The sequence below is a fragment of the Pyxidicoccus sp. M15 genome, from assembly GCF_056858435.1.
In genome coordinates this window covers 8,928,590-9,389,962 of the sequence record NZ_CM166495.1, presented here as the reverse complement: position 1 = coordinate 9,389,962, position 461,373 = coordinate 8,928,590, and the positions used below count along the sequence as shown (strand labels likewise).

At 70.7% G+C, this 461,373-nt stretch carries 355 protein-coding genes and 3 tRNA genes (2 of these 358 only partly in view); 186 read left to right on the top strand and 172 right to left on the bottom strand.

All coding sequences use genetic code 11. The annotated features are described in order from the left end of the window. The 3 genes from ACX9TP_RS34580 to gmd form a co-directional block, all read right to left on the bottom strand. Positions 1–444 carry the 5' portion of a class I SAM-dependent methyltransferase gene (locus ACX9TP_RS34580; protein ID WP_482974910.1) on the bottom strand. The gene continues 45 nt to the left of window position 1, outside the view, so the window shows 444 of its 489 coding nt (coding positions 1–444); the start codon lies at positions 442–444; its stop codon lies off the left edge, out of view. Between the two features lie 89 nt (positions 445–533). Beyond that, positions 534–1,463, bottom strand: a complete 930-nt coding sequence (locus tag ACX9TP_RS34575; protein ID WP_482974909.1) for a GDP-mannose 4,6-dehydratase — start codon at positions 1,461–1,463, stop codon at positions 534–536. Then, positions 1,464–2,438, bottom strand: a complete 975-nt coding sequence (gmd, locus tag ACX9TP_RS34570) for a GDP-mannose 4,6-dehydratase (protein ID WP_482974908.1) — start codon at positions 2,436–2,438, stop codon at positions 1,464–1,466. 142 nt (positions 2,439–2,580) lie between these two features. Between gmd and ACX9TP_RS34565 the strand changes: the two genes are divergently transcribed. The 3 genes from ACX9TP_RS34565 to ACX9TP_RS34555 all read left to right on the top strand — a co-directional run bounded on the left by ACX9TP_RS34565 (position 2,581) and on the right by ACX9TP_RS34555 (position 6,292). Further along, positions 2,581–3,831, top strand: coding sequence for a myxosortase-dependent phytase-like phosphatase (locus ACX9TP_RS34565; protein ID WP_482974907.1), 1,251 nt, complete (start codon positions 2,581–2,583; stop codon positions 3,829–3,831). A 46-nt stretch (positions 3,832–3,877) separates the two neighbouring features. Then, positions 3,878–5,689 carry a bifunctional metallophosphatase/5'-nucleotidase gene (locus ACX9TP_RS34560; RefSeq protein ID WP_482974906.1) on the top strand — a complete coding sequence of 604 codons (1,812 nt, stop codon included), beginning with the start codon at positions 3,878–3,880 and terminating at the stop codon, positions 5,687–5,689. 228 nt (positions 5,690–5,917) lie between these two features. Beyond that, the gene (locus tag ACX9TP_RS34555; RefSeq protein WP_482974905.1) at positions 5,918–6,292 is read left to right on the top strand and encodes a hypothetical protein; all 375 of its coding nucleotides are present in this window, start codon (positions 5,918–5,920) and stop codon (positions 6,290–6,292) included. 113 nt (positions 6,293–6,405) lie between these two features. On the opposite strand, the gene ACX9TP_RS34550 is transcribed toward ACX9TP_RS34555, so the two are convergent. From ACX9TP_RS34550 to ACX9TP_RS34535, 4 genes are all read right to left on the bottom strand, one after another. After that, complete coding sequence (locus tag ACX9TP_RS34550) at positions 6,406–9,183, bottom strand: Hsp70 family protein (protein WP_482974904.1); 2,778 nt, start codon at positions 9,181–9,183, stop codon at positions 6,406–6,408. 25 nt (positions 9,184–9,208) lie between these two features. Further along, positions 9,209–11,071 carry an Hsp70 family protein gene (locus ACX9TP_RS34545; protein ID WP_482974903.1) on the bottom strand — a complete coding sequence of 621 codons (1,863 nt, stop codon included), beginning with the start codon at positions 11,069–11,071 and terminating at the stop codon, positions 9,209–9,211. Positions 11,072–11,088: 17 nt separating this feature from the next. Then, on the bottom strand, positions 11,089–11,739 hold the full coding sequence (locus ACX9TP_RS34540) for a DUF2760 domain-containing protein (RefSeq protein ID WP_482974902.1): 651 nt from the start codon (positions 11,737–11,739) through the stop codon (positions 11,089–11,091). A 106-nt stretch (positions 11,740–11,845) separates the two neighbouring features. Continuing rightward, positions 11,846–11,921, bottom strand: a tRNA-Ala gene (locus tag ACX9TP_RS34535). A 204-nt stretch (positions 11,922–12,125) separates the two neighbouring features. Between ACX9TP_RS34535 and ACX9TP_RS34530 the strand changes: the two genes are divergently transcribed. The 6 genes from ACX9TP_RS34530 to ACX9TP_RS34505 all read left to right on the top strand — a co-directional run bounded on the left by ACX9TP_RS34530 (position 12,126) and on the right by ACX9TP_RS34505 (position 20,062). Then, entirely contained in the window at positions 12,126–14,519 is a 2,394-nt protein-coding gene (locus tag ACX9TP_RS34530; RefSeq protein WP_482974901.1) for a tetratricopeptide repeat protein, read from the top strand. 321 nt (positions 14,520–14,840) lie between these two features. Then, entirely contained in the window at positions 14,841–15,725 is an 885-nt protein-coding gene (cyoE, locus tag ACX9TP_RS34525; protein WP_482974900.1) for a heme o synthase, read from the top strand. A 26-nt stretch (positions 15,726–15,751) separates the two neighbouring features. Next, positions 15,752–16,741 carry an ABC transporter ATP-binding protein gene (locus ACX9TP_RS34520; RefSeq protein ID WP_482974899.1) on the top strand — a complete coding sequence of 330 codons (990 nt, stop codon included), beginning with the start codon at positions 15,752–15,754 and terminating at the stop codon, positions 16,739–16,741. Then, a complete protein-coding gene (locus ACX9TP_RS34515; protein WP_482974898.1) occupies positions 16,738–17,619 on the top strand; it encodes an ABC transporter permease in 882 nt (293 codons plus the stop codon). Before ACX9TP_RS34520 ends, ACX9TP_RS34515 begins: the two co-directional genes overlap by 4 nt. Positions 17,620–17,703: 84 nt before the next feature. Beyond that, the gene (locus ACX9TP_RS34510) at positions 17,704–18,564 is read left to right on the top strand and encodes a carboxypeptidase regulatory-like domain-containing protein (RefSeq protein ID WP_482974897.1); all 861 of its coding nucleotides are present in this window, start codon (positions 17,704–17,706) and stop codon (positions 18,562–18,564) included. A 13-nt stretch (positions 18,565–18,577) separates the two neighbouring features. Beyond that, positions 18,578–20,062: a lipase maturation factor family protein gene (locus tag ACX9TP_RS34505; RefSeq protein ID WP_482974896.1), complete on the top strand. Its 1,485-nt coding sequence runs from the start codon at positions 18,578–18,580 to the stop codon at positions 20,060–20,062. Between the two features lie 62 nt (positions 20,063–20,124). Here the strand turns inward: ACX9TP_RS34505 and ACX9TP_RS34500 are convergent, their stop codons facing one another. The 4 genes from ACX9TP_RS34500 to ACX9TP_RS34485 form a co-directional block, all read right to left on the bottom strand. Continuing rightward, positions 20,125–21,465, bottom strand: a complete 1,341-nt coding sequence (locus ACX9TP_RS34500) for a HAMP domain-containing sensor histidine kinase (RefSeq protein ID WP_482974895.1) — start codon at positions 21,463–21,465, stop codon at positions 20,125–20,127. A gap of 209 nt (positions 21,466–21,674) precedes the next feature. Further along, positions 21,675–22,355: a response regulator transcription factor gene (locus ACX9TP_RS34495; protein WP_482974894.1), complete on the bottom strand. Its 681-nt coding sequence runs from the start codon at positions 22,353–22,355 to the stop codon at positions 21,675–21,677. 15 nt (positions 22,356–22,370) lie between these two features. Further along, positions 22,371–22,622, bottom strand: coding sequence for a hypothetical protein (locus tag ACX9TP_RS34490; RefSeq protein ID WP_482974893.1), 252 nt, complete (start codon positions 22,620–22,622; stop codon positions 22,371–22,373). Between the two features lie 48 nt (positions 22,623–22,670). Continuing rightward, complete coding sequence (locus tag ACX9TP_RS34485) at positions 22,671–23,180, bottom strand: periplasmic heavy metal sensor (RefSeq protein ID WP_482974892.1); 510 nt, start codon at positions 23,178–23,180, stop codon at positions 22,671–22,673. Between the two features lie 338 nt (positions 23,181–23,518). Here ACX9TP_RS34485 and ACX9TP_RS34480 point away from each other — a divergent pair, with 338 nt between their 5' ends. The 4 genes from ACX9TP_RS34480 (at position 23,519) to ACX9TP_RS34465 (ending at position 29,630) form a co-directional block, all read left to right on the top strand. Further along, positions 23,519–23,722 (top strand): cold-shock protein, encoded by a 204-nt coding sequence (locus tag ACX9TP_RS34480; protein WP_164000232.1) that lies wholly within the window; start codon positions 23,519–23,521, stop codon positions 23,720–23,722. A gap of 206 nt (positions 23,723–23,928) precedes the next feature. Continuing rightward, positions 23,929–24,300 carry a cupin domain-containing protein gene (locus ACX9TP_RS34475; protein WP_482974891.1) on the top strand — a complete coding sequence of 124 codons (372 nt, stop codon included), beginning with the start codon at positions 23,929–23,931 and terminating at the stop codon, positions 24,298–24,300. Between the two features lie 525 nt (positions 24,301–24,825). Next, positions 24,826–28,866, top strand: a complete 4,041-nt coding sequence (locus ACX9TP_RS34470; protein ID WP_482974890.1) for a CARDB domain-containing protein — start codon at positions 24,826–24,828, stop codon at positions 28,864–28,866. 329 nt (positions 28,867–29,195) lie between these two features. Next, positions 29,196–29,630 (top strand): peptidase associated/transthyretin-like domain-containing protein, encoded by a 435-nt coding sequence (locus ACX9TP_RS34465; RefSeq protein WP_482974889.1) that lies wholly within the window; start codon positions 29,196–29,198, stop codon positions 29,628–29,630. A 37-nt stretch (positions 29,631–29,667) separates the two neighbouring features. Here the strand turns inward: ACX9TP_RS34465 and ACX9TP_RS34460 are convergent, their stop codons facing one another. Both ACX9TP_RS34460 and ACX9TP_RS34455 read right to left on the bottom strand, forming a co-directional pair. After that, the gene (locus ACX9TP_RS34460; protein ID WP_482974888.1) at positions 29,668–32,118 is read right to left on the bottom strand and encodes an ADOP family duplicated permease; all 2,451 of its coding nucleotides are present in this window, start codon (positions 32,116–32,118) and stop codon (positions 29,668–29,670) included. A gap of 116 nt (positions 32,119–32,234) precedes the next feature. Beyond that, positions 32,235–33,500 carry a DUF3592 domain-containing protein gene (locus tag ACX9TP_RS34455; RefSeq protein WP_482974887.1) on the bottom strand — a complete coding sequence of 422 codons (1,266 nt, stop codon included), beginning with the start codon at positions 33,498–33,500 and terminating at the stop codon, positions 32,235–32,237. 166 nt (positions 33,501–33,666) lie between these two features. Here ACX9TP_RS34455 and lepB point away from each other — a divergent pair, with 166 nt between their 5' ends. Beyond that, positions 33,667–34,338 (top strand): signal peptidase I, encoded by a 672-nt coding sequence (lepB, locus tag ACX9TP_RS34450; protein WP_482974886.1) that lies wholly within the window; start codon positions 33,667–33,669, stop codon positions 34,336–34,338. A 42-nt stretch (positions 34,339–34,380) separates the two neighbouring features. Here lepB and ACX9TP_RS34445 read toward each other — a convergent pair whose 3' ends face one another. Then, complete coding sequence (locus ACX9TP_RS34445; protein WP_482974885.1) at positions 34,381–35,241, bottom strand: hypothetical protein; 861 nt, start codon at positions 35,239–35,241, stop codon at positions 34,381–34,383. A 216-nt stretch (positions 35,242–35,457) separates the two neighbouring features. Then, a complete protein-coding gene (locus tag ACX9TP_RS34440) occupies positions 35,458–35,856 on the bottom strand; it encodes a hypothetical protein (RefSeq protein WP_482974884.1) in 399 nt (132 codons plus the stop codon). 378 nt (positions 35,857–36,234) lie between these two features. Between ACX9TP_RS34440 and ACX9TP_RS34435 the strand changes: the two genes are divergently transcribed. Continuing rightward, positions 36,235–36,408 carry a hypothetical protein gene (locus ACX9TP_RS34435; RefSeq protein ID WP_482974883.1) on the top strand — a complete coding sequence of 58 codons (174 nt, stop codon included), beginning with the start codon at positions 36,235–36,237 and terminating at the stop codon, positions 36,406–36,408. An 86-nt stretch (positions 36,409–36,494) separates the two neighbouring features. Further along, complete coding sequence (locus ACX9TP_RS34430; RefSeq protein ID WP_482974882.1) at positions 36,495–37,718, top strand: lanthionine synthetase C family protein; 1,224 nt, start codon at positions 36,495–36,497, stop codon at positions 37,716–37,718. 81 nt (positions 37,719–37,799) lie between these two features. Here ACX9TP_RS34430 and ACX9TP_RS34425 read toward each other — a convergent pair whose 3' ends face one another. Then, on the bottom strand, positions 37,800–37,991 hold the full coding sequence (locus tag ACX9TP_RS34425) for a hypothetical protein (protein WP_482974881.1): 192 nt from the start codon (positions 37,989–37,991) through the stop codon (positions 37,800–37,802). A gap of 289 nt (positions 37,992–38,280) precedes the next feature. Here ACX9TP_RS34425 and ACX9TP_RS34420 point away from each other — a divergent pair, with 289 nt between their 5' ends. Further along, a complete protein-coding gene (locus ACX9TP_RS34420) occupies positions 38,281–38,694 on the top strand; it encodes an MmcQ/YjbR family DNA-binding protein (RefSeq protein WP_482974880.1) in 414 nt (137 codons plus the stop codon). 251 nt (positions 38,695–38,945) lie between these two features. Here the strand turns inward: ACX9TP_RS34420 and ACX9TP_RS34415 are convergent, their stop codons facing one another. Together ACX9TP_RS34415 and ACX9TP_RS34410 are read right to left on the bottom strand one after the other, a co-directional pair. After that, positions 38,946–39,497 carry a hypothetical protein gene (locus ACX9TP_RS34415; RefSeq protein ID WP_482974879.1) on the bottom strand — a complete coding sequence of 184 codons (552 nt, stop codon included), beginning with the start codon at positions 39,495–39,497 and terminating at the stop codon, positions 38,946–38,948. 276 nt (positions 39,498–39,773) lie between these two features. Then, positions 39,774–39,992 carry a hypothetical protein gene (locus ACX9TP_RS34410; RefSeq protein WP_482974878.1) on the bottom strand — a complete coding sequence of 73 codons (219 nt, stop codon included), beginning with the start codon at positions 39,990–39,992 and terminating at the stop codon, positions 39,774–39,776. A gap of 441 nt (positions 39,993–40,433) precedes the next feature. On the opposite strand from ACX9TP_RS34410, the gene ACX9TP_RS34405 reads away from it, so the two are divergent. Both ACX9TP_RS34405 and ACX9TP_RS34400 read left to right on the top strand, forming a co-directional pair. After that, the gene (locus ACX9TP_RS34405; protein WP_482974877.1) at positions 40,434–41,252 is read left to right on the top strand and encodes an actinoporin family protein; all 819 of its coding nucleotides are present in this window, start codon (positions 40,434–40,436) and stop codon (positions 41,250–41,252) included. A 679-nt stretch (positions 41,253–41,931) separates the two neighbouring features. Beyond that, positions 41,932–42,471, top strand: coding sequence for a hypothetical protein (locus tag ACX9TP_RS34400; protein WP_482974876.1), 540 nt, complete (start codon positions 41,932–41,934; stop codon positions 42,469–42,471). 734 nt (positions 42,472–43,205) lie between these two features. Here ACX9TP_RS34400 and ACX9TP_RS34395 read toward each other — a convergent pair. Next, entirely contained in the window at positions 43,206–43,508 is a 303-nt protein-coding gene (locus ACX9TP_RS34395; RefSeq protein ID WP_482974875.1) for a hypothetical protein, read from the bottom strand. Between the two features lie 430 nt (positions 43,509–43,938). Between ACX9TP_RS34395 and ACX9TP_RS34390 the strand changes: the two genes are divergently transcribed. Continuing rightward, positions 43,939–44,544 carry a Crp/Fnr family transcriptional regulator gene (locus ACX9TP_RS34390; RefSeq protein WP_482974874.1) on the top strand — a complete coding sequence of 202 codons (606 nt, stop codon included), beginning with the start codon at positions 43,939–43,941 and terminating at the stop codon, positions 44,542–44,544. Here ACX9TP_RS34390 and ACX9TP_RS34385 read toward each other — a convergent pair. The 6 genes from ACX9TP_RS34385 to ACX9TP_RS34360 form a co-directional block, all read right to left on the bottom strand. Next, the gene (locus tag ACX9TP_RS34385) at positions 44,522–45,199 is read right to left on the bottom strand and encodes a DUF4386 domain-containing protein (protein ID WP_482974873.1); all 678 of its coding nucleotides are present in this window, start codon (positions 45,197–45,199) and stop codon (positions 44,522–44,524) included. The genes ACX9TP_RS34390 and ACX9TP_RS34385 overlap by 23 nt on opposite strands. A gap of 278 nt (positions 45,200–45,477) precedes the next feature. Then, positions 45,478–45,903 carry a hypothetical protein gene (locus ACX9TP_RS34380; protein WP_482974872.1) on the bottom strand — a complete coding sequence of 142 codons (426 nt, stop codon included), beginning with the start codon at positions 45,901–45,903 and terminating at the stop codon, positions 45,478–45,480. Positions 45,904–45,955: 52 nt separating this feature from the next. Beyond that, positions 45,956–46,528, bottom strand: coding sequence for a hypothetical protein (locus ACX9TP_RS34375; protein ID WP_482974871.1), 573 nt, complete (start codon positions 46,526–46,528; stop codon positions 45,956–45,958). Between the two features lie 6 nt (positions 46,529–46,534). Next, positions 46,535–46,933, bottom strand: coding sequence for a hypothetical protein (locus tag ACX9TP_RS34370; RefSeq protein WP_482974870.1), 399 nt, complete (start codon positions 46,931–46,933; stop codon positions 46,535–46,537). Positions 46,934–47,229: 296 nt separating this feature from the next. Beyond that, positions 47,230–48,696, bottom strand: coding sequence for an FAD-dependent monooxygenase (locus ACX9TP_RS34365; protein ID WP_482974869.1), 1,467 nt, complete (start codon positions 48,694–48,696; stop codon positions 47,230–47,232). Positions 48,697–48,965: 269 nt separating this feature from the next. Beyond that, positions 48,966–49,904 (bottom strand): FAD-dependent oxidoreductase, encoded by a 939-nt coding sequence (locus ACX9TP_RS34360; RefSeq protein WP_482974868.1) that lies wholly within the window; start codon positions 49,902–49,904, stop codon positions 48,966–48,968. Between the two features lie 361 nt (positions 49,905–50,265). Between ACX9TP_RS34360 and ACX9TP_RS34355 the strand changes: the two genes are divergently transcribed. Beyond that, positions 50,266–52,281 carry a glycoside hydrolase family 71 protein gene (locus ACX9TP_RS34355; RefSeq protein WP_482974867.1) on the top strand — a complete coding sequence of 672 codons (2,016 nt, stop codon included), beginning with the start codon at positions 50,266–50,268 and terminating at the stop codon, positions 52,279–52,281. Between the two features lie 815 nt (positions 52,282–53,096). On the opposite strand, the gene ACX9TP_RS34350 is transcribed toward ACX9TP_RS34355, so the two are convergent. After that, complete coding sequence (locus ACX9TP_RS34350; RefSeq protein ID WP_482974866.1) at positions 53,097–54,353, bottom strand: cytochrome P450; 1,257 nt, start codon at positions 54,351–54,353, stop codon at positions 53,097–53,099. A 144-nt stretch (positions 54,354–54,497) separates the two neighbouring features. Beyond that, positions 54,498–56,705, bottom strand: coding sequence for a S41 family peptidase (locus ACX9TP_RS34345; RefSeq protein ID WP_482974865.1), 2,208 nt, complete (start codon positions 56,703–56,705; stop codon positions 54,498–54,500). Between the two features lie 328 nt (positions 56,706–57,033). Between ACX9TP_RS34345 and ACX9TP_RS34340 the strand changes: the two genes are divergently transcribed. Continuing rightward, the gene (locus ACX9TP_RS34340; protein ID WP_482974864.1) at positions 57,034–59,169 is read left to right on the top strand and encodes a hypothetical protein; all 2,136 of its coding nucleotides are present in this window, start codon (positions 57,034–57,036) and stop codon (positions 59,167–59,169) included. Between the two features lie 167 nt (positions 59,170–59,336). Here the strand turns inward: ACX9TP_RS34340 and ACX9TP_RS34335 are convergent, their stop codons facing one another. The 7 genes from ACX9TP_RS34335 to rpsU form a co-directional block, all read right to left on the bottom strand. Then, the gene (locus ACX9TP_RS34335; RefSeq protein ID WP_482982272.1) at positions 59,337–59,789 is read right to left on the bottom strand and encodes a GNAT family N-acetyltransferase; all 453 of its coding nucleotides are present in this window, start codon (positions 59,787–59,789) and stop codon (positions 59,337–59,339) included. 135 nt (positions 59,790–59,924) lie between these two features. After that, positions 59,925–59,997: transfer RNA gene (locus ACX9TP_RS34330), tRNA-Ile, on the bottom strand. Positions 59,998–60,069: 72 nt separating this feature from the next. Beyond that, a complete protein-coding gene (locus tag ACX9TP_RS34325) occupies positions 60,070–60,471 on the bottom strand; it encodes an MGMT family protein (RefSeq protein ID WP_482974863.1) in 402 nt (133 codons plus the stop codon). 84 nt (positions 60,472–60,555) lie between these two features. After that, complete coding sequence (rpoD, locus tag ACX9TP_RS34320) at positions 60,556–62,691, bottom strand: RNA polymerase sigma factor RpoD (RefSeq protein ID WP_482974862.1); 2,136 nt, start codon at positions 62,689–62,691, stop codon at positions 60,556–60,558. A 92-nt stretch (positions 62,692–62,783) separates the two neighbouring features. Continuing rightward, a complete protein-coding gene (gene dnaG, locus ACX9TP_RS34315; protein ID WP_482974861.1) occupies positions 62,784–64,598 on the bottom strand; it encodes a DNA primase in 1,815 nt (604 codons plus the stop codon). A gap of 343 nt (positions 64,599–64,941) precedes the next feature. Further along, entirely contained in the window at positions 64,942–65,400 is a 459-nt protein-coding gene (locus ACX9TP_RS34310) for a GatB/YqeY domain-containing protein (protein ID WP_482974860.1), read from the bottom strand. A 94-nt stretch (positions 65,401–65,494) separates the two neighbouring features. Continuing rightward, complete coding sequence (rpsU, locus tag ACX9TP_RS34305; protein WP_002614080.1) at positions 65,495–65,689, bottom strand: 30S ribosomal protein S21; 195 nt, start codon at positions 65,687–65,689, stop codon at positions 65,495–65,497. Between the two features lie 132 nt (positions 65,690–65,821). On the opposite strand from rpsU, the gene ACX9TP_RS34300 reads away from it, so the two are divergent. Further along, entirely contained in the window at positions 65,822–67,414 is a 1,593-nt protein-coding gene (locus ACX9TP_RS34300) for a HEAT repeat domain-containing protein (RefSeq protein ID WP_482974859.1), read from the top strand. 26 nt (positions 67,415–67,440) lie between these two features. Here the strand turns inward: ACX9TP_RS34300 and ACX9TP_RS34295 are convergent, their stop codons facing one another. After that, positions 67,441–68,364, bottom strand: coding sequence for a diguanylate cyclase (locus ACX9TP_RS34295; protein WP_482974858.1), 924 nt, complete (start codon positions 68,362–68,364; stop codon positions 67,441–67,443). A 58-nt stretch (positions 68,365–68,422) separates the two neighbouring features. Then, positions 68,423–69,484 carry an asparaginase gene (locus ACX9TP_RS34290; protein WP_482974857.1) on the bottom strand — a complete coding sequence of 354 codons (1,062 nt, stop codon included), beginning with the start codon at positions 69,482–69,484 and terminating at the stop codon, positions 68,423–68,425. A gap of 74 nt (positions 69,485–69,558) precedes the next feature. Here ACX9TP_RS34290 and ACX9TP_RS34285 point away from each other — a divergent pair, with 74 nt between their 5' ends. The 3 genes from ACX9TP_RS34285 to truD are packed head-to-tail and all read left to right on the top strand — an operon-like array spanning position 69,559 to position 72,952. Continuing rightward, positions 69,559–70,563: a DsbA family protein gene (locus ACX9TP_RS34285; RefSeq protein ID WP_482982271.1), complete on the top strand. Its 1,005-nt coding sequence runs from the start codon at positions 69,559–69,561 to the stop codon at positions 70,561–70,563. 8 nt (positions 70,564–70,571) lie between these two features. Then, positions 70,572–71,918 carry a DUF4388 domain-containing protein gene (locus ACX9TP_RS34280; protein WP_482974856.1) on the top strand — a complete coding sequence of 449 codons (1,347 nt, stop codon included), beginning with the start codon at positions 70,572–70,574 and terminating at the stop codon, positions 71,916–71,918. Next, positions 71,915–72,952 carry a tRNA pseudouridine(13) synthase TruD gene (gene truD / locus ACX9TP_RS34275; protein ID WP_482974855.1) on the top strand — a complete coding sequence of 346 codons (1,038 nt, stop codon included), beginning with the start codon at positions 71,915–71,917 and terminating at the stop codon, positions 72,950–72,952. Before ACX9TP_RS34280 ends, truD begins: the two co-directional genes overlap by 4 nt. Positions 72,953–73,087: 135 nt before the next feature. On the opposite strand, the gene ACX9TP_RS34270 is transcribed toward truD, so the two are convergent. Together ACX9TP_RS34270 and ACX9TP_RS34265 are read right to left on the bottom strand one after the other, a co-directional pair. Next, complete coding sequence (locus tag ACX9TP_RS34270; protein WP_482982270.1) at positions 73,088–74,515, bottom strand: OmpA family protein; 1,428 nt, start codon at positions 74,513–74,515, stop codon at positions 73,088–73,090. 44 nt (positions 74,516–74,559) lie between these two features. Next, entirely contained in the window at positions 74,560–74,880 is a 321-nt protein-coding gene (locus ACX9TP_RS34265) for a DUF4398 domain-containing protein (protein ID WP_482974854.1), read from the bottom strand. A gap of 151 nt (positions 74,881–75,031) precedes the next feature. Between ACX9TP_RS34265 and ACX9TP_RS34260 the strand changes: the two genes are divergently transcribed. Together ACX9TP_RS34260 and ACX9TP_RS34255 are read left to right on the top strand one after the other, a co-directional pair. Beyond that, positions 75,032–76,015: a HEAT repeat domain-containing protein gene (locus tag ACX9TP_RS34260; RefSeq protein ID WP_482974853.1), complete on the top strand. Its 984-nt coding sequence runs from the start codon at positions 75,032–75,034 to the stop codon at positions 76,013–76,015. Beyond that, positions 76,012–76,989, top strand: a complete 978-nt coding sequence (locus tag ACX9TP_RS34255) for an N-acetylmuramoyl-L-alanine amidase-like domain-containing protein (protein WP_482974852.1) — start codon at positions 76,012–76,014, stop codon at positions 76,987–76,989. The genes ACX9TP_RS34260 and ACX9TP_RS34255 overlap by 4 nt, the downstream gene beginning before the upstream one ends. A 7-nt stretch (positions 76,990–76,996) precedes the next feature. Here ACX9TP_RS34255 and ACX9TP_RS34250 read toward each other — a convergent pair whose 3' ends face one another. Together ACX9TP_RS34250 and ACX9TP_RS34245 are read right to left on the bottom strand one after the other, a co-directional pair. Next, the gene (locus tag ACX9TP_RS34250) at positions 76,997–77,446 is read right to left on the bottom strand and encodes a putative signal transducing protein (protein ID WP_482974851.1); all 450 of its coding nucleotides are present in this window, start codon (positions 77,444–77,446) and stop codon (positions 76,997–76,999) included. Between the two features lie 85 nt (positions 77,447–77,531). Continuing rightward, positions 77,532–77,927 carry a response regulator gene (locus ACX9TP_RS34245; protein ID WP_482974850.1) on the bottom strand — a complete coding sequence of 132 codons (396 nt, stop codon included), beginning with the start codon at positions 77,925–77,927 and terminating at the stop codon, positions 77,532–77,534. A 156-nt stretch (positions 77,928–78,083) separates the two neighbouring features. On the opposite strand from ACX9TP_RS34245, the gene hpf reads away from it, so the two are divergent. Next, positions 78,084–78,443, top strand: coding sequence for a ribosome hibernation-promoting factor, HPF/YfiA family (hpf, locus tag ACX9TP_RS34240; RefSeq protein ID WP_482974849.1), 360 nt, complete (start codon positions 78,084–78,086; stop codon positions 78,441–78,443). A 143-nt stretch (positions 78,444–78,586) separates the two neighbouring features. Further along, the gene (locus tag ACX9TP_RS34235; protein WP_482974848.1) at positions 78,587–80,581 is read left to right on the top strand and encodes an MXAN_5187 family protein; all 1,995 of its coding nucleotides are present in this window, start codon (positions 78,587–78,589) and stop codon (positions 80,579–80,581) included. An 87-nt stretch (positions 80,582–80,668) separates the two neighbouring features. Here ACX9TP_RS34235 and ACX9TP_RS34230 read toward each other — a convergent pair whose 3' ends face one another. The 6 genes from ACX9TP_RS34230 to ACX9TP_RS34205 form a co-directional block, all read right to left on the bottom strand. Beyond that, complete coding sequence (locus ACX9TP_RS34230; RefSeq protein WP_482974847.1) at positions 80,669–81,082, bottom strand: response regulator; 414 nt, start codon at positions 81,080–81,082, stop codon at positions 80,669–80,671. A 143-nt stretch (positions 81,083–81,225) separates the two neighbouring features. Beyond that, positions 81,226–82,905 carry an ATP-binding protein gene (locus ACX9TP_RS34225; protein ID WP_482974846.1) on the bottom strand — a complete coding sequence of 560 codons (1,680 nt, stop codon included), beginning with the start codon at positions 82,903–82,905 and terminating at the stop codon, positions 81,226–81,228. Between the two features lie 10 nt (positions 82,906–82,915). Then, positions 82,916–84,286 (bottom strand): peptide ABC transporter substrate-binding protein, encoded by a 1,371-nt coding sequence (locus ACX9TP_RS34220; RefSeq protein WP_482974845.1) that lies wholly within the window; start codon positions 84,284–84,286, stop codon positions 82,916–82,918. A gap of 50 nt (positions 84,287–84,336) precedes the next feature. After that, complete coding sequence (locus tag ACX9TP_RS34215; protein ID WP_482974844.1) at positions 84,337–85,704, bottom strand: FG-GAP repeat domain-containing protein; 1,368 nt, start codon at positions 85,702–85,704, stop codon at positions 84,337–84,339. Further along, positions 85,701–88,334 (bottom strand): penicillin-binding protein 1A, encoded by a 2,634-nt coding sequence (locus ACX9TP_RS34210; protein ID WP_482974843.1) that lies wholly within the window; start codon positions 88,332–88,334, stop codon positions 85,701–85,703. The genes ACX9TP_RS34215 and ACX9TP_RS34210 overlap by 4 nt, the downstream gene beginning before the upstream one ends. A gap of 121 nt (positions 88,335–88,455) precedes the next feature. Next, complete coding sequence (locus tag ACX9TP_RS34205; RefSeq protein WP_482974842.1) at positions 88,456–89,523, bottom strand: tetratricopeptide repeat protein; 1,068 nt, start codon at positions 89,521–89,523, stop codon at positions 88,456–88,458. A gap of 199 nt (positions 89,524–89,722) precedes the next feature. Here ACX9TP_RS34205 and xth point away from each other — a divergent pair, with 199 nt between their 5' ends. The 3 genes from xth to ACX9TP_RS34190 all read left to right on the top strand — a co-directional run bounded on the left by xth (position 89,723) and on the right by ACX9TP_RS34190 (position 93,922). Further along, entirely contained in the window at positions 89,723–90,493 is a 771-nt protein-coding gene (gene xth / locus ACX9TP_RS34200; RefSeq protein ID WP_482974841.1) for an exodeoxyribonuclease III, read from the top strand. Positions 90,494–90,632: 139 nt separating this feature from the next. Further along, entirely contained in the window at positions 90,633–92,657 is a 2,025-nt protein-coding gene (locus tag ACX9TP_RS34195) for a PAS domain-containing sensor histidine kinase (protein ID WP_482974840.1), read from the top strand. A gap of 92 nt (positions 92,658–92,749) precedes the next feature. Then, a complete protein-coding gene (locus ACX9TP_RS34190; RefSeq protein WP_482974839.1) occupies positions 92,750–93,922 on the top strand; it encodes a threonine synthase in 1,173 nt (390 codons plus the stop codon). A 25-nt stretch (positions 93,923–93,947) separates the two neighbouring features. Here ACX9TP_RS34190 and ACX9TP_RS34185 read toward each other — a convergent pair whose 3' ends face one another. Next, the gene (locus tag ACX9TP_RS34185; protein WP_482974838.1) at positions 93,948–95,261 is read right to left on the bottom strand and encodes a monooxygenase; all 1,314 of its coding nucleotides are present in this window, start codon (positions 95,259–95,261) and stop codon (positions 93,948–93,950) included. Between the two features lie 59 nt (positions 95,262–95,320). After that, the gene (locus tag ACX9TP_RS34180) at positions 95,321–97,714 is read right to left on the bottom strand and encodes a glycoside hydrolase family 31 protein (protein ID WP_482974837.1); all 2,394 of its coding nucleotides are present in this window, start codon (positions 97,712–97,714) and stop codon (positions 95,321–95,323) included. A gap of 286 nt (positions 97,715–98,000) precedes the next feature. On the opposite strand from ACX9TP_RS34180, the gene ACX9TP_RS34175 reads away from it, so the two are divergent. The 4 genes from ACX9TP_RS34175 to ACX9TP_RS34160 all read left to right on the top strand — a co-directional run bounded on the left by ACX9TP_RS34175 (position 98,001) and on the right by ACX9TP_RS34160 (position 100,612). After that, positions 98,001–98,720: an alpha/beta hydrolase gene (locus ACX9TP_RS34175; RefSeq protein ID WP_482974836.1), complete on the top strand. Its 720-nt coding sequence runs from the start codon at positions 98,001–98,003 to the stop codon at positions 98,718–98,720. A 146-nt stretch (positions 98,721–98,866) separates the two neighbouring features. Beyond that, positions 98,867–99,514: a SitA6 family polymorphic toxin lipoprotein gene (gene sitA6 / locus ACX9TP_RS34170; RefSeq protein WP_482974835.1), complete on the top strand. Its 648-nt coding sequence runs from the start codon at positions 98,867–98,869 to the stop codon at positions 99,512–99,514. Between the two features lie 6 nt (positions 99,515–99,520). Further along, entirely contained in the window at positions 99,521–100,243 is a 723-nt protein-coding gene (gene sitI6 / locus ACX9TP_RS34165; RefSeq protein WP_482974834.1) for a SitI6 family double-CXXCG motif immunity protein, read from the top strand. Between the two features lie 180 nt (positions 100,244–100,423). After that, a complete protein-coding gene (locus tag ACX9TP_RS34160; RefSeq protein ID WP_482974833.1) occupies positions 100,424–100,612 on the top strand; it encodes a hypothetical protein in 189 nt (62 codons plus the stop codon). A gap of 16 nt (positions 100,613–100,628) precedes the next feature. Here ACX9TP_RS34160 and ACX9TP_RS34155 read toward each other — a convergent pair whose 3' ends face one another. Then, positions 100,629–101,960 (bottom strand): DUF2254 domain-containing protein, encoded by a 1,332-nt coding sequence (locus ACX9TP_RS34155; protein WP_482974832.1) that lies wholly within the window; start codon positions 101,958–101,960, stop codon positions 100,629–100,631. A gap of 228 nt (positions 101,961–102,188) precedes the next feature. Here ACX9TP_RS34155 and ACX9TP_RS34150 point away from each other — a divergent pair, with 228 nt between their 5' ends. Together ACX9TP_RS34150 and ACX9TP_RS34145 are read left to right on the top strand one after the other, a co-directional pair. Then, a complete protein-coding gene (locus ACX9TP_RS34150) occupies positions 102,189–104,600 on the top strand; it encodes a protein kinase domain-containing protein (RefSeq protein WP_482974831.1) in 2,412 nt (803 codons plus the stop codon). A gap of 118 nt (positions 104,601–104,718) precedes the next feature. After that, complete coding sequence (locus ACX9TP_RS34145; protein ID WP_482974830.1) at positions 104,719–105,204, top strand: DUF5872 domain-containing protein; 486 nt, start codon at positions 104,719–104,721, stop codon at positions 105,202–105,204. 7 nt (positions 105,205–105,211) lie between these two features. Here ACX9TP_RS34145 and ACX9TP_RS34140 read toward each other — a convergent pair whose 3' ends face one another. Next, the gene (locus ACX9TP_RS34140) at positions 105,212–106,003 is read right to left on the bottom strand and encodes a glucose 1-dehydrogenase (protein ID WP_482974829.1); all 792 of its coding nucleotides are present in this window, start codon (positions 106,001–106,003) and stop codon (positions 105,212–105,214) included. Positions 106,004–106,174: 171 nt separating this feature from the next. On the opposite strand from ACX9TP_RS34140, the gene ACX9TP_RS34135 reads away from it, so the two are divergent. From ACX9TP_RS34135 to ACX9TP_RS34115, 5 genes are all read left to right on the top strand, one after another. Continuing rightward, entirely contained in the window at positions 106,175–107,677 is a 1,503-nt protein-coding gene (locus ACX9TP_RS34135) for an endo alpha-1,4 polygalactosaminidase (RefSeq protein WP_482974828.1), read from the top strand. A gap of 144 nt (positions 107,678–107,821) precedes the next feature. Next, the gene (locus ACX9TP_RS34130) at positions 107,822–109,492 is read left to right on the top strand and encodes a DUF1800 domain-containing protein (protein ID WP_482974827.1); all 1,671 of its coding nucleotides are present in this window, start codon (positions 107,822–107,824) and stop codon (positions 109,490–109,492) included. Between the two features lie 5 nt (positions 109,493–109,497). Further along, complete coding sequence (locus tag ACX9TP_RS34125) at positions 109,498–111,039, top strand: DUF1501 domain-containing protein (RefSeq protein ID WP_482974826.1); 1,542 nt, start codon at positions 109,498–109,500, stop codon at positions 111,037–111,039. Between the two features lie 67 nt (positions 111,040–111,106). Beyond that, positions 111,107–112,480, top strand: coding sequence for an ATP-binding protein (locus ACX9TP_RS34120; RefSeq protein ID WP_482974825.1), 1,374 nt, complete (start codon positions 111,107–111,109; stop codon positions 112,478–112,480). Then, the gene (locus ACX9TP_RS34115) at positions 112,467–113,018 is read left to right on the top strand and encodes a response regulator transcription factor (protein WP_482974824.1); all 552 of its coding nucleotides are present in this window, start codon (positions 112,467–112,469) and stop codon (positions 113,016–113,018) included. Before ACX9TP_RS34120 ends, ACX9TP_RS34115 begins: the two co-directional genes overlap by 14 nt. 690 nt (positions 113,019–113,708) lie before the next feature. On the opposite strand, the gene ACX9TP_RS34110 is transcribed toward ACX9TP_RS34115, so the two are convergent. From ACX9TP_RS34110 to ACX9TP_RS34095, 4 genes are all read right to left on the bottom strand, one after another. Continuing rightward, the gene (locus ACX9TP_RS34110; RefSeq protein ID WP_482974823.1) at positions 113,709–114,365 is read right to left on the bottom strand and encodes an IS66 family transposase; all 657 of its coding nucleotides are present in this window, start codon (positions 114,363–114,365) and stop codon (positions 113,709–113,711) included. Positions 114,366–114,692: 327 nt separating this feature from the next. Further along, entirely contained in the window at positions 114,693–115,166 is a 474-nt protein-coding gene (locus tag ACX9TP_RS34105; RefSeq protein WP_482974822.1) for a hypothetical protein, read from the bottom strand. 73 nt (positions 115,167–115,239) lie between these two features. Further along, entirely contained in the window at positions 115,240–115,608 is a 369-nt protein-coding gene (locus ACX9TP_RS34100; protein WP_482974821.1) for a 6,7-dimethyl-8-ribityllumazine synthase, read from the bottom strand. Between the two features lie 57 nt (positions 115,609–115,665). Continuing rightward, positions 115,666–116,097: a GNAT family N-acetyltransferase gene (locus tag ACX9TP_RS34095; RefSeq protein WP_482974820.1), complete on the bottom strand. Its 432-nt coding sequence runs from the start codon at positions 116,095–116,097 to the stop codon at positions 115,666–115,668. A 733-nt stretch (positions 116,098–116,830) separates the two neighbouring features. Between ACX9TP_RS34095 and ACX9TP_RS34090 the strand changes: the two genes are divergently transcribed. From ACX9TP_RS34090 to ACX9TP_RS34080, 3 genes are all read left to right on the top strand, one after another. After that, the gene (locus ACX9TP_RS34090) at positions 116,831–117,889 is read left to right on the top strand and encodes a hypothetical protein (protein WP_482974819.1); all 1,059 of its coding nucleotides are present in this window, start codon (positions 116,831–116,833) and stop codon (positions 117,887–117,889) included. Between the two features lie 5 nt (positions 117,890–117,894). After that, positions 117,895–118,362: a hypothetical protein gene (locus tag ACX9TP_RS34085; protein ID WP_482982269.1), complete on the top strand. Its 468-nt coding sequence runs from the start codon at positions 117,895–117,897 to the stop codon at positions 118,360–118,362. 335 nt (positions 118,363–118,697) lie between these two features. Continuing rightward, positions 118,698–120,425 carry a DUF3616 domain-containing protein gene (locus tag ACX9TP_RS34080; RefSeq protein ID WP_482974818.1) on the top strand — a complete coding sequence of 576 codons (1,728 nt, stop codon included), beginning with the start codon at positions 118,698–118,700 and terminating at the stop codon, positions 120,423–120,425. Positions 120,426–120,476: 51 nt separating this feature from the next. On the opposite strand, the gene ACX9TP_RS34075 is transcribed toward ACX9TP_RS34080, so the two are convergent. Then, positions 120,477–121,694 (bottom strand): M20/M25/M40 family metallo-hydrolase, encoded by a 1,218-nt coding sequence (locus ACX9TP_RS34075; protein WP_482974817.1) that lies wholly within the window; start codon positions 121,692–121,694, stop codon positions 120,477–120,479. Positions 121,695–122,080: 386 nt separating this feature from the next. Between ACX9TP_RS34075 and ACX9TP_RS34070 the strand changes: the two genes are divergently transcribed. From ACX9TP_RS34070 to ACX9TP_RS34060, 3 genes are all read left to right on the top strand, one after another. Beyond that, entirely contained in the window at positions 122,081–124,612 is a 2,532-nt protein-coding gene (locus tag ACX9TP_RS34070; RefSeq protein ID WP_482974816.1) for a PAS domain S-box protein, read from the top strand. Between the two features lie 128 nt (positions 124,613–124,740). Beyond that, a complete protein-coding gene (locus ACX9TP_RS34065; RefSeq protein WP_482974815.1) occupies positions 124,741–125,637 on the top strand; it encodes a PilZ domain-containing protein in 897 nt (298 codons plus the stop codon). 137 nt (positions 125,638–125,774) lie between these two features. Continuing rightward, on the top strand, positions 125,775–127,424 hold the full coding sequence (locus ACX9TP_RS34060; protein ID WP_482974814.1) for a GMC oxidoreductase: 1,650 nt from the start codon (positions 125,775–125,777) through the stop codon (positions 127,422–127,424). A 3-nt stretch (positions 127,425–127,427) separates the two neighbouring features. On the opposite strand, the gene ACX9TP_RS34055 is transcribed toward ACX9TP_RS34060, so the two are convergent. Beyond that, positions 127,428–127,943: an OmpA family protein gene (locus ACX9TP_RS34055; RefSeq protein WP_482974813.1), complete on the bottom strand. Its 516-nt coding sequence runs from the start codon at positions 127,941–127,943 to the stop codon at positions 127,428–127,430. Between the two features lie 277 nt (positions 127,944–128,220). Between ACX9TP_RS34055 and dgt the strand changes: the two genes are divergently transcribed. Further along, positions 128,221–129,642 (top strand): dGTP triphosphohydrolase, encoded by a 1,422-nt coding sequence (gene dgt / locus ACX9TP_RS34050; RefSeq protein WP_482982268.1) that lies wholly within the window; start codon positions 128,221–128,223, stop codon positions 129,640–129,642. A gap of 1 nt (position 129,643) precedes the next feature. On the opposite strand, the gene ACX9TP_RS34045 is transcribed toward dgt, so the two are convergent. Next, entirely contained in the window at positions 129,644–162,403 is a 32,760-nt protein-coding gene (locus tag ACX9TP_RS34045) for a non-ribosomal peptide synthase/polyketide synthase (RefSeq protein WP_482982267.1), read from the bottom strand. A gap of 332 nt (positions 162,404–162,735) precedes the next feature. On the opposite strand from ACX9TP_RS34045, the gene ACX9TP_RS34040 reads away from it, so the two are divergent. After that, positions 162,736–163,716: a spermidine synthase gene (locus tag ACX9TP_RS34040; protein WP_482974812.1), complete on the top strand. Its 981-nt coding sequence runs from the start codon at positions 162,736–162,738 to the stop codon at positions 163,714–163,716. On the opposite strand, the gene ACX9TP_RS34035 is transcribed toward ACX9TP_RS34040, so the two are convergent. Continuing rightward, positions 163,644–163,883 (bottom strand): hypothetical protein, encoded by a 240-nt coding sequence (locus ACX9TP_RS34035; RefSeq protein WP_482974811.1) that lies wholly within the window; start codon positions 163,881–163,883, stop codon positions 163,644–163,646. The genes ACX9TP_RS34040 and ACX9TP_RS34035 overlap by 73 nt on opposite strands. Before the next feature lie 19 nt (positions 163,884–163,902). Then, positions 163,903–165,360 (bottom strand): hypothetical protein, encoded by a 1,458-nt coding sequence (locus tag ACX9TP_RS34030; protein WP_482974810.1) that lies wholly within the window; start codon positions 165,358–165,360, stop codon positions 163,903–163,905. A 176-nt stretch (positions 165,361–165,536) separates the two neighbouring features. Here ACX9TP_RS34030 and ACX9TP_RS34025 point away from each other — a divergent pair, with 176 nt between their 5' ends. Continuing rightward, a complete protein-coding gene (locus ACX9TP_RS34025) occupies positions 165,537–167,582 on the top strand; it encodes a fused MFS/spermidine synthase (RefSeq protein ID WP_482982266.1) in 2,046 nt (681 codons plus the stop codon). Positions 167,583–167,640: 58 nt separating this feature from the next. Here the strand turns inward: ACX9TP_RS34025 and ACX9TP_RS34020 are convergent, their stop codons facing one another. Then, complete coding sequence (locus ACX9TP_RS34020) at positions 167,641–168,678, bottom strand: S1 family peptidase (RefSeq protein WP_482974809.1); 1,038 nt, start codon at positions 168,676–168,678, stop codon at positions 167,641–167,643. 214 nt (positions 168,679–168,892) lie between these two features. On the opposite strand from ACX9TP_RS34020, the gene ACX9TP_RS34015 reads away from it, so the two are divergent. After that, positions 168,893–169,963, top strand: coding sequence for a sensor histidine kinase (locus tag ACX9TP_RS34015; RefSeq protein WP_482974808.1), 1,071 nt, complete (start codon positions 168,893–168,895; stop codon positions 169,961–169,963). Continuing rightward, the gene (locus ACX9TP_RS34010; protein WP_482974807.1) at positions 169,956–170,768 is read left to right on the top strand and encodes a LytR/AlgR family response regulator transcription factor; all 813 of its coding nucleotides are present in this window, start codon (positions 169,956–169,958) and stop codon (positions 170,766–170,768) included. Before ACX9TP_RS34015 ends, ACX9TP_RS34010 begins: the two co-directional genes overlap by 8 nt. A 9-nt stretch (positions 170,769–170,777) precedes the next feature. On the opposite strand, the gene ACX9TP_RS34005 is transcribed toward ACX9TP_RS34010, so the two are convergent. Then, positions 170,778–172,310 carry an MBL fold metallo-hydrolase gene (locus ACX9TP_RS34005; protein WP_482974806.1) on the bottom strand — a complete coding sequence of 511 codons (1,533 nt, stop codon included), beginning with the start codon at positions 172,308–172,310 and terminating at the stop codon, positions 170,778–170,780. Between the two features lie 457 nt (positions 172,311–172,767). On the opposite strand from ACX9TP_RS34005, the gene ACX9TP_RS34000 reads away from it, so the two are divergent. Next, the gene (locus ACX9TP_RS34000; RefSeq protein ID WP_482974805.1) at positions 172,768–173,328 is read left to right on the top strand and encodes a hypothetical protein; all 561 of its coding nucleotides are present in this window, start codon (positions 172,768–172,770) and stop codon (positions 173,326–173,328) included. A 141-nt stretch (positions 173,329–173,469) separates the two neighbouring features. Here ACX9TP_RS34000 and ACX9TP_RS33995 read toward each other — a convergent pair whose 3' ends face one another. The 4 genes from ACX9TP_RS33995 to ACX9TP_RS33980 all read right to left on the bottom strand — a co-directional run bounded on the left by ACX9TP_RS33995 (position 173,470) and on the right by ACX9TP_RS33980 (position 176,858). Then, positions 173,470–174,876, bottom strand: a complete 1,407-nt coding sequence (locus tag ACX9TP_RS33995; RefSeq protein ID WP_482974804.1) for an APC family permease — start codon at positions 174,874–174,876, stop codon at positions 173,470–173,472. A 72-nt stretch (positions 174,877–174,948) separates the two neighbouring features. Beyond that, positions 174,949–175,788, bottom strand: a complete 840-nt coding sequence (locus ACX9TP_RS33990; protein WP_482974803.1) for a sulfotransferase domain-containing protein — start codon at positions 175,786–175,788, stop codon at positions 174,949–174,951. A 138-nt stretch (positions 175,789–175,926) separates the two neighbouring features. Continuing rightward, positions 175,927–176,592 (bottom strand): hypothetical protein, encoded by a 666-nt coding sequence (locus ACX9TP_RS33985; protein ID WP_482974802.1) that lies wholly within the window; start codon positions 176,590–176,592, stop codon positions 175,927–175,929. A 50-nt stretch (positions 176,593–176,642) separates the two neighbouring features. Beyond that, positions 176,643–176,858 (bottom strand): hypothetical protein, encoded by a 216-nt coding sequence (locus ACX9TP_RS33980; RefSeq protein ID WP_482974801.1) that lies wholly within the window; start codon positions 176,856–176,858, stop codon positions 176,643–176,645. Positions 176,859–176,955: 97 nt separating this feature from the next. Between ACX9TP_RS33980 and ACX9TP_RS33975 the strand changes: the two genes are divergently transcribed. The 5 genes from ACX9TP_RS33975 to ACX9TP_RS33955 all read left to right on the top strand — a co-directional run bounded on the left by ACX9TP_RS33975 (position 176,956) and on the right by ACX9TP_RS33955 (position 182,926). Next, positions 176,956–177,630, top strand: coding sequence for an SOS response-associated peptidase (locus ACX9TP_RS33975; protein ID WP_482974800.1), 675 nt, complete (start codon positions 176,956–176,958; stop codon positions 177,628–177,630). Positions 177,631–177,768: 138 nt separating this feature from the next. Next, positions 177,769–179,175: a neprosin family prolyl endopeptidase gene (locus ACX9TP_RS33970; protein ID WP_482974799.1), complete on the top strand. Its 1,407-nt coding sequence runs from the start codon at positions 177,769–177,771 to the stop codon at positions 179,173–179,175. 227 nt (positions 179,176–179,402) lie between these two features. Next, positions 179,403–180,335, top strand: a complete 933-nt coding sequence (locus ACX9TP_RS33965; protein WP_482974798.1) for a zinc metalloprotease — start codon at positions 179,403–179,405, stop codon at positions 180,333–180,335. A 179-nt stretch (positions 180,336–180,514) separates the two neighbouring features. Next, complete coding sequence (locus ACX9TP_RS33960; RefSeq protein ID WP_482974797.1) at positions 180,515–181,927, top strand: MBOAT family O-acyltransferase; 1,413 nt, start codon at positions 180,515–180,517, stop codon at positions 181,925–181,927. Positions 181,928–181,933: 6 nt separating this feature from the next. After that, positions 181,934–182,926, top strand: coding sequence for a hypothetical protein (locus ACX9TP_RS33955; protein WP_482974796.1), 993 nt, complete (start codon positions 181,934–181,936; stop codon positions 182,924–182,926). Between the two features lie 15 nt (positions 182,927–182,941). Here ACX9TP_RS33955 and ACX9TP_RS33950 read toward each other — a convergent pair whose 3' ends face one another. After that, on the bottom strand, positions 182,942–183,976 hold the full coding sequence (locus ACX9TP_RS33950) for an AraC family transcriptional regulator (protein ID WP_482974795.1): 1,035 nt from the start codon (positions 183,974–183,976) through the stop codon (positions 182,942–182,944). A gap of 133 nt (positions 183,977–184,109) precedes the next feature. Here ACX9TP_RS33950 and ACX9TP_RS33945 point away from each other — a divergent pair, with 133 nt between their 5' ends. Next, complete coding sequence (locus tag ACX9TP_RS33945; RefSeq protein ID WP_482974794.1) at positions 184,110–185,534, top strand: cytochrome P450; 1,425 nt, start codon at positions 184,110–184,112, stop codon at positions 185,532–185,534. A gap of 70 nt (positions 185,535–185,604) precedes the next feature. Here ACX9TP_RS33945 and ACX9TP_RS33940 read toward each other — a convergent pair whose 3' ends face one another. Beyond that, positions 185,605–187,122: an Hsp70 family protein gene (locus ACX9TP_RS33940; RefSeq protein WP_482974793.1), complete on the bottom strand. Its 1,518-nt coding sequence runs from the start codon at positions 187,120–187,122 to the stop codon at positions 185,605–185,607. Between the two features lie 133 nt (positions 187,123–187,255). Beyond that, positions 187,256–187,579, bottom strand: coding sequence for a hypothetical protein (locus ACX9TP_RS33935; protein ID WP_482974792.1), 324 nt, complete (start codon positions 187,577–187,579; stop codon positions 187,256–187,258). A 125-nt stretch (positions 187,580–187,704) separates the two neighbouring features. On the opposite strand from ACX9TP_RS33935, the gene ACX9TP_RS33930 reads away from it, so the two are divergent. The 3 genes from ACX9TP_RS33930 (at position 187,705) to ACX9TP_RS33920 (ending at position 189,129) form a co-directional block, all read left to right on the top strand. Then, positions 187,705–188,388 (top strand): AzlC family ABC transporter permease, encoded by a 684-nt coding sequence (locus tag ACX9TP_RS33930; protein ID WP_482974791.1) that lies wholly within the window; start codon positions 187,705–187,707, stop codon positions 188,386–188,388. Further along, on the top strand, positions 188,385–188,693 hold the full coding sequence (locus ACX9TP_RS33925; protein ID WP_482974790.1) for an AzlD domain-containing protein: 309 nt from the start codon (positions 188,385–188,387) through the stop codon (positions 188,691–188,693). The genes ACX9TP_RS33930 and ACX9TP_RS33925 overlap by 4 nt, the downstream gene beginning before the upstream one ends. A gap of 154 nt (positions 188,694–188,847) precedes the next feature. Continuing rightward, the gene (locus tag ACX9TP_RS33920; protein ID WP_482974789.1) at positions 188,848–189,129 is read left to right on the top strand and encodes a hypothetical protein; all 282 of its coding nucleotides are present in this window, start codon (positions 188,848–188,850) and stop codon (positions 189,127–189,129) included. A gap of 12 nt (positions 189,130–189,141) precedes the next feature. On the opposite strand, the gene ACX9TP_RS33915 is transcribed toward ACX9TP_RS33920, so the two are convergent. Next, on the bottom strand, positions 189,142–190,665 hold the full coding sequence (locus tag ACX9TP_RS33915; protein ID WP_482974788.1) for a sigma-54-dependent transcriptional regulator: 1,524 nt from the start codon (positions 190,663–190,665) through the stop codon (positions 189,142–189,144). Positions 190,666–190,883: 218 nt separating this feature from the next. Here ACX9TP_RS33915 and ACX9TP_RS33910 point away from each other — a divergent pair, with 218 nt between their 5' ends. From ACX9TP_RS33910 to ACX9TP_RS33850, 13 genes are all read left to right on the top strand, one after another. Continuing rightward, positions 190,884–191,633, top strand: coding sequence for an OmpA family protein (locus tag ACX9TP_RS33910; protein ID WP_482982265.1), 750 nt, complete (start codon positions 190,884–190,886; stop codon positions 191,631–191,633). Between the two features lie 24 nt (positions 191,634–191,657). Next, positions 191,658–192,092: a chemotaxis protein CheW gene (locus ACX9TP_RS33905; protein WP_482974787.1), complete on the top strand. Its 435-nt coding sequence runs from the start codon at positions 191,658–191,660 to the stop codon at positions 192,090–192,092. 3 nt (positions 192,093–192,095) lie between these two features. Then, positions 192,096–192,461 carry a protein CrdC gene (locus ACX9TP_RS33900; RefSeq protein ID WP_482974786.1) on the top strand — a complete coding sequence of 122 codons (366 nt, stop codon included), beginning with the start codon at positions 192,096–192,098 and terminating at the stop codon, positions 192,459–192,461. Beyond that, positions 192,458–194,254: a methyl-accepting chemotaxis protein gene (locus tag ACX9TP_RS33895; RefSeq protein WP_482974785.1), complete on the top strand. Its 1,797-nt coding sequence runs from the start codon at positions 192,458–192,460 to the stop codon at positions 194,252–194,254. Before ACX9TP_RS33900 ends, ACX9TP_RS33895 begins: the two co-directional genes overlap by 4 nt. Positions 194,255–194,261: 7 nt before the next feature. Next, a complete protein-coding gene (locus ACX9TP_RS33890) occupies positions 194,262–196,070 on the top strand; it encodes a methyl-accepting chemotaxis protein (RefSeq protein WP_482974784.1) in 1,809 nt (602 codons plus the stop codon). Beyond that, a complete protein-coding gene (locus tag ACX9TP_RS33885; RefSeq protein ID WP_482974783.1) occupies positions 196,067–198,577 on the top strand; it encodes a hybrid sensor histidine kinase/response regulator in 2,511 nt (836 codons plus the stop codon). Before ACX9TP_RS33890 ends, ACX9TP_RS33885 begins: the two co-directional genes overlap by 4 nt. An 81-nt stretch (positions 198,578–198,658) precedes the next feature. Further along, entirely contained in the window at positions 198,659–199,717 is a 1,059-nt protein-coding gene (gene cheB, locus ACX9TP_RS33880) for a chemotaxis-specific protein-glutamate methyltransferase CheB (protein WP_482974782.1), read from the top strand. 36 nt (positions 199,718–199,753) lie between these two features. Beyond that, positions 199,754–201,187 carry a CheR family methyltransferase gene (locus ACX9TP_RS33875; RefSeq protein WP_482974781.1) on the top strand — a complete coding sequence of 478 codons (1,434 nt, stop codon included), beginning with the start codon at positions 199,754–199,756 and terminating at the stop codon, positions 201,185–201,187. 84 nt (positions 201,188–201,271) lie between these two features. After that, positions 201,272–202,117 carry a tetratricopeptide repeat protein gene (locus ACX9TP_RS33870; RefSeq protein ID WP_482974780.1) on the top strand — a complete coding sequence of 282 codons (846 nt, stop codon included), beginning with the start codon at positions 201,272–201,274 and terminating at the stop codon, positions 202,115–202,117. Beyond that, a complete protein-coding gene (locus ACX9TP_RS33865) occupies positions 202,114–202,248 on the top strand; it encodes a hypothetical protein (protein ID WP_275899187.1) in 135 nt (44 codons plus the stop codon). The genes ACX9TP_RS33870 and ACX9TP_RS33865 overlap by 4 nt, the downstream gene beginning before the upstream one ends. Positions 202,249–202,320: 72 nt before the next feature. Beyond that, entirely contained in the window at positions 202,321–203,265 is a 945-nt protein-coding gene (locus ACX9TP_RS33860; RefSeq protein WP_482982264.1) for a 5'-nucleotidase, read from the top strand. 111 nt (positions 203,266–203,376) lie between these two features. Further along, positions 203,377–203,676 (top strand): 50S ribosomal protein L31, encoded by a 300-nt coding sequence (gene rpmE, locus ACX9TP_RS33855; RefSeq protein ID WP_163998739.1) that lies wholly within the window; start codon positions 203,377–203,379, stop codon positions 203,674–203,676. A gap of 216 nt (positions 203,677–203,892) precedes the next feature. Next, positions 203,893–204,774, top strand: coding sequence for a DNA-methyltransferase (locus ACX9TP_RS33850; RefSeq protein ID WP_482974779.1), 882 nt, complete (start codon positions 203,893–203,895; stop codon positions 204,772–204,774). Positions 204,775–204,814: 40 nt separating this feature from the next. Here the strand turns inward: ACX9TP_RS33850 and ACX9TP_RS33845 are convergent, their stop codons facing one another. Next, positions 204,815–206,569, bottom strand: a complete 1,755-nt coding sequence (locus ACX9TP_RS33845; RefSeq protein ID WP_482974778.1) for a M1 family metallopeptidase — start codon at positions 206,567–206,569, stop codon at positions 204,815–204,817. A gap of 137 nt (positions 206,570–206,706) precedes the next feature. Between ACX9TP_RS33845 and ACX9TP_RS33840 the strand changes: the two genes are divergently transcribed. Together ACX9TP_RS33840 and ACX9TP_RS33835 are read left to right on the top strand one after the other, a co-directional pair. Then, positions 206,707–209,085, top strand: a complete 2,379-nt coding sequence (locus tag ACX9TP_RS33840) for a 3-hydroxyacyl-CoA dehydrogenase/enoyl-CoA hydratase family protein (protein WP_482974777.1) — start codon at positions 206,707–206,709, stop codon at positions 209,083–209,085. A gap of 79 nt (positions 209,086–209,164) precedes the next feature. Next, the gene (locus ACX9TP_RS33835) at positions 209,165–210,337 is read left to right on the top strand and encodes a thiolase family protein (protein ID WP_482974776.1); all 1,173 of its coding nucleotides are present in this window, start codon (positions 209,165–209,167) and stop codon (positions 210,335–210,337) included. Between the two features lie 129 nt (positions 210,338–210,466). Here the strand turns inward: ACX9TP_RS33835 and ACX9TP_RS33830 are convergent, their stop codons facing one another. The 3 genes from ACX9TP_RS33830 to ACX9TP_RS33820 all read right to left on the bottom strand — a co-directional run bounded on the left by ACX9TP_RS33830 (position 210,467) and on the right by ACX9TP_RS33820 (position 215,038). After that, positions 210,467–212,314, bottom strand: a complete 1,848-nt coding sequence (locus tag ACX9TP_RS33830) for a MutS-related protein (protein WP_482974775.1) — start codon at positions 212,312–212,314, stop codon at positions 210,467–210,469. 85 nt (positions 212,315–212,399) lie between these two features. After that, entirely contained in the window at positions 212,400–213,881 is a 1,482-nt protein-coding gene (locus ACX9TP_RS33825) for a hypothetical protein (protein WP_482974774.1), read from the bottom strand. Between the two features lie 191 nt (positions 213,882–214,072). Beyond that, positions 214,073–215,038 (bottom strand): transglycosylase domain-containing protein, encoded by a 966-nt coding sequence (locus tag ACX9TP_RS33820; RefSeq protein WP_482974773.1) that lies wholly within the window; start codon positions 215,036–215,038, stop codon positions 214,073–214,075. Here ACX9TP_RS33820 and ACX9TP_RS33815 point away from each other — a divergent pair. The 3 genes from ACX9TP_RS33815 (at position 215,037) to ACX9TP_RS33805 (ending at position 219,590) form a co-directional block, all read left to right on the top strand. Further along, the gene (locus ACX9TP_RS33815; protein WP_482974772.1) at positions 215,037–216,107 is read left to right on the top strand and encodes an N-acetylmuramoyl-L-alanine amidase family protein; all 1,071 of its coding nucleotides are present in this window, start codon (positions 215,037–215,039) and stop codon (positions 216,105–216,107) included. The two genes, ACX9TP_RS33820 and ACX9TP_RS33815, sit on opposite strands and share 2 nt — an antisense overlap. Positions 216,108–216,758: 651 nt before the next feature. Further along, the gene (locus tag ACX9TP_RS33810) at positions 216,759–218,798 is read left to right on the top strand and encodes a M4 family metallopeptidase (protein ID WP_482974771.1); all 2,040 of its coding nucleotides are present in this window, start codon (positions 216,759–216,761) and stop codon (positions 218,796–218,798) included. 219 nt (positions 218,799–219,017) lie between these two features. Continuing rightward, positions 219,018–219,590: a helix-turn-helix domain-containing protein gene (locus tag ACX9TP_RS33805; RefSeq protein WP_482974770.1), complete on the top strand. Its 573-nt coding sequence runs from the start codon at positions 219,018–219,020 to the stop codon at positions 219,588–219,590. Here ACX9TP_RS33805 and ACX9TP_RS33800 read toward each other — a convergent pair. After that, a complete protein-coding gene (locus ACX9TP_RS33800; protein WP_482974769.1) occupies positions 219,541–220,434 on the bottom strand; it encodes an MBL fold metallo-hydrolase in 894 nt (297 codons plus the stop codon). The genes ACX9TP_RS33805 and ACX9TP_RS33800 overlap by 50 nt on opposite strands. Positions 220,435–220,614: 180 nt before the next feature. Here ACX9TP_RS33800 and ACX9TP_RS33795 point away from each other — a divergent pair, with 180 nt between their 5' ends. Beyond that, complete coding sequence (locus tag ACX9TP_RS33795) at positions 220,615–222,471, top strand: hypothetical protein (RefSeq protein WP_482974768.1); 1,857 nt, start codon at positions 220,615–220,617, stop codon at positions 222,469–222,471. A gap of 144 nt (positions 222,472–222,615) precedes the next feature. Here the strand turns inward: ACX9TP_RS33795 and dgcA are convergent, their stop codons facing one another. The 3 genes from dgcA to ACX9TP_RS33780 form a co-directional block, all read right to left on the bottom strand. Then, positions 222,616–223,599, bottom strand: a complete 984-nt coding sequence (dgcA, locus tag ACX9TP_RS33790) for an N-acetyl-D-Glu racemase DgcA (protein ID WP_482974767.1) — start codon at positions 223,597–223,599, stop codon at positions 222,616–222,618. A gap of 6 nt (positions 223,600–223,605) precedes the next feature. Further along, positions 223,606–224,622 (bottom strand): N-acetyltransferase DgcN, encoded by a 1,017-nt coding sequence (gene dgcN / locus ACX9TP_RS33785; RefSeq protein ID WP_482974766.1) that lies wholly within the window; start codon positions 224,620–224,622, stop codon positions 223,606–223,608. Between the two features lie 164 nt (positions 224,623–224,786). Then, entirely contained in the window at positions 224,787–226,391 is a 1,605-nt protein-coding gene (locus ACX9TP_RS33780; protein WP_482974765.1) for a PKD domain-containing protein, read from the bottom strand. Positions 226,392–226,601: 210 nt separating this feature from the next. Between ACX9TP_RS33780 and ACX9TP_RS33775 the strand changes: the two genes are divergently transcribed. Continuing rightward, the gene (locus ACX9TP_RS33775) at positions 226,602–227,102 is read left to right on the top strand and encodes a hypothetical protein (protein WP_482974764.1); all 501 of its coding nucleotides are present in this window, start codon (positions 226,602–226,604) and stop codon (positions 227,100–227,102) included. 1,143 nt (positions 227,103–228,245) lie between these two features. Here the strand turns inward: ACX9TP_RS33775 and ACX9TP_RS33770 are convergent. Together ACX9TP_RS33770 and ACX9TP_RS33765 are read right to left on the bottom strand one after the other, a co-directional pair. Further along, entirely contained in the window at positions 228,246–230,027 is a 1,782-nt protein-coding gene (locus tag ACX9TP_RS33770; protein WP_482974763.1) for an RNA polymerase sigma factor, read from the bottom strand. Positions 230,028–230,476: 449 nt separating this feature from the next. Then, positions 230,477–232,288 (bottom strand): RNA polymerase sigma factor, encoded by a 1,812-nt coding sequence (locus ACX9TP_RS33765; RefSeq protein ID WP_482974762.1) that lies wholly within the window; start codon positions 232,286–232,288, stop codon positions 230,477–230,479. Positions 232,289–232,544: 256 nt separating this feature from the next. On the opposite strand from ACX9TP_RS33765, the gene ACX9TP_RS33760 reads away from it, so the two are divergent. The 6 genes from ACX9TP_RS33760 (at position 232,545) to ACX9TP_RS33735 (ending at position 237,612) form a co-directional block, all read left to right on the top strand. After that, entirely contained in the window at positions 232,545–232,679 is a 135-nt protein-coding gene (locus ACX9TP_RS33760) for a hypothetical protein (protein ID WP_482974761.1), read from the top strand. A gap of 324 nt (positions 232,680–233,003) precedes the next feature. Further along, positions 233,004–234,212, top strand: a complete 1,209-nt coding sequence (locus ACX9TP_RS33755) for an FAD-dependent monooxygenase (protein ID WP_482974760.1) — start codon at positions 233,004–233,006, stop codon at positions 234,210–234,212. Between the two features lie 329 nt (positions 234,213–234,541). Then, a complete protein-coding gene (locus ACX9TP_RS33750) occupies positions 234,542–234,925 on the top strand; it encodes a hypothetical protein (protein WP_482974759.1) in 384 nt (127 codons plus the stop codon). Positions 234,926–235,017: 92 nt separating this feature from the next. Further along, positions 235,018–236,112, top strand: coding sequence for a vWA domain-containing protein (locus ACX9TP_RS33745; RefSeq protein ID WP_482974758.1), 1,095 nt, complete (start codon positions 235,018–235,020; stop codon positions 236,110–236,112). A gap of 133 nt (positions 236,113–236,245) precedes the next feature. After that, positions 236,246–237,016: a metallophosphoesterase family protein gene (locus ACX9TP_RS33740; RefSeq protein ID WP_482974757.1), complete on the top strand. Its 771-nt coding sequence runs from the start codon at positions 236,246–236,248 to the stop codon at positions 237,014–237,016. Beyond that, complete coding sequence (locus ACX9TP_RS33735) at positions 237,016–237,612, top strand: hypothetical protein (RefSeq protein WP_482974756.1); 597 nt, start codon at positions 237,016–237,018, stop codon at positions 237,610–237,612. Before ACX9TP_RS33740 ends, ACX9TP_RS33735 begins: the two co-directional genes overlap by 1 nt. 9 nt (positions 237,613–237,621) lie before the next feature. Here ACX9TP_RS33735 and ACX9TP_RS33730 read toward each other — a convergent pair whose 3' ends face one another. After that, complete coding sequence (locus tag ACX9TP_RS33730) at positions 237,622–239,529, bottom strand: sulfatase-like hydrolase/transferase (RefSeq protein WP_482974755.1); 1,908 nt, start codon at positions 239,527–239,529, stop codon at positions 237,622–237,624. A gap of 204 nt (positions 239,530–239,733) precedes the next feature. Here ACX9TP_RS33730 and ACX9TP_RS33725 point away from each other — a divergent pair, with 204 nt between their 5' ends. Together ACX9TP_RS33725 and ACX9TP_RS33720 are read left to right on the top strand one after the other, a co-directional pair. Further along, the gene (locus ACX9TP_RS33725; RefSeq protein ID WP_482974754.1) at positions 239,734–240,654 is read left to right on the top strand and encodes a LysR family transcriptional regulator; all 921 of its coding nucleotides are present in this window, start codon (positions 239,734–239,736) and stop codon (positions 240,652–240,654) included. A gap of 92 nt (positions 240,655–240,746) precedes the next feature. Continuing rightward, entirely contained in the window at positions 240,747–242,321 is a 1,575-nt protein-coding gene (locus ACX9TP_RS33720) for an aromatic amino acid hydroxylase (protein WP_482974753.1), read from the top strand. A 350-nt stretch (positions 242,322–242,671) separates the two neighbouring features. Here the strand turns inward: ACX9TP_RS33720 and mrpC are convergent, their stop codons facing one another. From mrpC to ACX9TP_RS33705, 3 genes are all read right to left on the bottom strand, one after another. Beyond that, positions 242,672–243,418, bottom strand: a complete 747-nt coding sequence (gene mrpC / locus ACX9TP_RS33715) for a Crp/Fnr family transcriptional regulator MrpC (protein ID WP_163999786.1) — start codon at positions 243,416–243,418, stop codon at positions 242,672–242,674. Between the two features lie 263 nt (positions 243,419–243,681). After that, positions 243,682–245,133 carry a sigma-54-dependent transcriptional regulator gene (locus tag ACX9TP_RS33710; protein ID WP_482974752.1) on the bottom strand — a complete coding sequence of 484 codons (1,452 nt, stop codon included), beginning with the start codon at positions 245,131–245,133 and terminating at the stop codon, positions 243,682–243,684. A gap of 9 nt (positions 245,134–245,142) precedes the next feature. Beyond that, complete coding sequence (locus ACX9TP_RS33705; protein ID WP_482974751.1) at positions 245,143–246,117, bottom strand: sensor histidine kinase; 975 nt, start codon at positions 246,115–246,117, stop codon at positions 245,143–245,145. Positions 246,118–246,194: 77 nt separating this feature from the next. On the opposite strand from ACX9TP_RS33705, the gene ACX9TP_RS33700 reads away from it, so the two are divergent. The 3 genes from ACX9TP_RS33700 (at position 246,195) to ACX9TP_RS33690 (ending at position 250,367) form a co-directional block, all read left to right on the top strand. Next, positions 246,195–249,026: a fused MFS/spermidine synthase gene (locus ACX9TP_RS33700; protein WP_482974750.1), complete on the top strand. Its 2,832-nt coding sequence runs from the start codon at positions 246,195–246,197 to the stop codon at positions 249,024–249,026. 167 nt (positions 249,027–249,193) lie between these two features. Then, complete coding sequence (locus ACX9TP_RS33695; RefSeq protein WP_482974749.1) at positions 249,194–249,454, top strand: hypothetical protein; 261 nt, start codon at positions 249,194–249,196, stop codon at positions 249,452–249,454. A gap of 151 nt (positions 249,455–249,605) precedes the next feature. Beyond that, a complete protein-coding gene (locus ACX9TP_RS33690) occupies positions 249,606–250,367 on the top strand; it encodes a MerR family transcriptional regulator (protein ID WP_482974748.1) in 762 nt (253 codons plus the stop codon). 10 nt (positions 250,368–250,377) lie between these two features. Here ACX9TP_RS33690 and ACX9TP_RS33685 read toward each other — a convergent pair whose 3' ends face one another. Beyond that, the gene (locus ACX9TP_RS33685; RefSeq protein ID WP_482974747.1) at positions 250,378–251,934 is read right to left on the bottom strand and encodes a hypothetical protein; all 1,557 of its coding nucleotides are present in this window, start codon (positions 251,932–251,934) and stop codon (positions 250,378–250,380) included. A 12-nt stretch (positions 251,935–251,946) separates the two neighbouring features. After that, entirely contained in the window at positions 251,947–253,113 is a 1,167-nt protein-coding gene (locus ACX9TP_RS33680) for a hypothetical protein (protein ID WP_482974746.1), read from the bottom strand. A 154-nt stretch (positions 253,114–253,267) separates the two neighbouring features. Between ACX9TP_RS33680 and ACX9TP_RS33675 the strand changes: the two genes are divergently transcribed. The 9 genes from ACX9TP_RS33675 to ACX9TP_RS33635 all read left to right on the top strand — a co-directional run bounded on the left by ACX9TP_RS33675 (position 253,268) and on the right by ACX9TP_RS33635 (position 265,303). Then, positions 253,268–254,119, top strand: coding sequence for a hypothetical protein (locus tag ACX9TP_RS33675; protein ID WP_482974745.1), 852 nt, complete (start codon positions 253,268–253,270; stop codon positions 254,117–254,119). Positions 254,120–254,208: 89 nt separating this feature from the next. Beyond that, complete coding sequence (locus ACX9TP_RS33670) at positions 254,209–254,796, top strand: hypothetical protein (RefSeq protein WP_482974744.1); 588 nt, start codon at positions 254,209–254,211, stop codon at positions 254,794–254,796. A gap of 38 nt (positions 254,797–254,834) precedes the next feature. Beyond that, on the top strand, positions 254,835–256,160 hold the full coding sequence (locus ACX9TP_RS33665) for an amidohydrolase family protein (RefSeq protein ID WP_482974743.1): 1,326 nt from the start codon (positions 254,835–254,837) through the stop codon (positions 256,158–256,160). 8 nt (positions 256,161–256,168) lie between these two features. Further along, entirely contained in the window at positions 256,169–257,158 is a 990-nt protein-coding gene (locus tag ACX9TP_RS33660) for a class I SAM-dependent rRNA methyltransferase (RefSeq protein WP_482974742.1), read from the top strand. A 36-nt stretch (positions 257,159–257,194) separates the two neighbouring features. Beyond that, on the top strand, positions 257,195–258,430 hold the full coding sequence (locus tag ACX9TP_RS33655) for a serine/threonine protein kinase (RefSeq protein WP_482974741.1): 1,236 nt from the start codon (positions 257,195–257,197) through the stop codon (positions 258,428–258,430). A 1-nt stretch (position 258,431) separates the two neighbouring features. Next, positions 258,432–259,229, top strand: a complete 798-nt coding sequence (gene truA / locus ACX9TP_RS33650) for a tRNA pseudouridine(38-40) synthase TruA (protein ID WP_482974740.1) — start codon at positions 258,432–258,434, stop codon at positions 259,227–259,229. A 20-nt stretch (positions 259,230–259,249) separates the two neighbouring features. Beyond that, positions 259,250–259,870 (top strand): hypothetical protein, encoded by a 621-nt coding sequence (locus ACX9TP_RS33645; RefSeq protein WP_482974739.1) that lies wholly within the window; start codon positions 259,250–259,252, stop codon positions 259,868–259,870. Between the two features lie 222 nt (positions 259,871–260,092). Further along, entirely contained in the window at positions 260,093–263,518 is a 3,426-nt protein-coding gene (locus ACX9TP_RS33640; RefSeq protein WP_482974738.1) for an Ig-like domain-containing protein, read from the top strand. 264 nt (positions 263,519–263,782) lie between these two features. Next, positions 263,783–265,303: a hypothetical protein gene (locus ACX9TP_RS33635; RefSeq protein WP_482974737.1), complete on the top strand. Its 1,521-nt coding sequence runs from the start codon at positions 263,783–263,785 to the stop codon at positions 265,301–265,303. 39 nt (positions 265,304–265,342) lie between these two features. On the opposite strand, the gene ACX9TP_RS33630 is transcribed toward ACX9TP_RS33635, so the two are convergent. The 8 genes from ACX9TP_RS33630 to ACX9TP_RS33595 form a co-directional block, all read right to left on the bottom strand. Further along, positions 265,343–266,953, bottom strand: a complete 1,611-nt coding sequence (locus ACX9TP_RS33630) for a Na+/H+ antiporter (protein WP_482974736.1) — start codon at positions 266,951–266,953, stop codon at positions 265,343–265,345. 99 nt (positions 266,954–267,052) lie between these two features. Beyond that, on the bottom strand, positions 267,053–268,120 hold the full coding sequence (argC, locus tag ACX9TP_RS33625; RefSeq protein WP_482974735.1) for an N-acetyl-gamma-glutamyl-phosphate reductase: 1,068 nt from the start codon (positions 268,118–268,120) through the stop codon (positions 267,053–267,055). Next, complete coding sequence (locus tag ACX9TP_RS33620; protein WP_482974734.1) at positions 268,117–269,178, bottom strand: hypothetical protein; 1,062 nt, start codon at positions 269,176–269,178, stop codon at positions 268,117–268,119. The genes argC and ACX9TP_RS33620 overlap by 4 nt, the downstream gene beginning before the upstream one ends. 1 nt (position 269,179) lies before the next feature. After that, entirely contained in the window at positions 269,180–270,373 is a 1,194-nt protein-coding gene (argG, locus tag ACX9TP_RS33615; protein ID WP_482974733.1) for an argininosuccinate synthase, read from the bottom strand. A gap of 26 nt (positions 270,374–270,399) precedes the next feature. Further along, positions 270,400–271,749 (bottom strand): argininosuccinate lyase, encoded by a 1,350-nt coding sequence (gene argH / locus ACX9TP_RS33610; RefSeq protein ID WP_482974732.1) that lies wholly within the window; start codon positions 271,747–271,749, stop codon positions 270,400–270,402. Continuing rightward, the gene (locus tag ACX9TP_RS33605; protein WP_482974731.1) at positions 271,742–272,803 is read right to left on the bottom strand and encodes a M20/M25/M40 family metallo-hydrolase; all 1,062 of its coding nucleotides are present in this window, start codon (positions 272,801–272,803) and stop codon (positions 271,742–271,744) included. The genes argH and ACX9TP_RS33605 overlap by 8 nt, the downstream gene beginning before the upstream one ends. Further along, complete coding sequence (argB, locus tag ACX9TP_RS33600) at positions 272,800–273,726, bottom strand: acetylglutamate kinase (protein ID WP_482974730.1); 927 nt, start codon at positions 273,724–273,726, stop codon at positions 272,800–272,802. Before argB ends, ACX9TP_RS33605 begins: the two co-directional genes overlap by 4 nt. A 50-nt stretch (positions 273,727–273,776) precedes the next feature. Beyond that, complete coding sequence (locus ACX9TP_RS33595) at positions 273,777–274,790, bottom strand: N-acetylornithine carbamoyltransferase (RefSeq protein WP_482974729.1); 1,014 nt, start codon at positions 274,788–274,790, stop codon at positions 273,777–273,779. Positions 274,791–274,971: 181 nt separating this feature from the next. Between ACX9TP_RS33595 and ACX9TP_RS33590 the strand changes: the two genes are divergently transcribed. From ACX9TP_RS33590 to ACX9TP_RS33565, 6 genes are all read left to right on the top strand, one after another. After that, positions 274,972–275,394: an arginine repressor gene (locus tag ACX9TP_RS33590; RefSeq protein WP_482974728.1), complete on the top strand. Its 423-nt coding sequence runs from the start codon at positions 274,972–274,974 to the stop codon at positions 275,392–275,394. Between the two features lie 134 nt (positions 275,395–275,528). Next, on the top strand, positions 275,529–276,083 hold the full coding sequence (locus ACX9TP_RS33585) for a Uma2 family endonuclease (protein ID WP_482974727.1): 555 nt from the start codon (positions 275,529–275,531) through the stop codon (positions 276,081–276,083). A gap of 162 nt (positions 276,084–276,245) precedes the next feature. After that, positions 276,246–276,800: a Uma2 family endonuclease gene (locus ACX9TP_RS33580; RefSeq protein WP_482974726.1), complete on the top strand. Its 555-nt coding sequence runs from the start codon at positions 276,246–276,248 to the stop codon at positions 276,798–276,800. Between the two features lie 101 nt (positions 276,801–276,901). After that, complete coding sequence (locus tag ACX9TP_RS33575) at positions 276,902–278,131, top strand: vWA domain-containing protein (protein WP_482974725.1); 1,230 nt, start codon at positions 276,902–276,904, stop codon at positions 278,129–278,131. 9 nt (positions 278,132–278,140) lie between these two features. Continuing rightward, positions 278,141–278,848, top strand: coding sequence for a response regulator transcription factor (locus ACX9TP_RS33570; protein WP_482974724.1), 708 nt, complete (start codon positions 278,141–278,143; stop codon positions 278,846–278,848). After that, positions 278,845–280,593: a sensor histidine kinase gene (locus tag ACX9TP_RS33565; RefSeq protein WP_482974723.1), complete on the top strand. Its 1,749-nt coding sequence runs from the start codon at positions 278,845–278,847 to the stop codon at positions 280,591–280,593. The genes ACX9TP_RS33570 and ACX9TP_RS33565 overlap by 4 nt, the downstream gene beginning before the upstream one ends. Before the next feature lie 57 nt (positions 280,594–280,650). Here ACX9TP_RS33565 and ACX9TP_RS33560 read toward each other — a convergent pair whose 3' ends face one another. Then, positions 280,651–281,457, bottom strand: a complete 807-nt coding sequence (locus ACX9TP_RS33560) for a DUF6209 family protein (RefSeq protein ID WP_482974722.1) — start codon at positions 281,455–281,457, stop codon at positions 280,651–280,653. 285 nt (positions 281,458–281,742) lie between these two features. On the opposite strand from ACX9TP_RS33560, the gene ACX9TP_RS33555 reads away from it, so the two are divergent. Beyond that, complete coding sequence (locus tag ACX9TP_RS33555; protein WP_482974721.1) at positions 281,743–282,279, top strand: ECF-type sigma factor; 537 nt, start codon at positions 281,743–281,745, stop codon at positions 282,277–282,279. 29 nt (positions 282,280–282,308) lie between these two features. On the opposite strand, the gene ACX9TP_RS33550 is transcribed toward ACX9TP_RS33555, so the two are convergent. The 5 genes from ACX9TP_RS33550 to ACX9TP_RS33530 all read right to left on the bottom strand — a co-directional run bounded on the left by ACX9TP_RS33550 (position 282,309) and on the right by ACX9TP_RS33530 (position 289,869). Further along, entirely contained in the window at positions 282,309–284,072 is a 1,764-nt protein-coding gene (locus tag ACX9TP_RS33550) for a DUF885 domain-containing protein (RefSeq protein WP_482974720.1), read from the bottom strand. 390 nt (positions 284,073–284,462) lie between these two features. Continuing rightward, positions 284,463–286,760, bottom strand: coding sequence for a putative Ig domain-containing protein (locus ACX9TP_RS33545; protein WP_482974719.1), 2,298 nt, complete (start codon positions 286,758–286,760; stop codon positions 284,463–284,465). A 101-nt stretch (positions 286,761–286,861) separates the two neighbouring features. Then, positions 286,862–287,821: an alpha/beta fold hydrolase gene (locus tag ACX9TP_RS33540; RefSeq protein WP_482974718.1), complete on the bottom strand. Its 960-nt coding sequence runs from the start codon at positions 287,819–287,821 to the stop codon at positions 286,862–286,864. Between the two features lie 18 nt (positions 287,822–287,839). Continuing rightward, the gene (locus ACX9TP_RS33535) at positions 287,840–288,991 is read right to left on the bottom strand and encodes an acyl-CoA dehydrogenase family protein (protein WP_482974717.1); all 1,152 of its coding nucleotides are present in this window, start codon (positions 288,989–288,991) and stop codon (positions 287,840–287,842) included. Positions 288,992–289,008: 17 nt separating this feature from the next. After that, the gene (locus tag ACX9TP_RS33530) at positions 289,009–289,869 is read right to left on the bottom strand and encodes an IclR family transcriptional regulator (protein WP_482974716.1); all 861 of its coding nucleotides are present in this window, start codon (positions 289,867–289,869) and stop codon (positions 289,009–289,011) included. A gap of 149 nt (positions 289,870–290,018) precedes the next feature. Between ACX9TP_RS33530 and ACX9TP_RS33525 the strand changes: the two genes are divergently transcribed. Genes ACX9TP_RS33525 through ACX9TP_RS33505 form a run of 5 tightly spaced genes read left to right on the top strand, consistent with a single transcriptional unit; the run spans position 290,019 to position 296,502 of the window. Then, a complete protein-coding gene (locus ACX9TP_RS33525) occupies positions 290,019–291,542 on the top strand; it encodes a 3-hydroxyacyl-CoA dehydrogenase (RefSeq protein WP_482974715.1) in 1,524 nt (507 codons plus the stop codon). 5 nt (positions 291,543–291,547) lie between these two features. After that, complete coding sequence (locus ACX9TP_RS33520; protein WP_482974714.1) at positions 291,548–292,744, top strand: 3-oxoadipyl-CoA thiolase; 1,197 nt, start codon at positions 291,548–291,550, stop codon at positions 292,742–292,744. A 5-nt stretch (positions 292,745–292,749) separates the two neighbouring features. Next, entirely contained in the window at positions 292,750–293,931 is a 1,182-nt protein-coding gene (locus ACX9TP_RS33515; RefSeq protein WP_482974713.1) for an acyl-CoA dehydrogenase, read from the top strand. A gap of 16 nt (positions 293,932–293,947) precedes the next feature. Beyond that, positions 293,948–295,366 carry an aldehyde dehydrogenase family protein gene (locus tag ACX9TP_RS33510; RefSeq protein ID WP_482974712.1) on the top strand — a complete coding sequence of 473 codons (1,419 nt, stop codon included), beginning with the start codon at positions 293,948–293,950 and terminating at the stop codon, positions 295,364–295,366. A gap of 41 nt (positions 295,367–295,407) precedes the next feature. Next, a complete protein-coding gene (locus tag ACX9TP_RS33505; RefSeq protein ID WP_482974711.1) occupies positions 295,408–296,502 on the top strand; it encodes a Zn-dependent alcohol dehydrogenase in 1,095 nt (364 codons plus the stop codon). 56 nt (positions 296,503–296,558) lie between these two features. Here ACX9TP_RS33505 and ACX9TP_RS33500 read toward each other — a convergent pair whose 3' ends face one another. Both ACX9TP_RS33500 and ACX9TP_RS33495 read right to left on the bottom strand, forming a co-directional pair. Beyond that, complete coding sequence (locus ACX9TP_RS33500) at positions 296,559–297,581, bottom strand: hypothetical protein (protein WP_482974710.1); 1,023 nt, start codon at positions 297,579–297,581, stop codon at positions 296,559–296,561. Positions 297,582–297,770: 189 nt separating this feature from the next. Further along, positions 297,771–299,090 (bottom strand): amidohydrolase, encoded by a 1,320-nt coding sequence (locus tag ACX9TP_RS33495; protein ID WP_482974709.1) that lies wholly within the window; start codon positions 299,088–299,090, stop codon positions 297,771–297,773. Positions 299,091–299,187: 97 nt separating this feature from the next. On the opposite strand from ACX9TP_RS33495, the gene ACX9TP_RS33490 reads away from it, so the two are divergent. Continuing rightward, positions 299,188–300,576, top strand: a complete 1,389-nt coding sequence (locus ACX9TP_RS33490) for an alpha-amylase family glycosyl hydrolase (protein WP_482974708.1) — start codon at positions 299,188–299,190, stop codon at positions 300,574–300,576. A gap of 22 nt (positions 300,577–300,598) precedes the next feature. On the opposite strand, the gene sitI6 (ACX9TP_RS33485) is transcribed toward ACX9TP_RS33490, so the two are convergent. From sitI6 (ACX9TP_RS33485) to ACX9TP_RS33475, 3 genes are all read right to left on the bottom strand, one after another. Further along, positions 300,599–301,321 (bottom strand): SitI6 family double-CXXCG motif immunity protein, encoded by a 723-nt coding sequence (gene sitI6 / locus ACX9TP_RS33485; RefSeq protein ID WP_482974707.1) that lies wholly within the window; start codon positions 301,319–301,321, stop codon positions 300,599–300,601. A 12-nt stretch (positions 301,322–301,333) separates the two neighbouring features. After that, positions 301,334–301,999: a SitA6 family polymorphic toxin lipoprotein gene (sitA6, locus tag ACX9TP_RS33480; RefSeq protein WP_482974706.1), complete on the bottom strand. Its 666-nt coding sequence runs from the start codon at positions 301,997–301,999 to the stop codon at positions 301,334–301,336. A gap of 146 nt (positions 302,000–302,145) precedes the next feature. Next, positions 302,146–303,585, bottom strand: coding sequence for a serine/threonine protein kinase (locus ACX9TP_RS33475; protein ID WP_482974705.1), 1,440 nt, complete (start codon positions 303,583–303,585; stop codon positions 302,146–302,148). 305 nt (positions 303,586–303,890) lie between these two features. On the opposite strand from ACX9TP_RS33475, the gene ACX9TP_RS33470 reads away from it, so the two are divergent. Next, complete coding sequence (locus ACX9TP_RS33470) at positions 303,891–304,847, top strand: bifunctional helix-turn-helix transcriptional regulator/GNAT family N-acetyltransferase (protein WP_482974704.1); 957 nt, start codon at positions 303,891–303,893, stop codon at positions 304,845–304,847. A gap of 43 nt (positions 304,848–304,890) precedes the next feature. Here the strand turns inward: ACX9TP_RS33470 and ACX9TP_RS33465 are convergent, their stop codons facing one another. Then, positions 304,891–306,522, bottom strand: coding sequence for an alpha-amylase family protein (locus ACX9TP_RS33465; protein WP_482974703.1), 1,632 nt, complete (start codon positions 306,520–306,522; stop codon positions 304,891–304,893). 21 nt (positions 306,523–306,543) lie between these two features. Between ACX9TP_RS33465 and ACX9TP_RS33460 the strand changes: the two genes are divergently transcribed. Both ACX9TP_RS33460 and ACX9TP_RS33455 read left to right on the top strand, forming a co-directional pair. Next, positions 306,544–307,659: a TIGR03885 family FMN-dependent LLM class oxidoreductase gene (locus ACX9TP_RS33460; protein WP_482974702.1), complete on the top strand. Its 1,116-nt coding sequence runs from the start codon at positions 306,544–306,546 to the stop codon at positions 307,657–307,659. 105 nt (positions 307,660–307,764) lie between these two features. Then, complete coding sequence (locus tag ACX9TP_RS33455; RefSeq protein WP_482974701.1) at positions 307,765–309,090, top strand: DUF418 domain-containing protein; 1,326 nt, start codon at positions 307,765–307,767, stop codon at positions 309,088–309,090. A 231-nt stretch (positions 309,091–309,321) separates the two neighbouring features. On the opposite strand, the gene ACX9TP_RS33450 is transcribed toward ACX9TP_RS33455, so the two are convergent. The 3 genes from ACX9TP_RS33450 to ACX9TP_RS33440 form a co-directional block, all read right to left on the bottom strand. Next, positions 309,322–310,710 (bottom strand): di-heme oxidoreductase family protein, encoded by a 1,389-nt coding sequence (locus ACX9TP_RS33450; protein ID WP_482974700.1) that lies wholly within the window; start codon positions 310,708–310,710, stop codon positions 309,322–309,324. Between the two features lie 109 nt (positions 310,711–310,819). Continuing rightward, positions 310,820–311,656 (bottom strand): hypothetical protein, encoded by an 837-nt coding sequence (locus ACX9TP_RS33445; protein ID WP_482974699.1) that lies wholly within the window; start codon positions 311,654–311,656, stop codon positions 310,820–310,822. Positions 311,657–311,925: 269 nt separating this feature from the next. Next, positions 311,926–312,597: a spermidine synthase family protein gene (locus ACX9TP_RS33440; protein ID WP_482974698.1), complete on the bottom strand. Its 672-nt coding sequence runs from the start codon at positions 312,595–312,597 to the stop codon at positions 311,926–311,928. A gap of 200 nt (positions 312,598–312,797) precedes the next feature. On the opposite strand from ACX9TP_RS33440, the gene ACX9TP_RS33435 reads away from it, so the two are divergent. Both ACX9TP_RS33435 and ACX9TP_RS33430 read left to right on the top strand, forming a co-directional pair. Further along, entirely contained in the window at positions 312,798–313,763 is a 966-nt protein-coding gene (locus ACX9TP_RS33435) for a lipase family protein (RefSeq protein WP_482974697.1), read from the top strand. A gap of 95 nt (positions 313,764–313,858) precedes the next feature. After that, positions 313,859–314,998 carry an alkaline phosphatase gene (locus tag ACX9TP_RS33430; RefSeq protein ID WP_482974696.1) on the top strand — a complete coding sequence of 380 codons (1,140 nt, stop codon included), beginning with the start codon at positions 313,859–313,861 and terminating at the stop codon, positions 314,996–314,998. 15 nt (positions 314,999–315,013) lie between these two features. On the opposite strand, the gene ACX9TP_RS33425 is transcribed toward ACX9TP_RS33430, so the two are convergent. Together ACX9TP_RS33425 and clpB are read right to left on the bottom strand one after the other, a co-directional pair. Further along, positions 315,014–315,982 carry an SAM-dependent methyltransferase gene (locus ACX9TP_RS33425; RefSeq protein WP_482974695.1) on the bottom strand — a complete coding sequence of 323 codons (969 nt, stop codon included), beginning with the start codon at positions 315,980–315,982 and terminating at the stop codon, positions 315,014–315,016. A 158-nt stretch (positions 315,983–316,140) separates the two neighbouring features. After that, on the bottom strand, positions 316,141–318,765 hold the full coding sequence (gene clpB, locus ACX9TP_RS33420; RefSeq protein ID WP_482974694.1) for an ATP-dependent chaperone ClpB: 2,625 nt from the start codon (positions 318,763–318,765) through the stop codon (positions 316,141–316,143). Positions 318,766–319,054: 289 nt separating this feature from the next. Between clpB and ACX9TP_RS33415 the strand changes: the two genes are divergently transcribed. Further along, entirely contained in the window at positions 319,055–319,528 is a 474-nt protein-coding gene (locus tag ACX9TP_RS33415; protein WP_482974693.1) for a hypothetical protein, read from the top strand. A 27-nt stretch (positions 319,529–319,555) separates the two neighbouring features. Here ACX9TP_RS33415 and ACX9TP_RS33410 read toward each other — a convergent pair whose 3' ends face one another. Genes ACX9TP_RS33410 through ACX9TP_RS33400 form a run of 3 tightly spaced genes read right to left on the bottom strand, consistent with a single transcriptional unit; the run spans position 319,556 to position 320,774 of the window. Further along, entirely contained in the window at positions 319,556–320,206 is a 651-nt protein-coding gene (locus tag ACX9TP_RS33410) for a hypothetical protein (RefSeq protein ID WP_482974692.1), read from the bottom strand. After that, positions 320,203–320,517, bottom strand: a complete 315-nt coding sequence (locus tag ACX9TP_RS33405) for a DUF1844 domain-containing protein (protein WP_482974691.1) — start codon at positions 320,515–320,517, stop codon at positions 320,203–320,205. Before ACX9TP_RS33405 ends, ACX9TP_RS33410 begins: the two co-directional genes overlap by 4 nt. Then, positions 320,514–320,774: a hypothetical protein gene (locus ACX9TP_RS33400; protein WP_482974690.1), complete on the bottom strand. Its 261-nt coding sequence runs from the start codon at positions 320,772–320,774 to the stop codon at positions 320,514–320,516. The genes ACX9TP_RS33405 and ACX9TP_RS33400 overlap by 4 nt, the downstream gene beginning before the upstream one ends. 91 nt (positions 320,775–320,865) lie before the next feature. Here ACX9TP_RS33400 and thiE point away from each other — a divergent pair, with 91 nt between their 5' ends. Genes thiE through thiD form a run of 3 tightly spaced genes read left to right on the top strand, consistent with a single transcriptional unit; the run spans position 320,866 to position 323,039 of the window. After that, complete coding sequence (gene thiE / locus ACX9TP_RS33395; protein WP_482974689.1) at positions 320,866–321,522, top strand: thiamine phosphate synthase; 657 nt, start codon at positions 320,866–320,868, stop codon at positions 321,520–321,522. Positions 321,523–321,543: 21 nt separating this feature from the next. Further along, on the top strand, positions 321,544–322,308 hold the full coding sequence (locus ACX9TP_RS33390) for a gamma-glutamyl-gamma-aminobutyrate hydrolase family protein (RefSeq protein WP_482974688.1): 765 nt from the start codon (positions 321,544–321,546) through the stop codon (positions 322,306–322,308). Further along, on the top strand, positions 322,305–323,039 hold the full coding sequence (gene thiD, locus ACX9TP_RS33385) for a bifunctional hydroxymethylpyrimidine kinase/phosphomethylpyrimidine kinase (RefSeq protein ID WP_482974687.1): 735 nt from the start codon (positions 322,305–322,307) through the stop codon (positions 323,037–323,039). Before ACX9TP_RS33390 ends, thiD begins: the two co-directional genes overlap by 4 nt. A 92-nt stretch (positions 323,040–323,131) precedes the next feature. On the opposite strand, the gene dnaB is transcribed toward thiD, so the two are convergent. From dnaB to ACX9TP_RS33325, 12 genes are all read right to left on the bottom strand, one after another. Then, the gene (dnaB, locus tag ACX9TP_RS33380; RefSeq protein WP_482974686.1) at positions 323,132–324,499 is read right to left on the bottom strand and encodes a replicative DNA helicase; all 1,368 of its coding nucleotides are present in this window, start codon (positions 324,497–324,499) and stop codon (positions 323,132–323,134) included. A gap of 99 nt (positions 324,500–324,598) precedes the next feature. Further along, positions 324,599–325,369 carry a LytR/AlgR family response regulator transcription factor gene (locus ACX9TP_RS33375; RefSeq protein ID WP_482974685.1) on the bottom strand — a complete coding sequence of 257 codons (771 nt, stop codon included), beginning with the start codon at positions 325,367–325,369 and terminating at the stop codon, positions 324,599–324,601. Further along, entirely contained in the window at positions 325,366–326,496 is a 1,131-nt protein-coding gene (locus ACX9TP_RS33370; protein WP_482974684.1) for a sensor histidine kinase, read from the bottom strand. The genes ACX9TP_RS33375 and ACX9TP_RS33370 overlap by 4 nt, the downstream gene beginning before the upstream one ends. A 7-nt stretch (positions 326,497–326,503) precedes the next feature. Then, positions 326,504–327,670, bottom strand: coding sequence for an acyltransferase family protein (locus ACX9TP_RS33365; protein ID WP_482974683.1), 1,167 nt, complete (start codon positions 327,668–327,670; stop codon positions 326,504–326,506). 172 nt (positions 327,671–327,842) lie between these two features. Continuing rightward, on the bottom strand, positions 327,843–328,286 hold the full coding sequence (gene rplI, locus ACX9TP_RS33360) for a 50S ribosomal protein L9 (protein WP_482974682.1): 444 nt from the start codon (positions 328,284–328,286) through the stop codon (positions 327,843–327,845). 26 nt (positions 328,287–328,312) lie between these two features. Beyond that, entirely contained in the window at positions 328,313–328,726 is a 414-nt protein-coding gene (gene rpsR, locus ACX9TP_RS33355; protein WP_482974681.1) for a 30S ribosomal protein S18, read from the bottom strand. 50 nt (positions 328,727–328,776) lie between these two features. Next, positions 328,777–329,247: a 30S ribosomal protein S6 gene (rpsF, locus tag ACX9TP_RS33350; protein WP_482974680.1), complete on the bottom strand. Its 471-nt coding sequence runs from the start codon at positions 329,245–329,247 to the stop codon at positions 328,777–328,779. A 286-nt stretch (positions 329,248–329,533) separates the two neighbouring features. Beyond that, the gene (gene pth / locus ACX9TP_RS33345; RefSeq protein ID WP_482974679.1) at positions 329,534–330,109 is read right to left on the bottom strand and encodes an aminoacyl-tRNA hydrolase; all 576 of its coding nucleotides are present in this window, start codon (positions 330,107–330,109) and stop codon (positions 329,534–329,536) included. Positions 330,110–330,190: 81 nt separating this feature from the next. Then, a complete protein-coding gene (locus ACX9TP_RS33340) occupies positions 330,191–330,880 on the bottom strand; it encodes a 50S ribosomal protein L25/general stress protein Ctc (protein ID WP_482974678.1) in 690 nt (229 codons plus the stop codon). Positions 330,881–331,066: 186 nt separating this feature from the next. Beyond that, complete coding sequence (locus ACX9TP_RS33335; protein WP_482982263.1) at positions 331,067–332,017, bottom strand: ribose-phosphate pyrophosphokinase; 951 nt, start codon at positions 332,015–332,017, stop codon at positions 331,067–331,069. 43 nt (positions 332,018–332,060) lie between these two features. Beyond that, positions 332,061–332,360 (bottom strand): septation regulator SpoVG, encoded by a 300-nt coding sequence (gene spoVG, locus ACX9TP_RS33330; RefSeq protein WP_163999935.1) that lies wholly within the window; start codon positions 332,358–332,360, stop codon positions 332,061–332,063. A gap of 135 nt (positions 332,361–332,495) precedes the next feature. Continuing rightward, a complete protein-coding gene (locus ACX9TP_RS33325; RefSeq protein ID WP_482974677.1) occupies positions 332,496–332,870 on the bottom strand; it encodes a DUF5658 family protein in 375 nt (124 codons plus the stop codon). Between the two features lie 208 nt (positions 332,871–333,078). Here ACX9TP_RS33325 and ACX9TP_RS33320 point away from each other — a divergent pair, with 208 nt between their 5' ends. Genes ACX9TP_RS33320 through hpt form a run of 3 tightly spaced genes read left to right on the top strand, consistent with a single transcriptional unit; the run spans position 333,079 to position 335,093 of the window. Continuing rightward, entirely contained in the window at positions 333,079–333,678 is a 600-nt protein-coding gene (locus ACX9TP_RS33320; protein WP_482974676.1) for a thymidine kinase, read from the top strand. Positions 333,679–333,732: 54 nt separating this feature from the next. After that, positions 333,733–334,548 (top strand): uracil phosphoribosyltransferase, encoded by an 816-nt coding sequence (locus tag ACX9TP_RS33315; protein WP_482974675.1) that lies wholly within the window; start codon positions 333,733–333,735, stop codon positions 334,546–334,548. Positions 334,549–334,559: 11 nt separating this feature from the next. Beyond that, positions 334,560–335,093, top strand: a complete 534-nt coding sequence (gene hpt / locus ACX9TP_RS33310; protein ID WP_482974674.1) for a hypoxanthine phosphoribosyltransferase — start codon at positions 334,560–334,562, stop codon at positions 335,091–335,093. Between the two features lie 61 nt (positions 335,094–335,154). On the opposite strand, the gene ACX9TP_RS33305 is transcribed toward hpt, so the two are convergent. Beyond that, positions 335,155–335,457 (bottom strand): hypothetical protein, encoded by a 303-nt coding sequence (locus ACX9TP_RS33305; RefSeq protein WP_482974673.1) that lies wholly within the window; start codon positions 335,455–335,457, stop codon positions 335,155–335,157. A gap of 241 nt (positions 335,458–335,698) precedes the next feature. On the opposite strand from ACX9TP_RS33305, the gene aqpZ reads away from it, so the two are divergent. Then, entirely contained in the window at positions 335,699–336,526 is an 828-nt protein-coding gene (aqpZ, locus tag ACX9TP_RS33300) for an aquaporin Z (protein ID WP_482974672.1), read from the top strand. A gap of 152 nt (positions 336,527–336,678) precedes the next feature. Beyond that, a complete protein-coding gene (locus tag ACX9TP_RS33295) occupies positions 336,679–337,311 on the top strand; it encodes a LysE family translocator (RefSeq protein WP_482974671.1) in 633 nt (210 codons plus the stop codon). Between the two features lie 16 nt (positions 337,312–337,327). On the opposite strand, the gene ACX9TP_RS33290 is transcribed toward ACX9TP_RS33295, so the two are convergent. Continuing rightward, positions 337,328–337,975: a hypothetical protein gene (locus ACX9TP_RS33290; RefSeq protein WP_482974670.1), complete on the bottom strand. Its 648-nt coding sequence runs from the start codon at positions 337,973–337,975 to the stop codon at positions 337,328–337,330. A gap of 82 nt (positions 337,976–338,057) precedes the next feature. Between ACX9TP_RS33290 and ACX9TP_RS33285 the strand changes: the two genes are divergently transcribed. Both ACX9TP_RS33285 and ACX9TP_RS33280 read left to right on the top strand, forming a co-directional pair. Then, entirely contained in the window at positions 338,058–338,768 is a 711-nt protein-coding gene (locus ACX9TP_RS33285) for a GNAT family N-acetyltransferase (protein WP_482974669.1), read from the top strand. 80 nt (positions 338,769–338,848) lie between these two features. Then, complete coding sequence (locus tag ACX9TP_RS33280) at positions 338,849–339,088, top strand: DUF2188 domain-containing protein (protein WP_482974668.1); 240 nt, start codon at positions 338,849–338,851, stop codon at positions 339,086–339,088. A 29-nt stretch (positions 339,089–339,117) separates the two neighbouring features. On the opposite strand, the gene ACX9TP_RS33275 is transcribed toward ACX9TP_RS33280, so the two are convergent. The 5 genes from ACX9TP_RS33275 to ACX9TP_RS33255 all read right to left on the bottom strand — a co-directional run bounded on the left by ACX9TP_RS33275 (position 339,118) and on the right by ACX9TP_RS33255 (position 345,380). Beyond that, complete coding sequence (locus ACX9TP_RS33275) at positions 339,118–339,996, bottom strand: IS630 family transposase (protein ID WP_482974667.1); 879 nt, start codon at positions 339,994–339,996, stop codon at positions 339,118–339,120. Beyond that, on the bottom strand, positions 339,920–340,111 hold the full coding sequence (locus ACX9TP_RS33270; protein ID WP_482982262.1) for a helix-turn-helix domain-containing protein: 192 nt from the start codon (positions 340,109–340,111) through the stop codon (positions 339,920–339,922). Before ACX9TP_RS33270 ends, ACX9TP_RS33275 begins: the two co-directional genes overlap by 77 nt. Before the next feature lie 427 nt (positions 340,112–340,538). Then, a complete protein-coding gene (locus ACX9TP_RS33265; RefSeq protein ID WP_482974666.1) occupies positions 340,539–341,549 on the bottom strand; it encodes a ribonucleotide-diphosphate reductase subunit beta in 1,011 nt (336 codons plus the stop codon). 77 nt (positions 341,550–341,626) lie between these two features. Then, a complete protein-coding gene (locus ACX9TP_RS33260) occupies positions 341,627–344,134 on the bottom strand; it encodes a ribonucleoside-diphosphate reductase subunit alpha (protein ID WP_482974665.1) in 2,508 nt (835 codons plus the stop codon). Positions 344,135–344,579: 445 nt separating this feature from the next. After that, positions 344,580–345,380, bottom strand: a complete 801-nt coding sequence (locus tag ACX9TP_RS33255) for an IF-2 protein (protein ID WP_482974664.1) — start codon at positions 345,378–345,380, stop codon at positions 344,580–344,582. 104 nt (positions 345,381–345,484) lie between these two features. Between ACX9TP_RS33255 and ACX9TP_RS33250 the strand changes: the two genes are divergently transcribed. From ACX9TP_RS33250 to ACX9TP_RS33235, 4 genes are read left to right on the top strand one after another with little or no spacing between them, the layout of a single operon-like run. Next, a complete protein-coding gene (locus ACX9TP_RS33250; RefSeq protein ID WP_482974663.1) occupies positions 345,485–351,742 on the top strand; it encodes a methyltransferase domain-containing protein in 6,258 nt (2,085 codons plus the stop codon). 24 nt (positions 351,743–351,766) lie between these two features. Then, the gene (gene dapF / locus ACX9TP_RS33245; RefSeq protein WP_482974662.1) at positions 351,767–352,618 is read left to right on the top strand and encodes a diaminopimelate epimerase; all 852 of its coding nucleotides are present in this window, start codon (positions 351,767–351,769) and stop codon (positions 352,616–352,618) included. 42 nt (positions 352,619–352,660) lie between these two features. Continuing rightward, positions 352,661–354,511: a sensor domain-containing diguanylate cyclase gene (locus ACX9TP_RS33240; RefSeq protein ID WP_482974661.1), complete on the top strand. Its 1,851-nt coding sequence runs from the start codon at positions 352,661–352,663 to the stop codon at positions 354,509–354,511. A gap of 17 nt (positions 354,512–354,528) precedes the next feature. Further along, on the top strand, positions 354,529–356,031 hold the full coding sequence (locus ACX9TP_RS33235) for a DUF4388 domain-containing protein (RefSeq protein ID WP_482974660.1): 1,503 nt from the start codon (positions 354,529–354,531) through the stop codon (positions 356,029–356,031). A 7-nt stretch (positions 356,032–356,038) separates the two neighbouring features. Here the strand turns inward: ACX9TP_RS33235 and ACX9TP_RS33230 are convergent, their stop codons facing one another. From ACX9TP_RS33230 to ACX9TP_RS33215, 4 genes are all read right to left on the bottom strand, one after another. Continuing rightward, positions 356,039–356,413 (bottom strand): hypothetical protein, encoded by a 375-nt coding sequence (locus ACX9TP_RS33230; protein WP_482974659.1) that lies wholly within the window; start codon positions 356,411–356,413, stop codon positions 356,039–356,041. Then, positions 356,410–357,501, bottom strand: a complete 1,092-nt coding sequence (locus tag ACX9TP_RS33225) for a fatty acid desaturase family protein (protein ID WP_482974658.1) — start codon at positions 357,499–357,501, stop codon at positions 356,410–356,412. Before ACX9TP_RS33225 ends, ACX9TP_RS33230 begins: the two co-directional genes overlap by 4 nt. A 132-nt stretch (positions 357,502–357,633) precedes the next feature. After that, a complete protein-coding gene (locus tag ACX9TP_RS33220) occupies positions 357,634–358,620 on the bottom strand; it encodes a DUF2278 family protein (RefSeq protein WP_482974657.1) in 987 nt (328 codons plus the stop codon). A gap of 65 nt (positions 358,621–358,685) precedes the next feature. Further along, positions 358,686–359,459 (bottom strand): alpha/beta hydrolase, encoded by a 774-nt coding sequence (locus ACX9TP_RS33215; RefSeq protein ID WP_482974656.1) that lies wholly within the window; start codon positions 359,457–359,459, stop codon positions 358,686–358,688. A 179-nt stretch (positions 359,460–359,638) separates the two neighbouring features. On the opposite strand from ACX9TP_RS33215, the gene ACX9TP_RS33210 reads away from it, so the two are divergent. Beyond that, a complete protein-coding gene (locus tag ACX9TP_RS33210; protein ID WP_482974655.1) occupies positions 359,639–361,261 on the top strand; it encodes a sigma 54-interacting transcriptional regulator in 1,623 nt (540 codons plus the stop codon). 159 nt (positions 361,262–361,420) lie between these two features. After that, on the top strand, positions 361,421–361,780 hold the full coding sequence (locus ACX9TP_RS33205; protein WP_482974654.1) for a hypothetical protein: 360 nt from the start codon (positions 361,421–361,423) through the stop codon (positions 361,778–361,780). Positions 361,781–361,789: 9 nt separating this feature from the next. Here ACX9TP_RS33205 and ACX9TP_RS33200 read toward each other — a convergent pair whose 3' ends face one another. The 3 genes from ACX9TP_RS33200 to ACX9TP_RS33190 form a co-directional block, all read right to left on the bottom strand. Further along, entirely contained in the window at positions 361,790–365,476 is a 3,687-nt protein-coding gene (locus tag ACX9TP_RS33200; protein ID WP_482974653.1) for a protein kinase domain-containing protein, read from the bottom strand. A gap of 110 nt (positions 365,477–365,586) precedes the next feature. Then, positions 365,587–369,447 carry a DUF4215 domain-containing protein gene (locus ACX9TP_RS33195; RefSeq protein WP_482974652.1) on the bottom strand — a complete coding sequence of 1,287 codons (3,861 nt, stop codon included), beginning with the start codon at positions 369,445–369,447 and terminating at the stop codon, positions 365,587–365,589. Positions 369,448–369,458: 11 nt separating this feature from the next. Next, positions 369,459–371,303, bottom strand: coding sequence for an OmpA family protein (locus ACX9TP_RS33190; RefSeq protein ID WP_482974651.1), 1,845 nt, complete (start codon positions 371,301–371,303; stop codon positions 369,459–369,461). A gap of 417 nt (positions 371,304–371,720) precedes the next feature. Between ACX9TP_RS33190 and ACX9TP_RS33185 the strand changes: the two genes are divergently transcribed. The 8 genes from ACX9TP_RS33185 to ACX9TP_RS33150 all read left to right on the top strand — a co-directional run bounded on the left by ACX9TP_RS33185 (position 371,721) and on the right by ACX9TP_RS33150 (position 381,606). Continuing rightward, entirely contained in the window at positions 371,721–372,386 is a 666-nt protein-coding gene (locus ACX9TP_RS33185) for a pilus assembly FimT family protein (protein WP_482974650.1), read from the top strand. Next, the gene (locus tag ACX9TP_RS33180) at positions 372,383–372,916 is read left to right on the top strand and encodes a type IV pilus modification PilV family protein (RefSeq protein ID WP_482974649.1); all 534 of its coding nucleotides are present in this window, start codon (positions 372,383–372,385) and stop codon (positions 372,914–372,916) included. The genes ACX9TP_RS33185 and ACX9TP_RS33180 overlap by 4 nt, the downstream gene beginning before the upstream one ends. 11 nt (positions 372,917–372,927) lie before the next feature. Further along, a complete protein-coding gene (locus ACX9TP_RS33175; protein ID WP_482974648.1) occupies positions 372,928–374,121 on the top strand; it encodes a PilW family protein in 1,194 nt (397 codons plus the stop codon). Continuing rightward, positions 374,121–374,630: a hypothetical protein gene (locus ACX9TP_RS33170; protein WP_482974647.1), complete on the top strand. Its 510-nt coding sequence runs from the start codon at positions 374,121–374,123 to the stop codon at positions 374,628–374,630. The genes ACX9TP_RS33175 and ACX9TP_RS33170 overlap by 1 nt, the downstream gene beginning before the upstream one ends. A 9-nt stretch (positions 374,631–374,639) precedes the next feature. Further along, a complete protein-coding gene (locus ACX9TP_RS33165; RefSeq protein ID WP_482974646.1) occupies positions 374,640–379,043 on the top strand; it encodes a pilus assembly protein in 4,404 nt (1,467 codons plus the stop codon). A gap of 221 nt (positions 379,044–379,264) precedes the next feature. After that, positions 379,265–379,864 (top strand): RNA methyltransferase, encoded by a 600-nt coding sequence (locus ACX9TP_RS33160; protein ID WP_482974645.1) that lies wholly within the window; start codon positions 379,265–379,267, stop codon positions 379,862–379,864. A gap of 87 nt (positions 379,865–379,951) precedes the next feature. After that, positions 379,952–381,013, top strand: a complete 1,062-nt coding sequence (locus ACX9TP_RS33155) for a GlxA family transcriptional regulator (RefSeq protein WP_482974644.1) — start codon at positions 379,952–379,954, stop codon at positions 381,011–381,013. Further along, positions 381,010–381,606, top strand: coding sequence for a DJ-1/PfpI family protein (locus ACX9TP_RS33150; RefSeq protein WP_482974643.1), 597 nt, complete (start codon positions 381,010–381,012; stop codon positions 381,604–381,606). The genes ACX9TP_RS33155 and ACX9TP_RS33150 overlap by 4 nt, the downstream gene beginning before the upstream one ends. Positions 381,607–381,609: 3 nt before the next feature. On the opposite strand, the gene ACX9TP_RS33145 is transcribed toward ACX9TP_RS33150, so the two are convergent. After that, entirely contained in the window at positions 381,610–381,954 is a 345-nt protein-coding gene (locus ACX9TP_RS33145) for a hypothetical protein (protein WP_482974642.1), read from the bottom strand. 40 nt (positions 381,955–381,994) lie between these two features. Between ACX9TP_RS33145 and ACX9TP_RS33140 the strand changes: the two genes are divergently transcribed. Continuing rightward, positions 381,995–383,317, top strand: coding sequence for a tetratricopeptide repeat protein (locus ACX9TP_RS33140; RefSeq protein WP_482974641.1), 1,323 nt, complete (start codon positions 381,995–381,997; stop codon positions 383,315–383,317). On the opposite strand, the gene ACX9TP_RS33135 is transcribed toward ACX9TP_RS33140, so the two are convergent. The 3 genes from ACX9TP_RS33135 to ACX9TP_RS33125 all read right to left on the bottom strand — a co-directional run bounded on the left by ACX9TP_RS33135 (position 383,298) and on the right by ACX9TP_RS33125 (position 386,916). Further along, positions 383,298–384,629: a M16 family metallopeptidase gene (locus ACX9TP_RS33135; RefSeq protein ID WP_482974640.1), complete on the bottom strand. Its 1,332-nt coding sequence runs from the start codon at positions 384,627–384,629 to the stop codon at positions 383,298–383,300. The two genes, ACX9TP_RS33140 and ACX9TP_RS33135, sit on opposite strands and share 20 nt — an antisense overlap. Beyond that, a complete protein-coding gene (locus ACX9TP_RS33130; protein WP_482974639.1) occupies positions 384,626–386,167 on the bottom strand; it encodes a sensor histidine kinase in 1,542 nt (513 codons plus the stop codon). Before ACX9TP_RS33130 ends, ACX9TP_RS33135 begins: the two co-directional genes overlap by 4 nt. Positions 386,168–386,289: 122 nt before the next feature. Then, positions 386,290–386,916, bottom strand: a complete 627-nt coding sequence (locus tag ACX9TP_RS33125) for a hypothetical protein (protein ID WP_482974638.1) — start codon at positions 386,914–386,916, stop codon at positions 386,290–386,292. A gap of 1,288 nt (positions 386,917–388,204) precedes the next feature. On the opposite strand from ACX9TP_RS33125, the gene ACX9TP_RS33120 reads away from it, so the two are divergent. Further along, complete coding sequence (locus tag ACX9TP_RS33120) at positions 388,205–388,579, top strand: DUF488 domain-containing protein (RefSeq protein WP_482974637.1); 375 nt, start codon at positions 388,205–388,207, stop codon at positions 388,577–388,579. 57 nt (positions 388,580–388,636) lie between these two features. Here the strand turns inward: ACX9TP_RS33120 and ACX9TP_RS33115 are convergent, their stop codons facing one another. The 3 genes from ACX9TP_RS33115 to ACX9TP_RS33105 are packed head-to-tail and all read right to left on the bottom strand — an operon-like array spanning position 388,637 to position 394,348. Continuing rightward, positions 388,637–391,783, bottom strand: a complete 3,147-nt coding sequence (locus ACX9TP_RS33115; protein WP_482974636.1) for an efflux RND transporter permease subunit — start codon at positions 391,781–391,783, stop codon at positions 388,637–388,639. A 13-nt stretch (positions 391,784–391,796) separates the two neighbouring features. Further along, positions 391,797–392,957, bottom strand: a complete 1,161-nt coding sequence (locus ACX9TP_RS33110) for an efflux RND transporter periplasmic adaptor subunit (protein ID WP_482982261.1) — start codon at positions 392,955–392,957, stop codon at positions 391,797–391,799. 17 nt (positions 392,958–392,974) lie between these two features. Continuing rightward, on the bottom strand, positions 392,975–394,348 hold the full coding sequence (locus ACX9TP_RS33105) for a TolC family protein (RefSeq protein WP_482974635.1): 1,374 nt from the start codon (positions 394,346–394,348) through the stop codon (positions 392,975–392,977). Positions 394,349–394,511: 163 nt separating this feature from the next. Here ACX9TP_RS33105 and ACX9TP_RS33100 point away from each other — a divergent pair, with 163 nt between their 5' ends. Continuing rightward, positions 394,512–394,922 carry a MarR family winged helix-turn-helix transcriptional regulator gene (locus tag ACX9TP_RS33100; protein WP_482974634.1) on the top strand — a complete coding sequence of 137 codons (411 nt, stop codon included), beginning with the start codon at positions 394,512–394,514 and terminating at the stop codon, positions 394,920–394,922. 77 nt (positions 394,923–394,999) lie between these two features. Here ACX9TP_RS33100 and ACX9TP_RS33095 read toward each other — a convergent pair whose 3' ends face one another. Beyond that, positions 395,000–396,043 (bottom strand): cell envelope biogenesis protein TolA, encoded by a 1,044-nt coding sequence (locus ACX9TP_RS33095; protein ID WP_482974633.1) that lies wholly within the window; start codon positions 396,041–396,043, stop codon positions 395,000–395,002. A gap of 212 nt (positions 396,044–396,255) precedes the next feature. Here ACX9TP_RS33095 and ACX9TP_RS33090 point away from each other — a divergent pair, with 212 nt between their 5' ends. Further along, positions 396,256–397,086, top strand: a complete 831-nt coding sequence (locus ACX9TP_RS33090) for a 2-oxo acid dehydrogenase subunit E2 (RefSeq protein WP_482974632.1) — start codon at positions 396,256–396,258, stop codon at positions 397,084–397,086. Positions 397,087–397,089: 3 nt separating this feature from the next. Here the strand turns inward: ACX9TP_RS33090 and ACX9TP_RS33085 are convergent, their stop codons facing one another. From ACX9TP_RS33085 to ACX9TP_RS33075, 3 genes are all read right to left on the bottom strand, one after another. Then, positions 397,090–397,446, bottom strand: coding sequence for a hypothetical protein (locus ACX9TP_RS33085; protein WP_482974631.1), 357 nt, complete (start codon positions 397,444–397,446; stop codon positions 397,090–397,092). Positions 397,447–397,655: 209 nt separating this feature from the next. Continuing rightward, complete coding sequence (locus ACX9TP_RS33080) at positions 397,656–398,615, bottom strand: zinc metalloprotease HtpX (RefSeq protein ID WP_482974630.1); 960 nt, start codon at positions 398,613–398,615, stop codon at positions 397,656–397,658. A gap of 136 nt (positions 398,616–398,751) precedes the next feature. Next, the gene (locus ACX9TP_RS33075; protein WP_482974629.1) at positions 398,752–399,159 is read right to left on the bottom strand and encodes a hypothetical protein; all 408 of its coding nucleotides are present in this window, start codon (positions 399,157–399,159) and stop codon (positions 398,752–398,754) included. A gap of 166 nt (positions 399,160–399,325) precedes the next feature. Here ACX9TP_RS33075 and fni point away from each other — a divergent pair, with 166 nt between their 5' ends. The 8 genes from fni (at position 399,326) to ACX9TP_RS33035 (ending at position 408,429) form a co-directional block, all read left to right on the top strand. Next, positions 399,326–400,384, top strand: a complete 1,059-nt coding sequence (gene fni / locus ACX9TP_RS33070) for a type 2 isopentenyl-diphosphate Delta-isomerase (protein ID WP_482974628.1) — start codon at positions 399,326–399,328, stop codon at positions 400,382–400,384. Positions 400,385–400,417: 33 nt separating this feature from the next. Then, a complete protein-coding gene (locus ACX9TP_RS33065; RefSeq protein WP_482974627.1) occupies positions 400,418–401,746 on the top strand; it encodes a hydroxymethylglutaryl-CoA reductase, degradative in 1,329 nt (442 codons plus the stop codon). A 4-nt stretch (positions 401,747–401,750) separates the two neighbouring features. Continuing rightward, entirely contained in the window at positions 401,751–402,683 is a 933-nt protein-coding gene (gene mvk / locus ACX9TP_RS33060) for a mevalonate kinase (RefSeq protein WP_482974626.1), read from the top strand. A gap of 8 nt (positions 402,684–402,691) precedes the next feature. Beyond that, on the top strand, positions 402,692–403,678 hold the full coding sequence (gene mvaD, locus ACX9TP_RS33055) for a diphosphomevalonate decarboxylase (protein WP_482974625.1): 987 nt from the start codon (positions 402,692–402,694) through the stop codon (positions 403,676–403,678). Continuing rightward, complete coding sequence (locus tag ACX9TP_RS33050; RefSeq protein ID WP_482974624.1) at positions 403,678–404,757, top strand: mevalonate kinase family protein; 1,080 nt, start codon at positions 403,678–403,680, stop codon at positions 404,755–404,757. The genes mvaD and ACX9TP_RS33050 overlap by 1 nt, the downstream gene beginning before the upstream one ends. 246 nt (positions 404,758–405,003) lie before the next feature. Continuing rightward, positions 405,004–406,167 (top strand): alpha/beta hydrolase family protein, encoded by a 1,164-nt coding sequence (locus ACX9TP_RS33045; RefSeq protein ID WP_482974623.1) that lies wholly within the window; start codon positions 405,004–405,006, stop codon positions 406,165–406,167. A 166-nt stretch (positions 406,168–406,333) separates the two neighbouring features. Further along, entirely contained in the window at positions 406,334–407,812 is a 1,479-nt protein-coding gene (gene sitA5, locus ACX9TP_RS33040) for a SitA5 family polymorphic toxin (RefSeq protein ID WP_482974622.1), read from the top strand. A gap of 23 nt (positions 407,813–407,835) precedes the next feature. Continuing rightward, positions 407,836–408,429, top strand: a complete 594-nt coding sequence (locus ACX9TP_RS33035; RefSeq protein WP_482974621.1) for a hypothetical protein — start codon at positions 407,836–407,838, stop codon at positions 408,427–408,429. Between the two features lie 22 nt (positions 408,430–408,451). Here ACX9TP_RS33035 and omp85 read toward each other — a convergent pair whose 3' ends face one another. Continuing rightward, on the bottom strand, positions 408,452–409,624 hold the full coding sequence (gene omp85, locus ACX9TP_RS33030) for an Omp85 family outer membrane protein (protein WP_482974620.1): 1,173 nt from the start codon (positions 409,622–409,624) through the stop codon (positions 408,452–408,454). A gap of 179 nt (positions 409,625–409,803) precedes the next feature. Between omp85 and ACX9TP_RS33025 the strand changes: the two genes are divergently transcribed. Both ACX9TP_RS33025 and ACX9TP_RS33020 read left to right on the top strand, forming a co-directional pair. After that, positions 409,804–411,366, top strand: a complete 1,563-nt coding sequence (locus tag ACX9TP_RS33025) for an alkaline phosphatase family protein (protein WP_482982260.1) — start codon at positions 409,804–409,806, stop codon at positions 411,364–411,366. 11 nt (positions 411,367–411,377) lie between these two features. Next, positions 411,378–412,463, top strand: coding sequence for a lysylphosphatidylglycerol synthase transmembrane domain-containing protein (locus ACX9TP_RS33020; protein ID WP_482974619.1), 1,086 nt, complete (start codon positions 411,378–411,380; stop codon positions 412,461–412,463). Between the two features lie 77 nt (positions 412,464–412,540). Here ACX9TP_RS33020 and ACX9TP_RS33015 read toward each other — a convergent pair. The 7 genes from ACX9TP_RS33015 to ACX9TP_RS32985 form a co-directional block, all read right to left on the bottom strand. Beyond that, positions 412,541–412,624 (bottom strand) — tRNA-Leu (locus tag ACX9TP_RS33015). Between the two features lie 97 nt (positions 412,625–412,721). Continuing rightward, positions 412,722–413,099 carry a 2Fe-2S iron-sulfur cluster-binding protein gene (locus ACX9TP_RS33010; protein ID WP_482974618.1) on the bottom strand — a complete coding sequence of 126 codons (378 nt, stop codon included), beginning with the start codon at positions 413,097–413,099 and terminating at the stop codon, positions 412,722–412,724. A gap of 1 nt (position 413,100) precedes the next feature. Continuing rightward, positions 413,101–414,945 carry a Fe-S protein assembly chaperone HscA gene (gene hscA, locus ACX9TP_RS33005; protein ID WP_482974617.1) on the bottom strand — a complete coding sequence of 615 codons (1,845 nt, stop codon included), beginning with the start codon at positions 414,943–414,945 and terminating at the stop codon, positions 413,101–413,103. Continuing rightward, complete coding sequence (hscB, locus tag ACX9TP_RS33000) at positions 414,942–415,490, bottom strand: Fe-S protein assembly co-chaperone HscB (protein WP_482974616.1); 549 nt, start codon at positions 415,488–415,490, stop codon at positions 414,942–414,944. Before hscB ends, hscA begins: the two co-directional genes overlap by 4 nt. 97 nt (positions 415,491–415,587) lie before the next feature. Beyond that, entirely contained in the window at positions 415,588–415,989 is a 402-nt protein-coding gene (locus tag ACX9TP_RS32995; RefSeq protein ID WP_482974615.1) for a HesB/IscA family protein, read from the bottom strand. A 25-nt stretch (positions 415,990–416,014) separates the two neighbouring features. After that, entirely contained in the window at positions 416,015–416,416 is a 402-nt protein-coding gene (gene iscU / locus ACX9TP_RS32990; RefSeq protein WP_163998403.1) for a Fe-S cluster assembly scaffold IscU, read from the bottom strand. 124 nt (positions 416,417–416,540) lie between these two features. Next, positions 416,541–417,902: an IscS subfamily cysteine desulfurase gene (locus tag ACX9TP_RS32985; protein WP_482982259.1), complete on the bottom strand. Its 1,362-nt coding sequence runs from the start codon at positions 417,900–417,902 to the stop codon at positions 416,541–416,543. Between the two features lie 331 nt (positions 417,903–418,233). Here ACX9TP_RS32985 and ACX9TP_RS32980 point away from each other — a divergent pair, with 331 nt between their 5' ends. Then, positions 418,234–420,288 carry an SPFH domain-containing protein gene (locus ACX9TP_RS32980; protein ID WP_482974614.1) on the top strand — a complete coding sequence of 685 codons (2,055 nt, stop codon included), beginning with the start codon at positions 418,234–418,236 and terminating at the stop codon, positions 420,286–420,288. A 60-nt stretch (positions 420,289–420,348) separates the two neighbouring features. Continuing rightward, positions 420,349–421,791, top strand: a complete 1,443-nt coding sequence (locus ACX9TP_RS32975) for a protein-disulfide reductase DsbD family protein (RefSeq protein ID WP_482974613.1) — start codon at positions 420,349–420,351, stop codon at positions 421,789–421,791. Between the two features lie 61 nt (positions 421,792–421,852). Here the strand turns inward: ACX9TP_RS32975 and ACX9TP_RS32970 are convergent, their stop codons facing one another. The 8 genes from ACX9TP_RS32970 to ACX9TP_RS32935 all read right to left on the bottom strand — a co-directional run bounded on the left by ACX9TP_RS32970 (position 421,853) and on the right by ACX9TP_RS32935 (position 428,616). After that, positions 421,853–422,467 (bottom strand): tRNA-uridine aminocarboxypropyltransferase, encoded by a 615-nt coding sequence (locus ACX9TP_RS32970; RefSeq protein ID WP_482974612.1) that lies wholly within the window; start codon positions 422,465–422,467, stop codon positions 421,853–421,855. Next, the gene (locus tag ACX9TP_RS32965; RefSeq protein ID WP_163998408.1) at positions 422,464–423,012 is read right to left on the bottom strand and encodes a hypothetical protein; all 549 of its coding nucleotides are present in this window, start codon (positions 423,010–423,012) and stop codon (positions 422,464–422,466) included. Before ACX9TP_RS32965 ends, ACX9TP_RS32970 begins: the two co-directional genes overlap by 4 nt. Before the next feature lie 105 nt (positions 423,013–423,117). Beyond that, positions 423,118–423,984 carry a DMT family transporter gene (locus ACX9TP_RS32960; protein ID WP_482974611.1) on the bottom strand — a complete coding sequence of 289 codons (867 nt, stop codon included), beginning with the start codon at positions 423,982–423,984 and terminating at the stop codon, positions 423,118–423,120. 415 nt (positions 423,985–424,399) lie between these two features. Beyond that, positions 424,400–425,167 (bottom strand): DUF72 domain-containing protein, encoded by a 768-nt coding sequence (locus ACX9TP_RS32955; protein WP_482974610.1) that lies wholly within the window; start codon positions 425,165–425,167, stop codon positions 424,400–424,402. A gap of 109 nt (positions 425,168–425,276) precedes the next feature. Beyond that, positions 425,277–426,848: a serine hydrolase domain-containing protein gene (locus tag ACX9TP_RS32950; RefSeq protein ID WP_482974609.1), complete on the bottom strand. Its 1,572-nt coding sequence runs from the start codon at positions 426,846–426,848 to the stop codon at positions 425,277–425,279. A 137-nt stretch (positions 426,849–426,985) separates the two neighbouring features. Then, positions 426,986–427,345: a DUF3060 domain-containing protein gene (locus ACX9TP_RS32945; RefSeq protein ID WP_482974608.1), complete on the bottom strand. Its 360-nt coding sequence runs from the start codon at positions 427,343–427,345 to the stop codon at positions 426,986–426,988. A gap of 56 nt (positions 427,346–427,401) precedes the next feature. Continuing rightward, the gene (locus ACX9TP_RS32940; RefSeq protein WP_482974607.1) at positions 427,402–428,133 is read right to left on the bottom strand and encodes a helix-turn-helix transcriptional regulator; all 732 of its coding nucleotides are present in this window, start codon (positions 428,131–428,133) and stop codon (positions 427,402–427,404) included. A gap of 54 nt (positions 428,134–428,187) precedes the next feature. Then, a complete protein-coding gene (locus ACX9TP_RS32935; RefSeq protein ID WP_482974606.1) occupies positions 428,188–428,616 on the bottom strand; it encodes a YciI family protein in 429 nt (142 codons plus the stop codon). 239 nt (positions 428,617–428,855) lie between these two features. Between ACX9TP_RS32935 and ACX9TP_RS32930 the strand changes: the two genes are divergently transcribed. The 8 genes from ACX9TP_RS32930 to ACX9TP_RS32895 all read left to right on the top strand — a co-directional run bounded on the left by ACX9TP_RS32930 (position 428,856) and on the right by ACX9TP_RS32895 (position 437,772). Then, complete coding sequence (locus tag ACX9TP_RS32930) at positions 428,856–429,617, top strand: alpha/beta fold hydrolase (protein ID WP_482974605.1); 762 nt, start codon at positions 428,856–428,858, stop codon at positions 429,615–429,617. Positions 429,618–429,650: 33 nt separating this feature from the next. Next, positions 429,651–431,258, top strand: coding sequence for a sensor histidine kinase (locus tag ACX9TP_RS32925; RefSeq protein WP_482974604.1), 1,608 nt, complete (start codon positions 429,651–429,653; stop codon positions 431,256–431,258). A 224-nt stretch (positions 431,259–431,482) separates the two neighbouring features. Next, complete coding sequence (locus ACX9TP_RS32920; protein ID WP_482974603.1) at positions 431,483–431,992, top strand: RNA polymerase sigma factor; 510 nt, start codon at positions 431,483–431,485, stop codon at positions 431,990–431,992. Continuing rightward, the gene (locus ACX9TP_RS32915) at positions 431,989–434,637 is read left to right on the top strand and encodes a zf-HC2 domain-containing protein (RefSeq protein WP_482974602.1); all 2,649 of its coding nucleotides are present in this window, start codon (positions 431,989–431,991) and stop codon (positions 434,635–434,637) included. Before ACX9TP_RS32920 ends, ACX9TP_RS32915 begins: the two co-directional genes overlap by 4 nt. Before the next feature lie 198 nt (positions 434,638–434,835). Beyond that, on the top strand, positions 434,836–434,964 hold the full coding sequence (locus tag ACX9TP_RS32910) for a hypothetical protein (RefSeq protein WP_482974601.1): 129 nt from the start codon (positions 434,836–434,838) through the stop codon (positions 434,962–434,964). Continuing rightward, positions 434,961–435,857: a zf-HC2 domain-containing protein gene (locus tag ACX9TP_RS32905; RefSeq protein WP_482974600.1), complete on the top strand. Its 897-nt coding sequence runs from the start codon at positions 434,961–434,963 to the stop codon at positions 435,855–435,857. Before ACX9TP_RS32910 ends, ACX9TP_RS32905 begins: the two co-directional genes overlap by 4 nt. Before the next feature lie 292 nt (positions 435,858–436,149). Beyond that, a complete protein-coding gene (locus tag ACX9TP_RS32900; RefSeq protein ID WP_482974599.1) occupies positions 436,150–436,287 on the top strand; it encodes a hypothetical protein in 138 nt (45 codons plus the stop codon). 111 nt (positions 436,288–436,398) lie between these two features. Further along, complete coding sequence (locus ACX9TP_RS32895) at positions 436,399–437,772, top strand: M24 family metallopeptidase (protein ID WP_482974598.1); 1,374 nt, start codon at positions 436,399–436,401, stop codon at positions 437,770–437,772. A 16-nt stretch (positions 437,773–437,788) separates the two neighbouring features. Here the strand turns inward: ACX9TP_RS32895 and ACX9TP_RS32890 are convergent, their stop codons facing one another. Both ACX9TP_RS32890 and rtcR read right to left on the bottom strand, forming a co-directional pair. Continuing rightward, entirely contained in the window at positions 437,789–438,685 is an 897-nt protein-coding gene (locus ACX9TP_RS32890; protein WP_482974597.1) for a hypothetical protein, read from the bottom strand. Positions 438,686–438,906: 221 nt separating this feature from the next. Beyond that, the gene (rtcR, locus tag ACX9TP_RS32885; protein WP_482974596.1) at positions 438,907–440,553 is read right to left on the bottom strand and encodes an RNA repair transcriptional activator RtcR; all 1,647 of its coding nucleotides are present in this window, start codon (positions 440,551–440,553) and stop codon (positions 438,907–438,909) included. 144 nt (positions 440,554–440,697) lie between these two features. Between rtcR and ACX9TP_RS32880 the strand changes: the two genes are divergently transcribed. The 3 genes from ACX9TP_RS32880 to ACX9TP_RS32870 all read left to right on the top strand — a co-directional run bounded on the left by ACX9TP_RS32880 (position 440,698) and on the right by ACX9TP_RS32870 (position 443,594). Next, a complete protein-coding gene (locus ACX9TP_RS32880) occupies positions 440,698–441,933 on the top strand; it encodes an RtcB family protein (protein WP_482974595.1) in 1,236 nt (411 codons plus the stop codon). Between the two features lie 192 nt (positions 441,934–442,125). Beyond that, positions 442,126–443,142 carry an RNA 3'-terminal phosphate cyclase gene (rtcA, locus tag ACX9TP_RS32875; protein ID WP_482974594.1) on the top strand — a complete coding sequence of 339 codons (1,017 nt, stop codon included), beginning with the start codon at positions 442,126–442,128 and terminating at the stop codon, positions 443,140–443,142. Positions 443,143–443,159: 17 nt separating this feature from the next. Next, complete coding sequence (locus ACX9TP_RS32870; protein WP_482974593.1) at positions 443,160–443,594, top strand: hypothetical protein; 435 nt, start codon at positions 443,160–443,162, stop codon at positions 443,592–443,594. A 15-nt stretch (positions 443,595–443,609) separates the two neighbouring features. On the opposite strand, the gene ACX9TP_RS32865 is transcribed toward ACX9TP_RS32870, so the two are convergent. Continuing rightward, complete coding sequence (locus tag ACX9TP_RS32865; protein ID WP_482974592.1) at positions 443,610–443,993, bottom strand: hypothetical protein; 384 nt, start codon at positions 443,991–443,993, stop codon at positions 443,610–443,612. 58 nt (positions 443,994–444,051) lie between these two features. Between ACX9TP_RS32865 and ACX9TP_RS32860 the strand changes: the two genes are divergently transcribed. The 5 genes from ACX9TP_RS32860 (at position 444,052) to ACX9TP_RS32840 (ending at position 452,151) form a co-directional block, all read left to right on the top strand. Further along, a complete protein-coding gene (locus ACX9TP_RS32860) occupies positions 444,052–445,191 on the top strand; it encodes a serine hydrolase domain-containing protein (protein WP_482974591.1) in 1,140 nt (379 codons plus the stop codon). A gap of 75 nt (positions 445,192–445,266) precedes the next feature. Then, positions 445,267–449,382, top strand: coding sequence for a TOMM system kinase/cyclase fusion protein (locus ACX9TP_RS32855; RefSeq protein WP_482974590.1), 4,116 nt, complete (start codon positions 445,267–445,269; stop codon positions 449,380–449,382). A gap of 214 nt (positions 449,383–449,596) precedes the next feature. After that, positions 449,597–450,454 (top strand): bifunctional DNA-formamidopyrimidine glycosylase/DNA-(apurinic or apyrimidinic site) lyase, encoded by an 858-nt coding sequence (gene mutM, locus ACX9TP_RS32850; RefSeq protein WP_482974589.1) that lies wholly within the window; start codon positions 449,597–449,599, stop codon positions 450,452–450,454. Between the two features lie 72 nt (positions 450,455–450,526). Further along, complete coding sequence (locus ACX9TP_RS32845; RefSeq protein WP_163998428.1) at positions 450,527–450,763, top strand: hypothetical protein; 237 nt, start codon at positions 450,527–450,529, stop codon at positions 450,761–450,763. A 14-nt stretch (positions 450,764–450,777) separates the two neighbouring features. Beyond that, positions 450,778–452,151, top strand: coding sequence for a sigma-54-dependent transcriptional regulator (locus ACX9TP_RS32840; RefSeq protein ID WP_482974588.1), 1,374 nt, complete (start codon positions 450,778–450,780; stop codon positions 452,149–452,151). 1 nt (position 452,152) lies between these two features. Here ACX9TP_RS32840 and ACX9TP_RS32835 read toward each other — a convergent pair whose 3' ends face one another. Beyond that, on the bottom strand, positions 452,153–452,881 hold the full coding sequence (locus ACX9TP_RS32835) for a hypothetical protein (protein ID WP_482974587.1): 729 nt from the start codon (positions 452,879–452,881) through the stop codon (positions 452,153–452,155). A 201-nt stretch (positions 452,882–453,082) separates the two neighbouring features. Between ACX9TP_RS32835 and ACX9TP_RS32830 the strand changes: the two genes are divergently transcribed. From ACX9TP_RS32830 to ACX9TP_RS32810, 5 genes are all read left to right on the top strand, one after another. After that, positions 453,083–454,243 (top strand): response regulator, encoded by a 1,161-nt coding sequence (locus ACX9TP_RS32830; RefSeq protein WP_482974586.1) that lies wholly within the window; start codon positions 453,083–453,085, stop codon positions 454,241–454,243. 55 nt (positions 454,244–454,298) lie between these two features. Further along, positions 454,299–455,048 carry a YebC/PmpR family DNA-binding transcriptional regulator gene (locus tag ACX9TP_RS32825; RefSeq protein ID WP_482974585.1) on the top strand — a complete coding sequence of 250 codons (750 nt, stop codon included), beginning with the start codon at positions 454,299–454,301 and terminating at the stop codon, positions 455,046–455,048. Between the two features lie 24 nt (positions 455,049–455,072). Next, positions 455,073–455,651 carry a crossover junction endodeoxyribonuclease RuvC gene (gene ruvC, locus ACX9TP_RS32820; RefSeq protein WP_482974584.1) on the top strand — a complete coding sequence of 193 codons (579 nt, stop codon included), beginning with the start codon at positions 455,073–455,075 and terminating at the stop codon, positions 455,649–455,651. Beyond that, complete coding sequence (gene ruvA, locus ACX9TP_RS32815) at positions 455,648–456,256, top strand: Holliday junction branch migration protein RuvA (RefSeq protein WP_482974583.1); 609 nt, start codon at positions 455,648–455,650, stop codon at positions 456,254–456,256. Before ruvC ends, ruvA begins: the two co-directional genes overlap by 4 nt. A gap of 274 nt (positions 456,257–456,530) precedes the next feature. Next, positions 456,531–458,063, top strand: a complete 1,533-nt coding sequence (locus ACX9TP_RS32810) for an ELWxxDGT repeat protein (RefSeq protein ID WP_482974582.1) — start codon at positions 456,531–456,533, stop codon at positions 458,061–458,063. Positions 458,064–458,077: 14 nt separating this feature from the next. Here ACX9TP_RS32810 and ACX9TP_RS32805 read toward each other — a convergent pair whose 3' ends face one another. Together ACX9TP_RS32805 and ACX9TP_RS32800 are read right to left on the bottom strand one after the other, a co-directional pair. Next, entirely contained in the window at positions 458,078–459,157 is a 1,080-nt protein-coding gene (locus ACX9TP_RS32805) for an MBL fold metallo-hydrolase (protein WP_482974581.1), read from the bottom strand. A 5-nt stretch (positions 459,158–459,162) separates the two neighbouring features. After that, the gene (locus ACX9TP_RS32800; RefSeq protein WP_482974580.1) at positions 459,163–460,398 is read right to left on the bottom strand and encodes a zinc-dependent alcohol dehydrogenase; all 1,236 of its coding nucleotides are present in this window, start codon (positions 460,396–460,398) and stop codon (positions 459,163–459,165) included. A gap of 99 nt (positions 460,399–460,497) precedes the next feature. On the opposite strand from ACX9TP_RS32800, the gene ruvB reads away from it, so the two are divergent. Beyond that, a protein-coding gene (gene ruvB, locus ACX9TP_RS32795; RefSeq protein WP_482974579.1) for a Holliday junction branch migration DNA helicase RuvB crosses the window boundary here: on the top strand, positions 460,498–461,373 show its 5' portion. It continues 156 nt past the right edge of the window; 876 of the gene's 1,032 nt are visible here — the first part of the coding sequence; it begins with the start codon at positions 460,498–460,500; its stop codon lies off the right edge, out of view.

Genomic DNA, 461,373 nt, shown 5'->3' with positions numbered 1-461,373 from the left:
CGGCGTGGTGGCCGTATCAATCATCGCGAAGCCGAAGGGCTTCAGCCACTGCTGGAGTTGCTCGCGGTTGACGTTGCGGTAGTACTCCCCGGGCCGCAGCGCCTGCCCGTCCACCGCCGAGTGCGGCGCGCGGCCGACGCCCGCGGCGGTGAGGATGAGCACCCCGCCCACCTCGAGCATGGCCAGCGCGTTGTGGCAGATGCGCTCGGCCTCCGGCGTGTGCTCCAGCGTCTCGGTGCACACGACGGTGTCGAACCGGCGGAAGGGCTCCGGGCGCCAGGTGGCGGCGTCCCCGATGAAGTCCACGTTCTCACCGGGGGCGATGTCCACGCCGACGTACTCGGAGCCGGGGAACAGTGGCCGGATGGAGCCGGAGTAGGGCCAGTTGCCCGCCACCGTCCGGCTGCCAAGCTCCAGGACCTGCTTGCGAGGCTCGAGCTGCATGACAGCGCGAGCCACGAACTTGTAGGCGCCTTCGTGCATCCCCCTGGAATATCAGAAGGGGGGACACACTGACGACCCGGGCCCCCTCGCTACGAGGCCCGCGCCGGCACCTTGGGACCCAGCACGTCGCGCAGCGCGTCCGTCACCGTCAGCTTCGGAGCCCAGCCCAGCGCCCGCAGCTTGTCCGGCGCGCCGACGAGGCTCGGGATGTCCGAGGGCCTCAGGCGCGCGGGGTCCAGCTCGATTCGCGCATTCACGCCGGCCAGCGTCAGCATCTCCTCCAGCAGGCTGCGGATGGTGCGCCCCTCGCCGCTGCAGATGTTGTACGCCTGCCCGGGCTCGCCCTTCACGAGCAGCAGCCGGTACGCCTCCACCACGTCGCGCACGTGGGAGAAGTCACGCACCGCATCCAGGTTGCCCGTGCGGAGCACCGGGTCCACCGTGCCCAGGCCAATCGCGCGAATCTGCGAGGCGAAGGAGGGGACCACGAAGGTAGGGTCCTGCCCCGCGCCCAGGTGGTTGAAGGGCCGCGCCATGACCACCTCCAGCCCGTAGCTGCGGTGGAACTGGACGCCGGCCAGCTCCGCCGCGGACTTGGAGGCCGCGTAGGGGCTCAGGGGGACGGCGGGCGTGGACTCGGGGGCGCGCGTGCCCTCGGGCACCGGGCCGTACACCTCGCCCGAGCCCACCAGCACCACCCGCGTCTTCGGCGCGGTGTCGCGCAGCGCCGTGAGCAGGTGCACCACCCCCATCGTGTTCACCGCGAACACGCGCGAGGGGTTGTTGTGGCTCTTGGCCACCGAGCTGAAGCCCGCCAGGTGGATGACGCCCTCGGGCTTCGCCTCGGCGATGGCGGTCTTCATCGCGGCCTCGTTGGCCACGTCGAAGTGGAGGGCGCTGCTGCTGATGCCCTCCCCGCGCGGTCCGTGGGCCTCGACGACGTCGTCACCGGCGGCGCGCAGCAGGGCGCACAGGTGCCGGCCGACGAAGCCGTCCGCTCCAGTGACGAGGATGCGCATCTACTTCTGCCCCGCCTTGAGCCGCTCCAGGTCGGCGTCCACCATCATCTCCACCAGCTGCTTGAAGCGCACGGTGGGCTCCCAATCCAGCTTCTTCTTCGCCTTGGCGTAGTCGCCGATGAGCAGGTCCACCTCGGCGGGGCGCACGAAGGCCGGGTCGATGTGCACGTACTTCTGGTAGTCCAGGCCCACGCGGCCGAAGGCAATCTCCACCAGCTCGCGCACGGTGTGCGTCTCGTTGGTGGCCACCACGTAGTCGTCCGGCTCCGGCTGCTGGAGCATGCGCCACATGGCGTCCACGTAGTCGCCCGCGAAGCCCCAGTCGCGCTTGGCGTCCAGGTTGCCCATGGGCAGCTTCTCCTGGAGGCCCAGCTTGATGCGCGCCACGTTGTAGGTGACCTTGCGCGTGACGAACTCGAGGCCGCGGCGCGGGGACTCGTGGTTGAAGAGGATGCCGCTCACCGCGAACAGGTTGAAGGACTCGCGGTAGTTCACCGTGATGTGGTGGCCGTACGCCTTGGCCACGCCGTACGGGCTGCGCGGGTAGAAGGGCGTCTCCTCCGTCTGCGGCACCTCCAGCACCTTGCCGAACATCTCGCTGGAGGACGCCTGGTAGAAGCGCACCTGCGGGCGGGTGTGGCGGATGGCCTCCAGCATCTTCGTCACGCCCAGCGCGGTGAACTCACCGGTGAGCACGGGCTGGTTCCAGCTGGTGGGCACGAAGGACTGCGCCGCCAGGTTGTAGACCTCGTCCGGCTTGACCAGGTTGAGCAGCGCCGCGAGCGAGAACTGGTCCAGCAGGTCGCCCTGGTGGAGCTGGATCTTGCCGTGCAGGTGCTGGATGCGCTCGAACTTCTCCTCCGAGGAGCGGCGCACCATGCCGTGAACTTCATAGCCCTTCGAGAGCAGCAGCTCCGCCAGGTAGCTGCCGTCCTGCCCCGTGATGCCCGTAATCAGTGCGCGCTTGGTCGCCATGGTCTTTTTCTATGTTTGCTGGAGGACGGCGCGTTGTACCCGAGGCGGTCACCTATAGCCAACCGTTGCCTGTGTCTTCGTACTTGAAAGACACACCTCCCGTGACAAGGTAGGCGTTCAACAGATGAGCGAGGAGCCGGTCATGCGCAACCCATTCCCCCTGGCCCTGGCGGCGCTGCTCGCGAGTGCGACCGTGTCCGCACAGCCTGTATCCGTGGCGCCCTTCCGGGAGACGCGGCCGGACCCCGGCACCGTCGCGGGGAATCTCCGCGACGTCGCGCTCTGGGTGAATCCCGCCGACGCCGGGGCCAGCCTCCTCATCAGCGGCTATGACAACGTCAACGCGGGCCTGGTCACCTTCGGGGTGGACGGCACGCAGCTCGAGGCGGAGCTGCCGGATGGTCCGGCGCTCGGCGTGGCCCTGCGCGACGACTTCCCGCTGGGGGGGAGCATCCGGACGCTGGTGGTGACGGCGAACCCCAACTTCAACGGGCTGGGGGCGTACCGGCTGGACCCGGGGGGCGTGGACCGCGTGGTGCGCATCGGCAATGCGGGCTTCCTCACCGGCACGCAGTACTCCACGGTGGCGCTCTACCGCAGCCCCACCTCGGGCCGCTTCTTCGTCTTCGCGGGCACCCAGGGCGGGCGGCTGGAGCAGTTCGAGCTGACGGGGGCGGACGGCGGCGTGACGGCCATCCCCACGCGCGTGCTCGCCACGTCGGGCGGAGGCATCGCGGGCGTGGTGGCGGACGAGGAGTCCGGCCGGCTGTTCGTCACCGAGGAGGGGCAGGGCCTGTGGCGCTACTCCGCCGAGGCGGATGGCGGCCAGACGCGGCTGAAGGTGGCCTCGGTGGGAACCACGCTCAACACCGACGTGGGCCGGGTGAGCCTGTACCGGGCGAACAATGGCGAGGGCTACATCCTCGTCGCGGACACGGCGTCGGACGCGTTCGCCGTGTTCGAGCGCCGCTCCGAGGCGCTGGTGGGCTCGTTCAGCGTGGGGGCGGACGGCGGCATCGGCGCGGTGGAGGACCCGGCCGCCCTGGCGGTGGTGTCGCGTCCGGTGGGGCCGGACTTCCCGGACGGACTCTTCGTCGCGCACGACGGCCTCAACGCCCAGCAGAACCTGAAGCTGGTGTCCTGGCCGGCGGTGGCCAACGCCTTCAACCCGCCGCTGCGCATCGCCACGCGGCAGACCACCGACGGCGGGACGGATGCGGGCACGGGCGGGGAGGATGCCGGTCCCGACGTCCAGCCCCAGCCGCTGCCGTTGCCCGGGGGTGGCGAGGATGATGGGGACAGCGGCTGCTCGTGCGCCACGGCCTCGGTGCCGGCCTCGGCGCTGCTCGGGCTGCTGGCCCTGGCGCTGGCCGGACGGCGGCGCCGGAGCTGAAAGCGCGTTGCCAGGGGGCGCGCGCCGCGCTGAAGTGCGCGGCTCCATGCGTTTTCCTCGCCCCGTCCTCGTCGCGCTGGCGGCCCTCGCCGCCGCCTGCGCCAGCACCCCTCCCACGGCCCCGCCCGACGGCGTCGGCTCCACCGCGAGCGCCGCGTCGGCTCAAGCCGTGCGCCTCACGCTGGTGGGGCTCAATGACCTGCATGGCCACGTGGAGCCCGGCCGCACCGTCCTGAAGGACGGGCAGGTGGTGGAGGAGGGTGGGGCGGCCACGCTCGCGGCCTACGTGGCACGGCTGCGCGCGGACAACCCGGGCGGAGTGCTGCTGGTGGACGGCGGGGACCTCTTCCAGGGCACGCTCCCCTCCAACCTCACGGAGGGCGCCATCGTCATCGACGTGTACAACCACCTGGGTGTCACGGCGGCGGCCATTGGCAACCACGAGTTCGACTACGGCCCCGTGGGGCCGGGCACCATGGCGAAGGGCCCGGGCGAGGACTCGCTGGGCGCCCTCAAGGCCCGCGTCGCCCAGGCGCGCTTCCCCCTGCTGTCCGCCAACCTGCGCGAGGCCGCCACCGGCCAGCGCCCGGCGTGGACGGGCAATGACGGCACGGCCCTCGTCACCGTGAAGGGCGTGAAGGTGGGGCTCCTGGGGCTCACCACCGAGTCCACGCCGGAGGCCACCAACCCCGTCAACGTGGCGTCGCTGCGCTTCCTGCCGCTGGCGCCCGCCGCCCTGGAGGCGGCCCGCTCCCTGCGCGCGCGCGGCGCGGAGGTGGTCATCGTCGTCGCCCACGCGGGCGGCAAGTGCCCGGACGTGAAGAACCCGCGCGACACGTCCACCTGTGACAGGGGCGACGCGGAGATTCTCGACATGCTGGACGGGCTGCCGCCCGGCACGGTGGACGCGGTGGTGGCCGGGCACACGCACCAGCCCCTGGGCATCTTCTACAAGGGCGTGCCCGTCATCGAGACGTCGGGCCAGGGGCGCTCGCTGGGCGTGGTGGAGCTGTTCGTGGACCCGGCGGGCCGCCGCGTGCTGCCCGAGCGCACCCGCCTCCAGGCGGCGATTCCCCTCTGCACGAAGGTGGACGCGGTCAGCGGCACGTGTGACGGGCGCCGGCTGAAGACGCAGCCGGACGTGAAGCTGGTGCAGGCCACCTTCCTCGGCGCGCCGGTGGTGCCCGACGCGCAGGTGGAGCAGCTGCTGGCGCCGGCGCTGAAGACGGCGCGCGAGACGCAGCTGCGCCTGCTCGGCATCTCCGCCGCCGCGCCCCTGACGCGCGGCTATGAGCAGGAGAGCGCGCTGGGCAACCTCCTCGCGGACGCCCTGCGCGACGTGGCCCGCGCGGACGTGGGGGTGATGAACCCCGGCGGCATCCGCGCGGACCTGCCGGCGGGCCCGCTCACCTTCGGCCAGGTGTACGAGATGCTGCCCTTCGACAACGCCGTGGTCGTGCTCCCGCTCAGCGGCGCGGAGCTGCGGCGCCTGCTGGAGCTGGTCCATGCCACGGACCGGGGCGCCGTCTTCCCCGTCTCCGGGCTGGAGCTGACGCTGGCGAACTGCCCGGGGCCCCAGCGGCTGCAGGGGGTGACGCTGCCGGGAGGCGGGGCACTGGAGCCGGGGAAGACGTACCGGGTCGCGCTGCCGGACTTCCTCGCCCGCGGCGGAGATGGCCTGGCGCCCCTCATGCGGGCGCTGCCCCCCGAGCGCGTGGACCTCACGCCGGTGGGCGGCATGGACCTGCGCGACGCCGTCATCACCTACGGGAAGTCGCGGGGCGGAACCCTCCCCGTGCCCCCGGTGGGGCGCGTGCGCTACACGGGTGTCGCGGCCTGTCCTGGCGCGGCGCGCTGAAGGGAGCCCAGGCCGAAAATTCAGTCCCTGTGTGATCCGCTGGGACTGAACGAGCAGAGCCAACCCGGCGTAAGATCAGCGGAAACGCGCCAGGGCCCGATTTTTCGGCCTTGGATCAGTTTTCAACGGCAGGAAGAGTCCCTAGTCTAGGGCGCGCGAGCGGCTGAACCGAAGTGGCTCTTTGCCTGGGCCTGCGAGTGCTGGCGCGCGTGAGTGGGAGGGACTGACATGCTCTACAAAGTGACCCCGATGATGGCGCCGCCCGCGCCTGACAAGGCCAAGCAGCGTGAACCGGGGCAGGGCCAGCCGCGCAAGCGGCGCAAGTCCGCCGTCTACGACGCGGACGGCCACGAGGTGCTCATCTCGCTGATGTGCATCAAGTGCAGGACGCTGAAGCCGCTGGCCCAGTTCGGCCTGCGGAAGATGGCGGATGGTGCCATCCGCAACCAGCCCTGGTGCCGCACCTGCCGCTCGGGCGCGGGCTCCAAGAAGTCGAAGGCTGGCAAGGATGCGGCCCCCGAGGCGCCGACGCCCGTGCTCCAGGTCGTCGCCAAGGCGAATGACGCCGAGACGGTCGCCCCGCCTGTCGCCGCGCAGGGCTGAGCTGATCCACCGCTGAGCCACGCTCCCGAGGGGCGGCCCTCCCGGCCGACCCGACGGGAGAGATCTGACCGGGATGATCGCAACCCTCCCGGTCTGGACGCCCGGAAACCTCTTCAGGACAGCCGGAGCCCGGCGGGCAGCGTGTCGCCGAGCGCCCGGGCCTCGTCCGCCGCCTCCAGCGCCAGCACCTCGCGCACCATGCGCACCCAGGCCTCGTGGGCCTTCGCCGCGACGAGCTCCCGGGCGGTGCGCTCACGCAGGGCGGGGTCCAGATCGCGCGTGCGGTCCCCGGTGAGCCGCGCGAGCTGCGCCGCCGCGAAGGGGGCGCCGTCAATCTTCTTCAGGTCCATGTCGAGCAGCAGCGTGAGCCACGCCTCCGCCGTCTCCACGTCCACCACCTTGTGGCTGCTGCCGTAGAGCGGCACGCGCGCACCCAGCCGGCCCAGGGCCCAGGCCCACGGGCCGCCGGACTTCGCCTCGGCCTTCAGCCGCGCGGCAATCCACCCGCCGACTTCGGACTTGTCCCCGGGCGACAGGTGCTCCAGTGAGGCGACGGTGCGGACCATCTCCTCCAGTCCCTCCGGCTGGATGCCCTTGAGCTTCCCCGCGGGCGGCGCGTCCGGCGGCACCTTCCGCGCCAGGTGCGGCTGGAGGTACGCGTAGAGCTTCTGTTGCTGCGCCTCGGTGAGGCCGCCGGCGATGCGGCGCCACATCACCCAGAACTCCGTCCACACCGCCTTGTCCGTGTGGTGCTGCACCAGCGCGTCGAAGAGGCTGAAGGTCTGCTCCGCGCGCCAGCCGTCCAGCGGGTAGCCGAAGCCCGGGCGCAGGCAGAAGCCGGTGAGGCTGTAGAAGACGCGCTCGTGGTCCTCGGTGCGCCGCCGCTTGCTGGCGCCCGCGTACAGGGTGCTCCACATCTCGCGCAGCACCGGCACGCGCCACGTCTCGCGCGGGCCCAGGGCCTTCTCCAGCGTGCGCCCCAGCTGCTTCACGTCCTTGGGACCGATGGGCAGCGGCTTGTTGCCGTAGACGCGCTCGATGTTGTCCTTCGCCTCCACGAAGCGCGCGGGCATGGATTCGGTGACGGTCAGCTCGTGCGAGCCGCCGGTGCCGCGCAGCTCGAACTCCAGGCGCCACCGCTCGTCCGCCACGTTGGAGACGCAGTACAGCTCCAGCGTGCCAATCTCCGTCAGCGCGGCCTGCAGGTGCACGGGCACTTCCGCCACCTTGCCCGTGGCGCCCTTGAGCAGCGTGTGGATGGGCGGCAGGGGCTTCAAGTCCTCGGCCAGCGGGACGAGGTCCCCCGGCTTGTCGATGCGGTCGCTCGTCGTGGAGAAGACCTGGAACTGCACCGGCCGCCCGAGGGTGAGCGTGAAGGGGCGCTCGCCCAGGTCCACCTTCTGTCCCTCCTCGAAGCCGCGGGGGATGAGGCACAGCGCCGGCTGCTCCGCGCTGTCCGCCGGCCGCTGCAGGCCCACGTAGTACGCGCGCGCCGCGCCACCGCCGATGCGCAGGCCGTGCCCGCGCCGCACCAGCCCGTAGTACGCCGCGCCGCGCGCCACCGCCAATTCCAGCGAGGTGTGGCGCAGCAGGGGGATGCGCGGCGCGCCGGGCCACCACGCGGAGAGCGCCTGCACCAGCCGCTCGGAAATCTGGGGCGAGTTGAAGACGCCGCCGTTGAGGAGGATGGCGTCGGGGCGGGGCAGGGCGCCCTCGGCCGGGGCCGTCTCGCCCAGCGCCGCGAAGCCCGCCGCCGCGTGCTGCGCGAGGAAGGCCGCCAGGTGCCGTGTCACCGCCGGGTCCTGCACGTACGGCAGGCCCAGCTCCTGGAGCGCCATGCGCGCGGCACGGCGCGGGCGCTCGCCGGGCGCGGAAGCGGGGAAGAAGCCGTCCAGCACCAGCGCGTGCGCCTCGTCGCGCAGCAGCTCCGTGGACAGCGTGCCGCCCAAAAGCCGGCTGCCCCCGCCCACCAGCGAGACGCCGTACTTCTCCGGCGGCTCGTTGCCCAGCAGCGCCTCCTTCGCGGTGCGCGCGGCCTGGATGGCCTGCGTCCACTGCGTGGCGGACAGGCGGCGGCCGTCGGTGAAGAGCTTCTCCTCCACCCGGCGGGCCAGGGCGGCGTCCATGTTGTCGCCGCCCAGCATCAGGTGGTCGCCCACCGCGAGGCGCCGCAGCATGGGCCCTTCCGGCGAGACGCCCGCGTGCACCAGCGTGAAGTCCGTGGTGCCGCCGCCCACGTCCACCACCAGCACCAGCCGGACGTTGGAGAGCGTCTGCTCCAGGTCGCTCCGGTGGCGCGCGGTGTAGTCGTAGAAGGCCGCCTGCGGCTCCTCCAGCAGGGTGAACTTCTCCAGCCCCGCCTTGCGCGCGGCGCTCACCGTCAGGGCGCGCGCCGCCTCGTCGAAGGAGGCGGGGACGGTAATCACCACCTCCTGCTTGGACAGCGGCGCGTCCGGGTGCGCGAAGTCCCACGCGCGCGCCATGTGCGTCAGCAAGAGGGCGCTGGCATCCACCGGGGAGAGCTTCTGCACGTCCGGCGGGGCGCCCCACGGGAGGATGGGCGCGGAGCGGTCCACGCCCGGGTGGCACAGCCAGCTCTTGGCGCTGGCGACGAGGCGCCCCGGCACCCGGGCGCCCTGCCAGCGCGCCAGCTCGCCCACCACCCACGCGCCGCCGTCATCGCCCCAGGGCAGCTTGAGCGACTCGGTGGCCAGCTCCTGGCCGGCGGGCACGTACACGGTGGAGGGCAGCAGCGCGCGGGGCGCCACCTCCCCCTGGCGGACGAGCTGGGGAATCGGGAAGTCCTCCACGGGGGCGCCCGCGCCCTTCGAGGGGTCCACGGACGCCACCGCGCAGTGGGTGGTTCCCAGGTCGATTCCGACGATTCGCATACGCCTCCGGTTGACGGACGGCTTTCTACTCCTTCATGCGGACGTTGAGCTCCAGCTTCCAGCGCCCCGGGCCGTCCTTCTGCAGGCAGCGCAGCTCCAGCGTGCCCACCTCCGTCACCGCCGCCTGGAGGTTGACGGGCGTCAAGTCACCGAAGGCCGACGGCTGGCCGGGCATGGTGGTCTCGATGGGCGCCAGCTCCTCCAGGGCACCCTCGGCCAGCGCGCCGTCCACGTCCTCCAGCATCTCGCCCACCCTGTCGTCGCGGCGGACGGACGAGGAGAAGAAGCGGAAGCTGGTGGGCTCGCCGGTGACGAGGCCGAACTCCTGCGGCGGCACGTCCGCCTGCGTGCCTTCCTCCATGCCGAAGGGGGCCACGCACAGCGCCTTCACGGGCGGCTCCATGCCGGGCACCGCGGGCATCGCCGTCTCCACGCCCACATAGTAGGCGCGGGCGGTGCCGCCGCGGATGCGCAGGCCGTGGCCCTGGCGCACCCAGCCGTAGTACGCGGCGCCGCGCGCCACGGCGAGGTCCAGGTCCGCGCCCTCCAGCTCCTTGGCCGGCTGGCCACCGTCGGCCTCGAGCCACGCGTTGAGCACCTCCATGACGCGCGCCTTCAGCGGGCCGGCCTTGAAGACGCCGCCGTTGAAGAGCACCGCGGTGGGGTGGAGGAAGGCCTTGCCGCTCACGTCCACCGGCGCGTCGGTGCTGGCCGCGAGCGCCTGCGCCTGCCGGGTGAGGAAGGCCGCCAGGTGCCGGGACACGCCCGGGTCCTGCGCGTAGGGCAGCGCCATCTGCGCCAGGCCGGTGCGGCGCGCGGTGCGCGGCAGCTCGCCGACGGGCGTCACCGGGAAGAAGCCGTTGGTGAGGACGCGGTCCAGCTCCTCGCGCGTCAGCTCCGTGCGCAGCGTGCCGCCGATGAGCGACGAGCCGCGGCCGGGGATGGAGATGGGCGCCCGCTCCATGGAGGGGTCGCCGTACAGCGTCTCCTTCGCGTGCCGGCAGCCGTAGGTGAGGGCGTTGAACTGCCACGCGTCCAGCTTCTTGCCCTCGGCCGTCAGGCGCTGGTTGAGCGTGTGCGCCAGCGCCAGGTCCATGTTGTCGCCGCCGAGCAGGATGTGGTCGCCCACCGCCACGCGCAGCAGCTCCAAATCACCCTCGCGGTCCTTCACGGTGATGACGGAGAAGTCGGACGTGCCGCCGCCCACGTCCACCACGAGGATGACCTCGCCGGGCTGCACCTGCTTGCGGAAGTTCTCCCCCATGGCCTCCAGCCACGCGTAGAGCGCGGCCTGGGGCTCCTCCAGCAGGGTGATGTGCTGGAGCCCCGCGGCCTTGGCGGCCTCCAGCGTCAAGTCACGCGCCGCCGCGTCGAAGGAGGCGGGGACGGTGACGATGACGTCCTGCTCGGCCAGCGCGTTGCCGTGCTCCTCACGGGTGCGGGCGAAGGTATGGTCCCACGCCTCCTTCAGGTGGCGGAGGTAGCGCGCGGACGCGTCCAGCGGCGACACGCGCTGCACCTCTTCGGGCGCCTGCCAGGGCAGGAGCGCCGCGCGCCGGTCCACGCCGGGGTGGGACAGCCAGCTCTTGGCGGAGGAGACGAGGCGCGTGGGCACCTTGGCGCCATGCGTGCGGGCGAACTCGCCGAGGATGGTGCCGGCTTCCGGGTTCCACGGTAGGCCGAGGCTGCCGGCGGGGAACTCCTGCGCGGAGGGCAGGTAGAGGAAGGACGGCAGCAGCGGGCGCGCCTCCACGGTGCCGGGCGTGGTGAGCTGGGGGATGGGCAGCATGGACTGCGCGCGGCCCCGTGGCTTGCCCTCTTCGAGGTTGAAGTAGGACACCGCGGAGTGCGTGGTGCCAAGGTCGATGCCGATGGAATAGCGGGCCATATCGGACTGGAACTCCTTCAGGCGAGCTCGACTTCCGCGGGTGCCAGCACGCGCGGGTCCATGGCCGGGCTCACGGACGGGAACTTCACCTCCGTCGTCACCCAGCCGTGATGGCGCAGCGTCCCGTTATAGGGAGGCTGGCCGGCCACGTTGCCGGTGAGGCGGGTGCGCTGCGCGTCGAAGCCGGCGGGCACCGTGACGCGGTCCCCCTCCGACTGCGGCAGCACCGCCTGGAGGGTGAGGTACTGGTTCACCACCTTACGGCAGCCCTCGTGGACGATGCGGGCCGCGGCGCCCACCTCGGCGTCCGAGAAGGCGGCCACGTTCTCCTGGAGGAAGTCCACGAAGCGCCCCTCGCGCTGGAGCATGCCCAGCAGGGACAGGGCGCTGGCGTGCTCACGCTCGGGCGCCAGGGCGGGGGGCGGCTCGGGGGCCTTCACCACCACCGGCTTCGGCTGCTCCTTGGGCTGCTCTTTGGGCTGCTCCCTGGGCAGGGCGGCGGGCGCGGAGCCACCGGCGGGGAGCTGCGCGAGCTGGCCCGCGTCGTAGGCCCGGCTGGCCGGCAGCACCGCCTGGGCGAACTCGCGGGACACGAGGCAGCGCCAGAAGCACAGCCAGGCGAGCCAGAAGCGTGCGAAGAACGACAGGGAGGCGGACGGGTCGGTCATCGACTCCGGATAACAAAGCCCGCCTGCTTTGCAATTCAGCAAATGGAGGGAAGTGCCCCAAATGCAAAGGGCCTCACGGTTTCCCGTGAGGCCCTTCGGTTCTTCATGGTGGAGGTGGACGGGATCGAACCGACGACCTTCGCATTGCGAACGCGACGCTCTCCCAACTGAGCTACACCCCCACAACCGGACTGCTGACTGCTCGCCTGCTGCGCCCCGGCGGCGTTGGGGCCGACGAAGTGGAACGGGCTAGTACCGGACCCCTTTCATGCTGTCAAGCGCAAGGCGCAGCCAATAATTCCTGCGATTGACGTGCCGCGCAGCGGATGCCATAAAAACCCCTCGTTTCAGGCGTATCCTTCCCGCCCGCTTCAACGCCCCCGGTAATGTCTATCTCCCCCTCTAAGACGTTGAGCCCGGCAGAGCTCGCGAAGCTGGAGCACGCCTTCGCTTCCGACCCCTCGTCCGCCGCCTACAAACCCCTCGCCGAAGCGTACCTGAGCATGGGGCGCTTCATGGAAGCGATGGTCGTCTGCAAGAAGGGGGTGAAGGCGCATCCGAATGCCGCCGACCCACGCCTGCTGCTCGCCCGCGTCTACGCGGAGCAGGGCAAGGACAAGAAGGCGCTGGAAGAGGCGCTCGGCGCCCTCACCGTGCAGCCGGAGGACAAGGCCGCGCTGCGGATGGCCGGCACCCTCCAGCTGAAGACGGGCGAGACGGAGCCCGGCAAGGCCAACCTCCTCAAGGCGTACGGCGCGGACCCGGGTGACCCGGAGACCGTGACGCTCCTGCAGCAGCACAAGATCGACCTGCCCCGGCCCGCGGCGCCCGCGCCCGTGGCCGCGCCCCCGGTGCTCACGCCGGCGGCCGCGCCTCCGGCACCGTCCGCCACGCAGCAGTCCGCCGCCGCCCTCGCGAGCGTCGCGGCGACGGGGGCCTCTCAGCCGGCGCCCGCCGCCACGGCCCGGGCCACCTCGGCCGCCCCGCCGCAGCAGCGCGCTTCGGGCGGTGGCAACGCGGCCCGCGCGGAAGCCCCCGCGGTCCGTCCGGCGCCGCAGCCGCGCCGCGCGCCGGTGGTGGTGGAAGAGGTGGACGAGGACGAGGACGACGAGCCCTCGAGCTCGCGCCGCCGCCCGGCCTCGGGTGGCCGCGGCGGGAAGATGGTGACGCTGGCGCTGCTGGTGGCCATCCCGCTGTTCGCCATCGGCTACGGCTGGTACTCGTCGCACGCGAAGGCGCGCGCCCGCGAGCTGAAGAAGACGCTCGACGTGGCCACCGAGCTGCTCAAGCGCGACTCGTTCGACAGCTACAAGAAGGCGTGTGAGGCGGCGGACAAGGCGCTGGAGGTGGACTCCGACTCCACCGTGGCGCACGGCTACCTGGCCTACGCGTACGCCATCCGCTGGGGCGAGCACGGCGGCGGCGACGACGCGCGCCGCAAGGCCGAGGAGCACCTGGCCGCGGGCAAGACGGGCAAGGACGTCAGCTCGCACCTCATCGCCGCCGAGGCCCTCATCCAGACGTACGGGGGCAAGGGCAAGGAAGCGCTGGGCAAGCTCGAGGAGACGGTGAAGGGCCTGGACGCCCAGGGCCGCTCCAGCTCGCTGCTCTACCTGACGCAGGGCCTCATCCAGATGAACGCCGGGGACCTGGAGCGCGGGCGGGACAGCCTGGAGCGCGCGCAGGTGCTGGCGCCGGACGACCCGCGCATCTACGCGGGGCTGGGCGCCGTGTACCGCCGGCTGGGCCAGGACAACACCGCCTGGAAGAACTACGACTTCGCGCTCCGGTACGAGAAGGACCACCCGGAGTCGCTCCTGGGTCGCGCGCTGCTGATGCTGGAGCAGGACTCGCCCAACTACGGGCTGGCCCACACCATGCTGAAGAAGCTGCTGGAGACCGACCCGCCCCCGTCGCCGCGCCAGCTGGCCGCCGCGCACCTGGCCCGCTCGCTGCTCATCAGCCGCGTGTCGGCGGAGATGGCGGAGCTGAAGCCGGACGTGCAGCAGAAGCTGTCCGAGGCCACCGCCGTGCCGCTGGACAAGGACAAGGCGCGCGCGGAGATGCTCAAGAGCGAGGAGACCGGCTTCGCGCTCGACAAGCAGAACCCGGAGCTGCACCTCATCAAGGGCCGCCGGCTGCTGGCGGAGAACAACTTCGACGCGGCCGCCGAGGAGATTCGCAAGGCCATCCGCGTGGACGGCACGCGCGCCCAGTTCCACGTCGAGCTGGCCAAGGCCCTCATGGGCAAGCAGGGCGGCGAGAAGGAAGCCGCCGAGGCGCTGGTGACGGCCCTCAAGACGATGGGCGACAGCCCCAAGCTCGTGGTCATGCTGGGCAACGCCTACCGCCGCCAGGGCAAGCTGGACGAGGCCCTCACCCAGTACCAGCGCGCGGTGAAGGACCCCAAGGCGAAGAACCCCGAGGCCCGGCTGGCCATGGGCGCCATCTACCGCGAGCGCTCGGACTGGGCGAAGGCCCAGGAGCAGCTGGAGAAGGCGAGCCAGGAGTTCGTCGGCCAGTCGGACCGCGCGGCCATGGCCCTCACCGAGCTGGCGCGCGTCTACCAGGGCAAGGGTGACGTGGCGAAGGCGGATGAGACGTACCAGCGCGCCCTCAACGCCGACGAGGGCTACAGCCCGGCCTACTACTTCTACGCCACCCTGCTGTCGAAGGACGCGAAGCAGGGCGCCAAGGCGAAGATGCTGGCCAATGAGTACCTGAAGCGCGAGCCGAGCGGCGAGCACGTCAACGCCGCCCGCGCGCTGGCCGGGAGCTAGAAGACGACACGGCGCCCCCTTTTCGGGGCCCGGGCAGCGACAAGCGGGGCTGATGCGCGCGGGCAGCAGGACGCGCGGTCAGCCCCGTTGCCGTGGTTGAAGGACCCTCCGGTGGGCGGTATGCCTCGGGCGTTTGCCTTCCCGAGCGCACCAGGAGACGAGGCCCCATGGCCTCTGGCGGCGGCAGGGATGCCCGGCGGGCGGCCGTCCGCCGAGGGCATCTCCGGGCGCCGTGTCCTTGCCCACCCCCCGGTGGTGCCTGTATGGGAAGGCCGTTCCCGCGTCGGCAGCCCGCCTGTCGCGCCTTGCCCCGGAGTCTGTGTGAGCGCGCGTGCCGAGTCCCTGTCGACGACCGCGTCCGACCTGATCTCCCTGACCAAGCCGCGGCTGTCCAGCCTGGTGCTCATCACCACGGCGGGCGGCATGTTCCTGGCGCCCGGCCCGCTGAACACGGTGCGCGCGCTGGTGACGCTGCTGGCCACGGCCGGCACCGTGGGCGCGGCCAACGCGCTCAACTGCTACTGGGAGCGGCACAGCGACCAGTTCATGGCGCGCACCCGCAACCGGCCGCTGCCCTCGGGGCGGATGGAGCCGTCGGTGGCGCTGTGGTTCGGCATCTCCCTGGCGCTGGTGTCCCTGCCGGCGCTGGCGCTGGGCGCCAACCTGCTCACCGCGGGGCTGGGCCTCATCGCGCTGCTCAGCTACGTGCTGGCCTACACGCCGCTCAAGGCGCGCACCTCCGCCGCCATGCTGGTGGGCGCGGTGCCGGGCGCGCTGCCCCCGCTGATGGGGTGGACGGCAGTGACGAACGTGCTGGACGCGGGCGGCTTCGCGCTCTTCGCCATCCTCTTCCTGTGGCAGATGCCGCACTTCATCGCCATCGCCCTGTTCCGCAAGGAGGAGTACGCGGCCGCGGGCCTCAAGTCCGTGCCGCTGGAGCGCGGGGACGAGTCCAGCCGCGCGCAGGTGGTGCTCTACCTGGTGGCGCTGGTGCCGATGACGCTCCTGCCCTTCCAGCTGAACATCGCGGGCACGTGGTACCTGGCGTCGGCGGTGTTGCTGGGCCTGGGCTTCCTGGGCCTGGGGGCCTGGGGCTTCTTCCGCCGGCTCGGGAACGCCTGGGCGCGCCAGACGTTCTTCTTTTCGCTCATCTACCTCACCGTCCTGTTCGCCGCGATGACGCTCGACCGCGTCCCGCGCGGCTAGCGCGAAGGGTGCCGGGGAAGTCACCCATGCCTGATACCTCGGTCTCCACCCCTCCGGCGCCGCTGCTCCAGATTGAAGGCCTCACGCGGCGCTTCAAGGGCCGCACCGCCGTGGACGGCCTGAGCCTGTCCGTGCGGCAGGGCGAAATCCTGGGGCTGCTGGGCCCCAACGGCGCGGGCAAGTCCACCACGTTCCAGGTGCTGGCGGGGCTTTTGGCCCCGGATGCGGGAGAGGTGCGCTTCGCCGGGAAGGTGCTGGCGCTGAGCGACCCGTCCCTGCGGCGGCAGATGGGCATCATCTTCCAGCGCGGCAGCCTGGATGACCTGCTCACCGCGCGGGAGAACCTGATGCTCGGGGCCCGGCTGTACGGCCTGGGCGGCGAGCGGGCGCGCGAGCGGGTGGAGGCGATGCTGGCGCTCATCGGCCTGCAGGACCGGGGCGACGAGAAGGTGGGCATCTGGTCCGGCGGCATGCGCCGGCGGCTGGAGCTGGCGCGGGCGCTGGTGCACCAGCCGCGCGTGGTGCTGATGGACGAGCCCACGCAGGGCCTGGACGAGGCGGCCTTCCGCACCTTCTGGGCGCACCTGAAGCGGCTGCGCGACAGCGAGGGCGTCACGGTGCTGCTCACCACGCACCGCGCGGACGAGGCCGACGTCTGCGACAGGCTCGCGGTGCTGGACGCGGGGAAGCTGGTGGCGTGCGACACGCCGTCGGCGCTGGCCGCGCGCATGGGCGGGGACATCCTCACGCTGGAGGCGGCCGAGCCGGAGGCGCTGGCGCGCGAGGTGCGCGAGCGGCTGGGGCTGGACGCGAAGGTGGTGGAGGGGAGGGTGCAGGTGGAGGCCACGCAGGGCCATGCGCTGGTTCCCCGGCTGGTGGAGGCCTTCCCGGCCGGGCGGCTGACCTCCGTGTCGCTGCGCCGGCCCACGCTGGCGGACGTGTTCCTCCAGCTTACGGGGCGCGCGCTGGGGGCGGACAGGCCCACCGCCGAGCCCGCGCCGAGGAGACGCCGATGAACGCCGAGGTTTCCGCCGCTCCTCCGTCCGTGGAGGCCCCGCTTCCGGTGCCGCAGCCCGTGGAGGCGCGGCTGCCGGCCCCCGGTGCGCCGGGCTCGCTCGCGCTGCAGTGGGCGACGGTGCGCGTGCTGCTGGTGCGCGACGTGGTGCGCTTCTTCCGCCAGCCCAGCCGCGTGGTGGGCGCGCTGGCGCAGCCCATCCTCTTCTGGTTCGTCATCGGCTCCGGCTTCGCGGGCTCGTTCCGCGTGGAGGGCGCGCAGGGGCTGGGCTACCAGCAGTTCTTCTTCCCCGGCGTCGTCACCATGGTGCTGCTGTTCAGCGCCATCTTCGCGACGATTACCGTCATCGAGGACCGGCGCGAGGGCTTCCTCCAGGCGGTGCTCGCGGGCCCCGGCTCGCGGTTGGCGGTGGTGCTGGGCAAGGCGCTGGGCTCGTCGGCGATTGCGCTGATGCAGGCGTCGCTGTTCCTGTTGCTGGCCCCGCTGGCCGGGGTGAGCGCGGCCACGCTCAATCTGCCGCTGCTCCTCACCGTCATGGTGCTGTCCGCGCTGGCGCTCACCGGCATGGGCATGTCGCTGGCATGGTGGGTGCGCTCCAGCGCGGGCTACCACGCGGTGATGAGCATCGTCCTGCTGCCCATGTGGGTGCTGTCCGGGGCGATGTTCCCGCTCAAGGGCGCGGACTCCTGGCTGGCGTGGGTGATGCGCGTCAACCCCATGCGCTTCTCCGTGGAGGGCGTGCGCCGCGCGCTGTACGGCGTGGAGGCGTCCGCGGCGGTGGGCCCCGCGTCCGTGGTGGGGCTCGAGGTCCCGGTGCTGCTCGCCTTCGCCACCGTGTTCGTGGGCCTGGCCGCCTTCAGTGTCAGCCGGCGCGAGTAGCCGGGTACACGTGGCTTGGACATCCGGGCCCCCCTTCAGTACGACGGGGTGGCTGATGAACCTGCTTCCCGAGGAGATTGCACGATGACGCTGCGCACGCTCGGTCTGACGCTGTTGGGGACCGCGGGCCTGCTGGCCCTTCCCGCCTGCCAGAAGGAGGAGGCTCCCGCCGCACCGCCTCCGGCCGCCGCCCCGCAGGCTGCCGCGCCCGCCGCCCCCGCTGCCAGGCAGCACGCGGCCACGCCCATCCAGGAGCCCGGCGCGCAGGGCGCCGCGCCCGCCGTTCCGGCCATCCCCGCCGGCAAGGGCGTGGTGCGCGGCACGGTGACGTTCACCGGCACGGCGCCCGCCGCGGCCGACATCCCGCCGAGCAACGACCCGGCCTGCGAGGGCATGTCGGCGAAGGACGCCTCGGTGCTGGTGAAGGACGGCAAGCTGGCGAACGTGCTGGTGCGCGTGCGCGGCAATGTGCCGGGCGCGCCGCCCGCGCCGACGGCTCCGGTGCTGGTGGACCAGACGAAGTGCACCTATGTGCCGCGCGTGCAGGGGGCGATGGCCGGCCAGCCCGTGGCCTTCAAGAACAGCGACGGCACGCTGCACAACGTGCGAGGGCTGGTGGGCACGAAGTCCGCCTTCAACGTGGCGCAGCCGCCGTCGGGCGCGCAGATTCAGAAGACGCTGCCCGCCGACGCGGAGGTGCTCAAGCTCAAGTGCGACGTGCACCCCTGGATGACGGCGTTCGTGGTGACGAACCCGAACCCGTACTTCGCCACCACGGGCGAGGACGGCACGTTCAGCCTCCAGGGCCTGCCCGCCGGGACGTACACGGTGGAGGCCTGGCACGAGACGCTTGGCACGAAGACGGCCGAAGTCTCGGTGAAGGACAACGCGCCGGCCGAGGCCTCCTTCGCCTTCGCCGCGACGGACGCCGCCGCGAAGAAGTGAGCGTGTCGAAGCGATGAGCACGCACGGGCTCGCGCGGGTGCGGTGGTGGTACCTGCGCGGGCTCGGGCTGGTGTTCTGTCTCGCGTTCGCCTCGCTGCTCCCCCAGTTGCCCGAGCTGCTCGGGCCCCAGGGGCTGAGTCCCGCCGCGGAGTGGCTCGACCAGGTCCGTGAGTTCCTGGGCGGTGCGGAGCGCATCCTGCGCGTGCCCACGCTGCTGTGGCTCACGGGCGCGGGCACCGGGGCCCTGCGTGGTGTGTGCCTCGCGGGCTTGCTGTGCGGAGTGCTGCTGTTGGTGGATGTGGCACCGCGCTATGCCCTCGTGGGCGCGTGGGCCGCGTACCTGTCCCTCACCACCGTGGGCGGTGTGTTCCTCAGCTTCCAGTGGGACGTGCTGCTGCTGGAGACCGCGCTCGTCTCGCTGCCGCTCACGCCGGGACACCTGTGGCCGCCTCGCCTCGCGCCCGAGCCGCGCCGTGAGGCGGTACTCCTCGTCCGCTTCCTGTTGTTCCGGCTGATGGTGATGTCCGGCCTCGTGAAGCTCGCGAGCGGCGACCCGACGTGGCGCGACTTCACCGCGCTCGAGTACCACTACTGGACGCAGCCGCTGCCGAATGCGCTGGCGTACGTCGCGCACCAGCTGCCCTCGGGGCTCCAGCGGGCCAGCGCGGTGGCGATGTTCGTCATCGAGTTGATGGTGCCGTTCTTCCTCTTCGGCCCCCGGCGTGTGCGGCTCGCGGCGGTCGCGCTGCTGGCGCTGCTCCAGGTGGGCATCCTCGCCACCGGGAGCTATGGCTTCTTCAACCTGCTGACGCTCGTGCTGTGTTGCGCCGCGCTCGATGATGGCGTGCTGCGCCGGCTGCGTTTCCCGAAGCTCGGGGAGGAGGGTGCTCCACCCGCGCCGCGCGCACGGTGGGGCACCGTGGCGTTCACCGTGTTCGCCGGTGTCTACGCCGTGCTCGCCCTGTCCCAGGATGCGCGCCGCCTCACGCGCTGGAGTCCTCCGGCGCCGGTGTCGACGTTGCTCGACGCCGTGGGCTCCTTCAACAGCATCAACACCTACGGCCTCTTCGCGGTGATGACCACGCAGCGCGAGGAAATCATCATCGAGGGCAGTGACGACGGGCAGACCTGGCGCGAATACCTCCTGCGCTGGCGCCCGGGCCCCGTGGATGAGCGGCCCCGCGTCGCAGCGCCGCACATGCCCCGGCTGGACTGGCAGATGTGGTTCGCCGCGCTGTCCACCTGCCGTGACAACCCGTGGCTCTTGAACCTCCAGGACGCACTGCTCCGGGGCGGGCCCCAGGTGCGCGACTTCTTCCGCGACGGCACCCTGCCGGCCACGCCTCCTCGCTACGTGCGCACCGTCCTCTACGACTACCGCTTCACGGACTTCGCTACGTGGCGCGACACGGGTGCCTGGTGGACCCGGCAACCGTTGGGGCCCTACTGCCCGCCGCTCACCCTGGGGAACGGCCAGCTCCAGGTCGCGAACCCGTGACTCGCGAGAGCTCTACCGGAAGGCCCCGCCGCGGAATGGAATGAGGGTTCCTTCCGCGTCGCTCAGGCAACGGACCCCTGGGGCAGGGCGCTGACACCCGGCGGACCCGACTTCTTCACGGTGAAGCCCACCCGCGCGCCACCCCCGTCGCGGTTCTCCGCGAAGGCCTCGCCCCCGTGGGCGCGCGCAATCCGCTGCACCAGCGCGAGCCCCAGGCCCAGCGAGCCCGCCTCACGGGCCTCGCCGCCCCGGTCCTTCCGGTAGAAGGGCTGGAAGATGCGCACCTCCTCGCCCGGCAGGAGCCCCTGACCCCGGTCGTCCACGAAGAAGGCCAGGTGCTCGCCGCGCTCCTGGACGCGCAAGGCCTCCGCGCCCGTGCCATGCCGCCGTGCGTTCTCCAGCAGGTTGGCCAGCGCCCGCCCCAGCAGCGTCGCGTCTCCCTGCAGGCCCGCCTCCGCCGCCTCCACGTCCAGCAGCTCCACCGACAGCCCCGCGCGCTCCAGCGCCTGCGCCGCGAGCGTGCGCCCGTCCAGCACTCGCGACGTGAGCTGCCCGAAGTCCAGCCGGGAGCTGGCCAGCAGCTCGCCCACCAGTGCGTCCAGCTCCACCACCTCGCGGTCCACCTGGTCCAGCGTCCTCGGGTTGCCCCCGCCGTCGCGCAGCAGCTCCGTGAGCACGCGCATGCGCGCCAGCGGCGTGCGCAGCTCGTGGGACACCGCCGCGAGCAGCTCTCGCTGGTCCGCCACCTGCTTCTCGATGCGGCCCGCCATGTCGTTGAAGGCGACGGCCAGCACCGCGAACTCGCCCGTGGTGTGCGGCAGTACCTCGGCCCGCGCGTTCAGCTTCCCCGCGCCCAGCGCCTCCGTGGCCTTCACCAGCGTGTCCACCGGCCGCGCCAGCCGCCGGGCCAGCTTCCCCGCCGCGAGCCACAGCACCGCCCCCGCGAGCACCAGCGGCAGCGCCACCCGGAGCGGGTTCTTCCCCCGGAAGGGCGAGTAGCACGCCCGCACCAGCCCCAGCGGGACGCCGTCGCGCTCCACGGGGACGCTCATCTCGGAGCGCCGGCACGGCTCGCCCCCGCGCACCAGCAGCGCGCCCGAGGTGTCGCGCAGCTCCACGCCAATCTCCAGGTCCCTGGCGATGGAGTGCACCAGCGCGTCGCGCCGCGCGGGCTCGTCCCAGACCTCCTCGAAGCGGTGCGCCACGAAGGTCCGCACCCGTTCGGTCTCCTGCTTCCACGTGTTGCCGCCCACCAGGTTCATCACCGTCACCACCACGAGCCCCGTGGCGAGGATGGACAGCCCGAACCAGAGGAAGAGGCGCCGGTGCAGCCGCGCGCGCACGAAGTGCCCCAGCCGACCCATGCGCCAGTACCGGTGCCGCCAGCGCGCGTGCACCCGCATGTGCCGCCGCCAGGCCGCGGGGCCATGCCCATGTCCCCAGGGGCCACCGCCTCCAGCTCCCCAGGGCGCGCCTCCATGCCCCCAGGGCCCGCCTCCCCGTGCCTCGTGGCCGGGGGAGTCGCCCCCGGGCCCCTGCCCGGAGTCCTCCTCGTGCGGCCCGCAGTCGGGCGCACAGTCGGGCCCGTGGCCCCAGTCGCGCCATCGGCTTTTCATGGACCCTCTTTGGCGAAGACGTAGCCCACGCCGCGCACCGTCTTGATGAGGCGCGTCCCGACGTCGCCCAGCTTCTGCCTCAGGTGCGAGATGTGCACGTCCACCGTGCGCTCGCCCACCACCGTGTCACTGCGCCCGGCCTCGCCCAGCAGCGCGTCGCGAGGGATGACCCGCCCGGCCCGGCGCACCAGCGCCACCAGCAGGTCGAACTCCAGGCCCGTCAGGTCCACCAGTTGGTCCCCCACGCGCACCTCGCGGCCGGCCACGTCGATGGACACGCCCCCCGCCTCCAGCCGGTCCGCCACCGCCGACGGCTGGGAGCGGCGCAGCACCGCGCGCAGGCGCGCCAGCAGCTCGCGGGGACTGAAGGGCTTGGGCAGGTAGTCATCCGCGCCCAGCTCCAACCCCACCACCCGGTCCGTCTCGTCGCCCTTCGCGGTGAGCATGAGGACGGGGATTCGACTCTTCGCGCGGATGCGCTTGCACACCTCCAGGCCGTCCATGCCCGGCATCATCACGTCGAGCAACACCGCGTCGTAGGCCCCGGCCTCCAGCGCCGCCAGGCCACGCCCACCGTCGGGCGCGTGGGTGACGCTGAGGCCGTTCTGCCCGAGGTACTGCGCGAGCAGCTCGTACAGCCGGGTGTCGTCATCGATGAGCAGGACTCGCGTGGACATGTACGGCCTCTGACTCTAGCGCGCCCCCTCGCCAGGCGCGGGGGACTCGGAGGGACTGCGGGCTGCGGCGGAAGGGGCGGAAGGCCCCCTGGGCGCGCGAGACTCCCACGACTCGCTCGGGCCCCGCGAGCCCCAGCGGCCCTCCCAGCGCTCTCCCCAGGCGCTGGAGTGGCAGTGATGACGGTGACGGGCAAGGCGGGCGAAGCCGGAGGCATAGCCTCCGACGGTGCCCAGGGCGAGCAGGACAATCAGCAGGCGGCGGCGCATGGTGCGTTCTCCTTCGTGTGGATGAAGACGGCGGTCATCGGGTGGGCGTCAGACCATCTGCTCGCCGTGCCCCCGCCAGCCGCCGCGCCCGCCGCACCGGCCATGGCCGCCGTAGCCGCCGCGCCAGCCGTAGCCGAAGCCGTGCTCGAGCAGGTCCGCCAGCTCGCGGCGCTGGCGCGCATCGAGCGCCTCGTGCACCTGCGACAGCCCGCCCTGCACCGTGCGGCGCAGGTTGTCGAGCGCTACGTCATGCCGCGCGAACAGCTCGCGCAGCGCGTCCCCGTCGAAGTGCTCGCCCCGCAGCGAGCGGCCGAGGGCGGCGCGGCTCGGGCCCACCTCGTCGCGCACCTTGGCGAACGCCTCCGTCACCTCTTCCACCGTCTTGACGATGACCTTCTCCTGGCCGGGAGACGTCTCCAGGCGCTCGAACAGCCAGCGCAGCCGGGCGCGGCCCCAGCGCCCTCCGCCGCGGTGATGGTGGTGATGCCAGGGGCGTCCGCCGCGCAGCGTGAAGATGAGCCCCGCGAGGCACGCGGTACCGAAGAGAAATCCGAACATGGTGCTGCTCCCCAGAAGTGCCGTGCCCGGGAGGGGCCGGCGTTGTTGACGGGGAGGAAGGTAGAAGGCGGGTGTGAAGCGCGCGCCCGAGCCCCGTGAAGAAGTGTGAAGGGGGGCGTCGGGCTCGGAATGGAGCGGAGCGCCCGACGGGTTTTTCCTAGCGAGCGACGCTCCTCTCACGGAGTGTCTTCCGTCCGACGCCTGCCTGCCCGGCAGGCTGGAGGCCGGTGGACATACCCCGCCGGGGTGGGTTGTCGTCTTGGGTGTTGGGGCGATGTCCGCTCCGCACGGGCAGCCCGGCAGTCCGGACCGCCGCAAAGCAGAAAGAAGAAGGTCACATGGCAATCGGTACTGTGAAGTGGTTCAACGACGCCAAGGGGTTCGGCTTCATCGCGCAGGACAACGGTGAGGACGTTTTCTGCCACCACTCCGCCATCAACATGGATGGCTTCCGCACCCTCCAGGAGGGGCAGAAGGTGGAGTTCGAGGTCACCCGCGGCCCCAAGGGGCTGCAGGCCCAGAACGTCCGCGCGGCCGGCTAACCGCCAGGTACCGCGGCCACCCATGGGTGGTTTCGAGGCCCGGTCTCCCACAGGGAGGCTGGGCCTTCGTCTTTCCGGCCTCCGGCCTGCCGGGCAGGCGGCCTCGCGGTGTCCACCCGTCGATGCTGGCCGCCTTCCTTACCTTCACGGCAGGAGCGCGGCGCACCCGCCGCCATTCACCGCCTCGAGGCGAAGGAGACGCAGGCATGGGCGACACCAGCGTGAAGAAGGTCGAGAGTCGGCACTCTCCCAAGGGAGAGCTGGGGCAGAAGTACCTGGCCTCCGGCGTCCGCCTGTCCATGCGGCTGTGGGAGGACGAGCCCCCCGCCGAGCCCGCGCCCGCCACGGCCCGCGACTACGAGACGGTGGGCTTCGTGCTGAAGGGCCGCGCCGAATTGCACATCGAGGGACAGGTCATCCTGCTCAACCCGGGAGACTCGTGGCTGGTACCGCGCGGCTCCTCGCACACGTACAAAATCCTGGAGACATTCTCCGCCGTGGAGGCCACCAGCCCGCCAGCCGCCGTGCACGGCCGCGACGAGGGCAAGGACGCGCAGAAAAAGCCCGCCAAGGCATGAGTCGACAGTGGCCTCGGGGGAGCCTCGGGGCCGCTGTCTTTCCTCCGGGTCTCGAAGCCACGGAAGGCACGCGCGATGCCCTCGGTGAGGCCGCGCGCGGAGCCGTGCGACAGCGGCAGGGCCACGCATTCTTCCAGCATCCATGGCGAGGCCTGCGAGGTCGTCCAGCACGACCTGCCGCACGCCCCGGAAGCTGTAGAGGCGCTGTCCCACGAAGCGCGTGTTCTGGACGCCGTTCTGCCGGAGCGTGGACTCGGGCTGTACTGTCGTTTCGTTGGCGTGCCCGTTCGTGTCGTTTGTGATGACCGACGGCTCTGCCCGCTTCAATGCCTCGCTGGCGTCGTAGATGACGCTGGCCAAGACGATGCGTGATGCGGCGCAACGTCCGGGGCGGGTGCTGTTCGAGTCAGGCGCAATCATTTGAATGGGTTTGGAAATGGCAGGCAAGGAGTTGCGCGGTAGGAATTGTGCTGAGACTCCTCACCTGTTCCGGGGCGATTGTGTGCGCTAGGAACGTGGGCCCCCATGCCCACCTTCCAGAAACTCCGACGAAGTCTCCCCCTCGCGGTCCTCGTCCTGCTGAGCGCGCTGGGCTGCCAGCCGACGACGGACACGCCCGCGCCCGACACCGAGGCTCCGTCGGCTCCGGCCACCACGGCAAGAACCGGGCTCGGCGGTCGCTCCGGGCAGCGGCACGCCGACCTGGACCTGTCGGACGAGGGCAGCCTGCCCTCGCCTCAGGACGTCATGGACTGGATGGACAGGGCCGGGGACACGGCCGAGTTCGTCAAGGAAGCCAACGAGTGCATGAGCGGTGGTTTCAACGAGCCCGGCTGCTCCAGGAAGGACGTCTTCTGGAAGGGCACCTGCATGCTGCTGAGTTGGGGGTACAGCGACACGCTGCTCTTCGACCCGGGCATTCCCTTCGAAAGCATCTGCAACGGCGACCCTCCGCTGAAGTGCTGCAAGTACGATCCCTCCGCGCAGTACTGCCACTCGGCCTTCAACTCGAAGGCCCCCATCAACTGCGAGGGCAACCCCTCCGCCCCGTCCGCGGTCTCCTTTGGTCCGTGCCTTCCCCCCAGTCCGGGGGCCCCGGGGTGCCTCTGCGACTACATCCCCCAGTGCGGTGGCCCGGTGGCCGCGCAGCCGCAGGCCGCACCCTGGCGAGGCAATCAGCTCGGCGTGATGCTGGCGAACGCCGTCGAGAGGGGCGGCAACTCGCTCTTCCATCAGGCTCCCGACGACTTCGTCGACTACGTCAGCTTCGTCGGGGCCTGCGCCCACCAGCAGGTCTTCCTGCAGGCCGCGCCCTACGCGAAGCCCGACGAGTTCCCCGCCGGCTACACGCTGAGCGCTGACTACCACACCAATGACAATGACCCGGATGCACGCTACCTGCGCGGGCTGGTGACGCTTGCCGTCCAGCGCGTGTTCTCCGGCATTCCCAACCTGTATGGCCGGTGGAACGCCATCGCCTCGCGGAACTGGACCGAGGCGGAGAAGGCCGCATACCTCGCCAGCGTGCCAGACCCGGATGCCAAGCTGGAGGCGTGCGTGGGCGAATTCGGCGTGCGGATGCTCCAGCGCGCGGCCCCGGCGCTCTACCAGCTCCTCGCCGTTCCCCTCGAGGGAGAGACCCAGCCGGACTGCCGCGTGGGCTGGATGGGCGGAGCCGCCATGTGCTCGGCGCCGTCGCTCACGGCGACAACGAGCGTGGCGGGCGCCACCGTTTCCCTGACCCCCGACATCACCGACCCGGACGCGAGCCACAACGCCACGGGTCATTACGTGGTGCAGCTCGACTGGGGCGACGGGCGCGTGGAGGGGCGGCTCTACACCGTATCCAACCCGGCAACCCACGCATGGCCGCACACGTATCAGACCGCGGGTACGTACACGGTAACGGTCCGGGTCATCAACACGTCCGGCCTGGTAGGGGAAACCACCACGCAGGTGACGGTCGCCGAGGGCTCCGGCGTGCCTGTGGCACGCTCCGTCGATAGCGTCCGGTTCGACCTCGAGGCCGCCGTCAGCGCCGGCACGCACGGGCGCGTGCGCGTGGACGTGTCGGCCACGGACGTGCAGGGCAAGGTCCACTCCCTGGGCTACCACTGGGTGGAGTTGTCCGGCGCGTACGGAACCACTGCCACAGCGCCGCTCACCGACTGGCTGACGAACCGCGACCTGAAGGACATCCAGTCGCTCCGCCTGAAGCCGACCCACTATGATGGTTCCCAGATCTCGTTCCGCGAGCTGCGGCTGAAGGGCGTCACGCTCCAGCTCCACGCGTCGCCGGGCATGGCGCCGGCCACTGCGTCGTATGTGCTGACGAACCGGGACGTAAAGGTCTACGCGACCGGGGCCACGGTCCCCACCTCGCCGCTGATGGAGGTGGGCTCGGGCACGCTGAAGCTGCCGCTCGCGGGCGCGGAGATCGTCATCGACCTCCCGGCGCAGGGCGCACCGCCCGACCCGGCGGTGAGCTACGGCTGCCGCCCCGTATATGGCTCGGGCGAGCCGCTCATGCGGTCAGCCAATGGTGGCTGCGAGGACATCGGCAGCGGCCTCGTCTTTGCCGTCATCCCGAGCAAGATGAGCTGGAACGACGCCATCTGGGACTCGGCGCTCGCGGGCAGTCCCGCCCCCGACGCCAGCGACTACGGCCGGCTCAATGACTACCCGGGCGGATATCCCGTCACTCAGGGGCCGGACAGCACGCCTACGGCGTTCTGCCATGAGCTCACCCAGGGAGGCTTCAGCGACTGGCGACTGCCCACGGAGCACGAGTTGCTCACCGTCGCGAGCGCGTCCAAGGCAGGCGCGTACTTCCCCTACGCCACGGCCGAGGCGTGGACCTCCACGACCTGGGATGCCACCACTGCCGTGCTGCGCAACCTCCAGTCCGGTTGGCCTGCCTACGGCGACAAGGCCACCGGCCAGTACCTGGCCGTGTGCGTGCGCAGCGCGCCGCCCCCCGCCCAGCACACCTGCCGCACCCCCGCGGATGGCGGGCAGACCTTCGTGTCCGCGAGTGGAGGGTGCATGGACACGCGCCCGGGCGGCCTCGTCTGGAGCAAGGCCTCGGTGGTGCCGATGAGCTGGAACGCCGCTGTCTGGGGCTCGGAGTTGGTGGGCAACGCGCAGCCGGACGCGGCGGATGGCGCCCGCCTGAATGACTATGTCGAGGGCATGGTGCCGGACAGCCCGGACAGCTCGACGGAGAACTACTGCCACGACCTGGTCGAGGGGGGCTTCAGCGACTGGCGGCTGCCCACGGACACCGAGCTGCGCACCGTGAGGGGCAGCGCCCTGGCGACGGCGTACTTCGCCTTCAAGACCGCGGAGTCCTTCTGGAGCGCGACTACCTGGTCCTCTCCGCCGACCACGGCCCTGGGCATCGACCTGTCCTCGGGCAGCTACTCGTACAACGCGAAGACGGCCCTGGGGCGCGTGGTCTGCGTGCGTGCGCCGGACACGATGCTCGCCCCGGACCTTGCGGCCACGGCTTTCAGCGCGCCCGCGGCGGCGGTGACCCGGCAGTCGCTGTCCTTCACGTGGAGCGTCACCAACGGGGGCACGCAGGCCGCGCCCGCGACGTGGCGGGACGGCGTCTACCTGTCCCAGGACAGGTACTACAGCCGCGACGACATGTTGCTGTTCGACCAGCCCCGTTCCACGACGCTGGCCCCGGGCGACAGTTACACCACGACGAAGTCCGCCACGCTGCCCGGGGTGCCGGCCGGCGCCTGGTACCTGCTCTTCCGGACCGACAACACCGGCGCCATGGGGGAGAAGGACGAAGCGAACAACACCTGGAGCGCCGTCCCGCTCACGGTGACGAACCCCGACGTGACGCCCACCGCCTTCACGGCGCCCACGACGGCGGGGGGCCAGGGCTCGGTGACCCTGAGCTGGACCGTCACGAACGCGGGAGCGGGCTCCGCGCTGCCGAACTGGTATGACCATGTCTACCTGTCCACGGATGCGACCTATGGCATCGGGGACAAGGAAGTGACGTACCAGGCGCGCACCAGCGCTCTGGCCCCGGGGGCCAGCTATACCGTGACGACGACCGCGCGCCTGCCGGGCGTTCCCGCAGGCTCCTACTACCTGCTGCTCCGGAGCGACTCCTACGGGTATCTCTACGAATCGAACGAGCTGAACAACGGGTGGACCGCGCTGCCCATCACCCTCACGACCAGCGAGCTCGTCCCGGGCGGCCTGACGGCACCGGCTTCCGCCCGGGCAGGGACGAGCATCACCCTGTCGTGGTCGGTCACCAACAGCTCGGTGGACGCCAGCGCGCCCGCTTTCACCGAAGACACCGTGTACCTCTCCACGGACGCCACGTGCTGCTCGGGGGACACGACACTCACGTCCGTCTCCCACACCTCGTCGCTGGCACCGATGGCCAGCTACACGGTTTCCCGGACGGTGACGCTGCCCACGACACTGGCCGCGGGCAGCTACAACCTCATCCTGTTCGTCGACATGTACAACCTCGTCGTCGAGTCGGATGAGTCGAACAACCTCGTGGTGGTCCCCTTCACCGTCATCCCGTAGCCCCGCTTCCCGGGGGCCCTGCTTCCCGGCGGGGCCCTCCCGGAGGTGCTCCAATGCGGGCCGCGGATTCCGGTCGTGGCCATCTCCCAGGCCGTGTGCCGTCGTGCAGGTCGCCATCGAGGTCCCGGAGGCTGTCACGCTCTCCGAGTGCCGGGCCTCAGGACTGCCATGAGGCCCACGCCCGCTCCGTGAGTGGAATCCACAAGCCGGGACGGGCGGCTCCGTTCGTGGATGCCCCGGTCCGCGCAAGTGCGCCAGAACACGGGCGGTGAGGACTGGTCCAGGGGCTGCACCGAGAGCGCGAGCCTCTCACCCTGAAGGTCCATCCCATGCATCGCTCCGTCGTTTCCGTTTTCGTCGTCCTCCTGTCCACTGGCTGTGCCAGCTCGACGGTGATTCGCTCCAGTCCCAGTGGCGCCCTGGTCCGGTCGCGCTCGGGAGAAGTGCTCGGCCGGACGCCGTATGAGTACAGCGACTCGGCCACGGTCAACCATACCGAGAGCTTCACGCTGGAAATGGAGGGCTACGCTCCCGAGTACGTCACCATCCGGCGCGACCAGTGGAGCGGGGCGCGCACCGCAGGAGGCATCGTCGGAGGGCTGTTCATCTTCCCCGTCTTCGCCACTCTCTTCTGGGCCGCCGACTACCGGGAGGCTTACCACGTGGAGCTCAACTCGCTGCCCGACACCGAGACGGATGCGCCCGCGCCCCCCGTTCGGGCACGCCGCGCGACCACCGACAAGACGCGCGCCACCCGCCGCTGAAGCCGTCGCCCATGCTTCGAGAGAGGGGATTTCGCCCTCAGTCCGCGCGGAGGACGGTCATGGGGTCCACGCGCGCGGCGCGCCGGGCGGGCACGAGCGCCGCAAGCAGCGCCACCGCGAGCAGCAGCAGCGCGACGGCGAGGAAGGTCACCGGGTCCGTGGGGCTCACCCCGTACACGAGGCTGGAGAGCACCCGGGTCAGGCCGAGGGCTCCCGCCGCGCCCGCTGCCAGCCCCAGCCCCGCGAGCGCCGCCGCCTGGCGCACCACCTGCCGCAGCACCGCGCCCGCGCTCGCCCCCAGCGCGAAGCGGATGCCGAACTCGCGCGTGCGCTCCGTCACCGCGTAGGACACCACGCCGTACAGCCCCAGCACCGCGAGCAGCAGCGCCACGCCGCCAAAGGCCCCGAGCAGGAGCAGGCTGAAGCGGCGCTCGGCGAGCGAGCCCGCGAGCAGCGCCTCCACCGTGCGCAGCCGCAGCGGCAGTTCCGGCGCCAGCTCGCGCAGCACGGGGCGCGCCGCCTGCGCGAGCGCCGCGGAACCGCCCGCTCCCGACACCGCCACGTGGAAGCGCCCCGCGCTGCGCAGGCGCTGCCGGTTGCAGGCGTACAGCGTGGGCTGGGGCGCGGCATCGAGGCGCTCGTCGCGCACGTCTCCCACCACCCCCACCACCGTGAAGGGCCGCAGGTCCCCGTCCATGTTGCCGAACTGGACCAGCTTGCCCACCGGGTCCTCTCCCGGCCACCGCGCACGGGCGAGCGACTCGCTCACCAGCGCCACGTGCGGCGCGTCGCGCGTGTCGCGCGCGTCGAAGAGGCGCCCGCTCAGCAGCGGAATCTCCAGCGCGCGGAAATAGCCCTCGCTCGCCACGAGGTAGTTCGCGCTGCCCGTGCGCGAGGGCTCGCGCGTCAGCCGCTGGAAGTCGTCGAAGTTCTTCACCTCGTCCGGGCGGTTGAGCACCAGGAACGTCCCGTCCGGGATGCCGCTGCCCTCGAGCGGGAACTGGTTCACCACGCCCACCTCGCGCACGCCGGGCAGCGCGCGCAGCCGGGCGCCCAGCGTCTCCTGCAACTGCACCTGGCGCAGCCTCTCCGCCTCGTCCTGTGTCGACGGGAGCACGAGGCTGAGCACCGCGACCCCGTCCGTGCGAAAGCCGGGGTCCACCTCCAGCAGCCGTACGAGGCTGCGCGCGAGCAGCGTCGCGCCCACCAGCAGCACCAGGGCCAGCGCGAGCTGACCCACCACCAGCGCGCCCCGGCCCCATCCTCCGCCACCCGCGAGCGTGCGGCCTCCCGCCACGAGCGCCTCCCACGGGCTCTGCCCCGCGGCCCGCAGCGTCGTCACCCACCCGAGCGCGAGCGCAAGCAGCGCCGAGAGCCCGAGCGCGAAGGCGAGCGCCGCGCCATTCACCCCCACCTCGTCCACGCGCGGCAGGTCCCCGGACTCCAGCGCGAGCAGTGCCCGCACGCTCCACGCCGCGAGCACCACCCCCAGGACACCCCCCGCGAGCGTGAGCACCGCCGTCTCGGTAAGGAACTGGCGCACCAGCGCGCCGCGCCCCGCCCCCAGGGCCACCCGCACGGCGAGCTCGCGCCGCCGCGTCGCCGCCCGCGCGAGCAGCAGGTGCGTCACGTTCGCCCCCGCCACCAGCAGCAGGAAGGCCGCCGCCCCCAGGAGGATGAGCAGCGTGGAGCGCGCGCCGCCCACCACGCTCTCGCGCAGGGACTCGGCCTTCGCGTCCGCCATCCAGGTGTCGTCCCCGTGCTCCGCCTTGAGCGCCCGCGCAATGCCCGAGAGCTCGCGCTGCGCGGCCTCGAGCGAAACGCCGTCGCGCAGCCGCCCCACCACCTGCCAGCCGTGCGCGGTGCGACTGGGCAGGCGGGGCTCGAGCTCCCGCGCCGTCCACAGCGCCGTGCCCGCCGGGTAGTTGAAGCTCGCGGGCAGCACGCCCACCACGGCGTAGCCGCGGCCCTCGAAGCGCACGGTGTGCCCGGCGGTGAGCGGCTGTCCGCCCAGGTGGCGCTGCCAGAAGGCGTGGCTCACCACCACTGCCGGCGCGCCGCCCGGCTGCTGCTCCTCGGGCGCGAAGATGCGACCCTGCGCGGGCTGCACGCCCATCACCCGGAAGAAGTCGCGTGAGACGAGCGCCTGGGTGGCGAACACGGGCTCGCCCGCGCCCGTCACCGTCACCTCGCCGCCGGAGGCCACCTGCGCGAGCGCCGCGAAGCTGTGGCTCTGCGCCTGCACGTCCTCGAAGTTCGGGTCGCTGAAGCGCATCGCGTGCCCGTCCGAGGCGAGCTGCGAGACGCGCACCAGGCGCTCGGGCTGGGGGTAGGGGAGCGGTCGCAGCAGCACGCCCTCCACCACGCTGAAGAGGGCCGTGCTCGCCCCGATGCCCACCGCGAGCATGAGGACACAGGTGAGGGCGAAGCCCGGGCTGCGGCGCAGGCCGCGCAGCGCGTGGCGCAGGTCGCCGATGAACGTGTCCATGACAGCCTCCGGAGTCAGTCCCGGAGGCACTACGGCGGCACGCGGCGGCGATTGCACGCCGCGTGTTCCCGGGCGCGAATCGGGGTTGGCCCGCTACCCAGCCGGTGTCTCGGGTGTCACGAGCGGCCTCGTGCCCGGGCCTTGGATGTGAAGGGCCACGAGCTCCAGCCAAGAAAGGTGGCGAGGTTCTTGAGCCCGTACAACACCGACGACACGAGGAGGGCCAGGGTCAGGGCTCCGCCGATGATGACCTTGGCGAAGGGAGGGCCGGGGTCGAGCACCGCGCGCTCGGGGGCTTCTGGCGGCACGTAGGCGGTGACGGGCTGGCCTGGAACGAGGCGCCCTGCCTCTCGGGCGGTCGTCCCTTCCACCGTGAAGCGCTCCGCCGTATGGCTGACACCGTTGAAGACGAAGCGGTAGGTGATGGCTCCCGCGAGGGCGGTCGTCGTCCGATTCCGGATGGGCTGATATTCCCAGGTGCGTGAGGTGACGATTTCCGCTGGGACGGGCTGCCAGTCGTAGCTCTCCCAGCCTTCATGGGCCAGGCCCACGACGTAGGCGAGTCCCGCCGCAGACAGGAGTCCCCCCATGAAGCCCAGGTACGCCATCGCGAGCGCTATCCAGGCGCGGGCCCTATCGGCGGGGGGCGGTGCGCCCTGCGCGGAATTCCTCAGACCGAACTCAGGGCCCACCAGGAGCGTGGCCAGCACATGCGGGTCCCTCAGCTCCACGAGCGGGACGTGCCATGTCCCCTCTCCTGTCACTTCGATGCGCATCGTGGCGTCGTGGTCGGAGAGCTCCAGCGACACCTCCCGCACGTCCGCCCGTGCCGCGCGGCGCACGGGCCTTCCTCCCTCCCAGAGCTCGAGTGAGTCCGGCTCCAGCCGGAGCGCACCGAAGCTCAGGTTGCGTTCCCGTTCCAGGCGCTCTTGGGCCTGCGTGAGCTCCATTGTCAGCGGTGCGCGTGAGAGCGCTAGCTCCAGCAGTCTCTCCAGCGGCCATTCGCGCCCGAAGGACACGACCTTGTCGCCGGAAGAGTCCTTGAAGTTCAGCGTGACGCTTCCGAGGGACGGCCCCCGGCGTGGGCTCTCGCGGGGCCCGAGTTGCACGGAGGCGAGGTCGACCCACGCCCAGCTGGAGAAGCCGCGCTTCAGATAGATGGAGTCGATGCTCACGGTGCGGCTGAGGTCCCATGAGGGCCTCACGGCGAGCAGCGCGACCACGCCCACCAGCGTCCAGCGCAGCGAGCCGGGCATGGCGAGGTCCTCGGTCGCCCACGCCAGCGCCAGGGCCGACAGCGTGATGACGACGCGCCAGGCGCGCAGCTGGCGGAGCCAGGCTCGGCTGCGGTGCAGCACGATGGGTGGGTCTTCGGGGAACATGCCCCGGAAAGTGTCGCACGGAGCGGTGCGACCGTGGCGGGCGCCACGCCTTGAATTCGAACCATGGCCACGCAGCGCGATTGGCGACACGGGCGTGCCCGCTGTGCTCGGGAAGAGATGGGGGCGGGTGCGGGTTGGGCCGCCACCCCGAGCACAGGAGGCCCCCATGGCCGAGCAGCTGCCCCGCCCCGAACGTCGCTGGAAGCGTCACCTGCCGGACCTCGTCCTGCTGCTCTTCCTGCTGGTGGGTCGCGCCAGTTTCGCGGACCACTACCACGTGCCCTCCGGCTCCATGGAGCCGACGCTGGCGGTGAAGGACCACATCCTCGTGGACAAGCGCGCCTACGGCCTGCGCGTGCCGCTCACCGAGACCTGGCTCACCGAGCGCGAGCCCACCCGCGGCGACGTGGTGGTGTTCGCCCACCCGCTCACGGGGACGACGATGGTGAAGCGCCTCATCGGACTGCCCGGCGACACCGTGGCCCTGGTCCAGGGACGGCTCTGGCTCAACGGCGCCCCGGTGGAGCAGACGCTTGCGCAGGGAGTGCGGCGCGAGGAGTTGCCCGGCGCGCCGCACCCGCTCGCCCCCGAGGAGGACCAGGGACCGGACTTCGGCCCGCGGCAGGTGCCCGCGGGCGAGTACCTGATGCTGGGCGACCACCGGGGCAACTCCGCCGACAGCCGCTTCTGGGGGCTGGTCCCGCGCGCCAGGCTGCTCGGGCGCGCGGTGGCCGTGGTGTACAGCGCGCGCGACGGGCTCTCAGGCACCGAGCGCCTGTGGCTGCCGCTCACCCCGGGCAGCGAGGACTCCCGGCTGGTGGAGCCGCGCCAGGACTGAGGCCGCTCAGGCCTGGACGGCGAGCAGCCCGCTCGCGACCGGCTACTCCGGCTGCGGCTGGGTGATTTCGATGTGGAACGCCGGGTCTCCGTCGGCAGGCCCGAGGAAGTTCGACACGGAGGGGTGCGCCCGGACGGCGGCGATGAACGCGTCGTGCTGGCTCGCCGGAATCGAGCGGGGGGAGATGTCGACGACGTTGAGCTGGTCGGGGTTCGCCAGGTGCCGGGACACGTTGGAGGGACCCAGCTCGTTGATTCTGTCCACCATGGCCTGCTCGACCTCGGGCCGCGACAGCCCCGCCCCCACCGCTTCCTCGTAGGCGTCGATGACCTGGTCCCCGAAGCGCCCGTAGAGCTCGCGCTGCCGCGCAACGCCCTGGGTCTGCAGGTTGTCGTACATGGCCCGCGCCTGGTCCGCGGGCGTCCGCGCCGTGCTGGTGATGGTCGCCGCCGACACGCCGGCGGTGGCCATGATGTCCGCCAGCACCGCCTGCGAGTGCGCGCTGACGGCCGCCGTGTTGGCGTTCGCGCCATAGGTCAGGTTGGCCGTCGTCGCCGCCTGGGTCAGGTGGGCGGGCCTCGGCTGGGGAATCGGCACGGGCCGCTCGAAGGACGCCAGCTGCCCCATGGGCGTGGACTGGAGCATGTTGGCGCTGAAATTGGGCGCCGTCAGCGTGGCATTCATCGCGACAGGCGTCGGGTCCATCATCGCGTTCGTGAACTGCGGGGCCGTCAGCGACGGCATTCCGTTGGGCGCCGCCGCCGGGGTGAAGGAGCTGACGTCCAGGGCGAGCCGCTCGGAAATCGCCGCCTTCTCCGCAGCCGCGGCCGCCGCGGCGGCGTCCGCCTGCTGCTGGGCTTCGGCGGCCCTCGCCGCCTCCGCGCTCGCGGCGCTGTCATTCACGGACGAAGCGGAAGACGACGAAGAGGTAGACGAAGAACCCCTGCTGGAGCTTGAACCGCCAACGGAATCGACACCCATGGAAGTCTCCACAGCCTGTGAATGCGTGATTTGACTGTAAGTGTGCCACACACAGGCAGTGGAGCGCGAGCCCCCTTCGGTGAGTGTCGGGTCGACCTCCAGGGCCGGAGGCCTCCCTGCGCGGGCCTGAGGACCGGCTCAGTAGAGCCAGCGGAGCCGGGGATCCGCGAGGTTGTTGCCGCAGGTCAGCAGGTTGGTGGAGCCGCCCGAGCAGCACAGTTGCTCGGCGCCCTCGACGTAGCAGAGCTTGCCCGCGATGGAAGTGCACGTGGGGTAGCCCGAGCAGGCCGGGGGACAGGCGATGAACACGCCGTTGCAGGTGACACCCTGGTAGTTGCTCGAGGAGCACGTGGTGCCCGTGCAGGAGACCGACTGCCCTCCGTTGCACACGGCGGTACAGGTCGCGAACTGGGAGACCGTCGCGTGCTCCCCCATCTCGTCCGGCGCTGCCTCTGCCTCGGGCTCGGGGACCGCGCCTCCACATCCCAGGAGGGAAAGGCTGAGGAACGCCACCATCACCGCGAATGGATGCTTCATGAGAAGACTCCGGCAGGTTGGAGGGAACCAGGCCACGGTAATCGAATGGCTGGTGCAATGACAGGAGTCCTCAGCACGGGCGCAGGCTCCACGGCCACCAGGTGGTAGGAGCGCTCGCCCAGCACGTCCAGTGGCAGCAGCAGGGTCGCGTCAATGCCAGCCTTGCCCGGTGTCCGTCGCGCCCCTCCACTTCGAGTCCCGCGGCTCGGAGGCTGGGCCTGAGCGGATGCGGAGAAAGGGTGTAGCAAAGGCACGTCACCAGTCTGATACTCATTCTCGTGGCTCGAACCACGATGCCGTGCGTGGTCAGCCACACGCCGCGCCTGACATCGCGGGGGCACACCCTGTGCACTCGCCCATCCCTCGAAGGAGCCCTGCATGGACCAGAAGCCCAAGAAGACGAAGCTCAAGCTGAAGCGCGAGACGGTGCGCCCGCTGGACGAGAGCGCGCTCAACCTGCTGGACGGTGTCGCTGGCGGAACCCATCCCAGCGCCGCCTACCCGGAGATGTGCGGTTCCAACTCGGTCGACCAGAGCCTCTGCGTCTGCTAGCCCGCTGACGTCGCACGGCACCGCCCTCCCCGAGGACCCGTCCTCGCGGTGGGCCGGTGCCCGTCGAGCCTTGCCTGCCAGCCCCCATGTCCCCTCTCCCTGCCTGGCATCCCGTCCTCGACGGCGCGGTACGTCTCCGTGCGCTCGAGCTCGCCCGGGGCGTGTCCGAGGCCCTGCGCGCCGGTGCCCTCCGTAGCGCCAATCCCACTCTGGACGAGGGACTGCCCTCCGCGGCGCTGCTGAGCGCGTACCTCGCGCGCGCGGGGCTCGACTCGGGGGAGCCGGAGGCGCTGCTGGATGCCGCCGCGGCCCGCGCGGCCGACGTCCCGCTGGACGCGTCGCTCTTCCGTGGCTTCACCGGACTGGCATGGGCACTGGCCCACCTGGACGCAGCGGACGCGGACGGGTTGGAGGAGGTGGACGAGCAGCTCGAGGCGCTCTCCGCTGGCGCGCCCGCGCCGGGGCACGGGCTGGACCTCGTCTCAGGGCTGACGGGCGTGGGCGTGTACGCGCTGGAGCGGCTGTCTGACCCTCGTGCGCGCGCACTGCTCGCACGCGTCGCCGTCCGCCTCACCGAGGCCGCGCAGCGCGCGCCGCAGGGCTGGGGCTGGTGGACGCCCGCCGAGCACCTGCCTCCGTCGAAGCGCGAGCGCTTCCCGTCGGGTGCCTGGGACCTGGGCCTCGCCCACGGGGCCGCCGGGATGCTCGCGGTCCTGGCGGGGGCGCACCGCGCCGGGGTGCTCACGCCGGCCGGGCGCGACGTGTTGATGGGCGCGCGCACCTTCCTCGAAGCCCAGTGCGCGGCCAACCGCGCTCCCGCCTACCTCACGCCGACCGGTCCTGACGTCAGCACCCGGCCCGCCTGGTGCTACGGCACGCCCGGCGTCGCGCTCGGGCTCTTCTGGTGCGCGCGCGCCCTGGATGACGCCGAGGGCGAGGCGCGCGCGCTGGTGCTCGCGCGCGCCGCCGCACGGGAGGCGCAGGAGGCCCGCCTCAAGGAGCCGGGGCTGTGCCATGGCACCGCCGGTCTCGCGCACTTCTTCAATCGCCTGTACCAGGCCAGCGGGGATGCCTCTCTGGGAGAGGCCGCGCGGCAGTGGCTGCAACGCACGCTGGACCTGCACCAGGAGGGGCAGGGCGTGGGCGGCTTCCGTGCGTGGGGGCGGCAACCCGACGGGAGCCTCGGGTGGACCGAGGAGCCGGGCCTCATCGTGGGAGCCACGGGCGTCGCACTCGTGCTGCTGGCGGGAGCCTCTGCCATCGAGCCCGCGTGGGACCGGACGATGCTCTTCTCCGTGCGAGGCCTTTGAGCGGCTCCCGCCTCATGCGCGTGCTGGAGATTTCCGGTTCGCGCATCGACAGGACGAAAGTCCCTGTCTCACGCCGCGTGGCTAGAAAGTCGTCCAGCCGCTCCACCCGGTGCTCGGATTCCAGCCCTTCGCCCAGATGAAGTTCAGGGCTGGGTCCGCGGTGACGATGAAGAGCTGGTTGCCGTTCCACCGGGTGGCCTCGGGGGAGGAGCCCAGCGAGCCGCCCAGGCCGATGGGGCCGCCCCAGCCGTTGTTCCAGTAGTGCTGGGACATGGAGTAGCCGCCGTCGCGATAGAATGTATTGATGTTGTTGAAGCCCAGGGACGCGCACGTCGGATCCGAGGTGATGGGCAGGGCGAAGCGGGTCCAGCCGTACCACGCCTTCGTCTGGAGGAACCTGAGGGACTCATTCGTGTGCAGATTCGGCGTCGACGTACACCTTCGCGAGCAGCTCCTGCCGGACCTGCGAGCTCGTGCCCACTGACGTCGTCGTGCCTGTCAGCTCAGGCCTTCCTCCCTGGTCCGGAAATGGACCACGGGCAGTGCGTGATAGACAGCCGCCATGACATGGGAACAGCTGTGCAAGCTCGGGCTGGAGCTGCCGGAAGTAAAGGAAGACATCTGGTTCCGCACCCCCGCGCTGAAGGTGCGAGGCAAGTCCTTCGTCCGGCTCAAGGAAGACGGGACGTCCGTCGTGTTCCTGCTCGAGAGCGTCGATGAACAGGAGTTCCTCATCACGGCTCGGTCCGACGTCTACTTCATCACCGACCACTACCGTGGCTATCCCGCCGTGCTCGCGCGACTGGGCGCGCTGCGCATCTCCGAGTGCCGCTCGCGGCTGAAGTCCTCCTGGCGGCTCAAGGCGCCGAAGAAGCTGGTCACGCAGCTCGACGGTGGATCTCCGGCTCCCGCGCCCCGGAGTGTCACGAAGAAGGCCACGCGAGCGCGGAAGCGTGCTCCGCGCTCGCGGTCATAGCCCTCGAGGGCGCGAGAGGAGCTTGTCCAGATTGCTCAGTCAGCAGGCGCGCCCGCCCTGACTGACCATCCATGACAGCTCATGTCGCGCGCGGACCGGGAGTCGCGCTCCTCAATGTCCACGTTTTCTTCGCCGGCTGGCCATTTGGGGCCACCGCATCCCCATCGTTCCTGGTGGCGCGCAGTTGCATGCGCGGCTCGTGGGCACCGACGTACAGGGCGCTGTCGCCAGCACGGCAGTCTCGGTGGCCGCTAGCGACGGGCGCTCTTCGCCTTCGGCGTCTTCTTCTTCGCCGCGGGCTTCGCACGCTTGACGGCCGTCGGAGCCTTGCGCGCAGGGCGCTTGGCGGCACGGGCCGGTCTCGCCCACACCTCGAGCGCGGCGCGCGTCTCCGCCGCGCGCGTCTTGTTTCCCAGCGCCTCCTGCAGCAGCGCGAGCCCCTCCATGGCGTGGCGTACCTGCGCGTCCGTGAGCTCCTCGTGCTGGAAGAGGTTGCGGTAGGCCTTGGCGAGTCGGGCGAGCGCGACGAGCGGTTCAGTCACCACGCCGCTGCCCGTGGACTGCGGGGAGCGGAAGTGCCCGAGGCGATAGCTGATGCTGCCCCAGTCCCAGCGCTCGCTCGTGGGGCGGCCCTGCGCCATCCGGTCACGCTCCAGCGTCGCCTGCCAGTCGGCGCCGAACTGGGCGCGCAGGGCCTTCTCGAGGAAGGCCTGGAGCGCGTCGCGCGCGCTGCTCAGGGCCGGATCGAGCATGGCGCTGACGGTGGCATTGCGAGTGCTGACGGTCGTTCTACGGATGGACACCGGGTGCAGCTCCTTCGTGAGAGGAGCGCGCAGGGTACCGGGCTCGTCCGGGGGCAGCCAGGAATGCGCCGGCCCGAGGCGCCGCACGGAAGCCCGACGCAGCTGGCTTCTCTGAGGGTGCAAGCGTTCCCGCGACTCTCGCGCACTCCAGGTGTAGGAGGGCCAGAAAACCCGGCCCGCATTAGCGACACCTCCGGGCGAGAAGCGCCTCTCAAGAGGAGCGTCCACGGAATCCTTCCGTGAACGCTCCCTACACTGGACGTGGCCTGGGTGGGCTCAGCAGTTCTTCTGGTAGAGCGCTTCGCAGTTCTTCTGGATCTGCGCGTTGGTACACTTGCCGTTGGTCCTGCAGGTCGCCGTGCCGGTGCGCGGGTCCTTACAATACAGGAGCGTCACCCAGCAGTCGGCGCCGTACGCGGACACCATCCCGCTCGGCTCGCTCATCGACGACATCGCATCGCCGTCCCCATCCGCAGAGCCCTCGACGATGCTCATGACCAGACCGCTGTCGGAGATCATTGTCTGGACGTTCTCGTCCGGGGCTCCCGCATGTCCACGCCACAGCCCGCGAGCGGAACCCCTTTTCCTGCTCTCGCCCCAGGGCGTCGTCAGCCCGGCGCGTCAGCCGAGGCGACAACTTCCCTGACTCAGGGGCTGCCGTTCCCCTCGTGGTAGGGCGGCCTGGAAAGGCGTGTAATCCAAGGGGCTGCGCGGCTTGTCTCCCGGCCCGGCACACAGCGCGGACGCCCCCGTCAGCGGCCCTCCTCGGCCCCTCTGCTCCAGCCCGCCACCCGCAACAGAGTCCCTCTCCGTCTGCTGCTCCACCGTGGAGTCCGTAGGGCCGCACTGGGTCTGCGCGAGGCACACGGGGGGACTGCTGGTGGTCGCGTGCGCTGCATTCACTCTGCCAGCAGTCGCTGAACTCATAAACTTATCATGTCAAGCAAGAGGGATTGGGCCGGCCGTCAGCGGCACGCCGTTCCGCAGGGGCACTGGCTGAGCCTGCAAAGAGAGAGCATCTCTGGCAGCTTGTTGCTGCACTTTGGGGCACTGCTCACCATGGCATTGAACGCCGTCACCTCAGTGGAGGTCAGTCTGATGAATGTCGAGACAGCTGGATTTGAGGTCGCCACAAACCTGGACCGCAAGATGCCTCCAGAGAGCACTCAAGAGGGCGGTTCGTCCTCTGGATCGATTGCAACACAGCGCACCGGGGGAAAGATCCCCGTGGAACCCCTCGAGTTGCTTCTGAACGCTGTAAACACCATCCTCACCAACGTGAACATCGATCGCGTCTGCGCTTTGGGTATCCGCAACTACACAGGCAACCATCTCTATAGGCCGAGGTACTACACGTTCTCGGGTAAGCTCGAGAGTTTGGACAATCCCATTCTTGCTGGCGAAGCTGGCACGGGAACCGCCACGAAGTCGACCAACGCCGCAGTCGGAACCGTTGGTGTAATCACGTTCGATTTGGAGTGGACGGACAAGAGACTGGCTGTCATGTGGTCCATCCCATTCGACTACAACCTCTACTCAAATTGGTTCAAGGTGGGCGTCGTCCCTCAACACGTCGATGCCAATTACGACCTGTACCGGGACATGTATTACAACTACCATCAGCTGACCGAGGGCGATGTGGCCCGGGCCGACAGGGGCACTTCCTCGTGGAACGCTCACGGCTACTACTTGGAGGGCTTCATGGGCGATGGAGGCAAGGCTGGGCTGGTCGTGAGTATCAAGCGCGTGTCGTGAACAGCCGCACTGCTGGTCATGAGCTTCGACCACGGTTGGATGTCGGGCAGGCGCAGAGCCAGCGGGAAGCGGCAGCAGGGCCGCTTCCCGTTCGGCCAGTCCATCCTCGCGCCGTGCTAACCTAAGGCGTACCACCCGAGGCCGTGCGGGAAGCGCGATTGCCAGTTCAGAATGATTCCGGATGCCACTGCGCCATGACGAACAGGCTCGTGGGTGGAGCGAAGCAGCAATGCTCGTACTTCGCTCATGACTGCCAGCGGTTCGCCCTGCTCCACGCGGTGGGCGAGCTCCCGTATCGGGTTCCAGTCGGATGTCCTCCGACATGAGTCAGTTGCCTCCCATGCGACGACAGCACTTCTCCACCGGCCATTCCTGTTGGCCCTCGCAATAATGGACCTCAGGGCTCCATGGTTTCGGCGCTCGACCTCCCTGGCCAGTGGCGGCGGATTTGCTGGCATGTGGTGGTGTCATGTCATGCCCGTAGCCCGTGATGCGGAGCGTCAGTGTATGGAGTGAAGACTCATGGGGCCGGATAAGCTCATGGATTTTCAGGGTTCTCTCATGGCGCATCGCAACAGAATAAGGGCCGCCTTGACAGGCTTCGATTCTGTCTGAGGTTGAGAAACTCCTGTCGGCCGCTCGTTGGCTGGGACGACAGCGATGTCCCAAGGAGCGTCCGATGACTGGAGCACAGATACAGAAGCAAGAGGCGCAAGGTGGTGGGAGCGTGGCGCAGGTCTCCGCCGGAGAGCTGCTACAATTCCTTTCGGCTCCGTACACCATCATCCGGGCAGGCGATGGCGTGACTCCGAAGGGCTTTCCGGCAGCCATTGTCGCATTCTCCCTGTTCCAGCCAGCTCCATTCAGGGTAGGGGTTCTCGACCTCAGCGCGATGGAGTGGGGGGCGGCGACCCGACACCTCGTCGGGTTGGCATTAGAGGCGCTTCGGATGAAGCCCGACGGGCTCGGAAGGCCTCCGGCTGGCTTCTATCTCTTCGCGAGTGGAGCTCCCATCGCCTATGATGCAGGGGAGATAGACGTGGACAAGGACGGCGGCCAGCTTCTCTGGGCATTCGCAACCCTGGTCATGGGATCTGCCTTGGAGAACAAGCAGATTGCTGGTGCTGCTCCTCAGGTTGCGTCATGGAACGCCGGTGAGCGCGTCGTGAAAGCGTTCCAAATGGCGCTTGAGGCGCATCAAAAGCTCCAGCGTCGATAGCCTCGGTTCCAATTTCCGCGAAAACGTCAGGAGGAAGCCAGGACACTCAAGCGCTGACTCCAAGGAAGCACCAGAAGCCATCCGGGGATGCTGCCCAAGCGGGAGCGGAAGATGCGAGCATGGCACCCCATGCCTCGGCGAGGCAGGAGCCGAGGAAGGAGAGGTGGCCGCGAGTGGACTGGGCGGGGCTGCTCAAGCAGGACATTCGCGGTGGACGTGTTCGCCTGCGTCAGGCGTGGAAGGCCGGTAGCGGGCCGAGTCGTCCGCGCAGGAAGTGGGAAGGGTTACGAGCGATTCTGGAGCCCCTGGGACTGCCCACGGCGAGAGCAAGGCGGGTCCCGGCGCCAGGGCCCCCACGCCGCAGGGTGTTGAGGCTCAAGCCATGGCCAGCAGGCCCAGGCTCCAGCCGTGCTCCTCGTGGGAGAGCGGCCTGGACAGGCGTGTACCCCAAGGGGCTGCGCGGCTTGTCTCCCGGCCCGGCACACAGCTCGGAGGCTCCCCGTCAGCGGCCCTCCTCCGCCATGCAGAGGGCTCTTTGGGCCAGCGCCACGGAGGAGGCTGCTGCTGCTCCAGCGAGCAGCAATTCACGCCGGTCCAGCCACCCGCGGTCTTCGCGTCCTGCGCCCCGCTCATGGCTCCTCCCATGAGGGGAGGAGCTTCATAATCGTATTTTTCTCGGTTCTTCTTCCATGTCGCCGCCCCTGCCATGCCTTCAGGGGCGGCGAGGCGAGGCACTACTGACTGCAGCAGATGTAGTTGGCTGCGACGTATGGATTGTCGTCCGGAGTGGTCAGACACATCCGGCCCATGCTCTGGACGCCGCCGTAGGCAGCGCAGTAGCTCGTGCCCTGTTGCCTGGCGGCATCACAGGCGGCCTCGGACGAATCCCACGAGGTGGCCTGGAACCACTGGCACCGGCCCGGAGGACAGTACTGGTAGTTCCCATCACACTGCACATGGTCCGCATTCGCGGCGGAGCACGTATTGCCCGTGCACGACAGCGTGGTGCCATTGGCACAGCTGGTCGAGCAGGTCACCAGGGCACTCTCGGCACTTTCCAGCGTCTCCGAATCTGACGGGGCCTCGGTACCGCCACATCCCAGGAGCACAGCGAAAGACAGGGTCGCGACCGCAAACACAATACGTTTCATGCTGGTGTCCCTCTGGCATCGGGTTGCGGGCAGACCCTACACCAAAACCGTCCAGTCTGACTTCCCACCAACATAGAATGCCCAGCTTTCCCGGAGAAGGCCGTGCACGGCCCGCACGTCGAAACTGCCTCCTACCAGGGCCAGAAAGCGTCAACGCCCGATTACTAGAAGCAGGCGTCCCACGGGGCGATGGGTGAAACGGGATTGTAGGGGCGGTGTCCAGCCTGCATACGCACGTCGGGTCAGCGGGGGGGCGCCTCTTCCGCCATGGGCCAGGCCCGTCACCACGTTGCTCTGCTACGCTCCCTTCACTCCCATGAAGCACAAGCTCCTCGACTACTTCTCCAGGCTGTCCCCGCTCTCGGAGGAGGAGGCCCGGGCGATTCTGGACAGCATGGTGGTAAGGACCTTCAAGAAGGGCACCGTCCTCCTGGAGCAGGGGCAGGTCTGCACCGAATGCTATTTCGTCCTGGAAGGCTGCGTCCGGCAGTACTCCCTGGTGGACGGTGAGGAGCGCAGCAACGGCTTCTTCACGGAAGCGCAGTGGGTCCTCTCCCTGCGCAGCTTCATGGACAAGACTCCCGCCGAGCACTTCCTCGTCTGTGCCGAGGACACCACGCTGGTCGTGGGCAACGAACAGAAGGAGAGCGACCTCTACGCGCGCTTCCCGCGCTTCGAGTCCCTCTCTCGGCGCGCCATGGAGCAGGTGCTCGCCGAGCAGCAGGACCGCCTGGCCGCGTACGTCACCGACACACCTGAGCAGCGCTACCTGCGGCTGCTCGAGACGCGGCCCGACCTCTTCCAGCGCATCCCGCAGTACCAACTGGCCAGCTACGTCGGCGTGAAGCCCGAGTCCCTGAGCCGCATCCGCAAGCGCCTCGCGTCCAGGGGCGGACGTCCTACGCCGCGGCGGAGCGGGTGACGGGCCGGAACCCCTTCGCCATCAGCCAGCCGCCCAGGGCCAGCTCGAACAGCCCACCCGGCAGCGAGAGGAGGGGGCCCACGGGGAGACCGAGGAGCTCCAGGACACACCCCAGCGCCAGCAGGGCGTAGCCGGCCACTCCGAGCAGGGCCAGGGAGGATGGCGCCAGACCGGAGCGGAACAGCAGCACACAGAACGCCACGCTGCCCGCTCCCAGCACGAGCATGGCGAGCTGGTAGGCCCAGACGTTTCCTCTCGCGAGGAGCTTCGTCAGGGTCAGCAGCTCCTGCGCCCCGGAAGCCCCGAGGCCCTGTGCGCCTTCCCCGAGGGGGAGGATGGAAAGCAGGAAGAGGACTCCCACGGTCAGCAACAGCGCCTCCATCACCCTCGTGCAGAGATAGGCCAGGGCGATATCCGGGTGGTGCCTCCTGCCGATGGGGAAGAAGAGCACGCCGATGCCCACCACCATCGCGGAGTCGAGCAGCATGAGCAGTGCACCGGCGACATACCGGGTGCGGTGCTCGATGACCTGGGACAGCGGGTCCGCGCCCTCCAGCAGCGAGCCGATGACGGCGGAGCCGATTCCGTAGGCGAAGAAAGGGAGGATGAAGAGGAGACCCAGGACCCTGCCGGGCTTGTGATTGGCTGTGTTCATATCGAGGCGCGGTGCCGTGATGCACCGTCTTGGCCTCGAGAGTAGGGAGGGCCTCCTCCGGGTTCATTGACTCGGGTCAAGAAACGAAGGCCCCGCCCGTGACGGCAGGGAGGGGCACCCTGCGGTATGGGATGCGGTTTCCGGCTCGTCTCCAGAATGTCTCCAAGCCGGTGAGTGCATGGCGTCACTGCGGTTGTTGCCCGTGTTGTCGCGGACCTCCGGGGCGCCGGCATGGATGCCGGCGCCCCGGAGTCGTTAGCGACGCGCTGTTCCGGAGCTCAGAAGTTCGTGTTGAGCGAGCCGTTGGTCAGCCGGAGGTATGTACAGATGCCGTTCGCGTCCCATCTCACGTCGAAGAAGCCCCGGGAGCTCAGGGCCTGCTCCCAGAGGGACGAAACGGTGGCGTCTGGAATGCAGGTGTAGACGGTGTCGGTGGTGGCGCCCGGCACGGTGGCCCGGGCGTAGAAGCTGCGGTTGCCGGCCAGGTCATCACGGAATTGGGCGGAGGTGGTCGCCGCCGCGTCCTCGCGGAAGCCGATGAAGTTGCCAAAGCAGCGGCCCGAGCCATCCGTATTCTTGTTGCAGGACACGGTCCTCGTCTGGAGGCCCGCGCTCGCGACGGAAGCGATGCCGATGGCGGCGAGCGCCACGACCGGGGACAGCGACTTCAGGGAAAGGGACTTCAGGGAAAGGGACTTCGTCATGGACTTCTCCTGGATGGGATGACTTCCGACAGCAGGACTCTGGGGTGAGGCGCTACGGCAGCCCCTCTGCCTGGTCGGAAGGAATGAGTCGGTTCTGGTTGATGGCGACGACGAGCTTGCGCCGGAGCTCCGCGGCCTCGGCGCGACCGTGGAGGTGGGAGAGCTCGTTTCGAATCTCGAGTACATCCTCCGCCGTCATGCGCCCGCTGGAGACGACCCGCTCCACCAGCGAGCCCGCGCGGGCCACGGACTCGCGCTGCTCCGGGGACAGCGCTGGGGGAGGAGCGGGAGGCTCCGCTTCGCGTGAGCCCATGGCGAGTGCCCCCGACTCTTTCAGCAGGGTCGCCATCCGCTGGGCAATGGCATCCAGGTCTTCGGCGGTGGGCCGTGCGGAGCCCGAAGCCAGGGACAGGGGAATGCCCGCGGAGCTGCTCCCGGAAGGACTGCCGGAAACGTGATGCATGGCCTGGACGCTCCGGCGCAGCGCAGCGACCTCGGTGGAGAGTTCCTGCATGCGCAGGTCCTGGGCCTGCTGTCCCTGACTCATCGCGAGCCAGCAAGCCAGCGCGCTGCCCAGGGCTGATGTCAGGCCCAGACACCCCATCCGCAGGACATGGGTGGTCATGGCGACTCAGAAGTGGGAGTAGAGGCTGCCGTTGTTCAGGAACAGCGAATAGCAATCACCCATGACGTTCCAGTAGATGGAGAAGTAGCCCTGGTGGTTCATGGCCTTGCTCCACTGTGCGCTCGTCACTGCGTCAGCCGTGCAGTTGAAGTACTCCGTCGTCGTGCCCGTCGTGAGGGCCGCGGTGAAATACGAAGCGGAAGCGGTGGTCCGGGTGAACAAGGCCTGGGTGTTGGCGCCGGAGTGATTGCGGAAGCCGAGGAGGCTGCCGTAACACCGCCCCGAGCCATCCGCGTTCTTGTAGCAGTTCGCGGATTCCGCCTGGTAACCGGCCAGGGCCGCGGGGGCTGTCATCAGTGTCGCGAGACAGACGGCTGCCGCCCAGGTCTTCCGGGTATGACTCATGTGGATTCCTTTTCTGGAGCTCGCCAGGGTCCGGGCTTCTGCCCGGAGGACTGGCGGAGAGAAGCGACGGGAGGTCCGTCGCTTGAAACAGAGACTAGGGGGAGGGTCTGACTTCGCCCGGGGGGCCACGATGACCGGGGTTGATTCCCTGCCCGTCCACCGGTGGCTCATCGTGTATCGTCGCTCCTCCCGTTCTCGTTCCTGCTCTCGCGGTGGTGGCCACGATGGCGGAGGGCACGCTCGGAGTGGCGAAGGCGCTGGCCACGGTGGATGCGACTGCCGGAGGAGTCGAGGCGCTACGGCTCGCGAGGCGCTCCGAACCAGCGGGCCAGGGCGTCACGGAGGCCATGGCCCGTGCCTTCTCCGACCCAGGCGACGTATCCGTCAGGGCGAATCAGCACGGCAGTGGGAGGCGTGACCGCGCCGAGCACCGGGAGCTCCCAGACACCCGCGTAGCGAGCGTCAACCCACCGAACCCGATCCGCCCATGAAGTGAGGTCGAGGGCGCCGGGCTCTCCGACGTTGAGCAGCACCGGTCGAGCATCGTGCAGCAGGCTGAACACCCGCCGCGGGCCGTTGGAGGTGACCAGGTCGAGATCCGGCATGCGGCGCCCGAGCAGCGGGTGTCCCGTGCCGAGGTCGTAGTGGATGCCCAGCCCGGACATCATCGCGGCGTACCGCTTGCGAGGCTCGTCCATCTTCAGCAGCTCGGACAGGGTCTCGCGCAGCGCCTCCATGCGCTCGTCACCGCGGCTGAGTGCGGTTGACGCCAGGGTGTTGCGCAAGACGCGGGCGGCGACCGGGTGTCGCTCGGCCTGGTAGGTATCCAGGAGCCTCTCCGTCGAGGTCCCGTTGACCACCTGGGCCAGCTTCCATCCCAGGTTCACGGCATCCTGGACACCGAGGTTGAGTCCCTGCCCGCCCACTGGCGAATGCACGTGCGCCGCGTCGCCGGCCAGGAGCACGCGTCCGGCCCGGTAGGACGCCGCCTGCCGGGCCATGTCGGTGAACCTGGAGAGGAAGGTGGCACTGCGAAGACCGAAGTCCGTGCCGTAGAGCGCGATGAGCGCCTCGCGGAGGTCGCTGAGCGTTGGCGCGTCGCCTTGCCGGACGTGCTGCTCCCTCAAGACGACGCCCACGCGCTTCCCGTCCTCGTGCTTGCCCAGGGCATAGGTGCCCTTCTCGTCCCGGCGGATGCCCCATGCCGGCTCTTCGGTCATCTCGACCTCGGCGATCATGTAGCTGATGGACGGGTCCCAGCCCGGGAAGTCGATGCCGGCCTGCTTGCGGACCAGGCTGCGGCCTCCATCGCACCCGACGAGGTACTTCGCCCGCAGCGCACGGCCGTCGGACAGCTCGACGTCGACGCCGGTGTCGTCCTGCGAGAAGCCTGTCACCTCACGTCCGCGGTAGAGCGTCACCGGCAGCTCGCCGACCCAGTCGGCCAGGATGCGCTCGATGTGCCTCTGCCAGAGCGCGAGCCCGTAGTTGTGGCGCGTCGGGAAGTCGCTGATGTCGAGAGGGATTGGCGCGAAGGAGGCGACCTGGGCCACCTTCCCCCGCGAGAGGAAGCGGTCGGCGATTCCCCGCTGGTCGAGCACCTCGAGGGTGCGCGCGTGCAGGCCGCCTGCGCGCGAGCTGTCGAGGTCCTGGCTCTCCCGCCGCTCGACGATGGCGACGTCGATTCGCGCCAACGCCAGCTCGGCCGCCAGCATCAGGCCCGTCGGACCTCCTCCGGCGATCACCACTGCATGCTTCGTCATGCTCACGCTGCGTCCGGGCTCATCGTGCATCGTCGCTCCTCCCGCTCCTCGCTCGAGGCCGGCGACTGTGCGGCACGAGCCGGGGCTTGCAGCAACTCCCGGGGTCTGGCATTTGCTGGAAGTGGAGAGGAGCGGGGCGCTGCTGCTGGCCCGGCAGGATGCGGTCCATTTCCTGTCGCCGCGGAACGCCATCCTCGCCCAGGTGAGTTCCCGGAATGCGGGCCAGGTTCACCAGGACTGGCAAGGCGACGAGCCTCTTCCCGTGCGACTCACCGAACAAGCGAGACGACTTCCGCGGCACAACCCCACGACAGCGTCACGCCCGCGCCGCCATGGCCGTAGTTGTGGATGACCCTGCGCCCGCCCACCTCCTCCGCCTCCAGTCGCACGGAGGGCCGGCCGGGGCGCAGCCCCACCTTGTGCTCGACGACGTGCACCCGGGTCCCCGGCGGCAGCAGCGGCGCGGTGCGCGACAGGATGCCCTCCACCTGCGCCGGGTCAGGCTCCAGCGACCAGCTCCCCTCCACCGTCGTGCCTCCGAGGATGCAGTCCGTGGCGCGGGGGATGACGTATGCGACGCCACTCGTCTCGTCCGCGTCGAAGACGAACCGGTCCACCGGTGAGGGCTCCACGCGCAGCACCTCGCCCCGGACGGGGTACAGCGTCTCATCGCCCACCAGCGTGCGGGCGCCCAGGCCGGTGCAGTTGATGACGAGCGGCGCGTCCGCCCAGGCCTCCTCCAGCGAGCGCACCTCGCGCTGAACGATGCGCCCACCCAGCGCCCGGAAGCGGTCCATCAGGAAGCGCAGGTAGCGGGGCATCTCCACGACGGGCGCGCTGAAGCCGTAGCCGTCCACGAAGCCCGGAGGCAGTTCCTCCGCTGCGGCCCGGCGGAAGTCCGGCACGCCGTCCCGCCACCACGGGTCTGGTACGGGTGTCCGGAACGCATCGACTCCGGAGACCATGACGATGCCCGCCTCGGGGTGCTCGCGGCCCAGTTGCTGGAAGACCTCGTAGGTCCGCCGTCCCCACGCGTTGACACGCGCCTGGGGGGAGACCCGGTACGGATACCAGACGGCGGCCGCGACATCGGACGTGGTGTGCGGCGGCAACTCCCGCGCCCGGATTTCGACCGCGTGCCCGGTCTCCGCCAGGCGGATGCCGCAGGACAGTCCCGACACCCCACAGCCCAGGACGATGATGAACATGCCCCGAGCATAGCGGGCTCCTGCCGTGACCCGGCCGGCGAATCCAGCACCTGAACTTGCTGTGCTTGCAGCTGCCGCGAGCGGGGGCCTGGCGTCCTGGCGGTGCGCGACGCGGGCACCTTCTTCCAGAGCGCGGGCCGCATCATGCGGCACCGCCTCTCTGGCTCGATTCAATGCCAGCCATTGAGGGGCTCCGGCAGGTGAAGACGATAAATGCGAGAAAGTCCTGCTAAACATGAATTCATTCCAGTAGCTTGTTCGGCCCAACCTTCACCGGGTCACCGAGCGGAGCTTCTGGATGCAACCTGCGTTTCCCAACCTGAAGAGACACACTCGACGCATCAGCGCAGTGAGAGCACTTGTGGTTCTGGCAGCGGGCCTCTCGGCCGCGCTGGTGGGCTGTGCGGGTGCTGGCGACGACGAGACGCCCGCGGAGGTGCGAGCCTCCGAAGCAGCGCTCGTGGACGGCTACAACCTCGTCGTCGCGAGCATGAGCCCGCTCACCGTCGCCCCGGGCAGCTCCGTCATCTTCAGCGCCACCCTCACGAACACGGGGAATGTCGCAACGCCCGCGGGCATCATCCACGGCGTGTCCTTCTGGGTGAACGGCACCCAGGTGTCGTGGTCGGACACCCACACAGGCTCCCTTGCCCCTGGCGCGAGCGTCACGCTCACCTCGAACCACGGTCCCACCGGAACCCGGGTGTGGACGGCGCCGAGCACCCCGGGCACGCACACGCTCGTCGCGGACGTCGATGACATCAACCGCATGCCCCTTGAAACCAACGAGGGCGACAATGAGCTCACCGCCTCGCTGAGCGTGACGGCCAGCGCGACCTGTTCCGACCGGGTCAGGAACGGAACCGAGACCGGGGTCGACTGTGGACCTGACTGCGGGCCGTGTGAATGGCCGTTCACCGCCGTCTCATCCGCCACCCTCCGGCAGTCGGCCAGGAAGGTCTACGCGCACTGGCACTACTACCCGGTGTCGATGGACAACTACAACCCGACCTCCAACGACTACTACGAGCGCAACTACATCGGCATCAACGGCGAGGGCGGAGCGCACCTGGCCTATGGCGGCATGATGCGGGAGCGCCCGATTCCGAGGCCGACGCGGCCGGAGACGGACTGGCGGCTTCGCGACGCGAAGGACGAAATCCAGCTCGCGGCGAGAATCGGCATCGACGGCTTCTATCTGAACCTGTGGACCGACAGCGACGTGAACAACGGCGCCGTGTGGACCCGGGCGAGGACCCTCGTCGAGGCGGCCTCCCAGCTCGGAAGCTTCGACATCATTCCCAACTTCGACATGACCATCCTCAACACGGGGAGCCTGTCGGGAGACCAGGACGTGATGCTCCGGATTCTGGGCCAGCTCAAGGGCTACTCCGCGCTCCAGAAGCGCCCCGACGGGAAGTTCGTCGTCGGCCTGTTCAACCCCAACGCCCATGGCCGGGCGGCCAGCTTCTACAGCACCGTCAAGCAGCGCGCCGCGAGCGAGCAGGGCATGAACCTGTATCTGGTGCCGGTCTTCCTCGGCACGGGGAGCACCGCCCTCTTCGAGGAATACAGGACCGTCGGGGACGCCTACGCCGGCTGGGGCACCGCCGTTCCCGTGAGCACGGCGGGGTACTCCGGAAGCCTGAAGACGAAGGCCGCCGGGTACGGGAAGCCGTGGATTCACCCGATGAGCAGCCAGGACTACCGGCCCAAGGACAGGGCCTTCTGGGAGGCAAGGAACTCCCAGACGCTTCGCTCCATCTGGGAGAGCGTGATTGCCGACGGGTTGGACCAGGTCCAGATCATCACCTGGAATGACCAGCACGAGCACCACAACATCCGCCCGTCGACGGGGAAGCAATGGCCCGCGTACGACATGACCGCGTACTACATTCAATGGTTCAAGACCGGCACGCGGCCGACCATCGAGCGCGACGTGCTGTATTACAGCCATCGCATCCACAACCCGTCACTGGTGCCCACGAAGCAGACGTCCGCGAACCTCGCGACCTGCAGGGCCGGCTGCCCGGCCACCAATGACGTCGAGCTGGTCGGCTTCTTGAAGTCGGCCGGCAGGCTCGAAATCACGCAGGGCGCGACGACCTACGGCGAGGACGAGACCGCGGGCGGCGTGCAGGTGGCCAGGACGGCGATGACGGTGGGCACCCCGACCTTCCGGCTGAAGCGTTCAGGCGCCACCGTCGTGCAGTTCCAGAGCATGCACGGCATCGTCGGCGCCATCGAGTACCAGGACCTGCTGTACCGCGCCGGAAGCTCGGCCCGTGCGGCACTGCCGTCCTGTGCGACTTCGTGCTCCGTCGGCGAGGCCCGCTGCCTGATGTGCCCCGGTGAGCCGATGTGGCTCAAGCGCTAGACGCATCACGGCAGGCCTCGGGGGGCGCCCGGTCCTACTCATCCGCCCCCCGAGCGGGTGATGTTGTATGGCTGATGATAGGCATTCAAATCCTGGTTGTCCTGTGGAGCTGACGAAGCCCTCCAGTGACATGTGCAACCCGATTTCTGGATTCTTGACGTGATTGCAAACCAGCCGCAGCCTGGAGGCGTACCAACATGACGACATTGCGTCGATGAAAGGAATCCCTCCATGAAGCTGATGGCAGCAATGATGATTGCGACCACGGTAGTGCTATCTGCCTGTGGTGCCCTGCCCGGTGAAGGCGTTCCACCGAACGAGTCCACTTCCACCGGGCAGGAGTACCGGACGAACGCGTACGCACTCACGGGAGACTGCTCGGTGAGCCTCGAGTGCCAGACTGGCTCGTCCATCTCATGCAGCGGCACCTCGGGGGCCTGCGCGGCCAGCGGGGCCGGCTTTGGAAGTGTGACGTGCGATGGGATCGTGACGTCATGTCCCGCCATCTGTGTCCAGGGCGCGGCCTGCACCTCGTCACTCCAGTGCGGAACCGGAAGCTTCGGAGGCATGTGCAGATTCAATATGTGCAATTGTCTTCTTCAGTGAGAAGCCCACCTGAAGCGCGTTGGCCCATGACCCGCTCTGAAGCCCTCCGCGAGGCGGCCGCCCCAGGCCATCCACCTCCCGCCCGGCGGCGAGCGCGGGAGCCGTGAGTCCCAGCAGCAACAGCGTGGCCCTGCGGAAGCGCGGCGGTGACCTGGTCTGGCTCTCCCCTCGTCTCGGTGGCGGATGCGCGCAGCCTCCCGCTGGACCCCTCAGCGGGCCGGGGGGGTGTCCCACTCGACCATGAGGCGCTGGGGGCCTCGGTGGATGAGGTTGGGAAGGTAGGGGATGGGCTCTCCAGCCACCAGTCGCGGGGCCGGGAGACGCTCGACGAGGAGCTCGAGGACCATGCGGGCCTCGAGCCGGGCGAGCGGCGCGCCCACGCAGAAATGGGGGCCGTAGCCGAACCCGAGGTGACGGTTGGCGTTGGGGCGGCGGAGCTCGAAGCGGTCGGCCTGCTCGAAGACAGTCTCATCCCGGTTGGCCGAGGCGAACAGGAGCATCAGCCGGGCTCCGGCCGGGAGCTCCACTCCGCCCAACTGCGTGGTCTCCGTCACCGTGCGCATCATTCCCATCACCGGCGAGTCGAAGCGCAGCGCCTCCTCGATGGCGTTGGGGATGGCGGCGGGGTTGGCGCGCAGTTCCTGCCACAGGCCGGGGTGGCTCAGCAGGCAGAGCAGCGTGGTGCTGATGAGGTTGGTGGACGTCTCGTTGCCGGCGAACACGAGCACGTTGAGCAGGTTGGAGATCTCCAGGGTGCTCAGCGGGCGCTCGCCCTCGAGCCGTGCCGCGATGAGCGTGGAGAGGAAGTCCTCTCCGGGATGTTTCTGGCGCTCCTCGACCTGCGCGCGCAGGTAGCGGCGGAAGGCCGCCACCCCCTCGGCGGCGCGCCGCCTCGCGTCCGGCGGAAGGTGGGGCACGAAGAAGAGCTTCTCGTCATCGATCCACCTGCGAATGTGCTCCCCGTCCGCACGGGGGATGCCGAGCATCTCGGTGATGACGTCCATGGGCATGTGCCAGGCCAGCCCCGAGACGAGGTCCGCACGGGGGCCACCGCTGAGGAGCGCGTCGACGTAGCGCAGGGCCGCGGCGCGAATACGCGGCTCCAGGGCGTTCATGCTCGCAAGGTTGAAGGCCTTGCCGACGAGGCCGCGGATGCGGCTGTGCGCGGGCGGGTCATCGCCGAGCAGGGGGTAGTCGGCGGTGTAGCCGGAGGCCTCGAGGAGCTGGAGCAGGTCCGCCGGGAGGTCGACGGGCGGGCGCAGGATGTCGCGCGAGCTGAAGCGCCGGGGGTCCTTGAGGACCGTCATCACGTCCTGGTAGCGGCTGACGAGCCAGAGCTGGAAGCCGGGCGCGAAGGTGACGGGCGCCTCCTGGCGCAAGCGCGCGTAGAAGGGAAAGGGGTCCTCCAGCAGGGGGGAGGCGAGCGGGTTGTAGTCGAGGCCAGGTGAAGCCGAGGGAGAGGTCATCGAGGTCCTCATGGGGGTTGGCGTGCGTGCCCAGGCCTTCGACCGGTAGTTTCGTACTTTCGCCCTGGCGCCGCCAGCGGACCACGACCGGCCGGCGGCGCACGCCAGTGAGGGCCCCCCGCCGCATGCAGCACCCGTGGCCGGCTACTGCCCCGTTTGCAGGAACAGGATGGCGCGCAGCAGCTCGGTGTCCCGGCCCTCGGCGATGTCCGCGGCGGTCGGCGCCGCCTCGATGTCCGGGAGGACGCCCACCCCGTGGAAGGGCGTGCGGTCCGGGAAGAGCACCTCGAGGCCGGTGAAGCTCAGCGTCACGACTCCAGGCAGGAAGAGGTGGGTCATGTCGCCGTTGGTCCCCGCCGTCTGTCGGCCGATGACGGTGACCCGGCCGGCGGCCGCCAGCGTGGTGGCGACGACCTCCGCTCTCGACGCCGCGCGTGGCCCCACCAGCAGGACGACGGGGCCGCCATAGGAGGGATTCGACAGGGGCTGCAACGTGTAGAACGTCTCCTGCATGTTGAGGTGGTCGGGCCCGATGCGCTCGGGGATGCGGTAGAGGGGCGAGTAGGACGTATGGGGAATGAGGCGCATGGCGGGCTCATAGGGGTCGATGGTCCCCGGGTAGCCGCGCATGTCCACCACCAGGCCGCTGGCGCCCGAGGCCCTGGCCAGCGCCTCCCTGAATGCCAGGGGTGACGCGATGACCTCATCCGACAGGTTGATGTAGTGCAGCTCGGGCGCGCCCAGGTCCGCGAGGCTGCCCGCCGCACGCCGCGAGGCCACCGCGCCCACCTGGCGCAGTGCCGTTCTGGACTGGGGCTGGACCTCCACCGTGCGGACCGTGCCATCCACGCCTCTCAGCCCGAACGCGGTGGGCCCCCGCAGCTCCAGGAGCTTCTGGACGGCGACTTCGTGCAGGTAGCCCGGGGTGGCCGCCGAGGTCCGGGACTTCTCCTCCGCCAGCCACTCGGTCATGGGGCGCCCCGCGACGCTCACCACGGTGTCCCCGGGATTCACGCCCGGAACGAGCGAGCGGCGGATGACCACCTCTCCGGCGACCTGCTCCACGGCGACGGCGAAGTACCCGACGGGATTGATGCCGTTGGCGCCGAACCCGTGGCCATCCTTGAGCACCTCCATGAACCGCATGAGCAGCCGGAGCAGGTGGTTGCGGTCCGAGATGGGCTGCTGGGCGTCCACGGATGCGAGCGTCTCCATGAGCCGCTCGTCGAGGTGGTCACCCACCACGTTGAAGTAGGGGAAGAACAGCCGCATCGCACCGTGGAGGATGAGCAGGTCCGCCCGGGCGATGCCCGCGTTCGATTCCCTGGGCGGGGAGGGTTCATAGTACGGGGCGCGCGCCACGATTCGAGGACGCAGGGCGGGCAGGGTGCGGTCCACCGGGGCCGGCTGGCCCTGGGCGACGAGCTCGCGGACCCGATGGACCAGGGCGCTCGTGTCACGCACTGGCAGCGTCAGCGGCAGGTCCGCGGGGATGACGTCCGGCAGCAGGCCCTGGGCATCCTCCAGGTGCTCGGTGCGCACGACGAGCCCCCGCGCGCCCACGGGCATCCAGCGCGACTCGGCGACGCCCGTGGCGACGGGCTCCCCTACAATCCAGGCCCTCTGGGCGATGCGCAGGTCCACCGCGAAGCGGGCGGCGGGGGGAGCCAGGGTGGGGCCGGTCAGCAGCGCCACGGGCAGCTGCGCCGTCCCCGTGGCCGCGTAAGCGGGACGCGGGTTCGGCGCGGAGTGGTTCTGATAGATGGGCGAGGTGGGGCGGGCCTCGTTCGTCACGCCCAGATGGCGGCGGACGTACCCGGGAACGCGCCCGATGGGCGTGGTGCTGGCCGCGCCAATGGCTCTGGCCAGGGCCTCCTCCAGCCCGGGCGCCGCGGGCAGGCCCCGCAGGTCGATGATGACGCCACGGGTGTTGTGGGGCAGGGAGAGGTTTCCCATGCCTGGACGCACGTACGCCAGCGGCCCCATGGAGTGCACCTGCGCCTGGGGCAGCGGCGAGCCCTGGACGTCCACGGCGCACGCCGGCTCCAGCGCGGCGGCATAGGCAAGCACGGCGGCGTCCCAGTCGACGGTGGTGCCCTGTAGCGCGTTGGCGAGCGCCAGGTCCGCCTCGATGTTGGTGGGGCCGGTGCCGAAGAAGCGCACGTGGGCATGGGCGCCCGCCATGGCGACGGGTGCCGGGAGCGTGCTCGCCGGGCCTCCCGCGGCGCGGAGGCACCAGTCCTCGGCGGGCGGTGAAGACTGGGCCCACGCTCCACTCGAGGCCAGCAGGCCCAGGCAGAGCGTGGTGAGGGGCAGACGCGCGCGGTGAATGACAGGATGTCGCTGTGGCATGAGAGCAGGTCTCCATGGCTGGCCGTCGTGGCTCAGTCAGGGAGGAAAAGCGCGCGCATCCGTGCGGTCTCACCGCGGCCCCCGATGGTTTCCGGTTGGAGGTCGTTCAACCGGGTTGCGATATCACCCGGCGTCCAGGGCGTTACCTCGGCGCGCTGGACCGCCCAGGGCCGGCCCGTGGCGTGTGTCCGGCGGATTCCAGCCACATGACGCGGGTACGGGGACTGTAGCGTCCCGCCAGGATGCCGGACCCATCCAGGCCGCTGGGTCCGTATGTCCTTCTGCAGGGGCTCGCATGGGCGCTGCCTCTCAGAGGGAGCCACACGGTATGGCGAAATTGCGTCTGACGAACAGGCTGGGGGCGCTGGTGCTCGTTGGCGGGCTCACCGGCCTGAGTGCGTGCACACCCACGGAGAAGGCGCCGGAAGCGAGCAGGGTTGCGCTGGCGGACCGTCCGCTCGCTTCCCCTCAGGGGGCGCCCTCCAAGCTCACGAGGGTCGTCAAGAATGTCAGTGACACCCCGGTGGATCCCGCGAACCTGCGCTTCCTCTTCCAGGCGTTCCTCGCTCACGACGAGGCCGCCACCTACGGCCCGCGGGTGCTCGTCGGCCTCAATGCCAGTACGGACTACTTCTATGTCTGGCTCCAGAAGGCGCAATGGGACGAGTACGTCCTCTACTGCCATGGAAACCTGAGGAACCAGGCCGGCGTCTCCGTACCCGTCGATTCCCTGGGATTTGGCCTGGCCGCGGATCTCGATGCCAATGGGAGCTCGGAGGTCATCGGGCTCCAGTCCAGCACGTCGTGGATGTACGCGTGGGACCTGGCCCAGTGCAACGACGGTGTCCCGGGGCAGACGGGCACCACCGCGCGCTATACGACCCTGGTCCCGAATTGGAACGGCAAGCAGTGGAATGGGGACCTGTACGACTCCAACGACCACGGCAACACGGCCAACCCGCCGCAGGCCGTTCCCGTCAATCAGCTCACGCACGTGGTCGCGGGTCACTGGCTCGGAACCGGCCTCGCTTCCGCGCGGCAGGACCAGATTCGCGCGCTGCGCGCCGACGGGCACCACTACATCTGGTCATTGCACCCGAGTGGCGCGGTGGACCACTGGAAGTGGAACCTCCGGAGTACGGGGCTGCTCGCGGACGTGAGCAACGCCCCCGTTCCTGGCAATCACATCCGCTATGCCTTCGAGAACCGCAAGGACGTCAACAACAACAACACAGGCAGCTACAAACACGAGCTCATCGCCATTGCGGATGATGGAGTGAATGCCAGGGCGCTCGTGTGGGAGGAGCAGCCCACCGCCGTCCGCCAGTTCCCGCTCTGCAAGAACAGCGCGAACTCGTGCGCGAACGCCGGGCAGACCCTCGTCTTCTCGCTGGACCAGGGCTTCGTGAATGGGCTCGTCGCCAACGCCGACCAGGCAGGCTTCGACGCGGCCTTCGACCGGGTCATCGCGGTGCTCGAGCGCTTCAGGGATGCGGGGTACCACGTGGTCGCCCTGCTCAATCCCGGAATCCGGCAGGACCTCAAGGGGCGGCTGGTGAAGGTGCTCGACCGCCTGCAGGCGGACAGCATCCCGTTCATGTTCGACATCTACAGCTCGGACACCCACAGCATGTGCAGCCGGCAGCCGAGGTTCAGCCAATGTCCGGCGACCTTCTCGGGCTCGGTGCCCGGGCAGGGCTACGTCGCGATGCGGCGGCATCCGACAGGGAACACCCTGGATGCGAACTACGTGGATTTCTATGTCGCCCGGTACGGCTCACTGTTCGAGGGGCTGCGCATCTTCGAGGTGCTCTCCCTGCACTGGGGGCAGTGGGCGGAGGGGCATTGCCAGGGCACGTGGCCGGCGGCCTGGGCCTACGACTCGGCGATGGCGGACGAGCTCATCGCATTCGCCAAGGCCCGGGGGCAGTACGTCTTCTTCACCGACAACAAGTGGCACAACCCCTATGAGCGGTATTGGCAGCCGTGCTCGACGTGGGCTCCCATCAACGAGGTCCGCGACGATGTCGAGACGTTCGCGGCCAGCCACCCCTCCGTCATCGTCCTCGGCTATTCGAACAACGAGGGCGTGAGAGACCACTCGGATGGCTACTACCCGCACAACTACCGGCTCCAGAACTGGCAGACGCGCATCACCGGCATCGCCAACCTGAAGGGCCTCGGACTGAGCAACCAGACGTGGAGCACCGATGGGCACAGGATGCTCTTCGACGAGACGCTCCCGCCAGAGGAGCTGGCCATCTGGGCGGCGGATGCTTTCAACAAGGGGGCCACGCTCGTCCAGCTCGAGCCGTTCCACTATCTGTTCCAGTGGGACCGGGGGCAGAACGCGGACTGGGAGGCGGCGATGGACCTGACCGCCACGCCCTGGTCCGAGGCCGGCAAGCCGACGCCCGAGCTGCGCAGGTTCGCGGAGCTGATGGGCGTGGTGTTGCCGAACTGAGGACGTCTCCAGCGCTTCGTGCCCGGGGGAGAGGGGGCTGCAATCCCACCCCCGGGCCGCCGTCCCTCGAGCTGTCCGATGTGACGGGGGCAACTCCAGCCTGGAACTGAGGATGCTGTAGAGCCGCTCCGCGGAGCGGCTGTCGCACGGGACGTACCCGGCTCCTGCTATTTCGGACCCAGCGCCATGAAGACCTCGGCGACTCCGTCCGGGTGCTGCGGGCTCTCCTGGGACACGGTGCGGAAGCCACACTTCTCGAGGACGCGGATCGAGCCGACGTTGTGGACCGCGACATACGCATGGAGCGGGCGAATCGGCTCGTGCACGAGGAACTCCGAGAGCGCCCGTGTCGCGAGGCCCTTGCCCCAGTGCTCGCGACCCATCCAATAGGCGACGAGGCGCTGGCCGTCCTGTTCCCAGCTGCCGATGTACCCAGCGACCACGCCGCCAACGACGATGGTGCGGGTCACGTTCTCGGGGCGGAGAACATTCGTGCGCCAGTGGGTCAGGAAGGCATCGCGTTCCCGTGACGGGAATGCGGCCATGCGCAGCGCGACTGCGTCCCGTTGGTGCTCGAAGAAGATGGGGAGGTCTTCATCCGTGACGTTGCGCAGGATCACCAAGGGAGTCTCCGCGAGCCGGGTACCGAGCCGATTCTAGCCCGCGTCCCTCGCTGGGGGGCTACCACCGCGGAGGCCGCTTCCCGCCCCGGCGCCTCAGTGGGGATTCCCGAGACGCCAGGCGGGGTAGGGGAGTGGGCCCTCCTGGATTCGAACCAGGGACCAATCGGTTATGAGCCGACAGCTCTAACCGCTGAGCTAAGGGCCCCCAAAGACAGAACAGCCACCGCAAGTCGGGTGAATAACCCTCCGCGCGCGTTGCTGGCAAGGGGGGCGGTCTCTACCCGCGCCCGTCTTCGTCCACCTTCACGCGGAACACCTCGCCGCGCTGGCGGACCTCCACCCCTTCCGCTCGCAGTCGCTTCGCCTGCTCATGCGCCACCATGGGCGCCAGCGTCCCGTCCGAGCGGATGACACGCCACCAGGGCACGTCGCGCTGCCGCGCCGGGGGCAACCCCGTCAACTCATGCCCCACCCCGCGCGCCGCGCCAGGGCGGCCCGCGTAGAGCGCCACCTGCGCGTACGAGCGCACCTGCCCACGAGGAATCGCGCGCGTCGCCCGGAACACCGCTTCCGAGAAGGGCGGTCGCGGCTCCGGTCCGGACGTCGCCGGCCCGGGCTTCGGCTTCGCACCGGGCTTCACCTTCGACTCGGGCTTCTGTCTCTTCGCGCGGGCGGCCATGGCGCGAAGACTCTAGAAACACGAAGGCCCCCGGTCCACGAATGGGAGCGGGGGCCTTCACTGCTCAACCCTTCAAACGCGGGCTCAGCTCTCCACGAAGGAGCGCAGGCGCTTGGAGCGGCTCGGGTGGCGCAGCTTGCGCAGCGCCTTGGCCTCAATCTGACGGATGCGCTCGCGCGTCACCTCGAAGTCCTGGCCCACCTCTTCCAGCGTGTGGTCGCTCTTCTCGCCGATGCCGAAGCGCATGCGGAGCACCTTCTCCTCGCGCGGCGTCAGCGTGGCCAGCACCTTGCGGGTCTGCTCCGCCAGGTTCATGTTGATGACCGCGTCCGCCGGCGACACGAGGCTCTTGTCCTCGATGAAGTCGCCCAGGTGGCTGTCCTCTTCCTCGCCAATCGGCGTCTCGAGGGAGATGGGCTCCTTCGCAATCTTCAGGACCTTGCGGACCTTGTCGAGCGGCAGCTCCATCTTCTCGGCAATCTCTTCCGGCGTCGGCTCGCGGCCAATCTCCTGCACAAGGTAGCGGCTGGTGCGGATGAGCTTGTTGATGGTCTCGATCATGTGCACCGGGATGCGGATGGTGCGGGCCTGATCGGCGATGGCGCGGGTGATGGCCTGGCGGATCCACCACGTGGCGTACGTGGAGAACTTGTAGCCGCGCTTGTACTCGAACTTGTCCACGGCCTTCATCAGGCCGATGTTGCCCTCCTGGATGAGGTCCAGGAACTGCAGGCCGCGGTTCGTGTACTTCTTCGCGATGGAGACCACGAGGCGGAGGTTGGCCTCCACCAGCTCGCTCTTGGCGCGCTCCGCGCGGCGCTCACCCAGGCGGATGGCGTCGTAGTTGCGGCGCAGCGACTCGACGGGGAGGTTGGCCTCCTCCTCGACCTTCTTGATCTTCCGCACCGCCGTGCGCACGTCGCGGTCCAGGACCTCGAGCTGCTCGGGCGTGAGGTTGAGCTGCTTCTGCAGCTTCTTGCCGATGTTGGGGTTCTCCCGCGACTCCTTCAGCTGCGGGCGAAGCTCCTTCATGGAGATGCCGTAGCGACGCTCCAAATCCCGGAGCTCGTCCTCGGCCTTGTCCACGCGCTCGATGAGGGCCTTCAGGTTGATGACGATGCGGTCCACCTGCTTCTTGTTGAGCCGCATCTCCTCCAGAACCTCCATCATCTTGGTCCGGAGGTCCTTCATCTCCTGCTTCAGTTCCTTCTTGCGAACCTCGGTCAGCTTCTTCTTGGAGGCGAGCTCCTCCTCCAGCACCTCGCAGTCCTTGGCGAACTTGCGGAAGCGCTCGATCTGCTTGCAGATCTGCTCGATCTTGTTCAGCTCGGACTGAGCGAGCTGCGCCGGCGCGTCGCCCTCGCCGACCTCCTCGGGAGCCTCGTCGGCGCCCTCGGCCTGGGCCTCCTCGGGCGCGTCCTTGATGACGTCGCGCACGCGCAGCTTGGCCGTCTTCAGCTTGTTGCCGATGTCGAGGATCTCCTCCACGGCCACCTTGCAGGCGAGCAGGGCGCGCAGGACTTCCTTCTCGCCCTCTTCGATCCGCTTGGCGATCTCGACCTCGCCCTCGCGCGTGAGCAGGCTGACGCTGCCCATCTTGCGCAGGTACAGGCGCACGGGGTCGTTCGACTTGCCGCCCGGCTCGTCGTCCTCGTCCTTCTCGTCCTCGTCGGCGTCTTCCTTCTCCTCCTCGACGGTGACGGTGGGCTTGATCTCGTTGTTCTGGGCGGCCTTCTGGGCGTCGACGATCTCGATGTCGTTGTCGCCGAACATGCTCATCACGTCGTCGATCTGATCGGACGACACGATGTCGGCGGGGAGCGCGTCGTTCACCTCGTCGTAGGTGAGGAAGCCCTTCTCACGGCCCGCGGCGAGCAGGTCCTTGACCTCCTTGCGCTCGGCGACCGGATCCTCTTCGACGTCGTCCTCGACGGCGTCCGGGTCCACCTGGACGGCGGCGGCAGCCTCTTCCGCGGCCTCCTCGGGGTCCACGTCGTCCGCCATCGCGGAGGTGACGCCCTTCTTCTTCTTGAGCTTCTCGGTGGCCTCGGCGACGACCGCGTCCTTCGCGGCAACCGTCTCCTTCTCCTCGGTGCTCGCCTTCGTCCCCTTGGCCGACGAGGTCGCGGAGCTCTCCGGAGCCTTCTTCTTGCGGATCACCGGATCCACCTTCTTCTTGGTGGGCTTCACGGACGCCTTCGAGGGCTTCTGCGTCGGCATTCGGGTACTTCTCCTTAGGAAATTCAGGGGCTTGAGGCCAGGGGCGAGCCGGCCGATCTACCGCAAAGTCAGGGTTTCTTACAAACGCGAACTCAAACCGGTTGCATGGGCGCCTTTGTTCCCGAGGAGGCGGAGGCAGGCTTGAGCTCTTCCAGGACACGCTTCTTGAGGGCCAACAGTTCCACGCGCTCCGAAAGGAGCTGGCGCGTCTCCTCTGTCAGGTCAAACGCCCCCGCCGTCTGCTCCGTCGCCCGCCTTATATAAATGAGGCGCTCGTCAATGCGCCGCACCATGATTTCCCGGCAGATGTTCGAGAAGTCGTGCTCCAGCGTCATCCCCTGCTCGGGGAGCTGGCGCCAGGCTTCCTCGACCGCACGCTTCACGGCGTCGGACGCCTCGTAGAGCGCATCCTCGGTGCCATGGCCGGACGTGGCGTGGGCGAGCGCCATCCGCAGGCCCATGTGGGACAGTTCGTCACAGACGCGGAACGTGTCCCGAGCGAGCAGGCGAGCATCCCTGAGGACGGAGGCGACGTAGAGCGTCTCCAGCCAGGGGGGCGGCTTCTCCGTGGGGCGGGGCTGCTGCGTGGGCGCGGCGTGCTGCTGGGGGCCCACGGTGGTGGGCTTGGGGCGCAGGTTCTTGAGGGAGTCCTCGACGATGGCGGCCGTCCAGCCGAAGTGGGATGCGAGGGCCTCGAAGAGGTCCTTGCGCACCAGCCCCGGAGGGACCTGGGCGACCATGGGCTTGAGCCTGTCGAGCGCCGCCATCTTCTCCTCGAAGGGGGAGCGGGTTCCGTCCGGGAGGACGGTGGAGAACAGGTGCGAGGTGAGCGGTTGCGCGCTCTCGAGCAGACGCTCCACTCCTTCCAACCCTTCACGGCGCGCGAAGGTGTCCGGGTCGTCTCCCTGGGGCAGCAAGGCCACCCGGGCGTCCGCTCCCGCGGCGAGCAGGGGACCGGCAAGTCGTTCGACTGCTGCAAGGCCGGCCTTGTCGCCGTCCAGCAGGAGGAACAGCCGCTTCGCCTCGGCGCGCTTGAGCACCTGGAGGTGACCTGGGGTGAGGTTGGTCGAGCACAGCGCCACCGAGTGGCGGACGCCGACCTGGTACAGGCCGATGCAGTCGAAGTAGCCCTCGACGAGGATGGCGGCCTTGCGCTTGTGCACCTCGTCGCGGGCCTGGTTCATCCCGAAGAGCGTCTCGCTCTTGTTGTAGATGCGGGACTCGCGCGAGTTGAGGTACTTGGGCCCGTCGTCCGAGCCCACCAGCCGGCCACCAAAGGCGATGGCGCGCCCCTCCGGTGAGCGGATGGGGACGATGAGCCGGCCCCGGAAGAAGTCGATATAGCCCTCGCCGGTGGAGCGCGGCGTCACCAGGCCCGCGTGCTGCCCCCACTCGAGCATGCCCTGCTTCTGGAGTCGGTCCGCCAGGAGGCTCCAGGAGTTGGGCGCCCAGCCCAGCCCGAAGGCCATGGCCGTCTCCTCGGAGACGCCGCGGCTGGCGACGTAGGCGCGCGCGGCGCGGCCCTCATCCTGCTGCCACAGCAGGGTACGGAAGTGCTCGGCGGCGAAGTCCGTGGCCTCCTTGACGCGCTGCCGCTCGCGGACGCTCGGGTCCTCCTCGGCCTCCACGTCGATGCCCAGGTCTCGGGCCAGGTCCTTCACCGCGTCGACGAAGGTCTTCCCCAGGTAGCGCTGGACGAAGGAGACCGCGTCGCCGCTCGCACGGCAGCCGTGGCAGAAATAGAAGCGCTTCTCCGGCACCACGTAGAAGGACGGCGTCTTCTCCTGGTGGAAGGGGCAGCACGCCTTCCACTCGCGCCCGGCCTTCTTCAGCTCCACGTGGCGCGAAATCAGCCCCACGAGGTCGACCCGGTCGAGAATCTCCTGGATTTTGTGTTCCGGAATCACGGCTCCCACCCCCTGGCCCACGCACAGGTGGGCGCACGCCTGACATCATCGCAGCCCGGGCTGACGTCCCCCGTCCGACAGGCGACCTGGCGGATCCTGCCCACGGCCGTGGCCGAGGGGGAGCGGGGGACGGGCGAGGGCGGATGGGGCACGGACGGGACTCCTGCGGCCCCCTGGACACGGCATTTCCGCCGGACGGGGCGGAGGCGGGTGGGGGCCGGTCCAGGCACTTAATGACGGGGGGGCAGGGGGGCAAGTTTCCGCCTCCCTGGCTGCCCCCAAATGCAACGGCGCCGCCGGTTTCCCGACAGCGCCGCACGGTGCTTCACGCCTTGAAAGCGGCTCAGGACAGCTTGGCGAGCTGCGCCTTCACGGCCTCGGAGATGGCGCGGCCCTCGGCCTTGCCCTGGAGCTTGGGGTTGAGGTTCTTCATCACCGCGCCCATGTCCTTGGGGCCCTTGGCACCCACCTCGGCGATGGCCGCCTGGACCTCGGCGGTGAGCTCGTCGGCGGAGAGCTGCTTGGGGAGGTAGTTCTGGAGGACGCCGATTTCGGCCTCTTCCTTCTCCGCCAGCTCCGGACGGCCGCCCGACTTGAACTGGTCGATGGAGTCACGGCGCTGCTTGATGAGGCCGGTGATGACGGTCTGGATGCCCGCATCGTCGAGGGCGGAGGCGCCGGGCTCGACTTCCTTGTACTTCACCGCGCTCTTGAGCATCCGCAGGACGCTGAGGGTGAGCTCGTTCTTGGACCGCATCGCGTCCTTCAGGTCCGCGTCGATCCGCTCCTTCAGGGTGGCCATGTCGCGACTCCACTTCTGGAAGTTGTGTTCGGGGAGACTGGACGGCGGGAGCCAGGGCACCTGACGGGGCCCCGGCTCCGCACACGGGGCTCGCCTAGAACGACTTGCGGGCCTTCTTCACCGCGCGCTTCTTGGCGGCGAGGGCCTTCTTCTTCCGCTTCACGGAAGGCTTCTCGTAGTGCTCGCGCTTGCGGATCTCGGAAAGGATTCCGGCCTTCTCGGTGGCCTTCTTGAAGCGCTTGAGGGCGCTTTCAATGGACTCTCCTTCCTTAACTCGGATACCGGGCATACTGTCACCTCCTTCCGCCATGCGTAGATGTGGGTATGACTCAAAAGGGGCAGCGGGTATGTCCCAGTGCCGGGTAAAACGCAAGGGCGCTGGAGGGAAACGCTAGTGCCGATGCACTAGAGTGGCCGCATCGTGAGCCCTGCCCTCCTCCTGGTGGTGCTCCTGGCGACCGGCCAGAGCAGCGCCGGCACCGGGACGAAGGACTGCTGGATGTCCTGTCAGCGGCATGTGACGGACGCCTCGCAGCGCGCGAGGGCCTGCAGGGCATGTCTGCCCGGCGGCCGCGTGGACGCCTGGGTGGGTGCCCTGGAGGGCATGCGACCGTCGAATCGCGAAGCCCTCCTCTCCGCCCGGAAGGACGCGGACTGGCGGGTGCGGTGGGCCGCGGTGCGCGCGGACGCGCGGCTTCGCGGCGTCACGGAGCGCCGGCTGCTGTCCGAGTGGATTGCCGCGACGCCGGCCTCCGGGGACCTGGACGCGTGCCTCACCGCCGCCCGCGCCGCCGCCGAGGCGGGACAGTCCTCGGCGGACTTCCTCAAGGACGCGGGTGCGCGGGGCCCGGAGGCGGCGGCCCGGGTGTGGGCGCGGCGCGAGGGCATCCGCAAGGCGCTGGAGCTGGAGCTGTATGCGGAGGACGCGACGGTGCGGGGCACGGCGCTCGCGCACCTGGCCGGCTTCCTGGGCCGGCGGCCCGCGCGGGTGGTGCTGGAGGCGCTCGCCTCGCGGCCGGAGGCGGGGGATGCGATTGCCGCCAGCGCGCTGAAGGCGGTGGCCGAGCGCAAGCGCACCTCGGTGGGGCGCCTGCTCCTGGACGAGGCGCGGCCGGCGGATGAGGCGCGGGTGAACCGGCTCTTCGCCGTGTACTCGCGCGAGCTGGAGGCGCTGCAGGTGGACCTGCGCGGGCCGGATCCGCTCCAGCGCCGCAAGGCGGTGCAGTCGCTGCGCGTGTACGGCCCGCTGGCGCGCAGGGAGCTGGAGCACGCGCTGGAGGACGTGGACCGGTGGGTGCGCGAGGCCGCCGCGCGCGGGCTGGCGGACGCGGAGGGCGTGTCGCTGCGCCTGGCCGCCGAGCGCCGGCTGGTGGCGGGAGACGCCACGGCGGCGCGGCCGTGGCTGGAGGCCATGGTGCACGAGAAGGGCTGTGCGGCCTTCTTCCTGGGCGCGGCCCGGGAAACGCAGCTGCCCGCGGCGCTGCGTGGCGACGCGCTGTCGCAGCTGGCGGACTGTGACGAGGGCTCGCGCGAGCGCTTCACCGCGCTGGCGCCCTACCTGCACGACGCGCAGGCGCTGGTGCGGGCGGGCGCCGTGCGCGCGCTGGGGCTGCTGCCGGCGCGCCGCGCGGACGTGGCGGAGGCCACCTCGCGCGCGCTGGAGGACCCGGCGCCGGAGGTGGTGGCCGCCGCGCTGGAGGCGGTGGGCAGCCAGCGCCAGTCCACGCGCGGGGACGACGCGCTGGGGCTGCTGGGCTCGGAGCACCCGGTGGTGCGCGCGGCCGCCGCGAAGGCGCTGGAGAACATCGGCCGGCCGCCCCATGTGAGGGACCTGGCCGTGTGCCTGCGCGAGGACCCGGTGGCCTCCGTGCGCGTGGCCGCGGCCCAGGCCCTGGGGCGCATTGGCGGGCCCCAGGCCGCCGCCGCGCTGTCCGACGCGGCGGCGCGCGACGCGGACACCCACGTGCGGCACGTCTCGCGCGAGGGGATGAAGCGGCTGGGCTTCGGGTTGTAGCGGCGCCGGGCCCCGCCAGGCGCTGCTCAGATGCCGCTGACGGCCTTGGCGTCCACGCGGTTGCGGCCCGCGCGCTTGGCCCGGTACAGGTACTTGTCCGCCGCGGCGATGAGGTCCTCGGGCTGGGAGAAGTCCGAGTCCAGCAGCGTGGCCACGCCCAGGCTGATGGTGACCTTGATGGGCGTGCCGCCGAAGATGAAGTCGGCCTTGTCCACCGCGTAGCGGCAGCGCTCCGCGCACGCCAGCGCCTGGTCCTCGGCGGACTCGCGCAGCATCAGCGCGAACTCCTCGCCGCCGTAGCGTGCCAGCAAGTCTTCCGTGCGCACCGTGTCGCTCACCCGCTGGGCGATGCGCGTCAGCACGTAGTCACCCGCCGGGTGGCCGTAGGCGTCGTTGATCTTCTTGAAGTGGTCCACGTCGAACAGCACGAGCGACAGCGGCACCCGGTGGCGCAGGCAGTAGCTGAACTCCTTGCGCACCGTCTCCAGGAAGTACTTCTTGTTGTAGACGCGGGTGAGGCCGTCGCGCGTGGCGGACTCGTAGATGCTGCGCTGGTACTGCTCCTCCAGCGCGTCCTGGATGGAGAACTTGAGGACGGTGTTGGAGCCGATTTGAATCTTGTCGCCGTCGTAGAGCGGCGCGGCGTTCACCTTCAGGCCGTTGAGGTACGTGCCGTTGGTGCTGGCCAGGTCCACCAGTTGGAAGCGCCCATCCCCCAGCGCCACCACCTTGGCGTGCTTGCGGGAGATGCCGTCGTCCTCCACCTGGAACTGGGCCTCGGAGCTGCGGCCCAGGACGACCTCGGAGCGGTCCAGCTTGAACATCCGTCCGATGCCCGCCGCGGACTTGGCGCTGATGACGATCAGATACGCGCTCTGCTGCTGGGCACTGCCCAGCAGGTCCGAAATGGAATGGACGGAAGTTTTCTCCTCGGACATCGCGTCACCCATCTTACGGGCCGCCTTTTCGTGACGGCAAGCATACTGCCCTCTTCACCACCACGGTCCGTCACTCCGCCCGCACCCGCCGCGCGGGACGGCGGCGCTTGGGCGCGGGTGGGGGGACTGTCGGCCGTCCGACGGTCAGCTCGCCCGCTACAGGGGTCCGGATGAAGCGCGCCAGGGCCTCCGGGGAGTGCGGATGGTAGGCCAGCCCCTGCATCAGCTTCACCAGCGCCGCCGAGGGCGTCATGTCCGCGCCGCCCACCGCGCCCGAGGCGAGCGCCTCCGCCCCGGACTCGTAGAGGGAGAGGTCCACGCCGTTGCGGTACGCCTGGCTCACCACCACTACCGGCACGTTCCGCTCGCGGGCCTGGGTGAAGAGGGGCCGCAGCGAGCGGCCCAGCTCCGGGTCGATGGGGAAGTTGCCCGCCCCGTAGGCCTCCAGCACCAGCCCGCGCACGTGCGGCAGCAGCTGCAGCGGCAGTGCGGGGTCCAGCCCGGGGAACACCTTCAGGAGGAAGACGCGCGAGTCGAGCTTCTCGAAGAGGCGGAAGGCGCCCCGCGGCTTGAGCCCCGGCTCGAAGGTGGCGTCCACGCCCAGCGTGCCCAGCACGGGGCAGTTGGGGCTCTCGAAGGCGTCGTACTCGGCCACCTTCACCTTCCGCGTCCGGTTGCCCCGGTACAGGTGCGAGTCGAAGCAGATGGTCACCTCGCGCGGGCCCTGGATGGCGGACAGGACCGCGTCGATGAGGTTGAGCCGGGCGTCCGAGCGGATTTCCCCCAGCGGCCGCTGCGAGCCCGTCAGCACCACCGGGCAGGGCGGGTTGCGCAGCATGAAGGAGAGGGCGCTCGCCGTGTAGGCCAGCGTATCCGTGCCATGGGTCACCACGGCCCCGTCGAAGTGGGGGAGGCGGTGGTGGAGGTGGGCGGCCATGCGGCTCCACAGCTCCGGCTGCATCTCCGAGCTGTCGAGGTTGCTGAACAGCTCCAGCTCGATGTCCGCGAGCCGGAACAGCTCCGGGGCGCGGGACTTGAGCGTCTTGAAGAAGGCCGAGGGGCGCAGGGCGGAGGGCCGACCACCGGCCATTCCGAGCGTGCCCCCCGTATGCAGCAGCAGGACTCTGGGCATGATGGGCAAGGGGGCTTCCCTGCCAAGGCTGGCGTTCCTTTACAAGCCCCGCGCGCATGGCTAAGACCCGCCGCGTGCTCCTTTCCTGCTGGAAGCGTGTCATTCCCCTGCTGGCCGCCGCCGTCCTGACGGGGCCCGGCTGCAAGAGCCCCGAGGGCGCTACTCCGGCCGCGTCCCCGGCTCCCGCCGCCCCCGCGCCAGCCCCCACCCCCGCCGCGGCCCCGGCCGCCCAGCCCCCGCAGGCTCCCGCCGCGGCGCCGTCGGACCCGGCCGCCATGCTCAGCGGCATCCCCGGCATGGACTTCTCCTCGCTGCCCCCGGCGGCGAAGCGCGAGCTGGCCACCGTCTTCAGCGACGAGTTCTGCTACTGCGGCTGCCCCCACACGCTGGGCGCCTGCCTGAAGCAGCACACCCCCTGCAAGCACGCGAAGCGGATGGCCCGGCTGGCCGCGCGCATGGTGGCCGAGGGCAACCCCGCCACCGAGGTCATCGTCTCGCTGTCGCAGTACTACGCCGCCTTCCGCGACACCCGCTCCCAGTTCAAGGTGGACGACCGCATGTGCGTCGGGAGCGCCAGCGCCCCGGTGACGCTGGTGGAGTTCTCCGACTTCGAGTGCCCGTACTGCGCCAAGGCCCGCCCGGTGCTGGAGGCCTTCGCGAAGAAGAACGCGCAGCAGGTGCGCTTCTGCTACCTGCCGTTCCCCCTGTCCAACCACGCCAACTCCATTCCCGCGGCGCAGGCGGCGCTGTGGGCACGGGACCAGGGCAAGTTCTGGCAGATGCACGACGCCCTCTTCGAGCACCAGGAGAACCTCAAGCCGGACGCGCTGCCCGCGCTGGCGAAGAGCGTGGGGCTGGACGGCGACAAGCTGGCCGCGGTGCTCAAGTCGGACGCGTACAAGCAGGAGCTGGAGGGGTTCCGCAACCAGGGCCGCGCGGCCGGCCTCACCGGCACGCCGTCCGTCTACTTCAACGGGCGCCCCATCGACCTGGGCTTCATCCAGGACGAGATGCTCTCCCACAGCCTCGAGGACGAGCTGGAGTGGCGCACGAACAACAATGCCTGGGCTGCTGACTGACGCCGGGCATGACGTCTCGCTTCCGCATCGAGGGGTCGGGCCAGCTCGCCCCGGAAGATAGACAGGCTCCGTCGCCGCTGGCGGGGCGCTCGGGGACGTACGCGCTGGTGCCGACGGCGCCTGACCTGCTCGTCTTCTCGCGCACCCCCGCGGAGGGCGGCTCCATCCCCGTGCCGCGCGTGGTGCTGTCCGGGGACGCGGGCGGCTTCCCGCTGTCGGACCTCATCGCCTTCCTCAGCCAGTCGCGCTGGAGCGGCGTCATCCGCGTCAGCTCGCCCGGCGGTGAGCGCTCCGTCACCTTCCGCGAGGGCGAGGTGCGCGGCGCGTCCTCCGACGACCCGGCGGACCGGCTGGGCGAGGTGCTGGTGCGGATGGGCTACGTGGAGCGCCCCCAGGTGGAGGCCGTGCTGCGCGAGCAGCCGCCGTCCAAGGTGGGCCGCGCGCTGGTGGAGAAGGGGCTCCTGCAGGCGCATGACCTCTTCAAGTGCGTCACCCACCAGGTGAGCGAAATCTTCCACGCCATCGTCCTGTGCCGCGAGGGGAGCTTCTTCCTCGTGGACCAGCCGGTGGACGAGAAGACGGGCCACATCATCCAGCTGTCCACGCAGAGCCTGCTGATGGACAGCATCCGGAAGATCGACGAGATGGCGCACTTCCGGAAGCGCATCCCGCACGGCCGCCTGTACGTGACGCGCAAGCGCCCGTCGGACGGGAAGCTGGAGGAGGACGAGGACCGGGTGCTGGCCATGCTCGACGGCCGGCGCACGATTCTGGAGCTGGGCCACGCGGCGCGGCTGTCCGAGTTCGACATCACCAAGGTGGTGTTCCGGCTGCTGGAGGGTGGCTTCGCGGCGACGACGGACAAGCCGCTGATGGTGCCCTCGGCGGCCGCGTCCACCCCCACGCCCGTCCCGCAGGTGAAGCCGGCCGTGGCCGCCCCGCCGGCGGCTCCGCCCGCGGCGCGCGCCGTGCCCACGGTGGACCCCCGGCCGGTGGCGCGCGTCTTCAACTTCATCTTCCGCGAGATTCGCGACGAGGTGGCCAAGCAGGGCATGGACCGCGAGTTCATCGCCGCCGCCAACGCCGCGCTCTCCGGACAGGCCCTGTCGTCGTCGCCCGTGCTGGAGGGCCTGGCCTTCCTGGCGGATGGCAGCCTGCCGGAGCCGAAGCTGATTGACGCCTTCGAGCGGCACCGCGCGCAGCTGGGCAGCGAGCCGCTGGCGTCCTTCAAGCAGGCGCTCAGCGACGTGATGTTCTTCCTGCTCTTCCAGGCCGGTGAGCTCCTGGAGTCGCGCGCGGACGAGGACCTCGCCCGGCGCGTGAAGGAACTGCTGGCCACGCTCGAGGCGCCGTGACGGATTCCGAGCTGCCGCGGCTGACGGCGGACGTGCCCGGGTGTGGCGGCGCGTTCAAGCTGGTGCCCGAGGACTTCGAGGTGGAGGAAGTCCCCGCGTACCTCCCTTCCGGCGAAGGCGAGCACCTCTACCTCTGGCTGGAGAAGCGCGGCCGGGACACCCGCGAGGTGGTGAAGGCCCTGGCCCTGTCCCTGGGCGTGTCCGAGGACGACGTGGGCGTGGCGGGGATGAAGGACCGGCAGGCCGTCACCCGGCAGCTCATCTCCGTGCCCGCCCGGGCGGAGCCCCGGGTGGAGGGCTTCGCGCTGGAGGGGGTGCGCGTGCTGTGGGCGAAGCGCCACGGCAACAAGCTCCGCACCGGGCACCTGCGCGGCAACCGCTTCCGGCTGCGGCTGCGCGGCGTGAAGGACGTGGGCGCCGCGCGCGAGACGTTCTCCCGGCTGGTGGAGCGGGGCCTGCCCAACTACTTCGGCGAGCAGCGCTTCGGCCGCGCGGGCGACAACGCGGACCAGGGCAAGCTGCTGGTGCTGGGCCAGCGGCTGGCGAAGCGGCCGGACCGCTTCCAGCGCAAGCTGTACCTGTCCGCCTTCCAGTCGCGCCTCTTCAACCGTGCGCTGGCCGAGCGCCTGCGCGCGGGCACGCTGGCCACCGCGCTGCGCGGGGACGTGCTGCGCAAGGAGGAGACGGGCGGCCTCTTCGTCTGCGAGGCGCCCGAGGTGGACGGCCCGCGCGTGGCCGCCTTCGAGGTGAGCCCGGCCGGGCCCCTCTTCGGTCCGAAGATGCCGGCGTCCGCCGGAGAGGTGGCCGAGGCGGAAGGGCGGCTGCTCGTCGCGGAGGGCGTCACGCTGGAGGACTTCAAGCGCGGCGGGGGTGAGACGGAAGGCGGGCGCAGGCCCTACCGCGTCCGCCTGGGTGCACCGGAGCTGGTGGCCGAGCCGTCCTCCGAGGGCGGCGAGGACCTGTGGCTCACCTTCGAGCTGCCCCGGGGCGCGTACGCCACCGAGGTGCTGCACGAGCTGCTCAAGGACGGCTGAGCGGCACGCGCCCTCCGGGCACCCTCCAGTCCCTGGAAACAGCAGCGCCTCCGGAGGCCATGGCCCTCGGAGGCGCTGTTGCTTCATCCCGCCTGCCGCTTCCGGCCGGAGGGGCCGGAAGCGGGGCAGGGTGGCTTATTGCTCGATGATGTTGAACTCGGTGCGGCGGTTCTGCGCGCGGCCGGCCTTGGTGGTGTTGGGGCCAATCGGCTTCGTCTCGCCGAAGCCCACGGCCTCGATGCGGCCCGGGTCGATGCCCCGGCGCAGCAGCTGCGCCTTCACCGAGTCCGCGCGCTTCTGCGACAGCCGCAGGTTCGACAAGTCCTTGCCCAGCGAGTCCGTGTGGCCCTCCACGCGGATCTTCTTGATCCACGGCGCGTCGCGGAGCGCCGCGGCCACGTCATCCAGGATGGCGGTGCTCTGCTTGCCGACAATCTTCGCCGAGCCGGACCCGAAGAGGATCTGCTTCTTGATCTCGATGCGGTCCTTCTTGATGACCACCATCTTGTACTGCTTGGCGCAGCCGCGCTCCTCCTTCACGCCGGGCTGGTCCGGGCACGCGTCCAGCCGGTCGACGATGCCGTCGTTGTCCGCGTCCTTGTCGGCGCAGCCGCCGTTCTCCGCGGGGCCGGACTCCTGCGGGCACTTGTCCTGACCGTCCGGAATCCCGTCGCTGTCGTTGTCCAGGTCCGGGCAGCCGTCGTCGTCCTGGAAGCCGTCCTTGTCCTCCGGCTCGTCCGGGCACTTGTCCTGCGGGTCGTTCAGCCCGTCGCCGTCCTTGTCGAGGATGGGGCAGCCCACGTTCTGCACCGGGCCCGTCTCCGTGGGGCACTTGTCCGCGCTGTCCACGAGGCCGTCCTGGTCGTTGTCCAGCTCGGGGCAGCCGTCCTCGTCCTGGAAGCCGTCCTTGTCCTCGGCCTGGTCCGCGCACTTGTCCTGCGGGTCGAAGATGCCGTCGCCGTCGCGGTCCTTCGGCGCCTCCTGCGGGCAGCCCTGGTTGTCCTGCACGCCGGGGTTGAGCGGGCACTTGTCGTTGCCGTCCAGCACGCCGTCGTTGTCGTTGTCCGGCTCGGGGCAGCCGTCCTCGTCCTGGAAGCCGTCCTTGTCCTCGGCCTGGTCCGGGCAGGGGTCGTCCTTGTCCAGCGTGCCGTCCCCGTCGTTGTCCGTCTCCTCGATGCGGACCACCACCTGGGGCGGCTGCTGGGGCTGGGGCTGCTGGGGCTGGGGCTGCTGCGGCTGCTGGGCGTCGGGCCGCTCGCGGACGAGCACCTGGCGCGGGCCGCAGTTCTTGGACAGCTCCAGCGCGCGGTCCACCGCGGTGTCGGCGGTGCGCACGTGGTTGGAGGCGCGGCCGCTGTTGCCCTGGCTCAATTCGCCCCGGGCGAAGTCGAGGTGGGCCTCGGCCGTGGCCAGTTCCACCGGGGCACAGCGGAGGGCGCCGCTGCGGCGGGCGCGCTCCACGTCGTTCGCGAGCACCTCGGTGTCAGCGCGAATCTTGCTGCCACTGACGCAGCCGACGGCGAGGAGCAGGGGGAGCAGCGCGGCGAGGGAGGGACGCGTCATCTGGGAGCGCTCGGGCGTCACGGGTTCGGGCGTCACGGGTTCCGTCACGGGTTCGGTGTCCGGCCACCGGAGTCGGAGGTACTGCCGGCCGTGGCCATGGCCTTCTCGCGCGCCTCGTTGGCGAAGCGGGAGGCCTTCACGGCGAAGTCCACGCCGGCCTGGTAGTCGGAGTAGCCCACCTCCTCGCGTGCCTTGGAGAGGTACAGGTTGGCGGCGGTCCACTCGTACGGGGCGAGCTTGTCGGCCCCGGCCGTGCGCGCGGCCTGGATCTGCACCTCGGCGTCGAGGATGTTCGCGGTGGACTTCACGGGGCCGCACGCGGCGAGCGCCCCCGCCACCGCCACCAGCACCATCAGCTTCTTCATAGGGTGGCGCCTCTAGAGAGGGGTAGGACCCGTCGGTCGTATCAATCACACCCTGGGGGGTCAAGAATCGGGCAGACCGCGCCGGCCGGGGGGCCGGGCGTGGAGGCGGGACTTTGACGGCCGGCGCCGTGCTTGCCATCGTTCCGCCCCCGTGCGCCCGCCCGTCCTCCCAGCCCTGCTGCTCGCGCTGCTGCTCCCGCTGCTCGCCCTGGCCGCCTCTCCGTCCTCCGCGAAGCGCGGCCAGCGACGCGCGGAGACGGAGCAGGTCATCCTGAGCGTCATCCAGGGGGGCGCGGTGCCCCCGGCCATCTCCCGGCTGCGCTTCCTGCGCGAGGAGGCCTACGCGGCGGACGAAATCGCCCTGGTGCTGCGCAAGGTGCTGGACGAGCGGCCCCGCCGCAACCTCGTCGCGGTGCTGGCCGGGCTGGAGACGCGCGCCGCCGAGCCCACCCTGGCGCGCCTCGCCGCCGACGACGACAGCGCGGTGCGCATGTACGCCGCCCAGGGCCTGGCCCGGCTGAACAGCCGCAACACCGGGGTGCTGCTGCCGCTGCTCCAGGACAAGAGCAGCGGGGTGCGCAAGGAGGCCGCGCGGGCCCTGGGCGCCTCGCGCAACGCGAAGATGGGCGCCCCGCTGTTGAATGCGGCCAGGGTGGAGCCGGAATTGGAGGTGCGCGCCGTCATGCTCGCCGCCGTGGGCGACACCGGGGACGCGAAGCAGGCACCGGCCCTCAAGGCGTTCCTCACGACCGACTCGGAGAGCACCCGCTTCGCGGCGGCCCGGGGGCTGTGCCGGCTGGGCTCGCAGGACGGCTTCGCCTTCGCGGGGAAGCTGCTGGGCTCGGAGGACCGCTTCGTGCGCCGCCAGGGGCTGGAGCTGTACGAGGGCACCAGCGCGAAGAAGGCCGCCCCCGCGCTCAAGCCGCTGCTGGAGGACAAGGACCGCGGGCTCGCCGCGGGCGCGGCGCGCATCCTCTACCAGGGGGGCGAGGCCGCCATGCTGGACTGGCTCGTGCTGGCCTCGTGGAACGCCAAGGGAGAAGAGAAGCTGGCGTACGAGAAGGAGCTGGAGACGCTCCAGCTCCAGGACGACCGGCGCAAGGCCATCCTCCGCAAGGCGGGTGTCGCGAAATGAAGGCCGTGACGTGGTTGTCCCTGGCGCTGCTGTCCCGCGCCGCCCTCGCCGCGACGCCGCCTCCGGCCTCCACACCCCCCGCCGCGGAGGCGGAGGTCCCCCCGGGCGCCGAGGCCATCCTCGAGTCTCCCGCCGCGTCCGCACAGGCGGCGACGGCCACCCCGCACCGGCCCAACGGCTGGGAGGGGCTCACCGCGGAGCAGCGGGCCGCGCTCGTGGCCGAGGACCCGGGCGCGCCGCTGGCCGAGCGCGTGCTGCGGATGAGCGAGCGCTTCATCAACACGCCCTACGTGCTGTCGCCCCTGGGCGAGGGCCAGGGCGTGGACCCGGACCCCACCTTCCGGTTGGACGCGGTGGACTGCCTCACCTTCGTGGAGCAGTCCGTGGCGCTGGGGCTGGCGCGAAGCGAGGCGGACGTCGCCCCGCTGCTGGAGGGCCTGCGCTACGCGAGCACGCCCTCCTACGAGGACCGCAACCACCTCATGGAGGCGCAGTGGCTGCCCAACAACATCCGCAAGGGCTTCCTCGTGGACGTGACGCGGCGCTACGCCGGTGAGGACGCGGTGGGCGTCACCAAGACGCTCACCCCCCTCACCTGGCAGTCCCGCTCGTCGGCGGCGCTGGCGCTGCCGAAGGAGCGGCGGCCAGTGGGCACGTACCCGCTGAACATGCTCCCGCTGGAGCGGGTGCTCGCGCACGCGCGCGCCATCCCCTCGGGCACCATCCTCGTGGTGCTGCGCGAGGACCTGCCGCTGAAGGCCACCCGCGTGACGCACCTGGGCTTCGTGGTGCAGCGCAAGAAGCGCACGTACCTGCGCCACGCCTCGCGCGGCGGCTACAACCGCGTCGTGGACGAGGACCTGGAGACGTTCCTCGCCCGCAACGCGCGCTATGCGAAGTGGAAGGTGACGGGCGTCAGCCTCTTCGAGGTGCGCCGGCCGGACGCGCCGGCCAGCGCCATGCGCTCGCCCTGACGCCTGCTCAGGGAGCGGGCGGCGGAGCGGGAGACGCCAGCTCGCCCTCGCGCTCCTCCTCTTCCGCGGCCTGGACGGCCTCGTCCGTGGTGGCCAGCTCCTGCATCCGCTCCTGCTCCAGCAGCGGAATGGCGCGGGCCGCCGCGTCCTCGGGCACGAGGATTTCCCACCACGGCAGGAGGTTGCCGGTGGTCAGCGTGTCCACCACGCCCGAGCGGCCGGCACGCACCAGCACGGGGATGTTGGCCTCCTGCAGCAGCTCCACGAAGGCCTCCGCCGTGAAGGGGTCCTCCGCGGAGGCCGCGCGCACGAAGACGCGCTTGTCCATCTCATGAGGCAACGGCAGCCCTCGCGCACGCATGTCCGCCTCGCTCACGAGAAGCGGGTTGCCTGGGCAGTCCGCGCAGTCCTGCACGCTGTCCTGGTACTCCGAGCCGCACCTGGCGCAGTATTTCATCGACGGTCCCTCCTGCCCGTGTGGTGTCTGGAGGGTCATGGTAGGTCCGACCCCCGCGAGCCGCACCCCCGTCCAGACACTTCGTTCAGTGGCGGGCTTCCTCGGCGCCACCGCCCAGCCACCGCCGGGCCTCCTCGCCCAGCCGGCCCACGGCGGCGCTGAGCCGCTCCACGTCGATGGGCTTGCGCAGCACCACGTCGCAGAACTCCGCTCCCTGGACCTGGGTGTAGCCGGAGACAAGGATGACGCGAGCGCGGGGCTCGTGCTCCTTCACCCGCCGCGCCAGCTCGGTGCCGAGCATCCCGGGCAGTGACTCGTCCGTCACCACCACGTCCGGGTGCTCGGCCTCGAAGGCCTTGAGTCCCGCGAGTCCATCCGGCGCGGTGCGCACGTCGAACTCGGCTTCCAGCAGTTCGGCCAGAAGCTCCCGGCTGTCCCCGTCGTCCTCGACCAGCAGGACCTTGATTCGCTCGTCGCCCATGTGCCTGGGAAACCCACGTGTCGGAGTGAATCGTCCTCCGCCTCCTCGGCCGCCCCCGCGCCCTTTCGCCAGGAGGGCAGGAGGGCAGGGGAGCAGCGGGGCCCCCTCTCACCGGAAGGTGTCGGGCTGTCCATCTTTGGCCCCGGAGGTGATGCCATGAAGGTGTTGCTGCGTGGAGTGCACCTGGACCTGTCGGATGCCCTCAAGGCGTATGTGGATGAGCACCTGGTGAGCCATATCGAACGGTTCGCGGACGATGAGGCGGCGGAAATCGACATCTCGCTCGTGGATACCAATGGCCCCAAGGGCGGCGTGGACAAGGAATGCCGGGTGACGGTGCGACTGCCCGGCTTCTCCGCGGTGCATGTGACGGAGACGGCGGACTCGCTGTTCCCCGCCATCGACGCATCGCGTGATCGGCTGGAGAAGACCCTCAAGCGCACGCTGGAGAAGCGGCGCGACGTGCAGACCAACGGCCTGCCGCTGGATACGACGGCAGACGTGCCCACCTACTAGTCGGGATGGGAGGCAGTACGGGCCCGGTCTCCCAGGTCGTCGACCTGGCGACCGGGCCTAGCGTGTCCGTTGCCCGAATCTTGCTGGTCCCGAATGGTGAACGCTATAAGCGGAACCCTTCACCCTCGGGCTAAAGGATGGCGATGGTCCGCCTCAAGTTCCTCGTCTTCGCATTCCTGGTCATCGGACTGGGCGTTGCTCACCTGCCGATGCTGTCGGGACCGCTGCGCGAGCGCGCCGTGGCGGGAGCCACGTCTCAGGCCGCCAGTGGCGCCGCCGAGGTGGCGCGTCGCGTGGACGCCCGCCGCGCCGAAGTGCAGTCGCTGGCCCTGAAGCTGGCCGCCACGCCGGACGTGCTCTCCGCGGTGGCCGAGCTGCAGCCGCCTTCCCGCGCGCCCGCGCCGCGCAACCCTCGCGACCGCGGGGGCGATGACGACAGCGCGTCGGGTCCGCAGCCGCTGACGGCCGAGCGCTTCGCCGCGGTGCGCACCGCCGCCCAGGCCGTGCTGCCCAAGGAGCTCAAGAACGCGGTGGTGGCGGTGGTGGCGAAGGACGCGCAGTTCCACGCCGTCGCCGCCGGCGAGCCCTCCTCGGACACCACGAAGCTGGATGTCGCGGCGGTGGCGAAGGCGGGCTCGACGGTGATGGACGCCTTCGGCGCTCCGCATGTGTTTGCGTCCGTGCCGCTCATGTGGAACGGGGATGCGCGCACCGGGCCGCTGGCCACGCTGGTGGTGGGCGCGCCGCTGGTGGACGAGGGCACGCTGCAGGCCGCCGTGGATGCGTCCGGCGTCGCGGCGCTCGCGCTGGTGAAGGGTGACGCGGTGGTGGGCGGCGCTGGCGCGGAGAAGGCGCTGGCGGAGGCCTCGCTGGCGCAGGTGGCGGCGGGTGCCAGCGGCGTGGTGCTGCGCAGCGGCCAGCTCCAGGACTTCGGTCCGGTGAAGCTGCCCGCCTTCACGAATGGCGACTTCATGGGCGGCCAGGCGCCGCTGATGGTGGGCTCGCGCCGCGCGCTCGAGGGCACCCCGGTGGAGGTGCTCGCGGTGGCTGACACCCGCGCGGTGATGGGCGCGCTGGCCGGCTACCAGCAGAACGCGCTGATGGGCCTGGCGGGCCTGCTGGTCCTGTCGCTGGTGTGGACGGTGCTGATGGGCTCGGGCCGCTCGGGTGACGAGGTCCAGGGCAACTCCGACACGCTGAGCCTGTCGGCCGCCATGGCCGCCGCCTCGCCGCAGCCGAAGCCGCCCGCGCCGCAGCAGGCCGCGGATGCGTTCGCCATGCCTGCCCCGACTCCGGCCCCGGCGCCCGCGGCGGACCCGTTCTCGATGCCTGCTCCGGCGCCCGCGGCGGACCCGTTCGCCATGGCGGCGCCGGCCCCCGCGCCCATGGGGGACCCGTTCGCCATGTCCCCGCCGAACCAGGCGCCCCTGGGGGACCCGTTCTCCCTGCCGCCCCCGGCGGTTGCCCCGGTGGCCCCCGCGCCCGCGGCGGACCCGTTCTCCGCGGCGGACCCGTTCGGCGCGCCCGATGCGTTCCCGTTCCCCGCCCCCCCTGTCGCTCCGGCGCCCGCGCCGTTCGCCGCGGCGTCGTCCATGCCCTTCGAGCCGGACCCCTCGGCCTTCCCGCCCGTGGAGCCCCTGACTCCGGCGTCGCCGCGCCGGGGCGCGTTCGCCTTCGAGGACCAGCCCACGGCGGCGTACTCGCTGCAGCAGGCGGCGGACCCGTTCGCCCTCGCCTCCGCGCAGGCGCCGGAGAACACGGAGACGACGCGCGTGTCGGCGATTCCGCGCGAGCTGCTCCAGGCCAGCGCCCGGCCGCAGACGTCCGAGGCCATTCCCATGCCCGCGCCGCGCACGCCGGTGGCACCGCCTCCGGCCGCGATTCCGCTGCCCGGCCTGGGCAACTCCGCGGTGGCGCTCTCGGAGGAGCAGCACTTCCAGGAGGTCTTCCGCGAGTTCCTCACCACCCGCGAGCGGTGCGGTGAGCCGGCCGACGGCCTGACGTACGACAAGTTCGTGCAGAAGCTCCGCAAGAACAAGGAGCAGCTCGTCCAGAAGTACGCGTGCAAGACGGTGCGCTTCCAGGTCTACGTGAAGGAGGGCAAGGCCGCCCTCAAGGCCACGCCCGTCAAGGACTGACGCGCTCCGACGCTCGTCGTAGATGAAGGCCCGTGAGCTCTCTGGCTCACGGGCCTTCCTGCTTCTGGAGCGTCCCCGCGCTCGCGCCTAGCTCTCGCTGGAGCGGACCTGCTCCGCGCGGGCCTGGAGGATGGGGCGCACCACGCCGCGGAAGTGCTCCCACGCGCTCGGGCTGGAGGGCGCTTCCACCATGGCCAGGATGCCCGACAGGGGCACGTCCTGCGGGAGCCACGTCGCGCGCGACACGATGAGGACGGGCACCTTGGGGAACGACGGGTTGAGCAGCAGCTCTCCGTAGATGCCCCAGCCGCTGATGTCCGGCAGGTCCAGGTCCAGCAGCAGCAGGTGCGGCGGCGGGCCTGACTTCAGGCTCCCGAGCGCGTGCAGCGCATGATTCACGATCTGCACGTCCCAGCCCTCGGCCTCGAGGAACGCGCCCAGGCTTCTGGCGAAGAAGACGTTGTCGTCCACGATGAGGGCGCGGGGGCGCTGCGACTGCATGCAGTCAGTGTAGCCAGATTGCGCCTGCCATCGGAAACGGGATGACGGCACCGGCTGCGCGCGGTGGTGTCGCCATCACCCCGAAGGCAGACGGCGCGTCCGTCTTTGTACCTTCGGCTGGGGTGGAACCTACCCGCCCGCGGCTATTCGGCCCGCAGCCGCGCGGGGCCGAGGCCTTCGGCGCGGGGGAGCACGACGGTGAAGCGCGCGCCCTGGCCGGGCTCGCCGCCCACGTCCAGCTTGCCGCCGTGCTCCTGGAGGATGCGCGCGGCGATGGCCAGGCCCAGGCCGGTGCCGCCCTCCTTGGTGGTGAAGTAGGGCTCGAAGATGCGGGCGCGGTGCTCGGGGGGGATGCCGGGGCCGCTGTCCTCCACCTCGACGATGGCGTCCGCCTCGGTGCCCTTCACGCGCACGCGCAGCGCGCCGCCCTTCTCCTTCATCGCCTCCTCGCCGTTCTTCACCAGGTTGACCAGCACCTGCGTGAGCTGGTCCCTGTCCACCTTCGCCACCACGCCCGTCTGGAGCGAGGGGAGGATTTGAATGCCCTCGGGCGGCGCGGCGTACAGCGACAGCACGCTCTGCACCAGCTCGCCCAGGTCCACCGGCGCGAGCTGCGGCTTGGGCATGCGCGCGAAGCGGCTGAACTCGTCCACGATTCGCCGCAGCCGGTCCACCTCCTCCAGCACCACGCCCGCGCTCTCCTTGAACATGTCCGGGAAGCGCGGGTGGCGGGCCTCCTGCGCGGCGAGCAGCGTCTCCAGCGACATGCGGATGGGCGTCAGCGGGTTCTTGATTTCGTGCGCCAGCCGCCGCGCCACCTCCTGCCACGCGGCGATGCGCTCGCTGGCCACCAGCCGCTCGGTGGTGGCCTTCAGCTCTCCCGTCATCCGGTTGAACGTCCGCACCAGCTCGCCCACCTCGCCGCTGGCCTCCACAGCCACCTGCGCGTCCAGCGCGCCTTCCGCCACGCGCCGCGCGCCCTCGGTGAGGGCCTCCACCGGCCGCGTCATCCACCGCGACACCAGCAGGCCCAGCAGCACCGCGAAGGCGCCGCCCAGTCCCGCCAGCAGGAGGAAGGCGCGCATGACGCCCTGCTCGGCCTCGTTCGCCGCGGCGCGGCTGAAGACGAAGCGCACCGTGGCCGTCTCTCCCAGGGGCAGCGTCCGCGCCACCGTGGGCGGCTCGGCGTCACCGGCGCGGGCCAGCTCGGTGTCACCGGACATCAGCGTCACCTGGGCCTGGGTGAGCCGCGACAGGTGCTGCGCCAGTCCCTCGTCCAGCAGCACGCCGCCCACGGCCCACAGGCGCAGGTCTCCGTAGTCCACCGGGCGCGCGGTGACGAGCGCGGGAAGCGGGCGCAGGCCGGAGGGCGTGCGCACCTCCACACGGACCGGCACGGGCCTGGGTGACGGCTCGCGGGTGACGGCGAAGAGGGCGGGGTCCGGGTCTCCCCGCCGCGCGGGCAGGTGGCCGGAGGACAGCACCGTGCCACCCCGGTCGAAGAGGGCGAGCACCGTCAGGCCGCGGCTCTTCATCAGCCCCTCGGCGGTGCCGGCCTGGATGGCGCGGGTGGGGCTCTCGCGCGCCTCGCGGGCCAGGTCCTCCATGGCGGGGCTGTCCACCAGCTCCTCCACCGCGCGGCGGGCGTTGGCACCGGAGCGCTCGAGGGACTCCTGCGCGGAGGTGATGGCGGCCTCCATGCGCGCGTCCAGCTCGCGCGACAGCGTGTCGCGCAGCCGGGTGAGGGTGGGGGGCACCACCACCGCGAGCGGCACCACCGCGAGCAGGGTGAAGGCGAGCGCCAGCCGCGTCCTCAGGCGCATGGCGGTCTCCTCACGGACGGCCTCCGGTGGCCGTGCCCTCCTGGGGCGCCAGGTACAGCCCGTCCACCCACGGCAGGCCCTGCGCGTCGAAGCGCAGCCCGCCGACTTCCGCCGCGAGGCGCATGCCCAGCCCCTGCGCGTACAGCGGCACCAGCGGCACGGACGGCGCCAGCGCCAGGGCCCGCTCGCGAGCCCGGGTGTCCCGCGCTCCCGCGTCCACCAGCGCACCGATGGCCGGCAGCTCCACGCCGAGCAAGTCCCTGCGCCCGCCCGCATCCAGCACCACGGCCAGCGCGGGGCCGGGGACGGGCGGCAGCAGCAGGGCGTGCAGCATCAGCTCGAAGTCGCCCTTCGCCCAGCGCGCACGCAGTGCGGAGCGTGGCATCGGCTCCAGCGCCACGGTGTAGCCGCGCTCGTGCAGCTTCACCTGGATGCGCTCCGCCACCGCGCGCTGGTCCTCCAGCGAGGCGTCGTAGAGGAGCGTCACGGTGCGCGGCGCGCTCGCGGCGGGAGGCGCGGGGCGGGGCCGGGGGCCCTGTGGCATCAGCGCGGGCGGCAGCAGGTGTGGCATGGGCTGAGCCGGAGCATGGACGAAGAGGCGGGTGAGGTCCTCGCGGTCGATGGCGCTCTCCACCGACTGGCGGAAGTCCGCGGGCAGCTTGCGGGGAGAGAAGGCCAGGAAGGTGGCGTAGAAGGGCGTGCCCGCGGTGGTGTCCGTTTCCGAGGAGACGCCCAGCTCCATCTGCACCTGCCGGGAGGACCACAGGCGCGCCAGGCCCCGCTCATCCGTGCCGGTGAGCAGCAGCCGGTCCAGGTACGGACGGCCCTGGGGCCAGGCGAGCTGCGCCTCCAGCGTGCCCCGTCCCGCGGCGCTGAAGGGGCCCTGTCCGGGGGACGACGCGGGCGCGGCCAGGGCCGGGTGGCACAGCGCGCGCTCCAGGTCCGGCCAGGGGAAGGACAGCGTGAGCTCCACCGTGGCGCCCTGGGTGCTCACCTGCCGCGCCTCGCCGCGCACCGGGTAGAGCAGGGCGCGGTAGGGCGAGGTGGCTTCGGCGCTGGCCAGGCGCATCCACGCGCGGGCCACCGCGCTGGCGGTGGCGGCGTTGGGCAGCGTGAGACGCACGGACTGCGGCGTGGGGCGCGACAGCTCGCGGGCGAGCGCGGGAAGGACGGTGCCGTCCGGCATGGCGCGGCACACCGGGCGCGAGAGCAGCCCCAGCAGCGTCGCCTCCAGGGGCGTGTCGGCGAGCGCGGGCTCCCCCACCTCGGGAGGACCGTCATGCGCCACGCGCAGCTCGCCGCCGTAGCGAGGACGTCCGGCCGCCAGCGCGGACGCGGAGGAGAGGAGCAGCAGCGTCGCGAGAGCGGAGCGGACCGTCATGGCGCACCGGGGGACGGGACGCGGGAGATTCGCGGCAGCGGAGCGGACCGTCATGGCGCACCGTGGCGCAGGAGGAAGAGCTCGCCGGTTCCGTCCGGCTTCGCCAGGCCCACCACCACCTCGCGGCGCTTGTCGCCGTCCAGGTCGGCCGTCACCACGTACAGCGCGCGGCCCGGAGGCAGCGCGCCCTGCCAGAGCGGCTCGTGCGCGGTGGGGTCATCCCCATTGGAGGCGAACACCCGCAGCACATCCGGCGAGGGCTGCAGCTGCGGCGAGGTGGTGAGCAGCTCCGGCGCTCCATCACCGTCCACGTCCCCCAGTGCACTGCCCGCGCCCAGGCCCGTCAGCCGTGAGGGCGCCGCGCCCGCGCGCGCGTAGAGGGACGCGGAGGCGTCCGGGTGGACGAACAGCAGCCGCGACGCGGTGAGGCTCGCGGTGGTGAAGGATGCGGTCACCGTCAGCGTGCGCCCGTCCGCCAGCCGCACCTCCGGAGTGAAGGCCGTCTGTCCGGGGACGAAGCTGCCGCGCTCGCCCGGGCCCAGCGGCGCTGCTTCCAGCGTGCCCACGGGCTTCAGCATGCCGCGCGCCACGTCCAGCGTGAGCACCTCGCCGTGCGCGTGCCGGGTGCTCCACGCGGCCAGGCGCGGTGGCCCCGTCAGCACGGCGAGCGCGCCGAAGGGCTCGCGGGTGGTGGCGTTGCCGGGCGGCAGCGCGTCCAGCTCTCGCCGGGCCAGCAGTCGCCCATCCGCGGCGAAGACGGACACGTCGGACTCGGTGAGGGCGGCGACCTCGTCCCGGCCGTCCCCATCCAGGTCTCCCGCGGCCAGCGCCGCGAGCGGATGCTCCAGCCGCGCCAGCACCGCGCCCAGCAGTCGCACGCCCCGGGGGGCGGTGCCATTCGTCGGAGGCGTCGCAGGTCCCCCCACGGACGCCAGCGCCAGCACGGCCGCGTCCGCCTCCACCGCCTGCGCCAGCGCGCCCGCGGGCTTCGGCGGGCGCGTGGCCGTGCGGCCGGACCAGAAGTTCACCCACGTGCCCAGCGCGTCGCCACGCGCGCGCAACTCACCGGCCTCCACGTCCAGGGTGAGCCGCACCAGCGTGCGGGCCCCCTGCGCGCGGGCGGCCGCTTCCGCGGCCTCGGTGGTGGGCGCATCCACCACCACCGGCGCCAGGCTCAGGGCGGACAGCCGCGCCGCCAGCAGGCTGCCCACGGCGCGCCGCAGCTCGGCGGTGCCTCCGGAGAGGTGCAGGGCCACGGGCGCCTCCGCGGGGAGCGCGCGCACCGACTCCGCCAGCGACTGCGCGAGGCGGTCGACGGCGGAGGCGTCCTGCGGGGCGGAAGCGGCGGGAGCGGGCCGCGGGGCGGCGACGAGCGCGGCCAGCAGCGGGGCGAGGAGCAGGGCTCGGCTTCGGCTCACAATCCCTTCCTGTTGCCTTCCTCGAGGAAGAACTGGTCGGTGGACACCTGACCCGGTGGCGGTGCCTCGGCGGTGGGCTGCGTGCCCTCCAGGAACGGCTCCAGCCGGCCCGGGACGGAGTTGCCGGCCAGCAGGCCGCTGGCGGGGTCGATGCGCACCTGTACCACGCCCGGCGGCACCTCGAACTCGCGAGAGGGCAACCCTTCGTGGGCCACCCGCATGAACCTGAGCCAGATGGGCAGCGCCGCGCGGCCACCCGTCTCGCTGCCGCCCAGCGGCGAGTTGTCGTCGAAGCCCACCCACGCGCTGGCCACCCAGTCCGCCGTGTAGCCGGAGAACCACGTGTCCTTGGACTCCTGCGTGGTGCCCGTCTTGCCGGCGGCGGGGCGGTTGAGCTCCGTCACCGCCCGGGCCGTGCCCTCCTCCACCACGCTGCGCATCAGCGACGTGGCGAGGTACGCCACCGCGGGGGGCAGCGTCTCCTCAAAGGCGGGCTGGTGCTCCTCCAGCGTCTTGCCCTTCCCGTCGCGCACGCGCAGCAGCATGAGCGGCTCCGCGTAGCGGCCGTTGGCCTGGAGCGTCGCGTACGCGTTGACGGCCTCCAGCATGGTGACTTCACCCGTGCCCAGCGCGAGCGTGAGGTTCTCCGGCATCGCCGAGTGGATGCCCGCGCGGCGCGCGAAGTCGATGGCGGTGGCGGGCGTGAGCGCCTCGATGAGGCGCACCGACACCGTGTTCTTCGACTTGGTGAGCGCCGTGCGCAGCGTCATCGGCCCCTCGAACTGGCGGTCGTAGTTCTGCGGCTTCCACGTCTTGCCCGTGTACGGGTCGCGGATGGCCTCGGGCGCGTCGTTCACCTTGGACAGCGGCGTGAAGCGCCCGCTGCCCATGGCCGCCGCGTACAGGAAGGGCTTGAACGACGAGCCCGGCTGCCGCTTCGCCTGCGTGGCGCGGTTGAAGGACGAGCGCTCCGCGTCATAGCCGCCCACCAGCGCCACCACGTTGCGATTCTGCGGGTTGATGACCACGAGGCCGCCCTGCACGACGGGCACCTGGTCCAGCGCGGCCTCCACGAAGGCCGGCGCGGGCGGCGCCTTCAGCACGCGCACGTAGACGAGCTGCCCCTTGGCGAACACGTCGGCGATGCCCTTGGGCGCGCCCTTGCCCTTCTGTCGCGCCCACGTCGCGGTGGAGAAGGCCACCTCGGCGGTGCGGCCCACCAGGTCCACCTTCGCCACGTTGCGCTTCTCGTCCACCTCGGTGACGTAGCCGGTGAGGCGCAGCCCCTCCTCCAGCGGCTTGAGGCGCACGGTGCGCGCCAGCAACTCCTCCTCGGTGCGTGCGGCCTCCTCCTCGGGCGTCAGGTCCGGCAGCTGCTCCTCCGCGCCGTCCTCCTCCAGCTCCGCCGTGCTGCCGACGGCCGCCTGGGGCGCCTTGGGCGCCTCCTTCTCCGCCTGGGCCAGCGGCGACAGGTCCGCCACATAGCCCTGGTCCTTCTGCCGGCGCCCGGCCTCCTCGATGCGCGTGGCGACGAGCGCCCGGTAGCGCTCCCACTGGCCGTCCGTCAGCGTGCCCCTGGGGCCGCGGTAGCCCTGGCGCCGGTCCACCGCCTCCAGGCCCTCGCGCACGGCCTGCTCGGCGGCGGCCTGCAGCTTCGGCACCATGGCGATGTCCACGCGCAGGCCGCCCTCCATGACGGCCTTGTCGCCGTAGCGCTCGACGAGCGTGCGGCGAATCTCCTCCGAGTAGTACAGGCCCACCGGCTTCTGCTGGCGCGGCGCCAGGACGATGGGCTTCTCGATTTCCGCCTGCGCCACCGCCTCCGGCACCCAGCCATTCTTCGCCATCTGCTGGAGCACGTACTTCTGGCGGCCCTTCGCCCGCGTCATGTTCGTCACCGGGTTGATGCGGTGGGGAATCTGCACGGTGCCCGCGAGCACGGCCGCCTCGCCGATGCCCAGGTCCTTCGCGTGCTTGCCGAAGTAGAAGAGCGCGGCCTCCTCCAGGCCGTAGCGGCGCTGCCCGTAGTAGGACTGGTTGATGTAGAGCGCGAGAATCTGGTCCTTGGTGAGCGCCTCCTCCACGCGCGGGGTGAGAATCCACTCGCGCGCCTTGCGCGAGAAGCTGCGCTCGGGCGTGAGCAGCAGGTTCTTCACCACCTGCTGCGTAATCGTGGACGCGCCGGACTTGCGGCTGTTGGGGATGAGGTTCTTGATGGCGGCGCGGGCGATGCCGAACGGGTCCAGGCCCTGGTGCTTGTAGAAGTCCGCGTCCTCGGCGGCGAGGAAGGCGTTGCGCACGTGGGCGGGCAGGTCCTCCACGCGCACCAGCGTGCGGCGCTCGTGGGCGAACTCCGCGCACAGGCTGCCGTCACCACACGTCACCTTCGTGACCTGCGGCGGCTGGTAGTTGCGCAGCGCATCCACCGAGGGCAGGTCCTGGCTGTAATAGAAGTAGCCGCCCACGCCGGCGAGCAGACCGAGCAGCAGCCCCACCACGCCGAGGACGAGCAGCCGCTTCGTCCAGCGCCAGAGCCGGGCCCCGAGCCCGGGACGCGCGGGGGTCGGAGGCGGCACGGAAGGAGGCGTGGAGGAGTCGGGCGAAGTGGGCATCTCGGGAGCCGGAGTCATGGCGCTTTCGGAAGGGGCCTGCACGTTAGACCGGGGGGAGAGGAACGGGAACCGGCCCGGAAGGCCGCCCCGGAGGCCGCCCTGGAGGCCGCTCCCATGACGGCCTCCGGGCGGGGAGGCGCTACGGCGCGCCGGGCTCCGGCACCTCCTCGGGCCGGGGCGTGGAGGCGTCCAGGGGCCGGGCGACGTCCACGCGGGCCAGCCGATTCACACGGTCCGCGTTGACGCGGGCCTGGACGTAGCGCGGGGACAGCCGGGTGGCGTTGGCGTAGGCGGCGCGGGCCTCCTCCACGTGCCCCAGCCGCTCCCGCGCCACGCCGAGGTTGTTGTGGACGTAGGCCACGTGGGGGAGCAGGGAAGCGGCCTGGGTGAGGACCGCCGCCGCCTTCGCATCCTCGCCCGCGCGCAGGTAGGCGAAGCCCAGGTTGTTCAGCGCGTAGCCGTGCTCCGGGTCCAGGTGCACGGCCTGCTGGAAGCGGAGGATGGCGGCGGACAGCTCGCCCGCGCCCAGGTGCGCCCGGCCGAGCACCTGGTACACCTCCGCGTCCTCCGGGCTGCGCAGCACCGCCTCCTCGCCCACCAGCACGGCCTGTGCGTGCCGGCCCAGCGACACCAGCAGTCGCGCCTGCTGCACCAGCGCGCTGGAGTCCTCGGGGAGCAGCCGGCCGAGCTGCTCGTAGGCCCGCACCGCGACTTCCGTCTGCCCGGTGAGGCGGGCGAGCCGCGCAGCCTGCGTCAGCGCGTCCGTGTCGGCCGGGTCGTCATGGAGGGCGCGCCGGGCCTCGGTGAGGGCACCGGAGAGGTCTCCCAGCTCGCGCAGCGTGCGCGCCCGGGCCAGGTGGTCCACGCGCCGCCCGTGCGTGTGGGGCAGCGACAGCAGCGTGTCGTCCGCGGGCGCGCGAGCCGCCACCGGCTCCACGTCACCCGGCGAGGCCCCCTCCGGCGTCACGTCCGCCGCGGGTGGGACGACCGACGGAGCGGCGGCGGCGCCCACGGGCGCCTCGTGCGACCGCGCCTGCTGGACGACGGCCACCCACGGGCGCCACGACGGGGGCAGGGGGACGTCGTCCCATGCGGCGAGTCCGAGCGCGGCGAGGCAGGCGGGCAGCAGCGTCTTCTTCAGCGCGGCGGGCAGGGTGAAGGGGGTGGGGGCTGCGGCCTTGCGCGTCCTGGCACTCGTGGGGCTCATGGCGACGACACCTCGACTTCCGGCGGTGCGCCCGGGAAGGGCGCCTCATGGGGGCCGTGTGACGGGCTCCCACCCGGAGGGCATTGCGATGCCCGTGCCAGGGCCCCTGCCCGGGGGGCCGGAAGGGGGTGTGTCCCTCCGGCCACACGGACGGGGAAAACCGTGGCGGGGGCGCGGGTGTCATGCGACGGTCCGCGCGATGAAGATCGCCACCTGGAACGTGAACTCGGTGCGGGCCCGGCAGGAGCGGCTGCTCGAGTGGCTGAGGACCCGGCAGCCGGACATCCTGTGCCTTCAGGAGCTGAAGTGCTCGGAGGCCGACTTCCCCATGGAGGCCGTGCGCGAGGTCGGCTACCACGCCGCCATCCACGGGCAGAAGACGTACAACGGCGTCGCCATCCTCGCGAAGGAGGAGCCCCGCGACGTGGTGAAGGGGCTGTCCGACGGCGTGGATGACACGCACTCGCGCCTCATCGCCGCCACGGTGGGCGGCATCCGCGTGGTGAGCGCCTACGCGCCCAACGGGCAGTCGGTGGACTCGGAGCAGTACCACTACAAGCTCCAGTGGTACGAGCGGCTGCGCCGCTACCTGGACACGCGCCACCAGCCGGGCGAGCCCCTGATTCTGGGCGGCGACTGGAACATCGCGCCCCGGGACATCGACACCTATGACCCGAAGGAGTGGGAGGGCCAGACGCTCTTCACCCAGAAGGAGAAGGACGCGCTCGCACGGATGTGTGACTTCGGGCTGAAGGACGCCTTCCGCGAGCTCTACCCGGACGTGCAGAAGTTCTCGTGGTGGGACTACCGCATGCTGGCCTTCCCGAAGAACCGGGGCCTGCGCATCGACCACCTCTACGTGACGGCGCCGCTCGTCCCGCGCCTGGCGCAGGTGGACGTGGACCGCGAGGAGCGCAAGGGGAAGCAGCCCTCCGACCACGCCCCGGTATGGCTGGAGCTGCGCGGATGACCCGCGGCGCGCGGCCCTGTTCAAGCCCTGTGGAGGGCGCGTCCAGGCCGCGTGCGGGTATTGCCATGGTGCTCCGAGAGCAGGCGGGCGCCTGGCCTTCCCGTAGGGCTACGAAGGCTTCGGAGGGGTGAAGCACTGCATGGGTTCGAGCGGTCCGGACACCTCGTTGGAGCCCACGGCCGCCGCGTTCGCGGCCATGCTGGACGGCGTGGGCCATGGCGTCGTCGCGGTGGACCGCCAGTGGCGCCTGTCCTACGTCAACGCCTGGATGGAGCGCATCCTCGGCCGCTCCCGCCAGCGGCTGCTGGGCCGCGAGCTGTGGACGGAGTTCCCGAGCCTGCGGACCAGCTCCTTCGGTGACGCCTACCAGCGCGCCATGCGCGACGGTGTCGAGGTCGTGCACGAGGATTTCGTCCCCATCTCCAATGCCTGGTTCGAGGCGCGAGCGTCGCCCTCGGCCACGGGGCTCATCCTCTTCATCCGCGACGTGACGGAGCGCCGCCGCGCCGCGCAGGCCCTGAAGGACCGGGAGGACCGGCTGCGCGAGAGCGAGGCGCGCTTCCGCAACATGGCGGACAACGCCCCGGTCATGCTGTGGATGACCGACGAGACGGGCGCCTGCATCTGGCTCAACCGCCAGTGGCACGACTTCACCGGTCAGACGGAGGCTGAGGCCCATGGCCTGGGGTGGCTGGATGCGGTCCACCCCGAGGACCGCGCGCGGTCCAGAGAGCTCTTCCTCGCGTCGCACTCGAGCCGGACCGCGTTCCGCGCGGAGTATCGGATTCGCTCGTGCCACGGTGAGTATCGCTGGGCCATCGACTCCGCGAGTCCCCGGCTGGACAGCTCCGGAGAGTTCCTCGGCTACATCGGCTCCGTCATCGACATCCACGAGCGCAAGCGCGGTGAGGAGCGGCTCGCCTTCGTCTCCGAGGCGAGCCGCGTCCTGGCCGAGTCGCTCGACTACGAGGGCACGCTGTCGCGCGCCACCGAGCTCGCCGTGCCCGCGCTCGGCGACTGGTGCATGGTCGACCTCCTCCAGGAGGGCGGTGGCGTCAAGCGGGTGAAGGTCGCCTGCGCGGTCCCCGCGCTGGAGCCGCAGGTCCGCGAGACGGTGAACTTCCCGCCCCGCCTCTCGGGCCCTGCCTCGCACCCTCCCAGCCAGGCCCTGCGGGAAGGCCGGGCCCGGCTCGTCGAGGACGCGGGCGACGCGTACAAGCAGCAGGCGGCGTACAGCCCGGAGCACCTGGAGCACATGCGGGCCATCGGCTTCCAGTCGCTGATGTCCGTGCCGCTGGTGGCGCGGGGCCGGACGCTGGGCGTCATCACCTTCCTGGCGATTGTCCCCGGCCGGCGCTTCACGCAGTCGGACCTGGAGACGGCCGAGGACCTGGCCCGTCGCGCCGCCCTCGCGGTGGACAACGGCCGGCTGTACCGCGAGGCGCAGCAGGCCGTGCGCGTGCGCGAGGAGTTCCTCCAGGTGGCCAGCCACGAGCTGAAGACGCCGCTCACGCCATTGTCCCTCAAGCTCCAGATGCTGGCCCGCTCCGCGGACTCGCTCCCGCGAGAGCGCTTCCCCCGGCTGTCCGGAGATTTGGAGATGATGCGGCAGCAGGTGAATCGCCTGTCGTCGCTGATGGACGAGCTGCTGGACATCTCGCGCATCAACTCCGGGCGATTCTCGCTGACGCTGGAGGTGATGGACCTCTGCGCGTTGGTGCGCGACTCGGCGTCGCGCTTCGAGCCCGAGGTGCTCCGTCTGGGCGGCCGGCTGGTGGTGGACGTCCCGGAGCCGCTGGTGGGCGTGTGGGACCGGCAGCGGCTGGAGCAGGTGATGACGAACCTGTTGTCCAACGCGCACAAGTACGGCGGGGGCCGGCCCGTGAGGGTGCGCGTCTGGGGCGAGGGCAACACCGCCTGCCTGGAGGTCCGGGACGAGGGCATCGGCATTGCCCCGGAGGCGCTGCCGCGCATCTTCGAGAAGTTCGAGCGCGCGGTGAGCGAGAGGCACTACGGCGGCCTGGGATTGGGGCTCTACATCACCCGGCAGATTGTCGAGGCCCTGGGTGGCACCATCCGCGCGGAGAGCGCGCTGAACCAGGGCTCCGCCTTCACGGTGAAGCTGCCGCTGACGCCGCCCGCCGGACCCGCCTCGGCCTCCTGAGGGCCCGGCTACTGGCAGGCGTCAGCGGCACATCACCGGCGCTTCGAGCAGGTCGGCACGCCGGGGGCGTCTGGCATAGATTCCGCCGCCTCATGGCCCTGACCCGACTCGACTGTACGAAGTGCGACCGGACCTACGCGCCGGGCGCCGTGCTGAACCTGTGCACCGCGTGCAACGCGCCGCTGTTCGCCCGCTACGATTTGGAGCGCGCGGCGAAGACGCTGCGGCCGGAGGCGCTGGCCACGCGCGAGCGCTCCATGTGGCGCTACCACGAGGTGATGCCGGTGGAGGACCCGGCGCAGCGACTGAGCCTGGGCGAGGGCTGGACGCCGCTGCTGCAGGCGCCCCGGCTGGGCGCGAAGCTGGGGATGAAGCGCGTGTGGGTGAAGGACGAGGGCGGCAACCCGACGGGCTCGTTCAAGGCGCGCGGGCTGTCGGCGGCCGTCACCATGGCGAAGGTGCTGGGGGCGAAGGCGGTGTGCCTGCCGTCGGCGGGCAACGCGGGCAGCGCGCTGGCGGCCTACGCGGCGCGCGGCGGGCTGGAGGCGCACGTCTTCGTGCCGAAGGACATCGCCAGCCTGTTCCTCATGGAGACGCGCGCGTACGGCGCGCACGTGGAGACGGTGGAGGGGCTCATCACCGACGCGGGCCGCATCTGCGCGGGGCTGGCGAAGGAGCACGGCTGGTACGAGTGCGCCACGCTGAAGGAGCCCTACCGCGTGGAGGGCAAGAAGACGATGGGCTACGAAATCGCGGAGCAGCTCGGGTGGACGCTGCCGGACGTCATCCTCTACCCGACGGGCGGCGGCACCGGCCTCATCGGCATGTGGAAGGCCTTCGAGGAGATGGAGGCCATGGGCCTCATCGGCTCGAAGCGGCCGCGGATGGTGGCGGTGCAGGCGGAGGGCTGCGCGCCGATTGTGAAGGCGCACGCCGAGGGCAAGCCGGACGCGCCGATGTGGCAGGGCGCGACGACGCACGCGCACGGCCTGCGGGTGCCCAAGGCGCTGGGCGACTTCCTCATCCTCCGCGCGGTGAAGGAGAGCGGCGGCACGGCGGTGTCGGTGACGGAGGCCGAAATCATCCAGGGCGTGAAGGACATCTCCGCCGCGGAAGGCCTCTTCGTCGCGCCCGAGGGCGGCGCCTGCGTGGCGGCGCTGCGCAAGCTCCAGGCCGCCGGGCAGGTGACGCCCGACGAGTCCGTGGTGGTGTTCAACACGGGCACGGGCTTCAAGTACGTGGAGAACATGGCCCCGCTGTGGTGACGCGGAGCCGTGCGGCCGGAGCGCGCTACTGGGTGAGGTAGAAGATGCCGAGGCACATCTCGTCGTCGGTGCCCTCACCCCAGCCGCGGTCCGTGGAGCCCGGGGCGCTGTTGTCCCAGTGGCACTCCACGTTCAGCTTGTCCCCGTTCCACAACTGCACGGGCTTCTGGAGGCTGTAGCTGCCCTGCCAGTGGAAGTCCCAGCGGGGGATGTCCAGGAGGCACTCGCGGGCGCCGGACTGGCGCTGGATTTCCGCGCGCGCGTGGGTGCCCCGGGTGTGCATGTGGAGCGCGGCCGAGTGGATGGTGACGGGGACGTTGTTCTGGAGGACGCCCCCGGTGGTGAAGCCCAGGAAGGGCGTCAGCTCCATGGACCACAGGTGCTTCGTGTCCGTGGTGCCGGCGGGGATGTGCATGGGCGTGGTGCCATTCACCCAGGCGGGGTTGGACCAGGGCTGGACGTAGGCGACCTTCTGCACGGTGTCGTCGACCTTGAAGGCGACGGCGGAGCGGTCGGCGGTGGCGGCCTGTCCGTGGTCGTTGTAGTGGACCTGGAGGACGACCTTGGAGCCGGGGTCGATGCGCAGGCCGGTGCCGGCGGGGAAGTCCTGGCCGAGGCTGCCGGGGGCCCAGCCGCCGAGCCACGTGGCACGCGTGGCGTCCGGTCCACCGGGGCCGCCGAAGCACGTGTAGCCGGGGCCCGGAGAGGCGGCGTCGCGAGCCTCATAGCCCTTCACCTCGGAAGGCGTCGCGAGGTAGGCGATGACGTGGTGGACGGTGGCGCGGTTGCCCGGGTCGGCGCGGAAGCCGGTGATGTAGCGCGTGCGCGTCTCCGGCCAGTCGATGAGGAAGCAGCGGTAGTCGTCCGGGGACTGGGTGGGGAGGTAGGGCTCCGGCATCTTCAGGACGATGTCCGCGCGGGACAGGCCGCCGGTGGGGGGCGTGAGGGCGGTGGCATTGGCGGGGTCGCCCTCGGCGGCGCCCTCGTCCACCCAGCGCGTGAGCAGGGCCTGCTGCGCTTCGTCGAGCGAGCGGTCATGCGCGTACGTGTTGCACTCGGACGACGGAGGCCAGGGCGGCATGGTGCGGGCCTGGACGGAGGCCTTGAGGATGTCGCGGTGGGCGAAGACGTCGGCGTACGTCTGCAGGGGGAAGGGGCCGATGCCGCCCTCGGTGTGGCAGTTGGCGCACTTCGCCTGCACCAGGGGCGCGACGTCCTGGTGCCAGGTGGCCGGAGGCACGGGCTCGGTGGGCGTGGGGGCCGCGTCGTCGCCGCTGCACGCGGTGAGGGCGGCGAGGAGCGCGCCCGGGAGCAGGCGGAGGAGGGAAGTGCGGGGCATGGAGACCTCGAGGCCCGGGACGCAGGCCCTTGCATCATGCCTCAACACGACTCCCCGGTTCAGGTTGCGACGGAAAGCTCCTTCCAGTCCGCGGCCACGCGCATCTCCAGCACCCCGCGCTCGACCCGGAACGACAGTGCCCCCTTGACCCCGCTCGCATAGGGCAGGCCGTACACGCGAATCGTCTCCTCCGTGCGGGACAGCGGGAGCCGCCCCTCCACCCGCCGCGTCAGCTTGAAGGTACCTGCCTCCAGCTGCCCCTCCACCACCGTGATTCGCGAGTCCCCATACCCGTCCCCCACGTCCTCGTAGAGCCGCCCGTACACCTCCGTCGCCGCGTGCACGTGCCACTCCAGCTCCTCCCAGTTGGCCGTGGTGGTGTGCTTCGCCGGCCGCGTCAGCGTCACCGCGCCGCCCGCGCGCAGCCACACCGGCACCGTGTCCAGCGGCCCCTCGGCGATGACGTGCCGGCCGCCCTCCTGAATCGCCCCCGGGCGCTCCAGTCCCGGCCACTCCAGCCACTGCCCTTGCGGCAGGTACGCCAGCCGCTTCGAGTGTCCGGGCCGCACCACCGGTGCCACCAGCAGGTCCTCTCCGAAGAGGAACTGGTCGAACGCCGCCACCGCCTCCGTGTCCCCGGGCACATGCATCACCAGCGGGCGCAGCACGGGCAGGCCCGTCGCGGACGCCTCGTGCATCAGCGTGTAGAGCGTGGGCAGCAGCCGGTAGCGCCGCTTCAGCGCGTCGCGCGCCAGGGACAGGTACGGCTCGCCGAAGCGCCACGGCTCTTGCGGCTGCGTGCCCTTGCCCGCGTGGTTGCGCATCAGCGGGTAGAAGGTGCCCGTCTGCATCCACCGCACGAGCAACTCGCCGCTGGGCATCCCGATGAAGCCGGGGATGTCCACGCCGGTGAAGGGCACGCCCGACATGCCGAGCCCCACCAGCATGGAGATGGATGTCTCCAGCTGCGTCCAGTGACTGGAGTTGTCCCCCGTCCACACCGCCGCGTAGCGCTGGATGCCCGCCGAGCCCGCGCGCGTCAGCAGGAAGGGCCGCGCCTCCGGCCGCATCTCCCGCAGCGCCTCCCAGGCCCCCTTCGCCATGCCCAGCGCGTAGACGTTGTGCACCTCCAGGTGCCGCTTGTCCCCGTGCCGCGCGTCGTAGGGCAGCGTCTTGCCCTCCACCGTGCCCACGCCCTCGGCGCGCTCGTTGGAGATGGTGAAGAGACCCACGTCCGGCTGCACCGCGAAGCAGGACGGCTCGTTCATGTCGTTCCAGAAGCCGGCCACGCCCAGCGCCACGAAGTCGCGGTGCAGGCCGCCCCACCAGCGCTGCACCTCGTCGCGCGTCAGGTCCGGGAAGACGGCGGGGCGCGGCCACACCTCGCCCACCAGCACGTCGCCCCGGTCGTAGCGCACCAGGTAATCGCGCGTCCGGGCCTCCTCGTACACGGACCACCCCGGCTCCTGCTTCAGCGCCGGGTCGATGATGGTGACCACGCGCACGCCCTCGGCCGCGGCGTCACGCACGAGCGCCGCCGGGTCCGGGAAGCGCGTCCGGTCCCACGTCCAGACCTTGTACGTGTCCATGTAGTCGATATCGAGGTACACGCAGTCGAGCGGTAGATCCCGGGCGCGGTAGCCCTGGATGACGCCCTGCACGTCCCGCGCGTTCTCATAGCCCCAGCGGCTCTGCTGCGCGCCCAGGCTCCACAGCGGCGGCAGCGGCATGCGGCCGGTGAGCGCCGTGTAGCTTCGCACCACGTCTATCGGCCGGGGGCCCGCGAAGAGGTAGCAGTCCAGCTCCGGCCCCCAGGACTCCCAGGCCAGCGTCTCGCTGTCCGCCAGCGCCACGTCCACCTCGGAGCGCCACGTCTCGTCCAGGAACAGGCCCCAGGCCACGCCGCCGCGCAGGCCCACGAAGAAGGGGATGGACTGGTAGAGCGGGTCCGTGTCCGGGTGGTGCGGCATCACATCCGTGTTCCAGAACGTGAAGTGCATGCCGCGCTTGTCCAGCGGGCCCACCTTCTCGCCGAAGCCCAGGTAGGCCTCGCCCGGGGGCGCGTGCAGCGTCAGCCAGGAGCGGTGCGTGCTCATCGGGTAGCCGGCCTTCGTCTCGCCCGCCACCCGGGTGCTGCGTGCCAGCTCGCGGCCTTCCGCGTCCTGGAAGCTCCACGTGCCGCGGTCCGTGGCCACGTCCAGCGTCACGCCCTCCGCGCGCACGCGCACGCGGCCCTCCTCGCGCGTCACCTCCAGCGGCCGGAGCGCGCCCGGGGACACCACGGCCCACGAGCGCTTGTCCGGAAGCTCCGGGTGCAGGAAGCCGACGGTGGACGCCGTCGGCGCGTGACGGAGTCGCAGCACGCCCGGAAGGGGACACGTGACTTCCAGGGTGGCGCGAGGCCCCCACAGCCGCAGGCGGGCAGGCTCGACGGCCAGGTCTTCGATGCGCATGGACCGGATACTACGGAGGGCATGCGAGCAGGCGTCACGCGAAGAATGTCAGATGCCCGGGAGATGTTCTTCGCGGACACCCGTGTGCCCTCGCGCGCGACGCGGCTTCCTGGACCCTGCCGGTGCTCCCTTCGAGGGACGCGGGCGTGGTGGAGGAAGCGTGAGGCAGCGGACTTCCCGAGCAGGCCCGTGGTGGCTCCCGCGCGCTGGATGGGCGGTGGGAGTCTCGGCGGTGCTCCTGTCAGGCGCCGGGTGTGAACGCACCAGGGATACAGGACGCAAGACGATGGCATTCGACGGACCGCGGGGCGACGCCCTGCACACGCTGAGAAGTGATGGACGCCTGCACGTGAGGGTGCACCCGCCCCAGGGAGCGCCGGGGCCTCGCGGGCTGCACCCGCTGGGGCTGGGCGGCAGGCGGGACGGGCTCCTGTATGTCCCGGAGGGCTACCGGCCAGAGCAGCCGGCCGCGCTGGTGGTGATGCTGCACGGCGCGGGAGGCAATGCCCGGCATTCGATGGGCTGGATGCAGGAGCTGTCGGAGGCGCACGGCTTCCTGCTCCTGGCGCCCGAGTCGCGGGCGCCCTCGTGGGATTTGGTGATGGGTGAGTACGGGCAGGACGTGGCGTTCCTGGAGCAGGTGCTGGAGCACGTCTTCGAGCGTTACGCGGTGGACCCGGAGCGGGTGGTGCTGGCGGGATTCTCGGACGGGGCGTCGTATGCGCTGTCGCTGGGCATCATCAACGGCGACCTGTTCCGGCACATCATCGCCTTCTCGCCGGGCTTCGCGGCGCCGAGGGACTCGCATGGCTCGCCGCGCCTGTTCGTCTCGCACGGGGACAAGGACGCGGTGCTGCCCGTGGCTCGGTGCAGCCGGCGCATCGTTCCGCAGATGGAGGCGGCGGGCCTGGACGTGCGCTACCACGAGTTCAAGGGCGGCCACGTGATTCCGCCCGAGGTGGCGCGCGAGGCCGTGGACTGGCTGTCCGCGGTCGGCGGGCCCTGAAGAGGGGCGGAGTCGCGTGGCGGAAGCCGGCTCACCCGACCCTCGACAAAGGTGCGCGGCAACACCAGGAGACGAACGAAAAGCTGGACCGAGTGCTCGCGGCGCTCAGCGCGAAGCAGGCGGACAGCTGCTAGAGTTCGCATGTCATGCGAGCTCTTCACGGTTTGTTGCTTTCGCTGCTGACCGCGTCGCTGCTGGGATGCTCCACGACTCCGAATGCTCCCTTGGCGGCGGTGGAGTGCGACGACCCCGAGGATGACCAGTGCGTCACCCTTCTGTGCCTGGGTGACGCCTGCGGCTTCTACCGCTGCGAGGACATGCCCAGCGACGTCGAGCTGGCGCGCTTCCCGGGAGCGCGACCTCCTGCGGTGGCGCCAGGCAGTGGCCCGCGGAGGAACTGGGGAGGCGCGGGGAAGCTTCCCGGTGGCGCCGTCATGGTCTTCCCCAACTGGAACGCTGCCACCGAGCGAATCATCCCCCCGTCACATCGGCTCTCGCCCGGGAGCTGGGAGAAGCACCACATCTTCCCTCAGGCCGAAGAACTGGCGCGGTGGTTCGAGGCCCAGGGAGTCAAGATCCACGACTACACCATGCCGATACCGCTTCACGTCCACCGACGGATTCACGGCAACGATGGGCGTGGGGGACCCTGGAACGAGGCCTGGCGTGAATTCAAGATGGTGCACCCGCGAGCCCCTCCAGAGCAGATCTACAAACACGCGGGGGAACTCATCTACCGCTTCCAGCTCTTGGGCGGCCCCATTCAGCCCTACTATTCCCGACCGGGGACCTGAGGACGGATGACCCGATACTTCTGGATGCGAGAGGACAGGACGGTCGCAGGGAAGTACGGTGGGGTCGTCGCCGCATGGCACAAGTTGTCGCTGCCCGGCGTGCGGTGTCACACGTGCGGCGCCACCTGGAGCGACGTGGGCCACGAGTACCCGTCTATCGACCTGTCGCAGCTGCCCGAGCGCCACGAGTTCGAGAAGGCCCGGCCCGAGCCGTTTTCCGAGTTCGCGCGCCTGCGTGAGTTGGTGCGCCCCCTGGCACCTCCGAATGCCGAGCTGCCACCCGGAACGGGCTTCGGCCCGCTGGTGGGGCGTGCGACTGGGGACTTCGGCCCCATCGTCTGGGTGGGAGGAGAGAAACTCCTGCTGCGCCGCGACGTGCTGGAGCGTCTCCAGTCGGAAGGCGTGCGGGGGTTGCTCGGCTGTCGTGCACAGCTCCGGTTTCGCAAGAAGGACGCACCGGAGCTGCTGGAACTCCAGGTCGAGCCTCGCGGCCGGCTGCACCCGGACTGCATCCCCCCGGACGTGCCTCCTCCGTGCCCGACCTGTGGCCGACATGGCTTCAGCCAGCCCGACGAGCCCATCCTCGATGCGGCCTCCCTGCCCACGGACCTGGACCTGTTCCGGGTGGGCAACTTCGCAGTGCTGATGATTGGCACTGAGCGCTTCATGGAGGCCGTCCACCGGCTGGAGCTGGACGGCATCACCTTCCACGAGCTGCCCGCGCGCTGAGTGGCGCTGGAGCGCCGCGCTCACCTCCGGTTGAGGCGCTGGGCGCGGTACGAAACAGGCTGGCGTATCCTCGGCACGTCACCTGGAAGGTGACGTGATGGAGAGCCACCCCATCCCAGCGATTCTTCCGTCGGAACAATGACGCCTGCGTGCAGGGCGCTGGCACCCGGACAACCCGACATGACGACACCCCCGCCCCAGCCACTGCCCTTTCCGGACAGCCTCTGCCACCGCTGCGCCGCGCCGCCGCGCTACGTCCAGTCGAGGACCAGCACGTTCATCATGTGCCCGCTGTTGCCCCAGAAGTACCCGCCGCAGCCCGTGCGCGCCTGCGCGCTGTTCCGCCCTGCGGAGAGCCCCTCCCGGTAGCGCACCCTTCGCTGCCTCAGTGCAGCTGCGGAAGCGTGGGCCCGTGCTCGAACCGTCGCAGGGGATTCTGCGCCTGGGCCGCCGCCTCACGCACCGTCTCGAGGTCGGCGGGGAGGAGGTTCGCGCGCTCACAGCCCTGGAGGGTCAGCGCGAGCTGCCGCTCCAATTCCTTCCGCGCCTCGGGGCGGTCCACGCCCTCCACCGCCTCCCAGAGCATCCGCAGGGTGCGCACGAGCGCCACCGCCACCTGCGGGTGCGGCGCCGCATAGAGGCGGATCTGGTCGAACGCGTGCCGCACGTACTCCGAATGGTCCAGGTCCCATGGCTGCAGCAGCGTGGAGCCGTTCTCTGCCACGAGCACCTGCGCCGGCAGCTCGGCGAGCAGCAGCGGCCGGAGGATGGACGCCAGGCGCAGCAACACCTCGATGGCGGTGGTGGGGTCGTTCACTGCCGGAGACAGTGAGCGCAACGCGATGTCCGTGAGCTGCCGCAGGCCGAAATCCACGTCTTGGTACGTCGTCCGGCGGTCGCCCACCACCACCGCCGCCTGGAGCGCGCGCGCCACCGTCTCCTCCCTCCCGGGGTGGGGCCAGATGATGGCCAGCGGGATTCCGCGCGCGAGGAAGGCGCCGACGCGAGTCTCCAGCCGCACCACGCTGCCCGGAGGCACCGCCGCGAGCACCCCAGGAATGCTCACCTGCTGCACCCACCCGTTGTCCCGCGCGCTCACCACCAGCGGCGGCCCGAGCCCGGACTCGTCCGGGACCTCCCTCGCACGGAGCTCGCGTCCCGCCCGGGCCAGCGCGTCCACGCTCCGGAGCGTCTCCTCGGTGATGGACGCGATGATTCCGCCCACGTACTGCCGCCGGGCAATCCGGTGCAGGTACATCACCAGCGCCAGGACGCTCACCAACGTGAGCAGCACCGCGACGTCGACGGTGAGGTGCGGCACCGCCGCCTTCGTGCCGAGGTCCTCCGGCAGCGCCTTGAGCGCGAGCACGCAGTAGGTGAAGACCGACGTGAGCAGGCCCACCACCACCTTGCCCATGCGCTCGCGGAAGAAGGTGTGCAGCACGCGCGGTGAGAACTGTCCGCTGGCCAGCTGCATGGACACGACGATGAGCGAGAACACCACGCCCACGGTGGTGATGGTGGCACCCGCGATGGTGCTCAGCAGCTGGATGCTCGCCTCGGGAGACAGCCGCAGGAAGCGGGGCAGCGTGTCAGGCTCCAGCGAGCGGTCCACCCGCGAGAGGGCGAGCTCCAGGAGGATGGCCCCCAGCACCATGACGCCGGGAATGAGGAGCAGGCTCTCTCCGAGCCGGTTGGCGATGGCCCGCCCACGCATGAGCAGCAACGAGAGATGGGGATGCCAGGACACGCACTGAAGGTAGGGCCGCTCGCTCGCCCTGGCAGGAGGAGCCCTCTCCGTGCCCGCCCCGTGGGCGACCAGGCAGGCCATTTGAAGCCCAGGCGTCATCGCGCGGACGGGCGCCACGGACACGCGAAAACCCGGAAGTCCCGCTCCGGAGATTGCCGGGCGCGACGGTGCGGGGGCAGGTACACTCCGGCCGCCTTGTCCGAGGAGAAAGATTCCATCGCGCCGCCAGACGGCGTCGACGCCACGCTGGTCGCGCCGAAGCGGCCCGACCTCCCGGAGGCGACTGGAGACTCGGAGCTGTTCGCCGGGCGCTACGCGATGCTGGGCCTGGTGGGCCGGGGCGGCATGGGCGCCGTGTACCGCGTGCGCGACACGCTGGTGGGCGACGTGGTGGCGCTGAAGGTGCTGGAGCTGGGCCCCACCCCGGCGCAGGAGTGGCTGGAGCGCTTCCGCCGCGAGGTCCGCCTCGCCCGGCGCATCTCCCACGTCCACGTGGCGCGGACCTTCGACCTGGGCGAGCACACCGGGCGCCTCTTCCTGACGATGGAGTACGTGGAGGGGGAGACCCTTCAGGCGCTGCTGGAGCGCGAGCGCGCCCTCGCGCCGGCGCGGGCCGCGCGCATCGTGCTGGCGCTCTGCGAAGGGCTGGCCGCCGCGCACGCCGCGGGCGTCGTGCACCGGGACCTCAAGCCGGCCAACGTGCTGGTGGAGACGGGAGGCCGGGTGGTGCTCACCGACTTCGGCATCGCCCGGGCGGTGGCGGGCGAGGCTGCGTCGCACACGCAGGGCCTGGTGGGCACGCCCCTCTACATGGCGCCGGAGCAGCTCGAGAGCGGCGAGGTGGACGCGCGCGCGGACCTGTATGCCGTGGGGCTGGTGCTCTACCAGTTGCTCACCGGCGAGCCGCCCTTCACCGGCGAGTCGGCCATGGCCGTGGCCTTCGCCCGGCTGCGCCAGCCCCCGCCGGACCCGCGCCTGCGCGCCACGGTGCCGGATGCGCTCGCGGCGCTCGTGCTGGCCTGCCTCGCCCGAGAGCCCTCGGAGCGGCCCGGTGGGGCGCTCGTGGTGGCGGCGGCGCTGCGGGACTGGCTCGTGTCCGTGGGAGAGCCCGCGGAGGTGACGGCCACGCCCCTTCCCGGCGCCGCCACGTCCACGGGGAGGCCGCTGCCGCCCGTGACGCCGCCGACGCGGCAGACACCGCGCACCCTGCTGCGCTCGGTGGAGCAGGCGCTGGCAGTGCTGCCGCTGCGCTTCGTGGGGCCCCGCGAGCAGGAGTCGCTGGGGGACGGCGTGACGGACTCGCTCATCGACCTGCTGTCGCGCACGCGCGGGCTGCGGGTGCAGAGCAGCGGCGCGACGGCCCGCTTCCGCCTGGAGCGGGACCCGCGGGTGGCGGGGCGCGAGCTGGGCGTGGGGCTGCTGGTGGACGGGACGCTGCAGGGCATGGGCCGCACGGTGCGCGCCACGCTGCGGCTGGTGGAGGGCGCGTCCGGCACCCAGCTCTGGAGTGGCCGGCTGGACGAGACGGACGACGACGTCTTCGCCCTCCAGGACCGGCTGGCGCAGCGGATGGCCGAGGCGCTGCGCAACGAGCTGCTCCTCCTGCCGTACCGCGACACCGTTTCCGAGGAGGCGCTGGCGCTCTACCGGCAGGTGCTGTCCCGGCAGAGCCACGTGCCCCGGGGGCCGATGGATGACCTCGTCTCCCCGCTGGAGCAGGTCCTCGCCCTGGCCCCGGACTTCCCGCCCGCGGTGGCGCTGCACGCCGTGTCTTCCCTGAGGGCCTGGTTCCTCCGCGTGTCGGACAAGGAGCGCGACTGGGAGGCCGTGGCCCGGGCCAGCCTGGAGCGCGCCCTCCGCGTGGCGCCCGAGGTGGTGGAGACGCAGCTGGCGCGCGCCATCCTGGCCACGCACGAGAGCCGGTGGCGCGACGCCGTGGTGGTGCTGCGCGGCGCGCTGGACCAGGCCCCCACCTTCGCCCCGGCGCTGGCGAGCCTCGGCAACCTCCAGTGCGAGGCGGGCCGGGCCGGCGAGGGGATGGAGCGGCTGAAGCTCGCGTATGCCCTGGACCCCGCGCTCGTCGTCGCCCTGCTGGAAGTGGCCCGCTGCAGCGCGCTGCGTGGGGACCAGGAGGGGTACCGCGCGTCCCTGGCGCGGCTGCAGACGCAGCCCCGGCTGGGGCTGGCCACGCTCACCCTGCGCATGCGCGTGGCCGCGTGGAACGGAGACCTCGACGAGGTCCGCCATTGCCGGACGCTGCTGGCGGACGAGCTGGACCCGGTGGCGAGCCATGCGGCCAGCTACTGCTCCGTCGTGCTGGGGGAGGTGGAGCCCGCCGACATGATGACCCAGATGGACGCGCTCCTGTCCCGCCGGCTGAGCCCGCGCTTCGCGTCGATGCTGTGTCAGCTCGCCACCGAGCAGCTCTGTCTGCGGGAGGCCACGGAGCCCGCGCTGCGCTACCTCCAGCGGTCGGCGGACAGCGCGCTCATCGACCTGGAGTGGATGGACCGCTGCCCGGCGCTCGCGCCGCTGCGGGCCCTGCCCGGCTTCACCGAGGCCCGGCGCAAGGTGCGCGCCCGCGTCGAGTCCATCTGGTCCGCCTGAGGCACGTGGAGCAGGGGAGCACTCGGGGCCAGGGCCTTCCGCCCGCGACGGTGGTTGCGCACCGCCGTCCCGGCCCCCACCTCTGACGCTGAGCCCAGGCACCGGAAGGAGGGCCATCATGGCCGCCAGGAAGCGCTCCCGCACCTCGACGTCTCGCACGCCGTCGCGCTCCCGCGCGGCGCCCCGGAAGCGAAGCGCCACGAAGAGCCGCTATACCGACCCCGAGCTGCGTGAGCGCATCAAGGCGCGCATCCAGCGCGGCGCCAGGGGAGGTCGGCCCGGACAGTGGAGCGCGCGCAAGGCCCAGCTCGTGGCGGCCGAGTACAAGAAGGCCGGCGGTGGTTACACCGGGGGCCGGAGCACGAAGCAGAAGTCGCTCGAGTCCTGGGGCAAGGAGGAGTGGCAGACGAAGGAGGGCGGCACCCGCGCTCGCAAGGGCCGCACCACCTCGCGCTACCTGCCGAAGAAGGCCTGGGCCCGGCTCAGCCCCAGGGAGAAGCAGGCCACCGAGCGCAAGAAGCGCGCGGGCTCGCGGAGTGGCAAGCAGTTCGTGAGGAACACCCCCGCCGCGAAGACGGCGCGCAAGAAGGCCACCCGGCGCTGACGCGGTCTCAGCGCGCGTTGAGCATCAGCGTGGCGCCATTGGCCGCCGCCAGCAGGCCACCGTCCACGGCCACGTCCTGGCCGGTGAGGAAGGACGCCTTGTCGCTGCAGAGGAAGGCGACGACGTTGCCAATCTCCTCGGGCCTGCCCACCCGGTTCACCGGGTGCAGGCCGGACGCGAAGGCGCGGCCCTGCGGATCGTCCAGCCTCCAGCCGACGGTGGCCAGCTCCGACTCCACGACGCCCGGGCTCACCGTATTCACCCGGATGCCCCGCTGCGCGTACTCCACGGCGGCACCGCGCGTGAGGGCGATGACGGCCGCCTTGCTCGCGCTGTAGATGCCGAGGCCGGGAAACGCGCCCGTGGCTCCCACCGACGCACAGTTGACGATGGAGCCACCTCCGCTCGCGAGCATGGCCTCCAGCTGGTACTTCATGCACCAGAAGACGCCGCGCAGGTTGACGTCCAGGGTGGTGTCGTACTCTTCATTGGTCGTCTCGTGCAGCGGCTTCATGGCGCCGGTGCCCGCGTTGTTGAACGCGCCGTCCAGCCGCCCGTAGGTGGCGACGGCGGCCCGCACCAGGTTGCGCACGTCACTCTCCACGCGGACGTCCGCGCTCACCCACGTCGCCTCGCCGCCCTTGTCCTTGATGAGGGAAACGAGCTTCTGCCCCTGCTCCGTGCGCCGCGCACTCGCGACCACCTTGGCGCCCTCGGCGGCGAGCGTGACTGCCGTCCCGAAGCCGATGCCCGAGCTCGCGCCCGTCACGATGACCACCTTGCCCGTCAGCATTCCCATGTGCCTGTTCCTCTGCGATGTGATTGCGGATGCGGCGCCGCGCGTGCGCGGGAGCTACAACGGAGTTGCACCAGCGCTTGCCGCCGCCGCGTGTGGATGCGCTATGCCTGCCCCTGTAACGGAGCCCGCCGGAAAGATTCCCGGCGCCGCGTTTCTTCCAGGGAGCCCCACATGAAGGTCGTCCTCGCCCGGGTGTCATGGGTCCTGCTCGCCGTGCTCGCCGCGTGTGGAGGCGCATCGCCTCCGGAGGTCCTCGGTGAGCAGGAGGGCGCGGTGCTGGTCAATCCCCAGACGCTGGCGTGCTCCACGCTGCAGGTGGTGCGCGGAAGCATCGGCTCGGGGCAGGGCGTGCAGGGGCTGGCGACGCAGACGCTCACGGGGACGCAGGACCGGTGGGCGGAGTACGTGGAGTTCGCGCCCAACTCCTCCGCCACGTGCAGCTACCCGCTGCCCGCGGGTGTGACGGCCGCGACGGTGCAGGCCGCCGAAATCGGGGTGAACTACCGCGGGCCCCTCAAGGCGGAGATGCGCTGGGTGTTCGAGGCCTGGGACTACGCGGCGGGCGGCTGGGTGGTGGTGGGGGACAACACCTTTGCCCTCTCCTGGAAGTGGACGGCGACGTCGCTGGCGCTGCCCGCGCCGGTGGGGCGCTTCCTGAGCGGCGGCCCCGTGAAGCTGCGCTACCGCACCGAGTCCTCCGCCGACGCGTCGCTGCTCGACCTGTGGGTGGTGCGCGTGCAGCTCGCGAGCGCGGATGCCGGCACGCCGCAGGACGCGGGGACTCCCGCCGACGCGGGCACCTCCGTGGATGCCGGCACATCCGTGGATGCCGGCACGCCGCAGGACGCGGGCACGCCCGTGCCGTGGGAGGGCGTCAGCAGCTTCACGTACCAATTGACGAACTACGCCAATGACAGGCTGGACCAGCTTGCCGGCTCGAAGTTCGACCTGGCCATCATCGAGCTGTCGCGCGACGGGCACAGCGACTACTTCCGCGCGGACGAAATCGCGGCGCTCAAGGCCACGGGCAAGCAGGTGCTCGCGTACTTCGAGATTGGCGCGATTGAGGAGTACCGCCCCGAGTGGTCCCAGGTGCCCGCCGACCTGAAGCTCGGGCCCGTGGACGGGTGGCCGGACGAGCAGTACGTGAAGTACTGGGACGAGCGCTGGTGGCCCGTCGTCCAGGGGCGCATCGACCGCGCGCTCGCCGCGGGCTTCACCGGCTGCTACCTCGACATGGTGGTGACGTACGAGGAGATTCCCGCCAACTCCGCGGGCACCAACCGCGCCGACCTCGCGCGGAAGATGGTGGCCCTCATCGCCCGCATCAACACGTACGCGAAGGCCCTCAACCCGAACTTCAAGGTCATGCCCCAGAACTCACCCGAGCTCATCGACTACGCGGGCTACCTCGCGGCCATCGACGGGCTGGGCATGGAGGACATGTACTGGTCCGACGACGTGGCGTGCAGCCAGTCCTGGTGCGCGGAGAACCGCACCAACGCCGCGCGCGTGCGCGCCGCTGGCAAGCTCGTGCTCTCCACCGACTACGCGGTGCAGGCCGCGCACGTGGCGGATGCCTATACGCGCTCCCGCGCCGCGGGCTTCGTGCCCTACGTCAGCGTGCGGGCGCTGGACCGCATGACGGTGAACGCGGGGTGGGACCCCCAGTAACGGCGGCTCCGGCGCCCGACCCGGCGCATCCTTGAAAAGCGGCTTTGGCTGGTAAATAGAGCTTATCAGCTAAAATCCTGTTTTGACCGCCCGGGAGCGGAAGCCCCGGGCGCTCGACAGCGTCGCTCGAACAAGGAGTCCCGGATGACCCGACGTCTCGCTCTCGCCTTCACCGTGCTCGCGGCTGGCTGCGTGCCGGAGGAGGACCCTCCTGGAGGTCCATCCGCCGCGCCCCTCGCAGAGGCGCGGCAGGCCGTCGAGCCGCTCGACACGCCCTCCGAGGAGAACGCCATCCGCTTCCTGGAGCAGGCCACCTTCGGCCCGCGCCTGGCGCTGGGGGCGAGCCCGGCGCCCATCGACTCCGTGGAGCACGTGGTCGACGTCGGAATCTCCGTGGCCATCACCGAGCAGTTCAGCGCCCCGCGCTCGCTGCTCGACGGCACGAGCGCGAGCCAGGACCTGGGCTCGCAGTTCTTCGTCAACGCAGTCACGGGGCAGGACCAGCTCCGGCTGCGGGTGGCCTTCGCGCTGAGCCAGGTGATGGTCGCCTCGCAGACAGGCATCCCCGACTTGATGGCCACGCCCGAGTCGGAGCCGAAGCTGGCGATGGCGGGCTACCTCAACCTGCTCTCCGCGCGCTCCTTCGGCACCTTCCGCCAGCTGCTGGACGCCGTCACGAAGGACCCCGCCATGGGGACCTTCCTCGACATGGCGAACAACAAGGCCTTCAAGACGAACGGCCAGCCGATTGAGCCGAACGAGAACTACGCGCGGGAGATGCTCCAGCTCTTCTCGCTCGGCCTGCACAAGCTGAACGAGGACGGCACGGTGGTGGTGGACAACGCCACGGGCGCACCGGTGCCCGCGTACACGGAGGCCCAGGTCCAGGCCTTCGCCCACGCGCTCTCCGGCTGGACGTACGGCGGCGCCCCGTGCCCCACCGTCGGCCGCTCCAACCCGGCCAGCTACGCGCAGCCCATGATTGGCTGCGACGTGAATCATGACTCCACGTCGAAGGTGCTCCTGCGCGGCGTCGCGACGACGGCTGGGGGCACGGCCGTCAAGCACCTCAAGGAGGCGCTCGACAACGTCGTCGACGACCCCAACGTCCCGCCCTTCATCTCCAAGCAGCTCATCCAGCACCTCGTCACCAGCAACCCCAGCCCGGCGTACGTGCAGCGGGTGGTGAACGTCTTCAAGAACAATGGCAGCGGCGTGCGCGGAGACTTGGGCGCGGTGGTGCGCGCCATCCTGGAGGACGACGAGGCGCGCGGCCCGCAGCCGCCGCTGGCGCAGTATGCGACCTTCGGCCACCTGCGCCCGCCCGCGCTGTTCATCACCACCCTGGTGCGGTGGCTGAACGTGCAGCTCGACACGACGGGCGGCAAGGACCCGGGCGCGAAGCTCAACAACTGGAGCCGCTCGCTGGGCCAGTACGTGCCCCGCCCGCCGTCCGTCTTCAGCTACTACCCGCCGAACGCGCCAGCGCCCGGTGGCAACGGCCTGCTCGGCCCCGAGTTCGCCATCCTCGACACGGCCACCGTCGCGGCGCGCGCCAACTTCGTCCATGAGCTGTTGTACGCGTCGGCGCCGGCCACCGCGGGCGTCCTCATCGACCTGGGCGCGCTGCCCACGGACCCGAATGACCAGGTGCTCTGGCTGAACCGCTACCTGCTGCACGACACGATGTCGTCGGACCTCCAGCTCACCCTCTACAACGCCGTCACCGACCCGCGCGCGGGCGACCTGACGCGCAGGAAGAAGCTGGCCCTCTTTCTCACGTCCCTCTCCCCCGAGTTCCAGATTCAGCGGTGAGCCCCATGACCTTCTCACGACGAAAGTTCCTCCAAGGCGCTTCCAGCACCCTGGGCGCCCTCGCCGCGGCGGCCACGCTCCCGAAGTGGCTGGGCAGCGCCGAGGCCGCCACGCTGGGCGGCTACGCGGGCTACCGCGCGACGGTGTGCGTCTTCCTGCTGGGCGGCAATGACGGCAACAACGTCATCGTCCCGCTGGCGGCGGGCCCCTACGCGCAGTACCTCGCGGCGCGGCCGAACCTGGGCATCGACCAGGCCTCGCTGCGGCCCATCAACCCGGTGGGGCAGGCCGCGGGCTCGCACGGGCTGCACCCCGCGCTGGAGAAGCTCCAGGCGCTCTTCGAGCAGGAGCGCGCCGCCGTGGTGTGCAACGTGGGGCCGCTCGTGCTGCCGATGCGCAAGGCGGACTACACCTCGGAAACGGTGGAGCGGCCGGACAACCTCTTCTCGCACAGCGACCAGCAGGACGCCTGGGCGAGCGCCATCGCGAACCCCTCTACCATCTCCCTGCCGCTGTCGCTCATCGGCAAGGCCACGGGGTGGGGCGGCCGGACGGCGGACAAGATTGCCGGCGTCAACCCGGGGGACTACCCCGAAGTCACTTCGTTCGGAGGCAAGGCGCTCTTCGCGGCGGGCGCGGTGCGCCAGCCGATGATGGTGTCCTCCAGCGGCACGCTCGCATTCCGGCAGACGGGTGACGCCAACTTCAACGCGCTCCAGAACGACGCGCTCGCCCAGGTGGTGGGCTTCGACAACGGCGTCACCCTGGAGGCGTCCTACGGCGGCGTCTTCACCACGGCGCAGACCTTCGCCACCTCGCGCACCGCCGCGAGGGACGCGGCCTGGGCCTCGCTCCCGCAGGCGACGCGCGACGCGATTGACGCGCTGTTCGTCCCTCCGGCGGGCAGCGCGGGCTGGTCGCTGCACACGCAGCTCTACCAGACGGTGAGGGACCTCGTCGCCGGGGCCATGCCCACGGCGGGCGGAGGGCTCGGCGTGCGGCGGCAGGTGTTCTCGGTGGGGCTCGGCGGCTTCGACACCCACGTGGGCCAGGGGCCGACGCAGGACGGGCTGCTCGCGCAGCTGGACTTCTCGCTCAACGCCTTCCACCAGGCCATGACGCTGCTCAAGACGGAGGGCGCCTTCGGGGCCAGCCCGCCGCAGGCCACGCTCTTCACCATGAGCGACTTCGGCCGGACGCTGCTGGAGAACTCCGACAGGGGGAGCGACCACGGGTGGGGCAGTCACGCCATCGTGCTGGGCGACCGCGTCCAGGGGCGCCGGCTCTACGGCACCTTCCCGAACCTGGACCTGTCGGGCGGCGCGGTGAACAACCTCGACACCGTCGACTCGAAGGGGCGCTGGATTCCGTCACTGACGGTGGACCAGTACGCGTACAGCCTCGCTTCCTGGCTGGGGCTCTCCACGGTCGCGGAGCGCGACTACGTCTTCCCCAACCTCGCGGGCTACGTCGCCGACGCCATCGCCCGGGGGTTCCCCGCGGCGTCGCGCGCGTACAGGGTCGGCTTCCTGCTCCCGGACGCATAGGCAGGCAGGCGAGTGCGTCAACTTGACGCACTCGCCCCGTGACGGCCCGGGGGGTATGAAGGGTGGCGTGTCCAGCGTGCCTACCGACGCCCGGGCCGCCCTGCACGGCGCCCCGGTGCTGACGCAGGAGCCGCCACGCCATGCCTTCCGCCGCACCGCGCGGGACATGGTGGCGCGGCTGTCGTCCAGCGCCATCGCGCTGGGGTGGCTGGTGCGGCTGCGCTGGCACGCGGCCGCCGGGCAGGCGCTCACCGTGGCCGTCGTCACCCGGGGCTTCGGGCTGGAGTTGCCGGTGGTGCCGCTGCTCGCCCTGGTGGCGACGACGGCGGTGTCCAACCTCCTGCTCGCCCTGTGGCTGCGCCGCGCTCCCGCGGTGCGGCCGGCGCTGCTGGGCGGAGTGCTGGCGTTCGACCTGCTCCTGCTGACGGGGCTGCTGGCCCTCTCGGGTGGGCCGGCCAACCCGTTCAGCATGCTGTACCTCGTGCACGTGACGCTGGCCGCGCTGGTGCTGGGCCCGCGCTGGACGGTGCTCATCGCCGGGGTGGCCGTGCTGGGCCAGGCCAGCCTCTTCGCCTTCCATGTCCCGCTGCCGGAAGTGACGGGAGAAGGGGATTGGGGCTCGCTCCACCAGCTGGGCATGTGGGTGGCGTTCGTCCTCACGGCGCTGGTCATCGTCTTCGTGGTGGCGCGGGTGGCGGCGGCGCTGAAGGACCGGCAGGAGGCGGTGGTCCGGGCCCAGCAGTTCGCGGCCCGCGCGGAGAAGCTCGCGTCCCTGAGCACCCTTGCCGCGGGCGCGGCGCACGAGCTGGGCACGCCGCTGGGCACCATCGCCATCGCCGCCAACGAGCTGGAGTCCCTCATCCTGGAGGAGCCGAACGAGGCGCTGGAGGATGCGCGCCTCATTCGCGACGAGGTGGAGCGCTGCCGGGACATCCTGGAGCGCATGAGCGCGCGGGCGGGCCGCTCGCTCGGCGAGGTGCCCGAGCGCACCACGACGGGCGCGGTGCTCGCGAGGCTGCGGGAGCAGCTGGGCGCGGCGGAGCTGGCGCGCCTCCACTTCGACGCGGGCGCGGACCTGCCGCTGTGGTGCCCCGTGCGCGGGCTGGTGCAGGTGCTGGCGAACCTCGTGCGCAACGGGCTCCAGGCGAGCGACGCCACCCAGGCCTTCGTCACCGTGTCGGCGCGGGGGGACGCGGAGCGCCTGTTCTTCACGGTGGAGGACCGGGGCGTCGGCGTTCCCCGAGCGCTGCTGCCGCGCCTGGGCGAGCCCTTCTTCACGACGAAGCCGGCGGGGCAGGGCATGGGACTGGGGCTCTTCCTGAGCCAGACGTACGCGGAGCTGTGCGGAGGCCGGCTGGAGCTGGCCTCCGAGGAGGGGCGGGGGACGCGCGTGACGTTGGAGCTGCCCTGCCGGACGGAGGTCGTCCATGGGGCAGGGTGAGGCGGCGCCCACGGTGCTCGTCGTCGACGATGACGAGCCCTACCGCGAGCGACTGGTGCGCGCCTTCGGCCGGCATGGCTTCGCGGCGCACGGCGCGGCCAGCGCGAGCGAGGCGCTCGACCGGGCGCGCGAGCTGCGCCCCGGGTATGCCGTCATCGACCTGCGCCTGCCGGACGGCTCCGGGCTGGAGCTGGTGCGCGAGATGCGGGCGCTGGACGCGCGTGCCACGCTCGTGGTGCTCACGGGCTACGGGAGCATCGCCACGGCGGTGGAGGCCGTGCGGCGCGGTGCCACGCACTACCTCACCAAGCCGGCGGACGTGGACGACATCCTGCTGGCCTTCGCCGGGGCCACGCTGCCCGAGGGCGCAGCGGCGGCGAGGGAGCACCAGGTGCCCTCACTGGCGCGCGCGGAATGGGAGCACATCCAGCGCGTGCTCGCGGACTGCGGAGGCAACATCTCCCAGGCCGCGCGCCTGCTGCGAATCCAACGCCGCAGCCTGCAGCGGAAGCTGGCGAAGCACCCCGTTCCGAAGTGAGGCCGCAACTCCAAAAGGATCCGCGAGGAGGTGTCTGGCGAGCATTGGAGCAAGCGGACATGGAGCGGGCTCGGCTGACAACGTAACCCGTGGATTGTGATTGTTCCTGGCCACATCCCCTTGCGCCGCCCAAGCGGCGGGATAGAGCATGGCGTCATGGAGTCATTGGAAGGCGTGGACGGACGCGACGAGGGAGCAGAAGGCTCAGCGGGTCGCCCAATGGCTGGCAGACGAACTCGCCCGACGGGGCCGGGTACTGACGCATGCCCGCCTTGAGCCGTACGAGAAGACTGGTGGCTACGTCCTCGGCTTCATCGTTGTAATCGACGCTGCTTCGTGGGCTGAGCTGGTGGTCGAGCTTCTTGCAACAGCGCAGAAGCTTGGAAGCGGATGGTCCCTGTCCGGGTCCCATCCACGAGGAGGTCAATGCAACCACGACCTCCGTCTCTGTTCCTGGCATCAAGATGCTTTCGTGCTCGCTTCGGAGGTGACCGTTCGGGCGGCTCGCGCCGGAGTTATTCGAGCCTCAGTGCAGGTTGTCGAACAGCTGTATCTGTTGCACGAGCCCCATCTTCCGTGAGCCGGACGGTCGCCTCATGCTGACGGCGTGAATGGGACTCTCTCAGCGCGGCGACGACTGCTTTTCGGCCGGTGCCGTGAGTGGCTCCTTCCTTTCGACGGCAATCCTTCTCAACTCTCTCTGCGGTTGTTTTCCAGCCGCAGGCGGCCGTCCTCGAGGAAGCGCCGCGGGGCCTCGTGGTGCCGCACGGCGTAGCCGAGCGCCTTGCGCAACAGCCCGCGCTCCTCGCGCACCTTCTCGTGCTCCACCTCGGCCCAGGCGAAGTAGGCGTCCACGTGCGGGCGCAGGTGGGCCTCCCACCAGGTGGCGAGGGTCTGGTATCGGTGGTTGTCGAGGCGGACGCGGAATGGTTGCGTGCGCTGGGACCGATTCCAAAAGCTCCTCCAAAGGTATGCGCTGCCCACGCCACGCATCGTCCACAGCTGCGTCATCGCGAGCGAAACTCCACCGTGAAGAACCGGATGCGGGAAACCCGCACGTCCGGGACTGTGAGGGGCAGGGGCGGCAACGTCCCCGCCTACTCGGCACGCCACCTCCTGCCGCACCTTGGCCTCGCCGTCCGGCGGCTGCTCCGCGGTGGGGCGGAAGAGGGCGTCGTAGACACTCTTCGCGTCGGCCTGCACGTAGCCGCTGAAGCCCTTGAAAAGCTCAAGCACCGCGGCGCTCGTCTCCTTCGGCGTGTACTCGAAGAAGACGGCGTCCTTGTCGGCCACCTGCACGAAGTAGTGGCCCCGCCGGCACGCCTGGCGCTGGCCCTCGACGGGCACTGGCTGTACCGCCGCACCAGGGGCAGCGCGCGGCCTGCCTCGCTACGCCCTGTCTCCGCCAGACGACTGGACCACCGATACAGAGGGCCCGTCGTGACTCCTGACCCTTGCAGTACTCAGCCGCGCTCAGCCCGCTGGCGCGCCAGTCCGCGCCCCGCTTCCTCCACAGCTCCGCGTTTGCCATGCGCCCCACCTTGCGCGCGCTGGCTCACCTTCGCCACACGGGGCTCATGCAGCGGAGACGCGAAGACGACGCTACCTCCAGCGCGGAGCTCGAAGCCAACTGCACGGCAGTACCGCGCCCTCGCTGCTGCCCGGCACGTATCCTCATTTCACGCTCGCAGCCGCCTGCCTTCGTGGACGCTTACGTTTCTCCAATGAAGTATCACGCTTATGTCGCCGGCCCCGGGTGAAAAACACGAACGTATGAATGACGGCGGAGACGGTAAACACCACCGCGACCTGTTCGGCAATGACGCTTGCAAACCACCGCGCCTGGGCAGCATGAAGAGCGTTGTTGGTGTAGGGGACGGGAAGGAACAAGAGACTGATGCATCCGATCAGGATGGCGACAAAAAAGGCAGGCAGCGGCGTTTCCCACACTGTGCTGTGGCGCCTTTCCATCTCCGTAATTGTCTTTGGTCCGATCAGACTCACGGCAATTGTCAGTATCAGTAAGAGATGGGCGAGCTGACTATTGACTACGCCGATGTCGTCGAGAAATCCCTTCCACTCGCCAGCGGGATCCCAGGAGCGGCCTGACTCGACGCAGCAGAGAAACCATGCGTCGTAGATTGCCATTGCCACAGAAAGTACTGCGGGACCTCCCAGTGCAACCAGAAGGCTCCTAAGTATGCTCTTTTGCCGGGAGGTGCTAGGACTCACCGCTACTCGTCTTGAGATCGATCATGCACTTGGTGGCGCTGATCGCGGCCCTGGCATATCCGTCCAATCGAGAGGGTATTTGGCTTGGGTGAATCTCAGGTCCGAGAATCCCGACGCCGACCGGTTTGTCGAACTCCTGTTGCAATCTCATCAACTCAGCCAGTACGCACTGTGCCATTACGAGGCCGTGCTTGGTCTCCCCTCGCTCGATGATCCCAAAGACGGCGGCTCCCTCAATGTCATCGCGCTTGAGCAGCCAGCGCATCGCGAGTGGGTACTCCATTGCGCCGGGAACGAACACCTCGCGGACGATTGTGAATCCTTGGACCTGAGCTTCAGACCGGGCGGAGTCTCGCATGAGGGCCATCTCCTTTTCGTGAAAGGACCCCATCAGCAAGGCGATTCTGTTCATAGTTTAGTGCCCATTTCTCCACTGCCCGAGGAAAGGACTGTTGGCGGGAAGGCGACGAAACCCGAATCGCGAATAAAAGTCTTCAAGGCCCGGCGCGACCATTAGTCCAAGAAAGGCTCCGGAATGAGTGGGAGCCAGCTCGTCAATACGGTTCATCAACCGTGAGACCAGCGCGCTACCAAGACCACGCTTTTGAAAGTCCGGTGCCACGAGCACATCCTGCACGTAAAAATACACAGCACCATCTCCAACTACACGGCCACAACCGACGATTCGTTCGCCAACGGAAGCAGTAGCGATCAGCACCGACGCCGACAGCGCCCGCTCCGCTCTTCCATGTGCGATAGCGTGCCAGCCCACCAAGCGCCTCAACTCGCAATACGCCGCGACCGTCAGTGGCAGTCGGTCGTACTCAACGGACTCTGACGAGGACATACAATTTGTTCACTCACATTCATTGATACAGGAGGCCGCTCGATACTCATGGCGCATCCTTCAATCGCCTTGCCTCTATCTTGTTAGCCCGGAGCTACCGGCACCTATAATCTTGCACAACTGTGTCGAGTACGCATTAGGGTGGATTGGAGGATTGTTGCGGATGGGGACTGGTGAACAGGGGCAGAGAAGGGCAGCTGACGGGTGTCCCCGGGCTGCGCGTTTGTCCGGTGGAGCTGCGGTGCAGCCCCTGGATGCACACGCCTGCCCAGGCCACCCCATGGAAGCGTTTTACTCACTTCCCAACTGTCGAGTGGAGCGGGTGATCCGCAACAACTCGGCGGATGTCAGCCTCGTGGTGCGCATGGAGGGCACGGGAGCCCAATGTCTCTCCTGTCAGACGCCTGGTACCTTGGTGCATGGCGGCTACGTCCGTCGCCCGGTTGACCTGCTCTCCGCCGGACACAGCGTGAGTTTCGGACTCCGCATATGTCGCTTCTGCTGCCGAAACCCGGCGAGCACTCGCCGCACGTTCGCGGAGCGCCCGCAGCGCCTGCTGTCCCCTCGGGCTCGGCGGATACAGAGACCTGACTCATCCACATAGCGAGTGCGAGGGCGGCCTCTTTGGTGCGCCGCCTGTTCGGGCGCTTGGGGTGCCCGCGCACGGGTGCGTCATCAAGACGCACGAGCCGCTCCGAGCGCGCCGTTAGGGTGGCGCATGTCGGGAGGCTGGATGTCCACTCCGCGCTCGGGCGCGCTCGTTCTCATGCTCATGCTGTCCTCTGGCTGGGGCTGCAGCCGGAAGTCCGCCCAGGAGTCGCCGGGTTGGACGGAGGCGGACGGTGGCATCCGCTGCGAGGGCCTCCAGCACCTGGCCTGCACGGGGCTGTACGGTGAGGGCGGCGCGGGCTGGGCGACGAAGACGGTGCCCGCCAGCGTGCGCCCCTTCGAGCCCGGCCTTCCGCTCTGGAGCGACGGGCTGGAGAAGTCGCGCTTCATCTTCCTGCCTCCGGGCACGCGCGTGGACAGCGCGCGCATGGACGAGTGGCGCTTCCCGCCGGGCACGAAGCTCTGGAAGGAGTTCTCGTGGAAGGGCCGCCGAATCGAGACGCGCTTCCTGTGGAAGCGGCCCGACGGCACGTGGCTGCGCACCACGTACCGCTGGAGCGACGACGGGCGCACCGCGCTGGAGCTCACGGACGGCGAGCAGCACGTCCCCGGGACGAATGACTACGAGATTCCCAGCCAGGCCGACTGCCAGGCGTGCCATGGCGGGCGAGGGGACGGAGTGCTCGGCTTCGAGGCGGTGGCGCTCGCACACGCGGGAGCCCGGGGGCTGACGCTGGAGCGGCTCGCCCAGGAGGGACTCCTCACCCACGCGCCCGCCACTCCACCGCGCATCCCTGGTACGCCCGCGGAAGCAGAGGCGCTGGGCTATCTGCACATGAACTGCGGCGTGTCCTGCCACAACGCCAACTCCGCGGCGCTGGGAAGCACGTCCGGGCTGCACCTGCGCCTGGAGGTGGCGGAGCTCGGCTCCGTCGCGCAGACGGACACGTGGCGGACGGCGGTGGGCGTGAAGTCCCTGTTCCGCACGTCGGGCCTGTTCGGGGGCGACTTCTTCCGCGTGGCGCCGGGTGACGTGAAGCACAGCACGCTGCTGCACCGGGTGGCCCAGCGCGGGTCCGCCGCGCAGATGCCGCCGCTGGGCACACACGTCGTCGACGAGCGGGGCCACGCGCTCCTCCAGCGGTGGATTGAAGCCATGCCGCCCATGCGGGCCGACAGGTGAACGACATGCTCTACGCGGTGGTGCTCTTCCTGCATTCGTGGCTGCGCTGGGGCGTGGTCGTGCTCGGTCTGCTGACGCTCGGCAGGTCGCTGCTCGGCTGGCTGCGTGGCCGGGAGTGGACGCGTGCGGACCGGCGCCTCCAGGTGTCCTTCGTCTCCGCCTTCGACCTCCAGTTGCTGCTCGGGATGACGCTCTACTTCGCGCTCAGCCCGCTCACGCCCAGGTCCATGGATGCGCTGCGGACGAATCTGTCCGTGTCCTTCCTCCGATTCTTCAGCCTGGAGCACCCGGTGATGATGCTCCTGGCGCTCGTCGCCGCGCACGTGGCGTCCGCGCTGAGCCGCCGTGCGGAGGACGCCCGGCGGAAGCACCGTGTATGGGCGGTGGGCCTCCTCGTGGCGCTGCTCTTCATCGCGCTCGGGATTCCGTGGCCCTGGCTGTCCCATGGCCGCCCGCTGTTCCGGGGCTTCTGAACCCTTACCCGCCGCGAGGTCCGTCCATGCTCGACATCCTCTGGATGCTGATGATGCTGCCCGAGATGCCCACTCCACCGAGGGGCCCGCCCCGCGCGCAGTTGCCCGAATCACGACCTCCGGCCCTTGCGCGGCGTCAGAGGTCGAGACCCGCGAGAAGGCGACCGCAGTCCGCCACCGTCTCGGTTCGCCGCACCCGCCCGGCGCGAAAGGCCTGAAGTTGAAAGGCCCGTCACAACCGGTGCCACGGACTCTCCACCGATTCGTCACAGCCGGTCCGGATGGGAGTGGGAGAGCGTCCGCCCTTCGCCCCCATGGGCGCCAAGGGAGTGGACATGTCTGGACTGAAGTGCCCCATCGTCGCAGTGCTGGCGGCAGGACTCCTGCTCGCTCCAGGGTGTGGACCGAAGGCGCCCGAGGGCACTGACGAGGAGGCCGGGCTCGCCGGCTCCACGACGGCGCTCGCGGGGGCGCAGAGCGCCTCGTTCCAGGATGGAGTGGCTCCGACGTCGAGCTACGCGGGCACCCGCGACGCGATGATTGAAGAGGAGCACCCCGACACCAACCACGGTGGTGACACCAGCCTCTCCGCGAGCGGTGACACCCCGGCGGGCAGCGGCAACGAGAACTTCATCCTGCTCGAGTGGGACGTGTCGGCCATTCCGGCGAACGCCCTCATCCGCTCCGCCACGCTCACCGTCACGGTGTCCGACAAGGCGGACCAGACCTACGACTTCTACGAATTGACGCGTGCGTGGACGGAGAGCCAGGTCACGTGGAAGCGGGCGGACAGCAGCACGGACTGGGCGTCGAACGGCGCGGATGGCAGCGGGGACCGGAACACGACCTCCGTGGGCTCCCTCCGTGCCGCCGCGACGGGGACGTACACCGTGACGCTGAACGCGGCGGGCCTGGACGCGGTGCGCAGGTGGGTGACGACGCCCTCCAGCAACCACGGCCTTGTCCTCGCCAACAAGGACAACGACAACCGACTGGAGCTGCGCTCCAGCGAGTACTCGACGAAGAGCGCCCGCCCGAAGCTGACGGTGACGTGGGACCTGGTGTCGCCGGACGGAGGCACCTTGCCGGACGGAGGCACCGGGCTCGACCCGAACCCGGGCACGTACAGGGGCACCTGCGATGGCTCGGGCGGCGTGTGGATTGACTCGACGCGCTTCCTGAACTTCAACGACGAGTCGCAGACGGCGCGCATCTTCCCCCAGGGACAGAGCGCCACCGCGCTCCAGAGCAAGGACCTGGGCAGCGCGCTGGGACTGTCCTCCTCGGACGAGGCGGACTTCGAGGATGCCGCGCGCGTGGGGAGCCGCGTCTACGTCACCACGTCGCACGCGCGGAACAAGGACGGGGAGCTGCAGACCTCGCGCTACCGGTTCTTCGCCATCGACCTGGCGGGCGCGGTGCCGACCCTGTCGCTCCAGGTCGCGGGAAGCACCTCCAATCTGCTGAAGGACATGCTGGACGCCGCCAACTGGCTCCAGCCCGACGCCACGGTCCTCTCGCTGCTGAGCGCCCGCTCCCGGCTGTCGGAGCCCACGGTGCCGGACCTGGCGCCGAAGCTGAATGGGACGAACGTGGAGGGACTCGCCGCGCTGCCGGGGGGAGGCCTCGTCCTCGGCTTCCGCAACCCGCAGGTGGGAACGAGCGCGCTATTGGTCACCCTGACCAACCCTGACGCGGTGCTGACGGGCAGCCGGGCGAAGTTCGGTCAGGCCCTGCGCATGGACCTGGGCGGCAACGGCATCCGGGGCCTGGCGTGGTCCGAGGCCCACCAGGCCGTGCTCATCCTGAGCGGCCCACACGACGAGAGCCCGGGGCCCTTCGCGCTGTGGAAGTGGAGCGGAGCCGCGAGCAGCGCGCCGGTGAAGGTGATGGACCTGACGGCGCCCGCGGACTCCGCGCCGGAGACGGTGATTCCGTACCCTGGAACGAAGGACGTGCAGGTCCTGTTCGACATGGGCTCGCGGCTGGTGGGCGGCACGCAGTGCAAGGAGCTGTCGACCTCCAGCCAGTCCTTCACCGACGCCGTCTTCCGCGTGGAGTGAAGCGGGCCCGGCGGGCCTCCGCGAAGTGCGCGGAGGCCCGCGAGGCGGCGACTACTGCGCGGTGCCCTTGGCCAGCTCGGCCACGTAGGCGGCGGTGATCTTGGAGAACTTCAGCGCGTGGGTCGCGGTGTTGCCCGAGCGCGACAGCGTGTCGTTCGCCGTGTGGATGTAGGGGTTGTCGGAGTTGAGCGGCGCCTCGAAGGGGATGGAGGCGGCGAAGCCCTGGTTGTACCAGGAGGCGTGGTCCGAGCACCCGTAGCCGCACGACGAGTTGGTCTGCGGAATCTTCACGTACGTGGTGATGAGGTTGCGCACGAACGTGTTCTGCGCGGAGTTGGTGTAGTCGGTGATGAGGGCCACATCCACCGTGGTCGAGCCCTTGTAGTTCGTCATGTCGAGCTGGAGCACGCCCACCACGTTGAGGCCGTTGGTCTTGTGGTAGGCGGCAATCTCCTTGGAGCCGCGCAGGCCCACTTCCTCGGCGGCGTAGGCCATGAACTTCACCGTGCGCTGGGGCCGGTAGTTGCGGGTCATGGCCACGCGGATGACCTCCGTGAAGGTCGCCACGCCCGAGGCGTCATCGTCCGCGCCCGGCGCGTTGCCGCCGGAGCTGTTGATGGAGTCCAGGTGCCCGCCCACCACCACGATTTCGTTGGGCAGCGTGGTGCCGCGGATGGTGAAGATGACGGACGGCTGGGCCCAGCTTGCGTGCCGGAACAGCTCCACGGTGACGTCGGTGCGCGTGGTGGGCACGTAGCTCCTCCACTTCGACAGCAGCCAGTTGGCCGCGTCCACGCCGCCCTGCGAGGTGTAGTAGCGCGTCGGGTAGCTCGACAGCGAGGTGATGGTGCTGCGCACGTTGGACTCCAGCAGCGAGCCCATCAGCGTGTTCACCGTGGTGGCGTTGTTGAGCGTGTAGGTGACGAGGTTCTGCGGCGCCACCGCGGGGGCGGGCTGCAGCGACGCCACGGCCTCGTCGCGCGTCTCGTGGGTGATGAAGCCCGCGCAGCGGTTGAAGCGCTCGTGCATGAGCGTCGCGAGCCGCGACAGCTGCGACTCCTTCACGCGGAACACGGAGACCTGCTCCTTGGAGAGCTCCGCGGTGGGCTCTTCCCAGCCCGCGCTCTTGAAGGACTCGCGCATGGGCGCGACAGCCTCCGAGCCCAGGGTGATCCACACCTCGCGGTCCTTCGGTGCTGCCTTGTTCTGCTCGGCGAAGGCCTGCGAAGTGCTCAGCAGCAGCAGGGAGACGGGAATCAACCTTTTCATGCGCACAGCTCCTCTTTTGCGGGGGGACAGGGGCCGCGTCACGCGGCCCCTCACGGCGGGCGGCATCCTGCTTTCCGTGGAATACCTAAATTAACAGAAATCTAAGTGGCGTGCTGGATTGAACAGAGGCCTCGGACCCGGGGACGGAGGACGCGGGGCATAAGGGGGGCGTCTCCTGGGCAGCCGCCCGGGGGCATGTCGAGCGCGTTGCTTGCCGCGGCCGCGCGTGTCTCCCACGTTCAGGGCATGGGCCCGACACACCTCTCTTCCCGCCTCACGGCGGACGCCGTGGCGGGCGGAGCCGGCAAGCTCTGGCGGGATGCGTCGTGCCCGCTGCGCCGTCACGCGTCGTGCCTTCCCCCACGCCCGCCGCGTGGAGGAGGGCCATGGTGCGCTCGTCACACGGGTTGCTGATAGCGGTGACGCTCGGACTGGGGCTCGCCCTCACGTCCGGGCTGGTGGTCTTCGACAGGTTCGCCAGCGCCAGCCTGGAGCGCGAGGCCCTGCTCGAGCAGCAGGGGCGTGCCGAGCAGCTCGCCGGCCAGCTCCAGAGTCGCCTGGAGACCGCGGGGCAGGTGACGCGCACCGTGGCGACCCTGGCCGCGCCGCTGCGGGAGCGCTCCGCCGTGGAGGCCCTCATCCAGGGCACGCTGGCGTCCACCCCGCCCGAGTCCATCTACGGCATCGGCGTGTGGTTCAGCCCGTACGCGCTGGAGCCCGGCCGCCGCTGGGTGGGCGCGTATGCCCACCGGAAGCTCGACGAGACGCAGCACGTCGTCCTCACCTACGAGTGGTCCACGCCCGCCTACGACTACCACCACCGGCCCTGGTACCAGCAGGGCCTCCAGTCGGCCGGCACGCCCTTCCTCACCGAGCCCTACTTCGACGTGGACCTCGTCTACTCCACCCTCTCCATGGCCTTCGGGGGCGTGGACGGGGCGCCTCGTGGCGTCATCACGGTGGACGTCGTCCTTCCGCAGCTGGTGGCGCTGGTGGCCCGGGCGAACACCGCGCCGCATGAGACCTTCTACGTCGTGACGCGCGCCGGGCGGCTGCTCGCGCATCCCCAGGAGGCGACGCTCGTGACGTGGACGCGAGCGCGCAACGGCGCGGGCGCCAGCGGCGTGCCGGAGCTGTCGGTCGCGGACCTGCGCGCGTATGAGCAGGCCCACGGGCTGGGCGCGGAGCTGCACACGCAGCAGGCGGAGGTGGATGACGCGGGGTGGACGGTCCACGTCGCCACGGACAGGGACTGGCTCTTCGCCCACTCCCACCGGCTGCACGTCACGCTCCAGGCGGTGGGCGCCACCGTGTGGGTGGCCCTCCTCGCGGCCCTGGTGGCCGGCCTGCGCACCCTGCACGTCCGGGAGCTGTCCCGGACGCTCGCCCGGCGCGAGCGGGAGCGGGAGGCCCTGGAGCGCAGCGAGCGCATGTTGCGCGAGGTGCTGGAGACGTCCATGGACAGCGTGGCCGCGGTGGACACCGGGGGACGTCTGGTGACGTGGAACACCAGCGCGGAGCGCATGTTCGGCTGGCGCCGCGAGGACATCCTCGGCCGCCCGGCGGTGGACCTCCTCTGCAGGCCCGAGGACCGTGCGGAGCGCAACCGCCAGCTGAAGCGCATCATCACCCGGGGCTGTCCCCTCATCCCCGCCTGTCGCCTGGAAGCGCTCGCGATGCGGCGGGACGGCACGGTGTTCCCGGTGGAGACGAGCCTCGCCGCGGTGCCCACCGACGGCGCGCACCGCGTCTATGCCTTCGTCTCGGACATCACCGGGCGCCGCCAGGCGGAGGAGGAGCGCCAGCAACTGATGGCCCAGCTGCGGCGCCGCTCCGCCGAGCTGCGGGCCATCATCGACCACATGGTGGAGGGCGTCTTCGTGGCCGACCCGGACGGCCGGCTCTCCTTCGTGAACCAGGCGGGCCAGCGGATGTGCGACGCGGCCCTGCCCGAGATGGAGGCCTGCTCCCTCCGGACCCTGGACGGCGTCCCCCTGGAGCGCGACGCGCTGCCGCTGTTCCGGGCCCTGCGCGGCGAGGTCGTCGTGGACTGTGACATCCGGGCCGCCAGGCCCGGCGGGGAGCGGGTGCTGCGGATGAACGCGGCCCCCATCCCCGACGAGGAGGGCCGGGTGATGGCCGCGGTGGTCGTCCTCCATGACGTCACCGAGACGGTGGAGTTCGACCGGCTCAAGGACGAGTTCGTGCGGATGGCGGCGCATGAGCTGAAGACGCCGGTGACGGTGATGAAGTCCTTCGCGCAGCTGGCGCTCAAGACGGACGCGGGTCGCGACACCGCGCTGGGCCGGCTGCTGGAGGGCATCGACCGGGGCGCCAACCGCATCGACCGCGTGGTGCGCACGCTGCTGGACGTGTCCCAGCTCCACCTGCGGCAGCTGCGGCTGGAGAAGGAGCCCCTGGAGCTGACGTCCCTGGTGGAGGACACGGCGCGGCGGATGGCCGAGCTGCATCCCCATCACCCCATCCACGTGAGCGCGGACGAGGAGGTGGCCGTGTGGGGAGACCCGGCCCGCCTGGAGCAGGTGCTCGTGGCGCTGCTCGACAACGCCGCGCGCTACTCGCCGACGCCGGCGCCCGTGGAGGTGACGGTGGCCACCGAAGGGGAGTCGGCGCGGGTGTCCATCCGGGACGAGGGCATCGGCATCGCCTCGGACAAGCAGGCCCGGCTGTTCAACCGCTTCTACCGGCCCCATGCGGGGACGGTGCATGACCGGGGCGGCCTGGGGGTGGGGCTCTACATCGCGCGGGAAATCGTCCAGCAGCACGGCGGCCAGCTCACGCTGGAGAGCCGCGAGGGAGAGGGCACCACCGTCCTCATCCGCCTGCCGCTGCATCCGGCGCGGGACGCGAAGAGCGGGGCTCCGTTCACCGCGGAACAGGACGGCGCCCCCGCGTGAGCCGGCGCTCGTAGCCCTGCTCGCTGGCGGGGCAGGCCTGACCCGTGGCGGGTGCACATTGGCCCGCCTCCGGGAACGCGCGGAGAACGGTAGAGTTCACGCGTTGGCACGGGGGCCGTCGAATGGGAATGGCAAGAGCGCACGGGAATGTGTTGGACGAGTACAACGCCCTCCTCGCGAAGCAGAAGTCACAGCCACTGAGCGCCGAGCAGGAGCAGCGCATGGAGCTGCTGCGGGACGTCCTGCTGGAGCTGGGGGCGCTGCCGCCCGAGGGGAGCGCGATGCCCGCGCGTCCGGTGCGCGCGGACGCGGTGCTGGAGCTGTCGTTCGCGACGCAGGCCGACGTGGTGCGCGCGTACACCAAGAACATCGGGGCCGGCGGGCTGGCCATCAAGACGTCTCGCGTGCTGCCGGTGGGCAGCACCCTGGAGCTGCGCATCCGCCTTCCGGACGCGCCGCAGCCGGTGCTCGCGCAGGGGCAGGTGGCCTGGGCCCGCGAGGACGAGATGGGCGTGGCCTTCACCCAGCTGCCGGTGGAGGCGGAGCGCCGGCTGAAGGAGTTGATTGCGGCGGATGCCTCGCTGCTCAAGCGCGTGCGGAGCGTGCTCAAGTCGGACGTCATCGAGCTGCTCAAGACGGACGTGCGGGAGCTGGGCAAGGGCCCCGCGCCCCAGGCCGCGCGGGCCCAGGAGGTGGACACGCGGCCGGTGGCCCTGGTGCGGCTGCTGGACGCGAAGCTGATGACGCTCGTCACGGAGTTGTTCACCCAGCAGTCCCTTCGCGTCATCTCGGAGCCGGAGCCGGCGGACAGGCCCGCGCCCATCATCGTCGTCGACACGGGCACGGCGCTCGACGTGCTCCGGGCCGCGGGCCGCCCCGGGGCGCGCATCGTCATGGTCAACGTGAGCGGGCCGGACTCGCTGGTGGGCCGGCTGACGAACCTCAACCCCGCGGCGTACGTGAAGCACCCGGCCACCGCGGCCTCGGTGCTCCAGGCCGTCACCCGGCTGCTGGGGACCGCCTAGCCGCGCGAGCAGGCGAGCGCTCGCGCTTCCGCGCCCCGGCCGGGCCCAGGCTCTGGCATACAGTAGGCCCGTCCGAGGGCCGGCGCGTGGCGACGCGCGCGGCGGGGCCTCGTTATGGGACTGGGAGGCGGACGGTCATGGACTGCGACTGGCTCATCATCGGCTCGGGATTCGGCGGAAGCGTCAGCGCGCTGCGGCTGACCGAGAAGGGCTACCGCGTGGTGATGCTGGAGAAGGGCCGGCGGCTGCGCGGACCGGACTTCCCCAAGACGAACTGGGACCTGAAGCGCTGGCTCTGGATGCCCCAGATGGGCTGGCGGGGCCTGTTCAAGATGACGTTCTTCCGCCACGTCACGGTGCTGTCCGGCGTGGGCGTGGGGGGCGGCTCGCTCGTCTACGCCAACACGCTGCCCATTCCGAAGGACGACTTCTTCCAGTCCCCCTCGTGGGGCCACCTCGCCGGGTGGAAGGAGGAATTGGCGCCGCACTACGCCACCGCGCGGCGGATGCTGGGCGCCACCGTCAACCCGCTCACCACCGTCCCGGACAAGGTGCTCAAGGAGGTGGGGGAGGACCTGGGCCGCACCGACTTCCAGCCCACCACCGTGGCCGTCTACTTCGGCGAGCCCGGCGTCACCGTGAAGGACCCGTACTTCAACGGCGAGGGCCCCGAGCGCACCGGCTGCATCTCGTGCGGCGGCTGCATGCTCGGCTGCCGGCACGACTCCAAGAACACGCTCGACAAGAACTACCTGTACCTGGCGGAGAAGCGCGGCCTCACGCTGCACGCGGACACGGAAGTCACCTGGGTGCGCCCGCTGCCGGAGGGGGGCTACGAGGTGGAGGCGCTGCGCGGCGCCCGGAGCTTCTTCCGGGAGAAGGTGCGCTTCACCGCGCGCAACGTCATCTTCGCCGGCGGCGTGCTGGGGACCATGGACCTGCTGCTGAAGCTGAAGGAGCACCCGGACGGGCTGCCGCGCCTGTCGGACCGGCTGGGCGACGGCGTGCGCACCAACTCCGAGGCGCTCATCGGCGTCGTCAGCGGGCGCAAGGAGCAGGACCTGTCCAAGGGCATCGCCATCGGCTCCATCCTGCACACCGACGCGCGCTCGCACCTGGAGCCGGTGCGCTACTCGGAGGGCTCGGGCTTCTTCCGGCTGCTGATGGCGCCGCAGGTGTCCGGGGCCACGATGTTCGCCCGGCTGGCGCGGCTGTTCGGCATGCTCGCGCGCCACCCGGTGCGCTTCCTCAAGGCCTGGTTCGTCCCGGACTTCGCGCGGCGGACGATGATTCTCCTCTACATGCGCACGCTGGAAGGGCACCTGCGCATGCGGCGCGGGCGCGGGTTGACGACGGCGCTGCGCCGGGGCGTAAGGACGGGGCTTCAGGAAGGGCCCGCTCCCACCTCCAACATGCCGGAGGCGTTCGACCTGGCGAAGCGCGTGTCCGACAAGCTGGACGGCTACCCGATGACGATGGTGAGCGAGACGCTGCTGGGCATCCCCACCACCGCGCACATCCTCGGGGGCTCCTGCATGGGGGACTCGGCCGAGACGGGCGTCATCGACCACCGCCACCGCGTCTTCGGCTACGACGGGCTCTACGTGGTGGACGGCTCGGCCATCTCCGCCAACCCGGGAGTGAATCCGTCGCTCACCATCACCGCCCTGGCCGAGCGGGCGATGACGTTCATCCCCGCGGCGCTGGAGCGGCCACGCGGGGAGACGGACGCGGTGGTGGAGCCCGCGGCGAGGACCGCGGGCGCCATGGCCGCCGGGGCCCGCTGAGGGCTACAGGCGGACCTGCAGCTCGTAGCGGCGGTTCTTCGCCTTCTTGGCCGCCGTGTCGTCCGGCTTCACCAGGGGCTTCTCGGAGCCGAGGCCCACGGCGATGATTTCGTTGCGGGGCACGCCGCGCGCCACCAGCTCCTTGACGATGGCCTCCGCGCGCTCCTCGCTGAGCTTCTTGTTCTTGGCCGCGTCACCGGACGAGTCCGTGTGGCCGGAGACCTCGAACTTGTAGCTCTTGGCCCCGGCGCCATCGAGCTGCTTCTTGGCGTCGATGAGGGCGGAGGCCAGCTTCTTCAGCTTCGCGTCGCAGCCGGGCTCCAGGGTGGCGGTGCCCGTCTTGAAGCTGCACTGGTTCTTGCGGCCCTCGTCCATCAGCTTCGTGTTGACGCGCTTCTCGACGGCGCCCTTGCCGGCGTCGCCCGCGGTCTTCTTGATGGCATCCAGCGGGCTCTGCGCAAGGGCCACTCCCGGGAGGGCCAGCAGCGACACGGAGAGGCACAGGGCCTTGAGCTTCATGGAAGGACTCCTCGGTTGGGACAGGTGGAGGGTGGAACGGCGCGCAAGGCTGCCCATGCGCACCCGCCACGTCCAGCACGGAGATGTTCCCGGAGCGGGGAGCGCGGGGCCCGCTCGCCGGCCCGGTGGGCAGCGGGTGTCCGGTGTGTGCCCGGGAAAACTTGCCTCTATACGGGGTCGGAGGAGCATGGGCCGTCAGATCCCTTCGGAGAGCGAGGCAGCCGTGGGCAGCAGCAGTCGAACGGAGAGATGGCGGCAGCTCCTGTCGCCGCACCGGGTGGGCTCGGGCGCGAAGGCTCCGGTGGAGGCCGTCCCGGAGCGGCCCCTCGCGGGGGACGACGCACTCCTCCAGGACGAGCGCACCGACTTCGACCGGGACTATGACCGCATCGTCTTCTCCAGCGAGTTCCGCTGTCTGCACGACAAGACGCAGGTGTTTCCGCTCTCCACGAGCGACTACACGCGCACGCGGCTGACCCACAGCATCGAGGCGTCGTGCGTGGGGCGCTCCCTGGGGCAGCTCGCGGGCCGGGGACTGCGCTCGCGGGACGTCAAGGTGGAGCCCTCGCACCTGGGGACCATCGTGGCGGCGGCGTGCCTGGCGCATGACATCGGCAACCCGCCCTTCGGGCACTCGGGAGAGGCGGCCATCCAGCACTGGGTGGCGCAGCGTCTCGCGGAGCCGGGCTCCCTCCAGGCCGGCCGGCCGTGCCCCTTCGAGTCTCCGGCGGAGTGGAAGGACCTGGAGAGCTTCGAGGGCAACGCCCAGGGCTTCCGCATCCTCAACCGGCTCCAGTCTCGCGAGCGCCGGGGCGGCCTTCGCTATACGGCGGCCACGCTCGGCGCCATGAGCAAGTACCCGCGGCCCTCGGTGCTCCCCCATGGCCGGGCGCCGGTGAAGGGGTGCGTGTCAGAGAAGAAGTTCGGCTATTTCCAGGACGACCGCGAGCTGGCGCTGGACGCGTACCAGGCCGTCGGCCTGGTGGAGCGTGAGCCGGGGGTGTTCTCCCGGCACCCGCTGGCCTTCCTCGTCGAGGCGGCGGACGACATCTGCTACGCGGTCATCGACCTGGAGGACTCGGCGAAGCTGGGGCTCATCCCCACGAAGCTGGCGTGTGAGCTGCTGGACGCGGTGTTGCCGCCCGCGAAGGCGGACACCCGGGGGCCTCCGGCCCACCTGGAGACGCGGATGGCACAGGCCCGGGCGCGAGCCATCGGCGTGCTCATCCAGTCCTCCGTCAAGGTGTTCCTCGACAACGTCGAGGCCATGGAGGACGGGCGCTGGGAGCAATCCCTCGTCTCGGTCCGCGAGGAGGTCCGCAAGCCGCTCAAGGACATCAAGGACCTCACCCGCCGCCACGGCTACGAGAGCGAGCGGGTGCTGCAGATAGAGAGCGCGGGCTTCAAGACACTGGGCGGCCTGCTGGACATGTTCGCGTCCGCGGTGGTGACGGACACGCCCGACCGCGAGCAGAAGAAGCTGCGGCAGCTGCTTCCCCTGGAGCTGTTCCAGCGGCCGGAGCATGAGCAGACGGAGGGAAGGGCTCCCGAGTCGAGGGACGATGCCATCCGGGAAGCCCTGGCGCGGCTGTCGATGTACCAGCGCCTGCTCTGCGTGACGGACTACATCTCCGGGATGACGGACGGCTTCGCGGTGGAGCTGTTCCAGCGCCTGTCCGGCATCAAGCTGCCGACGTAGCTCATGGGCTCGCGGGCTCCAGTGCCCGCATGAGCCCGTTGAGCTTCTCCGCCAGGGTGGCGACGTTCGGCGGCTGCATCAGGGTGACGTGGTCCCCCGGCACCTCGCTCACCCTGACGCCACCCGACACCCAGGCCGACCAGCCCCCGTCCGCGGCCCTGGCGGACTCGGGGTGCGCCGAAGCCACGAGAAGCTCGGCCGTGCCCGTGTAGCGGCCTCCGGGCACGTAGCCGTCATGCGCCGCGGTGAGCCGCTCGTGGACGGCGAAGAGGCGGATGGCCTGGGACGGCTCCAGGGCCCCGGCGGCGGGCACGTCCCGCAGCCCTTCCATCACCCGCTCCATCAGCGCCGCGCCCTCCAGGCCACTCAGTTGCTCCAGCTCCAGCGGCGGGAGCTCCTGCAGCGGGAGCCCCACCATCCGGGCGAAGTCGGCCACCCGCGCCAGTGGAGGTGGCACCGGGCGGGCCTGTCCGGAGGGCGCGAGGCAGTCGATGAGGGCCAGCAGTCCCACCTGCTCGCCCATGGCCTCGAGCTGCCGCGCCATCTCGTATGCCACCACTCCGCCCAGGGACCAGCCCGCCAGCAGGTAGGGGCCCTGGGGCTGCACCTCGCGCACCTGCTCCAGGTAGAGGCGGGCCAGGGCCTCCATGGAGGCGGGCGGCGGCTCTCCGCCGTTCAGGCCGGGAGCGAAGATGCCGTGGATGGGCCGCTCGTCCCCGAGGTGACGGGCGAGTTCGGCATGGCTGAGCAGGGCCCCTCCGCCGCCGTGGACGACGAACAGGGGCCGGCGCTGGGAGGTGCCCGTGTCGAGCCGCACCAGGTTGGGCGTGCGCGGGCGTGCCTCCGGGGACGGCTGCGCCAGGGTGGCGAGCCGCTCGACGGTGGAGCCCTGGAAGAGCGCCGCCAGGTGCAGCGTCAGGCCGGTGCGCTCACGGATGAGGGTGAGGAGGCGCACGGCGAGCAGGGAGTGGCCGCCGAGGGCGAAGAAGTCGTCCTCGACGCCCACGCGCTCCAGGTTCAGCACCTCGGCGAACACCTGCGCGAGCTGCGCTTCCAGCGGGGTGCGCGGGGCGACGTACCGCGTGCGAGCCGCCGAGACATCCGGAGCGGGCAGGGCCTTGCGGTCCACCTTGCCATGGGACGTCAGGGGCAGCGCGGGCAGCACGGCGATGGCTGAGGGCACCAGGTACTCCGGCAGCTCCTGCTTGAGGACGCCACGCAGAGCGGCGGCGTCCAGCGCGCCGCCCTCCCCGGGGACGACGTACGCCACCAGCCGCTTGTCGCCGGGGGCGTCCTCGCGCACCACCGCCACCGCCTCGCGCACCGAGGGCTGCCGCGCCAGGGCCGCTTCCACTTCCCCCAGTTCAATCCGGAAGCCGCGCAGCTTCACCTGGGAGTCGAGGCGGCCCAGGAACTCCAGCGTGCCGTCGGCCAGCCACCGCGCCCGGTCTCCGGTGCGGTAGAGGCGTGCACCGGCTTCGGCGCTGAAGGCGTCGGGCACGAAGCGCTCGGCGGTGAGGCCCGGCAGGCCGAGGTAGCCGCGGGCCAGGCCCACGCCGCCGATGCACAGCTCTCCGGGCACGCCCACCGGCACGGGCCGCAGCGCTTCGTCCAGCACGTACGCGCGCACGTTGGCCCAGGGCCGGCCAATGGTGAGCCGCTGTCCGGGCGCGAGGGGCTCGGAGAGGGTGGCGCACACGGTGACCTCCGTGGGGCCGTAGGCGTTGAGCAGCCGCACGCGGCCGCCCCAGCGCTCCACCAACTCGGGGGTGCAGGCCTCACCGGCGGAGATGAGTGTCTCCAGCGCGGGGAAGTCCTCCGGCTCCATCCGCGCGAGCACGGAGGGTGTCAGGGTGACGGCGGAGATGGACTCCTCGCGCAGCAGCGCGCGCAGCGGGGCGCCGGGCATCAGCCGCTCGCGGGGCGCCAGCACCAGCGTGGCCCCGGCCAGCAGGGCGCCGAAGATTTCGGCCACCGAGGCGTCGAAGCCGAAGGCCGCGTACTGGAGCACGCGGCTGCCGGGCCGGTAGCCATGGGCGCGCCCGGCCTGCAGCGCGGTGTTGCCCAGGCCGCGGTGCTGCAACAGCGTGCCCTTGGGGCGGCCCGTGCTGCCCGACGTGTAGATGATGTAGGCCAGGTGCTGGGCCGTCACGCCCGTGTCCGGCGCGGTGGTGGGCTGCTCGCCGATGAGGGCCGCCTGCGCGTCCAGCAGGACGCGCTGCTCGCGGCCGGGGGAGAGGCTGGCGGAGAGCGTCGCGGTGGTGACGAGCACCGGAGCGGCGCAGTCGCGCAGCAGGTACGTCAGGCGCTCCACGGGGTAGCTGGAGTCCAGGGGGACGTAGGCGCCGCCCGCCTTGAGGATGGCGAGGAGCGCGATGACGGTCTCCAGCGAGCGCTCCACGCACAGGGCCACGGGCATCTCGGCGCGCACGCCCAGCGAGCGCAGGTGGTGCGCGAGCTGGTTGGCGCGGGCGTCGAGCTGGGCGTACGTGAGCTGCTCGCCCTCGAAGCGCAGGGCGGCGGCGTGCGGCGTGCGCCCGGCCCAGGCCTCGAAGAGGTGGTGGGCGCAGGTGTCGTGGGGGAAGGCGGCGCCGGTCTGGTTCCACCGCACCAGCACCTTGTGGCGCTCCTCCTCGGAGAGCAGGGACGCGGAGGCCAGGGGCGCCTCGGGGCGGGCCACGAGGCTCTGCACCAGCGTGCGGAAGTGCTCCGCCATGCGCGTGGCGGTGCCGGCCTCGAACAGGGCCTTGTTGTAGCCCAGCACGCCGCGGAAGCCGTCCGGCGACTCGGACAGGCTCAGCTCCAGCTCGAACTTGATGGCGCTGAGGTCCACCTCCATCGGCCGCAGCGCCAGGCCGGGTTGCTGCGCGGCGGAGGAGACGGCGGACGCATTCTGCAGGGCGAAGAGGATCTGGAAGAGCGGGCCGCGGCTCAGGTCGCGCTCGGGCCGCAGCTCCTCCACCAGCCGCTCGAAGGGAATGTCCTGGTGGGCGTAGGCGCCCAGGGCCGTCTCCTTCACCTGCTGGAGCAGCTGGCGGAAGGAGCCGGTGCCGTCCACGTGGGCGCGCAGCACCAGGGTGTTGACGAAGAAGCCGATGAGCCCCTCGGTCTCCCCGCGCTGGCGGCCGGCGATGGGCGAGCCGACGGAGATGTCCTGCTGGCCGCAGTAGCGCGACAGCAGCACCTGGAAGGAGGCCAGCAGCACCATGAAGGGCGTGACGGCTTCACGCTGGCACAACGCCTTGAGGGCCTGGGCCGCGGCCTGCGGCAGGTGGACCGTGACGGACGCGCCCCGGAACGTCTGCACCGGCGGGCGCGGCTTGTCGATGGGCAGCTGCAGCGGGACGTTGCCCCCGAGCTTCTGGCGCCACCAGGTCAGCTGTTCCTCGAGCACGGCGCCTTGCAGCCACTGGCGCTGCCAGGCCGCGTAGTCGGCGTACTGGAGGGACAGCTCCGGCAGGGGCGAGGGCCGGCCCTGGCTGAAGGCGGTGTAGAGCGCGGCGACCTCGCGCACCAGCACGCCCAGGGACCAGCCGTCCGAGACGATGTGGTGCATGTTGAGCCCCAGCACGTGCTCGGCCGGGGCGAGCTTCAGCAGCACGGCGCGCAGCAGCGGGCCGGCAGCGAGGTCGAAGCCCTGAGCCCCCTCGCGCGCGAGCAGGCGGCGGGCCTCCTGGGGCGCGGACTCGCCCAGGCCGCTCAGGTCCACGACGTCCAACGGCAGCACGTCCGCGGGCGCGATGCGCTGGACGGGCTGGCCCTGCTGCTCGTGGAAGGTGGTGCGCAGCGACTCGTGGCGGCGCACCAGCTCGGTGAGGGCGCGCCGGAGGGCTTCGACGTGCAACTCCCCCTCCATCCGCACGGCGATGGGCATGTTGTAGGTGGGGTTGCCGGGCTCCAGTTGGTCGAGGAACCACAGCCGCTGCTGGGCGAAGGACAGGGGCAGCGCGCCCGTGCGCGGCACCGGCACCAGCAGGGGCGGCTCGGGCCGCTCCACCAGCCCGCGCACGAGCAGGGCGCGGTAGACCTCGCGGGCACGGTGGTGCAGCTCGCGCCAGGTGAGTGCCTGGCCGTCATGCTCCGCGGCCACCGTGTCGGGCGTCAGGCGGGCCTGAGCCTGGACGAGCCGGTGCAGGCTGGCGTCCGCGGCCGTGGAGGCGTTCGGCTCCTTCCATCCGTGGAACAGCAGGTGCCGCTCGTCCTGCGTGAGGAAGGACACGCGGGAGAGCTGGTGGTCCGGATTCGCCAGCGCCGACTCCAGCAGCGCTCTCAGGTGCCCCACCATCCGCGCCGCGGTGGCTGCGTTGAACAGGTCGGTGCTGTACTCGAGCTGCCCCCTGAGCCCGTCGCCCCGGTCGCCAAGGGCCAGGGTGAGGTCGAACTTCGCCGAGCGGTGCTCGGCCATGAGGGGACTCAGCTTCATCCCCGCGCCCATCACCTCCGGCATGGGCGCGTTCTGGAACGCGAGCATCACCTGGAAGAGCGGGGTGCGTCCGGCCTCGCGCTCGGGGCGCAGCGCTTCCACCAGCTTCTCGAAGGGGACGTCCTGGTGGGCATAGGCGCCGAGCGTCATGTCCCGCACGCGGCCGAGCAGCACGCGGAAGCTGGGGTCTCCGTCCAGCTTCGTGCGCAGCACCAGCGTGTTGACGAAGAAGCCGATGAGTCCCTCCAGCTCCGCGTGCGTGCGGCCGGCGATGGGCATGCCGACGGCGACGTCGTCCTGGCCGGAGTAGCGGGCCAGCAGCGCCTGGAAGGCGGCGAGCACCACCATGGAAGGCGTGGCCCCCTCCTCACGGCACAGTGCTTCGAGTGCATCCGACAGCTCGCGCGGGAAGTGGAACGGGTGCCCGGCGCCGCGAGTCGACTGCGTCGCGGGACGCGGCTTGTCGGTGGGCAGTGCCAGGGCGCGGGGTGCACCCTGGAGTTGCTCGCGCCACCAGCCGAGCTGGGCCTCCAGTGCCTCGTCGCGCAGCCAGTCTCGCTGCCAGAGCGCGAAGTCGGCGTACTGCACCGGCAGTGGCTCCAGGCGCGCGGGGCGGCCTTCGGAGTGGGCCGTGTACAGCGTGGCCAGCTCCTGGACGAGCACGCCCATGGACCAGCCATCCGCGATGACGTGGTGCAGGGTGAGTAGCAGCACGTGCTGCTCCGCGGACAGACGCACCAGGAGCACGCGCCAGAGCGGGCCCGTTTCGAGGTTGAAGGGCTGGCCGGCCTCGTATTCGAGGGCGCGCTGAAGCGAGGCTTCGCGCTCGTCCTCCGGCAGGGCCTCCAGGTCTACCCATCCCGCGGGCAGGGCGGGGCTGGCGTTGATGACCTGCACGGGCTGGTGCTCGTGCTCGTGGAAGGTGGTGCGCAGGGACTCGTGGCGCTGGAGCAGCCCACGCAGGCCGCTGGCGAGCGCGGGCACGTCGAGCGCGCCCTCCAGGCGCACGGCGAAGGGAAGGTTGTAGGCAGCGCTCTCGGGGTCGAGCTTCGCGAAGAACCACAGGCGCTGCTGCGCGAAGGAGAGCGGCAGGGGGCCGCCGTCCTTGCGGGGACGGAGCAGGGGCTGGGAGGTGGCGGCCCGCGTGCCCGCCTGCGCCTCGATGCGTTCCGCCAGCGCCGCGATGGTGGGTGCGGCGAAGAAGTCGCGGAAGGACAGCTCCACGCCGAAGTGCTGGCGGATGCGGGAGAGCACCTGGGTGGCTGTCAGCGAGTGGCCGCCCAATTCGAAGAAGTCGTCCTCGGCGCCGACCGTGTCGAGATGGAGGACGCGGGCCCAGAGCGCCGCCAATTCGCGCTCGCAGTCGGTGCGGGGCGCGCGGGTGGTGATGCGGTCCTGGAACGCCGAGGGAGCCGGGAGCGCCTTGCGGTCCACCTTGCCGTTGGGGGTGAGGGGCAGCGCGTCCAGGCGTCCCAGGGCGGAGGGCACCATGTACTCGGGGAGCCGCTCCTTGAGGGCCGCGCGCAGGGCGTGCATGTCCAGCGACGAGGGCGCGACGATGTAGCCGACGAGGCGCTTGTCGCCGGGTGAGTCCTCACGGGCCACCACGACAGCCTCGCGCACGTCGGGGAAGGCGAGCAGCGCCGCTTCCACTTCGGCGAGCTCGATGCGGTAGCCGCGCACCTTCACCTGCGCGTCGGCGCGGCCGAGGAACTCCAGCACGCCGTCCTGCCGCCAGCGGGCCAGGTCTCCGGTGCGGTAGAGGCGTGCGCCGGGAGAGGAGGAGAAGGGGTTGGGGACGAAGCGCTCGGCGGTGAGCGCGGGCTGGCCGACATAGCCGCGGGCGAGGCCGTCGCCGCCGATGAGAAGCTCACCGATGACGCCCGGGGCCAGGGGCTGACCGGAGGCGTCGAGCACGTACACCTGGGTGTTGCCGATGGGCCGGCCGATGGGGACGGAGGTGCCGACGTGGGCGACGTCCGTCATGCGGTGGCAGGAGGTGAAGAGGGTGCCTTCGGTGGGGCCGTAGCAGGCCGTCACCGGAATGGACATTCCTTCCAGCACCCGGCGCACGTGGGGCGCGCTCACCACGTCGCCACCGGTGAGCAGCTGCTTCACCCCACGAAGGGCGGGGAAGTTGTGGTCCACCACCTGGGTGAAGAGGCCGGCGGTGAGGTGCAGGATGGTGACGCCATGCTTCTGCAGCACGGACTCCAGCTCGAGCAGGTCCGAGGGGGAGTGGGGCGGGAAGATGGCCAGCCGGGCGCCATGCAGCAGCGGCCCCCACAGCTCCAGGGTGGAGGCGTCGAAGGAGATGGGGGCGAGCAGGAGGAACGTCTCGTCCGGTCCGAGGTGCGCGTAGTCGACACCGAAGACGGTGCGCAGCACGGCGGACTGGAGCGTGCCGACCCCCTTGGGGCGGCCGGTGGAGCCGGAGGTGAAGTCGATGTACGCGAGGCTGTCGGGCAGGGCGGTGGAGGGGGGCGCGTGCGTGGGGAGGCCGGACAGCGTCACGTCCTCCAGCACCACCGTGGCGAGCCCGTGGGCCGGCAGCTTCGGCAGCAGCGCGCGCGTGGTGACGAGCACGCTCGGGGCCGAGTCCTCCAGCATGGCGGCAAGGCGCTCGCGCGGGTACGAAGAGTCCAGCGGCACGTAGGCACCACCGGCCTTGAGGATGGCGACCAGGGCCACCACCAGCTCCAGCGAGCGGTCCACGGCGAGGGCCACGCGCGAATCCGTGGACACGCCCAACCCACGCAGGTGCCAGGCGAGGGAGTTGGCTCGCTCATCCAACTGCCGGTAGGTGAGCTTCGAGTCGCCGAACTCGACGGCGACCTTGTCGGGGAAGCGGGCCACCACCTGCGCGAAGACCTCGGGCAGGGTGGAGCCGCGCGGGTACTCGGTGGAAGTCGCGTTCCACTCCACCAGCACCCGCTGGCGCTCCTCGGCGGAGAGCTCAGCGGAATCGCCAGCCTGCGCCGCGGGAAGGGGGCGCGCTTTCTCCCGTGCGGCGACTTCCTCCAGGGGGAGGACCGGCAGTGACAGCGCGAGGGCCTCGCGCTGCCTGGGCGCCGCGGGCGTGCTGCCTCCCGCGATGGCAGCGTCAATCCGGCGCGCCACTCCCTCAAGGGTGGGGGCCACGAACAGCTCGCGCAGGGGCAGCTCCACGCCGAAGGCGGCGCGGATGCGGCTGATGGCCTGGGTGGCCAGCAGCGAGTGGCCGCCCAGGTCGAAGAAGTTGTCACTGGCGCCCACGCGCTCGACCTTGAGCAGCTGGCTCCACAGCTCCGCGACGCGCTCCTCGGTGGGGGTGCGGGGCGCGACGTGGTCCTTCGCGTCGCTCGTGAAGTCCGGAGCCGGCAGGGCCTTGCGGTCCACCTTGCCGTTGGGAGTGAGAGGCATCGCGGGTAGCAGCATCACCACCGCGGGGACCATGTACTCGGGCAGGGTCTCCTTGAGGGCGGTGCGCAGCGTCGTGCTGTCCGTCTGCACGCCTTCGTGCGCCACCACGTAGCCCACCAGCCGCTTGCCGCCGGGGCCGTCCTCGCGCGCCAGCACCACGGCCTCGCGCACCGCGGGCAGCTTCGCCAGGGCGGACTCCACCTCACCCAGCTCGATGCGGAAGCCGCGCACCTTGACCTGCGCATCCGCACGGCCGAGGTAGTCCAGCGTCCCGTCCTCACGCCAGCGCACCACGTCGCCGGTGCGGTACATGCGGGCGCCGGGCACTCCGGAGAACGGGTCCGGCAGGAAGCGCTCGGCGGTGAGGGCCGGCCGGCCCGCGTAGCCGCGCGCCACGCCCACGCCGCCCACGTACAACTCGCCCTTGACGCCCACGGGCACCGGCTCGCCGTGCGCGTCCAGCACGTACGTGAGCATGTTGGCCATGGGGCGGCCGATGGAGGGCGCGCTCCCGTCCGGCTTGCAGATGGCCAGCGTGGCCACCACCGTCGTTTCGGTGGGACCGTAGCCGTTGTGGAACGTGCGGCCCGGCGCCCAGCGGCCCACCACCTCGGCGGAGACGGCCTCACCGCCGGAGATGACGGTGCGCAGGGCCGGGTAGTCCTCGGCGGGCGTGGCCGCCAGCGTGGCCGGGGTGACGCTGATGACGGTGAGCGCCTCGTCGCGAATCAACTGCTGCAGCGGCGCGCCCGGCATCAACTTCTCCATGGGTGCCAGCACCAGCGCGCCTCCGGAGCACAACGTGGTGAAGATCTCCTCCACCGACAGGTCGAACGAGAGGCTGGCGAACTGCAACACGCGGCTGCCCGGGCCAATCTCGTAGACGCCCTTCTCCTGGGTGACGAGGTTGGTGACGCCGCGGTGCTCCACGGCTGTGCCCTTGGGCGTGCCGGTGCTGCCGGAGGTGTAGAGCAGGTAGGCCAGGTGGTACGGGGCCACGCCCGTCACCGGTGCGTCGGTGCTCTCACGTGACAGCGCCTCGCGCCCGGAGTCCAGGCAGAGCGCGCGCGAGTGGAAGGACGCGGGGAAGCGCTCCACCAGTGGCGCCTGGGTCACCAGCATCACCGCGCCGCTGTCCTCCAGCATGAAGGCCAGGCGCTCGCGCGGCAGCAACGGATCCACGGGCACCCAGGCGCCGCCGGCCTTGAGGATGCCGAACAGGCCCACGACGATGTCCAACGAGCGCTCGAGGCTGAGCGCCACCCGCACCTCGGGCCCGACGCCCTGGCGGCGCAGCGCGTGCGCGAGCTGGTTGGCCTTCGCGTCGAGCTGCGCGTAGGTGAGCTGCTGTCCCTCGAAAGAAGCGGCCAGTGCGTCCGGCGCGCGGCGCACCTGGTCCTCGAAGAGCGAGTGCACGCACACGTCCGGGAAGGGCGCGGGGTTGGCGCTCCAGTCTCCGAGGATGCGCTGGCGCTCGTCCCCTGTCAGCAGCGTGAGCGCGGACAGGCGGCGCTCGGGGGTCGCCACCAGTGCCTCCACCAGCACGAGCAGGTGCCGGGCCATGCGCTCCGCGGTGGACGCGTCGAACAGGTCGACGGCGTACTCCAGCCCGCCCTGGAAGCCGTCCGCGGTGCGCGACATGACCAGCGTCAGGTCGAACTTGGCGACGCGGCTCTGGGTGGCCATGGAGCGGAACGTCAGCCCCGGCATGGACAGCACCGACGGGGGAAGGTTCTGCAGGATGAACATCACCTGGAACAGCGGCGCCTGGCGCAGGTCGCGCATGGGCTGCAGTTGCTCGAAGGGAATGTGCTGGTGGGCGAAGACGCCCAGGGCGGTATCCCGGACGCGGGCGAGCAGCTCTCGCCCCGTGGGGTTTCCATCCAGGCGGGTGCGCAGGACGAGGGTGTTGAGGAAGAAGCCGACCAGCCCCTCCAGCTCGGCGCGGTTGCGTCCGGCCACCGGCGAGCCGACGCAGAGGTCGTCCTGGCCGGAGTAGCGCGACAGCAGCAGCTGGAAGGAGGCCAGCAGGAACATGAAGGGCGTGAGGCCCTCGCGCAGGCAGAGGGCTTCCACGGCCTCGGAGAGCTGCTTGGAGAGCACCAGAGGGACATGGGCCGCCCGGGGCATGGCACGGTGCGTGCGGGGCCTGTCCGTGGGCAGCTCCAGCTCCTGCGGCGCTCCGCCCAGCTGACGGCGCCACCAGGTGAGCTGCTCCTCCAGCTCGGGGCCCTGCAACCACTGGCGCTGCCAGGCGGCGAAGTCCGCGTACTGGAACGGCAGCGGAGCCAGGGGAGAGGGCCTGCCGGCGGCGAAGGCGGCGTAGAGCTGCGCCACCTCGCGCACCATGACGCCCATGGACCAGCCGTCCGCGACGCTGTGGTGGACGTTGAGGAGCAGCACGTGCTCCTGCGCGTCGAGCACCAGCAGGGTGGTCCGCAGCAGCGGGCCGGTGCGCAGGTCGAAGGGACGCAGGACCTCTTCCTCGGACAGCCGCAGCGCCTCGGCCTGACGCCGCGCGGGAGGCAGCGAGCGCAGGTCGGTGACGTCCATGCTCAGGGCGGAGGGCGGGGCGATGACCTGGACGGAGCCGGAGGGCTCGTCGCGGAAGGTGGTGCGCAGGGCTTCGTGTCGGTGCACCAGCGCTTCGAGGGCGCGACGCAGGGCCTCCGCGTCCAGCGCGCCCGTCAGGTGCAGGGAGAAGGGGATGTTGAAGGCGGGGCTGCCGGGAGCGAGCTGGTCGAGGAACCACAGCCGCTGCTGGGCGAAGGACAGGGGCAGCGCTTGCGTGCGGGGCACGGGGACGATGGCGGGGACCGGACTCCCAGCGGCGGACTCCCGGACGGAGTCGATGCGCGCGGCGAGCTCCTCGATGGAGGGGGCCTCGAAGAGCGTGCGCAGGGGCAGCTCCGTGCCGAAGGTGGAGCGCACGCGGGAGATGAGCTGGGTGGCCAGCAGCGAGTGGCCCCCCAGCTCGAAGAAGCTGTCGTGGACACCCACGCGCGGCACGCGCAGCACCTGGGCGAAGAGGCCGGCCAGAAGCTCCTCGGTCGGAGTGCGCGGGGCCACGTAGGTGTCGGACGAGGAGGCGGCCACCGACTCCGGGGCGGGCAGGGCCTTGCGGTCAATCTTGGCGTTGGCGCTGAGGGGGAAGGCGTCCAGGCGCACCAGGGCGGTAGGCACCATGTACTCGGGCAGCCGCTGCTTGAGGAACGCGCGCAGCTCGGCCGTGTCGAGCGAGTCCGAAGCGACGAGGTAGCCCACCAGCCGCTTGTCGCCGGGCACGTCCTCGCGCGCCACCACCACCGCCTCGCGCACGCCGGAGTGGGCGCGCAGCGCGGTCTCCACCTCGGCCAGCTCGATGCGGAAGCCGCGCACCTTGACCTGCGCATCCGTCCGGCCGACGAAGTCCAGCACGCCGGTGTCCAGCCAGCGGACCAGGTCGCCGGTGCGGTAGAGGCGGGCGCCGGGCTCGCCGGAGAAGGCGTCAGGCACGAAGCGCTCGGCGGTGAGGGCCGGCTGTCCCACGTAGCCGCGGGCCACTCCGTCGCCGCCGATGAACAGCTCCCCGGTGATGCCCACGGGCACCGGCTGCCCGTACGCGTCCAGCACGTACAGCCGCGCGCTGCCGATGGACCGGCCGATGGGAACGGTGAGGCCCACCTGCTCCGCCCGGGTCAGCGGGTGGTACGTGGCGAACACGGTGGTCTCGGTGGGGCCATAGAAGGCCGTCACGCGGACGCGCAGCTCCTCCAGTGCGCGGCGCACGTGGGACGGGGAGATGACGTCTCCGCCTGTCATGACGTGCTTCACGGTGCTCAGCCCCTCGGGCTGGGCGTCCACCAGCTGCGTGAAGAGGCCGATGGTGGCCCACAGCGTGGTGACGCCATGGCGCTGGATGGCGTGGCCCAGCTCCTCCAGGGAGGGCGCGTGCGGAGGCATGACGACGAGGCGCGCCCCATGCAGCAGCGCGCCCCAGATTTCGAAGGTGGAAGCGTCGAAGGAGATGGGCGCGAGGTGGAGCAGCGTCTCGTCCGGCCCGAAGGACGCGTAGTCCACTCCCAGCAAGGTGCGCAGCACGCCCTGGTGCGTGCTTCCGACGCCCTTGGGGCGGCCCGTGGAGCCGGAGGTGAAGTCGATGTACGCGAGGCTGCCAGGGTGGGCTGTCACCGGGGGCGCGAAGTCCGGCTGGCCCTCCAGGGACACCTCTCCCATGAGGACGGTGGACAGTCCTTCGGCGGGCAGCTTCTCCAGCAATTCGCGCGTGGTGATGAGCACGGTGGGCCGCGCGTCCTCCACCATGGCGGCCAGACGCTCACGCGGGTAGCTCGGGTCGAGCGGCACGTAGGCGCCGCCAGCCTTGAGGATGGCGACCAGCGAGATGATGAGCTCCAGCGAGCGGTCGACAGCGAGCGCGACACGCGAGTCGGTGGACACGCCCAGGCCACGCAGGTGCCACGCAATCTGATTGGCACGCGCGTCCAGCTCCCGATAGGTGAGCTTCGCTTCTCCGAACTCGACGGCAGTCTTCTCCGGGAAGCGGGCCACCACCTGTGAGAAGACCTCGGGCAGGGTGGAGCCGCGAGGATACTCGGAGGCGGTGAAGCTCCAGTCCGCCAGCACCTGCTGGCGCTCGGCGTCGTCGAGGAGCGGCAGCGCGGACAGGCGCGCTTCGGGCCTGGCCACCACGCCTTGCAGCAGCACGCGCAGGTGGGTGACGAGGCGGCGCACGGTGTCTTCGCGGAACAGCGCGGTGCTGTAGCTGACCGAGCCCACCAGCCCCCGGGGCGCGTGGGTGAAGGTGAAGGTGAGGTCGAACTTGGCGCCCACGTTCTCCGTCTCCACGGGGAGCACGGACAGCTCCTCCGGGGGCGCGGAGGCGGACGGGGGCGCATTCTGCAGGCCAAGCATGACCTGGAAGAGCGGGGTGCGGCTCAGGTCGCGCTGGGGCTGCAGCTCTTCCACCAGCTTCTCGAAGGGGACGTCCTGGTGGGCGTAGGCGCCCAGGGTGGCTTCGCGCACGCGAGCCAGCAACTGGGCGAAGGAAGGGTTGTCGTGCAGGCGCGAGCGCAGCGCCAGGGTGTTGACGAAGAAGCCGATGAGACCTTCGAGCTGGGCGAAGCGGCGTCCGGCGATGGGCGAGCCGATGACGATGTCGTCCTGGCCGCTGTAGCGCGAGAGCAGTGCCTGCGTGGAGGCCAGCAGGACCATGAAGAGGGTGGCGCCGTGCTGGTGGGCAAGAGACTGGAGTGACTGGCTCAGCTCGGCGGGGAAGTGGAAGTGGAGGGCGGCGCCGGCGGAGGACTGCACGGGCGGACGCGGGAAGTCGGTAGGCAGCTCCAGCGCGTGCGGCGCGCCTTCCAGGTGCTGACGCCACCAGGACAGCTGCTGGTCCAGGCTGTCGCCGTGCAGCCAGGAGCGCTGCCAGACGGCGTAGTGGGCGTACTGCACGGGCAGCTCGGCCAGGGGCGAGGGCTGGCCCGCGGCGAAGGCCCGGTAGAGGACGCTCAGCTCGCGCACGAGCACGCCCATGGACCAGCCATCGGAGACGACGTGGTGCATGTTCAGCAACAGCAGGTGCTCACACGAGTCCAGGCGCAGCAGCAGGGCGCGCAGCAGCGGGCCGGAAGAGAGGTGGAAGGGACGCAGGGCCTCTTCGGAGGCGAGGCGGCGGGCCTCGGCCTCCCGGTCCTGATGCGAGGACAGGTCCACCACGGAGAGGTGGAAGGGCGAGTGAGGCGCGATGAGCTGGAAGGCTTCCCCGGCCTCCTGGTGGAAGGTGGTGCGCAGCGAATCGTGACGGCGGACCAGCTCGGAGAAGGCGTGCTCCAGGGCCGAGGCGTCCAGCGGGCCTTGCAGGCGCAAGAGGCGGGGCACGTTGTAGGTGGCGGTGCCGGGCTGGAGCTGGTCGAGAAACCACAGGCGCTGCTGGGCGAAGGACAGCGGGACTCGCGGGCCCACGGGCGTCGCGAGCAGCTCGGGCAGACCGGTGTCGCGCGAGGCCTGCTCCACGCGCTTGGCGAGGCCCGCGAGGGTGGGGGCTTCGAAGAGGGCGCGCAGCGGCAGCTCCACTCCGAAGGTGGAGCGGACGCGAGAGACGACCTGGGTGGCCAGCAGCGAGTGGCCGCCGAGGGCGAAGAAGTCGTCCGCCACGCTGACCTGTGGCACGCGCAGCAGCGCGGCCCAGATGGAGGCGAGGATTTCCTCGGTGGGCGTGCGAGGGGCGACGTACTCGGCAGCGGAGGACGTGGCCTCCGGTGCAGGCAGGGCCTTGCGGTCCACCTTGCCATTGGCCGTCAGCGGAAAGGACTCCAGCAGGACGAACGCTGAGGGCACCATGTAGTCGGGCAGGCGGGCCGCGAGGGCCCCACGCAGCACGTCCCCGGAGACGTCGCCCACGACGTAGGCCACCAGGCGCTTGTCGCCAGGGCTGTCCTCTCGCGCCAGTACGAGGGCTTCGCGCACCCCGGGCTGGAGCCGCAGCACGGCCTCCACCTCGCCGGGCTCGATGCGGAAGCCACGCACCTTCACCTGGAAGTCGGTGCGGCCCAGGAACTCGAGCGTGCCGTCCGCCTGCCAGCGCGCCACGTCGCCCGTGCGGTACAGGCGCGCGCCCGGGGTGTCGCCGAAGCCGTCGGGGATGAAGCGCTCCGCCGTCAGCTCCGGCCGGCCCAGGTAGCCCCAGGCCAGACCGTCCCCGCCCACGTACAGCTCGCCGGGTACGCCCACCGGCACCGGCCTGAGTGCGGCATCCAGCACGTAGGTGGTGGACTGCGAGATGGGTCGCCCGATTGAGACGGAGTGGCCCACCACTGAGTGCGCGCGAAGGGTGTGGGTGGTGGAGAAGGTGGTGTTCTCGGTGGGGCCGTAGGCGTGGACGAACACGGCGTCCGGAGTCATGCGCGCGAGGTGCTCGCGCATCCGCTGGACGGGCATCACTTCGCCACCGGACAGCACCTGGGACACGGAGGCCAGTGCCTCACCCTGGTGCAGGACCATCTGCTCGAAGAGGGCCGTGGTGAGCCAGAGCGTGGAAGGCGCGTGTTGGCGCACCAGGGCCCCCAGCTCCTCCAGCGAGAGCGCGTACGGCGGTGCGAGCACCAGACGAGCGCCATGAAGCAGCGTGCCCCAGATTTCCAGCGTGGAGGCGTCGAAGGCGACGGGCGCCGTCTGAAGGCAGACGTGCCCGGGGCCGAAGCTCATGAAGGACGCGCCGCACACCAGGCGCACCACGCCCCGGTGCGGCACCAGCACGCCCTTGGGCCTGCCGGTGGAGCCGGAGGTGAACATCACGTAGGCCAGCCCCAACGCGTGCGTCAGGGACGCGGGCGCGTGGGTGGGCTGGCGGGCGAGGAGGGCGGACTCGGAGTCCAGCAGCACGGTGCGGCCGGAGAAGGACGGCAGGCTGCCGGCGAGACGGGAGTGGGTGAGCAGCAGCGTGGCGCCCGAGTCCTCCAGCAGCAACGCGAGGCGCTCGCGGGGGTAGGCCGTCTCCAGGGGCACGTAGGCCCCGCCCGCCTTGAGGATGCCGAGCAGGCAGATGATGAGCTCGAAGGAGCGCTCCAGGCCCACGGCGACGGGAGTGCCGGAAGCGACGCCCAGCGAGCGCAGGAGCCAGGCGAGCTGGTTGGCGCGCTCGTCGAGCTGGCGGTAGGTGAGGTGCTCAGAGCCGGAGACGAGGGCCACCGCGTCGGGAGTGAGCCGGGCCTGTACCTGGAACAGCTCGTGGATGGAGGCGTCGCGCGGGTAGTCGGAGCGCGTGGCGTTCCAGGCGAGGAGCACCTGCTGGCGCTCGGCGTCGTCCATGAGCGGCAGCTCGGACACGCGTGCTTCGGGCCGGGCGACCGCGCCCCGCAGCAGCACCCCCAGGTGGGTGACGAGCCGGCGCACGGTGTCTTCACGGAAGAGCGCGGTGCTGTAGTTGACCGAGCCCACCAGTCCCTGGGGCGAGTGGGTGAAGGTGAAGGTGAGGTCGAACTTGGCGCCCAGGCGCTCCTGCTCCACGGGAAGCACGGACAGCTCCTCCGGGTGCGCCGGGGCCGCCGGGCGCGGCACGTTCTGCAAGACGAGCATCACCTGGAAGAGCGGGGTGCGGCTCAAGTCGCGCTGGGGCTGCAGCTCCTCCACCAGCTTCTCGAAGGGGACGTCCTGGTGGGCATAGGCGCCGAGTGTCGATTCCTTCACCTGCGCCAGCAGCTCGCGGAAGGTGAGGCCGGATGTCACTCGCGCGCGCAGCGCCAGGGTATTGACGAAGAAGCCGATGAGGCTTTCCAACTGGGCGAAGCGGCGTCCGGCGATGGGAGAGCCGACGACGACGTCATCCTGTCCGGAGTAACGGGACAGCAGCGCGTGAGTGGAAGCCAGCAGGGCCATGAAGAGGGTGGCGCCATGCTGGTGTGCGAGCGACTGGAGTGACTGGCTCAGCTCGGTGGGGAATTGGAAGTGGAGGGAGGCGCCGACGGAGGACTGCACGGGCGGGCGTGGGAAGTCGGTGGGCAGCTCCAGCGCGTGCGGCGCGCCTTCCAGGTGCTGACGCCACCAGGACAGCTGCTGGTCGAGGGTGTCCCCGTGCAGCCAGGAGTGCTGCCAGACGGCGTAGTGGGCGTACTGCACGGGCAGCTCGGCCAGGGGCGAGGACTGGCCCGCGGCGAAGGTCCGGTAGAGGGTGCTCAGCTCGCGCACGAGCACACCCGCGGACCAACCGTCGGAGACGATGTGGTGCATGTTCAGCGACAGCAAGTGCTCACGCGAGTCCAGGCGCAGCAGCAGGGCGCGCAGCAGTGGGCCGGAGGCGAGGTGGAAGGGGCGCTGGGCCTCTTGCGCGGCGAGGCGGTGGGACTCGGCCTCCCGGTCTTCGTGCGAGGACAGGTCCACCACGGAGAGGTGGAAGGGAGCGGGCGGCGCGATGAGCTGGAAGGCTTCCCCGGCTTCCTGGTGGAAGGTGGTGCGCAGGGACTCGTGACGGCGGATCAGCTCGGTGAAAGCGCGCTCCAGGGCGGGGGCGTCCAGCGGGCCTTGCAGGCGCAGGAGGCGGGGCACGCTGTAGGTCGTCGCGTCGGGCTGGAGCTGGTCGAGGAACCACAGGCGCTGCTGGGCGAAGGACAGCGGGGCTCGCGGGCCCACGGGCGTCGCGAGCAGCTCGGGCAGGTCGGTGTTGCGCGTGGACTGCTCCACGCGCCGGGCCAGCGCCTCCAGCGTCGGTGACTCGAAGAGGGCGCGCAGGGAGAGCTCGACTCCGAGGGCGGAGCGGACGCGAGAGACGACCTGCGTGGCGAGCAGGGAGTGGCCACCGAGCGCGAAGAAGTCATCCTGCACGCTCACCTGCGGCACGCGCAGCAGCGCAGCCCAGATGGAGGCGAGGATTTCCTCGGTGGGTGTGCGCGGGGCGATGTACTCGGCAGTGGAGGACGTGGCCTCCGGTGCGGGTAGGGCCTTGCGGTCCACCTTGCCGTTGGGTGTCAGCGGCAGGGCCTCCAGCGTGACGAAGGCCGAGGGCACCATGTACTCGGGCAGCCGGGCCCTGAGGGCCTCGCGCAGCACGTCGCCGGAGAGCTCCGCTGTGCCCGCGACGTAGGCGACGAGGCGCTTGTCACCCGGGGCGTCCTCGCGGGCCACCACGAGTGCCTCGCGCACGGCGGGGTGCTCGCGCAGGACGGTGGCGATTTCGCCCGGCTCCACGCGGAAGCCGCGCACCTTCACCTGGAAGTCGGCGCGGCCGATGAACTCGACGCGCCCGTCGGCCAGCCAGCGCACCTTATCGCCGCTGCGGTACATGCGCGCGCCGGGCAGCGCGGAGTAGAGGTCGGGCAGGTAGCGCTCCGCCGTCAGCTCGGGGCGGTGCAGGTAGCCACGCGTCACCTGGGCGCCGCCGATGAACAGCTCGCCAGGGACGCCGAGGGGCACCGGCTGCAGGCGCGCGTCGAGCACGTACAGGCGCGTATGGGCCAGGGGACGGCCCAGGGGCACGGTGGCCGGTGCGGAGCCCGCGGCAGGCACCTCCACGAGGCCGGCGAGCACGCCCACGGTGGTCTCGGTGGGGCCGTAGTGGTTGAAGACCTCGCAGTCGGGGGCGAGAGCGCGCACCTGGTCGATGAGGGCCCAGGAGGAGGACTCACCGCCGAGCACGAGCTTCTTGCGAGGCAGGACGAGGCGGGGCTGGGGCGCGGTGAGAAGGGCGGCGAGGTGAGAGGGGACGAGCTTGATGCAGTCCACGGAGTGGAGCTGGAAGTAGGAGGCGACGCTTGCGGGGTTGCTGGCGAGCGCCTGGGGGAGCACATGAAGCAGGGCGCCGGTGCAAAGGGAGGGGAAGAGGACGGTGTTGCCAAGGTCGGCGACGAAGGTGGAGACGAGGCCGAAGCTGGCGCAGTCCTTCAGGCCCAGCCGCTCGGTGGCAGCGTGGACGTAATGGGCGAGCTGTCCGTGGGAGACCGCCACGCCCTTGGGGCGGCCCGTGCTGCCGGAGGTGAAGAGGACGTAGGCCGCGTTGTCGGGAGACACGCTGCACGGCGGCGCATCCTGGCGCTGGCTCGCGAACAAGCCGGCATCCGTATCCAGCAGCACCCGGAGTGCCTGGGAGGGCGCGAAGGCAGCCGCATGTGCCGCCACCGTCACCACCACGGGAGCGGAGACTTCCTCCACCAGCGCTCGCAGACGGAGGGCGGGCTGGGCCGGGTCCAGCGGGACGTAGGCGCCGCCCGCCTTCCACACGCCTAGCAGAGCCACCACCATGTCGACGGAGCGCTCCAGGCACAGGGCCACGCACGATTCGGGGCCCACGCCCAGCGAGCGCAGGTGCCAGGCGAGCTGGTTGGCGCGGGCCTCCAGCTCACCGTAGGTGAGCACCTGCCCCTCGCATGCCACCGCGGGCCGCTCGGGGTGGAGCGCAGCCTGCTCCGCGATGAGGATGTGCAGCGCCTCCCGGGGCGGGAGTTGCTCCGTCGTGGTGTTGAAGGACTCGAGGAGCCGCGAGCGCTCGGAGGAAGAGAGCAGGGGCAACTCGCCTGCGCGCATGCCGGGCGAGGCGAGCGCGGCCTCCAGCAGGGTCTGCAGGTGCTCCACCATGCGGGTGACGGTGGAGGCGTCGAACAGGTCGGTGCGGTAGCCGAGCGCGCCCGACAGGCCGCGAGGCGTCTGTGCCAGCGAGAGCGTCAGGTCGAACTTGGTGGCCTCGGCCTCACGCTCCAGGGGGGCGAAGGACAGGTCCGGCAGTGACAGCCCCGCCGCCGGAGCGTTCTGCAGCACGAGCATGACCTGGAAGAGGGGCGAGTGGCTGAGGCTGCGCTGGGGCTGCAGCTCCTCGACGAGCTTCTCGAAGGGCAGGTGCTGGTGCTCATAGGCGGCCAGGGTGGTGGCACGCACCTGGGCGAGCAGCTCACGGAAGGAGGCCTGGGGCTGCACCCGGGTGCGCAGCACGAGGGTGTTGACGAAGAAGCCGATGAGGCCCTCGGTTTCGCCCCGGGTGCGTCCGGCAATGGGAGAGCCGACGACGACGTCGTCCTGGCCGGAGTAGCGCGCCAGCAGCAGCTGCCAGACGGCGAGCAGGGCCATGAAGGGGGTGACGCCCTCGCGCTGGCAGAAGGAGGAGAGGGCCTCGGAAAGAGGCAGGGGCAGGAGGAAGGGAAGCAGGGCGCCGCGCTGGGAGAGGACGGAGGGGCGAGGCCTGTCGGTGGGCAGCTCCAGCAGGGCCGGTGCCCCGGAGAGCTGCTGCTTCCAGTAGTCGAGCTGGGCCTGGAGGACGTCGCCTTGCAGCCAGGAGCGCTGCCAGGAGGCGAAGTCGGCGTACTGGACGGCCAGGGGTGCCAGCTGAGGCGTGCGGCCGGAGCAGAAGGCCTCGTAGAAGGAGACCAGCTCGCGCACGAGCACGCCCATGGACCAGCCGTCGGAGACGATGTGGTGCATCGTCACCAGCAGCACGTACTCATTGGAGGCGAGGCGCAGCAGTGAGGCGCGCAGCAACGGGCCGGAGGCGAGGTCGAACGGGCGCAGGGCCTCGGCGGCAGCCGCGCGGCGCACTTCGGCCTGGCGCGTGTCTTCAGGCAGGTGGCTCAGGTCAACGACGTCCAGCGGCAGGGCGGCGGACGGAGCGATGGCCTGGACGGGGCCGGAGGAGTCCTCGCGGAAGGTGGTGCGCAGGGCTTCGTGCCGATGCACCAGCGCTTCGAGGCTCTGTCGCAGGGCCTCGGTTTCCAGCGCTCCAGACACGCGCAGGGCGGAGGGGATGTTGTACGCGGGGCTATCGGGCTCGAGCTGGTTGAGGAACCACAGCCGCTGCTGGGCGAAGGACAGCGGCAGCGCTCCGGTGCGCGGCATGCGGACGATGGCCGGCGCATGGCTTCCAGGCGCGGCGCCGATGCTCGCGGCAAGCCCCTCGACAGTGGGGGCTTCGAAGAGGGCGCGCAGGGGCAGCTCGGCGCCGAAGGTGGAGCGCACGCGGGAGATGAGCTGGGTGGCCAGCAGGGAGTGGCCGCCCAGCTCGAAGAAGTTGTCGCGGGCACCCACGCGCTGCACGCGAAGCACCTGGGCAAAGAGGCCGGCGAGCAACTCCTCGGTCGGGGTGCGCGGGGCGACGTAGGTGTCGGCCGGGGAGGCCAGCGACTCCGGGGCGGGCAGCGCCTTGCGGTCCACCTTGGCGTTGGCCGTCAGCGGCATGGCATCCAGCCGCAGCAGGGCGGAGGGCACCATGTACTCGGGCAGCCGCTGCGAGAGGAATGCGCGCAGCTGGGCGGAGTCCAGGGACTCGGGCGCCACGACGTAGCCGACGAGACGTTTGTCGCCGGGCACGTCCTCACGCACCAACGCGACGGCCTCGGCCACCAAGGGGTGGGCGAGGAGGGCGGCTTCGACTTCGGCCAGCTCGATGCGGTAGCCGCGCACCTTCACCTGGGCGTCAGCGCGGCCGAGGAACTCCAGCACGCCATCCTTGCGCCAGCGGGCAAGGTCTCCCGTGCGATAGAGGCGGGCACCCGCGACGCCGGAGAAGGCGTCTGGGACGAAGCGCTCGGCGGTGAGGGCGGGCTGCTCGACGTAGCCCCGGGCCACGCCGTCGCCGCCGATGAACAGCTCTCCGGTGACGCCGGAGGGCACGGGCTGGCCGGAAGCATCCAGCACGTACACCTGGGTGTTGCCGATGGGGCGGCCGATGGGCACGGAGGTGCCCACCTGGGCCACGTCCGTCATGCGGTGGCAGGAGGCGAAGAGGGTGGTCTCGGTGGGGCCGTAGCAGGCCGTCACCGGAATGAACATTCCTTCCAGCACGCGGCGCACGTGGGGCGCGCTCACCACGTCGCCACCGGTGAGCAGCTGCTTCACGTTCCTCAACGCAGCGGGGTTGTGGTCCACCACCTGGGTGAAGAGGCCCGAGGTGAGGTGAAGCGTGGTGACGCCGTGCTTCACCAGCACCGACTCCAGTTCCTTCAAGTCGGAGGGCGAGTGCGGCGGGAAGACGACGAGGCGCGCACCGTGGAGCAGCGGGCCCCAGAGCTCCAGGGTGGAGGCATCGAAGGAGACAGGAGCGATGAGGAGGAACGTTTCATCCGGGCCGAGGTGCGCGTAGTCGACGCCGAAGACGGTACGCAGCACTGCGGCCTGCGGAGTACCGACGCCCTTGGGCCTGCCGGTGGAGCCGGAGGTGAAGTCGATGTACGCGAGGCTCTGGGGCAGCGCGGCCATGGGAGGCGCCGAAGTCGGCTGGCTCTCCAGGGGCACCTCACCCACCACCACCGTGGGCAGCCCCTCGGAGGGCAGCTTCGCCAGCAACTCACGCGAGGTGATGAGGACACACGGACGTGCGTCTTCCACCATGGCGGCGAGGCGCTCGCGGGGATACGAGGAGTCCAGCGGGACGTAGGCTCCGCCAGCCTTGAGAATGGCGAGGAGAGAGACAATCAGCTCCAGCGAGCGGTCCAGGGCGATGGCCACGCGGGAGTCGGTGGACACGCCCAGCCCGTGCAGGTGCCACGCGAGCCGGTTGGCGCGCTCGTCGAGCTGCCGGTAGGTGAGCTTGGAGTCACCGAACTCCACGGCGACCTTGTCCGCGTACTGAGCCACCACCTGTGAGAAGACCTCGGGCAGGGTGGAGCCACGCGGGTACTCGGTGGCGGTGGCATTCCACTCCACCAGCATCTCGTGGCGTTCCGCCTCGGACAGCAGGGAGAACGAGCAGAGGGACGCTTCCGGCCGTGAGACGAGCGCCTCCACCAGTGCCTGGAAGTGGCTTGCCATGCGCAGCGCGGTGGTGTGCTCGAACAGGTCCGTGTTGTAGCCCAGCGAGCCGTGATAGCCGTCCGGGGTCTCCGACAGGTTGAGTTGCAGCTCGAACTTGGTGGTGGGGTTGTCCACCTCCACCGCGCTCAGCACCAACCCCTTGCCCTGGGTCGAGACGGTGGGCGCGTTCTGCAGCGCGAAGAGGACCTGGAAGAGGGGGCTGCGGCTCAGGTCGCGCGTGGGCTGGAGCTCTTCCACCAAACGCTCGAAGGGCACGTCCTGGTGGGCGTAGGCGCCCAGCGAGGACTCCTTCACCTGGCGCAGCAGGTGGACGAAGGAGCCGCCGTCCTCCACCTGGGTGCGCAGTACCAACGTGTTGACGAAGAAGCCGATGAGCCCTTCCAGCTCTCCACGTTGGCGGCCAGCGATGGGCGAGCCGACGGAGATGTCCTGCTGCCCGGAGTAGCGGGCGAGGAGCACCTGGAAGGCGCCCAGCAGCGTCATGAAGGGCGTAGCGCCCTCCTTCTGGCTGAGCGCCTTGAGCTGATTCGAGGTGGCGAGCGACAGCGAGACGGGCACGTGCGCGCCATGGAACGTCTGCACGGGCGGGCGCGGCTTGTCGGTGGGCAGCTCCAGTGTGGATGCGCCGGAGAGTTGCTGCTTCCACCATGCGAGCTGCTCATCGAGCACCGCGCCCTGGAGCCACTGACGCTGCCAGACGGCGTAGTCCGCGTACTGAATGGGCAGCGGAGGCAGGGGCGAGGGCCTGCCCTGGGAGAAGGCCTCGTAGAGGGCGGCGGCTTCGCGCACCAGCACGCCCATGGACCAGCCGTCCGAGACGATGTGGTGCATGTTGAGGGCGAGCACGTGCTCGGTGGCGCCCAGCTTCAGCAGTTGCGCGCGCACCAGCGGGCCCGTGGCGAGGTTGAAGGGCTGGAGCAGCTCGGCGCGCAGCCGTCGGTCCAGCTCGGCGCGGGCGGCCCGCGGCTCCAGGCCACCGAGGTCCACGGTCTCCAGCGGCAGCCCGCCGCGAGGGGAGATGACCTGGAGAGGCTGGTCCCCCTGCTGGGTGAAGGTGGTGCGCAGGGCTTCGTGGCGACCCACCAGCTCGTCGAGGGCGCTGCTCAGGGCATCCGTGTGGAGCTCCCCCTCCATGCGCACGAAGGTGGGCATGCTGTAGGAGGCGCTGCCGGGCTCGAGCTGGTCGAGGAACCACAGGCGCTGCTGGGCGAAGGACAGCGGCAGCGGCTCGGAGCGCGACACGGGGATGAGCGCGGGCGCCGTCCCCTGGTTGGAGGCCCCGGCGGAGTGGATGCGCTCGGCGAGCACTGCGACGGTGGGCGCTTCGAAGAAGGCGCGAAGGGGCAACTCCACGTCCAGTGCGGAGCGGATGCGGGAGACGAGCTGCGTGGCCAGCAGCGAATGGCCGCCCAGCTCGAAGAAGTTGCCCGTGACGCTCACCTGGGGCACACGCAGGACGGCCGCGAACAGCTCCGCCAGCTTCTCCTCGGTGGGGTTGCGCGGGGCGACGTACGCCTCGGCGGGCGACATCAGCGCCGAGTCGAGAATGGGCAGGGCCTTGCGGTCCACCTTGGCGTTGGAGGTAAGGGGCAGGGCGTCCAGACGCACGAGGGCGGAGGGCACCATGTACTCGGGCAGCCGCTGCGAGAGGGCGGCGCGCAGGGCGGCGGTGTCGAGGGACTCGGGCGCGGCGACATAGCCGACGAGACGCTTGTCGCCGGGCACGTCCTCACGCACCAACGCGACGGCCTGGGCCACGTCGGCGAAGGCAAGCAGGGCGGCTTCGACTTCGGCCAGCTCGATGCGGTAGCCGCGCACCTTCACCTGGGCGTCGGCGCGGCCGAGGAACTCCAGCACGCCGTTCTTGCGCCAGCGGGCAAGGTCTCCCGTGCGATAGAGGCGGGCACCCGCGACGCCGGAGAAGGCGTCGGGGACGAAGCGCTCGGCGGTGAGCGCGGGCTGCTCGACATAGCCCCGGGCCACGCCGTCACCGCCGATGAACAGCTCTCCGGTGACGCCGGAGGGCACGGGCTGGCCGGAAGCATCCAGCACGTACACCTGGGTGTTGCCGATGGGGCGGCCGATGGGCACGGAGGTGCCCACCTGGGCCACGTCCGTCATGCGGTGGCAGGAGGCGAAGAGGGTGGTCTCGGTGGGGCCGTAGCAGGCCGTCACCGGAATGAGCATTCCTTCCAGCACGCGGCGCACGTGGGGCGCGCTCACCACGTCACCACCGGTCAGCAGTTGCTTCACTCCGCGAAGAGCGGAGGGTTGGTGGTCCACCACCTGGGTGAAGAGGCCGGCGGTGAGGTGCAGCGTCGTCACGCCGTGCTTCACCAGCACCGACTCCAGCTCCTTCAAGTCGGAGGGCGAGTGCGGCGGGAAGACGACGAGGCGTGCGCCATGGAGCAGCGGCCCCCACAGCTCCAGGGTGGAGGCGTCGAAGGAGACAGGCGCAATGAGAAGGAATGTCTCGTCGGGCCCCAGGTGCGCGTAGTCGACGCCGAAGACGGTGCGAAGCACGGCGGCCTGAGGAGTGCCAACGCCCTTGGGCCTGCCGGTGGAGCCGGAGGTGAAGTCGATGTACGCGAGGCTCTGGGGCAGCGCGGCCATGGGAGGCGCCGAAGTCGGCTGGCTCTCCAGGGGCACCTCACCCACCACCACCGTGGGCAGCCCCTCGGAGGGCAGCTTCGCCAGCAACTCACGCGAGGTGATGAGGACACACGGACGTGCGTCTTCCACCATGGCGGCGAGGCGCTCGCGGGGATACGAGGAGTCCAGCGGGACGTAGGCTCCGCCAGCCTTGAGAATGGCGAGGAGAGAGACAATCAGCTCCAGCGAGCGGTCCAGGGCGATGGCCACGCGGGAGTCGGTGGACACGCCCAGCCCGTGCAGGTGCCACGCGAGCCGGTTGGCGCGCTCGTCGAGCTGCCGGTAGGTGAGCTTGGAGTCACCGAACTCCACGGCGACCTTGTCCGCGTACTGAGCCACCACCTGTGAGAAGACCTCGGGCAGGGTGGAGCCACGCGGGTACTCGGTGGCGGTGGCATTCCACTCCACCAGCATCTCGTGGCGTTCCGCCTCGGACAGCAGGGACGCGGAGTCCAGGGGCGCCGCGGGCCGGGCCACGAGCGTCCGCACCAGCGTGAGGAAGTGCCGTGCCATGCGCGTGGCGGTGCCCGCCTCGAACAGGTCCGTGTTGTAGCCCAGCACTCCGTGGAAGCCGTCGGGTGACTCCGAGAGGCTCAGCTCCAACTCGAACTTGATGGAGGGGTTGTTCACCTCCATCGAGCGCAGCGTCAAATCCTGACTCTGCAACGTGACGTTGGGGGTGTTCTGCAGGGCGAAGATGACCTGGAAGAGCGGGCTGCGGCTCATGTCCCGGTCGGGCTGGAGCTCCTCGACCAGTCGCTCGAAGGGCACGTTCTGGTGGGTATAGGAGTCCAGGGCCGTCTCCTTCACCTGCCGCAACAGGTGGAGGAACGAGTCGCGGCCATGAACCCTCGACTGCATGACCAGGGTGTTGACGAAGAAGCCGATGAGCCCATCGAGCTCACTCCGCTGGCGGCCCGCGATGGGCGTGCCGACGGAGATGTTCTCCTGGCCGGAGTAGCGCGACAGCAGCACCTGGAAGGCGCCGAGCAGCACCATGAAGGGCGTCAGGCCTTCCTTCTGGCACAGCGCCTTCACCGCCTCGGAGATCTGGGGGGAGAGGCGGACGGGCACCTGGGCGCCGTGGAAGGTCTGGACGGCCGGGCGCGGCTTGTCGGTGGACAGCTCCAGCGGCGCGTTTCCGGAGAGCTGCTGCCGCCAGAAGGCGAGCTGGGCTTCGAGCACGTCACCCTGGAGCCACTGGCGCTGCCAGACGGCGTAGTCGGCGTACTGGAGCGCCAGCGGGGCGAAGGGCGAGGGCCTGCCGTGAGCGAAGGCGTCGTAGAGCGCGGCGACTTCGCGCACGAGGATGCCCATGGACCAACCGTCCGAGACGATGTGGTGCATGTTGAGCGAGAGCACGTGCTCGGCGGGGCCCAGCTTCCACAGGCCCGCGCGCACCAGGGGGCCGGTGGCGAGGTGGAAGGGCTCGAGCGTGTCTGCGCGCAGTTGCCGCTCCAGCTCCGCCCGGGCGGTCTGGGGCTCCAGGCCACTGAGGTCCACGACGTCCAGCGGCAGCTCAGCGTGAGGCGCGATGAGCTGGAGGGGCTTGCCCTTCTGCTGGGTGAAGGTGGTGCGCAGCGCCTCATGGCGCCGCACCAACTCCTCGAAGGCACGGCGCAGGGCGGCCACGTCGAGGAGGCCCTCCATGCGCACGAAGCGGGGCATGCTGTAGGAGGAGCCGCCGGGCTGGAGCTGGTCGAGGAACCACAGGCGTTGCTGGGCGAAGGAGAGCGGCAGCGGCCCTGCGCGAGGCACGGGAAGGATGGCGGGGGCTTCGAGGCCCGTGGTGGCATCGCGGGACGAGTCGATGCGAGCGGCGAGGGAGGCGACGGTGGGCGCCTCGAAGAGAGCGCGCAGGGGCAGTTCGACTCCGAGGACGGAGCGGACGCGCGCCACCACCTGGGTGGCGAGGAGGGAATGGCCGCCGAGGGCGAAGAAGTCGTCCTGCACGCTGACGTGCGGCACGCGCAGCAGCGCGGCCCAGAGGGAGGCGAGGATTTCCTCGGTGGGGGTGCGGGGAGCGACGTACTCGGAAGCGGAGGACGTGGCGTCCGGCACGGGCAGGGCGTTGCGGTCCACCTTGCCGTTGGGAGTCAGCGGCAGGGCCTCCAGTGCGACGAAGGCCGAGGGCACCATGTAGGCCGGCAGTCGCTCCTGGAGGAAGGCGCGCAGGGAGTCAGCGGGCACGGGCTCGGACGGGATGACGTAGGCGACGAGGCGCTTGTCACCCGGGACGTCCTCGCGGGCCACCACCAGCGCCTCGCGCACGGCGGGGTGCTCGCGCAGGACGGTGGCGATTTCGCCCGGCTCCACGCGGAAGCCGCGCACCTTCACCTGGAAGTCGGCGCGGCCGATGAACTCGACGCGTCCGTCAGCCAGCCAGCGCACCTTGTCGCCGCTGCGGTACATGCGCGCGCCGGGAGTGGGGCTGAAGAGGTCGGGCAGGTAGCGCTCCGCCGTCAGCTCCGGGCGGTGCAGGTAGCCACGCGTCACCTGGGCGCCGCCGATGAACAGCTCGCCAGGGACGCCGAGGGGCACCGGCTGCAGGCGCGCGTCGAGCACGTACAGGCGCGTATGGGCCAGGGGACGGCCCAGGGGCACGGTGGCCGGTGCGGAGCCCGCGGCAGGCACCTCCACGAGGCCGGCGAGCACGCCCACGGTGGTCTCGGTGGGGCCGTAGTGGTTGAAGACCTCGCAGTCGGGGGCGAGAGCGCGCACCTGGTCGATGAGGGCCCAGGAAGAGGACTCACCGCCGAGCACGAGCTTCTTGCGAGGCAGGACGAGGCGGGGCTGGGGCGCGGTGAGAAGGGCGGCGAGGTGAGAGGGGACGAGCTTGATGCAGTCCACGGAGTGGAGCTGGAAGTAGGAGGCGACGCTTGCGGGGTTGCTGGCGAGCGCCTGGGGGAGCACATGCAGCAGCCCGCCGGTGCAAAGAGAGGGGAAGAGGACGGTGTTGCCGAGGTCGGCGACGAAGGTGGAGACGAGGGCGAAGCTGGCGCAGTCCTTCAGGCCCAGTCGCTCCGTCACCGCTTGCACATAGGTGAGCAACTGCGAGTGGGAGACCGCCACGCCCTTGGGGCGGCCCGTGCTGCCGGAGGTGAAGAGGACGTAGGCCGCGTTGTCCGGCAGCACCTGGCAGGGAGGCGCCTTGGTGCTCAAACCCTTGAGCAGGCTGGAGTCCTCATCCAGCCGCACCGCATGCACGTGCGAGGCAGCGAAGGCAGCCGCATGTGCCGCCACCGTCACCACCACGGGAGCGGAGACTTCCTCCACCAGCGCTTGCAGGCGGAGGGCGGGCTGGGCCGGGTCCAGCGGGACGTAGGCGCCGCCCGCCTTCCACACGCCTAGCAGAGCCACCACCATGTCGACGGAGCGCTCCAGGCACAGGGCCACGCACGATTCGGGGCCCACGCCCAGCGAGCGCAGGTGCCAGGCGAGCTGGTTGGCGCGGGCCTCCAGCTCACCGTAGGTGAGCACCTGCCCCTCGCATGCCACCGCGGGCCGTTCGGGATGGAGCGCGGCCTGCTCCTCGATGAGCGCATGCAGCGACCGTCGGGGAGCAAGGTCCAGAGTCGCGGTGTTGAAGGACTCGAGGAGCCGCGAGCGCTCGGAAGGAGAGAGCAGGGGCAACTCGCCTGCGCGCGTGCCGGGCGAGGCGAGCGCGGCCTCCAGCAGGGTTTGCAGGTGCTCCACCATGCGAGTGACGGTGGAGGCATCGAACAGGCTGGTGCGGTAGCCCAGGCTCCCGGCCAGGCCGCGGGGCGTCTGGGTCAGGGAGAGCGTCAGGTCGAACTTGGTGGCCTCGGCCTCACGCTCCAGCGGCAGGAAGGACAATCCTCCGAGGGAGAGCTCCGCGGGGGGAGCGTTGTTGAGCACGAGCATGACCTGGAAGAGGGGCGAGTGGCTGAGGCTGCGCTGGGGCTGCAGCTCCTCGACGAGCTTCTCGAAGGGCAGGTGCTGGTGCTCATAGGCGGCCAGGGTGGTGGCACGCACCTGGGCGAGCAGCTCACGGAAGGAGGCCTGGGGCTGCACCCGGGTGCGCAGCACGAGGGTGTTGACGAAGAAGCCGATGAGGCCCTCGGTTTCGCCCCGGGTGCGTCCGGCAATGGGAGAGCCGACGACGACGTCGTCCTGGCCGGAGTAGCGCGCCAGCAGCAGCTGCCAGACGGCGAGCAGGGCCATGAAGGGGGTGACGCCCTCGCGCTGGCAGAAGGAGGAGAGGGCCTCGGAAAGAGGCAGGGGCAGGAGGAAGGGAAGCAGGGCGCCGCGCTGGGAGAGGACGGAGGGGCGAGGCCTGTCGGTGGGCAGCTCCAGCAGGGCCGGTGCCCCGGAGAGCTGCTGCTTCCAGTAGTCGAGCTGGGCCTGGAGGACGTCGCCTTGCAGCCAGGAGCGCTGCCAGGAGGCGAAGTCGGCGTACTGGACGGCCAGGGGTGCCAGCTGAGGCGTGCGGCCGGAGCAGAAGGCCTCGTAGAAGGAGACCAGCTCGCGCACGAGCACGCCCATGGACCAGCCGTCGGAGACGATGTGGTGCATTGTCACCAGCAGCACCTGCTCCTGCGCGCCCAGCCGCAGCAGCGAGGCGCGCAGCAACGGGCCCGAGGCGAGGTCGAACGGGCGCAGGGCCTCCTGGGCCGCCAGGTGCCGGACCTGGGCCTCACGCTCCGTGGCGGGCAGGGCGCTCAGGTCCACCACCGGCAGCGGGAAGTCCGAGGCCGGGAGGATGCACTGCAGGGGCTCGCCTTCGCGCGTGGCGAAGACGGTGCGCAGGGACTCGTGGCGCTCGACGAGGCGGGTGAACGCCTCGGCAAGGGCGGCCACGTCCAGAATCCCCCGGATGCTCAGGGCGGTGGGGATGTTGTAGGCGGAGCCGCCGGGCTCGAGCTGGTCCATGAGCCACAGCCGTTGCTGGGCGAAAGACAGCGGCAGCGCGCCCGTGCGGGGCACCGCCAGCAGGGGCGGGGCCCGCGGGGCTTGCCCGGGCCGCGCCTCCTCCAACCTGCGCGCGAGCGCGGAGAGCGTGGGCGCTTCGAAGATGGCCTGCAGGGCCAGCTCCACGCCGAAGGTGGCACGGATGCGGGAGATGAGCTGGGTGGCCAGCAGCGAGTGGCCGCCAATCTCGAAGAAGTGGTCCTCCGCGCCCACGCGCTCCACGTGCAGCACCTGCGCCCAGAGCGCGGCGAGCTGCTCCTCGGTGGGAGTGCGCGGGGCGACGTAGGTCTCGGCGGGCCCGGCGCTCTGCTCCGGCGAAGGCAGGGCCTTGCGGTCCACCTTGCCACTGGTGGCGAGGGGCAGTGCCTCCAGCACGGCGAGGGCGGAGGGCACCATGTACTCGGGCAGCCGCTGCTGGAGCGAGGCGCGCAGCGCGGCCGTGTCCGGTTCCTCCCCGGGGGCCGGCACCACGTACGCCACGAGCCGCCGCAGCCCCGGCGCGTCCTCGCGCACCATGGCCACGGCTTGGAGCACGGAGGCGTGCTCCTCCAGGGCGGCCTCCACCTCTCCCAGCTCGATGCGGAAGCCGCGCAGCTTCACCTGCGAGTCCGTCCGCCCCAGGTATTCGACTTCGCCGTTGGCTCGCCAGCGCACCAGGTCTCCGGTGCGGTACAGGCGTGCCCCGGGCTCGGTGCTGAAGGGGTGGGGGATGAAGCGCTCGGCGGTGAGCTCCGCGCGGCGCAGGTAGCCGCGCGCCAGTCCCACGCCTCCGATGAACAGCTCGCCCGGTACGCCCACGGGGACCGGCCGCAGGTGCGCGTCCAGCACGTACAGCCAGGTATGGGGCCAGGGTTTGCCGATGGACGGCTCGGCCGGGGAGACAGACTCCGGGGTGATGGAGGCGCATACCGTGGCCTCGGTGGGCCCGTACGCGTTGAGCAGGGTGCGACCCTGGCTCCAGCGCCGAGCCACCTCGGCGGGCAGCGCTTCGCCCGCGGAGATGACGGTGCGCAGCAGGGGGAGCTCCTCGGGCGACAGCTGCGCCAGCACCGAGGGCGTCAGGGTGACGGTGGTGACCTCCTCTTCACGCAGCAGCGTGCGCAGCGGCGCGTCCGGCAGCAGCCGCTCCCGGGGCGCCATCACCAGCGTGGCCCCCGCGAGCAGGGGCGCGAAGATTTCGAGGATGGCGGCGTCGAACGTCGGCGAGGCGAACTGCAGGACGCGACTGGAGGCACGGAGGCGGTGGGCCCGCACCGCGGCGAGCGCGGAGTTGCCCAGCCCGCGGTGGCTCAGCAGCGTGCCCTTGGGGCGGCCGGTGCTGCCCGAGGTATAGATGACGTAGGCGAGCTGGCTGGCGAGGACGTCCACGCCGGGAGGTGTGGTGGGGTGCCGGGAGATGGCCCTGGCGTCGGTATCGAGGCAGCACGGCACGCAGGCCAGGGACGCGGGGAGCTGGTCGAGCAGGGCCTCGTAGGTCACCAGCACCTGGAGGCCGGAGTCCTCCAGCATCAGGGTTATGCGCGCGGTGGGATGGGCCGAGTCCAGGCAGAGGAAGGCGCCGCCCGCCTTGAGGACGGCGAGCATGCCCACCACCAGCTCCACCGAGCGCTCCACGCACAGCCCCACCAGCACCTCGGGGCCGACGCCCAGCGTGCGCAGGTGGTGCGCGAGCTGGTTGGCTCTCGCGTCGAGCTGCCGGTAGGTGAGCTGCTCCCCGCCGAAGACGAGGGCCACCGCGTCCGGAGTGCGCTCCACCTGGGCTTCGATGAGGGTGTGGAGACAGGCCTCGGCCGGGGCGTCCGAGCGGGCGCCGCTCCACTCCTGAAGGAGCTGGTGGCGCTCGGCGTCGTCCATGAGCGGCAGCTCGGCCAGGGGTGCATCGGGCCGGGCCACCACGCCTTGCAGCAGCGCGTGGAAGTGGCGCAGCATCCGCGCCACCGTGCTCTCGTCGAAGAGGTCCGTGCTGTACTCGGCCGACAGTCGCAGCCCGCGCGGGTCCTCGGCGGCGGCCAGCGTCAGGTCGAAGCGGGCCGCGCCTCCGTCCACCGGCTGCGCGTGCATCAGCAGGCCGGGAAGCTGCACGGGCGGCAGCGGCGCGTTCTGCAACACGAACATCACCTGGATCAGCGGCGAGACATTCAGATGGCGGGTGGGCTGGAGGACCTCCACCAGCTTCTCGAAGGGCAGCTCCTGGTGGGCGAAGGCGCCCAGGGCCGTCTCATGCACCCGGCCCACCAGCTGCGAGAAGGAGGGGTTGCCGGACAGGTCCGTGCGCAGGGCGAGGGTGTTGACGAACAGGCCGATGAGGGCTTCGAGCTCGGCGCGGTTGCGGCCGGCCACATTGGTGCCGACGGTGATGTCGTCCTGGCCGCAGTATCGCTGGAGCAGGACGTTGAAGGCGGCGAGCAGGACGGAGAAGAGGGTGCGGCCGTCGCGCGCGCCCAGCTCCTTGAGGGCGTGGGCGAGGGGAAGCGGCAGGAAGACGGTGTGACGGGCGCCACGGGCGGAAGGGGTGACGGGACGGGGCCTGTCGGCCGGGAGGTGGAGGACGGCGTTGGGATTGAGCCGCTGGCGCCAGTAGGAAAGCTGGGCCTCGAGCGCCTCCCCTTGCAACCACTGGCGCTGCCAGGAGGCGAAGGCGGAGTACTGCAGCGGCAGCGCGGGCAGGGGCGAGGGACGGCCCGCGGTGAAGGCCGCGTAGAGCTCGGCCACCTCGCGCACCATGACGCCCATGGACCAGCCGTCGGTGACGATGTGGTGCAGGGTGAGCAGCAGCACGTGCTCGCTGGAGGAGAGCCGGTAGAGCACCGCATGCAGCAGCGGGCCCTTCTCCAGGTCGAAGGGGCGGCGGGCCTCCTCGTGCAGGCGGCGCCAGGCCTCCGTCTCACGCTCGGAGTCGGGGACGTCCCGCAGCTCCACCACGTCCAGGGAGGGCTCGAGGACGGGGGCGATGCGCTGGAAGGGGCGGCCGTCCTGCTCGACGAAGGTGGTGCGCAGGGGCTCGTGGCGGCGTACCAGCTCGTGGAGGGCGCGGCGCAGGGCCTCCTCATCCAGCCGGCCGGAGAGTCGCACGGCGACGGGGATGTGGAGGGTGGCGCTGCTGGTGGCCAGGCGCTCCTGGAGCCACATCCGCTCCTGGGCGAAGGACGTGGGCGCGCGCTCGGGTTGACGGTTCTTCTCACGCAACAGCTCGGCGAGCCGCGCGCGCTTCTGCTCAGGGGACAAGGCCATAAAGGAGATGGTTCCTTCTCGCTAACGCGGAGGGCCGGTGGAGACACGAGCAGGCTGATCCGGTGAAGCTCGCGGGTTTGTCGCGAGCCCCATCTTCCGCATCGGGGGAGAGACAGCGAGCGGCGGAATCATGCAGAAACTTCGCGGGCGATTCGACGGCAAGCTGATTTTCCAGCCGCTGGAGCGCGCCTACACCGTTTCATCTCCTCTATGCTCCAGCCGTGATGTGGATGCCCCAAGACGGCCAGACAGGGCTCGCGGACTCCTGGAGGACCCCGCTCACCCGCTGGCATCGTCTGAACCAGGGCCACCCTCCGCCGGAGGGCCGGGCCCGGCGGGAGGTCCTGGCCCAGGCGCGAGTCTCTCGCGCGTTCGAGCACCCCCGCAGGCTCCTGCACGTGGCGAAGTCGGCGGGTGGCCCCCTCGTCGTCAGCGAGGATGACGAGGGCCGGCGGTACCTGCAGTTCGGCTGGCTGGGCTCATCCCAGAGCGTGGTGTGGCCGGGCTTCCCCCTGCGGCTGGAGTCGGACTACACGCGGGCCATGGTGGCGGCGCTCGCCTTCGTGGCCGAGCCCCGGCGCATCCTGGTGGTGGGCGTGGGCGGCGGCGCCGTCCCGATGTTCCTCCGCGACGTGCTGCCCGAGGCCTACCTCGACGTGGTGGATCTCCACCCGGAGGTGCTGGACGTGGCCCGGCGCTACTTCGGCTTCCGTGAGGACGCGGCGCTCCGGGCCCACGTGGAGGATGCGCGACGCTTCATCGCGACACCCGGCCCGTCCTACGACGCCATCTTCCTGGACGCCTTCGGCCCCCGGGGCATCCCGCCCTCGCTGGCCACCCGGGAGTTCCTCCTCGCGGCCCGCGCGCGCCTGTCACCGGGTGGCGTGGTGGTCGGCAACGTGTTGCGCTCCCAGCGCCGGGCGAACTCCTCAATGGCGCCCACCTGGAAGAAGAGCTTCGCCCAGCTCTACGCCTTCACCGTGGAGGAGTCCGCCAACCAGGTCCTGGTCGGACTCCCGGACTCGACGAAGCGCGCCCGGGCGGAGCTGAACGCTCGCGCCGACAGCCTCACCCGGGAGTGGGGCACACCGTTCAACCTGCGCACCCGGATGGCCCGCCGCTATCAGGGGGCCGCGGCTCAGGGGGACGCCGTCTGCACGGTGGAGCGCAGCAACTCGCCGTCGGGGCCGTACTCGCGCAGGGTCCGGTAGTTGCCCTCGGTATAGGCAATCACCTTCACCACGGGGACGAGCCCCTTCTTCGTCGGGGCATAGCGCAGGGGCTCAGGGACCTCGGAGATGTCCACCCGCTCGGTCTCCGTCTGGGTCGTCCCATCGATGTAGACGATGGTTCCCGGATGCTTCGGTGCCTGGCTCAAGGATGCCTCCGCCCGCGCGTCAGCGGCTCCCGCTCATCAACTGGTCGAGGATGCGGAAGCGCTCCGGCATCATCGCACGGACCTCGGCTTCCTGGGGCGTGCCGCGGACGCGGTTGTAGAGCACCAGCGACTCGGAGAAGTCCTCCCCCGGCGCGTTGGCCGCGTAGTTCGAGGGCCGGATGCCGTCGCGCTGGATGGCGTTGCGCCAGTCGCCCCAACGCCGGCCGCTGTTGTCATCGCCCCAGCGCCGCATGGACAGCGTGTGCCCCGTCTCGTGGATGAGGCTGTCGTTGATGACCGCCTGCGACTGCGGGTGCTGCGACGGATAGATGGTGACGTTCCCATCCGCGCCCGCCGTCATGTACGAGCGGAAGTTCTGGGCGTTGGGGTCGTTCGGGTAGCGGGTGCGCCAGTACGCGTCCTGCGGATTCTGTCCCGGCTCCACGTTCACCTGGTTGACGAGGGCGCGGCTTGCCGGCGGGAGCACCGCGAGGCCCTGCGCGACCTGTTCGATGGTGGGGCTGTGGCCGTTCGCCGGGTTGGGGTTTCGCGGCATGAACACGGGGATGCGCCGCCCGTCCACCTGCACCTCGTAGCGGTTGGCGGCGGCCGTGCCCGAGCTGAAGTCGTGGTTGGGCACCTGGGTGGGCCCGAAGATGGTGGTGGTCGTCAGGCCGGGCTGCGGCGTGGGGCCATGGAGGCCGGCGACCACGCGCGGCGCGGCCGGCTGCCGGGTGAGGAAGTCGTTCAGTTGCGCCTGCTGCCCCTGGGCATTCGCCCCCTGGAACGCGGCGCCGCTCATGACTCCGTCCAGCGCTCGCCGGGCCGGGGTGGAGATGACGTTGGTGCCACCCACGAGATTCAGCAGCCGGTTCTGGTCCGCGCCGGGCATGCTCGCGAAGCCGGGCGACGTCGCGAGCCGGGTGAGCGTCTCCCGCGCGGCCGGGTCATTGGGGTGGCGCGACAGGTGGCCCAGGGCGTTGTTCCGGGTCGCCTCATCCAGGCCGCGGAAGTTCGGGTTGCCCGCCAGGCCGCTGAGCTGCGCGGTGAGCTGGCGGTCGACGGGCGCCTGCCCCTGCACGTCCAGCATCGCCCGCTGGTTCGAGGGCGGCAGCTGGGCGAAATCGTCATTCGTCGCCAGGTCGCGCAGGTTCTGCTGGGCAATGGGGGAGTTGCCCGCCGCCCGCGCCCGGTCCACGACGGCCGCCTGGGTGGCCTCGCCCAGCCGGGTGAACCGTGGGTCCTCGCGCAGCACCTCCTCGGGAGGCCGGGCCGGAGGGGGCGGCACCCGGGCGGGGTTGGCCCGCGCGGCCCGGGGCGGCGTGTAGGTGTCCCGCTCCCGGGTGGCCGGAGCGCGGGGGGGCGCCTGCTGGGGTGGGGGAGGGGGCGCCTGGACTTCGACTTCGGTGGGACGGACTTCTTCCGCCTGTCCCGTGGAGGTCCGCGTGACGCGCTCGCCAATCCGCATGTTGCCCATGGCCCCTCGACTCCCGTGCTGATGCACCCACTGGGGGTGGTGACTGATTATCGGGAGGCGCCGCCAGAAGTTGCGCCCCGGGAACAGAGCGTCTCTGGCCGGGGGAGGCGGCCCTCTGTCATCTTCCCGTGCACGCAATGAAAGCGCCCCTCCGCCTCCCGACGCCGCCCGTGAGCATGCGCTTCCAGGGGTTCGTCTTCCTGGGCTCGTTCCTGCTGTTCCAGGTGGAGCTCATCGTCGCGCGCCTGCTGCTGCCCGCGTATGGGAGCAGCGCGGCGGTGTGGACGACGTGCATGATGTTCTACCAGGGCGTCCTGCTGCTCGGTTACCTGTACGCGGGCCGGATGTCGTCCCACGTGCTGTCGGGCCGCTACCGCTGGGCGCACCTGGCCTTCGTGCTGCTCCCGGTGGTGACGTTCCCCTTCCACCTGAGGAGCGTGGCGCTGCCGCCCATCGTGGCCATCCTCGTCACGCTGGTGCTGTCGCTCGGCTGGCCCTTCCTGGCCCTGTCCACCACCAGCATCGTGGCCCAGGGCTGGCTCACGCGCACCGGACACCCGGCCCGCAACGACCCGACCTTCCTCTACGGCACGTCCAACGCGGGCGCGCTGCTGGCGCTGCTGACCTTTCCCTTCCTGGTGGAGCCGGCGCTCGACACGCGCACGCAGCTCGGCGTCTGGTATGCGGCCTACGGCGCCTTCGTGCTGCTCACCGCGCTGTGCATCCGGACGGTGCGGCCCGCGGACGGGGCTCCCGGAGGCGCTCCCTCCCCGGCCCCCGTCACCGGACCGGCGCCCCGGACGCGCCTCACCACGCGGCTCGCCTGGCTGATGCTCGCGGCGAGCGCCAACGCCCTGCTGATGGCGGTGACGAACGTCCTCACGCTGGACGCGTCCATGCCCCTGCTGTGGATCGTCCCGCTCACGCTCTACCTGCTCACCCTCATCCTCGCCTTCGCGCGGAGCCCGCTGACGCCCGAGCGGCTCAACCGCCTGTGCCTGGCGGGACTGCTGGTGGCGGCGGGGGCGGCCGTGGCGGCGCTGCTGCGGGTCCCCTCGGTGCTCCCGTCCCTGGCGCTCCACGGCGCGGTGCTCTGGGTGGCCTGCCTGCTGCTGCACGCGAGCCTGGCGCGGTGCCGGCCGGAGGAGCCGAGCCTGCTGGGCTCGTACTACCTGCACATCTCCGTGGGCGGCTGGCTGGGCACGGCGCTCATCGTGCTGGGCGTGCCGCTGCTATTGGGCTCGCTGGCCATGGCCTATGTGGACTACGGCGTGGCGGGGCTGCTCGTGCTGGCGGCGCTCTTCGCGCGGGACGTCGCGCTGAAAGCGCGGGGCGAGCCCCGTCACCGGCGCGCGCCCCTGCTGGCGGCGGGCGCGGCGGTGGCCATGGCGGGCATCCTGGCGCTCGCGGCGGTGAAGCTCCTGCACAGCCGCGTCGACGGCGCGCGGACGTTCTACGGCCTCTACACCGTGAAGGACGAGCACGGGCTGCGCCTCTTCCAGCACGGCAGCACGGTGCACGGGGTGGAGCGACTCGCGGACGACGCCCGGGGCGAGCCCCTCCTGTACTACCACCGGGGCTCCCCCGTGGGCCGGGTGCTGGCCGAGTCCCCGCCGCGAGCGCGCGTGGCGGTGGTGGGCCTGGGCATCGGGAGCCTCGCGGCCTACGGGCGCGGGGGCGAGCAGTGGGACTTCTACGAGCTGGACCCGGAGGTGGAGCGGCTCGCCCGCAGCCACTTCACGCTGCTCGGGAGCAGCGCCGCGTCGGTGCGGGTCGTCACCGGTGACGCGCGGCTGCGCCTCCAGGAGGCGGAGGCGCAGGCGTACGACGTCATCATCCTGGACGCCTTCTCCAGCGACTTCGTCCCCACGCACCTGCTCACGCGGGAGGCGCTCGGCCTGTACCTGCACAAGCTGCGGCCCGGAGGGCTGCTGCTGTTCCACATCTCCAGCCGGCTGTTCGACCTGGCGCCGGTGCTCACCCGCCTGGGCACGTCGCTGGGGCTGGAATGCGCGCTCAGCGGCGGCGAGTCCCTGAGCGCGGCGGAGCTGGACCGGGGCCTGTCCCCGAGCCGCTGGTTCGCCCTCACCGCGAGCCCGCTCCAGGCCCGTTGGCTGCACGAGCACCAGGGGTGGAGCGAGGTGCGTGCGTCCGAGGACCTGCTGTCACGCCGCGTCTGGACGGACGACTACGTCAACCTGCTCCAGGCGCTGCGCTGGTAGCGGGCCCGCACCAGGGCCGGAGGCCGCGGCATGCGCGGCCCCCGGCCAGGAGACCTTCTCAGAAGGTCTGGATGGGGCAGGGCGGGAAGTCGCACGACATGCCGCAGTCGATGCCGCAGGAGTACTCCTCCCCGGGGTCGCACCACCCGTTGCCGCAAGAGCCGCAGTCCGCCTCGCACATGCCGGACTCCAGGTCCGAGCAGGTGCCGTCGCCGCAGACCGGACAGTCGAAGGAGCACGTGGAGGACTCGTTGGTCTCGCAGATCCAGTTGCCGCAGACCGGCTGGCAATCGCTGGCGCAGCTCAGGTTGTTCTCACCGGGGTGGCACGTCCCGTCCCCGCAGACCGTCTGGCCGCAGTTCAGGATGGAGGAGTCCACGGCGTGGCTGCGCACCCAGCCCGCGGTGGCGTCGACGCGCGTGGCGACATCGTCACTCCCACCCGTCCAGCCCTGGCGGTGGCTGTGCACGCCAATCTGGCAGTCACCCCCGCGGAACGCCGGCCCACCGGAGTCGCCCTGGCACAGCCGCGCGCTGCTGTTGTCCCACTGGATGGTGAGCGGGTCGACGTCGTGGATGACGTTCCAGCCCTGCCGCTTGATGCCGTAGCCGGTGCTGGAATCCCAGACGGTGCAGCCAAAGCCGACGATGTTGACCGTCGAGTTGTTGCTCGGGGTGGTGTTGGCGATGCGGGTGGGGACGATGCCACTCATCGCCTGGAAGTCCCCGCTCAGCTTCAGCACTGCGATGTCATTGTGGTAGTTGCCGCTGTCGTAGTTGGGATGCTTCGTGTACGTGCCCGAGAGGCAGTAACCGTTGCTACAGAAAGAGCCGTACTGGCCCTGGTAGTCCACGCAGTGCGCGGCGGTAATCACCGTGCGACGGCCGATGAGCGTGCCCGTACAGCCGGACGGGTGGACGAGGCCCACCGAGGGGTGGCCGTTGTCGACCGTTCCATTGATGATTTCCGACGAGCTGGACTCGAGCGCGGCTTCATCGCCGGGCACCTGCGGCTCCTGCTCCGCGGCTTCACATCCCGCGAGCGCGAACGCAAGCAACACTCCGAACCTGGACAGAGAGATTCCAACCTTCGACATGGGTGTGTTCCTCCGGGCATCGCCATCGGCGATGGGGCCACGCCAGGAAGAAGGTCTGGCGGGTGCCTCTATTGCTGGAACGAAATGACTCGCCGGATGTCGCGTACGTCTTTTGGAATGGCAGCGGGGTAGACTCCCGGGCATCTTGCCCCCCATGGAGAACGCAGCGCCCCGTGCGTGGCGACGGTGGTCGTGGCTGGCGGCGGTGTGGACCGTGCCGGCGACGCTCGCCGCGGTGGAGACGTACTTCTTCAGCCGCCTCGGGACGCAGCCGCTGCCGCTGTGGCGGGCCTTCGCCTCGCAGCTTCCGGCCTGGTACGTGTGGCTGCCCGCCACGCCCGCGCTCGTCCACCTGTCGCGCCGCCTGCGGCTGGGGCTCCCGCTGAAGGCCCGCGCCGTCGCCGGGCACCTGGCCGCGTGCCTCTGCGTCGGCGGTGTCTTCGCGTGGGTGTACACGCTGTGCCACGTGGCGTTCATGCCCGCCATGCCCAACCTGCCGCCGCTGCCCCTGCTGGTGCTGCGCTACTGGCTGGGCTGGATGCCGATGATGGCCACGACGTACGCGGCGGTGGTCGGCGTGGCTTACGCGGTGGACTCGCAGCGGCGCGCCCGGGAGAACGAGCGGCAGGCCGCGGCGCTCTCCGTGCAGCTCTCCGAGGCCCGCCTGCAGGCCCTGCAGACGCAGCTCCACCCGCACTTCCTCTTCAACACCCTCAACGCCATCGTCGTGCTGGTGCGCGAGCAGGAGACGGACACGGCGGCCCGCATGCTGGTGCTGCTCAGCGACATCCTCCGCCGGTTGCTCCAGCAGGGGGCCACGCAGGAGGTGCCCCTGCGCGACGAGGTGGCCGTGCTGGCGCGCTACCTGGAGATTCAGCAGCTTCGCTTCCAGGACCGGCTGCGCGTGGACTGGGACGTGGACGCGGGAGTGCTGGACGCGCGCGTGCCGAACCTGGTGCTCCAGCCGCTGGTGGAGAACGCCATCCGCCACGGGGTGTCCATGCGCTCGGCGGCGGGGGCGCTGCGCATCCGCGCGAGGCGTGAGGGGAACGCGCTGGAGCTGGCGGTGATGGATGACGGGCCGGGGCTGCCGGCGGGCTTCGACCTGGAGCGCAGCCCGGGCATCGGCCTGTCCAACACGCGCGCCCGGCTGGCCCAGCTCTACGGAAGCGCGGGGCGCGTCAGCGTGGCCAGCGTGCCCGGAGGCACCGGCACCGTGGCCACCGTCGTGCTGCCGCTGCGGCAGGACAGCGCCGAGTCCGCGGAGAAGCGCGCCCATGGCTGAGCTGCGCGTCCTGCTGGTGGACGACGAGCCCCTGGCCCGCCGGGGGCTGCGTCACGCGCTGGCCCGGCACCCGGAGGCGGTGGTCTGCGGGGAGGGCCGCGACGGTCGCGAGGCGGTGACGGCCATCCGCGAGCTGCGGCCGCACCTGGTGTTGCTCGACGTGCAGATGCCGGAGCTGGACGGCTTCGGCGTCATCCGCGAGGTGGGCGTGGGGCAGATGCCCGCGGTCATCTTCATCACCGCCCATGACGCCTTCGCCGTGCGCGCCTTCGACGTGCACGCGGTGGACTACCTGGTGAAGCCCTTCGCGGACGAGCGCTTCGACGAGGCCCTGCTCCGCGCCCGGCAGCGGCTGCGCCAGGGCGAGGCGGTGGAGCTGGGCCGCCGGCTCGCGGGCCTGCTCGCGGACACGCCCGCGCCTCCAGTCCCCGCGCCACCGTCGGAAGCCAGGGCCGAGCGCCCGGCCGAGTCCGCGGGCCGGCTGCTGGTGAAGGTGGGCACCCGCTCCGTGCTGGTCTCCGTCGCGGACATCGACTGGGTGGAGGCCGACGACTACTGCGTCACGCTGCACGTGGGCAGCCAGGAGCACGTCCTGCGCGAGAGCCTGGCGGCGCTGGAGGCGCGACTCGACGCGGAGCGCTTCGTGCGCATCCACCGCTCGGCCATCGTCAACGTGGAGCGCATCCGCGAGCTGCACCACGCCTCGCCCACGGAGCTGCTGGTGGTGCTGCACACGGGGCAGCGGCTGCGGGTGAGCCGCAACCGCCGCGAGCACCTGGAGCGCCGGCTGGGCCGGGCCCGATAGCACCTGAGCTCAGGGCGCCGTCGAGGCCGTCGCCGGAGCGCGGGCCTTCGCCACCGCGTCGGTGAGGGCCTTCCACTCCGTCGTGCCCAGGTGCATGCCGAAGGCGCGCGCCACGTCGAGCTTCTCGCGAGCCGCGACGTCCACCGTCTCCGAAAGCTGCTGCGGGTTGAAGAATCCGCCGCCCTGGCCCGGCTGCACCAGGTCGCTGGTGTAGAGGAGGCGGTGCTCCGGCAGCCACACGAAGAGCATCCGCTCGCCCGTCTCCGAGCGCACCGGAATCAGCTCCAGCCGGTTTGCCCCGGAGCCCAGCACCGTGCGGCGGCCCACGGTCTGCAGCTTCGCCGCGCGGGGCGCCTTCGCCAGCGCATCCGGCACCCGTGTCCGGGGCGCCTTCAGCAGCCGCTCCACCAGCGGTCGGTTGAGGTCCAGCACGTGGGCGGGGATTCCGCGGGCGGCGTACTCACGCAGGCCGCCCACGTGGGGCCACGCGTCGCTGGTGGACACCACCGCCTTCACCTTCACGCCGGGGAAGCGCCTCGCGGCCTCCTCCAGCACGCGCGCCGAGTAGCCGGAGGCGATGGGCGCCTCGAGCACCACCAGCCCGTCCTCCTGCTTCACCAGGGCCACGTCCCAGCGGCCGGGCAGGTGCACCACGCCCGGCGCCAGCTCGACGGCGGGACGGCCCGGATGGCCCAGCGGGGTGTCATCCACCGTCATGTCGCGGCGGGCCGCGAAGGCCTTCCGCACGTCGTCGGGGAGGGCGAAGTCCGCGTCGGACAGCTTCGCGTCCACCTCCACCGCCGTCACGGTGAAGGCGTGGTAGCTGGTGTCATTGCGCTGCCACTCCCAGTGGCGCGGGTAGCGCAGCCCTCCGGCCTCCAGCGACCAGGACTGGAAGAACAGCCGGGTGCGCACGTCGCCCCAGACGCTCCAGAACATGTCGGCCGGATGCGCGTCCTCGGTCTCCACCAGCGTCGGCAGGCCCGTCTTCGCATTGAGGAAGAGGCGCACCGCCGCGCGCCCGTGGTGGAACGTCACCACGTGGTGCGGCACGTCCTGCAGCACCGTGTCCGGCGCGGAGCGCAGGTCGGCGGCGTCCAGGGCGGTGAGCAGCACCCGCTCGGGTGCGAAGTCGAGCCGCTCCCGCATGTCCTGGAGCTGGGCGCCGCTGGTGGGGCGCACCTGCCCGTCGCGCTCCATGGCGACGACGTCGCCCTCCATGAGCACCGTCAGGGACTGCCAGGTGCCGAGCCCCGCCGCGCCCCGGCTCTCGGTCTTCTGGCGCAGGCGCTGGCGGGAGGGAGCACGCAGCTCGTCGACCTGCTCGTACATGACGAGCCAGGGCGCGGAGGGGCGCTCGGACTGCTCCAGCAGGTTCCAGTGGCCGATGCCCTGGATGCGCAGGCTGGTGAGGGCCCGGAGCCGGGCCTCTCCGCCCATGGCCTCGGCGGAAGCACGGACGCGGGCGCGGGCGTCGTCGGCGGCGGAGGCGGGAGGGGCGAGCAGCAGGCAGAGGAGGGGAAACAGGGCGAGTCTTCGCATGACGCCAGGATGGCGCGGCGCGAAGGCCCGCTTCCGCCTCATGCTGCGAATGGCGGGCGGGGCGCGGCGAACGGTAGGTCCGGCGCGGCGAATGGAGACGCGCGTGGCCCGTGGGCCCGGTCTCGGAGGCAGCGGGCCCGCCTGGAAACGCATCACGTTCCTTGCCATGGAACATTTCCCCAAATGGATGTGTCTGGGTTTGACAAGACCTGCCTCACTCCTCTTCGGGGTGGAGCGGTGTGTGTCTTTGGCGGGCCCGTGGAAACCCCTTAGTCTGACACTCGGTGGGAACCCCTTAGACTGGCATTCAAACGAATGGGCAACACGTCCGGGCCAGAATCATTCATGAACGCTGGAACTCCATGAATTGCCTGTTCGCGTTTGCAATTGAAATAAAGGCGATGTTAGTAAGGCATTGGCTTCGGCCAACCCCGAACAATCAACTCAGGAGAAGTCCATGACGAGGAACGTGAAGCGTTTCCTGGCTGTCTCGCTGCTGTCCCTCATGCCGTCGATCGCGCTCGCCGGACAGGTCGAGTACGGGTTCCCCGACCTCCTCTCCGAGCGTAACGAGTACGTCAGCCTCCGCGAGGAGGGTGTCCAGGTTCCCGTGCTGCGGGAATCTGCCGGGCAGTCCATCGGCCCCGCTCTGGAGAACCTCTTCGTCCAGAACCAGTCCCTCTCCACCCTCTCCCTGGGCCTCCAGACGGTGACGGGTACGTTCAACGGCGTGTTCACTCCCTACCCGTGCCCGCCGGGCTCCCTCTGTGGGTTCCAGGTCAGCGCCCCCGCCCCCACCCCGCTGATCGCCCAGCAGTACTACTGGACGGCCAACCCGGCGAATCCGGCCGCTGGCCCGACGTGCGTCTGGCGGGTGGAGGTCAGTGACGTCGCTGGCAGCTGCGCCGCGACGGTCTTCTTCGGCACCTACGGCGGCGCCGTCTGCACCCTCGACGCGGCCCGGTCCTTCATCGACCCGGTCACGTGCCAGACGCAGATCGTCACCAACTTCCAGTAAGCAGGGCCACACACCGCCAGCGGCCTTTCGTGAGGCCGCTGGTGGTCACTGTCTCCATTGGCGGCAACGGCGAGAGCACGCGGGTGCTGGATGGCAGCGGGCCCTTCTCGCTGCTCCCCGCCATGCTGTCGAAGGTGGAGACTACGGCTCTCCCACGGCCTCCGGGGCCATTGCCCGGCCGGCCGTGCGCCGACGCCAGTACAGGAAGACGGGCACGCCCGCGCCGAGCAGCAGCGTGCCCTTGAGGGCGTTGAGCGGGTTGGAGGCCGCGGAGCCCACCACGACGTACAGCGCGGCCGCGATGAAGAGGAGCGGGGTGACGGGGAAGCCGGGCACGCGGTACACGACGTAGGGGATGCGTCCCAGGTACTCGCGGGCGCGGTAGACGAAGAGCGTGGCGGCCGTGGCCCCGAAGACGAGCCAGTCGGCGAAGACGACGTAGTCGAGCAGCTCGCCGTACGTCCCCGTGCCCGTGAGGAGGATGGCCCACACCGCCTGGAAGAGGATGGCCGTGGAGGGCGTGCGGTAGCGCGGGTGAAGGCGGGCCAGCTGCGGGAAGAACAGGCCATCCGCGGCCATGGCCTGGTAGACGCGGGGCGACACGAGGATGACGAGGTTGAGGAACCCGAAGGTGGAGAGCGCCACGCCCGCGGTGATGAACGTACGCCCCGCGGGGCCGAGCAGCTGGCCGAGGGCGTCCGCCGCCGGGGCGCTGCTCGCCGCGAGCCCGCCCGCGCCGAGCGTGCGCAGGTAGGTGAGGTTCGCGAGCAGGTACACCGTCACCACGCCGATGACGCCGAGCAGGAGGGCGCGCGGCAGGTTGCGCTCGGGGTTCACCATCTCCTCGGCGACGAAGTTCGTCTGCTGCCACCCGCCATAGCTGAAGAGCACCGGGACCAGTGCCGCGCCCAGGGCGAGCACGATGGAGTCGGGCGCCTGCGGCGCGACGGTGGACTCCACCGCGGGCGAGGGGCCGGCGAACAGCAGCCCGGCGCCGATGAGCACGGCGAGCGCGAGCAGCTTGAGGACGGTGAAGACATTCTGCGTGAGGGCCCCCGGGCGCACGCCGAAGTAGTTCACCCCGGAGAGCAGGACGATGGCGCCGACGGCGAGCGGGAAGCGGAAGTCGGGCCCCAGGCCGGTCAGCGCGAGGGTGTAGTTGGCGAAGGTCACCGCCACCGCGGCAATGGCCCCGGTGGCAATCATCAGCATCATCCCCCAGGCATTGAGGAACGCCGGCAGCGGGCCGAAGGCGTCGCGCAGGTAGACGTAGCTGCCGCCCGCCTTCGGGATGCGCTGTCCCAGCTCCCCGTAGATGAAGGCCCCGATGAGCGCCACCCCGCCGCCGAGCAGCCACGCGCCCAGGGTGAGCCCCGGCGTGTGCACGCGCTGCGCGACGATGGCGGGGTTGAGGAAGATGCCCGAGCCGATGATGCCGCCGATGACGAGCATCACGCCCGAGAAGAGCCCGACGCGACGCGCATACCCGTCATGCGGCGCGGCGGACGGGGCTCCGGCTTCACCTGGAGGAGGAGGGGAGGGGCTCATGGCCGGCGAGCATAGTCCGCCGGCGGCGCCCGGGTGCCCTGGCGTCCACGCACCGTGGCTCCGCTCGGAGCGCTAGAAGCGCTCCGTCTCGCTCAGGCCGAGGTCACCCCGGAGCTTCAGCAGGTTCCGTTCCAGCTCGGCGACGTGCTCCTCACGGAACGTGGGACGGCTTCCCGTACCGCCCTGGCGGATGAAGGTGCCCGGAGACTCCTCGTGCATCATCAGGCGGAAGTCGAACTTCGGGTCATGCTGCCGCATGTACGCGAAGCTGCACTTCTCCAGGATGCTCGCCAGGCGCTCCTCCGGCACGGGAATGCCCAGGAAGGCGGCAACGCGCCTCGCCTGCCCTTCCAGGTCCTGCCGCATGTCCTCGTAGCGCACCCACAGGACGTTGGCGTCATGCCGGTGGGGCATCCACGAGCGCATGTAATCGTACCAGCTACCGAAGAGGCTTTGCCCGCGCACCATGCCGCCGATGAACCGGTCGAACGGCGAGCGGAACCGCTGCGCCATCTCCAGGTGGTGGTAGCAGGAGGTGAAGGTGTCCTGGGCGTCGCGGGTGATGAAGATGATGCGCGAGTCCTTCGCTGGCCGCAGCATCTCGTATTCCATGTGCGTCTTGAACATCCGAGGTGACGGCAGCTTCTCCAGGTAGTCGAAGCGCTCCTGGCGGATGGCCGCCTCGAGGTAGGGCGACTTCTGGGTGATGTGGTCGAACTCCGCGAGCCCGCCGCTGTGCAGCTGCACCAGCAGCATCTGCATCCACGTGGTGCCGGACTTCGGATAGGTGGCGATGAAGATGTCGTCGGGCCGGGGTCGGAACTCCAGCCGGTAGCGGAGCAGCTCCCGCCACCGCTGGCCCCGGTTGTGGATATTTCCGAGGAGCCTCAACGGCGGGGTGAGTACGTTCAAGAAGAGCTTCGTCGGCCACCGCATGGACTGGACCTCGGGCAAATCCTCTCGGAAGAGGGGCGACGCGGAATATATCCGGGCCTGGGACTCGAAAGGCAGACATGTCTGCCTGAAGGCGACTCCCCTTGAGGCGGGAGCTCAGTCCCCTGACACCGCGAGCTGCCAGTCTCCCCTGGCGCTGATGCCCACGCGCAGGCCGAGGTAGCCCGTCCCGCCCTCCTTCATGGCCTGGAGCTGCTTCTCCGGGTAGACGCCCACCACGGCCTTCCAGTCCTTCTCCGCGCCGGTGACGTGCACGGCGGGCCAGTAGTAGAGGTCGCCCTGCTTCGCGGGGGAGAGGTTGAGGACCTGGACCATCCTCGCCAGCACGGGCTCTCCCTCCTGCTCCGCCTTGCGCCAGGACGCCGCCGGGTCCTTGCCGTCACCGAAGCTGAAGCGCAGCCCCTTGCCGTTCTCGTCGGCCAGCTTCGCGAGCGCCGCGTAGTCGCACGCCACGGCGGCGGCGATGATGCGGCGGCGCATGCCCTCCACGAGGGGCGGCGGAGGGGGAATCGGAATCCGCGTCGCCGCGCTCAGCGTGGCCGCCGAGCACGCTCCGGCTCCCGCGTCCGGCGCTCCGGCCAGGGCTCCCGCGTCCCACACTCCCGCATCGACGGCTTCGGGCTCCGGGGCCCCGGCATCGGGCACCTCGGGAGCGGCCTGTACGGGCGGCGCCCCGGCATCCACGGTGGCGCCCGACGGGCGCTCGGAGCAGGCGAGGACGGAAGCGGCGAGACAGGCGGACAGCAGCGCGGACCGGTTCATGGCGCGCCGTTGTAGACCAGGGCGCGCGCGGGAGGCACCGGCTTCGGGGCTCAGCCCCCGCCCTTCGGTGACTCGATGACGACGGCGAACGGGTCGAACGGCGCGTCGTCCCGCTTCTTCTTCTTGTCGGGCATTCCGTACTCCCCGGTGGGGTGGTCCGGCCGCACGGACGCGTACGGGTCTATCTTCACCGGCACGCCGAACACCTTCGGGTTCTTCTTCGGCTCCGAAGGCTTCCCAAAGTTCGAACCGCTGTCGTTGCTCATGCCCGCCAGCCTACCGCGACGGCCGTCCGCCTGCTTCCTGGCACTCCCACGGCGACTTGCTTGGGCGCGGCGCCGGACGGGGCGATAATCCCCCGCCATGTGTGGACGTGTCACCGTCAGGACCTCTCCCGACCAGCTCGTGGCCGAGCTGGGCCTCGCCGGCATCCGCGCCTCGGTGGATAGGCCGCGCTACAACCTGTGCCCCACCCAGCTGATGCCGGTGGTGCCCAATGATGGCGCGCGCATGCTGGACACCTTCCGCTGGGGCCTCATCCCCTCGTGGGCGAAGGACCCCAGCATCGGCAGCAAGCTCATCAACGCCCGCGGCGAGACGGTGGCGGAGAAGCCCAGCTTCCGCTCGGCCCTCAAGAAGCGCCGCTGCCTGGTGCTGGTGGACGGCTGGTACGAGTGGAAGCAGTCCACGAAGCCGAAGACGCCGTTCCACTTCCACCGCAAGGACGGCAAGCCCCTGGCCCTGGCCGGCCTGTGGGAGGAGTGGACGGCGCCCGACACCGGCGAGGTGCTCAACACCTGCACCATCATCACCACCGGCCCCAACGCGCTGATGGCCCCCATCCACGACCGGATGCCCGTCATCCTCTCGCCCCAGTCCCAGGAGGTGTGGCTGCGCCCGGAGCCGCAGGACGCCGCCGTGCTGCTGCCCCTGCTGGTGCCCTTCTCCGAAGACTCGCTGGACGTGTACGAGGTGGACCGCGTGGTGAACTCCCCCGCCAACGACACCCCCGCCTGCGTGGCGCGCGTCGCCGCCTGAGTCGCACCCCGGGCGCTGTCGCCTCCTGAACGCTCCCGGAAGTCCTTGTCAGACCTTCAGGCTAAGCCGGCTTTGGCGCGATATTCAGATATCGCGTCGATGGCAGGTTTAACCCGTTGTCTGTACAGGGGTCATTCCATGAAGAAGGCGAAGCAGACCCGTCGTCCCGAGCAGCGCTGGCTGGTGCGGCTCGGATTCATCTCGGTGGTGGGGCTGGGCCTCGCGGGCTGCGCCGGGGAGGAGGCGGAGGCCGCGACCGTTCCGGAGTCCTCCTCCACGAGCTTCGGGCTGGTGGAGCGCGTGCGCGACGGCAAGGAGCTGGCGCGGATGGAGAAGCACCTCGCGTCGCTCTACGACGCGAAGGACGTGGTGCACCACTTCCGCAGCCGCGGGGGTGACGACATCGACTGCGTCCCGCTGCACCTGCAGCCCGCGCTGCGGCAGCCGGGCATGGAGAACCACCGCATCCAGCTGGCGCCGAGCACCCTGCCGTCGCCGGACCCGACGGCCATCGCCGCGGACCCGGCGTCGCCCGGGCGCGACACGCGGCCCGCGGAGCTCGAGGCGGGCCTCTCCGGCCCCGGTGACGTGGACGCGGCGGGCAACATGCGCCGCTGCCCCGAGGGCACCGTGCCCATCGTCAAGCTCAAGCTGGAGACGCTCAAGCGCTTCGAGACGCTGGACGAGTTCCGCCGCAAGGTGCCCAACCACCTCGAGGGCCGGCTCCCCGAGGACGCCGGCAGGCCGGGGGGCTCCGGGGGCATCGAGCCGCCGCGCAACGGCCCCACCGCGCAGCACCAGTACGCCCACGCGCACCAGTGGGTGGACAACATGGGCGCCGAGAGCGTCTTCAACATCTGGAACCCGTACACCGAGCTGAACAGCGAGTTCAGCCTGTCGCAGATGTGGGTCGTCCGCGGCTCGGGCGCCTCGCTGGAGACGGTGGAGGCCGGCTGGCAGAAGTACCGGGACCTGTACGGCGACTTCAACTCGCGCCTGTTCATCTACTTCACGCCGGACAACTACGGCAGCGGCGGCTGCTACAACCTGAGCTGCGGCGCGTTCGTCCAGGTGAACAACACCGTTTCCATCGGTGGGGCCTTCAACAACTACAGCACCTCCGGCGGCGCGCAGTACGAGTTCAAGCTGATGTGGTTCAAGGACGGCACCGCGGGCAACTGGTGGCTGAAGTTCGGTGACATCTGGGTGGGCTACTACCCGCGCACCCGCTTCGACACCAACGGCCTGGCGAACAACGCCTGGTCCATCGACTTCGGTGGCGAAATCATCGACAACCGGCCCGGCGGCCGGCACACGGGCACGGACATGGGCAGCGGCGCCTATCCCGCCTCGTGGTTCGGGTATGCGGCCTACCAGAAGAACCTGCTCTACGTGAACACGAGCAACGTCTACTCGGACCCGTCCGGGCTCGCCGCGTACCGCGACGACGCCTACTGCTACGACATCTCGCTGGGCAATGACCCGGGGAACTGGGGCCGGTACTTCTTCTTCGGCGGCACCGGCTACAACGCCAACTGCATGTAGCCGCACCCTCGCGGTGAGACGCGGGTGGGTGGGTGTTTCGCACGCCCACCCGCGTCACCCGCCCGGCCCGGACTCGCGGTGCACAAGACCCGGAATCACGGAGAAGTGTTCAGTGATTTGAGAAAAAAGACTTCCGGGTAGAAACATCGGAGTGCCAATAACCGATAATCTCCTTCAGCGGTGGGCCGTGGTCGGCGCTCCGTCTTTCCCGCCTTGGAGGCGTATCAATGAAGGGTCTCTCCCGATTCGGTGTGCTGAGTGCGTGTTTCCTCGCGACGGCTTGTGTTTCCAAGGAGGAGCCGACACCGGCACCCGAGGGAGCGGAGTCTTCCGGGCAGCAGGGCCTGTCTCACCGCGCCAGTGTCGACGGCTCCCGCTGCGGCACGCGGCCGCTGTCGGACGCGGAGGAGCAGCAGGTCAAGCAGCACCTGGCGAAGTTCTCCGGGGCCGCGGAGAAGAAGCCGGGTGGCAGCGGCGGCGGCGCCGCGGTGACGGGTGGCGTCATCAACGTCTACTGGCACGTCATCAACAAGGGCACCGGCGTCAGCAACGGTGACCTGACGGCGCAGATGATCAACGACCAGATGACGGTGCTCAACAACGCGTACGGCGCCTGGGGCTGGACGTTCAACCTGGTGACGACGACGCGCACCACCAACGCCACCTGGTTCAACACCTGCGACAGCGTCTCCGTGGAGACGGCGATGAAGACGGCGCTCCGCCAGGGCACGGCGGACGACCTGAACATCTACACCTGCAACCCGGGCGGCGGCCTGCTGGGCTGGGCGACCTTCCCCAACTGGTACGCCGGCGCGCCGAAGGATGACGGCGTGGTGATGCTGTACTCGTCGGTGCCGGGCGGCTCGGCGGCGCCCTACAACCTGGGCGACACGGGCACGCACGAGGTTGGCCACTGGATGGGCCTGTACCACACGTTCCAGGGCGGCTGCGCCAAGACGGGCGACTCCGTGAGCGACACGCCGGCCGAGCGCAGCGCCGCGTACGGCTGCCCCGCCGGCCGCGACACGTGCAGCGGCACGGGCGTGGACCCCATCAACAACTTCATGGACTACACGGATGACTCCTGCATGGACCGCTTCACGGCGGGCCAGGACGCGCGCATGGACCAGATGTTCAGCGCGTACCGCTACAACCAGTAGTCGCAGGCCGGGCAGCACCTGACGCCACCGGGACTCCTCGAGTCCCGGTGGCGTCTGTCTTTGGTGCGCCAGGCAGGGGCGCGCGAGGGAGGGCAAGCAGGCGTGCTCGCGCCATTCATGGCCGCGGCATCCCGTATGCTCTGCACCGGCCCCGTCCGGGTTCGGGGCGCTCCCGCGCGATGCTCTTCAACTCCCTCGAGTTCCTCTTCCTCTTCCTGCCCCTCGTGCTCGCGCTGTCCCGTGCGCTGCGCGGGAAGTGGCTGCTGGGCTGGGTGGCCCTGGCCAGCTACGTCTTCTACGCCTTCGCCGGGCACGTCTGGTTCCTCGTGCCGATGCTGCTCACCACGGCGGTGGACTTCGAGCTGGCGCGGCGCATCGAAGCGGCGGCCCCGGGCAGCCGCCAGCGTCGCGTGCTGCTCATCGTGTCGCTGACGAGCAGCCTGGGCCTGCTGGGGTACTTCAAGTATGGCGGGCTGCTGGCGCGGACCACGGGCCAGGCCCTCGCACTCGCTGGAGCCGGCCCGGCGCCCGCCTGGGTGGGTGAGCTGTTCGACGTGCTGCTGCCCGCGGGCATCTCCTTCTACACCTTCCAGACGCTGGCCTACGTGGTGGACGTCTACCGGGGCCACTGCAAGGCGGAGCGCGACTTCTGGACCTTCACCTGCTTCGTCTCCTTCTTCCCGCACCTGGTCGCCGGGCCGCTGACGCGTCACCACCAGCTCATCCCCGGCCTGGAGCGGATGGCGGAGGAGGGCCTCCGCCCCCGCTGGCGCGAGGGCCTGTTCCTGTTCGCCATCGGCCTCTGCAAGAAGGTGCTCGTCGCGGACCGCATCGCCCACGTCATCGATCCGCTGCTCCTGGACGTCTCCCACGCGGGCGCCGTGGAGGCGTGGCTGGCGATGCTCGGCTTCTCGCTGCAGATCTACTTCGACTTCAGCGGCTACACGGACATGGCCATCGGCCTGGGGCGGCTCTTCGGCATCGAGCTTCCGCAGAACTTCGACAGTCCCTACCAGGCCAGAGACCCGAGTGACTTCTGGCGGCGCTGGCACATCACGCTCAGCCAGTGGCTGCGCGACTACCTGTACATCAGCCTCGGTGGCAACCGGTGCTCGCCGGCGCGCCGCCACTTCAACCTCGTGGCGACGATGGTGCTGGGCGGGCTCTGGCACGGAGCGAGCTGGACGTTCGCCGCGTGGGGGCTGTACCACGGCCTGCTGCTGGTGGCCTTCCACCAGGGCCGCGCCGCATGGGAGCGGCTGGCGCCCTCCGTCCAGCGCGCGCTCACCTTCCTGCTCGTCTGCGTGGGCTGGGTCTTCTTCCGGGCCACCTCCTTCACCCACGCCAGCGCCTGGCTGTCGGCGCTGGTGGGCGGGCATGGTGCGGGGCTGGAGCGGCTGGGGCCGGAGCACCTCGCCCTGGCGTTGCTGGTGGCGCTCGGGCTGTACGTGGTCGGCTGGCTCCGCAATGCGAGCCATGCCACCGGGCTGGGCCACCTGTCCCCGTCGCGTCAGGCTGCGCTGGGGGCACTCGCGGGCGTGGCGGTGCTGTTGTTCAGCAACGGCTCGCGCTTCCTCTACTTCCAGTTCTGACGCCCCATGCGCCCCTTCTTCCTCGCCTTCGCGTCCGTCCTGCTGCTGTCCGCGGGCTTCATCTGGAGCGTGGATCCGCTGGGCCGCCGGTCCCGCACCCCCGACGTGGGGCCGCTGCCGCCCGGCTTCATGTACCCGGCACGCAACATCAACGACCGGCTGCTCAAGCGCCGCATGCTCGCGCGCGCGCCGGAGGGCTCGACGTACGTCCTCGGCTCCAGCCGGGTGCTGGCCTGGGGCACGCCGCACTTCCCCGAGGGCACGCCGGTGCTCAACATCGCCGTCACCAACGCCCAGGTGGGGGACTACCTCGCGCTGCTGGGGGAGCTCCGCCAGAAGCCGCGGGTGGGCGACGTCTACGTGGAGCTGTCCCCGTGGACCTTCAGCGAGCGCTGCGCCCCCACCGGGGAGGATGCCTTCGCCGAGCAGCCCCCGCGCGCCTACACCCCCGAAGAGCTCCTGTCCGGGGCGGTGCTGCGCCAGGCGGTGCAGGGGGTGTGGAACCGGGACCTGCCCGGCAAGCCCGTCGCGGAGAGCAACACCGAGCGCTACGGCTACCTCGCCGACGGCCGCTTCCGCTACCCACAGAGCTACCTGGACACCTCCGTGGCCAACGCCACGCGCGCCGCGATTGGCTACGTGTCCGCACCGCGCATTGCGATGCTGGAGTGTGGCGTGGACCCCGGCAGGGTGGGGGCCTTCTGCGCGGCGCTCGACGCGCTGGCGCCCACCGGGGCCCGGGTGTGGCTGCTCACCGTGCCCTGGAACCCGGAGGCCGCCGCGCACCTGCGCTCACGCGAGCTGGGCTACACGCTGGAGTCCCTCCACGAGGAGCTGACCGCCCGGGTGGAGCGTACCTGCGGCCGCTCCGTGTTTCCGCTCGCCCAGGCCTGCCCGGCCGAGGACTTCTTCGATGCCCACCACCCGCGCTCCGCCTGCTTCGACCGGGTGATGGCCGCGATGAAGGGCCCCGCCGCGGCCGGCACCGGGCCGCGATAGACGTGTACCCGGACCTCAGGACTCCGTCCGGGGTGCGTGGGCCTTCTGCCAGGCCAGCGGCGTCTCCCCGCTCCAGCGGCGGAACGCGCGGGTGAAGGCGCTGGCGTCACTGAAGCCGAGCAGGAAGGCAATCTCGAACTGGGCCAGCTGTCCGTCGCGCAGGAGCTGGAAGGCGCGCTCCCTGCGCACGGCGTCCTCGAGGCCGGCGAAGGAGGCGCCCTCCTCACGCAGGCGGCGCTGGAGGGTGCGCTCGCTCACCGCGAGGCGGGTGGCCACCTCCGCCGGGCCCAGCTCTCCCGTGCGGGGCTGGGCGGCCAGCACCTCGCTGACGCGCTCGGTCCACGTGCGGCGCTCGGAGGCGTGGGCGTCGGCCAGCGCGGCCTCGGCGCGGGCGTGGAGGAGGTTGCCCAGGTCGATGTCGGCGTGCCGGATGGGGAGCGAGGGGATGGGCTCATCCGCCTCCATGACGTAGGCGCTCGCGTCGTACTCGACGGGGGCGCCGACGAAGTCCTCCACCGCCGCGGAGGCCCCATGGCGCGGATGCGCGAAGCGGACCCGGCGCGGACTCCAGTGCGTCCCCGTGAGGGCGCGGCCGGTGGCCACCAGGCTCAGCAGCAGCCCCTCGGGCGGGTGCCGCAGCGCCACGGCCCACGCGTCGTCGGGGTGCAGCCGCAGCTCCGCGCGCATCCCTTGGGGCGTCGCGGTGGTGGTCCACCCGGTGCGTGGGTCCAACAGGGTGTTGACGCGGCAGTAGCGCACCATGGCCGTGCGCAGGTCCGGGCTGTTGACGAGCACGTAGCCCACGAGGCCGAAGTGGGTGGGCTCCAGGGACTCCGCCAGTCGCACGCCGAGCGGCTGTGCACCTCCCACGGAGACGAGCAATTTCCAGACGCGGCGCAGGGCCTCGTAGGAGACGCGGGTGTCCGGAGCCGCCAGCCGCTCCTCCGTCTCGGCGGCGGCCTCGAGCAGGCGCGAGCGCGGAATGCCGAGCGACTCCCCGACGCGAAACAGGGTGCGGAAGATGGAGGACTGGAGCGTCTGCGGACGCATCGGGCGGGGGAGCATGGACCAGCGGGGGAGGGGCCGCAATGTGCCGTGGCGGTGGGGGACAACGGGTTGGCGGCGCGGGACAATGCACGGGCGGGCCGTTCGCGCCATGTGTAGGAGCGCAAGGAGACCCGACATGACCCCCACCGCCGTGCGCTCGCCGGACACCGCCGTTCCCCGTATCGCCCCGGGCCCGAGGGGCCACCTGCTGCTGGGTGTGCTTCCGGAGGCGCGCCGCGACGTGCTCGGCCTGCTGCTGGGGACGGCGCGCCAGTACGGGGATGTGGCCCGCTACCGGGTGGGCCCCCGGACGTCGCACCTCATCAGCCACCCGGACGGGGTGCGCCGCGTGCTGCAGGACCACGTGGAGAACTACACGAAGGACCACATCTCGTACCGGCTGGTGAGCCGCGTCGCGGGCAACGGCCTGCTGACGAGTCAGGGCTCCTTCTGGCTGCGGCAGCGGCGGCTGGCGCAGCCCGCCTTCCACCGACAGCGCATCGCCGCCATGGCCGAGGGCATGACGCGGGCGACGGCCGCCATGCTGGAGCGCTGGGATGGGCCCGCCGCGCGCGGTGAGCCGGTGGCGATGGTGGAGGAGATGATGCGGCTGACGCTGACCATCGTCGGCGAGGCGCTCTTCGGGGCCTCGGTGGAGGACAAGGTGGCGGTGGTGGGGGGCGCGTTCAACGTGCTGAGCGAGCAGACGACGACGCGCTTCCGCACGCTGCGCCTGCTGCCGCCGGTGCTGCCCACCCGGTATGACCGCGAGTTCCGCGCCGCGAACCGGGCGCTGCGGGGCGCGGTGATGGACCTCATCACCGAGCGGCGGCAGCGCGACGAGGACCGGGGCGACCTGCTCTCCATGCTGATGCTGGCGCGGGACGAGGAGACCGGGGAGGCGATGACCGACGAGCAGCTCCGCGACGAGGTGCTCACGATGCTGGTGGCCGGCCACGAGACGACGGCCACGACGATGAGCTGGGTGTGGGCGCTGTTGGAGCAGCACCCGCATGTGGAGGCGAAGCTGCACGCGGAGCTGGACGCGGTGCTGGGCGGGCGCCAGCCCACGGCCGGGGACGTGCCCCGGCTGGGCTACACGCGCATGGTGGTGGAGGAGGCGATGCGCCTCTATCCGCCCGCCTACGTCTACAGCCGGGCCGTGAAGGAGGACGACGTCATTGGCGGCTTCCGGATTCCGGGCGGCACCCTGGTGGACCTGAGTCCGTACGTCACGCACCGCCACCCGGAGTTCTGGGAGCGCCCCGAGGAATTCCTCCCGGAGCGCTTCTCGCCGGAGGCCTCCGCGCAGCGTCCGCGCTACGCGTACTTCCCCTTCAGCGGCGGGCCGCGCCAGTGCATCGGCAACGGCTTCGCGATGATGGAGGCCCAGCTCATCCTCGCCACCGTGGCCCAGCGCTACCGGCCCAGGTGCGTCCCCGGCCACGTGCTGACGCCCGAGCCGCTCATCACCCTGCGGCCGAAGGGCGGACTGCCCATGCACCTGGAGCGGCGGGCGCCGGAGCTCCCGGCGGCTTCCGGGCCGACCTCCGCCGCATGAGCAATGCTCGCGCGCCCGCTGCGAGGCACCGGGGGAGGACGGAGACCGCGTCTGGCCCCGCCCCCCTGGGCTAGGCGCCGGCGCGCTTGGGTGCGCGCAGGTCGGTGATGGGCAGCGAGTGGCGGGTGCCCTGGGGCGAGACGAGCGCGGCGTTGAGGACGAAGTCCTGGCCCATGCGCAGCTCCAGGGTGGTGGGCCCCTTGTGGGTGGTGCGCCAGTCCAGGTCGATGCGGACGGTGCCCAGCAGCTCGCGCTCCACGGTGGTGGTGTCGAGCGACTCGAAGAGGGCCACGGAGATGGGGCCCGGAATCATGGGCAGCTCCAGGGAGATGGACTTCGTCGCGGGCACGGGGGTGTTGGCGGGGATGACCTCGTGCTGGGCGCCGCCGGGCACCATGATGCCGATGGGCATGGGCACCACGTCCGCCAGGCCGGAGATGCCGCGCGCCAGGTTGCGCCCGAGGATGGCCGCGCCCACCGCCACGCCCAGCTCCGGATGCACCTCCTTCTCCGACGACAGCCGCTTGAAGTGGCCGAAGCGCTGGCGGATGACGGGCATGCGCGTCTGGCCGCCCACCATGACGAGCTCGTCAATCTGGTCCGGCTTCAGCTTCGCGCGCTCCAGCACGTCGTCGCACGCGGACGCGGTGCGCTCGACGAGCTGGAACACCATCTCCTCCAGCTGCTTGCGGGTGAGGGTGTAGTCGAAGTCGATGAAGCCGCCGTCCTTCTGGGCGATGCAGGGCACGCGCAGCACCGTGGCGTCGCGCTGGCTCAAGGACATCTTCGCGGACTCGGCGGCGAAGACGAGCCGCTGCATGACGACCTTGTTGCCGCGCAGGTCGATGCCGTGCTTCTTCTGGAAGTCCTGCACCAGCATCTCGACGATGCGCTCGTCGAAGTTGGCGCCGCCGAGGAAGGCGTCACCGCCGGTGGCGAGCACCTTGACGACCTTGTTCTGCACGGCGAGCAGCGTGGCGTCGAAGGTGCCGCCGCCCAGGTCGAACACCATGACGGTCTGCTCGGGGTTGCGCAGGTTGGCGTAGTAGAGCGCGGCGGCGGTGGGCTCGTTGATGATGGCGCGCACCTGGAGGCCGGCCTGCTGGGCGGCCTGCCGCACCGCCTCGCGCTGGCGGATGCTGGCGTGGGCGGGCACGGTGAGCACGCACTCGCGGAAGGGCTCTCCGGCGGCGTGGTTCGCCAGGGTGAGCATCTGCCGGATGATGAGGTAGGCGACCTCGGTGAGCGAGGTCATCTTCCCGTACATCTTCACGGCGGTGTAGCCGTCCGGGGCCTCCATCAGCTCGAAGGCGTACTTGTCCTTGTGCTGGGTGACGTACTCGGACTGGAAGCGGCGCCCGAGGAAGCGCTTCGCGCCGAAGACGGTGTGGCTCGGGTCGTCGATGATCTGCCGCCGGGCCGCGTGCCCGACGATGGACTTGTCCGCCGCGTGGAACCACACCACCGAGGGCAGGGTGAAGCTCTTGTCCGTCACGGGCACGACGCGGAGCTTGCCCGCCTTGTCGAAGAAGGCCGCCGAGGTGTTGGTGGTCCCGAAGTCGATGCCGAGGATGGAGGCCGTGCTCATACGCGCGGAAGTCTCCCACGTCTGGGAGCCCGCTTCAGCCTCCGAAGTGCCGCGCCCGGGTGATTGGCGGGGCCCTGTGCGCCCGACTGCCCGCCGCTCCCACTCCAGGTCTCTGCCCAGTGCTCCGGGCTTGTCAGCGCGCCTCGAGGGCTCCGGCGCCTGCCTGCTCCGGGCCGCCTGGCGCGCTCGCGCACTCGAACTGCGCCTGCGCGTAGAAGTCTCCTTGCGGTGTCCCAGTCTGCTTGAGGACACCCAGGCACGAGCAGGTCTCGGTGCCGACCTTCAGGCCATTCGCGTACCAGGTGCGAGTCCAGCCGAAGCTCGCGGGACATTGATAGAGCAGCGGCTGCTCGGTGCTGTCGAGCGCCTCCGGCACCGCCTCTTCGGAGGAGGCGCCACCACAACCACCGAGGAACAGGGCGGCGACACCGGCGATGACGACGTGCTTCGTCAACATGATGGGCTCCTACCTGTGGAGATGAGGCAGACAGGTAATGCCAGTTTATCATGCTTATGGGCGTAGGACGCCGGGGGTGAAGTCTCGGCCCTGGCTCCGTGAGACGGCGTGTAGCATGCGCGGCCATGTCGACCGTTGACCGCGCACTGGTGCGTGATGTCGCCGCCATCGCCGCGGCGGCGGGGGTGGTGGGGGTGTCCTTCGGGGCCATCGCGGTGGCGGCGGGCGTGTCCGTGTGGCTCGCCTCGGCCATGTCGATGCTGGTCTTCGCGGGAGGCTCCCAGTTCATGGTGGTGGGGGTGATGGCCGGTGGCGGAAGCCCCGTGGCCGCGGTGCTCGCCGGGCTGCTCCTCAACGCCAGGCACCTGCCCTTCGGCATGGTGGTCTCCGACGTGCTCGGGCGGAGCTGGCCCATGCGGCTGCTCGGCACGCACCTGATGGTGGACGAGTCGGTGGCCTTCGCGCTCGCGCAGCAGGACCCCGCGAAGCGGCGCGCCGCGTACTGGCTCTGTGGTGGGACGCTGTTCGTGGCGTGGAACGTCGGCGTGCTCGTGGGCGCGCTGGCGGGGAAGGCGCTGGGGGACCCGGATGTGCTGGGCCTGGACGCCGCGTTCCCGGCCGCGATGTTCGCGTTGCTGCTGCCGTCGCTGCGGGCCTCGGCGGACACGGCGGAGGCGAAGCGCGCGGCGGCGGTGGCGCGCAAGGTGGCGCTGGTGGGCACCGCCATCGCGCTCGTCACCACGCCGTTGCTCCCCGCCGGGTTGCCGGTGCTGCTGGCGCTCGTCGGTCTGGCGGTGGCCCTGCGATGACGCTGCTTCCCGTCCTGCTCCTCGCCGCGGGTACGTACGCGTTCCGGCTCGCCGGCCCGCTGCTCAGCCAGCGCATCCAGGTGTCCGAGCGTGTGCAGCGGCTGCTGACGCTGTCGGCGATTGCGCTGCTCTCCGCGCTGGTGGCCACCGCGACGCTCACCTCGAGCGGCGGCTTCGGAGGCGCGGCCCGGCCGGCCGGTGTGGCCGTGGGGGCGGTGCTGGCCTGGCTGCGCCTGCCCTTCGTGGTGGTGGTGGTCGCCGCGGCGGGGACGACCGCGGTGCTGCGGATGCTCGGCGTCTCGTAGACCGCGTTTCAGCCGCGGTCCCCAGGACATTCATGCCCTGGCCGATGTGACAGCCGTGTCTCGGTTTCAGGGCGTGGGCGGGGGGCTTCCAGGAGAGGCGCCATGGCATGGCAGGTGCAATCCAGGGGCGCCACCTCGCTGGGAGACACCTCACATGAATGTTCGGTTCCACCTGCTCGCGCTTCTGCTCGTGCCCCTCGCTTTCGCTGGTTGCAGCAGCGGGGAGCACGAGTGTGACACCTCCGCGGACTGCGTGGGCGGCAAGGTCTGCGTGCATGAGCACGCCCACGACATCAACGATGACACGTGTGAGCGGCCGTGCACCCAGGAGAGCCAGTGCGCGAGCCATGAGACGTGTGCGTGTCCGGACTCGCCCTCGGGGGAGGCGTGCAGGACGGATGATGGTGGGTTCACGTTCTACTGCATGCGGCGGTGAGGGGAGGGCTCCCTACGACTCCGACTGCCCCCGCCGCAGGCCCAGCGCCTTCATCTTCTTGTAGAAGTGGCCGCGCTCGAGGTCGAGGATGCGCGCGGCCTCGGTGACGTTGTCATGCGTGTGCGCGAGCACGTGCAGGATGATGTCCCGCTCCGCGTCCTCCACCTGCTCGCGGAAGGTGCGGTCCGCGCGGGGGCGGAAGCCCGTCTGCACCGGAGGCAGGGCCGCGGGCGGGGGCGTGGGCACGCCAAGCGCCGGAGCGGGCTGGGTGGCCGCCGCCGCGAGCGCGTTCTCATCGCCGGGAGCGGGCAGGGCGCTGACGGGCGCCGGTGCGCTCTCGGACGAAGTCGAAGCGGCGGGCGGCATCAGCGCCCGGCCCCGGGGCAGCAACTCCAGCGCCTCCGTGCGCGTGACGAGCGGCCCCTCACACAGAATCGCCAGCCGCTCCACCAGGTTGCGCAGCTCGCGCACGTTGCCGGGGTAGTCATACGCGCTCATCACCGCGAGCGCGTCGGGTGACAGCGTCAGCGGCCGGCGCCCGTTCTTGGCGCAGGCCTCGCTCAGGAAGGTGTTGATGAGGTCCGGCAAGTCCTCGCGCCGCTCGCGCAGGGGCGGCGAGTGAATCTGGACGACGTTGATGCGGTAGTAGAGGTCCTCGCGGAAGCGCCCGGCGGCAATCTCCTTCTCGAGGTTCTTGTTCGTCGCCGCGATGACGCGCACATCCACCTTGAGCGTCTCCGCGCCGCCCACGCGCTCCAGCTCGCCCTCCTGCAGCACGCGCAGGAGCTTGGCCTGCATCGCCGGCGGCATGTCGCCAATCTCGTCCAGGAAGAGGGTGCCCTCGTGTGCCAGCTCGAACTTGCCCCGGCGCACGCTCACCGCCCCGGTGAAGGCGCCCTTCTCGTGGCCGAACAGCTCGCTCTCGATGAGCTCGTGCGGCACCGCCGCGCAGTTGAGCTTCACGAAGGGCTGGCCCTTGCGCCGCGAGTGCTGGTGCAGCGCCCGCGCGATGAGCTCCTTGCCGGTGCCGTTCTCCCCCGTAATCAGCACCCGGCCCTCGGAGGGCGCCGTGCGCTGGATGAGGGAGAAGATGCGCTGCATGGCCGGGCCGCTGCCCACCATGTCGTAGCGCCCGAGCTGCGCGCGCAGCTCCTGCAATTCCTCCATCGCCGCCTGGTGCTTGAGCACGTTGCGCAGCGCCACCAGCATCCGCTCGCGGGCGATGGGCTTCTCCAGGAAGTCCCTCGCCCCCAGCTGCGTGGCCTTCACCGCCGTATCAATCGTGCCGTGCCCGGACATCATGATGACGGGCAGCTCCGGCCGCAGCTCGGTCAGCCGCGCCAGCGCCGTCAGGCCGTCCATGTCCGGCATCTTCACGTCCATCAGCACCGCGTCCACCGGGCGCGCGCTCACCACGTCCAGCGCCACCTGCCCGCTGCTGGCCAGGTGCGTCTGGTACCCCGCCAGCTGCAGCGACTGGCTCAGGGTGAGAAGGATGTTCTTTTCGTCATCGACGATGAGGACGGAGGCGGGCATGGCGGGCCTTCCCGGCGGCGGGCCACGGGGCGCGGCCCCACGCGGGCGGATGACACAATTTCACGGAAAATATTTGGAGATTCAAGGGTTTCCGCGCCCGCTCCGGGTGTCACGGAGGGGACAAATACTTTGACTCGCCTGCCCCTCTGCGACTACACGCGTCGCACCTACCCGCGATAGCGGGCGTGTATTCGTTTTTCACGAATTCGGGAGGAATGATGCGTCGGATTACCCTTTGGGCGGGGCTCTCCCTCGCCATGGCCGTGCTCACCGGCTGCCCCCCTTCGTACCCCAACTGCAAGGACGACTCGACCTGCACCGAGAAGGGCGAGGTCTGTGTCCAGGGGACGTGCCAGGAGTGCGCCACCGACGCGAACTGCAAGGAGGGCTTCTCCTGCCAGGCCAACAAGTGCGCGCCCAAGCCGCCGGAGTGCACCACGGACGCGGCCTGCGGCAGCGGCCGCATCTGCGAGGCCGGCAAGTGCGCCGAGGCCCAGTGCAAGGATGACTCGGCGTGCGGTGGTGGCAAGTGCCAGGCCGGCCGCTGCCAGGCCCCGACGGACACCTGCTCCGCCAACACCGACTGCGGTGAGGGCCAGGAGTGCCAGGCCGGCAAGTGCGTGACGGCCGCCGCGGACAAGTGCGACTGGAGCCCCATCCGCTTCGGCTTCAACGAGTCCTCGCTGTCCTCCGAGGCCCAGCAGCGCCTGTCGGACCTGGCCACCTGCATGAAGACGGGCCAGCAGGGCGCCCTCACGCTCGCCGGGCATGCGGACGAGCGCGGCACCGAGGAGTACAACCTCCAGCTGTCCAACCGCCGCGCGGCCTCCGTGAAGCGCTACCTCACGGACCTGGGCGTGAAGGGCAACCAGCTGAAGACGGTGGGTTATGGTGAGACCCGCCCCGTGGCCAACGCCTCCAGCGAGGAGTCGTGGTCCGAGAACCGGCGCGTCGAGTTCCAGCGCTAGTTCTGGGGTAGGCTGACGCGCGTCATGGCCGTCCACGAGCCGGAAGCGCGTCAGTCGTATCTCGTCTTTGCCTGCGGTAGCAGCTGGTACGCGGTCCCCGCGGAGACAGCGGCGGAGGTCGTCACCTTCCCCGAGCTCACGCGGGTACCGGGCGCTCCGGCCCACCTGCTCGGCGTGTTCGCCCACCGGGGAGAAGTCATCCCGGTGGTGGACATGGGCCTGCTGGTGGGCGGCGCCAGTCAGTCGTCGCGCCGGGCGGTGCTGGTGCGCCTGCCCCGCGGCACCCTCGCCCTCACGGCCAGCACGGTGGCCGGCGTCTCCCCGGTGACGGGGGCGCTGGAGCCGCTCGGCCCCACGGGCGTCCACGTGCACCTGCGCGGACCCGCCAAGAGCGGCCCCCGGGACGTGGCCGTCATCGACCCCGAAGGCCTCTTCGACCACCTCAGCCAGGGAGCCTGAGTCATGGGCCCCCCTGACGTGCGTGGCATGCTCCTGTGTCACGCGGGGCCGCACCGGCTCGCCTTCCACGCGCACGAGGTGGCGGCCATCGCCTCGCCGGAAGGGCGGGACGCGGCCTCCGCCCGCAGGGCCTTCCACGCTCCGGACGGCGCCGCTCGCGTGCTGGTGTCCGCGTCGGGTGGGGCGGTGGGCGTGGACACGCTGGAGATTGACGCGGAGCCGCACCCGCTGCTGCCCGCGCCGCCGGTGGCGGTGGCCGCGTCGGGCGGGAGCCTGCGAGGCTTCGTCCTGGCGCAGGGGCGGCTGTGGCCGCTGGTGGGGCTGGTGGACTTCGAGCGCTTCCTGCGCGGACTCGTGGAGGGGGAATGAAGGCGCCGGAAGGCTTGAGGGGACTGGCCCGGTGGACGGCGCGTCCGGCGCTGCTGGGCACTCCCGTGGGCGCGGGGCTGGGGCTGTTGCACGCGTTCTTCGCGGAAGCGCTTCCGGAGGACTCCTGGGGCGTGATGCTCGGGCAGCTGGGGCTGCTGCTGGTGCTGTCGCTCTGGCTCATCAGCGTGCACAGCCGGCGCTCGCTGCGCGTGCTGTACGCCCTGGGCGAGGCGCGGCTGCCGCCGACGCCGGAGCACCTGCGCGAAGCGCTGCTGGAGGCCCGCGTCTTCCCGGAGCGGTGCTTCGCCTTCGTCCTCCAGCACTGGGGGGTGGGCTCGCTGCTGTTGGCGCTGCTCTTCGTCCCGCTGTCGGACGCGGAGTGGATGCTGGGGCCCCGCATCGTCGTGGGCGGCCTGTCCCTGGGGTCGCTGAGCGCGCTCTTCATCTACATGCTGGTGGCGCGCCGCGGGCGCAAGGCCGTGGAGTGGGTCGCCGCGCAGGGGCTGTCGCCGCTGGAGGTGGTGGCCACGGTGCCGCCCCGGCGCATGCACATCCGCCGGCGCCTGGTGCTCTTCACCGCCATCGCCGTGCTCTGCCCGTCGCTCTTCATCCTCGACGCCTCTGTCTTCGGAACCCTGCGCGCGGCGGACCAGGTGGCGGCGGCGGCTTCGCCCGGGGCGAAGGCGGCGGCGGTGAAGGAGGAGCGGGGCCTCGATGATACCGGGGTGGTGGTGGCGGGACTCGTGACCCTGCTGGTGATGCTCACCGCGTACCTGGGCGGCACCGTCATCGCCGAGCCGCTGCGCTCCATCACCGAGGACGCCACGCGCATCGCCCAGGGGGATTTGCGCCCGCCGCGCGTCATCGCCGCGGAGGACGAGGTGTGGGCCACGTCGGCTGCCTTCGCGCAGATGCAGGCGCAACTGGGGCAGGCGCTCACCCAGCTGCGGCGCGCGGGTCTGCAGATTTCGACCACCACCGAGCAGCTCGTGGCCACCTCCGGAGAGCAGGAGTCCGGCGCGGACGAGCAGGCCAGCTCGCTCAACGTGACGAGCGCCACCACGGAGGAGCTGGCGCGCTCGGCGACGCAGATAGCGGGCAACGCGGAGTCCGTGTCCACCATCGCCGAGACGACCTTCGCCGCCGCGCAGACGGGGCAGCGCGGCGCGGCCGCCTTCCTCGGCGCCATGCAGCGCATGAAGGAGGACAACCAGGCCATCGCCGACGCCGTGGTGCGCCTCAACAAGCGCGTGCAGCAGATTGGCAAGGTGGTGGAGTTCATCAACGAGATTGCCGACAAGTCGGACCTGCTGGCGCTCAACGCGGAGCTGGAGGGCACCAAGGCGGGCGAGGTGGGGCGGGGCTTCTCGCTGGTGGCCGCGGAGATGCGCAGGCTGGCGGAGAACGTCATCCGCTCCACCAAGGCGATTGAGCAGCTCATCGAGGAGATTCGCGACGCGACGCACGCGGCGGTGATGGCCACCGAGGCGGGGCTGAAGACGACGGACGCGGGCACGGTGCTGGCGGCCCAGGTGGACGAGAGCCTGAGCCTCATCCTCGAGCTGGCGCGGCAGACGTCGCACGCGGTGCGCAGCATCCACCTGGCCACGCAGCAGCAGCAGACGGGCACGGACCAGCTCGCCGCGGCCATGGGCGACATCCTGCGCGTCACGGAGCAGAACTCGGCGGCCACCAAGCAGATGGCGGCGGCCAACGCGGACCTGGCCTCGCTCGCCCGCGACTTGAAGCGGGTGGTGGAGCGCTTCCACGTGGGCGCCGGGGAGAGGGTGTGAGGGGGCCATGACGACGCGCACCGGCCCCCGGCGGGCCTCCTTCAGCCGGCACCTGATGCTTCCCATCCCCCTGGCCAACCTGGTGGGGGCGATACTCAGCCTGCACTTCGCCTCCCTCACCCTGGCCGACGAGCTGGACCCGGTGATGGACCTCTTCGGGTGGGTGGGGGCGGGGCTGACGGCCGTGACGCTGCTGACGGGCGCGGCGATTTCGCTCGGCCGGCTGCGCACCCTGCGCGGACTGGAGCGCGGGGACGAGCCCGCCACGCCGGAGAAGCTGGCGACGGCGGTGGCCGAGGTGACGCGCGCCCCGGACGACGCCTTCCTCGGCTCGCTGGGGCTGTGGCTGCTCACCACCATCTCCCTGGGCGGCGTCATGTGGGGCGTGGGCGGGGTGGACCCGGGGGGGGCGAAGCTCATCGCCGGGCTGGGGCTGCTCTTCGGGCCGCTCACCGCGCTGCTCGTCCACTGCCTCGTCATCCTGCGCTCGCGCAAGGTGGTGCTGTGGCTGGCGGAGCTGGGGATGACGCACTCGCAGCTCATCGCCGCCATGCCCCGCCGGGGCGAGATTCGCGCGCGGCTGGTGGCCTTCACGTTCATCTGCGTGGTGACGCCCGCGGTGCTCTCCTCCCGGCTCGCCACGGCGCTGGGGAGCCGGCTCCTGTTGCAACTGGAGGCGTCCGGCACCGACACGGCGCTGGCGCAGACGCTGCGCATGGAGGCGCTCACCTCGGGCGGCCTGCTGGTGACGCTCGTCTTCGGGCTGGCGCTGACCACCGCGTGGCTGGGCGGCACGCTGCTGGGCCGGCCCCTGCGCGAGCTGTCCGGCGAGGCGCGGCGCATCGCCGAAGGGGACCTGGCCAGCCCGCGCGTGGTGCCCGCCGAGGACGAGGTCTGGGACGTGTCCGCCGCCTTCACCACCATGCGCGCGCACCTGGCGGACGTCATGTCCCAGCTGCAGCGCGCCGGCGCGCAGATTTCCGCGACGACGGAGGAAATCCTCTCCACCTCCGGGCGCTACGAGGCGGGCGCGGCGGAGCAGGCCAGCTCGCTGGACGAGACGAGCGCCACCACGGAGGAGCTGGCGCGCTCGGCGCGGCAGATTGCGGAGAACGCGGGCTCGGTGGCGGAAATCGCCCACCGCACGCTGGGCGCGGCGGAGCAGGGGCAGGGCAGCGCGGAGGCCTTCCTCGGCTCCATGGCCCGCATGCGCCAGGACAACGGCGCCATCGCCTCCGCGGTGGTGCGCCTCAACAAGCGCGTGCAGCAGATTGGCAAGATTGTCGAGTTCATCAACGGTGTGGCCGACAAGTCGGACCTGCTGGCGCTCAACGCGGAGCTGGAGGGCACCAAGGCGGGCGAGGTGGGGCGGGGCTTCTCGCTGGTGGCCGCGGAGATGCGGCGCCTGGCGGAGAACGTGCTGGAGTCCACCAAGGAAATCGAGGGGCTCATCGAGGAGGTGCGCGAGGCGTCCGCCGCGGCCGTGTCCGCGACGGAGGGCGGCGTGCGCGCGGTGGAGACGGGCACCAACCTGGCGCAGCAGGTGTCCGAGTCGCTGCGGCAAATCGTGGACCTGGCCGGCCAGACGTCGGACGCGGTGCGCAGCATCTCCCTGGCCACGCAGCAGCAGCAGACGGGCACGGACCAGCTCGCGGACACGATGGCGGACATCCTCCGCATCACCCAGCAGAGCCTCAACGCCACCAAGCAGGTGAGCACCGCGAACACGGACCTGCTCGTGCTGGCGCGTGACTTGCGCGGCGTGGTGGAGCGCTTCCAGATTGGCCGGGACACGCTCCGGGAGGATGGCGGGTGAACCCGAGCGACCGCCTGCTCAAGCAGTTCCGGGACCTGGTGACGGTGCGGCTGGAGCGCATCAACCGGGCCCTGATGGAGCTGGAGGCCGGGGCGAATGCCGAGGCCGGGCGGGGCGTGCTGCGCGAGCTGCACGGGCTCAAGGGCGAGGCCCGGATGATGGGCTTCGACGACATCAACGCGCTCGTCCACGAGATGGAGGAGCTGGTCCGCTGCACCGAGGCGCAGCGCTACAGCCTCTCGCCTCCGTCCGCCGACGCGCTCCTCCTGGCCGCCGACGCCGTGCTCGTGCTGTCCGGCGCGCTGCCCTCCGCGGACCCGCCGCCGCGCGTGGACACGCTTGTCACGTCGCTCCAGGCCTGCATCCGCTCCGAGGCGGACCGCGTGGCCCTCCTCGTCGTCCCCCCGACGGAGCCCGCGTCCGGGCCGGGCGCCGCGCGAGCCGCTCCCCAGGAGGCACCCGACGACCGCGGCCCGGGCTCCAGGCCCCCGTCCCGCCCCGGCGTCACGACGGAGGCGGCGCACCCGCCCAGGGCCTCACCCGGCTCGCAGGCCCCGCACCGGGACATGGCACCGCCGTCCGGTGTGCCCGGCTCGCAGGCCCTGCACCGGGACCTGGCGCCGCCGTCCGGTGTGCCCGGCTCGCAGGCCCCGCACCGGGACATGGCGCCGCTCATCGCGGCGGCTTCGACGACCGCCACGTCCGCCGCCGCCGAGGCGCTGTCCCGCATGCCGGCACCGGCCGCCGCGCAGGCACCGGGCGCCGTGCCAGCGCGCGGGCCCGCCGGTGGCTCGACGGCGGCCCGTCAGCCCGAGGTGCGCTCGGACACGGCGGTGCGCATCGGCGTGGCGAGCCTGGACGTGCTCACCAGCGCCGTCACCAACCTCGCGCAGGTGGCGCGGCGGCGCGAGCTGGCCAACGCCCGCCGCCTGGCCCTGGCGCGAGAGCTGAGCCAGCTGGCCCGCGAGGCGGAGGACCTGGGGCCCGCGGGCGCGGCGCTGGCCGCGCGGCTGGGCACGGCCAAGGAGCTGGCCGCCGCGCTCCACCGCGAGTCCAAGCTGCTGTCCAACGCGGAGCTGCGCGACCTGGGCATGGTGGTGGAGGAGGTGCAGACGCTGCGGATGTTGCCGCTGTCCGTCCTCTTCGAGCCCTACCCGCGCATGGTGAGAGACCTCTCTCGCGCGCTGGGCAAGGAGGTGGAGCTCGTCGTCGACGGTGAGGACACGCGCGCGGACCGGGCGGTGGTGGAGGCGCTGCGAGAGCCCCTCATGCACCTGGTGCGCAACGCGCTGGACCACGGGCTGGAGACGCGGGTGGAGCGGGTGGCCTCGGACAAGAAGCCCCGGGGCTGCCTCACGCTGCGCGCCGCGCGGGAGGGCAGCCGCATCGTCCTGCGCGTGGAGGACGACGGCATGGGGGTGGACCCGGCCCAGCTCCGCCGGGTGGCCGTGCGCAAGGGCTTCCTGGACGAGAGCGCCGCCAACGCCCTGTCGGACGCCGCGGCCCGCGAGCTCATCTTCCTCCCCGGCTTCACCTCGCGCGAGGTGGTGACCGACCTGTCAGGTCGCGGCGTGGGGCTGGACGCCGTGCGCACCTCCATCCAGGGCCTGGGCGGCGACGTGGGCGTGGAGTCCGCGCCCGGCTGGGGCACCATCTTCGAGGTGAGGGTGCCCGTCTCCCTCACCGTGGCGCCGCTGCTCTTCATCCAGGTGGGGGCGGAAACGCTGGCCCTGAGCGCCACCCACGTCTCGCGCGCCCTCAAGGTGGAGTCGTCCAACCTGTGCGAGGTGGCCGGACGCGCCTCACTGCTGGTGGAGGGCCGGGTGCTGCCGCTCGCCCCGCTGGCCGCGCTGCTGGGCCTCATGCCCGAGCGCCCCATCAAGGAAGGCGACCTGGCCCTGGTGGTGAAGAGCCAGGGCGGGGCCGCCGCGCTGGTGGTGGACCGGGTGCTGGAGGAGCGCGTCCAGGCCATCCTCCCCGTGCGCGGGGTGCTGGCCCGCTTCGCCCACCTCACGGGGGCCACGTCCCTGGCGGACGGGCGGCTGGCCATGGTGCTGTCGGCCGCCTACCTCACCTCCAGCGCCCACGGCACGGCCCCCCTTCGGCTGCCCCGCTCGGCGCCTCCGGGCGTCCAGTCGCGCAAGCGGCGCATCCTCGTGGTGGACGACTCGCCCCTCACCCGGGAGCTCATCTCCAACCTCCTGGAGGCGGTGGGGTACGACACCGTCATGGCCGGCGACGGTGCCGAGGCCCTGGAGCAGGTGGACGTCCATGCCCTGGACATGGTCGTCACCGACCTGGAGATGCCGGGCGTGGACGGCCTGGAGCTCACCCGGCGCCTCAAGGGACACCCCACCCACTCCCGCCTGCCCGTCGTCATCCTCACCACGCGTGGTGGGGAGGAGGACCGGCGGCGTGGGCTGGCGGCCGGGGCGGACGGCTACATCACCAAGGGCGACCTGGTGCGACAGGACCTGGTGGATGTGGTGGGGCGCCTGTTGGGCTGACAGGCTCCACCCTCAACGTCCTGAGGACAGTCCCGCGCATTGGCTATACTCCCCGCCTCGCGCACGGGGTATGGACAGGGCATGGGCAAGAAAGTGTCGGTGCTGGTGGTCGATGACTCACTCATCTGCCGACAGCTCATCTGCGACGCGCTGACGAAGGACCCGGACATCGAGGTCATCGGGTCCTGCGCGGACGGCAAGCAGGCCGTCGAGATGACGAAGGAGCTGCGTCCGCACGTCATCACCATGGACGTGGACATGCCCGTCATGGACGGGCTGACGGCCACCGAGCACATCATGGCCGAGTGCCCCACGCCCATCCTGGTGCTCACCGCGGACCCGCGCTCGCAGGCCCCGGAGCTGACCTACCGCGCGCTGGAGCTGGGCGCGCTCGCCCTTCAAATCAAGCCCGCCATCGACGCGGGGCCGGACGCGTGGAACCTCGTCCGCGAAATCAAGCTGCTGTCCTCGGTGCGCGTCATCCGCCACCTGCGCCGGCCCCAGAAGGGCAACATCACCCCGCCCCGGGTGGCCACCTCGGTGCTGCCGGCGGTGTCCATGGGCGTGGTGGCGGTGGCGGCCAGCACCGGCGGGCCCCAGGTGCTCTTCCGGATGTTGTCGGAGCTGCCGGCGGACTTCCCGGCGCCCATCGTCATCGTCCAGCACATCAACGCGGCCTTCGCGGAGTCGCTGGCCGGGTGGCTCGCCAACACCAGCCGGCTGAAGGTGCGCCTGGCCCAGGACGGCGAGCCGCTGATGCCGGGGCACGTGCTCATCGCCCCGCCGGGGCAGCACCTCGTCATCCCCTTCCGGGGACGGGTGGGGCTCAAGCCGGGCGTGGAGCGCGACGGGCACATGCCGTCCGGCACGGTGCTGCTGGAGAGCGCGGCGCGCACGTACGGCCGGCGCGCGGTGGGGCTGGTGCTGACGGGCATGGGCGCGGACGGCGCGGACGGGCTCTTGTCCATCAAGCAGGCCGGAGGGCTGACGCTGGCGCAGAACGAGGAGTCCTGTGTGGTGTTCGGCATGCCGGGCGCGGCGGTGGAGCGCAAGGCGGTGGACCACCTCATCCACGGGGACGACGTCGCGAGCACGCTGGCGCGGCTGGCTCGGGGCGAGTCCCTCGCCGTGGGACGCTGAGTCAGGGTGGAGGCCGCCGGGGCGCAATGGGCGGGCGTGCGCGCCTTCCTGACGGCGCGCACCGGCATGTCGCTGAGCGGCCCGCAGGTCCGCCGGCTGGATGAGCGGCTGGCGGCGCGCAGCCGGGGCCTCACCCCGCAGCAGTACCTCAACTTCCTCAAGTCCCCCTCCGGCGCGCTGGAATTGGAGGAGCTCGTCAACGCGGTGGTCGTCCACAAGACGGACCTCTTCCGGGACGAGGTGCAGCTGGCGGCGTTCCGCTCCCAGGTGCTGCTGCCGCTGGTGGAGCGGGCGCGGCGGCCGCTGCGCGTCTGGAGCGCGGGCTGCGCCACCGGAGAGGAGGTGGCCACGCTGCTGGTGCTGCTCGCGGAGGCGGGCGCGGACCCGGGCAGCACGGTGCTGGGCACGGACATCTCCGCGCACGCGCTGCGGCGGGCGCAGGGGCTGGGCTTCACCGAGGAGCAGGTCCGCCGGGTGCCTCCCGGCTCCCGTGAGCGCTACTTCGTCCAGGCGGGGCCGCGCGTGGCGCTGGTGCCGGCCCTGCGCGAGCGCGCGAGCTTCCAGCTCCACAATCTGATGGACACGCCGTACCCGGCCCCGGCGGGAGGCGGCGGCTTCGACGTCATCTTCTGCCGCAACGTGCTCATCTACTTCACGGGAGAGGCCTTCCAGCGGACGGTGGAGGTGCTCGCCGGGAGCCTCCTGCCGGGCGGCACGTTGGTGCTGTCCTCTTCGGAGCCGCTGCTCCGGCTCCCCTCGTCGCTGCGGGTGCTGCGCGGCGAGCAGGCGTTCTTCTACGTCCGCGCGGAGGACGCCGCCGGAGGGGAGGGGACCCTCACCTTCCCCATGCCGTCGAAGCGGCCGTCCGGCAGCGTCGCCGTGGTGGGGACTTCCGCCTCCGGGGACGACGTGCGGAGGCGGGCCGCAATGGCGTCCGGCCCGGACGCTCCCTCCCAGAAGGGCCGCCTGGCCTCTGGCTCCCAGTCGGTCGGTACCGTCGGAGAACCCGCGCCGGAGTCCTCCCGGGGACACGCCTCCAGCGCTTCCGCCCCTGCCGGGGGACCTGACGCCGGTCCGGGCCGCGCCGTCGAGCCCACGGCCGGGGGCGACAGAGACGCCGCGGACACCGCCACCGTCGGGTCGGACGGGGCTGACTTCTCCGAGGCGGACCACCTCTTCGCGGGCGTGCTCGACGGCACCGCGTCGGGCGGCACGGAGGACGCGGCGGAGAAGGACTTGCGCCGCTGCCTCGCGCTGGACCCGGACCACGCCGCCGCGCGCTACCTGCTGGCGCTGCTCCTGGAGCAGGGGGGGCGGCCCGCCGAGGCCGGCGCCGAGTACCTGCGTGCGCTCCAGTCGCTGGAGGCCGGCCGCGCGCGCCCCGTGCCCTTCTTCCTCAACCCCGCGCGGCTCCAGGTGGCCTGCGCGCACGCCGCGGAGCGCCTGGAGGCGGCCACCCGCGGGCGCTGAAGGGGCGGCCGGGCGGGCTCGCCGTCCCGGGCGGGTGCGAGAAGTCCGGACGGGCGGGGGATTTGGCCGTAAGATGCCCGACCCATGCGAAGGCTCGTCCTGCTCGCCCTGCTGGCACTCCCCGGATGTTTCTACCCCGCTGACCGTGGCCGCGCCCTCGAGGCGAAGGTGGACCGGCTCGGCGCCGAGTCCGCCCAGATGCAGGCGGAACTGAAGGAGGCGCGCGAGCAGCTCGCCGCCACGCTGCCCAAAATCGACGAGAAGGTCGCCGAGGTGACCAAGGCCCTCGAGGGGCTGGACACCGCCTCGCGCCGCAAGGACGCGGACATCGGCATCCAGTTCCAGAAGACGGTGGAGGACCTCGCCCAGCTGCGCGGCCAGGTGGAGACGTACCTCCACAAAATCACCGAGCTGGAGACCGCCCTGGGCGAGCAGGACAAGAAGCTGCTTGCCCTCCAGGGCACCGCGGCGGTGAAGGAGGCCGAGGCGAAGAAGAAGGCCGAGGAGCTCCAGCGCCCCACGGACAAGAAGGAATTCCTCGCGCTCGCCCAGGAGAAGGCGAAGGCCGGCGACGTGCTCGTGGCGCGCCAGCTCTACACCGAGTTCCTGAAGAAGTGGACCAAGGACCCGCTGGTGGCCGACGCGCACTACGGCCTCGGCGAGACGTACTTCTCCGAGCAGCGCTGCCGCGAGGCCCTCTTCGAGTACGGCAAGGTGGTGCAGGACTACCCGAAGTCGTCGGCCGCGCCGGACGCGTACCTGCGCTCCTCGGACTGCTTCTCCAAGCTGAAGATGAAGGACGAGTCGCGGCTGGCCCTGGAGGAGCTGGTGAAGGGCTACCCGAAGTCCGCCGCGGCCAAGACGGCGAAGGAGCGCCTCGCCGAGCTGGACAAGGCGGCGAAGACGCCCGCGAAGAAGGGGAAGAAATGAACCTGCGCCCTCCGCGGCTCGCCGCGCTCGCGCTGCTGCTCCTGCTGCCCCTGGTGGCGGGCGCGGCGCCGAAGCAGCTCACGCTGCTCTTCACCGGAGACAACGGGGGCGAAATCGCCCCCTGTGGTTGAAGGCACAACCCGTCTGGCGGTCTGGCCAGACGAAAAGTGACGATTGAGAAGGAGCGCGCGAAGGGCGTGCCGGTGCTCGTGCTGGACGCGGGCAATGCGCTCTTCAAGAGCCGCGACAGCGGCGAGGCGCCGGATGCGAAGGCGCGCGCGGAGCTCCTCCTGTCGCAGATGGACGCGCAGGGCACCGCGGCCATGGCCGTGGGCACCCGGGACCTCGTGCTCGGCGTGGACTTCCTCAAGAAGGGGACGAAGAAGGCGAAGCTGAAGCTGCTGTCCGCCAACCTCGTGGACGCCCAGGGCAAGCCGTACTTCCCCGCCTCCATGGTGGCGGACGTGGGCGGGGTGAAGGTCGGCGTGGTGGGGGTGTCTCCCGCCACCACCGGGCCGGCGCCGGCGGGGCCCACCGTGCAGGGCAAGCCCACGCCCATGCTCAAGGGCCTGCCGGTGGAGCCCGCGGTGGCCGCCGAGGTGAAGCGCCTGCGCGCCCAGGACAAGGTGGACGTCGTCGTCGTGCTGGCGGCGGTCCCCTACGACGACGCCCTGCGCGTGGCCGAGCGGGTGGAGGGCGTGGACTTCGTGGTGCAGTCCCACGAGGGGCGCGGCCAGGGCATGGCCCAGCGCGGGGCCCTGGCCACCGTGATTCCGCCCGGAGACCGGGGCCGGCAGATGGCGAAGCTGGAGCTCGTCCTGGACGGGGACGGGCCCGGCCGCTTCGTGGACATCACCGAGCAGGAGCGGATGCGCCAGAGCCTGGGCATCGTCGAGAGCAACCTCGCCAAGGCCCGGGAGCGGCTCGCGGCGGCGAAGGACGCCACCGCCAGGCAGCCGCTCGAGCAGGCGGTCTCCGGCCTGGAGGCCCGCCGGACGGCCTTGAAGAAAGGTGTCGACGGGGGCGCAACGCGCTCCGCCCGGACGCATCTACTGTCGTACATCCAGCTCGGGAGCGACGTGCCGGGGGATCCGGCCGTCCAGAAGCTGGTGGAGCGCGTCGAGCCCCCTGGGTCGGCGGCCCACTGACCCGAGCCGGCTTGTGAACCGGCCGGCGCGCCGTTATAAGCGCCGGCCACCCTCAGTGCCGAACCTCCTACCCGTTGGCGGGTGGGGGAAAGGCACACTGGAGAGCGCGTCATGAAGCCCGAGATTCATCCGGTTTATCCCGCTGCCCGAGTGACCTGTGCCTGCGGCAACTCGGTGGAGACGAAGTCCACCCGTGGGTCGTTCTCGGTGGAAATCTGCTCGAACTGCCACCCCTTCTTCACGGGCAAGTACAAGCTCGTGGACACGGCCGGCCGTATCGACCGCTTCCGCAAGAAGTACGCGAACAACCCGGTCAAGGTCGAGGGTGCCGCGGCCGCCGAGGGCGCCGAGGCTGCCCCCGCCGCCGAGAAGCCCGCCGCCGCCAAGAAGGGCAAGAAGGCCGAGGCCTGATTCACGGCCGCACGGCCTTCCTCACAGCCTGAGTCGTAACCCGTCGAGCAGGGTGTCGGAGCGCCTCCACGAGAGGCCCTCCCGCCCTGCTCGCGGTGCTTCTACGGCCTGAAGCACGCGTCAAGTTTCAGGGTGCTACAGACCAGAAATTAGACGTAGCAGTGAAGTCACCGCACATTCCGCCGCGTCCACGACGAAGAGTCCGACGGAGGCGAGATGTCCGCGCACGCTGCAGCCCCTTCCCTGAAGGTTGTCCGCCGCTCCCTGAGCGAGAGCGTCTACGCGAAAGGGGAGGACTACACGCTGCTGCAGGGTGACAGCCTGGAGCTGATGGAGCAGTTCGAGCCCCAGACCTTCGACATGATTTTCGCGGACCCGCCGTACTTCCTCTCCAACGGCGGCACCACCTGCAAGGGTGGCAAGCGCGTGTCCGTGGCCAAGGGCAAGTGGGACGAGTCGCGCGGCGTGGAGGAGGACCACAAGTTCACCACCGCGTGGCTGGCGGCCTGCCAGCGCCTGCTCAAGCCCACCGGCACGCTCTGGGTGAGCGGCACCCAGCACGTCATCTTCAACGTTGGCTTCGCCATGCAGAAGCTCGGCTACAAGCTCCTCAACACCGTCACCTGGTTCAAGCCCAACGCCAGCCCCAACCTGGCGTGCCGCTACTTCACGCACTCCACGGAGCTGCTCATCTGGGCCTCCCCGAAGTCGGGCGGCAAGCTGCAGCACACGTTCAACTACTCGCGCATGAAGGCGGAGAACGGCGGCAAGCAGATGCGCGACGCGTGGGTGCTGCCGCCCTCCGGCGACGCGGAGCTGACCGCGGACGGCGAGGGCCGGCTGTGGACGCTCACCGTCCCCCGCGGCGGCGAGGAGAAGGCCCACGGCAGCCACCCCACCCAGAAGCCGGTGGCGCTGCTGGAGCGCATCCTCGAGGCGAGCTGCCCGCCGGACGCGCTGGTGCTGGACCCCTTCAACGGCAGCGGCACCTCTGGCGTGGCGGCCCTCAAGCTGGGCCACCGCTACGTGGGCATCGACATGGACGAGCAGTACCTCGCCCTGTCCCAGAAGCGCCTGCAGGCCGTGTCGTCGAAGTAGCCACCGCCGAAGGACGGTGGCGTTTCCGGTCCCCGCGCCTTCAGGTGCGGGACAGGATGAGCTCGATGCCCTGTCTCGCAATCGGGTGGTAGCGCTCCCCGTGCTTCTTGAAGAGCGAGCGCGCCAGCCCGCGGTGCTCGCGCGACGAGGCGAGCACGCCATACAGCGGCTTGAGGTACTTCATGCGGCCCACCTCGCCGAGGAAGGCCTCCGCGCGCGCGACGGCCGGCTCCCAGCCCGCGCGCAGCGCCGCCACCAGCCAGGACACCAGCACCTCCGAGTTGCGGCTCTTCGTGAGGCTGAAGCGCTCGTCGAGCTGGCGGAAGGCGTCTCGCGGCGTGTCCGACGGCAGCCACTCCAGGTAGAGCTGCCACTCGGTGGGCGTCCAGTCCCTCACCGTGTCCGCGGAGGGCACCGTGCCGCGCGTGCGCACCAGCGCCTCCAGCCTCCCTGAGCGCGGGGAGGGCGCTCCCGGCGGCACGCCCGGCTTGTGGAGGTACGCGTCCGCGTCCACCTTCGCCAGCACCCCGGGCAACTCCCGGTCCGCGAAGGCGACGAACTCCTCGGTGGTGAGCGCGCGGAAGCGGTACGTGGCGAGGTAGCGCCGGAGGAACTCGTCGAACGCCGGCCGCCCCGCCGCGTCCTCCATGGCGCGCAAGAGCAGGTAGCCCTTCTCGTACGGAATCTGGGAGAAGGCCTCGTCCGGGTCCACGCCCGCCAGGTGCGTGCGCAGCGCGGTGAGGTTGGGGTGCGCGCGGAAGTGGTGCAGCGCCTCCTCCAGCGCGCGCCGGCCCAGCGCCGCGTGCAGCGTCGCCACTTCCGGCCCCGCCAGCGCCTCCAGGATTCGGCGCTCGGCGAAGACGGTGAAGCCCTCGTTGAGCCAGAAGTGCTCCGCGGACGCGTTCGTCACGAGGTTGCCCGTCCACGAGTGCGCCAGCTCGTGCGCCACCACGTTGACGAGGCTCTTGTCGCCCGCGATGAGCGTGGGCGTCAGGAAGGTGAGGCGCGGGTTCTCCATGCCGCCGTACGGGAAGGACGGGGGCATGGTGAGCAGGTCGAAGCGCTCCCAGTCATACGGCCCGAAGAGGGACTCGGCGGCGCGGAGCATGTCGTCCACGCCGGCGAACTCCTCGGCCGCCTCCTCCAGCAGCTCCGGCTCCGCCCACACGCGCGAGCGCGGGCCCAGTTCCTTCGGCGCCAGGCTGCCCACCGCGAAGGCCAGCAGGTACGGAGGCACCGGCTGCGGCATCTCGTAGTGCTCCTCGGCCTCCACGCCGTGCTCCTCGCGGCGCACGAAGCTGGCCGCCATGACGGCCTTGAGCGCCTTGGGCACCCGCAGCGACGCGCGGTAGCGGATGCGGATGCGCGGCGTGTCCTGCAGCGGCACCACGCTGCGCGCGTGGATGGCCTGGCACTGGCTGTACAGGAAGGGGTGCTGGCCCCCGGCCGTCTGCGGGGGCGTCAGCCACTGGAGCGCGCTGGCGCCCGGCGCCGTCCGGTAGCGCACGGTGAGCTGCTTCAGCCCCGGCGGCAGCTCCACCCGCAGCCGGCTGCCCAGAATCGGCTCGGGCGGGGACAGCATGTAGGGCAAGGGGCGACCGCTCGGGTCCACCACCCCGCGAATCTCAAGGTCTCGGGTATCGAGATCCAGGGGACCGGCGGAAGCCTCCTTCAGCGTCAGCGTGGCCTCCGCGTGCAGGCGGTGCGTCCGGAAATCGACGCGTGCCTTCCAGTCCAGGGTTTCCGTCTCAGGCTGCGTGCTGTCGTTGTAGGAGTGTGGGTCGAGGCGCGCCATGGAGGTCCGGTTTGTAGTCGGTGTCACGACCCCATGGCGAGCCATCCGGTCATCTGAATCGGTTGACTTTCGAGTCAATCGCCTACATTTGTGCAGTCCTCTCCTTCCCATCCATCCCACATAGGGAGCCTTTCAAGATGACGACGCGGATCCGCAAAGTGGCTGTGCTGGGCGCCGGAGTCATGGGCAGCGGCATCGCCGCGCACCTGGCGAACTCGGGCGTTCGCGCGCTCCTCCTGGACATCGTCCCCCCCAAGGCGAACCCGGGCGAGGACACCTCGTCCAAGGCCTTCCGCAACAAGTTCGCGGCGGGCGCGCTGGCCAACATGCGCAAGCAGAAGCCCAGCCCCATCGTCTCCGAGCAGGTCTTCTCCAACATCGAGGTGGGCAACTTCGATGACGACCTGGCCCGCATCGCCGAGTGCGACTGGGTGGTGGAGGTGGTGAAGGAGGACCTCGCCGTCAAGCAGTCCCTCTTCGAGCGCGTGGAGAAGCACGCGCGCAAGGGCACCATCATCTCCTCCAACACCTCCGGCATGTCCATTGTCGGGATGACCGAGGGCCGCGGCGCGGACTTCAAGAAGAACTTCCTCGTCACGCACTTCTTCAACCCCGTGCGCTACATGAAGCTCCTGGAGCTCGTGGCCGGCAAGGACACGGACCCGGAGGTGCTCAAGACGCTGCACCGCTTCGGTGAAGAGGTGCTCGGCAAGGGCATCGTCTACGGCAAGGACACCACCAACTTCATCGCCAACCGCATCGGCACGTACGGGATGATGAAGACCATCGCCGGCATGGGCCCCGCGGAGATGACGATTGAAGAGGTGGACAAGCTCTTCGGTCCGCCCATGGGCCGTCCCAAGTCCGCCGTCTTCCGCACCACGGACATCGTCGGCCTGGACACCTTCGTCCACGTGGCGAAGAACTGCTACGACACCCTCACCCAGGACGAGGAGCGCGAGGCGTTCCGCATGCCCGACTTCATCCTCGACATGGTGAAGAAGGGCATCCTGGGCGACAAGAGCGGCGGCGGCTTCTACAAGAAGGTCGGCAAGGACATCCAGGTCCTCGACCTCAAGACCATGGAGTACCGCGCGCAGAACAAGGTGCGCTTCGAGTCGCTGGGCGCCGCCAAGGACGTGGAGGACGTGCGCGAGCGCGTCGCCGTGGTGATGAACGGCCAGGACAAGGCCGCGAAGTTCGCCGAGCGCATCACCCTGGACGTCATGGCCTACACCAGCCGGCGCATCCCGGAGATTGCCGACGACGTCGTCAACATCGACCGCGCCATGCGCTGGGGCTACGCGTGGGATTTGGGGCCCTTCGAGGCGTGGGACGCCTACGGCGTGAAGAAGGGCGTGGAGCGGATGAAGGAGCTGGGCCTCAAGCCCGCGAAGTGGGTGGAGGACATGCTGGCCGCGGGCCGCACGTCCTTCTACGGCGTGGAGGGCGGCAAGGACACCTACTGGGACATCCCCACGAAGTCCGTGAAGGTGGTGTCGGAGAACGCGCGCACGCAGCGCGTGGAGTACCTCAAGCGCGGCAACAAGAAGGTCGCCGGCAATGACTCCGCCACCCTGTGGGACATGGGCGACGGCGCCACGCTGCTGGAGTTCCACAGCAAGATGAACTCCATCGATGACCAGATCATCGAGATGATGAACACGGCGCTGGACGAGACGGAGAAGAACTTCAAGGGCCTGGTCATCGGCAACGACGGGGCGAACTTCTCCGCGGGCGCCAACATCGTCGCGCTGCTGTGGGCGGCGAAGAGCGGCGAGTTCGACTCCATCCGGAAGATGGTGACGGACTTCCAGCGCGCCAACCAGCGCATGCGCTACAGCCCGGTGCCGGTGGTGACGGCGCCCTTCAACCTCACCCTGGGCGGCGGCTCCGAGGTGACGATGGGCGGCAACGCCATCCAGGCCAGCGCCGAGCTGTACATGGGCCTGGTGGAAGTGGGCGTGGGCCTCATCCCCGGCGGCGGCGGCAACATGCAGCTGCTGCGCAACGTGTTCGGCCCGTACGGGGCGGAGAAGGACTTCGACGCGCTGCCCTTCCTGAAGAAGGTGTTCCTGGCCATCGGCATGGCCAAGGTCGCCACCAGCGCCGAGGAGGCCCGGGAGATTGGCTTCCTGTCGCAGCAGGACGGGATTACGTCCAACCGCGACTTCCTCCTGTCGGATGCGAAGGCGCGCGTGCTGGGCCTGGCGAATGCGGGCTTCAAGGCGCCGCGGCCCACCCGCTTCCGCCTGCCGGGCGCCAGCGGCGCGGCCACCATCGACATGATGCTCTACGACATGGAGCTCAACGGCCAGGTGAGCGCCCATGACCGCAAGATTGCCCAGAAGCTGGCGCGCGTGCTGACGGGCGGCGACACCAGCCCGTCCGTCCTCGTCACCGAGGAGCGGCTGCTGGAGCTGGAGGCGGAGGCCTTCCTGAGCCTGTGCGGCGAGGAGAAGACCCAGGACCGCCTGCAGCACATGATTGAGAAGGGCAAGCCGCTGCGGAACTGACGGCCGGCCGGTATCCATTGACCACTGAATCCAATTTTGCTGACTGCCCGGGTGCCCCCCGGGCAAGGAGACACTCAAGATGCCTGGTCGAGTCGTGATTGCCAGCGCGGTGCGCACGCCCTTCACCCGCGCGCACAAGGGAGAGTTCAAGGACACGCGGCCGGACACCCTGGCCGCCATCGCCATCAAGGAGGCCGTTGCCCAGGTCCCCGGCCTGAAGCCGGCGGACGTGGAGGACGTCATCCTGGGCTGTGCCATGCCGGAGGCGGAGCAGGGGATGAACGTGGCGCGCATCGCCACCCTGCTCGCCGGCCTGCCGGACACGGTGCCGGCGATGACCATCAACCGCTTCTGCTCGTCGGGCTCGCAGTCCATCGCCCAGGTGGCGCAGGCGATTCTCGCGGGGAGCATTGAAATCGGCATCGGCGGCGGCACCGAGTCGATGACGATGGTGCCGATGGGTGGCAACAAGACGAGCGCCAACCCGGACGTCATGGCGAAGCTGCCGGAGGTCTACACCTCCATGGGCGCCACCGCGGAGAACATCGCCACGCGCTACAGCGTCACGCGCGAGGACGCGGACAAGTTCGCCTACGAGAGCCAGCGCCGTGCCGCCACCGCGCGCGAGCAGGGCAAGTTCAAGGACGAAATCGTCCCCGTGACGACGACGTACTTCGACGAGGACGGCACGGCGAAGACGGTGACGGTGTCGGTGGACACCATCCTCCGTCCGGACACCACGCTGGAGGGCCTGGCGAAGCTGCGTCCGGCCTTCAACGCCAAGGGCGTGGTGACGGCGGGCAACGCGTCGCCGCTGACGGACGGCGCGGCGGCGGCGGTGGTGATGAGCGAGGCGAAGGCGAAGGAGCTCGGCGTGAAGCCGCTGGGCTACTACGTGGACTCCGTGGTCGCGGGCGTGCCCCCGGAAATCATGGGCGTGGGCCCGGTGCCGGCGGTGCGCAAGCTGCTGGCGCGCAACAAGCTCGAGGTGAAGGACATCGACGTCTTCGAGCTGAACGAGGCCTTCGCGGCGCAGGCGCTGCACTGCATCCGCGAGCTGGGCATCCCCCTGGACAAGGTGAACCCGAACGGCGGCGCCACCGCCCTGGGCCACCCGCTGGGCGTGTCCGGCGCGCGCATGGTGGCCACGATTCTGCGCGAGCTGAAGCGCCGCGGCGGCCGCTACGGCGTCGTCAGCATGTGCATCGGCGGCGGCATGGGCTTCGCCATGCTCGTCGAGTCGGCGAAGTAGTCGAAAGCCGCACCGTGAAGTGACAGCGGGCCTCGGGGGCAACCCCGGGGCCCGTGTCGTTTCCAGCCGTGGATGCCGTGAAGTCGCAGCGGGCCTCGGAAGCGGACTCCGGGGCCCGCCGCTCAGGGCCTACCGCGCCGGAGCCTCGGGGTCGTCCACTGGTACGCCGGCCAGGCGCAGCACCCGCAGCGCGTTGGTCGTGTCCACCACGCCCTGGCGCAGCTTGTAGTCGAACACCATCTTCCCGTCCTCGAGGTGGTCCCTGAAGTGGACGTTGACCACGTGCGCACCGGGGTCGTCCGCGAGCACGGCCAGGGACAGGTCATGCGTCGTCACCGCGCCGCACGCGCCCGTGCCCAGCAGCAGGCGCAGCACCTCGCGCGAGGCAATCTGCCGCTCGCGCGTATTGGTGCCGAGCAGGATTTCGTCGAGCAGGAACAGCGCCTGCCCCCGGGCCGCCTGGGCCGCCTGGGCCGCGTCCAGCACCGCCTTGATGCGCTGCACCTCGGCGTAGAAGTACGACACGCCGCGCTCCAGCGAGTCCTTCACCCGCATGCTGGTGAGCACCTGGAGCGGTGACAGGCGGAAGGTCTTCGCGCACACCGGCGCGCCCGCGAGCGCGAGCACCACGTTGGCGCCCATCGCCCGCATCAGCGTCGTCTTGCCGCTCATGTTGGAGCCGGTGATGAGCAGCGCGTGCCGGGGCCCCGGCAGGGACACGTCGTTGGGCACCGGCGCGTCCAGCAGGGGATGCCCCAGCACCGTCGCCTCGACGAGCGGGCCCTGCGCTTCCAGCACCGGCCAGGTGAACTCCGGCCTGTCGTGCGCGAGCCCCGCCACGCACGACAGCGCCTCCAGCTCCGCGAACGCCTCGAACCAGTGCCGCACCTGCGCCCCGTGCGCGGCGCGCCAGCGCTCCAGGGCGAACAGCGCATGGATGTCCCACAGCGTGAGCCAGTGCACCAGCGGGTGGAACTGGTGCCGCTTGAACTCGATGAAGGAGAACAGCCGGCTGAAGCGCGCGAAGTGCGCGGACACGGGCTTCTCGCCCGGCCGCTGCAGGCCGGACTGGAGCTGGCGCAGCTTCGGGTGCTCGAAGCGCTGGCCCTCCACGCGCTCGAAGAGAGGGGCGTAGCGCACGAAGCCGCGCTCTCCCGCCTCCACGCTCTGGTCCATGGCCTGCAACGTGCGGCGGGTGATGAACGCCACCGCGAGCTGTGCGGCCAGTCCCAGCCACACCGTGGCCTCCGGCAGCACGCCGAACTTGCCCAGGACGTAGAGCGCCAGCGTCACCAGCGGCAGCACCACCGCCACCGGCCGTGCCCAGCGGATGGCGTCCAGCGACGGCCCCGCTTCGGCCCAGCGGATGAACAGGTTCGGCTCCGCCTTCTCGCGCGCCGCCACCCGCGAGTCCACGCAGAGGTCCTGCCGGAAGTCCACGCGCGGGGCCAGCTCCCGCGCCGCGCCCTGCCGTGCCTCCACCTCGGCCGCCGAGGCGGGGCCGGACAGCCACGCCGCCAGCCGCTCCTCGCCCGCGCGCGTCGCCGTCTCGTTCATGAGCTGGAAGAGGCTGCCCTGGCCGAACACGTCCAGGTCCGGCGTGTAGAGGTGGCTGGCGGAGAGGAAGCGCTCACCGCGCTCGGTGAACTCGTGCCAGCCCCGGCCGAGCCGCGCCAGGCCGCGCTCGTTGAGCAGCACGTACAGCTTCGCCCGCGCCTCGCGGCGGAACACCTGGTGGTGCAGGACGGCAAGTACGCCGTAGACGACGACGGCGCCCGCCGCGCCCCACCACCAGGCCTTGGCCAGCCGTCCCGCGAGGACGAAGCCGGCGAGACCGACGGCGGCCAGGAAGGCGAGGGTGCGCAGGTTGGCGTAGCGCGCGCTCACGCGGTCCAGCGCGGTCAGGTCCGCCTGCGCGGCGGCGCGGCGCTCGGTGTACGTGCGGTGCGGGGAGGGGCTCTCGGGGGTGGCGGACACGGCCGCGCATGCTGTGCGCCCACAGGGCGCAGGGCAAGCGGCGGATGCAGCCCCATGACGCGGAGCGGACGAAGCCGGCCTGCGCCTACGGCGCCGCGGGCTCCGCCACGCGCTTGTAGATGGACATGCGCCCCAGCCTTCCCCAGGTGCCATTGGGAGCGACGAACTCGCGCTCGACCCGGTACGTCGCGTCGAACCACGCGACGGCGTCGCCGGGCAGCAGGGGCCCCTCGCCCCCGAAGAGGGTGTTCTCCTCCCGCTCGTAGGAGCGCAGCACCAGGTAGTCCGGGCGCAGGGCCTTGAGCGACTCGTAGAACCAGCGGTTGTCCGGGAAGCGCCTGCGGAAGTCCGTGAGCCGGGGCGACACCAGCCCCACGGAGTCCCAGACGTAGCGCTCCGAGTAGTAGCCGATGAACCCGATGGCCTCCGTGTACACGGTGGCGGACGCGGGCGTGTTGGCCTTGAGCCACGCGCCGGCCGCCATGCGCACGGCCTGCTCGTTCTCCATGAACTGGCGCATCCGTCGCGTGCTCTTCACCATCACCATCCATTGGTGCCCCAGCAGCAGCAGGGGGAGCGCCGCCGCCACGCCCATCCGGAGCACCCGGGGCCCTGGAAGGCGCCCCAGCGCGTCCGCCAGGGTGCCAGCGCCGAGCCCCGCGACGAGGAACAGCGACAGCTCCAGGGGGACGAGGTACCAGTTGAAGATGCGCGGCACCAGGAAGAGGAGGTAGGCGAAGTAGAGCACCCCGAAGGCGGTGAGGGGCAGGGCCCGCCGGTACCGGCGCACCGTCTGGACGGCGCCCACCGCCCAGAAGCCCCCCAGCAGCCACCACGGGCCGGAGCGGTCCATCATGGTCAGCGCGTTGTAGATGGTCATGAGCTGGCCATGGAGCCCGCCCGGGCCCTGCTTCCAGCCCGGCACGTACGCCACGGCCTTGGCCGTCACCGACTGCGGAATGGGCGAGCCGAAGTAGACGGTGGCGAAGAGGAGCCACGGAGCGAGGACCGCGCAGAAGACGCCCAGCTCCTGGAAGGGGAAGCGCCGCTGCTCCCACCACGCGAGCGCCGCGAGGAGGACGACCCAGAGCAGGGTGTCCACGCGGCACATCACCAGGGCGGCGAGCGCCACGGCGGACGCGGTGCGCCGCCCGCCCAGGTAGAGGCAGAGCGACGCGAGCATCAGCGCGACGACGAGGGGTGTCTCCATGCCCGAGACGCCCACGACCATGGCCTGGGCGTCGACCGCCATCAACGCGCAGGCCACCAGCGGCGTGAGCCGGGGGAAGCGGAGCTGCCAGCACAGCACCCAGATGAGCCACGCGCTCACGCCGCTGCACAGGATGCCGAGGCCGACGGAGAGCCCCTGGAGGCTGCCGGACCCGACGACGAAGCCCGGCAGCGCGAGCAGCAGCGCGTACAGCGGCGTCGTCGTGCCCAGGACCTGCTCCCCGACGTTGTAGACGAAGCCCCGGCCGGCGATGACGTTGTCCACGTAGCGCAGGGTGATGAGCGCGTCCTCGTAGTACGTCCCCGTCCGCTGGGAGAACCAGAGGCGCAGCGCCATCGTTCCGAACACGAGGACGACGGGCCAGACGTGCGAGGCAACCCGCGACCGCCGCGGACTCTCCGCGGGTGTCACGGCGGAGGGGGAAGGGAGCGGCCCTGCTTCATGGCGCATCGTACCGATGAACCTAGGAGGAAGCCGGGGCTCCATTCAATGCGTCCGGGTTGCGCTACGACAGGGGTGGCCCGCCCTCAACTGGAAGGCCCCCCCTGGACGCTGCCGCTCACGCCCGGCCCGCGCCGCGCCTCGCGCAGGTCGCGCGCCATGCCGCATCCGGTCTCCAGCCAGGCAGACCGCGGCAGTGGCGCCTCTTCCTCCCGGACGCGAAGGGCAGGCCTGGCTTCGGCACCTGCCTCCCCTGGCGACTGCGTGCAGGCCAGGGCTTCTTCAAGAGGCCGCTCCTGGCGAAGGCAGTCGAAGGTGGACCTGGAGCGCGCCATGGCCTGGCGCCAGTCCCCCTCCTCGATGATGCCCGAAGTGTAGAGCTGGTAGAGCACCCGGTGCTGCACCTCCTCGGCTCGCGCGAGATTGGGGCCCTGCAGCGGCTGCCGCGGCGCTGGGATGAGCGCCGCGAGGAAGCTGGCCTCGAAGACATCCAGCGCGGGCGGGGCCTTCTGGAAGTAGTGCTGGGCCGCGGCCACGATGCCCCAGATGTCGGGGCCCCACTCGATGATGTTGAGGTAGAGCTCGAGGATGCGGTGCTTGGAGAGCTTCCGCTCGAGTGCAAGGGCGATGATGGCTTCGCGCAGCTTGCGCACCAGGGACTGCTCCGGGTCCAGGAACAGGTTGCGAGCCAGTTGTTGGGTGATGGTGCTGGCGCCCGTGCCCCTGTTCCTCACGGAGCGCAGGGCATACCTGAGCTGGCCCCAGTCCAGGCCGCCGTGGCGGAAGAAGGCGAGGTCCTCTGATTTGATGATGGCGCACACAAGGAGCGGGGCGGCGGCCACCACCTCCATGGGCTGGCTGCTGTAGTGGTCCTCGGGCAAGCCCAGCGTGGCAGCCCGTACGCGCATATAGCTCGTGCGCTCCGGAAGCTGGCTCGCCAGGGGGGAGACATCCGGCACCGTCCAGACCAGCACGAGCGTGACGGTGACGAAGAGCGCCACCGCGGCACACAGTACAGTCCTCGCGAACCGCAGCAGACGCCGGGAGGGCATGGCACGGAGCATATTGAGGCGCCATTCGCCATCAATGCGTATTTGTTCTAAAAAAGAGAAAGTGAGAAAATCAAGGCTGATGGCGGGCCTGCTGGGCCTGGGCGCACTCGCCGGCACGGGCCTGTGCGCTCAAAACCACTTCCATGAGCGATATCTCAGGAGCGCGTGGCGGCCGTCCGCCGAGCCATGGAACCCCCGTGCTCCACTCGCGGGGCAGACCCTCTGCATCGACCCCGGGCATGGTGGTGAGGGCAGATACCCCAGTGACTTCTACACGGGAGGAACGAAGGGCGTGGCCTCTGGCCAGACCGAGGGCTCGGTGAACCTGCGCGTTGCCCGGGCCCTCCAGGGGGACCTCGTCGCGGCTGGCGCGAAGGTGGAGATGACCCGCACGGACGATGTGCGCTGCAGCCAGGAGCCCGACCGGGATGCCGAGCTGCAATGCCGCAGCGACTTCGCCAACGCGAAGGGCTGCGACCTCTTCATCAGCATCCACCACGACTTCATGCCCAAGGACCTCCCCGGGGTCCGGCCGGAACTTTTCAGGGCGTCCCGGACGCATATCGCCCCCGGAGACGCCCAGGCGCTGCCCATTGCGCAGAACATCGTGTCCGCGCTGTCGCGCTCCCTCGGCACGTTCAACAATGGGGTGGAGCCGTCCCCGCTCTTCGTGCTCAAGCGGGTCCGGATGCCCGCGGTGCTCGTCGAAGTCTCACCGCTCAACGACCCCGAGGAGGACCGGCGCCTGGCGCAGCCCGAGTACACCCAGAAGGCCGCCCGGGCCATTGCCCTCGGAATCCTCAACGCCCTGCGCGCCATGCAGCCCCGGGACATCGCCTTCACGGAGTTGTTCCCGCCTTCGGCCTCGGAGCAGGACACCCAGTCCTTCGCGGACGAGAGCTACGTGCGGACCGAGCTCGACAAGCGCTGGACCTTCGCTGGCGTGAGGTGCGACGAGGTCCACTATGACGTCCGGGGCGAGGTGCGGGAGCGCCGGCGGCTTCGTTTCGCGAGCCGGCTCCGAGAGCCCTACAAGTTCACCCTGATCGACTTCGTCTACTGCGAGTAGCCCCTCTGCCGGGCCCGCTCGTGGCGCGGGCCCGCCCACCTGCCACGCCCGCGCCGGGCAGGTCTCCTGCTCACGGCGGCGGGCCTTCTTGTCTGGGCGGGAGCCCTGGCCCTGCTCAGCCTGTCGAACTCCATGTCGCGACCCTGGTGGTGGGAGACCGGCTGGTGATTGCCGTGCCTGGGCAGAACGTGGAAGTGCTGAGAGGCCAGGTGCTCGTGGAAGGGCAGACGCTGAGCAGGTCATGAATCCATCAGCTACCTCGGTACACCTGGGGCCCGGTCCCCGTGTGCCGGAGGGCATGTCCTTCGTCCTCGGAGGCAATCGCAACGCGAGCAGTGGCTCCCATGTCTGGGGTTGCTGACCTCGGCTTGAGAGGGATTGCCTGCCGCCTGCGCTTGCCGCGCGGCGGCGTGAGGGAATTGGTGCGCGCCATGGACATTGACAGGCGTTTTGCGTACAAACCATCGATTCCTTGCAACGGGGGATAACGTGAAGAAGCCGCTATTGAGCAGTGTATGCGCTGTCTGGGCTGGCCTCTTGCTCTCCGCGTGCGGTGGGGTGGGGGAGGAGAAGGCAGCTGCCCCGGTCGAGAAGGACGCGAGCGACGTCCAGGCGTCACTGAGCGCCCTCCCGAAGGCAGAGGTCCTGGGGATGGAGGGAGAGATTCCCTTCTTCATCCGGGGCCAGCTGGGGCGCGTTGGCACGGGAGTGAAGGCGCAGGCGATGCGGGACGACGTCTCGCTGCGCGAGTCGCTTCGCGGCATTGCTCCCGTCTTCCGCCTGCGAGGGGAGGACCTGGTGTTGTCGCGGGTGAACCGGGACGAGCGGGGCCATCAGCACCTGCGCTTCCAGCAACTCAAGAACGGGCTGAAGGTGGTGGGCGGCGAGCTGATTGTGCACGCGGACGCCGAGGGACTCATCTACGCGGCGAACGGCTCGGCGCGGGATGGGGTGAAGGCGGCGGTGGCCCCCACGGTGTCGGAAGCGGCGGCGGTGAGCGCCGCGGTTCGCGGCTCGGACGTCAGCGGCGCGGTGGCCGAGGGCGCCGCGCAGCTGGTGTACCTCTTGGGGCAGGGCGGGCGTCAGACGGCGCTGGCCTATGAGGTGCGCGTGACGGGCCGCCGCGGCGAGCTGCCGGCGGACGACCGGGTGTACGTGGACGCGGAGCGCGGCGGCGTGCTGGCCGTGCACCCGAAAATCCATACGGTCAGTCTCCGCGTCTACAGCGCCAACAACGGCACCACCCTGCCGGGCACCCCGAAGCGCATCGACGATGTCCCCACGGGCGACGCCCACGTGGACGCGGTCTACGACGCCCTCGGATTCACATACACCTGCTACAACGCGCTGTTCGGCCGCGACTCGTACGACAACGCGGGCCACTCCCTCACCGGCACGGTGCACTACTACACCAACTACGTGAACGCGTTCTGGAACGGCACCCAGATGGTGTACGGCGACGGCGACGGCGTGAACTCCATCGAGCTGGGCAAGGACCCGGACGTCACCGTCCACGAGCTGACCCACGCCGTGACGGAGTACGAGTCGAACCTCGTCTACGCGGACGAGTCTGGCGGCCTCAACGAGTCCCTGTCCGACGTCTTCGCCGGCGTGTGCGAGAGCTGGTCGCGCGGCTGGTCCACGGACCCGGACGTCTTCAAGATTGGTGAGGACGTCTGGACGCCTTCCATCCCCGGGGACGCGCTGCGCTACATGGACAACCCGACCCTGGACGGTGTCTCGCTGGACTACTACGGGGACTACGCGTCCGGCGTGGACGTGCACTACAGCTCCGGCATCAGCAACCTGGTGTTCGCGCTGCTGTCCAAGGGCGGCACGCACCCACGCGGCAAGACGTCCAACTCCGTGACGGCCATTGGCCCGGAGAAGGCCGGTCGCATCTTCTACAAGGCCAGCGTGGACTACTTCGTGTCCACCACCACCTTCGAGCAGGCGAAGCTGCTCATGGGACAGGCGGCGCAGGCGCTGGGGTACGACGCGGCCACGGTGCAGGCGGTGTCGGACGCGTGGCTGGCCGTGGGCGTGCCTCCGCTGGCGGTGGCGCTGCCGCTCAGGAACGACGTGCCCGTGACGGGCCTGGGAGGCCCCAAGGACAGCGTGAAGCACTACTTCTTCGACGTGCCCGCCGCGGGGACCTGTGGACAGCCCATGCAGGGGACCCTCACCTTCAGCATCAGCGGTGGCACGGGTGACGTGGACCTGTACGTGAAGTCGGGCTCGCCGCCGACGCTCACCAGCTACGATTGCCGCCCGTACCTGAGTGGCAACAACGAGACCTGTGTCTTCCCCAACCCGGCGCCCGGGAGCAGGTGGTACGTCATGCTGCGTGGATACTCTGCCTACTCCGGCGTGGAGCTGAAGGTGACCTACACGCGCACGGACACCAGGAGTGGCAGCGTCGCCGTCGGGCAGGAGGTCCAATACGGCCCCTACTGCGCCGGGCCCGGGACGAAGTTCAAGGTGCTGATGACGGGCACGGGGGACCCGGACCTGTATGTCCGCTGGAACGCGCCGCCCACGTTCAACGCCTACAACTGCCGTCCGTACATCTCGGGCGCCACCGAGAGCTGCGAGCTGACGTATTCGCCCGCCACGCCGGAGGCCTACCTCATGGTGCGAGGCTACGCCGTGGGCACCTACACCCTGAGCATCACCCACACGCCTCCGTAGTCCTGGCAGTCGTCCTGGAGCGAGGCGTCACTTCCCCAGGGCGCGACGCCTCGCGGTGAGCACGACGTAGCCCATGCGGCGGCATGCGCTCCGTGATGCGTGACCGGAAGGCCCCGGCGCGCACCACGGCCAAGAAGACCGTGTCCACCAGGCGCCCCTGAACCCCTTCAGGGAAGTCGGGTAGGGGGCCGGAGGGTCATGCCATGGAGGGGGCTGGCCATGGCATGGCAGCCGAGGCCGTTGACGGTGCGGCAGCTCGAGGAGCGGCGGCTGGCAGCCGGACGAATGCTGCGGCGGGGCCGCGTGACGCAAGCGGAGGTGGCGCGCAGCGTGGGCGTGAGCGAGGCGTCTGTCAGTCGCTGGGTGCGGCGACTCCACGACGCGGGCGGCAGCATGCACGGGCTGAAGGCGCGGCCGCGCACTGGCTGCCTGTCGAAGCTGAGCCTGGAGGAAGGGCAGCAGGTCGCAGGGTTGGTACGGGCGGGAGCGCGCACATGCGGGTTTCCCACAGAGCGCTGGACGCTCAAGCGCGTCGCGCACCTCATTGAGCGCAACTTCGGGGTGCATTGGCACCCCGAGGACTTCCTCCTCGAGCGGCTCCCGGGCTACGCACCGGACTTGAACCCCGAGGAAGGCTGCAACAGCGTGGTGAAGGCCGAACTGCGTAACGCTACGCACGGCGTCGAGGGTGGCAGTGGGGCGGAGGTCGTGCCGGGTGCAGACCTGGGGACGCGACACCCCCTCACTTGGGGAGCGGGGTGCCCACCTCGTCCGCCGCGCGGAAGGCGTTGACGGGGGTGTGCAGGTAGCGCATGCCGTTGGCGTGGGGGCGGGGCAGGCGTCCGGCATCCACGTTCACCTGGACACTGGGCAGCAGCAGCCGCGGCGCCTTCAGCGTGGCGTCGCGCGTGGTGCGGAATCGCACGTACTCCTCCTTCGACGTGGAAGCCTTCAGTTGCACGTTGCCCTGCTTGGACGAACCCACGGTCGTCTCGAAGCGCAGGGGGCGGCCCTCGGGCTGGTAGTCGTGGCCCACGAAGATGCGCGTGGTGTCCGGCAGCGCATACAGCCGGTCATGCACCGAGTGGTACAGGTCGCTGGCGCTGCCCCGGGGGAAGTCGCACCGGCCGGTGCCGGAGTCCTCCATGAAGAGCGCATCCCCGGTGAAGACCGCGTCGCCGATGAGGTAGCTGACACAGGCGGGCGTGTGCCCCGGTGTGGCGATGACACCGATGCGCAGGGCCCCCGCGCTGAACGCATCTCCATCCGACAGGAGCCGGTCGAACTGGCTCCCGTCGGTGGGGACGTCCGCTGGCAAATCGAAGAGCGCATGGAAGGTGGCCTGCACTTCGCGGATGCGCGCGCCAATGGCCACCGGGGCGCCAAAGCGGCGCTTGAGGAACTGGGAGCCGGAGAGGTGGTCCGCGTGCGCGTGCGTCTCCAGCACGAAGTGGAGCTTCAGTTGCTGCTGCTCCAGGAAGGCGGCCACCGCCTCCACGGGTTCGGTAGAGGTCTGCGAGGCGGCCGGGTCGTAGCCCAGCACCGGGTCGATGACCACCGCGTCACGCGTGGCCGGCTCGTACACCGCATAGGTCAGGGTAGAGGTCTGTGGGTCGAAGAAATGTTGGATGCGCATGTGCGGATTCCCTCCTGACGGGTCCATGTCAGTAGGAGCCACGGAGCCCGGAATGGATTCGCGCCTCGGAACCCGTCAACGTGGATGGGACGGGGAGGTTCCACTCGTGGTGAAATGCCGCCCATGCGCTCCGTCTCCGCCAAAGACATCCATTCCAGAGGTCCATCCCGAGGCAAGACGGTGAGGAGTCTCATCGCGCTGGGGACGTTGCTGTCCCTGGTGGCCTGCAGTGACGGCAGCCAGCCACCGGCAGAGCCGGGCCCCCCGCTGCCTCCTCCTCCTTCGGGAGACCCCGTTGCCGAGGCCGTCGCGTATCCGGAGTCGCTGCTCTGTCCCGAGTCCCCCGGGACGGACCCGCGGTGTGGCACGCCCTACGTGGCGGCCAACGCGCTCAGCGAAGAAGCGCTGGCGGCACGTTACGCGGCGGGGCTCGCAGCCTGGCGCTACGAAGGCACCCGGGGCGCGTGTGCCAGTTGCCACAGCCCGGACGGCATCGAACTGGCGCGCGTGGGCTACACGGACGCGGACCTCCTCCGCCGCGCGCGCACGCACGTGGACGAGGACCGGGCCCGCGCCATCGTCGGGCTGGTCCACGTGCTGCGCCAGCGGCAGGGGATGACCCGCCTGCTCCATCCGGCGCGCTTCCGTCCGCTCCAGCCCGCCTACGAGCCCTTTCCCACCCGGACTCCCGGCCTGCCTGTCCACGACTCCACCGCGCAGCGCGAGCGGGACGAGGCCTTCATGGACCACCTCGTCAACGACCGGAAGCTGCTGTGGGCCACCGGGCGCATCGACTCGCTGGCCAGGGCGCGTCAGGCGCATGCCGAGCTGCTCGCCATCGACCTGCGTCACCTGCGGATGGGGCTGCCGTTCGACCACCTCGCCGAGGACGGCTTCCACGGCGACGAGCACCGCTCCGTCTTCGAGTGGTTCCCCGACCTGGCGTCGAGCCCTCGCGCCGCCGCGCGCGCCGAGTGGTACCAGCGCGTGGACGCCTACCTGGCCAACCCGACCGACGCGAACCTCTGGGGTTACTACGACGCCGCGCACGAGATGACGGAGTGCAATCCGGACCTCGGCGGCGCGCGGCTGGAGGACTACCCGCGGGCGTGCGAGTGGATGCGGCTGAAGTACCGCTCGCTCCAGGTGTTCCAGCACATGCTGCGGCACGGCACCCACCGCTACCCGGACTTCCTGGTGGACGCGAGTGTCGGAGGCGGCACGCCGCACATCTCCGACCATCTGGAGAAGGTCATCGCCCGCAACCCCATCTGGGAGACGGGCGACCATCTGCGCATCCAGCCCCTGGCTCGCCCCGCGCAGACGGCCTGCAACACCACCAATCACCCGTGCACGCTGCTGCCGCCCATCATCGACCAGACCATCCACGACACGCCGTCCCATACCGAGGCCCGCATCAAACAGAGCCAGGTCTTCCAGCAGACGTGGTTCGTGATGTCGTTCTTGAGAGACCCGGCGCTCCTGTACGAGGGTGACAGCTTCGCCACCTTCATCGGGGACTACCTGGAGTCGGTGCTGCTGCCCGACTACGACGTCCACCACGCCTTCATCGTCGCGAAGATGGCGGTGGAGAAGTCCGCGGCTCGGGGATGGATGGATGCGCCGGGCTTCCGGGCCGGAACAGGAAAGCTGGCGAGCGTGCGCACCTTCAGCTTCAAGCAACTGCGTGACAACTTCAGCCCGCCGCCCGACAACGACCGGCGGCGCCCGGTCCACAGCCGGATGTTCGCGAACTTCGCCCGCATGTTCATCTACCTCGTCGAGGAGGACCTGAAGCAGACGGGGGAAGTCTTCGACCGCACCGAGGTGCTCTACGCGGTCCGCTTCATGCGGACGTGGATTGCGACGCTGGAGGGCGCGGAGGACTCGGACATCAACGCGCGGGTGCGGTCCATCGAGGCGCTGGCCGCGTCCGCGCGGGAGCTGCGCACCGACGCCAATCGGAATGAGAATCCCGGCACGGGCCTGCAGCCCAACCACCGGTGGGCGGAGTTCGCCGCGCCCTATGGAGGGTAGGACGGGCCCGGGTCCAAACGAGGTGCAGGCGCTGGAAGAGGTGGCCCCCGAGGCGCGCTCACTTGGAGTTTCGCGTGGTGCCCCTGCGCTCCCAGGCAGGAGCGGCCCGCCCGCATGACGCGGAGCGGACGAACCGCCCGGCCCTCAGCCCCAGAGCTCGCGGGGCGGCCAGGACATCTCGCTCCCCTCGAAGCGGATGCCGGGCACCCTGTCCCGGGAGAGCAGCAGTGGCCCGTCCAGGTCCACCACGGCGGCCCCCTGCGCGACGAGCATCGCGGGCGCCATGGCCAGTGACGTCGCCACCATGCAGCCCACCATCAGCTGGAGCCCCTCGCCCCGCGCGGCCGCCGCGAGCGCCAGCGCCTCCGTCAGGCCTCCGGTCTTGTCCAGCTTGATGTTGATGGCGTCGTACTTCCCCAGCAGCGTCCCCAGTCCGTGCCGGTCATGCGCGGACTCGTCGGCGCAGACGGGCACCGAGCGCCGCAGCCCCTGGAGCGCCCCGTCATTCCCGGCGGGAAGCGGCTGCTCCACCATCACCACGCCCAGCTCCGCGCAGGCGTCGAACAGGGCGGGCAGCGCCTCCGGCTTCCAGCCCTCGTTCGCATCCACGATGAGCCGGCTCGCCGGAGCCCCCGCGCGGATGGCGCGCAGCCGCTCGATGTCCTCCTCCCCGCGCCCGAGCTTCACCTTCAGCAGCGGCCGGTGCGCCGCCTTCTGTGCGGCCGCGCGCATCGCCTCGGTGGTATCGAGGCTCAGCGTGTACGCGGTGACGAGCGGCCGGGGCTCGGACATCCCCAGCAGCGCCCAGACGGGCTTTCCGCTTCGCTTCGCCTCCAAGTCCCACAGCGCGCAGTCCAGCGCGTTGCGCGCGGCCTTCGGCTCCAGCACTCCGGCGATTCCGTCCCGCTCCAGCCCCGCTTCGATTCGCGGACGGGCCGCCTCCAGCGCCGCCATGACGCCTTCGAGCGTCTCGCCATAGCGGGCATAGGGGACGCACTCCCCGCGCCCCACGGCGCCGTCTTCCTCCAGCGTGACGACGACCACCTCGGCCGAAGTCTTGGAGCCGCGGGAGATGGTGAAGCGCCCGGCAATGGGCCAGCTCTCGTGGGTGACGGTGAGCTTTCGCATGGGCGGTCAGCTCCGGGCCGGGAAGCGGCGCGCCAGCTCCTCGACGAGGGGCCCGACGCCGGTGCGGATGGGGTCCACGCACGGCAGCCCGTGCTCGCGGCCCGTGCGCTCCAGCAGCTCCAGCGCCTCCTTCTCGCCCAGGTGCTCGGTGTTGATGGCGAGGCCCGTGCACTGGATGCGCGGGTTGGTGAGCTGCCCCTCCAGGATGGTCCGGTCGATGACGGCCTGGATGGAGGGGAGGGGATGCTGGACGCCGCGCATCTTCGTGCGCGTGGGCTCGTGACAGACGACGAAGGCGTCCGGCTGCGCGCCGTGGAGCAGCCCCAGGGTGACGCCCGCGAAGGACGGGTGGAACAGCGAGCCCTGGCCTTCCACCAGGTCCCAGTGGTCCGCGTCGTTGGCGGGGGAGAGCCACTCGGCCGCGCCGGCGACGAAGTCCGACACCACCGCGTCAATGGCCACGCCGCGCCCGGAGATGAAGATGCCCGTCTGCCCGGTGGCGCGGAAATCCGCCTTGAGGCCCCGCGCGCGCATCTCCTTCTCCAGCGCGAGCACCGTGTACTTCTTGCCCACCGAGCAGTCCGTGCCCACCGTCAAGAGCCGCAGGCCCGGGCGCTTCGTGCCCTTGCCGGTAGCGAAGTCCATGTCGGGGATGCGCACGTCGTGCAGCTTGCGGCCATTGCGCGCGGCCGCCGCGGCGATGGCGGGGAAGGCGCTCAGCCGCTTGTGCAGCCCGGTGGCGATGTCCATTCCCGCATCGAGCGCCTCCACCAGCTTGCCAATCCAGTGCTCCGGCAGCACGCCACCCGCGTTGGCCACGCCCACGATGAGCGTCTTCGCGCCCTTCGCCTTCGCCTGGGCGATGTCCAGGTCCGGCAGGCCGCAGTCCGCCTTGCAGCCCTCCAGCCGGAGCTGCCCCACGCACCAGTCGGGCCGCCAGTCGACGATGCCGTGCGCCGTCTTGGCGGCGAGCTGGTCGGGAACGTCACCCAGAAACAGAACGTACGGCTTCTCGATCTCCACCACGGACCTCCGCGCCCATGTCCAGGGCTATGGGCCGGGCTTTTCAGCATGCCCTCGGGGCTCGGGCAAGTCCGGGAGAACCCCTTCACAGCTGTCTTTGGTGTCGCGGCCCCCGGGTGGCTGCTGCCGACAGGCCACCGGGGCGGCCTGTCGGAGCGGAGGGGTCAGCGCACCTCGAACTCGTAGATGCGCGTCGCCGGGTCGCCGTTCTGGGTCGGGGTGGTCACGTTGAGCTTGATGTAGCGCGCCGACGTGGCGCTGATGGCGTGGGTCGAGGTGCTGGCGGTGTTGGTGGTCACCGTCACCGGGGTGCTCCAGCTGGTGCCGTTGCTGGAGGTCTGGATGGTGAAGGCCCGGGTGTTCCAGGTGCTCGCTTCGCCGCCCGCGCCGGCATGCTTGACCACGAAGCTGCTGACCGTCTGCGCCGAGCCGAGATCGACCTGCAGCCAGGACGAAGCGGTCAACGAGCAGAACTTGTCGGTGGTGCCCCCGGAGACGCTGCCATTGACCGCCTTGGCCGGCGTTTCGCTGCTGTTGCAGGCGGTGGAGCCGGTCGCCGGCTTGTTGAGCGCCAGGTTGATGTTGCCAGCGCCGACCGAGACGGTCTGCGTCCTGGTGTGGCTGGCGCCGCCGTTGTCGGTCACCGTCAGGCTGACGTTGTAGTTGCCCGCGCTGGCGTAGACGCGGCTGGGGTTGGTCGCGGTCGAGCCGCTGCCATCGCCGAAGTTCCAGCTGCGCGAGGCGATGCTGCCGTCGCTGTCGCTGGAGGCGTCGCTGAAGGTCGCGGTCAGTCCGCTCACGGTGACGCCGAAGTTGGCCACCGGCGGGGTGTTGCCGCTGACCGCGGTGTTGATGGCCGCCGCGTACTGCGCGGTCGTGCCCTGCGCCCAGCACTTCTGGATGTCGTCGTACAGCCACATGAAGCCGCCGCTGATGCCGGCGGTGCTCTTCCAGTTGCTCATCTTGCTCTGCACCGTGGCCGGACTGTCACCGCTGCTGCAGCCGGTGCCGTGGCGCGACCACAGGCCCGGGTCGACAGTCATGCCCATCGCGGTGTTCCAGCTCGCCGGATTGTTGCCGGCGCCGCCGTCGTAGACCTGCAGGTAGATGGTGTCGACGGCGCTGCCGAGGTTGTTCTTGAGGTTCCTCCAGAAGGTCTGATTGGTGTAGGGCGCGAAGGTGACTTTGTAGCCCTGGCCGATGAGCATCTGACCGAACTGGGTGGTCGGAGCGAGGTCGTAGGCGCTCTCGTCATCGAAGTTGACCGCGTCGGCGCCGGTGGCCGTCTTCAGCGCCTGGAAGTTGCGGTACAGGATGCTGTTGCTGCCGGTGCCGCAGACGAGGGTGCTGCCACAGCCGGCGGCGGTGCCGTTGACCAGCCTGGCCATGCGCTCGAAATCGGGAACGCTCCAGGCGCCAATCGACACTTCGATGCGATTGACCGAGGTCGGCGCCGTCTTGAGCGTGGCCAGCCGCGTCGGCCAGGCCGGGTCACCGATGTACGCGCCGTTCCTGACCACCGGGATGTCGTTGTAGACGAGGTCGCCGTTGTCCTCGATGTGGAAGCTCCACAGGATGACGGTGGTGAAGCCCGAGCCGCGCAGGTCGTCCATCACCGCGGTGCCGCCGGAATAGAACGGGCCGCCACCGTAGACCGCCGAATCGGCATGGGCCGCCGGCGCCACCACGGCCAGGGCGAGGGCAGCGAGCGCCGGCCAGGCTCGGTGGGCGGGACGGAGGCGGGACGAGGGTTGCTTCGACTTCGGCATGGTGCACTCCCCAGCAATGAGCGTCGTGGACGAGATGGCATCGATGCGCGCCGTGGGCCTGCCCGCGGCGTGAGCGCGCTCTCTGTCGCCGGCCTCGGCGACGGGCCGACATTGCGAGCGCCGAAATCAGAGTGTCAATGTTTGGATTGATTTAAACAGGGCGAGAATCGTCTAAACACGCCAGACAGTGCCCTCCCCAGGAATCCGGCAATGAAGAAGCGCTTCCTCTCGATGATGCTCGCTGCGACCCTGCCCACGACGGCCTTCGCCTCCGTCCCGCTGGAAGGCACGGTGCACAGCGCCTACGTCGGTGACCAGCGGTACACCTCCGAGGCCTGGCTGCCGACGGAGCCGCGGCGCATCGAGCAGTTCGAGTTCCACGTGCCCGGGTCCTTCAAGGGACTGGGCCTCCAGTACCGGTGCCATGTCCAGGACCATGGCGACTCGCCGTGGATGGAAGAGGGAAGCCGCTGCGGTACCTCGGGGCAGTCACGCCGCCTCGAGTCCTTCGCGCTCCGGCTCACCGGCCCCATGGCGCGGGAATACAGCGTCCGCTACTGGTGCCACGTGGCGGGCGACTCCGCGCCCATGGGCCCCTTGAGGGACGGCGAGGTGTGTGGGACGCAGGGCGAGAGCCGCGAACTGCTCCGCATGAAGGTCGAAATCGTGAAGAAGGTGGGCAGGGCGCCACACCGCTCGAGCCAGCCCTGACCTGAAAGGGCTTCCCGTTTCCGCAAGAAGACTTGCACGCGAGTGCGGCGGCCTCATCGAGGGGGCGCTGCGGTGCCGCAGGACGAGCTGGCGACGGAGGCGCGTGACTCCAGCGCCGAGGCGGCGTTGGTGTGCGTCGAAGCTCCGCCCCCTGCGGAGACTTTCGCCAGCACCCGGGCTGACCCTCCCGCCGCGAAGGGTATGAAGCCTCCGTTGAAGCACTGCCCAGGTACGGGCCTTGGACGTTCGCCCCTGGAGGGGCGCTGGTACCGTCGGCGGCACGGTTTCGCGTCCGCTGGCTCTGTGGGGTGGTATTCCGTGAGAGGCCACCCACCTCCCGCTTCCCGTCGGCCCGGGCCTCTGCTGGGTGCGCTGTGATGGTGCCCCGCTCCTCCACGAGGATGTGGCATCCGAGCCATGCGAGCAGCGGCTCCAGTGGATGAGGAGGCGGGCAGGGGCCGTCGAGTGACACATCTCTCCGAGCACGCCCATTATCTCGGTCCGGATATCCACTTCGAGCTGGAGTTCCCGCCGGGGCCACCCGAGCCCCGTCTTCCTGATGGCGCGGATTCCGTGTCAGGACGCGCTGCAACCGTTGACGGTCCTCGCCGCGCGAGCTCGTAGTGCCGTGCCTGCGCGACATGATGGGCATGATGCAAGATGGCTTCGCGCTCGCATCCCAGGAGGGCAGCGCCGAACCGTCGACGTCCGCGCCCCGAAGGTTCCTTCCCTTCATTACCTGGCGAAATCCTCATGACGACGGGGGGGTGGACCGCAGTCCTTCAAGATGCGGCAGGACACGACACCCCGCTCGGCCATGGGGGCGAGGACACGCGGAATGAATGTTCCTTCCGCTGCCGCCGGCTACCGGGGTGCCTCCTCGCCGTGCAGGTCGGGATTCCCGAAGGGAGACGTGCCGGGCCGGAGCAGGGGCGGTGCAGCACCTTGGGGCACACGCCGGCCAAGTGGTCCCAGGCGGGACGCAGCAGGACGTGGGCTTCTGGGGCTCGTCTTGTGTTCCTGTGGCGTTGCCCCCCCGCTGGGGGGGCCGTGACAACCTGTAGATCATGGGTTGCCGCGAACGGCAGCTTGCCCATCATTCGCTCCCTCAAGGAATGGGAGAGCGAATGTCTTCATGAGTCCTTACCTATCCAAGCCGTGGTCGGCTGAGATGTGCAGTAGGGCCTCTCCGCGTGATGCATGTACTTTGAGTCCATGTCTTCTGAGCAGACTCTGCAGTTCTGGATGTCTGGAGATTACATGGAGCTTGTGTGTCGTGCTGAGTTCAAGGCTCTCAATTGCGGATGACAGATGGGCCGCATCGTCAGCGGCCATGTCCGTTGTCGAGAGAAGGTCCAACACGACGATTCTGCCTCGTGGCGACCTGCTGGATTGAAGCCTATCGTCCAATGCTCTCTTTAGTTTGATGATCCCGCTTGGGGTCGGCTTTCCGAGCATGGAGGCCAGGATGAGTGTCAGGGGTCTTTCCCGTGCCCGTACGAGCTGTTGCTCCTCGGGGGAAACATGGATGACGCAATCCACGGACTCAAAGAGTGCTTCAAGGAAAGCCTCTCTTCTTCCCATGGAGCCATGGCAAGACCTGCTGGCCGACTCCATACGGATTGGATCCTGAGCGCGAAGAACATCGCAGGCTTCGGCATCGAGTAGCCCAGACCCTGCAGCGTCGAAAAAGTGGTCGGGAATGGGCTTCTTCGCCTTGGCCGTATGATTGAGAACCATGGCAATCAGGCGCTCGCTTCGGTCATCAGTGCCCTTGGTGCCAGCCATTGCTCCGACTCCGTTGTCTCTCGAGCCACTGTCTTCTGGCTCAGGATGTTTGTCCTGCTTGCCTCTTGTCGGGCTTCCCCCGCCGTCCGGCCCATCGTCCTCGGGGTCGGGCCACTCCTTCTCGCTGGTGAGGGCGGCCTCGGCCAGCGCCAGGGCCAGGGGCTCCAGGGTACGCATGGCTGTTTCGACGCTGTGGCTCGCTGGCTCCGCCTGGTTCAACATCTCCTTGAACTTCATCCGCGCGCGGCAGACGGTGACCCGCAGTGCCGCTGGAGTCTTGCCGAGCCAGGCCGACAGCAGCTCGTAGTACTGCTCCGGCTCCAACAGCGTTTCAGCGAAGAGCAGGGTCCCGTACATCTTCGGGACCACATCGTGGAGGCGGCGGAGAGTACCGAGCGCCGGGCCGTAGTCCGGGGGCTCGGCGCGGGAATCACCGAGTTCTGCCTGGGAGGAGTGGGGCGCACGCGCCCCTTCGTCCAGCGCATCGAGCTTCTCCCGTAGCTTGAGCTGCTTCATGGCCTCATTCCGCGAGACCTCACAGGCGAAGGCCCGCAGCGGGCCCATCTCCTGCTCGGCCCGCATGGTGGGGCTGCGGAACATGGTGAACGTGGCATGCTGTGCGATGCTCTCCGCCTCGGACGAGTCGCGCAGAATCCGGAAGGCCACTCCGTAGGCGCTGGCATAGACCTGCTTCCAGAGCGCCTTCTCTTGTGAATGGAGTTCGGGACTCAAGGGTTTGGCCGCTCTTCGCTTGGAGGGAGAAGCGTGCTGCTCATGGACGTCGAGGCCCAGCATCTTCCTGACGATGCGCGCGGACTTGCCCATGCCCTGGGGGGCCAGCTGGACGAGCTTTTCGAGATGGGGGACCAGCTCCTCGCGGCGCGGTGAGCCGGGCTTACCCAGTCCCACCAGGGGCTGGTGGGTGGCCTGCATGACCGACAGGAGCTGCGCGTGGTGGTTGGGAGGGGCCAGCCGGGCAAGTTCCTCCAGCTCGGTGTGGACTTTGCCCACGGCGCCCAGGGGCATGTACTCGCTCAGCCCACCTACGAGGAATGCGCTCGCGACCAGGACCGGCGGCCTGTCCGTGCGCTGGCCGTACAGCAGACAGTCCGTAGGCGACTCGAAGCCCTTGCTCATGCGTGCCCCTTTTCAGCAGTCCCTGGTGGGGGGATACCCACCATCCCGTTTTGATGCGCCGCGCCAAGCGGCAAAGGTCCTCGCGACCTTGCGTGTTCCCCTAGAGCAATCCTCGGGACCGGTTCCCGTTACACCGGGAATGGGTGGGGGCTTTGCCTACTGGGCTGGGTGGGGCTGTAGCGGGATGCCGTGCGCGGGCTTTCCCTCCATGACCGGGGCGCTCCATCAGCTCCGCTTTCAGGAGGCGTATCAGCGTGAAGCACTACTGCTCGTTCCGGGCGGTTCGGCGCCTGGTCCAGGTGCTGAAGATTGTCTGGCTATGGCTGAGAGTAGCCGGTTGCCTCTCCGCGAGCACCCGTAAGGCGTGCGCTGTCGTGAAGGACAACGTGCCAATCTTGCACCGTTGCGCATCCCGTGGACGAGCCTGCGGGATGCGCGAGCGCGGTGTATTACCTCATGGATACACTGCTCCCAATGGGGCGGAGTATTGCCTCATTGAAGGAGTCATGCACTTTGACTCCATGTCTTTCGAATAGGCTCCGCAATTCTTCGTGCCTTGAGAGTATATGAAGCCTCTGCTTTTTATTGATTGGCAGGTCGTCAATCGTGGATAGCAGAAGGATTGCACTATCAAGGCCGATATTGGTCGTCGGGGAAAGGTCCAGGATTATAAACTCATTCCCAATTCCAGGGGTGGATTCGGGTTGATTTGCGTCTTCCAGTAATCCCTTTAGTTTGGCGAGTGCATCGGATGTCATTTCGCCAAGCAGTGAGATTCGGTGGACTGTCAGGGCCTCACTTGTTTCTCGTGAGAGTGGTTGTGCTGTGAGCGAGACATGGATGACGTATTCATCAGAATCAACGAGTGCTTCGATGAAGTCTTCCTTTCTCTCCAGGAGCCTTTGGAAGGATTTCCTCGCCGACTCGAAGCGGTCTGGATTGTATGCACGAAGAACGTCACGGACCCCGGCGTCTACAAGTCCGGCGCCTGCAGCCTCGAACAAGTGGTCGGGAATAGGCTTCTCCGCCTTGGCCGCATGATTGAGAACCATGGCGAGCAAGCTCTCACTTCGGGCATCCGTGCTGTTGTTGCCAGCCATTGCCTCGCCTCCGTTGTCTCTTGTGATGCTATCTCCTGGCCCCGACACCTCGCCTCGCTTGCTGGTCTTCGGGCTGCCCCCACCTCCTCCTGGTCCGTCATCCTCGGGGTCGGGCCACTCCTTCTCGCTGGTGAGAGCGGCCTCGGCCAGCGCCAGGGCCAGGGGCTCAGTGGCGCGCAAGGTGGTCTCCACCCCGCAACCCCTCGGCCCATCCTGGCCCAGCATCTCCTTGAACTTCTTTCGCGCACGGTGAAGCAGGACACGCACGGCTTCGGGAGTCTTGCCGAGCCAAGCGGACAGCAGCCTGGAGTACTCCTCCGGCTTCACCAACGTCTCGGCGAAGAGCACAAGCCCGTACTCCTTCGGCTCGACAAGGCTGATACGGGAGAGAGTTTCGAGCACCGGCCCGTAGTCCGTGGAGCCGGAGCCGTAGTGTTCGGAAGCGGGCGAGTAGGCCTTGAGCCCGTGCGCTCCATTCGCAATCGCAACCATCGTCTCCTTCAGGGCCTGGTCCTGCTTCTGCCGCTTGAACTCCTTCAGGGCCTCGTTCCGGGCGACCACGCTGGAGAAGGCGCACAACGGGTCACGCTCCTGTTTCTCTTGCATGACCGAGCAGCGGAACGTCTTGAAGGTGGCCTGAATCGCGATGCTCTCCGCCTCGCTCTGGTCATGGAGGACGCGGAACGCCGCGCTGTAGGCGCTGGCATAGACCTCCTCCCAGAGCTTCCGCTCCTGAGCATGGGGTTCGAGGCTGAGGGGGCTGGCCGCTCTTCGCTTGGAGGGAGGAGCGTGCTGCTCATGGACGTCGAGGCCCAGCATCCTCCTGACGATGCGCGCGGACTTGCCCATGCCCTGGGGGGCCAGCTGGACGAGCTTTTCGAGATGGGGGACCAGCTCCTCGCGGCGCGGTGAGCCGGGCTTACCCAGTCCCACCAGGGGCTGGTGGGTGGCCTGCATGACCGACAGGAGCTGCGCGTGGTGGTTGGGAGGGGCCAGCCGGGCAAGTTCCTCCAGCTCGGTGTGGACCTTGCCCACGGCGCCCAGGGGCATGTACTCGCTCAGCCCACCTACGAGGAATGCGCTCGCGACCAGGACCGGCGGCCTGTCCGTGCGCTGGCCGTACAGCAGACAGTCCGTAGGCGACTCGAAGCCCTTGCTCATGCGTGCCCCTCTTCTGCGGCCCCTGATGGATTGATGCCTGTCATTCATCCCGACGCCATGCGTCAGGCGTCGGCGAAAATCGGTCGAAATTCGCTCTTCCTCTAGGGAATCCTCAAGACGGCTCCCCGTTACAGGGAAATTCAGTGGGAGCTTTGCCTACCGGACTACTGCGCCTGCCTGTAACGAGGCGCCGCCTGGGGGCTTTCCTTTTACGCCGGGGCAATCCAGCAGCCCGACTTAAAGGGAGGTCAGTAAGGTGAAGTCCGTCTTCTCGTACAGGGTGTTGCGGCGTGTGGTCCAGATCCTGAGCCTCGTCTACCTGCTCATGCGGGTGATGTGCTTCGTCCACGCGCACTGGGATGTCGTCTCGCAGTGGCTTCAGGTGCGGTGAGCGCCGGGTGAGCAGCGCGGCCTCGCGGGCCAGGTGCATGTCATCGTGCCCGCCGTGCTGTACCACTCCATCTTCGCCCCACCGGAGCGCCCGAAGCTGAGGCTCGTGCTCGGTGCCCTCATCACGTTCTTCTGGGCCTGTCCTCGCTGGTGGAGTTCGACGATTTCCAGGGGCGCGCGGCACGGCTGGCCACCCGGCCCCGTCGTCCCGGCGTGCGGAAGAGAGCACTCGCATCACCCCCGGAGCGCTCTACACGGGTGCGGGACGCAGCCCCAGACTGGACGCAGCCAGCGGTTCACCGGGGCTCGGGCTGGGGAGGGGTGAATGCGAATCGTTTGCGTCGGCGGGGGGCCCGCGGGGCTGTATTTCGCAATCCTGGCGAAGCTGGCCCACAGGGACCACGACATCACCATCATCGAGCGCAATCCGGCCGGAGTGACGTATGGCTGGGGGGTGGTGTTCTGGGAGGACCTGCTCCAGGACCTCTACCGGAACGACCCCGAGAGCGCCCGGGAGATTGCAGCGGCGGCCGTCCGCTGGAACCAGCAGGAAGTGCACATCCGCGGACAGCGGGCACTCCACATTGGCGGGTACGGGTTCAGTATCGGGAGGGATCGCCTGCTCGAAATCCTGACCCGGCGGGCGATGGGCCTCGGCGTCGAAATCCAGTTCCAACGCGAGCTGGGCGCCTTGTCCGAGCTCGCGGACGCGGACCTCATCGTCGCCTGCGATGGCGCCAACAGCACCGTGCGCCGACTCCAGGGCGACCACTTCCAGACGAACGTCGAGGTGGGGAGGAACAAGTACATCTGGCTGGGGACCGACAAGGTGTTCGATGCCTTCACGTTCGCCTTCGAGGAAGTCCCCGCCGGCTGGCTCTGGTTCCATGGCTACCGCTTCTGCGATGAGGCCAGCACCTGCATCGTCGAGTGTCCCCAGGAGACCTGGGAGGGGCTTGGCTTCGACACGCTCGGTCCCGATGAGACCCTGAGGTGTCTGGAGGGCATCTTCCAGCGCCAGCTGGCGGGCCATTCACTCTTCAATCAGCGACGGGACCTCGGCAAGGCGCCGTGGCTCAACTTCAGGCGCCTCACCAACGAGCACTGGTTTCACGACAAGGTGGTGCTGATGGGCGACGCCGCCCACACCACGCACTTCACCATCGGCTCGGGGACGAAGCTGGCCATCCAGGATGCGATTGGCCTCGCGGCGAAGCTGAACGAGACGGCGGACCTCCAGGCCGCGCTGAAGGCCTACGAGGAGGAGCGTCGCACCGCGCTGCTCCCCATCCAGCACAAGGCGCGCAGCAGTGCCGAGTGGTTCGAGAACGCCCCGGGCCAGGTGGAGCAACCCGCCATCCGGTTTGCCTACTCCCTGTTCAATCGGCGCGGTGGCACGTCGTGGTACTACCCCTTCTACCTGGCCGCCCAGACCCGGGCGCTCAGGGGACTGGTGCGCTCGCTCCACTCGGCCCGGAGGTGGATGCGCAAGGGCTGGACGTGGGCCCCTCCGGGAGCGCTCGACCTGCGCTGAGCGGGGAGGTCGCTTGCTCCAGCTTCCTGGCTACCGCGACTTTCTACAAATGGCGCGGCGGGCACCGCCGGCCGGGCACCCTCGCGGGGCCGCTCTCGCTGAGGATGCATCGAGGATGCCGCGGTGCGGCGTTCCGGGGCCGCCGCGGAGAAGGCCCGGACGTCCGGCGGCACGGTGTTCCGACGCGCTGCCTTTGGCGCAGGGCATCAAGGTCGACGTCCGAGCGGGTTCCATGACGAAACCATGACAAAGAGGCGGAGGTCTCATGACCCTTCGCCCTCCGTGGCTCTCTAGGCTGACGTCATCATCCAGCCTTGGAGCACGCCGCCATGCGCGTCCTCACCGCCTCGCTGCTTGTGGAAGCCGTCACGGAACTCTCGAAGGGCACGCCGCTGGTCAAGGCACGGGACGTATTCGCCTGGTGCCAACGCAACGGCGTGGACTACCAGGGCGAAGGGCCGCTCCATCAGGCGCTGTGGGACGCGGACCGGGAGGAGGCGCGCGGGCAGCGGCGGCTGCTGCGGTTCAAGAGCGGCGAGTGCAAGCAGTCCCGCGTGGGCTGGTCCGTCAGCGCTCGCGGCGCGAAGGCGCGTGAAGCCGCTGCTCGGCTGGGCTGGGACGAGATGTTCTGGAACGGCGAGCAGTGGGACTGGATGCACGGGCCCCACCCGAAGGCCGTGCCCGGGCTCATCGAGGCCCCGCGAGCGGCCTGAAGGGCCCGGCGCCGGGCCGGCCAGAACACCGCAGAATGTCAGACCCGCCACGTATGGTTCTCCTCGTCGGCACACACGAGGGGGCCATACGCATGAGCGCGTCAGTCATTGATAACCGCGTCGAAATCGCCTTCAGCTTCGATACCACCGGCAGCATGTATCCGTGTCTCGCGCAGGTGCGCAAGAAGCTGCGCGGCACGGTGTCCCGGTTGATGAAGGAGATCCCCGGCATCCGCATCGGCATCATCGCGCACGGGGACTACTGCGACGCGGGTTCCACCTATGTCACCAAGGTGCTGGACCTGACGGATGACGAGAACGCCGTGGTCCGCTTCGTGGACCGCGTGGGTCAGACGGGCGGCGGCGACGCGCCCGAGTGTTACGAGCTGGTGTTGCACGAGGCGCAATCCCTTTCGTGGACGGCGGGCTACACGCGCGCCCTCGTGCTGATTGGCGATGACGTGCCTCACGCGCCGAACCAGAACCCGAAGAAGCTGGACTGGCGCAAGGAGGTGGACGCGCTGGGTAGGATGGGCGTGCCCGTGTACGGGGTGCAGGCGCTCGCGCGCCGCCACGCGACGCCCTTCTACAGGGAGCTGGCGGAGAAGTCGGGCGGCTTCCACCTGAGCCTGGACCAGTTCGCCCACGTCACCGACATGCTGCTGGCCGTCTGCTACAAGCAGTCGTCCGACACGCAGCTCCAGGCCTACGAGGCGGAGGTGGTGAAGGAGGGCCGCATGAGCCGCGGGCTGAACGCCATGTTCAGCACGATGCTCAAGCGCAAGACGCCGTCCATGTTCGGGGCCGCGGACCTGCGCGCCGTGCCGCCGGGCCGGTTCCAGGTGCTGGATGTGGACCGGGCCATGCCCATCAAGGACTTCGTGCAGGAGAACGGCCTGGGCTTCAAGACGGGCCGCGGCTTCTACGAGTTCACCAAGACGGAGACCATCCAGGGCCACAAGGAGGTGGTGCTGATGGACCGCAAGACGGGCGACCTCTACAGCGGCGAGCGGGCGCGCGAGCTGCTCGGCCTGCCCGAGGGCGAGACGGTGCGCATCCGCCCGGCGAGCCTGGAGAAGTACACCGTCTTCGTGCAGAGCACGTCCGCCAACCGCAAGCTGATGGGCGGCTCGAAGTTCCTCTACGAGGTGGAGGACTGGGACGGCGAGAAGGCCGCCGCGGCGTAGTCCCCGCGCATCGTCCCCCGGCCCGGGGACGGTGTCCCGCATCCAACGCGCGGTGAGCGGTTGCCGTGTCGCCCTATCGACTTGTGGCCACCACGGGTTGAAGGCGGCGCACCCCGCCACTAGCTCGCAACCCGTGCGCTTCTGGGTGTCATGGCTGTTGCTCTGCTCGGGGTGCGGCGTCTTCGAATTCCACCCCTACGAGCTTCGCGGGGGGGATACGAACCGTCACGCCCGGGCGCTCGAGCGGCTGCAAAGCGAAGCGGTGGACGGCCCGCTGCGCTTCGCGGTGCTCGGCGACATGCAGCTCTTCCTGGACGAGTCCTCGGACGCCGTGGAGGACGTGCGGCGGCGGGACGTGGACCTCGTGGTGCAGCTCGGCGACCTCACCGAGTACGGCTCCGCTCAGGAGTACGCATGGGTGGAGGGACTGCTCGACGGGCTGCCGGTGCCGTCCTTCGCGGTGCTGGGCAACCATGACGTGCTGGGCACCGGAGGGGATATCTACCGGCGGACGTTCGGGCCGCCCTTCTTCGCCTTCGAGCACGCGGGCAGCCGCTTCGTCCTCTTCGACTCCAACTCCCGCGAGTACGCCTTCCCGGGCAACGTCCCGGACCTGGAGGCCCTGGGCGAGGCGCTCGCGCCGGGGCCGGACGTGGCCCACCTCTTCACGTTCTCCCACGTGCCACCGGGACACGCTGACTTCGACGCCTCGCTGACGGCGCCGCTGGAGCAGCTCCAGGCGGAGTGTGGCGTCTCCGTCTCCTTCCACGCGCACATCCACCAGTTCGAGAGCGAGGTGCGGCGGGGCGTGCCGTACTTCGTCGCGGACTCGCTGGAGCACCGCAACTACCTGCTCGTCAGCGTCGACGGGCCCGTGGTGCGCATCGAGCGGGTCTTCTATTGATGGCGGCGCCCTGGCACCTGCGAGGAGTCGTCCTCGCGCTCCTCCTCGCGTCGGCGCAGGCCCGCGCGGCGCCGGAGCCAGAGGACGGGCCGCCCTGGTTCGTGCCGGACCACGCGACGCTCCAGGTGGCGGGCTCCATCGGCCTGCTCTCCGCGGGGCCGGGCTGGGGCTTCCTCGATGACCGCGTGGACGCCGGGCTGCTGCTGGGCTGGGCGCCGCCGGCCGTCGCCGGCGAGGACTTCCTCACCGTCACGCTGAAGGGGCAGTGGCACCCGTTCCGGCCTGCCTGGCGGGGGTGGACGCTCCGGCCGCTCACGGTGGGGCTGCTGCTCAGCTACACCTTCGGCGACGCGTACTTCGTGGGGCTGCCGGACCGCTATCCCGACGGGTACTACTGGTTCAAGACGGCGCTGCGGCCCGCGCTGTTGCTGGGCGGCGGGGCGGGGCGGCCGGTGCCCGCGTTGGGCCTGCGCCTCGTGGAGGGGTACGTGGAGCTCGTCGCCACGGACTACCGGCTGGTGCACTTCCTCCGGAGCCCCGAGACGGTGGGGACGGGGCTGTTCTCCCTGGCCCTGGGCGTGAAGGTCCGGTTCTGACGCCGGGCCTCACGGCGTGGCGGGGCTCGCGGTGGTGGACGTCTCCCCGGGGGCCGGGTGCTCCGACCCACCGCGCAGCCGGCGGAGGATGCGCGGGGCCTCCAGGGCGAAGCGGGCCTGGGCATCGGGCAGCGGGTTGTCGTGCATGTCGGTGATTTCCGTGCCGGGCAGCCCCGCGCCGAAGCGAATCTTGAGCTGCTGGCCGATGAGCGCATAGCGGGGCTCCCAGCCGATGGTGGTGAGCAGGTAGCGCGATGCGTCCGGCCGGGTCATCGGGATGCCGTCCCCCAGCCGGGCCGGGTCATGCGTGTCGCCGAGCAAGTCGAACAGGGTGGACACCACGTCGATGTGTCCGGTGACGGCGTCCACCTCGCCGGGAGGAAGGCGCTCGTCGAAGATGAGCATGGGGACGTGGAGCTGGGATTCCGTCACGTCGCTGGCGTGGCCGACGCGGCCGTGCTCGCGGAACTCCTCGCCGTGGTCCCCGGTGAAGAGGATGAGCGGCCGTGTGCCCCGGACGGCCTCGATGCGTGACAGCAGCGCTTCCACCTTCCTGTCCACCTCGTAGGCGGCATTCCAGGCGCGGGCTTTCAGGTGCTCGGCGGGTACGCGCGCGGTGGCGAGTCCGCCCCGGCCGTCCCACGCGGGGTAGAAGACGCCGGAGCGGAGCGGGTAGTCGTAGTCGAAGTGGGTGCCGGCGAAGAACAGGAAGAGGAAGAGCGGGGTGTCCCGCGGCGCCGTCTCCACCACGGCGAGCGCGTCCTTCACCATGGCCTCGTCCCGGAGGTGGCTCCGGCCGGTGTAGTCGGTGCGCAGCCCGCCCTGCACGTCGCGGAACACGGTGTCCTTCAGGCCCATCCAGTCGACCGACGACGCGGCGAAGAAGGCCTGGTGGTAGCCATTCTCGCGCAGCGCCGGGAAGAGGAGCGGCGCCCGCCCCGCGCCCACCACGGCGTCGCGCCGCTGGGCCTCCAGGCCGAAGAACAGGCTGAAGAGGGAGTAGTCCGTGGAGCTCGCCCCGCTGTGGTGGGACAGGTAGCGCGTGCCGTCCGCCGCCCTGCTCCACAGGTTGGGCATCACGTCCTCGCGGAAGAAGTCGTCACGCAGGCTCTCCACCAGGATGATGACGATGTCGGGCCGGCGGGTGAAGCGCACGGCGGCGGGGTCGATGCTCGCCGCGGGGACGCCGGCCTCGGGGCTCACGCCCAGGCGCAGGCCGGAGGCGGATGGAGCGCCGGTGAGGCGCGTCAGCAGCGTGTTCATCCGCACCGGCGCCTGGAGGGGCAGGGTGGTGGCGGCATGCTGGACGGCGCCGCCGTGGGTGAAGATGAGGTACGCGCTCAGCAGCCGCTCTCCGGCGCAGAGCAGGACGAGCACCAGCACCGGGCGCAGCACCCGGCGCGGACCGCGGAGCCGCCGCATGAAGTGGACGCCCGCCCACATGTCGAGCCCCATCAGCGCCACCGCGCCCGCCGCGGCGAGGAGGACCTCGTTCGAGGACAGCCCCGTCTCGGCCAGGGCGCGCGGCTGGAGCGCCACCGCCAGCACGAGCCCGTTGATGTGGAAGCCGAGCGACGACAGGACGAGCGAGTCCACCCCGAGCATCGCCACGGCCAGCGCCGCCACCCCCGCCACCGCCAGCACGTAGCGTCGGCCGAGCACCACCAGCGGCAGTGCCGCCGTGAAGGTGAGCAGTCCGAGGAACAGCGCCTGGACGACTCCGCCCGCGAGCACCAGCGGCTGCACGGTGGGCGCCAGCCGTTCGACGGCGGACAGCAGCGAGGCGCCGAAGAAGCCGAGCGACACCAGCCCATGCAGCACGCACCAGAGGAGGGCGGGGCCCAGGAACGGCCGGGCCTCTTCCAGCCGGCGGCGGAGCCCTGCCGCGGCGGGAGGGGCGTGAAGCAGTCGTGACATCGCGCTTCCTGCTAGCCCGCCCCTGGCGGATGTTCAAGAAGTGACGGAGGCCCGGCCGCTCCTCTGCCCAGGGGGCGTGGGGCGGGCCTGTAGCCTCCACGGCCAACAGTCCCTTGCCGTACGTCGGCGCTGCCCGCGAGCGCCCGGGGCCTGATGCGCCGGAAGCCGCGTGTCGCATGGGAATGTCGGTGCGAGGATGGCCGCATGCCCCCGCGCAAGCTCGTCCGGCACCTCGTCTGGTTGGAGTCCTTCGCCGCCGCCGTGGAGGCCGGCAGCATCGAAGCCGCCGCCGAGCACCTGGGGGTGGCCCGTTCGGTGGTGAGCGAGCACATCCGCGCACTGGAGGTGGCCCTGGCGGAGGGGGCCTCCCTCCTGGAGCGCGGCCCCGGCCGCCGCCTGCAGCTCACCGCCCGGGGGGAGCGCCTCTTCGCGGGCACGCAGACGCCGCTGCACCAGCTGGACATGAAGCGGCTGAGAGACCTCGCCAGCGCCGAGCCGGTGGTGCGCCTGGGCCTCAATCCCACCCTGTCCCTGTCCCTGCTGGGGAACGTGGCGAGGGAGGCCGCCTCCAAGGGCCTCAAGCTGGTGCTCAGCTTCGGCGGCCCACACGAGCTGACCCGCCAGGTCCAGACACGGCAGCTGGACCTCGCCCTGGATTTCACGCCTCTTCCTCCCAATGAGGGGGTGGAGTCCGAGTCCCTGCTGCGCATGCCCTTCGTGGTGCTGGCCGGGCCGGAGAACTCACTGGTCCGCGAGGCCGCCTCCCGTCGGACGCTGCATGTGAAGGAGCTCGAGGGGCAGCCCTTCGTGGACTGGCTGCGGGACGACCCGTACGGGGGCGCCAACAGCGCGCGCTTCGCCACCCACGGGGTGACGGTGGTGGAGGTGGCCCGCGCGGAGAGCTTCCTCCTCATCTACGAGCTGCTGCGCGCCTTCAACGCCTGTGCGATTGCGCCGGACCTGCGCCTGATGCACCCCTTCCCCCCCGACATCCGCGCCTGGCCACTGCGGGAGGAGGAGCCCCAGGCCGTGGAGGTGGTCGCCCTCTGGCCCACCGGCGCGCTCAGTCCTGGCGCTCGTACGCTTCTCGACGGGGTGCGTCACATCCACCAGCCTCGTCGTTAAAACGACGAAGCCGTCGGATTCTGTCGGATTTCCGTTTTGCCCAAGAAGGGATATCTTAGCAGGGTAGAAGATTATGCCAGGGGTGCACAACGATGACTCCCACGGAACGAACGATTGCCCGCCTCCCCGCCCACCTGCGTCGCTACGTGGTGGGCCAGGACTATGCGGCGTACACCGCTCGGGACCAGGCCGTGTGGCGCAACATCCTGGGCAAGCTGCGCGGCCACCTGGCGGACAAGGCGCACTCCGTCTACCTGGAGGGCCTGGAGGCGACGGGCATCGGCTCGGAGTGCATCCCCAGCCTGGATGAGATGAACGAGAAGCTGTCGCGGCTGGGCTGGGCGTGCGTGGGCGTGCGCGGCTTCATCCCGCCCGCCGTCTTCACGGAGCTCCAGGCGCTGGGCGTGCTGGCCATCGCCGCGGACATCCGCACGCACGAGCACATCGAGTACACGCCGGCGCCGGACATCGTCCATGAGAGCGCGGGCCACGCGCCCATCATCGCCAACCGTCGCTACGCGGAGTACCTCAAGGCGTGCGGGCTGGTGGGCTTCAAGGCCATTGCCAGCGTGGAGGACCAGGCCGTCTTCGAGGCCATCCGCAACCTCTCGGTGGTGAAGGAGGACCCGGACGCCAGCGAGGACGAGGTGGCCCACGCGCAGGCGCGGCTGGAGGCGGCCAGCGCGAGCCGCCGCTTCGTCAGCGAGAGCACGCGGGCCAGCCGCCTGTACTGGTGGACGGCGGAGTACGGCCTCGTCGGTGACGTGGAGCGCCCGCGCATCTACGGCGCCGGCCTGCTGTCCAGCATTGGAGAGGCGCAGCACTGCCTCACCCCGGCGGTGAAGAAGCTGGCGCTGAGCGTGGCGTGCGCGGACGCCGAATACGACATCACCCGGATGCAGCCGCAGCTCTTCGTCGCGCGTGACTTCGAGCACCTGTTCGAGGTGCTGCGGGAGTTCGAGTCCACGCTGGCGTGGAAGCGCGGCGGGGACTTCGGGCTGGCGGAGGCGCTGCGCTGCCGCACGGTGAACCACCTGGTGCTGGCGGACGGGCGCGAGGTGACGGGCCGGGTGCTGGAGATGGTGGCCGCGCCGAAGCAGGTGGCGCCGGGGCTCACCACCGCGCTGGTGCGCCTGGACGGCCCGGTGGTCGCCTCGCGCGGCGGGAAGGCCGAGGACGGCAAGCCGTGGAATGGCCCGGCGCTGGTGGCCTTCGGGGCGGGGAAGCTCCCGGAGCGCGGCCCGTTCCGGCTGGTGATGGAGAGCGGGCTGGAGCTGGAGGGCTTCGCTTCCGACGGCGGCGAGGTGCTGGCGCTGCGGGGCCGGCTGGCCGGCCGCGAGCTGGACCTGCCCGCGGTGGCGCGGCTCTTCGTCACGACGCACCTGCCCTCGGTGGCGGGCGGGCCGGCGGACCCGGAGTCGTGGGACCAGTGGTTCGGCGAGCTGAGCGCGTTCTCGGAAGGGGACGGCGAGTCGAAGGCGCGCTCGCGCAAGGCCATGGCCCTGCACCCGTCGCTGGCCGCGCTCTACCGTGAAGTGCGGCAGATGCGCGAGGCGCGCGCCGTGAAGCCCGAGCGGCTGGCGCAGATTGCCGCCGCGGCCACGGACTTCCCCGACGACTGGCTGCTGCGCACCGAGGTGGACGAGCTGCGCGCGCCCCGCGCCTGAGCGTCCCGCGCGGCTTCGCGGCACGCCCCGCATCGAGACCTCCCCAGTCGTTACCGCCGACCCCTTCTGCTCCTCGCGAGTGGAGGGCGTTGTCGTTGGGCCTGAGCCCGCCCGATTCCGGAGGGCCAGGGCCGCTCTGCTCCTTCGCGAGCGGAGGGCGTTCGTCGTTTCGTGCAATGCGCCGGGCGGAGTGCCCGGACCCCGACACTCTGGCGCCGGCCACCCATGCACCGGGCTGAGTGCCCGGACTTCGACACTCCGGACCGCTGAAAACGCCACGGGCCCGACCCCGCGGTTTCCCGCGCGGACAGGCCCGAGGTTGGCGTCAGCTCCCGCGAAGGAGCGTCGGCTCACTTCTCCTTGGAAGCAATCTTGCGCAGCGCCTTCTGGTCGCGCACGCAGAGGATGCGGCCGACGTTGCCGAGCACGCCCTCGCGCTTCATCTCGTTGATGAGCGTGGACACGAAGGAGCGCGAGGCGCCGACGAGGTCCGCGAGGTCCTGCTGGGTGATGCCGCGCAGGTCCGTCTCACCGCCGTGCGGGCAGCGCTCGCCGTGCGCCTCGACCAGGGTGAGCAGGGTGTCCGCCAGGCGGGCCGGAACCTCCTTGAACGTCAGACCCAGCACGCGCTTGCGCAGCGAGCGGACGCGCTCGGCGTAGGCGCGGACCACGTCCACCGCCAGGGCCGGACGGGCCTCCAGCTGGGCGCGGAAGTCACGGCCCTCGATGCTCCACACCTCGGCCTCACCGGCGGCGACCGCCATCTCCTCGATGGGCGTGCCCTCGGGGCGGAACAGCTCGCCGAACAGGTCACCCGGGCGGAGGATGGACACCACCGAGCGGGTGCTGTTCTTGCCGATGCGCATCAGGCGCACGCGGCCGGACTTGAGCAGGTACACGCGGTCCGTGTTGTCACCGGGGCGGTAGATGGTCGAGTTGTGCGGGAAGGACTCGACCTTGAAGTACCCCTTGAAGTCGATGGCCTCCTGGCCGGGGATGAGCTTGTTGGCCGTCACCATCATCCCGGAAGAGGTCGTCTGCAGCGGCGCCACGACGTTGGAACCGATGGGGCCGAGGGGGCGATTGAAACCGTGCATGGGATTCACTCCGGGGAAGGAAGGAAGAGGAAGACTGGCCGCTTGCCTCTGCGGCGGACGGGGGTTTCCTTTTCCAAGTTACGTGCCAGCCGGGAATGAAGTGCCACCAGGGGAACACATCGAGTAATGCCGGGTACTTAGCGCTACAGGACAGGCTCACCCGGGATTCTGTGTCCAAAACCTGAAACAGAACGTTCAAACAGTCTGATCATGTTGAACGAAACGTTCAATCCGGGCGCGTCATTGTCGCGCCCGCGACAATGTCAGGAGGCATCCTTAACGGGGAAGGTGTGCACCTGCGGACCCTGTCCCTGTGCCAAACCGTACTTCTGGAGCTTGCGCTCCAGGGTGGGGCGGCTGATTCCAAGAATCTGGCAGGTGCGACCCTTGTGCCCCTTGGTGACGGCCATCGCACGGGCGATCAGCTGGCGCTCGGCCTCTTCCAGGGTGGGGATGAGGCTGGCGTCGTCCACGGCCGGGGCGGCGAACATGGCCCCGGCGGGGGCGGGGCGGCCCGCGTCCAGGCTGGGGGCGGCCTCCAGCGCGGGCAGGTCATCCCCGCGCAGCACGTCGCCGGGGGCGAGCACCACGGCGCGGGTGAGGACGTTCTCCAATTCGCGCACGTTGCCGCGCCAGGGCAGCCGGGTGAGCCGCTCCATGACCTCCAGGGGCACGCGGGTGACGCGCTTGTGGACCTTCTCGTTGATGCGCTCGAGCAGGTGCTTCACCAGCAGGGGGATGTCCTCGCGCCGCTCTCGCAGCGGGGGGATGAGGAGCGTAATCACCTTGAGGCGCTGGTAGAGGTCCTCGCGGAAGCGGCCCGCGGCGACTTCCTCCGCGAGGTGGCGGTGGGTGGCGGCGATGACGCGCGCGCGCAGCTTGATGCGCTTGACGCCGCCCACGCGCTCGAACTCGCGCTCCTGCAAGACGCGCAGGAGCTTGGCCTGGAGCATCAGCGACATGTCGCCAATCTCGTCCAGGAACACGGTGCCTTCCTCGGCCACCTCGAACTTGCCCAGCTTGCCGGACGTGGCGCCGGTGAAGGCGCCCTTCTCGTGGCCGAACAGCTCGCTCTCCAGGAGCGTGTCGACGATGGCCGAGCAGTTGATGCCGATGAAGGGCCGGGGCTCGTCGTAGGAGTAGTTGTGGATGACGCGGGCGATGAGCTCCTTGCCGGTGCCGCTCTCGCCGGTAATCAGCACGGTGGCGTGGCTGCCGGTGACTTTTCCAATCTCCTTCACCAGCTGCTGCATGGACGCGCTGGTGCCCACGATGTCGCCCAGGCGGGCGGCGGCATTCTCGCGGTTGACCTCGTCCGCGCGGCGCGACAGCTGGCGGTACTCCAGCGCGCGCTCCACCACCAGGTCCAGGGCGGCCGGGTCCGGGAAGGGCTTGTGGATGTAGTCGAAGGCCCCGGCCTTCATGGCCCGGATGGTGGTCTCCATGTCGTGGTAGGCGGTGACGAGGATGATGCGCGCGTCCCCGCACAGCCCCTTCATCTCCTCGATGATTTCCAGGCCCGTGCGGTCCGGGAGCATCATGTCGAGGATGACCACGCTGGGCATGCTCTCCTGCGCGGCGCGCAGGCCCGCGGCCGCGCTGGTGGCCGTGGCTACGTGGTAGCGCGGCTGGCCGTCATGCTCGATCTCCTCGAAGTGCATCTTCAGCGTTTCGAGGAGCGAGACGTCGTCGTCGACGATGAGAAGGGTCTCCATGGCGTCGTCTCAGGTGGCGAACGTCAGCGTGAAGACCATGCCGGGCTCGGCGCTGCCCTCGGCGGCCAGGTCTCCGCCCTGGCCCGTCATCACCCGGCGCAGGGCCGCGAGCGACAGGCCCGCCCCCCTCGCCAGGCGTGAGCCGAAGGGCTCGAAGAGGGTGCCGCGCTCCTCGGGGGGCAGCGCGGCGGCGGGGTCCTTGAGCACCATCAGCACCTGTCCGGCGCCGCCACGGCGCAGGGCGACCTCCACGGGGCTGTCCTCGGGCTGGCCCATGGCGACGTTGAGGAGCACCTGGGCCAGCACGGGCCGCAGCCGGTTGGGGTCCACGCGCACGCGGGGCAGGTCCGGCTCCTCGTCCACGCGCACCTCGATGCGGCGCTCGGCCAGCTCCGGGGCCACCATGCCGGTGGCCTCCTGGAGCACCGAGCGCAGCGGGTGGGCATCCAGGTTGGGCGTGGTGTCCCGGCCGTACTCGGACAAGAGCCACAGCATCCGCTCCATGGTGCGGATTTCCCGGTTGGCGATGGTGAGCCGCCGCCGGTCCCGGTCCGACAGGCCGGTGTTCCGCGCCAGCGTCTGCACCGCCATCTTCACGGAGGACAGCGGGTTGCGAATCTCGTGGCTGAGCGAGGAGGACAGGCGGGAAATCTGGACCGGCGGCGCGTCCTCCAGCACGGTGTCCAGGTCCAGCACGCCAGCGCAGGCCTCGCCCGCGTCCAGGCCCAGCGTCAGGCGCAGGGGCGTGGGGTCCTCGCCGCCGAGCTGCGAGGCGACGAACTCCACGGCGCGGCGGTCTTCACGGGCGCGGGCATCCAGCTCCCGCGCGCGCTCGGCCGTGACGCCGAGCACCACATGGAGCGGACGCTCCAGCAGCTCCGCGGTGGGGCGGCGCAACACGGTGGCGGTATCGCCCTCGACACGGGTCACCCGCAGGCTTGGAGACCAGGCGAGCAATACGGCTTGCAGGAGGTGGGCGTTCATTTGATGGGCCTGAAACATACCGAGTAAGGTCGCGCGCTGTCCCCATGTCCATCACGGCACGTCTTCCGAAGAACCTTGTGGCCTGCCTCTTGTTCCTGTCCGGGGCCACGGCGCTGGTCTACGAGCTCGTCTGGTCCAAGTACCTGGGTAACGTCCTCGGGAACAGCGGACAGGCGCATGCCGTGGTGCTCGCCACCTTCATGGGGGGGCTGGCGCTGGGGGCTTCTGTCTTTGGGCGGACAGCCGACCGGGTGAAGAACCCCCTGGCGCTCTACGGCCTGCTGGAGCTGGGCGTGGCCCTGTACGCCCTGGCCTTCCCCTACGTGCTGGACGCCCTGGGGGCGCTGTGGCTGGTGCTGGCGCCCAGCGTGCCGGACGGCTGGCGGGTGGCGCCCCGGCTGCTGGTGGCGTCCCTGTCGCTGGTGGTGCCCACGCTGCTGATGGGCGGCACGCTGCCCGCGCTGGTGCGGCACTTCGCCTCCAGCCTGGCGGGGGTGCAGCGGGAGCTGGCCCGTCTGTACGCCGTCAACAGCCTGGGCGCGGCGGTGGGGGTGTTCCTGGCGGGCACGCACCTGGTGCCGGCCTTCGGCCTGGCGGCCTCCGCGAAGGGGGCCGCGGGGCTCAACCTGCTGCTGGCCCTGGCCGCGCTGGCGCTGGCGCGGCAGCACCCGCCGACGCTGGCCCCGGGCCAGGCCGCGCCCGAGGTGGAGGGTGGGGCGGAGGTGGCCTACCCCCGGACGGCGGTGCGGGCGGCGCTGGTGGGCGTGGCCCTGTCCGGCTTCACGTCCATGCTGTACCAGGTGACGTGGATCCGCCTGCTGTCCATCGTCCTGGGCGCGTCCACGTATGCCTTCACGCTCATCCTGACGGCCTTCATCCTGGGCATCGGCCTGGGCAGCTTCTGGCTGATGACGCGCGGGTCGAAGGTGGACTCGCTGCGGATGTACGCGCGCATGCAGGTGGCGCTGGTGGTGAGCCTGTGCGTGGCGCTGCCGCTGTACGTCCGGCTGCCGTACTACTTCCGCACCGCGCGGTGGATGCTGACGGCCTCGCTGGAGACGTGGCCGGTGTTCCAGTTCATGACGTTCGGCTTCTGCTGCGTGGTGCTGCTGGTGCCCACCTTCTTCATGGGGGCGGCCTTCCCGGCGGCGGCGCGCGTGGCCACGGCGAAGGTGTCCGAGGTGGGCCGGCAGCTGGGTGGCGTGTACCTGTGGAACACGGTGGGCACCATCAGCGGCTCGGTGCTGGGCGGGCTGGTGCTGATGCCGTGGTGGGGCATGGAGGGCAACTTCGTGGCGGGGGCGGTGGTCAACCTCGTCGCCGCGGCGCTGGCCTTCTGGGCGCTGCCGGGACGTCCGGCCAGCCCCGCGCGCGCCCTGTGGCCGGTGGCGGTGGCGGCCGGCCTCACCGTCGTCGTGCTCGGCGGCATGCAGGGCTGGGCGGTGCGGCTGAGCAGCATCTCCTCGCCGCGCTTCCGCGACCGGGTGCCGAGCTACGACAAGCTGGTGGCCTCCAGCGAGAAGAACACCGTCCCCGTCTTCTACAAGGACGACACGTTCGCCACGGTGCTGGTGGCGGACATCCCGGGCAAGCACCGGTTCATGAAGCTCAACGGCAAGGTGGACGCCTCCACGGGCATCGACGTGGAGACGCAAATCGTCGCCGGCCACCTGGGCGTGCTGCTGCATCCGCGAGAGCCGAAGAACGTGCTCGTCGTGGGGGCGGGCGCCGCCATCACCGTCGGCAGCGTGCTGGCCCACCCGATTGAGCGGCTGGACCTGGTGGAGATTGCCCCGGCCGTCATCGACGCGGCGCGCCTGTTCAAGGCCGACAACCGCAACGCGATTGACGACCCGCGCACGCACGTGCACGTGGATGACGCCAAGACGTTCATGGCGCTGGCGCCGCGCAAGTACGACCTCGTGGTGAGCGTGCCCTCCAACCCGTGGGTGTCGGGCGTCTCCGGCCTCTTCACCCGGGACTTCTTCCAGACGGTGGACCGCCACCTGACGGACGATGGCGTGCTGGTGCAGTGGATTCACATCTACGAGAACCGGCAGGAGCTCATCCGCCTGGTGATGCGCACCCTGCGGGACACCTTCCCGCACGCCACCACGTGGCTGGGGCCCAATGACCTGGTGCTGGTGGCCAGCCGCAAGCCGCTCCGCTTCGACGCGCAGCAATTCGTGGCGCGCATGGCCCGGCCGGACGTGAAGGCGGACCTGGCGCGGGCGGAGCTCCATGACGCCTTCGCGCTGCTGTCCAAGCAGGTGCACAGCGAGCAGGGGCAGCTCGAGTTCGCCGGCGAGGGCGCCATCAACACCGACGACGACAACCTGCTGGAGTACGCCTCGCCCATCGCCTTCTTCGTGGGCGGCGTGGACAAGTACCAGGACGAGCGGCGGGCCCCGGACGGCGGCTCGCGGCTGCTCATCCACGAGTACATGCGCCAGCACCCGCCCACCGCGGAGCAGGTGGCGGGGCTGTACCGCAACATGTCGCGCTACCACGCGCCGGATGATCCGCTGGTCCGCGGCGTGGCGGCGCGGTGGCATGCGCTGGCCCCGGACAGCCGCGACGCGACGGTGGCGCTGGCGAAGGCGGCGCTCGCCCAGCAGGACCTGACGCTGGCCGGCACGCTGCTGGACGCGGAGATTGCGCGCGGCGGGCGTGAGCCGGCGCTGGTGACGGCCTGGCTGCAGATGGCCACCAACCGCCTGTGGACCCTGCGCACCGTCTGGACGCCCGCGGAGGCCGACGCGGCGCTCTCCCTGGGGCAGGAGGTGGCCCGGGCCCACCCGGAGAACACCGACCTGGCCGAGGCGCTCGCCGCCCTGTGCAAGGGCCTCCCCGGCGCCCGCTGCCCCCCGGCTTCGCCGGCCTCCGTGGCCACCCCCGAGCGCCCCTGACGGGCCGCCCGGGACTGCAACAAAGTTGTCAAATCGCGGGAATCACTCAGGATTCCCGGCATCCTCCCGATGACGGATGGAGGGCAGGCGGCAATCCATCCTAGTGTTCCGGCAACCCTGAGGATTCAGGGTTCGCTTTCCCGCCCTAAACCCCCCTGGAGACTCTCATGACTGCGCTTCCCAAGAAGACCAAGGCCCTCCGCAAGTCCCGTGGTCAGGGTATGACCGAGTACATCATCATCGTCGCGCTGATCGCGATCGCCGCCATCGGCGTCATCACGCTGTTCGGCGACAACATCCGCAAGCTGTTCGGCGCCTCCGCGGCGGCCCTGGCCGGTGAGGACAACGTCGCCAACGACGGCGAGAAGTCCACGAAGGCCCTCAACCAGAAGACGATGAAGACGTTCGGCCAGAACAACACGTACTGAGCCGCTTCCGAGTCGTTCTCTTTCGAAGGCGTCATCCCTGGCTTTCTGGCCATGGGGTGGCGCCTTCGAGCGTTTGGGCGCCCGTGTGCCGCGGGGGGCTTGACCCTCACGCGACGTGAGAGCCTACACCTCACTTCCGAGGTGGAGGGATATGGCCCTTACGGTGAGTCAGGTGGCCCGGCTGGCGAAGGTGAGCGTCCGGGCGCTGCATCATTATGACGAAATCGGTCTGCTGAGCCCTTCGGAGCGCAGCGAGGCCGGTTATCGGCTGTACACCCAGGCAGACCTGCAGCGGTTGCAGCAGGTGCTCTTCTTCCGGGAGCTGGAATTTCCCCTGGAGGAGATACGCCGCATCCTGGGGGACCCGTCCTTCGACCTCCGCTCCGCCCTGCTCATGCAGCGGCAATTGCTGTCGGAACGCTCCGCACGGCTGGAAGCGCTACTGGGCGCCGTGGACTCGGCGCTGGACGCACTGGAGAAGGGGAAGAGCATGGACCAGGAGAAGATGTTCGAGGCCTTCGGCGACTTCGACCCGACGAAGTACGAGGCCGAGGTGAAGGAGCGCTGGGGCGACACGGAGGCCTACAAGGAATCCGCCCGGAGGACGAAGGGCTACACGAAGCAGGACTGGCAGGAGATGAAGGCGGAGCAGGACCGCATCCAGCAGGCGCTGGCGGCGCTCGTCGGCGCGGGCCGCGCGCCGAGTGAGCCGGCGGCCATGGACCTGGTCGAGCAATGGCGGCAGCACATCTCGAAGTGGTTCTACCCGTGCTCGTACGCCATGCACCGGGGCCTGGGGGAGATGTACGTGAGCGACGCCCGCTTCACGGAGAACATCGACCGGGTGAAGCCGGGGCTCGCGCGCTTCACGCGGGACGCCATCCTCGCCAACGCGGAACGGCACGGCAGGTAGGCCGCGCGCGTCATGGGCGCGTCGTCGCCTGGGTCCGCTCCCGCACCCAGAGGACGTACTCGCCGTCCCGGAACTGCTCGCGCCAGCCGCCGCGCGCGCGCAGGTTGTCGAGCAGGATGTGGCCCGGGTTCTCCACCTTCCAGAAGAGGTAGTCCGGGTCATACCGCTCGAGGGCGTCCACCCAGCCCGGCTGGCCCCAGGTCAGCCGGGTGTAGTCGTCATGGATGGCCAGCGGGAAAGGGTCATTCCGGCTGTCGATGAAGACCTTGTAGTCCGGCCCCGCGAAGTACGAGATGGAGCCGCCGAGGGCGAAGGGATTGAGCACCCGGCCCGGAGGCAGCCGCCGCAGCGCCGCCAGCGCGTCGAGCGGAATCCACGTGCGCTTCACGCCCTGCTCCATGGGCGTCGGGTGCGCCGCGTGGATGGCGGTCAGCGCCAGCAGGAGCGACACGGGCCAGAGCGCGCCCCGGCTCCGGGAGGCCCAGCCGTCCAGCAGGCCGTCGAGCCTGCTCCAGAGGCGCAGGGCTCCCGCGCCGACGCGGGTGGGGGCTCCGGAACCGGCGCTGGAGTCGGCACCCGAACCGGGTGCGAAGCTGGACGCCCTCACGGGTGTCCGCGCGGCGTGCTCCAGCAGCGTGAGCGCCAGCAGCACGGCGGCGTATGGGGCATGGCGCTGCACCTTGAGGGCGGCGAGGCCGAGCACCGCCGCGGGCAGCAGGCTCGTCACCGAGCGCGAGGGTGCCCGGCCCACGGTGAACAGCGTCGCGCCCGCCAGCGCGAGGTAGGCCCAGCTCCAGCCCAGGTCCAAATCGAGCGGCCGCCACTCGACGATGCCCTGCGTGGACTCCAGCACCGAGTGGTGCAGGGGATAGAGGTAGATGGCGGGGCCGTCCGGGCCCAGGCCGGCGGCGAGGTACGCGGCCACGGCGAAGGCCAGGGCGTGCAGCGAGCGGCGCCGGGACTCCGGGCCCGGCACCTCCAGCGCGGAGCCCACGGCGGCGGCGCCGAGCAGGGCGGGGCCCAGCGGCCAGCTCCCGTGGAGGTTGGCCCAGGCGACGCCCAGGAGGGGAAAGGCCCAGAGGACGCGGGTGTTGCCCGCGCGCCACGCCTGGACGCACAGCACCGCGACGGTGAACAGCAGGTGGCCCACGTGGAAGGGGCGCTCCGCCGGCCAGGTGGGGCTCTGCACCAGGAGGACGCCGCCCAGCGCGGCCAGGGTGAGCAGCCCGTGGTGCCCGGAGGCGGCCCGGCCCAGGGCCTTCCACAGGAGCAGGATGTTGGCGGCCACGAGCGCGGCGATGAAGAGCGCCGGCCCCCCCGCGCCGAGCCACCGCACCAGCAGCACGCAGAGCACGCCGAAGCCCCACTCGTGGGGCACCCAGCCCGCGGTGCCGGTGATGCTGAAGGGGTCCACCCGGGTGAAGCCGTGCTCCAGGATGAAGCGGCCCCCGGCGAGGTGGAAGAAGAGGTCGTAGTGCTTGAGCGGCGACATCGCCAGCCGCGTGGCGAACACCAGCGCGAGGAGGGCCGCCGGGCCGGGCAGGAGGAGGGCGTACCGCGTTCGCATCCGCGCCGCCGGCTAGCGCAGCCCCAGCCGGCGCAGCATCACCGCGCGGATGGAGGGAATGCGGAACCGGTAGATGAGCGCGTCCGCGAAGTAGTGCGCCAGCACCACCGCGAAGCTCAGCGACGTGAGGACGCGCAGCAGGGGCCAGGCGCGCACGGCGTCCGCCTGGCTCGCGGACACGCCGAACACGGCCTCCTCCTGGAGCACGCCGTGCACCACGCCCAGCGCCAGCAGGGGCAGCATGCTGGCAATCATCAGCGGGACGATGAGCGCGCGGGGCACGCGGGAGGTGTCGCCCGGGCGCGGCTCCAGCATCCGGGCGGAGATGACGTAGTACTCCAGCCCGTGCATGCCGGGCAGCATCACGTAGCCCCACGAGGGCGCCACGAGCACGAGCCCCGTGGCCGTCGCCATGGCCAGGAGGTAGAGCACCTTCGGCCCGCTGCGCGTCCCCGCGCTCAGCACGGAGCGGAAGAGCATGACGAAGTAGCCCATCCACACCGCCAGCAGCACGGCGAGCGTTTCGCGCGGCAGCACCGCGCCCTGGCCCACGTCGAGGTAGGCGGAGGCGTCGGGGCCCGTGGACTCGGAGACGAAGAGGATGCGCACCAGGAGCAGGGTGAGCATCAGCGGCACGTACAGCTTCTGCAGCTCGCGCTCCTTCGGGGAGGACGCGGGCAGCCCGGCGTCGCCTTCGCGCAGCCCGTGCAGCGACCAGATGCCCCGGTGCTGGGACAGCGTGTGGTGCAGGCCGAAGACGTTGAACACCACGGCCACCGCGTAGGTGTGCGCGGTGAGGTCCGCGTAGAAGCTGAAGAAGAAGCCCGTGCCCACCGCGAGCATGGCCAGCGCGCCCGCGAGCACCTGCCGCGGCTGGCCCGGCGCCGCCGTCAGCACGTCCCGGTGCACGGCGAAGAGCAGGAAGGTGAGCACCACGTGCGTGGCATTGCCCAGGAGGTTCTGCGCGGTCCACGCCGCCAGCCGGTGCGCGCCGTCCGCGGCCGGGGCGGACAGGACGCCGGACGCGGCCACGCCCAGCGCGAGCGCCAGGGGCAGGGCGATGATGAGGAGGTCCGCCCGCGCGGAGAACAGCCACAGCCCACGGAAGGCCAGGGTGCCCGGCAGGCCGGGGGCTGCAGCGTGGGTCCGGGAAGGGGCGGCGGGAAGCACCGGCGTCATCGGACGCGAAGCCTAACATGCCCGGGGCGCGCCGTACCCCCTGGAATTCCGGGCGGTTGGACCGGGCTCCGGGCGCTCCGGGGGGCGGGCCGCAACCTTCTGCCACCCGGTGCGATAATCCCGGTAACGGATCACCACATTCGAGGGGGAAGTCATGTCCATCAACGGTATTGGCAGTGGCCGCGGCGCCACGACTCCGCAGACGGTCCGCTCGCCGGACGTCGAGGAGGTCCGGCAGCCCCAGCCCCGCACGGCCAACGCCACGCCCCGGACGGGCATGCCCTCCACCAGCACCTTCGAGAAGTCCCAGGCGGACTACCGCAAGCTGGGCGCCCCCGAGCCGGGGCCCCTCGAGTCCATCGCCAAGGCCGTGGGTGAGGCGGTGAAGGCCGCGGCCGCCGCGGTGGTGCAGGCCGCGGAGGACGCCAAGCGGCTCCAGGACATCAAGGACACCCTCAAGGACTCGCCCACCGGCGCGGCGGCGGTGAAGTACCTGGAGGACAAGAACATCAAGGTCGAGTTCGCCGACGGCGGCGGCTCGTACTGGGATGGCAACAAGATTGTCATCGACCGCACCCGCCCGGTGGACCGCAACGCCCTGACGCTGGTCCACGAGGTCAACCACGCCAAGGCCAGCATCGACGGCCCCAAGGCGGACATCGTCAAGGACACGCGCGCGGACTACGTGAAGAAGATGCTGGAGGAGGAGGTGCGCGGCACCGTCGACAGCATCAAGGCGAAGAACGAGTTGGTCGCCAGCGGGAAGACCATCACCGCCACGTACCCGCTGGAGGCCGAGTACAACGCCGCCTACAAGAAGGGCGTGGAGGACGCGAAGAAGGCGAACCCCAAGGCCACCGCGGAGGAATTGAAGGCGGCGGGTGAGAAGGCCGGCTACGAGCGCGTCCTCAAGGGCTTCGAGGACGGCGACGTGCGGACCAGCACCACCGGCGTCAAGTATCCGGACTACTACGGGTCGGCCTGGGATCGCGCCCATCCGAAGTGAGACGACAGGCATTCACCGTGGGCCTGCTGGCCCTGAACATGCTCTACTGCGCCCACGCCCCTTCGCGGAGTGGGCCTCGTGAGGATGAGATGGTGATTGCCAAGACCGAGACGCTGCTGCGCATCGCCCAGGTCGACCCGGTCCACGCCGACACGATGTCCCGGCAACCGACCACGTTCTCCACGCAGCCGCTGAGCTTCTACGTCCACTTCAAGCTGCTCACCGCCGACGTGATGCTGCCGCACCGGCCCATCCAGTTCCGCTACATGGATGACGGCAGGCAGGTGGTCGTCCTCACCAGCCGAGCGCAGGACATCTACAACGTCAACGCCCGCGAGAAGCTGTCCCTCGACGCCTCGCAGGTGCCCGAGTACGTGCGCTTCTTCATCGCCAACACCGGGGGCACCGGCCGCCGCGTGGTGGAGAAGGCCACGGACGTCCCCTGGCGGGGTGATGTGGACACCACGCCCGCGCTGGCCACGAAGAAGGCGGAGGTCAGCGCCCGGCTGCACCCCCTGCGTGTCACGCCCGTCGACGAGGGCTTCCAGGTGGTGGCGCTCGTCCTCGAGGACGACGTCCTCCACGAGCTGACCCTCGCCGTCCGCAAGGATGGCCGCGTGGACACCACCCGCTCCCAGGTGGTGCTCTCCTCGCTGCCGGTGCCCGTCACCTTCTAGGCGGGCCTGCCGCCGCCCGTGGTAAGACAGGCCTGTTCATGGAAGGCCGCCTGCTGCTGAAGAACTGCGCCGTGTTCCGCGCGGATGGTCGCGTCCGCAACGGCATGGCCGTGGTGGTGGAAGCCAACACCATCCGCCGCGTGGCTCCGGACGCCCAGGTGCCCGTGCTGCCCGGCGACTGGGAGGTGGCGTGCCGGGGACGGCTCGTCGCGCCCGGGCTGGTGGACTGCCACTCGCACCTCGTCAACGGCCAGCTGCTGCCGCCCACCGGGCCCTTCCTGCTGCTGTCGCCAGCGGAGCGGCTGGAGCGGATGCTGCGGGTGGCGCGGCTGCTCACCGACGAGGACGTGGAGGCCCTCACCCGCTTCGCCGCGGCCCGCGCGCTGCGCGACGGCGTCACGCTGGTGGTGGAGCACCTGTCCTGCCAGGACGTGGCCGGAGGGCTCGCCGCCCAGGCCCGCGCGGCGGAGCACGTGGGCCTGCGGCTGGTGACGAGCCACTCCACCCACAGCCTGGAGGGCGCCCCGCAGGCGGACGCCTGGCTGCAGGCCAACGCGGACTTCGTGCGCGAGCGCCGGGAGCATCCGCTGGTGCGTGGGGCGCTCGGCTTCCATGCCTCGTCCACGTGCGACCATGCGCTGCTCACCCGCGTGGCCCGGATGAGCCGGGAGCTGGACGCGCCCACCGTCTTCCACCTCGCGGAGAGCGAGGACGACCTCACCATCACCTACGCCCGGCACAACCAGCGCGTGGTGCCCCGGCTGGACGCGCTGGGGCTGCTCAACCCGCGCGCCATCGCCGCCTACGCGCGCACCCTGGACAGCGCCGAGGCCGGGCGCCTGCAGAACAGCGGCGCCTTCGTGGCGCTCGCGCCCCGCGGCGTGCGCACGCTGGAGCGTGGCGCGGACCCGATGGAGGCGGTGCTGTCGCGAGTGCACCTGGTGGGGCTGGGCACCGGCGGACATGGCTCGCTCCAGGAGGAGCTGCTGGCCGCGCTCGTGGGCGTGCTGCGAATCGCCCGCGCCGGAAGGCTGCCGGACGTGGACGGCTCCCTGGCCCACCTGCTCATCAACGGCCCCGCGGAGCTGTGCACGCGGCTGTTCGGACTGCCGTCGGGCAACGTGGAGGAGGGGAGCATCGCGGACCTCGTCGTCTACGACGCCGTGCCCCCGGCGGACCCGGAGACGGGCTACTCGCCGCACCTGCTCGGGCAGATGGCGCGCGCGCCGGTGGCGTGGACGGTGGTGGATGGCCGCGTCCGCGTGCGCGAGGGCCAGTTGCTGGGGCTCGACTTCGTGGAGCTGGCCGGCGCCGCGACGGATGCGCTCCACCGCGTGTGGACGCGCGCGCGGCTGGGCAGCTGAGGGGCTTGATGGGCGCCGTGCCTTCCTCGCTGGTGGACACCCTGCGCGCCGCGCGCGACAGGCGGGGGCCGCTGCTGTCCGACGCGCGCACCACCGCCTTCCGCGTGCTCCATGGCGAGGCGGACGGCGTCCCCGAGGTGACGGCGGATGTCTTTGGCGGGGGGCTGTATGTCATCAGCCTCTACAAGGACTTCACGCCCGCGGAGGAAGAGGCGCTGCTCGACGCGGCGGTGGCCGCCTGGGCGCCGAGGAGCCTCTACCTCAAGCGCCGTCCCCGCGAGGCGCGCGTGCTGGCCAACGTGGCGAAGGAGTCGCTCGCGCCGGAGGTCCCCGCCCGGGGCGAGCCGGTGGAGTCCCTCACCGCGCTGGAGAATGGCCTGTCGTTCCTCATCCGCCCCGCGCAGGGGCTGTCGGTGGGGCTGTACCTGGACATGCGTGACACGCGTGCGTGGCTCCAGGAGCGGGCGCGCGGGCTCACCGTGCTCAACCTCTTCGCGTACACGTGCGCCTTCGGCGTGGTGGCCTCCGCGAGCGGCGCGAAGCGGGCGCTCAACATCGACGCCAGCCGCCGCGTGCTGGAGTGGGGCGAGGAGAACGCGCGCCTCAACGGCCAGCCGGTGGACCGCTACGACTACGTGGCCGGGGACGTGTTCGACTGGCTCAAGCGCCTGGCGAAGAAGGGGGAGACGTTCGACGTCGTCATCTCGGATCCTCCGTCCTTCTCCACCACCCGCACCGCGCGCTTCTCCGCCGCGCGTGACTACGCCCGGCTGGCGGACGCCGCCGCGCGCGTGGTGGCGCCCGGAGGCCGGCTGGTCGCCTGCTGCAACCACGCGGGCCTGCCCGCGCGCCGCTTCGAGACGATGGTGGCGGAGGGCGTGGCGCTCGCCGGGAGGAAGGGAAAGGCGGTGGGCTCGCTCGCTCCCTCCGCGCTCGACTTCCCCTCCCTGCCCGGCCAGGAGCCGGCCCTGAAGGTGCACGTGGTGGAAGTTCGTTAGCGCCGCGGGGCCCGGCACGGCTAAGGTCAGCGCGTCATGGCTCCCGTGGCACAGCAGCAGCGCGACACCGCCCGCTTCGGCCGCTACCGGCTCATCGACCGCATCGCCGTCGGTGGCATGGCGGAGATCTTCCTCGCGCACCAGAAGCATGACGACGGCCACGAGTCGCCCGTCGTCATCAAGCGCATCCGCCCGCACCTGTCCAAGCACGCGGCCTTCGTGAAGATGTTCCTCAACGAGGCCCGGCTCGCCTCGCAGCTCAACCACCCCAACGTCGTCCAGATTCACGACCTGGGGAAGATTGCGGAGAGCTACTTCATCGCCATGGAGTACGTGGCCGGGCGCGACATGCGCCGGGTGGTGCCCAAGGCGGAGGCGCTCGGGATTCCCTTCCCGCTGGTGTACGCGGTGAAGATTGCCTCGCAGGTCTGCGCGGGGCTGCACCACGCGCACACCAAGGTGGACCTGTACGGCAACCCGCTCAACATCGTCCACCGGGACGTGTCGCCGGAGAACGTCGTCGTCGCCTTCGACGGCTCGGTGAAGATTCTCGACTTCGGCATCGCCAAGGCCGCCAACCAGGTGGAGCAGACGCGCACCGGCGAAATCAAGGGCAAGCTCAGCTACATGAGCCCGGAGCAGTGCCTGGGCAAGCCGCTGGACTGCCGCAGCGACATCTTCTCCCTGGGCGTCGTCCTCTACGAGTGGCTCACCGGCTTCAAGCTCTTCACCGGTGAGTCCGAGGTGGCGGTGATGCGCAGCATCACCGAGGGAAAAATCTACGCGCCCTCGTACTTCCGGGAAGACCTGCCCGAGCGGCTGGAGCTCATCCTGATGAAGGCGCTGGAGCGCGACCGCGACAAGCGCTACCAGACGGCCGCGCAGATGCAGAAGGACCTGGACGCCTTCCTGGACGCGTACGAGTTCACCCCCACGCCGCTGCACCTGTCCAACTTCCTCAAGCAGCTCTTCGAGGAGGAGCTGCAGGAAGAGCAGCGACGCATGCAGGTGCGCGCGGCGCAGGCGCCCACGTCGGAAGAGGCGCTGGAGTTGTCGGACGTGGTGGCCGCGCTCGACACGGTGAAGGGCTCGCCCGCGCCGGAGCCCGTCGCCCCGGTGGGCGAGAGCGACGACCACACCGAGCCGCGCGTGCTGGCCGTGCCGCTCAGCCCCGCAGCGTACGAGGCGCTGGAGGCGGTGGCCCGCCGCAACGACGTCCCGGTGGGCCGGCTCGTGTCCGAGCTCATCGAGTCCTGGCTGAAGTACCGCTGACATGCCCCGTTTGAAGCTGACGCTCGAGTACGAGGGGACGCACTACGTGGGCTGGCAGGTGCAGCCCAATGGCCCGTCCGTGCAGGCGACGCTGGAGGACGGGCTGGCCCGGCTGCTGGGCGAGCGGGTGTCCGTGTTCTGCGCGGGGCGCACCGACTCGGGCGTCCACGCCACCGGGCAGGTGGCCAGCTTCGACACCTCGCGGGTGCTGCCGATGAAGGCCTACGTCATGGGCCTCAATGGCCTGCTGCCGGATGACCTCGCGGTCGTGTCCGCGGTGGAGGTGCCGGACGACTTCGACCCGCGCCGCTGGTCTCGGGGCAAGCGCTACCGGTACCGGCTGAGCAACCGCCGCACGCGCTCTCCGCTGCGCCGCACGACGCACTGGGAGGTGTTCGCCGCGCTGGACGTGGAGGCCATGCGGCGCGCGGCGGTGCACCTGCTGGGCCGGCACGACTACTCCGCCTTCCGGGCGGCGGACTGCCAGGCGAAGCACGCGGTGCGCGAGGTGCGCAGTCTGGTGGTGGAGGGCACGGCAGGAGACGCGGTGTCCTTCGTGGTGGAGGGCACGGCCTTCCTCAAGCACATGGTGCGCAACCTGGTGGGGACGCTGGTGGAGGTGGGGAAGGGGAAGAGGCCCGAGGCGTGGGTGGCGGAGGTGCTGGCCTCGCGCAACAGGAAGCGGGCCGGGCCCACCGCGCCCCCGCAGGGGCTGGTGCTGGAGGAGGTCTTCTACGGGGATGGCCCGCCTCCTCGCACGCCAGGGGGCGAGGCGGACGCGGACGAGGACGAGGGCTGAACTGGAGTAGGCTGCCCGCCGTGAGCTCCAAGACGAGTGTCCTCGAACCGCTGCGCGTCCGCATCCGCCGCCTCCAGTTCATCATGGGGCTGGGGTTCATCGCGCTCATCGTTGGCCGGGGCCTCGGCTGGGTGCTCATCATGCGGCTGACGACGCGCATCCAGGAGTTGCCATTCGCCTTCCTGCAGATGCTGGCCGCGGTGGCGCTGGTGAATCTGTGGCTGCTCGTGGGGCTGCCGCTGCTCTGCTACGGCGCCGCGCGGGTGATTGAGCTGCGGCCGTGGTCCACGGCGCTGGGGGCTTCCGCCACGGGCCTGGCCTTCATCCTGATGATCGACTTCGTCCAGGGCGGCGCGGATGCGCTGTGGGAGGGCGGGCTCTGGTCGGTGCTCAACGTCCTGACTTCCGCCGTGGGCGTGGTGCTCAGTGCCCGCGCGGTGGTGAAGGGCCGGGCCGCGGCGGCGCAGCAGGCCGGCAAGGCGCAGGCGAAGGCCCAGGAGCGCAAGTCCGAGTACGACGAGTTCCTCCGCGCGGCCGAGGAAGGCGCGGCCCGGCTGGAGCAGCGTGAGGCCGCGGCGCAGCAGCCCCAGGGCTCCGAGGCGGGGCCCTCGCCGGACACGAGCAAGACGCCCGCGGCCTGAAGCGCGCTTCCGGGATTTCGTCCCGCGCCGCTCCGGGTTCGTCCCTCGCCCGGGTAGCTTCGTCACATTCAGTGCGGGCAGGTGGCCCCCTGTTGGTACTGAACACGCGTCATTCGCGTTTCAGAGGGGGTTCACCACATGCAAACCGTTACATCCATCCGGGGTGCCTTTGTTTCCGGCGCCCTGCTCCTGGCCTCCTTGTCCGGATGCCAGGGTGAAGAAGTGTCTGTCCCCGAGTCGCGGCCGGAGAGTCACCTGGCCGAAACCACCCAGGCGCTCAATTGTGGCGCCAGCCTGGTGCCACTGATGACCAGCCCGTCGCTGCCTTCCGGCAGCGTGACGCGCTCGGGAGTCCTGGGCTCGAGCTACGAGGCGTGGCTGGCCTTCGACAGCAACGACGCGGCGCCGTCCATGTGGCTCTCGCAGGTGGGGGTGACGCCCGCCTGGATTGGCTACGAGTGGGCGGATGGCGCGAAGCGCGTCACCCACTATGCCATCCGGTTCGTCAACGGCTCGCTCACCTCGCGAGCGCCACGGAGCTGGACGCTCCAGGGCTGGAATGGCACCACCTGGGTCGTCCTGGATACGCGCGGCAACGAGGCCGGCTGGGCCACCGTCGAGCGGCGCGAGTACACCGTGGCCACGCCCGGCACCTACAGCAAGTACCGCCTCCATGTGACGGACGACAACGACAGCCGCAGCACCGGCATCGAGACGGTCTCCATCGGCAAGCTCGAACTCTTCCGGTGCCCCGAGGACACCCAGGCGCCGGCCGCCCCGGTGCTGACGGGCTTCGCGCCGGCCTCGCCGTCCAGCAACACCCAGCCCGTGCTGTCCGGCACCGCCGAGGCGAGCTCCACCGTGCGCATCTTCTCGGGGGCCTCGTGCGCGGGCACGGCCCTGGCCACCGTGACGGCGAGCGCGGGCGGGAGCTTCTCGTCGACCCGCACCGTGACGCCCAACGCGACGTCCACCTTCACGGCTACGGCGACGGACGCGGCGGGCAACGTGTCCGCGTGCTCGGCGGCGCTCGGCTACCTGCACGACGGGGTGGCGCCCGCCGCGCCGTCGCTGACGGGCTTCACTCCGGCCTCGCCCTCCAACAGCACCCAGCCGGTGCTGGCCGGCACGGCGGAGGCGAGCTCCACCGTGCGCATCTTCTCCGGCAGCGCCTGTGCGGGCACGGCGGTGGCGACGGTGACGGCCGCCGCCAACGGCACCTTCTCGTCCATGCGCTCCGTGGCGCTGAACACCACGTCCACCTTCACCGCCACGTCCACGGATGCCGCTGGGAATGTGTCCGCCTGCTCGGGGGCGCTGGGCTACCTGCATGACAACGTCGCGCCGGCGGTGCCCTCGCTGACGGGCTTCACCCCGGCCTCGCCGTCCACCAGCATCCAGCCCGTCCTCGCGGGCACCGCCACTGCGGGCGTCCGGGTGCGCCTGTTCTCGGGCACGGCCTGCGGAGGCGCGGTGCTGGCCACCCTGACGGCCGCTGCGGACGGCTCCTTCTCGACGACGCGCACGGTGACGGCCAACACCACGTCCACCTTCACCGCCAACGCGCTGGATGCCGCCGGCAACGCATCCGCGTGCTCGGCGAGCATCAGCTACCGGCATGACACCCTGGCGCCTCCGGCGCCGACGCTGACGGGCTTCACCCCGGCCTCGCCCGGGACGTCCCTGACGCCGCAGCTGCGCGGCACCGCCGAGCGCAGCGCGTCCGTCCAGGTCTTCCTTGGCAGCGGCTGCACGGCGCCCCTGGTGGCCACCACCACGGCGGACGCCTCGACGGGCGCCTTCACCGCTTCGGTGACGGCGACCGCCAACACGTCGACGAGCTTCTTCGTCCGCGCGGTGGATGCGGTGGGCAACATCTCCGTCTGCTCCTCCGTCGCCACCTACTGGCACGACACCGTGGCGCCCCTGCCGCCGACCTTCCTCGCGGGCTACATCCCGTTGGCTGCGCCTCCCGTCGCCGGGCAGGTGCGCTCCCAGACGGAGCCGCGAGGGCAGGTGGCCGTGTTCACCGACGCGGCCTGCACCCTGGCGGCGTCTCCAGCCGGCGTGACCCGCGCTGACGGGAGTGGCTTCGCGCCGCTGTCGCTGTCGCAGCCTCAGTTGGAGACGACGATGTTCGCGGTGGCCTTCGACGCCGCGGGCAACCGCTCCACGTGCGTGTCCTTCGAGGCGGGCTGCCCGGTGGGCTTCGAGGACTGTGATGGCAACCCGGCCAACGGCTGCGAGGCCGACCTGATGACCGACGAGGCGAACTGCGGCGCGTGCGGAACCACCTGCGGCGGGGCGCCTTCCGCCAGCGCCGTGTGCGGCGCGGGCACCTGCGGCCTGGGCTGCGTGGTGGGCACCTTCGACTGCGACGGCCTGGAGGCCAATGGCTGCGAGTCCACCACCGCCTGCGGTCCGGCGGTCTGCCAGGTGGACCGGTTCGAGGAATTGCTCATCACCGACCTGTCCGTGGTGGAGGACCCGGTGCGCACCACCGGCTCCGGCGCGTGGACGTTCGGCGCCCTGATGCGGGCGATGAACGGCGGGAGGGACCCGTCCGAGCTGGTGCGCAGCTGGCTGAAGACCTGGCAGCAGGACCAGTTCATCGGAGCCACCTTCGTGCCGGCCCGCCCTCAAATCGGGCCCGCGGTGCTGAACGCGTGGGAGGCGCAAAGCGGTGGCCCCACCGCGCCGCTGGACTTCGACTTCGCGCCGTTCCGGCTGCTGGCCATCGTCAACCGCATGGACCTGCGGCGCGAGGGCGAGCACGCGGGCGAGGGACGCTTCGTGTTCGGCGTGACGGACCCGGGCGGCAACCCGATGCCCTTCACCGTCATCCTCGAATACACGCTGCCCGGAGGCAGCCCCGAGGAGTTCCAGCGCTGGGCCCGCGACTGGCACGAGCTGGGCCGCCTCGGCCTGTCCCATCCGAGCTACAACGCGAAGCTCCAGGCCCTGACGGACCGCTTCACGAAGTCCTTCGTGGCCTCGGGACGCTTCATGGGCAGCGCCATCAGCCAGGTGCGCACCAACGAGAACACGCTGGACCCGGAGTGGGAGCTGCGCGAGTTCCACTTCGGGCCTCAGGGACTGGCCCCGGCGCACGTGGCGCTCACGCCTCCGTTCTTCTTCAACGGCTCGCCGCTGGTGACGGACTACATCAACCAGAACCAGTCCTCCATCCTCACGGAGACGCACGTGGTGCCCGAGTTCTTCCAGGGCCAGCCCTTCCTCTGGGGCTCGGCGCTCACCCCGTTCAACTTCTTCTGGGACGCGCCCGGCGTGGACCCTCAAGCGCGGCACAAGTTCTCGCTCAACACCTGCAATGGCTGCCACGCGGGAGAGACGCAGACCTTCTTCCTCCACGTCGGCTTCCGTCCCCAGGGCTCGCCCGCCTTCCTCTCGCCGTTCCTGGTCGCCAATGCGCCCACGCCGGACCCCATCACCGGGCAACCTCGCGTGTTCAATGACCTGGGCCGGCGCGGGGCGGACCTGAGCGCGCTGGTGTGTGGTGTGCCCGCGCCCCTGACGGCGTCGAAGGACCTGGTCGGCGAGTCGCTGCTCGCGCCCGCTCGATGGAACCCCGCCGCCGTCCCGGGCTTCCCGGCCCGCTCCAACCTGCCGGCCGGACGCGTCCACTGACGGAGGCCTGAGCGTGCGGCACGCCCGGCGCATCGGGCGTGCCGCACCGGGAGTCCCTGCGCTTCCGTCCGGCCGTGGACTGCTGCGTCATCCCCTCGGGCAGCCGATGCCCGGGGGAGGCTTCATCCGATATCCTCCGGAGGGTTGGTCGTTCCAGCGGCACACACCGAATGGAAGAGAGAGGCACCGCGGATGCGCCGAGCCCTGGTTGGTCTCGTATTGCTCCTGGCCGGCTGTGCGAGGAGTGCCCGCCCCTCCGAGGGGATGGCTGCGGCCGCGCCCGTCGAGGAGGCCAAGCTGGAGGCGCCCCGCTACGAGCACATCTTCATGATGCCCGTGGAGCGGTCCCTGGCCGAGGCCACGAAGCTGCTGGCGGAGAATGGCTGGCTGCTGAAGCCCATGGATGACCCGAAGTTCCTCCTGACCGAGTGGAGGGCCGCGCAGCTTGCGACCACGGAGTCGTGGGGCTACCAGAGCGACGGCGACCACACCCGGTACCTGGTGGTCGGCGAGCCGCTCGCCGCGCGGCAGTCCGTCGTGCGCATCTTCCAGATGAAGCGGGTGGCCTTCGCCAACGACGCGGAGCTCCGCTACGACGGCCGCACGGGAGAGCTCATCCCCAAGCACCTGGTGATGGAACAGTTCGAGCAGAGCCTCCGGGCCCGGGGGGCCCCGGTGACGCTCGCCCAGCAGGAGCGTGACACCGCGCCGTGGGTGGAGCTGGACGGCCCCGTGAAGGGCACCCGGGACTTGAAGCTGGAGCGGGAGCTCACCCTGCGGCTGGAGTCGCGCCCTTCGCTGGAAACGCTCACGGGCACTTTGCGCCTCACGCGGGATGACTCCTTCGCGAGAGACCCGTCGTTCTACCTCAAGCGCTGGCGGCAGGAGGTGCAGGAGCCCTGTGCGCGCAAGGTCGGCGGCTTCCAGGCGATGCTGCGCCCGGGGTTGATGGTCCTCATCGGCGAGCAGCTCGGCACGCGCGAGGTGCCCGCCACCGTGGGAGACCTGGCGTGCGAGGCCGCCCAGGCGGGGCTCGGCGTCACCGTGGGGCTCGCCATCCCCTTGAAGGAGCAGGAGCGCATCGACACGTATCTGGCGAGCAAGGGAGGCCCCGCGGACCAGGACGCGCTGCTGGGCGGGAACTTCTGGCGCAAGCTCCAGCAGGACGGTCGGGGCAGCCGCGCGGTGATGGACCTCATCGACCGGGCCCGGGCCCTGCGCGCGGCCGGGCACTCCGTCTCCGTGGTCGCCTTCGACACGGACACGGAGCATGGAAGCGCGCGCGATGCGCGCATGGCGCGGGCGGTGCTCAACGCCCACAGCGCGCGTCCCAAGGGCGTCTTCCTGGTGCTCGCCGGCAATGCACACACGCGGCTGGTGGCGGACGCGGACTGGAACAAGGACTTCGTTCCCATGTCGAAGCACGTGGCCGAGGTCGTCCGCGACTTGAAGATTCTCGAGGTGGGCTACGCCCAGGGCCGCAGGTGGGGCTGCGACCTGCTGCCGGATGGCGAGATGGAGTGCAACGTCATGGGCATCACCCCGGGGCCTCGCGTCGAGATTCGCCCGGAGACGCCCGTGGGCATCCGGATGCTCCCGGAGATGGACGACGAGGGGTTCCACGGCTTCCTGGACGTGGGGGCGCTGTCCGCCTCGCTGCCCGCGATTGCGCTGCGCGGGCACGAGCCGCCCGCCTCCGCCCCGGCGCCCGACTCCGCTCCGGCGCCCGCCGCAGCCCCGGCGCCCGCCTCCGCCCCGGCGCCTGTGCCCGCTCCCGCCCCGTAGCCTCCTGGAGACCCGGTAGCGGGGCCGGCACGGGCCGGCTCAGGTGCCGACGGCTCCCGCCGGGGTGCGAGGCTCTCCCGGAGCGGGCACGTGGCTCTCGGCCGCGTCCGCCTGGGCGATGCGCTCGTCCAGCTCCGCGGTGAGCCGCTCGAAGGCCTCCTTGCCGATGGTGGCCGACTGGTAGGCCTTGAGGAGCGAGTCCTTCTCCACGATGAGCATGCGGCGGACCGCCTCCTGGTGCTCCTCTTCGTGGAAGCGCATCGACTGCTGCTTCAGCGCGACCAGCTCCTTCTCCGCGACGCTCTCCTTCTCCTGATACTCCCGCTCCAGCTTCTCCAGCACGTCCGCGGGGACCTCCCGGTTGCGGCGCATGCCCTCCAGCGCGGCCAGGGCGGCATGGACGGCGCCCAGGCGGCCCCGCGCCAGCTCGTACTGCTCCTGGTAGGCGTCCTTCAGGCCGGTGATGCCCAGCCGCCGCAGCAGCGGCGCCATCGTGAGGCCCTGGATGATGATGGAGAGCAACACCACCCCGAAGGTCATGTTCACCAGCAGCTCGCGGTGGGTGAAGTCCGGCGGCAGGCCGAGCACCAGCACCATGGAGATGGCGCCCCGCAGGCCGCTCCAGGTGAGCACCGCGCTCCAGGTCCACGGCATGCGCTCCGACGTGAGGCGCAGCAGCGCGGACATGCCGTACACGACGACCGCGCGGCCGGCGACCACCGCCACGTACGCCGCGAGGATGGGCTTCCAGGAGGCCAGCAGCGAGCCGAGCTCCACCTCCAGGCCGATGAGCAGGAACACCACCGAGTTGAGCGCGAAGGCCAGGTACTCCCAGAAGCTCTCCACGGCGACGCGCGTGGTGGGGCTCATGCCCTCATGCGCCGCCCAGTTGCCGCACAGCATGCCGGCCACCACCGTCGCGATGACGCCCGAGTAGTGGAAGTTCTCCGCCACCACGAACGAGCCATAGGCGGCGATGACGGTGAGGGTGATTTCCACCATCGCGTCGTCCACGCGCTTGATGACCTGCGCCACGACGAACCCCACCGCGCTGCCGATGAGCGCGCCCATGCCCGCGACCTTGATGAAGTCGAGGACTGCACCACCCACCGTGAACTGGCCACCGGAGGCCACCGCCACGACGAGGGTGAAGAGCACGACGGCGGTGCCGTCATTCAGCAGGCTCTCTCCCTCCACGAGGATGAGCAGCCGCTTGGGCGCGCCCAGCGACTTGAACAGGCCCACCACGGCGATGGGGTCCGTGGAGACGATGACCGCGGCGAACACCAGCGCCGGGAGCATCCCGAAGCCGCTCACGAAGTCCATCCCCTCCACCACCGGAGAGAGGATGAGCGCCGTCAACCCCGCGGACGCGGCTACGCCGGGGATGGCCATCGAGTGGATGGCCAGCTTGTTCTTCCAGAACTTGCGGAACTCCACGTGGAAGGCTGCCTCGAACAGCAGCCCGGGGAGGATGATGGCGAAGAGCAGTTCCTTCGTGAGGTGGGGCGGCTCGAAGGCCTGCACCGCACCCAGCGACAACCCCGCCACCACCAGCGCCACCGTGTACGGGAACTTGAAGTGGCGGGCGACGATGGCCACCGCGGTCGCGATGGCGAAGATGAGGACGAAGGCCAACTCGAAATGCATGTTCCGCTGTCCCGTTTGAGGTCAAACCTCCGCGCACCATACCTCAACGGGGGGGGCGCGGGCCCGGGCATGCTGGCCCGGGCCCGGCTGGGGGCGTCCCTACGGGTAGCAGGCGGCCTGGCGCAGGGCGGTGTCCTCGGGCAGGCCGAGGGCGACGTTGAAGTTCTGCACGGCCTGGCCGGCCATGCCCTTCACCAGGTTGTCCAGCGCGGCCATGACGGCGACGGAGCGGCCCTTGGTGGCCACGGAGATGTCGCAGAAGTTGCTGCCCGTCACCGCGGCCACGCGCGGCGTGCCCTCGACGATGCGGACGAACTTCGAGCCCTCGTAGTAGCGGCGGAACTTCTCCGTCAGCGACTGCGTCACCACCGCGCCGCCGTGCTCCGGCCACTCGAACTGCACGGTGGCGAAGATGCCGCGCACCATGGGCGCCGAGTGCGGCACGAAGGCGAGCCGGTGCCGCTGCGCGCCGTGCGCCACCAGCATGACCTCCACCTCCGCCTCGTGCTGGTGCTCCAGCGGCTTGTACGCGCGGAAGTCGTGCGCGCGCGTCGGGTGGTGCGTGCCCTCGCCCGGCAGCGAGCCGGAGCCGGACGAGCCCGTCACGCCCGAGACGGCCAACAGCCCCAGCCCCGGCGTGGACGCAATGGGCAGGAGCGCGAGCTGCACCGCGGTGGCGAAGCAGCCCGGGTTGGCGATGCGCTTCGCCTTGGCGATTTCGGCGCGCTTCCACTCGGTGAGGCCGTAGGTGAAGGTGCCCAGCAAATCCGGGGCGGGGTGGGGCCGGCCGTAGGCGCCCGCGTAGCGGCCCGGGTGGTCCAGCCGGAAGTCGGAGGACAGGTCCACCAGCAGCACGCGCTCGGCGATGCCCGCCTCGGCCCACTGCTTCTCGATGTTGACGAACTGCTTCGCCAGCTCTCCGTGCCCCAGCGCGCTGAACACCACCGGCTGCTGCGAGTCCGACAGCCAGCGCCAGTCCGGCTCCGCCTCGAAGCGGCCGTCCACCAGCCCGCGCAGGTGCGGGTGCACCTTGTGGATGGGCTCGCCCGCGTGGTGCCGTGACACCACGCGGATGCCGGCCACCGCCGGGTGGCCGGAGAGGATGCGCAAGAGCTCGCCCCCGCCGAAACCGGAGGCCCCCAGGATGTAGATGTTCGCCCGCGTCATGACTTCCTCCCCGCGCCCAGCTTGGGCGCGAGCTTCTCCAGGATGAGCCCACCCAGCGCCGCCGCATTCGCCCGGGCGTTGCGGGCGGGAATCCCCACCACCTGCTCCACGAAGCGCACGCCCACCGCGTTGTCCGTGGCGGGACCGGCCACCATGTCCACGTCGATGGCGTACGTCTCGCGCAGGTGCCGCACGCCGCCGGCCGCGCCCACCGGGTCGTTCGCGCACAGCACCCACGCGCCCGCCAGGCTCCGCAGCTCCGCGTCCGCGAGGATGCCCTGCACGCCGTACTCACCCATGATGCCGTCGCCCGTCTCCGCGACGATGACGTCCACGTTCTCCGCCGCCAGCTCGGAGAAGAGCACCCGCGCCACGCGCGCCCCCGTGCGGGGGCCCGTGCAGACGACGCCCGCGTCGGTGAAGTCCATGACCACGTCCGCGCCGGAGTCCTGCATGCTCAGCGTGTCGCGCATCAGCGACACCCCCGTCAGCTTCGCCCCGCCCACGCGGTAGCCCGCCTGGGCCAGCGTGCGCACCATGGCGCTGGCCGCGTACGTCTTGCCCGCGTTCATGCAGGTGCCGACGACGAAGACCACCGGGCACTTCACCGGGGTGGACGTGCCCTTGAGCGCGCCCGAGGAGACGTGCGCCGGCTGCCCGGTGCGCGACATCAGCTCCGGGAACTCCAGCACCTGGCCCAGCACCTCCGCCTCGAAGGGCGTGCCCACGCCGGGGTTGTGCGAGGTGCACTTGCCGATGACGCCGCCCATGTTGAGCACGTGCAGCCGCTGGCCCACGGTGACGGACTCGGGCACCACGCCCTCGTAGCCGTGCAGCGCGTTGCGGTGCCCCAGGGCGCCCACGACGATGTCACCCGCGTGCAGGGTGACGAGGCGCCCGTGCGGGTCCTCGAGCTGGTTGTAGACGCTCTTCTCCCCGTGGATGCGCACGGCCACCACCGCGCCCTCCTCGGCCTTCACCTCCGGAGCCAGGTGCACCGTGCGGCCCAGGCCGAGGTTCCGGGTGACGCTGCCCACCTTGTCGACGAAGACCTTCATTTCAACCTCCCTTGGCCCGGTGAGAGAGCATCTGCGCGACGCCGTACAGCTTGGCGAATCCAGCGGCTTCAGAACCCGTCCACAGCACGTTTGCTTCCCCGTACGTCGCCACCTTCGCGTCCATCAGCGAGTGCGGCGACTTCACGCCCTCCACCACCAGCGTCCGGGGGTGCAGCACCAGCCGCACCTCGCCCGTCACCCGCTCCTGCGACGAGGTGAGGAACGCCTCCAGGTCCTTCACCAGCGGGTCGAAGAAGTGCCCCTCGTGCAGGAGCGAGCCGTAGAGGTTGCCCATCGACTCCTTCCAGAAGAGCTGCTTGCCGGAGAGCACCAGCTTCTCCAGCTCGCGGTGCGCGGTGATGAGCATGTGCGCCGCCGGGGCCTCGAAGCCCACGCGGCCCTTGATGCCCAGGATGGTGTCACCCAGGTGCACGCCGCGGCCGATGCCGTACGTGCGCCCCAGCGCGTTGAGCGCCTCCACCAGCTTCACCGGCGACAGCTTCTCGCCGTCCAGCGCGGACGGGACGCCCTGCTCGAAGGAAATGGTGAGCGTGCGCGGCTTCAGGTCCGTGGGAATCTGCCCGCCGGGGAAGGCCGCCTCGGGCAGCGCGCTCCACGAGTCCAGCGTCTCGCGGCCGCCCACGGACGTGCCCCACATGCCCTCGTTGACGGAGTAGGAGCCCAGCTTGGGCGGCATGTGGATGCCGCGCTCGGCGAGGAAGGACAGCTCCTGCTGACGGCTCAGGCCCAGCGTGCGGATGGGGGTGAGCAGCTCCAGCTCCGGCGCGAGCGAGCGGAAGGCCACGTCGAAGCGCACCTGGTCGTTGCCCGCGCCCGTGCTGCCGTGGGCAATGGCCTGCGCGCCCAGCTCGCGCGCCATGCGGACGGCTTCCACGGCCTGGCAGGCGCGCTCCGCGGAGACGCTCAGCGGGTAGACCTGGCCGCGCAGCACGTTTCCGGCGATGAGGTAGCGCAGGTAGCCCTGGAAGAGGGTGTCGCGCGCGTCCACCGTGTGGTGCGCCACCGCGCCCAGCTTCGCGGACAGCGCGGAGATGCTGGCGAGCTGCTCGGGCGGGAAGCCGCCCGTGTCCACGGTGACCGTCGTCACGGCGTAGCCCTGCTCGCGCAGGTAGACGGTGCAGAAAGCGGTATCGAGTCCGCCGGAGAAGGCCAGCACCACGTTCTTCTTGCTCATGTCGTCACTCCTCACGGGGAAGGGGTTCACAGCGCCCACACGCGCGCGGTGGCGGAGGCCACGGCGCGGTGGGTGTCGTCGAGCCAGGCGCGCGCGGCGGCCAGCTCCTCACGGGCCTGCGGCAGGCCCAGGTTTCCGGCGCCGCCCAGGTGCGTGGCGGTCAGCGCCCCGCGGTCCGGATGAAACGTTCCGTCCGCGATTTCTCGTCCCACCTGGCGGTAGGCGTCGCGGAAGGGCAGGCCCCGGGCCACCAGCGCGTAGGCGTGGTGCGCCGCGTACAGCGAGTCGTCACTGGCGCGAGCGGCCGCCTCGGCCTTCACCTGAAGGGCCGGCACCAGCCGGGCGAGCACGTCCAGCAGCTCCTTCATGGAGCCCAGCGCGGCGAGGGTGGGGGACTTCAAGAGCTGGAAGTCGCGGTGGTAGCTGGACGGCAGGCCACCGGCCACCGCCTCCACCTGGTGGGAGATTCCGCGCAGCTCGCGGCAGCGGGCGCGCGCCAGCTCCACCACGTCCGGGTTCTTCTTCTGCGGCATGATGGACGAGCCCGTGGTGAACGCGTCCGGCAGCGCCAGGAAGCCGAACTCGTCCATGCTGTAGAGCTGCACGTCCCACAGCCACTTCTCCAGCGTGCCCGCCACCGAGCAGGCCCACCCCAGCACCGCCGCCTCGTGCCGGCCCCGGCTGTTCTGCACGTCGATGGGGCTGCGCTGCACCCGGCTGAAGCCGAGCAGCGACGCCACGTACTCCCGGTCGATGGGCAGCGGCACGCCGAAGCCCGCCGCCGCGCCCAGCGGGCAGCGGTCCAGCCGCGCCCACACGCCGCGCAGCGCCTCCAGCTCTTCCAGCAGTCCTTCGGCGAAGGCCATGCCCCACAGGCCGAAGGTGGACGGCATGGCGCGGCGCAGGTGCGTGTAGCCGGGCAGGGCCACGGCCGCGTGCGCCTCGGCGAAGTCCAGGAACGTCCCGGCCAGCTCCACGGCGCGCGCGCCCATGGCGAGCACCTCCTCGCGGAGGAGCAGGCGCATGGCGAGCTGAACCTGGTCGTTGCGCGAGCGCCCCAGGTGGATGCGCTTGCCGGGCTCGCCCGCGCGCTCCACGAGCGCCGCCTCCAGCGCGGTGTGGCCGTCCTCCTGCTCCGGGCGGATGGCGAACGCGCCGGCACGCGCCTCGTCGTGCAGCGCCTTCAGCGTCGCCACCAGCGTCTTCGCCTCGTCGTCGCGCAGGAGGCCCACGTGCGCCAGCATCCGCGCGTGCGCGGCGCTGCCAAGCGCGTCGTGAGGCGCCAGCGCCAGGTCCGTCACCGGGTCATTGCCCACGGTGAAGCGGTGGATGGCCGCGTCCAGCGGCGTGCCCTTTCCCCACAGCGTGTCAGCCACGGGCCACCTCCTCGAAGTAGCCGCGCACCAGGCGCGTGTAGAAGGCGGCGCCCGCTTCGAGCTCCGCCCGGGTGAGGTACTCGTCCGCCTGGTGGCTGCGCAGGGTGTCGCCCGGGCCCACCTTCACCGCCGGAAGGTCGCCCAGGAAGGCCCAGTCGGACGTGGTGCTGGAGCCCACCGGCTCCGCGCCCGACGCCGCCACCGCGGCGCGGACGATGGGCTGCTGCGCCCCCGTCGCCTTCGGCAGGTAGCGCGCCGAGTGCACCTGCACCTCGCTCTTCAGCGCGCCGGCCACCTGCTGCGCCACCGCCGCGTGGTCCATGGCCGGCGTGGTGCGCAGGTCCACGAAGAACTCGCACTTGTCCGGCACCTGGTTGCGCGCCAGGCCGCCACTGATTTGCGTCACCTGCGCGCGGGCCTCGCCCAGCAGCGGGTGCGACGGGAAGCGCAGCTCCGACAGGACGGAGATGTCCACCGCCGCCAGGTGGATGGCGTTGAGGGCCGGCGTGCTGTGCGCGTGCGCCACGTGGCCGCTCCTGCCGTGCGCGGTGCACCGAAGCAGGAGCATCCCGCGCTGCGCGGTGCAGGGCTTCAAGCCCGTGGGCTCGCCGACAATCGCCGCGTCCAGCGGCCCCAACTCGGACAGCATCGTTCCCAGTCCCTGGCCTCCAGTCTCTTCCTCGGCGGTGAAGGCGAAGATGACTTCGCCTCCGGTGGTGGCTCCTTCGGTCAACAGGGCGCGGGCGGTGAGGAGCATCCCCGCCACGCAGCCCTTGGCGTCATTGCTGCCCAGGCCGTACAGCCGCTCGTCGCGCCACTCGGGCGCGTGCGGCGCGTACGTCCACCCGGCGCACGGCTTCACCGTGTCCAGGTGCGAGTTGACGAGCAGCCGGCGCGGCCCGCTCCCGACGGAGAACCACACGTTGTGGCCCTTCCGCTGGACGCGCGCGCCCCAGCCCTCGGCCCACGCGGACACGGTGTCCGCGATGCGGCCCTCGTCACCCGACACGCTGGGGATGGCCACCAGCGCCTGGAGCAGCTCCGCCGCCTTCATCCCACGGCCCCGGCCGGCTTCGGCGCGGACTCGCGGACCACCATGGTGCCGCTGCCCTCGTTGGTGAAGACCTCCTCCAGGAGCGCGTTGGGCAGCACCCCGCTGACGAGGTGCACGCTGCCCACGCCGCCGACGAGCGCGTGGCGGATGGCGTGCGCCTTGGGCCGCATGCCGCCGGAGATGGCGCCCGTGTTCTCCATGGAGGCCAGGTCCGTGAGGTTGGCCAGCGTGACGAGCGACGTCGGGTCGTTCAAATCCTTGAGCAGGCCCGGCACCTGGACGAGGAAGAAGAGCTTCTCCGCCGACAGCGCCACCGCGAGCGCCGCGGCCACCGTGTCCGCGTTGGTGTTGTAGACGGCGCCGTCGGCCCCGCCCGACAGGGGCGCCACCACCGGCACGTAGTCCGCCGAGCGCAGGTGCTCCACCACCCGCGTGTCCACCGACTCGATGTCACCGACGAGGCCGTAGTCGACGAGCCTCCCCTCGGTGGCGCCGGGCTCGGTCACCATGACGGGAGGACGCTTGCGCGCCTTGATGAGGCCCGCGTCCACGCCGCTCAGGCCCACCGAGGGCACGCCCGCCGCCTGGAGGTCCGCCAGCAGGTCCGTGTGCAGCTTGCCCGCGAGCACCATCTTCGCCGCGTCCAGCACGGGCGCGGAGGTGACGCGGCGGCCGGCCACCTTTTCAATGGGCAGGTGGAGGGCGTCACACAGCGTGTCCAGCTCCGGGCCGCCGCCGTGCACCACGACGGGGCGGATGGAGAAGGTCCACAGCAGGGCAATCTGCTCGCACGCGGAGCGGCGCAGCTTCGGGTCGCTCAGCATGGCGCCGCCGAGCTTCACGACGAAGGTCTTGCGGCGGAACTGCTGCACGTAGCGCGCGGCATGGCGGAGCGCGGAGTACGGGTCGGGAGACAGGGGCACGGGGCACCTCGAAAAAATTGGAAGGAAGGAAGGGAGGCGGGGGCGCTGCTTCAGCGCGACTGCGAGCGCATCCAGTGGAGGAGGGCGCGCTGGACGTGGTAGCGGTTGCCCGCCTCGTCCACCACACGGCTGCTCGGGTGGTCCAGCACCTCGTCGGCCACCTCCACGTTGCGGCGCACCGGCAGGCAGTGGAGGAAGGCCGCGTCCTTCGCGGCGCGGGACATGGTGCGCAGCGTGGGCATCCACCCGGAGTAGGACGCGAGCAGCGCGTTGACGTCGTTGGGCGAGTACGCCGCCGCGGCGGACGGGCCCCACGACTTGGCGTACACCGCGCGGCTGCCGGCGAGCGCCTCGTCCTGGTCATGGGTGTAGGTGATGATGCCGCCGGTGGCCTTCGCGTACGCCTCCGCCTCCGCGCGCACGGCGGGGTGCAATTCGAAGCCGGGAGGATGCGCCACGCGCACCTCGCAGCCCGCGGCCGCGGTGCTCAGGAGGAAGGAGTTGGGGACGGCCTTGGGCAGCGGCTTGATGTGCGGCGCCCAGGTGAGCGTCACCGGCAGCTTCTTCGTGCTGCCGAACTTCTCGCGCAGGGTGAGCACGTCGGCCAGGCCCTGGCAGGGGTGCTCGCGCGCGGACTCCATGCTCACCACCGGCACGGTGGCCCACTTGCGGAAGGCGCCGATGATGGGGTCGACCTCGTCCTCCTCGTCGCCGCCGCCCTGCGAGAAGGTCCGCACGCCGAGCATGTCCACGAAGCGCGACAGGACGGGCGCGGCCTCCTTGAGGTGCTCGGCCCGGTCCGCGTTCATCACCGCGCCCTCGCGGTGCTCGAGCTTCCACACGCCGGAGCCCACGTCGAGGATGATGGCGTTGCCACCCCCGCGCAGCATGACGGCCTCGAACGAGGTGCGCGTGCGCAGCGACGGGTTGAAGAACACCATGCCGAGGATGGCGCCGGGGAACAGCGGCTGCCCCGGTCCCTTCAGCTTCCACGCGGCCGCCTGCGCGAGCACCGCCTCGACGCCCTCGGGCCCGAGGTCCTGGATGTGGGTGACGTGCTTCATGGGCCTGTGCTCCAACCGGCTGCTGGCCGGATGCATGGGTGGGTGCATATGCACGAAAATGCGTGCATCCTCTTTGGGAGGCGCGGATATTATGCAAGAAGACGCAGCGCGCAAGCCTCTTGTTCCCAAAATCTTCATGCAGACCCTTGCATGAATATTCACGCAAATGCATGGTGGATGAATGAACCTGGACGAGACCATCCTGCGGCTCATCTCCGAGCGGGAGATCAGCGATCAGGCGGTACTGCAGGAGCTGTTGGAAGCGGAGGGTGAGGCGCCGAGCCAGTCCACGCTGTCGCGGCGGCTGAAGAAGCTGGGCGTGCAGAAGGTGGCGGGGCGCTATCAGCGCGTGGAGGCCCCGCCGGTGCCGGCGCCGGTGCGGCCGTGGCTGAAGATCATCGAGGCGCCGCCGAGCCTGCTGGTGCTGAAGACGGCGCCCGGCTACGCGCAGGTGTTCGCGCTGGCGTTGGACAGGGAGCCGGACGTGCCGGGGCTCGCCGGCACGGTGGCGGGAGATGACACCATCTTCGTCGCGGTGACGGACCCCTCGCGGCTCCGTGAAGTGCGCGAGGTGGTGGAGGAGTTGATGACTCGGGGGACGTGAGGGCCTTGCGCTCGGCGCTTTTCGGGGACAACCTGTAGGGGAGGGCGTGGAGGTAACGCCCTGACACGTCAGACCCCGGTGCTATCTCCGCACGCATGGAACTGGAGACGGGCGTTGGGGAACATGGGCGGGGTATGGAACCGAAACGGGCGACCTACGCGGACCTGGAGGCGCTTCCCGACAATCTCATCGGAGAGATTGTTGGCGGAGTGCTGTACGCCAGCCCCCGGCCGGCGGGGCCGCATTCCGTGGCGGGCTCCCGGTTGATGGGCGCACTGGGTGGGCCGTTCGATTGGGGAGTGGGCGGCCCTGGAGGCTGGGTCGTGCTGTACGAGCCCGAGCTTCACCTGGGCGAGGATGTCCTGGTTCCGGATCTGGCTGCATGGCGCAGCGAGCGGCTGCCCAGGCCCACGAGCCATGTGGCGTACTCGGTACCGCCGGACTGGGTCTGCGAGGTGCTCTCTCCTTCCACGAAGAGCCTGGACCGGAAGGAGAAGCTCCCCATCTACGCACGTGAAGGCGTGCGAAACGTGTGGCTTGTGGAGCCCAAGGCCCGAACCGTGGAGGTGTTCCGGTTGGAGGACCCGGGTTACAGGCTGCTGGCCATGCACGAAGGGAGCGCCCCTCTCCGGGCCGAGCCTTTCGAGGCCATCGAGCTGCGGGTGGCCTTCCTCTGGGACGAGCGGTAGGCGCTGATTCAGGACGCCCGGTTCCGGGAGGCCTTGCGCTCCGTGCTCTTCGGGGACAACCTGTAGGGGTGGGCGTGGAGGTGACGCCCTGATACGTCAGACCCCGGTGCTATCTCCGCACGCATGGAACTGGAGACGGGCGTTGGGGAACATGGGCGGGGTATGGAACGGAAACCGGCGACCTACGCGGACCTGGAGGCGCTTCCCGACAACGTGGTCGGGGAGCTCATCGGCGGGGTGCTGTATGCCAGTCCCCGTCCGGCGGGGGCTCATGGAGTCGCAGCCTTCCAACTTGGCTTCGAATTGGAAGGACCGTTTGGCCGGGGAAGAAACGGGCCGGGCGGCTGGGTGCTGCTCCAGGAACCCGAGCTCCACCTGGGCGAGGACGTCCTCGTTCCCGACCTGGCCGGCTGGAGTCGCGAACGGCTGCCCAGGCCCACGAGCCATGTGGCCTACACGGTGGCACCCGACTGGGTCTGCGAGGTGCTCTCCCCCTCCACGAAGAGCCTGGACCGGAAGGAGAAGCTCCCCATCTACGCGCGTGAAGGCGTCCGGCATGTGTGGCTGCTGGACCCCAAGCCGCGCACCTTGGAGGTGTTCCGGTGGGATGCGACGGGCTACGCACTGCTCGCCACGTATGAAGGGAATGGCCCGGTCAGGGCGGAGCCCTTCGAGGCCCTCGAGCTGGAGCTGGCCTTCCTCTGGGACGAGCGGTAGCCACAGGCCTCCGGTTACAAGCTGGTTACACCCCTTTGGGTCGTCCATCCGTACTGTTCTCAGCGTGCCCGGACAGGCACCGCCGTACGAAAGGACGCACGATGAAACCGGCCCTCAAGCTCCCCATCATCCTTGGCTCCGCCGCGGTGCTCGCGGTCTCCGCCCTCCTGCTGGGCACGCCGGCCCCCGGCCCCGGCACGCCCCCCGCGCGCCCGGTGCCGCCGTCCACCGTGCCCGCGCCGCTGCCGAAGCCGGACGTGGCCCCCGTCGCGACGGCGGTGCAGAACCAGCCCGTCATCCAGATTGCCGTGCTCCTCGATACCAGCGGCAGCATGGACGGCCTGCTCGACCAGGCCCGCACGCAGCTGTGGAACATCGTCAACCGCTTCGCCCACGCGAAGCGCAACGGCGTGGCGCCGCAGCTCCAGCTCGCGCTCTACGCCTACGGCAACACGGACCGGGGGGCCAACCGGGACGAAATCCGCCAGGTGGTGCCCTTCACCACGGACCTGGACCTCATCTCCGAGCACCTCTTCTCGCTGCGCACCTCCGGCGGCTCCGAGCACTGCGGCCAGGTCATCCGGGACGCCACCAGGCACCTGGCCTGGAGCAAGGACCCGAACGCCATGCGCCTCATCTTCGTCGCCGGCAACGAGCCCTTCACCCAGGGCCCCGTGGACTTCCATGACGCCGTGAAGTCGGCCAGGGAGCGGGGCATCACCGTGAATACCCTCCACTGCGGCGGCTACGAGGAGGGCATCTCCGGCGGCTGGAAGGACGCGGCGGTGCTCGCGGACGGCAGCTACCTCAACATCGACCAGAACCAGCGCGTGGTGGAGATTGCCGCGCCGCAGGACTCGGAGATTGCCCGGCTGGGCGGGGAGCTGAACAAGACGTACGTGGCCTATGGCGCGGGCGGCGAGCAGGCCCAGATGCGCCAGGCGGCGCAGGACAGCAACTCGCTCGGCGTGTCCATCTCCAACATGGTGTCGCGCTCCGTCGCCAAGTCGTCGCGCAACTACTCCAACGAGAGCTGGGACCTGGTGGACGCGGTGAAGAAGAACCAGGTGGACGTGGCCACCGTCCGCGCCGAGGACCTGCCGGAGCCCATGCGCGGGCTGGACGCCGCCGGCCGCAAGGCGTGGCTCGCGGCCCGCGAGCAGGAGCGCGCGGACATCCAGCAGCGCATCCAGACGCTCAACGCCGAGCGCCAGAAGTTCCTCGCCGAGGCGCGCAAGGCCCAGGCCTCCAAGGGCGAAGACACGCTGGAGGGCGCCATCGGCCAGGTCGTCCAGCGCGAGGCGCAGAAGCGCCAGCTCACCCTGGAGTAGAGTGCCGCCATGGCCGCGCGCCGAGTGCTCGTCGTGGAGGATGACCCCGCCATCCGGCGCGGAATCGTGGATGCCCTGCGCTTCGAGGGCTACGAGGTCCTCGAGGCCGGGGCGCGCGAGGAGGGTCAGCGGCTGGCCGAGCGCATCCCGGTGGACCTCGTGCTGCTGGACCTGGTCCTCCCCGACGGTGATGGGCTGGACCTCCTCCGCGCGGTGCGCGGGAGCCGGCCCACGCTGCCCGTCATCATTCTCACCGCCCGGGGCCAGGAGGAGGACCGCGTCAACGGCCTGAAGCTCGGCGCGGATGACTACGTGGTGAAGCCCTTCTCCGTGCGGGAGTTGCTGGCCCGCGCGGGGGCGGTGCTGCGGCGCTCGGCGGAGCGGCCCGCGGGGGTGGTGCGCATCGACTTCCCGGGCGGCCACTTCGAGGTGGAGCGGCGCGAGCTGAGCTTCACCGACGGCTCGCGGGTGGACCTCTCCGAGCGCGAGGCGGACGCGCTGCGCTACCTCGGCGACAACGCCGGGCGCGCCATCTCCCGCGAGGAGTTGCTGGAGCGGGTGTGGCACCTGCCCGCGAGAAGCGTGCAGACGCGCACGGTGGACATGACCATGGCGCGCCTGCGGGAGAAGCTGCGCGATGACTCGGAGGAGCCGCGCGTCATCCTCACGGTGCGGGGCAAGGGCTACATGTTCGCCGCGCGGGGGGCCGCGTCGTGATTCGCTCCTGGCGCATCTGGATTGCGGTGAGCGCGTGCCTGTGCCTGGCATTGGCGGGCGTGGTGTGGCTCTCCGCCTTCGCGCTCCGCCTGGACCGCGCGGACCGGCAGGCCCGCGAGAGCGCGGCGCGGGAGGAGAACGCACGGCTGGCGCTGTGGCGGCTGGACTCGGACCTGCTGCCGCTGGTGGCGCGGGAGAGCGCGGTGGCGGCGGAGGCGTATGGCCCCGTCTCCCCCGCGCGAGGCGTGCTCGATGAGCAGCGGCGGCCCATGCCCGTGGGCACCGCCTTCCTCTCGTCTCCGCTGCTGGCCCCGCTGCCGGAGCACGTGCTGCTCCACTTCCAGCTCGCCCCGGACGGCACGGTGTCCTCGCCCCAGGTGGTGGAGCCCGGGCTGCGCGAAGCGCTGGGCGCGCCGCTGCCCGCGTCCGAGGTGGCGGTGCTGGAAGGCCGCCTGCGGGAGTTGTCGGCGTTGTTGCAGGGCGCGGACCTGCGGCGGGCCCTGGCGGAGCCGCCCCTCCAGGCCCGGCGTGCGCAGGCCCGGGTCGAGCCCACCAGCACCCTGGCCGACATCTCCCAGGTGTCGAAGAACGCAATGGAGTACAGCGCCCGCTCCCGGAGCGCGAGCCAGGCCGTGCGCCAGAGCCAGAACCTCTCCAATGCCTTCCTGGAGGAGCCTCCCCAGGCCGAGTCGGACGCGGCGATGCGCGCCGTCTGGGTGGGGGACACGCTGCTGCTGGGGCGGCGCGTGCGCCTGGAGGGCCGCGACTACGTGCAGGGCTGCTGGCTGGACTGGCCCGGGCTGCGCACGTGGCTGCTCGGGCAGGTGAAGGACCTGTTGCCCTCTGCGGTGCTGGAGCCGGTGCGAAGCCGCGACGCGCAGGGGGATGGCCGGATGCTGGCGGCGCTGCCGGTGCGGCTGGTGCCGGGGCAGGCGGCGGTGGACGGGTATGCGTCGGGGACGCTCTCCACGCTGCCCGTGGTGTTGATGGTGGCGTGGAGCGGCGTGCTGCTGGCGGGCGTGGCGGTGGTGGCGCTGCTGGTGGGCGTGGTGGCGCTCAGCGAGCGGCGGGGCGCCTTCGTCTCCGCGGTGACGCACGAGCTGCGTACGCCGCTGACCACCTTCCGCATGTACACGGAGATGCTGGCCGCGGGCATGGTGCCGGACGAGGGACGGCGGCGGGAGTACTTCGACATCCTCCACCGCGAGGCGGAGCGGCTGAGCCACCTGGTGGAGAACGTGCTGGCCTACGCCCGGATTGAAAGGGGCCGCGCCCCGGCGCGCCTGGAGCGGGTGGCCGTGGACGCCATGCTGGAGCGGATGACGGAGCGGCTGGCGCAGCGGGCGGCGCAGGCGGGCATGGAGCTGTGCGTGGACGTGCCCGGGGACGTGGCCGTGCTGACGGACCCGTCCGCCGTGGAGCAGGTGCTCTTCAACCTGGTGGACAACGCGTCCAAGTACGCGGCCCCGGCGGTGGACCGGCGCATCCACGTGGAGTGCGAAACGCGGCGGGGGCGGGTGGGGCTTTCGGTGAGGGACCACGGGCCCGGGGTGGACGCCGCGACGGCGAGGCGGCTCTTCGAGCCCTTCTCCAAGTCCGTGCAGACGGCGGCGAAGACGGCCCCTGGCGTCGGCCTGGGGCTGGCGCTGTGCCGGCGGCTGGCGCGGAGCATGCGCGCGGACCTGCGCCACGAGCGCGTGCCCGGAGGCGGGGCGCGCTTCGTGCTCTGGCTGCCGTCCGCCTGAAACCTCCGGGGCGTCGACCTCCCCCGGAGGCCCTCCTGCGTCAGCGGCGGCGCGTCACTAGAAGTTGAAGACGTAGTTCTGCCCGTAGCGCGAGTCCCACTGCTGGCAGCCCTTCCGGTCCTGGCTGGAGAACCACATCACCAGCGTGCCGGGGCCGGCGGGCAGCGGGATGAAGGCGGGGGCCTGCATCCAGTACTGCGAGTTGAACTCGCCCCAGGAGACCGTCAGCGGCTGCGTCTGCTCGGCGCCGCCGTTGATGCGGTAGTGCACGTAGACGCCCCACGCCTTGTAGTTGAGGTAGTACGCGCGGCACTGCCCCAGCCGGTCGATGTCGTAGTCCACCATGAGGGTGGTGCCGCCCTGGAGCGTGCCGTAGAGCGAGTGCGTCCAGCCCTCGCTGAACTTCAGCGTCGGGTCCTGGAGCACCTGGGTGTGGAAGTTCCAGCCGACGTTGGAGTCCCAGGTGGAGCAGCCGTTGCCGTCGGACTCCTGGAACCACACCTCCAGCTCGCCGCCGGTGGTGAGGTTGACCAGCGCCTCCGCCGGGTTGCCCACGGTGGAGGCGTCCGCGACGGGGAAGCTCTGCACCGTGCCGTGGTTGGTCATCATGAAGCCGGTGATGGCCCACGAGGGGCCCCGGCAGTGGGGCAGGCGCGACACGTCATAGACGATTTTCAGCGGGCCGCCCGCCAGCGGCTGACCGGACAGCGTCACGCTCCAGTTGGTCCCGAAGGTCAGCGTCGGAGGCCCGGAGAGGGTGGCCTGGGCCGACTGCACCTCGACGGGCGCTTGCGGCTCGGCGAGGGCGGAGGCGGAAGCCAGGCACAGCAACGACAGCAGGGCGGACAGCAGCGACGTCTTCATGGAAGCTCCAGCGCACGCGGTGGAGGGGTGTAGCGGCTGCGTGCGGGCCCCCGTGTACCAGCGGACCGGGGGCGTTGCCCGGCTGACACCCACATCACCCTGGGGGGCCGTGTCCAACCGCCTGGGATGTGCGCCGCTGTGGGAACCCAGACCGTGGGGCGAGGAGATGTTTTCCCCGTGAGGGGGAATTGCTCCCCCTTCTCAAGAAATTCCGGCGAAGCCGTAGGTCAGGAGAGGGCGCTGGATTTTCCGGGTCGGCGGCGCCCGCATGCCCTGGAGGGCACCATGGGTACGTCGGAGCTGACGGTGCTGCTGGACGGCGCGCGCAAGGGGGACACGGACGCGCGCGATGCGTTGATGGCGGTGGCCTACCAGGAGCTTCGTCAGTTGGTGCACGCGGCCCCGCGCGTTTCGCCCACGGCGCTGGTGAACGAGGCGTGGACGCGCCTGTCCAGCGGCGGGGTGGCCTTCGAGCACCGGCGTCACTTCTTCGGCGCGGCGGCCCGGGCGATGCGGCGGGTGCTGGTGGACCGCGCGCGCGTGTGCAGGGCGCAGAGGCGCAACGCGGCCCAGGAGCGGCTGAGCCTTCAGGACGCGGAGGTGGAGGGCCCCGCCGGCATGGACATCGAGGTGCTGGAATTGGAGCGGGCCTTGTCGGAGCTGGAGACCTTCCAGCCGCGCCTGGCCCGCATGCTGGAGCTGCGCTACTTCGCGGGGCTGGGGCTGATGGAGACGGCCGCGGCGCTGGCCGTGTCGCCCGCCACCGTCCGACGCGACTGGGCCTACGCGCGCGTCTGGCTGGTGGAGCGTCTGAGCAACTGACGCGGGACGGCGTCGCGGCGCGCGAAGCGTCAGCGCAGCAGCAGCCGGCGCACGAGCGGCAGGGGCAGGCTGCCCTGGGCCACGAAGGCGTCGTGGAACTGCTTGAGGCTGGCGCCCTTCGCCGTCATGTACTCGCGGGCGAGCTGCTGAATCTCCAGCTTGCCGTACGTGTAATAGAGGTACGTGGGGTTGTACGCGCCGCGGCGGGCTTCCTCGTAGGCGTTGGCCGGCTGCTGGAAGCAGCGCTCGCGGAACAGCTTCGCGCCGTCCTCCACCGTCCAGCCCGCGGTGTGGAGCTTGATGCCGGTGACGTAGCGGCAGTCGCGCAGCAGGGCCTCGGAGAGCTGGGCCAGGCGCAGCTTCGGGTCGCCGTTGCCATAGCCCTGGTCGAGCATCATCTGCTCCGCGTAGTGGGCCCAGCCCTCCGCGTTGCTGCTCACGCTCACCAGCTTGCGCACCTTGGTGGGGAAGCGCGGCGCGTAGAGGAACTGGAGGTAGTGGCCGGGCCAGACCTCGTGGATGTTGATGAGGTCCACCACGGGCTTGTTGTACAGGCGCAGGTGCTCCTCCTTGTGCTGCGCCGTCCACTCCGGCTCCACCGGGGTGACGTAGTAGAAGGCCTCGGTGGCCTTCGTCTCGTACGGCCCCGGCGTGTCCATGGACGCGAAGCTGCCCGAGCGCGCATAGGGCGGCGTCTCCTCCACGCGCGGGCGCACCTCGGAGGGAATGGTGACCAGGTCCTTCTCCACCAGGAACTTCCGCACGCCCTCCACCGAGCGGCGCACGGAGGGAATCAGGTCCTCCGCCGTGGGGTGGTCCTTCTCCAGCGAGGCCATCACCTGCGCGGGCGTGAGCTTCGGGTCGATGCGCTTCGCGGTGGCCACGAACTCCGCGTAGTCCTTCTCCAGGTTCGCCTCGCCGCGCGCGAGCAGCTGCGGCAGCGGCACGTCAATCATCTCCTCGTGGCGCAGCTTGGTGAGGAAGCGCTCCTCGCCCAGCGCGTAGCTGCCGGTGGAGCGGGGCAGCAGCTCGGTCTCCAGCCACCGCGCGAAGTCCTTCACCGCCGCCACGGCCTGGGCGTTGGCCTGCTCGAACTCGGCCTTCAGCGTGGCATCCCCGCCGGCGGCGTCCGTCGCCCACTGCGTCACCGAGCCCTCGAAGAAGCCCACCGAGCCCTTCGTCATGCGGATGGCCAGGTCGGTGAACTCGCGGGGGGGAGTCTGCACGTTGGCCTTGCCCGCGGCGAACACGGCGGGCACCTGCTTCAGGCGGGCAATCACCGAGCGCAGCCGCTCCGCCTTCGGCGCGAAGTCGCGCTTCATCAGCCCGTCCACCGCGCCGCCCGGCAGCCCGGCGTAGAGCATGGGGTTCTTCTCCCAGCCCCGTACCTCGCTCAGCTCGTAGTGCTCGGCGACGAGGGACTGGAGGAGCGCGTCGGCGTCGACGGACTCGTCGAAGGAGAGCGCGCCGCGGTCCAGCGCGCGCACGCGGGCAATCAACGACTCCAGCTCACGGATGCGGGCCTCGATGCGCGGCCGGCTCAGGTCCTCCAGCCGCGCGTCGTACTCATGCATCCCGTACGCCGTGGCGCTCGAGGGCGCATAGGCGAAGGACGCGGCGAAGATGGCGTCCACCAGCTCGGGGAAGGTGTCCCCCTTCGCGGCGGTGCCTCGGGGCGCCTCGGGGGGCGCGGCGGTGGGGCCAGGGCCCTGTCGGGCGCAGGCGAGCAGGCCACAGCAGGCGACGAGCAGCAGACGGCGGAAGGAGGGTAGGGCGGGGGCGGCTCCAGGCATGCCGCCGTTCTAGCAACGATGGGCGGCGGAGGTCCGGCACGGAAGACGGGCCGTGTTCGCCAGAAGCGGAAGGAGAAGGCCTTCCACCGTTCTAGCAACGATGGGCGGCGGAGGTCCGGCACGGAAGACGGGCCGTGTTCGCCAGAAGCGGAAGGAGAAGGCCTTCCACATCGTCGCGAGGTCTCCGTGCGAGGGAATGCGCCGGGCTGGAGTCCGACGGACGGCTCTTCGCCGAGCGCACCACGGCCGCCGTGGCCATGCCCACCGGCAGGCGTCCTCCTCCCGCGCCGCCCGCCCCGTGCGCCGACGTGAGGCGCGGAAAGACGAAGGCGCCCGCCACCCTCGGGAGGGTGGGGGGCGCCCGCGTCACGTCACGTCACGACAGGTGGGCTACTTCTTCCGGCGAGCCCGGCGCATCAGCGCGAGCGCGGCGAGCCCCAGGGCATTGAAGCCCGCGGCGCCCGAGCCGCTGCAGCCGCAGCTGTCCGACTCTTCGTCGTCGTCGGGCATCGGCGCGGGGTTGGCCGCCGCATCGACGTGCACCGACACGGCCCGCTCCGCGCTCTGGCCCGCCGAGTCCGTCACCTTCATCGAAACGGAGAAGTCGCCCGTCGCGGTGGGCGTGCCGGAGAAGACGTACGCGTCTCCCCGCTGCGCGCCCGTCACGCCCGCGGGCAGCGAGCCGGTGTGGCTCCACGTGAAGGGAGCGCGGCCACCCAGCGTGACGAAGGCCGCCTCGTAGGCGCTGCCCGCCGTCGCCTTCGGCGGCTCGGCGGCGGCGATGCTCAGCACCGGGACGACCTCCAGGCTGTAGGCGCGGGACGTCTGGGTGCCACGTACGTCCCGGGCCTTCACGGTGAGGGCCGAGGTGCCGGCCGCCGTGGGCGTGCCGGAGAAGGCGCCGGCCGTGAAGCCCAGCCCCGCCGGCAGCGTGCCCTCCAGCGAGAGCTCCGTGCCTCCGCCACCGCCGCTCGTCTCCACGGACGCGCTGTAGGCCTTGCCCACCACGGCGTACGGCAGTGTCTCGGTGACGAACGCGGGGCCCGCCCAGGCGCGGCGGCTGGCCACCATCGACACGCTCTCACTCACCGCCACCACCGTGCGCTCACCGGTGGCGAAGGAGGCGGACGTGAAGCTGCCCGCGGCCCCCGTGACGTACGACGTCCAGGTCCGGCCATCCGCCGACGCGCGCAGCTCCAGCTGCGCCAGCGTGGTCAGGCTCGCGAGGTCGCCCCGCACCGTGTTGACCACGAAGGTGTCGTCCACGAAGGCCACCACGGGCTCCATCGGCAGCGCGAAGCCCGTCGCCACCGCGCCCTGCACCTGCTGCCACGTCGTCCCGCGGTCCTCGGACATGAAGAGGATGCCGGACGGCTCCGTCGGAGGCGGTACGCCGCCATCCGAGGTCTCCTCGGGCTCCGTCTCGGGCGGCTCCTTCCACGTGAAGGCGATGAGGCGGCCGTTGCCGGACACGAGGTCTCGCACCTCACGGCCCGCCAGTGCCTCCGCCTGAAGCGTGTCCCAGCCGGAGCCGTCCGCCCGGGCGCGCAGCACGAGGCTGCCGGCGGACAGGTCCCCATTCTCCGGCTGCCCCAGGGCGAAGAAGGTGTCCTGCCCCGCGACCACGTTCCCCAGGACGTTGTCCGTGTCGGCGCTCTGGTCCGTCCACGTGGTGCCGTCGCTGGAGACCGCGATGAGCCCCTGTGCGCCCGTGGCCACCAGCCGGGTGCCGCTCGCGGCCAGGGCCACGAAGTTGCGGCCCGCTTCTCCTCCCTCGGGCACCGGGTCTCGGTACGCCACCGTCCACGTCTTCGCGTCATCGGCGGACACGACGATGGCCCCGCCCGACAGCGCGAACCACCTGCCCTGGGCGAAGACCGGCTTGCGCACGCTGATGGCCGTCTCCACGTCGTCCTGCATCGTCGGAGAGAAGGCCGTCCACTCGGTGCCGTCGGTGGAGCTGAGCAGGCCCGTCTCGGAGGCCTGGGCCAGGAAGTGGCCGTTGCCGTACGTCGCGTTCGTCGCCTGGGCGGCGGGGCCCGTGGGGCCGAAGGACGTGGCCTTCCAATGGTCGAACGTGGTGGCCGGCGCGACATTCACGTGGAGCAGGCGCTCCAGCCGCCCCGAGAAGTCGGTGGGCTGGTACGCGGTGGGCGTCTCGCCCGCGTCCGCGTCCGCGGCGAGGGCGAGCTCCGGCGTGGGCTCACCGCCGTCGGTCTCCGGCGGCTTCACGCGGCGGAAGCCCGTGAGGTAGGTCACGCGGTAGGCCCCCTGGGCCACCTGCGGCACCGGAAGCTGGAGGTGCGCGAAGGCGCGCGTCTCCGTCGCTCCGTCGACGGTGACACGCTCGGAGGTGAGGCAGTGCCAGGTGGAGCCGGTGATGGCGAAGGCCGTCTGGGCCTCGGCTGTCACTTCCGCGTCCGCCACGCCCCGGACGCCGTCCTGCTCCTTGTACGTATAGGTGCCTTCCGGCGCGGCCCAGCCCTCGGGCAGGCCGACACAGGCCACCAGCTTCCCGTCGGCCGTCGCGCCTCCGCCCGCGGCGAAGGCCATCTGCAGGTCCAGCGGGGCCGTCGTCCCGCTGTTCACCTTCTCGTCATGACCGACAAACGAGTACGACTGACAACCACTCACGAGCCACAGCGTGGCCCCCACCAGGGCACGCCCAGCACCGATACGCTTGAACACTTGAAGAGAGTCCTCTCGGAGAACAGCCGAGCGAACTGTCCAGGAACTCGACGAGCCACGTCAAATCCAGTGTGGCTGCAAGGGCTCTCCTGCCTGCCTCCTCAACCCCGCGCGGCGGGGCGTGCCTCGGAGAAGGCGAGGGGCGGCAGCGCTTCTGGTCGGTCCCACAGGGGGAAGTGGCTGCAGCCCTCCAGCGCCACCACCCGCAGCCGGGGCCCGGCGTGCTGGGCGCTCTCCATCATGGAGTGGGTGTCGAGGACGCGGTCCTTCCCGGGGACGAGCACGGTGCCGCGCTGGACGTACTGGTAGAGCGAGGCGTCGCGCTCGTGCATCCAGTCATCAATCCCTCGCAGGTTGGAGACCATGGTGGCCACGCGCTTGGGGTTGAAGGGGAAGGCCATGATGAGCTCGCGCTTGCGTGCATTCTCCAGCGGGCCCCACGCGCCGCGGTTGCGCTGGGAGATGGGCTCCTTGCGCCACAGCGGCACGATGAAGGACAGCAGCCACAGCTGCACGGCCGTGCTGCGCGTGTAGGGGCGGGCCTGGGGAAGGACGGGGGCCTCCAGCACCACCTCCACGCGCTCGAAGAGCTCCGGCCGCATGCGGGCGGCCTCCAGGACGACGGCGCCGCCGCGCGAGTGGCCATGGACGCGGATGTTGTCCGTGCGGGGCAGGTGCTCCAGGGCCTGGACGAGGACGGCGGCGTCGTAGGGGATGGAGCCCTCCCGCTCCGTGGGCACCTTCACCCAGGGGGCGGAGCGGAAGCGCGGGCCGGTAATCGGCACGTGGTAGTCGCAGCTCGTCAGCAGGATGAGCTGGAGGCCCGGGTCGCTGTAGTAGTCGGTGAAGTAGCGCATGTCGGCGACGAAGCCGTGCATGCAGATGACGGTGGCGTGCGGGCTGTCGCTCCGGCGCTCGGCGATGGCCGCCTTGCCCACCCGGTAGACGTCCCCGTCGAAGGGCTCGCTCTTGCACGGGGCGCACTCGCGGTGCAGCAGCCACTGCCTCAGCACGAGCATGAGCGCGACGAAGCCAGCGAGGAGTCCAAGGGCCAGGTACATGGGTTCTCCCGGGGAGGCTCAGGCCACCTCGCGCATCATGTTGCGCGCGATGACGAGCTGCTGAATCTGACTGGTGCCCTCGTAGAGGCGGAACAGGCGCACGTCGCGGTAGAAGCGCTCGATGCCGTAGTCGGCGATGTAGCCGGCCCCGCCGAAAATCTGCACCGCGCGGTCCGCCACGCGGCCCACCATCTCACTGGCGAACAGCTTGCAGCAGGAGGCCTCGGTGCTGACGTTCTGCCCTTCGTCGCGCCTGCGGGCCGCGTCCAGCACCATGCAGCGGGCGGCATAGGCCTCGGTGCGGCTGTCGGCCAGCATGGCCTGGATGAGCTGGAACTCGGCAATCGGCTTGCCGAACTGCTGCCGCTCCATGGCGTAGCGCAGGCTCTCGCGGACGAGGCGCTCGGCGACGCCGACGCACACGGCCGCGATGTGGAGCCGGCCGCGGTCCAGCACCTTCATCGCCGTCTTGAAGCCCTGGCCCTCGCGGCCACCCAGCAGCTGGGACTCGGGGACGCGGCAGTCCTCGAAGAGGACGTCCGCGGTGTGGGTGCCCTTCTGGCCCATCTTCCTGTCCTGCGGGCCGATGTGCAGGCCCGGCGTGCCCGCCTCCACGAGGAAGGCGGAGATGCCGCCCGCGCCCTTGTCCTCGGTGTTGGTGCGCGCCATCACCGTGAAGAGCCCGGCCTCCGGCGCGTTGGTGATGAAGCGCTTGGTGCCATTGAGCACGTACACGTCGCCGTCGCGGCGCGCGCTGGTGCTCAGCGACGACGCGTCCGAGCCGGCGTTGGGCTCGGTGAGCGCGAAGGCGCCGACAATCTCTCCCGAGGCCAGCCGGGGCAGGTACTTCGTCTTCTGCTCCTCGGTGCCGTCCAGGATGATGCCCTGCGAGCCGATGCCGTTGTTGGTCCCGATGAGCGAGCGGAACGCGGGCGACGTCTGCCCGAGCACGAAGGCCACCTGCACCTCCTGGCTCATGTTCAGCCCGATGCCGCCGTACTCCACCGGCGTGGAGAGGCCGAACAGGCCCAGCCCGCGCATCTCCTCCACCAGCTCCGGAGGGATGGCGTCCTCGTCCGCGACGCGGTGCTCGTTGGGCACCAGCCGCTCCTTGACGAAGCGGTCCAGCGTGGAGAGGAGCTGGGCCAGGGTGTCTTCATCACAGGCCATGGGAGGGTGTTCCTCTTTTAGCGGCGCAGCATGGCCGCTTCGACGTTGCGAACCAGGTTGACGAGGCGGGGGCCCAAATCGAGCAGCAGCCGCTGGCGCGGCATCAGGAACGACGGGCCGCCACAGTTGAAGGCGAGGATGCCGCCGCCGTCCGGGACGATGAAGGGCACGCCCACCGCGTTGACGTCGCGGTCCCAGTCTCCGGTGGAGAGGGTGAAGCCGTGCGTCTGGTAGTCCGCGAGCGCCTGCTCGATGCCCTCGCGCATGCGAGGCCACCGGTCGCCCTCGCGCTTGGACATGTGGTCCATGAAGTAGTTGCGCTCCGGCGCGGGCAGGGCGGCGAGCAGCGCGCGCCCCATGGCCGTGGTGGCCAGCGGCAGCCGTGAGCCGATGTCCAGCCGCAGCGTCACCGCGGCGGTGGAGCGGCAGTGCTCCACATAGACGACGTTGAGCCTGTCGCGGCTGCCCAGCGACACCGGGACGTTGGCGTAGTCCGCCAGCTCCTGCATCAGCGGCCGCGCCACGTCGCGCACGCCCATGTTGGACAGCGCCGCGAAGCCGAGCGCCAGCACCCGCGTGCCGAGCTGGTACTTCCCCAGCCGCTCCGAATACGTGAGGTAGCCCAGCCGCGTCAGCGTGTGCGTCAGCCGGGAGATGGTCGGCTTGGGCAGGCCCGTGCTCGCCGCCAGCTCCTGGTTGCCCAGCATCGGCCGCTGCGGCGTGAAGGCCCGCAGGATTTCCAGCCCGCGCGCCAGCGCCGTCACGAACTGCCGGTCCTTCGCTTCCTCCTCGCCGCTGTCGCCGAGCAGCTCCAGCGACTCCATGGAGGTGATGCCGGTGTCATTCGTGGGCGCGGAATGGCCAGGGGAACGAGACATGGCGGTCCTGGAAAGAGTGGGATTGCAAGGACCATAAACAGTCGGTAGATACGGGGTCAAGGTTTTGCGAAACTCAATTTCGCTGTGCGAAATTCGGGAAAACGCGACAGAGCCACCGTCGCGAAAGCCCACGGGGAGGGACGCTGACGATGCTGGACGCCAATCAGCCCGGGCTCGTGCTCGGAATCGTGGGCACGGGCACCATGGGCCGGGGCATCGCCCAGCTTGCGGCGCAGGCCGGTGTCACGGTGCGCCTGTTCGACGCCCGTCCCCAGGCGGCGGAAGAGGCGCGCGCCAACGTCGGGGCGATGCTGGACTCGCTGGCGGCGAAGGGGCGCATCTCCGTGGAGGAGGCCCGCGCCGCGACGCTGCGACTCCAACCCCTTCGCACCGAGGCCGAGCTGGCCGGCTGCCACGGGGTGGTGGAGGCCATCGTCGAGGACCTCCAGGTGAAGCGCGCGCTCTTCACGCGCCTGGAGGGAATCGTCGGGCCGGACTGCCTGCTGGCCACCAACACCTCGTCGTTGTCGGTGACGGCCATCGCCGCCGCGTGTGAGCACCCCGGCCGCGTCGGCGGGTTCCACTTCTTCAACCCCGTGCCGCTGATGAAGGTGGTGGAGGTCATCGACGGCGCGCGCACGGAGCCGTGGGTGTCCTCCGCGCTCGTCGCGCTCGCGAAGCGCATGGGCCACCGCCCTGTGCGCGCGGCGGACACCCCGGGCTTCATCGTCAACCACGCGGGCCGGGGCTTCGGCACGGAGGCGCTGCGCATCCTTCAGGAGGGCATCGCCTCCTTCGGCGAGGTGGACCGCATCCTCCGCGAGGCCGCGGGCTTCCGCATGGGCCCCTTCGAGCTGCTCGACCTCACCGGGCTGGACGTGTCGCATCCGGTGATGGAGTCCGTCTACGAGCAGTTCTACCAGGAGCCCCGCTTCCGCCCGTCGTACCTCTTGCGGCAGCGGCTGGCCGCGGGACTGCTCGGGCGCAAGTCGGGGCAGGGCTTCTACTCGCACGAAGGCGGCAAGCAGCAGTCCGTGCCGGCACCCGCCGCTCCCCAGGGCGAGCGCCGCCCGGTGTGGATTGGCGCCGACGAGCCGGCCTGGCGAGACGCGCTGCGGAACGTGGTGACGGCCGCGGGCTGGACGTGGGACGAGGCGCCGCGACCGGGCCCGGAGTCGCTCTGCCTCGTGGCGCCGCTGGGCCGCGATGCCACCACCACGGCGCTGGCGCTGGGCGTGGACCCCGAGCGCACGGTGGCGGTGGACCTGCTCTTCGGCCCGGAGCGCCGTCGCACGGCGATGACGACGCCGGTGACGCGGCCCGCGTTCCTGGACTCGGCGCTGGCGCTGCTCGCGGCGGACGGCACGGCGGTGTCACGCATCCACGACAGCCCGGGCTTCGTCTCCCAGCGCGTGCTGGCCACCCTCGTCAACATCGCCTGTGACATCGCGCAGCAGCGCATCGCCAGCCCGGAGGACATCGACGCCGCCGTCACGCTCGGGCTCGGCTACCCACATGGGCCGCTGGCCTGGGGTGACGCACTGGGCCCGGGCCGCGTGCTGAAGGCGCTGGAGGCCCTGCACACCGCCACGGGAGACCCGCGCTACCGCGCCAGTCCGTGGCTCTCCCGCCGAGCGCGCCTCGGCGTGTCGCTGCTCACCCCGGAGGGATGAATCGCATGAGCGCCTATCTCTACGACGGACTGCGCACCCCGTTCGGCCGCCACGCCGGAACGCTGGCCCCGGTGCGCCCCGATGACCTGCTCGCCGGCGTCATCCGGGCGCTGCTCGCCCGCGGTCCCTTCGAGCCGCACGAGGTGGAGGACGTCATCGCCGGCTGTACCAATCAGGCGGGCGAGGACAGCCGCAACGTGGCCCGGCATGCCGCGCTGCTCGCGGGACTGCCCATCGAAGTCGCGGGCCTCACCGTCAACCGGCTGTGCGGCAGCGGCCTGGCGGCGGTGCTGGACGCGGCGCGCGCCGCCACGGCGGGGCAGGGCGAGCTGTTCGTCGCGGGCGGCGTGGAGAGCATGAGCCGCGCGCCCTTCGCCCTGGCCAAGGCCGAGTCCGCCTACAGTCGCGACGCGCGCATCTACGACACGACGATGGGCGCGCGTTTTCCCAACCCGCGCCTCGTGGCGGGCTTCGGTGACGACACCATGCCGGAGACGGCGGACAACATCGCGAGCGAGCTGGGCCTGGGCCGCGAGTCGAGTGACCGCTTCGCGCTGGCCTCGCAGCAGAAGTACGCCGCCGCGCTGAAGGCGGGGTTCTTCTCCGGGGAGCTGTTGCCCGTGGAGCTGCCGGGCCGCAAGGGCGCCGTCACCACGGTGGCGGTGGATGAGCACCCCCGTCCGGACACCACGCTCGACAAGCTGGCCGCGCTGAAGCCGCTCGCGCCGGACGGCGTCGTCACCGCAGGCAATGCCTCGGGCATCAACGACGGGGCCGCGGCCCTGCTGGTGGGCACGTTGGGCGTGGGCGAGCGGGCCGGGTGCAAGCCGCTGGCGCGCATCGTCTCGGCGGCCGTGGCCGGGGTGCCGCCGCGCACCATGGGGCTGGGGCCGGTGCCCGCCTCGCGCAAGGCGCTGGAGCGGGCCGGGCTGTCGCTCGCGGACCTGGACGTCATCGAAATCAACGAGGCCTTCGCGGTGCAGGTGCTGGGCTGCCTCAAGCTGCTGGAGTTGGCCGAGGACGACAGCCGGGTGAATCCGAACGGAGGCGCCATCGCCGTCGGCCATCCGCTGGGGGCCTCGGGTGCGCGCCTGGCGCTGACGGCCGCGCGGCAGCTTCAGCTCGGCGGGGGCCGCTACGCGCTCGTCAGCATGTGCATCGGCGTGGGGCAGGGCATCGCCGCCATCCTGGAGAGGGTTTGACACGCATGAGTCAGCGCACGCCGTTCCGGTGGGAAGACCCGTTCCTCCTCGAAGAGGAGCTGAAGGAGGAGGAGCGGCAGCTCCGCGACACCGCGCACAGCTACTGCCAGCGGCAGCTCATGCCGCGCGTCCTCGAGGCCAACCGCCACGAGGTCTTCCACCGCGAAATCATGAACGAGCTGGGCGGCCTCGGCCTGCTGGGCTCCACGCTCCCGCCCGAGTACGGTGGGGCCGGCGTCTCCTACGTGGCCTATGGCCTGCTCGCGCGCGAGGTGGAGCGCGTGGACTCCGGCTACCGCTCCGCGATGAGCGTGCAGTCCTCGCTGGTGATGTATCCCATCCATGCCTACGGCTCGGAGGCACAGCGCCGCAAGTACCTGCCGGGGCTGGCGAAGGGCGAGCTCGTCGGCTGCTTCGGGCTGACGGAGCCGGACGCGGGCTCCGACCCGGGCGCCATGCGCAGCCGGGCCCGCAGGGCGCCGGGGGGCTACCTCCTCTCCGGCACCAAGCAGTGGATTACCAACTCGCCCATTGCGGACGTCTTCGTCGTCTGGGCGAAGGACGAGCAGGACGAGATTCGCGGCTTCGTGCTGGAGAAGGGCATGAAGGGGCTCACGGCGCCGAAGATAGAGGGCAAGTTCTCCCTGCGTGCCTCGGTGACGGGCGGCATCGCCATGGACGACGTCTTCGTCCCCGAGGAGAACCTGCTGGCCGGGGTGAAGGGCTTGAAGGGCCCGTTCGGCTGCCTCAACAACGCGCGCTATGGCATCTCCTGGGGCGCCATGGGCGCGGCGGAGTTCTGCTGGCACACGGCGCGCGCGTACACGCTGGAGCGGCAGATGTTCGGCCGGCCGCTGGCCGCCACGCAGCTCATCCAGAAGAAGCTGGCGGACATGCAGACGGAAATCACGCTGGGGCTGACGGCGGCGCTCCGCCTGGGGCGGCTGAAGGACGCGGAGAAGGCCGCGCCGGAGGCCATCTCACTGCTCAAGCGCAACAACTGTGGCAAGGCGCTGGACATCGCGCGCGTCGCCCGCGACATGCTGGGCGGCAACGGAATCGCGGACGAGTACCACGTCATCCGGCACGTGATGAACCTGGAAGCGGTGAACACCTACGAGGGCACGCACGATGTCCACGCGCTCATCCTCGGACGCGCGCAGACGGGCATCCAGGCCTTCAGCTGACCTGTGGGAGGCAGTCATGCACGGCTTCGACAAGCTGTACATCAACGGGAGTTGGACGCCCTCGCGGGGCGGTGGCCACATCGACGTGCTCAGCGCCTCCACCGAGGAGGTGATGGGCCGCATCCCCGAGGGCACCGCGGAGGACGTGGACCTCGCGGTGTGCGCCGCCCGCGCCGCCTTCGAGGCGTGGTCCACCCGCCCGGCCACCGAGCGCGCCCAGGTGCTCCAGCGCATCCACGACGGGCTGACGGCGCGGCAGGACGACCTGGCGAAGACGATTACCGGCGAGGTGGGCATGCCCCTGGGGCTGGCGAAGCCCATCCAGGTGGGCACGCCCATCACCGTGACGGGCAGCTACGTGAAGCTGCTCCAGGAGTTCGCCTTCGAGGAGCAGGTGGGCAACTCGCTGGTGGTGCGTGAGCCGGTGGGCGTGGTGGCCTGCATCACCCCCTGGAACTACCCGCTCCATCAAATCATCGCCAAGGTCGCCCCGGCGCTGGTGGCGGGCTGCACGGTGGTGCTCAAGCCCAGCGAGGTGGCCCCCCTCAACGCCTTCCTCCTCGCGGAAGTCATCCACGAGGCGGGCGTCCCGGCCGGCGTCTTCAACCTCGTGTCGGGCACGGGCCCGGTGGTGGGCGAGGCGCTCGTCCGGCATCCCGACGTGGACATGGTGTCCTTCACGGGCTCCACGCGCGCGGGACGGCGCATCTCCGAGGTGGCCGCCGCCACCATCAAGCGCGTGGCGCTGGAGCTGGGCGGCAAGTCGGCGGCCATCGTCCTCGATGACGCCAACCTCAAGAACGTCGTGAAGCGGGTGGTGGGCAACTGCTTCCTCAACTCCGGGCAGACCTGCTCGGCGCACACGCGGCTGCTCGTGCCGCGCGCACTGCATGAAGAGGCGGCGCGGCTCGCGGCCGAGGTGGCCGCCAGCTTCACCGTCGGAGACCCCTTCAAGGGCGAGGCGAAGCTGGGCCCGCTCATCTCCGACGCGCAGCGCACGCGCGTCCGCGGGTACATCCAGCAGGGCGTCCGCGAGGGCGCGCAGCTCGTCGCCGGTGGTGCCGAGCCGCCCGAGGGCCTCCCGAAGGGCTACTACGTGAAGCCCACCGTCTTCGCAGGTGTCACGCCGGAGATGACCATTGCCCAGGAGGAAATCTTCGGGCCCGTGCTCGTCATCATGCCCTACGAGGACGAGGACGATGCCCTCCGCATCGCCAACGGCACCATCTACGGCCTGTCGGGCGCCGTCTGGTCCAACGACGTCGAGCGGGCGAAGCGCGTCGCGCGGCGGATGCGCACCGGACAGGTGGACATCAACGGCGGGCGCTTCAACCCGCTGGCGCCGTTTGGCGGCTACAAGCAGTCCGGGCACGGCCGCGAGTTCGGCCGGTACGGCCTGGAGGAGTTCCTGGAGCACAAGGCCCTGCAGCTCTGAGCCCTACTCGCTGTTCCTCCCTACACTTGGAGCAAGCCACCATGAAGGCTGCTGTGTGTTTCGAGAAGGACAAGCTGACCATCGAAGACATCCGCTTCGACGCGCCGCGGGCCCAGGAAGTCCTCGTCCGCATGGTTGCATGCGGCGTCTGTCACACGGACCTGTCGGTGCTGAACGGCACCGTGAAGATGAAGCTCCCGTGTGTGCTGGGCCACGAGGGCGCGGGCATCGTCGAGGAGGTGGGCGAGGGCGTCACCCACGTGAAGAAGGGCGACAAGGTCGTCCTCTCGTGGGTGGCCCAGTGCGGTGAGTGCTACTACTGCCGCATCCAGCGTCCGAACCTGTGCGTGCTCGGGGAGAAGATCAACGCGAGCAACCGGATGCCGGACGGGAGCACCCGGCTGCGCAGGGGGGAGCAGGACCTGAACGTCTTCTCCGCGCTGGGCGCCCTGGCCGAGTACGCCGTCGTCCACGCGCGCGCGGCGGTGCGGCTGCCCGACGACGCTCCGCTGGACAAGGCGGCGCTGATTGGCTGCGCGGTGGCGACGGGCGTGGGGGCTGTGTTCAACACCGCCGAGATGCCGCCGGGCCAGACGGTGGCGGTGTTCGGCGCCGGTGGCGTGGGGCTGAACATCATCCAGGGCGCGGTGATTGCCGGGGCGGAGCGCATCATCGCGGTGGACGTCCACCCGAAGAAGCTCGAGCTGGCGAAGGTCTTCGGCGCGACGGACGTGGTCGACGCGAAGGCCGGAGACCCGGTCGCCGCCATCCGCGAGCTGACGCATGGCCGTGGCGCGGACTACGCCTACGAGGCCGTGGGCCGCAAGGAGACCATCGAGCAGGCGTACATGTGCACGCGCAAGGCGGGCACCTGCGTCGTCGTCGGCGTGGGCAGCGTGAAGGAGCAGATCAGCCTCAACGTCTTCGTGCTGCCCCTCTTCGAGAAGCGGCTTCTCGGCTCCTGGTTCGGTACGGCGGACGTGCACCGCGACATGCCGAAGCTGCTCGACCTCTACACGCAGGGGAAGCTCAAGCTCGATGAGCTGGTGACGACCACCTACAAGCTCGACCAGCTCGACGCGGCCTTCGCCGACATGCAGAGCGGGGTGAATGCCCGCGGCGTCGTCCTCTTCTGACTGCTGGCCCCGCCCCTCGCGTGAGAGGGGCGGGGTCCACCTGCCGTTGCTCGCGGCTACTTCTGGCGGATGCGGATGAGGTTGAGCTTGTTGTTGGCGGCGCCGGGCGCGCTCCGCACGGTGAGGCGGCCGTCGGACACGGCGACCACGCCCGAGCCATTCGTGAAGCCGTAGCCCGTCGGCACTCCACTGAGCAGCACCGCGTCCTCCACCTGGATGCGGTACGCGCCGTTCTTCGTGCTCGGGTCCCCCGCCATGAGGTCCACGGCGTAGACGCCGTTGGGGACGGCAATCTCCCAGACGAAGTCCCCGCCCTGCTGCATGCGCGCGTGCCGCTGCGCGAGGATGTCGACGTCGTAGCCCGCGTCCACCATGTTGGCCGTGTTGTCCACGTTCCACCCATAGGTGAAGCCGTAGGCCCGGCTCCCGTAGGACTGCCCGTAGTCGGAGAGGTTGCCGTAGATCTCCGTGGGGCTGGCCGAGGCGGGCTGGAAGTTGATGTCCACGCCGAACTTCCGCTTCACCTCCACGAAGGCCAGCTTGTTGTTCACCGCGAAGCTGTCGTTGCTGATGGTGAGCTTGCCGTCATTCACGTCCACGGTGGTGACGGCTTCGAAGAAGTGCTGCGCCGCGGTGGGTGTGCCCTTGAGCACGTGGCCGTAGTACTCGACGGTGAAGATGTAGTCGCTGTCGATGAAGCCCGGGTCGCCCGCCACCAGTCGCACTTCGTAGTAGCCGTTGGGCACGGCGAGGCTCCAATTGAAGTTGCCGCCGTTCTGCGTGCGAATCAGCGTGTCGTAGGCCTGGGACGGCGTGTTGGCGTCATTGCGGTCCCTCGTGTTGGCCGTGTTGTCCGCGCTCCACCCGTACGTGAAGCCGTTGCCCCGGCTGCCGTACACCTGGCCGGTGTCCGCGACGAAGCCGGCCGGCACGGGCACGTTGGCCGGCTGGAAGTTCACCCGCACCTCGAAGGGCGCGAAGGGCGAGAAGGGGACGGACTGCGCCGCCGCCGGAGCGCCGAGCAGCGAAAGACTTCCGAGCACCGCCAGGCGCAGCGACTTCGTCAGGAACGCTCTCATGGTGTGACCTCGAGGGGGATGGGCCCGCGCCCCCACGACGGGGAGCGGGCGACGCACCGCTAACACGGGCGTCCCGCATCCCCGCAAGCCACACCTGCGCCAATCAGACGGCGGCGCGAAATTCTGCCGTCACGACGGACGCAGTTCGACAACCCGCGAACTCTTGCAGGTGGATTGCGTCTCAACTGTTCAGGGCTTGCCGAGCAGCTCCAGCGCGGCGGTGGTCAGCGTGGTGACGCCGGTGCGCAGGGAGCGCTCGCGGTCCGGCGCATAGAGGGGCGAGTGCGCGGAGGGCAGCGCCTCTCCGGAGGCCTGGGCCTGGGCGATGCGCTTGGGCTCGGTGATGCCGAGCCAGAGCATGACGGCGGGGACGCCCGCGCGGCCGTACTCGGAGAAGTCCTCGCCGCCCATGACGGGCTGCGTTTCGCTCAGGTTCTGCGGACCGAGCACGCGTCCCACCGCGCCCACCAGCCGCTTCGTCAGTTCAGGGTCATTGAAGGTGGCGGGCGTGCCCTCGGTGACGGCGACGTCGGGCGGGCGAGGGGCGTTGGCGGCCAGGGCCTCCGCCTTCGCCACGCGCTCGATGCCGGCAATCAGGGCCTTGCGCACCTCGGGCTTGTACGTGCGCAGCGTGAGCTGGAGCTTCACGTCGTCCGGGATGATGTTGTGCTTGGTGCCGCCGTGGATGGAGCCCACCGTCAGCACCGCGGGCTCCAGCGGGTGCTTCTCGCGGCTGATGAGCGTCTGCAGCGAGAGGATGGTGCGCGCCGCCAGCACCACCGGGTCCACCGTGGTGTGCGGGTACGCGCCGTGCCCGCCCTTGCCGTAGAGGGTGATGTCGATGGAGTCCACGCTCGCCATCGAGTAGCCGGGGGTGAACTGCACCGTGCCCGACGCGGCGGTGCCCACGGTGTGGAGGGCGACGGCGAAGTCCGGCTTGGGGAAGCGCTTGAAGAGGCCATCCGCCAGCATGGCCCGGGCGCCCGCGCCCACCTCCTCGGCGGGCTGGCCCACGAACATCACCGTGCCGCGCCACTTGTCCTTCGACTTCGCCAGCAGCGTGGCCGTCCCCAGCCACGACGTCATGTGCACGTCGTGTCCGCACGCGTGCATCACCGACACCGTGCTTCCCGACGCGTCCTTCACCTTCACCTGGCTGGCGTAGGGCAGCCCCGTCTTCTCCTCCACCGGCAGCCCGTCCAGGTCCGTGCGCAGCATCACGGTGGGGCCCTTGCCGTTGCGGAGCAGCGCGACGATGCCGTGGCCGCCCACCTTCGGCGTCACCTCGTAGCCCAGCTTGCGCAGGCGCTCCGCGAGCTTCGCCGCCGTCTTCTCCTCCTGGAGCGACAGCTCGGGCGACTGGTGCAAATCACGGTAGAGCGCGTCCAGGTCGGGATAGATGGCGTCGATGCCGCCGAGGACGGGGGAGGGCGCCTCCGCCGCGAGGGCACCACCGCCGGGCACGGCGGCGCAGGCGAAGAGGGCGGCAAGCAGGGGGAGGGATTTCACCGGGCGGTCTCCTGTCCGAGGGGCTGTAGGGCAGGCAATAGAGCACACCTTGCCGCGAAGCGTTGAGGCTGGCCACACGGGTGCGCACCCATGGGGGATGCCGCCCGAGAACCTCCTTCCCGCGCCCGCCTGGGTACACGACGCCGACTTCATGCACGTGTACCCATTGGGGGCGTGTGGGGCCCCCGCCACGAATGACTTCCAGAGCGTGCCCGCCGCGAGACTGGACCGGCTGTTGCCGTGGCTGGACGCGTGGGCCGCGCTGGGCGTCAACGCCGTGTACCTGGGCCCCGTCTTCGAGTCGTCCACGCACGGCTACGACACGGCGGACTACTTCCACGTGGATCGGCGGCTGGGTGACGACGCGGCGCTCGCCCGACTGGTGGACGGACTGCATGCGCGGGGGATGAAGGTGGTGGTGGATGCCGTCTTCCACCACGTGGGGCGGGCCTTCTGGGCGTTCCGGGACGTGCGCGAGAAGGGTGAGGCGTCGCAGTACCGGAGCTGGTTCGCGGGCCTGCGCTTCGGCGCGCGCAACCGCTTCGGCGACCCGTTCGTGTACCAGGGGTGGAATGGGGTGGAGGAGTTGGTGAAGCTGGACCTGCGCCAGGACGCGGTCCGGCAACACCTCTTCGACGCCGTGTCCCACTGGGTGGCGCGATTCGGCATCGACGGGTTGCGGCTGGATGCGGCGGACTCCATCGACCTGGACTTCTTCGACGGGCTGCATGCGTTCTGCGCCGGGCTGGAGCGGAAGCTGTGGCTGATGGGCGAGGTCATCCACGGCGACTACCGCAACTGGGTCCGGCCCGGCCGGCTGCACTCCACCACGGACTACGCGCTGTGGAAGGCGCTCTGGTCCAGCCACAACGACAGGAACTACTTCGAGCTGGCCCACACGCTGAAGCGCCAGTACGCCGCGGGCGAGGGGATGTACGAGGCGCTCACGCTCTACACCTTCGCGGACAACCACGACGTGAATCGGGCCGCGAGCCTCCTCAAGGAGACCCGCCACCTTCCGTTGCTCTACCTGCTGCTCTTCACGCTGCCGGGGATTCCGTCCCTCTATTACGGCAGCGAGTGGGGCCAGCAGGGACGCAAGGAGGGCGGTGATGACCGTCCGCTGCGGCCGCCACTGCCGGAGCCGCCGGGGCCTCCGGACCAGCCGGCCGGACTGCGCACGGCGATTGCCCGCTACACCGCGCTCCGGCACCAGCACGAGGTGCTCCGGCGCGGGCACTACCGGGAATTGCTCGTGCGCTCCGAGCAGCTCGCCTATGCGCGGGAGCTGGGGACCGAGAGCGTCGTCGTGGTGGTGAACGCCTCGGGCAAGCCCTCCGACCTCGTGGACCTGGCGATGCCGGGGGCTGCGGAAGGGGAGTGGGTCGACCTGCTGGATCCGACGCGGCGGTTCTCGCTGCGGGGAGGACGGCTCTCATTGGGCGTGCTGCCGCCCACGACGGGCCGGGTGCTGCGGAGGGCGTGAGTAGCCAGTACTCCTCGGAGTGCTAGCGCGTTGGCAGCTCTTGGAACGTGATGCCGTCCAGTGCCAGGCGCCGCACGGCCTCCATGAACCGCTCGGTGCCGATAACCATCGTGGCGAAGTTGCCGACCCGGAACAGGTCCACTTCCGGAGGCAGGGAGGCAGCATCCAGGATGGGTTCGTCGGGGCGCCCGAAGCCCTGCCGGCCACAGGTCGGGCACGGTGGAGGCTCGTCCGGCGGAATGCAGTCCGGATGCAGTCGGCCATGGGGCTCGATCTGGAGCTCCAGGATTTCCGGCGGGTTCTTCTGGCGGAACCGCAGCTCTGTCGGGTAGCCCCGGAGCCCTCGCACCCCCTCTGTCATGAGGCGCTCCAGTTCTTCTTTGCGCACGAGCAACAAAGAGGTGCCTTGCCATGCAACGGGACCGAACTTCCCGGAGGCCGAGCCCTCCAGGGGCCCGAATTGCGTGCCGGGAGGCAACGCGGCATTGGGGGGGACCAGGGGCAGAGCCAGCTCGCGCAGGCGAGAGAATTCCTCAACAGCCACCGGCCAGGGACGTACGAGCTTCGTCCGCTCGGGCAGCTGCGACAGGTCCACCCCGGGATACTCGTGCCCCACCCCGCCCCATGTGACGCCACAGGTGTGGCACTGCACGCCAGGCAGGCGCCACCTGTGCGTTGCATCGAAACTCCCGTTGAAGCGGCCTCTTGCCGCCTCGTCTTCGCGCAACCAGTAGAACCGGGTCATCTCGCCGAGCCCTCACGTCCCTGGCCGGGAATAGTAGGGTTGGATGGGGCCGCCAAGGAGCTCGAAGCGATAGATGAGCTCTCCTGCGTGCTTGTACATCTCAGCGGGACTGGCGAACGGCTTCGCATCCTTGAACTGCCGCCATGCCAGGTTCCACGGCCCCCCTCGCCCGTCGTTGCCGTGAATCCGTCGGTGGACGTGAAGCGGTATGGGCATGGTGTAGTCGTGAATCGTGACGCCTCTATCTCTGAACCACTCCGCCAGGTCTTTCGCCTGGGGGAAGAGGTGGTGCTTCTCCCATTGGCCGGGCGTGAGCTGGCGTGAAGGGGGGATGATTCTCGCGGGGCCGCCGTTCCAGTTGGGGAAGACCATGACGGCGCCACTGGGCAACTTCCCCGCGCCTCCCCAGTTCCTCCGAGGACCGCTGCCTGGCGCCGCCGCAGGAGGGCGCGCCCCCGGGAAGCGCGCCAATTCGACGTCGCGGGGCATGTCCTCGCAGCGGTAGAAGCCGCAGACGTCGCCCATGCACAGGAGGGTGACGCACTGGTCCTCCTCGGGGGCGTCGCACTCCACCGCAGCCTCGTTCCACGCCTGCTGCGAGGGTGCGCTCGGGGGCGTGGAGCAGCCCAGCAACGACGCGGCGAGCAGCGGAAGCCAGAAGGCACGAAGAGTTCGCATGGTCGGCGAACCCTATTACTAGCTTCTCACTGCGGGGATGACGGCGCTTGTTGGGCGTGCTGCCGCCCACGACGGGCCAGGTGCTGCGGCGGGCGTGAGCCTCTCGCCACCGGCCGAGAGCACACGTCGCGCGATGGAGCCACTGGCTATGGACCACCATCTCGATCTGCGGGGCCCGAAGTGGGAGGGCGCGGCGGAGTCTGAGCTGGGAGGTAGCACGCCCCCCTGTATTCAACGCCGCCCCACTCATCACAGTCCTTCTGGTCCACGGGCAGCTTCGTCCAACAGCCGCCGTTGATGGCGACCTGCACCTTGCCGGGACAGCGGCCCTTGCTGTCCGGGCGCCTCTGCCCTGGACGGGGTTTCGGTGGCAGGTCTAACGCGATGGACGCCCACGCCGAGGGGGCTCGCCTGGTTGTCCCGGGCGCCGTGAGTACGGAGTCTCCCACGGCCACGGTGCCGGCATCCGGTGACTCTTCCTGCTCCGCGACGTGGGCCGTCGCGGGCTCCTCCTGGCGGCTCACGCTCAGCAGCCCCCCGGCGCTCAGCGCCAGCGCGCCTCCGAGGCCGGCGGCCGCGAACCAGGGCCACCGCTGCATGCGAGGACGGGGCTGCACCGTGACGCGCTGGAGGCCGGGGAAGCGGCTTGAGGGCCGCCGCTCTTCTCCGGTGAAGAGGGGCTCATCCGCCTCGCTTCCCGCGCTGCGCGCCGCCTGCTCCAGCGCTTCCGCCACCTCCCGCGCGCTACCGCGCTCCTCGGGGCAAGGCGAGAGCATCCGGGACACCAGCGCGCTCAATTCCGGGATGCAGCGGGGGTTGCAGACTCGCGCCGTCCAGCGCCCCAGCTCCTTGGGGCGCCAGAGCCAGTCATCCTCATGTCGTGGGTGCGCTGACGGTGGGTACTTCCCTGTAATGAGTCGATAGGCCGTGACACCCAGGGCGAAGAGGTCATCCGCGGGCCCCGGGGGATATGCGACCGCCGGGAGCTCGCGGGAGCCGAAGACGAAGCGCCACGCCTCGGGCGAGCGGTAGGGCGAGGTGCCGGGAGGAAAGAGCTGCGAGGTCAGCGTGGCGGCCCCCACGTAGTGTCCGGAGCCGAAGTCCAGGAGGAAGGGCTGCCCGTCCGCGGGCCGGACGCGGACATTGTCACCCTTCACATCGCGGTGGAGGCCTCCGGCGGCGTGGGTGGCGTCCAGTGCGCGGGCTAGGCGGGCCAGAAGCCCGAGCACCTGCCGCGAAGACGGGCGCTGTGCCTGGGCCCAGTCATAGAGCGGTGCGCCCTCGATCCATTCCATGACGAGCCAGGGGTAGGACACGCCCTCCCGGGGCTGCCAGTGGCCCCTGTCAATCAGGCGGGGCACGGCGGGGTGATGGATGCGGGAGAGCAGCTCGGTCTCCCGCGCGAAGCGCGCATCCTCACGGTGCAGGGCCAGCTTGAGGGCCACGGGGCGGGCGGACTGCGACTCGGCGAGCTCGGCGCGGTAGACGAGGCCGTAGGTGCCCTGGCCGCGCTGCTCCAGCAGACGCCACGGGCCGAGTCGCATCTCGTGGGGAGGGCTCGCCGGATTGAAGTCGTCAGACGCCATGAGGTCCCTCGTGTGGCGGTCCGCACCGCGCACGAGGAGACTACTCGCGAGGTAGGTGCACTCCAACGCCATCCAGCAGGTGGACGACGGCCCTCCACACCGGACCGGCATGGGAAGTTCCGCGCGCCACGGGCGAAAGCGCATGCTTCATCGCCGCCGCAGGGAGCGCACCGTGACGCGGGCGCTCCCGCGCTGAAGCAGAACGCGAAGCGGTCCCCCAAAGACCAGAGGGAGACAGTGTTCCTCTTGCGCGCCACCTGACTCCATAGTTAGCTATATAGCGCGCTATTGATTGGAGGCAGGGCATGGAAATCGACCTACTGTCGGGCTTTGGCGTGGGCTTTCTGGGCAGCCGGCTCAAGCGTCTGGCCGAGCGGCTGCAAGTGGATGCGGCCGAGGTAGCCCGGTCGCTGGACCTGCCGGTCCAGCCCGCCCAGGTGTCGCTGCTGATGACCATCCGCATGCACGGCCCGATGACGGTCGGCGAGCTGGCCGAGCGCCTGCGGCTGGCACAACCCACGGTGACCCGCGCCCTCGGGACCTTGGAAGAGTTTGTCGAAGCGCGGCGCGCGCCGGACGACCAGCGCTCGAAGCTCCTGGCGCTGACCGAGAAGGGCGAGGCCCTCATGGCCCGCATCCAGACACAGCTGTTGCCGCGCATCGAGCCTGCTGCCGCATCGCTGGTCGAGGGGCTGACGGGCGACTTCATGCAGGGCCTGGCCAGGCTGGAGGCGCGGCTGACCGAGGCCTCGCTGCTGAGCCGTATCAAGGCCGCCGGTCCGCCCAAGATGTGGGCGCGCGACTTCTCGGACGACCTGGCCGACGCCTTCTATCGAATCAACGCCGAATGGATAGAGGACATGTTCACCCTCGAGGAGAACGACATTGCCCTCCTGTCGAGGCCGCGCGAGCTCATCCTCGACAAGGGCGGGGTGGTGCTGTTCGCCGAGACGCCGGAGTTGGGTGTGGTCGGGACCTGCGCCCTGATGGTGTCCAAGGACGGCTGGGTGGAGCTGACCAAGATGGGCGTCCTGAAGAGCGCCCGGGGCCTGAAGGTCGGCGAGTTCCTGCTCGCCAAGACACTGGAGCGGGCCTCCAGCCTGGGCTTCGACAAGGTCTACCTGTTGACCAACAAGAAGTGCGTGGCGGCCATCCATCTCTACGAGAAGCACGGCTTCGTGCACGACGCCGAAATCATGCGGCAGTTCGGGGCGCGCTACGAGCGGTGCGACGTGGCGATGTCGTATCGACCGAGAGGGTAGGGCGCTCGGTCATCGCCGCGACGTGTGCCTGGAATGCCGCCGCTCAGCTCACAGGCTCCATGCGGAACCACCGGTAGCCATAGCCCTCCAGCGTCACGCGGTGCCGTCCGCCCTTGAGAGGCTGCGAGGGCGCGTCCGACAGCGCATGGACGAGCCGCGCTGGAGGCCCACCGGGATTGAAGCTCACCTCGCACGCCTTGCCGGACAGGTTGTGCAGCGTCACCAGCGTCTCGTCCTTCCAGTCGTAGCGCAGCGCGAGCACGTTCGCCGGCTTCACGCGCAACAGCTTCCACGTCCCCCAGCCCAGCTCGGGACACTCCTTGCGCATGCGCACCATGCGCTCCATCCAGTTGAGCATCGACGCCGGGTCTCTCCGCTGCGTCTCCACATTCACGCGCGGGTAGCCGAAGGCGCCCTCCTTCACCACGGGCCGGAAGGGCTCGGCCGCGCGGGTGAAGCCTCCGTGGGGCTCGTCCGACCACTGCATCGGCATGCGCACGCTCGCGCGCTCGTGCTGGGACAAATCTTCGCCCATGCCCAGCTCGTCGCCGTACCAGAGCACCGGCGTGCCCGGCAGGGACAGCATCAGGCTGAAGGCCAGCTCCAGGCGGCGCCGGTCTCCGGACAGCATGGGCGCCAGCCGCCGGCGGAGGCCCCGCCCGTAGAGCTGCATCTTCGGCTCCGGCCCCAGCTCCGCGAACACGCGCTTGCGCCCGGCGGCCGGCAGCCGGCCCAGGTCCAGCTCGTCGTGGTTGCGCAGGAAGTTGGCCCACTGCGCCGTATGTGGCAGCCGAGGCGCGGAGCCCAGTGCCTCCGCCAGCGGCGTGGCGTCCTCCGTCACCAGCGAGAGGAACAGGTTCTGGTTGGCGGCGAAGTTGAAGACCATCTGCATCCGGTCTCCATCCGAGCCGAAGAAGTTCATCACCTCTTCCATGGTGACGTTCGCCTCGGCCAGGAGGATGGCGTCACCGGTGCGCCACGAGAGGAACTCGCGCATCGCGTCCAGCAGCTGGTACGGGTCCTTGATGCCGTGGTTCTTGAGCCCCTTGAGCTCGACGAGGAACGGCACCGCGTCCACCCGGAAGCCGGACACGCCCAGCTCCAGCCAGTAGCCCATCACCTTGAGCAATTCCTCGCGCACGGCGGGGTTGGCGACGTTCAGCTCGGGCTGGAAGGGGAAGAAGCGGTGGAAGTACCAGGCCTTCGCGTCCTTGTCGTACGTCCACGTGCTCTCCTGCGAGCCCGGGAACACCATGCCCTTGTGCGCGTCCTTCGGCTTCTTGTCGGACCAGACGTAGAAGTCGCGGAAGCGGCTGTTCGCATCGCCGCGCGCGGCCTGGAACCAGGGGTGCTTGTCGCTGGTGTGGTTGACGACCAGGTCGATGATGACGCGCATGCCGCGCTGCTTCGCCTGGTGGGTGAACTCCACGAAGTCCCCCAGCGAGCCCAGCCGGGGGTCCACCCCGTAGTGGTCGGTGATGTCGTAGCCGTTGTCGCGGTTGGGCGACGGGTGGAAGGGCATCAGCCACAGGCAGGTGATGCCCAGGCCCGCCAGGTAGTCCAGCCGCCGCTGGAGCCCGATGAAGTCGCCCACGCCATCGCCGTTGCCGTCCATGAACGTCTCGACGTCCAGGCAATAGACGACAGCGTTCTTGTACCAGAGGTCCTGAATCATCGTGTCTCCCGGGACGGGAGGGTGGGGCGTCTGCCCGGAAGGTGGCAGCAGGACATTCGCGGTGCGTACGCCAGCGCACAGCCCGTGGGCCGGGGCTTCCAGCAGCGGACACTCGCGCGCACGGCCCGCTCGCGGCGGCGCGGGGGCGGCTCCAACCTGCGCCGCCACATGCTCACTCTCGGCTATCACGCGTCCCACGAGCAGTTCCCTCCGAGCGAGCTGCTGCGCCTCGTGCGCCAGGCGGACGCCGCGGGCTTCATGGCGGCGCTCAACTCGGACCACTTCCACCCGTGGAGCGATACACAGGGACACAGCGGCTTCGCCTGGAGCTGGATGGGCGCGGCGCTGGCCACCACGAAGCTCTCCAGCGTGGGCGTGGTGAACGCGCCGGGGCAGCGCTACCACCCGGCCATCATCGCGCAGGCGCTGGGCACGCTCGCGGAGATGTTCCCCGGCCGCGCCTGGGCGGCGCTGGGCAGCGGACAGCTCGTCAACGAGGGCATCACCGGCGAGCCCTGGCCCGCGAAGGACCAGCGCAACGCCCGGCTGAAGGAGTGCGCGGAGGTGATGCGCGCGCTCTTCCGGGGCGAGCGGGTGACGCACCGGGGGCTCGTCACGGTGGAGGAGGCGAAGCTCTACTCCCGCCCCGCGAAGCCGCCGCTGCTGGTGGGCGCGGCGATTACCCCCGAGACGGCGGAGTGGGTGGGAAGCTGGGCGGACGGCCTCATCACGGTGAGCAAGCCACCGGCTGAGCTCAAGAAGATGGTGGACGCCTTCCGGCGCGGCGGCGGCGACGGCAAGCCGATGTTCCTCAAGGTCCAGCTGTCATGGGCCCCCGAGGAGGCGGCGGCGCTCCAGGGCGCGATGGAGCAGTGGGCGCCGAACATCTTCGCCAGCTCCGTGCTCACGGACCTGCGGCGGCCCGAGCAGTTCCAGGAACTCGCGAAGACCGTGCAGCCAAAGGATTTGGAGGGGCACGTGCGAATCTCCTCTAGCCTCCAGCGTCACGTGGACTGGCTGGCGGAGGACGTGCGGCTCGGGTTCAGCCACCTGTACCTGCACAACGTCAACCGCGGGCAGGACGCGTTCATCCAGGCGTTCGCGGAGAAGGTGCTTCCGGCGCTGCGCTCGGTGTGAGGGCCGCGACGTCGTGCGGCAGGGGTGTCCCGCACACGGAGTCGCGGCCGTGGCGCTCGAAGTGTATCGGTTGACGCTTTCGGCTCGCGGGCGTCTGCTGGAGTCATGTCCGAGCTCACTCCTCCCGCGGCGCCCGTGGGGAACAGTCCCGAGGCCCGCCCGGTGGCTGTCTCCGAGCGGGTCACCCTGCTGGACGCGCTGCGCGGCTTCGCGCTGTTCGGGGTCTTCATCTCCAATGCCATCACCTGGTTCAGCGGCCGGACGCTGCTGCCCCGCGAGCAGGCCCAGGCGCAGGTGGCACCGCTGCTCGAGGTCGTCGTCAACGCCGTCTACCAGACGCTGGTGAACCAGAAGTTCATCACCCTCTTCTCGTTCCTCTTCGGGCTGGGCTTCTCCATCCAGATGTCCCGGGCCTCGGCGCGGGGCGGCTCCGTCGTCCCGCTCTACTCGCGGCGGCTGTTCATCCTGCTGTGCTTCGGCGTGGTGCACCTGTTCGGCATCTGGATTGGCGACATCCTCCACACGTACGCGGTGGTGGGCTTCCTGCTGCTGCTGTTCCGCACCCGCTCGAACAAGACGGTGCTGGTGTGGGCGGTGGGGTTGATGGTGGTGATGTCGCTCGTGCTCCCCGTGCTCCAGCGCTACGGGCCGGTGCTGCTGCACGGCGCGGACGCGGCGGCGGAGCTGGCGAAGGCGTCCCAGGCCGCGGAGGCCGGCCACCGGGCGCAGTTGCTGGCGGCGCTCTCCAGTGACTCTCCGTGGACGGGGATGGTGGGGCGCGTGACGTACTACGTGGACACGTTCTTCCGCCTCAACCGCATCAAGTGGATGGGCCTCATCCTCTCGCGCTTCCTGTTCGGCCTGCTGGCGGGACGGCTCCTGCTGCTCCAGGACGTGGAGAAAAACCGGCCGCTGCTCCGCCGGATGCTCGGCTGGGGCTTCGGGGTGGGCGGGCTCATCAGCGTTGCCGGGCTGGTGATGACCCGCCTGCGCGCCATGGGGCTGCTGACGTCCCAGGACAGCTGGTGGCAGTTCGTCGTGAACAACCTCCAGGAGATTGGCTACCTGGCGCTGGGCGCCGGGTACGTGGCCGCCTTCGCCTTCCTGTTCCAGCGCGCGCGCTGGCACCGGGTGCTGGGAGCGCTCACGCCCGTGGGACGCATGGCGCTCAGCCAGTACCTGCTGCAGTCCATCGTGAGCGTGTGGATCTACGACGGCTGGGGACTGGGGCTCATCGGCAAGCTGCCGCCATCGCGCGTCGTCGCCCTCTGCTTCGTCGTCCTCGCCGCGCAGGTGGCGCTCAGCCACTGGTGGCTGGCGCGCTTCCGCTTCGGCCCGGCCGAGTGGCTCTGGCGCTCGCTCACCTACGGCCGCGCGCAGCCGATGCGACTGGCGGCGGGGGAGAAGGCGGCGGACGCCACGGCGGCGTGAGCCAAAAAGCCCGTCAGGGAGGAAAGAAGTGAGCGCGCCCGAGTGAACAAGCCATGTGGGGTTCTGATTAAGAGTCAGATGCCGAACCCTCGGCAGCGCCCCCGTGGAAGTGGAGGCGGACGGAGTTGAACCGTCTTCAAAGCGTGTAGGACCTCTTCGGCCGGGCGCGCTCAATCCAGAATGACGGGGCGGCGAAATAATCCCTGACACGGTGCCCGGGTCGGGCACTCCTCAGAGCGACTTCAGGAACGCGAGCACCGCCTCCCGGTCCTCGCGGCGCAGGCGCACGTAGCGCTCCCGGGCGGCGGCGGCCTCGCCCCCGTGCCACAGCACGGCCTCCTCGGCGTTGCGCGCGCGGCCGTCGTGCAGCAGGCGGGTGTGGCCGTTGACGGCCTCCTGGAGCCCCAGGCCCCACAGGGGCGGGGTGCGCCACTCCTGGCCGGTGGCGAGCCCGTCCTTGCGGCCGTCCGCGAGCCCCTCGCCCATGTCGTGCAGCAGCAGGTCGGTGTACGGATGGATTTTCTGGCCGGACAGCTCGGGGAAGCCGGGCACGGTGCCCGTCTCGAAGCCGGTGGACACGTGGCAGCCGGAGCAGCCGATGGCGCGGAACACGGCCTTGCCCCGCAGCACGGGCGGCGCGTCCCAGTCCCGCCGCTTCGGCGCCGCGACGAGCCGCATGTAGAGCACGAGCCGCTCCAGCTCCTCCGGCGTCACCTCCGGCCCGGCCGGCGCGGCGGCGTCCCGGCCCTGCTCCTTCGGGAAGAGCTCCGTGGTGAGCCCCATGTCCGCGACGAGGGCGTGGGCCACCTGCTGGCGCAGCGAGGTCTGGTTGGCCTTCCAGCCGAAGCGGCCCGTCTTCGTCCGCTGCTCGGCGACGTCCAGGACCTGGTTCGGCCGTCCGGAGATGCCGTCGTGGTCCGCGTCGTCGGGGTCCGCGAGGGCGAGCAGCGTGTCCTCGGGAATCGCCTCGAGCAGCCCCAGGCCGAAGTTGGCCGGGGACACGCGCGGGGAGAAGGGCGTCCCTTCACCGAGCGGCCCCTGGGTCAGGTCCTTGAAACGGTAGCGCGGGCGCAGCAGCGTGTAGTCCTCGCCCGTGGCGAACTCGCCATGGACCTCGTCGTAGGCCACCTCGACGGTGCCCTCCGCCGTCCGTCCGTCCACGGCGTGGAAGTCGAGCTGCTCGCCGTACAGGGGATGCGGTCCGCGTCCTTCCGGCGCACCGAGCTGGAAGACCAGCGAGCTGGGAGCCTCGGCCGGTGTAGCCGGGGGCCGACCGCGCCCGTCCTTCACGTGGCACGTCATGCAGGATGCGGCGCTGAAGAGCGGGCCCACGATGACGGGCCCGGTGCGCGTGTCGGTCCAGTCGCGGCCGAACACCTTCTTGCCCGCGTGGAAGTCCGGCCAGCGCGCCCGGTCCATGTTCATCAGCGAGCGGCCGAAGGCATTGCGTCCGGGGTCCGTCACGGTGGTGGTGCCACCGGAGAGCTCCTCGCCCGGCTCCACCACGGACGTCAGGTCCCCCAGCTCGAGCACGGGCGGACGCCGCACCGGGGTGGCCCAGACGGCGGTGAGCAGGAGGGCGCCCACGGGAATGCCAACAAGGTACAGCCGCCCGCGCATGGGAAGACTCCAGGAGACCCGGGGTGGAGCGGGCCGCCAATGGGGGACGCCGGGCAGGATACACCGACCTGCCCGGCGTGGCGCCTGTGCGGGGCACAGGCGGGAGCGACTACTTCGCCGGGACGAAGGTCTCGGCGGTGACGGCGAAGCTCTCCGCGGCGGCCTTCACGTCGATGGCCGTGAAGTCCGTGTACGGGTAGTGGCCGTCCTCGATCTGCTCGACGAACTCGACCATGTCGCCGCGCAGCACGCGGCCGTCCGCCAGCTGCACGGAGAAGTCACCCTGCTGGTTGCGCACGCGCCACACGCAGGCGCCGGGGATGGTCTCCATGGCGGACACCGTGGAGCCGGGCTTGTAGATCTCGATGTCGTACCCGTTGTCGAAGGAGAAGACGGCCACGATCCAGCGGAGCAGGTCGTACCAGTCGCGGATGATGATCATGTACCCGGCCGGCTGCGGCCCGCCGCCCTGGAGCACGCCGTCATTCCACACATTGACGCGGTAGGCGGAGCCGCCCGGAGCGCTGCTGCCGCTGAAGCGCGGCACCGCCGTCATGGACGAGCCGTCACGGCCCGGCACGAGGTTCAGCGTGCCGACCGTCTGGTCGCCCGCGCGCGCCGCCAGCGACAGGCCGCCCTGGGCGGCGCCGAACCGGCCCTGCACGTTCTGCGTCCACCGCGTGGCGCGAGCGAAGGTGCCGGAGACACCGTCCGTGCTCGCGTTGCGCAGGCCGGAGACCTGCAGGCCCGCCTCGGTGGAGGTCAGGCGCGCGTTGCCCGTCGCACAGCTCATGATGCCGGAGAAGCGCTGCACACACTGCGTGTCGGCCGCCGCCTCCTGGGCACCCAGGTTGTCCTCGGCCGAGGCCGTCTCGTCACCCTGGCAACCCGCCGCTACGCTCAAGAACGCGGCCGCCAGCAGGCGGCTCATCATCTTCATCTGCATGTGAAACCTCGTCGTTGGGGGAGATGCTGACTTCTCCGCCACTCGCGCGCGACCACCTGCGTCATCCAGGTGGGCGCTCCGCGTGGGCCGGCCCCGGAGGGCAATGCACCGTCCACGCCACGACGAAAACCTGGGCGGCCGGTCCCCGGCTCAGAGGGGAGACCGCGGGGGGGCTCCGGGGGGCTGTGGCGCCCGTTGTCACAAGGCCGGACGCAGCTGTAGCGCGCTCCGTCACACGCCCGGCGTGGACGACGCCCCGCGGCGAATCCTCAGCGTCCGCGCCGGCCCATGAAGAGGGTGTGTCGCGTTCCCTTCGTGCCATGGGCCGCCGGGTGCAGCACCTGGACGGTGAAGCCGGCCTGCTCCATGCGGCGCTCGAAGCCGGGGGCGGGGCCCGCGCTCCAGACGCCGAGCATTCCCCCGGGGCGCAGCGCGTGGAAGGCACGCGCGAGCCCCTGGCGCCCGTAGAGGCCCTGGTTGTCGGGGTGGGTGAGGGCGGTGGGGCCGTTGTCCACGTCGAGCAGGATGGCGTCGAAGGTGGCGGACTGGCGGGCCATGAGCGCGCCCACGTCTCCCTCGACCACGGTGACGCGCGGGTCCTCCAGCGGCGCGCCCGCGAGCGCGGCGAGTGGACCCCGGTTCCACGTCACCACGGCGGGGAGCAGCTCGGCCACCGTCACCCGAGCGCCGGGCGCGACGCGGTCCAGCACGGCCCGCACCGTGTAGCCGAAGCCCAGGCCGCCCACGAGCACCCGGGCGCCGCTCTTCCCCGCGAGCTGCGCGCACCCGGCCTCCGCGAGCGCCTCCTCCGAGCCGTGCCGCCGGCTGGACATCAGCGTCTGGCCGCGCACCCGCAGGACGTACTCGTCCCCGCGCCGCACCAGCGTGACTTCCCCCACGTCGGGGACCTGCGCGGTGTCGAGCGTCTCCCAAGGCTTCATGCGTCCGGCTCTTCGCGCGGAAGCCGCGCCCGGGTCAAGGCGCGCGGTGCTCCCGACATGTCGGGCCGACACGTCGAACGCGGCTCCCAGGGGAGGGCGGCAGCCCGCTCCAGAGGAGAACCCCGCCCGGCATGTCCGGTGCAAAATGGGCGGGGGAACCTGGACCGGGGGCTTCGGGCCCTCACCGAAAGGAATCACCCATGGCCTCCACGCCCTCCACCGCGCAGCTCGCCATCACCCTGTCGGCCATCTCGTACCTGGGGCAGCTCAACACCAACACGGAGCGCTTCACCCTGATGAACGCGGCCATGGCGGCCACGGTGCAGAACGGCTGGGGGATTGTCTGGGGCCCGGCGACGCAGGGCGAGGACCTGGTCTACGTGGCCTCCAATCAAGCGGGCCAATACGCGGTGGTGGTGCGCGGCACGCTGTTCGACCGCATCGAGGACGTCATCCAGGACAAGAGCGTCGCGACGCAGCAGGCGCTGCCCTTCACCGCGCCCGCGTTCTCCGGTGCGCAGGTCTCCCAGGGCGTGGTGGAGGTGTGGACCAACATCGACAACATGATTTCGTCCGTGCCGGGCTCGGGCACGGGCTCGCTGCTGTCCTTCCTGCAGGGGCTGTCCGGCGCACCCTCCCTGCTGGTGACGGGACACAGCCTGGGAGGGCAGATGGCCACGGTGCTCGCCGCGTGGTTCCAGAGCGCGCTGACGAATGTCTCCGGGGTGCTGCCCCTCACCTTCGCCGCGCCCACCGCGGGCAACACGGCCTTCGCGTCGGCCTTCGACACCGTCTTCGCCGGCGCCATGCGCTACTTCAACGCGCTGGACGTGGTCCCCCGCCTGTGGACGACGGACGGGCTGGAGTCCATCAAGTCCCTGTACTCCGGCGGGCCGCAGTGCGGGCTCTTGTGCAGGACGGCCGTCGACCGCACCCTCCACGCGCTCCAGAAGGCGGACCTGACGTACACGCAGCCGAGCGCCAGCACGAGCCTCCCCGGACAGCTCTACTCCACCGGCTGGGTGGGCGCGTTCGAGTCCGAGGTGAACGACCAGCACCGGGCGCTCTATTACATGTACCTGCTCGGGATTCCCCTCGCGACCATCCAGCAGCTCGACGCGAAGTGGGCCCCTCCGTCCCAGTCCGGCGCACTGTCGGTGGGCTGAGCGCGGGCCATCGAAGGATTCTTGGCCTTCGACGAAAAGGTTCGATTGGCTTTTGGGGGAGTGGCCGGGCAGCCTGCATGGGCAAAGGACACCTCATGCCCCGCCTGCGCTCGCTGCTCGCCATCCCCGCCTTCCTCGCGCTGTCCTGCCGGAGTGTCCCGGCGGCGCTGCCCCAGGCGCCCGCCGACCTTCCGAAGAACGTCGTCCTCATGGTGGGGGACGGCATGGGCCCCTCGCACTTCGCGGCGGCCCGGCTCCTGCGGGGCGAGGCCTTCGCGGCGGGCCGCTTCCCGGTGACGGGCATGGTCTCCACGCGCTCGGCGAACTCCGTCGTGACGGACTCGGCGGCGGCGGCCACGGCGATGGCGACCGGGACGAAGTCGAACAACCGGATGCTGGGCGTGGACCCGCAGGGGCAGCCCCTCCCCACGCTGCTCGAGCTGGCGGAGGCGCAGGGGCGGGCGACGGGCCTGGTGACGACCAGCTTCTTCGGGGACGCGACGCCCGCGGCCTTCGCCGCCCACACCGCGCGCCGCGACCAGGTGGCGGACATCGTCAGCCAGATTCTCGGCAGCGGGGTGGACCTCGTCGCGGGAGGCGGCGCGGAGCTGTTCGGCACGGCGGAGCTGCCGGCGCTGTCCACCGTGGCGGCGCGGCATGGCTGGTCGCTCTTCACCGAGCCCGCCGCGCTCGCCTCGGCGCCGCCGTCGAAGGCGCTCGCCGTCTTCCCCTCGCAGAAGAACGCCGCGGACGTCCCGGGGGCCCGGCTGCCGGACCTGGCGCGCTGGGCGCTGGCGCGCCTGTCCACGGACCCGGACGGCTTCTTCCTCCTGCTGGAGCACGAGGGCACGGACACGGCCAGCCATGAGAACGCGGCCGACGACTTGCGCAACAGCCTGCGCTCCTTCGACGAGACGGTGGCCGTCGTCGCGGACTTCGCGCGGCGGCGCGGCGACACGCTGGTGCTCGTCGTCGGAGACCATGAAACGGGAGGGCTGCGCGTCCTCGCGGACGGCGACGGGGGCGTGGCGCTGGAGTTCGGCACCCGGACGCACACCGGCTCGCTGGTGCCGCTCTTCGCGCTGGGGCCGGGCTCGGAGCGGTTCGTCGGCTTCTACGAGAACACGGAGATTGCCCACAAGGTGCAGGCGCTCTACGGCGCGGGGGCAGGGGAGACGCGGGGGACGGCCCACGCCGCCCGCGTCTCCACGGGCGGCGGGGCGGGGGGCCGCTGAGCGCGGCCCCGGGCGTCAGGCCTTCTCGGCGTAGACCAGCCCGTACTCGTCGGTGTTGTAGTGCAGGTGCCAGAAGAGCTGGCCGGGGTCCGTCTCCCGGGCCTTGCGCACGTTGGCGCGGACCTGGTCCATGGTCAGCGAGCCGGGCTCGCGCTGCATGCGCGTCAGGCTGTGCAGGGCGGTGAAGGCGGTGTTGGCGCCGGGGTACACATCCAGGGCGATGGAGTCCAGCCGGGCATTCTTGAAGCCCGCCTGCTGCAGCTCGGAGACGTAGCGCTGCGACGTCCACACGTTCGACTCGGGCATGGCGATGCGGCCGCGCCAGAAGCGCATGTACAGGCGGCGGCGCAGGCTCAGCCCGGCCTCTCGGTCCGTCTTCATGCACATGTCCGCCATCACCAGCCGGCCGCCGGGGCGCAGCACGCGGAAGGCCTCGCGCAGGAAGTCCCGGCGCGTCTTGAAGTGCAGGGCGGACTCTAGGGCGAAGACGACGTCGAACTCGCCGGACCCGAAGGGCAGGCTCGTCGCGGAGCCCTCCATCAGCCGGATGACGTTGTCCAGGCCGAGGAGCTTCGCGCGCTCGCTCGCGATGCGCACCTGCGTCGGCGTGACGTTGATGCCGGTGATGCGCGCCGGCTTGTACGACTCGGCCCAGAGCAGGTCCTGGTCCCCATAGCCGAAGCCGCAGTCCAGCACCGCCTCGCCCGCGCCCAGCCGCGCCGTCTTCGCCAGCAGGTGCGCCATCTGCGACTGGGCGGCGGGAAAGAGCTCACCCACCCGCTCGCAGTTGTTCTCGTCCACCTTCTCCACGTCGCGCCAGTAGCCCAGGTTCAGCCACAGCGGCTCGCGCCCCGTCCCCGCGCGGACCTGCTGGGGCAGGGGCATGCCGGGCACCCACGGCCCCACCTCGTCCGTGTAGAAGCTCGCCGCGTCCGCCAGCAGCGCCTTCTTCAGATTCGTTGCCACCTTGAGCACTTCGCGCATCGCTGCCTCCCAAGTTGTGGCGGCAACATACCCGAGTCGCTCGATTTGCAGGAATCACAAGGAGCACCCGGAGACAGACGAAGGGCCCGGACGCCGGGAGGGTCCACCTCCCAACACCGGGCCCTCCTGTTCCCACCGGGCCGCGCCCTTCGCGCGGACTACGCCGAGCGCTTCACGTTCTTCGCGGCGTCCACCAGCACCTTGGCGAACAGGAGCCCGTCGGGGCCCGCGTCGGCCTGGAGGTGGTCGCCCGGGAGGAACTCGCCGCTCAGCACCTTGAGGGCCAGCGGGTCCAGCAGGTACTTCTGCACGGCGCGCTTCAGCGGACGGGCGCCGTACGTCGGGTCGTAGCCGCGCTCCGCGAGGAAGTCGCGCGCCTTGTCCGTCAGCTCCAGCGTCAGCCGCTTGTCGGCGAGCAGCTTCGACAGCCTTCCGAGCTGCAGGTCGACGATGCGGAAGATGTCCTTCTTGCGCAGCGGCTCGAAGACGACGACCTCGTCCACGCGGTTGAGGAACTCCGGGCGGAAGTGGCCGCGCAGCGCGTCCATCACCTCGTCGCGCGTCTTCTCGTCCAGCTCGTCCTTGCCCGCCATGCCGGCCTGGATGTCCTGCGAGCCCAGGTTGGACGTCATGATGAGCACCGCGTTCTTGAAGTCCACCGTGCGGCCCTGGCTGTCCGTCAGCCGGCCCTCGTCGAGAATCTGGAGGAGGACGTTGAACACGTCATGGTGCGCCTTCTCGATTTCGTCGAAGAGCACCACGGTGTACGGCCGCCGGCGCACCGCCTCGGTGAGCTGGCCGCCCTCCTCGTAGCCGACGTAGCCCGGAGGCGCGCCGACCAGTCGCGACACGGCGTGCTTCTCCATGTACTCGGACATGTCGATGCGGACCATGGCCGAGTCGTCGTCGAAGAGGAACTCCGCCAGCGCCTTCGCCGTCTCCGTCTTTCCCACGCCGGTGGGGCCCAGGAAGATGAACGAGCCGATGGGCCGGTTCGGGTCCTGCAACCCGCTGCGCGCGCGGCGCACGGCGTTGGACACCGCTTCAATGGCGCTGCGCTGACCGATGACGCGCCTGGCGAGCCGCTCCTCCATGTGGACCAGCTTCTGGACCTCGCCCTCCATCAGCCGCGAGACGGGGATGCCCGTCCACTTGGCCACGACCTCGGCGATGTCCTCCGCGTCCACCTCCTCCTTGAGGAACTTCTGGCTCTTCTGCAGCTCGGCCAGCTTCTCGTTCTGCGCCTTCACCTCCTTCTCCAGCGAGGGAATCACGCCGAACTTCAGCTCCGCCGCGCGGTTCAGGTCGCCCTGACGCTCGGCCGCCGCCTGGTCGTTCTTGGCCTTCTCCAGCTTCTCCTTCAGGCCGCGGATGGCGCTGATGGCCGTCTTCTCTGAGTCCCAGTGCGCCTTGAGCGCGTTGAACTTCTCGCCCAGGTTGGCCAGCTCCTTCTCGATCTGGCCCAGGCGCTCCTGCGAGTGCGGGTCCGTCTCCTTCTTCAGGCCCTCCTTCTCGATCTGGAGCTGCGTCACCTTGCGGCGCACGTCGTCCAGCTCCGTGGGCATGGAGTCGATTTCGATGCGCAGGCGGCTGGAGGCCTCGTCCACGAGGTCGATGGCCTTGTCCGGGAGGAACCGGTCCGCGATGTAGCGGTGGCTGAGCGTGGCGGCGGCGACCAGGGCGTTGTCCTGGATGCGCACGCCGTGGTGCACCTCGTAGCGCTCCTTCAGGCCGCGAAGGATGCTGATGGTGTCGTGCACGCTGGGCTCGCCCACCATGACGGGCTGGAAGCGCCGCTCCAGGGCCGCGTCCTTTTCGATGTGCTTGCGGTACTCGTCCAGCGTGGTGGCGCCAATGCAGTGCAGCTCACCGCGCGCCAGCGCCGGCTTGAGCATGTTGCCCGCGTCCATGGCGCCTTCCGCCTTGCCCGCGCCGACGATGGTGTGCATCTCGTCGATGAAGAGGATGATTTCCCCGGCCGCGTCCGCGATTTCCTTCAGGACGGCCTTGAGGCGCTCCTCGAACTCGCCGCGGTACTTCGCGCCGGCCACCATGGCGCCCAAATCCAGGGACACCAGGCGCTTGTTCTTCAGCCCCTCGGGCACGTCGCCGTCGATGATGCGGCGCGCGAGCCCCTCGGCGATGGCCGTCTTGCCCACGCCCGGCTCGCCGATGAGCACCGGGTTGTTCTTCGTGCGGCGGCTCAAGACCTGGATGCAGCGGCGGATCTCCTCGTCGCGGCCGATGACGGGGTCCAGCTTGCCGGAGCGCGCCGCCTCCGTGAGGTCCCGCCCGTACTTCTCCAGCGCCTGGTAGGTGGCCTCCGCGTCCTGGCTCGTCACGCGCCCGGAGCCACGCACCTCCTTGAGGCCCGCGAGCACGCGCTCACGCGTCACGCCCGAGGACTTCGTCACCTCGCCCACCGCGCCCTTGTCGTGCGTCAGCGCGAGCAGCAGGTGCTCCGAGGAGACGAACTCGTCCTTGAGGGACTTGGCCTCGTCCTCGGCCTTGTCGAAGAGCTTGAGCAGGCGCTGGCCCAGAATCGCGCTCTCGCCGCCCTGCATCTTGGGAAGCTTCTGCAGCGCCTCACCCAGCCGGGCCGCGAACAGCTTCGAGTCCGCGCCAATCTTGCGCAGCAGGGGCTCGACGATGCCGTCCTTCTGGCCCAGGAGCGCGGTCGCCAGGTGCTCCGGCTCGTACTGCGGATTGTCCGCCCGCCGGGCCAGCGACTGGCCTTCCTGGATGGCCTCTTGTGCCTTCACCGTGTATTTGTCGAGTCGCATGTCAACAACGTAAGAGCCGAACCCCCCTTGGCAAGTTGGCGCAGTGCGTCGGGGTGTCAGCCCGCCATGGAATACTTTGGCCTCCTGGTAGCGACCGGGCTTTCAAGAGTGCCGGAGTTGCCATGTGGGCGAGGGCCGGGTATAGGCGGCGCCCATCCTCGGGGGGCTGATCCTGGAAGCGCACGGCGGTTATCTCGTACGACTCGAAAGCCTGGGCGGGCTGGAGCTGATCCGGCTGGCGCGTGAGGCGCTGGCGCTGGACGGCGCCACCGGCGCCACCGGCCTGCACGTGACGGTCAACCGGCGCCGCAAGGTGGTACGGCTGGCGTACGTGGGGCCCTTCACCGCGGGCCGCCAGGGCGCCCACTGGTACGCGGCGCACCACGCGCTGCCGAGGCTGCTGTCCCGGGCCGCCAACGTCACGGTGCACGCCTACGTGTTCGACCCGGACGAGGGCGAGGAAGTCATCGCCTACGGCAACGGCCGGCGCGTGGGTGGCGAGCGGGTGGTCTACGAGGACGTGGAGCTGCCCGGCCGCCCGGAGGACGTGGACGAAGCGGCCTTCAAGCACATGCAGGAGCGCTGGCCGATGGGGCACCTGGCCTACGTCTTCGGCCTCACGCGCAAGGAGCTGCTGCGCCTGCCCGTGGCGGTGCCCGGCCGCGTGCTGGCGCTGGATGGCTCGGAGCAGGACAGCGCGGCGGCGCTGGAGGCGCTGCTGCCGGGCGCGCAGGTGCCGCACCTGGGGCCGGACGCCCACTGACGGGGCGCCCCGCGCACCCAAAGGCGGCTACTCCTCCTCGGGCTCCGGATCCCTGGCGAGGACGGCGTCCCGCACAGCGTCGCTGCGGAAGTACTGGCCGAGCAGGGCGAAGGTGCCCGCCACCAGGACGGTGCCCAGCACGGAGAGCCCCACGGCGAACCACGGCGCGAGGGTGTTCACCATGTCCGCGGCCACCGGGTCCTGGTACGCCGGCAGGCTGCGCATGCTCTGCGCCAGCGCGGTGCCCATGCGCCGCGACACCACGGCGAACTGGGCGCCGTCGATGGTGCGCAGCACGGCCACCGTGATTGCGGCGCGACCGAGCAGGCGTCGCATGCCCTCGCGAGGCAGGCCGTCCGGACGGAGCATGCGGGCGCAGGCCACGAAGACGAAGGCACACGCGATGGAGAGCACCCCCATCAGGACGGTGCGCGGCTCGCGCATGGGCTCGAGGGCGGAGTACTGCGTCCGCACCACCGTCTCCATGAGGGCCTTGTCACCCATCCAGGCGGGGAACTCGTTCTCCAGCTGGCGCTCGCGGGCCTCGTAGAAGTGGGCCATGTGGGTGGCCTCGCTCAAGGCGGACCAGCCCGTGAGGGCGGCGAGCACGAGGCCCACCATGGCGGCGAAGCGGATGCCCCGAGGAAGCCCGCCCGAGCGGGAAGCAGACACCGTCACCGCTTGGTCGCCTCCACGAAGCGCAGGCGCAAGTCGGTGAGGAGCCCGTCGAAGAGCTTCTCCTCCTCGGCCGAGAGGTTCCCCTTCGTCTTCACGCGCAGCATGGAGAGCAGGTCCAGGTTCTGCCGGGCCAGGGGAAGGTCCTTCGCCGTCTGGCCCGTCTCCGGATTGGGAGCGTCACCGAGGTGGATGATGACCGCGGTGCCCAGTCCCACGATGAAGGTGCTGAAGGAAATCGACTCCTCGGACGCGGAGCGCGCTTCCCCCCGCATCACGAAGGTCTCGCCGCGCTTCTCGTCCCCGGAGCTCATGCGGAGGCCGAACCCTCGTCCTCGGAAGCCTCGTCGGACTCGTCCTCGTCGGACTCATCCTCGTCGATGTCGTCCTCGTCATCCTCGAAGTCGTCGACGTCGTCGAGCATGAGCGTCTCGACGGGGACGGACTTCTCCTGCACGTCCGGCAGGCCCTTGATGTGGCGCTCGTACGCCTTCTCGTCCAGGTGGCCGGAGCGCAGGTACCGGTCCGCCGTGCGCTTGTCGAGGTACTTCGGGTCCGCCGAATCCGCCATGTTCAAATCCTCAGAATTGCTTGGAAAACAGCGCGCCACCTTATAGCAGGGAGGGCGCCTGTCAACGACGCCGAGCCGCCTTCCGGAGCCGATGAACGCACCGCGACGCCCCATGCTTCCCCGTGGCCCGTACCTGCTGTGTGACGACACCGTCCTGCCGGAGGTTCCGCTGGTGGACAAGGCGGCACGGCTGGTGGCCGGCGGAGCCCGCGTGGTGCAGCTGCGCATGAAGCGCACGCCGCCCCGGGACGCGCTGGTGGCCGCGCGCGAGGTGGCCGCGCTGTGCCGGCGCGCGGGGGCGCTGTGCCTGCTGAACGACAGGGTGGACCTGGCGCTGCTGGCGGGGGCGGACGGGGTGCATGTGGGGGACGAGGACCTGCCTCCCGAGGCCGCGCGCGAGCTGCTCGGGCCTGGCCGGCTGGTGGGCGTCACGGTGCGCGGCGTGGACGGGGCGCGCGCGGCGCTCAAGGCGGGCGCGGACTACGTGGGCGTGGGGCCGCTCTTCGGCACGACGACGAAGCAGGTGGCGGCGCCGGTGCTGGGGCTGGAGTCCTTCGCGGCGGTGGTGAAGGGCAGCCCGCTGCCGGTGGTAGGCATTGGCGGCGTGGGGCTGGCGAACATCGCGAGGGTGGCGGCGGCGGGGGCGCATGGCGCGGCGGTGGTGTCCGATGCCCTGCTCGCCGGGGACATCGCCGAGCGGGTGCGCCAGTTGGTGGCCGCGTTTGAACGGGGAGGGGCGGGGGACTAGCCTCGCCCGTCCAGGAGCCCCATGAACAACCATCCGCGACACCACGGGCCGCCGCCGCGCCGCCCGAACATCGGCATCACCCCGGACTGGAGTCAGCCCGAGGACCAGGCCTTCGCCCGCTACGAGCTGAAGGTGCCGTACTCGGACGCGGTGCTGCGCACGGGGGGCCTGCCCTTCGTGTTGCCGTACACCGATGACCTGTCGTGCGTGGAGGCGTACCTGGACCGCGTCTCCGGGGTGCTCGTCACCGGTGGCGCGTTCGACATCCCCCCGGAGGCCTACGGCGAGACGGCGCGCGAGGGGCTGGGCGCGCTGAAGGAGGGGCGCACCGCGTTCGAGGCGGCGCTGATGCGCGGCGCGCTCAAGCGCAACATGCCGGTGCTGGGCATCTGCGGCGGCATGCAGCTGCTCAACGTCGTGCTGGGCGGCACGCTGTTCCAGGACATCGGCCGCGAGGTGCAGGGCGCCCGCGAGCACGAGCAGAAGCATGACCGCACCCAGCCGCAGCACCCGGTGGAGGTGAAGAGCGGCACGCTGCTGGCGGAGGCGGTGGGGCACGGCCAGCTGATGGTCAACTCCACGCACCACCAGGCGGTGCGCGCGGCGGGGAAGGATTCGGTGGTGTGCGCGGTGGCGCCGGACGGCGTGGTGGAGGCGATTGAGTCCACCGTGCACGGCTTCGCGGTGGGCGTGCAGTGGCACCCCGAGTACATGGCCACGACGATTCCCGTGCACATGGGCCTGTACAAGTCCTTCGTGCAGAAGGCGCGTGAGCACCGGCGGTGAGCCCGCGCGTCCTCCTGCTGGCCGGGCATGAGCCCACGGGGAGGGCGGGGTTATTGGCGGACGTGTCGGCCGTGCTCGCGCGGGGCGGGCAGCCGGTGGCGGTGCCCATGGCGCAGACGGCGCAGGGCACCCGGACGTTTGGCTGGGTGGCCGCCTCGCCGCGCATGCTGGCCGCGCAGGTGGCCGCAGCGCGCGAGCTGGGGCCGCTGCACGCGGTGAAGTGGGGCATGGTGCCCGGCCCCGCGCAGCTGTCCGCCGCGCGCGCGGCGCTTGAGGGCACGGAGGCGTGGTGGGTGGTGGACCCGGTGGTGCGCACGTCGCGGGGGCAGGTGCTGTCACGCCTGTCCGCGCGGGCGTACCTGGCGCTGGCGGGGCCGAAGGTGGTGCTCACGCCCAACCTGGATGAGGTGGGGTGGCTCTTGCGCCGGCCCGCGCCCCGCTCGGTGGAGGAGGCCGCGGAGGCCGCCGCCACGCTGGCGCGGTACGGCTTTGGCGCGGTGCTGGTGAAGGGCGGGCACCTGCCGGGCGACGAGGGACTGGCGGACGTGCTGGCCACGCCCGCGCGCGTGCGCGTGCTGAAAGGCGAGTGGCTGGAGCGCACGCCGGGGCGCCGCGGCACCGGGTGCCGGCTGGCCTCGGCGCTGGCCACGGAGCTGGGGCGGGGGAGGACGCTGGAGGCCGCGGTGCGCGCGGCGCGTGGGCTGGTGGTGCGCTACCTGCGAGCGGGTTAGCGCGGGAGTCCGCCGCGCCCGAGCGTCGCGTGTTCGGCTCCCGGAGCGGGCCCCCTCCACGAGGAGCCGCGCTTGCGTGAGGCGCCGCGGGCCTACTCGCCGCGGCTGCGGCTCTCGAAGCGGGTGTACTCCGAGAGGAACACCAGGTCGACGGAGCCGATGGGGCCGTTACGCTGCTTGGCGACGATGAGCTCCACCGGGATGACGGTGCTGGAGGGCGCGGCCGGTTGGCCGTCGGCGCCTTCCTCCGTCTCCTCGCGGTGGATGAACATCACCACGTCGGCGTCCTGCTCGATGGAGCCGGACTCACGCAGGTCCGACAGCATGGGCTTGCCGCCCTTGCGCTCCTCCACCTTACGGTTGAGCTGGCTGAGCGCGATGATGGGCACCTCCAGCTCCTTCGCCAGCTGCTTGAGCGCGCGGGAGATTTCCGCCACTTCCAGCTGGCGGCTCTCCACCTTGCCCTTCTGGTGCATCAGCTGGAGGTAGTCGATGACCAGCAGCGACAGCCGCGGGTCCTTCTGCTTCACGCGCCGCGCCTTGGCGCGCAAGTCGAACGGGGACAGGCCGCCCGAGTCGTCGATGTAGATGGGGGCGTTGTAGAGCGCGCCCGCCATCTCCTGGAACTTCTCCTCGTCGTGCGGCGACAGCCGGCCGCCGCGCAGCTTCTTCATGTCCACGCGCGCGGTGGACGCGAGCAGACGCATGAGCAGCTGGTCGGCGGGCATTTCCAGGCTGAAGATGCCGACGGCCTTGTTCTCCTTCAGCGCCGCGTGCACCGCGATGTTCATCGCGAAGGACGTCTTGCCGATGCCGGGACGCGCCGCGAGGATGATGAGCTCGCCGGCGTGCAGGCCGGTGAGCTGGTTGTCCAGGTCGATGTAGCCGGTGGACAGGCCCGTCACGCCCGTGGCCGCCGCCTTCATCTTGTCGAGCAGGTCGAGCGTCTGCTCCATCAGCTCGCTGACCGGGCGCAGGTCTCCCTCGCGCTTCTTCTCCGCGAGGAGGAACACCTTGCGCTCGGCCTCGTCGAGCAGCACCTCCAGCTCGCCCGTCTCCGAGCTGGCCAGCTCCTGGATCTCCCGGCCCACGTTGGCCAGGCGCCGGCGGATGGCCTGGTCCTTGACGATCTGCGCGTACTGGACGGCGTTGGACGCCAGTGGCACCACCTGGTCCAGCCGCATCAGGTACGCGGGGCCGCCCACGGCGACGAGCTGCCCGAGGACCTTCAGCTCCTCGGCCAGCGTCAGGTGGTCGACCTGCTTGGACTGGCCGTCCAGCTTGAGCATCGCCGCGAAGATCTGCGCGTGCGCGGGGCTGGAGAAGTCGTCCGGGAAGACCACCTCACCCACCGCGGCGATGAGCGTGTTGTCCGCGAGCACGGCGCCCAGCACGGCTCGCTCCGCGGCAAGGTCCTCGTGAACCCGCCGGCCTTCTCTCATTTCGAGGACGTTTTCCATGGCTGCCTGCTCACTCTACAGGCGGCGCTGACATACCCCAATTTCCTGCCACAGACCTGTAGCAGCGGGTGGGTGGAGGAGGGCGCCCTACCCCATGACTCACCCCGCCATTCCCCATCTTTCGAGGAAGGCTTCACGCCACGTGCGGCTGAGCACCACCGTGGTGCCGTCCTTGAGGACGAGGATGCCGTCGCCGTGCGTCCAGGGCTCCAGCTTCGCCACCGCGTCCAGGTTGACGATGTCGCTCCGGTGCACGCGCACGAAGCGCTCCGGGTCCAGCCGCTCCTCCAGCGCGCGCAGGCTCTGGCGGACGAGGTGCTCGCCCTGGGCGGTGTACAGCCGCACGTACTTGTCCTCGGAGGACAGCCGCCAGACGGTGTCCAGCCGCAGCGGCACCCAGGCCTCGCCCACCTTCACCACGAGCCGCTCCAGCGGGCGCGCAGGCGTGGCGCGCGACAGGTCCTGCAGCATCGCCTGGAGCCGGCCGGATTCGTCCTGCTCGCCGATCAGCAGCGCATGGGCCTTGTCGAGCGCCCGGCCGAAGCGGGCCGCGTCGTAGGGCTTGAGCAGGTAGTCCACCGCGTGCGCGTCGAAGGCGCGGAGGGCGAAGGCGTCGTAGGCGGTGGAGAAGATGACCGCGGGGCAGTCCTCCGGCCCGAGGGACTCCAGCACCTCGAAGCCGGTGAGCCCCGGCATCTGCACGTCGAGCACGAGCAGGTCCGGACGCAGCGCCTCCACGCGCGTGAGTGCCTCCGTGCCGTCCACCGCTTCGCCCGCGAGGAGGAAGCGCGCGTCGTCCGCGAGCAGGCGCTTCACCTTCGCCCGCGCGGGGGCCTCGTCGTCGACGACGAGCACGCTGAAGCGCTTCATGGCGTCACCTCGCGAGGCAGCCACAGCGACACGCGCGCGCCACCCTCCGGGCCCCGCCCGCGCTCCAGCCGGGCCCGTCCGCCATGCAGCAGCGCGAGGATGCGCTCCAGGTGCGTCAGCCCCACGCCGGGCCCCTTCGCGGGCGAGGACTCCCCGAACCCACGGCCCGTGTCCTCCACCTCCAGCAGCACGCCCGCGCCGTCCTCGCGCGCGCGGATGCGCACCTCCAGCGGCTCGCGCCGGTCCTGGTTGTGCTTCACCGCGTTCTCCACCAGGGCCTGCAGCGCGAAGCAGGGCACTCGCGCGGCCTCCAGCCCGGGGGCCACGTCCCAGCGCACCGTCACGCGCTCGCCGAAGCGGGCGGCCAATAGCGCGATGAAGCGCTCCGCGTGGGCTCGCTCCTCCGCCAGCGTCCAGGTGGCCTCCTTGCGCTCCAGGCTGGCGCGCAGCAGGCCGCCCAAGTCACTCAGCAGCCGATCCGTGCGCGCCAGGTCCTCGTACATCACCGAGCTGATGGTGTTCAGCGCGTTGAAGAGGAAGTGCGGGTGGAGCTGCCCGGTGAGTGCCTGGAGCCGGGCCTCCCGCAGCTCGCTCTCCAGCGTGGCCTCGCGGACGGCCCGTGCCTGCCGCTCCCTCCAGGAGATGAAGAGGCTCCAGAGCACCGCGCCGACCGAGTACGTGATGAGGTCCTTCTGGGCCTCCATGAGAATGCGGAAGGCCAGGTCTCCATAGTCATAGCGCCCCAGGTCGAGCAGCGCGTAGAGCGGGTAGCGCACCGGCACCATCGCCACCATGTGCAGCGTGGTGAAGAGCACGAAGCCCACCACATGGATGCCCAGGAAGCGCCCCCAGCCGACGCGGGGGCTCGGGGCGTTGAGCACCGCGGCGTAGAGGATGGGCAGCACGACCCAGACCCCCAGCGCCCCGGTGATTTCCCAGACGAAGGGCTCCAGCAGCGGGATGCGGCCGCCGTTGCCGAGGATGGTGAAGAACACCGTCAGCCCGTTCCACAGCCCCACGCCCAGGAAGAACGCGAACAGCCCCAGCGCGGTCCTCGCACGCAGGCGCGGCCACTGCCAGCCAGGGGGGGCAGGAACGGCAGGGCTGTCTGCGGGAAGGGAAGCCATGGGCGCGTCAGGCAGTATGCCCCGCCTCCGCCGCCCGGAGCGCGGAGGGCCGGGCCGCGCGCGGCTTCATCCCGAAGCACGGCCTCAGGAAGGGGACCCGCGCCACGGCCTCGGTCAGCCCCCAGGTGACGCCGAAGGACACGGCGAGCACCAGCCCGAACAGCGCCAGCGGCCCCACGGGAAGCGCCAGGAGCACGTAGCCCACGACGACGATGACCGTCTGGTGGAGGATGTAGAAGGGATAGGACAGCTCCTGCGCGTGCTTCAGCCAGGGCCGGCGCACGTGGATGCGCGCCCGCGCCCAGGCCAGCGCCGTCAGGATGAAGAACCAGAGCGCCGCCTGCGCGCCGAGCACCTCCGGCACCAGGGGGAATTCGCTGTCCGGCATCATGACGGCGAAGAGCACGGCGCTCGCCACCAGCAGCCCGCGCCGCCGCTCCACCAGGGCGTCCCACACGCGCGGGCAGCGGCCCAGCAGGTGTCCCAGCAGGAAGAGCAGGCCGTAGTGGCCGAAGGTCCTCGGGTCATCGAGGAGCGCGTGCGTCTCCGGGTGGTGGCGCAGCACCAGCCAGTTGAGCGCGAGCGGCGCGAAGAGCCACACCACGTTCCACCCCCGGCACAGCCAGCCCTCCACCCGCGCGAGCAGCACCTGCCCGCGCGCCGAGCCCAGCGCCGCGAAGAGCGGCAGCGAGAGCACGCAGTAGACGAAGAGGTACGCGACGAACCAGAGGTGGTGCCAGCTGAAGCTGCCGGCGGGGTAGGGCACGAAGTCGAACACCGACGGGTAGAACTCCGCGTAGCTGCCCTGGAAGCGGCCGCGGAACAGCTGCTCGATGTAGATCTGCGGCGGCACCACCAGGAACATGCCGAACACCAGCGGCCCCAGGAGCCGCTTCACGCGGTCCTTCGCGAACGTGCCCACCGAGCGCCGCCGCAGCGCCAGGGCCGTGCCCACGCCGGAGATGAGCATCAACAGCGGCATCCGGACGTGGTGCAGCACCTCCATGGGCGGCTCCAGCCACGTCAGCGCCTGGGCGCTCTTCACGTGCCAGTCCCAGCGGTTGAACATCATCCCCGTGTGGAACAGGTGCAGCACCAGGATGGCCACCACCCGGAGCCAGTCCAGGTCGGGGCGGTGCTCGTCGACAGCATGCGGCGCGGCGGTGGTGCTCATGGGAGAGCCTCCTTCCACTCCGAGATACGCAGGGCGCGCACGACGCTCCACGCGGATGTCGTGGGACGGACCGGACGCGGCGCGAGCCGGACGGGGAGGGGGCGGGAAAAGCGAAAGGCCGCCCGGGTCTCCCCGGACGGCCTTCCGAACTTCAGCGACGCAGAGGCGAGGACTACTCGGCCACCACGTCGACCTTGATCTTCGCCACGACCTCGCGGTGCAGCCGCAGCTCCACCTCGAAGTGGCCCGTCGACTTGATGGGCTCGGGCAGGTGGATGGCACGGCGGTCCACCGTCTGGCCCTGGGCGGCAACGGCCTCGGCGATGTCCAGCACGGTGACGGAGCCGAAGAGCTTGTCCTGCTCGCCGACCTTGCGCTTGATGGTCACCTTGATGTTGCCGATCTTCTTCGCCTGCTCCTCCGCCGCGCCCTTCAGCTTGGCGTTGCGGGCGGTGAGCACTGCCTTCTCGTGCTCGAGCTGGCGCATGTTCTGCTCGCTCGCGAGAACCGCCTTCTTGCGAGGCAGCAGGTAGTTGCGGCCGAAGCCGTCCTTCACGGTGACGAGGTCCCCGGACTTGCCGAGGTTGTCGATGTCCTCACGCAGAATGACCTTCATGTTCAGTCTCCTGTGCGGACCGGCGGCTAGCCGACCACCGCGTTGTAGGGGAGCAGCGCGATGCCACGGGCGCGCTTGATGGCCACCGCCACCTCACGCTGGTGCTTCGCGCAGTTGCCGGAGATGCGGCGGGGGATGATCTTGCCGCGCTCGGTGACGAAGTACTTCAGCGTCGCCTGGTCCTTGAAGTCCACGGACGCGTTCTTCTCGGCGCAGAAGCGGCAGACCTTCTTGCGGCCGAAGCCGCGTCCACCACCGCGCTTGTCGTCGTCGCCACCCATGCCGCCGCCGCGGTCGTCACGACCACCGCGGTCATCGCGGCCACCGCGGTCACCGCCGCGGCCACCACCACCAAAACCACCGCCGCCACCACCACCACCGAAGCCGCCGCTGCGGCCGCCCGGGCTGGAGCCCGTCTTGCTTTCAGTTCCGTTGCTCATGAGCGTTCTCGATTCCTGGGTTGGTCCCTAGGGAATTGACCCGGTGGCCCTCAGGCCTCCTCGGTCGACTCCTCCTCCGCCTCGACACCCGGCTCCTCGCCGCCACGGAAGCCGCCCTCGCGCTCCGCGGGAGCGCCCGGACGGGTCTCCTCGACGTCGCCGGCCAGCTTCAGGTCCTCGAGGACCGGACGCGTCTCCGGGTCCACCTCTTCGGCGACCTTCACGGAGATGTACCGGGTGACCTCATCGAGGTTGCGCAGGTTGCGCTCGATCTCAGCCACCAGCTTCGAGCCGCCCAGGTAGCTGGCGTGCACGTAGATGGCGCGGGGCTGCTTCGCCACGGGGAACAGGGTCTTCTTCTTGCCCCACACCGTGAAGCGGAGGAGCTTGCCACCCTCACGACCAACGATGCCGCGGACGCGCTCCTTGAGCTTGTCCACGTTGTCGTCCGTCAGGTCCGGCTTGACCAGGAAGATGGTCTCGTACTCACGAAGCCGCGTCGCGGCCTGCGTCTCAGCCATGTTTTCTCTCCCCTTGGGGTCGAGTGCCCCTCGGACAATCCGAGGAGCGGGGAAACGGTCAGCAAGGCCAGGAGGCCCGTGCCGCCGGGGACGGGAAACCGCGCGCCCGTCACCTTCGCGCTACGTCCCGTGCTCGAACACGGGAAGCTGTGAAAGAACATCCCACCGGCTCTGCACCCGCTGGGGGAACGCGCCTTCTAGGAGGGGGCCCCCTCCAAGTCAAGCGGCCGGAGGGCCCGGCCGCCCGCCTGCCCCCCGGCAAGCCCTGGCGCGGGCCCGGCACCGGCTAGGCCTTCCGGTTGAACCGGTTCATGGCCACGGACAGTCCGTCCCGAATCCATGTCTCCGTCATGTCCATGGAACGGCCGATGAGCTCCTCCAGCTGCCGGCGCTCGCCGTCATCGAAGCCGGAGAGGACGTAGCCGGACACGCGCTCGCGGGCGTTGGGGCCCTCCGGCTTGCCGATGCCGAAGCGCAGGCGGATGAAGCCCTCGTCGCCCAGGCTGGAGACGGTGCTCTTGAGTCCGTTGTGGCCGCCAGAGCCGCCGCCCGCCTTGAGCTGGAGCCGGCCGAAGGGCAGGTCCAGCTCGTCGTGGATGACGAGCACGTCCTCCACCGGCACCTTGTAGAAGCGCGCGGCCTCCGCCACCGAGCGTCCCGACAGGTTCATGAACGTCTGCGGCTCCACGAAGAGCACGCGCTCGCCGGCCAGCGTGCCCTGGCCCACCTTCGCGGCGAACTTCTCCTGGTTGAGCTGCGCGCGCGCCCGGGACAGCAGCGCCTCCACCACCATGAACCCGATGTTGTGCCGGTGCCGCTCGTACTCGCGCCCCGGGTTGCCCAGCCCGACGATGAGCTTCATGAGAGGCTCCGAAACGAGAACGGGGCCAGCCCCTGCTTCGGGCCAGCCCCGCTCCAGAAGGGTTGCGTGGGAAGAAGACTACTACTTCTTCGCCGGGGCCTTGGCCGCGGCGGCCGGAGCCGCCGCCTTGTCGCCCGCCTTCGCGGCAGCCGGAGCCGCCGCGGCAGCAGCCGGAGCCGCCGCAGCCGCCACCGGGGCCGCCTCGGCCGCCTCGGGCGCGCTGAGCACGGCCACGGTGTAGTTGACGTTCGTCTTCACGGACACGCCCGCGGGGAACTTCACGTCGTTGACGTGGAGGGCCTCGGCGATCTTCAGCGGCGTCACGTCCACCTCGATGCGCTCGGGGATGGCGTTCGGCAGCGCCCAGACCTCGAGCTCGCGGCGAATCTGCGTGAGCAGACCGCCGTCCGCCACGCCCGCCGCCTTGCCGACGAGCACCAGCGGCACGTTCACCTTCACCTGCTCGTTCTCACGAACGGCGATGAAGTCGACGTGGAGGATGTCGCGGGTCAGCGGGTCCATCTGGTAGTCCTTCAGGAGGACCTGATGGGTGTCCGCGCCCAGCTTGACCTGGATGAGGGTGTTGAACTTGTGCGGGGTGTTGATGGCCACGCGGACCGACTTGGGGTCCACGGCGATGTGCACCGGCTTGGCCAGGTGCTTGCCGTAAACCACGGCGGGAACCACGCCCTTCGCGCGCAGGCGGCGGGCAACGCCCTTGCCGGAACCTTCACGCGCCTGGGCCTCGAGGGTGGTCTTGTCGACGGACATGGAAATGCCTCACGAAAGGGGACTGCGGTTGCCACCGGCCACCCTGGCGCCCTCGGCATCCCGCCCCAGTGGCGGGCCCCGAAGACGGCGCCCTGAGTGAGGGAGCCAATGGAGGAGGCTGCACATGCCAGCCGGAGGGCCCGGAGTCAAGCCGCCCGGCTGTCAGGCGCGCCCAGGCTCAGACGCTCAGACGAAGAGCGAGCTGAGCGAGTCCGCGCGGTGGATGCGGGCAATGGCCTCGCCGAAGAGGCGCTCGGTGGTGAGCACGCGAATCTTCGAGCAGGACTGCGCCGCGGGCGACAGCGGCACGGTGTCCGTGAAGACGACCTCTTCCAGCACCGAGTCGGTGATGCGCTGGATGGCCGGCCCGGAGAGGATGGGGTGGACGGCGTAGGCCACCACCCGGCGCGCGCCCTTGGCCTTCAGCGCGGCGGCCGCCTGCGTGAGCGTGCCGGCGGTGTCCACCATGTCGTCCACCAGCACGGCGTCCTTCCCGTTCACATCGCCGATGAGGTTCATCACCTCGGAGGCGTTGGGGCGCGGGCGGCGCTTGTCGATGATGGCCAGGCCCGTGTTCAGCCGCTTCGAGTACGCGCGGGCGCGCTCGACGCCGCCGGCGTCCGGCGAGACGATGACCAGCTCCTGCGAGTCGGGGAAGCGCTTGCGCAGGTCCTCCAGGAACACCGGCGAGCCGTAGAGGTGGTCCGAGGGGATGTTGAAGAAGCCCTGGATCTGCCCGGCGTGCATGTCCATGGACACCACGCGCTCGGCGCCCGCGGACTCCAGCAGGTCGGCGATCAGCTTCGCCGTAATCGGCGTGCGCGGGGCGACCTTCCGGTCCTGCCGGGCGTAGCCGTAGTAGGGGATGACGGCGGTGATGGAGCCGGCGCTCGCCCGCTTGAGGGCGTCGCACATGATGAGCAGCTCCATCAGGTGGTCATTCGCCGGAGGACACGTCGACTGCAGCACGAAGATGTCGTGACCGCGGACGTTCTCTCCTATCTCGACGTGGATCTCCCCGTCGGAGAAGCGACCGACCTCCGCCTTGCCCAGAGGGCGCTTGAGGTACTCGCAAATGCGATGCGCCAGGCCGGGATTCGAGTTCCCGGCGAACACCTTGAAGTCACGCGGCTGCATGGTGGGGCCGCTGACTAACCTGGACACGGGTGGAAGGGAAGTCCTAGTCCATGTCAGCCGGCGCTGAGACGAGCATCCCGGCTTGCGCCTGGTGCAGGTGTCTCTCGTACTCGATGAGGATGACGCGCTCCATCTGGCTGCGCGTATCCGCATTGAGCGGGTGGGCTATGTCCTTGTACGTCCCATCCTTCCGTTTCTTTGCCGGCATCGCGATGAACAGCCCGGAGGAGCCGTGGATGACCTTCAAATCGCGAATGACGAAGCAATGATCCAGGGTGATGGTGACGTACGCCTTGAGCTTGTCCTCTTCGACCGGAAACACCCGGACGTCGGTGATGTTCATGGTCCCCCCCCGAACCCGAAAGGTCGGAGCTGAAGGGAAGCCTGGGACATACCGGGTGTAAAATGCAAGCGGGGACCCGAGTGACCCAGGTCCCAATGTTCAATTCACCCACAGTCCAGCGGTCTACCGGTGGGGTCAGTGGAAGGCGCCGGGCCAGTGCAGGACCAGGTGGGTCAGGAAGGCCAGGTGGTAGACCACGATGATGCCGTAGACGACGGCGCCCGCCCGGATGGCGATGCGACTGGCCTTCAGCCGCCGGTGGAGGCACAGCAGCCAGAGGCCGGCATTCACGATGACCAGCTTGGAGAACATGAAGACGAGCGGCGACTGCTCGTACGCCACGCGCATGAGCGGGTTGAGCTCCTCCGCCACCCCGAGCTGCAGGAACAACAGGGTGAACAGCCCGTCCATCAGGTTCAGCATCAACAGCGCCACCGACGCGGGTGACACGTAGAAGGAAGCCCTGCTGGCCCACGCCGCATCCCGCACCTGCTCGACTGTCGCCGCCATTCCCCGCCTCCCGCGCCCGTCCACCGGAACCGGAAGCAGTCCCTTTCAAGAGGCTTGCCAGCGCCCCGCGGCGCGTGCGGAAGCAGGGGGGCGAGCGGGCTCATACGGTGCGTGGAGGGCGTGTGGGACGGGCGCGTTGAAAGTTGACTCCCCTGGGGGTGTGGCAGACTATCCGCGCCCCTCCAGGCCCCTGTCCGCGAGCGCTTCCTTGCACCAATTCCCCAAAGATATCGGGTGGATAGAGGTCATCTGCGGCTCCATGTTCTCCGGCAAGACGGAGGAGCTGATCCGCCGCATCCAGCGGGCCTTGTACGGCAAGCAGAAGGTGCAGGTCTTCAAGCCGCGCATCGACAACCGGTACGACGACACGGCGGTGGTGAGCCACTCGCAGCTCAAGGTCACCTCCACCCCCATCGACCGGGCTGAAGAGATTTTTTACCGGTTGGCCGCGGACACCCAGGTGGTGGGCATCGACGAGGTGCAGTTCTTCGGCGCGGAAGTCGTGGCGGTGGTGCAGGCGCTGGCCAACCGGGGCCTGCGCGTCATCTGCGCGGGGCTGGACCAGGACTACCAGGGGCGCCCCTTCGAGCCGATGCCGCAGCTGATGGCGGTGTCCGAGTACGTGACGAAGGAGCTGGCCATCTGCGTCGTCTGTGGGAATCCGGCCAATCGCTCCCAGCGGATTGTTTCGAGCGGGGAGCGCGTGGTGGTGGGCGCGGCCGGGGCGTACGAGCCGCGCTGCCGCAAGTGCCATGTCACGGAGCCGACGGAAGGCACGCCGCCGCAGACGCTGAAGCTGTTCGACTGAAGCGACACGAGTCGTCCCCGCCCGGCCAGGGGCAGGGCGACAGGAGCCGACCGGATGCGCGACACCCTGTACGCGAACGTGCCCTTCAAGCTGAACGAGATGACCCACCACTATGGACCGCACGTCCACCTGGTGGGAAATCCGTTCCTCCTCTCGCAGCTGGCGACGCTGTGTTCGAAGGGTGTCATCCAGCCGCAGATCAACCGGCTGGTGGAGCAGCTCTACGCCGACCTGGTGAAGACGGTGGTGAACGCCGAGTTCCCCCGGAAGATGGTGAGCCTGCCCACCCGGATGATTGATTACACCCCGCAGGGCCTCTACCAGGGCGAGGTCATCGACCCGCAGGTGCGCGTGGTGACGGTGAACATCGCCCGCGCGGGCACGCTGCCGTCGCAGGTGACGTATGACTTGATGAACACCACGGTGGACCCGTCGCTGGTGCGGCAGGACCACATCATCATGAGCCGGATGATTGACGCGGCGCAGGCGGTGGTGGGCTCGGAGATTGGCGGCGCGAAGATTGGCGGCGACGTGGACGACGCCTTCGTGCTCTTCCCGGACCCGATGGGGGCGACGGGCGGCAGCCTGTCCACGGCGATTTCGCTCTACAAGTCGAAGGTGCCGGGGCGGCCCCGGCGCATCATCACCCTGAACCTCATCGTCACGCCGGAGTACCTGCGGCGCATGACGACGGAGCACCCGGACGTCATCATCTACGCGCTCCGGTTGGACCGGGGCATGTCCCCGCCGGAGGTGTTCGGCACGGAGCCGGGCGCGCTCTGGGAGCAGGAGCGGGGGCTGGATGAGCGGCAGTACATCGTCCCCGGAGGTGGCGGGTTCGGGGAGATCATGAACAACGCGTACGTGTAGTGGAGGAGCCCTTGGCGTTCTACGAGCAGCAAGTCGGCGTGATGATTTCCGAGGAGAAGTTGCAGGCTCGCGTGCGGGAGCTGGCCGCGGAGATTACGCGCGACTACGCGGGCAAGGACCTGACGCTCATCTGCGTGCTGAAGGGCTCCGTGTTCTTCGCCATGGACCTGGCGAAGCACATCGACCTGCCGGTGAAGCTCGAGTTCCTCGGCGTGTCCAGCTACCAGGGCGGCACGGAGTCGACGGGCGAGGTGCGCATCACCACGGACGTGAGCAAGCCCATGGCGGGCAAGCACCTGCTCATCATCGAGGACATCATCGACACCGGGCTCACCATGCAGTTCCTGCTGGAGAACCTGCGCGCCCGGCACCCGGCGTCCCTGAAGCTGTGCTCGCTCTTGGAGAAGCCGGCGCGGGCCCGGACGAAGGTGGACATCGACTACAAGGGCTTCGTCATCGATGACCACTTCGTCGTGGGCTACGGGCTCGACTACGGCGAGGTGTACCGGAACCTGCCGTTCATCGGCGTGATGAAGGGGAAGTAGGCCCCTTGCCGGCCGGAAGGCGCGCGCCTGGAGGCGACGCGCCTTCATCACTCCGGGCCCACTACAGGGGGCAGTAGGTCTGCGACGTGCCCGGGCAGTAGGTCTCGACGTTGTCGCAGATGACCGAGCAGCTCGTCTGGCCCAGGATGCACAGGGTGTTGCTGCGCCTGCATCCGATGGTGCCGCCGGACGGGCAGGTGATGCGAACGGTGTCACAGCCGGGAAGCCCCGCCTCGTTCCCGGGCTCGGAACGGAGCGCCGCGGCCTCCTGAGGCGGGTTCGCGTCGCTCGGGGACTCCGGGCTGGCGGCGGGGCCACAGGCGGTCAGGGCCAGCAGCGCGAGCAGGCGGACTGCGTTCTTCATGCGAGCACCTCGGGGCAGGGGAGGCGTGCGAGCGTCATTCCAAGGATTCCGAGCGTCAACGGTTTTGTCGGTCGGCGGCGAGGCGAGGGCTCCTCGCGGGCGCCGCCCCTCGGGCATGGAGAGGGGGTTTCTGTTGCCATGTGGTTGCACATGCGCACAGTCCTTGAGGGGACTGCTCGTGCCGTGAGGCACCAGCCGTGGGCAACCGCGGCGCGGGCCCTTCGCGGAAGAGAGGCTGCGCATGCCTGCATCCATGGTGAAGTCCGCTCCGGCGCGCGTCGGTGGCGAAGAGGCGCTCCGGAAGTATGTGGCGGAGCTGATAGGCACTTTCGTGCTGGTGCTGGGAGGTGTGGGCGCGGCCGTGCTGGCGGGAGAGCGCATCGGCTTCCTCGGCGTGTCGCTCGCGTTCGGCCTGTCGCTGCTGGCGATGATCTACACGGTGGGCCCCATCTCCGGCTGCCACGTCAACCCGGCGGTGACGCTGGGGCTCCTGCTCACGGGGAAGATGGAGTCCCGGCACGCGCTCGGCTACGTGGTGGCCCAGTGCGTGGGAGCCATCGCCGCGGCCGGGGTGGTGCTGCTGATTGCCCGGGGGGCCCCGGGGGGCTACGCGGCGTCCGTGGAGGGGCTGGCGTCCAACGGGTTCGGTACCGCGTCGCCCGAGGGGTACGGCATGGGCTCGGCCTTCCTCACCGAGGTGGCGCTCTCCTTCCTGCTGGTGCTGACGGTGCTGGGCGCCACGGATGCGCGCGCGCCCGTGGGCTTCGCGGGGCTGGCGATTGGACTGGTGCTGGCGCTCATCCACCTGGTGGGGATTCCGGTGACGAACACGTCCGTGAATCCGGCGCGCAGCCTGGGGCCGGCGCTGTTCGCGGGTGGGCTGGCGCTGAGCCAGCTGTGGCTGTTCATCGTGGCGCCACTGCTGGGAGGAGCCACCGCCGCGGCCGTGTACCGGACGGTGTTCCGACCGGTGGCACCGATTACGGCCGCCACGGCGGAGCGGGCCACGGAGCGCCAGCGGGCGGAGCGGGTGGCGGGCAACCGGACGGACACCGAGGCTCCAGCTTGAGTCCGCACGTGGGGCCGGCCTGATGCGCGAGCCCCCGCTCGTACGGGCCGGTGCCCTTCACGGGGCGCTCGCACGGGCGTATACGGCGGACGTGGGGCGCGGCCGAGACGTCCCTCACCTCGCTCCGGGTGTCACGGAGTGGAGCCACCGTCATGCTCTTCGACCCGACCCGCCTCGCCGCGTTCATGCTGGCGGGCATCGCGCTCACCCTCACCCCGGGGCCGGACACGATGTACGTGCTGACGCGGAGCCTCGGGCAGGGCCGCTCCGCGGGCGTGGTGTCCGCGATGGGCATCGCCGTCGGCTGCCTGTTCCACATCGCCGCGGCGGCGCTGGGGCTGTCCGCGCTGCTGGCGACGTCCGCCATGGCCTTCACGGTGGTGAAGTGGGTGGGCGCCGTCTACCTGGTGTGGATGGGCGTGCAGATGCTGCGCAGCAAGGCAGGCCCGGAGGCCATGCAGAGGCTGCAGCCCACGAGCCTGTGGCGCATCTTCCGCGACGGCGTCGTCACCAACGTGCTCAACCCGAAGGTGGCCCTGTTCTTCGTCGCCTTCCTGCCGCAGTTCGTGGACCCGTCCCGGGGCTCCACGGGGGCGCAGTTCGTCCTGCTCGGGCTGTTGTTCGACGTGACGGGGACGACGTGGCTCGTCTTCCTCGCCGGTGCTTCGGGCACATTTGGAGCGTGGCTGCGGCGCAACCCGCGCGTGGCCGCGGTTCAGCAGCGCGTCACGGGCGCGGTGTTCGTCGCGCTCGGGACCCGGCTGGCGCTGCAGGGGCGGGACTAGCGGCTCCGGCTTCGCCTCAGAAGACGGTGGTGACGACGAGGTAGGCCACGTAGATGGCCCAGGGCAGGGCGACGAGGACGCTCAGGAGGTTGAGCAGTCCGGCCCAGACGGGGTAGCGCTCGCGCCACGGGAGCAGCAGGAACTGGCCTCCGGCCAGGATGGGCATGGGCAGGAGGTTGATGGCCGCCAGCTTCGCGCTCATCAGCCCCCAGGCGCGGAGCAGATCTCCATCGCGGAGCAGCGCGACGAGGCGCTCGATGCGGCCCGGGAGCGCGGAGAGCTCGAAGGGCAGGGTGAAGCCGTGGACGAACTGGTGGAGGCCCTCGGTGGCGCCCAGGCAGGCCATGGCGATGGTGACCTGGAAGACCCACGGCAGGAGGATGACCGCGCCGTGCATGGGCAGTGAGAGCTGCTGGAGGCGGTTCTTCTTCGGGGCGTCCGGGGGCTCTTCCGTGAAGCCCACCGCGCTGGCGACGGCGAAGGGCCGGAAGGACCAGACGATGCCGCCCATGCGCCCGGTCAGCAGGATGGGGCCGATGCCCAGGTCCACGAGCACGGGCCGCGCGCCCAGGGTGCTCGCCACCGCCGCCTGGGCCAGGGCCCAGAGCACGTTGATGGCGAAGAAGAGCAGCCAGAGCCAGAGGAAGGGAGCGAGGCGGTCCATGTGTTGCCTCTTGTTCTAGCACGGTGGGGACGGTGCTTCCGGGCCGGGCAGGGGAGGGCACAATGGCTCGCACGGAGGTGCCATGGCCACGCGACGGCCGACTTCGACGAGGACGCCGGTCCGAAAGCGCGCGGCGCGCAAGGGCGCGGGCCTGCGGAAGACCCCCCGGAGACCTGCTCCAGCGGATGAGGTCCTTTCGGTTCAGCTCGTCTTCCACGAGGTCGACAAGACGCGCTGGGCCGACTTCGCGCGGCTCTTCGAGAGTCGCGGCGGGCCCAAGGCGTGTTGGTGCATGGCATGGCGCGCGACGCCCGAGGAGGTGAAGCACACGGACGGAGCGAGTCGCAGGTCCGCCATGATGCAGCGCGTGCGCTCGGGAGTGCCCGTGGGGATTCTGGGGTACCTGGACGGTGAGCCCGTGGCGTGGTGTTCGATTGCGCCCCGGGAGACGTACCGCAAGAGCCTGGGCGGGGTGGATGCGCCCGGCGATGCCCCGGGCTCCGTCTGGTCCCTGGCCTGCTTCTTCGTCACGCGCACGTTGAGAGGGCAGGGCGTGACATGGCAGCTCATCGAAGCGGCGATTGCCCATGCGCGGAAGCGGGGCGCGAGCAGCCTCGAGGCGTATCCCGTCGACCCCGAGTCACCCAGCTACCGCTTCATGGGCTTCGTCGAGACGTTCGAAGCGATGGGCTTTCGCGAGGTGGGGACCGCGGGCTCCCGCCGTCACGTGATGCGCTTCGCCGTGGATTCGACAGTCCTCTCGTCCGGCGGCGCAGGTTCGCCTGACGCGTAAATCCCGCTTCACTGAGTGAGCGTTATTTCCTGCAACCACAGCGTCCGCTCACGAAATGCGGACACGCAGGAGGTACTCACATGGCGAAGAACAGCAGCCGCGGTGCTGGCGTGCACACCACCCCGAATCCGGAGGGCGCGGGCTGGGTCAACCAGGTGAAGGGGAAGGTGACGAGCAAGCACCGGCTCAAGGAGCGCGCGGTGGAGGCGGGGCGGGAACTGGCCCAGGAGCGGCGGATGGAGCACACCATCCACAACATCGACGGAAGCATCGGGAAGAAGAACAGCTACGGCAACGACCCGAGCACGTCGAAGGGCTAGTGGAGTGTCCGCGAAGTAATCCAACATAGTCAGCGGCGGTGTCGCTCGAACCAGTCGTGCATCTTGGCCCGAGTCCAAAACCAGGTGAAGGGATGGGCGTAGAGGCGGTTGTACTCGGGCCAGCTTGCATCGAGGTGGGCGATGAAGTCGGAGCGGCGCTTCCAATCGCCGCGCTGCAGGTAGCGCGCGCTGAAGGCCCGCAGCAGCAACTCGGCCTGGTTGAGCCACGAGGCATGAGGTGGCGTTACGAGGACACGCACGTGGTGGTAACTGCGCAGCAACTCGCGTGTGTCCTGGGCGATGTGGCTGGAGCCTCCATCCCAGATGAGGTGGACCCGTCGAGCCTTGCGGTAGGGGTGCAGCAACTGGGGCAGGACTGCGCGCAGGCACGCCCCGTCGTTCTTCTCCAGGCACCAGCCCTGCATGGTGCCCGTGTGCACCACCAGCAAGGCCAGGAAGTTCACCGTCCCATGGCGCACGTACTCGAATTCGCGGCGCTCGATGAGGCCCGGACGCCCGAGGCGGGTAGCACAGCGGCGCTCAAGCACCTGGATGTTGGGCTTCTCGTCCACGCACAGCACCACCTCCTCGCGTTGGGCCAGGGCCTGGGCCCGCTCGTAGCACCAGAGGACCGCCGCCGCCTTCTGGCGGAAATCCTCGTCCAGGGTAGGCGTCTTCCAATACCGGCTCCGGTGAGGCTGCAGCTCCGCATGCTTGAGGATGAGCGCTACCGTGGAGTGCGACAGGGTGGGCGCGATGCCGCGCTCGCGGGCGACGCGCGCCAGCGAGCGGGTACTCCACTGGGTCATGTGCAAGCCCACTCCCGCTGGCTCACAGCAGGCCAGTTGCTCCACTTCTACGAGCTGTAGGGGGGGAGAGCCGCGATGGGCGGCCAGAACGAGGAGCATCCCAGACCACGAAGGCCCCCGCTGCTTCGTAACGTCGGCACAAGCTCCAGATGCTGGTGCGGTCCAGACCGAAGTGCTCGGCCAAGTCCTGCACAACGGTGTCCGGGTCGGCCATGGCCAGCAGAATGCGTGCCCGGCGCGCCACCCGCTGCTCGGTGCGGCCGTCGCGCACTAACTCCTCCAGGAGGGCAGTATCCTCCTGGGAGAGCTGGATGATTCGCGGAGGTCGTCTCCTCATTGAGGAGAACTATTCATCCTCCGCGACTATGTCGACTTACTTCGCGGACACTCCACTAGCTCCCCCCGGCAGGGAAGCCACCCGGATGGGGGACCGGGTGGCCGGCCGGAGTCAGCTGGAGCTTGGAGGGGCAGGTTCCCGGGTGAGGTGATGGACGCGTTGCTCCATGCACCGGAAGTGCTCCTCCTCATCGGGCGTGATGGGCGTGGGCATCCAGGCGAGGAAGCACGGTTGGCAACAAGAAGGCCCGGGCCTCCAGGATGCGGAGGGCCCGGGCCGGAAGATGTGACCTGCGCTCGGGGCGTCAGAACGCCGCGTCGAACACCACGTCCGTCGCCGCGCCCACTCCCACGGCCACCTGGTACGAGGACACGCGGCGCTCGAAGAAGTTGGTGAGCTCCTGCACGTCCTGCAGGTCCATGAAGTGCAGCGGGTTCTTCGTCCGGAACACCGGCGCAATCCCCAGCATCTGCAGCCGCTGGTCCGCCACGTACTCCAGGTAGCCGCGCATCTCCTGCACGGACAGGCCCATCACGCCGCCGCTCAGCAGGTCCTGCGCGAACTGCGTCTCGCACTCCACCGCCTCGCGCATCATCGACACCACGTCGCGCTCCATCTGCGCGTCGAAGAGGTCCGGCTCCTCCTTGCGCGCCGTCTGGATGCACTCGAACGCGAAGCCCATGTGCGCGCTCTCGTCGCGGAACACCCAGTTCGTCCCCGCCGCCAGCCCGTTCAGCAGGCCCTTGCTGCGCAGGAAGTACACGTAGGCGAACGCCGCGAAGAAGAAGAGCCCCTCGATGCAGCCCGCGAAGCAGATGAGGTTGAGCAGGAACTTGCGCCGCTCATCCTTCGTCCGCAGCTCGTCCAGGCCGTGGATGCTGTCCATCCACTTCATGCAGAAGCGCGCCTTGCGCTGGATGGAGGGGATGTTGTCGATGGCCGCGAAGGCCTTCGCCCGCTCCGCCGGGTCCGGCACGTACGTGTCCAGCAGCGTCAGGTAGAACTGGACGTGCAGCGCCTCCTCGTACAGCTGCCGCGACAGGTACATCCGCGCCTCGGGGGCGTTGATGTGCTTGTAGAGGTTCAGCACCAGGTTGTTGCCGACGATGCTGTCCCCCGTCGCGAAGAACGCCACCAGCCGGTGGATGAGGTGACGCTCCGCGTCCGTCATCTTCGAGCGCAGGTCCACCAGGTCCGTGGAGAAGTCCACCTCCTCCACGGTCCAGGTGTTCTTGATGGCGTTCCGGTACATCTCGAAGAACTGCGGGTACGCCATCGGGCGCAGCGTCAGGTTCAGTCCAGGGTTCAGCAGCATTGCTTCGGTGCTCCTTGCGCCGCGCGCGCGGGGTTCTTTCCGGTCCTTCGAAACGTCCGTGCCTCAGCGTCCCAGGCCTACTGGCAGGCCTCGCACGCCTCGGGGTTCTCCAGCGAGCAGGCCACCGCCTCGGCCTCCGTCGCCTTCGCCACCGCCGCCGGGGCAGGGGCCGCCGGCATCGTCGTGCCCGTGCCGGCACCGTTCACCGTGGCCTTCGCAATCCGCGTCGCCGGGCGCGAGCGCAGGTAGTACGTGGTCTTCAGGCCCTTCTGCCACGCGTAGAAGTACATCGACGACAGCTTGCCGATGTTCGGCGTCTCCACGAACAGGTTGAGCGACTGGCTCTGGTCGATGAAGGCCCCGCGGTCCGCGCCCATGTCGAGCAGCGAGCGCATCGGAATCTCCCAGGCCGTCCGGTACACCGCCCTCAGGTTTTCCGGCAGCTCGGTGATGTCCTGCACGCTGCCTTCCGCCATCTTGATGCGGTTGCGGACGTTCTCGTTCCACAGCCCCAGCGACTGCAGGTCTCGCACCAGGTAGCGGTTCACCTGGAGGAAGTCACCCGACAGCGTCTCGCGCTTGAACAGGTTGGACACCTGCGGCTCGATGCACTCGTAGCAGCCGACGATGGAGGCAATCGTCGCGGTGGGCGCAATCGCAATCATCAGCGAGTTGCGCAGGCCGTGCTTCATGATGCGCTGGCGCAGCGCGTCCCAGCGGGCCGTGTCCTCGGGCACCACGCCCCAGCTGTCGAACTGGAGCTCGCCCTTCGCCGCCCGCGTCTCCGGGAAGGAGGGGTGCGCGCCGAGCTGCTCGGCCAGGTCGCACGAGGTGGTCAGCGCCGCGAAGTAGATCTCCTCCGAAATCTTCTTCGACAGCGCCCGCGCCTCGGGAGCGTCGAAGGGCAGCCGGAGCTGGAAGAACACGTCCTGCAGGCCCATCAGCCCCAGGCCCACCGGGCGCCAGCGGCGGTTGGAGTCCGCCGCCGCGGGGATGGGGTAGTAGTTGAGGTCGATGACCCGGTCCAACTGCTTCAGCGCGAGCTGGGCGTTGGCGCGCAGGCGCTCGAAGTCGAACTTCCCGTCCACCACCATGCGGCCCAGGTTCAGCGAGCCCAGGTTGCACACCGCCGTCTCACCCTGGCTCGTCACCTCCAGGATTTCGGTGCACAGGTTGGACAGGTGGATGACGTTGCCCTCCTTGCCCGTCTGGTTGCTCTTGCGGTTGCTGATGTCCTTGAAGGTCATCCATCCGTTACCCGTCTGCGCCAGCACCTTCATCATGCGGGCGTACAGGTCACGCGCCTTCACCTTGCGCATGGCCAGGCCCTGGGCCTCGGCCTCGGCGTAGGCCTTCTCGAAGGCGTCGCCGTACAGGTCCGTCAGGTGCGGGACGACCTTCGGGTCGAACAGGCTCCAGTCGGCGTCCGCCTCCACGCGCTTCATGAAGAGGTCCGACACCCAGTTGGCCAGATTGAGGTTGTGCGTGCGGCGCGCGTCGTCGCCGGTGTTCTCACGCAGCTCGAGGAAGTCCTCGATGTCCGCGTGCCACGTCTCCAGGTACACGCAGCAGGCGCCCTTGCGCTTGCCGCCCTGATTCACCGCGGCCACCGAGGCGTCCAGCGTCTTCAGCCAGGGGACGATGCCGTTGGAGTGGCCATTGGTGGAGCGGATGAGCGAGCCACGCGCGCGCACCCGGTGGTACGCCACGCCGATGCCGCCGGAGAACTTCGACAGCATCGCGATGTCCGAGTACTTCTTGTAGATGGCGTCCAGCTCGTCCGCGGGCGAGTCCAGCAGGAAGCAGCTGGACAGCTGCTCGTGGCGCGTGCCCGAGTTGAACAGGGTGGGCGAGCTGGGCATGTACTCCAGCGAGCTGAACAGCCGGTACAGCTCGATGGCGTCACGCGCGTTGTCGCCGCTGAGCGCGCAGGCCACGCGGAGGAAGAACTCCTGCGGCGTCTCCAGCACCTCGCGCGTCTGCGGGTTCTTCAGGAGGTACCGGTCATAGACGGTGCGCAGGCCGAAGTACTCGAACAGGTCGTTGCGCGACGGGTCGATGGCGGCGTTGAGCTTGCGCGCGTTGGCCTGGACGAACTGGAGCAGCCGGTCCGCGATGAGGCCGTGCTTGTGGCCCGCGGCGATGGACTGGCTGAAGGAGTGGATCTCCTGGTTGCTGACCTCCTTCTGGATGAAGGCGGACAGCAGGCGCGCGGAGAGGCGGCCGTACTCGGGCTCCTCGGCGATGAGGGCCGCGGCCGTCTGGATGGACAGGCCGTCCAGCTCGCGCGTGGTGGCGCCGTCATAGAGGCCGGAGATGGTCTTCGTGGCCACCCGCATCACGTCCACGCGGGGCAGGCCCATGCAGCAGCGGCCCACGGCGCGGACAATCTTGTTGAGGTCCACCGGCTCCGCGGTGCCGTTGCGCTTCTTCACGCGCATCGTGGTGGAACCGAACTCGGCCGGTGGGGCCTCCGTGGGCGCTGGCGCTGGCGCGGCACTCACGGACGGCACCGGGTGTCCGTTGGTGGCGGGCGGGACGGCCAGGCTGGCGGCAGAGGGCTTCACGGGCGTTTCGAAGTTCACGAGCGGCTCACTCCGGACAAAGGCATGGCCTTGGACAGACACGGGTGTCTGTCCCGGGGGGACGGCTCCCCAGGTCACGCTACTTGAAAAATGTTCAGGTGGGACCCGTCCTGGAGAGGGCGGGTCTAGGGTCTGAAGACGACCGGGTGTCGGCGGTGTTTTATGAGGCAGTTGCCAGCTGTGCGCAAGAAACCCACAACCCCTCCTCAGCCCCACGCCACGGCGGCGTTCTCCGGTGGGGCACCGTCGACCGGGCACAAGCTATGGGGGGGTATCCAGCCTGTCAACGCGAGATCTAGTGTTTGCCTGGGCCCGATCATTGCAATCTATGATCGATCTCCAACACGTTTGGTCACGTTCTCCTGACGACACTCCGTGATGTGCCCAGGGACGCCGTGTATGGGGTCCCTGGAATCCAACCTGAGCGGCAGGAAAGCGTCCCGATTTACGGAGATTCGCCCGCGTCCGGAGCCGCCAGGACCGGCGCCTCGGAGGGCGTCGTTCCGGTGGTGGGTTCAGGTGGGGAAACCGGCGTCTCCGGGGCGGGCTTGGGCGCGGGCTCGGGGGCGGCCTGGGGGCCGCTGAGGGTGTGCACGGCGCGGCGGAGGGCCTCCTCCAGCTCGCGGGCGGGCGGGGTGACGGCGCTGAGCATCTGGTTGGCGCTGCGGGCGTGGCGGCTCTGGCTCTCCGCGGCCATCTTGAGCTGGCTGAGGGCGTCGCTGACGAGCCTGCGGGCGTCCTCCAGCTTCTGGCGGGCCTGGTAGTAGGCGACGTCCGTCATGAGCTTCTGGAGCGTCAGGCGCTGCTCCTCGGTGACGCCGGAGAGCTTCTCCGCGCGGCGCAGGTAGTAGAGGCCCTGGTCCACGCGGGCGGGCTCGTCCGAGGCGATGCGCGGGCGGGCCAGCGCCTCCAACAGGGGGAAGAGGGCGCGGTCCAGCTCGTCGCGCTCGGTGAAGCTGCGCTGGGCGAGCGCGGTGACGTCCTGGCCCTCCACCGGGATGGGGGCGTAGGCGTCCGCCAGGCGCGGGTCCCCGGGGCGGTAGGGGACGGAGCCCATGGGGGCGTTGCGGCCCTTCATCACCGCGAGCTGCCCGTCCATGAGGGCCAGGGTGAAGGTGCGCGCGTTGAGCTGGGAGAGGAGGAAGACGACCAGGCCCCCCAGGCCGAGGATGAGGGTGAAGACGATGAGCCGCGTGAAGGTGCGCTTTGCCCGGTAGCCGAATCCCTGCTGTCCCGCTGAGTTCATGTCGCCTGCTCTCCTGTCGTCCAGGCGCGAGGCCGATTTCTGGCCCTGGCGCTTAACTTGGGGCTCGGTCGCCCACGGCTATACTCCTACTCCCGAACACACCCATGCATCACACATTCCGCCGCATGGGGCCCAGTGAACTGCTGCCCCGGTACATCTTCGCGGAGAGCCTCTTCGCCCGTCGCCGGGTGCTGGAAGTCGACGCCGTGGCCTCCACGGGCGGCGAGAGCGCGCGCTTCCTCGTCGAACGCGGCGCGCGCGCCGTGATTGCGTGCGACGCGGACGTGACGGCGGTGGAGGCGGCGCAGAAGGCCCATGGCGGCCCCGCGCTGCGCTTCCGCGCCAACGTCTACGACGACTTCGAGGCGGGCAGCTTCGACGTGGTGCTGGTCGCCGACCTGGCGCCCTACGTGAAGGCGCCGGAGCTGCTGGCGGAGCTGGCGCGGCTGGTGACAAAGCAGGGCTTCCTCGTGGGCGGCCTGCGCAACGTGGCGGGCCTGGCGCTGCCGCAGTTGCTGGAGCCGGAGGAGGGCGTGCCGCCCACGTACGGGCTCCTGCTGGACGCGCTCTCCGTCCACTTCCCGCACGTGGAGGTGGCCACGCAGTCACCGGTGCTGGGCTACCAGCTCGCCTTCGAGCGCGGCGAGGGGCTCCAGGTGGACGGCACCCTCGTCAACGGCAGCGAGGCGGCCTACTTCCTGGTGGTGGCGGGGCAGGAGCCGGCGCGCGTGGTGGACCCCACGTGGGTGCAGCTGCCGCCGGAGCCGCTGGCCTTCACCCGCGGGAAGCTGGACGAGGTGGTGGCGCGCGCGAAGTCCTGGGAGGACCGCAGCGCGCGGCTGAAGGAGTCGCTGACGAAGCTGCGCGCGGAGCTGACGGACCGCGAGGCGGAGGCCGCGTCGCTGCGGCCGGCGCTGGAGGTGGCTCGCGACGAGGTGGCGCGGCTCACCGCGCAGCTGGAGCTGGCGCGCGGCACCCAGGAGTCGCAGCGCGAGCGGGATGATTTGTCCGGGAAGCTGCGCCGCCGCGAGCTGGAGCTCCAGGTGGCGACGGAGCGGATGGCGGACGCGGACCGCCGGCTCGCCGCGCAGCGGCTGGAGGTGGAGGCCGCGCAGCGCGCCCAGGCGGACGCGGGCGTGCAGGTGCTGGCCGCGCAGGAGTCGCTGCGGCTGGAGCGGGCCCGGCGCGAGGAGACGATTGCCTCGCTGGAGGAGGCCCGGGAGCGGCTGACGCAGGCGTACTCGCAGGTGCGCGAGCTCCAGGACGAGCTGTCCACGCTGCGCATCGACCGCGAGAAGGACCGGCTGGCGGCGGAGCGCGCCGTGGAGCAGTCCGAGGACCGGCGCAGGGCGGCGGAGGCCGCGCGCGAGCGGGAGCTTCGCATCGCGGAGCAGTACTCGGCGGCGCTGGCGGCCGTGGAGCACCTGAAGGCCGAGGCCGCGCGGGCGGAGGAGCTGTCGCGCGACTCGGGCACGGCGGTGGCGGTGAAGGAGGCCGAGCTGGCGCGCGTGGCGCGTGAGCTGGCCGACGCGAGGCAGCGGACCGCTTCGGCCGAAGGGGCGCGCAAGGACGCGGAGGCGCGGCTGGAGACGCTCCAGGCCGAGGCTCGCGGGGTGGAGACGGAGCTGACCGCGTCGCGCGAGGCGGAGGCCCGGCTTCGCGGCGAGGTGGAGGCGCTCACTCGCGGTGAGGCGGCGTCCCGCGCCATGGCGGCGCGGCTGGAAGAGTCGCTCCACGAGGCGACGGCCCGGCTGGAGGCGCTGGAGGCGGAGCGCTCGCGGACGGAGGCGCGGCTCGCGCAGGCGCTGGAGACCGAGCGCGCGGAGCTGCGGGAGCGGCTGGAGTCGCTGGAGCAGGCGCTGGAAGGCGCGCGCGGCCGGGGAGAGGCGTTGTCCGGCAAGCTCCGCGAGGAAGCGGCGGCCCGGGCGGACAGCGAGGCCCGGCGGCTGGAGCTGGAGGCGGAGCGCGAGGCGCTGGTGCGGCGCGTGGTGGAGCTGGAGGCGGAGTCCTCCGCGCGCGCCCGGACGCAGCGGGAGGAGTTCGAGGCGGCCCTCCAGACCGCGCGGACGGAGCTGGAGTCGGCGCACGAGGAGCGACACGCCTCGGAGGCGCGGGCGGCGCAGGTGCTCGGCGAGCTGGACGCGGAGCGACAGGCGCGGGCCTCCTTGGAGGAGGCGCTGCGGCTGGCCCGTGAGGGGCTGGAGGACGCGGCGCGCCGACTGGCCGAGGCCGAGTCCACGCTGGCGCAGACACGGGAGACGCTCGACGCGGAGGTGCGGCGGCGCAGCGAGCTGGAGGCGGGGCTGGCCGAGGTCCGGGCCACGCTGGAGTCCGAGCGCGAGGGGCGGGCCCAGTCCGGCTCCGCGCTGGAGGCGCTGCGCGCGAAGCTGGAGGCGGAGCGCGAGCTGCGGGGTGGGGCGGAGACGGCGCTGGCGGAGGCCCGCGAAGGATTGGAGGAGGCGCGCCAGGCGCTCGCCCAGGCACGGGACGCGCTGTCGGCGGAGCAGGAGCGGCGCGCCCGGTGGGAGGCGGCGCTCGCGGACGCGCAGGCCCAGCTCCAGGACGAGGCGCAGGGGCGTGCTCGGGCGGAGGCGGCGCTCGCGGAGTCGCAGGCCCGGCTCCAGGATGAAGCGCGGCGCAGTGGGGCCGCGGAGACGGCGCTGGCGGAGACGCAGGCCCGTCTCGAGCTGGAGACCCGGCAGCGCACCCAGGCCGAGGCGGACGCGGCGGGGGCACGGGCGCGGCTCACGCAGGACGCCGAGGAGGTGCAGGCCCAGCTCCGGCTGGAGGCGGAGCAGCGCGCCCTGGTCACTTCGGAAGCACAGGCCCGGCTCCAGGAGGAGGCGCGTCAGCGGGCATTGGCGGAGGCTGCGGCGGCGGAGTCGCAGGCCCGGCTCCAGGAGGAAGCACGTCAGCGCGCCCTGGCGGAGGCTGCCGCTGCGGAGTCGCAGGCCCGGCTTCAGGAAGAGGCGGGTCAACGCGCCCTGGCGGAGGCTGCGGCGGCGGAGTCGCAGGCCCGGCTCCAGGATGAAGAGGCGAAGCACGCTCGGACGACGGCGGCGCTGGCCGAGGTTGAGGCTGGACTCGCGGCCGAGGCGCAGCAGCGCTCCCGGCTGGAGCTGGCGCTTCAGGAGGAGGCGCAGCAGCGGGCTCGGGCGGAGGCGTCGCTGGCGGAGGTCCGCGAGGAGCTGGCCTCTTCGAACGAGGCGCACGAGCGGCTGGTGGCCCGCACCCAGGCGACCCTGACGGAGGCCCGGGATGCCCTGGCCTCCGAGCGCGAGCAGCGTGAGCGACTGGCGGCCGAACTCACCGGGATGCGCGAGCGCGCCTTCGGTGCCGACGAGGTCGTCACCCGGCTCCAGGCCGAGGCGCAGTCGGAACGCGAGGGCCGTGTCCGCGCCCAGGCGGCCCGCGCGGAAGTGCAGGAGGCGCTCGACGTCGAGCGCGAGGAGCGGGCTCGGCTCGATGCGGCGCTGGCTTCGGCTCGCGCGGACCTCCAGGGAGAGCGCGAGGCCCGGAGCGGGCTCGACGGCGCCCTCACCCTGGCCCGGACCCAGCTGGATGCCGAGCGTGACGAGCGCACCCGGCTCGACGCGGCCATCATCTCCGTTCGCGCCGAGCTCGAGGCCGAGCGGCAGGGCCGGAGCGAGGGCGAAGCAGGCCTGGCGCAGCTTCGTGCGCGCCTGGAGGCCGAGCAGCTCGCCCGGGTGGACGCGGAGGCCGCGCTGGCCCGCATCCAGGCGGCGCTGTCCGCCGAGCAGGACGCACGTACAGAGGCAGGCAGCGCGCTGGCACAGTCGCAGTCCGTGCTGGAGTCGCTGCGCACGGACTTCGCCGCCCGCGAGCAGGCACGGCAGGAGCGATTGGAGGCCGCCGAGCGCGTCATGGCCGAGCAGCAGCGCGTCCTCGAAGAGGAACGCGCGGCCGCGAAGGCGCGGGAGCAGGAGTTCGAGGCGGCGGTGGCGAGGCTGGAGGCCCGGCTCTCGGAGACCCAGGCCACCCGGGAAGCGGAGGCCTCTCGCAGCGCGACGCTGGAGCAGTCCCTTGCCGAGGCCGAAGCCGCTCGACGCGTCACGGAAGCCCAGCTGTCCGAGCGCGAGTGGTCGCTCCAGGAGCTCCAGGCGCAGGTGGCCCGGCTGCGCGAGCAGGTCGGGGAGGGCGAGAGCGAGGCCCGTCGTCTCAGCGAGGCGGCCACGGCGCACGAGCAGGCGCTGGCCGAGGCTCGCGAGGCGCTGACCCGTCAGGAAGAGATATCGCGCAAGAAGCTGGACGCGCTGGATGCGGAGGTCGAAGAGGCGCTCATCCGCGCGGAGCGGCAGCAGCGGCAGCTCGAGTCCCTGGGGGCGGAGCGCGCCCGCGAGCAGGAGGAGGCCCGAGCCGCCCTGGAGGCGGCACAGCAGGAGGTGGTGGCCCTGCGCGCGGAGCTGGGGCACGTGGTCGCGGCGCGGCAGGAAATCATGCGCCTGGGCTCGGAGCTCCAGCGCGCCATGGCGGCCCTGCACGAGCGGGGCATGCACATCGCCCGGCTCGACGCGGAGCTGGTGGACGCGCAGGACCGCCTCGCCGCCCAGCGGGAGAACGCCGAGTTGCTCATGGTGCAGCTCGAGACGGCGCGCCGCTTCGCGGGCAAGGCCACCGCGATGGAGACCTCACTGGAGGCCGAGCGCGCCGCCCTGGACGCGCTGAAAGAGGTGGCCCGGACCGAGCAGGCGCGGGCCGCCGCGCTGGAGGCACGGCTCGCGGAGGCCCACGAAGGCGCGAGCGCCGCTCGGGCGGAGCTGGAGGCACGGCTCGCGGAGGCCCACGAAGGCGCGAGCGCCGCTCGGGCGGAGCTGGAGGCACGGCTCGAGGACGTCACCGCGCGGCGTGCCGCGCTGGACTCCCAGCTGGCGGAGGCCACCGCGACGGTCGAGGCACAGCGCGCCGAGCTGGAGACGCGGCAGGCCGACATCACCCGGTTCGAGGCGCGGCAGGCCGAGCTGGAAGCGCGGCTGGCGGACCTCACGTCCGGCGCCGAGGCCCAGCGCACCGAGCTGGACGCGCTCTCCACGCGGCATCAGGCCGAACGTGCCGAGCTGGAAGCCCGGCTCACGGAGACCACCGCGCGCTTCGAGGCCCAGCGTACCGAGCTGGAGTCGCGGCTCGCGGAGGCCACCGCGCATCATGAGGCCCAGCGTACGGACCTGGAAACACGGCTCGCGGAGGCCACGGCCCAGGCCGAGGCCTGGCGCACCGAAGTAGAGACCCGCCTCACGGAGACCACCACCCAGCGCTCCGAGCTGGAAGCCCGCCTCACGGAGACCACCGCGCGCTTCGAGACCGAGCGTTCCGAGCTTCAATCGCAGCTCACGGACCTCTCCGAGCGCGCCGGGGCCGACAGGCGCGAGCTGGAGTCGCGGCTCGCGGACGCCACCGCACGCGCCGAAGCGGACCGTGCCGCGCTGGAGCAGCAGCTCGCCGACGTCACCGCGCGCTTCGACGCCGAAAGGGCCACCCTGGACGCCCGGCGCGCCGAGCTGGAGGCCGCCGCCTCCGAGAGCACCACCGCCCTCCAGTCCCTCCAGGAGCGCCTGGGCCGCGCCGAGTCCGAGCGCACCGCCCTGGCCTCCGAGCGCGAGCGCCTCCAATCGGACCTCACCGTCGCCCGCGCCGCCCGCGTCCGCCTGGAAGGCCGCATCACCGCCATCGAGACGACGTCCACCGACGCCGTCCGCATCCTCGACGCCGAGCGCGCCGAGCGCGAGCGCCTCGCCCAGGCCCTGGAAGAAACCCGCCAGCAGCTCCAGAAGCGCGACGGCAGCTCCGCCGACAGGCTCAAGACCCTGCTCACGGAAGTCACCGCCCTCAAGGAGCAGGTCACGGCCCTGGGCACGGAGAAGCAGTCCCTCCTGGAGGACCGCGCCGAGCGCGGCCGCCTCGAAACGCGCGTGCGCGAGCAGCAGGACCGGCTGGCCGCGCTGGAGGCCGAGCGCAAGGACCTGCTCGCATCCGTGGAGGAGCTCAAGGCCTCCTCCCAGCCCGAGGCCGTGCTCGAGATGGCCGCGGAGATGGAACAGCTCCAGACCCACGTGGAGGAGCTCCAGCAGAAGCTCGCCGCCCAGGAGACGGAGCTGGGCGCGCTGCGGCGGCAGTCCGCCCGGGCCGGCGCCAACCCCGTCCAGGAAATCTACGAGCGCGCCAACGCCGAGCTGAACGCCGTGAAGAACGAGCTGTCCCGCCGCGCCACCACTCCTCCCGCGGCACCCGGGGGCACGGCCGGCCGCCTGCCCACCATTCCCCAGGCGAAGCCGGGCCGCACCGCCATGCCCGCCCTCGACCTGCCGCCCCCCACCACTTCGAAGAAGCCAGACGAGCGCGAGTGACGACTCGCCGCTAGGATTGCGCACGTGGACGCTCGCGAGCGCATCTTCAAGTATCAGGGCCTGGGCAACGACTTCGTCATCCTGGACCGCCGTCGCACCGGCGTGGACATCGATGCCGCCACGTCACGGTGGATGTGTGACCGGCGCCTGGGCATCGGCGCGGACGGGGTGCTCTCCATCCTCCCCTCGAAGCACGCCGTGGCCCGCATGGTGGTGCACAACGCCGACGGCAGCATCGCGGAGATGTGCGGCAACGGCCTGCGCTGCGCGGTGAAGTACCTGGTGGACCACACCGACGACAACCCCGGCCGCATCGACGTCGAGACGGGCGCGGGCGTGCTCTCCTGCATCCCCGGCTACGGCGACGGCGGCGTCATCGGCGTGGACATCTCCATGGGCCCCGCGCGCCTCGTCGCGCCCAACCTGCCCTCGGGCGCCACCGGCAAGCCCTTCCTCGACCTGCCCCTGCCGGGCCACCCGGACCTGCGCGGCTCCGCGGTGAGCATGGGCAACCCGCACCTCGTCCTCCTGGACCAGCCCCTCGAGGACGCCCCCCGCCTGGGGCCCACCCTCGAAGTGCACCCGTCCTTCCCCGACCGCACCAACGTGGAGTTCGTGCGCGTGGAATCGGATGGCCTCACGGTAGTCGTCTGGGAGCGGGGCTGCGGGCTGACGCAGGCGTGCGGCACCGGGGCCTGCGCGTCGGCGGTGGCGGCCGTGCTGGCGAAGCGGCTGCCCCCGGACGCCTGGCTGCGCGTCACGCTGCCGGGCGGAGACCTGCGCATCCGCGTGCCCGCCGACCTGTCCGACATCCGCCTCCGTGGCCCCGTGGCCTTCGTGTTCGAGGGCGTTGTCGCGCTTCCGTCCCCCCGGTAACCTCAAGCGTTCCTCTCCCTCACCCCCAGGTCAGAACGCGCCGTGGCCGGACCCATCCTCGTCGTCGATGACGACCTGTTCTTCCGACAAGTCGCCAGCGACATGCTCACCCGCAACGGGCACCGCGTGGTGGCCGTGGAGAACGCAACGCTCGCGCTCGAGGAGGCGTCCCGCACGCCCTTCGACCTCGTCATCACCGACGTGGTGATGCCCGGCGTGGACGGCTTCTCGCTCACCGCGCGCCTGCGCGAGAGCTACCCGGAGCAGGAGGTCATCCTCGTCAGCCACCGCACGGACGTGCGCGGCTCGGAGATGGCGCTGCGCTCCGGCGCCGCGGACTGCCTGACGAAGCCGGTGGAGGAGACCGACATGCTGCTGGCGGTGGACCGCGCCTTGGAGCGCGCCTCCCTCCGCCGCGAGCGCGCGCAATTGCGCGACGAGAACCTCGAGTTCGCCCGCTTCCACAACCTGCACCAGCGCTGCCTGGAGCTGCTGTCCCATCCCGACCTGGAGTGGCTGCAGGAGCGCATCATCGCGGAGCTGGGCGCCGTCTGTGACGCGCAGAGCGCCGCGCTGTGGGTGATGGACGACCGGGGCGACCTGGTGCTGCGCGCGTACCGGGGGCTGCTCGACAAGCAGTTCCTCGCGGAGAAGATGAACCCGGAAGGGCCGCTGGCCGGACGGCTGCGCGAGGCCCAGCCGTGGTTCGCCCGCGACGAGCGCTCCGCGGTGATGTACGTGCCGCTGCTGGCCTCCGGGGAAATCGTCGGCCTGGCTCAGCTGTCGGACCCGCTCGCCGGGGACTTCCGCCCCGAGCACTCGCGCGATGCCAAGGTGCTCGCGGACTTCGCGGCGGTAGGCGTGAAGAACGGCCGGCGGATGCTCGCGCTCCAGCGGCTGGGCCTGCGAGACCGCGAGACGGCGGCGTACAACCTCAGCTACTTCACCGACTACGCGTCCAAGGAAATCTACAAGGCGCGCCGCTACGGGCGGACCTTCTCGCTGCTGACCTTCTCCATCGACAACCTGCCGCTGGTGCGCGTGCGCCAGGGGGCGGCGGACGCGAAGAAGGCGGTGCGCGGCATCATCCGGGCGCTGAGCAAGATCATCCGCGACTCGGACGTCATCGCGAAGGCGAGCGACCAGGAGTTCTACCTCCTGCTGCCGGAGACGGACTTCTTCGGCGCGCTGATGTTCGTGCGCCGCGCGGTGGCCGCGGTGCGCGACGAGCCCGAGGTGCAGGACGTGGAGCAGCGCCTGCCGCTGGCCCTCGTCGGCGGGGCGAGCACCTTCCCCAAGGACGGGGAGGACTTCGACGAGCTGGTCCACCGCTGCCGCCGCCGCATGGACGAGCGGCGCGCGTCCCTGCAGCGCCGGCTGATGCTGGACGGGCTGCCCTTCTGGGACGAGGTGGACCTGCTGCTGGGCACGCCGACGAGCCCCCGGCTGCCGGTGGACGAGCGCTCCGAGCCGAGCCGCCGCGGCAAGGTCTCCGACGTGCTCTTCGACGAGCTGCAGGCGGAGATTGCCCGCGAGCTGATGAGAGACCCGGGCTCGCGCGGCATCCTCTACGTCGGCGGGCCGGAGATTCGCACGGACCTCCCCATCGCCTCGGGGCTGGAGTCGGCGCCGCCGGACATGGCGTCGCGCATCTACCTGCTGGGCCGTCGCGTGGACCTGGAGTCACACCCCGCGCTGACGCCCGTCTTCCTGGAGGGGGATGACCGGGTGACGCGGCACGAGTTCATCCTCTGGCTCTCGGAGAACGCCGCGTACGCGCTCATCCAGCGGCGCGGGCTCGGGGCCACCTGGGGCTTCCATACCTCGGACACCGCGGTGGTGGACGGGCTCATCTCCAAGCTGCAGGCCGAGTACGACCTGCAGCCCTACTGAGACGAAGGGCAATCCACGTGGCCCAGGTCCGGAAGATCCTGATCGCCGACCCCGACCTCGAGTCCGTGCGCTCGCTGTCGCGCGCGCTGCGCACCAAGGGCTACCAGGTGCACTACGCGCCGGATGGCTCACGCGCGCTGGAGGTGGCCGTGCTGCGCCACCCGGACCTCACGCTGTTCGACGAGGGCTGCCGGCTGCTGGATGCGCGGACCTTCATCCAGATTCTGCGCACCAACCCGCGCACCGAAGACATCCCGGTGGTGCTCACCACCTCGAGCTTCGACTCGGACCGGCAGCGGGGCCTGCGCGACGGCTACCTGCGCAAGCCCTTCAACCTGGACGAGGTGCTCAGCCGGATTGAGCACATCTTCCGGCGCAGCGAGGCCGCCAAGGACCTCAAGAGCGAGCAGCAGGAAATCGAAGGCTCGCTCAGCCAGCTCAGCATCCCGGACCTGATGCAGCTGCTGGGCATGAACAAGCGCAGCGGCCGGCTGGCGCTGGAGCGCGGCAACGACCGGGGCGAAATCTTCGTCGTCGACGGCCGCCCCGTGAATGCGAAGCTGGGGCGCGTGGAAGGGGAGAAGGCGCTGTTCCGCCTGCTGGCGTGGGCGGATGGCACCTTCACCTTCTCGCCGGGGACGAACGCGGCCAGGCCCCGCATCAACCGCGGCATGGATGACGCGCTGCTGGAGGGCATGCGGCAGTCGGACGAGGTGAACCGGCTGATGCCGGGCCTGCCGCCGCGCCACACGCGGCTGATGCTGGCGCCGGACGTGGACCTGTCGCAGGACCAGCACCCGGTGACGGCGCAGGTGGTGGGCCTGCTGCGCCAGCCGCGCGCGCTGGGCGAGGTGCTGGACCTGGCGCCGGCCACGGACCTGGAAGTGCTGAGCGTGCTGTCCGCGCTGATGCAGCGGGGCGTGGCGCGGGCGGTGGACTCGGACGGCTCGGACGCCAGCGCCAGCGAGCTGCTGGGCGCGGCGGAGGTGCACGCGCTGCGCGGGCGCATCCTCCGGACGCGGGCGACGCCGGCGAAGGTGGCCACCGCGAAGGTGTTCGTCTGCGGCAGCGGCGCGGCGGCGGCGCGGCGGATTCTGGCGAGGCTGCCGGGGCTGGAGGCGCTGTCCGCCGAGCCCACCGCCGTGAAGAGCGGCTTCGGCACGCTGGGCCGGCTGGTGCTCAGCGAGGTGCTGCGCCTGGACTTCTGCGTGCTGCCTCCCGCGGAGGCGGCGCGGCCCTTGTGGCGGCCCTTCACGGCGGGCGCGGTGGGCGCGCTGCTGCTCGACGTGTCCGAGCCCGCCGTGCGCCTGGCGCACTACCTCTCGTGGGACGTGCGCATGCCCGTGGTGGTGGTGGGCGCGGAGGTGCCCGGGCCGCTGCAGGGGGCGCCCGCGGGCGCGCTGGGCGTGAATGACGACCTGTCCGAGGCGCTGCGCGCGCTGCTCGTCCAGGCGCTCAACCCGGCGCCCACGCTGCCCGGAGTGACGCAGGCGCAGCGGCTCACCGCGTCCGCGGTGTAGCCACGGCTCACCAGTAGCGGCGAGGCGGCGGCGCGGGAGGCGGTGGCGCCGCGGGCAGCGGCTCGAGCATGCCGAGCTTCAGCAGCCGCTCGACGGCCGTTTTGACTTCCTTCGCGGTGGTGCCGCAGCCATCGAGGTTGCGCGTCGCTTCCGCGACGGTGCGCTCTCCGGCGGCGAACTCCACGAGGTAGAGCCCGTCGTCGGGGGGAAGCCCCAGCGTGGTCCCCCAGGAAGCCCGGGCCGCGTCGAACTGGGCGCGCCCGGTGCCGCTCTTCGCCGATTCAATCATGGCCGCATACGACGCCGCGGCCTCGCTGCCCTTCGGCGAGAGGCGGAACTTCTGCGCGCGTCCGTACCGAACCTTCTCCGCTTCTTCACTCATACCGCACCCTCGATGACGGGCTGTCCCATCCGCTTGAGCCAGCGCACGTGGCTCTTCAATGCCGCACCCACGCTCGTGTTCACCCGGTAGGGGACGCCGTGCTTGCGGCAGGTGTCCTCGACGATGCGCGAGAGCGCCGGGTAGTGCAGGTGACACACGCGCGGGAAGAGGTGGTGCTCCACCTGGAAGTTGAGTCCACCCAGATACCAGCTCACCAGCCAATTGCCCCGCGCGAAGTCCACCGTGGAGCCAATCTGGTGTGTCGCCCAGTCGTGGGGGATGGAGTGGCTGTGCTGCGGCACCTCGGTGAAGACGGCCTCTTCTACACAGTGCGCGAGCTGGAACACCGTCGCCAGCGTCAGCCCGAGCACGAAGGCGGTGAGCGCGTAGGCGAGCGCCACCTGCCAGAGCGGGTGGAAGAGCAGGGGCACCACGAGCGTCCAGCCGTAGAAGAGCGCCTTGCCGACGAGCACCCCGGCGAGCTTGCGCCCCGAGGGGCGTGGCATCTTCTGCCGGCCGATGCGGCCGGTGACCAGGTCCTTGAAGTCGTCGATGAAGTGCCACTTCACCGACAGCAGTCCGTAGAGCACCCAGATGTAGAGGTGCTGGAAGCGATGGGCCGCGTGCAGCTTCTGGCCCGGGGCAATCCGGCACAGCGGCTGGATGTCGATGTCCTCGTCCAGGCCGACGACGTTGGGATGGCTGTGGTGGAAGATGTTGTGCTTCCAACCCCACACGTAAGAGGAGCCGCCGACGATATCCAGCGTCCAGCCGAGCAGCCGGTTGATGCTCCGTCGGTTCGAATAGCTGCCGTGGTTGGCGTCATGCTGGATGCTGAAGCCGATGCCGGCGATGGCCAGCCCGAGCGACACGCACCCGGCCACGACACCCCACACGTTGGTGGCACCGAAGACGAGCCAGGCGTACGAGGCTGCGCACCAGCCGAGGATGACCGCGGTCTTCAGGTACATGCCCGGCAGGTCCCGGGCGGAGCGACCGCTTGCTTCCAGGTACTGCTCCACTCGCGCCTTGAGGTCCTGATGGAAGGGCCCCGACTCCAGGAACTTCGCCTTCGTTGCTTGCGACAACGTTCACCCGCTCTCACGCCACCGACGCCACCACCGCTGGAGCGGGAGGCCGCGCCGGGAGAATTCCCGCGCGGCCCTCGCCTGCCTGGTGCCGAAGTCCTTCGTAACACATCAGGACGTGAGGCTGTTCCGCTAGAAGACGACCGTCCACCCGGGACGGGCCTGCGACTTCACATACGAGACGCCGTCGATCTTCAACCCCTGGTCGTCGAGCAGCGAGATGATGCCGCCGTTGTTCGACAGCTCCAGGGGCTTGCTCACCGGCAGCAGCCGCGTGGCGCCCGGCGGCAGGTCTCCGCTCAGGGGCTGCTTGTGCTTGTTCTTGTCCACGAGCGCCCACCCATCGAGTGACACCGGCACGGGTGAGGTGTTGAGCAGGGTGATGGTCTCCCGCTCGGGCGAGCGCGTGTCGTTGACGAGCGCGGCGATGATGCGCACCGCGCCGTCGTGGGTGACGGGGATGGTGCCGTCGAGGGTGTGGCCCGTCCTGTCGTCGGTGTGCCACGACTGCGACTGGAACTTGAGGAAGATGCCCACCCATTGCTGCGTCGCGGGGAGGTGGATGAGCACTCCGCCGTCCTGATGGACGCCGTCCTGGGCGGCGAAGGACGGGTGGTTGCCCTGGTTCATGTGGATGTCGTGGATGCCTCGGCCGGGCTTGAAGTGGAAGTACTTGTCCGCAATCTCCGGCTCCGGGCCCCACGGTTCTCCGAAGGCATAGACCTGGGCCTGCGTGTCCCGCACCGCGCGCTGGAAGTAGTGGTCCAGCTTCTCGTTCAAGTCATTGTCCGGCCCGGGGAGGTTGGGCGGCAGGGGCGTCATGCCGTCGCGGTCGAAGAGGTTGCCGCGGATGTAGTCGAGCGCGAGCCCACCCGCGCTGCTGGGGATGGACGAGAAGCCGGGAGGCAGCGCTTCGAGCGTCTCCGCGAGAGGATGCTGGAAGTGCTCGTCGACGAGGTACTGAAGGTCCGAGGGCGGGAGCTTCGAGCTGACGTTGACCGCGATGCGGTAGTGCACCCCCTGGGCCACGATGCGCACCTGGTAGTGGGGGCTCGGTCCGAAGCCCAGCTGCATCTCGGTGGCCGAGCCCTTCAAGACTCCATATTTCTTCAGCGGCATGTGCGCTCCCTCCTGTTTCTCGGGAGGGAGTGGACCGGGAGCGGATGTGACGCTGGGAGCCGGGGCTACCCCAGCAGCCAGCCCATCGCCTCCGGGAGCCTGCGCTGCCAGTCCCGCTCGTGGTGCTGGCCCCCAGGCTCGAGCACCAGGCGCAATTCGTGGTCCGCGTAGCCCAGGTGCTGGAGGTGGCGGTGGAAGTTCCGCGTGGCCTCGCCATAGCGCATGACGTAGCCCACGGGGTCCACCGTCTCGTCGGTGCCCGCGTCCAGGTAGATGCGTGACCATCGGCGCGTGTGGGCCGTCCACTCGCCGAAGAGCCGGTCCCAGCCCCACATCACGGAAGGCGACAGCGCGCCGATGCGGCCGAAGAGGTCCGGGTACCGCCAGCCGAGGTGCAGCGACATCAGGCCGCCGAGCGACGCGCCCATGAGGCCCGTCCACTCGGGCCCCTGGCGCGTGCGGTAGACGCCGTCGACCCAGGGCTTGAGCGTGTCGACGAGGAAGCGGACGAAGGGCTCGCTGCGGGCGGGGATGTCGCCGCGCGGCTCGGGCCAGGGGGAGTACTCGGCGAGCCTGTCGTGCGTGGAGTCCACCGCGACGATGAGCCACGGGCCGATGCGGCCCTCGGAGACCAGGCGCTCCAGCACGTGGTTCGCGCACCAGGTGTCGAAGAGCGCTGACTCCGGGTGGGCGAAGACATTCTGTCCGTCGTGCATGTAGAGCACGGGGAAGCGCCGCTCGGGCTCGGCGTCGTACGCGTCCGGCGTGTAGATGCGCACGGTGCGGGTGCGCCCCTCCTGGGGAGAGGCGAAGTCTCGGATGATGTGGACGTGTCCCATGGGCTTTTCGGCGCGGAAGATAGATGGCGCCCCCGCGGCTCGCCAGCCCGGCCCGGGGGCGGTGTTCACCTGCGACGTCAGGCCCGTGCTCACGTCCTGTCGGAAGCCGGGCGGACTCGCCTGCCCGATGCACAGAGGCCGTGCGCTATCGGCCCAGCAGAGGTATCAAGGCCCGACGCATGCCCACGAAGCAGCCGCTCCCCGCCGACATGTCGACGCCCCCTGGACGGGATCCGGGACGGCAGACTCCGTCCGTGCGCGGTCTGCCGGCGCTGACGGTGGTGGCCCACCCGCAGCTCCAGCGCGTCGGAGACCAGCTGTTGCTGGAGACGCTGGTCACCGACGGCAGGCCCGTGCCGCTGTCTCGCAATGCTCCGGACTTCGCGCGCCCCGGCGGGCTGCTGTCCATGCCCCTCGGGGACCCGTTCATCAGCCGCACGCCCATCCAGCTGGAGCCCGGGCCTCGCGGCGGCGTGCGGCTGCGCGTGCCCGAGGATGCGACACAGGTGCGCGTGGCCTGGGAGCCCGTCACCGGCGGTCGCGACTTCTCCCCCGAGGAGCTCTCCCTCGGCGTGCCGCTCGTGCTCGCCGACCGCGTGGTGCTGCTGCTCCACCGGACGTCGACCGGTCAGGCCACTGGCGCGGAGGACCTGGGCATCGTGGGGCAGGGCGAGAGCATCCGCCAGGTGCGCGAGGACATCGCCCGCGTCGCCGACCTGAACGTCCCCGTGCTCATCCGCGGCGAGACGGGCACGGGCAAGGAGCTGGTGGCGCGCGCCATCCACGAGCGGGGTCCGCGCCGCGCGGGCCCCTTCGTGAGCGTCAACCTGGGCGCGCTGGCGAAGGAGCTCGCCGCCGCCGAGCTGTTCGGCGCGCAGCGTGGCGCGTACACCGGCGCCACGAGAGACCGCGAGGGCCTGGTCCGCGCCGCCCACGGGGGAACGCTCTTCCTCGACGAGGTGGGCGAGGCGCCCCCCGAGGTGCAGGCCGCCCTGTTGCGCGTGCTGGAGACGGGCGAGGTCTTCCCCGTGGGCGGCCACGAGCCCGTCCGCGTCGACGTGCGGCTCGTCTCCGCCACCGACGCCAACCTGGAGGCGCGCATCCAGGAGCGGCTCTTCAAGGCCCCGCTGCTGCACCGGCTCGCCGGCTTCGAAATCCAGATGCCTCCGCTGCGCGCGCGCCGCGAGGACATCGGTCCGCTCTTCCTGCACTTCGCCCGGCAGGAGCTGGAGGCCACGGGCGAGGCGGGGCAGCTGTCGTCCTCGGAGCCTCGCACCCAGCCCTGGCTGCCCGCGGCCCTGGCCGTGCGGCTGGTGCGCTACGCGTGGCCCGGCAACGTGCGGCAATTGCGCAACGTCGCCCGGCAGCTCGTCATCGGCAGCCGGGGAATGCCGCGCCTGCGCGCCGACGCGCGCCTGGAGCAGACGCTCGACGCGGAAGCCCTGCCCGTGCCCGGCAGTCCCATGGAGGCGCTGGTGCCCCCCGCCGCCCCGGAGGCTCCCGAGGTGAAGACCTCGCGGCGCAAGCCCGCGGAAGTGGGGGAGCGGGAGCTGCTGGAGGCCCTGCGCGCCTGCTCGTGGGACCTCAAGGCCACCGCGGACTGGCTGGGCATTCCCCGCCCGTCCGTCTACGTGCTCATCGACAAGAGCTCGCTGATTCGCACCGCGCGGGATTTGAGCGCGGAGGAAATCACCCGCTGCTTCCACGAGTGCGGGGGAGACCTGGACCAGATGGTGCAGCGGCTGGAGGTCTCCAGGCGCGCCCTCCAGCGCCGCGTACGCGAGCTGGGCCTGGACGCATGACGCGTCAACACCGGGCCTGACGCACCGGATGACGTGTCCACCGCGCTTCCCATGCGGGCGGGACACCGTGACTAGAGTGGGAAGGCCGCTGGTACATTGCCTGCAACGCTCGCGGCGACAACGTCCTTCAGCCCCCCAAGCGGGGAGGAGCCAAGGCCCATGGGCAGCATCACCATCACCATCGATAGCAACGGGGACATCCGTTATTCGCCGAGCCCCGTCGTCTGGCGCGGCGACTCGGTGACCTTCAAACTCCAGGACATCCCCGGCCAGGTCGAGGTGAAGTTCGACAACGCCAGCTGCCTCAGCCCGCCGGGGCCCTACGAGCTGAATGGCGGCTCGCTGGCGACGTCGTCGTCCCAGGAGACTGTCACCTCGAACGCCGACCCGGGCCCGTACCCCTTCACGGTGACCATCTACGGCGACACCGCGCGCAGCAAGCTGGGCGGGGATCATGAGGTGAAGAAGGGCGGCATCGACGTGTCGACGGAGCCGCCGACCGACCCCAGGAAGAAGTAGCGGCGCCGGTCAGGGCGTGGGAGGGCCAGCCAGCCGCTCCGATGACGGAGGGAGCAGGCCCTGCCACGCGGGCACGAGGTGCGGGTTGTGGGCCAGGGCCCCCTCCAGGTCCTCCCGCGCCTCGTCGCTCCACGCCTGCCGTTGTCCGGCGGGCGCGCTCGTCCGGGCCAGTGCCAGCAGCACGCTGGCGCGCAGCACCCGTGCCCGTGCCCAGCGGGGCCGCGCGGACAGCACGTGCCTGGCCAGCTCCAGGCCTCGCTGCAACGCCGGAGTCGAATCTCCGCCCTGGCGCTCCTGCCACTCCGCCCACTGGCGATGGAAGTGCCCGGCGGCCAGCCGGTACTCCAGCTGCGCGGGCGCCAGCTCCAGCGCCTGTCGGAAGGCCGCTTCCGCCTCCTCGAAGTCCGCGTCCCGGGCCGAGCCCTGCCGGGCCAGCCACAGGGCCCGCACGGCACGGACCGCGCCGAGGTACCGCCACGCGCTGCCCAGGCGTGGATTGAGGACCCGTGCGCGTGCCAGCGCCTCCTCGGCGCGGGCCACGGCGCGCCGCGGGTCTCCTCCACGCTCCTGCGTCCACGTGGCATTCACGCCGTGCGCCCGCCCGAGGTTGGCCCAGAGGTCGGCATCGTCGGGCATCAGCTCGAGCGCGCGCTGGTAGGCCTCCACGGCCGCGCGGACGCTCGCACCCGGGTCTTCGCGCTGGGCGAGCTGGAACGTGGCGCGCATGGCCCAGACCTCACCCAGGTTGTTGTAGCCGTAGGCATGCTGCGGGGCCACCGTCCGCGCCTGCTCGAAGGCCCGCTGGGCGGCGGCGAGCAGAGGCTCGGGGTCGCCGCCGTCCTCCCAGCGCAGCTCCGCCTGCGACAGCAGCGTCGAGCCCAGCCCGTTGTGCAGCTGTGGAAGCTTCGCGTTGACGGTCAGTCCCTGGCGGTAGAGCGCCTGCGCCTTCTCCAGGTCCGGGCCGGGGTCCTCGCCCCGGTCCAGGTGCCAGCGCGCGAGCTGTTCGGAGACGTCCGCGCCCTGGAAGCAGGCCGCGATGTTGCGTGGGTTGAGGGCCAGGGCCCGATCGAGCGCCTCCCGCGCCCGCGTCAGGTCGCCCGGCGCATCCGGCGCGTGGGGATGCGCGGCCCGCCTGCCCAGGGCACTCCCCAGGTTGATCCACGCATCCGGATACTGCTCTCGCAGGAGGATGGCCGCGCGGTACTCCTCGATGGCGCGGTCCTGGTGGGCGAGCGGGTCCTCTCCGTGCTCGGCCTCGTAGTCGGCCCACACCTGGTACGTCAGGCCCAGGTTGATGTGGAAGGCGTAGTCGCGCTCCTCGGGGCGGAGGCGCTCGAAGGACTCGATGGAGAGCCGGAGCTGCTCGCGAGGGTCCTGTCCGTGCCGCTGCCGGTGTCGCGCCCAGACCCGGTACGTCAGGGCCAGCTCCAGCGGCACGCGGGCTCCGGGAGGCGCCACCGCCTGCGCGGTGCTCGCGGCGTCGATGGCCTTCTGCAGCAGCGGCTCCACGTCCGGCTCCCCTTTCAGGGCGCGCTGCTCCGCGAGTCGCCGGTGGAACCTCGCCATCCCCACCAGCGCGCGGGCGTCGTCCGGCGCGGCCGCGAGCGCGCGTGACATGGACTCCAGCCCCCGCTCGTAGGGAGGAAGGATGTTGCCCTCGCCGTACAGCTCCATGATGAGCGCGGCCAGCTCCAGCCGTCCCAGCGCGTAGTGCGCGGCGGGCTGGCTGTCGGCGATGGTGATGGCGGTGGCATACGCCCGACGTCCGGTGTCCAGGTCCGCCTGCGAGCCGACGCGGTCACCCGTGTTCCAGCGCTGCGTGGCCCGGGCGAGGAGGATGTCGCCGCGCAGGAGCGGCGCCTCGTAGAACCAGGGCAGCGCGCGGCCCATCGCGTCCAGGTGCGCCAGCGCCTCCTCGTGACGGTCCTCGTAGAAGGCGAACAGCGCCCGCACGTAGAGGGGCGGGGCCGGGACGTCGGGCCCTTCCGCCTGGCGGAGGTACACGAGCGCCGGGTCCCTGTAGCGCTGCTCCAATTCGCGGCGGCGGGCCTCGCGCGCCTCGGGGGTGCGGCGCTCCACGTCCAGGAGGAGCTGCTCGCGGTACTGCTCTCCCAGCACCCACGCCAGCGCCCAGGCCACGCGCGGCTCGCGGTAGCCGAGCGCCCACGCGGACTCGAGCCGAGCGCGCGCGCCCTCGCGGTCATCCAGCACGAGCAGCGCGCGCCCCAGCGCGTACTGGCCGGGCCCCCGCGCCTGCCGCCCGGCCTCGCGCACCTCGGCCTCCAGCGCCTCCATGCTCTCGCGCAGCGCCCGCCGGTCCTCGCGCGTGTCGTGCAGCGGTGAGAGCGCGGAGTAGCGCGCCGAGGCCTCGATACGCTCCACGCGCTCGGTGAAGCGGCGGGCCAGCCGCTCGCGCTCGGCGACTTCACTTCGCGCCACCACCGCCTGTCCCAGGGCCAGCGTCACCACCGTCAGCGCGGCGGCGCCCAGCGCCAGCGCCAGCCTGTGCTTGCGGGCCTTCCTGCGCAGCTGGTAGCCGAGCCCGCGGCGCGCCAGCACCGGCTCGCCTTCCAGGAAGCGGCCCAGGTCCTCCGCCAGCGCGCGCGCCGAGTCGTAGCGGGCGGGCCGCTCCTTCTCCAGGCACTTGAGGACGATGGCCTCCAGGTCCTCGGGGATGTCCGCGTCCAGCGAGCGCGGCGGTGGAGGCTCCTCCGTCTGGAGGCGGGTGAGGACCTCCTTCTCCGTGTCACCGGGGAAGGGCGGGCGCCCGGTGAGCAGCAGGTACAGCGTGGCGCCCAGGGCATAGACGTCCACGCGCCTGTCGAGCCGGGACACCTCGCCCCGGGCCTGCTCCGGCGCCATGTAGTGCGGCGTGCCCAGCACCTGGTGCGAGGCCCCGCCCTCGTCCCGTCCCTCGCGCGCGAGGCCGAAGTCCATGACGAAGGGAGACAGGCCCCCGTCCTCGGTGCGCTCCACGACGATGTTGCCGGGCTTGATGTCGCGGTGGATGAGGCCGGCGCGGTGGGCCGCGTGCACGCCCTCGGCGGCCTGGCGCAGCACCAGCACCTTCTGCTCCAGCGTGAGCGTGCCCGAGAGCTGCCCCAGCGTCCGGCCGTCCACGTACCGCATGGCGATGTAGCCGCGGCCGCGCACCTCGCCGACCTCGTACACCTCGCACACGCGCTCGTGCCGCACGCGCGCCTGGGCGCGGGCCTCGGACAGGAAGCGCCGGGCCTGCTCCGGGTGCGCGCCGCGCACGAACTTCAGCGCGACGTTGCGCCGCAGCATCGGGTCATACGCCAGGAACACCTGCCCCATGCCGCCCTGGCCGAGGAAGCGCACCGGCTGGTAGCGCTCCCACTCCGGCACGGGGAAGTCGGGCACCTGGGAGCCGCCCTCTGGCACCACCTCGCCGGGGGTGGGGGGCGTCAGCGTGTCGGCCTCCTCGGGCCGGGCGCCTCCGCCGTCCGTGTGCTCCCCACCCGCATGCGCCCGGGGTGTCAGCTCCTCGCGCAGCAGGTGCAGGGTGTCCTCCGTGAGGCGGCCCCGCTCTCTCAGCAGCTGCAGGGGGCCGCGTTCCAGACGGAGTGCCTCCTCACGCAGGGCGGCGGCCTCTTCATGGGAGACCAGCCCTTCATCCAGCGCGAGGAGCAGCTCCTCTTCGAACAACTCGACTTCACGGCCCACCGCATGCACCGGGGCAGCATACGGGCTGGCCCCGGTGCGGCGGGAGACCCGCCGGGAGGCCCTCGGGCCCAGAGGGGGTAGGGCCCAGTGAGGGGAGGTGGGCCTCCCAGCGGTCTCGACTACTTCCGCGCACCCTCCGGCCGGCGGTTGCGCCGGCGGAGGCCGAGCAGGGCCAGCAGGGCCAGTCCGGACGAGGCCGGCGCCGCGCTGCAGCCGCCGCCCGCGAAGGCGCGGGTGATCTGCTCCACCGTCCAGTTGTAGACGGCGGGCGAGGCGTCCACGTTGCCCGCCGCGTCCACGGAGCGCACGCGCAGGGTGTGCTCACCCAGCCCGACGTCGTAGCGGTCCTCGCACGGGACGTAGGCGCCGCCGTCCAGGCTGCACTCGTAGCGCACGCCGTCCTCGGTGGAGGCGTAGTCGAACGAGGCGTCCCCGTCGGTGGTGAGCGAGCGCGGCCCGCGGGGGATGGAGGTGTCCGGCACCTGGGTGTCGATGGTGAAGGTGTCCGTGTTCGACGTGGGGCCGGTGTTGCCGGCCGCGTCGGTGGCCGTAGCCGTCACGGTGTGCTCGCCGTCCGCCATGGGCGTGGTCGGCACGCAGCTCCACGCGCCGGTGTCGCTGGCGACGGCCGTGCACAGCACCGTGTTGCCCTCGCGCACCGTCACCGTGCTGCCCGGCTCCGCCGTGCCCGTCAGCGTGGGCGTGGAGGTGGACAGCACCGAGCCCGGGGTGGGGCCGGTGATGACCGGCGCGGCGGGCGGCGTGGTGTCGACCGGGGTGGGGCCGGCGACGGTGATGTTCACCGCCGGGGCCGGCTCCGTGGCGCTCAGGGTGGTGGAGGTGAGCACCACCGAGTGCGTGCCATCCGCGACATCGCCCAGGTCACACGTCCAGTGACCCGTGGCGTCCACGACGGCGGTGCAGGCAGGCGTGTTGCTCCCGTCGACGTAGACGAGGACGGTGGCGCCCGGTGAGCCGGTGCCGCCGATGGGGCCCTCCGTGGTGCCGCCCGTGCCGGGGCTGGTGAGCACCGGGATGAGCTGGCAGATGGACAGCGCGTCCACGCGGTACGTCACCGCCGTCTCGGTGTTGTTGTTCTGGTCGCAGTCGGTGTCCACCAGGGCCAGGCGCACGTCGCCCGTGGCCGCGTCGAAGTCACGCGACAGCGGGAAGCCCAGCGTCATCGCGGCGTTGCGCGTGGTGGAGGCGGGCCCGCCCACCGGGACGCCACCCTGGGAGAAGCCCTGCGTCCCGGTGCCCGGGTCGGCGTTGACGCCGAAGATGCCCGGGTACCAGTTGCTGGCACCCGAGTAGCTCACCGCGCCGGCCACGTAGTGCATGCGGTAGCGGCCCGGCACGCTCAGCGCGGCCTGGACGGCGCCGGCGGGCAGGGTCGGGTTGTTGATGTCCGACACCTGGGTGCACTGGCTGCGGCCCAGGCGGGTGAAGAAGGTGCTCACCCCCGTGTTCTGGCAGCCGTACCCGCTCTGCGTCGTGCAGGTGGCGCTGCAGCCGTCACCCGCGGTGGTGTTGCCGTCGTCGCACGCCTCGGAGGCGGCCTTGACGCCGTCGCCGCACGTCACCGCGCACACCGACGGGTTGCCGGTGCAGCTGTAGCCCGCCTCGAGGGTGCAGGACGCGCCGCAGCCGTCGCCGGTGGCGGTGTTGCCGTCGTCGCACAGCTCGCCCTCGTCCAGCGCGCCGTTGCCGCAGTTGGTGAGGACGTCGCAGCGGTTGGTGTTGGGGTTGCAGTAACCGCTGTCGCAGACGCCGGAGGCCGCGCACGTCTGGCCCACCTCCCACAGGCAGCGCGGCGAGCAGGTGTCCCCGCCGGACAGGTTGCCGTCGTCGCACACCTCGGTGCCGGCGACGACGCCGTCACCGCAGGAGGTGCGGCACTCGCTGGGCACTCCGCTGCACGAGTAGCCACTCTCCACGCGGCAGGTGCTGCTGCAGCCGTCGCCGTTGTCGGTGTCGTCGTCGTCGCACTCCTCGCCGGACTCCCGCGTGCCATTGCCGCAGGTGTTGAAGCACACGTTGCCCGGCGGGGGGCAGCTATAGCCCGGCTCCACCGCGCACTGGCCGTTGCAGCCGTCGCCCGCGGTGGTGTTGCCGTCGTCGCAGACCTCGGCGCCCGCGGTGATGCCGTCGCCGCAGAGGGTGATGCATTCGCTGGGCTGTTTCGTGCAGGAGTAGCCCACGTCCACGCGGCAGCCCGGCGAGCAGCCGTCGCCCGCGGTGGTGTTGCCGTCGTCGCACGTCTCGTTCACGTCCGTCACGCCGTTGCCGCACGTCTGGGTGCACACGGAAGCGCCGTTCGCCGGGGCGCTGCACGCATAGCCCGGCTCGACGCGGCACTCGGTGGCGCAGCCGTCCCCTGAATTGAGGTTGCCGTCATCGCACTGCTCGCCCGGGTTCACCGTGCCGTTGCCGCACGTCTTCGCGCAGGGCTGGCCCACGGTGGGGCAGGAGTAGCCCAGCTCCAGGGTGCAGGCGATGGAGCAGCCGTCGTTGAGCTGGGTGTTGCCGTCGTCGCACAGCTCGCCCGGGTCCAGCCGGCTGTTGCCGCACAGCGGGGCGCACGCGGACGGGGCGCCCGCGCACTCGTAGCCGCGCTCGATGCGGCACGCCGCGGAGCAGCCGTCCGAGCCGTTCAGGTTGCCGTCGTCGCACTGCTCGCCGGCGTTGATGGCGCCGTTGCCGCACGTCTCCAGGCAGGCCTGGCCCGGGTTGGGGCAGGCATGGCCGGCCTCGACGCGGCAGCTCGCGTTGCAGCCGTCGCCCGCGGTGGTGTTGCCGTCGTCGCACTGCTCACCGGGGTTCAGCGAGCCGTTGCCACACGTCTGCGCGCAGACGCTGGGTGCGCCCGTGCAGCCGTAGCCCGGCTCGATGGCGCAGCTGGAGCTGCAGCCGTCGCCGTTGGTGGTGTCGCCGTCGTCGCAGTCCTCGCGCAGCGAGATGACACCGTCACCGCAGCGGTCGTCGTACGCGTCCACGAAGAGGTAGCGGAAGGCGTTGGGCTCGGTGGTCTCGTTCTCGTTGCACAGCTCGATGCGGTTGAGGCCCGTGCGCCAGGGGGCGGTGGTGCCGAACTCGCGGAAGATGTTCTTCTGCCAGGGCTGGCCACCCGGGTCGTTCACCGTGACGGGCGTGACGGCCGTGCCGTTCACCCGTGCGCCGTCGAAGGCGTTGTCGTTGAACGTCGCCAGTCGCAGGCGGAACTGGGAGATGTTCGTCGTCGAGGGGACGATGAAGTCCTGGTACACGCAGGTGCTCTCGCCCAGGGGCGCCCGCATGTAGCGCGCCGTCTGGATTTCCTGCGGCCAGTCCTCGGCGTCTCGCACGTCGGTGGCGGCGCCCGTCGTCGTGCCCGTGTAGAACCAGTGCGGGTCCGCGCCGGACTCCAGGCGGCGGTTGTTCTGGTCCACGCCGGTGTTGAACACCGCGACGCCCGCCCTCACGCAGCGGCTGGGGCTGCCCGCGCAGGCGAAGCCGGGCTCCACCTCGCACTGGCGGCTGCAGCCGTCGCCCTCGAAGCGGTTGCCGTCGTCGCAGATTTCCTGGTCGAAGTTGGGGTACGGGCGGTTGTTGAAGACGCCGTTGCCGCACAGGGACAGGTCGCAGTTGGCCGTGCAGCCGTTGGCGCCCGCCGCGGTGTCGCCGTCGTCGCAGGCCTCGCCGGAGTTGGCGGCGTCGTTGCCGCACAGGCTCGCCAGGGAGCAGGCGCGGCCGGGGACGTGACAGAGGTAGCCCGACTCGATGGCGCCGGTGGCGGAACAGCCGTCGCCGGACACCGTGTTGCCGTCGTCACATTGCTCGCCGGGCTGGAGCCGGCCGTCGCCGACGAGCGACGAGGACTGGCTGGCCAGCACGGGGTCGGAGGGAGAGGGCTGCCCGGCGACGTCCGCCTCGCAGCCCGTCAGGGTGGACACCAGCGCGAGCGCCAGTGCCGCCGCTTTCAGGAAGACACGTGTAGTCATGGAATCTGGCCTCACTTCTCGATGGTGTCGGCGGTGGGGTTGCCCTGCTGCGTCGTCACGCCCACGGCGTCACCGACGATCTTGAACTCCACGCGGCGGTTCTTCGCGCGGCCTTCCTTGGTCTTGTTGTCGGCGATGGGCTGCTCCGGACCGAAGCCCTTCGGCTCCAGGCGCTCGCGCGCCACCGACTTGCCCACCAGGTACTGCGCCACCGCCTCCGCGCGACGCTGGGACAGGTCGCGGTTGTACTCGGCGCTGCCGGTGTTGTCGGTGTGGCCCTCGATGCGCAGCTTCTCGATTTCAGGGTGCGTGGCGAGGATGCTGGCCACCGTGTCCAGCAGCTTGAAGCTGCGGGGGCTGATGAGGTCCTTGTTGTTCTCGAAGTAGACCGTCTCCAGGACGCGAATCTGGCCCTCGCCAATCTGCGCCAGTTGCTTGCTCTTGCAGCCGTGGTTCTTCTCGGTGCCCGGCTCGTCGGGGCAGTTGTCCAGCCGGTCCACGAGGCCGTCGCTGTCGCGGTCCTTGTCCGGGCAGCCGCGGTTCTCCTTCGGGCCCGCCTCGTTGATGCAGGCGTCGCGCGCGTCGGCGAGGCCGTCCGCGTCGTTGTCCGGGTCCGGGCAGCCGTTGGTGTCCTCGAAGCCGTCCGCGTCCTCCGCCTCGCGCGGGCAGGCGTCCTTGGAGTCGGCGAGGCCGTCCTTGTCGGTGTCCGGGTCGTCCGGGCAGCCGTCTTCGTCCTCGACGCCGTTGCGGTTCTCCGGCTGGGAGGCGCAGCGGTCGGCCAGGTTGAGGATGCCGTCCTGGTCGTCGTCGCCGTCCGCGCAGCCGTCGAGCTGGGCGAGGCCCTTGGAAGCGGGGCAGCGGTCCGCGACGTTCTTCACGCCGTCACCGTCCACGTCGAGGTCGGGGCACTGCGCCACGTCGTACGGCTGGCCCTCCACGCAGCGGCGCGCCGCGCCGGACTCCGGGCCGAAGGTCATGCCCGCGAGCACGCGGAAGTTCGGGGTGCCGGGCGTCTGGCCGAAGCCGGGGCCGCCCATGATGTACACCTCGGAGTCGGGGCCGGTGCGCGCTCGCAGGCCGAGCAGCACCTCCATGGACTCCGGTGCGTCCGCGAAGGGAAGGGTGCCGCGCACCACCAACTCCTCCTTGAGGCCGAAGAGGCCGGCGGAGAGGTTGAGGCCGCCGTTCATCTCCACGCCCATCTCGTCGCGCAGCGGCTGCGTCGCGGGGGACAGGGCGTACGTCTTGGTGCGCACCAGCGCGCCCACGTCCGCGCCCACGCGCCAGGTGCCGCCCAGCGCCTTGCCCAGGCCCACGCGCGGCGAGAAGACGAAGCCATCGTCCTTGGTGAGCACCTCGGCGCTGCCCACGGGAAGCGCCACGCCCAGGTGCACGGCGAGGTCCAGCGGCCCCTCATCCGCCTCGGAGAGGATGCCCGCGCGGCCCTGCAGCCAGGGAGTGCCCAGGGCCGCCGTCTCCGGCGTCGCCACGCCCAGCGCCGCGGTGTCCGGACCCCACTGGGTGACGATGGGCACCTGCGCACCCAATTCGAGCCAGTCGGTGACGGCATACGCGCCGCTCAGGTGCACCGTCACGCGGTCGCTGACGATGACGCCCTGCCGCTCGTCGCGCTCGAGGAGCACCAGCGGCTCGTTCTCGTAGTGCGCGGTGAAGGCGAGGCGATACTGCCCCTTGTCGAGCAGGTCGCCGGTGGACAGCACGAGGCTGTCCTTTGCCGCGGGGTTGAGCTGCAGCCGCTCCAGCTCGATGCTGGGGATGCGCGCCTGGGCCTGGACACTGGATGCCCAGAGGACCGCCAGTCCCCCAAGCCAGAAATGATTCCTACGTAGAAACAAGATTTCCTCCACGTTCCGCGTGCCCCCCTCTGGTGCACGCGTCCCGCGCGCTGCTTACGGGGTTCGCGGCCCCTGTGCACGCAGTGAGCCATGCGCAAGGGGGAGGCACCTTCCGAGGGAGACCCACGCGCGACGGGCACCCGCGGCGGGCGGCGGGGCGGCGCCTGACGTGTCAGCCGCCCGGGGGTACGACACCCCACCGTGCATTGACGCGTCAGCCCCAGGTCGCTCCCCCCCACCGCGAGTCAATCCGGGCCGCTGCGAGCCCTGACTCCGGGTGTCATGGGTGGGTCACGAATACCCCGGCTCTCCTCTCATGAATTGAAACATCGGCATTATCTCCACCCCGGCCTGTGGCCATTCGGACGGTTCGGAGGGTCACCCTGGTGCGGCGCTTCTTTCTGCCAGGAGGAGACGATGGGCCGGCAACGCGCGTCGGGGTTCACGCTGCTGGAGGTCATGGTGGTGGTCGCCATCATCGGCATCCTCGCGGGCATCTCCGTCACCACCCTGTCGCGGATGCAGCCGCGAATGGATGTGATGGGGGCGCTGGACGACCTGTCGTCGACGCTCGCGCAGGCGCAGGCCCGGGCGCAGTCGCGGGGCGGGGACGTGTGGGTCGTCATCCTGCCCACGAGCGCGGGCACCACCACCCGTGCTCGCGGCGGCATCCTCGTCTACGAGGACCTGGACCGGGACCTCGCCTTCAGCTCCCTCACCGTCGACGACGCGGGGCGGCTCACCACCGCGCCGGAGCCGGATGACGAGGTGCTGTCGGAGACCTGGTACGGCGCCGAGCCCTTCCGGGGCCGCGTCCAGCTGGCGCTCAAGCCGGGCGAGGGCTTCACCCTCAACGCGCCGTTCTCCGGCGCGGCGGCCACCTGCAGCTTCTGCTCGAACGGCCCGGGCGGCTTCCGCGGCGCCATCATCTACCAGGCCAATGGCGAGGTGCGCCTCGTGGATGGCACCGGCGCCCCCGTGGCCAACGTCAACGCCGGCGTGGTGACGCTGTCGAGCGACTCCGCGCGGGGCGCGCTCGCCGTCGCGCCCGCCACCGGCTTCGCGCGGGTGACCCGGCCGTGAGACGCGCCACCCGCTCCCATTCCCTCCACCGGGGCACGTCGCTCGTCGAGGCCATGGTGGCCACCGCCGCGCTGCTGTTCGGCATGCTCGGCCTGCTGTCCGCGGACCTCATCTCCTTCCAGCAGAACGCGTACGCGGTGAAGCAGAACCAGGCGACGGCGCTCGCGCGCGACATGGCGGACACCGTGTCGCGGTGGAACTACGCCGACGCGCGCCTCGCCAACGACACCAGCAACGACACCCGGGTGCTGGAGAGCGGCGCCTCCTCCTCCGAGCCGGACTGGGGCGCGTACGAGCTGGACATGGCGACCGCGGCCGAGACGACGGCCACCAGCCGCACCCGCGTCCTCGACTCCACCAGCTTCCGGCGCCACGTCGCGCTGCGCCCCCTGCGCGACGGCACGACGCAGCTGGGCCTGCTGGTGAGCGCGGTGGTGTCCTGGCCCGAGGGGGGCCGGTGGCGCCAGGTGGTGCTCCACACGATGGTCTACGACCCGGCTGGCAACAACGCGCCGGTGCCGGGGCTGTGAGGCGCGAGAGCATGCGCTCCCTGGAATTGCGCGCCCGTGCCTCCGCGGTCCGCGGCTTCACCCTCGTCGAGCTGCTGGTGACGCTGGTCATCATCTCCCTGCTCGCGGGCGCGGTGGTGGCGGTGGTCATCCACCAGACGCGGGCGTACGACTTGAGCACCCGGATGCGCGAGGTGGTGGCCGCCAACCGCACCAGCGTGTCCTTCATCGAGCGCCGCCTGCGGATGGCCGGCTTCGGCGTGGACCCGCGCTTCGCCTTCGACTTCGGCAAGGCGGGCAGCGTCATCCTCCGCGACTCCAGCACCGGGCCGGACGAGCTGGTCTTCTTCGCCCGCGCGCCGGGCTTCAACCGCCGGGCCACCACGACGAGCGGCACCAGCCTCACCCTGGACGCGCCGCTCACGCGGCCCTTCAGCCCCGGGCAGGTGCTGCTCCTCGTCTGCCCCACCGGCAGTGGCAGCGCGTACGTCACCGTGAGCGGAATGACGGGGGCCTCCACGGTGTCGCTGTTCAGCGCGTCGGGCGCCTTCCCCCGCCAGCAGGTGCCCGCCTGCACGGACCCGCCGTACGTCCTCAAGGTGGACCGCTACCGCTTCTTCGTCGCGGACGTGAACGAGGGCGGCCGGGTCCGCTCGTATCTGCTGCTGGACCAGGGCCTGGAGGTGGTGGCCGGCGGCCGTGGCGGCTTCAACACCACCACGGACCGCTTCCCCGAGCCGAGCGACCCGACGCCGTGGGACGGCGCCCGGGTGCTCACCGCCGCGGAGCTGCAGAACGTCACCCCGCTGGCCGCGGACGTGGAGGACTTCCAGGTGGCGTGGATGATGAACCGCCCGGAGGGCGCCTCGGCCCCCACGACGCCGGTGACGGCGCCCGACGCGGACGGGAACTGGACCTTCGGTGACTCGGCCGCCGAGCAGCCGCGCCCGGGGGACACCGCGCCCGCCTTCACCGATGCGTACCTGGACGGCAACCGCTTCAGCGGTCACCCGGCCAACATCCGCAACGTGCGCCTCACGCTCGTCATCCGCTCCACGCGCCCGGTGGGCCGGCGCGGCGTGCGGCCCGCGGTGGAGAACCGGCCGGCGGGCACCGTCCCGGATGCCTTCTACCGCAGCGTCATCACCACCCAGGTGGCCGTCCGCAACATGTTGTCCCGCTCCGAGTTCGCCCCCGTGCAGGTGACGTCGGGAGGAGGAAGCTGATGCACTCCCGGCTCGCCCGAGGCTCCGCGCTGCTGCTCGTGCTCATCGTCATGACCATCCTCGCGGTGCTCGCGGTGCTGGGCATCCAGTTCACCGGGCGCGAGCGCGACGCGGCCCATGCCTTCACCCAGGAGCAGGAGGTGCGCGCCTGCGCCGAGACGGCCCGCGCCAACCTCCTGTCCCGGCTGCGCACCGTGGGCATCCGGCCCACGGAGATCCGCTTCTCCGAGCAGCTCCCGGACTCGCCCCTTGCTTCCACGCGCTCCACCTACGGCACGGGGCACCTGGCCACGTCCGCGCCCGCGACGGACGGTGGCGCGGCGGTGACGGTGGAGCCGGTGCAGGTGGTGCTGCGCGGCGTGGGCTCCACCGGCCGGCAGGCGCGTGACGTGACGAACCTCGTCGGCCCCGCGGTGCTCGGCGGCCAGTACTACCGCATCGCCGTCCAGTGCCAGAGCCGGGGAGGCCGGCAGCACGAGATGGAGATGCTGGTCCGCTTCGGAATCTAGGAGACGCCCGTGTTGCGAGAGAACAAGTCACGTGTCGTGGCGTGGGCGGCCGTCATGGCCCTGGCCGGCGGACTGCTGGTGGCCACGCATGCGAGCGCGCAGGCTAGCGGGGACGCCTCGTGCTGCCTGACGGCCTCGAGCGCGCTCAGCGCCTACCTCAACCCGCCCACCGGCGAGGACAACACCTTCTTCCGTCAGGCCGCGGGAGGCGATGCCACCATCGCCTTCGTGCTGATGAACCGGAAGCGGATGCTCGAGTTCCCGCTGTCCATGTACGAGATTCGCATCCAGGGCAGCATGGATGGCCAGTCCCCGGATGACCCCTCCGCCACGGGCTGCAACAACGCGTACCTGAACAACCTCAACTACTTCTACCCGCGGGCCACGGCGCTCGTGGGCCGGTACCAGTCGGCGCGCGCCTACCCGCGCCCGGAGGTCACCTACTCCCCGAGCAGCGTCAACACGAACGCGGTGGACCAGCTCTTCATCGGCGCGAACTACTACCGGTTCCTGACCTGGACGAGCCGTGGCGCCTCGCCGGCGCCGACGAACAGCACGACGAATGCCTGCTCGGGGCTCTCCGGCCTGACGGCGGCGCAGCAGACCGAGTGCATGGCCTGCCTCTCCACCCGCGGCTACTACCTCAATCCCAACCTGCCCACCGCGCCGGACATGGGTCGCAGTGTGCTGACGAACCCGCAGGCCGGCGTGTTCTCGGGGAACTGGCTCAACTTCCACCCGCCGCGCTACGTGATGCTGCGGCTGGCGCTCAAGCGGCTCATGGGCGACCCGCGCATCTCCCGCTTCCGCATCTCCGTCGTCAGCAACACGGACGACCACGGCGCCGTCATCCGCGAGGCCTTCCGCCCCGCGTGTGGCGGCAGCGGCACACCCACCAACTCCTTCTCCAACGGCGTCGACTCCGTCCCCTTCACCCTCGACAGCAACCCCATCTCCGAGGTGCTGTTCAACATGGGCGAGTTCCACGCCGACTCGGGGCGCTGGTTCGGCGGGGCCAGCCCGCTCTTCTACGACCGCAACGTCGAGAAGATGAACGACAAGGAGAACCTCTGCCGCGACTGCGACAAGCACTTCGTGGCCCTGATGTCGGACGGCCGCGGCGACGATGCCATTCCCTACTGCGTGCCCCGGCTCAACGCCTCGGGCGTGCTCGCCCCGCCGAGCCCGTGCACGCAGCCGACGAGCCTGACCTGCCTCGACATCCTGGGCACCACCCACGTGGAGGGGGACGGCGACGACTACGTCTCCGCGGGCCGCTCGGTGGTGCTCTCCGGAGGCGCGCCCCGGACGCCGGCGGGCACCTGCCCGTCGGACCTGGCGGATGACGTGGCGGGCTTCCTCGACCGCACGGACCTGAGCGTTGCGAGCGCCTTCCCGGGACAGAACACCGTCCAGACGTACGTCGTCGGTGTGGGGAGCAACAGCGCGCAGCGCATGAACATCCTCCGCAAGGTCGCGGAGGAGGGCGGCGGCGACTTCTACCTCGCGGACGACTACGGGAAGCTGGAGAGCGGCCTGGACTCCATGCTCACCCAGATGTCGCGCCGGGCCACCTCCTTCGCGAGCGCGGCCGTGTCCTCGTTCCAGGTGAACTCCGGCGGCACCGGCATCGTCCCGCGCTTCCGTCCCAACCGCACCGGCGACTGGCGCGGCTTCCTCTACCGGTGGAACCTCTTCAGCGAGTTCGTCGAGGGCGCCAACAAGAACGCCAGCGAGGAGGACCCGGATGATTTGGACGACGTGTTCATCACCGACGTGAACAACGACATCGTCATCGAGGACGACGACGGCGTCTTCCGGCGCAAGGGCTCCACGGAGCGGGCCACGCCGCACTGGGAGGCGGGCGAGAAGCTCGTGCAGAAGGGCGCTGACAACCGGCGCATCTACACCGTCATCGACACCGCCGCGAGCAATGGCTCTGGCGGGCCGGACGGGAAGCTCGACTTCGGGGATGCGCGCGTCGAGTTCACCGAGGCCAACGCGGACCGGCTGCTGCCGTACCTCGCGCTGGACGGCTCGCCCGTGTGCGGCATCCTGCAGACGGCGCTGGGCCTGAGCTCGCTCTCCCGCAGGGACTGCGCGCGGCTGGTCATCCGGTACGTGCGCGGCAAGGACGTGCTGGACGAGGACGGCGACCTGGACCGGAACGACGACCGGGAGTGGCTGCTCGGCGACGTCTTCCACTCCTCGCCCACGCTGGTGTCGAACCCGGTGGAGCCCTTCCTCTGCGACCTGGGGCTCCACACCCAGTGCGTCAACACGCTCTACGTCAAGCAGCTGCCCGTGGGCGCCACGCCGCAGACCAGCTATCCCACCGGCGGCGGGCCGGTGGATGCCTACGAGAAGTACCGGCAGGACGGCCTGTCGCGCGAGCGCATCGTCCTGGTGGGCGCCAACGACGGCATGGTGCACGCGTTCCAGGCGGGCAGCCCGCTGGCGTCCGTGCCCGCGCCCTCGGCCTCGCAGCGCTTCCCGGAGACGCACGACGTGGGAACGGGCGAGGAGCTGTGGGCCTTCATCCCGCCGGACCAGCTGGCGAAGCTGAAGTTCCGGATGAACATCGAGGGCCGCCACCACTACTTCGTGGACGGCGACATCATGGTCCGCGACATCTGGGCCGACTCCTCCGCCAACCCGGACCAGAAGGACGCGGACGAGTTCCACACGATGGCCGTCTTCAGCGAGCGGCGCGGCGGCAACCACTACTTCGCGCTGGACGTGACGGACCCGAGGGAGCCCCGCTTCCGCTGGCTCTTCCCGCAGCCGTGCTCGCCCGAGGCGGCGGAGGTGGGTGAGACGTGGATGAGCCTGAGCCCGAAGGCGCCGCCCATCGGCCCGGTGCTGCTGCGCAAGGACGCGGGCGGCGTGGCCCGCGTCGTGCCCCCGTCGGCGGTGGCCGTGCCTACCGAGGAGCGCTGGTCGGTGTTCCTCCAGGGCGGGTATGACCCGAACCTCAACAAGGGGCGGGGCGTGTACGTGCTCGACGTCTGGTCGGGCTCGCTGCTCTTCAAGCGGCAGTACGACCCGGCGCGGAGCGCCTCGCAGTCGCTGAAGTTCCCCGTCGCCGCGCCCATCGGTCTCATCGACTATGGCGGGCAGGGCAGCAACCAGGACGGCTTCTTCGACACGGGCATCGTCGCGGACACGGGCGGGCAGGTGCACGTGCTGCGCTTCCATGAGCCGGGCCAGGACATCGACGGCGACGGGCTGATGGACAACTGGCGCATGGCGCGCAGCTTCGAGCAGGGCGGCAGCGCCGACCTGGACTTGCGCGAGCGCAACCCGTTCTTCTTCCTGCCCTCCAACAGCATCGACCCGATGACGGGCCAGCTGCGCACGTTCCTCGGCACCGGTGACCGCTACAACGTCCGCGACACGAACGCCGGGGAGTGCAGGGTGGACAACCCCTATGCCTGCGGCAAGTACGCGTGCACGTGGCAGAGCACGCTCACGCTCGACACGGGCAACCGCACGTACACCACCGGCACCTCGCTGGTCGGCGGCAAGGTGACGGCGGTCTCCGAGACGACGGCGTCGGGTACGGGCTCCACGTGCGGCTCCTTCACGGGCACGCAGGTGGACACGGTGAACAACTGCGCGGGCCTCTCCACGGCGCGCGTGCTGAAGAGCAAGAGCGTGACGTGCGCCACCCTGGACGGAGGCTATGGCTGCACGGAGGACATGGCGTCCGAGAGCGGCGGTGTGTTCGACACGGCCACGGTGGGGACGTTCACCGGCTCGGGGGTGAACAAGAACCGGTACTACGGCTTCTGGTCCTACGGGAAGTCGTTGGCCCAGGCGGATGGCGGCACGGTGCTCCGCGAGTTCACGGACGACACCGCCGCGGCGGCGTTCGACACCAACCGGCTGCGCGAGGCGAAGCTGGTGGACGTGACGGATGGAGGCACGGCCGCGCCCAACTCCGAGGGCTGGAGAATCGAGTACGGGGCGATGGCGGAGCGCACCGCGAGCGGCTCGGGCGTGCTCGCGAGCTGTGTGCTGTGGAACTCGCTGGAGTTCATGCCCAACGCCAACTCGACGTGCTCGGTGGGTGGCACGAATCAGGCGCGCATCTACCAGGCGAACATCTTCACCGGCGCGGCGGACTGCGCGGACTCGTTCAAGCAGGCGGATGGCACCTATGTCCGCTCGCTCAACCGCACCGTGCTGACGCCCCCCGCCGAGCCGACGCCCAAGGTCAGCATCAACGCGGCGGGGCAGATTCGCTACAGCCTCGACTCATTCGACCCCGGTGCGTCGCAGGCGCAGAGCGTCAACGTCCAGAGCAGCCAGGACGTCGTCCAGCTCATCTACTCGCTGGACGTGCCGCCGGCGCTGCACGCCTGCCGGCACGCGCCGACGGCGGATGGGACGGAGGGGCGCTGCGAGTAGGCGCTGGACGTGCCCTCGGCGCGGCATGTGCTGGCGGCGGATGGATGGGAGGGGCGCTGCGAGCAGGGCTGAAGCTCGGGGGTTGAGCGCCCCGGGCTGGCCCGGCGTCGGCAGGGCGTACCCTGGGCGGCCTGCCGTGCTGGCGTCCGTGTCACCGTCCGCGTGGGATGACCATCTTCCCGGCAGGCCGGCATCCACGGCGCGCCGGCGAAGGAGGACGGTTGATCCGCACGCTGAACGACGCGGTGGAGCTGGTGCACACGCACCACGTCATCACCGAGGTGCCCACACACGGGCCCGCCTCGCTCGTGGAGAAGGTGCTGGGAGGGCGCCCCGCCGGGAGCTGGCGTGAGCACTCCAAGGGGCGGCTCGCGTACCGGCTGGGGCGGATGCTGCGGGCCTCGCCGGACGTGCTCGCGGTGCGGCTGGTGGAGGGGAAGGTGGCCTTCGTGGACCGCACGCTGTGGCCCTCCGTGTACCGCGTGGCCATGGAGCCCTCGCGCCGCCGCGCGTCCCTGTCGGGACTCTCCACGGAGGCCCGTGAGCTGCTGACCGCCGTCGAAAGGGACAGGGAGGTCCGGCTGGAGAAGGAAGGGCCGTGGACCAAGGCCCGCCAGACGCTGCAGGAGCGGCTCCTCGTCCACTTCTCGGAAGCGCAGGAGGAGGACGGGCACCACGTCGCCGTGCTGCGCTCATGGCGGACCTGGGCGCCTCCGGGGCTTCGGCAAGAGGCCATGACGCTGTCCTATGAGGACGCGCTCGCCCGGCTGCGGGAGGCGTGCGGCGGAGCACCCACCGGCCTCGGCCCGTGGGTGTTCTGAGCGATATCGGCCTTCGCCGCGGCATGGCCGAAAACGTGGGCTCCGCGTCCTTGCGGCCAGGACGCGAAGGGGCGCAATGTGCTTCGCATGAAGCGAGCGCCCCCACGCCCACGGTCAGCGTCCTCGAGCCCCCGGGGACTTCCGCTGCGCATCGCGCTGCTCGCCTTCGACGATGCGCAGGTCCTCGACATCACCGGCCCGCTGGAGGTCTTCGGCCGAGCCTCGCGCCTGCTCCGGGAGCAATACGGGGCCACGGGGGACCGGTATGCGCTGGAGCTCCTCAGCGCGCATGGCCCGGTGCTGCGCTCATCCTCGGGCCTGCGCCTCGTCGCTGACACGGTGCTCCCGCGCGGGCGCACGGGCCACGGGCGCACCTTCGACACGCTGCTCATCGCAGGAGGCCGGGGCGTGCGGCACGTGGCGGAGGACCCGCGCGTCCTCTCCTGGGTCCAGGCGCAGGCCCCGCGCGTGCGCCGGCTCGCGTCCGTCTGCACCGGCGCCTTCGTGCTCGCCGCGGCGGGGCTGCTCGACGGACGGCGCGCCGTCACCCACTGGAGCGAGTGCGAGCAGCTCGCGCGGCGCTACCCGGAAGTCACCGTGGAGGAAGACCCCATCTTCATCCGCGACGGCCACGTCTACACGTCCGCGGGAGTCACCGCGGGCATGGACCTGGCGCTGGCCCTGGTGGAGGAGGACTGCGGCCGCGACGTGGCCATGGCCGTGGCGCGCGAGCTGGTGCTCTTCCTCCGTCGCCCCGGGGGCCAGTCCCAGTTCAGCGCGCAGCTCTCCGCGCAGACGGCAGAGCGAGAGCCCCTGAGAGACATCCAGGCGTGGATGGTGGACCACCCCGGTGAAGACCTGCGCATCCCCGCGCTGGCCCGCCGCGCCGCCATGAGCGAGCGCCACTTCCGCCGCGCCTTCACCTCCGAGGTCGGCTGTCCTCCCGCCCGCTTCGTGGAGCAGGTGCGGGTGGACGCCGCGCGCCGGGCCCTCGAGGAAACCGCCGACGGCGTGGACGCCATCGCCGCGCGCCTGGGCTTCGGCACCTCCGAGTCCATGCGCCGCGCCTTCACGCGCATCCTCCGCATCAGCCCCACCTCGTACCGCGAGCGCTTCCGCGCCGCGAAGCCCAGGAGCCACAAGCCGTGACCCGCATCGGAATCGTGCTGTTCGATGGAGCAGAGGAGCTCGACTACGCCGGCCCGTGGGAGGTCTTCGCCGCGGCGGCGTACCTCCGCCCGGAGCTGGACATCGACGTCCGCACCTACTCGAAGGACGGCAACCCCATCCGCAGCGCCAAGGGCCTGCGCGTGATTCCCCACGCGAGCTTCGCGGAGGCCCCGCGCCTGGACGTCGTGCTCGCGCCGGGAGGGGAGGGCCGGAAGCGGGAGATGCACGACGAGGGCATGCTCGGCTGGCTCCGCGCGAAGGGCGCCGAGGCGAAGTGGAACACCAGCGTCTGCACCGGCGCCTTCCTGCTGCACGCGGCGGGGCTCGCCAGGGGGCGCCGCATGACGACGCACTGGAGCGCCATTGAAGAGCTGCGCGCCCGGGGCGACGTCACCGTGCTCGACGGCATCCGCTACGTCCGGGACGGCAACGTCGTCTCCGCGGCGGGCGTGTCCGCGGGCATCGACATGGCGCTGTGGCTGGTGGGACAGCTCTGGGAGCCGGCCTTCGCGCGGCAGGTCCAGCGCTACATCCAGTACGAGCCGTCGCCGCCGTACGCCGCGGACGTCTAGGCGCTACGCCGCCACGTCGAGAATCTCCAGCGCCTCGCGCACGCCGGGCATGGCGGCGAGCAGCTCGAACTCCGCCGCCTGGAGCATGGACACCCGCCGACCGGACATCCGGTCCATGAGCAGCTCGATGCGGTAGTCGCCTGCTGGACTGACGTGACGGGAGATGCGGGCGCGGCGGCCCTCGGCCTGACAGGCGAGGATATCGTTGCGCAGGCTACGCAGGCGTCGGAACACCTTCAGCGCCAGACGCCCCTCGGGGGTGTCGAACGTGTGGAAGTGCCGATTTCTCGACAGGGGCTTGCTGGGGTCATGGAGCCTCTCGACGAGGCGCCGAACGAATGGGTCCATCGACGGGGGAGGATAACATCCGGTACCCTCGCGCTCAGCGATGCCCCGGCTTTTTTCGATCCGTCCCTGGACCCTGGCGCTCCTCCTCCCGCTTGCTTGCAAGGAGCCGGAGGTCGTAGCCGTACAGAACCGTGCCCAACAGGCGCAGAAGGCCCTCTCCGAGGGCCGTGCGTACCTGGAGAAGAATGAGCCCAACCAGGCGCTCTCCGCCCTGCGCCGGGCCGCCAGCGCCGCGCCGGAGAGCGCCGAGCCGCTGCTGCTCATGGCCCGCGCCCACCGGATGGCGGGCAACGAGGGTGCCGCCATCCTGGCGCTCAAGCAGGCGAAGTCCCTCGTCGGGAACGACCCGTCGATTCAGCGCGAGCTGGCGGACCTGTACCTCCAGGACGGCCACACCCAGGACGCGCTCGCCGCCCTCATCCACCTGCGCGACTCGGGCTCGCTGCCGGACGCGGACGTGCTCCGGCTTGCCCGCATCCAGGCGCGCGAGGGGCAGATTGACGCCGCCTTCAAGACGCTGGAGGGCATCCTCCGCGACAGCCCGGACGACCCCGAGGCCAAGTCCGTGGAGGCCGAGGTCCTCCTCATCAAGGGCGAGGAGCTGCTGGCGGCCAACCTGATGGACCGGCTGCTCCAGGAGGACCCGGGGCTGACGTCCGCGCGGCTGCTGCGCGCGCGCTACTTCCTCAACAGCGGCTTCCCGGAGATGGCGGAGGCGGACCTGGGCGCCGTGCAGGAGCCGGAGTCGGCGCGCACGGACGTCGTCACCCTGCGCGCGCGCGTGCTGCTGGTGCTGGGGCGCCCCGCGGAGGCCGAAGTCGCTCTGAAGAAGCTGGTGGAGGCCGAGCCCCAGAATGCCGAGGCCCTGGCGTGGCTCGCGGAGGCCGCGCTGGTGCAGGGGCGCCGCGCGGACGCGCAGGGGCTGGTGGACCGGGTGCTGCAGCTGCGGCCCCGCATGGCGCGGGCCCTGTACGTGCGCGGGCGCCTGGCGGAGGAACAGGGAGACCGCCGCGCCGCCGAGGAGAGCTACCGCTTCGCCCTGTCGGCGGAGCCCCGCTTCGCCCCCGCCCATGCGCGCATGGCGCAGCTCCACCTGAAGGCGGACCGGAAGACGGACGCCCAGCTCTCCCTGGAGCGGCTGCTCACGCTGGGCGAGGCGTCACTGGAGCACAAGGCGCAGCTCGCCGGCCTCTACGCGACGCTGCAGACGAAGGTGCCCCAGGGGCTGAAGCTCATCGAGGAGGCGCTGAAGCGCAGCCCCGACAACGAGGACTATCTGCGCACGCAGAAGGCCCTGATGGCGCTCGCTCCGAAGCCGAAGAAGCGCCCCACGGGCCCCGTCATCATCCGCGGAGGCCGCTGACGGCGGCCAGCACGGGAGCCTCCGGCGCCGGCAGCCCGGGGGCCTCCGCCACCACGCGCTCCAGGGCCTTGAGGCCCTTGCGCTGGCCCACCGCCACCACCGTGAGGTTCTCCCGGTGGAAGTAGCGCCGGGCCACCTCGCGCACGCGCGTGGCGGACTGCGCGTCCACCAGGTCGGCGCGGTGGCCGAAGGACTCGGGCGCGTTGAAGAGCTCGTTGACGCCGAACCAGCCGGCCAGCTCGCCCGGCGAGTCCTGCGCGAACTCCAGCAGCATGCGGTGGCGCCGCTTGGCGCGCGACAGCTCCTCTTCGCCCACCTCGGTGTCGCAGAGGGCGCCCAGCACGCGGAAGGCCTCGGCCACCACCTGCGCCGCCTTCTCCGGGGCGCTGGCCGCTTCAATCTCGAACACGCCCGCGTCGTGGTACGTGTCCAGCGACGCGTGGACGGAGTACGCCAGCCCCCGCCGCTCCACGATTTCGAACGGCAGCCGTGAAGACAGCCCGTCATCCAGCAGGCGCCGGATGATCTGCAGGGCGGGCTGGTCGTCATGCCGGTCCGGCACGGTGCGGAAGTTGATGCGGAACTCCGTCTGCGACTCGTCGTGCGCCACGAAGTGCAGCCTGGGGCCGGGCGGCGTGGCGGGCGGGGCGGCTTCCGTGCTCACCGGGCCGCGCGGCAGCCGGGCGAAGGCGCGCTCGGTCATCTCCAGCACCTCCTGGCGATTGACGCGCCCCGCGGCGGTGACGACGAGGTTGCCGGCGACGTAGTGCCGCGCGAAGTGCTCCAGCACCTGGGCGTGGGTGAGGGCGGAGACGGACTCGCGGGTGCCGGCAATCTTCAGGGCCAGCGGGTGGCTGGGGAAGAGCAGCCGCTGGGAGAGATTGTCCAGGTCGATGTCGCGGCCCTTCTCGTCCACCTCGTCGAGCATCTCCTCGAGGATGATCTGCCGCTCCACCTCCATGTCGGTGAGGCGGGGGCGGGTGAGCATGTCGCCGAGGATGTCCATGCCCACGCGCAGGTGCGCGGGGTGGAGGGGCGTGTAGTAGTACCCGTGGTCCCGGGTGGTGACGCCGTTGAGGTTGCCGCCCACCTCCTCGACGGCCGCGTTCATCTTCACCGTGTCCGGCCAGCCCTCGCTGCCGCGGAAGAAGAGGTGCTCCAGGTAGTGGCTGACGCCGTTGTTGGCGGGCGTCTCATGGCGGCTGCCCGTCCGCACGTAGATGGCGAGCAGGGCGGTGTGGAGGTGGGGCGTTTCGACAGTGACGACGCGCAGCCCGGAGGGCAGCTCGTCCCGGAACGAATTGAAGCTCATGCGCGAGGGAGCCTTAACACGAAGGAGGTGCCCTGGCCGGGAATACTCTGGCAGGAGAGCGAGCCCCCGTGGGCCTGGAGGATCTGCTGGCTCACCGCGAGTCCCAGCCCGGTTCCGCCCTCCTTGGTGGTGAAGAAGGGCTCGAAGAGGTGACGCCGCACGTCCTCCGTCATGCCCTGGCCGGTGTCGCTCACGTGGACCTCCACGTCGCTCTCCAGGGGGCGGGTGGCCACGGTGAGCCTGCCGCCCGCGGGCATGGCCTCGCGGCTGTTGCGCAGCAGGTTGAGGAACACCTGGCGCAGCTGGCCCTCGTCCGCGAGCACGGCGGGCGTGTCCTTCGCGAAGTCGCGCACCACCTCCACGCCCGCGCGCTCCAATTCCTCGCGGGTGAAGTCGAGCACGCCGTCCAGCACGGCGGTGACGTCGCGCGGGTCCAGGTCCGGCCGGGGAGGGCGGGCCATGCGCAGGTACTGCTCGGTGACGTCCGCCAGCCGGTCCACCTCGTGAGTGACGGCGGAGAGCAGTTCCTTCACCTCGGTGGAGTCGTTCTCGGACGCGAAGCTGGCGCGCTCCAGGCCGTCCTGGAGCAGCTCCACATTGAGGCCGATGGAGGACAGGGGGTTGCGCACCTCGTGGACGATTTGCGCGGAGATGCGGCCCACGGCGGCGAGCTGCTCGGCGCGCATGAGGGCCTCGGCCTGGGCCTTGAGCTGGGCCTCGCGGGCCTGGAGCGAGCGGGCCATCTGGTCGAACTCGCGGGCGAGCACGGCCACCTCGTCGTCGCCGCGCACGCCCAGCTGGGCGTTGTAGTCGCCGCGGCCGATGCGGGACACGCCCTCGATGAGGGTGCGCACCGGGCGCAGCGTGCGGGCGGACCAGGCGATGACGCCCAGGCCCACGATGATGGCCGCCAGCGAGAAGCCGATGATGAACAGGCCGGTGGTGCGCTCGCGCTCCTCGGCGCCGTCCACGCGCTCGCGGATGCGGTTGGCGAGCGCGGCGCGCAGGACGCGAATCTCGCGGCCGATGGAGGTCTCCAGCTGGCGCAGGTCCTTGGTGGCGCGGGCCACCTCCTCGCGGTCCGGGGACGCGGTGGACAGCGCGGAGAAGACCGTCTCGGCGGCGCGGCCGTAGTCGCGGTAGCGCGCGTGGATTTCCCCGAAGCGGCTCTCCAGCCCGAGGATGAAGGGGGCCTCGCTGGCGGGGGCGAAGGCGAGCACCTCGCGCGCCTTGACCCGGGCGTCCGTCAGCCGCTGGGACATGAGGGGCGGGAAGTAGAGGCGCGCGAGGCGGATGTAGGCGCGGCGGGCCTCCACGCTGCTCTCGTCGAGCATCCGCTCGGTGTCCTTCTCCTGCGTGGTGTGGAAGGTCTCCAGCTCCGCGGCGTCCTGCGACAGCTGGAGGTAGCCCTGGCTGACGAGGCGGATTTCCAGCCGGTTGCGGTGCAGCTCCGTCACGCTGAAGAGCGACACCATCCCGAAGGTGACGAGCACCACCGCGTAGCCGAGGAATATGCGCGTGGCGAGGGAGAGCTTCACGGGGTGTCATCGCTACGCGGACCCGGGCCCGGGCGCAAGTCTACCTGTAGGGCCGCTGGGCGAATGACGCGGCCGTGGGGCCCGTCATCTCGTCGCCTGGACGGACGCACTCACGGCGGCCTTCAGCGGGCCGGGTGGCCTGCCCGCCGAGCTGGCGGCTGGGTGCAGCGGGGCTCCAGGGCGTCCGCAAGTCGCTTGAGGTCGGCGTGGAGGATGATCAGGCCGACGAGGAAGCCAAGAGCGGTCAGGCCGAGCAACGCGATGCGCCCGGTGGAGAAGAGGAGCGGCCCGATGATGAGCGAGCCGAACGTGAGCGCCAGTGCCATGGCCGGAGAGCTGCGCATGCGGAGGCGCTCCGCCAGATGGACGAGGAAGAGGGAGACGCCCACTCCGGCGGCCAATTGGAGGGGGATGACCCCGAGCAGGATGCGCGTGCCCGTGCCCGTCAGGAGCAACGCGGCGACCAGCGGGAACTGGGCCAAGGTCGCGCCAAGCGCGAGCCAGGCCTGGGAACGGAGCTTCGTCTCGGGCGCGCGGGTAAGACGGTAGAGCTGGACCGATATCCAGGTCAGCAGGGACAGGCTGACGAGCCCCACGAACAGGCGGACCCAGAGGTCGAAGGAGGAGGTCTCGGTGCGCGGACGCCCTCCGTTGAGCATCGCCCAGATTATGACGACGAAGATCCCTGGGATGAGCGCGACCGCTCCCGCCCCCAACGAGAAGCCGAGGAAACCTCGCAGGCCAAGCACGCCTCTGCGGACGCTCGTCCAGTCCTCGGCGGATTCGAGTCGGGAGGGGAGGGCAGGCGACTGCGGCGTGGCTGATATTGGCCGGGATTGCCTGGGAGCTGGGGCGGGAAAGCGCGCCGTGCTGACGGGCGTGGAGGCCCGCGCATCGGGAGCCGGCCCGGGCTCATGGCCTTTCGGTGCTTCGATGGGCACGCCCGCCAATGACGTGAAGCAGCGCCTGCAGTGCGTGCGCGAGCGCGCCTCTGGAGACGCGAGCTGCGTAGCGAAGCCGCAAGAGGGACAGACGACGCGAACCATTCCCTACCTCCAGAACCGGAGGACAGGATGGCACCGTCTGCGTTGCTTTGATGGATATAAGCCAGCCGCTATCGATTACTCGGAGTGATTGATTCGTGGATGAAGGCGAACCGGCCCTCACGAATGTGCTCCTTCGCTGAGGACCGGCTCCCTCTCCCCATCCCTCACGCCCGAGCCGTTCGACTGGAGCAGGGTGAACTCACCCGCTCAGACTGCCGTGGTGCTCTGTGCTGCCGTGATGCGTGCTGCTCCGTACCGCCCCGTCCAACCCGCCGCCCGTGCTGCTGTGCTGCCCCGTACTGCCGTGCTGCTCTGTACTGCCCCGTCCAACCCGCCGCCCGTGCTGCCCCGTACCGCCGTGCTGCCCGACCAACCCGCCCGTACTACCCCGTGCTGCGACTACCCCGTGCTGCCCCATCCAACCCGCCGCCCGTGCTGCTCAACCCGTACTGCCCCGTGCCGCCCCATACCGCCGTGCTGCTCCACCCAACCCGCCGCCCGTGCTGCTGTGCTGCCCCGTACCGCCGTGCTGCTCCACCCAACCCGCCGCCGCCCGTGCTGCCCCGTACCGCCGTGCCGCCCCGCCCAACCCGCCCAACCCGTGCTGCCCCGTACCGCTTTTGCTGCCCACCCAACCCGCCGCCCGTGCTGCCCCGTACCGCCGTGCTGCCCCGCCCAACCCGTGCTGCCCCGTACCGCCGTGCCGCCCCGCCCAACCCGCCGCCCGTGCTGCCCGTACCGCCGTGCTGCCCCGCCCAACCCGCCGCCCGTCCAACCCGCCCGCCCAACCCCGCCACCGTGCTGCCCCGTACCGCCCCGTGCTGCCCGCGGTACCCCATAGCAGGGCGCGTGCCGGGCTCTTTCCTTGACAGAGTCCGAGCAGTTACAGGCACTTGAAGGCATGTCGTACGTTTGCCCTCATTCCCGTGCCAGTAAGATCTCCGGTAAGCCCTGGCGGAATACCCAGCAGCCGTCCTGGCGTTGATCCGAGATGCCCCTCAAGACCAAGCGCTGGTGTGTGCCAGCGGAGCCGGATGACGGCTACCGGGTCCTGGTCTGCCGCTACCGCCCCCGAGGCCTGCCCAAGGCCAAGGAGACATGGGACGTGTGGATGAGCGACCTGGCGCCCAGCCCGGACCTCTTCGACGCCTTCTACGGAAAGGGCCAGTCCCCCATCACCCTCGACGCCTACCGCGAGCGGTACGTCCAGGAGATGCAGGCCCAGCAGGACAAGATTGCCGCCCTCGCCGCCCGCGTGGATCAGGGCGAGTCGGTGACGCTGCTCTGCTCGAAGGACTGCATCCTCGAGCCCATCTGCCACCGCACGCTCCTCGCCCAGCTCATCGAGGCCGCGCGCCGCAAATGAAGACGGGGCCCGGGTAGAACCCGGGCCCCGCGTGTGTGACTCGAGCAGCCTCGCGGCTCAGTGCGACGGAGCCGGAGTCGGCACCGCCTCATCCTCGCCCGTGCTCCGCTTCGCCTCGCCGCGCAGCTTCTGCATCAGCACGTAGAGCCCGGGGATGAACACGAAGTTCACCACCGTGGACACGAGCATGCCGCCGAACACCGCCGTGCCCAGCGAGTTGCGCGACGCCGCGCCCGCGCCCGACGCCGTCATCAGCGGCACCACGCCGAGGAGGAACGCAATCGACGTCATGAGGATGGGACGCAGGCGCACCTCGGCCGCCTCCACCACCGCGTCGACGGCGCTCTTGCCACCCTCGCGCAGCTGCTCCGCGAACTCCACGATGAGGATGGCGTTCTTGCTGGCCAGGCCCACCAGCATGACGAGGCCCACCTGGCAGAACACGTCGTTGGCGTACCCGCGCAGCAGCTGGAGCCCGAGCGCGCCCATGATGGCCAGCGGCACCGAGAAGATGATGACCAGCGGCAGGCTGAAGCTCTCGTACTGCGCCGCCAGCACCAGGAAGACGAAGAGCAGGCCCAGGCCGAAGATGATCATCGTCTGACCACCGCTCTGCTTCTGCTCCAGGCTGATGCCCGTCCACTCCGCGCTCATACCCTGGGGAAGCACTTGCGCTGACAGCTCCTCCATCGCCTCCAGCGCCTGACCGGAGGACACGCCCGGTGCACCCTGGCCGTTGACCTCCACCGCGCGGAACAGGTTGTAGTGCCGGATGACCTGCGCGGACACCGTGGGCTCCACCTGCACCAGGGACTCCAGCGGAATCATGTCCCCGCTGTCGCTGCGCACGTAGAAGGCGCCGATGTCCTGCGGGCTGTCGCGGAACTGCTGCTCGGCCTGCACATAGACGCGGTACGTGCGGTTCGCGTAGTTGAAGTCGTTGACGTATTGGCTGCCCATGTAGACCTGCATGGTGCCGAAGATCTGCTCGATGGGGACCCCGAGCGCCTTGGCCTTCTGCCGGTCCACCTCCACGTCCAGGAGCGGCGTGTCGGCGTTGAAGGCGGTGAAGACGCCGCGCAGCTGGGGGTTCTCGTTGCTCTTCGCCACCAGCGCCTGGACGGCCGCCGCCACCTGGTCCAGCGAGCTGGTGCCGGCGATGTCCTCGACGATGTACTGGAAGCCGCCCACGCTGCCCACGCCGCGGATGGCGGGGGGCTGGAAGGGCATCACCCGCGCCCCGCCGATGCGGCCCAGGGGCCCGCGCAGCCGCTCCACCACCGCGGCCACGGTGTGCTCCTTGCCCGGGCGCTCCTCCCACGGCTTCAGGGACGTGAACATGGTGGCCATGTTGGGCCCCGTGCCCTGGAAGGAGAACCCGCCGATGGCGAACACCGCGCGAATCTCCGGCTGCTTGGCGAGCACGGCCTCCGCTTCGGCCAGCACCTTCTCCGTCTGGGCGAGCGACATGCCCTCCGGGCCCTGCACGGAGATGATGAGGTAGCCCTGGTCTTCATCCGGGATGAAGCCCGTGGGCGCCATCCGGAAGAGCACCACCGTACCGGCGATGCAGAGGAGGAACGCCACCAGGATGATGGCCGGGCGCTTCAGCAGCTTGCGCAGGTTGCGGCCGTACCCGGCGCGCGTCCAGTCCAGTGCCTTGTCCACCCAGCGGAAGAAGACCCACTTCTCACCCTGCTGGTGCTTGAGCATCCGCGCACTCAGCGCGGGTGTGAGCGTCAGGGCGCAGAAGGTGGAGAGGGCCACCGACGCGGCGATGGTGAGCGCGAACTGGCGGTAGATGGCGCCGGTGGTGCCGGGGAAGAGGGCCACCGGGACGAACACCGCCACCAGCACGATGGAGATGGCGATGACCGCGCCGGCCACCTCCTTCATGCCTTCGCGCGCGGCCTGAACGGGCGACAGGTGCCGCTCCACCATCAACCGCTCGATGTTCTCGATGACGACGATGGCGTCGTCCACCACCAGGCCCGTGGCCAGCGTGAGGCCGAAGAGGGTGAGGGTGTTGATGGAGAAGCCCATCAGCTGGACGAAGGCGAAGGTGCCCACCAGCGAGACGGGCAGGGTGAAGGCGGTGATGAGCACGCTGCGCCAGCCGTGCAGGAACAGGAAGATGACGAGGATGACGAGCGCAATCGCCTCCATCAGCGTCTGCATCACCTCGTGGATGGAGGCGCGCACCGCCAGCGTGGTGTCCGTGCCCGTCTGGAACGTCATGCCCGGAGGGAACTGCGCGGACAGCCGCTCCAGCTCCGAGTAGACGCCGTCACGCACGTCGAGCGCGTTGGCGGTGGGCAGCTGGAAGATGGCGAGACCGACAGCCTGCTTGCCGCTGAAGCGCAGCAGCGTGCCGTAGTTCTCCGCGCCCATCTCCACGCGGCCCACGTCCTTCACGCGCACGCTCTTGCCGTCGTTCTGCCGCATGAGGACGATGTCCCCGAACTCGTCCGGCTCCACGAGCCGGCCCCGCGCCCGCACCGCGAGCTGGTAGGGCTGGTCGTCGGCGGACGGCGGCTGGCCCACCGCGCCCGCGGCCACCTGGAGGTTCTGCTCCTGGAGGGCGCGCGTGACGTCCTGCGGGGTGAGCTTGCGGCGCGCCAGCTCCGTGGGGTCCAGCCACAGGCGCATGGAGAACTTGCGCTCGCCGAAGATGCGCACCTCGCCCACGCCGCGCACGCGCTTGATGGCGTCCTTGAGATTCACGTCGGCGTAGTTGCTGAGGAACTTCGCGTCGTAGCGCTCGTCCGGGCTGAAGAGCGCCACCGTCATCAGCATCTGGCTGGAGGCCTTGTTGACGACGATGCCCGTCTGGTTCACCTGCGCGGGCAGGCGCGCGGCGGCGCGGCTGACGCGGTTCTGCACGTCCACCGCCGCCACCTCGATGTCGCGCGTGGGCTCGAAGGTGATGGTGATCTGACTGGTGCCGTCATTGCTGCTGGTGGAGGTGATGTAGCGCATGCCCTCCACGCCGTTGAGCTCCTGCTCCAGCGGGATGGTGACGGCGCTCTCCACCACCTCGGAGCTGGCGCCCACGTAGGTGCTGGTGACCGTCACCTGCGGCGGCGCCAGGTCCGGATACTGGGCGATGGGCAGCGTGGGGATGGCGATGGCCCCCACCAGCGTCAGCAGGATGGAGCAGACGATGGCGAAGACGGGCCGGCGGATGAAGAAGTCGACGAACATGGTGCTCTCCGGCTCAGCGGCTGCCGCCCACGGGCGCGCCGCCTCCTGTGCCGCCGGCCGTCGGCGTGGTTCCCATGGCCTTGGCGGGCGCCTCGGCTTGGGGCGCGACCTTCACCTTCACGGGCATGCCGTCGCGCAGCGCCTGCATGGAGGAGACCGCGACGAGGTCTCCCGCCTTCAGGCCCTTCTCCACGACGTACGCCATCTCGCCCAGCGCGCCGAGGGTGATGGGGCGGCGCTCCACCACCGTCTTGCCTTCCTTCTCCTGCACCACCAGCGCGAAGGGCTGGCCGCTCTGGCGCACCACCGCGAGCGCCGGAATCTGCAGTGCGTCCCGCACGGAGTAGACGATGCGCGTGCGCACCAGCTCGCTGGGACGCAGGCCCCCCGTGTTGCGGAAGGCGGCCTTCACCTCCACCAGCTGGGTGCGCGGGTCGGCCTGCGGCGCGACGAAGAAGACGGTGCTGGTGAGCAGCACCTTGCCCTTCGCGTCGAGGATTTCCACCGCCGTGTCCGGCTTGAGCGAGCGGGCGCGAGAAGAGGGCACCGACACGCTCACCTCGAGCACGTCCGCCTGCGCCACGCTGGTCAGCACCGTGGTGGCGCTCACGAAGTCGCCCAGCCGCACCAGCACGTCACCCACGGTGCCGGCGAAGGGCGCGCGCACCACGTTGAACTGCAGCTGCACCTGGCGCTGCGTCACCTGCGCGGCGGAGGAGCGCGACGCGGCGTCGGCGGCATCCACCTGGGCGCGGGCGGCCTCCAGCTCCTGCGCGCTCGCGAGGCCCTCCTTGTTGAGCGCCTCCGTGCGGGCCAGGGTGCGGCGGGCCAGCTCCAGGTTGACCTTGGTGGAGCTCAGCTGGGCCTGGGCGCTGTCGAGCGCGGCCGTGTCCTCGCGTGCGTCCACTTCCACCAGCGGCGCGCCGGCCTCCACCTGCTGGCCGGGCTTCACGTGGATGCGGCGCACGTAGCCACCCACCTGCGGCAGCACCGTGACGCTCTGCCGCGACAGCAGCGAGCCCAGGTACTCGCCGGTGTCCCGCACCTCGCGCGGGGCCAGCGACACCACGTCGATTTCCCGGGGCGGCGGCGCGGCCGGTGCCGCCTTCTGCCCGGAGCAAGCCGCCACCGCGACCAGCACCGCCACACCACACACAGTCTTCTTCAGCGCCATAAGGGGGCGCACCCGCTTCACCAGTCGCACCGGGCCTCCGTCAGGAATGCGTCCAGGCGTGCCTGGACGAGCTCGAATTCACGCAGCACCAGGGTCAGCTCCGCCTGGCGCAGGGCCGCCGCGCTCTGCACCAGCTCGAGGCTGCTGCCGCGGCCCACTTCAAAAGCACGTCGGGTGAGGCGGTCGGTCCGCTCCGCGAGGTCTCTCGACTCGCTCGCGGTCTTCACCAGGGCCTCGGCCACCTCGACGCCGCGTCGGGCCTGGGCCACTTCCAGGGCCACGTCGCGGCGGGCGTTCTCCAGCGCCGCGGCCGCCTGCGTCTCCGCGCCCGCGCGCTCGCGCACCAGCCCCTCGCGCCCGCCGCCTTCCCAGAGGGGCACCGAGAGCACGGCGGCGATATTCCAGGTCGCGAAGCGGCCGAAGCCCGGGTCCGTGGTGAGGCCGTAGAGGGTGCTGGAGACGCCCAGCGTGGGCAGGTAGCCCGCGGACGCCTGACGCCGGCTGTCGCGCGCGGACTCCACCTGTGCCTGGGCCGCCACCAGGTCGGGCCGCGAGTCGAGCCCGTCCAGCGCGGCGCAGTCCTTGCGCGTCTGGTCCACCAGCCCCTGGAGGTTGAAGGACGGGTCGACGCCGATGGGCTGGCCGAAGCCGAGCGCGAAGCCCAGCGCCTCACGCGTCTGGCGCAGTTGCTCGTCACCGGCGACGAGCGCGCCGCGCGCCACCGCCACGTCCTGGTTCACGCGCACCACGTCCAGTTGGTTGCCCGCGCCCAATTCGAAGCTGCGCTGGGTGAGCGACGAGCGCTCCAGCGCCTGGCGCAGATTCACGCGGTTGATTTCCGCCGCGCGCTCGGCGGCCACCGTCGCCACCAGCGTGCGTGCCACGCCCAGCGTCAGGCGGCGGCGCACGTCCTGGAGGCTGGCCACCGCGCCCTTCTCCGCGGCCCGGGCCGACGACAGCCCGCGCCACGCGCTCAGGTCCACCACCGACTGCGTCAGCGTCGCGGAGACGGTGCCGACGGGCGTGGTGGGCGCGCGGCCCTCGCCGACGACTCCTGGATTCACGCCTGCGGCGATGTCCGGATTGAGCAGGTCATGCGCCACGCCGGCCTGGGCGCGCGCGTTGGGCAGCAGCGAGGACAGCGCCTGACGCCAGCGGCCACTGGCGCGCTCCACGCCGGCCTCCGCGCCGCGCAGGTCCGTGGAGCGCTCGCGCACGAGCGCGAGCGCCTCGTCCCACGTCTTCACCAGCCGCGGGGCCGGAGGAACGGGGGTGAGCATCGCGTCCTCGACCTTCGGCTGGACGGCGGCCGGGGGAAGGTCGGAGGGGGTCGGCTCGGACTGCACTGAAGTGGCGGCGAGCGCCAGGAGGAGGACGGAAGGGGTTGCCATACGCCAGACGTGAGGAAGGAGAGGGTGGCTGCGGTGTTGCCTGGAATTCCCCCCCGAATGACGGCCTGCGGCGACGACCGATGTAATTGACAACGGTTGTGGTTCGCAACCATCTTTACGGGTGATGACGCTCGCAGAGCAAGTAGCAACCCTGCGTCGCACCGTGCGTCGGCTGCTGGCCGACCGGCTCGGAGAGCAGACGGGCAGGCCCTTCATGCAGCTGCTGGCGCTGAAATCCATCGCCCATGGCGTGCGCAGCCAGGCCGCGCTCGCGGATCGGCTGTCGGTGGACCCCCCCGCGGCCAGCCGGCTGGTGGACCGCCTCGAGGAGGACGGGCTGGTGCACCGGCGCGCCGGCGAGGACCGCCGGTGTGTGCGGCTGGAGCTGGCGGAGAAGGGGCAGGCGGAGATGCAGCTGGTGACCGCCGCGCTCCAATGGGTGGACGGGCAGCTGCGCGGGTACCTGGAGGCTTCCGAGGCCGCGGAGCTGCAGCGCCTGCTGGCGAAGCTCCAGGACGGCCTGACGCGGGATCAGGGCCCCACGCCGCCGGGCGGGTGCGCGACGGACGAGTGAAGGGGCCGGAAACGGCGAAGGGCCCGGTCCCCGAGAGGACCGAGCCCTTCATGCCCGACGCGGCGTGAGCCGGTGCTTCAGACGGGCGCGGGCTTGTTCTCGGAGTCGGCCGGAGCGGCGGACTCGGAGGCGGGCGCCTCGGAAGGCGTGGCGGCGGGAGCCTGCTGGGCGGCGGTCTGGGCCTCCGTCTCGGCGCGCACGCGGGCGGTCTCCTCGGTGCGCTGGTCGCTGGCGGCCATCTCCTCCGGCGTCAGCTCGGTGCGCTCGGCGAGCATGCCCGTCTTCTTCTCCAGGTCCTTGATGGCCCGGCGGATCAGGTCGCGCTCCAGGAGGGTGCGGTTCAGGCGCTTCTCCAGCGCCTTGTACTTGTCCCGCATCAGGTCCAGGTCGCTCTTCGCCGCGGCGTAGACGCGCTGCTGCGTCTCGTTGCGGCCCTTCACCCGGCGCAGCTCCTTCTCCAGCTCCACCGCGCGTGAGCGCTCCTTGTTGGCCTGCTGCTCCAGGCGCTCCATCTTCTCGCGGTCCGCGTCGTTCAGCTCGCGGAAGCGGCGCGCGCCGCGGTCCTGCTGCGCGGCGTCCGCCGCGGGAGCCACCGTCACGGCGGTGGCGACGACGGACTCACCCTCCTTGGCGGGGGCGGAGATCTGCGGAGCCGCCACGGGGGCGGCGACAGGAGCGGCGACAGGAGCGGGCTGCGGGCGGCGGCCGCGTCCCTCCATCTCCGCCCTCAGGCGCTGGTTCTCCGTAATCGCGTGCGCCAGCTCCTCGCGGGTCTGCTCGAGCTGGACGGACGCGGCGCGCTCGACCTCGGCGCGGGCCTTGGCCAGGTCCTGCGGCCCCTTGTCCGACTCCTTCTGCTCGAAGAGCTTGCGCTTGGCCTGCTTGAGCTGGTCCTTCACGTCCTGCAACTGGGTGCGCTGCTCGTCCAGCTCCTTCTGCTTCCGCTGGAGCTCCGCCTCCGCCTTCGTGCGCCGCTGCGACTCGGATTCCAGCTCGTTGCGGAACGCGGGCGCGGATGAAGAGGAGGAGGACGGGAGCGCGGCTCGGTTCGAGCCGCCAAAGAGCAGGATGCCGAGCGTCACGGCAAACCCGATCGATACGAGGATGAGTGCAACCAGCACGGGGACGACCTCCACGGGAGATGCAAAAAGCGGGGCAGCCTACCGTCAGACACCGGCCCGTCAAGGGTCCACTGCCGGACGGAGTTCCCTGCAGGGCCCTCCATGCCCTGCCTCGAGCCGCTTTGCACTCTGGAAATCGACTCCTGGCGTGGGCGGCGTCCGGGCGTGGCGGGGCCTTCCCCGGCCCCCTGTGAGCGGCGATTCTGCGTGCCATGCCGCACCTGGAGCTGAGCCCCAAGACGCACGTGTCGAGCTTCCGGAAGCTGGCCATCGGCAGCTGGGAGACGGCGTATGACCCCACGGTCTACGGCACGCTCACGGTGCGGATGGACCGGGCGCTGGCCTACATGGAGGCCTTCCAGGCGCGCACCGGCGTGCGGCTCACGGTGACGCACCTGGTGCTCAAGGCGCTGGCGGAGGCGCTGCGCCGCTGTCCGGACGCCAACGCCGTGCTCCGCTTCAGCCGCATCTACCTGCGCCAGCGCATCACCGTGTCCGCGCTGGTGGCGAGGCCGGAGGGAGGCGGGACGCGGCTGGTGCCCGTGCGGGTGGAGGACGCGGACAGGAAGGGGCTGCAGGAATTGGCGGCGGAGCTGGAGGCCGCGGTGCGCGCGGAGCCGGAGGCCCGGCGCGGATGGCGGCTGGTGGAGCGGGTGCCGTCACCGCTGCTGCACCTCTTCACGCGGGTGGTGTCGTTCCTCGCGGTGACGCTCAACCTGGACCTGGGGCGCTTCGGCCTGCCGAGGGATGCGTTCGGCGCGGCCGTCGTCACGGACGTGGGCACGCTGGGGCTGGACATCGCGTACCTGCCGCTGGTGCCCTTCACGCGCGTGCCGGTGTTCCTCGCGCCCGGCGCGGTGCGAGAGACGGCGGTGGTGGAGGGGGAGCGCGTGGTGGTGGGGAAGGTGATGAGCGTGAATGCGTCCATCGACCACCGCTTCATCGACGGCTACCACGCCGGGGTGCTGGCCGGCACGATTCGAGAGATGCTCGAGGACCCGTTCACCGCCTTCGGCGAGCCAGACGCAGGGCTCGTGAAGTGAGCCCTACGTATTGATGGCATTCCAGAAGGCCGTCGCCAGCGCATCCAGCTCGGCCTGCGCAGAGCTGCTGATCAAGACACTGGAGTGCCGCTCTCCGGGAGCGGCGATGGTGACGTACTGGAAGGTCCGTTCGTCGTAGTACGCGCGCAGCCACCGGGTACCGCTTGCCCGGGTGACATGGAACTTCCTGAACTGGGCCCGCCCGGAGTCGGTGTCCGTGACGGTGAAATGTGGCGCCGCGTCGAGCGCCACTCCTGCCCTTCGATAGCAATATGTCGAAGAGTCAAGAGAGTCGCTGGTGGTGTAGTCGCTGCCGCCGACGGTGACGGTTGCCGGCATGTCCTGACAAGTCACTGCCATGGGTGTCTCGCTTTGTAGGCTGAGGGTGCCCGCTCACCCGGTAGCAAGTGACGTACCAGGATGCGCCTCGGAGCGATTCGAGAGGGCATCCCCTTGGGCCTGAACCGCGCGCCCCGCGCACCTGCGTCGTCGATGGACGCAGCCGCGTTCACGGGCAACGCGTTCCCGGCTGGCATGGCGCGAGCCCACCTCGATGGGCTGCCACGTCGTCAGTACGCGTACTCCCAACCGCCAGGACCGCGAGCGCGGTAGCCGCCCGCGCGGGCCCCCAGCTCACGCAGCCTGCGCACGCGCTCCGGAATGGGCGGGTGCGTGGAGAACAGCTTCATGACGCCGCCGTGGTGCAGCGGGTTGACGATGAACAGGTGCGAGGTGGCCGGGGCCCTGTCGTAGGGCATTGCCTCCGCGCCGCGCTCCAACTTCAGCAGCGCATCCGCCAGCGCGTCCGGGTCGCCGCACAGCTCCGCGCCCGCCAGGTCCGCGCCGTACTCGCGCGAGCGGCTCACGGCCAGCTGCAACAGCGTGGCGGCGATGGGCGCCACCAGCAGCAGGCCCAGGCTGGAGAACGCACCGCCAAAGCCCTCGTCGTCGTCACTGCGCGACAGCATGGACCCGCCGAACCAGAACAGCATCTGCGCCGCGTAGCTGATGACGCCCGCGAGCGTCGCCGCCACCGTGCCGATGAGCGTGTCCCGGTTGCGCACGTGGCCGAGCTCGTGCGCGAGCACGCCCTCCAGCTCGCGCCGGTCGAGGATGTCCATCAGCCCCGCCGTCACCGCCACCGCCGCGTGCGTCGGGTTGCGGCCGGTGGCGAACGCATTGGGCGCGCGCGTGGGCAGCAGGTAGACCTTCGGCTTCGGCATGCCCGCGCGGGCCGCCAGCCGCTCCACCATCTGGTGCAGCCAGGGTGCGCTCTCGTAGGGCAGTGGCTTCGCGCCGTGGATGGCCAGGGCAATCCGGTCGCTGAACCAGTACGAGCCGAAGTTCATCACCACCGCGAAGAGGCCGGCGAACATCAGGCCCTGCGCGCCGCCGAGCCGCTGGCCAAGGAGGAGCACGAGCGCCGTCAGGCCCGCGAGCAGCACCGTCGTCTTGAGCGTGTTGCCCAGACGGTGCCACCCACCACCGCCGATGCCTCGCGAGGGATTGTGGGTGCCGCTGTAAGCCATGGTCGTCTCGTTCCTTTCGCCCGCGTCAGGGGCTTCAGAAACGTAAACAGGGCTCCCGGGGAGGCAACGAAAGCGGGCGGGGGCGCCAGGCACCGGGCCCGCTCGCGGAACAGGCGGGAATCCGAGCGCTGCTCAATCAAAGATAGAAACGGTCCGTCACGCCGGCCGTACGCTGGAGGATGGCGCTCCAGCCCAGCCACACGTCGATGCCGCTCTTCTCCGCCGACGCCTCCGCGCCGAGCGCTCCCAGCGAGCCCGTGCAGCCGGCCACGGTGCACAGCCCCGAGTCCGTCAGGTGCTCCAGCAGGACGCGCACCGTGGGCATGCCGCGCGACTCGAAGCGGTCGGCCACGTCGTCGCGCCCCGCGAAGTCCGGCTCGTCCAGCGCGCCCTTCAGGAACCGCTCCAGGGCCCACCAGAAGAGGTACACCTCCGCCCGTCGCCCCGTCGCCACGGCCGCCGCGGCAATGGACAGCCCCTGATGTACGCGGTCGTAGTCGCCGCTGTGCAGGAAGACGACCACCTTGGACGCGGGGGCGCTCACGGGGGCCTCATACCGCCCACAAGCGGGCCTCGTCCATTGGCGCTCATGGAGCGACCACTCGGGGCCCTTTGTCTTGCGCCGGAGCCCCGCCGCTTGCTAGGAAACCCCCGGGCATTCAGGCACTTACACGCTTTGAGCAGTTTCGGGCGGACCGGGTTCGAGCACCATGGGCGATGACATCACAGCCAGGCGCAAGGATGCCCACCTGGACCTGTGCGCCACGGGGGACGTCGAGCCCGGCCAGAACAGCACCCTGCTGGAGTGTGTCCGTCTGGTCCACTGTGCCATGCCGGAGATGGCGGTGGAGGACGTGGACCTGCGCACGCCGTTTCTCGGGAAGACGCTGCGCGCCCCGCTGCTCGTCACGGGCATGACGGGGGGCACCGAGCGCGCCGGCGCCGTCAACCGCGACCTGGCGATGCTGGCCGAGCGTCACGGGCTGGCCTTCGGCGTGGGCAGCCAGCGCGCCATGGCGGAGGACGCGTCGCGGGCGGCGTCGTTCCAGGTGCGGCAGGTGGCGCCCACGGTGGCGCTGCTGGGCAACATCGGCCTGTACCAGGCGGTGCGGCTGGGCGTGGACGGGGCGCGGCGGCTGGTGGACGCCATTGGCGCGGACGGGCTGGCGCTGCACCTCAACGCGGGCCAGGAGCTCACGCAGCCGGAGGGCGACCGGGACTTCCGCGGGGGTTACCGCGTGGTGGAGGCGCTGGTGCGCGCCTTCGGCGACCGGCTGCTGGTGAAGGAGACGGGGTGCGGCATCGGCCCGGACGTGGGGCGGCGCCTGGCGGACCTGGGCGTGCGCAACCTGGACGTGTCCGGCCTCGGTGGCACCTCGTGGGTGCGGGTGGAGCAGCTGCGCGCGTCGGGCATGCAGGCGCAGCTGGGGGCCGAGTTCAGCGCGTGGGGCATCCCCACCGCGGCGGCCCTGGCCACCGTGCGACGGGCCGTGGGCCCGGACGTGCGGCTGGTGGCAAGCGGAGGCATCCGGACGGGATTGGAAGCGGCCAAGGTGCTCGCGCTCGGCGCGGACCTGGCGGGCATGGCGCTGCCGCTGTTCCGCGCGCAGCAGGCGGGTGGGTACGAGGGTGCGGAGGCGGCGCTGGGAGTCATCCTCGCGGGCCTGCGGCAGGCGCTCGTCCTGACGGGGAGCAGAAGCTGCGCTGAACTGCGGCAGCGGCCCCGGGTGGTGACTGGAGAGTTGAAGGATTGGTTGGCGGCCCTGTAGAGCAGTGCCGCGCCGAAGTGGAGAAGGAAGAACATGTCTGAGACCGTGACGTCCCGGCTCGCCGGGTTCCACAAGCTGCCGATGGAGGAGCGCCTCGCGCAGCTCGCCCGGATGTTCCGGCTCACGCCCGAGGAACTGCTGCAACTGCGCGGCACGGAGTCGCTGGAGCCCGTGCTCGCCAACCAGATGATCGAGAACGCGGTGGGCACCTTCTCCCTGCCGCTGGGCCTGGGCCTCAACATGCAGGTCAACGGGCGCGACTACCTGGTGCCCATGGCCGTGGAGGAGCCGTCGGTCGTCGCGGCGGTGTCCTTCGCCGCGAAGATCGTCCGCGAGGCGGGCGGCTTCACCGCCGAGGCCGACGAGTCGCTGATGATCGGCCAGATCCAGGTGACGCGCTACGGCGACCCGACGACGGCCACTGAGAACATCCTCGCGCACAAGGAGCAGATCCTCGCGCTGGCCAACAGCTTCCACCCGTCCATGGTGGCGCGCGGCGGTGGCGCCCGGGACGTGGAGGTCCGCGTGCTGCCGGCGCCGGAAGGCCCGCGCGGCGAGCCGCTGCTCATCGTCCACGTCCTCATCGACACGCAGGAGGCGATGGGGGCCAACCTCATCAACACCGTGGCCGAGGGCGTGGCGCCGCTCATCGAGCAGATCACCGGCGGCAAGGTGTACCTGCGCATCCTCTCCAACCTGGCGGACCGTCGGCTGGCGCGCGCGATGTGCCGCATTCCGCTGGCGCAGCTGGCGGACTTCAACATGCCGGGTGAGGAGATTGCCGAGGGCATCGCCCAGGCGAGTCGCTTCGCGGAGGCCGACCCGTACCGCGCCGCCACGCACAACAAGGGCGTGATGAACGGCATCGACTCGGTGGCCATCGCCACGGGTCAGGACTGGCGCGCGATTGAAGCCGGCGCGCACGCGTTCGCCTGCCGCGGCGGGCAGTACCGTCCGCTCTCCACGTGGTACCTGGAGGAGGGCCACCTGGTGGGCCGCATCGAGCTGCCCATGGCGCTGGGCACGGTGGGCGGCCCCATCAAGGTGCACCCGGGCGTGCAGATGTCGCTCAAGCTGATGCGCACCACCAACGTGCGCGAGCTGTCCATGGTGTTCGCGGCGGTGGGCCTGGCGCAGAACTTCGCGGCGCTGCGGGCGCTGGGCAGCGTGGGCATCCAGAAGGGCCACATGGCGCTGCACGCGCGCTGCGTGGCGGTGACGGCGGGCGCGCGCGGCCACTGGGTGGAGAAGATTGCCAACCTCCTGGTGAAGGCCGGGCACGTGAAGGTGGAGAAGGCCCGCGAGCTGCTCGCCAGCCTCCCGGCCGAGGACGCCGCGGCCGCCACCGGCACCAACGGCTGAGCCCGTGGCCCCGCGCTCTCCACCCCTGACGGCCTTCGGCGCCGGCAAGGTCATCCTGCTCGGCGAGCACAGCGTGGTGTACGGCCACCCGGCGCTGGCCGGGCCGCTGTCCCAGGGCGTGACGGCGCGCGGGGTGCCGGCGAAGCAGTGCCAGCTCTCGCTGCCGTCGAACCTGAGCCGTCCGCAGCGCGCGCAGCTCACCGCCGCCTTCGCCCGCGCGGCGGAGGCCACCGGTGCGCCGCCGGTGAAGGTGACGCTGGACGCGGACCTGCCGCTGGCCGTGGGCCTGGGAAGCTCCGCCGCGCTGTCGGTGGCGTGCGCGCGGCTGCTGCTGAAGGCGGCGGGGAAGGAGCCCACGCCGAAGGACGCCGCGCGCGTGGCGTGGGCCATGGAGCAGGAGTTCCACGGCACGCCGTCCGGCGTGGACCACACCACCAGCGCCCAGGAGCAGCTCGTCCTCTACCGCCGCAAGCCGGGCACGACGGTGGGCCAGGGGCGGCGGGTGGACAGCCCGGAGCCGCTGCACGTGGTGGTGGCGCTCGCGGGTGAGCGCAGCCCGACGAAGGCGACGGTGGGCGCGCTGCGCGAGCGGCAGGCGCGGTGGCCCCAGCGGTACACGCGCCTGTTCACGGAGATTGGCCGCGTGGCCTCCGAGGGCGCGCGGGCGGTGGAGGCGGGTGATTTGGAGGCGCTGGGGGACGCGATGAACGTCAACCAGGGCCTGCTGGCGGCGCTGGGGCTGTCGTCCCCGCCGCTGGAAGAGATGGTGTACCGGCTGCGGGGGCTGGGGGCGCTGGGCGCCAAGCTCACCGGGGCCGGCGGAGATGGTGGGGCCGTCATCGGCCTGTTCCTCGAACCCGGGCCGGCGGTGACGAAGCTCACCCGGCTCGGCGTGCGCTGCTTCAGCAGCCAGCTCGCGGGTCCGCGGGCGTTGTGAGTCCACTCATGAAAGCGACTGCCCTCGCGCATCCCAACATCGCCCTGGTGAAGTACTGGGGGAAGCGGGACGACGCGCTCATCCTTCCGCATCAGTCCAGCCTGTCCCTCACGCTGTCGCCGCTGTCGGTGACGACGACGGTGGAGTTCGGCGTGGGCAACGACGCCGTGGAGCTCAACGGCCACACGGCCCGGGGCAGCGAGCGCGAGCGTGTGCTGCGCCTGCTGGAGTCGGTGCGCGCGGCGGCGAAGAAGGACCTGGGTCCGGCGAAGGTGGTGTCGCGCGGCGACTTCCCCATGGCGGCGGGGCTGGCCAGCAGCGCGGCGGGCTTCGCGGCGCTGGCGGTGGCGGGGCGCGCGGCGGCGGGACTGCCGGTGGAGCCGAAGGCGGCGAGCATCCTGGCGCGCCTGGGCAGCGGCTCGGCGTGCCGCAGCGTGCAGGGCGGCTTCTGCGAGTGGCAGCGCGGGGAGCGCGCTGACGGCGAGGACAGCTTCGCGGTGCAGCGCTTCGACGCGGCCTGGTGGCCCGACGTGCGCATGGTGGTGGCCATCCTGGACCGCGGCGAGAAGGAGGTGAAGTCGCGGGACGGGATGAAGCACACGGTGGACACCAGCCCGTACTACCCGGCGTGGGTGCAGGACGCGGAGAAGGAGATTCCGCAGGCGCGCGAGCACATCTCCCGGCGGGACTTGCAGGCCCTGGGAGAGCTGTGCGAGCGCAACGCGTGGCGGATGCACGCGACGAGCATGGCGGCCAACCCGCCGCTCTGCTACCTGAGCTCGGGGACGCTGGCGCTCATCCACCACCTGCGCGAGCAGCGGAAGAAGGGCATGCCGGTGTGGTTCACCCTGGACGCGGGCCCCAACCCGGTGCTGCTGACGGACGCGGCGCACGAGGTGGCTGCCGAGGCGCTGGCGCGCGCCTGCGGTGCGCTCGAGGTGGTGCGGTGCGTGCCGGGCGGTGACGCGGAATTGAAGGCGGAGCACCTGTTCTGATGGAGCGCGCCCTCTCCGCTCCGGGGAAGCTGTTCGTCTCCGGTGAGTACGCGGTGCTGTGGGGCGGGGTGTCTCGCGTGGCCGCGGTGGCGCCTCGCACGGCGGCCTATGTGCGGCGGCGCCATGACGCCCGCGTGCACGTGTGCCTGGAGGAGGGGACGCTGGGCGGGAGCACCACTCCGCTGGGCGTGCGCTGGGAGCGCGAGGTGCCGGCGGGGTTCTCCTTCGTGGCGCGCACGCTGGACGAGGCGCTGCGCGCGCACGGCCGCGCGAGCCCGGGCTTCGACCTGGCGGTGGGGCCGTCCGCGGTGGGGCCCAACGGGCAGAAGCTGGGCATGGGTGGCAGTGCGTGCGCGACGGTGCTGGCGGCGGAAGGCGCGCGCTACGTGCTGGAGGAGCGCTACGACGCGCTGAAGCTCGCGCTGGCGGCGCATGCGCTGGGGCAGGGCGGGAAGGGCAGTGGCGGGGACGTGGCGGCGAGCTTCGCCGGAGGGCTGCTGCGCTACCGGCGCTATGACGTGGCGCCGCTGATTGAAGCGAGCAACGCGGGCCGGCTGCGCGCGGCGCTGGCGGAGTCCCCGTCGGTGGACGTGTGGCGCCTGGCGGTGCCTCGCGTGTCCATGGCGTATGCCTTCACGGGGGAGAGCGCGTCCACGCGGGTGCTGATTGCGCAGGTGGAGGCAAGGCTTGCGGAGGCGGGGCGGCGGGCCTTCGTGGAGCGCTCGGATGCGCTCGGGCAGGTGATTGAGGATGGCCTCGGGGGTGGAGACTTCCGTGCCTTCTCCGAGGCGGTGAAGGCGCAGCACGAGCTGCTGCTGGAGCTGGGCCCGCTGGAGACGGAAGGGATGCGCCGGGTGCTCGCGATGGCGGCGGCGTACGGCTGCGCGGGGAAGCTGTCCGGCGCGGGCGGCGGGGACGGGTGCATCCTGTTCGCACCGGACGTGCAGGTTCGCGCGGAGCTGTGCAAGGGCCTGGAGGCGCGTGGCTTCCACACCCTGACCCTGGACGCGGAGCCCGGTGTGCGTGGCGAGGCGCAGGTGGATGCGCGGCTGCGCAACTGGTTGGACGCGCTGGGCTGAGCGGCTCGGAAAATGCGCGGGTGACAGGTTCGAACGCCTTCGGGGTTTGAACGTCAAACGCTCCTTCCGAGAGGTTTTCAGACCATGCTGAACCGTCGCTCCCTCCTCCAGGCCAGTCTTGGCCTCACCGGGGGCCTCGCGCTCCTCCGCGCGACGCCCGCCAGCGCGGCGCCTCGTTCTACTTCCGTGTCGCCCGGGGCCGAGCCGCGGCCCTGGTACGAGCTGGGGTTGATGGAAGACCCCATCATGGAGAGTCAGCTCCTGCACTTCCTGGCGGGCACGTACAGCGCCCAGTCGGACATCAGCGAAGTGCTCGACACCGCGCGCCGCATCGTCCCCGGAGACGACTGGAGCTGGCCCACCGAGTGGGTCAGCACGGCCGACCGGATTCGCATGATGGGCGACGCGAGCCAGGCGAAGGGCCGCCGGCACAGTGCCGGCAATGCGTACCTGCGTGCCGCCAACTACTACCGCGCCGCCTTGATTCACCATCCCGAGCCCGGCCACCCGAGCGTGCTGGCCACGGGACGCAAGGCCGTGGACGCGTACAACAAGGCCATCTCACTGCTTCGGATTCCGGCCACCGCCGTGCGGATTCCGTACGAGAACACGACGCTGCCCGGCTACTTCTTCCGAAGCCCCTGCGCCCACGGCCACGCACCGCTGCTCGTCTTCCAGCAGGGGCGCGACGCCTGGCCCGAGGAGTCCAAGTATGTGATTGATGCCGCCCTGGAGCGCGGCTACCACTGCCTCATCGTGCATGCGCCGGGGCAGGGCATGGCCGTCCGCGCGCAGGGGCTCGCCTTCCGGCCGGACTGGGAGAAGGTCATCACCCCCGTCATCAACTTCGCCACGCGAATCTCGGGCGTGGATGACCGACGCATCGCGCTGCTGGGCTGGAGCATGGGCGGGGCGCTCGTGCCGCGCGCGGCCGCCTTCGAGCGGCGCATCAAGCTGCTGATTCCGAATCCCGGCGTCCTGGACTGGGGGCAGGCCTCGTTCGACCAGTTCAACATGTACTTCCCGGAGGTCATGCCGCTGCTCGACCAGGACCCGCAGGCATTCGACGCGGCGATGGCGCAGTTGATGGACGCGGTGTTCCTGTACCGCTGGTACATGCGGGACTCGATGTCCAAGCACGGCGCCAGCTCGCCGTCGGACCTGTTGTTCAAGCTCCGTGAGTTCACCAACGTGCCCGTCGTCGAGCGCATCCGCTGCCGCACCCTCGTCATGGACGGCACCGCCGAGGCCTTCACCGTGGGACAGGCGAAGCTGCTCTTCGACGCGCTGACGTGCCCCAAGGACTACCTGCTCTTCACCGAGGAGGACACCGGGCAGCTGCACTGCCAGGAAGGCGCGCAGGCCGTCGCCAACCACCGCATGTTCGACTGGGTCGACGAGTACATCTGATGTCCGGACTCGGTGGCGCGTGTGGAGTCCTACGCGCCATCGGGACGCTGGAGGTCCCGGCACTTCCTACCGTCGCAACCAGGGGCATGCGAAGGACTTCGGGAATCGTCCTCATCCATCACGCGCTGCCATAGCGTCATGCCCTTTCGCGGCTGGAGGATCCTGCATGACGCTCCGACAGATGGGGGCCGTACTCATGGTGTTGCTGACCGCCTGCGGCAGCACTCCCCGTGTCTCACGCTCCTCGGAGGCTGTCGGCGAGGGAAGCTCCGAGACGGCTCGTTACGGACTGAGCGTCCTGTCTCCAGGAAGCGCACCTGTGGCGCCGGTGGTTGTGGATGAAGACGATTTCGCGGAGGCAGTGAAGAGGCTGGCTCGCGAAGCCCGGCTCGCCGCGCCGCCCCAGGAGGCTGCCCGGCGGTTGTTCGCGAAAACGCAAGTGGCTGGGCCCCCATCGGAGGAGGAAGGCGAACACGTCCTTCGGATGTCGCCAGTGGACGTGAGTGCAACCGCGTCGCGCACCGAAGCGGAGCTGACGCGCGAGTACCTGCGCTGGTGTCAGCGCACGCAAGGCGGTGGTGACTGCCTGAGCCTGCTGGTGGACGGGCCCACCGTGCGCGGGGACGACCGGTATGCGCTGGCCCTGGCGATTTCCCTGGGCTCGGTTCTTGCGGAGACGACTGGGGCGCTCAAGGGCATGGTGCAGCCTTCCGCCGTGCTGGCCCTGTTGGTGTGGACGGTCGTCGTCTACCTGCTGTTGTGGGCACTGCCCGAGCCTCTTTCCAAAACCATCGCCGCTGGGATGACGGTGGTGCTGCTGGGCTGGCTGGGCGTGGACACGCTGTGGAGCCTGATGCGCGGCTGGGTGCAGTTGGTGGAGGACGCCGACCGGGCCTCCACCTTCGACGAGCTGAGTGAGGCCGGAGAGAAGTTCAGCCGGGTGATGGGCGAGAACACCGCGCGCGTGCTGGTGATGGTGGCCACGGCGGCCCTCGGTGGCGCGGTGCCGAAGCTGGCGAAGCTGATGCCGAAGCTGCCCGGCTTCACGCAGGCGGCTGTGCAAGCCGAGGCACAGGGAGGACTCCGGCTCGCGACGGTGGCCGAGGTGGAGTCGGTGGCTGTTTCGTCCGAGGGTACTTTCTCCGTCTTGATGAAGAGTCCGGGGGGCCGGGCGGGAGCGGCTGCCGCGGAGTCAGAGGCCGCGGTCACCACCCTCATCCGGCACCAGGGCGGTAACCGGCAGGTGGTCACCAACGGCCAGCGCTGGCACGTGCCCGCGAACAAGCCGTTGAAGGAACTCCCGGCGGCGGACCCCGTGGGAGACAGGCTCCAGGCCGCTGCTGCCCGCAGCGCAGAGCGCTGGAGCGCGCGAGGTCCTGACGCCGATGAGCTCATCGCCATCCAGCGTGCCGCAGCCCAGGGCAAGACGTGGCTGGCTCGATTGCTGGAACGGCAGTCCAGAGGCCGCTTCGTGGAGGGGGAGTTGAGGAGGCAATTCCCTGAGCTGCGGTGGAGCCGGACCGGTGTCGACGCCGTTGATCCTGCAACAGGGTACAGATACGAAGTTCTCTCCGGGACGGCCTCCAACCTGGCCCTGCACGGACAGCGCATGGCGGACGTCTTGTTCCGGATGATCACCTTCTGAGCGCGCCAGCGGATCGAGGCTCCATGATTCAGTTCCGCGACACAGAGCTCGAGAACGAGCGGCTCGAGCTGACCAGCAAGACCGAGCACTACTACCTCGGTCATCACCTGACCTTGCGGAACTGCACGCTCGTCATCGGCGTGCCCGCCAGCGCGCTGACCATCGCCAGGACACGCCTCATCGGCTGTTCCATCGAGGTGAAGAAGCCGCTCAAGCACTTCCGCTGGGACGAGGTCTTCGTGAAGGGCTGTCGCTTCACGGGCACGCTGAGTGGCAATGACTTCGGCCGCTGGCCAGACTCCGAAGCGGGGGGCATCGAGGACTGCGACTTCACCGGCGCACAACTCGACGGGTGCCGGTTCATCGGCTGTGACGCCAGCACCCTGCGGTTTCCCTCGTGGCCGTGCTTCACCGTTCTCGACCCCGCTCGGCGGAGTCGTGAGCTGGCGGCGCTCCCGTGGCCCGGTCAGCTCGGAATCGTCGTGGGCACCTTCTCGAAGTACCCGGCGTCCACGGCGGCCGTGACGTTCTCCGCGACAAAGCTCGCCAGGGAGTCTGGCGCCAACGAGGACGAAATCCGCACCGTGCTGGAGCGGGTGGCCGGCGTGAAGCTGTAGCCGAGCCAAACCGCGGACCGGCTCAGAACATGTGCCCGAACGTCAGGTAGAGCCGTCCACGCCCGGTCTCCGTCGAGCGCGCGTAGTCCGCGCGCACCGTGGCGGCCCGGCGTGACAGGCGCACGCCTCCGCCGATTCCCGGGTGCCACTCGTACCACTTGCCGTCCGGAACGCCCGGGTGCCACACGCGGCCGAAGTCCATGAACACCACGGCGCCCAGCCTCATGCTCTGGCCGAACATCTGGAGGTTCGCCGCCTGGAACCGCAGCTCCGTGTTGCTGAACGCCTTGATGTTCCCCGAGAAGCGGTTGCGCTCGATACCGCGCACGCTGCTCATCCCGCCGATGCCCTCGGACACGTTGACGCCGCCCGTGTTGCTCCACTCGAAGAAGGGCACGTCGCCAAACAGCATGTCCAACGTCAGCCGGTGCGCCAGCGTCAGGCGCGACGACAGCTTGATGTACCGCCGCTCGCTCAGCGTGATGCCCGCGTACTGGTACCGGCTCCCCGTCGAGCTGCCCGACACGCGCAGCGCCAGCTCCTCCACGCCGCCCTCCGTCGGGTCCGACTCGTCGTCGCGCGTGTCCCAGAGCACGCCCGCCAGCAGCTGCCCCGTCGAGCCACCCTCGATGCCGAGCGGCTTCTGCTTCGACAGCATGGACGCCTCTTCCGAGTCCACGCTCGTGTGCCGCCACCCGTAGCCCACGTACGACTGGAGCGGGTGCGTCAGGCCGAAGGGCCGCCCGCGCAGGCGCACCCAGAAGCCGGGTGAGCCCTTGTCGAAGTTGTAGTGAGGGTCGTCCTCATCGCCGCGGAAGTCCGGGGCGGACTTGTTGCCCGCGCCGAAGAAGGGACTGCGCATCTCCCGCCGGTACTCCAGGCGCCCCTCCAGCCGCAGCGGGCCGATGAGCTGCGGCCCGTCGTAGCGCAGGTAGTGCGTCTGCACGCCACGGGTGCTGAAGAACACCTGCGCGCCAATGGCGTGCGCGTACGGCGTCTTCCCCGGCGCGTACAGGTACATGCCACCCACGCCGCCGTAGCCGAAGCCGTGGTCCGAGTTGAAGCTCACCAGCGGCAACGCAATCGCGTCGACACCGGACTCCTTCTTCGCGGGCGGCAGCCCGGGCGCGGGCTGTGGTGGCGCCACCGGGGCGGCGGCCAGGTTGGCGAGGATGAGGACGGCGGGAATGAGCATTGGGGGGCCGCTCTGAACTGTCAGAGGAACGAAAACATCCCGAACTGCGGAACGGCCCGGGCTGCTTGCCTACCCACCAGCAGACCTGGCTGCTGGCGAAGGCGAGCGGCCCCCCGAGTGCTCATTTTGCCTCGCGGGGGAGGGGAGGCGTCAACGTGAGCGGTGTCATCACGCCAGCCATGCACATGTGGGCCAACGGCCTGGTACGTCGTATTGGCTCAAAGGTTCCGCCGTCACCACAACGCCGGCCCAGGAATGTGGTCATCGTGCACCTCGACGGTGTGCCGAAGACCCTCCTGGACGAGGCCATTGTCGCCGGACGGATGCCGTTTTTCTCGAGCCTCGTCCGCTCTGGCACCTTTCACCTGGAAGACGCGTTCTGGGGCGCGCCGACGTCAACGCCCTATTTCCAGGCGGGGCTCCTGTACGGGATGCGGCACTCCAACCTGCCCGCATACTCCTGGTACGACCGTGAGCTGGGCCGCAAGGTGCAGATGAACACGCCGGCGGACGCGCTCGAAATCGACCGGCGCCTGCGCGGCGCGGGGCGCACCAGCCTGCTCGACGGCGGCGGACACGGGTACTTCTCGCTGTTCCGCGCGGGGGCGAACAACGCGCTCAGCATGAGCACGCTGGCCAGCTTCAAGCTGATGGCCCGCTCGTTCTCCTACGAGATGATGGGCCTGTCCGCGGCGCGCACGCGCGGCCTCTTCTCCTACCTGCGCTCGCTGGGCATGGACACGTGGCACGCGGCGCGCGAGGTGCGGCACTGGGCGCGCTCCATCCGCGACTGGCGCCACGAGCAGGGCTTCCTCATGAGCCGCGTCCTCCTGCAGCGGCTGGGCTGGAGCTTCGCGCACACCAAGGCGCTGGTGGACATGGTGCGCGGCGTGCCCGCCGTCTACCTCGTCTACGGAAACTACGACGAGGTGGCCCACCGCCGCGGGCCCCGCTCGCAGCTGGCGCTCGACGAGTTGCACCGCGTGGACACGTACCTCGCGGAGCTCTACGCGGTGGCGCGCACCGTGGAGCGGCCCTACGACGTCGTCATCCTCTCCGACCACGGGCACGTGGACAGCCTGCCGCTGGAGCGGCGCCAGGGACAGCGCCTGGAGCAGTGGCTGCTGGAAGGCGGCGACGGGAGTCCGCTCTCCGAGGACGTGGTGCGGGGCCTCTGCGACGGCCGCGTCCGTCCCGAGCCGGACACCACCCCGCGCGCGCCCTTCACGCCGGTGGTCATGGAGTGCGGCAACTTCGCGCACGTGTACCTCTCCGGTGAGCGCCAGCCGCTGGAGGCCCGCGAGCTGCTCGCGCGCTTCCCCCAGGTCCTCGCGCGCGTCACGCGCAGCCCGGAGATTGGCATCGTCGCGATGCGGCGGGGCAACTCCGCGGTGGCCGTGGTGAAGGGCGGCGCGTACGGCCCGGACGAACTGGAGCGCGCGCCGCTGTCCCCCGAGTTCAGCAGGCGCGCGGTGGCGGACTTCCTCCGCGTGCTGCCCTCCATGACGACGGCGGGTGACGTGGTGCTCTTCGGCGAGGCGGTGCAGCGAGGCGGCACCGTGGGCTTCGCGTGGGAGTTCGGCTCGCACGGCGGCCTGACGCGCACGGAGGCCAACAGCCTGGTGGCGTGGCCGGCCAACGCGCCGGTGGACCTGTCCGGCCTGGGCCACTGCGTGCAGCTGCACGAGCGACTGGCGGAAGCGTACCTGGACCCGGCGCCAGCCCTCAGGTTGGTGCTGTGAGGGGGAGGGGAATGAGAGCCACGCGCGGGAGCGGCGGTCGCGCGCTCATCAAGGCCCTGCTGGCGGTGCTGGGGCTGGTGCTGTCCGTCGTCCTCCTGTCCACGGCCTTCTTCCGGTGGAACCTGCGCGGCGCGGGCCCGCTGCTCGAGCCGCGCTTCCCGCTGGGCGAGTTCGTGCGTGACTTGCCCGGCCACCTCGTGTGGCTGCTGCCCTTCTTCCTCCTGCAGGCCTCGGTGATTCCGCTGCGCGCGGTGCAGTGGCAGCGCACCCTGCGCCGGCCGGTGCCGCTGAAGGAGCGCTACCACCTGGTGGCGATTGGCGCCTTCGTGCACAACGCGCTGCCGGGGAAGCTGGGCGACGTCATGCGCTCGTTCCTCCTGTCGCGCACGCAGCGCATCCCCTTCCTGCGCTGCCTGGGCTCGGTGGGCGTGTGCAAGCTGATGGAGTTCGCCGCGCTGATGATGCTCGTCTCCGCGTCGCTGCTGGGGCCCTTCGGGGGGACGCTGTCCCGCTTCCAGGGCGAGCTGAAGGTGGCCGTCTCCCTCTGCATCGGCCTGGTGGCGCTGGTGGTGCTGCTGGCCCACTGGTCCGCGCCGCTCGCGCACTCGCTGCACCGGCGCCACAAGCTGCCCCGGCTGGAGGGCTTCCTCCACCACCTGAGCGAGGGCCTGGGCACCGCGCGCTCCTTCATCGGCATGGCCCGCGTCTTCGTCTTCTCCGTGGGCCCGGTGATGGCCTCCGCGCTGGCCTACGGCATGGCCCTGCACGGCATTGGCATCAGCGGGGGCCTCTTCGCGGGGGCCGTCGTGCTGGGCGCCATCTCCCTGGGCCAGTCTCTCCCCGGCGTGCCGGCCGGCATGGGCCTCTACTACTTCGTCACCAGCTGGGCGGCCCGCAGCCTGGGCGCCACGCCGGAGGACGCCGCGGCCTTCTCCACGCTCACCCACCTGGGCACCGTCATCAGCCAGGTGGCCGTGGGCGCCTGGTCCGTGCACGTGCGGAAGATTCGGATTCGCGACCTGCGCAAGGGCGGCAGCCTGGCGCGCGAGGCCGCGCACCACGTGGCCCACGACGCCGTGGAGCCCGCGCCGCCCTGAGCGGGGGCGCAGAAGAGCAACCTCCAGAAAGCGAAAAGGGGCCCCGGTTCGGAAACCGGGACCCCTTATCAACTTCATGCCCAGGAGAGGACTCGAACCTCCATGCCCTTGCAGGCGCTAGACCCTGAATCTAGTGTGTCTACCAATTCCACCACCTGGGCGGGTGGGGCTTTGCTGCGTGCAGCGCCTGGTGCCGCGCTGCGATGGGCGGGACATATAGATTTCCTGCTCCGCCCCGTCAAGCACTACGTAACAACCCTACTTCTTCAGCGGCCATTTCCCCTCGGCCTCGAGCGCGCGGCGCAGGGCGGGGTTCTCGTCCATGAAGGCGGTGAGGGACTCCTCGGTGATCTCCACCTGGATGTCCTCGGTGCCCAGCTCCGTCTGGCAGCTCAACCGGGAGTACGGGCGGACGTCGAACCCCATGTCCAGGCGGTCGGCCTCCGCGTCCGTCTGCTCGCTCAGCGAGTCGAGGCCCTTGCGCACCCAGATATGGCAGGTGGAGCAGGCGCAGACGCCGCCGCAGCTGTGGCCCACCTGGGCGCCGCACGACTCGGCGGCGTCCAGCAGGGTGGTGCCGGTGGGCACGTCGGCGCTGACCTCGGCCAGGGGGCTCTTGAAGGTCACCTTCGGCACGTCAGTACTCCTCCACGGAGTGCCCGGCCACCACCTGGGTGATGGCCTGGTTCATCACCCGCTCGATGAAGGGCCGCGACGCCTCGTCCAGCGTGTGCACCGCCTCCTTCAGCTTCAGGTGGTCCTCACCCTGCATCAGCTCGCGCACGCGCGCCATGCCCGCGTCGATGGCGGGGCGCTCGCCTTCCTGGAGGAGGTCGCCGTGCTCGCGCAGCTGGCGCTCGGCCTCGGCGAGGACGCGCTCGGCGTCCACGCGCTGCTCGCGCACCTGCCGGGCCTGGATGTCCTCCTCCGCGTGGTCGATGGAGTCGAGCAGCATCTGCTCGATTTCCTCGTCGGAGAGGCCGTGGCTCGGCTTGACGGTGATGGACTGGCTGACGCCGGTGCTCTGCTCCTTCGCGCTGACGGAGAGGATGCCGTCCGCGTCCACGCTGAAGCGCACCTCCACCCGCGCCATGCCCGCCGCCAGCGGGGGAATCCCGGAGAGCGTGAAGCGCGCGAGGCTGCGGTTGTCCTGCACCAGCTCGCGCTCGCCCTGCACCACGTGCACGTCCAGGCCCGTCTGCCCGTCCTTGAAGGTGGTGAAGACCTGCGCCGCCGCCATGGGGATGGTGGAGTTGCGAGGAATCAGCTTCTCGGTGATGCCGCCCATCGTCTCCAGCCCGAGCGACAGCGGAATCACGTCCAGGAGCAGCACGTCATCCTGGCGGTTCACCGTGGTGAGCAGGTTGGCCAGCACGGCCGCGCCCATGGCCACCACCTGGTCCGGGTCGATGTCACCCAGCGGCTCGCGGCCGAACACCTCCGCCACGTACCGGCGCACCGCCGGCACGCGGGTGGCCCCGCCCACCAGGACGACGCCGTCCAGGTCCGCCGCCGTCACGCCCGCGTCCTTCAGCGCCCGCCGGCACACCAGCCCCGTCTTCTGCACGAGCGGCTGAATCCACGTGTCGAAGTCCGCGCGCTTCACCGTCTGCGTGTGGCCGCCCACGGTGAGCTGCACCTCGGGCGCGTCGGTGAGCGCCTCCTTCGCCTTGCGCGAGGCCGCCAGCACCTCCGCCACCAGCGAGGGCCCGGGCTCCGTCACGCCCATCGCCTGGAGCACGTGCTGGGCAATGGCGCGGTCGAAGTCGTCGCCGCCCAATGCGGAATCGCCGCCGGTGGACTTCACCTCGAAGACGCCGTCCTCCAGCTTGAGGATGGAGACGTCGAAGGTGCCGCCGCCCAGGTCATAGACGGCGTAGGTGCCCTGGCTGCCCTTGTCCAGGCCGTAGGCCAGCGCCGCGGCGGTGGGCTCGTTGAGCAGCCGCAGCACCTCCAGCCCGGCCAGCCGGCCCGCGTCCTTGGTGGCCTGGCGCTGGGCGTCGTCGAAGTAGGCGGGCACGGTGATGACCGCCTGCTCCACCTTGGTGGAGAAGTGCGCTTCCGCGCGGCGCTTGAGGGCGCGCAGCACCTCGCCGGAGACTTCAATCGGCGTCACCGGCGTGCCGCCGGCCACGTCGAAGCGGACCACCTTGGCGCCTGGGACGAAGCGGTAGTGGCCCAGCTTGCGCGTCTCCGCGTCGTCCGGGCTGCGGCCCATGAAGCGCTTCACGGAGGCGATGGTGTCGGTGGGGTGCTCGGGCGCCAGGCGCCGGGCCCGCGCGCCGACCACCACGCCGCCGTCCTTCGCGTAGTGCACGACGGAGGGCAATAGCAGCGAGTCCCCCTCGTCCACCGGGACGCAGCGGGGCTTGTCCTGGACCACCGCCGCGACGAGAGAGTTGGTGGTGCCCAGGTCGATGCCCACCGCCTGGCCCTTGGGCTTCAGCGGGTCGTGGATCTGCAGGTAGCCGTTCTTGCTCAAGACAGACTCTCCTCCTCGAACGCGTCCACCTGCTCGAGGAAGCGCGTGAAGTAGCGCACCCGCCCCAGCGCGTGCGATGCCTTTTTCACCAGGTCTGCTCCCCCGCCACCCCCTTCGAGGGTGCGAAGGGCGCCGGCCGCCTCGGCGAGCGCCGCCTTGCTCCGGGCCGCCACGTCGGTGGCCATGGCCCGCGCACGGGGGAGGTCCTTCTTCTCCATGGCGCCGTCCAGCGCCTCGCGCAGCTCCATGACCTCCTCCAGGAACTCCAGCGGCATGTCCTTCTGGGCGCCCGCGTCCTCGCGGTCCAGGTCGATGCCGTGCAGCTTGAGCAGGTAGAAGGCGCGGCGCACCGGGTCCTTCAGCGTCTTGAAGGCCTCGTTGAGGGCGGTGGTGCCCTCCAGCGCCTTGAGCCGCTCGCGCGCGTCGGCCTGCGCCACCCGGTCCGGGTGCCAGCGCAGCGACAGCTCGCGGTACAGCTTCTCCAGCGCCGGCACGTCCACGTCGTAGGCGCGCGGCAGCCCGAAGACGTCGAAGTGGGTCCTCACAGGGGGCTCTCCAAGAAGGGTGACAAACGAAAAGGGCCCGGCAGCTGGCCGGGCCCGGGTGACGGTGGCTCCCGCCGTGGGAGGGGGAGCTTCAAGGTCAGACGGAGAAGCTCTCGCCGCAGCCGCAGGCGGCCTTGATGTTGGGGTTGTTCAGCTTGAACCCCGAGGCCATCAGCGTCTGCTCGAACACCAGCTCCGTGCCGATGAGGTACAGGTAGCTCTTCGGGTCCACGAAGACGCGCACGCCGTCCTTCTCGAAAATCTTGTCGCGCTCGCGGGACTTCTCGGCCCACTCCATGGAGTACTGGAGGCCCGAGCACCCGCCGCCCTTCACGGCCAGCCGCAGGCCGGCCTCGGGCGTCTGGCGCTGCTCCAGCAGCTCCTTCAGCCGGGCCACCGCGCTGTCCGCGATGGTGATGCCCTTGGGGGCGGGCTTCGCCGCGGGCGCGGTGGCAGGCGCCGGGCGCTGCGTCGTCTCCTGGGTCGCCTGCTCACTCATGGTGTCCCTCTCTCCCTCGCCCGCTTCAGGACGCCTTGGCCTGGCGCGCCGCGCGCTTCTTCTTGAAGTCCTCGATGGCCGCCTTGATGGCGTCCTCGGCCAGCACGGAGCAGTGGATCTTCACCGGCGGCAGCGACAGCTCGCGGGCCACGTCCTTGTTGGAGATGGTCATCGCCTCGTCCACCGTCTTGCCCTTCACCCACTCGGTGACGAGCGACGAGGACGCGATGGCCGAGCCACAGCCGAAGGTCTTGAACCGCGCATCCTCGATGCGACCGTCGTCGGTGATCTTCAGCTGGAGCCGCATCACGTCACCGCAGGCGGGCGCGCCCACCAGGCCGGTGCCGACGTTGGGGTCTTCCTTGTCCATCGTCCCGACGTTGCGGGGGTTCTCGTAATGGTCGATGACCTTGTCGCTGTAAGCCATGTCGACTCCTTCAACGGATGCTTCGCACCAAAGGTTCCGGAGGGCAATGCCCCCCGTGCGAGGGGCCATGCGCTCCGCTGTATGCCTGGAAAGACGGGCTAATGCGCCGTTCACTCGGAAGGCGCTAGTGCGCCGTCCACTCAATCGACTTCAGGTCGATGCCTTCCTTGGCCATCTCGTAGAGGGGGCTCATCTCGCGCAGCTTGCGGACCTTGTCCACCACCAGCTTCACCACGTAGTCCACTTCCTCGTCGGTGGTGAAGCGGCCCAGGCCGAAGCGGATGGAGCTGTGCGCCAGCTCCTCGTCCACGCCCAGCGCGCGCAGGACGTAGGACGGCTCCAGCGAGGCGGACGTGCAGGCGGAGCCGGAGGACACCGCCACGTCCTTGATGCCCATCATCAGGGACTCGCCCTCGGCGTGGGCGAAGGAGATGTTGAGGTTGCCCGGCAGCCGGTGCTCCATGGAGCCGTTGATGATGGTCATGTCCAGCGCGTCGGTGAGCCCCTTCCGGAGCTTCTCGCGCAGCCGGAGGATGCGGGCGGCCTCGTCGGGCAGCTCCTTCCTGGCCAGCTCCGCCGCCGCGCCGAAGCCGACGATGGCCGCGACATTGAGGGTGCCGGAGCGCATGCCACGCTCGTGGCCGCCGCCGTCGATGATGGGGGCGATGCGCACGCGCGGCTTGCGGCGCACGTAGAGCGCGCCGACGCCCTTGGGCCCGTACATCTTGTGGGCGGTGATGGACGCGAGGTCCACCTTCATGGCCTCCACGTCGAAGGGCACCTTGCCAATGCCCTGCACCGCGTCGCAGTGGAAGAGCACGCCCTTGGAGCGGCAGAGGGCGCCAATCTCCGCGATGGGCTGCACGGTGCCAATCTCGTTGTTGGCGAACATGATGGAGACGAGCACCGTCTTCGGCGTCATCGCCGCGGCCAGCTTCTCCAGGCTCACCCGGCCATCGGGCTCCACGTCCAGGTAGGTGACGCGCGCGCCGCCGGTGGGGCGCTCCGCCCACTTCTGGTAGACGGCGTCGTTCTCCACGTCGAACTTCGCCGCCAGCTCCGCGAGGTTGTCCTCGGTGACGTCCTGCCCGGACAGCTCGCCCAGGCGCAGCGCCTTCAGCTCGTCCAGGCGCTCCTGGCGCACGCGCTCCAGGCGCTTGCAGGTGTCCAGGATGGCCTTGTGCTCCGTCTTCAGGGTGATGATGTGGTCACCCTTCGACTTGTAGAACTCGATGACGCCCTTGATGGCCAGGTTGTCGGACTCGGTGGCGCCGGAGGTGAAGACGATTTCCTGCTCGGACGCGCCGATGAGCTCGGCCACCTGCTGGCGGGCCTTCTTCACCGCCGCCTCGGCCTTCCAGCCGAACACGTGGTTGCGGCTGGCCGCGTTGCCGAAGTCCTCGCGCAGGTAGGGGAGCATGAGCTCCAGCACCCGCGGGTCCAGCGGCGTGGTGGCGTGGTAGTCCATGTAGATCGGCAGCTTCACCATTGGGTCCAACACCTTCCTGTAGGGGGCTTCCACCGCCCCCGCGCCCCGGCGCCTTCAGCGAGGCGCGCCGCAGGGGACTCACACCAGCCCACATGAATGTGGACCGGACTGGTCAAATATAAAAAGGCGTGCCCTCGGGTCAAGCGAACATAAGGAGGACGGGGGCGCCGGAGTGGAACGCCGCGCCGCAATGGAACAGTCCGGCCGCGCCGTCCTGGAGCGGAGTGCGCCGGAATGGCGCGGCCCCTTCGCCCAAAGGCCTGATTTCCCGGCAGGCCCTGCCCTGGCCCGCCGCCTGCTCAGGGAGCATGGCGCAAGGGAGGCAGGCATGAGCGCGAACACGAAGCAGGCGGCCAAGGCGAAGGAGTCCCCCGAGTCCGGTGAGTCGGTGTCCCGGACGCAGCTCGTCCGAGTGGACGGCGGCGGGAGGGGAGACGGGCCCCGCCAGGCGGAGGGCTGGCGCGCGGGCAAGCCGGTGGAGGACCCGGAGAAGATGAAGCGCTGGGGGCTCGTCACCGCGCGGCCGAGCGAGTTCCTCGTGCACATGCGGCGCGGCCGGGTGCGCGAGGTCAGCGGCCAGGGCGCCAGCTGCTTCAAGCTGCCGGGGGACTCGGTGGCGATTGTGCCCACCAGCATCCAGCGCCTCCAGTTCACCGCGGACCAGGTGACGAACGAGAAGGTGGGCGTGTCGGTGACGGGCCTCGCGGTGTACCGCATCGCCGACCCGCTGGTGGCCTTCCGGATGCTGAACTTCTCCTTCCCGGAGCGGGCCCAGGAGAAGCTGGCGGAGCTCTTGCGCGAGATGTTCGTGGGCGCGGCGCGGCGCCTCGTCGCGAACATGTCCGTGGAGGAGTGCTTCTCCAAGCGCAAGGAGGGCATCGCCGCGGAGCTGATGCGTGAAATCGCCCCGGTGGTGGCGGGCAACGGCAGGCTGGAGGACCAGTCCGACGCGGGCTGGGGCGTCATCCTCGACACGATTGAAATCCAGGACGTGCGCGTCCTGTCCTCCACCGTCTTCGAGAACATGCAGGCGCGCTTCCGCCGTGACCAGGAGCGGCAGGCGCGCGAGGCGGAGCTGGCCAAGGAGCGCTTCGTCCACCGCGAGGAGACGGAGGCCGAGCGGCAGCTGAGCCTGCAGCGGCTGGAAGCGGAAGAAGAGGTGCGCCAGAAGCGGCAGGCCGCGGACGAGCAGGCCCGGCTGGAGGTGCTGGCGGTGGAGGCGCGCGTCGCCGAGGCGAAGCTCGCCCAGGAGCGCACGCTGAAGCAGGAGCAGGCCACGGTGGAGCGCGAGGTGGCGCTGACCAAGCTGGCCGCGGAGCAGGAGGTCCGCCAGAGGAAGCAGCTGTCCGACGAGCAGGCCAAGCTGGAGGCGCTGTCCGCCGAGTCGCGCCTGGCCGAGGCGAAGATTGTCTCCGAGCGCGCGCTGTCCACCAGCCGCGCGCAGGTGGAGATGGAGAAGCTGCAGCGCGAGCAGGAGGCGGAGGTGGCCCGCCAGCGCGTGGCGATGGAGCAGCTCAAGCGCGAGCAGGACGCGGACGTGCACCGCGCGAAGCTGGAGCTGGAGAAGCTCAAGCTGGCGCAGGAGGCCGAGGCCGCGCAGGCCAAGGTGGAGCTGGTGCGCCTGCAGCGCGCGCAGGAGGCGGAGGCCGCGAAGTCGCAGATGGAGCTGGCCCGCCAGCAGCGCGAGGCGGAGCTGGAGCTGGCGCGGCAGGAGCGCGAGCAGCAGCTGGAGCTGGCGCGGCTGCAGCGCGAGCAGGAGGCGGAGGCCACCAAGGCGCGCATGGAGCTGGCGCGGCAGCAGCGCGAGCAGGAAATCGAGCTGGCGGCGCAGCAGCACGACCAGGAGCTGTCGCTGGAGAAGCAGCGGCGCGAGCAGGAGGTGGAGCTGGCGAAGCTGCGCCAGGAGCAGGAGGCGGAAGTCGAGAAGGGCCGCATGGTGCTGGAGCGCATGCGCCGCGAGCAGGAGCAGACGACGGCGCGCCACGAAGCGCTGCTCGCCGAGCACCAGCAGGAGGCGGAGCGGCTGCACGCGGAGCTCCAGGTGGTGCAGGCCCGCAGGGCCATCGTCGAGACGGAAGTCGCCATCGCCGAGCTGCGCGCGCGCAAGGACCGGGCGCACCAGGAGCTGGAGCTGGGCAAGGCGAGGGCGCTGCGCGACATCGAGAACAGCGTGAGCGCGGAGGTCATCCAGATGACGCTGGCGCAGCAGCTGCCGCAGGTGGCCGCCGCCTTCCAGCAGAAGATGGGTGAGGTGCACGTCACCGCGGTGGATGGAGCGAACCCGTTTGGCTACATCGCCGCCGCGGTGGAGGGCGTCATGGGGCTGGCGCGCTCCGCGGGCCTCAAGGTGCCTGCCTCCTCGCCTGCCGTCACCGCGCAGTAGCCGGTTGCCCCGGGTCTGCGTATAGAGGGGGAGCCCCGGGGCCAACGGAGTCGAGCGCGCATGGATGCGAAGAAGCTGGGAGTCGTGGCGGTGCTGGCGGGTGTGGCGGTGGCCGTGGTGCCCTGGCTGCTGCCCACCGGCCCCAATGCAGGCCTGGACGCGGCCCGGTTCCTCGAGTCGGGCAGCCTGGCGTGGGGCGCCGCGGTGGTATTCGCCGGCGGCCTGCTCACCGCGCTGACGCCCTGCGTCTACCCGCTCATCCCGATTACCGTCTCCGTCTTCGGCGCGCGCAAGGCGGAGGGGCGGGGCCGCGCGCTGCTCCTCACCTCGGCCTACATCGTGGGCATGGGGGTGGTGTTCAGCGCGCTGGGCGTCCTGGCGGCGAAGACGGGGCAGGCCTTCGGCGCGCTCTTGGGGCACCCGGCGGTGGTGACGGGGCTGGCGGTGTTCCTGCTGCTGTTGGCCACGTCCATGTTCGGCGCCTTCGAGCTGGCGCTGCCGTCCAGCTGGCAGGGGAAGCTGACGTCGGTGGGCGGAGCGGGGTTCGCGGGCGCGTTCCTCATGGGCAGCGTGTCGGGCTTCCTCGCGGCGCCGTGCACCGGGCCGGTGCTGACGGGCCTGCTGGCCTTCGTGGCGAAGACGGCCAACACCACGCTGGGCGCGACGCTGCTGTTCATCTACGCGCTGGGCATCGGCGTGCCGTTCTTCCTCATCGGCGTCTTCACCGTGCGGCTGCCACGTGGCGGCGTGTGGATGGAGTGGGTGAAGAGCGTGCTGGGCATCATGCTGGTGGCGCTGGCCTTCAGCTACCTCAAGGACGCGATGCCCTGGGCGCGCGACGCGGTGAAGGGGCTGGGCGCGCAGCTGGGGCAGCTGCCGGGCGCGGTCATCGCCGCGGTGCTGGTGGTGGCCGGCGTGGCGGTGGGCGCGGTGCACCGCTCGTTCAAGGAGGGCGCGCGCGACTTCTCGCTGAAGGCGCTGGGCGTGGCGCTGGTGGTGGTGGCGCTGGTGCTGCGCGGCGGCGCGCTGGACTCGGGCCCGGTGGGCGAGCTGTGGGTGCGCATGGGGCTGGCCGAGCCGCCGCAGGCGCCGTCGTGGAAGTGGAACCACGTCATGCCCGCGAAGCAGGCGACCTTCTCCCCGGACGAGTTCGACAAGGTGCTCGCGCAGGCCAAGGCGGAGGGGCGCCCGGTGCTCATCGACTTCTTCGCGGACTGGTGCGCGGCCTGCAAGGAGCTGGACCGCGAGACGTACCCCGCCGAGGAGGTCATCTCCCAGTCGGCGGAGGGGCAGTTCCTCACCATCAAGATTGATGCGACGAACAGCGAGGACCACCTGGACGCGCTGCTGGAGCGCTTCGGCGTGGAGGGCCTGCCCACCGTGGCCTTCGTGTCGCCCACGGGCGAGGTGCTCAAGAAGCCGCGCGTCACCGGCTTCCTGGAGCCCAGCCCCTTCGCCGCGGAGATGAAGAAGGCGCGCTGCGGCGCCAGTGGCTCCTGCTGACGCCTGCCGGAACCCCTCGAGGCGGCGGTAGAGGCATGGACTGAAAGGGGCGGGGGGCGCTTCAGTCCCCGTCGTCCTCGTCACCGCCGGGGAGCGCGAGCCGGCCGCGGCTCATCATCACCCGGTCGATCATCACCTCGTGCAGGGCGTAGAGGGGGCGCGCCACCGCGTCGCCCTCCAGGTACGCCAGCGCTCCGGCGATGGCCTCCAGCGTGGACATGCCGTCCGGGTGCGGCGGCCGGCGCAGGCGGCGGGTGTCCGGCAGGGGCGGGGGCAGCTTCAGCCCCGGTAGCCGCCGCAGCGCCGGTACCCGCTGCACCATGCGGCGCGCCTGGCCCCAGCTTCCGTCCAGGATGATGAGCCGCGCGGGCGGAGGCGCGTCCGGCGCGGGCGCCTGCTGCGCGTCCGGGAAGAGCAGCCACGTGTCCGGCGCCTCCAGCACCGAGGCGTCGAAGGGCAGGCCCGGCGAGCCATAGGAGACGATGCGGCAGCGGGGCATGGCGAGCGCCGCCATGCGGGCCGTGTTGGTGGACTTCAGCGTCTCCTTGTGGTGGCGGATGACGAGCAGCTCCGTGCGCGTGGGGACGCTCGGAACCTCCGCGCAGAGACACAGGGACGTGGGCAGGAAACAGCGCGGGCAGCGGCCAGCGAGGTCCTCGGGGGTTCTCGACCTCATTTCCCCTGACGGTAGCGCTCCATCAGGGTGCGCGCCTCGCGCAGCTTCTCCTCGACGAAGCGGTCGTCCGCGTCCGGCTCGTAGTCCGCGTCCGGCAGGTCGAGGTGGAAGAGGGCGGACAGGCTCGTGGGAGCCACCTCCAGCCACTCCGCCGTGCGGTTGAGCGCGGCCTGCCGGCGGCCGGCGAACGTCTCGGGCCCGTCCTCGGGGCCGCAGCGGCAGATGCGGGCCGAGTCACCCGACACGTCCACGTAGAGGCCCAGCACCTCCGCATCCAGCTCCGCGGCCAACGCGCAGGTGGCCTCGCTGACGTAGGCGGCCATGGCCTGGGCGGCGGAGCGCTCGGTCAGCGAGCGGACGAGGAACACCTGCCACCCCGCCTCGGTGAGGGGGCCCGCCTCCTGGAGGGGGGCCAGCTCCGCGGGCGGCGCCTGGATGCGCGAGAGCAGCCGCCGCACGGGCGCCTCCAGCCGCTCGAGCCGGGCGCTCGACGCGGGGCAGAAGAAGACGACGCGGTACTCACGGCTGTCGGCTGCGGTTTCCATAGGCATACGGCGTCGCCAGGAACAAAGAAGGTGCCCGCGAGGCGCGGGGCCCCAAGAGGACCAAAGGACTCCCCGCGCATGCAAGGGGGGATTTGGAATGAGGGTTCAGGGGGCGGCGGACGGCACCGGGAGTCCTCGCGCGGGCGCCCGGCGCTCGGCGGCCACCCAGGCCCCCGCCACCAACACCAGCACGCCCCCCGCCATGCCCGCGGGCGTCAGCGACTCCGAGAAGAACGCCAGGCCCACCAGTGACGCGGTAAGGGGTTCCAGGTACGTGAGGGCGCCCGCCGCCGCCGTGGGCACGTGTCGCAAGCCGGCGTTGAAGAGGATGTTTCCACCCAGGCCGCACACCAGGCCTCCGACGAGCACTCGGAGTGTGGCTCCGTCCAGCGCCGGGGGCAGGGCCTGCGCGCCGAAGTACAGCAGCAGCGCCGCCACGGAGATGGGCGCGTGCAGCGAGGTGACGGCGAGCGGCGAGTACGCGCGCGCGGCCTCCTTGGAGCCCAGGACGATGATGGCGTAGAAGATGGCGCTCGCCGCGCCCAGCGCCGCCGTCAGCCCGGAGAAGGCGGTGCCGGGCTGGATGATGAGCAGGCCCAGCCCGAAGAGCGTGACGGGCACACCGACCAGGGCGCGTGTCGAAGGTCGCTCGCGCAGCACCCACGGGGCGGACAGCGCCAGCAGCAACGGGGCGAGGTAGTGCGTCAGCACCGCGACGGAGACGGGGCCGTTGCGCATCGCCGCGAAGAAGCAGGCCGCGTTGGCCGCGTCCGCGAGCCCGACGATGACGAGCGCCAGGGTGGCGCGCCTGTCACGCAGGGCCTCACGCCGCAGCAGGAAGGGGGCGGGGAGCGACATGGCCGCGAGCACCAGCAGCGCGTTCTGCGGCCCGGACAGCCCCGCGGGCCGGAGGAAGAGGGCCCAGCACCCCCAGAGGGTGGCCCCGGCCGCGACCATGGCGAAGTACCGCACCGCGTGACTCCTGGTGACACCGGCGCACCCCAGGGGCGACGGCGGGCGCGCAGCGTACACCAGGTGTCGCGCGTCTCGCCGGGGGAGAGGCGGCCTGCTTTCCTGCCTGCGCCCGCGTCGGCCGCCGAATGGCCTGGAGCGCCCAGGCGTTCTCCGCACCCCGGCGTCGCACGGCGGGAGGGCAGGCCGAGCCCGAGGCCCACGGCGCCAGCGCGTGCCGCACTTCATGACGCTTCCGCGCGTTCGGCATGGCCACTGCTTCCGTCGTGGCTCACGGCGCCAGCGCGTGCCGTACCTCATGACGCTTCCGCGCGTTCGGCATGGCCACTGCTTTCGTCGTGGCCCACGGCGCCAGCGCGTACCGCACCTCATGACGCTTCAGCGCGTTCGGCATGGCCACTGCTTCCGTCGTGGCTCACGGTGCCTGCGCGTACTGCGCATCGCGACGCAGCAACGAGAGCGCATTCGGTTGGGCCGCTCCGTCCGCCGTGTTGTCGAAGATGCACCACACGCGCCGCCCGGCCCGCTCGTGCCCGACAATCTCCGCGGCCAGTTCCTCCAGATACGCCTCGGAGTACTCGGAGTAGTAGACCTTCGGTGAGCCGTGCAGCCGGTAATACATGACCTGCGCATCGGGGAGCTGGACGGAGCGCACCGGGGGCGGGTCGGCCTTCACGTAGGCGACGCGGAAGTCCTCCAGCACCTGCCGGGCTTCGTCCGTGAACCAGGTCTTGTGCCGGGGCTCGCACACGACGTCGACCGGGGTCCGCTCCCGCAGGGACTGGAAGAAGGCGCGGGCCGCTTCGGGCTCGTACTGGAGGCTCGGGGGCAGCTGCACCAGCAGGCAGCCCAGCTTCGCCTCCAGATTGCCCACCTCGTCCAGGAAGCGCTCGAGCGGCTCCCGCGCGTCGCGCAGGCGGAGCTCATGGGTGATGGCCTTGGGAACCTTCACCGAGAAGCGGAACGTCTCCGGGACACTCTCCCGCCACCGGGCGTAGGTGACGGGCTTGTGCGGCCGGTAGAACGAGGAGTTGATCTCCACCGCGGGGAACACCCGGGCATAGCGCTCCAGGTGGGTGCCCGTGGTGGGGAAGTGCTCGCCCACCGCGCTCGACAGGCTCCAGCCGGCGCAGCCGACCCGGCAGCGCGCGGGAGGGGGCTCGACTGTTGGAGGTCGGTCCATACCAGGCTCGATGCCGTGCCTCATGAGGGGCTCGGAGGCCCCATTCGCACGCCCTGAAGCTAGGCACCGTCCTCTTCCGAGGGTAGAGGGCCACGGCCCCGGCGCGGCCTCAGGGCTGCTTCGCGCCGAGCTGCTCGAGCATCTCCACCGCGTGGGTATTCTTCGGGTCCAGCTCGAGCGACTTCTTGTAGCTGGCGATGGCCTCCTGCTTCTTGCCCGCCTTCATGTACGCCTCGCCGAGGCTGTCGTGCGCGTTGGCGTCGTCCGGGAAGAACTCGACGTTCGCCTTGAAGAGCTTCACGGCGTCGGTGAAGTTGCCCGCGAGGAGCTGTCCGTAGCCGAGCTGGTTCAGCAGCCGCGGGGGGACCCCGCGCTCCGGGTTCTTGCTCCGCATCATCTTCACGAAGCCGAGGGCCGCGTCCGCGCCCTTCATCCGCACCAGCAGGTCCACCGCCATCAGCGGCGAGTCCAGGTGGTGGTTGAAGTTCTTCCAGCCGTACTCGGTGGCGATGCTCGCGGCGAGTCGCTCGAAGAGCAGCGGACCATTGTCCCCGTTGGCCATGATGGCCACGCCGCTCCCCGAGTCGGCGAATGCAATCAGCGTGGCGGTGAAGCCCTCATTCACGCCGCCGTGGCCGAACCGGTCATTGCCCTCCTCGAGCTGGAACCCGAGCCCGAAGCCCTCGGACTGCGGCGTAAGCAGCTGCTTCGCCATCGTCTTCGACACCACGCGGGTCGACCTGCCCGCCTTCGCCCGCGCCACCTCCAGGGCGATGCGCGCGAGGTCGGACGGCGTCGTCCACAGGCCCGCGGGCGCCATCTCCGGGTAGACGTGCCACCTGCCCTCCACGCTCTTCCCGCTCGCGTACGTGCCGCTGGCGGACAGGGGCGCGAGCTCCGGGGGCAGGGGCTGCTCGAAGGTGCTGTGCTTCAAGCCGAGCGGCGCCAGCACCGTCTCCTTCATGAGCTGCGGGAAGGGCTTCTTCAGCTGGTCCGTCATCATCAACTGGACGGCGGTGTAGGCGCCGCCGCTGTAGCGGGTCTCCGAGCCGGGAACGATGTCCACGCGCACCGGCGGCGTGTTCGCGGGCTTCACCCCGTCGAGGACCTGCTGCACCGTCGGGCGCGGCTCATGGGCCGCGTAGCCGGGGAAGCCGTGCACCGTCAGGCCCGAGGTGTGGCTGAGCACGCGGCGAAGCGTCACCTTCTGCGCCTTCGTGAAGGCGTTGTCGGGGACCTTCCAGGACACCAGCTTGTCGTTGAGGTCCGCGTCGAGCGACCACTTCCCGGCCTCGACGTAGTGCAGCGCCGCGAGCGCCGTCACCGGCTTGCTGATGGAGGCGGCCTGGAACAGCGTGTCGAGGACGACGGGCTCCGAGCCTCCGGCCTGCTTCACGCCGTACGTCTTCGCCCAGACGAGCGCGTGCTTGTCGAACACGGCGACGCTCAGGCCGGGAATCTTGTACAGCTCCATCCACTTCTGGAGCGATAGGCGCTGGGGCTCCTGGCCGGGAACCATGGCGGGCGGAAGGTTGGCTTCCACCCGCGCCACGCGGGCCGCTTCGGCCGGACGGGCCACCCACTCCGTGGCGGGCTTCGGGGTATCCGCGCCGGTGAGGACGGTGATGGCCGCGCAGCTCGCGAGCACAACGGGGACGAAGCGACCAGCGGTTCGACGCATTGCCTTCTCCATGGACGTGCAGCTCATCGAAAGTGAGCAGCCACGCGGCACAACCTACGGAGTCGGCGCGGGCGGATGGCCTGAGGAACTCCATCCGTCCGTCATCGTTGTGTCATGGCTCGCGGACCTTCAACAGCCTACTTCTCCTGCGAGACCTTGTTGCTCACGCCGGTGCGGGAGATCTTCGGCTTCGACTTGCCGAGCCCGCGCTTCCAGGTGACGTTGTTGCTCGTGCCCGTCACGTCGATGGCGCCGACGGCCTCCACCTTCACGTTGTTGCTGGTGCCGCTGATGGAGACGCTCTTGCACTCGCCCGTCAGCGTGACGTTGTTGGACGTGCCGGTGATGTCCACCGTGCTGCCCGGCTTGCACTCATGCGTCGCCGTCTCGCTCATGCCGGTGACCTCGATGAGTTTCTCATCCTCCGCGAAGGCCGTCATCGGTCCGAAGGCACACGCCGCCATCATGAACACTGCCGTACCAAGCTTCCTGTTCATTCGTTGGTTCCCCTGATGAGAGATGCGGGCCCGTCCTGGCGCCGCACCGCTCCCATCTACGTGACGGACGGCGCGATATTCAATCTCTGCGCGAGCGCCTGCGCCTTCAGCCCCTCCATGTCGGGGACGAAGGTGCGCTCGGGCACGAGGCGCGCCCGGCGGATGCGGTCCATCCGGAACATGCGCGCAGCGGATTTTTCCACGTCCCGCGCGAGCACGTACCAGGCCGGCGCCTCCACCAGCAGTCCATGCGGCTCCACCAGGCGGCGGCTCGCGTGGCCGTGCCGATCACGGTACTCGAAGGACAGGCACACCTTCTGGGCGAAGGCGCGCTCGAAGACGGAGAGCAGCTCCTCGGGTGGCGTGCCCAGCTCCGCCAGGACGCGAGGGCTGGCGGGGCGCTCCACCACCACGCGGCGACAGAGCTCGCGCATGCTCCGGGCCCGCTCGCGCGGAACGCTGGCGAAGAGCTTCTCCAGCCCCGAGCGCGCGGCGCGCCCCCACGGCAGCGACGTGGCCGTGGCCGACAGGTTCGCGGCCAGCCACAGCGCCACCACCTCTTCCAGGGACAGGTGGACCGCCGTCAGCCCGCGGTCCCGCTCCAGGCGCACGCCTCCGCCCGGTCCCGAGTCGCTGCTGATGGGCACGCCCTGCTCCCGCAGCGTCGCGAGGTCCCGGTGCACCGTGCGCACGCTCACCTCCAGCGCCGCGGCGACCTCCGCCACGGTGGTGGCCTCGTGGGCCCGAAGGAAGTCGTGCAGCCGCATCACCCGGTCGACTCGTGCCATTGCCGCCAGTCTCCGACAGGCATGGCACTTCACTCCAGGCCTCGTTCGCGGCGGCTAGCGGCGCTTCGACTCCACGGCGGCGCGCAGCTGCTCCTCCTGCTGCAAGAGCTCGGGCGTCATCGCGGCACCGAAGTCCGCCGCCTCGAACACCTGGCGGATTTCAATCTCCGACTCGCCATTCATCGGGTTGGGGCAGCGCTTCACCCACTCGATGGCTTCTTCCTTCGACTTCACCTCCCACAGCCAGAAGCCGGCGATGAGCTCCTTCGTCTCGGAGAAGGGCCCGTCGATGACGGTCCGCTGCTTCCCGGAGAACCGGACGCGCGCGCCCTTCGAGCTGGGGTGCAGCCCCTCGCCCGCCAGCATCACCCCCGCCTTCACCAGCTCCTCGTTGAACTTCCCCATCTCCGTCATGAGCTTCTCGTCCGGAATCTCCCCCGCCTCGCTGCTCTTGTCGGCCTTGATCAGGATCATGAAGCGCATCGTCGTCTCTCTCTTTCGTGTCGGAGGGCCGGTGGAGCCCGGCCTCATCATCACGTCGAACGAGGGGCCGGTGGATCGACACGACGGCCGCCGAAAATCTGGAGTGCCTCCAAATGGTCGTAATCGCAAGGCTTTCCCGGGCGGGCGACCATTGCTGCCAGTTCCTGACAGGGATGGGCCGTACTCCACGGGCCTGGATGCGCAGCGGAGCGCATCTTCACAGATGAAGGGAGAACGCCATGGTGAAGGGACCTGCGGGAGCGCTGTACGTGGACGATGGAGGCCAGGGTGGGGTGCCGGTGGTGTTCGTCCACTCGAGCTGTGGGAGCACCGCGCATTGGGAGGCCCAGCTCGCCCACCTGCGCCCGCACCGGCGGGCGGTGGCGTTGGACTTGCGGGGGCACGGGCGTTCAGTGCCTCCGGCGCGGGAGGACATCTCCATCGATGACTTCGCCAGTGACATCGCGGCGGTGGTGGACGGGCTCGGGCTCCAGCGCTTCGTGCTGGTGGGGCACAGCATGGGCGGGGCCATCTGCACGGCCTACGCGGGGCTGCACCCCGAGCGCGTCGCGGGCCTGTTCCTCGTCGACCCGGCGTCGGATGGACGCTCGATTCCCGCCGAGCAGGCCCAGGGGGTGATGCAGGCGCTGGCGACGGACGCCTGGCGCGACGTCATCGCGGAGTTCTGGGCGCCGATGCTCGCGGCCTCGCGGCCCGAGGTGCGCGAGCGCGTGCTCTCGCAGATGCGGGCCACGTCGCAAGCGGGCGCGCGCGCGGGGCTGGGGGCGCTGCTGACGTTCGACCCCGAGACGGCGCTCCGGCGCTACCCGGGGCCGCGTCTGACGGTCATCACCGCGTTCAACGAGGAGCCGGGCTCGTACCAGCGCCTCGACCCGACGCTGCCGTTCCGGAAGGTGGAGGGCACCGGCCACTGGGTGCAGCTCGACGCGCCGGACGCGGTGAACGACTTGCTGGACGGCTTCCTGGCCAACGTCCGCTGAGCAGCGGAGCGCCGGCTCTGTCACAGTGGCGGCATGGGGCCCTTGTTCGCCTACAGCCTCGTGCCCGTCCTGTCCGTGGCGCTGCTGCTGTGCTTCACCGCCGCGCTCCGGGGCCGCAATGCCCGGGGCCTGGCGCTCTACTGTCTGGCCACGGCGCTGTGGAGCGGCGCGCTGCTGCTGCTCTGCATTCCCGCCATGGCCCCGGTGGGCCAGCGCTTCGTCACCGTCGGCGCCTTCATCTCCGCCACGTACCTCCACGCCGCCTATGACGTCACCCGCCAGCGCTCCTACCGGCTGGTGGCGCTGGCCTACGCGGTGGCGGTGGTGGTGACGGGCATCGGCGTCTTCGTCCCCAACATCCTCTATGGCCCGGTGGCGCTGCGGCGCGGCCCCCTCTTCTGGCCGTCCATGGTGCTGGCCGTGGCCGCGGCGGTGGTGCCCCTGGTGCACCTGGCGCGCTCGTACCGACATGAAGCGCCGGAGCGCCGGCCCGTACTGCGCAGCCTGGGCATCGCCGGCGCGCTGGCCTATTCGGGCAGCATCGGCAACGCCCTCTTGTTGTCGAGCGGCTACCCGGTGCCCCTCGGCATGTACCTGGTGCTGGCCGCGCTGCTGGTGCTCGTCCACGTCATCAACGCGCACCAGGCGCCGGGAGACCGGCGCCTCCTGGAGCGCAGCCTCGTCTACTCGGCGATGGCGGCGGTGCTGTCCGCGGGCTTCCTCTTCGGAGTGCTGACGCTGATGGCGGGCAGCGGCCAGCCCTTCCTCGCCGAGTACCGCGTGGGCGCCTTCTTCCTGCTCGCGCTGGCGGCGCTCGCCTTCGAGCCCGTGCGCCAGGGGCTCCAGGAGTGGCTGGGGCGCCGGCTGCTGAAGGGCCGCGCGTCGGGCAGTGAGCTGGCCGCGGCGCTCGCCGCGCAGGAGGCCCGCGCGGACCAGGCGGCGCGGCTGGCGGAGCTGGGCCAGTTCACCTCCGCCGTGGCCCACGAGGTGCGCAACCCGCTGGGCGTGCTCTCCGCGCACCTCAAGCTGCTGGAGCGCCGGGGGGGAGACGCGGAGTCGGTGGCCGCCATGCGCGAGCAGATTGAGCGCGCCAGCCACTTCGTCGACGAGCTGCTCCGCTATGGCCGCCCGCGCCCGCTGGATTTGCGCCGCGTGGACGTGCCCGCCACGCTCGCGCTGGCGGTGTCCACCGCACGTCAGGGATTGGGCGCTCTCGCTCCAGAGGTAAATCTGGAATTGCTTGGAAGTGAGGCATTGGAAGTCGAGGCGGACCAGGCGCAGCTGTCTCAAGTGTTTGTGATTCTCGTGGAGAACGCGTTGCTCGCGCTGCGCGAGGTGTCAGCGCCGAGGCTGCGCGTGCGCTGCGAGCGCGGTGAGCGCGGGCTGCGGGTGTACGTGGAGGACAGCGGGCCCGGCATCCCCTCGGAGCTGCTGCCCCGGCTCTTCCAGCCCTTCGTGACGGGCCGCAAGCGCGAGGGGCCCCGGCCGGGCACGGGCCTTGGCCTGGCGATTGCTCGCGGCATCGTCGAACGTCATGGAGGCAACATTCGGGCGGGGCGCTCGGAAGCGCTCGGCGGCGCGAGCTTCGAGGTGGAAATGCCTTTCACCCAGCCGGTTTCCATCTCCGCCGCCACCTCGTAGCGCCCCGCGAGGCTGAAAGGAATTGTCGCTCATGTGAGCCCGGTCACAGCGCCGTCACGCGTTTCTGTCTACGACAGGGGTACGGGGGGTTGGATGAATTCTGGATAAGAAAACCAGCCCTCTGCGTCTGTTGGATGGAAACGGAGGGGGCCGTGAGAGCGAATACGAGACTGTGGGTGGTGAAGTCACCATCCGGGGGTGAGTTCGAGGCTTTCGCATGGCGCGTGCAACCCACCCTGTTCACCATCCTCGGTCGGTATTGCGGAGGCATTGAGCACGAGCTCGAGGACCTGGTGCATGACGTCCTGCTCCGGGCGTTGCTGCGGTGGGACCAGCTGCGGCACCTGGACGAGGACGCGCAGCGGGCGTGGACGGGGCGGGTGGCCCACAACTGCTTCCTGGACCGGTGCCGTCGCAAGGGGAGCGAGTCCAGCCGGATGGATGCCCTGCTGCGCCTGCACGAGCAGTCCGAGCAGCACGACGACACGTGGGAGCCGGAGCTGTGGGAGTTCGTCGGCCCCGAGGACCTGCTCCAGGCCGTCGAGCGGCTCAGCAGCCCGAAGCTGCGGCGCACCTTCGAGCTGTTCCTCCAGGGACACTCCTACGCGGAGATTGGCAGGGACACGGGCGACAAGCCCGGCACGGTGGGCGCGCGGCTGACGCGGGCGCGGCGGGAGTTGCGGGAGCTGCTGCGAGAGACGGCGGAGCGGCGGCGGCGGGAGCGGAAGCGATGAGCCTGGAAGGATGCGAAGCGCTGCCCCGCTTCGTGGATGGCGAGATGACCTCCGAGGAGCAGGTGCGCTTCCGCGAGCACCTGGCCGGCTGCGAGCCCTGCTCCCAGTCCTTCCGGGAGTCGCTGCAGCTGGAGCTGCTGGGGCAGTTCGCCCTGGAGGAGGGCCCCGTGCGCTCCCCGCCGAAGGTCTCCGGGGCGCCTGGCGACAGCGGGCGGTGGTGGAGCCGGTGGTGGGGGTGGCTGCCCGCCGGTGGGGTGCTGGCGGTGCTCGGGGGCTTGCTGCTGGTGCTCTCGCGGCAGGGGGACGGGGACGGCGCGGCGTGGCTCATCCCCGCGAATGGCCGGCACCTGGAGGCGCGGCTGACGTACGCGGTGGTGGACGGGCGCCACCAGCCCTACGTGCCGGAGCGGAGCGGGCCGCGGGAGGACGGCCCGGTGACGGCGCTGCCGCTGCACGCGCTGGCCCGCCTGGAGGCCCGGAGGGACTTCCATGGCATCGCCACGGCGTACCTGCTGCACGGCGCACCGCTGCAGGCCCGGGCCTTCCTGGAGCGGATGCCGCGCTCGGCGGACCCGACGTGCGACCTGGCGGTGATTGCCCTGGAGCGCGCGAGGGACACGCGGGCCTCGGAGGGGGAGGGCGGCGGGCTGAGACAGTCCTACCTGGAGGAGGCGCTGCGGTTGCTGGAAGAGGTGCTGCGGGACGCGCCGTCGCACCCGCAGGCGCTGTGGAACCGGGCGCTGGTGCTGCGGGAGCTGGGGCTGACGCGGCTGGCGGCGGAGTCGTTCGAGGCGGTGGCGAAGCTGGGCGAGCCCGGCTGGAGCGAGGAGGCGTGGGGCCTGGCGCGCGGGCTGCGCGACGCCGCGGCGCGAGGGCGCGAGGGGACGGACACCTCGGCGGTGGCGCGGGAGCCGGTGTCGGACCCGGACGCGCGGCCCGCCATGTCACAGGGTGATTCGTGGCGGGTGCTCCATGCCGAGCAGGCGTTGGCCCGGCGCGAGGCGCGAGAGGGGACCTGGTGGAAGGCCGAGCGGCGACTGAAGGCGGCGCTGGAGTCCTGCCAGGACGCGGCGCTCGTGGACCGCTGCCTCGACCTGGAGCGCGAGCTGACGCGGCTGTACCTGGACCTGCACCGCCCGGCGGAGGCGCTCCCGTACGCGTGGAGCGGCTGGGCGCGGGCGAAGGCGGCCCGGGACTGGCGCCTCGAGCAGGCGCTCCTCTTGGAGCTGGCGGACGTCCTGCGCTTCCAGCACGCCTTCGCGAGCGCACGCGCGGCCCTGGAGGAGGCCCTGGCGCGGATGCCGGAGGACTGCGCGCCGCGCTCGCGCGTCTACCTCACCCTGGCCGCCGTGGAGTGGGCGCGCTTGCGCCCGGACGATGCCCGCCGCGCGCTGGACAGGGCCCTGGCCTGTGAGCAGCCGCTGGAGCTGAAGGGCGCGCTCGTGCTGTCGGACCTGGCGCGCGTCCGTCCCGAGCCCGGGGACGCGGACACCCTGCGCCGCGCCCTCTCCGCGCTGCGCCGCGCCCCCGTCCCGCCCGGCCGCGAGGCGCTGCTGCTCTCCATCGAAGGACAGCTCGAGCTGGCGCGCTCCCCCGCCTCGGGCCAGCTGCTGCTGTGGCGCGCCGTGGAGCTGGCGGAGCAGTGGCCGGACGCCGTGGACGCGCGCCTGGCCCGGGCTCGCGCGTACGGCGCCCTCACTTCCGAGGCCGCGAGGACGGGCGGGTGGAGCGAAGTCCTGGCGCTGCAGGGCCGCCAGCTCCGGATGGCCACGGTGCCGGAGCGCTGCCTCCTGTCGGTGTCCGTCCACCACGAGCGCACGGTGGTGGTGGCCCGGGGGCCCTCCGGCAGGCCGCAGGGGCACTCGGAGGCGTCGCGCACCGGGCTCCCGCGCGAGGCCGAAGCGCTGGTGCCGGAGTCGCTGGTGGAGGCGCTGCGCGGCTGCGGGCACGTGGACGTGCTGGCCCTGCCACCCGTGCACGGCCTCACCGGGCTGCTGCCCGTGGACCTGGCCTGGAGCTACCGCGTGGGCCGCGGCACTCCCGCCGGGCCGCCCCCGGCGCGCGAGGCCGCCCGGCACCTCGTGGTGACGGACGTGGCGGACCCGCCGTCGCTGAAGCTGCCACGGCTCGCCCGGCTCCAGCCGCCCCGCGTGCCGGACCCCCTGCGCCTGGAGTTGCGGGGCGTCCAGGCCACGCCGTCGCGCGTGCTGGAGGCCATGGGGGACGCCAGCGAGGTGGAACTGCACGCGCACGGGATGTTCAGCTCCGCGGTGTCGGACGCGTCGGCGGTGGTGCTGGCCCCGGACGAGGACGGTCGCTATGCGCTCACCGCGGACCGCGTGCGCCGGGCCCGGCTGACGCGCGCGCCGGTGGTGCTGCTGGCCACGTGCGGCGCGGCGAGGACGGCGCCCTCCCTGCACGAGCCCTCCAGCCTGCCGGTGGCCTTCATCGAGGCGGGCGCGAGCGTGGTGCTGGCCGCCACGACGGACATCCCCGACACGGCGGGCGCGTTCTTCGAGGAGGTGCGCGAGCTCATCCGCGGCAACACCCGGCCCTCGGCGGCGCTGCGGGACGCCCGCGCGCGGTGGCTGAAGGAGCACCCGAGCGACGCGTGGTGGCTCACCCACGTCCTGCTCTTCGAGTGAGCCTGCCCGGCCCCGCTGGAAGTCGGGGAGCGCTGTCGCTCAGGTGGCGCAACCCCGCGTGGCCGCGTCGGTTTCCGGACGACCACCCAAGGATTCACCCCGAGCGCGTTCCGAGTAGGCGTGCAAGGAGTGTGGTGGTCGATGAGGGTTCAACGCAATGCCACGGTCATCCCTCTCCCCGTGGTCGACAGTGCAGACATGAAACATGGCGAGGGGGCCGCGCGGATGAGCAGCCAGGCGGGCGTCGACCCGGAGGACCGGGGCCATGCGCCGCTCGCGGTGGGGCTGCCGTGGACCCACGGTGACGGTGGAGGGGAGGCGTCATGAGCTCCCAGTGCGAGAAGCTGTACCTCTTCCTCGACGGTGAGCTGGGTCCGGTGGACGAGGAGCACGTCCGTCACCACCTGGCCCGCTGCGAGGCGTGCGCGACGGGGCTGCACGAGGCGATGCAGCTGGAGATGCTCAGCCTGTACTCGCTGGGGGAGGGGGAGCTCACGGCGAGGCTCGAGGCCGTGCCGCCGGTGAAGCCGAAGCGCGCGTCGCGCGGGCGCTTCCTGCGCGTGCTGCCGGGAGGGCGCCTCGTCGCGGGCGCGGCGCTGGCGCTGGTGCTGACCGTGGGGCTGTCGGCGCTCGTCGTCTTCGCGCCGTCCCCCAGGGCCCTGCCCCGGGAGGTGTGGCTCGCCCAGGCGCCCACGCGGCTGCTGGAGGCCCGCGTGGCGTATGCCCGCGCGGACGGGCACCGCCCCTACGCGCCCCTGCGCAGCGCCAGCGAGACGCCCTCGTCCATGCCCCGGCCGCCTCCCCTGCGCGAGCTGGCGGACCTGGAGGACGCGGGCGACCTGCACGGCATCGCCGCCGCGTACCTCGTCCGCAAGGACTGGCGGCAGGCGTCGGACTTCCTCCAGCGCTCGCCGTCGTCGCCGGACCGCGACAGCGACAGGGCCATCATCGTGCTGGAGCACGGCCACCTCGAGGAGGCGCTCGCGTTGCTGGAAGGCGTGCTGCGCCAGGTGCCCGCCCACCCCCAGGCGCTGTGGAACCGGGCGCTGGTGCTGCGCGAATTGGGGCTGACGCTGCCGGCCGCCGAGGCCTTCGAGGCGGTGGCGAAGCTGGGCGAGCCCGGCTGGAGCGAGGAGGCGCTGATACGCGCCCGGGCGCTCCGCCATGAAACACAGGCTCGTGGGCGGGCCTGGAAGGCGGGCCTCGCGGTGGTGGACTGAGCCACGGTTTCGGGACTCGCTGGATTTTGAAACAAATTTCTTGGTTTTCGGAGCACTGCCCCCCGGGGAGGTGCTCCGAAACTTTTTTGAGCAGGACGCACAAGAAAAAGGGCTGGGTACGTATTTGAAATGAAGGCTGGCGCGGGCGGAAGCGCCGCGAAGCCGACATCGCAAGGGGGGAGTGATGTTTCGTTGTGACGCGCGCGGCCATGGGGAGGCCAGCGGAATGTGGGCGCCCGAGGAGGGACGTGGGGCGGTCGGGGGGCCGTGGGGGGCGAGGGCGGAGGCAGGCGTGGAGGTGTTGGCGCCGGCAGACCGGGGGGACGCGCGGTTTTCGATGGGGGCCAGCGAGGTCGACGAGGACCTGGGGGCGCTGGAAGTCGAGCTGTTCTACGAGGATGACCTGGAGTTCCAGATCGCCAGCTTCTGAAGCCTGGCGCGAGGGGGCCGCTCCCGGAGTCTCCAAGGACTCCGGGGGCGGGGGACCCCGGGTTGGTGGGAGTAGTAGGGTGCGGGCTCCTTCTCGACGGGGAGTCCTCGAATGCGTGGTGGTTGCTGGGCGGTCCTCTCGTGCGTGCTGCTGGCCGGTTGTGCCACGCCGGCCCGGAGGGGACCCGGTGCCGATGCGCCGCGACTGCTGACCTGGTCCGAGCAGATGTCCGTGCGGGAGGCCTGGCTGGAGAAGCGCCACGGGCTGCTCCTGGACATGATGCGCCGCCACGGCGTGGGCATGTGGATTGTCGTCAACGAGGAGTTCCACGACGACCCGCTCACGCCCTTCGTCGCGCCGCCGCGGCCGTACGCGGGCAACCGCGACCTCTTCGTCTTCGTGGACGCGGGGCCGGAGGGCCTGAAGCGGGTGGCGCTGACGGGCTACTCGGAGGCCGCGCTCAAGCGCTTCTTCGAGCTGCCCGCCGAGGGCCGCACGGCGCGCGACGTGCTGACGGAGCTGGACTCGCGCTACCAGCCGAAGGCGATTGCGCTGGGCATTGGCGGCAAGCGCGGGGTGACGCGCAGCCTGACGCGCGACGGGTATGCCTTCCTGGTGGAGGCGCTGGGGGCGGAGGCGGAGGCGCGCTTCGTGAGCGCGGCGCCGCTCATCGAGGAGTACCTGGACACGCGGCTGCCCGAGGAGTGGGAGCACTACCGCGCGCTGGTGGCGCTGACGGACGCGGTGGTGAAGGAGGCCTTCTCGCCCGCCGTCGTGGTGCCGGGGAAGACGACGGTGGGCGACGTGCGCCGCTGGCTCTACGACAGGCTGTGGGAGCTGGGCGTGGACACGTGGTTCCAGCCGGACCTGCGCGTGCAGCGCAAGGGCCAGGTGAACTCCACGTCGCGCGGCTTCCTGGCGCCCTCGACGGAGGACGTCGTCATCCAGCGCGGCGACCTGCTCCACGTGGACTTCGGAATCACCTACCTGGGGCTGAACACGGACTGGCAGAAGATGGCGTACGTGCCGCTCGAGGGTGAGACGGACGTGCCCGCGGGCCTGAAGAAGGCGCTGGCGAACACGAACGCGCTGCAGGACGCGCTGATGCTGCGGGCCTCGCGGCCGGGCCGCTCGTCGGCGGACGTGTACGAGCAGACGATGGCGGAGATGAAGGAGAAGGGCATCGAAGCGATGGTGTACAGCCACCCCCTGGGCAACCAGGGCCACGCGCTGGGGGCGCACATCGACTTCCGCTCGGCCAGCCGCAAGGAGGAGCCCAAGCTGCTGCGCGAGGGCTCATACATCGCCATCGAGCTGAACACCGCCACCGCGGTGCCCGAGTGGGGTGGGCAGAAGGTGTTCGTGATGCAGGAGGACCCGGCGTACCTCACGGGCGAGGGCTGGAAGTTCTTCGTGCCGCGACAGGAGGCCTTCTACTTCCTCGGGAGCCAGGTCTTCACGACGCGCGGTGCGCCCGTCCACTGAGGTGACGTGAAGGTCCTCAGAAGCCGATGCCCGCGCCCACGCTGAAGGCCCACATGCGCGCGGTGCCGGCGGTGCGCAGGCCGTCCGGCGTGTCCACGTCGATGCGGACGCCGGCCCGCGCGAAGCCAGAGCCGAGGCGGGCGCGGACGAAGGGCTCCAGGGAGAGCTGCGAGGCCCTCCCGTCCCACGTCGCGTCGGTGAGGTGGGGGGAGACGAGCTGGGCGCGCAGGCCGGGCTCCAGCAGGCCGAGTCCGAGCGAGGCCTCGGCGCTGGCCTGCGCGACGAAGTGGGTGTCCTCCGAGGAGCGGGAGACGGGCACCAGCATGGCGACGGCCACGTCGGCGCGGAGCTGGAAGCCGGGCAGGTCCATGCCGACGGCGAGGGGCAGCACCACGGACGTGGTGTCGAGCGACCACAGCCACGGGTCCGCCAGCCCGCGCACGGCGGAGGCGGCGGCATAGTTGGCGCCCTCGGCGGCGGTGGCGGACTCGCCGGCCTTCCCTGCGTCCGCGCGCAGGGCGACGGGAAGGGCCACGGCGGCGCCGACGCGGACGAAGAGGACGTCCTGTGCGGCCGTGCGGGTGTGGTGGATGCCGAGGAGGAGATTGGAGGGGCCGACGTGGCTCCACTCGCGGCTGCTTCCGGACGCGAGCGTGGTGTAGGGCAGCCCCCAGTCCACGCGGAGCTGGCCGTGCTCGGACACCTTGAAGCCCGCGGAGAGCGTGGGCGAGAAGTGGCGGGTGGACACGTCGTTCAGCCGGGGCGCCGACGAGAAGAGGAGGGTGGTGGCGACGAAGTTGTCGGGCTCGCGGACCTGGGCCGAGGCGGCGGTGCTCGCGAGCGCGAGGCAGGTGGCGAGGAGCCACGCGGCGGCCCGACGATGCGGGGCGCGACGGCGGAAAGGTGTCTGCATACGGTGTGTCCCGTGAGGCCTGTCCGGCTCACGGCCCCCTGTACTTCCTGGAACACCGGTAAAGACGCAGACGGTCACCCGTCCTTCAACGCGGCGGCTGATTTTTCGCCATCCGTGCATGAGCGGACATGACTGCGATGCGTCTCATCCTGCGACACTCCGAGAACGCGCGGCCGGGACTGTGGATTGGCTCACCTCCGACGCGGATGGCTCAGCGCGACTCAGGCCGCGTCGGTGGCTCCACGACCGCTCACGTCCGCCCAGGTGAGGCCGAAGCGAGCGAGGTACTTCTTCAGCCGGTCCGCGTCATTGACGCTCTTCTTCTGTGCGCGCGACTGCGCGAACAGCACGCGTCCCGCATCGGACAGCGTCCGTGAGGCACGGCACACGCTCAGCACATCCGCCAGCTGCACGCGGTCGAACCGGTCCAGCTCGCGGGCCAGCTCCTCGCCAAGAATCTCCGCCACCGGGTCCACGGCGCCACCGCGCGACTCGGAGCGAGCCCCGGCCGGGCGCCACTGCTCACGCAGCCGCGCAATCTCCTCATCCACCACCTCGCGCGTAATCCGCCCTCCGGCGGCGAGCGTCGCCATGCGCAGCACGGCGGCATTGAGGTCTCGGAAGTTCCCCGACCACCGCGCATCCGGTGCCGTGGCGAACCCGAGGAACCGCTCCTGCGCCTCCTTGTTCATGGTGACGCGCGTGCCCATCGCCTCGGACGCCTGGTCCAGCTCGTAGAGGAGGTTGGGCGGAATGTCCTCGGGCCGCTCGCGCAGCGCGGGCAGCCGGAACGTCCACAGGTTGATGCGCGCGAGCAGGTCCTCACGGAAGCGCCCGCGCTCCACCTCGACTTGAAGGTCGCGGTTGGTGCCGGCGATGAGCTGGAAGTCGCTCTCCACCTCCCGGTCCGAGCCCACCGGCAGGAAGCGCTTGTCCTCCAGCGCGCGCAGCAGCATCGCCTGCTCGTCCGCGCCCAGCTCGCCAATCTCATCGAGGAACAGCACACCGCCATTCGCCTGCCGCAGCAGGCCGGGCCTGTCCTGGAGTGCCCCGGTGAAGGAGCCCTTCACGTGCCCGAAGAGGGCGGACATGGCGCCGTCGCCGCGCAGCGTGGCGCAGTTGAGGTCCACGAAGGGGCCGGCCACTCCCCGCCGCGCCTTCTTCAGCGCATAGACGCGGCGCGCGAGCTGCGACTTGCCCGCCCCCGTGGGGCCGGTAATCAGCAGCGGCGCCTTCGAATGCACGGCCACCTGCTCAATCCGCTCGATGAGCCGGTTGAAGGCGGGGTTGAGCGTGTCGATGCCCGCCTTGAGGAAGGACAGTCCCTCGCGCTGCTCCTGCTGGAAGCGCGCGGCCAGCGTGTCGTACTGCGACAGGTCCAGGTCGATGAGCGTATGCGAGCCCGGCCCCGAGCGGTCCCTCCCCGTGCCCGCGGGCGACACCTGCACCAGCCTGCCGGGGATGAGGCGGCTCTCCACCAGCAGGAACATGCAGATCTGCGCGATGTGCGTGCCCGTGGTGATGTGGACGAGGTAGTCCTCCTCCTCGGGGTTGAAGGCGTAGCCGCGCACGTAATCCAGCAGCGCGCCGTACGTCTCCTCCAAATCCCACGGGTTCTGGATGTCCAGCACCGTGGGGCGCACCTCCGTCTCCGGTGACACCTGTCGGATGTCCGCCACGAGCGTGCCCGCGAGCGTCGTCGCGTTGGGCGGGTGGAGCAGCTCCAGCCGGTGCACCACCAGGTCCTCCTGCTGGCACAGCGCCACCGTGGGCCGCCACTTCGCCCACCGCTGCGGCCCCTGCCCCGTGTCCAGCGTCGTCCCCAGCATCCCGAGGACCACCGTCTTGCGCGCCCGTGATTTCGCCATGCAGATAGGACTTTATCCCAGCGGATAGGGAAAGCACCTCGTCTGGAGCCCTCTCCCTCGGGAGAAGGGTTGGCACGCCGGCTGCTCTACCTCTCGACGTGCCCGGGACGCAGAGCCCGGGCGGACGACCGAAAGGTGAAGGCCATGAACCGCAACAACGCGAACTACGAGGTGCTGTCGGACGAGGCGGGTCGCCCCATCAAGGCGTGGACGGTGGGTGTGCCGTTCGAGGACGAGGCGAAGAAGCAGCTCCGGAACCTTCGCGGCCTGCCCTTCATCCACAAGTGGGTCGCGGTGATGCCTGACGTGCACCGCGGTTACGGCGCGACGGTGGGGAGCGTGGTGCCGACGGTGGGCGCGGTGGTGCCGGCGGCGGTGGGCGTGGACATCGGTTGCGGGATGATTGCCGTGCGCACGACGCTGCGCGCGGACCAGCTCCCGGACTCGCTGCGCGGGGTGCGCTCCGCGATTGAGGCGGCGGTTCCTCATGGCCGTACGGACAACGGCGGCCGTAACGACGCGGGCGCGTGGCGCTCGGCGCCGGCTCCGCACCAGGCGGAGTGGAAGCGACTGATGGAGGGCTACGACGTCATCGTCGGGAAGCACCCTCGCATCGGCCGTGGGCCGGACATCGCGCACCTCGGGACGCTCGGGACGGGTAACCACTTCATCGAGCTGTGCCTGGATGAGTCGGACGGCGTGTGGCTGATGTTGCACTCGGGTTCGCGCGGGGTGGGTAACCGCATCGGGAGCCACTTCATCGAGCTGGCGAAGGAGGACATGCGCCGCTTCTTCATCCACCTGCCGGACGCGGACCTGGCGTACCTGCCCGAGGGCTCGCAGCACTTCGATGACTACGTCTTCGCCGTGAGCTGGGCGCAGGACTACGCGGCGACGAACCGGAAGCTGATGCTGCACTCGGCGGTGGACGCGCTGAAGCGCAGCGGTGAGCTGCCTCCGTTCGAGCTGGCGGACGAGGCGGTGAACTGCCACCACAACTACATCTCCCGTGAGCACCACTACGGGAAGAACTGCTTCGTGACGCGAAAGGGCGCGGTGCGGGCGCGCGAGGGTGACCTCGGCATCATCCCCGGCAGCATGGGGGCGCGTTCGTACATCGTCCGCGGGAAGGGGAACGAGGAGAGCTTCCACTCCTGCAGCCACGGCGCGGGCCGGGTGATGTCGCGTGAGGCGGCGAAGAAGCGCTTCACGCTCGAGGACCACGCGAAGGCGACGGCGGGTATCGAGTGCCGCAAGGACGTGGACGTCATCGACGAGACGCCGGCTGCGTACAAGCCCATCGATGCGGTGATGGCGGCGCAGGCGGACCTGGTGGAGGTCGTCCACACCCTGAAGCAGGTGGTGTGCGTGAAGGGGTAGGGCACGCGAAGTCATCCACAACCCAGACGCCTGTGCGAGGTGGCCATGCCGGGATGAAGACACCGAGGCGCCCGCTTCCCCCTGAGAGACCGAAAGGTCGCCAGCATGGGGGGGAGCGGGCGCCGCTATTTTTGGATAGGTGTCAGGCTGTCCCGGGTGGCTCGTGGGTCGCGGGGAGCGAGGAGGCTGAAGATGGTGCGCATCGATGGTTCTCAGGGAGAGGGTGGCGGACAGGTGCTGCGCACGTCGCTGGCGCTGTCGCTGGTGACGGGGACGCCGTTCACCATCACGAACATCCGCGCGGGCCGGAAGAAGCCGGGCCTCCTGCGCCAGCACCTCACGGGCGTGAAGGCCGCGGAGGCGGTGGGCGCGGCGGAGGTGTCGGGCGCGGAGCTGGGCTCGCGCGAGCTGACGTTCCGCCCGCGGGCGCTGGCGGCGGGCAACTACCACTTCTCGGTGGGCACGGCGGGCAGCGCGACGCTGGTGCTGCAGACGGTCCTCCCGGCGCTGCTGATGGCGGGGACGCCATCCACGCTGATGCTGGAGGGCGGGACGCACAACCCGGCGGCGCCGCCGTTCGACTTCCTCCAGAAGGCGTACCTGCCGCTGTTGCGGAAGATGGGGCCGGCGGTCGAGGCGACGCTGGAGCGACCGGGCTTCTTCCCGGCGGGAGGCGGGAAGTTCCGCGTGGACGTGCGCCCGGCGCCGCTGAAGCCGGTGAGCCTGCTGGAGCGTGGACGGGTGCTGCGCCGCGACGTGAAGGCGGTGGTGGCGATGATTCCGTTCGACGTGGCGAAGCGCGAACTGGACGCGGTGGCCGGGGCGCTGAAGTGGCGGCCGGATGAGTTCCGGACCGAGGAGCTGAAGCGCTCGCCGGGACCGGGCAACGTGCTGGTGGCGGAGGTGGAGAGCGAGCACGTGACGGAGGTCTTCACCGCGTTCGGCGAGCGGGGGAAGCGGGCGGAGATGGTGGCAGAGGAGGTGGCGTCGGAGGTGAAGCGCTACCTGGACGCGGAGGTGCCGGTGGGCGAGCACCTGTGCGACCAGCTCCTGCTGCTGCTGGCGCTGGCGAAGGGAGGAGTGTTCCGCACGCTGCCGCTGGACGGGCATGCGGAAACGCAGCTCCACACGATGGCGCACTTCCTGGATGTGAAGGTGCAGGTCCGGGAGGTGTCTCGCGAAGTGCGTGAGGTGGAGGTGCGGGGTTGAGATAGAGTCGCGCCGCCATGAACCCACTTCGCACGTGTTCCCTCCTGGTGTTGTCCCTCCTCCCGGTCGTGACTGGCTGCTCGCGAGGAGGAGGGGACGGAGGGCTGCAGAAGGAAGTCGCGGCGCACTGCGCGGAACTGCAGCGCAATACCGAGCAGGCGGCGAAGCTCTTCCGGGCGGGACACACCGACCTCTTTCCCATCGGGGGTGTGCTCAGCGGGCACCTGCTCTCGCGGCTCTACAATGAGGCCAACTGGTGCTCCCGGGTCCGTTCAGAGGGACAGCGGGAGATGATGATGCTGGCGCAGGAGCTGTCCATCATCGTCAGCGAATCGACCGAGCTGCTTCCGCAGGCCACGCCGGGGAGCGACGCTCGCGAGGAGATCTCCAAACACCTGGACCGCTTCGCGGCCATCGTCGGTGAAATCAACCAGCGCCCGCTCAAGCGCTGACGCCCGCGCGGGGCTTCAGCGCACGAAGCCCGCCACCGAGTGCTCGAAGACCTTGCTCACGGCGTTCATCGTCCGGAGCCAGGCGTGTGCCTCCTCACCGAGCCGGCCGTACACCCGCACGTCGATGGGCTTCACGACGCCGAGCAGGGCCTTGAACTCGGGCCAGCCGGAAATCATGTGGATGTGCTCCATGACCTGGCTGGAGTCGGCGAACGTGATGATGGCGCCCGCTTCCGAGTCATCCGGACTCCCGTAGAACTGCACGCCGACGAGGCGGCTCACGCCTTCGGTTTCCAGCCGCTGCACCGCGGCCCGGATGGTGGCCTCGAAGACGTCGAAGGGCGCCGTCAGCTCGAACACCTCCACGAGGGTGATGCGCTCACTGGCTGGCAACTTCATCTCTCCGCTCCTTTGCCGGACCTCACCTCTGCATAATCACGGCATGGAGCCTGGAGCCATGTCCGTCCCCCCGCTTGCCGCCGTCGTCCTCTTCTCCCTGGCCGTCGGTTGTGCCGGGACCACCCCGAGCACCCGAGCGCTCCCCACCCCGGACGTGAGCACGGTGGATTCACTCTTCCGCGACTACGACCGACCGGACAGTCCCGGCGCCAGCGTGGTCGTCATTCATGACGGGCAGGTCGCGCTCCAGCGGGCATACGGCCTGGCCGACCTGGAGCAGCGAGCGCCCGCCACGCCCGAGAGCGGCTACCGGCTCGCGTCGCTCTCCAAGCAGTTCACCGCCACGGCCATCCTGCTGCTGGTGCAGGACGGCAAGCTGCGCCTCGAGGACCGCGTCGTGGACGTGCTCCCCGGCTTTCCTCCGTACCTGCGCGAGGTCCGCATCCAGCACCTGCTCCAGCACACGTCGGGCATCTGGGACTACGAGGACTTCGTCCCGGCCACGCAGACGGTGCAGGTGAAGGACCGCGACGTGCTGGAGCTGCTCTCCCGCACGGAGCGCACGCACTTCCCGCCCGGGACGGCGGTGCGCTACAGCAACTCCGGCTACGCGGTGCTCGCGCTCGTCGTGCAGCAGGTCAGCGGGAAGTCCTTCGCCAGCTTCCTGCACGAGCGCGTCTTCGTCCCGAGCGGCATGCCGTCCACCGTGGCGCACGAGGAAGGCATCTCCACGGTGCCAAGGCGCGTGTATGGCTACGCCGTGGGGCCCCAGGGCTTCATCCCCAGGGACCAGAGCAACACCAGCGCCGTGCTGGGGGATGGCGGCATCTACACGTCCGTGGTGGACCTCGTGGCGTGGGACCGGACGCTGGACTCGAATGGGCTCCTCCGTGCGGAGACCCGGACGCAGGCGTGGACGCCGGCGAGGCTTCCGGATGGCAGGGCCGGTACGTATGGCTTTGGCTGGTTCGTCGACGATGACGGCGGCAGGAAGCGCCTGTCCCACCATGGCGAGACGTGTGGCTTCACCAACGCCATCGTGAAGTATCCCGAGCAGCGCCTCACGGTCATCGTCCTGACGAACCGCGCGGGCGGGGAGCCGTGGCGGCTGGCTCAGCGCATCGCGGACCTGTGGCTCGGCACGTCGCTGCCCGTGAATCGGCCCTGGCCGTTCGAGCAGATGTCCAACGCGCATTGAAGCCTTCGCACGGTCAAGGTTGCCGGGTGAGCGCGTCTTCCTTTCAGGGCCGTGGCTGCGCGAACGGAGGAGGCGATGACGACGCGCTTGGACCTGGAGGCACTGGGTGCGGCATTCCAGAGCCGCTATGAAGTCGTGGAAAAGATTGGTGAGGGTGGATTCGGAGACGTCTACAAAGCCCACCAGGTCGCGACCGGACAGACAGTGGCGGTCAAGGTGCTCCGCATTCCGACGGAGCGCTCGGATGACCAGGCGGAGCGGCTCATGGCCCGCTTCCATCGCGAGATGCGGCTGTGCGCCCGGCTCCACCACCCCAACATCGTCCGGTTGATTGACTCGGGGCAGGGCGCGGGACGCGGCGTCTATTCCGTCTTCGAGTTCATCCCGGGCAGGAACCTCGCCACCGTCCTCCAGGAGGAGCAGCAGCTGCGGCCGCTGGAGGCGCGGCACCTGATGATGCAGGTACTCGATGCGCTCGCGAGCGCGCACGCGGAGGGCGTCGTCCACCGCGACCTCAAGCCGGCGAACATCATGATTCGCGGTGGCGCGCGGCGGAACGCGGTGGTGCTCGACTTCGGCATCGGCTGCCTCACCGACGAGGCCCGGCACGACGAGGCCCGCATCACCCAAAGCCACGAGTGGGTCGGCTCTCCGTCCTACGCCGCGCCTGAGCAGCTCCGTGGCGAGCCACCGCTGGCGCGCTCGGACCTCTATGCCTGGGGGCTCATCTTCCTGGAGTGTCTCACCGGCACGCGGGCCATCCGGGGCGAGAGCGCCGCAGAGGTCGTCTTCCGGCAGCTCTCGCCGGACCCCGTGCCCATCCCGGAGTGGCTCATCCGCAGTCCGCTCGGGCCCCTCCTGAATCGCGTCACCGCGAAGCAGGCCCATGCGCGCGACGTCACCGCCGAGGGGCTGCTGCGGGAGCTCGAGGCGTGCGACCTGGGCGCGCTTCGCGGGGACGAGCCGGCCGTCACTCCGCTGCTCACTGCACCCCCGTCCACGGAGACGATGCAGGGGGTGGTGCCGCCGGGCAGCTCGCAGGCGCCGGGCACGCCTCCCGAGCTGTCCGTCGACCTCATGCGCGGGGAAGCGGAGCGCCGGCAGATTACGGCCCTGTGCTGCACGTTCCGGGGCGTGGGGCAGGGAAGCGGGGCGCTCGACGCGGAGGAGCTGGAGCAGCTTCTGCGCGTGGGGCAGGAGCTGGGCACGACGCTCGCGCTCAGGCATGGCGGGCAGGTGGGCGGCTCGCTGGGCGGCACCATCCTCTTCCTGTTCGGCTACCCCACCGCGAATGAGGACGATGCGCGGCGCGCGGCGCGGGCCGCCCTCGCGATGTTGGCGGAGGTCCGCCAGCGCGGGGTGGTGACGCTGAGCAGGTACCGCGCGCGCCTGGAGGTCGGCATCGGTCTGCACACCGGCCTGATTGTCACCCGGCAGCCGGGAGAGGGGAGGGATGGGGGCCCCAACTTCGGCGGCACGGCGCTGCAGGCGGCGACGCGACTCAGCGCGCTGGCGGGGCCGGGAGAAATCCTGGTCAGCGGTGAGACGCAGCGGCTTTTGCGCGGCCAGTACGCCTTCGACGGCCGGGGTGCGACGGGCGATGCGGACCTCGGCAATGCCTATTTCTTGAGGGAGGGGGCCACGGACGGCGGCGTTCCGGACCTTCCGCTCGTCGGCCGCGAGCGGGAGCTGGCCGCGTTGCGGGAGCGCTGGGACAAGGTGCGCAGGGGTGTCGGCCAGGTCGTCCTCGTCACCGGCGAGCCGGGCATCGGCAAGTCGCGACTCGCCCGGGCCGTCCGCCAGCAGGTTGGAGCGGAGACGCATCACTGGCTGGAGGGGCGCTGCGCGCAGGACGCGCGCAACAGCCCGCTGTTCCCCATCGTCGAGCTGCTGGAGCGGTTGCTGGACCCCGGACGGGAGCTCACGCCCGAGGCGAAGGTGGCGCGGCTGGAGATGCTGCTGTCGGCGCACGGCTTCGACCTGACCGAGGCCCTGCCGCTGTTCGTGCCCCTGCTCTCGCTCCCGTTGCCCATGGGGTACACACCGCTCGCGCTGCCTCCGCAGAAGTTGCGGGAGCTGACGCACAACGCGCTGCTCTCACTGCTGTACGAGATGGGCGAGCAGTCTCCCGTCGTGGTCCTCATCGAGGACCTGCACTGGGCGGACCCGTCGACGCTGGAGCTGTGCTCGAAGCTCGTGAGCGAGGCCGCGTCCGCCCGGGTGTACGCCCTTTTCACCAGCCGGCCCGAGTTCTCCCCGCCCTGGTCCCCGTCCTCGGCGCTCGCGCTGCAGCTGGGCCCGCTCGAGGGGCCCGACATCGCGCGGATGGCCGAGGCCGTCGTCGGTGGCCTCCCGCTGTCCCCCGAGGCCGTGGAGCGCATCACCTCCCGCACGGACGGGGTGCCGCTCTTCGTGGAGGAACTCGTCCGGATGATGCTGGAGTCCGATGCGCTCGTGAACCGCGACGGGGGCTTGGTCCTCTCCGGGACGCTCGATGCGCTGGTCATCCCCAGCTCGCTGCGGGGGCTGTTCACCGAGCGCCTGGACCGGCTGGGCCGCGCCCGGGAGACGGCGCAGGTGGCCGCGGTGCTCGGCAGGGAGTTCAGCTTCGACCTGCTCCGGGTGATGCTCCCCCTCGAGGAGTCCACGCTGCGCGAGGACCTGGAGGCACTCGTGAGCGCCGACCTCGTGCACCGCCGGCGGCGCTCCCGCGCGCCCACGTACCTGTTCAAGCACGCGCTCATCCAGGACACGGCCTACGACTCCATCGTCAAGAGCCGGCGGCGCGAGCTGCACGAGCGCGTGGCCCGCGCGATTCAGCGCGACTTCCCGAAGATGGCCGAGGAACAGCCGGAGCTGCTTGCCCTGCACTTCGAGCGGGCGGGACTCCCCGCCGAGGCGACCGTCCTGTTCCTTCAAGCCGGCAAGCGCGTCATGCAGCGCTCCGCGTTCGTCGAGGCGTCGTCGCTGCTATCGCACGGCGTCGAGCTCGCCGCGCAGTCCTCCGAGATGGATTGGGCGGCGCACCGGGAGGTGGAGCTGCGCGCGCTCCTCGGGGGCGCACTCTCGGCCGCGCACGGCTTATCCGCCTTGGAGTTTGAAGCCAACAACCTCCGCGCGCGTCAGCTCTGCCGAATGCTCGGGGACCCGCCCGTGACCTTCTCGGTGGTCTTCGGACTCTGGCTGCTCTACGTCGTGCGAGGCACGCGGCCGGAGCTCGCGGAGGACTGCATGACCGAGCTGCTCGCGCTGGCGGAGAAGGCCGGCTCCGCCGCGATGCGAATTGGTGCCCGCCACGCGTGCGGGACGACCTGTTACTACAGCCAGCGCTACGAGCAGGCGCGGACCTGGTTCCTCCAGGAGTTGGAGATCAGCGCACCCGAGGACCAGCGGGAGTTGGTCCGGACGTTCAGCGATGACCATGGGGTATATGCCCTGTGCTGGCTCCAGCACGTCGAGCTGTACAACGGCCGCGTCGGGGAGGCGCTCCGCTATGTGGAGCGGGCTCGCGAACTGGTGCGGACTCTGGGAGACCCACTCCTGAGCTCCGTCGTGGCCGTCGCCACGCAGGCCACCTACCACCTGCTGGGCGACACCGCCCGGATGGAGGCGGAGGCGGAAGCCGCGTGGAAGCTCACGATGGAGCATGGCTTTGAGCACTGGCAGATGCTGGCCCGCATCGCCTATGGCCACGTACTCGCGCGGCGCGGCGAACTCGACAGGGGCTTCGAGCAAATCGATACCGGGCTCCGCTACTTCACCTCGAACGGCATCTGGACGCGGCGCCCGTATTGGATTGCCCACAAGGTGGACGCGCTGCTGCTGGCGGGGCGCAGACAGGAGGCGCGCTCTCTGATTGAAGAAACCGTCCAGGGCGCGGTTGGGATGTTGGACCAGCAATCCATTCCAACGCTGCTCCAGCGGAAGGCCCTGTTGATGGCCGAGGACGGCGACAGGGCAGGGGCCCTCATGGTGCTTCAGGACGCGCTCGCGATGGCCAGGAAGCAGCGTGAGTACGTCTCCGTCCTGAATGTCTCGCTGAGCCTCACGCGGAGCCTGCTCGACCTGGACCGGCGGGCGGAGGCGCGCGCATGTCTGGCGCAGGGCGTGGCGGACATCCAGGACGGCCGGGGCTGGCCCGCGTACGAGGAGGCCGTCCGGTGGCTGGCCTTGTTGGACGGGGCTTCATGACGCCAGGGCGTAACGGGCTGCACCCAGGTCTGGTGAGGTGAAGGGCGGGCGCGCCAGCATGTTTCTCCAGGGCTGCCCGCTCGGAAGCCAGGCGGCGTGAGAGCCCTGGTGGGTCCTCGCCCGTGGAGCAGCCGGGTTCAGCGCGAAGCAACCTCATGAGTAGCGCGGAGCCTGCCCTACGCAGCATGTATCCACGCAGCAGGAGGATGCTCGCGTGGCTGAAGTCCCTGAAGTCGAAATCATCGTCCGAGACCTTCGCCAGGCCGTCGTGGGCCGGCGCTTCACGGATGCCGAGGTGCTGTCCCCGGTCGCCGTGCGCTTCCCGTCGCCGCCGGACTTCATCGAGGCGCTGCGCGGACGCACCGTCACGGGCGCGCAGCGGCGGGCGAAGTTCATCCTGCTGCCGCTCGATGACGGGCGGACGCTCGCCATCCACTTCATGCTCTGGGGGGACTTGAAGCTGCGCCCCCAGGGCAGCGAGCGTGCTCCCGAGACGCTCGTCGTCTTCTCGCTCGAAGGCGGCGAGGAGCTGCATCTCACGGACACCCTTGGCTATGCGCGCGCGGCGGTGGGCCCTACTCCTGAGGTGGCCTCACGCCTCAAGCTGGAGGAGCTGGGGCCGGAGGCGCTCGATGACACCTTCACCCCGGAGGTGCTCGCGCGTCAGCTCCGCCGCCGCAGGAGCCCGCTCAAGACGGTGCTGCTCAACCAGCGCGTCCTCGCGGGCCTGGGCAACCGCGACGCGGACGAGAGCATGTGGCAGGCGGGGCTGGACCCGCGCAGGCTCGCGTCGTCCCTCACCCCGGAGGAGGTGGGGCGCCTGCACCGCGCCATCCGCGCCGTGCTGGAGGAGGGACTGAGCCTGCGCGGGACGCAGAAGGACCTCTTCGGCATGCAGGGCCAGGCGAAGCACCGCCGCAACGTCTTCGGCCGCACGGGCGCGCCGTGCCCTCGCTGCACCACGCCCGTCTCGCACCTGCGCATCGGCGGGCGCAACACGCACTGGTGTGCCACCTGCCAGCCCGAGTCCGGGGTCAAACCCGAGCAGCCCGCGCAGGCCTCGCTGTTGTGAGCCATCAGCCGGGACGCTGCGCCGCGCCGAGCCGGGTGTGCGCCGGGCCCGGCCGCTGTTATGAAGCACGGCGTGTCCGACGTCACCGAGCCGCCATCTCTCGATGCCGCGCTGGCCCGAGCCAGCGAGGAGCTGGGCTTTCCCAGCTACTACCAGTCCACCGTGCGCCCGCTGCTGCGCAACCCCGAGGGGCGCTGGCCCCGCTGCTGCGGCGGGGGCTGTGAGCCCTGCGCCCAGACGCTCATCCGCGTCGCGCTCCGCGCCCTGGAGCTGATGGGCACCCCGCGCCAGAGCCCCCTGCCGGACTGAGCCTGGAGCCACGCATGTCCGCACCGCACCCGCTGCTGCTCGTGGATGACGACGCCGCCTTCCGCAAGGTGTACGGCGGCCTGCTGCGCGAGGCGGGCTACGAAGTCGCGGAGGCCGCGGACCGCCCCTCCGCCCGCGCCGCCTTCGACGCCCGGGACTTCCCCCTCGTCCTGCTCGACCTGATGCTCCCGCCCGACGGCAGCGTGAAGGCCGGACTGGAGGGGCTCGCCGCGCTGCTGAGCGCGCGGCCCGGCACCAAGGTCATCGTCGTCTCCGGAGCAGGGGACACGCGCCACACGCTGGAGGCCGTGCGCCTGGGCGCGTACGACTTCCTCACCAAGCCGGTGGACCCGGACGTGCTGCTCGTCGTCGTGCAGCGCGCCCTCGCCCGCGTGACGCTGGAGCGGCAGGTGGAGTCGCTGCGCACGTCGCTGGCCCGCGCCGGAGGCGACACCGCGCTGGTGGGGCAGAGCCCACCGTTCCTCGCGGCCGTCACCCTCGCCGAGCGCGTGGCCCCGAGTGACATTCCCGTGCTCGTCACCGGGGAGAACGGCACCGGCAAGGAGTTGCTCGCGCGCACCGTGCACCTCAAGAGCCGCCGTCACGCCGGGCCCTTCGTCCCCATCAACTGCGGCGCCCTGCCGGAGTCGCTGCTGGAGAGCGCCCTCTTCGGCCACGTGAAGGGCAGCTTCACCGGGGCCACGAAGGACCACCGCGGCCTCTTCGCGGAGGCGGACGGGGGCACGCTCTTCCTGGACGAATTGGGGGACATGACGCCGTCGCTCCAGGTCAAGGTGCTGCGCGCGCTGGAGACGGGCGACATCCTCCCGGTGGGCGCGGACCTGCCGGTGAAGGTGGACGTGCGGCTCATCTCCGCCACGCACCAGGACCTGGGCCGCATGCAACAGGAGGGCACCTTCCGCGAGGACCTCTACTGGCGCGTGAAGGGCGTGGAGGTCCGCCTCCCGCCGCTGCGCGAGCGCGCCTCGGACCTGCCGCTGCTGGCGAAGCACTTTCTCAACCAGTGTGCCCACCTGTGTCCGGACGGGCGCGCCCGGTTGCTGTCGGACGCGGCCGCCGAAGCGCTCGCCGCCCATGCGTGGCCCGGCAACCTGCGCGAGTTGCGCCACGAGATGCAGCGCGCCACCGTGCTCGCCGGAGAGCGGCGCGAAATCCAGCCGGAGGACCTGTCCTTCACCGGCAGCGAGCGGCCCCGAGCCAGCACGCCCGGCGCCACCACGCTGGCGCAGAAGGTGGAGGCGCTGGAGCGGCGCGAAATCGAGGAGGCGCTGAAGCGCTGTGGCGGCAACCGCACGCACACGGCCGAGGCGCTCGGCCTGTCGCGCCAGGGGCTGCTCAAGAAGCTGGAGCGCTTCGGCCTGACGTGAGTCAGAAGAGGCGCGCGCCCAGGCCCAGCTTCCCGGCCCAGCCCAGGCGCGTCTCGCCCTCGCCGGGCCGCTCGCGGAACGTCTCCAGCCCCACCTGTCCCGCCGCCAGCACCGACAGGTTGGAGCCCAGGTACACCTCCACGCCGCCACCGCCGAGCGCCTGGAAGCGCCGCGCCTTCTCGCGCGACAGGCCGATGTCCAGCGGCAGGTCCACCAGCCCCAGCAGCGACACCGTGTCCGCGACGCGCCAGGTCGCCACCAGCCCCGGCGCCACCCGCAGCAGCACGCCGGAGAAGTTGTCGTCGTCCATGTACGTGGCCCCGGAGTTGAGCACCACGCCCAGCCCCAGCGTCGGCGCCAGCGCCAGTGCCCCGCGCTCGTACACCTTGCGCCGCACCGCCAACTCCATCGCCACGGAGAGCTGGAACCACTGCAGCTTCCCGCGCGCCTCCAATTCGAAGCCGGCGATGCCCTGCCGGAAGCCCACGCCCATCTCCGGCGCGCCGACGTAGCCGTAGAGCGCCGTGGTGCCGTCCGGCAGCGTCGCCGGCGCCACCACCGCGCCCAGCGGGTCCTCCTCCACCCCCGCGCTTCGCGCCGCGTCGGAGGCCGTGACGCGCCGCTCCCCAGCAGGAGCCGGCGCCGCGGGGGTGGATTCCTGGCCGAAGGACTCCAGGGAGGCCAGCAGCAGCGCGGACACGAGCAGTCGGGACGGAGCGGAGCGCGTCATGGCGCGCACCCTACCTCGGGGCGTCCCTCCTCGAAACCCAACGATTCCGGGGGCTTGTACGGCACCTTATGATCTGTCAGGCTTGCCTGGAAGAATACGGAATCCATGGCTGCCGCACACTCGCAACCTTCCACGTCTGCTGAATCTGGCACCGCTGCCTCGGCGGAGCCGCGTCGTCGCGCGTCACGCGGGCGCTCGCGCGTGTTGCTGGTGGACTCGGACGTGGGCGCGCAGGCGGTGCTCGCGGCGGGGCTGGCGGAGGCGGGCTTCGAGGTGCTGATGGTGGGCGGCGCCCACGCGGCGCTGGAGGCGCTCGCGCAGGACGGCCGGCTGCCGCACCTGGTCATCGCCGAGGTGGAGCTGCCGGACGGAGACGGCTTCAGCCTCTGCGGCCAGGTGCGCGCGGATGCACGCACGGCGCACGTGCCGGTGGTGCTGCTGGCGCGGCGGCAGGAGGACTTCCACAAGGACCTCGCCGGCGGCGTGGGCGCGGATGACTACCTGCCGCAGCCGGTGCTGGTGCAGGACGTGGTGGCGCTCGCGCGGCTGAAGGCGGGCCGGCGCATGGGTGACGCCGTCTTCGAGTCCCACACCGCCCGGCTGCCGCTGGCGCACGTCGCGCGGGCGCTGCTGGCGGGGGTGCGCTCCGGCCGGGTGGTGCTCGAGGAGGGCGCGGGCTGGTTCGCCTTCCGCCATGGGCTGGTGGTGGACGCCGTCTTCCACGGCGAGCGCGGCAGCCTCGCCTTCCGGCGCATGCTGTGCTTCGGCGGCGGCGCGTACGCGGTGGCGCTCGGGCCGGAGTTGCACAAGGGCTCGTTCGCCATGGACCGCGCGTACCTGTGCGAGACGGTGCTGCCGGGCCTGGAGCGCTTCGACGCGCTGCGCGCACGCGGCCTGCCGCTGGCGTCGCGGCTGACGGTGGACTTCGCGCGGTTGGCGGAGATGCTGCCCACGCTGCCCGAGGACGTGGGCGAGGTGGTCCGCCTGTTCGACGGCCGCCGCACGCTGCGCGCCATGCTGCTGGAGTGCCCCTTCCCGGAGGCGGTGGCCTACGAGGCCTCCACGCGGCTGTTCGCGCTCGGGGTGCTGGTGCCGGCCTGCCACGTGGAGGAGCGCGAGCGCGCCCGTTGTGGCGCCTCCGTGCCCGGCTTCTTCGAGCCCGCGCCCTCGGTGGACACCGCGGCGCGGGACTCCTACGAGGCCTCGCTGGAGCTGTCGGCGGACGGCGCCTCGGAGCCGCTCACGCTGGTGGGCGGTGCCCAGCCCCCGGTCATCCTCACGTTCCCCAAGCAGTCCGCGCGCACCGTGAGTGGACCGGATGCGGGGGCCCCGGGGGCCGTGCCGGACGACGCGGGGATGTGAAGGGTTTGACTCGGCGGGCCGGGGTGGGCGAGAAGGCCCGCGAGAGGCCACACCCATGTCCGGTCACAATCGGTGGTCGAAGATAAAGCGCCAGAAGGCAGCCATGGGCGCGACCAAGGGCAAGCTGTACTCCAAGGTCATCAAGGAGGTCACCGTCTCCGCGCGGCTGGGCGGAGGAGACCCCGCGGGCAATGCCCGGCTTCGCGTCGCGCTCGCCCTGGCCAAGGAGGCGAACATCCCCAAGGACACCATCGAGCGTGCCATCAAGAAGGGCACCGGTGAGCTGGAGGGGGAGAGCTACGAGGAGGTGACGTACGAGGGCTACGGCCCCGGCGGCGTCGCCATGCTGGTGGAGTGCCTCACCGACAACCGCAACCGCACCGCCGCGGACGTGCGCTCCATCTTCGGCCGCTACGGCGGCAACCTGGGCGCCGAGGGCGCGGTGGCCTGGATGTTCCAGAAGAAGGGCTCGATTACCGTCAAGCCGGGCCCCACCGAGGACCAGGTGATGGAGAAGGCCATCGACGCGGGCGCGGAGGACGTCCTCAACCACGGAGACGAGGGCTTCGAGGTGCGCACCGCGCCGGCGGACCTGCACACGGTGGCCACCCGCCTGGAGGCCGCGGGCTTGGCGCTGGGCGAGCAGAAGTGGACGTACCTGCCGCAGAACACCGTGCAGGTGGAGGGCGACAACGCGCGCGGCCTCCTGAAGCTGATGGACGTGCTCGAGGAGAATGACGACGTGCAGAACGTGCACGCGAACTTCGAGCTGGAAGACTCGGTGATGGAGTCCCTGTCGCAGTAGCGGCGGGGGGAATGGAGAGGCAGCGTGCGCGTGCTCGGCGTGGACCCCGGCAGCCGGTTCATGGGCTACGGAGTGGTGGAGGAGAAGCGGGGCCGGCTGGTGCATGTGGGCCACGGCGTCATCAAGGTGCACGAGTCGGCGCCGCTGGCCTCCCGCCTCAAGGACTTGCACGCCGCGCTGGCGGAGGCGCTGGCGCGCTACAAGCCGGACGCGGTGGCGGTGGAGGGGTTGTTCACCTTCCGCAACGCGCGCAGCGCGCTGGTGCTGGGACATGCGCGCGGCGTGGCGCTCCTGGCGGCGGCGCAGGCGGGGCTGGTGGTGCACGAGTACGCGCCGGCCAAGGTGAAGAAGTCGGTGGGCGCGGGCGGCTCGGACGGCAAGGACGCGGTGGCGCGGATGGTGCGCACGTTCCTGTCGCTGGAGGCGTCGCAGATTGAGCGCGCGGACGCGAGCGACGCGCTGGCGGTGGCGCTGTGCCACCTCAACCACGGCCGGGCGGCGGTGCCCACGGCCACGGCGGCGGCGGGGAAGAAGCGCAAGGGCGCGGCGGGGCTGCTGGCGGACCGGCTGGCACCCGCCTATCGCAGACCGGAGGCGAGATGATTTCGCGGTTGCGCGGGACGGTGCTGGAGAAGGACCTGGAGGACGCCACCATCGACGTGGGCGGCGTGGGCTACCGGGTGAACTTCTCCACGCTGGCGTTGGGCAAGCTGCCGGCGGACGGACAGCCGGTGGACGTGCGCGTGCGCACGGTGGTGCGCGAGGACGCCTTCGAGCTGTTCGGCTTCCTGTCGAAGGCCGAGGAGGACCTCTTCCAGCTGCTCACCGCCGTGACGCGCGTGGGCCCCCGGCTGGCGCTGACCGTGCTGTCCGGCATGGAGGTGCCGGAGTTGGTGGCGGCGCTGTCTCGCGGCGAGGTGGCGCGGCTGTCGAAGATTCACGGCGTGGGAAAGAAGACCGCCGAGCGCCTGGTGCTGGAGCTGAAGGACAAGGTGAAGAACATCCACCTGGAGGCCGTGGCCCGGGGCACCGCGCCGGCCGCCGCCAGTGGCACCCGCTCCGACCTGGTCTCCGCGCTCCTCAACCTCGGGTACAAACAGCCCCAGGCGGAGAAGGCGGCGGAGGTCGCCAGCGAGCGGCTGGGCGCGGAGGCCACCTTCCAGGCCCTGTTCCGCGAGGCCCTCAAGGCCTTGCGCTCCGGCGGCTGATGGGACTACCTGAGGTGGGTGTGACCGCGCTGTGACGAGCAGCCGGGAGTTCCCCGCGCAGTCCGCCGAAGCGCTCTTCCCCTGAGAAACCGAATCGGTCCTCGGCCCGACGGACCCGGTGTCTGGCTGTCGGCACGGGTCGTCAGGGCTCGCGGGATGGCGGACATCCTGAGCGATTTCCTACCCTGGTCTGAGTAGACTCTTACGACATGAGTATCACTTTTCAGCTCCGGCGGTGGTGCCCCCGCGCCACCGAGGACAAGGGGCTGCTCTCATGAAGTCTTGGCGCGGCGTTCCGGTGCTGGTGTTCATGCTTTCCGGGCTGGTGGTGGCGTGTGGGCCTGTACCGGAGGGTGAGGTGGAGGCGGTGGATGGGGTGGCTCCCGTCCGCGAGTCGGAAGCGGATGTCGGGACGGTGACGGCGGAGGGACTGCTGCCCCTGCCCGGTCCGGGATGGGACATCTGTGAGGACCGCGCGCGGCGCGTGCGGGACATCAATCCCCAGGGCAACTCGAATCCCGTGGAGCTGGTCTCCGCCAACGGGCGGCTCTTCTTCGTCGCGACAGAGCCCGAGCATGGCCGGGAGCTGTGGGTGAGCGAGGGGCCGGGAAGGACCACGTCGCTGGTGAAGGACGTGAATCCGGGCGTCGCGCAATCGGTGCCGCGCTTTCTGACGGTGATGGGCCGCTGGGTGTACTTCGCCGCGAACGACGACGAGCACGGCGTGGAGCTGTGGCGCACCGACGGCACGGAGCGGGGCACGCAGCTGGTGAAGGACATCCGACCGGGGCGTGATGGTTCGTCGCCGGCCCAGCTCACGGTGGTGGACGGCACGCTCTACTTCACGGCGACCGACGTCGAGCACGGTCGCGAGCTGTGGCGCAGCGATGGCACGGAGCAGGGCACGGTGCTGGCGCACGAGTTCGCGCCGGGCACGCGCTCCTCCGTGTTCGACAGGCTGCTGGAGTGGGAGGAGGACCTGTCGCTGGTCGTCTACGACGACACGACGCGCACGAGCACCCTCTGGCGGTTGGACGAGCGGGGACGTGCCGACGCGCTCTTCAGGCTGACCGACGGCGTGTTCCTGGAACTGGAGCCCGCGGGCCGGCAGCTGTTCTTCACGGTGAATCCTGGCACGGACGAGGCGGACCTCTGGGTGACGCGGAGCGCGCCGGGCACGGCCACCTGGCTGCGGCATTTCCCGGGACAGGAGCCCAAGCGCCTCACGGCGATGGGCGACGCGGTGTACTTCGCGGCGGGAGGCGAGGGGTACTGGGGCGACGTCGGGGACCCGCGGCACGGAAGCGAGCTGTGGACCAGCAACGGGACGGTGTGGGGCACGCGGCTGGTGCGGGACATCAACCCGGGGCCGGAGAGCGCGTTCTCTCCCTACCTGGACCCGGGCTTCGTGGTGGTGGACCGGACGCTGTACTTCGCGGCGGATGACGGCTGGTTCGGACGCGAGCTGTGGCGCAGCAACGGGACGCTGCTGGGCACGTGGATGGTGGCGGACCTGGAGCCCGGCCAGGCCGGCAGCGACCCGCAGGACCTGGCGGCGGACACCGGCTGGCTGTTCTTCTCCGCGACCACGTCGGGGCACGGGAGCGAGCCCTGGTACAGCGGCGGGGCGTTCTGGAACACGCGCTCGCTGGAGGACATCGCTCCGGGAAGCGCGTCCTCGAACCCGAAGGGCTTCGTGCGCGCGGACTGGAACGTCTTCTTCGCGGCCACCGACGGCGCGGGGGACCAGGAGTTGTGGTCCGTGTCGTTCCGGCCCGTGCGGGCCTGTGGGGCGCAGCCGTTCTGAGGGCGCCCCAAGCCCTACGCCGCGCGCCGCGCTGCGGGCGTGGGGCGCACGTCGCCGAAGTTGGGAGCGGGCAGGACGATGGTGGGCGCCAGTGCTGGCGCCATCAGGTGGGCCGTGAGCAGCGAGGACGGGTGGAAGTTGACGAACGCCCCCTCCACCGCGGACGTGCCGGCGAACAGCTTCTCCACCACCATGGACGAGTACTGGTCCAGCGAGTCCTCGCGCGTGTTGCCGTTGAGCACCACCTCCCAGCCCATGTGCTCGGCGTGGCGGCGCACGCCGGGGATGGCGGACTGCAGCGGCGTGTAGCACTCCGTGGCCACGCCATTCTCGCTGACGACGAACACCTCGCGCGACGTCGCCACCGCCAGCGACATGTTGCCCTGCGTGTGTCCCGGCGTGCTGAGCAGGGCCGCGCCCTGGCCCAGCCACACGTCGCCGTCCAGCAGCACCACGCGCTCGGGCGGCACGTCCGCGCCGCCGGGCACGAACCACACCGTCTGCATCGGGTGCAAATCCTTCACCATCTCCCACTCGGCGCGCTGCACCAGCAGCCGGGCGCGCGGGAAGTACGCGGGCAGGCCGTCGCCGCCCAGCCAGCCACGCAGGTCCTGGATGTGCAGGTGGTCGAAGGCGATGTAGTCCACGTCCGCGGGCGTCAGGCCCAGTGACGCCAGGTGGCTCTGCACCGTGCCGTGGCGCGAGGACATCACCTTGTCGGAGACGAACGCGCCGTAGCGCTCGCGCAGCGCGCGGTAGAAGGGCGCCAGGTGGCCCTTCTCGTAGTCCGACGGGTTGAACAGCAGCGTGCGCCGCTCGCCCTCGCGGTCCACGAACTGCACCACCTGCATGCGGTTGGTCATCATCACGTACGGCGCCGGGGACAGCGCCGCGCCGCTGAAGGCGAACTGCGCGGGGTAGGGGAAGGTGATGAGCTCGCACGTGGCCACCGCCGCCACGGGGCCTTCCTTCACGAAGGCCTCGCGCGCATCCAGCGCCGCGCGGCGCAGCTTCTGCAACTTCACGCCGGGCACGGACTCGGCGCGCGCGCCGGCGAGGGAGGGGAGGGGTCGGAACACAGGGCTCGTGTGCATGGCAGTCACCACCGGGTCAGGTCGAAGACCGTCTTGACGGACTGGAATCTCGCACGTGCCAGATTGGCCTCAATGGCCTCCTGGTAGCGAGTCAGGGGGAAGGTGTGCGTGACGAGAACGGAACAGTCCGGCCCTTCCTTCCGGGCGAGCAGCTCCAGCACCAGGTCGAAGGTGTGCCGGCGCTCCCCCCGGAAGCTCTCCGGGCCATACACGTAGGAGCCGAGCAGCGTCAGCTCGTTGCGCCACACGGTGGTCCAGTCCACCCGCTCCAGGATTCCCGCCGCGCCCACCAGCACCACCTTCCCCAGCGCGCGCGTGTAGCGCAGGGCGTCCTGCACGGAGGCCGCGCTGCCGATGCAGTCGATGGTCAGCTCGAAGCCGCCCGTCATCGCTGGAGGTCCAATCACCGGGCGGTACACCTTCGCCCCCGTGCGCCGGGCGACTTCCGCGGCTTCGTCCCAATCGCCCCGCACGCGGAAGGCGTCGTCCGCGCCCATCCGCTTTCCCAGCTCCAGCTGGTAGTCCTCCGCCGCCAGCAGCGTCACGTGGCAGCGGTGGCCCAGCGCCCGCAGGGCCCACAGCGTCGCGAAGGCCACCGGGCCCCCTCCGATGACGAGCACCCTGTCCTCGTCCCGGGGCGGCGCCTTGAGCACCGCGTGCAGGCTCACCGCCAGCGGCTCCACCAGCACGCCCGCCTTGTCGGAGACGCCGTCCGGCACCGGGTGGAGCTGCGAGGGGTGCGCCACCATCTCCGTGCCCATGCCGCCCGGCAGCTCGCGCTGGTAGCCGAGCATCTGCCCGGCCGCCAGGCACCCGTCCGCGGTGCGCTCGCAGCCGTTCTCCTGGCCCGCCGCGCACGGCTTGCAGGGCGGGGAGATGCCCCGCAGCCGGCAGGGGAGCAGCGGGTCCACCGCCACGCGCTGGCCTGGCTGCACGCCGCGTGTCCCGGGCCCCACCTCCGTCACCTCGGCGAGGATTTCGTGGCCCAGCACGGCGGGGAAGCTGTTGAAGGGCTCCAGCTGCGGGCTGGCCTTGAAGAAGAGGGTGGCCATGTCCGAGCCGCACAGCCCGGTGAGCAGCGGCCTGAGCCGCACCCACTCCGGGCCGGGCAGGGTGGGGCGCGGCAATTCCCTCAGGGAGAGGCAGCTGCCGGCCCCGTAGTGAAGCTTCGGGTACAGGCCGCCCAGGCCGCGGGCCACGACGTACTTCGGGATGGAGAGGTCGAAGACGAGACCCTTCATGGCGGTGGGCGCTCCCTGGCTGCTCGGCCTGCGGCCGTTGCGACTGTAGCCCCGCCAGATGTGCGGCGACACGCGCGCCCTTCCTGTATAGGGTGCTGAATGGTCATGGCGAGGAAGTCCGACACACTCTCGGAAGACGTCCAGCCCGAGGACGTCCGGCTCGAGGCCTCCCTGCGTCCGCGCTCGTTCGACGAGTACGTGGGCCAGGGGCCCGTCGTCGAGAAGCTCAAGGTCTACGTGCAGGCGGCCCGCAGCCGCGGCGACGCCCTGGACCACTGCCTCTTCTCCGGCCCCCCCGGCCTGGGCAAGACGTCGCTGGCGCACATCATCGCGAACGAGCTGGGCGTGGGCATCCACGTGACGAGCGGCCCCGCCCTGGAGCGCAAGGGCGACCTGGCGGGCCTGCTCACCAACCTCAACGCCCGCGACGTCCTCTTCATCGACGAAATCCACCGCCTCAACGCCGCCGTGGAGGAGTACCTCTACCCGGCCATGGAGGACTTCCGGCTGGACATCACCATCGACACCGGGCCCGCCGCCCGGGCGATGAAGATTGATTTGCCGCCCTTCACGCTCATCGGCGCCACCACGCGCACGGGCCTGCTCACCTCGCCCCTTCGGGACAGGTTCCAGATTCAAGAGCGCCTGGAGTACTACGACGCCAAGGCGCTGGAGCTCATCCTCCACCGCTCCGCGCGCATCCTCGGCATCCCCCTGGACAAGGACGCCGCGCGCGAGGTGGCCAGCCGCTCGCGCGGCACGCCCCGCATCACCAACCGGCTCCTGCGCCGGCTGCGCGACTTCGCGGAAGTGGAAGGCGACGGGAAGATCACCCTGGAGCTGGCGAAGAAGTCGCTGGACAGGCTGGGCGTGGACGCCAGCGGCCTGGACGCCATGGACCGGAAAATCCTGCTCACCATCATCGACAAGTTCGGGGGCGGCCCGGTGGGCGTGGAGACCATCGCCGCCAGCGTG

What these genes read in the sequence shown, in the direction of transcription:
- ACX9TP_RS33570 (WP_482974724.1), top strand. Translation starts at nt 278,141, where the DNA reads ATGGCCGCGCGCCGAGTGCTCGTCGTGGAGGATGACCCCGCCATCCGG.
- ACX9TP_RS34510 (WP_482974897.1), top strand. Translation starts at nt 17,704, where the DNA reads ATGACGCTGCGCACGCTCGGTCTGACGCTGTTGGGGACCGCGGGCCTG.
- ACX9TP_RS33930 (WP_482974791.1), top strand. Translation starts at nt 187,705, where the DNA reads ATGTCGACCGTTGACCGCGCACTGGTGCGTGATGTCGCCGCCATCGCC.
- ACX9TP_RS33840 (WP_482974777.1), top strand. Translation starts at nt 206,707, where the DNA reads ATGACGACGCGGATCCGCAAAGTGGCTGTGCTGGGCGCCGGAGTCATG.
- ACX9TP_RS33525 (WP_482974715.1), top strand. Translation starts at nt 290,019, where the DNA reads ATGCTGGACGCCAATCAGCCCGGGCTCGTGCTCGGAATCGTGGGCACG.
- aqpZ (WP_482974672.1), top strand. Translation starts at nt 335,699, where the DNA reads ATGCCTGCATCCATGGTGAAGTCCGCTCCGGCGCGCGTCGGTGGCGAA.
- ACX9TP_RS33865 (WP_275899187.1), top strand. Translation starts at nt 202,114, where the DNA reads ATGAACCTGCGCCCTCCGCGGCTCGCCGCGCTCGCGCTGCTGCTCCTG.
- ACX9TP_RS33920 (WP_482974789.1), top strand. Translation starts at nt 188,848, where the DNA reads ATGAATGTTCGGTTCCACCTGCTCGCGCTTCTGCTCGTGCCCCTCGCT.
- ACX9TP_RS33955 (WP_482974796.1), top strand. Translation starts at nt 181,934, where the DNA reads ATGCGCCCCTTCTTCCTCGCCTTCGCGTCCGTCCTGCTGCTGTCCGCG.
- ACX9TP_RS33120 (WP_482974637.1), top strand. Translation starts at nt 388,205, where the DNA reads ATGCCCCTCAAGACCAAGCGCTGGTGTGTGCCAGCGGAGCCGGATGAC.
- ACX9TP_RS33540 (WP_482974718.1), bottom strand. Translation starts at nt 287,821, where the DNA reads ATGTACCTGGCCCTTGGACTCCTCGCTGGCTTCGTCGCGCTCATGCTC.
- ACX9TP_RS34125 (WP_482974826.1), top strand. Translation starts at nt 109,498, where the DNA reads ATGACCTTCTCACGACGAAAGTTCCTCCAAGGCGCTTCCAGCACCCTG.
- ACX9TP_RS33670 (WP_482974744.1), top strand. Translation starts at nt 254,209, where the DNA reads ATGGTGATTGCCAAGACCGAGACGCTGCTGCGCATCGCCCAGGTCGAC.
- ACX9TP_RS33275 (WP_482974667.1), bottom strand. Translation starts at nt 339,996, where the DNA reads ATGCTCCTCGTTCTGGCCGCCCATCGCGGCTCTCCCCCCCTACAGCTC.
- ACX9TP_RS33025 (WP_482982260.1), top strand. Translation starts at nt 409,804, where the DNA reads ATGCACATGTGGGCCAACGGCCTGGTACGTCGTATTGGCTCAAAGGTT.
- ACX9TP_RS34235 (WP_482974848.1), top strand. Translation starts at nt 78,587, where the DNA reads ATGGTCCGCCTCAAGTTCCTCGTCTTCGCATTCCTGGTCATCGGACTG.
- ACX9TP_RS33295 (WP_482974671.1), top strand. Translation starts at nt 336,679, where the DNA reads ATGCTCTTCGACCCGACCCGCCTCGCCGCGTTCATGCTGGCGGGCATC.
- ACX9TP_RS34140 (WP_482974829.1), bottom strand. Translation starts at nt 106,003, where the DNA reads ATGGGAATGCTGACGGGCAAGGTGGTCATCGTGACGGGCGCGAGCTCG.
- ACX9TP_RS33720 (WP_482974753.1), top strand. Translation starts at nt 240,747, where the DNA reads ATGACTCCCACGGAACGAACGATTGCCCGCCTCCCCGCCCACCTGCGT.
- ACX9TP_RS33230 (WP_482974659.1), bottom strand. Translation starts at nt 356,413, where the DNA reads ATGAGTGAAGAAGCGGAGAAGGTTCGGTACGGACGCGCGCAGAAGTTC.
- ACX9TP_RS33510 (WP_482974712.1), top strand. Translation starts at nt 293,948, where the DNA reads ATGCACGGCTTCGACAAGCTGTACATCAACGGGAGTTGGACGCCCTCG.
- lepB (WP_482974886.1), top strand. Translation starts at nt 33,667, where the DNA reads ATGGCCGAGCAGCTGCCCCGCCCCGAACGTCGCTGGAAGCGTCACCTG.
- ACX9TP_RS32855 (WP_482974590.1), top strand. Translation starts at nt 445,267, where the DNA reads ATGACGACGCGCTTGGACCTGGAGGCACTGGGTGCGGCATTCCAGAGC.
- ACX9TP_RS34475 (WP_482974891.1), top strand. Translation starts at nt 23,929, where the DNA reads ATGGGCGACACCAGCGTGAAGAAGGTCGAGAGTCGGCACTCTCCCAAG.
- ACX9TP_RS33580 (WP_482974726.1), top strand. Translation starts at nt 276,246, where the DNA reads ATGGAACGGAAACCGGCGACCTACGCGGACCTGGAGGCGCTTCCCGAC.
- ACX9TP_RS34350 (WP_482974866.1), bottom strand. Translation starts at nt 54,353, where the DNA reads ATGACCTCTCCCTCGGCTTCACCTGGCCTCGACTACAACCCGCTCGCC.
- ACX9TP_RS34470 (WP_482974890.1), top strand. Translation starts at nt 24,826, where the DNA reads ATGCCCACCTTCCAGAAACTCCGACGAAGTCTCCCCCTCGCGGTCCTC.
- ACX9TP_RS33185 (WP_482974650.1), top strand. Translation starts at nt 371,721, where the DNA reads ATGGGCCGGCAACGCGCGTCGGGGTTCACGCTGCTGGAGGTCATGGTG.
- ACX9TP_RS34430 (WP_482974882.1), top strand. Translation starts at nt 36,495, where the DNA reads ATGTCCCCTCTCCCTGCCTGGCATCCCGTCCTCGACGGCGCGGTACGT.
- rplI (WP_482974682.1), bottom strand. Translation starts at nt 328,286, where the DNA reads ATGAAGGTCATTCTGCGTGAGGACATCGACAACCTCGGCAAGTCCGGG.
- ACX9TP_RS34225 (WP_482974846.1), bottom strand. Translation starts at nt 82,905, where the DNA reads ATGCGCCTGAGGACGCGGCTGGCGCTCGCCTTCACCCTGCTCGCGGTG.
- ACX9TP_RS33145 (WP_482974642.1), bottom strand. Translation starts at nt 381,954, where the DNA reads ATGGACCCATTCGTTCGGCGCCTCGTCGAGAGGCTCCATGACCCCAGC.
- ACX9TP_RS33655 (WP_482974741.1), top strand. Translation starts at nt 257,195, where the DNA reads ATGGCTCCCGTGGCACAGCAGCAGCGCGACACCGCCCGCTTCGGCCGC.
- ACX9TP_RS33050 (WP_482974624.1), top strand. Translation starts at nt 403,678, where the DNA reads ATGGAGCGCGCCCTCTCCGCTCCGGGGAAGCTGTTCGTCTCCGGTGAG.
- ACX9TP_RS34565 (WP_482974907.1), top strand. Translation starts at nt 2,581, where the DNA reads ATGCGCAACCCATTCCCCCTGGCCCTGGCGGCGCTGCTCGCGAGTGCG.
- ACX9TP_RS33280 (WP_482974668.1), top strand. Translation starts at nt 338,849, where the DNA reads ATGGCGAAGAACAGCAGCCGCGGTGCTGGCGTGCACACCACCCCGAAT.
- ACX9TP_RS33045 (WP_482974623.1), top strand. Translation starts at nt 405,004, where the DNA reads ATGGAGAGTCAGCTCCTGCACTTCCTGGCGGGCACGTACAGCGCCCAG.
- ACX9TP_RS33995 (WP_482974804.1), bottom strand. Translation starts at nt 174,876, where the DNA reads ATGAGCCCCTCCCCTCCTCCTCCAGGTGAAGCCGGAGCCCCGTCCGCC.
- ACX9TP_RS34130 (WP_482974827.1), top strand. Translation starts at nt 107,822, where the DNA reads ATGACCCGACGTCTCGCTCTCGCCTTCACCGTGCTCGCGGCTGGCTGC.
- sitI6 (WP_482974707.1), bottom strand. Translation starts at nt 301,321, where the DNA reads ATGACCCGGTTCTACTGGTTGCGCGAAGACGAGGCGGCAAGAGGCCGC.
- ACX9TP_RS33035 (WP_482974621.1), top strand. Translation starts at nt 407,836, where the DNA reads ATGATTCAGTTCCGCGACACAGAGCTCGAGAACGAGCGGCTCGAGCTG.
- ACX9TP_RS33400 (WP_482974690.1), bottom strand. Translation starts at nt 320,774, where the DNA reads ATGGCGGATTCGGCGGACCCGAAGTACCTCGACAAGCGCACGGCGGAC.
- ACX9TP_RS34185 (WP_482974838.1), bottom strand. Translation starts at nt 95,261, where the DNA reads ATGCCCCGCACTTCCCTCCTCCGCCTGCTCCCGGGCGCGCTCCTCGCC.
- ACX9TP_RS34490 (WP_482974893.1), bottom strand. Translation starts at nt 22,622, where the DNA reads ATGCGCCGCCGCCTGCTGATTGTCCTGCTCGCCCTGGGCACCGTCGGA.
- ACX9TP_RS33250 (WP_482974663.1), top strand. Translation starts at nt 345,485, where the DNA reads ATGCATCACACATTCCGCCGCATGGGGCCCAGTGAACTGCTGCCCCGG.
- ACX9TP_RS33515 (WP_482974713.1), top strand. Translation starts at nt 292,750, where the DNA reads ATGAGTCAGCGCACGCCGTTCCGGTGGGAAGACCCGTTCCTCCTCGAA.
- ACX9TP_RS34000 (WP_482974805.1), top strand. Translation starts at nt 172,768, where the DNA reads ATGACGAGGAACGTGAAGCGTTTCCTGGCTGTCTCGCTGCTGTCCCTC.
- ACX9TP_RS33220 (WP_482974657.1), bottom strand. Translation starts at nt 358,620, where the DNA reads ATGCCGCTGAAGAAATATGGAGTCTTGAAGGGCTCGGCCACCGAGATG.
- omp85 (WP_482974620.1), bottom strand. Translation starts at nt 409,624, where the DNA reads ATGCTCATTCCCGCCGTCCTCATCCTCGCCAACCTGGCCGCCGCCCCG.
- ACX9TP_RS34550 (WP_482974904.1), bottom strand. Translation starts at nt 9,183, where the DNA reads ATGCGAATCGTCGGAATCGACCTGGGAACCACCCACTGCGCGGTGGCG.
- ACX9TP_RS33595 (WP_482974729.1), bottom strand. Translation starts at nt 274,790, where the DNA reads ATGAAGCACGTCACCCACATCCAGGACCTCGGGCCCGAGGGCGTCGAG.
- ACX9TP_RS33800 (WP_482974769.1), bottom strand. Translation starts at nt 220,434, where the DNA reads ATGCGCATCCAACATTTCTTCGACCCACAGACCTCTACCCTGACCTAT.
- ACX9TP_RS33985 (WP_482974802.1), bottom strand. Translation starts at nt 176,592, where the DNA reads ATGAACCGGTCCGCGCTGCTGTCCGCCTGTCTCGCCGCTTCCGTCCTC.
- dnaB (WP_482974686.1), bottom strand. Translation starts at nt 324,499, where the DNA reads ATGGAAAACGTCCTCGAAATGAGAGAAGGCCGGCGGGTTCACGAGGAC.
- ACX9TP_RS32980 (WP_482974614.1), top strand. Translation starts at nt 418,234, where the DNA reads ATGAGCGCGAACACGAAGCAGGCGGCCAAGGCGAAGGAGTCCCCCGAG.
- ACX9TP_RS34220 (WP_482974845.1), bottom strand. Translation starts at nt 84,286, where the DNA reads ATGACGGTCCGCTCCGCTCTCGCGACGCTGCTGCTCCTCTCCTCCGCG.
- ACX9TP_RS32965 (WP_163998408.1), bottom strand. Translation starts at nt 423,012, where the DNA reads ATGGAAACCGCAGCCGACAGCCGTGAGTACCGCGTCGTCTTCTTCTGC.
- rpsF (WP_482974680.1), bottom strand. Translation starts at nt 329,247, where the DNA reads ATGGCTGAGACGCAGGCCGCGACGCGGCTTCGTGAGTACGAGACCATC.
- ACX9TP_RS33455 (WP_482974701.1), top strand. Translation starts at nt 307,765, where the DNA reads ATGTCCGAGCTCACTCCTCCCGCGGCGCCCGTGGGGAACAGTCCCGAG.
- ACX9TP_RS34560 (WP_482974906.1), top strand. Translation starts at nt 3,878, where the DNA reads ATGCGTTTTCCTCGCCCCGTCCTCGTCGCGCTGGCGGCCCTCGCCGCC.
- ACX9TP_RS34195 (WP_482974840.1), top strand. Translation starts at nt 90,633, where the DNA reads ATGGGTTCGAGCGGTCCGGACACCTCGTTGGAGCCCACGGCCGCCGCG.
- ACX9TP_RS34160 (WP_482974833.1), top strand. Translation starts at nt 100,424, where the DNA reads ATGACGACACCCCCGCCCCAGCCACTGCCCTTTCCGGACAGCCTCTGC.
- ACX9TP_RS34025 (WP_482982266.1), top strand. Translation starts at nt 165,537, where the DNA reads ATGCGCTTCCAGGGGTTCGTCTTCCTGGGCTCGTTCCTGCTGTTCCAG.
- rtcA (WP_482974594.1), top strand. Translation starts at nt 442,126, where the DNA reads ATGGTGCGCATCGATGGTTCTCAGGGAGAGGGTGGCGGACAGGTGCTG.
- ACX9TP_RS33175 (WP_482974648.1), top strand. Translation starts at nt 372,928, where the DNA reads ATGCGCTCCCTGGAATTGCGCGCCCGTGCCTCCGCGGTCCGCGGCTTC.
- ACX9TP_RS33975 (WP_482974800.1), top strand. Translation starts at nt 176,956, where the DNA reads ATGTGTGGACGTGTCACCGTCAGGACCTCTCCCGACCAGCTCGTGGCC.
- ACX9TP_RS34420 (WP_482974880.1), top strand. Translation starts at nt 38,281, where the DNA reads ATGACATGGGAACAGCTGTGCAAGCTCGGGCTGGAGCTGCCGGAAGTA.
- ACX9TP_RS33305 (WP_482974673.1), bottom strand. Translation starts at nt 335,457, where the DNA reads ATGAAGAACGCAGTCCGCCTGCTCGCGCTGCTGGCCCTGACCGCCTGT.
- cheB (WP_482974782.1), top strand. Translation starts at nt 198,659, where the DNA reads ATGGGCAAGAAAGTGTCGGTGCTGGTGGTCGATGACTCACTCATCTGC.
- ACX9TP_RS33675 (WP_482974745.1), top strand. Translation starts at nt 253,268, where the DNA reads ATGTCCATCAACGGTATTGGCAGTGGCCGCGGCGCCACGACTCCGCAG.
- ACX9TP_RS34480 (WP_164000232.1), top strand. Translation starts at nt 23,519, where the DNA reads ATGGCAATCGGTACTGTGAAGTGGTTCAACGACGCCAAGGGGTTCGGC.
- ACX9TP_RS33970 (WP_482974799.1), top strand. Translation starts at nt 177,769, where the DNA reads ATGAAGAAGGCGAAGCAGACCCGTCGTCCCGAGCAGCGCTGGCTGGTG.
- ACX9TP_RS33335 (WP_482982263.1), bottom strand. Translation starts at nt 332,017, where the DNA reads ATGCAGCCGCGTGACTTCAAGGTGTTCGCCGGGAACTCGAATCCCGGC.
- ACX9TP_RS34465 (WP_482974889.1), top strand. Translation starts at nt 29,196, where the DNA reads ATGCATCGCTCCGTCGTTTCCGTTTTCGTCGTCCTCCTGTCCACTGGC.
- sitA5 (WP_482974622.1), top strand. Translation starts at nt 406,334, where the DNA reads ATGACGCTCCGACAGATGGGGGCCGTACTCATGGTGTTGCTGACCGCC.
- ruvA (WP_482974583.1), top strand. Translation starts at nt 455,648, where the DNA reads ATGATTTCGCGGTTGCGCGGGACGGTGCTGGAGAAGGACCTGGAGGAC.
- ACX9TP_RS34190 (WP_482974839.1), top strand. Translation starts at nt 92,750, where the DNA reads ATGGCCCTGACCCGACTCGACTGTACGAAGTGCGACCGGACCTACGCG.
- ACX9TP_RS33810 (WP_482974771.1), top strand. Translation starts at nt 216,759, where the DNA reads ATGGAGGGAGAGATTCCCTTCTTCATCCGGGGCCAGCTGGGGCGCGTT.
- ACX9TP_RS33850 (WP_482974779.1), top strand. Translation starts at nt 203,893, where the DNA reads ATGTCCGCGCACGCTGCAGCCCCTTCCCTGAAGGTTGTCCGCCGCTCC.
- ACX9TP_RS33520 (WP_482974714.1), top strand. Translation starts at nt 291,548, where the DNA reads ATGAGCGCCTATCTCTACGACGGACTGCGCACCCCGTTCGGCCGCCAC.
- ACX9TP_RS32800 (WP_482974580.1), bottom strand. Translation starts at nt 460,398, where the DNA reads ATGAAGGGTCTCGTCTTCGACCTCTCCATCCCGAAGTACGTCGTGGCC.
- ACX9TP_RS33770 (WP_482974763.1), bottom strand. Translation starts at nt 230,027, where the DNA reads ATGAGCAAGGGCTTCGAGTCGCCTACGGACTGTCTGCTGTACGGCCAG.
- ACX9TP_RS33170 (WP_482974647.1), top strand. Translation starts at nt 374,121, where the DNA reads ATGCACTCCCGGCTCGCCCGAGGCTCCGCGCTGCTGCTCGTGCTCATC.
- ACX9TP_RS33255 (WP_482974664.1), bottom strand. Translation starts at nt 345,380, where the DNA reads ATGAACTCAGCGGGACAGCAGGGATTCGGCTACCGGGCAAAGCGCACC.
- ACX9TP_RS34405 (WP_482974877.1), top strand. Translation starts at nt 40,434, where the DNA reads ATGTCAAGCAAGAGGGATTGGGCCGGCCGTCAGCGGCACGCCGTTCCG.
- ACX9TP_RS34370 (WP_482974870.1), bottom strand. Translation starts at nt 46,933, where the DNA reads ATGAGTCATACCCGGAAGACCTGGGCGGCAGCCGTCTGTCTCGCGACA.
- ACX9TP_RS33805 (WP_482974770.1), top strand. Translation starts at nt 219,018, where the DNA reads ATGGCATGGCAGCCGAGGCCGTTGACGGTGCGGCAGCTCGAGGAGCGG.
- ACX9TP_RS32840 (WP_482974588.1), top strand. Translation starts at nt 450,778, where the DNA reads ATGTCCGCACCGCACCCGCTGCTGCTCGTGGATGACGACGCCGCCTTC.
- ACX9TP_RS33065 (WP_482974627.1), top strand. Translation starts at nt 400,418, where the DNA reads ATGTCTGAGACCGTGACGTCCCGGCTCGCCGGGTTCCACAAGCTGCCG.
- ACX9TP_RS34205 (WP_482974842.1), bottom strand. Translation starts at nt 89,523, where the DNA reads ATGAGCCCCACGAGTGCCAGGACGCGCAAGGCCGCAGCCCCCACCCCC.
- rpsR (WP_482974681.1), bottom strand. Translation starts at nt 328,726, where the DNA reads ATGAGCAACGGAACTGAAAGCAAGACGGGCTCCAGCCCGGGCGGCCGC.
- ACX9TP_RS33470 (WP_482974704.1), top strand. Translation starts at nt 303,891, where the DNA reads ATGGAAATCGACCTACTGTCGGGCTTTGGCGTGGGCTTTCTGGGCAGC.
- ACX9TP_RS33915 (WP_482974788.1), bottom strand. Translation starts at nt 190,665, where the DNA reads ATGCCCGCCTCCGTCCTCATCGTCGATGACGAAAAGAACATCCTTCTC.
- ACX9TP_RS33680 (WP_482974746.1), bottom strand. Translation starts at nt 253,113, where the DNA reads ATGACGCCGGTGCTTCCCGCCGCCCCTTCCCGGACCCACGCTGCAGCC.
- ACX9TP_RS33440 (WP_482974698.1), bottom strand. Translation starts at nt 312,597, where the DNA reads ATGAAGCCTTGGGAGACGCTCGACACCGCGCAGGTCCCCGACGTGGGG.
- ACX9TP_RS34575 (WP_482974909.1), bottom strand. Translation starts at nt 1,463, where the DNA reads ATGCGCATCCTCGTCACTGGAGCGGACGGCTTCGTCGGCCGGCACCTG.
- ACX9TP_RS34080 (WP_482974818.1), top strand. Translation starts at nt 118,698, where the DNA reads ATGTCTGGACTGAAGTGCCCCATCGTCGCAGTGCTGGCGGCAGGACTC.
- ACX9TP_RS33450 (WP_482974700.1), bottom strand. Translation starts at nt 310,710, where the DNA reads ATGCGCGGGCGGCTGTACCTTGTTGGCATTCCCGTGGGCGCCCTCCTG.
- ACX9TP_RS33735 (WP_482974756.1), top strand. Translation starts at nt 237,016, where the DNA reads ATGGCGGCGCCCTGGCACCTGCGAGGAGTCGTCCTCGCGCTCCTCCTC.
- ACX9TP_RS34040 (WP_482974812.1), top strand. Translation starts at nt 162,736, where the DNA reads ATGCCCCAAGACGGCCAGACAGGGCTCGCGGACTCCTGGAGGACCCCG.
- ACX9TP_RS32915 (WP_482974602.1), top strand. Translation starts at nt 431,989, where the DNA reads ATGAGCCTGGAAGGATGCGAAGCGCTGCCCCGCTTCGTGGATGGCGAG.
- ACX9TP_RS33775 (WP_482974764.1), top strand. Translation starts at nt 226,602, where the DNA reads ATGAAGAAGCGCTTCCTCTCGATGATGCTCGCTGCGACCCTGCCCACG.
- ACX9TP_RS33755 (WP_482974760.1), top strand. Translation starts at nt 233,004, where the DNA reads ATGCGAATCGTTTGCGTCGGCGGGGGGCCCGCGGGGCTGTATTTCGCA.
- ACX9TP_RS34265 (WP_482974854.1), bottom strand. Translation starts at nt 74,880, where the DNA reads ATGAAGAAGCTGATGGTGCTGGTGGCGGTGGCGGGGGCGCTCGCCGCG.
- ACX9TP_RS34005 (WP_482974806.1), bottom strand. Translation starts at nt 172,310, where the DNA reads ATGCGAAGACTCGCCCTGTTTCCCCTCCTCTGCCTGCTGCTCGCCCCT.
- mvaD (WP_482974625.1), top strand. Translation starts at nt 402,692, where the DNA reads ATGAAAGCGACTGCCCTCGCGCATCCCAACATCGCCCTGGTGAAGTAC.
- ACX9TP_RS34010 (WP_482974807.1), top strand. Translation starts at nt 169,956, where the DNA reads ATGGCTGAGCTGCGCGTCCTGCTGGTGGACGACGAGCCCCTGGCCCGC.
- ACX9TP_RS34345 (WP_482974865.1), bottom strand. Translation starts at nt 56,705, where the DNA reads ATGCCACAGCGACATCCTGTCATTCACCGCGCGCGTCTGCCCCTCACC.
- ACX9TP_RS32995 (WP_482974615.1), bottom strand. Translation starts at nt 415,989, where the DNA reads ATGAGTGAGCAGGCGACCCAGGAGACGACGCAGCGCCCGGCGCCTGCC.
- ACX9TP_RS32860 (WP_482974591.1), top strand. Translation starts at nt 444,052, where the DNA reads ATGTCCGTCCCCCCGCTTGCCGCCGTCGTCCTCTTCTCCCTGGCCGTC.
- ACX9TP_RS33210 (WP_482974655.1), top strand. Translation starts at nt 359,639, where the DNA reads ATGCCCACGAAGCAGCCGCTCCCCGCCGACATGTCGACGCCCCCTGGA.
- ACX9TP_RS33780 (WP_482974765.1), bottom strand. Translation starts at nt 226,391, where the DNA reads ATGCCGAAGTCGAAGCAACCCTCGTCCCGCCTCCGTCCCGCCCACCGA.
- ACX9TP_RS33835 (WP_482974776.1), top strand. Translation starts at nt 209,165, where the DNA reads ATGCCTGGTCGAGTCGTGATTGCCAGCGCGGTGCGCACGCCCTTCACC.
- sitI6 (WP_482974834.1), top strand. Translation starts at nt 99,521, where the DNA reads ATGACCCGATACTTCTGGATGCGAGAGGACAGGACGGTCGCAGGGAAG.
- ACX9TP_RS32925 (WP_482974604.1), top strand. Translation starts at nt 429,651, where the DNA reads ATGGGGCCCTTGTTCGCCTACAGCCTCGTGCCCGTCCTGTCCGTGGCG.
- ACX9TP_RS34400 (WP_482974876.1), top strand. Translation starts at nt 41,932, where the DNA reads ATGACTGGAGCACAGATACAGAAGCAAGAGGCGCAAGGTGGTGGGAGC.
- ACX9TP_RS33745 (WP_482974758.1), top strand. Translation starts at nt 235,018, where the DNA reads ATGAGCGCGTCAGTCATTGATAACCGCGTCGAAATCGCCTTCAGCTTC.
- ACX9TP_RS33820 (WP_482974773.1), bottom strand. Translation starts at nt 215,038, where the DNA reads ATGCCCTCCCGGCGTCTGCTGCGGTTCGCGAGGACTGTACTGTGTGCC.
- ACX9TP_RS33940 (WP_482974793.1), bottom strand. Translation starts at nt 187,122, where the DNA reads ATGAGCACGGCCTCCATCCTCGGCATCGACTTCGGGACCACCAACACC.
- ACX9TP_RS33630 (WP_482974736.1), bottom strand. Translation starts at nt 266,953, where the DNA reads ATGCATTTCGAGTTGGCCTTCGTCCTCATCTTCGCCATCGCGACCGCG.
- ACX9TP_RS33605 (WP_482974731.1), bottom strand. Translation starts at nt 272,803, where the DNA reads ATGAAGGCGGCGGAGCTGCTCCAGGCGCTGGTGGCCATCCCCAGCGTG.
- ACX9TP_RS34325 (WP_482974863.1), bottom strand. Translation starts at nt 60,471, where the DNA reads ATGGCCGCCCGCGCGAAGAGACAGAAGCCCGAGTCGAAGGTGAAGCCC.
- ACX9TP_RS32865 (WP_482974592.1), bottom strand. Translation starts at nt 443,993, where the DNA reads ATGAAGTTGCCAGCCAGTGAGCGCATCACCCTCGTGGAGGTGTTCGAG.
- ACX9TP_RS33375 (WP_482974685.1), bottom strand. Translation starts at nt 325,369, where the DNA reads ATGAAGCGCTTCAGCGTGCTCGTCGTCGACGACGAGGCCCCCGCGCGG.
- ACX9TP_RS34155 (WP_482974832.1), bottom strand. Translation starts at nt 101,960, where the DNA reads ATGCGTGGGCGGGCCATCGCCAACCGGCTCGGAGAGAGCCTGCTCCTC.
- thiE (WP_482974689.1), top strand. Translation starts at nt 320,866, where the DNA reads ATGAACGCACCGCGACGCCCCATGCTTCCCCGTGGCCCGTACCTGCTG.
- ACX9TP_RS33730 (WP_482974755.1), bottom strand. Translation starts at nt 239,529, where the DNA reads ATGTCACGACTGCTTCACGCCCCTCCCGCCGCGGCAGGGCTCCGCCGC.
- ACX9TP_RS34290 (WP_482974857.1), bottom strand. Translation starts at nt 69,484, where the DNA reads ATGCCCAGAGTCCTGCTGCTGCATACGGGGGGCACGCTCGGAATGGCC.
- ACX9TP_RS34020 (WP_482974809.1), bottom strand. Translation starts at nt 168,678, where the DNA reads ATGTCGAAGGTTGGAATCTCTCTGTCCAGGTTCGGAGTGTTGCTTGCG.
- ACX9TP_RS33980 (WP_482974801.1), bottom strand. Translation starts at nt 176,858, where the DNA reads ATGAGCAACGACAGCGGTTCGAACTTTGGGAAGCCTTCGGAGCCGAAG.
- ACX9TP_RS32895 (WP_482974598.1), top strand. Translation starts at nt 436,399, where the DNA reads ATGCGTGGTGGTTGCTGGGCGGTCCTCTCGTGCGTGCTGCTGGCCGGT.
- ACX9TP_RS33935 (WP_482974792.1), bottom strand. Translation starts at nt 187,579, where the DNA reads ATGTTGACGAAGCACGTCGTCATCGCCGGTGTCGCCGCCCTGTTCCTC.
- sitA6 (WP_482974706.1), bottom strand. Translation starts at nt 301,999, where the DNA reads ATGCGAACTCTTCGTGCCTTCTGGCTTCCGCTGCTCGCCGCGTCGTTG.
- ACX9TP_RS33465 (WP_482974703.1), bottom strand. Translation starts at nt 306,522, where the DNA reads ATGATTCAGGACCTCTGGTACAAGAACGCTGTCGTCTATTGCCTGGAC.
- ACX9TP_RS32890 (WP_482974597.1), bottom strand. Translation starts at nt 438,685, where the DNA reads ATGCAGACACCTTTCCGCCGTCGCGCCCCGCATCGTCGGGCCGCCGCG.
- clpB (WP_482974694.1), bottom strand. Translation starts at nt 318,765, where the DNA reads ATGCGACTCGACAAATACACGGTGAAGGCACAAGAGGCCATCCAGGAA.
- ACX9TP_RS34065 (WP_482974815.1), top strand. Translation starts at nt 124,741, where the DNA reads ATGGCAAGAGCGCACGGGAATGTGTTGGACGAGTACAACGCCCTCCTC.
- ACX9TP_RS32880 (WP_482974595.1), top strand. Translation starts at nt 440,698, where the DNA reads ATGAACCGCAACAACGCGAACTACGAGGTGCTGTCGGACGAGGCGGGT.
- ACX9TP_RS33285 (WP_482974669.1), top strand. Translation starts at nt 338,058, where the DNA reads ATGGCCACGCGACGGCCGACTTCGACGAGGACGCCGGTCCGAAAGCGC.
- ACX9TP_RS33475 (WP_482974705.1), bottom strand. Translation starts at nt 303,585, where the DNA reads ATGGCGTCTGACGACTTCAATCCGGCGAGCCCTCCCCACGAGATGCGA.
- ACX9TP_RS34100 (WP_482974821.1), bottom strand. Translation starts at nt 115,608, where the DNA reads ATGCGAGACTCCGCCCGGTCTGAAGCTCAGGTCCAAGGATTCACAATC.
- ACX9TP_RS33685 (WP_482974747.1), bottom strand. Translation starts at nt 251,934, where the DNA reads ATGCGAACGCGGTACGCCCTCCTCCTGCCCGGCCCGGCGGCCCTCCTC.
- ACX9TP_RS33505 (WP_482974711.1), top strand. Translation starts at nt 295,408, where the DNA reads ATGAAGGCTGCTGTGTGTTTCGAGAAGGACAAGCTGACCATCGAAGAC.
- ACX9TP_RS33695 (WP_482974749.1), top strand. Translation starts at nt 249,194, where the DNA reads ATGACTGCGCTTCCCAAGAAGACCAAGGCCCTCCGCAAGTCCCGTGGT.
- ACX9TP_RS32835 (WP_482974587.1), bottom strand. Translation starts at nt 452,881, where the DNA reads ATGACGCGCTCCGCTCCGTCCCGACTGCTCGTGTCCGCGCTGCTGCTG.
- ACX9TP_RS33390 (WP_482974688.1), top strand. Translation starts at nt 321,544, where the DNA reads ATGAACAACCATCCGCGACACCACGGGCCGCCGCCGCGCCGCCCGAAC.
- ACX9TP_RS33585 (WP_482974727.1), top strand. Translation starts at nt 275,529, where the DNA reads ATGGAACCGAAACGGGCGACCTACGCGGACCTGGAGGCGCTTCCCGAC.
- ACX9TP_RS34115 (WP_482974824.1), top strand. Translation starts at nt 112,467, where the DNA reads ATGGGGCAGGGTGAGGCGGCGCCCACGGTGCTCGTCGTCGACGATGAC.
- ACX9TP_RS34410 (WP_482974878.1), bottom strand. Translation starts at nt 39,992, where the DNA reads ATGAGCATCGTCGAGGGCTCTGCGGATGGGGACGGCGATGCGATGTCG.
- ACX9TP_RS34545 (WP_482974903.1), bottom strand. Translation starts at nt 11,071, where the DNA reads ATGGCCCGCTATTCCATCGGCATCGACCTTGGCACCACGCACTCCGCG.
- ACX9TP_RS33340 (WP_482974678.1), bottom strand. Translation starts at nt 330,880, where the DNA reads ATGTCCGTCGACAAGACCACCCTCGAGGCCCAGGCGCGTGAAGGTTCC.
- ACX9TP_RS33290 (WP_482974670.1), bottom strand. Translation starts at nt 337,975, where the DNA reads ATGGACCGCCTCGCTCCCTTCCTCTGGCTCTGGCTGCTCTTCTTCGCC.
- ACX9TP_RS33140 (WP_482974641.1), top strand. Translation starts at nt 381,995, where the DNA reads ATGCCCCGGCTTTTTTCGATCCGTCCCTGGACCCTGGCGCTCCTCCTC.
- ACX9TP_RS34390 (WP_482974874.1), top strand. Translation starts at nt 43,939, where the DNA reads ATGAAGCACAAGCTCCTCGACTACTTCTCCAGGCTGTCCCCGCTCTCG.
- ACX9TP_RS34515 (WP_482974898.1), top strand. Translation starts at nt 16,738, where the DNA reads ATGAACGCCGAGGTTTCCGCCGCTCCTCCGTCCGTGGAGGCCCCGCTT.
- ACX9TP_RS33960 (WP_482974797.1), top strand. Translation starts at nt 180,515, where the DNA reads ATGCTCTTCAACTCCCTCGAGTTCCTCTTCCTCTTCCTGCCCCTCGTG.
- ACX9TP_RS33500 (WP_482974710.1), bottom strand. Translation starts at nt 297,581, where the DNA reads ATGAGAGCGTTCCTGACGAAGTCGCTGCGCCTGGCGGTGCTCGGAAGT.
- rtcR (WP_482974596.1), bottom strand. Translation starts at nt 440,553, where the DNA reads ATGGCGAAATCACGGGCGCGCAAGACGGTGGTCCTCGGGATGCTGGGG.
- ACX9TP_RS34440 (WP_482974884.1), bottom strand. Translation starts at nt 35,856, where the DNA reads ATGAAGCATCCATTCGCGGTGATGGTGGCGTTCCTCAGCCTTTCCCTC.
- ACX9TP_RS34340 (WP_482974864.1), top strand. Translation starts at nt 57,034, where the DNA reads ATGGCGAAATTGCGTCTGACGAACAGGCTGGGGGCGCTGGTGCTCGTT.
- ACX9TP_RS33705 (WP_482974751.1), bottom strand. Translation starts at nt 246,117, where the DNA reads ATGAACGCCCACCTCCTGCAAGCCGTATTGCTCGCCTGGTCTCCAAGC.
- ACX9TP_RS34075 (WP_482974817.1), bottom strand. Translation starts at nt 121,694, where the DNA reads ATGAAAAGGTTGATTCCCGTCTCCCTGCTGCTGCTGAGCACTTCGCAG.
- ACX9TP_RS33620 (WP_482974734.1), bottom strand. Translation starts at nt 269,178, where the DNA reads ATGAAGGTCTTCGTCGACAAGGTGGGCAGCGTCACCCGGAACCTCGGC.
- ACX9TP_RS33215 (WP_482974656.1), bottom strand. Translation starts at nt 359,459, where the DNA reads ATGGGACACGTCCACATCATCCGAGACTTCGCCTCTCCCCAGGAGGGG.
- ACX9TP_RS33750 (WP_482974759.1), top strand. Translation starts at nt 234,542, where the DNA reads ATGCGCGTCCTCACCGCCTCGCTGCTTGTGGAAGCCGTCACGGAACTC.
- ACX9TP_RS33155 (WP_482974644.1), top strand. Translation starts at nt 379,952, where the DNA reads ATGAAGCGAGCGCCCCCACGCCCACGGTCAGCGTCCTCGAGCCCCCGG.
- ACX9TP_RS32945 (WP_482974608.1), bottom strand. Translation starts at nt 427,345, where the DNA reads ATGAACAGGAAGCTTGGTACGGCAGTGTTCATGATGGCGGCGTGTGCC.
- ACX9TP_RS32825 (WP_482974585.1), top strand. Translation starts at nt 454,299, where the DNA reads ATGTCCGGTCACAATCGGTGGTCGAAGATAAAGCGCCAGAAGGCAGCC.
- ACX9TP_RS32935 (WP_482974606.1), bottom strand. Translation starts at nt 428,616, where the DNA reads ATGCGCTTCATGATCCTGATCAAGGCCGACAAGAGCAGCGAGGCGGGG.
- ACX9TP_RS33435 (WP_482974697.1), top strand. Translation starts at nt 312,798, where the DNA reads ATGGCCTCCACGCCCTCCACCGCGCAGCTCGCCATCACCCTGTCGGCC.
- ACX9TP_RS33905 (WP_482974787.1), top strand. Translation starts at nt 191,658, where the DNA reads ATGGCCGTCCACGAGCCGGAAGCGCGTCAGTCGTATCTCGTCTTTGCC.
- argG (WP_482974733.1), bottom strand. Translation starts at nt 270,373, where the DNA reads ATGAGCAAGAAGAACGTGGTGCTGGCCTTCTCCGGCGGACTCGATACC.
- ACX9TP_RS33710 (WP_482974752.1), bottom strand. Translation starts at nt 245,133, where the DNA reads ATGGAGACCCTTCTCATCGTCGACGACGACGTCTCGCTCCTCGAAACG.
- ACX9TP_RS33405 (WP_482974691.1), bottom strand. Translation starts at nt 320,517, where the DNA reads ATGAGCTCCGGGGACGAGAAGCGCGGCGAGACCTTCGTGATGCGGGGG.
- ACX9TP_RS34310 (WP_482974860.1), bottom strand. Translation starts at nt 65,400, where the DNA reads ATGGCCACCCTGAAGGAGCGGATCGACGCGGACCTGAAGGACGCGATG.
- iscU (WP_163998403.1), bottom strand. Translation starts at nt 416,416, where the DNA reads ATGGCTTACAGCGACAAGGTCATCGACCATTACGAGAACCCCCGCAAC.
- ACX9TP_RS34245 (WP_482974850.1), bottom strand. Translation starts at nt 77,927, where the DNA reads ATGGGCGACGAGCGAATCAAGGTCCTGCTGGTCGAGGACGACGGGGAC.
- ACX9TP_RS34060 (WP_482974814.1), top strand. Translation starts at nt 125,775, where the DNA reads ATGGACTGCGACTGGCTCATCATCGGCTCGGGATTCGGCGGAAGCGTC.
- ACX9TP_RS34280 (WP_482974856.1), top strand. Translation starts at nt 70,572, where the DNA reads ATGACGTCTCGCTTCCGCATCGAGGGGTCGGGCCAGCTCGCCCCGGAA.
- ACX9TP_RS32955 (WP_482974610.1), bottom strand. Translation starts at nt 425,167, where the DNA reads ATGGACCGACCTCCAACAGTCGAGCCCCCTCCCGCGCGCTGCCGGGTC.
- ACX9TP_RS32975 (WP_482974613.1), top strand. Translation starts at nt 420,349, where the DNA reads ATGGATGCGAAGAAGCTGGGAGTCGTGGCGGTGCTGGCGGGTGTGGCG.
- ACX9TP_RS34555 (WP_482974905.1), top strand. Translation starts at nt 5,918, where the DNA reads ATGCTCTACAAAGTGACCCCGATGATGGCGCCGCCCGCGCCTGACAAG.
- ACX9TP_RS34030 (WP_482974810.1), bottom strand. Translation starts at nt 165,360, where the DNA reads ATGGGCAACATGCGGATTGGCGAGCGCGTCACGCGGACCTCCACGGGA.
- truA (WP_482974740.1), top strand. Translation starts at nt 258,432, where the DNA reads ATGCCCCGTTTGAAGCTGACGCTCGAGTACGAGGGGACGCACTACGTG.
- sitA6 (WP_482974835.1), top strand. Translation starts at nt 98,867, where the DNA reads ATGCGAGCTCTTCACGGTTTGTTGCTTTCGCTGCTGACCGCGTCGCTG.
- ACX9TP_RS34055 (WP_482974813.1), bottom strand. Translation starts at nt 127,943, where the DNA reads ATGAAGCTCAAGGCCCTGTGCCTCTCCGTGTCGCTGCTGGCCCTCCCG.
- ACX9TP_RS33845 (WP_482974778.1), bottom strand. Translation starts at nt 206,569, where the DNA reads ATGGCGCGCCTCGACCCACACTCCTACAACGACAGCACGCAGCCTGAG.
- ACX9TP_RS34090 (WP_482974819.1), top strand. Translation starts at nt 116,831, where the DNA reads ATGTCCACTCCGCGCTCGGGCGCGCTCGTTCTCATGCTCATGCTGTCC.
- ACX9TP_RS34485 (WP_482974892.1), bottom strand. Translation starts at nt 23,180, where the DNA reads ATGTTCGGATTTCTCTTCGGTACCGCGTGCCTCGCGGGGCTCATCTTC.
- ACX9TP_RS34375 (WP_482974871.1), bottom strand. Translation starts at nt 46,528, where the DNA reads ATGACCACCCATGTCCTGCGGATGGGGTGTCTGGGCCTGACATCAGCC.
- ACX9TP_RS34385 (WP_482974873.1), bottom strand. Translation starts at nt 45,199, where the DNA reads ATGAACACAGCCAATCACAAGCCCGGCAGGGTCCTGGGTCTCCTCTTC.
- ACX9TP_RS33945 (WP_482974794.1), top strand. Translation starts at nt 184,110, where the DNA reads ATGACCCCCACCGCCGTGCGCTCGCCGGACACCGCCGTTCCCCGTATC.
- ACX9TP_RS32905 (WP_482974600.1), top strand. Translation starts at nt 434,961, where the DNA reads ATGAGCTCCCAGTGCGAGAAGCTGTACCTCTTCCTCGACGGTGAGCTG.
- ACX9TP_RS33765 (WP_482974762.1), bottom strand. Translation starts at nt 232,288, where the DNA reads ATGAGCAAGGGCTTCGAGTCGCCTACGGACTGTCTGCTGTACGGCCAG.
- ACX9TP_RS33205 (WP_482974654.1), top strand. Translation starts at nt 361,421, where the DNA reads ATGGGCAGCATCACCATCACCATCGATAGCAACGGGGACATCCGTTAT.
- ACX9TP_RS32970 (WP_482974612.1), bottom strand. Translation starts at nt 422,467, where the DNA reads ATGAGGTCGAGAACCCCCGAGGACCTCGCTGGCCGCTGCCCGCGCTGT.
- ACX9TP_RS34360 (WP_482974868.1), bottom strand. Translation starts at nt 49,904, where the DNA reads ATGTTCATCATCGTCCTGGGCTGTGGGGTGTCGGGACTGTCCTGCGGC.
- ACX9TP_RS34365 (WP_482974869.1), bottom strand. Translation starts at nt 48,696, where the DNA reads ATGACGAAGCATGCAGTGGTGATCGCCGGAGGAGGTCCGACGGGCCTG.
- ACX9TP_RS33825 (WP_482974774.1), bottom strand. Translation starts at nt 213,881, where the DNA reads ATGGCGCTGCGCCTCTGGTTCTCCCAGCGGACGGGGACGTACTACGAG.
- ACX9TP_RS33550 (WP_482974720.1), bottom strand. Translation starts at nt 284,072, where the DNA reads ATGCCTGGAGCCGCCCCCGCCCTACCCTCCTTCCGCCGTCTGCTGCTC.
- ACX9TP_RS33815 (WP_482974772.1), top strand. Translation starts at nt 215,037, where the DNA reads ATGGCACGGAGCATATTGAGGCGCCATTCGCCATCAATGCGTATTTGT.
- ACX9TP_RS34495 (WP_482974894.1), bottom strand. Translation starts at nt 22,355, where the DNA reads ATGTCCACGCGAGTCCTGCTCATCGATGACGACACCCGGCTGTACGAG.
- xth (WP_482974841.1), top strand. Translation starts at nt 89,723, where the DNA reads ATGAAGATCGCCACCTGGAACGTGAACTCGGTGCGGGCCCGGCAGGAG.
- ACX9TP_RS33660 (WP_482974742.1), top strand. Translation starts at nt 256,169, where the DNA reads ATGGGCGCCGTGCCTTCCTCGCTGGTGGACACCCTGCGCGCCGCGCGC.
- ACX9TP_RS34530 (WP_482974901.1), top strand. Translation starts at nt 12,126, where the DNA reads ATGTCTATCTCCCCCTCTAAGACGTTGAGCCCGGCAGAGCTCGCGAAG.
- ACX9TP_RS34085 (WP_482982269.1), top strand. Translation starts at nt 117,895, where the DNA reads ATGCTCTACGCGGTGGTGCTCTTCCTGCATTCGTGGCTGCGCTGGGGC.
- ACX9TP_RS34270 (WP_482982270.1), bottom strand. Translation starts at nt 74,515, where the DNA reads ATGACGCGTCCCTCCCTCGCCGCGCTGCTCCCCCTGCTCCTCGCCGTC.
- ACX9TP_RS33080 (WP_482974630.1), bottom strand. Translation starts at nt 398,615, where the DNA reads ATGGCTTACAGCGGCACCCACAATCCCTCGCGAGGCATCGGCGGTGGT.
- ACX9TP_RS34180 (WP_482974837.1), bottom strand. Translation starts at nt 97,714, where the DNA reads ATGCGCATCGAAGACCTGGCCGTCGAGCCTGCCCGCCTGCGGCTGTGG.
- ACX9TP_RS33425 (WP_482974695.1), bottom strand. Translation starts at nt 315,982, where the DNA reads ATGCGCGAAGTGCTCAAGGTGGCAACGAATCTGAAGAAGGCGCTGCTG.
- ACX9TP_RS34295 (WP_482974858.1), bottom strand. Translation starts at nt 68,364, where the DNA reads ATGGGTGACGCGATGTCCGAGGAGAAAACTTCCGTCCATTCCATTTCG.
- argC (WP_482974735.1), bottom strand. Translation starts at nt 268,120, where the DNA reads ATGACGCGGGCGAACATCTACATCCTGGGGGCCTCCGGTTTCGGCGGG.
- hpf (WP_482974849.1), top strand. Translation starts at nt 78,084, where the DNA reads ATGAAGGTGTTGCTGCGTGGAGTGCACCTGGACCTGTCGGATGCCCTC.
- ACX9TP_RS32940 (WP_482974607.1), bottom strand. Translation starts at nt 428,133, where the DNA reads ATGGCACGAGTCGACCGGGTGATGCGGCTGCACGACTTCCTTCGGGCC.
- rpoD (WP_482974862.1), bottom strand. Translation starts at nt 62,691, where the DNA reads ATGCCGACGCAGAAGCCCTCGAAGGCGTCCGTGAAGCCCACCAAGAAG.
- ACX9TP_RS34045 (WP_482982267.1), bottom strand. Translation starts at nt 162,403, where the DNA reads ATGTGGCTCCAGGAGCGCCTGGCCACCAGCAGCGCCACCCTCCACATC.
- ACX9TP_RS34095 (WP_482974820.1), bottom strand. Translation starts at nt 116,097, where the DNA reads ATGTCCTCGTCAGAGTCCGTTGAGTACGACCGACTGCCACTGACGGTC.
- ACX9TP_RS33535 (WP_482974717.1), bottom strand. Translation starts at nt 288,991, where the DNA reads ATGGCCTGTGATGAAGACACCCTGGCCCAGCTCCTCTCCACGCTGGAC.
- ACX9TP_RS34175 (WP_482974836.1), top strand. Translation starts at nt 98,001, where the DNA reads ATGGCATTCGACGGACCGCGGGGCGACGCCCTGCACACGCTGAGAAGT.
- ACX9TP_RS33195 (WP_482974652.1), bottom strand. Translation starts at nt 369,447, where the DNA reads ATGACTACACGTGTCTTCCTGAAAGCGGCGGCACTGGCGCTCGCGCTG.
- ACX9TP_RS33950 (WP_482974795.1), bottom strand. Translation starts at nt 183,976, where the DNA reads ATGCGTCCGCAGACGCTCCAGTCCTCCATCTTCCGCACCCTGTTTCGC.
- ACX9TP_RS33900 (WP_482974786.1), top strand. Translation starts at nt 192,096, where the DNA reads ATGGGCCCCCCTGACGTGCGTGGCATGCTCCTGTGTCACGCGGGGCCG.
- ACX9TP_RS33530 (WP_482974716.1), bottom strand. Translation starts at nt 289,869, where the DNA reads ATGTCTCGTTCCCCTGGCCATTCCGCGCCCACGAATGACACCGGCATC.
- ACX9TP_RS33725 (WP_482974754.1), top strand. Translation starts at nt 239,734, where the DNA reads ATGCCCCCGCGCAAGCTCGTCCGGCACCTCGTCTGGTTGGAGTCCTTC.
- ACX9TP_RS34070 (WP_482974816.1), top strand. Translation starts at nt 122,081, where the DNA reads ATGGTGCGCTCGTCACACGGGTTGCTGATAGCGGTGACGCTCGGACTG.
- ACX9TP_RS33635 (WP_482974737.1), top strand. Translation starts at nt 263,783, where the DNA reads ATGGCTGCGGCCGCGCCCGTCGAGGAGGCCAAGCTGGAGGCGCCCCGC.
- ACX9TP_RS34135 (WP_482974828.1), top strand. Translation starts at nt 106,175, where the DNA reads ATGAAGGTCGTCCTCGCCCGGGTGTCATGGGTCCTGCTCGCCGTGCTC.
- ACX9TP_RS33965 (WP_482974798.1), top strand. Translation starts at nt 179,403, where the DNA reads ATGAAGGGTCTCTCCCGATTCGGTGTGCTGAGTGCGTGTTTCCTCGCG.
- ACX9TP_RS34505 (WP_482974896.1), top strand. Translation starts at nt 18,578, where the DNA reads ATGAGCACGCACGGGCTCGCGCGGGTGCGGTGGTGGTACCTGCGCGGG.
- ACX9TP_RS33020 (WP_482974619.1), top strand. Translation starts at nt 411,378, where the DNA reads ATGAGAGCCACGCGCGGGAGCGGCGGTCGCGCGCTCATCAAGGCCCTG.
- ACX9TP_RS34255 (WP_482974852.1), top strand. Translation starts at nt 76,012, where the DNA reads ATGAAGGCCGTGACGTGGTTGTCCCTGGCGCTGCTGTCCCGCGCCGCC.
- ACX9TP_RS33445 (WP_482974699.1), bottom strand. Translation starts at nt 311,656, where the DNA reads ATGCAGATGAAGATGATGAGCCGCCTGCTGGCGGCCGCGTTCTTGAGC.
- ACX9TP_RS33270 (WP_482982262.1), bottom strand. Translation starts at nt 340,111, where the DNA reads ATGGCCGACCCGGACACCGTTGTGCAGGACTTGGCCGAGCACTTCGGT.
- fni (WP_482974628.1), top strand. Translation starts at nt 399,326, where the DNA reads ATGGGCGATGACATCACAGCCAGGCGCAAGGATGCCCACCTGGACCTG.
- ACX9TP_RS33490 (WP_482974708.1), top strand. Translation starts at nt 299,188, where the DNA reads ATGCCGCCCGAGAACCTCCTTCCCGCGCCCGCCTGGGTACACGACGCC.
- ACX9TP_RS34540 (WP_482974902.1), bottom strand. Translation starts at nt 11,739, where the DNA reads ATGACCGACCCGTCCGCCTCCCTGTCGTTCTTCGCACGCTTCTGGCTC.
- ACX9TP_RS33265 (WP_482974666.1), bottom strand. Translation starts at nt 341,549, where the DNA reads ATGCTGCTGAACCCTGGACTGAACCTGACGCTGCGCCCGATGGCGTAC.
- ACX9TP_RS34455 (WP_482974887.1), bottom strand. Translation starts at nt 33,500, where the DNA reads ATGTTCCCCGAAGACCCACCCATCGTGCTGCACCGCAGCCGAGCCTGG.
- rpmE (WP_163998739.1), top strand. Translation starts at nt 203,377, where the DNA reads ATGAAGCCCGAGATTCATCCGGTTTATCCCGCTGCCCGAGTGACCTGT.
- ACX9TP_RS34210 (WP_482974843.1), bottom strand. Translation starts at nt 88,334, where the DNA reads ATGACTCCGGCTCCCGAGATGCCCACTTCGCCCGACTCCTCCACGCCT.
- ACX9TP_RS33325 (WP_482974677.1), bottom strand. Translation starts at nt 332,870, where the DNA reads ATGGCGGCGACAGTCGAGCAGGTGCGGGATGCGGCGTGGGCCAGCAGG.
- ACX9TP_RS33315 (WP_482974675.1), top strand. Translation starts at nt 333,733, where the DNA reads ATGCGCGACACCCTGTACGCGAACGTGCCCTTCAAGCTGAACGAGATG.
- ACX9TP_RS33135 (WP_482974640.1), bottom strand. Translation starts at nt 384,629, where the DNA reads ATGAGCTTCAATTCGTTCCGGGACGAGCTGCCCTCCGGGCTGCGCGTC.
- ACX9TP_RS33575 (WP_482974725.1), top strand. Translation starts at nt 276,902, where the DNA reads ATGAAACCGGCCCTCAAGCTCCCCATCATCCTTGGCTCCGCCGCGGTG.
- ACX9TP_RS32910 (WP_482974601.1), top strand. Translation starts at nt 434,836, where the DNA reads ATGAAACATGGCGAGGGGGCCGCGCGGATGAGCAGCCAGGCGGGCGTC.
- ACX9TP_RS33370 (WP_482974684.1), bottom strand. Translation starts at nt 326,496, where the DNA reads ATGGCTTCCCTTCCCGCAGACAGCCCTGCCGTTCCTGCCCCCCCTGGC.
- ACX9TP_RS33890 (WP_482974784.1), top strand. Translation starts at nt 194,262, where the DNA reads ATGACGACGCGCACCGGCCCCCGGCGGGCCTCCTTCAGCCGGCACCTG.
- ACX9TP_RS34380 (WP_482974872.1), bottom strand. Translation starts at nt 45,903, where the DNA reads ATGACGAAGTCCCTTTCCCTGAAGTCCCTTTCCCTGAAGTCGCTGTCC.
- ACX9TP_RS34425 (WP_482974881.1), bottom strand. Translation starts at nt 37,991, where the DNA reads ATGTCCCAGCACTACTGGAACAACGGCTGGGGCGGCCCCATCGGCCTG.
- ACX9TP_RS32810 (WP_482974582.1), top strand. Translation starts at nt 456,531, where the DNA reads ATGAAGTCTTGGCGCGGCGTTCCGGTGCTGGTGTTCATGCTTTCCGGG.
- ACX9TP_RS34500 (WP_482974895.1), bottom strand. Translation starts at nt 21,465, where the DNA reads ATGCGGGTGCACGCGCGCTGGCGGCACCGGTACTGGCGCATGGGTCGG.
- dgcA (WP_482974767.1), bottom strand. Translation starts at nt 223,599, where the DNA reads ATGCGAAAGCTCACCGTCACCCACGAGAGCTGGCCCATTGCCGGGCGC.
- ACX9TP_RS33690 (WP_482974748.1), top strand. Translation starts at nt 249,606, where the DNA reads ATGGCCCTTACGGTGAGTCAGGTGGCCCGGCTGGCGAAGGTGAGCGTC.
- ACX9TP_RS33870 (WP_482974780.1), top strand. Translation starts at nt 201,272, where the DNA reads ATGCGAAGGCTCGTCCTGCTCGCCCTGCTGGCACTCCCCGGATGTTTC.
- ACX9TP_RS33590 (WP_482974728.1), top strand. Translation starts at nt 274,972, where the DNA reads ATGAACCTGGACGAGACCATCCTGCGGCTCATCTCCGAGCGGGAGATC.
- ACX9TP_RS33105 (WP_482974635.1), bottom strand. Translation starts at nt 394,348, where the DNA reads ATGGCAACCCCTTCCGTCCTCCTCCTGGCGCTCGCCGCCACTTCAGTG.
- mrpC (WP_163999786.1), bottom strand. Translation starts at nt 243,418, where the DNA reads ATGCACGGTTTCAATCGCCCCCTCGGCCCCATCGGTTCCAACGTCGTG.
- ACX9TP_RS33925 (WP_482974790.1), top strand. Translation starts at nt 188,385, where the DNA reads ATGACGCTGCTTCCCGTCCTGCTCCTCGCCGCGGGTACGTACGCGTTC.
- ACX9TP_RS33085 (WP_482974631.1), bottom strand. Translation starts at nt 397,446, where the DNA reads ATGGCAGTGACTTGTCAGGACATGCCGGCAACCGTCACCGTCGGCGGC.
- ACX9TP_RS34250 (WP_482974851.1), bottom strand. Translation starts at nt 77,446, where the DNA reads ATGAAATACTGCGCCAGGTGCGGCTCGGAGTACCAGGACAGCGTGCAG.
- ACX9TP_RS34460 (WP_482974888.1), bottom strand. Translation starts at nt 32,118, where the DNA reads ATGGACACGTTCATCGGCGACCTGCGCCACGCGCTGCGCGGCCTGCGC.
- ACX9TP_RS33110 (WP_482982261.1), bottom strand. Translation starts at nt 392,957, where the DNA reads ATGGCGCTGAAGAAGACTGTGTGTGGTGTGGCGGTGCTGGTCGCGGTG.
- ACX9TP_RS34435 (WP_482974883.1), top strand. Translation starts at nt 36,235, where the DNA reads ATGGACCAGAAGCCCAAGAAGACGAAGCTCAAGCTGAAGCGCGAGACG.
- ACX9TP_RS34230 (WP_482974847.1), bottom strand. Translation starts at nt 81,082, where the DNA reads ATGCAGTCGCAGCGCCCCCGCGCCCTCATCGTGGACGACAACGTCTTC.
- pth (WP_482974679.1), bottom strand. Translation starts at nt 330,109, where the DNA reads ATGAAGCTCATCGTCGGGCTGGGCAACCCGGGGCGCGAGTACGAGCGG.
- ACX9TP_RS33365 (WP_482974683.1), bottom strand. Translation starts at nt 327,670, where the DNA reads ATGAGCACCACCGCCGCGCCGCATGCTGTCGACGAGCACCGCCCCGAC.
- ACX9TP_RS33430 (WP_482974696.1), top strand. Translation starts at nt 313,859, where the DNA reads ATGCCCCGCCTGCGCTCGCTGCTCGCCATCCCCGCCTTCCTCGCGCTG.
- ACX9TP_RS34105 (WP_482974822.1), bottom strand. Translation starts at nt 115,166, where the DNA reads ATGGCAATCTACGACGCATGGTTTCTCTGCTGCGTCGAGTCAGGCCGC.
- ACX9TP_RS33555 (WP_482974721.1), top strand. Translation starts at nt 281,743, where the DNA reads ATGGGTACGTCGGAGCTGACGGTGCTGCTGGACGGCGCGCGCAAGGGG.
- ACX9TP_RS34145 (WP_482974830.1), top strand. Translation starts at nt 104,719, where the DNA reads ATGGCCGCCAGGAAGCGCTCCCGCACCTCGACGTCTCGCACGCCGTCG.
- ACX9TP_RS32930 (WP_482974605.1), top strand. Translation starts at nt 428,856, where the DNA reads ATGGTGAAGGGACCTGCGGGAGCGCTGTACGTGGACGATGGAGGCCAG.
- ACX9TP_RS33665 (WP_482974743.1), top strand. Translation starts at nt 254,835, where the DNA reads ATGGAAGGCCGCCTGCTGCTGAAGAACTGCGCCGTGTTCCGCGCGGAT.
- ACX9TP_RS34520 (WP_482974899.1), top strand. Translation starts at nt 15,752, where the DNA reads ATGCCTGATACCTCGGTCTCCACCCCTCCGGCGCCGCTGCTCCAGATT.
- rpsU (WP_002614080.1), bottom strand. Translation starts at nt 65,689, where the DNA reads ATGCCCGGTATCCGAGTTAAGGAAGGAGAGTCCATTGAAAGCGCCCTC.
- ACX9TP_RS33090 (WP_482974632.1), top strand. Translation starts at nt 396,256, where the DNA reads ATGCCGCACCTGGAGCTGAGCCCCAAGACGCACGTGTCGAGCTTCCGG.
- ACX9TP_RS33115 (WP_482974636.1), bottom strand. Translation starts at nt 391,783, where the DNA reads ATGTTCGTCGACTTCTTCATCCGCCGGCCCGTCTTCGCCATCGTCTGC.
- spoVG (WP_163999935.1), bottom strand. Translation starts at nt 332,360, where the DNA reads ATGAACATCACCGACGTCCGGGTGTTTCCGGTCGAAGAGGACAAGCTC.
- ACX9TP_RS33910 (WP_482982265.1), top strand. Translation starts at nt 190,884, where the DNA reads ATGCGTCGGATTACCCTTTGGGCGGGGCTCTCCCTCGCCATGGCCGTG.
- ACX9TP_RS32870 (WP_482974593.1), top strand. Translation starts at nt 443,160, where the DNA reads ATGAACCCACTTCGCACGTGTTCCCTCCTGGTGTTGTCCCTCCTCCCG.
- gmd (WP_482974908.1), bottom strand. Translation starts at nt 2,438, where the DNA reads ATGGCGACCAAGCGCGCACTGATTACGGGCATCACGGGGCAGGACGGC.
- ACX9TP_RS33560 (WP_482974722.1), bottom strand. Translation starts at nt 281,457, where the DNA reads ATGAAGACGTCGCTGCTGTCCGCCCTGCTGTCGTTGCTGTGCCTGGCT.
- ACX9TP_RS33895 (WP_482974785.1), top strand. Translation starts at nt 192,458, where the DNA reads ATGAAGGCGCCGGAAGGCTTGAGGGGACTGGCCCGGTGGACGGCGCGT.
- ACX9TP_RS32950 (WP_482974609.1), bottom strand. Translation starts at nt 426,848, where the DNA reads ATGCGTCGAACCGCTGGTCGCTTCGTCCCCGTTGTGCTCGCGAGCTGC.
- ACX9TP_RS32805 (WP_482974581.1), bottom strand. Translation starts at nt 459,157, where the DNA reads ATGCACACGAGCCCTGTGTTCCGACCCCTCCCCTCCCTCGCCGGCGCG.